Raw genomic sequence first — 461,373 nt, forward strand, 5'->3', positions numbered from 1 at the left:
GTGTTAACCCACGCGGCTAAAATCGGTGGTAGTTTGGGAGAGACCTTACGTTCCTATACCGACGATTTTAGAGATAAACGACAACAAGCAGCAGAAGAAATTGCCGCTAAGATTCCTACAAAGATGCTGTTCCCAATGTTGCTGTTTATTTGGCCATGTTTTTTCATTGTTGCACTAGGACCAGGCATCTTGATTGTCCTTGATGCACTGTCTGCACCAGGAGCAAGTCTATGAATAACCTAAAACTTACGACCCTAACTCTGTGCATATCGTTAGCGACCGTCGGATGTACGAGCTCACCAGAGCCAAGCGATGATTTCAATGCTGCGCTGTATTCGGGCAAGCCAATAGATAGCTTGTCCAGTGATGCACCGCCATCAACCGAGAAAGAAGCTATTATGCGAGGTGATGTTGCACTACGAGAGCAGAATTTAGACCTTGCACTGTACGAATACATTCGGTCGTTGAGTTATCCAGAAAAGCAGTACCATGACAAAACACTCATGACGATAGGGCAAATACACGTAGCGCGTCAAAATGATCAACTGGCAGAAAAGGCGTTTCTCGCGTCAATTGAAAACAATCCTGAAAATGCAGCTGCCATGGCAGAGTTGGGGCTGCTGTATTCGAAGCAAGGAAGAATGAACGATGCGAAGAAGTATTTTGTCCAAGCGATAAATCAAGACCAAAAACGATTGAACTCTAGCACCACTGTGAGTGATTCCAATAGCATTGAGACGATACGGTCGCTTGCCATTGATAGTAGCTCGCCTGCTGTTGCTTATATGGGGCTAGGGGTCTTTTCTGATGTCAAAAGAAAGCACGATATTGCGCAAGAGTTTTTCAAGAAATGTTTAGAAGCTAATCCAACCTCAATTAAAGGGTTAGTTAATATGGGCTATTCACGTTACATGAGTGGTGATTATGCAAGTGCAAAACGTGTGACCGCTACGGCTCTTCAATATGACCCAGACAATGAGCGAGCAATTAATAATCTGGCATTGATTTATCTTGCAAGGGGAGAAAGCCAGCGTGCATTGAGCCTTTTCAAGCGTCAAATGTCAGATGCTGAAGCACTCAATAATGTCGGTTATTTCTTAATGCTTCAAGGTAAACCTGATGAAGCCATTCCGTACCTTCAGCAAGCGATTGACAAGAAACCATCCTATTACAAAGTAGCGAACGAAAACCTTGCTCGAGCATTAACTGAAGTGAGAAAGAAAGATAAACCAGCGGCGTGGTAAGTTGCTATTTTTGATTTATCTACTTTTGGATTATGAACATAAAAAAACAACTCGATGGTGAGTTGTTTTTTTATGCTTCCTAGAAGCTAGAAGCTAGAAGCTAGAAGCTAGAAGCTATTTGTGCAAAGTCAGTTAGAACGGCAGTTACCTATACATTCATCCGCGCTCGGGTTGTCAGACTCTACAGTGTTAGGCGAATAATGACATCCAGCATCTGGTCGAAACAAGGACCTAATGCTTCCTCATCAACCGCGTGACAGTACACACCTTGCAGTTGTGTTGGCTTAAAGTCGCTAGAAAGGCTTGGGCGACTGAGCATACTCGGATCATTTGCCATACGTAACAATAGGTCTTCCCCTTTCTCCATATCGGGACCAGAAAAACTGGTGAGAGACGAACCTAGACCTAGGGTAAACACGTAGATGTCTTCTTGTCTGGCTTTTTCCGCCATATCTTCGACTAAGTTGCGGGAAATACGATTGACCCGCTGATAAAGTTGAGCCGCAGTATGAGAATTTGGATTGTACTGAGCGACAGGACGTACAGGGTGAGTTGGGTTAAGTACTCTGAACTCCGAGGCATTAACGCTGTGGGTATTATAGTAGTCGGGGAAGCGTCTTAATTTATCGTCAATATCCGAGCCATGATAATCACCGTTAGATGCCGTCGTATTCACTCGGTTATGTCGCCAAAGCCCTCTAGGCGTTCCGTTTGACGTACTATCCCCTGAGCGAATAGAGCCTCTATGCCAGCCCGTTTCCCCCACAAACCGGAAACGGCTTGAGAACGTGTTTGGTGCCCCATCAGTAAAGAACACTATCACCTTTAAGTTAGCAGGGTTGGAAACATTGCGTATCCCATCAAGAGCGCGATACAGACCTTCAGAGGCATTCGTATATTGTGGTGAAAAAAAAGAGCCAAACGTAAAGTTATCTATTGCATCGATTAGCGATTGTCGCGAATGCCCTCTCGAGCTTCTGAAATTAACGGGTGTCTCTGCTCCATATGCGTATTTCACAATAGAGACTCGGTCGAAGTTCTCATTGAAGTTTTTCACGAACGATTTAGACCGATCAATCACATCTTGAGTTACATCGCCTATCGAACCAGAACGTAGTGAGGTTGTGTTGTCTACAACCAAGACTAAATCAACCGGTCTGCGAATGGTTTGAGCCTCAGCACTCACGTCCCAATTGCTATAACCAAACACACTCAAGAATGGATTCACTAGGCTAGCCGACGCGTTCAGATTGATAGAAACATTGCCAAATGCATCTGTGGAAAAATTAATCTGACCTAATGATGGATTGCTGTCGAGGTAGTTGGTTGGAATGTTGGCAGAGAAATATTTGTTTGCCGCTGCTCTCGCGGCAGATTCCCCATTTGCCACCGCTCGAGCTGCAGCAATACCGGCCGCATCTAAAGCGGCGAAGAGTTTGGCTTTTACTAAATAGGCTCGACCAGAATCTAGTGCTAGACCGGTAATCATTAAAAAGAAAGGAAGGGCGATGACGGTTAGCCAAATTACTAGCCCTTTAGACTTGCGGTGGTTTTTTGTGACATTCATCATAGCGACTACCTCACAAATAAGTGACTTCACCTATGGTGAAGCTGCTGTCAAAAACAAATGTAGAAACGGGGTCGTAGTCGTAAAAAACTTCAACGACATAAACAATCTCACTATCGTCTAGTGCTATCGGAAAATTTGATAATGCTGGTTTTGGACTTCCAAGGTTGCACTCACCGTTACTCTGCCATGAGCCGCAACTTGACCATACTTGGCTGGCGATTGTAAGACCAGATTGATTCCAACGAATTTGTCGTGAGAGGTAGGGAGATTGGTTTTGTCTCCCAACAACAAGGCTGATGTAGATTGCTCCTTTAGTGGAGAGATCTATCGGTGAGGACGTTGAGGCGACAACATCCATTACCTCTTGTGGGGTTTCCGTACTGCTACGGGAGATCAGACTTGCTCCTTCTCGGCTTACATTAACCACAATACTGTTGGCTTGAAGTAGCTGAGTTAACTCAAATATACCCATCGCAACAATGAGCATCAAAGGTGCAATGATGACCATTTCTATCGATGCGAATCCTTTGGCTTGTATTCGTCGTGCTTTGAACATGTTCTTATCCTTGTTCATTCTAGAACTGCTGTTTAGCAGAAAAGGCGTGCTAGAATGCCTCGTTTTTCATTGCTGAACTTACGGTAAACTTGTAATGACCATTTTGGACAAATGGTCGAATGAAAGGGCTGAAGCTTGGCCACTCACAATCCAGATGAATGGAAATGAGCTGTCTTGGTTGTCCAAATCCAGCAACACTGTTTCCATCGATGTCTTCGACGCGAATGTTGCTGGTGTTGGTGACTCGGGATAAAAGACCGTCGGATGCATTATCAATTTTTGCAATAACGGCTGCGCTACGGTCGCTACTGTTATTCGGATCTAAGTCAGTCCGCCCGGTGATCGCATACCGAGCACCTTCTCTAACTGCATGTTGCATTGTCAATTTTACGTAACCAAACACTCCGAAATCGACAATAGTGAAGAAAATGATCATGTAAAAGAAGGCTACTATCGTGAATTCAATTAAAGCGGTGCCGATCTGGCGTATCTTTCTTACCACCATAACTGTGCCCCTTACCCTTAACTTTCCGGTATTACAGCGCCAGATGTAAAAATTTGGCGAAAGGTGAATCAAAATCACCTAAAATCAAATAGATAGTTCTAACGCGATAATAATATTTGTCCCATACTTAGGTATAGCAGTAGATTAATGACTTTTCGAATTTGAATAAGTAGTTTAATCAATGGTTTATTTATTAATGGCTTCAGTATCAAAAGTGAGAATTATTGTATTTTTACATGGGTTGTTTAGTCATTTTTAAATATCTTCCGACTAATTTCCAAAGTAATATGGTTATGACAATACTTACATAACCATCGATAGCATAATGCCATGCAAGGTGTATAGACCCGATTTGAATAATAGCAGTGAATATCCAAGCAAATAGTCCGACTGTTTTTTTTACCTGATATAGTGCTAGGGCGGAAACCGTTGCAATAGAGACATGCATACTTGGCATTGCAGATATTCCAGAACCTACACCACTTTCATTGTTTACATAATCATTCCAAAGCGAATCTTGAGTTCCTAGTGCCCACAGAGGCATGTCGATGTATTTCAATATATAATCATTTTGAGAGTGTAACCTATCCATCAATAAACCATATCGTGCATCATCTAGTAATGCTTCATAGAAGCATGGACCAGCAGAAGAAAGTAAGGTCGCTAATAAAGCGCCAAATATCATCCAGCAAGACAAAAAAGAAAGAATGAACTGGAGCCTAATCTTAGGGTTTGACTGAGAACAGATAAAATAAATAAGAACACCAAGAAAGTAGAAAAACCAAAGGTTATAAAAAATATTAATAATTAGACTCATCCACGGACTACTAAATATAGTATGCGTTATGATCCAAGGGTCTATGCCAAAATGTAATAAACGATCTATATCTGCAAAGAGTTCATCATATTTGAAAGCATGCAGAAAAGGGATAATAGACTTCAAATAAGTGAAAGAAGAGAAAGTTACATGAACAGCAATGATCAAGAAAAGTATATATAATGGTCTATTTATTGGTGTTAACGAACTTTTAGCTTTGTAAAAAAATGCCTTTAACGGGTGAGGCTCTAGCTTGAATAAAAGATAGAAGTAATAATATATTCCCCATGCATTTAAAAAAACAAACATGGAAATACCCAATATTCCCAAATAGGTAAAAAAAGAAAATGTTATTCCACCTGGAGAAAAAAAAGAAATAATATAGGTAATGACTGAAGAGAGAATAATAAAGTAATAGATGAGCTTGTCATCTTTAAGATCAGATTGAATCTCTTTCAAGAAACGATGTAATTTTGTAGATAAATTAACCTCAGACTTTACACACTCATTTTCCATATATTATTAACCTAGTATGAAAACGTTGCTATTGAGTATAGTCGTAGTTAGAGGTGGTAATTTGATTAATGAAGATTAAAGTTTGATGAGGAAAATTTAAATAGTAATGAAAATGGAAGTTTTTAAATAAAATTAATAGGTTATGTTAATGCGGTAATGTCAGAGTAGGGATGAAAAAGCACTGCGAATGCAGTGCTCTGTGCCACTCTCTACATCATGCAGGTCACAATGCCTGCTGCGACAAAGAATACGATCATCCAAAGTACAGATAGATTGAGCTTTTTATGTAGGTAGAAACCGGCAATGACTAATGCGATATCAATCGGAGCAATCACAGCACTAGTGAAGACTGGTTGGTAAAGTGCCGCTAAGAGTAAACCAACTACTGAGGCATTCACGCCATTAATTGCGCCAGATACCGCAGGTTTACCAGCTAGAGCTTGCCAGTTTTTCAGCACGCCAAGTAACAGCAAAAAGCCCGGAAGAAAGACACCAAGTGTTGCAACTAGCGCCCCTAGAATTGGTGTATCCGATAGTTCATAGCCAATGTAAGTTGCGAAGGTAAACATCGGTCCAGGTACAGCTTGCGCTGCTGCGTAGCCCGTTAGGAACGCATCTTGGCTGAGCTGATCGCCAACAATATTTTGCAGCAATGGAAGAACCACGTGACCACCACCAAACACTAAACTGCCGGCTTGGAAGAAGTCGCTAAATAACCCCAGCATTGGTAGAGCGTGAGCCACCAAAGGCAAGCCAACAAGAAGTACGGCAAACAGAGCGAGTGGAGCGATAGTTGGTTTGAACGGCTCTGCTGGTGTGGTCGATTCTTTCTTTAGATATTGAGTACCAATCAAACCGGCCACTACTAAGACCAACATTTGTGTCATGATGCTAGGTGCAACCAATAGTGCTATTGCGGTTGCTACACACAATCCTGCTGTTAGTTTGCTTTGGCAGAAATTTTTGTACATTCCCCATGTCGCATCGGCGACCACCACAACAGCCAGTAACTTCAAGCCGTGTACGATGTTTTGGAACAGTGCCGTATCCGTGATTTGGCTGCTCACCATTGCAAGTGCCAACATGATGATCACCGAAGGCAGCGTGAATCCAAGAAACGCCATACAAGCGCCGCCCAGACCTCCGCGTTTGTAACCTAATGCAAAGCCAACTTGGCTTGACCCCGGTCCCGGTAAAAATTGGCTCAACGCCACGATTTGTGCGTATTCGCTATCATCAATCCACTTGAGCTTTTCTACGAACGTTTGGCGGAAGTAACCGATGTGTGCAGCAGGACCACCGAAACTGATCCAACCGAGCCAAAAAAAGGTTTTAAAAATGGTAAACATATTGAGCCTGTTAAATCTCCAATAACACTCCAGTTACTGTATGAAATGTACTAAGATGACTCAAATTAATAGTTTTAATTTCATCTATGAATGAAATGGGATTGGGTGATTTGTGAAAGATGATATTCAGTGGCGTAACATCGATTTGAATCTGTTGGTGACTTTCTCTTATCTGTATCGTTATCGCAGTGTGAGTTTGGCTGCCGAGAAGAGTTTTGTCAGTCAGTCCGCCATGAGCCACAGCTTATCGCGTTTGCGTGTGCTGTTTGATGACCCTCTGTTTGAGCGTAAAGGACATAAAATGGATCCGACTGAGCACGCGCATCATATCGCGCCAACAGTGCATCATTTATTGGATTCCATTGCCAAAGACTTGCTGACGAAGTCCGAGTTTCAGCCAGAAAACTACACTGGCGTGTGTCGCATTGGTCTTACCGATTACGCTGAGTTCATCTTCGCCCCTCTGCTTTATGATGAAATTCGCAAGCGCGCGCCAGAAGCGCAAATCAGCTTTATCAATGTTAACCGTAGCAACTATGTCGCCATTACTGAACACGACAAGCTCGATGTCATTCTTGGTAGCATGCCCGTACTTGATGACAACTTTGATAGCCAATATCTCTACACTGAAAAGCATGTGTGCCTATGCGATAAGCAGGTTTTAAACGGTGAGACTGAATTATCGATTGAAGCATTTGCCAATATTGAACAAGCCTTGGTGAGCCCGGATGGCAGTTTAAGTACACAGGTAGACAAAAAACTCGCGGAACATGGTTTAAGCCGCAAGGTAACAGTAGCCTCACGTAACTTCTTGACGATCCGTAATCTGCTTAAACAACGTAATTTGATTGCCATTGTGCCGGAAAAAATGGCATCAGCAGAAGGCTTTTCAGATGGCTTAGTGTCTGTGCTGCCGCCGATTGCGGTTGCCGATTTTGATATTGCTATGCTGTGGCACACCAGTCGTAACAATGAAGACAAAGGGATGTGGCTACGTCAGTTGGTGGCAGATATCGTTACTTCAACGCACTCTCGCTGAACCTAGCATTTCGAGGTTACTTGGGTATAAAAAAGGGCACCGATGGGTGCCCTTGGTCTGACGAATGTGGTCAGGTGCTATCAAGCGTTATGTGTAAGGCTTACATTGCTTGAGTTGCTGGCGCAGCTTCTTTGGCGCGCTCTTCTTGGTCGAGTGATTTTTCGTACTGGCTGTACTTCCACCAAGCAAAACCAAGGAAAATCACAATGCCACCAACGTTGTAGAAAATGATCGTCATGATGTCTGCGCCAGTTGGGAAGGTTGACGCTAGGAAGCCCACAGTAAAGATAACGATAAGCACTGAAACCGCAGCGATACCTGTCATACGAGAGCCCATTTTGAAATCACGTTCTAGATGGTCCAGTTTTAGGCGTAGGTTTAGGTAAGCCAACATGATAAACAGTGGTGGCAACATTGAAGCCGCCGCCGTCATGTTGATGACCGTGTTCATCAGATCTTGCGCTGTGTTCGAGCCCAAAGTCGGGATGATCATCAGTGGAATAACGATAAGGAATTGATACCAAGCCGCACGAGCAGGCACGCCGTTTTCATTTAGCTCTACGGTTTTCTTACCAAAGATACCTTCTGGAATTTCAGAGAAGAAGATTTTTACTGGTGTCGCAGTCCACATTAGCAGAGAGCCGAACATCGCGGTAAACGACACTAAGCCTACAAAGCGGTTCATCAATATTTCAGGCAAGCCGAAGTGCGCCGCTAAACCTTCAAATACTTGTACAGAGCCACCCGTGTATTTAAGTGTTTCGCTAGGTACGAATACGTTAATCAGCACTGAAGCGACACAGTAAAGTACGCCGATGAAGATACCTGCAACGATGATCACTTTGACAAAAGACTTTGAGCCGCCTTTCACGTCGTTTACGTAAACCGCCACCGATTCAGCACCGCCTGCAGCCATAAAAATCCAAGTGGTAATGCCTAGGAATGCCCAGCTAAAGTCTGGCACCATGGCTTCTACTGTGATTGGGTCAGCAGGTTGAACGCCACCGACTAATGCAGCGCCAGCAAGTAGGATGTACGACATAGTCAGTAGTAACATCAAAGAAGAAGTGACTGAGGTAATTGGACCCAACATCTTTGCGCCGTTAGTTGATACGTAAGTTGCGAACGCAAACAGAATCATACTCAGTGCTGTTGTGGTGAGTGGGGTCAGAATGTATTCATAGCCAAGGAACGCGTATGACGCATAAGCAATAACGCGTGGCAGCAATGACGTGAAGAAAAATAGGTTAACAAACCAGTAGGTGTAGGCAGAGATAAACGCCCAACGTCCACCAAGTGAGCTTTTTACCCATGCATATACACCGGCTTCCGAGTCTTTGTTTAACGATACAAACTCTGCGATGATCAAACAGAAAGGAATAAAGTAAAAAATGGTTGCCAAGAAGAACATTGGCGCTGAAGCAAGACCGATCTCAATGTTGTTATTAATTACGTTGTTGAAGCTAAAGACAGCGGCAAAGGTAAGGGACAACAACCCGAATTTGCCTATCGTATTACGTTTGGATTCAGACATTTTCTATCTCCGATGAATCACGTTGGAATTGTAGGGAGGAAGGGCTTGCATTGCTGTGAGCGCAGCCCTTCTCTTGTTCTTTGCTTTTGTTATTTATTTAAGAAGTAGCCATCTTCGATAGTGACTTTCAGCACGACCTTTCTAACGCGGTTATCACCGTGGAAGCGGTAGGCTTTGGTGTTATCGAAAATTGCTACTTGACCCTCACAAAGCTCACGAGTATCCCCTTGACCGGAAAGGAACTCGCGGTCAGTTTCATCTTGGTAAGCTTGCTCAGGTTGTAGGTTTTTCTTGTCTGCGAACTCCACCGTTTCGCGACCTTCAAGGTAGTAATGCACGTCGAAGTAGCGGCGGTTGCCTTCAAACATTTCAGTTTGTTTTGTGCCGTCTTGAATCATGTAAACCAAGGAGTCTCCGATGGAATACATCACGCCATCTTTAAGGTTTACGGTGTTCTCAATTGCCTCGACACAGCGCTGCCATTTACGCCCATTGCGGTACACGACTTTGAATTGGTCTAAGTTGTCTAACACGATCATGGATTACGCCTCGTTTGCTGTTTGAGTATTGGATTGAGTGAAGAACGCATTGTCGAAATCATGGTTTGCCATGGCTTGTGCACTGCAATCGCCAACTTGGAGCGGCATCAGCGTTAAGCCATAACGGAATTCATCCATGTAGACGCGGTATGAGTCGAGCACTTCGCTTCCCCACGAGTTTGAACCCAGTCCCATCACTTGATGGTCAAGGTTGAGCGTGATGTAGCCGCTCTTTTCTAGCTCAATGGTGTGTTGCGCTTCGTGCAGGTTTTGGTTGGTGTAGAACCACGCGCTGAAGTTGATTTCTTGTTGTGGTTTCACCAACAACCCCGTCCCGTGACGATTCGTTAGTGATGCCCAACGAACGTGTTGGCGGTTACCGTTGTTTTGTGGGAACGGGTAGTTCTCAAACATGTCGGCTACCGTGCTGTGGTAAACATCAATCAAGTTGGCTTGGCGGCTGTCTTGGTAGTTTTCTTCAGGACCGCGACCGTAGTAACTGACTTGGTCAAAGCTGCCGTTGATGCCCAAATCCAAACCAATCACAGGGATAACATGCGAGTAATCGCCGTAGCGCTCGCCACTCAGTTCCACGTTCAAATGCCCTTGTGCGTTGATTTGGTAGCGGTAGGTACAGCGCATGCCAAAATCGAACACCGGCGGTGCAATGATGCTGGTGGTCGTGATCGAAACCGAATCATCGGTTGCTTCGACTTGCAGCGTGCGGAAGTGCTCTTGCATGATTTGCAAGTGTGCTGGGTGCCACAAACCTTCGTACTCTTGTTTGTGGTTATCAATCATTGGCTTGAAGAAGTTCAGTCTAGGCTCAGATTGAATCAGCTCTTCACCATTGACGAGCCAAGAGGTCAGCTTGCCGTTGACTTTTGAGAAAATCAGCGTGAAGTTGTGGCCTTCAATCACGTGTTCCAAGCGGCTTTCTGTCGTTACTAACGCTTGCGCATTGTGGTTCACAAACTCGGCTTCACTTGCTGTGTTTTCTTTTAGCTGGAACTGGTAGGTCGCGATGTCGTGGTTTGCTTCGCTGTACAGAGTTCGACTGTCTTTACGCACGGTGAAGTTAATAAAGGCTTCACGCTCGTCCAGTTCAGGCAAATTAATCGTGATTTCACGTGCGCTGTTCGCTGCAAGCTCTTCGACCTTAAACTGCACGCTGCGCAGCGTTTCACCTTCCGCTCGGATATCTGCAGTGATGGTGTAATCATTCAGGTTGGTGAACCACAATTTGTTCTCTATGGTAAAGCGGTCTTTTGTGCCTTCCACCGCGTGAATTTTCACTGGTGCGATAACTTGTTTGTATTCTTTTAAGCCTGGTCCCGGCGTTTGATCTGGGTAAATCAAACCATCCATACAGAAGTTGTAGTTGTTTGGATAATCGCCGTAGTCGCCGCCGTACTTGTAGAACTCTTGACCATTTTCATCGCGCGCTAATACGCCATGGTCACACCATTCCCAAACGTAGTGACCTTGAATGTGGTCATGCTTGTAGAACACGTTTTGGTATTCCGTCAGACCGCCAGGTCCGTTACCCATCGCGTGTGCGTATTCGCAGATGATGCGAGGTTTGTCGTGCGGGTGTTCACCAAAGTGGTTCATGAGCTGAGCACGTGAGTACATGGTTGAAATGACGTCAACCACTTCTGCATCGCGGTCCTCTTCGTAGTGCACTAAGCGAGTGTCATCAATCGCCTTAGTTGCGCTGTACATAGCGCGGATATTGCAGCCATAACCAGACTCATTACCCAGTGACCACATGATGATCGAAGGATGGTTCTTTTGAGCATGAACATGGCGCTCTGCGCGATCGACAAACACACTTTCCCATGCAGGGTCATTGGTGATGCGGCTGAGATCGCCAACGTTAGCGAAGCCGTGGGTTTCTACGTCGGTTTCTGCCATTACGAACAAGCCGTAAATGTCACACAGCTCGTAGAAGCGTGGGTCGTTAGGGTAGTGCGCGGTGCGAACTGAGTTGATGTTGTGTTGTTTCATCAAGATCAGGTCTTTCTCGATGCGATCCATGCCAACAGCGCGACCTTTTAGGTGGTCATTATCATGACGGTTTACACCGTGCAGCATCACGTATTGGTTGTTGATGTAGAACAGACCATCACGCACTTTAATGTCTCGGAAGCCAACACGTTGCGGAATCACTTCGACAACATTGCCTTGTGCGTCTTTTAGTGTAATGAACAGTTGGTAAAGGTATGGATTTTCCGCTGTCCAATGGGTTGGGTTCACCACATCAATGGCAAAGCTTGCTTGGCTGTTGTCCTGAATAGTCAGTGAATCACATTGACCGCTTGCAACCACAGTGCTTTTATCTTGAAGGGCATATTCCAGCGTGTAACCCGATGCAATCGTAGTCGATAGGTTTTCCAGTTCAACTTGGCAGCTTAAGGTGACACTTTGGTAATCGTCGGCGAAATCAGTACGAACAGTCAGATCTTGGACGTGAACGTGCTCTTTTCCGACAAGGTACACATCGCGGAATATACCCGCCGTCCACCACATGTCTTGGTCTTCAATGTAAGTCGAATCTGCCCACTGCATCACACGTACAGACAGCAAGTTTTCACCTTGTTGTACATAAGAAGAGATGTCGAACTCTGCGGTCAATCGACTGCCTTTGCTAAAGCCAACGTAATGACCGTTTACGTAAACTTCGAAGTAGGTTTCAACGCCATCAAATTTGATGATGGTTTGTTTGTCGTTCCAGTTTTCACCCAGAGTGAACGTGCGTTGGTAAGCACCTGTCGGGTTATCTGTCGGAACAAAAGGCACATCGATAGGGAATGGGAAGCCTTCATCTGTGTATTGAAGGTCGCCATGACCTTCCATTTGCCACATGTTTGGAACGGTAATTTGTCCCCATTCTTCCATTTTTTGCGAGTAAAACTCTTCTGGCACCAAGAGAGGATTGGTGAAGTAGTTGAATGTCCATTGACCACTTAGCAGTTTGAAGCGGCTGCTCAGTTCTCGTTGGAATGTTTGTGCGTTTTTAATTGAATCGTAAGAGAAGAAGTAAGCACGTGGTGCCATACGATTCTCATGCAGGTGAAGGAAGTTTTCCCAATTGTTCACGTTTGTTCTCCCCTCGGCTTAGTTTGGTAGCAGGCAAAGGAGGAGTCCAATGCTTGAAGCTATCCAAAAGAAATGCAGCCGATGTCATTTGAAAAAGAGTGATGAATTATCTAGGAAAAGATATTAGTAAAAGTTTTACTAAAATAAATTAGTGAAAACGTTTAACTTTAACTTGGTCACGTTTTATTGGACGATCATTGAACAAGATGTGATCAGGATAAAGGAATGGCATCCCAAGCCGATTTCTTAGGTAAAGTGGATAAAAAATAGCTAGATTTAAAGAGGGGATAATAAAAAAGCACTGAATATTCAGTGCTTTATAAATTTGATAATGTGAAGGGAATTACTGAGTGGTGCCGCGGAGTTTTAATTTGCTCGGCACATGCACTTGTAGAGGCAGTGCGCGACCGTCGCGGTATTTTTCTACTAATAAATTTACCCCTTGAATACCCATCATCTCAGAATGAATGCGCACAGTTGAGAGTGGTGGGAAGGTAAATCGGGCGGTTGGAATGTCATTGACGCTGATTAGGGCAATGTCTTGTGGAATGTTCAAACCGAATTCATGAATCGCGCGTAAAACACCAATTGCAATTGAGTCTGAAGCGATAAAGAGTGCTTTAGGAAAATTGCCTTTTGCTAACATGGCTTTTGCTAAATCGTAACCAGATAAGCTAGAGAAGTCGCCGCGATAAATATCGTCTTCTGACACCACGCCTTTTAAGCTGCCGTATTCTACAAATGCATTTTCACGAATGTCTGCAGTGTTTGGTTCATCTTGACCACCAATAAAACCAATCCGTTCGTAGCCTTGTTCAACAAAGAAGTCGACCACTTGTTTACTGATTCGCGCAAGATCGATATCAACACAGTCGTATGTGCTATCGCTGTCAGAGAAGTCGATGTAGCAAATGCTGTCAGTAAGACGTTTAGGCAATTTACGAATCACGGCGCTGTCAGTTTTACCGACCAGAAGGATACCGGTGATCTTTTGCGTTTCTACATCGATGATGCTGTCGTAGCAATTGGTTAGCGTAATGCCCAATTTGTCACACTGGGTTTCAATCCCGTGACGAATCGACAAGTAATAAGGGTCATTCACCTCGGCTTCTTGCTTGTAGTTATACAAGGCTAAGAAGTGGTGTTTTTGTCTTGCCTCTTTGGTGGCTTTTTTGGAACTGCTGGTGCGGTATTCCAGCTTTTCTGCGATTTCTAAGATGCGGTGTTTGGTTTCTTCTTTTACGCTCAAAGTCGGATCATCATTTAACACGCGCGATACGGTCGCGAGTGAGACGCCAGCTTCAGTAGCGATATCTTTTAGTGTTGCCATGTGCACTTCCCGTAGGCAAAGCTCACTGTCCCAGTGAGAAAAGCAATAATCCCACCATTGTAAACAGCTACTTATGGATGCACAAACTTTTAGTAAAACTGTGCGATCGGGGAAGTGAAGTTATCTGCCGGAAGAATACGTTAAGCACTCGTTGCTCTATCGTATTTGATGGTATTAAGGTCTGAGAAAAAGCGAACAAAGGCACCATAACAGTGCCTTTTCTTTGGTTACTGGTTATTTATTCGCGTTGATGACTAAAGTTTGTAGTGGCTGCAGGGTTATAACTACTGGGTCGGTGTAGTGAGATGGAATTGTGTTGTTTTCACCGTAAGCCATTTTTAGCTTGAACTGCCCATTTGCGCCTGTAGGCAATTCAAAATCACGATTGAGATCCAAGTAATATTTTTGTGGTTTATCCGATGGGTTACGCAACGAAATTACGGCTTTGTTTTCATTCCATGACGCAAAACCATACACCGCTAAGTTAGTTGGATTGCCACCAATCCAATGTGAATCCACTAAAACATCGGCGTTCTCTCTTGCCCATTTAGCTGCTTTTGCAAGGGTGTCCCATTTAGTTGAATTGAGCATATCTGGCGTAATATACATTTCTTGTAGTTGTGTGCCAGTTGCAAAATATGACCATACTTGATCGGCAAAATCTTGATCGGATTGTACTTTCTCAAGTCCATAATAAGCGTTTTTGGCGCTGACAATACCGTGAAGCATTATCGAACTCATCGGGAATAATGGACCTTTACGGACAATCGAACGATATGTTTCAGCGTCTCGGTAAGTGACCCACTGTTGTGTTGGAGAGCCATCACCATAAAGGTTGATATCATCACCTTGGCGCCAAATTGAGTCAGCGAAGAATAACCATGATGGGCTTGCGTTGGTCCCGGTCGTTAGGTTGATAAATACCTTATCGTTGGCCTTGTGCATGTTTTCTATCAACTGAACTGACGCATCAAAATCGGAAGCAAATTGACTGCCTTTTAAGTGAGATGTTGCGTTGCCCATTCCATCAAGTTTAAACGACGAAATATGCTCGTTTTTAATCAGATTGGTGATTTTGTCATTGAAGTTTTTGAAGTACACCGGACCTGAGAGAGCAAACTTACCATCCACCGTTTCGAAACCATTTTCCTTTGCATGTGAAACGCGAATGTCACGTGGCTTGTTATAGCCTCCCCAAGGGGAAAGCCACAAACCTACACTAGTATTCATTGAATCGGCTAGCTCTTTTACGCTCCCAAACCCATCAGCAAATGCTGAGCCAAAATCCCAGTTTCCTGTTAAGTCATCCCAGCCGTCATCAAGTAAGAACCCATCAAGAACTACGCCGCGTTTTTCCACCAACTCATGATAAATCTCTTTCATTCGTCCTTTAATGTCACTTTCTGTATAAGGAGTGAAAAAGCCAATATCCATCCATGAATTGTAATGTAAATATGGTTTGTAGGGACGTGGTCGCATTGCTTCAATGAACTTGTTGAAGTCGCGTCTTAATTGACTGACTTCGCTAAACGTACCGATATAAGTTGTATATTTTAATGGGGCGTTTGTGCTTATTGGAGTGACAATATCAATATTGAGGTTGGTTTTCGTTTCGTAAGCATAGGTATTTACAATCGGTTTACGCGGCAGCATGAAGAACGTATCCGCGATAATTGGTGAGCTGTTAATGCTACCGTCAACATAAGGCGCTTGCGTTTGTTTTTTGGTTGGCAAGAAAGTGATTTTTTTGATCTTGCGATCGTTACCAACAGCTTTGATTTTGTAATCAACACTCACATATCGTTGTTTGATTACGTTCAAAGTGACATCCACTTCAAAATCATTGCGAACAAAAGTGAGATTGATGCTGTCACCATCTTTCTTGTACTTTTCCAACTTAAAATCTTTGGTATGAAGTGTTGTTTCATTCGGTAGAGTAATGAAGAAAAGTTCAGTTGGGGTGATTTGTTCATCCGTATTATTATTGATCAATGACACGACACCTGAGTTATTATCAAATGTTATTGCCATTGCATCATTGGCTATTTCCATTGAGTACGCATTCCCTATGTAAGCTGCCGAGACTATAACTGCCAAGCCACTAGCTTTCAAAGTCTTGTAGTTCATCGATTTTCCCTTACTGGATTATTTATTGCTCTTACATTTGAAATCACCATCCCTGTTTTCGTTGAGCTTGCTGTCACAAATCTTCTGCTTTTCCAATTTGCGCAAATTGTCTTTCGGTTTAAAAAGAGTGAAATCCAAAAACTTTATTTTCTTAGTGATGAGGGGTGAACTATTGATGATTTCGTTTTAGCAAACGAAAGGGTTGTTATTGATAGTGATGTTCTTCTCGTTGTTATTCGCTTCTGATTTATCTCACATTTTTTGTATTTTATAGAATTTAGGTGGGTGGGGTTGTGCTGGAAAACAAACAAAAGCCCGAGTGGCTAGGACATCCACTCAGGCTTTGTTTATTGGGTGTTGTTCTGGCGTATTTAAGACTTCACCTTATTGCTGTCGTCTTTGTCGTGATGGACAAGCAAGTGATCAAACACATTTCGAATGAACGGCGCGCCCACTTTAGAGCCACCATTACCGTGCTCGATAACCACGGTCGCCACGTATTTTGGTTTATCGTATGGTGCAAACGCGGTAAACAATGCGTGGTCGAGTAGGTGGTTTGCGAGTTTTTTGGAGTTGTAGACTTCGTCTTTGCGCAGACCAAATACCTGCGCAGTCCCTGACTTACCGCCACTGCTGTACTCTGCGCCTCTAAATGCACGGCGACCAGAACCATGAGCCCCATTATTTACCAAGCGCATGGCGTTGATTGGAATATCCCAGAACTTCTCTGGTACTCCTTCGATAGAAGGCAGCGCTTTTGGTTTAACATCGACTTGGTTTTCGAAGTCTTCCCCATGTTCAATCACTGCTTTGAGAAGGTGTGGCGCTTTCATTTCGCCATGATTAATGAGGAATGATGTTGCTTTGGCTATCTGCATTGGTGTTGCTGTCCAATAACCTTGCCCAATACCGATAGGCACCGTATCACCTTGATACCAAGGGGTGCGATGACGTGCGATTTTCCATTCTCGTGTTGGCATGTTTGCGCTGCTTTCTTCGTAAATATCGATGCCCGTTGGCAAGCCAAAGCCAAATTTATTCATCCATTTCGAAATGCGGTCAATCCCAAGGTCAAATGCGGTCTGATAAAAGAAGGAATCAACCGATTCTTCAATTGCCTTGGTGACATCCACGTTGCCGTGACCCCAACGTTTCCAATCTCGCCATGCTTTTGAATTTGGTTTAGAGCCAGGAATTCGCCAGATACCGTGATCGTTGCGCACGGTACTTGGTGTGATGACGTGTTCTTCAAGCCCAGCGACAGCCATAAAAGGTTTTACCGTAGAAGCAGGAGGGTAAACGCCAAGCGTTGTACGGTTCACAAGTGGGTGTGCTGGATCATTGAGTAAGGCACGGTAGGCTTTGCTAGAGATGCCGTTAACAAAAGGGTTTGGGTCATAACTCGGACTTGATGCCATAGCTAATACGCTATTGTCGCGTGGATCGAGCACGACTGCGCTGCCTTGGCGATGGTTGAGTTGTTTGTAGACATACTCTTGTAGCTCAATATCCAGATTCAATACGATGTCTTTTCCGGGAACTGGCGGCACATATTTGATCGTACGAATCACGCGACCGCGACTGTTTACCTCTACTTCCTCGTAGCCTTTGGTGCCGTGGAGGATGTCTTCGTAATAACGTTCAACACCTAACTTGCCGATGTTTTGCGTTGCCTGATAATTCTGTGCTTTGCCTTCTTCATCCAGTCGACGCAAGTCTCGATCGTTGATGTGAGAAACGTAACCCAAAACATGGGTCAGTTCTTCGCCGTAAGGGTAGTAACGTTTGAGATCTGCGGTAACAAAGACGCCGTTAAACTCGTGCTGATGAACAGAAAAGCGCGCCACTTGCTTGTCATTCAGTTCGTTCATGATCGTGACAGAACGAAAGCGGCGAGTGTGCTTGTAACGCTTTTTAAAGGATTCAACTTGATCTGGGGTGATATCAATATAGTGACGCAGTTTTTCAATTAATGCATCTGGATCGCCCGCCTGTTCTGGGATCATATCTAAGTTATAAACAGGACGGTTCTCAGCCAACAAAACGCCATTTCGGTCATATATAAGACCACGGGTAGGGGCTATTGGCAGGATCTTGATTCGGTTGTCGTTCGAGCGAGTTTGGTAATCTTTGAAGTGATTAACCTGCAAGTTATAAAGGTTAGCAACCAGTCCTCCCAACAAAATAACCATGCCGATAAAAGCAACGATGGCGCGGTTTTTAAACAATCTTACTTCCTGATTGTGGTCTCGGAATTCGTTTTGCTTGCGTAGCATGGATGCCCTTTAGGTTTGGTCTTTGTGCTCAATGTGCCCCAATAAAAGAAAAGACATGGATTTTAGTCTTGTTACAAATGGTTACATTTGGGGCGGGGCTACTGTAACGAGCTTTGCACCTTGTTTTGTAAGAGCAATGTCAGGGATCTAAAGCGAAGCCTGATCTTTCTTGCGTTGCGCGTCACCTTTTATGTTGCTGTGAAGATGTAAACGTTTATACATTTTGTCTAGTATTTTTTCGTTTTGATTCCTTAAATGAATAAATTTGCTTTAATCTTATTAAGTTTTATGTGTTGTGTAATTTTGTGGAAACGTTTACACAAGTTTGAGTTTGATCACGGATCTGGATCGGTTTTGGTTGGTAGACTTTTAACCAGTTAAGCGATCAGCGAATTTGCTTGGTTAATAGGCTCAAATCGTTACCAAGCATGAGCAGCAACAATGGGGAAGCAAAAGTGAAAGTTCTTATCACAGGCGGTATGGGGTACATCGGTAGTCACACATGCGTACAGATGATTGAAGCAGGTATGGAGCCAATCATTGTCGATAACTTGTGTAACGCCAAAGTAGAAGTGCTTAGTCGTATTGAAGTGCTGACAGGTAAACAACCCGTCTTCCATCAAGGTGATATTCGTGATGAAGCCTTTTTAGACTCGGTTTTTGCTGAGCATGATATCCAAGCCGTGATTCACTTTGCTGGTTTAAAAGCCGTTGGAGAATCCGTTGCGAAGCCGTTGGAGTACTACGATAACAACGTGAATGGCTCGCTCGTTTTGGCACGCAGTATGCGCAAAGCTGGGGTGAAAAGCATTGTCTTCAGTTCATCCGCGACGGTGTACGGCGACCCTGACATTGTACCTATTACTGAAGACTCGCCAACGGGCGCAACCACCAACCCATACGGTCGTAGCAAGTACATGGTAGAAGAGTGCTTAAGTGATCTGTTCAACGCAGAAAACGATTGGAGCATTACTTTACTGCGCTATTTCAACCCAGTGGGTGCACATCCATCCGGCACCATGGGTGAGGACCCTCAAGGTATTCCAAACAACCTCATGCCGTTCATTGCACAAGTCGCAGTCGGTCGCCGTGAAAAACTGTCGGTATTCGGCAATGACTACCCAACACCAGACGGCACGGGCGTTCGTGATTACATCCACGTGATGGACTTAGCGGACGGTCATATCGCAGCGCTGAAATCGGTCGGTGATAAAGCCGGTTTGCACATTTACAACTTAGGTACGGGAAAAGGCTCTAGCGTGCTTGATATGGTGGAAGCGTTCGCGTTGGCTTGCGGTAAGCCAGTGCCTTACGAGCTGTGTCCTCGCCGTCCTGGTGACATTGCAGAATGTTGGGCAAGTACTGAAAAAGCAGAGCGAGATCTTGGCTGGAAAGCGACTCGCAGCGTTACTGAAATGACGGCGGACACGTGGAAATGGCAGTCAAATAACCCGCAAGGCTATTCCCATGCGTAATTGATGCTGCAGCGTTGTCGCCTGCACTTTCCAATTCCAATCACATAGAAAACCTATGCTCATGGATATTGGAAAGCTTACCGCCTAGCAGCAACTCCAATTTCATTGGGGAATGCAGATGAAAGAAATTTTAAAAGTTGAGTAAGTAAGATGTCGAATGTTGAATTTAACCCAGTGGATCACCCACATCGTCGCTACAACCCACTAACGGGTCAGTGGATTTTAGTGTCACCGCATCGTGCAAAACGCCCTTGGAGTGGTGCCGATGAGAAACCGTCTATCGATCAACTGCCTAGTTACGATGAGAAGTGTTTCCTATGTCCAACGAACGAGCGCATTTCTGGAGATGTAAACCCAGATTACCAAGGCACCTACGTGTTTAAGAATGACTTTGCTGCGTTGATGGTGGATTCTCCAGATGCACCTGAGTCAGACAGCCCTTTGTTCAAGACTCAAGGCGTGCGCGGGTTGAGCCGAGTGATTTGCTTCTCTCCCGATCACAGCAAAACGCTACCGGAACTACCAGTCGACAAAATTCGTGGCGTGATTGACACCTGGAATGAGCAAATCGAAGAGCTTGGCAAAGACTACGTGTGGGTGCAAGCATTTGAGAACAAAGGCGAAGCGATGGGATGTTCTCAACCTCATCCACACGGTCAAATCTGGGCGAATAGCTTTTTACCAAATGAAATTGAGCGTAAAGAGCACAACTTAAAAGCGTACTACCAAGAACATGGCAGTAACTTGCTGGTGGATTACGTGCAAGCTGAACTCAAAGATGGTTCACGTATTGTGGTTGAGACTGAGCACTGGATTGCTGTTGTCCCTTACTGGGCTGCGTGGCCATTCGAAACCATGCTACTTCCTAAAACGCACATTCGTCGAATGAGTGAGCTAACCGATGAGCAACGTGATGACCTTGCGGTTGCAATCAAAAAACTGACAAGCCGTTACGACAACCTATTCCAATGCTCTTTCCCTTACTCAATGGGTTGGCATTACGCGCCATTCTTTGAAGAAGGTACTGATATCGATCATTGGCAACTGCATGCCTTGTTCTACCCGCCGCTACTGCGTAGCGCAACAGTGCGTAAGTTCATGGTGGGTTATGAAATGTTGGCAGAAAACCAACGCGACTTAACCGCAGAGCAAGCAGCACAGCGCCTACGTGACCTAAGCGATGTGCATTACAAAGAACAGTAACTAGGGTCTGTTGATCTTTCGCGGTTAAATTTTGTTCGAAAGGTCAACAGACCTTAAAGATAAATACGAAAGATGTCATTCCGTACAGCGAGGAACGAGCGTGATACGGAATCTACCATCAGAGTGCGCTGAACGTAGATTCCGGATGCTCGCTAGGGCTCGCCCGGAATGACAAATGTTAGACAATCAAATATGTCGTTTCTGATTGCGAGATATGAAAGCTGTCGAGAATTCACACAAAAATTTTATGCTGAGATTTTACTATGTCTGATTTAATCCAAAACGTTAAAACCTCTTTTGAACAAGTGCTGGGTTACGCTCCAAGCCACATTATTCAAGCACCTGGTCGTGTCAACCTGATTGGTGAACACACTGATTACAACGATGGTTTTGTATTGCCATGTGCGATCAACTACCAAACGGTTGTGGCAGCAGCAAAACGTGAAGACAACCTAGTGCGCGTGGTATCTGTGGACTACGGCAACGCAGTTGATGAGTTCGATATCACTCAAGAGATTACTTTCCAACAAGACAAAATGTGGGCCAACTACATTCGCGGTGTGGTGAAGTATCTTCTCGCACGCGGTTACCAATTTTCTGGTGCGGATATCTCAGTGAGCGGCAATGTGCCTCAAGGTGCGGGCTTGAGCTCATCGGCAGCATTGGAAGTGGTGATTGGTCAAACGTTTAAAGTGCTGTTCAATCTAGAAATCAGCCAAGCGGAAATTGCACTGAACGGTCAGCAAGCAGAGAACGAATTTGTCGGCTGTAACTGCGGCATCATGGACCAAATGATTTCGGCAGAAGGTCGTGAAAATCACGCGATGTTATTGGACTGCCGTAGCCTAGAAACCGAAGCAGTATCGATGCCAGAAGACATGGCCGTGGTGATCATCAACTCGAACAAAAAACGTGGCTTGGTAGACAGCGAATACAACACTCGTCGTGAGCAATGTGAAGAAGCGGCGCGCATCTTCGGCGTAAAAGCACTCCGTGATGTGACCATTGAGCAGTTTAACGAGAAAGTGTCTGAGCTGGATGAAATGGTGGCAAAACGTGCTCGCCACGTGATCACAGAAAACGATCGCACGGTCGAAGCCGCACAAGCTCTTCGCGCACACGACATGAAGCGCATGGGTGAGTTGATGGCAGAGTCTCATGCTTCAATGCATGATGATTTTGAAATCACAGTAAAAGAAATCGATACATTGGTTGAGATGGTGAAAGAGGTCATCGGTGAGCAAGGCGGTGTACGCATGACTGGCGGAGGCTTTGGCGGTTGTATTGTCGCTCTTGTACCGCCTGCATTAGTGGATGACGTGAAAGCAACCGTTGAAGCTAAATACCAAGCAGCAACAGGGTTGAAAGAATCTATCTACGTGTGCCAAGCGAAAAATGGCGCTAGCTTAGTCGAAGTGCTTTAAGCGCACCGCAGCTTTAGTAGGAGCGAGATATGACCGAACCATTAACCATCACGATGACACAGCAGGCTGCTTTTGATGGTGAGCCTGCTAAGGTGGTCGAACTGAAAAATAACACAGGCATGAGCGTTTCCTTTATGGATATTGGCGCGACATGGCTGAGTTGTCGTTTACCTTTGGCGAATGGGGAGTTGCGCGAAGTGCTTCTCGGAGTGGGGACGATGGGGAGTTTCATGCATCAACAGTGTTATATGGGTGTCACTGTTGGTCGCTACGCAAACCGCATCGCCAATGGGCTTTTTGAGGTTAATGGCGAAGCATTTCAAGTCTCCACTAACCAAGCGGGAAATTGCTTACACGGTGGTGAGGAAGGGTTTGATAAGCGTCGCTGGAACATTGAGTCTCAGTCCGAACAGCAAGTGACGTTTTCTTTGTTGTCTGAAGATGGTGATCAAGGTTTTCCGGGGAACCTCGAAGTCCATGTGGCGTATACCCTGACTGATGACAACCAAGTGAGCATTGCGTATTTCGCAAAGACAGACAAAGCAACACCAGTGAACTTAACGAACCACGCTTACTTTAATTTGCTTGGTGCGGAAGCCGATTTGGATTGCCGTTCTCACCGTTTAACCATCGCAGCAGATCAATATCTACCAACTAACGAGGTCGGTATTCCTTTGGGGACATTGCAAGATGTGAAAGGAACAGGCTTTGATTTTAGAAATGAAAAGCCAGTATCGGAGCATTTCTTACAAGATGAGCAGCAGATTGCAGCGAAAGGTTATGATCACAGCTATCTATTTGATGCTCATCGCGACGTTTCAAAACCCGTTGCGCGGGTGGTTTCTCCGGATGGAAAAGTGCATATGTCTGTCGTGACCAATAAGCCTGCCATGCAATTGTATACGGGTAACTGGTTAGCGGGTGCACTAAACCGTCGCGGTGGGGAATACCAAGACTACGCGGGCTTGGCGTTAGAAACTCAGTTTTTGCCAGATTCACCGAACCATGCTGAGTGGGGGCAACCAAGTTGTATTCTTGAACCTGAGCAAGCGTATCGATTCAGTACCACGTTTCAGTTTGCTTTTTAGTTAAGGTATTGATTTTTAGCCTTTTGGGTTGCCATGAGCTTTTTGCCTACAGTAGGTCAAAAGCTTAGTTGAACTAAAAACAAAAAAGCTCTGGTACTTCTGTAGCAGAGCTTTTTTATTTCGTATTTTAGATTGGGTGCAGAGTTAGAGGCGGTCAACCGAGTTGCGACGAACTAAGGTTGGGCTGAAGATGATCGTGTCTTCTTCCACTTGTTCATCTCGTGATAATGCCAACGCTAGTCGAGCAGCGCGTTCTGCCATCATTTCAATTGGGTAACGAATTGTCGTCAAACTTGGATTGACGAAGCGAGCAATTAAACCATCGTCAAAACCGACCATAGAGACTTTCTCTGGTACGCTGATTCCGTTTTGATCTAATACGGCAAGTGCCCCGGCTGCCATGTAATCGTTGTAAGCCACGACACCGGTGATTTCGAGTGATTTAGTCAGTAAGTTGGTCATTGCTATTTCACCACCATCACTGTTTGGTTCACCATATTCAACGTAACTTTTCGACAGTTCAATCTTGTGGTCATTCAGCGCCGCTTGGTAACCTTGCAAACGCTCATCGGTATCTTCAATGTCATGTGAAGAAGCGATACAAGCTATCTTGGTATGCCCATGACGAAGTAAATATTCTGTCGCGAGGTACGCACCTTTACGGTTATCGAGAGAGATACAACGCTCTGCTAACTCAGGAATGTGGCGGTTGATCAATACCATCCCTTTTACTTCTTTGGCATAGCCAATCAATTCTTCATCTGATAAGCCTTTAGAGTGGATCACAATCGCCTCACAGCGGCTATTAATCAGCAACTCTAACGCTTGTCGTTCATCTTCTGGATTGTGATAACCATTGCCAATCAGAATGTGTTTACCATTTTCTCTTGCGACGTTATCAACCGATTTGACCATGGTGCCAAAGAAGGGGTCAGAGACATCACTCACCAGCACGCCCATCGTATTGGTACTTTGACTAACGAGTGCTCGTGCTGCCGCGTTAGGGCGATAGCCAAGTTTGCTCATCGCTTTAGTCACTGCATCGATAGAAGTTTGGCTTGCCTTGGGTGATTTGTTGATCACACGAGAAACGGTAGCGACTGATACACCCGCTTCTTTCGCGACATCCTTGATTGTTGCCATGAGGAACCTTTCGTTGGCTAAAAACGTTAACCGGAGTATTAAACACCCATTGTGTAATAAGTGCAATTTTAACAGGTGGTTGCTTTCTAAAGTGCGATCTTTACCTCTTGTAATTATTAATCTTACTGATAGTGTAAACGTTATCTTTTTAGTAAAATTTACTTGGGTTTTAATTAATGGAAACGATCGCTTACTCAGACTTTGCAAAGTTAGAAATTCGCACTGGAAAAATCATCGAGGTGGCGCGCCACGAGAATGCAGATAAGCTGTACATTGTGCAGATCGATGTTGGTGAGAAAACCCTGCAAACGGTAACGAGCCTTGTACCGTACTACACAGAAGAAGAGTTAATGGGTAAACAAGTGGTAGTGCTGTGTAATCTAGCAAAAGCTAAGATGCGTGGTGAAACCTCTGAGTGTATGCTGCTGTGCGCTGAAACTGATGATGAGTCGGAAAGCGTATTACTGACACCGGAACGCGCAATGCCATCAGGCGTGCGAATCGTTTAGTATCCTTAATCTTACTCAAACAAAAAACAGCGCGATAAAGCGCTGTTTTTTATTGTGTTCTTAAGAGTGTTGAGCAATTAAGTTATCTATTAATTCATAATGATGATCTTGCACACCCGCAAGGTTGCCATACTTGGGCTGGTGGCGGTCATTCTCTTTGGCGTGTTGCCAACCTATAGTATGGCGAACAAAGTGTTCAGCAAACGCGTGAGAGACTTCCAAGCATCCTGCTAAAACAGTATCTACATAACTTTGCATGATTGGGCTGAGCGTGCAGGGTGGAAGGGGATCGCTTTTCACGTATACCCAAATCTCATGATCTGGATTAAAGCTGATGTCAGTTTCGATTTGTTCAGGACGAATTTGAATACGATGATAGCCACGTTCGCGGCGGTCAAATTCAGTCAACGCTTGGTGGTCTACTTCGAGCAGCACACCGTTCACTTGCCCTTCGCCTTCATTCACAACCAGCGGTGACAAGATATAGCTGTCGTCGACTTTGCCCCAATAGCGCACTAACCCATGGGCAATAACGGGAATTGCTTCACCCGTTTGCCCTGTAAGCTCACGTGAGGCCGAATTGATTAAGCTGCCGTAGCCAAATATATACATCGTGATTGTTCCCTTTTACTTCGACGAATTCCGTTCTATCCGTTATACCTAAATATGATATCTAAGTCATTCTTACTGAGCCCAGCATTTTTACGTTCTTGGGAGGAAATGCCTCCACGGCATCAGGCGCAATGTTTTACCTCTAAAGGATAGTCTGATCTTATAACATGTATTTTTTATGCATGTTTGTGTTAAGATCGCTGACGTTAAGTTTTTCGACAGTACGAATTGGTACGTAAGGGCACCACAATGCTGAATATCACCGATAAAAAAGTGGAAGAAAAAATCCCCGCATGGCTGCGACTTGGGTTTAGACCGTTTTTCCTGTTTGGCTCTATTTACGCCATCATCGCGATTGCGTTGTGGGTATGGATGTTTCAAGCAGGGCAGCCTAGCGCGTTGAGTGTTCCGGCTTTGTGGTGGCATGTACATGAAATGCTGTTTGGTTTCTCTATGGCGATTGTGGTGGGGTTCGTTCTGACTGCGGTACAAAACTGGACGGGGATCAATGGGACGAAGCACTACACTTTGCTAGCCTTGTTTTTGTTATGGCTTGCTCCTCGAGTTCTACTTTGGACGCCTGCACCACTTTGGTTAACCAGCAGTGTTGAAGCGCTGTTTTTACTGTTCGTAGCGTATGAGGTCGGCATACGAGTTTATCGTGCTAAAGGGTGGCGTAACCTATTTTTTGTTCCGTTATTCTTACTTGCAATCTTTGCGAACTTTGCCAGTTATGCCACGGTGAAAGGTATGCCTCCATTTACCTCTTCTGCTGTGTGGCAAGCAATGCTGTGGTGGTTCACTTTACTGCTTTCTGTCATGGGTGGGCGAGTAATCCCTTTCTTTACTGCACGTCGTTTCAACTTTGAAAAAGCTCAACCGCTGATGTGGCTAGATTGGCTCGCCAACCTACCATTGGTCATGTTGTTTGTACTGAGTTTCTTCCCTGTGACGTTTGCTGAACTTGGGAAGCCGCTGATGTTGTTTGCTGGTATCGCCCAATTGGTTCGATTCTTACGCTGGAAACCTTGGTTGACTCTGAGCGAGCCACTTGTTTGGTCTTTACATGCGGCTTATTTGTGTCTGCCTTTAAGTCTTATCCTACGTGGCTGCTGGGATAACGCGTTTGCCAACCACAACTTGATTCATTTGTTTGCGATTGGTGCGCTAGGTGGCTTAATCCTAGCAATGATTACTCGTGTCACCATGGGGCACACTGGACGTATGATTTACAAAGGTCCGAACATGAGTATCGCGTTTGCGGCGGTGATTGCTGCGGCGTTAGCGAGAAGCTTAGGTGTGATATTTGCTCCTTCACAGATGTTCTTTTGGATTGATATCAGCGCAGCATTATGGATTCTTGCATTTGGTATGTTTGTGTGGCGTTTTGGTGTGATGTTGATAACTCCGCGTGTGGATGGTCATCCGGGATAATCGAAGAAAAATGAAAGTGAAGAAGGGCTTGGCGAGATGCTAAGCCTTTTTTGTTTGATGTTGCTTCAGCAAATAACCCATTAATAGTAAGGAAATTATTAAGAATGTGAAAAACGTTGAATTCTAATCTGAGTTTTGCTCGTGCCAGAAAAGGCGGAGTTCGATACTCTGTATCTGTTATTACTCGTATGAATATGAGTGATTAACTAGCCAATTGACGTTTTAGACCCATAGGTGTCTTTCGTGTAATTACATGGCCGCTTAGTTCTATACCTCCGTGGAACTAAGCGGCGTTTTTCGTTTTGTGGCTAGGTAAAATTAGATATTCCCTTGGCTGAAGTCTTTCTGGAAATAAAGAACTTTCTGTAGATAGCGTCTCGCTTCCCCTTTTGGGTGTTGAGTGGTTAATGCATCATAAACTTGAGTTGGGTTGAGGCTGTTAAGTTCATTCATTGCACGCTTACGGTCGCTATCAAACGTCGAAAGCACACCACCAGTGCCACCGTTGTAGGCGGAAATCATACTAAAGTGCTTCGAGGTTGGATGTTTCACGTCTCGTAGATAGCGGTTTTTCAATATATAGAAATACGCTGCTCCAGTATCAATGTTATTGGCAGGATCGAATAAGTATTCTTTGGTAGGAATACCTGGTTTGTTTTTTACTAAATTAAACACATCCGCACCCGCTGTTTTTGGGATCACTTGCATCAAGCCGTAAGCGCCAGCATGAGAAACCGCATAAGGGTTAAAACTACTTTCGGTTTTGATCACGGCAAAAATCAGATCTTCTGATAAACCATATCGTTTTGCAGCGTCACGTATCAAGCCAGCGTACTGGTATTCGCGTTGTTCTAGATGATCTTTCACCATGTTGATTTCGACATAGTAAGCACTGCCGTGTTTGATGGCTTTCTTTTGCAGTTTGTTGTCGAGTAGGTAGTCTGCGTAACGATTGGCGCGCCACTCCCATTCAATCGGTTTTCCATCGTGATCGAGAACTTGCCCCAATAAAAAAGGCTTACCACGTAATACCGCTTCCTTGTCACTAAACAACTCCGCATGTGCTGGATCGGCAGGCATGAGTAGTGTCTGTACAATCGCTTTTTGTAGCTTTTCCGTTGGCTGGTATTGGGAAATTGTCGAAACGTAGATTTTTCCCGCTTCGAAGTCGATATGAGCGCGGGTGTTATAACCATCAAGGTATTTCACGTAGCGGTGTTTTCCCGCTTCGACGAACTCATCTTCACCCCAGCGATCTTTGGCTTTTTGCGCAATGTAAGCCAGTAACTGTTGGATATTCTCTTGGTTAGATGCACTTGGCGGCTTTACATAGGGAGGTACGTAGTCATCACATGCGCAAGGTGGTGTTTCTTCAGGAGCAACAGAGCAACCACTGAGGAGAAGTAAGCTCAGGAATAGCGATTTCTTCATCGGATACCGATTTAATTAGAGGTGAGGGCAATTGCCGACTGAAGAAAATAATAAGTAAGAGTGTTAATTGTCTGAAATTAAAACTTTTTGTGCTTTCGATAGAAGGTGTTGATATTAGAATTTAGCTCCAAAAAAAGCCTGCGGGGTGCAGGCTTTGTATTAGGAGAGTCCAATTTAACTTACTTGTGAGAGGCTAACGACCTTTTGTTGCAGCTTCTCTTTTAGATATTCTGCCAGTGCGATTTTCTCCTCTTCGTTCATGTATAAGCCAAGTTTTGTACGACGCCATAAGATGTCTTCATCGGTTAGCGCCATTTCGTGATTCATCAAGTAATCAATTTCACGTTGATATACGCCACTTGCTTGCTCTGAGAAGCAGTGACCAAGATCTTCTACGCTGTTAGTGCCTTCCATCAGATCCCAAGTTTGTGTACCAAACTGAGTCACGTAGCGCAGCAACATTGTTTCTGATGCCCACGAGTATTTCGCATGAATCATCTTCGCAAGTTGCTCACGGCTGCAACTGAAGTTACCACCAGGAAGGGTTTGGTTTGCCGTCCAGTCTTTACCCATTTCAGGTAGGTAAGGTGCAAGTTTCTTCATTGCCGCTTCGCCAAGCTTACGGTATGTCGTGAGCTTGCCGCCGAACACTGAAAGTAAAGGTGCGTGGTCGTATTCAGCATCCAACTCTAGTGTGTAGTCACGTGTGATCGCTTGCGGTGAGTCAGACTCATCATCACACAGTGGGCGTACACCACTGTAAGTCCATACCACATCTTCGCGGCTTAGCTGGTGGACAAAGTGTTGGTTAACGATATCGATCAAGTAATCGACTTCATCTTCGGAGATCGCGACTTCACGCGGATCGCCTTTGTATTCCACATCTGTGGTACCAATGATCGAGAACTTATCTAAGTAAGGGATCATAAATACGATGCGGTTATCTTTGTTTTGTAGGATGTAGGCTTGCGGCTCGTTGTGGATACGAGGAACAACGATGTGCGAGCCTTTGATCAAACGAATGTTGCGAGGGGAGGTTTGCTCTAATCCTTCATCAAAGAACTGTTTCACCCATGGACCAGCAGCGTTAACCAGAGCTTTCGCTTTACGTTCGAAACGTTGGTCTGTGGTGACGTCATGAATAGTGACATGCCAAATGCCGCCTTCACGGTGTGCTTTTTCTACGCGGCAGTAGTTGCGAACTTCTGCGTTATTCTCTTTTGCAGCCAGAACGTTAAGTAAGACTAAGCGCGCATCGTCTACCCAACAATCTGAGTATTCGAAACCGGTTTTCATTTCAGGTTTCAAAAGACCTGATTTTGCTAGGTTGACAGTTTTGCTGCCTGGCAGTGTGGTTCGTTTACCCAAGTTATCGTAAAGGAACAAACCACAGCGGATCATCCAAGCTGGGCGTAAAAATGGGCGATGAGGTAAACGGAAGCGCATTGGTAGAGCCACATGTGGTGCTTTACGTAAGATCACTTCACGTTCAGCGAGCGCTTCCGAAACTAAACGAAATTCATAGTGTTCAAGGTAACGTAATCCGCCGTGGATCAGTTTTGAACTTGCAGAAGAGGTTGCCGATGCGAAGTCATTAGCTTCGTACAAACCGACGCTTAAACCACGACCAGCAGCATCTGCAGCAATACCAGCCCCGTTAATGCCGCCACCGATCACGATCAGGTCTAAAGTAGGGGATGCGTTAGTCGTGGAAGCATTTTGTTGGATACTCATAAATTTGACCTCTTGGTGAGCGAACGAGCATTTTAGAACATGAGTTTATCCTAGCTTAGGTTTCGTTTGTGGTCATTATTTATTTTCGTTTATGAGCGTTTTGTGTGATTTGGGCACAAAAAAACCTCTGCCTAATTAAGACAGAGGTCATTTATTCGTATAGAAAGAGAGGTAATTTGCTATTCGTTCTCAGATTTTTCTATTTGTGTATCAACCACTTCGAGCGGAACTGCTGCTTCTTTTAGAATCGCAAGAATCTCTTCTGGTGGTTGTTTGTTGGTGAATACCATGTTCAATTGCGCGATATTGCCCAGTTTCACCATCGCATTGCGACCAAATTTCGAATGGTCAACCGCAAGGAACACACTGCGGCTGTTATCAATAATTGCCTGTTTAACGCGAACTTCATGATAATCAAAGTCCAGTAGTGAGCCATCAAAATCGATACCACTGATGCCTAAAATGCCGAAATCGAGGCGGAATTGTTTGACGAAATCGAGCGTCGCTTCACCGACAATACCGCCGTCACGGTTGCGAACTTCACCGCCCGCCAAAATAACTTTGATTTCTGGGTTTGGTAAAAGAATGGTGGCAACATTAATGTTATTGGTCACCACGCGAAGTTGTTTGTGGTTTTTATTGAGCGCTCGAGCGACGGCTTCTGGCGTGGTACCGATATCAATAAACAAGGTTGCGCCATCTGGAATGTGCTTTACTAGTTCTTCCGCAATGACATCTTTTTCATTGAAGTTAAGCGCTTTACGCGTGTTATATGACGTGTTCTCTGAACTGAGAGGAATGGTAGCACCACCGTGGTAGCGTCGAATCTTGTTTTCATCAGCAAGGTCGTTTAAGTCGCGACGGATAGTTTGAGGACTGACATTAAATTTTTCTACCAGCTCATCCGTGCTGACGTAGCCTTGTTTTTTCACCAACTCAACAATCTGTTGGTGTCTTGGTATTTGCTTCACTTAGCACTCCCTTGTGCACTGGTAATCGCCAATGCTTCAAATTCGAATATAGAAACTCGCTCTATTGTGCTCGAATTAGCGCATTGTGAGAAGTCGTGGGAATGGGGAATCCGCGATCGAACGCAAAAAAAGAGCGCCAAGTCGGCGCTCTTTACGATTAATCAGGGGGAAACTAATCGTTTATCAGAAATTAATCGTCTTCGTCGTGAAGCTCAGACCAAGTTTGAGCACACTTGACTGCGCGCTTCCAACCTTTGTAACGGCGGTTACGTTTTTCTTCATCATCGTGTGGTTCGAATGTGCGATCGAGCACTGCTTTGTCTTGCAGCTCATCAATGCTATTCCAGAAACCAACCGCTAGACCGGCTAGGTATGCTGCACCCAAAGCGGTCACTTCAGTTACTTGAGGACGGTGAACTTCGGTATTAAGAACATCAGACTGGAACTGCATTAAGAAGTTGTTCGCCACTGCGCCGCCATCTACACGAAGGTTCGCGAGCTTGATGCCCGAGTCTGCTTGCATTGCATCCAGCACATCACGAGTTTGGTAAGCGATACCTTCCAAAGTTGCACGGATAATGTGGTTAGAGTTTACACCACGAGTTAGACCGACAATCGTACCGCGAGCGTAAGCATCCCAATATGGTGCGCCCAGACCAGTAAACGCAGGAACCACGTAAACACCATTTGAAGTATCAACTTTGGTCGCAAAGTATTCTGAATCTTCGGCACCAGCCAGAATCTTCATTTCATCACGTAGCCATTGAATTGAAGCGCCACCCATGAATACCGCACCCTCAAGGGCGTAAGCTGGCTCACCTTTTGGACCGCATGCTAGCGTGGTCAACAGACCATTTTTCGATGTTACCTTCTCTTGACCCGTATTCATCAACAAGAAACAACCTGTGCCGTAGGTGTTCTTCGCTTGACCAGCTTCAACACACATCTGACCGTAAAGAGCGGCTTGTTGGTCACCTGCAATGCCTGCAATTGGGATACGAGTACCACCTTTACCACCAATGTTGGTTTGACCGTAGATTTCTGATGAGCGTTTTACTTCAGGCATCATGGATGCAGGGATGCCCATCTCATCCAGCATTTTTTGATCCCAGCATAGGTCATTAATGTTGAACAGCATGGTACGAGAAGCATTGGTGTAGTCGGTTACGTGGACGCGACCTTGTGTCATCTTCCAAACCAACCAGGTATCAACAGTACCGAATAGCAGCTTGCCTGCTTCAGCATCTTCACGTGCGCCTTCAACGTTATCTAGAATCCACTTCACTTTTGTACCCGAGAAGTAAGGGTCTAGAACCAGGCCTGTATTGTCGCGAACGTAATCTTCTAGTCCGCGCGCTTTTAATTCTTCACAAATATCGGCAGTGCGGCGGCATTGCCATACGATCGCGTTGTAAACCGGTTTGCCTGTTTCTTTGTTCCATACAATCGTCGTTTCACGTTGGTTGGTAATACCGATACCTGCAAGTTGGTCGCTACGGATGCCGGTTTTCGCAAGTGCTTCAACCAAGGTAGAGCTTTGAGTTGCCCAGATTTCCATTGGGTCATGTTCAACCCAACCAGCCTCTGGATAAATCTGAGTAAATTCTCGCTGAGCGACGCTTACGATATTCGCGTCATGATCCAGAATGACAGCACGAGAGCTTGTCGTGCCTTGGTCTAGGGCAACAATGTATTTTTGCTCAGTCATGGTAAGAATCCTTTTGTTTCGTTATTTATATTTTAGTAAATGTTCGAATTGGTAGGGGTTAAGCTTGCGCTTGTTCTGCTTCTTCTTCGGTTTCGCACTGGTTAGGGATAGTACAGCCGTGACCTTGCTTTGGCAGATATGCAGCAATCGCTTTCGGGTACAACCAACCACCGAAGCAAGCACCTGCGATAGGAGCAAGAATTGGAACAATAAAGTATGGAATTTCACGCGCGCCAGTCAGGGCATAATCCCAACCTGCGAAGTAGGCAAACAGCTTAGGACCAAAGTCACGTGCAGGGTTCATCGCAAAGCCTGTTAGTGGACCTAGAGAACCGCCGATTACCGCAATTAGGATACCGATCAGTAGAGGGTTCATCGCGCCGCGAGGTGCGCCATTGTTTTCATCACCAAGAGCAAGAATGGCAAACATCAGCACTGCAGTAATCACGAATTCCACAGCAAAAGCGCCAAAGAAAGAGAGAGAAGCATGTGGGTAAGTCGAGAAAATGCCCGCTGTGGCTAATGCGTCTTGGCTGCTACGAACGAAGTTGTGTGCGATTTCGTAATCCGTAAAGAGGTTGCTGTACAAGCTGTAGACCAAAGCAGCAGAGCAAAATGCACCTAGCATTTGCGCAATGATATAAGGCACAACTTTCGCCTTATCAAATCCATGGAACATCGCCAGTGCGATAGTTACGGCAGGGTTGATGTGTGCACCGGATACGCCCGCAGTACAGTAAATAGCGATGGCGACGCCAAAGCCCCATACAATACTGATTTCCCATTGACCAAATTGAGCCCCGGTCAAAACGAGTGCAGCAACACAGCCTACGCCAAAAAAGATAAGTAATCCTGTACCGATAAACTCGGCCAAACATTCTCCGAGCAGTGAGGGGTGTTTGTTCGTTGTCATGTTAAGAGTCCTTTAATATTTATGCTTATCTAGCACGGTTCTATTGTGCATATATAAACGTTTGCGAAAACAAACGAGCGCTAAAAATGAGCGTTTGAGCATAAATTTGTTAATCAAACTCTTCGTTTTTGTTAATTGACGCATCTTTTGCTCAAAAAGGAAACTCGATAAAACGAATTATGGTCTTCAATTTTGCTTTGATAGACTAAAACTACCGATGTGAAAATCAATGCACAAACTGGTAAGAGGAGTTTTGTGAACCTGCTTCGCGAATGGTGGGAAAATACTCAGATTATTGGTCGAAAACTAACCCTAAAGAGCTAGCTAACACTAATGATGATAAGGGATTGCTGATATTCATTCGCTCGTTGCTAAGAGCTACGCCATCTCAAAGAAAGAAGACCGTTTCCCGTAGCACATATGCCATCTTTTGCTTTGAGATGACCTCTAAATGTACGTTGGAAGCGGTGGGATTATGTTGACCCTAATTGTTAACACGATGACATTGTTGCAACACGCCACAATTGAGGCGTTTGATGGCTTAAATCACGTGCTTCGTCTCTTCAACTTCCATCTTTTATCCATTTTTGTGGTCATTTGAGCACTTGATTCACTTAATATTGTGCTGATTTTGTTCGTTTGCGCACTTCGTGTTCTATGTGGACAGTAACGAAATCTGCAGAAAGTGGAAGCGCAGTCTAATTAAAAGCCTCTAATTTTCTGTATTTACTGAAATTTAATTCTTATGCAACATTTGTCACAGAAATAAAAATCGAATTTCATAAAATGCATTCACTTTCGAACGAAACTCCTTTTTGCTCGTTCGCGATTTTATACTCCCTACCATCGCTCACATTATTAATGAGGTTCCTATGTTTGGAATATTCAAACCTAAGGCGCACATCGATCGTTTATCGTCCGATAAGATCGATGGCACTTATTCCCGCTTACGTTGGCAACTCTTTATCGGCATCTTTGTTGGTTACGCTGGCTACTACCTGGTTCGTAAAAACTTTAGCTTGGCGATGCCTTATCTTATTGAACAAGGTTTTAGTCGTGGTGACTTAGGTGTTGCTTTAGCTGCGGTATCTATTGCTTACGGTTTATCAAAATTCTTAATGGGCAGTGTTTCTGACCGCTCAAACCCTCGTTACTTTTTAAGTGGCGGTCTATTAATGTCAGCGCTTGTGATGTTCTGCTTCGGCTTTATGCCTTGGGCTACTGGCAGCATTACTGCGATGTTTATTCTATTGTTCCTAAACGGTTGGTTCCAAGGTATGGGATGGCCTGCCTGTGGTCGAACCATGGTTCACTGGTGGTCGCGCAAAGAGCGTGGCGAGATAGTGTCGGTTTGGAACGTGGCACATAACGTGGGTGGTGGTTTAATTGGTCCGCTGTTCATCCTTGGTCTTTGGGCATTCAACGACGATTGGCGCACCGCTTTCTATGTACCTGCATTTTTTGCCACGCTCGTAGCTGTCTTTATTTGGATCACCGTAAGAGATACACCGCAGTCTTGTGGTCTTCCGCCAATTGAAGAGTATAAAGACGATTACCCTGATGATTACGACAAGTCACACGAAAAAGAAATGACGGCGAAGGAAATTTTCTTCAAGTATGTCTTTTCTAATAAGTTGTTGTGGTCAATTGCGATTGCGAACGCGTTTGTTTACCTGATCCGCTACGGTGTGCTGGACTGGGCGCCGGTATACCTTAAAGAAGCGAAGGACTTCTCGGTTGATAAATCTTCTTGGGCTTACTTCCTATACGAGTGGGCTGGTATCCCAGGTACGCTATTGTGTGGTTGGATTTCAGACAAGCTATTTAAAGGTCGTCGTGCTCCTGCCGGTATTCTATTTATGGCGTTAGTAACCGTAGCGGTGTTGGTTTACTGGTTCAACCCAGCAGGTAACCCAGCAGTAGATATGATGGCGCTGGTTGCAATCGGCTTCTTGATTTACGGTCCGGTAATGTTGATTGGTTTGTATGCGCTAGAGCTTGCTCCTAAGAAAGCGGCAGGTACGGCTGCAGGTCTAACTGGCTTATTTGGTTACTTGGGTGGTGCGGTAGCGGCAAACGCGATTCTTGGCTATACAGTAGACCACTTCGGCTGGGATGGCGGCTTTATCATCCTAATCGGTTCATGTATCACCTCTATCGTTTGTCTAACTTACGCATTTCTTGGCGAGCGTGCTCACCATGAACAAAAAGCGCGTGAGAAAGAAGCATTGGCGTCATAAAACATTAAAGGGGCGGTGGAATACTGCCCCTTCAATAAGCTAAGGAAAGAACAATGAAAACAACGTCAGTTTGCATGATGGTTCTCGCTCTGAGCATCTCAGCTGGAGCTATTGCACAACCGCTTGTTATCGCGCACCGTGGCGCATCGGGTTATCTACCAGAACATACTTTAGAAGCAAAAGCGTTGGCGTACGCGATGAAACCAGACTACATCGAACAAGATGTGGTGATGACCAAAGACGATCAACTCGTTGTATTGCATGATCATTACCTCGATCGCGTGACCGATGTAGCTGAGCGATTCCCGGATCGTGCTCGTAAAGATGGTCGTTACTATGCGATTGATTTCACGTTGGCAGAAATCAAATCATTGCGAGTCACTGAAGGCTTTAACATTGATGATAAAGGTAACAAGGTTGCTGGCTATCCGACACGATTCCCAATGTGGAAATCAGACTTCACCGTACCTACTTTTGCTGAAGAGATTGAGCTGATCCAAGGCTTAAACAAAACGCTGGGTTATGACATCGGTATTTACCCGGAAATCAAAGCGCCGTGGTTCCATCGTCATGAAGGCAAAGACATCTCAAAAGCGGTGCTTAAAGTTTTAAAACAATACGGTTACGATTCGCAAGACGACAAAGTATACCTTCAGTGTTTTGATGCGAATGAGCTTCAGCGCATCAATAGTGAACTCATGCCCGCAATGGACATGGATTTAAAGCTCGTTCAGCTCATGGCTTACACCGATTGGAACGAGACCATGGAGTACAAAGGTGACAAAGCAACACCATATAGTTATGACTGGATGTTTGAAGCCAATGGCATGAAGAAGGTCGCGGAATACGCGGAAGGGATCGGTCCTTGGAAGCCAATGTTGGTGGATGACAAATCAACCAAGGATAACATCATCACCAAACCTTTGATGAAAGCGGCAAAAGACGCGGGTTTGCAAGTGCATCCTTATACTTTCCGCGCGGACCCAGGGCGTATTCCTGCTTACACCGATAGCTTCGATGGCATGATGGACATCTTCTACAATCAGGTGAAAGTGGATGGTTTGTTTACTGACTTCCCTGATAAAGCAGTCAACTTTCTGAACAAGTAAAATTCTAAAAAGCTGAGTATTTGAAGTTCTCAGTATTACGTCACACGCCATGTCGTAACAATGTGCCCTCTCTCAGGCAATAAAAAATCCCCCAACAGTTTCCTGTTGGGGGATTTTTCGTAGGGCTAATTCACTGCAATACCTAAATGACTTCAAGATGCTCAGTTCAGAGTCTGCTCACTGATAAAATGACGAAGTGAAATAGCTCGCTATTTTCAAGTTATTTGACGTGGGAATCGTGATAGTGACACGCTCCCAAAGGGCGAGTTGTCTTGGCTTTCATGCTTTGTTAACGAGCTTTGATTTAGATTGACTAGATCTTCAACTCGTTGCCGCGCCTGCAAGCCAAGTCAGCCTCGCTGAATCAAGCATCTCGAGGTTAGTTGGGTATTCTTATTAGTTGTTTTTATGCAGTTCGCTGTTCAGTTCAACCGCGCTCTTGTTTGCAAGACACTCGATTTGACCTGTTACAGAGTTACGACGGAATAGTAGGTCAGAAACACCAGCAAGATCGCGTGCTTTTACTACTTCTACTTCTTGACCTGCAGAATCTAGCATGCGCACTTTAGAGCCAGCGGTTACGTATAGACCTGATTCGATAGTACAACGGTCACCCATTGGGAAACCAAGACCTGCGTTTGCGCCTAGTAGCGAGTTTTCACCGATAGAAACTACAACTTTACCGCCGCCAGATAGCGTACCCATGATAGATGCGCCACCGCCGATGTCAGAACCGTTACCAACCACTACGCCAGCAGAGATACGACCTTCAACCATGCTCACGCCAGTTGTACCCGCGTTGAAGTTGATGAAGCCTTCGTGCATTACCGTTGTGCCTTCGCCAACGTGTGCGCCAAGACGTACGCGAGAAGTGTCAGCGATACGAACACCAGTTGGTACCACGTAGTCCACCATTTTAGGGAACTTGTCTACGCAATCTACGCTTAGTGCACGACCCGCTAGGCGAGCTTCGATTTGACGCTCTGCCAGTTCAGGTAGGTCGATTGGACCTTCGTTAGTCCATGCGATGTTGTGTAGTAGACCGAAGATACCGTCTAGTACCGTGCCGTGCGGTTGAACTAGGCGGTTAGAGATAAGTTGAAGTTTTAGGAAGCCTTCAGCAACGCTTTGTGGCTGTTCGTCAGTTGCAAGGATAACCAGTACAAGTGGTTGTGCTGATTCTGCTGCTTTTGCTGCGAAAGAAGCGTTTGCCGCATCGCCGTTTGCTTCAAATGCTGCTGCCAGTTCTGCGCTTTGTGCTGCAGAGATCTCGATAGCTTGGTTGCCTTGCTCGTAACCTGCTACTGCTGCTAGTGCGTTAACAAGCGCTTCGCTTGGGTTAAGAACTGGGTTTGGGAAAAACGCTTCGATGATTTTGCCGTCGCGATTTTTAGTTGCCGTACCAAAGGCTAGAGAGAAGAAAGCCATAGTTGATCTCCATGTGTTGAGTCTTGTGTCTCGTCTGTTCACTGACAAGAAATAATTAAGTTGTCAGTCATCATAAAGAGAGTGTTGGGGAGTTTAAAGAGGGGAAATGGAGAAAGTCTGTAGATGGATACCTTTTGTCTTTTTAGAGATATGTTTGTCTGATGAGAAATGTGTCGCAAAAGCCTTCTCAGACCGATTTGGGGTAAAGACAAAGTGAAGTTGGAAAAGGGGCGCAGCAAAAAATAAGGGGAGGACCGAAGTCACTCCCCCTACACTGGGTTTGTTGGATTTAATCGCTTTGGATAGAAAGCGATTAAATCGGCTTAAAGGCTAAGTTCACCGACGGCTACGGCAAGTGCAACAGTTGCACCTACCATTGGATTGTTGCCCATACCGATGAAGCCCATCATCGCTACGTGTGCAGGTACTGAAGAGCTACCCGCGAATTGTGCATCGGCGTGCATGCGACCCATGGTATCGGTCATACCGTAAGAGGCAGGACCTGCCGCCACGTTATCTGGGTGTAGAGTACGACCAGTACCACCGCCTGATGCCACAGAGAAGTAAGGCATGCCTTCACGGTTACGTTCTGCTTTGTAGATGCCTGCTACCGGGTGTTGGAAGCGAGTCGGGTTGGTTGAGTTACCAGTGATGCTCACATCCACTTGTTCTTTATGCATGATAGCCACGCCTTCACGTACATCGTCTGCACCGTAGCAAAGGATCTCACCACGTGGACCTTGGGAGAAACGGCGACGTTCTACTTCCACTAACTCACCAGTTTGGTAGTTGTATTGAGTGCGTACGTAAGTGAAACCATTGATGCGTGAGATTAGGTAAGCGGCGTCTTTACCTAAACCATTCAGGATCACTTTCAACGGATTTTTGCGTGATTTGTTCACGTTTAGTGCGATTTTGATTGCGCCTTCTGCCGCTGCGAATGACTCGTGACCGGCAAGGAAAGCGAAACAGCCACTTTCTTCATTCAATAGACGAGCCGCCAATGCACCGTGACCGATACCCACTTGGCGTTGCTCTGCCACGCTGCCGGGTTTAGTGCACGCCTGAAGACCTTCACCGATGATGTTTGCTGCTTCTTCTGCTGTTTTTGCTCCGCGGAAAATCGCCAAAGCGGTGCCCAGTGTGTAGGCATCTGCCGCGCTTTCAAACGCGATAGGTTGAGTGTCCATCACTAGTGCTTTAGGGTCGATACCACGATCCATACAGTATTGGTAAGCCGCTTCCAGAGAAGAAAGTTGCATTTCGTCTAATGTGCGACGTACAGATTCAGTAATTGGAGTGTTCATAATCTCTTTCCTCTTGGTGGCAATTATTGTTGGCGTGGGTTAATGGTCGTTACGGCTTCGTCAAAACGACCGTAAGTGCCCGTTGCTTTTTCTGCTGCTTCTGCTGCAGATACGCCTTCGTTGATGGCTTTCATCATCTTGCCTAGGTTGAGATATTGGTAACCAATCACTTCTTTGTTTTCGTCTAGCGCGAGTTTTGTTACGTAGCCTTCAGCTAACTCCATGTAACGCACGCCTTTTGCTTTGGTTGAGTAGCTTGTACCCACTTGGCTGCGTTGAGTTTGACCAAGATCTTCCAGTGCCGCACCAATTTCTAAGCCGCCTTCAGAGAAAGCAGATTGAGTACGACCGTAAACAAATTGAAGGAAGATTTCGCGCATCGCGACGTTGATAGCATCACACACTAAGTCAGTGTTGAGTGCTTCAAGAATGGTTTTACCGGTTAGGATTTCTGCGGCCATCGCGGCTGATTGAGTCATGCCTGAACAGCCGATCGTTTCGATCAAAGCTTCTTCGATGATGCCGTTTTTGACGTTAAGGGTCAGTTTTGCTGCTCCTTGTTGAGGAGCACAAGCACCAACGCCGTGGCTAAGACCGGAAATCGCGATAACGTCTTTTGGATTGATCATTGCGCCTTCAACAGGGATCGGTGCAGAAGCATGAAGATCGCCGCGTTGAATCGGGCACATTGATTGGATTTCGTGTGAGTATTGCATAATGTTTTCCCAGTGTACGATATCCAGCATATTGGTCAGACTCAACGGCGTTGACTGCTCTTATTCGCTCCATCAAATAGAAAAACTATGTTCAGGAGGCTTACGCGTTTGTCGCCTTGTTGAGTTAACAACTATTTTGGATATCTTTTTAATTTTTGAGAAAACAGGAGCGGGGTTGGAGAAGAGTTGAATTGCTCACTACAGAACTCTTACTTTCACAATATAGGTGAAAGCATTTCCAACAGGGCTGACCTGTTCTCGTTTCTGTAGGAGTCATTAGCTTTAAAAGCGGTTTGAATCTTTCGATTCCGGTGGTACCCCATCACCGTGCCCATTTAGATTAGATCTAAGTCACACTAATCTGCAACATGAAATTTAGAGCAATTTGGGATATTAAATCGGTTCTTTATATTCTCAGAGATATATGGCGACAAACGGAAGGCATAAAAAAACGCCGCATGGTGCGACGTTTTTTTAAACAAATGAGAGGCTTACGCAGCGTCTTCTTGTTCGCTATCTTCTTCAACAGCTTCAAGCTTCTTTGCTTTTTTTGGCGCAGGCTTACGTTTTGCACCCAAAGCGTAAAGTACTTCTTCTTTGTTTTGCGCAAGGAACATTGCAAGATCTTCTTGCTTACCTTCGTCTTCTAGAAGTTCACTTTTACCTAGCAGTGAGAATAACTCGTCTGCCATATCCAGCATTTTGTCGTATGCGTCAGCTTCCGCTTTAGAGGTAAAAGTCATTTTCTCTTCTCCATTGCGTTCTACCACGTACTTGACGATTACAGCCATGGTTGGTCCTCTAACTTGATGAATTTATACTGGCTTTTTATACAGTTTTTGACCAATTAAGTCTAGCGACAAGCCTCAGAATGAGAGCCGGGTACAACTAACTGACCAGCATTTGAGCTATCTACCTTGGATTCTCTACCTTGAACTATCCACCTCGAACTAGTCATCTTTAAGGTGCGGGTTCTCTGGGCGTTCCCAATTTTGGCAGAATTCAATAAACGTGCGCAGAAGTGGGTTTTGATACTTCTCTTTGTGGATCAAAAGCCAGAAGCGGCGCTTCATATCCAAAGGCATGTTGAGCATCTTCACTCGACCATCGCGAATTGCAGGTTCTGCGGATAAGCGCGACAAACAACCTAAACCAAGCCCAGCAGATACCGAATTGATCAGCGCTTCAGTGGTGTTGAGCTGAAAAGCCTCATGCCAATGCTCTAAACGTGGAGCGATAACGCGCATAAAAAACTCTCGAGAACCAGAACCAGCTTCACGCAGAATCCACTCGGTGTCTTCGAGTTCATTTAGGCTGATAGGTCCTTCGTCATAGTTAGGGTAATCAGGTGGACAAATCACACACATTTCATCTTCGCTGAATTGCGTTGATTCTAGCTCTGGGTGTATGGTCTTGCCCTCAATGAGCGCGATGTCGAGTTCGTAAGCGATCAACATGTCACAAATCTGGGCAGAGTTGGAGATGAACAAACTCTGTGATTGGTGATTCGTTTCATCACGAAAATCACTTAACAGGTAAGGCGCAACTTGGTTGCCGATGGTGTCACTGGCACCGATGCGAAGCAGCCCTGATAAGGTTTGGTCGCCATCGAACACACTCTCAATATCCCGAGCTCGGTTGAGGAGTTCATCCGCGAGGGGCAAAAGTTTTTGTCCTTCTTGGTTGAGAATTAAGCGGTTGTTCACCCGGTCAAATAGGTGATGTCCGATTTGTTTCTCTAACTCAGACAGCGCCATACTTACCGCTGCTTTCGAAAGAAACAGGCTTTCTGAAGCCGCTGTCAGCGTTTTGTGCTGAGTGATCGTAGTAAAAACTTTCAGTTGTTTAAGAGAGATATGACTAGGCATGATATTCCGTTAAGTAAATCTGAACGTTAGTTTTAAATAATTAGATATATTGGAACGAAGTGCAAGAGTAATATACACCCCATAGAAAGTTAGCCTAGATTTTGAGGTCGTAATGATTCAAAGAACAAAAGCAAAAGTAATGGGAGCACCAACCCCAATGGCGGGTCTGGCTCTTGGTATTGCGAGCTTGGGTTGGAGTTGGGAAAACTTCGCCGAATTACATGGCTATGGACAGTGGATTAGCGCAGGTATTGCAAGTGTATTGCTAGCAATCTTGGCGGTTAAATTTCTTTTTCACAATCACTTGTTAAGACAAGATCTTGCGCACCCTGTGGTGGGTAGTGTCGTTCCAACTTTCGCAATGGGAACTATGGTGGTTTCAAACTCACTAGGGCATTTCTTCTCTGTTGCAGGTGACGTGCTTTGGTTAGTGGCGGTAGCTTTACATATCGTGTTCCTTGTGAGCTTTTTGTACCACCGCGCGAAAGACTTCGAACTACACCACATGGTGCCAAGCTGGTTCGTACCGCCAGTGGGTATTATCGTTGCAGACGTGTCTTTCTCTGGTAACCCAGTGCTTGCACCAATTGCACATGGTGCATTGATCTTCGGTATGGTGGCTTACGCTGTGATGCTGCCAATGATGATCTACCGTTTCATGTTCACTCATGAAATTCCAGATGCAGCAAAACCAACAATGGCAATCATGGCGGCACCAGCAAGCCTATCGTTGGCCGGTTACCTAACCGTAACAGCGACGCCTTCACCAGTGATTATTGCTCTATTGTTTGGTATCGCGGTATTGATGACAGCCATCATCTACTTAGCTTTCTTTAAACTGCTAAGACTGCCATTTAGCCCTGGCTATGCAGCGTTTACCTTCCCAATGGTGATTGGTGCGACAGCTCTGTTCAAAACAGCAAATTGGATGGAAGCAAATGGTCTAGCAGCGCACTATGTACAACAAGTTCGTGGTCTAGCAGGCATCGAATTAATTGTGGCAACGATTGTGGTGACTTACGTAGGTTTGCAATACATCAATAACTTGCTCATTCAACCACGCTTGATGACCACACATCACGCATAAAGCTGAAGTTTTACTCGTAAAGCAAAGTCTTTTGGTCTCTCTCGCCAAGAGGCTTTTTTTATATTGGTAGACTAGGTTATACGTCGACGAATAGATTCTATGTTGACGAGTAGATAAAAAAGCCACCCGAATAGGGTGGCAGGAAAGTTCGACACAATACTAATTCATCAAACTAGGGACTGGTTATCCCTTGTTGTAAAAGCGCGACATTTCATCCAACGATTGTTGGATGGCGTTCACTGGCACTTGGTGTTCGTTATCAACTTTCAATTGGTTATTGAGTTGCTGAGAGTGCCCACCAGGGTTTACCACTAACATAGTTTCTTTACCTACCAGCGCATAGTTGTAATAGCTTCCAGCGATGAACCAATCTCGCGGAACGCAATTGTCAAACAAGTCTCGTCCTACACTGTAAGATTGGGTTTCCCCTTTAACGTCGAATAGCTCGTTCATTAGGGTTGGCACGATATCAAAGTGCGTTGTGCGGTAATTAATTTGTTCCGGCTGATGATCTGGCAGATAAACGTACAGCGGCACGTGTACTTGAGTATCACTGTAGTTACCCGTATGACCCCAGTAGTTCATTTTATGATCGTTAAATTCCTCCCCATGATCGGAGGTAATCACGATAATGGTGTTCTCCAGATCAACGTTTTTCAGAACTTTTTCGATCAAACTATCAATGAAATATAACGAGTTCTTATAGCGGTTGTGGTAAAGCGAGGCGTCAAAATCGTTATCGAGCAGAATATGATCGACGCGCTCCCAGTAAGGTTTGAATTTGGCAAATTCAGGTTCTGGGAAACTGGTGCCGTGGGCAGAGTCATAAAACAAGAAGCTAAAGTATGGTTTGTCGCTATCCTGCTTTTGAAACTGAATAAACTCATCGGTGATCTGTTGATCTCGTTCGATTTGTGTTTCGCCAGTCTGCTTTAACGTAAGATCTTTCACCTTCTTAAAGACAGTGCGAGACAAAGGTGGGCTGGTTAATGGTGCGGAGCCAAAAATGCCCATTCGATAGCCTTGGTTTTGCAATGTATCCATGAATACAGGCGATTTCTGACTCGCATAAAAGCTGTTCCAATACGTTGCTGGTAAGCTGTAGAACAGGCTGAAAATGCCCGCTTGAGTAGAGTTACCACCGCTCATGTGTTGAGAGAAGTTGACCGTTTTTTCGGTGAACTTGCTGACACTTGGCATGATGTCAGGTGTTGCATCGCTGTAGCGCCACGCATCAACCAGTATGAAAAGGACATTAGGTTGTTTATCTTTACGTTCGACTTTAATAGGCGCCAATGGGTAATTGAGTGAACTGCTTTCAATATTCTTGAGTTCTACTCGGTTTTGAGATGCGATGCTTTGGTCAACTAAACCGTGACGGTAGATAAATTGGCGTGCAGTGAGTGGATAATACAGTGGCCAGTTATTTGAAAATTGGCTGACTTCATCATCGTAGAGCGCATTTTTATAAGCGTGGATCATCTGGCTACTTAGCAGCAAAGCAAACCAAATGCTGAGCAGGATAAACTTCCCCCGGCTCTGAACAAGTTTGTGACTAAGCCAAACGGTACATGCGAGACCAATGATAAGCAGTGCAATGTCGCTAACAAAGATCAGCCAGCTCATCCAAGAGATTTCAAATACGTCACGACCGCCTTCAAAGAACATGCGGATCAGTAGACCATTGATGTGCAGTTTGTATTGCTGGAAAACGAGGATATCGACTTTCAGCATGATCAAGATTGCGATTGCAATGGCGATCACAACGGCTTTGAACATGCGTGTCGGCAGAAAGGATAGCAATAAACAACCTAACATCATTGGCATAGCAATCAATCCCAGCCAGCCTAGTTGTGTCGCGACTAAGTAGTACTTTTGCAGAAATGTGAGCGGTTCTGCTTGGCTATTTGACAGCAAAAATGGGTAACAAGCGATCGACAGATAAAGAGCAAAGCAGGCAAAAAAAGCCATCAGCCAAGCACTATTAGAAGAAAGTTTGCGTAACATACTTTGATATTCCAGTATTTCTCGCCCATTTAATTGAACTTAGAGTGGATATCCACCGAAGAGAGGTGCAATTTCGCCTCCAATTGTTGGTTTCAAACCAATATTCAATATGATGGGTATTGTTATAAAAATTTGTGATGATTATAAAACAGTGTTTTTTATCATGAAATACTTGTGACTGATGTCACGCTTTGTATTTGCGTGTAAGACGTTGCTTACAAATGTCAGTTGTTGGTTATTTGAGCACAGTTTGAGTGTTCTCTAACCTTTTGTTATTTAAGCTATCGAGATCGCTCTAGGAATAAATGCGGCTGTGCTAAGCTTGCTAGCAGTTTCCATTGGCATTCGGTGCACTTACTTTGTTTACTGTCTATCACTCCAATCAGGTCGATGTTCTCAAATCACTTCTTGTTGAACTGATTCGCATCAACCCATTAGAAAACCCATTCGAAAAAGAGCAAATTCTGGTGCAGAGCCCGGGTATGTCTCAGTGGTTAAAAATGGAATTGGCGAAAGAGTTTGGTGTTGCGGCAAACCTAGAGTTTCCGCTGCCAGCGACCTTTATCTGGGAAATGTTTACCCAAGTATTGGCTGATGTGCCAAAGCGCAGTGCCTTCAACAAAGAAGCCATGACGTGGAAGCTGATGCACTTGCTTCCGGGTTTGTTGAACGAAGCGTCATTCGAACCTTTGGCACGTTATCTTCAAGACGACAGTGACAACTCCAAGCTGTATCAATTAGCAGAGAAAATTGCCGATATCTTTGATGGCTATTTGGTGTACCGCCCAGAGTGGATTGCAAGCTGGGAAGCAGGAGAAACGGTGCCTGAACTTGAAGACGAGCATCCATGGCAGCCGATTTTGTGGCAGGCATTGTACGACCACACGGTTACCCTTGGGCAATCGCCTTATCATCGTGCCAATTTGTACGAACACTTCATTGATACGCTCGAAAACTTCAACGGCAATTTTGATCATCTGCCGAAGCGTCTGTTTGTGTTTGGTATCTCTTCACTGCCGCCACGTTACATGGATGCGCTAAAAGCCATAGGTGAACATATTGATGTCCATCTAATGTTTACTAACCCCTGCCGTTATTATTGGGGTGAAGTACGCGACCGTAAATTCTTAGCTCGCTTAGCGGCAAAACATCGTCAGCACGTGGTGTGGCAAGAAGACCATTCTGAAGTGCAAGGTGAGAGTGAGCAGTTAAAAGGTTCACTAGAAGAAAACGTGGTGGATGAGCTGCATACCGATGTGGTGGGTAACAGCCTGTTGGCGTCGATGGGTAAACTTGGACGCGATAACATGTATCTGTTGTCGCAGCTTGAATCCCATGAGATAGAAGCTTTTGTTGATGTTGAGCGCGACAGTCTGCTCCATCAACTTCAAGCCGACATTCTTAATTTAGAAGAGCACCAAGACGACGAGCAAATCGACAGCAGTCAGCACAAACAAGTGGTGAGTTTAGGTGATAAATCTCTGAGCTTACACTCTTGCCACAGCCCAATGCGAGAAGTGGAAGTGCTACACGATCAGCTTTTGGCAATGTTCGATGCTGACCCAACACTGAAACCGCGCGATATTATTGTCATGGTGGCAGACATCAATGCCTACAGCCCTGCGATTCAGGCGGTATTCGGCAATGCGCCGGGTGAGCGATTCATTCCTTACTCGATTTCAGACCGAACGGCCGATCAAGAAAGCCCAATTTTGGCGGCTTTCATGCAACTTGTTAATTTACCGAATACACGTTGTTTGGCTTCTGAATTACTTGAGTTGTTAGAAACGCCGGCGATTTTGAAGCGATTCGACTTAAGCGAAGATGATTTCCTTCAAGTCAAACAATGGGTAGAAGAATCCGGCATTCGCTGGGGGCTAGATAGCCATACGGGCAGCGAATTTGAACTGCCAGAAACACGCCAAAATACATGGCAATTTGGTATTCAGCGTATGTTATTAGGCTACGCGATGCCAGAATCTGCCGGTTTGTTTGAAGCGCAAGAGGGTAGCCTCTCGCCATACAATGAAGTGCAAGGCATGGGCGCAGAACTTGCTGGTAAGTTAGCCCACTTTATTCAACAAATTAGCCAATATCGCCGCAAACTTTCCCATGTTCAGTCGATTGATGCATGGCGTGAAACTTTGGTGGCAATGTTGGATGACTTCTTCTCTGTTGAGCTAGAAGGGGAAATGGCACTTAAGTCGATTCGAGATACCTTGAGCCAACTGAAAGAACAGCTAACCGATGCGGCATTTGATGATGCCTTGTCGCCATCTATTGTTAGCCAGTATCTACAAAACAAGCTGTCAGGAACACGGGTCAGCCAGCGCTTCCTTGCTGGACAAGTGAACTTCTGTACACTGATGCCGATGCGCTCGATCCCATTTAGAACCGTATGTTTACTCGGTATGAACGATGGTGTTTACCCGCGCTCAATGCCACCAGAAGGTTTTGACCTAATGACAGGGCGCACTAAACCGGGCGACCGTTCACGCCGAGACGATGACCGTTACCTATTCTTAGAAGCCGTGCTGTCTGCACAGCAAAGTTTGTACATCAGTTATGTTGGACGTTCTATCCAAGACAACACTGAGCGCGTGCCGTCTGTGCTGGTGTCGGAGTTGATGGAATATTGCCATCAGAACTACTGCCTAGATGGCGATCAAGACCAGCCTGTCGATGACTCCGGAGATAAACTACTCAACGAGTTAGTGAACGTACATGCCATGGTGCCATTCAGCCCAAGCGCATTCCAAGGTTCTCATTCAAGCTATGCCAAAGAGTGGATTCCAGCTGCGTTGACCCAAAGCAATCAATCGCAAGGTCATGCGCGTGGCGAGTTTAACCGCGCATTGGATGATTACTTGCTTGGCGCAACCTTCCCAATCGAATTGGATTTGGTGGAATTACAACGCTTCTGGCGTTTGCCTGTGCAGTATTTCTTTAACCGTCGTTTGAAAGTGATGTTCGAGCCGCCGTTACCTGTGATGGAAGACGATGAGCCGTTTGTTTTAGGTGGCTTAGAAAGCTATCAGATGCGCGATGAGTTATTAGAAACCTTGCTCGAAACCGCCATTACTCAACCGTCCGCAAAAGCAGACGTACTCAAGCACTTCATGAGTGAGCAACGCGCGCAGGGCAAATTACCGGTTGGCGCATTTGGTGATATCGAGTTTGAAACCAACCGCGTGCAAGCGGAAGAGTTGGTGGATAAGTTGGCGTTTTTATCCGGTGCGCCGCAAGACGATTTAGAAATCGACCTTACCTTCGATGTGCTTGGTGAAGGAAAAAACATCCGTCTAACCGGTTGGCTAACTCAGTGTTATCAGTCTGGGTTGATTCGCTACCGAAGCGGTAAAATTCGTGCGCAGGATTATCTTGCTGCATGGATTGATCATCTTGCTATGTCTGCCTCTGGTCAGGCTAGAAAGACCCACGTTATCGGTTATGACCGCAAGGAAGGCGCGGTGCATTTAGTTTACCCTGCAATGGCAGACGCTGAGCAAGCGAAACAATTTCTTGCTGAATTAGTACGTCTGTTTTTTGAAGGCATGACTAAGCCATTGCCATATTTCCCGAAAACAGCACTGGCGTGTGTCGAGGCGGGCTTTAGTCGTGGTCACTGGGCTGATGACGAAGAGAAATCGCTGAAGAAAATGGCGGACGCATTCAATGATGGGTACATGAGCCCAGGCGAAGGAAACAATGCGTATATTTCGCGTATTTGGTCTGCTTGGAATGATGAGCTTGCAGCAGAAGTTCGCACACTGACTGCATTGGTTCTTCAAGGCGCAAGATTGACGGCGATGGATGCTGAAAGTATACCCAAGTAACCTCAAGATGCTTGGTTCAGCGAGATTGACTTGGCTTGTAGGCGAGGCGATGATTTGAAGATCTAGTGGCTCTAAATTAAAAATCGTCAACGAAGTATACGAGCCAAGACAACTCGCCCTTCGGGAGCGTGTCACTGAAGCAATTTCATCGTCAAACAACTTGGAAAGAGTAATCTATTACACAGCGTTGTTTTCCTTGCTTATTTTCGATAAACAGGGAATCAGTGACAACGCTCTGAATCCTGTATCTTGAAGTCACTTGGGTATAAGAATAAGTTGGATTATTTAGATAAAGAAGAGAGTAGGGTGGCCGCCAGAAAATCATTATTTTTTGTAGGGCGTTCGCTGTACGGCCACAAGGTCAGAGGGACCATGATTCGTTTGAGTGTAGCCGCCTGAATGGCTTGGCTTATCTCGTGAGGCGCATACTAACGGTACTCCGTAATGATAACCGTGAGTGAGATCCCACAAAGGTTTAAATATTCCAACCTATTAGACTCATTAATAAAATTTTTAACGATAGATCACATTATAGGGTTTGTTGATCTTTAGATGCGAAACGCCTTTGAAGATCCACATGTCCTTGTTGAATACTTGGAGAGATTCAGCGTTATGGCGCAAATGTCAGTTCCAACTCCACTGCAAACCATGACTTTTCCGCTGCATGGTGCAAGGCTAATTGAAGCATCTGCGGGTACGGGTAAAACCTTTACCATCGCGGGTTTGTATCTGCGACTCCTACTAGGGCATGGCACGACTGATACCAAACATCGCGTGCCGTTGACTGTGGATCAAATTCTGGTAGTGACTTTTACCGAAGCCGCAACTGCAGAGTTACGTGATCGTATTCGTGCGCGTATTCACGACGCGAGGATCGCATTCGCTCGCGGACAAAGCTCAGATCCTGTGATTCAACCTTTGCTGGAAGAAGTTGAGGATCATAAGCAAGCCGCTGAGATCCTATTGCAAGCAGAGCGCCAAATGGATGAAGCCGCGGTGTACACCATTCACGGTTTCTGTCAACGCATGCTGACGCAAAACGCATTCGAATCCGGTAGTCGTTTCAATAATGAGTTTGTGACAGACGAAAGCCATCTTAAAGCGCAAGTGGTTGCCGATTATTGGCGTCGCAACTTCTATCCTCTGCCATTCGCTTTGGCAGGAGAAGTGCGTCAACTATGGGGCTCGCCATCGGATCTGTTGTATGACATCAGCAACTACCTCACGGGTGCGCCGCTAAGTCTCTCTGTTCCTGCAATGCAAGGTAGCCTTGCCGATTTGCATGAGCAAAACTTAAAGCAAATTGATGCTTTGAAAGCCCAATGGTGTGATAGCCAAGAGGATTTCCTCGCACTGATTTCTGATTCCGACGTCAACAAACGCAGCTACACTAAAAAGTCTTTACCGACATGGTTAGAAGCGGTAAACGCATGGGCTTCGACAGAAACCACGGGCTATGACTATCCAGATAAGCTGGAGAAGTTCGCCCAGAATGTGTTGTTTGAGAAAACCCCGAAAGGCACTGCGCCACAGCACCCGGTGTTTGACGCGATAGAAGCTTTTCTTGCCAACCCAATCAGCTTAAAAGCGCCATTGTTAGCTCATGCGATTGAGCATTGTCGCGTGATGCTGGCAAAAGCAAAAAATCAGAAGCAATGGTTGTCATTTGATGACTTGCTGACTCAGCTTTCTGCCTCGATTGATACCGATGAAACCGCACTACTGACAGAGCGCATTCGCACGCTTTATCCGGTTGCGATGATCGATGAATTCCAAGATACCGACCCACTGCAATACAGTATTTTTAGCCGCATTTATTTGGATAATCCTGAGTGCGGTTTGTTTATGATCGGTGACCCGAAGCAGGCGATTTACGGCTTTCGTGGGGCGGATATCTTCACTTACATTAAGGCTCGTAACCAAGTTAGTGCTCACTACACGCTTGGTACCAACTGGCGCTCAAGTGCCGATATGGTATTGGCTGTGAACCAGATTTTTGCTCTGCCCGATAGCCCGTTTATTTATGACTCTGACATTCCATTCCATTCTGTGGATTACAGCCCAAGTGCCGACAAACGCGTTTGGACCATGGGTGGTAAAAAACAGCCTGCACTGACTTATTGGCTGCAAGAAGCGGAAGATAAACCTCTGCCAAAAGGTGAATACCTCACCGCTATGGCAGAGGCGACAGCAAGCCAAATTCAAACCATTTTGACCTCAGCGCAACAAGGTCAAGCGTGTCTGGTCAATGGCGAAAAGCAGAAACCAGTCAAAGCGGGCGACATTGCGGTGCTGGTACGAACGGGTAGCGAAGGTCGCATGGTCAAACAGGCGTTAGCAGACCAAGGCATTGCCAGCGTGTATCTTTCTAACCGCGATAGCGTGTTTACCAGTTCCGTCGCACAAGACTTACAGCGTTTGCTGCAAGCGGTGTTAACGCCAGAAAATGACAGAGCATTGCGTGCCAGCCTAGCATCAGAATTATTTGCTCTAGATGCAGCCAGCTTAGACGCCCTCAACAACGATGAAACCGTGTGGGAAAACGCGGTTAACGAGTTCAAAGAATACCGTAAGCTTTGGGTGCAACGTGGTGTGCTTCCTATGCTGCGAGCAGTGATCAGTAAGCGTCATATTGCTGAGCGTTTGCTAGAAGAAGGGGCGAGCTCGCAAAGTGAGAACGGTGAGCGAGTACTTACCGATCTGATGCACATTGGCGAACTATTGCAGCAAGCGAGCAACGAATTAGACAGCGACCACGGTTTGCTGCGTTGGTTAGCGCAATCCATCAGCGATGCAGAACATGGGCTAGGTGGCAGTGATGACCAAATTCAGCGTCTGGAATCAGAGCGTAACTTGGTGCAAATCGTCACCATTCACAAATCTAAAGGTCTGGAATATGACTTGGTCTTCTTGCCATTTGTGTTTGGTTATCGAGAAGCAAGTGAAGCCAAATACTACGACGCAGAGAACGATCGCACCGTACTCGATATCACTGGTAATGATGCGTCGTTAAAACAGGCAGATAAAGAGCGCCTTGCTGAAGACTTGCGTCTTATATACGTAGCGCTAACGCGAGCCGTGTATGCCTGCTTTATTGGCGCTTCGCCGCTGCGCAATGGTCGCTCAACCAAAGAGCCAACCGGCGTGCATCACAGTGCGATTGGTTACTTGGTGCAAAATGGTCAAGAGGGTGGCATCAACGACCTGTTTGTAGGACTGAAGAAGCAGCAAGAGAATCTCGATAACGTCGTGATTTGTGAGCCTCCAAAGCAGCACGACGAGATGTATGTTGCGGAGCAAACCGAGTTAGAAGCGTTGACTGCCAAAGAGCTGCAAAACCCGATTGATAGAAACTGGCGCATTACCAGTTACTCGGGCTTGGTTAAGCAAGGTTCTCATCATGCTGAACATGACGCGACGATTGAAATCACCGGCTTTGATATCGATTCTTCAGAAGAGCAAGATGAGGCGGAATTGGTTGAGCCAGAACGCTCTATCTTCAACTTCCCGCGTGGCGCACGTCCGGGTACTTTCCTGCACAGCTTATTTGAGGAAATAGAGTTTACTCAACCTGCGACATCGGAAGAGAACACCCAAATCATCCTCGGTTTAATGGAAAGTGAGCAGCTTGATGAAGAGTGGCTGCCAATCCTGCAACAGTTGATTGATACCGTGCTGGCAACGCCGTTGGATAGCAAAGCCCTGCTGCTCAATCAAAAAGGCCCGGCGCAGCGTTTGGTTGAGATGGAATTCTTATTGCCGATTGAAGTGTTGTCTGCACCTGCATTGAACCGCGTGATTCAACGTCATGATCCGCTGTCTGCCAAAGCGGGCGATTTGGGTTTCCAAACCGTGCAAGGCATGTTGAAAGGCTTTATTGACTTGGTGTTTGAGCACCAAGGCAAATACTACGTCCTCGACTGGAAATCGAACCACTTAGGTGATGATGTATTCCATTACCATGGCGATGCGTTGAAGTCGGCGATGGCGGATCATCGCTACGATCTGCAATACCAAATCTACGCTTTGGCGCTGCATCGTTTCTTGCGTAGCAGATTGCCAAATTATGATTATGAACAGCACTTTGGCGGCGTTTATTACCTGTTCTTGCGTGGTATGGATGGGCAAAGTGATCATGGTGTTTTTTCTGCCAAGCCAACCTTTGAATTTTTACAAGAGATGGATCATTTGATTGATGGTCAAGCACCTGACACGCGATCCAGTGAATCTGGTCAGATGGAGTTAATTTGATGAAAACTAATGATCTTCTTTCTGAGCAAAGCAGCCCAGTGGCAACACGAGATCTAGCGGCAACACCAGATCTATTGGAAACGTTAGAATCGCTAGCAAATAAAGGGGCGATTCGCCAGTTGGATTTCCAGTTCGCGCGCTTTATCTATTCGCAAGTTGAGCAACAAGCGAACAGCCAAGAACTGGCATTTATTGCTGGCGTGGTCAGCAGTGAGTTGGGGAAAGGACATATCTGTTTGCCTCTGTTTGATAGCCAAGGGCAACCAGCGGATCTTGCCAGTAAGCTTGGTCTGTTTGGAGAGTCTGCGTTAGCGCTTAATACTCAGCTGCAAGGCGTTAACTGGGTTGAGCTTCTGCAAGCGTCGCCTTTGGTTGGTGCTCAAGGTGAAGCCTTGCCAATGATGTTTGATGGTGAGCGTCTCTACTTACATCGTTACTGGCACTATGAAGTGACGTTGGCGGACAAGCTCAATCAACTCAGTGCGGCTGTAAATCTACAGCCTCAAGAGTTCACACGTTTGTCTGAGTTGCTGCATCATTTATTCGCTCGTCAGTACCACTTTCTGTTCAATGCATTAGCCAAAGCGACAGAGGCAGGAACCAGTAACCAGGTGCTACGCCAGCAATTAGTCTGTGACCATTTGGATGTGGTTACTGTAGACAGTCTCGATTGGGCTGCCATTGATGCGGCAGTCTGCCAAGCGAAACAAGTTCATGAATTGCAAGTACTGAACAAGCTTGTACCATTATCGGCTTGTGTTAACTGGCAGAAAGTCGCTGCTGCGGTGGCACTGACGCGTCGTTTTGCGGTGATTTCCGGTGGTCCGGGTACGGGTAAAACCACTACGGTAACCAAACTGCTTGCCGCATTGATTGAGCAAGCAGGACAAGAGAAAAACCTCACCATCAAGCTGGTGGCGCCAACAGGTAAAGCGGCAGCGCGTTTGACGGAATCTATTGGTAAAGCGATTCAAGAGTTGCCAGTGGAGCCTGAGCTTAAAGCGAAGATTCCAACCGAATCGAGCACTTTGCATCGCCTGTTGGGCGCGATCCCGAACAGTGCAGAGTTTCGTCACAACAAACAAAATCCGCTGCACCTCGATATTTTAGTGGTGGATGAAGCCTCCATGGTCGATCTGCCGATGATGTACAAAGTCGTCGATGCGCTGCCAAAGCATGCACGTTTGATTCTACTGGGAGATAAAGACCAGTTAGCATCGGTAGAGGCAGGTGCGGTGCTAGGTGATATCTGTTCGTTCCACGCATTTGGCTTCGGCAAAGAGCAGGCGTCTGCAGTCGCGAAGTTAACAGGCTTTGACACCTTGGCGTACAGCACCAACAGTAATGCTTCGATTGCCGATAGTTTGTGTATGCTGCAAAAGAGTTACCGATTCGATGCCCGTTCTGGTATCGGTCAGCTAGCGAAAGCGGTCAATGCAGGCTCAGCCGCAAAAGTAGACGACGTGTGGAATCGTGATTTTGCTGATATCGAGCATTTCGCACTGAGCAGTCAAAACTACAATCAGATGATGCAGACTTTGGTTGCCGAATATGGTCGTTATTTGAAACGCATCGGACAGCAAGAGATTGACCAGAAGACTGGGGAGCCAGAAACACTGACCCACAAAGCCAAAGCCGTGTTGGATACCTTTAATCAATGCCGATTATTGTGTGCCATCCGTGAAGGTGATTTTGGTGTGACCGGTTTAAACCAACGCATTGAAAAAGCACTCGCGGCACGTAAGTTGATTCAAACCCAAGAAGAACTTTGGTACCACGGTAGACCAGTGATGGTCACGCGTAACGATCATGGCTTGGGATTATACAACGGTGACATCGGCATTTGTATGCGAGACGACAGCGAAGGTGAACCGCGTCTTAAAGTGTTCTTCGAACTGCCGGATGGCAGCGTGAAGTCGGTGCTGCCAAGCCGAGTCCCTGAGCATGAAACCGCATATGCGATGACCATTCATAAATCACAGGGCAGTGAGTTTGAATACACGCTAATGATTTTGCCGCCAGATTTCAGTCCAATCCTCACTCGCGAGCTGATCTACACAGGAATTACTCGCGCGAAGAAACGCCTTGCGATGTACGCTGAGATGAATGTCCTCAAGCGTGGTATTAAGGTGAAAACTACCCGATCGAGTGGGTTAGTATCTCGTTTATCTAGTTAAAACAAAAAGACCGAGCACGATGCTCGGTCTTTTTTAATTTTGTGTAAACGCATTGGTAAATGACACGCTGCGAATTTTGTACTGCTGCTGATAAGCCAAGATAAAATCTCTGATGGCATCATTGACGGGGAACACGCAATGGACATCAAGCCCTTCCAAAAACTGGTTGTCTGCCATATCCCAAAAGCTCTGAAGCGAATTGCAAATAATGGTTCTCATAACAGTGCTCATCTTATTCATTTTAAGAGTAACAGCTGTCCTTGATGTATCGTGCTGAGTTGTCAAAGCTCTCAGCACTTTAGGGTGAAGAACGTTCACCTAGATCCATACTGTTGATTGATTAAAACTCAATCAAACATTGAACAGAGTATAACCAACAGTATGTATATTGAAAAGGTTAAATTGCGACCAGTGTCAATGTAATGCTTTGCATAATAAGGTATGTAGTTTTCGTGCCGTGCCCTTGCTCGTTGTTTCTATAGATCTAAAGCTAAGATTTTTGACTTGCGCTGGAAGTTATACAAACCTTGCTTTGCTCCTGGTAGGTAATCGACGCCTACTTCATAAAAGCCTTGTTCTCTGAACCAATGTAAGCTGTGCGTAGTGAGTACAAAGATTTGGTTGATGTCGTCAGACTTAGAGCGATGCTTCATATAATTCAGCAATAACAATCCTCGATTGCCATCGCGATAGTCTTGATGGATGGCGACACACGCCATTTCTGCTTTGCGTTCTTCGACATAGGGATACAAGGCGGCGCATCCGATAATCAGACCGTCTTTTTCGATAATAGTAAATTTACCAATTTCTTGCTCCAATTGTTCTCGGGAACGTCTCACCAACACGCCTTGTTCTTCCAAAGGTCGAATCAATTCTAAGATACCACCGATATCATCAATATTGGCTCCGCGCACTTGCTCTGCACTTGCCATGACGACTTGTGTACCGATACCGTCAAAAGAGAACAATTCTTGGATAAGTGCGCCATCCACCTTGTAACTAATAAGGTGGCTTCGAGGTACTCCAGCTCGGCAAGCTGCAATCGAACCGTTAAGAAAACGCAGAGTTCCAGAGTGGTAATCGCTGTCTGGGGATGTATTTTCAGTGAGCTTTTTAATGACATGTTCGGCTTCGATAGGGAATAATTCCGCCACCGCATTGCCATTGTCATCAATGACCCCTTGTTCTGAACAGAACCCAATCAGTTTATCTGCTCCCAACTTGATCGCAAGTTGAGTCGCCACTTCCTCAGAAAGCAGATTAAAACATTCACCAGTTACTGAGCTGGCAATAGGACCGAGTAACACAATCGAACCTTGATCGAGTGTACGGTGAATAGCATCGGTATCGATTCGACGGATGCGACCGCTATGGCAATAGTCGACGCCATCATCAACACCAAGAGGTTGAGCGATGACAAAGTTACCGCTTACAACGTTGAGTTGCGTGCCTGCCATTGGTGTGTTGTTAAGGCTCATAGATAAGCGTGCGGTAATGGCTAGCTGAAGTTGCCCCGCTGCTTGCATAACTACCGAAAGTGCGGCTTCGTCGGTGATCCTGATATTCTTATGATATGGCGTAGTAAGGTCTTGTTTTTCCAGCAGTTGATTGATCTGTGGTCTAGCGCCATAGACGATGACGACTTTGATGCCAAGGCTGTGCATCAATGCAATGTCATTGATAATGTTGCCAAAGTTCTTATCAGCAACCGCTTCGCCGCCTAACATCAGCACCATGGTTTTTCCACGGTGTGCGTTTACATAGGGCGTGGATTGACGAAATCCTTTAACCAGAGCAGTACTACGAATTTTCACTACAGCCATTCCTTGTGTTTATTTATGCTCTAATATTGTCTTTTTATTCAATTGTTGGCAAGGCAATTTTTTGGAATAGAGTCCAAACATCGAGAGTATGATACTTGGTTCTGTTTGGGCGAAGAGGGTACAATGCTCCGGTCTAGTTTAATTACGTGAGCCTCATGTCTTCAGTTGTAAATAAGAATGCTGCGATCACTGCTCAAACCGAGCAAAATTCATCAACCAAATCGACATTACGCAAGTGGACAGAACGTTCTCTGATGTTAACTGCGCTTGTTGGGACGATTGCCGTTCTTTTGATGTACGGCGACTTAATTACGCGCTATGTAAATCCGCCGATTCCTAAATCTACCGTTTATGGCAAGTGGGTGGAGCAAGATGTTGCACCTTATGCCCGCGAAGAGTTCATCCTGAGTGAACGAGGGGTGATGGTTCGTGGCTCCACGGTCGCTACTGACTTTGAGTTCGATGGTGATAGCTTGTCTTATAAAGTGGGTTCAACTGTTCGCACTTTTGAGTTTGTCGGGCAGCACTATGCCGAGATGAAATTAGATGCGAATGCCCATTATCTGCCCGTTTTTCATTTAGAAGGACACTCTAACTTAGCGGTTCGATAACCCACTCTTTTAAAGCGCGATTCGTTGCATGATGGCAGGGCGTCGCGTTTTGTCACATCTTTATGTTCTTGCGACTTTTCACAAACATTTTCCGGACAATCGTTTGATTCCATTGCTGTTATTATTCTCAACCCAGTTTAAATGGATAAATTGACAGCAAACAGAGCATTTGCCTTAGCGCTGATACACTTTGTCGCAGCTTTTCAATTGCGTCGTGTGCATTTGTTTGCCATCCTTTTGCTATCTTCTTTTATGGAAAAAACACGTGCTTAAAAAACTCCTTCCTATCGTTTCTTTAGCTTTGCTATTTGGTTGTGCCGCCGAGCAAAACGATCGCGCTCAACAATATTTAGATGGCGAGTTTCCAAACATCCTAAATAAAACGGATGTGGTGGAATCAAACAAACCGCAAGACTTTACTGAATTCAATAAGCAAGCAGAGCAGGTGGTGATTAACTCTCCTTCAATGGCAAAAATGTACCAACCGTTGTATGAAAAATTGAGCGAGTGGGCATTGCAAAGTGGCGATACGACAGCTTTGAGTGCATATGGCATTCAGGCTGCGCAGCTTGGTGGTGGGGATAAAAAGGGTAACGTGTTGTTTACTGGATATTTCTCACCGGTGATGGAATTACGCCATGAGCCAAATGAAAAGTTTAAATACCCAGTGTATGGCAAGCCGACGTGTAGCTCAGATTGTCCGACTCGTGCCGAAATCTACAACGGTGCACTAGAAGGGCAAGGGCTTGAGTTGGGTTACGCGCCAAATATGATCGACCCATTTATGATGGAAGTGCAGGGCAGCGGTTTTGTTCATTTTGAAGATGATGACACGTTGGAATATTTTGCTTATGCAGGCAAGAACAACAAAGCCTATGTGAGCATTGGTCGAATTTTGATTGAACGTGGAGAAGTACCACGTGAAAAGATGTCATTAAAAGCAATCAAAGAATGGGTAATGGCAAACGATGAAGCAACGGTTCGTGAGTTGCTTGAGCAAAATCCGTCTTATGTCTTCTTCGCGCCACAAGCGGATGCGCCGGTAACGGGTTCTGCAGGTATCCCTCTATTACCAATGGCATCGGTGGCGGGCGATCGCTCGATTCTTCCTATGGGTACGCCAATTTTGGCAGAAGTACCGTTACTTAATAAAGACGGTACATGGAGTGGTGCGCACCAACTCCGCCTTCTTATTGTGCTGGACACTGGCGGAGCGGTAAAACAAAACCATCTCGACCTGTACCATGGTATGGGGCCACGTGCAGGTACCGAAGCGGGTCATTACAAGCACTTTGGTCGAGTATGGAAGTTGGGTTTGGAAAACACACCAACGCAAGCGCCTTGGGCTTTACCACCAGAGAAGTTACAATAAGCGCCTAGTGAGAGGAATCACCTCTCATCATCTAGACATTTCCTCAAAGAGTGCGTATAAATCGCACTCTTTGTTTTTCTATCGATCATCTGGAACTTCAATATGCGTGAACTCGATACTCCGGCATCTGACAGCTACAACCAACGTTTTGGTGGCACTCGTCGTCTCTACGGCAACAGCGAAGTAGAAATTCTTCGTGCTGCACACGTGTGTGTGATTGGTATTGGCGGTGTTGGTTCATGGGCGGTAGAAGCGCTGGCACGTACTGGTATTGGTGAGTTGACGCTTATCGATATGGATGACGTGTGTGTGACTAACATTAACCGTCAAATTCATGCGATGACTGGCACGGTTGGTCAAAGCAAAATTGAAGTAATGGCAGAGCGCGTTAAGCTGATTAACCCTGAGTGTAAGGTCAATCTGATTGACGATTTCATCACGCCAGATAACCAGCACGAGTACTTGAGCAAAGAGTTCGATTACGTGTTGGATGCGATCGATAGCGTAAAAGCAAAAGCGTCGCTATTGGCTTACTGCCGTAGTAACAAGATTAAAGTGATCACAACCGGCGGTGCTGGTGGTCAAATCGATCCAACCCAAATCATGGTGGCAGATCTGACCAAGACAATCCAAGATCCACTGGCTAAGAAGATCAAAGACACATTGCGTCGTCATCATAACTTCCCGAAAAATCCAGCACGTAAGTTTGGTATCGATTGTGTGTTCTCTACCGAGCAATTGAAGTACCCACAAGCCGATGGTTCAGTATGTGGCGTGAAATCGACAGCAGAAGGCCCAAAACGTATGGACTGTGCGAGTGGTTTTGGCGCAGCGACGGTTGTAACAGCAACGTTTGGTTTTGTTGCGGTATCTCGTATCGTTGAAAAGCTGATCCAAAAGCATAAGAAGTAATTCAGAGAAGAGAGCGCATCATGACTGATTTTCCTGTTTCGCCGTTTGGCACTGACATTACCAGTGAAGACATCGCTGCAACCATGCAGCAATTTAAAGGTTGGGAAGACCGTTACCGTCAGGTAATTCAATGGGGTAAAAAGTTGCCTCAAATGCCTGAAGAGCTTAAATCAGAGCAAGTTACGGTATCTGGCTGTGAAAGCCTAGTATGGCTGGTGAGCAAAGAGCAAGACGGTGTATGGCACTTCTGTGCTGATTCTGATGCGCGTATTGTACGTGGTTTGATTGCCTTGGTGATGGCGGCGTACGACGGTAAAACGGCAGAGCAAATTCAAGCGTTTGATATTGATGCTTACTTTGAAAAACTCGGTTTAATTGCTCACCTAAGCCCATCGCGTGGTAATGGTTTGAAAGCGATTGTTGAGCAGATCAAAACACAGGCTCAGTAGTTGGCGTTAGTTAAAATTGCGCAAAGAACAAAACAAAGAAAAGGGTTGAAGCCAAGTGGTTTCAACCCTTTTTCTATAAATCTACAGTGGTATTTTTACGGTTAAAGCATATCGACCGCTTTCTCGACTGCTGCAATCAGCTTCTCAACATCCTCTGACGTATTGTAGATACCAAAAGAAACGCGCACCGTGCCTTTGACGTTAAGTGCATCCATCAGAGGGTGAGCACAGTGATGCCCGGCGCGAACAGCGATACCTTGTTGATCAAGCAGCGTGGCAATGTCTTGGTGGTGAACGCCATCCATCACAAAGGTAAGCACTGAAGCGCTCGGTTGGTAACCGAGGATTTGAATGTCATCCAACTGGCTTAGTGCTTGGTAAGCTTTGTCCTGCAGAGAATGCAGATGTGCCTCTACTGCGGCTTGGTCGAAGCTTTGGTACCAATCGATGGCTTTCGCTAGAGCAATCGCGCCGGCGACGTTTGGTGTGCCTGCCTCAAACTTACCCGGCAAGGCAGAGAAGGTGGTTTTCTCAAACGAGACTCTTTCGACCATTTTGCCGCCGCCATGCCATGGTGGCATTGCTTCTAACAGTTCAAGTTTGCCATACAGTACGCCAATCCCAGCGGGTGCATACAGTTTGTGACCGGAGAAGACATAAAAATCAACATCAAGCTCTGCCAAGTTCAACGGTTCATGAACGATACCTTGAGCACCATCAACAACAACAACCGCACCTGCTGCATGTGCCGTTGCGATGATTTTCTCGATAGGTTGACGAGAGCCAGTGACATTGGTGATTTGTGCACACGCCACGATTTTACAGCGCTCCGACAATAGTGCTTCAAACGCATTGATATCGAATTGGCAATCGGAGGTCATCGGAACTTTAACGATTTTCGCGCCCGTTTGCTCCGCGACAATTTGCCAAGGCACGATGTTCGCGTGGTGTTCCATTTCACTGATCAGGATTTCATCACCTGCTTGGAGTGTGCTGCGAGCATAAGTTTGTGCGATTAGGTTTAGTGCTTCGGTTGCGCCTCGAGTCCAAATGATTTCTTTTGAACTGCTTGCCCCTATGAACTTCGCAACAGTTTCACGAGCCGTTTCAAATTGACTGGTCGCGTTGGCTGTTAAGCTGTGACTGCCACGGTGCACGTTAGCATTTTGTGCACTGTAGTAACGGCTAATCACATCGATCACGCACTGTGGCTTTTGTGTTGTTGCTGCGCTATCAAGGTAAACCAAAGGCGATTGGTTGACGTCTTGATTTAGGGCTGGGAACTGTTCGCGTACAGCGTTTACGTCAAACATTATTCGTCACCGAGTTCGTGATAATGCAGTGTTGGGATAGTGACTAACGGCTCAGCAACCATCCATCCATGTTCTTTACCGGAAAGTTTGATAATGATTTCCATCGCGAACTCAAGTGCAGTTCCTGGTCCCTGACTTGTCAGTAGGTTGTGATTCACATCCATGGTGACACGTTTAGCTCGCCATTTGTCTTCAGGAATATGAGATTGGAAGCTTGGATGACATGTCATCAGGGCTTCAGGGTAAAGGTTGTGATGTTGCAAAACCAAAGCTGGCGCTGCACAAATCGCGGCAACTAGTTTTCCTTCGTACATATGCTGTTTCAGAATCTCAATCATGATGGTGCTATCACGAAAGGTTTCTGCGCCGCCAACACCACCAGACAGAACAATTGCATCAAACTCATCGTCAGCAATATCAACCAATTTACAATCCGCTGTCAGTGTTACACCGCGAGAGGCTTTCATTATAAGAGCACCATCGAAGTCTGCGCTTGCTACCGTCACGTCATAGCCAGCACGAACCATCATATCGATAACGGTTACCGCTTCCATTTCCTCTGTGCCCGGAGCGATAGGTACTAAGATCTTTTTGTTCATTGTTCTGTCCAGCTTTGTTCAATCTGTTTGATGTGTTGATAGAGTTTTGCGTTCTCTGGCGTACTAATTTGGTGTTTTTCGGCAGCTTGCAGCAAATAACCAGTAATAAAGTCTATCTCGGTACGACGTTGGTGAAGGACATCTTGTCTCATAGAAGAGTAGTTTGCAGCTGTAGCGTTAACCACCTGCATAATTGTGGCATGTAAAGAGTCAAAATCGATCTTTATCTCTTCTTTGTTCATGACTGCTACCAACTCATAAGTGATGCTTTTTAATGTCACTGCAAACTCAGGAGCAGCAAGATCACCATTTTTGCATTGATGGATGGCTGTCAGGGGGTTGATTGCACAATTGATCGCAAGCTTGGTCCACAGCGCAGCATTGATGTTTGGGTTCCAACTGACTTCTGGTAAAGCGTGGTTCATCACTTGCGCGAGAAATTCGCATTGATTGCCTTTGGTATTAAAACCACCTAATTGGGTGTGACCATGACCAGTATGAAGAACCTGTGCTTTGCTTGGTTTATAGGCACCGTGTGTGGTGGTTGCAATCACGATAGGGTTATCAGTGAGCTTTGTTTCCAAAAGTGGTGCTGTTCCCATGCCATTGTGCATCAGCATTACAATGGTATCAGTGTTGATATACGGCAAAAGAGGGGTTATCGCTTCGTCCACTTGCCATGCTTTTACTGTCACAACAATCAGGTCTGCGGCTTGTACAGAAGGAAGGTGTTGATTAGCAAAATTAATTGCAGGAGAGTCATCAAGTTGAAGCAGTTGCTTACTATCTGAGGTTCTTCCCCACAAGGAGACGTTGTGTCCGGCAAGTTGGAATTTGGTCGCCCAGAGTGAGCCAACGGCTCCAGGTCCAAGGATAAGAATATTCACCAAACGCTCTCATTAAAAAGGTTTGCTGCAAGGATAATGAGGGAAAAAAGGAAAGCAAATAAAAATGGCGCCAGAAGGCGCCATTTTTGGGGAACTTATCGGTTCTATTAGAACTTGTAAGTTACAGCTACGTAGTGAGCAACACCAGATGAGTCAACAGTTTGAGTCCATGGTAGAGCTTCACCATCTGCGAAACCGTATACATCTTTGTATAGTTTCAGACCGTAACCTACAGCAAAGCGGTCAGAGTGCCAGTAGATACCGTTGAACATAGCGCCGCCATTAGACGTGTTAGTGTTGAACTTGTTACCTTTCTCGTCATCCATACCGAATTGGTAATCGATGTAACCTTGGTAAGAAATGAATGAACCGTTCTCGAAGAAGTAGAATGGTTTGAACCAGTTAGTCGAGATTTGGAAACCGTTCCAGTCTTTTTGGTTACCGTAGTATGAACCGTATAGGTTTAGACCTACTTTACCAAACCAAGGAACCATTACGTCAGAACCTAGACCGATTTTTTGGTTGTTTACGCCAGAGTTACCACCCCACTCCATAAGAGTTGCAACGTAAAGCTCTTGAACTGGACCGAAAGATAGATCTTTACCAGTTAGACCGTCTAGAGACATACGCGGAGCAAACTTCATGAAGATTTTTTCTGCGCCAGCTTTGTCGCTACCTGGATCAGTTGTAAGGTTGAACACGTCAACGTAACCGTATAGGTCGAAGATACCAGAGCGACCGCCAAATTCCATCTCTAGGTAATCGTGGCTAGATTCAGGGCCTGCACCCTTTTCATCGAATGCACCCATTAGGTTGAATTGCATCCACTTGTAATCGTTCTTGTGGATGTCGCCGTCTGAGTAGTCAGCAGCCATTACAGGAGCTGAAGTAGCCGCTAGAAGGCTAAGAGCTAAAAGTGATTTACGCATAAGGGGACTCTCTATGTTTGTAATGATTCAGAACACGCAATCTTTGCTGCGCTTTCCAATTGGCGGGAATAATAGCGATAAAAATCCCAAATGAAAGTGATAAAGGATGCAAAAATGAAGGTTTTTAGTGAAGCTCGTCACGAAATAAGTTTATTTCACGGAACTTTTTGTTTGTTGCATCGTTTTGCAATAAATATGTGACGCATGTCGTTTGCGTAAACGTTTTTATGACTTTTTAAGCCAGTCGATTAACCAACATAAATCGTTAGTGATCTCTCCAATACACCGTTCGTATGAGTTTGGGAATCAAAGAGGACGATTTAATGAAAGAAGTCATGTTATTCCCTTTAACCTCGGTTGTACTGCCAGAAGGAAAAATGAATTTGCGCATTTTTGAGCCACGGTATCAACGCATGGTGAAAGAATGCAGCGTTCAAAATGTCGGGTTCGGCGTTTGCCTTGTTGGTAGTGGAGAGGATCCAAAAGCAGTAGGGAATGTGTCGTCTATTGGTACTTTGGTCACCATCGTTGATTTCGAAACACTGAGTGATGGGCTTCTTGGTATCACCGTTGTTGGTGAAAAGCGTTTTACTGTCACGCGCGTACGAGCAGATTCAGATGGTCTTCGTCATGCTGAGGTTGAGTGGATTGAAAATTGGTGCGAACCAACGCCCACTCCCAACTTTCTTTATTTGAGCAAGCAGCTCGATCATATATACGAACAGTTTCCTCAGGTGGGCAGGCTCTACCAGCATCGTTTTTATGATGATGCTTCGTGGGTCACCCAACGTTGGCTTGAATTACTGCCGCTCGACAGTGCGTTGTTTGAGAAGCTGGTTGGTGCAAAAGATTGCCTGCCAGCATTGGAATTTCTCAATCAAGCCATAGACGCCCCACCGAAAAGAGAGACTAGGATATGAAAGGACTAACTAAAACCGCAGTAACTTTGGTTGCTGTGCTAGGGATTGCTGCGTGTGGTTCAGACAGCGACTCGATTGAATATTCGAATTTACAAGCGGTACACGCGTCGGCAGATGCCCCTTTAGCGAATGTTTGGATTAACGACCAAGCAGCGTTAACCGGGGTGGATTACGGTGTGGGTTCAGGTTACGTAAAACTGCGCGAGGGTACAAACTCGGTTCAAGTTGACGTACAACTGCCGGGTGGCGAAGTTGCAACCGTGGTTGATAAGACGTCGTTGGATTTAGACTCAGACCTTAAATACACCGCATTTGTTGTTGGTGATGCTGCAATGGGGTCGGCTAATCCAGTGGAGCCATTGATCGTGACAAGAAGCGCAATGTCGATGGCTGATGAAAACAGTTTGGATGTACAAGTTGTGCATGCGGCTGCTGGTGTAGGTGATGTTGACTTGTATGTAACAGCCCCGGGCGCAGACCTTGCTTCTTCTTCGCCTATTACCACTCTTGGGTATAAAGACTCGACAGACGTCCTCAATATTGCTGCAGGTGATTACCAAGTTCGTCTTGTTGCAGGTGGTAACGTTGCTTTTGACTCCGGTACCATACCGCTCCCTGCAAACGCAGATTTGACTATTGCTGCCATTAAAACCGGCGGTACGATCTCGGACTCACCAGTCAAGCTACTAGTGCTAGATGGTATGGGGTCGTCTATTATTTTAAATACAGGCAGTAAATCTGAGTTGAGAGTAGGGCATCTTGTCGATGGTGCACCAAATGTGGACGTCGCGCTGGATGGCAATGTCGTACTTAACGACGTGATGTTTAAAGATATCTCTAATTACCTTTCGGTTGATGCAGGTACCTACAATGCAACAGTTGATGCGGGGCTAGCTGACCCTATTATCGATGCTGATGTAACTTTGGATAGTGGCATGTCTTACAGTGTTTACGCTGTGGGTACAGCGGTACCACTTGCGGTAGAGCCTCTTGTGGTATCGGACAACAGAAGATCGATTGCGACAAGCGCGGTACTGAATGTCACTCACGCAGCAGCAAATCCAGCAGCCGCAAGTGTGGATGTTTATCTAACACCGTCGCAAGATATTTCTCAAAGTGATCCAGCATTAGCTAACTTTGCGTATAAAGATAGTGCTCAAAATGTTTACGTCACTGCTGGCGATTACTTTGTAACCGTAACAGCGCCAGGTGATAAAACTCCGGTCATTGGTCCTGCGCCTTTGCCTACACTAGAAAATGGCATGGTATATCAGGCGATTGCAATTGATGACAATGGTGGTTTTGGTCTGCTTGTTGGTGACATTACCAAGTAACATAGGATGGGAGGGGGCAACTCCTCCCAACAATTAAGGCTGATTATGATGAGTGAAAGCCCACAAAAATTGGGGCGAAGCGAATGGAATGAATACATGAATAAAGTGAAAGCGCGTGATAAAGACGCTTTTGCTTTCGTATTTCGTTTCTATGCACCAAAGCTTAAGCAGTTCGCCTACAAACATGTCGGTAACGAGCAAGTTGCGATGGAGATGGTGCAAGAAACCATGGCAACGGTATGGCAAAAGGCTCATTTATACGATGGTACCAAGAGTGCTTTGTCGACATGGATTTACACCATTATCCGTAACCTTTGTTTTGATTTACTAAGAAAGCAAAAGGGTAAGGACCTACACATCCATTCTGACGACATTTGGCCATCAGATTATTATCCGCCTGATTTGGTGGACCACTATTCGCCAGAGCAAGACATGCTCAAAGATCAGGTGGTGAAGTTTTTAGACATCCTGCCGAAGAATCAAAGGGACGTTTTGCAGGCAGTATACCTCGAAGAGTTGCCACACCAACAAGTCGCTGAGTTGTTCGACATACCTTTGGGGACCGTGAAATCACGATTGAGACTCGCGGTAGAGAAGTTGAGGCATTCAATGCATACGGAGCAATTATGAACAAACATCCAGATAACAACTTGTTAGAAGCTTACGCTTCCGGAAGTATTGATGCAGTTTCTGGTCTGGTGGTTGCCACACATCTAGAAAACTGTTCCATATGCCGAGCGTATGTAAATCAGTTAGAAGCTGCACAGGCGAATGTTGTCGTTGATGACATTTCACCAGAATACGATGCAGAGTTCGACAGTATGTTTAACGACATTATTACGGCAGAGCCCAAACCAGATAGCATTATTATTAAAGATGTAGCGAAGGTGGCGGTTGCGGGTAAAGATTTCAAGCTTCCGAAAACGCTCAGTCGCTTTTCAGATTTAGTGGGGGAGTGGAAGAGTTACGGTGGAAAAGTGTATAGCGCTCAATTGGATTTAGGGGAAGATGCGCGCGTTAACCTTATGTATATAAGCGAAGATGTTCGTATTCCACAGCACACGCACAAAGGACAAGAATCGACACTTGTACTCCATGGTGGATTCAGTGATGAAGATGGTCACTACGAAGTGGGAGATATGCTGGTAAGAGATGCGTCAGTAAAACATAGCCCTTTTACTAAGCCCGGTGAAGACTGCTTATGTTTGACGGTACTGACCGAGCCAATGATATTCACACAGGGTGTCGCGAGAATCTTCAATCTGTTTGGTAAAGGCATGTATCCATAAGCTGGGAACTCAAACAAAAAGCCACCTTATCTCGGTGGCTTTCTTCATCATCTTTTCTTTAATTTCTTTGTCTTGCCTTTTCCAGCAACTCAGTAAAGTAGTGTCGCAATGAATAGAGCATGATCAAGCTTGGCACAACCATTACGGCAGTAATAACGAAGAATGTGGTCCAATCATTCAGATAATCGACCAGTTCGCCACTGAATGACGCCAATGTTGTTCGCCCAAAGTTACCTAGCGACGCCAACAATGCGTATTGAGTCGCCGAGAAAGCTTGACCGGTCAATATCGTCAAGAATGATACAAACGCCACTGTCGAGAATGCCGTCGTGAAGTTATCAACAATGATCGTCGCCAAGAACAAGTGTTCATTTGGTCCGACTTTCGCGATCCAAGCAAACATCAGGTTGCTTGCTGCCATTGCAATACCACCAATCATCAAGCCACGTACAATACCAAACTTAACGTTGAACATACTGCCGACAAAGGTGAACAGCATGGTCGCGCCCCAGCCAATGAGTTTCGAGTAGTAACCGATTTGCTCGTTGCTAAAACCTATCTCTTTATAGAAAGCGATGGACATACGACCTAAGAATGCTTCCCCAATCTTGAATAGGAAAACAAACAATAAAAGCGTGATGGCAACACGAACACCATTTCGATTGAAGAAATCTAAGAAAGGTTCTACAACGGTAACGGTAAACCAAGCGACTAATTTAGAGCCAACTACTTCTTTATGGCGCTGCTCTGCTTCCGATTGAAGTTGTTCACGCTGTGTTTTCGGTTCACCTACCAGCAAAGTGAAGAGCATCAAAATGATGACAATAAAAGCCATGCCGTAATACACGCCATTCCAACCGACACTGTCTGCATTGATGAATGCCAAGTAACCAGGTAAAGAGTAGCCAGTCCACCAACCAATTACTGCCATTGCGGAGGCTTGCGGTAATTTCGAATCTTCTGATTTTGGAAAGCTATCAATACGGAATGCATCAATCGCAATGTCTTGTGTTGCTGACGCGGTGGCAATACACAATGCGAGCAGTGAGGTGAAAACTAGGTTTTCCGCTGGATTTACACCTGCAATAAATAGAGTCGCGACCAGCACGACACTTTGGCATAGAAAGATCCAGCTACGACGCTGCCCTAGCAAGCGATGTAATACAGGCAGCTTGACGCGATCGACCAAAGGAGCCCACATAAAGTTGATTGCGTACACCGCAAATACACTGCCGAAGTAGCCAATAGCAGACAGAGTGAGACCTGCATCTTTCAGCCAACCCGACATATTTGAACCAATAAGTACCCATGGGAAGCCACTGGAGCAACCCAACATGAAAACCCAAAGCAGGCGTTTATCAAGGTAACTTTTTACCGTTTCCAACCAAGTGATGGAAGGCAATGAAGACATAAATCAATCCGTTAAAATTGAGCCACTAAAAGAGAAAGCCCTTCGAATATTCAAAGGGCTTATGAGTTTGGCTATTTGAGCAGTGTTGCTTTGGTGATGACGATTTGCGTATCAGGGACATCGCGCATGCGACCGACAGATTTGGTTGGCTGTTGTGCCATCTTTTGAATGACGTCAAAGCCTTCAGTGACTTCGCCAAACACAGCGTAACCCGGTGGGCGAGCGCCATAGTTCAAGAAGTCGTTATCTACTAGGTTAATGAAAAACTGGCGAGTAGCAGAGTCTGGAGCGTTGGTACGAGCCATCGCGATAGTAGCACGGTCATTGTTTAAACCATTGTTACCTTCGTTTTTAATTGGTGCGTATGTCTTCACCATTTGCATATCTTGGTTGAAGCCGCCGCCTTGTGCCATAAAGCCAGGGATCACTCGATGGAAAATGGTGCCCTCGTAGCTACCGTCTTCGACATATTTAAGGAAATTAGCGACAGTAATTGGCGCTTTTTCCTCATTTAACTCAACGGTGAAGTTACCCAGTGTTGTTTCAAACGCAACTTTCGGACCGGCGAAAACACTGCAGCTCAATAGCGCGAGAGAAAGAATAACTTTGCGTAGCATTAGAATCGCTCCTGCATGTATTGACGAAGCTCAGGGTCATTCGCGATTTCTTTCAATGTTAAAGCAACAACATCATTTAATGTTTGCTCAATATCTGAATCTGAAGCGCTTAATGTTCCCGAACGTTTAGCTGTACCAGTATAGGTCTTAACAAGCTTGCCTTGCGGAGTTTCCGCCGTGATCTCTAGTACCACTTTTGCATCCATATGATTTTCCATCACTGAATGCTTCACGTTCACCAACGCTTCTTGAACTTGCAGCTCAATCGAATTGTCACTGTTTAGATCAGAGTGGAAGCCCTGAGAAGAGAACTGCTTCTCTAGCGCTTCTTCAAGAGAAATGCGTAGGTTTTGCTTTGCATGAAGAGGCAAAATGTTTGAACGACCGTTGTCAACAAGTGCAACGTATTGTGCTGCGCGTACATCTTTACTGGTTAGGCTATAGCTCTTACCTTGTACGATAGGGTTTGTGCTTAATGTCGTTTCAGGCATCAGATTCAGTTGAGGTTGTTGTGGCGCTGAACATGCAGCAAGCAAAGCAACCGAAGCCGCGAGTACCAGTTTTTTCATCTTATTATTCCTTTTAAACATTTTGCTAAAGTCAGGACTTTATTGCTTTGCGCCTAATTTAGCAGGATTTTTCGTTGCCTGTAAAATCACGAACTTATTGTTAGAAGCGACTAATTTCACATTTTTGTCGCCAAATAGACGTTTTAGCTTCGCATCGTAACCAAGGTGACGGTTTCCTATGACCAATAGTTTGCCATCTTGGTTCAGTATTTGTTTGGCATCGCAGAACATTTGCCATGCAATGTGATCAGTAATCGCTTGCTGCTGGTGGAAAGGCGGGTTACACATCACCATACAAGTACTGCTTGATTTAAATCCATCCAAACAGTTGTTGGCAATGCACTGAATATCACGCTCTTCTCCTAAATTCGCCAATAAGTTTTGTTTCGCAGACTCGACAGCCATAAAGCTCTCATCGACACAAGTCAGGCGTGCTTGGGGATTCAATTGCCCCATCTTTACGGATAGAACACCATTACCACAACCAAGATCGATGACGTGTTTTAGCTCCGAATCTTGAGGGAGGTGTTGAAGCATAAAGCGTGCCCCTAAATCCAGGCTTTCACCAGAGTAAACATTTGGCAGGTTTTTGAGTTCGATGTTTTCACCGTCAACTCCCCATACTGTCATTGGGTCTACTTCCATAACAGGTTGCGCATTTGCGTGTGAGAAGACTAGACGGTGTTTTTTCCATGCTAGAGAGGTTTTTGTCTCGCCTAAGTATTTTTCGAATAATTTCAGTGTCGAAGTATGGATCTCTTTCGCTTTATTGACCGCAATAATAGGGCAGGTCGCGGGCAACGTTTTACGCAATTGACTCAACAGCCAAACAAGATGTCGGTTGCTTTTAGGTAGCTGTAACAAAACCAAGTCTGCATTCGCAGGAATCTCATCCATAGTGGTGAGAAATGCGACCTTGTTGCCACCATTTTGCTCTAGGTTTTGTTGTGCTCCCTTGTGGGAGATAAAAGAATCACTGACTAAAGTGACATTGTGTTTGTCTGAAAACCAGCAAGCCAACGCACCAAAGTTATCGTTAATAACCACGATATTTTGATTGTCAGGCAGTGCAAGTTCTTCCACGTGATTGATGAGGTATTCATCACCTGCGTCCCATGCTTGAAGAGTCTCATTAGAGCGCATTGGGAAACGATGTAGGGTCAGGCTACGATCATGAAGATTCAATTCGGTTTTCATAACTAAACGTAAGTAGATTCGGAAATTAGTGATTATTGTCGCAAATGATGAAGATTCAAGATACAAAAAGCTGTCAAATTTACTGATTTTCACAGGCTTTTAGCGAACTACCTGGCGTTGAAGAACTCGCAGCGGGGCGTTTCGTTGATTTCATTTAGTAAACTAGAGTATATACTTACCGAATTGGCATCAATGAGGACTGAATATGATCCAAGAAATCATAGAAAAGAAACTGCACAGTGAGCTGCAACCTAATTATTTGAAAGTGATCAATGAGAGCTATATGCATAACGTTCCGCCGGGTTCTGAAAGTCACTTCAAAGTGATTGTGGTGAGTGATGCATTTGCGGGTCAGCGCCTTATTGGACGTCACCGTCAGGTACATACTGTATTGGCTGATGAGCTCGATAATCACATTCATGCATTAGCGATCCACACTTACACCAACGAAGAGTGGAAGCTTGAACAAGATGGGGCACCAGATAGTCCTATGTGTATGGGTGGCGGTCGCTAGAGCGCGATTAAAACACGGATTTAAAAAGATGGTTTCGGCCATCTTTTTTTGTTTTACATCTTTTCGGGACAAAAATGTGGCACAAATAAAGGTTATAAAAAGTGTTAACAGTGTTTCAACAAATGAATGAAAATTAATGCATGTTTCAAAGCATGAATGTTTTTATTCCATATCAAATATATGGGAATTGGCATTTGTGCGTTCGGTCAAACTTATGACTATTCTTTAACCTTTTAGACCTTGTTCTACCGAAATAAACCCTCCTTTCCTAAGATTGGTCATGGCATCAAGTTCCTAAAAAATGCTAGACTACGGCACCTGATAAATCTCGCCTAATATTTGTGACGAGATAATTAATAGGATGTTGCGATTTTGATGTTTTAAACAACATCAAAACCGGACACTGATGTCGTGTCTAAAAGTTACGCAATCAAAAGAATCTTTTTCCCGATAAAAGTAGTGCAAGTGCGTATGATTACAATAAAGAAGGGCTTGGATCTTCCTATCGCAGGAGCTCCATCCCAGGTGATTAATGATGGTAAGACCATCAAAAAAGTCGCCTTGCTTGGCGAAGAGTACGTTGGCATGCGTCCTACCATGCATGTCCGCGTTGGCGATGAAGTGAAAAAAGCGCAAGTTCTTTTTGAAGACAAAAAGAACCCTGGCGTGAAGTTCACTGCTCCAGCAGCCGGTAAAGTGATCGAAATTAACCGTGGCGCTAAGCGTGTACTTCAATCAGTAGTGATTGAAGTAGCAGGCGAAGAGCAGGTTACATTTGATAAGTTCGAAGCAGCTCAACTAGCAGGTCTAGATCGCGAAGTGATCAAGACTCAATTGGTTGAATCTGGTCTTTGGACCGCTTTACGTACTCGTCCGTTTAGCAAGGTTCCAGCAATCGAGTCTGCTACTAAGGCTATTTTCGTAACTGCAATGGATACTAATCCACTAGCAGCACAGCCTGAGTTGATCATCAATGAACAACAAGAAGCATTCGTTGCCGGTCTAGACATTCTTTCAGCCCTGACAGAAGGCAAGGTTTACGTATGTAAGTCTGGCACTAGCTTGCCACGCTCTTCTCAGTCAAACGTAGAAGAACACGTCTTCGATGGCCCTCACCCAGCAGGTCTTGCTGGCACCCACATGCATTTCCTATACCCAGTGAATGCAGAAAATGTGGCATGGAGCATCAACTACCAAGACGTTATCGCGTTCGGTCAGCTTTTCCTAACGGGTGAGCTTTACACTGATCGTGTTGTGTCTCTAGCTGGTCCTGTTGTGAACAACCCACGTCTTCTTCGTACAGTTGTTGGTGCTTCTCTTGAAGACCTAACTGACAGCGAGTTGATGCCTGGTGAAGTTCGTGTGATTTCAGGCTCGGTACTTTCTGGTACTCAAGCGTCTGGTCCACATGCCTACCTAGGTCGTTACCACCAACAAGTTTCTGTGTTACGCGAAGGTCGTGACAAAGAACTGTTTGGCTGGGCTGTACCTGGTAAAAACAAGTTCTCAATCACGAAATCTTTCCTTGGTCACATCTTCAAAGGTCAGTTGTTCAACATGACAACAACGACTAACGGTAGTGACCGTGCAATGGTTCCAATCGGCAACTACGAGCGCGTAATGCCGCTTGATATGGAACCGACACTGCTACTTCGTGATCTATGTGCAGGCGATACTGATAGTGCTCAAGCACTTGGTGCGCTTGAACTGGATGAAGAAGATCTAGCATTGTGTACCTTTGTATGTCCTGGTAAATACGAGTACGGTCTGTTACTTCGTGAATGCCTAGATACCATCGTGAAGGAAGGGTAATCCATGCTTAAGAAATTCATTGAGGATATCGAGCATCATTTTGAACCAGGCGGTAAGCACGAAAAGTGGTTTGCACTGTACGAAGCAGCAGCAACACTATTCTACACGCCAGGTCTAGTAACAAAACGTAGCTCGCACGTTCGTGATAGCGTTGACTTAAAACGTATCATGATCATGGTTTGGTTCGCAGTATTCCCAGCAATGTTCTGGGGTATGTACAATGCGGGTGGTCAAGCTATCGCAGCACTTAACCACATGTACGCTGGTGACCAACTAGCGACAGTTATCGCAGGTAACTGGCACTACTGGCTAACAGAAATGCTTGGTGGCACCATCGGTGCGGAAGCTGGCGTTGGCAGTAAGATGCTACTAGGTGCGACTTACTTCCTACCAATCTACGCAACAGTATTTATTGTTGGTGGTTTCTGGGAAGTGCTTTTCTGTATGGTGCGTAAGCACGAAGTTAACGAAGGTTTCTTTGTAACTTCTATCCTGTTCGCACTTATCGTTCCACCAACGCTACCTTTATGGCAAGCGGCACTAGGTATCACATTTGGTGTTGTTGTTGCTAAAGAGATCTTCGGTGGTACAGGTCGTAACTTCCTGAACCCTGCTCTTGCAGGTCGTGCTTTCCTATTCTTCGCTTACCCAGCGCAAATCTCGGGTGACGTAGTATGGACTGCGGCTGACGGCTTCTCTGGTGCAACTGCTCTTAGCCAATGGGCTCACGGCGGTAGCGGCGCATTGATCAACAACATCACTGGCGCTCCTATCACTTGGATGGATGCATTCATCGGTAACATCCCAGGCTCAATTGGTGAAGTATCAACGCTTGCTCTAATGATCGGTGCAGCGATGATCGTTTACATGCGAATCGCTTCATGGCGCATCATCGCAGGTGTAATGATCGGTATGATCGCAGTATCGACACTATTCAACGTGATCGGTTCTGACACCAACCCAATGTTCAACATGCCATGGCACTGGCACCTAGTTCTAGGTGGTTTTGCATTCGGTATGTTCTTCATGGCAACTGACCCAGTATCAGCTTCATTTACTAACGGTGGTAAATGGTGGTACGGCATCCTAATCGGTGCAATGTGTGTGATGATCCGTGTAGTTAACCCGGCTTACCCAGAGGGTATGATGCTGGCGATTCTATTCGCGAACCTGTTCGCACCTCTGTTCGACCATGTAGTTATCGAGAAGAACATCAAGCGGAGACTAGCACGCTATGGCAAGTAATAACGACAGCATTAAAAAGACGCTGGGTGTTGTTGTCGGGTTGAGCCTTGTTTGTTCAATCATCGTATCAACAGCAGCAGTGGGTCTGCGTGACCAGCAAAAAGCTAACGCTGTACTAGATAAGCAATCTAAGATCATCGAAGTTGCGGGTATCGACGCTGAAGGTAAGAAAGTTCCTGAGCTATTTGCTGAGTACATCGAACCTCGTCTAGTTGACTTCAAAACTGGTGATTTTGTAGAGAAAGCTGAAGACGGCTCTACAGCAGCTAACTACGACCAACGTAAAGCAGCTAAAGATCCTGCTGAGTCTATCAAGCTAACGGCTGATGAAGACAAAGCTAAGATCCTACGTCGTGCTAACACAGGTATCGTTTACCTAGTGAAAAGTGGTGATGACATTTCTAAAGTTATCATCCCAGTTCACGGTAACGGTCTATGGTCTATGATGTACGCATTCGTTGCGGTTGAAACTGACGGTAACACTGTGTCTGGTATTACTTACTACGAGCAAGGTGAAACTCCTGGACTTGGTGGTGAAGTAGAAAACCCAGCATGGCGTGCTCAATTCGTTGGTAAGAAACTATTCGACGAGAACCACAAACCAGCAATCAAGATTGTTAAAGGTGGTGCTCCAGAAGGTTCTGAACACGGCGTTGATGGCCTATCTGGTGCGACACTAACTGGTAACGGTGTTCAAGGTACATTTGACTTCTGGTTAGGTGACATGGGCTTTGGTCCTTTCCTAGCAAAAGTTCGTGACGGAGGTCTGAACTAATGTCTAGCGCACAAAACATTAAAAAGAGCATTATGGCGCCGGTGTTGGATAACAACCCGATCGCGCTGCAGGTTCTTGGTGTATGTTCTGCTCTTGCAGTAACAACTAAACTAGAAACAGCATTTGTAATGACACTAGCGGTAACTTTCGTAACTGCATTGTCTAACTTCTCTGTTTCTCTGATCCGTAACCACATTCCTAACAGTGTGCGTATCATCGTTCAGATGGCAATCATCGCATCGCTAGTAATCGTGGTAGACCAAGTGCTTAAAGCTTACCTATACGATATCTCTAAACAGCTATCTGTATTCGTAGGTCTTATCATCACGAACTGTATCGTAATGGGTCGTGCTGAAGCATTCGCAATGAAATCTGCGCCAATCCCATCGCTAATTGATGGTATCGGTAACGGTCTAGGTTACGGCTTCGTTCTTATCACTGTAGGTTTCTTCCGTGAACTATTCGGTTCAGGCAAGCTATTCGGCATGGAAGTTCTACCTCTAGTGAGCAACGGTGGTTGGTACCAGCCAAACGGTCTGATGCTACTAGCACCATCTGCATTCTTCCTAATCGGCTTCCTAATCTGGGTAATCCGTATTCTGAAACCAGAACAAGTAGAAGCGAAGGAGTAAGGGCGTCATGGAACATTACATCAGTCTGCTAGTTAAATCGATTTTCATCGAAAACATGGCACTGTCTTTCTTCCTAGGTATGTGTACTTTCCTTGCCGTATCTAAGAAAGTTAAGACCTCTTTCGGTCTAGGTGTTGCAGTAGTGGTAGTACTAACTATCGCGGTTCCTGTGAACAACCTAGTTTACAACCTAGTTCTGAAAGAGAACGCGTTAGTTGAGGGCGTAGACCTTAGCTTCCTAAACTTCATCACCTTCATCGGTGTAATCGCAGCACTTGTACAGATCCTAGAGATGGTTCTTGACCGTTTCTTCCCACCTTTGTACAACGCGCTAGGCATCTTCCTACCGCTGATCACAGTAAACTGTGCGATCTTCGGTGGTGTATCTTTCATGGTACAACGTGACTACAACTTTGCTGAATCTGTTGTTTACGGTTTCGGTTCTGGTGTGGGCTGGATGCTAGCGATCGTCGCTCTTGCAGGTATCCGTGAGAAGATGAAGTACTCAGATGTACCTCCAGGTCTACGTGGTCTAGGCATCACGTTTATCACTGTAGGTCTTATGGCGTTAGGCTTTATGTCTTTCTCTGGTGTTCAACTGTAAGTCGGGTAAACCGCAACAATTAAGGAATAGTCAATGGACATTATTCTTGGTGTAGTGATGTTTACTCTGATCGTACTTGCGCTAGTACTAGTGATTCTTTTCGCTAAGTCTAAGCTTGTACCAACAGGTGACATTACAATTTCTGTGAACGATGACCCTTCACTGGCGATCGTTACACAACCAGGTGGTAAGCTACTATCTGCGTTAGCTGGTGCTGGCGTATTCGTATCTTCTGCTTGTGGTGGCGGTGGCTCTTGTGGTCAGTGTCGCGTAAAAGTTAAATCAGGTGGTGGTGACATCCTACCTACCGAGCTTGACCATATTACTAAAGGTGAAGCACGTGAAGGTGAGCGTCTAGCGTGTCAGGTTGCAATGAAAACTGACATGGACATCGAGCTTCCTGAAGAGATCTTCGGCGTTAAGAAGTGGGAATGTACAGTTATCTCTAACGATAACAAAGCGACATTCATCAAAGAGCTTAAGCTACAAATTCCAGATGGCGAATCAGTACCTTTCCGTGCTGGTGGTTACATCCAGATTGAAGCGCCAGCTCACCACGTTAAGTACGCTGACTTCGATGTACCTGAAGAGTACCGTGAAGATTGGGACAAATTTAACTTGTTCCGTTACGAGTCTAAGGTAAACGAAGAAACGATCCGTGCTTACTCAATGGCTAACTACCCAGAAGAAGAAGGTATTATTATGCTGAACGTGCGTATCGCTACGCCGCCGCCTAATAATCCTGATGTACCACCTGGTATCATGTCATCGTTCATCTGGTCTCTAAAAGAAGGCGACAAGTGTACGATTTCAGGTCCGTTCGGTGAGTTCTTCGCGAAAGACACTGATGCTGAAATGGTATTCGTTGGTGGTGGTGCAGGTATGGCTCCAATGCGTTCTCATATCTTCGACCAGCTAAAACGTCTGCACTCTAAGCGTAAGATGTCATTCTGGTACGGTGCACGTTCTAAGCGTGAAATGTTCTACGTAGAAGACTTCGATGGCCTAGCGGCTGAGAACGATAACTTCGTATGGCACTGTGCACTGTCTGACCCTATGCCAGAAGATAACTGGGATGGTTACACTGGCTTCATTCACAATGTTCTTTACGAGAACTACCTACGTGATCATGAAGCGCCAGAAGACTGTGAATACTACATGTGTGGTCCACCTATGATGAACGCTGCTGTAATCGGCATGCTAAAAGATCTAGGTGTAGAGGATGAGAACATCCTTCTAGATGACTTCGGTGGTTAATCCTCCCAAGTGATTGAATCTATGGCTAGCTCTATAAGGGCTAGCCATTATTTTTTGTAAAAAAAACAAAATGATATTCAACAGTTGATATAGGAAATCGGTTTATCTCAAGAGAACCCATTTTCCATATCAATTTAACGATAATAGGAGTAAACAAGTGAAAAAGTGGCTTGTTGCATTCGCTTCTCTATTGGTTTTGGCTGGCTGTGAGCAGCCTGCGGATCAAATTCATTTAAGTGGTCCAACGATGGGGACTACTTACAACATTAAATACATCGAGCAAGATGGTTTACCTTCACCAGAAGCGCTTCAGACTGAAATCGATCGATTGCTAGAAGAAGTGAACGATCAAATGTCGACTTACCGTGAAGATTCAGAGCTTAGCCGTTTTAATCAACATAAAACTAGCGAGCCATTTGAAGTATCGCCACAAACAGCAACGGTAGTGAAAGAAGCGATTCGCTTGAACGGTCTTACTCTAGGTGCATTAGACGTAACCGTAGGTCCACTAGTGAACCTATGGGGCTTTGGTCCAGAAGCGCGCCCAGATGTGGTTCCAACAGATGAAGAGCTAGCAGCTCGTAAAGCGAATACTGGTATCCATCACCTTTCTGTTGAAGGTAACAAGCTGTCGAAAGATATTCCAAACTTGTACGTTGACTTATCGACGATTGCCAAAGGTTGGGGTGTGGATGTTGTGGCAGATTACCTGCAATCAGAAGGCATTCATAACTACATGGTGGAAGTTGGCGGTGAAATGCGTTTGAAAGGCATAAACCGTGAAGGTGTGCCATGGCGTATTGCGATTGAAAAACCAACCGTTGATGAGCGTTCAATTCAAGAGATTATTGAACCAGGTGACATGGCAATTGCAACAAGCGGTGACTATCGTAATTACTTTGAGAGCAATGGTGTGCGATACTCTCATATCATTAACCCGCATACGGGCAAACCAATCCATCATAAGGTGGTGTCTGTAACGGTACTGGATAAATCGTCGATGACAGCTGATGGTCTTGCAACTGGTCTTATGGTGCTAGGTGAAGACAAAGGCATGGAAATCGCAAATGAGAATAATATTCCTGTTTTCATGATTGTGAAAACGGATGATGGTTTTAAAGAGCTGGCTTCGGAAGCATACAAGCCGTTCATGAAGAAATAACAACAGAAGTGAGCATGTCCTTATGAGTACATTTCTAATTACTTTTGCTGTCTTTGTTGCGGTAATTGCAGCGATGGCAGTTGGTTACATCTTCCAAAAGAAGGTCGTGAAAGGCAGCTGTGGCGGTCTGGGTGCGGTTGGTATTGAGAAAGTATGTAACTGCCCAGAACCATGTGATGCACGTAAGAAGCGTGAAGCACGTGAAGCAGCCCGCGCTGAGAAGCTTGCTGCATGGGAAAAAGATCGCATTGCTTAATATGCGATAATAAGAATGATAAAACCCAGCCAATGGCTGGGTTTTGTTTTTTCGGCTTTGGTTTCTGTTTGAATATTGAATTAGGTTGGTGACATTAAGTGCCGTCTACTGAGATACGGTTTGATTCCGCCCGTTTCCTTTCGCTTGATACAAACGGTCATCCGCGACTTTAATTTGCTGATCTAAATTGCCCTTGATGTTTGAAACACCGACGCTGATGGTTACTTGAATCTGGTCATCTTGATAAGGAATCGGAGTTTTCTCTACGCGTTGACGCATTTGCTCTAAACGTGTCACAAAGTCGTCGTAGCTGCCGTAGGCTTGGATGCAAAACTCTTCACCCCCGAATCGTGCAATCACATCATCAGGAAAATAGATTTTTAATATATTGGCGACCATAACAAGTGCAGCATCGCCCCCATCATGACCATAGTTATCATTCACTTTCTTAAAGAAATCGATATCTAGCATAGCAATATTGCGTTGCTCATCGCTGTCACATGTTTGCCCAAATAGAAAGCGACGGTTCCATAAGCCAGTGAGTGAATCTTGGTTCGCCATTCTAAATAAATCTGTTGTGGCTTCTTTCATATCCAAGATTTGATGGACCCGACAAAAGAACTCCTCTTGATTAAAAGGCTTGTACAGAAAGTCGTTTGCTCCCGCTTTTAGAAAGCGCGCTGTCATTGAGTGGTCATCACTTCCAGAGATCCCAAGGATCGCCAATTGGTTTTTATCGAGCTTTTGGCGAAGCTCTCGGATCATAGTGATGCCATCTTTGATTGGCATATCATGGTCGGTCAGAACCAAGGTAATATCTGGATTTTGTTCAATAACTTCGATTGCTTGTTGACCATTCTCGGCTTGCAATGTCTGGATGTATTGATGCTCAAGTAATTGTACGACATGGCGGCGAACCGTCATTGAGTCATCAACAACCAGACATTTGTGTTGCTGGTTGTTGGTCAGGCGTTTAATCAGAGGAAGAAGGTAAGAAACGGAGGCCATGCTGTCTTTTAAGATGTAATCGAGTACGCCTTTTGCCAGCATCTTTTCACGAGCATCATCTTGCAACATCGCCGTAAGCACGATGACTTTTTGTTGGTGAGAAAGGACTAAATCGATGATCTCACCGTCCTGCGCATCCGGTAAGCAGTAATCTAAAACTGCACAGAGAAGCTCAGGCTGAGACGTTAAAATAGATTGTGCTTCCGCATAGCTTTCGGCAGCAAGTACTTCATAACCCGCCTGATTTAAGATTTGTTGTAAGTAGTTATTAAAGGCGCGACTGTCTTCGACGACCAGTATTTTATTACTCAAAAAGTTTCCCTACTTTCGTATATAAATCAACTTTAGTGTTATAGAAGTCAATAATAATGAAATGTCACTTTAATGCCATGAAAAATTGTTGCTACCTGACTCCAGATAACACTATTTCCAATACGTGTATTTACAGCTATACTGTTTTTTTAAACAGTGTTTATTTGTGTGCGGAACGTGATTGAGCGAGTCAGAAAAATAATTCACGTTGATATGGATTGCTTTTATGCAGCGGTCGAGATGCGTGACAACCCCAGTTGTCGTGGTATTGCGCTTGCCGTTGGCGGTCATGAGAAACAACGCGGCGTGATCAGCACCTGTAACTATGAAGCGCGTAAATTCGGTGTGCGCAGTGCGATGCCAACAGCCAGAGCGCTTCAACTTTGCCCCCATTTGCTCGTCGTCCCGGGACGAATGCACGTATACAAACAAGTATCCCAACAGATCCGTACCATTTTCGAGCGATACACGCCACTTATCGAGCCACTATCACTTGATGAGGCGTATCTTGATGTGACTGACTCGACTGCTTGTCGGGGTTCTGCAACCTTAATCGCAGAATCGATCCGCAATGATATCTGGAATGAGCTTGGACTTACTGCATCGGCAGGTATTGCACCGATTAAGTTTCTTGCCAAAGTGGCTTCAGACATGAATAAACCCAATGGACAATTTGTTATTCCGCCAGAAAAGGTTCAAGAAGTCGTAGACAAACTGCCGTTAGAAAAGATTCCAGGAGTTGGTAAAGTGAGCTTGGAGAAGCTACATCAAGCGGGCTTTTACCTATGTGAGGATATCAAAAACAGCGACTATCGTGAGCTGCTACGTCAATTTGGACGCCAAGGTGCTTCGCTTTGGAAACGTAGTCATGGCATCGACGATCGTGAAGTGGTGGTTGAGCGTGAACGTAAGTCGGTTGGGGTCGAGCGCACCTTTAGCGAAAACATTGTGACTTACGATGAATGCTGGCAGGTGATTGAAGACAAGCTCTACCCTGAACTAGAGAAACGTTTGGAAAAAGCCAGTCCAGATAAGTCTATTATCAAACAGGGTATTAAACTCAAATTTGCCGATTTTCAACTCACGACGATTGAGCACATCCACCCTCAGTTAGAGCTCGATGACTTTAAAGAACTGTTAAGAGATATACTCAAGCGCCAAAATGGTCGAGAGATACGCTTATTAGGCTTAAGTGTGATGCTCAAGCCTGAGCAACAAGCGCGTCAATTGAGTTTCTTCTAAGCTCGCGCTAATTCAACCTGCTTTAGTACTTGTTCAAAAGAAACATTTGCCATTGACCCATAACCGCGTAACTTGCTCGCTTTCAGTTGCGTGATAATTGGTGTGCTAATTCCACATAAGAAGCGTGCGACAGCTGCATTGCTAATCGCCGTTGGTGAAAGCTGGACAAATTCATCAACCCAAGTGGATAGGTGTGCCAATTCAGGTTGTGTTTGTTGTGGTTGAGGAAAAGATGCGACTTGTCCACGACACACTGAACAGTGACCACATTGAGTTGGAGCATCGTGATCGGCAAAGTACTGCGCCAGTTGGTGACTTAAACAGTCTGACGATTGGAACAGACTCAACATAGTATGAATTCGTTCAATGTCCTTGTGTTCTTTGGATTGGAACAACTCAATTAAATGCTGAGAGATAGCTTCTTGGCTTTGAGTGGCAGGGAGAACCGAGTACACATCCGTAAGCTGTTTGCTTTCTAATTCAATCCAGCCATTTTGGTGGAAGTAATCTAGCGCCGCAACTACACGGCTGCGCTCAGACTGATAGTTCATCCATAATGCTTCTAAATCCACTTGGCACCATACTTTGGCTTTGGTTGAACAAGCAAAAATGGCTTCAACAAACTGACGTCTCTCGCCTTGGAACTGATTGAGGATGAAACTTTGTTCTTGTAAAAACTTGAAGCGATATTCTGCGAAATAACTGTATTTGGCTTCAATTACTTTTGCCAGTTCTAGGTAAACTAATAAGGTTTTTAGCGGAAGTTGGCGAATGTTGCTGTCGCGAGACAATCGCAACGCCATCACCTCCCACTGCGGAGTGTTCTCGCGAATTTGCTCCAGTACATAATTGATTGAGCTTGGCTCTGGCGTGTCACCGTAAACAAAGTTCTCTAATACCGTTAAGCCGGAGGTATTGCCCAAAAGAATACACTCCGAACGCTGTCCATCACGTCCGGCGCGCCCAATTTCTTGTGCGTAGTTTTCGATAGATTTTGGTAAATCGAAGTGAATAACACGGCGAATATCAGATTTATCTACCCCCATCCCAAATGCGATTGTTGCGACAATGCAGTCGATTTGCGAGTCCATAAACTGTTGTTGAATTTTCTCACGAATGTCGCTCTTCATACCCGCATGATAAGCGTGAGCATTGATGCCTAAACGGATAAGAGAGCTGGCAACTTGCTCAGCGGTCTGTTGCTGAGTGACATACACGATGCTCGGTAGTTTAGGTGTTGCAGCAATGATGTCATTCAGTTGCGTTTGCTTATTTTCTTCGTCGCAAGGCACCACAGAAATATCGAGATTAGGACGATAGAAGCCAGTAACCGTAATGTTCTCACCAGCGATATTAAACTTGTTTTGCATGTCCTCGATAACCGCTGGCGTTGCCGTTGCGGTTAGCAAGAGCGTTTGAGGGATATTCAGTTCACGTTGGTATTGTGGCAGTTTAAGGTAGTCAGGACGGAAGTTATGACCCCATTCCGAGATACAGTGTGCTTCATCGACCACCATCAAAGAGAGCGGAATCTGACGAATGAATTCACGAAAACGTTCGTTCTTGAGCCGCTCTACCGAAATCATCAAAATCTTAATCTGCCCATTCTTCACGCCAGCCATAACTTGCTGCGCTTCTTCTCGGCTTTGGCTACTGTCGATAGATGCCGCAGCTATGCCTTTACTTTGCAGGAAACCGAGCTGATCTTTCATCAGAGCAAGAAGTGGTGAAATCACCAGTGTTAGGTGTGGTAACTGGGTTGCAGGAAGTTGGTAGCAAAGTGATTTCCCCGAACCAGTCGGAAAGATGGCTGCTGCCGAGTGTCCGTTCATTACTGCTTCAATCACCGGCTGTTGACCGGGTCTTAATGAGTCAAATCCGAACACAGATTGAAGCGTTTGCTGAAGCGAGGCACTTTGCATAATAGGGAAACCTTGGTTTGATGATAAACTGGGTTACATTAACACACCCTGAGTGCCTAACGCGCGCCCTAAAAGTATGAACAAAGCTGATTTAGTCCAAATAATCATTCAACAACTTGAAGATAAATTGCACGTTGCTCACGCCTCGACACAAAGAGCCATTGACGCCGCGACCGATGAAGAAACAGTGCCAGAGCACAAGTACGACACCCTAGCACTTGAAGCTTCGTATCTGGCGCACGGGCAAGCGATGCGTGTGCAAGAAAGTGAAGAAGAGCTTCGTCAGTACCGTGCTCTTGTCCTACGTGACTTTGTCGATGCTCGTATCGCGGTTGGTGCTTATGTGGAATTAGTCGACGAGAACGATGTTGAAAAAAACTTTTTTATCGGTCCTTGCTCTGGTGGACTGACTGTTAAATGGCAAGGCAAAGAGGTATTTGTACTTACTCCAAAATCTCCCCTTGGTCGTGCTTTGATTGGCAGAGAAGAAGGGGAAGAGATTGATGTGAAAATTGGCGATAAAACAAATTGTTATGAAGTCGTGACGATTTGCTGACATCGTATCCATAGTTGGTTGTTATAGTTAAGCGGAATAATCATGAAAAAAGAGAAAGTAATGAAGAAACTGCTCACACTCTCATTGTTGACCATCAGCGCCAGTGGCTATGCAGCCCAGTGTCGCGTCGATATTAACAACGAAGTTCGTATGGATGGTCAGAACTTAGAAATCGTACATACCAATGGTGAAAAAGCGGTTGTCGACGAAAACAATAACCTGTTCATTAAAGGCGAACTGATTGAGCTTGATGATGATCAGAAAGCGGCAATCGAGAATTACCGCGAGAAGATGAATGCTTATATTCCCCAAGCAAAACAACTGGCAAGTGATGGCTTAGCATTAGCGAACGACATTATTGATGACATTGCGGTCAGTCTTGATGCGCCAGACTCGTTTGATAATGTTAAAGTCGCGATAAAGGACTTCTTCGCAGATGTGGAAGCGCGTTACTACAAAGATGGTGATTTTATTCTGCCTGCTGACAGCTTTGAGTCGATGACAGAATCGTGGTCAAAGGACTTCGAGAAGGCACAAGAAATTTTCAACAAAGAATTCCTAGCCAGCGCTTTTGATGCGTTGTCTGCCAAGATGAAAGAAGATGGTGGTTTGAATTTAACTGCACTGTCTGAAAGCATGACAGAACTGCAAGCTAAGGTACAAGAACGCCTAGCAGAGCACTCGAAAGACGTAGAGAAACAAGCGGAAGATTTGTGTGAATCACTGGATGATATGGCTGGTGAAGAACAGGATCTGCTGAAGAAAATTCCAGAGCTAAAAGACTATCAAGTCTTCACGATTTAATTTGCGAAGCAGAAACAACAAAGAGCGCCTATTATCGGCGCTCTTTTTACATGGGTACTATTCAGTATCTATTCGAGTTATTCAGCATTCATTTGAGTTAACTTGTCACCCACTGGTTTTGAGAAGTTAAAGCCATCGTGCTCATCCCAATTGATTGACCATGTCATCACACCAGCGTAGTTCGGGTAGTTGAACGCTGGTTTCACTGTGCCACATGAAGTGCCCTTGGTTAAGCAATCTAACGCATCAAGGATGTTCTGTGTTGGTGCTTGACCAGAGTTAGCTGAGCTCGGTCCCGATGGCAAGCCAATCGCGACTTGGTCATCACGCAGTGGCTCAAACATGGTGCCATCTGCTAATTCAAAGCCTTCAATCAACATCTTAGATTGCGCCACCATCATATCCACTGAGCCTTCTGGTGCCGATCCTGGTAAGTAAGGGTTTGGCAAACCACCATTGTTGTACAACTGTACGTGTAGTAGGTCGAGCGTGCTGCGTGTCTCATTGATCACTGGAATGTATGCGCCCCAGATGCCGCTGTAAGCCACATAGCCACCTTGCACGTAAGGGTGTTCTGGTGCCATGGTGAGGTACATATCGCCGCCCATGTTCTGTTCAATTTGCAACAAAGCTCGGCCTAAACGCGCTTGGATTTGCGAACCATGCAGTAGGTTAGAACCACTTTCTAGATCCACATCCAAACCATCGAAGCCCCATTCGGCAATCAGTGCGGTCAGGCTCGATACAAAGTTTGCTTCATCTTGGTCGGTGTTCAGTGTAATCGTACCTTCAGCGCCACCAAGAGATAGAACAAACTTCTTACCTTTGGCTTGCAATGCAGCCATGTCTTGTTTGAACTGGGTTGGATCTAATGCAGGACAATCACTATAGATGTCTCCAGAGTACAAGTTGAAATGTACGGTACCATCGCTGTTGCGGTCATTTTCTGCAAAGGCAATATCAATCACATCCCATGCATCAGACATATCAGCTAAGCGGATAGGGCAGCCTGCGCCGTTCACGAAGTTGTGCCAGTAACCAATCAACTTGTGGCGTTTCTCGGTTTTCTCGACCACGGTAATTGAAGCGGCATCAGAGAGTGCTGTTGTGCCTGAAAGGTCGGTGGCTTGAGCGCTTACCGTAAAGTTGCCTATCGCGGCTGGTGTCCAGTTCGTCGAGTAAGGTGCCGTCGTGTCTGTTGCGACAATTGCTCCGTTCACCATAAAATCGACGTGTTTAACGCCGGAGGTTAATGAGGTTGCATCCGCGCTTAGGACGAGATTTTTACCTAAACCTACGGTTTGACCTGCACTCGGTGACGTCAATGAAATCACCAAGTCTTGGTCACTCACTGTCACGTTAACAACAGACTCGGAAATATTATTATCGTTGTCTGTTGCAACGGCTTTAAGTTGATTTGTGCCAACTAGCGTTGCATTCCATAAAACGGAATATGGGGCTTGAGCGACCACGCCTAAGCTGGTGCTATTAGAAAAGAACTCAACTTGACTCACGTTACCATCTGCATCACTGGCATCTGCTGAGATCTCAACATTGCTACCAGCAAGTAAGACTTGACCTTCACTTGGTGCGGTAATAGCAACTTGAGGCGGCGTTGAGCAGGCTCCTAAGCCAGTCCACGCATCTTGCCAGTACAAACCTTCACCCGGTTCATAAGCCCAGGATGCATCAGAAGAACACCAACCTGCAACATCACAGCGGTATTTCTGGTTGAGGTTAGAGACTAGTGTACCGACTTCATAGCGGTTACCGGCAACATAAGGCACGGCGTCTGCACAACCACCAGAGTTGGAGTCACTCACGACGAGTGAGACTTCTTGACTCATGGTCGATAGGTTTGAATCGTCGGTTGCTTGCGCTTTAAAGGTATGAGTTCCAACTGCTGCAGTCCAGACGTATTCGTACGGTGCAGTGGTATCGACGGCAACCGATTGGTTGTTTATGAAGAACTCAACTTGGGTGATTAAACCATCGCTGTCTGCTGCATCGGCGGTTACCGAAATAGTGTCACCTACACTTGGTGTTTCTGTGCCTGTTGGGTTCGTTAGAGAAACGACTGGCGGTGGTAGTTCGGTTTGTGGTTGAACGAAGATAGACACATTGGTTGTGGTTACGGCACCTTCATTGTCGGTTGCGATCGCCGTTAACTGAGAGACCCCCTCCAATGCTGTCCAGTCAGCTTGAAACGGGGATTGGGTTACAATAGCTACGGTTTGGTTCCCGGCAAGAAATTCAACTTGAGCGACTTGACCATCTTCATCTGCGGCATTGGCTAATAAGGTGATCACGCTGCCTTCTGGGATTTGCGCATTATTCGCGGGAGAAGAGAAGGACACCGTAGGAGGTAGGTTTGTACTGCCACCATCACATTGACCAAGACCTTTCCAAGCCTCCCATGGACCTGAATTGTTTACCGGATCATTACCTTGTGTCCAGTACGCCGCTTCATACGCAGCCCCTTTGGTTTGCACTTGGTCACCGGAGTTATAAACCGTTGTGTTATCCCATACAGGTAAAGTTTGGCAATTGTAGGCTTGAGCTTGATAGCTAACACTAAGGGTCGCTATCACTGCACCATGCAGTAGAGTGAACTTCATTTTTCTCTCCTTGAGTTACTCGATGTTCGCAAGAACATGAACAGATATAGTTAGATAACTAGTTGATAAATAGACCTCAGGAGAGAAAATCGAAGCGTTATGTTTCACTTTTCAACACGAAATCACGCTGAACTATTCATGCTTTACAAACCGACTCATTATTTTTCGGCTCACTTCACGCTGATTTATAAATTCATCAAAAGGACAAAAACGGATACGTGGTGAATATGAGATGTACGTGGAAATTTACAAACTGAATGTCTGCTAATTGATCCGATTGTCGAGTAATTAACCTAATCACTCTTGTTGAGTAGACGATATTGCTATAGTGTACTAGTCAGCTAGTTCATTGATATTTTGTGTGAGTGGTATGACACAACAAACTTCTTCTCAGCCTCGTGAGCATTTTGGCTCTCGTCTTGGATTCATTTTAGCGGCAGCTGGTGCTGCGGTGGGTCTAGGTAACATTTGGGGTTTTCCTACTCAAGCAGCAAGTAACGGTGGTGGTGCCTTCTTGTTGGTTTACTTGGTGATGATTCTTATCGTTGCATTTCCAATGCTGGTGGTTGAAATGGCGATCGGTCGTCATGGTCAAGCCAACCCAGTTGATAGTATGCGCTCTCTAACAGGCAACCCAATAGGCAAAAAGCTTGGTGGTCTTGTTGGTTGGATTGGTCTGAGTGTGCCAAGTGCTGTTTTGGCATTCTACTCGATTGTTGGCGGCTGGTTGATTTGCTTTATGTTGGGGGCTATTACCGACATTATGGGCATGGAGGCAGCAACACAATGGTTGAAAGGCTTCAGTGTTGAGCGCAATTTGTTTGGTACGATTACATTTTATGTATTAACCATTTTGATCGTACAAGGCGGCGTGAAGCAAGGCATTGAGAAATGGTCTACACGACTAATGCCTGCACTGTTTGTTCTATTTGGTCTGCTGTTCATCTACATCATGACGCAAAACGGTGCGATGGAAGGTTTGAAGCACTACCTAGTGCCTGATTTCGAGAAAGTATGGGATCGCAAGCTTATTCTTGCAGCAATGGGACAGGGCTTCTTCTCTCTGACCATTGGTGGCTGCTCGATGCTTATTTACGGCTCTTACTTAAGCAAGAAAGAGAACCTACCGAAGATGGCAATGAACGTAACCATGGTAGACACCGCGGTTGCCTTTATTGCGGGTCTCGTGGTGATGCCTGCGATGTTCGTTGCGATGCAAAAAGGCGTTCAAATCTACGCAGAAGATGGTTCGCTATTGAGTTCTGATACGCTGGTATTTACTGTTCTGCCATTGATGTTTGATAGCTTAGGTTTGCTTGGTCAACTGTTCTCAATCGTCTTCTTTTTATTGCTGACGATTGCGGCACTGACATCATCTATCTCGATGCTTGAATGCCCAGTGGCATTGGTGGGTGAGCGATTTAACACCAAACGTAGCACGACGAGTTGGGTTTTAGGTGGTCTGATTGCGCTATTTAGTGTGGTTATCGTATTTAACTTTGGTGCTCTGTTTGGCATGGTTGCGACTATCGCAACGCAATACTTACAGCCTATGGCGGCGTTATTGTTCTGTTTATTTGGTGGTTGGGTATGGAACCGTCACTCGAAGATTAAAGAACTTGAGCAAGGCTGTCCGGAGTTCACTCAAGGTTGGTTTGGTAAGCTGTGGCCGGCATACGTGAAGTTTGTTTGTCCGATTCTGGTCGCGACAGTTATCTGGGCTTCGTTCGGCTAATCAGCTTACGCAAAGCACAAAAGAAAAGGGCTTGATGAATGCATCAAGCCCTTTTTTCTATTCGTTGCTTACGTTGTCCGTATTGGTTAGCGATTAACGGAACTGACCAGCGTCAGGCAGAAAGTCAAAGCCCGCCGTAGCTAGTTTTGCTTCAAGTGCTGCTCGGTCGATATCAAAGAATGCAACCAACTTATCCAGATCACCACCAAAGTCATCACGCAGCTTCATGTTGACGATGCTCATCAGCATGATTGGATCCATGGATTCGAAGTTCGTTAGATTCATTACTTATCCTCGAAATCAGAGATCAGTAGGTTTGCTGCAGCAAATGCTGCTTTATCACGAACGTCTTTTGGTAAAGACTCGTCAGCAGCAACATCATTTAGTGCTCTTACTGCACATGAGATTGCTTGAGGAACGTAAGCTTGGTCGCCACTACCAATTTGAGCGTAAAGCTCACGAACCAAATCACAACAGCCGTATACTTGCATGGCTAAATCCTTAATAAATGATAACTGCTCTCAAATATACACATAGCCGTTTTGAAACTCAAAGCAGAGAATTGTTTTGGCTCAAATTCACAGACAACTTGAGCAAACATTCATCACTGTAATTGTGCTTCCAATTGAAGTGTGACTTCTGGAGAAAGATTGAGCTGCTTCGCAAGCTCTTGTAAGTAGGCTTTTTCCATAAAGTTTTGTTCATCTGCCACAATCAATGACGCGAGATAAATTTCTGATGCTTGTTGCGGTGATGTTGCCAAGCGCGCAATTTCTGCAGGATCAAGAGGCTTGTGAAGTTCTTGATGAACCAGTTGTCTTACGTGTTCGTCCGCGCCCATTTCTGTCAGGGCTTGTTCGATACGAGCCATTTCTTGTTCATCGACATGACCATCAGCTTTGGCTGCACCAATCATGGCTTTAAGGATCAGTTTCGCGTGTTTGTTGTCATCAGGATCGAAGGTTTCGTTGACGCCTTGCGTATCCTGCTTCGCTTGCCAATCGTTGTAGACTTTGTAAGCCAAAGCACCTAACGCCGCTGCGCCACCGACTTTTAGAGCTCCAGTGCCCACTTTCTTCGCTATCTTTTTGCTTTTCTTAGAGCCCATTAGCATGCCGATAAGACCGCCACCAATTGCGCCCGCACCAAGTGTTTTCAGTTGGTTAGAGCTCGATGAAGATTTGATATTGTTAGTTTGTTTACCAAGAGCATCGGCGCCTTGCTTGAGTAGGTCTGATTTGAGCGCTTGGTTAAGAAGACTTTTTAGATCCATGAGTGACCTCCTTACTAGATTAAATCCAGTGTAAGGTGATGAATCTGAACCAAAGATTAACAACGCAAATATCAGAGAGGGTCTATACCCATAAAAACAGACGTAAAAAAGGGCTGACCGAAGCCAACCCTTTTCATCGCTATCTATTTAGCACAATGTGCTTAGTGCAGCTTATTGAAGTTGAGCTTTAACGTGCTCAACGATGTCTGCCATTGCAACTGCGGTTTTCTCACCAGTGCGGCGGTTCTTATACTCGAAGTTGCCTTCTTTCATTGAACGATCGCCGATCACGATAGTGTGAGGAATACCGATAAGTTCCATATCAGAGAACATTACGCCTGGGCGCTCTTTACGGTCATCGAATAGTACTTCGATACCCATAGCCGTCAGTTCAGCGTACAGCTTCTCAGCCGCTTCTTTCACTTCTTCAGACTTGTGCATGTTCATAGGAACGATAGCTATTTGGAAAGGCGCTAGTGCGTCTGGCCAAATGATGCCGTATTTGTCGTGGTTTTGCTCAATTGCAGAAGCAACAACACGTGAAACACCGATACCATAGCAACCCATTTCTAGGATTACGTTTTTACCGTCAGGACCAAGAACACCACAGTTCATTGCTTCTGAGTAAACATTACCTAGTTGGAAGATGTGACCAACTTCGATACCACGCTTAAGCATTAGCGTACCTTGACCACATGGGCTTGGATCGCCTTCTACTACGTTACGCAGATCTTCAACTTGACCTAGTTCAACGTCACGACCCCAGTTGATACCGAAGTAGTGTTTGCCGTCGATGTTTGCACCCGCGCCGAAGTCACTCATTACTGCAACAGAGCGGTCAACGATGAATGGTAGCTTAAGACCTACAGGGCCTAGAGAACCAGCGCCAGCACCGATAAGTGCACGCATTTCCTCTTCTGATGCCATCTCTAGTGGAGAAGCAACTTGAGGTAGGTTTTCTGCTTTCACTTCGTTTAGCTCGTGGTCACCACGAACGATAAGAGCGATGATGTCAGCATCAACTTCGTCAGACGCTTTCACGAATAGAGTTTTAACCGTCTTCTCGATTGGTAGACCGTGCTGCTCTACAAGTTCAGCGATTGTTTTCGCGTTTGGTGTATCAACCAGTGTCATCTCTTGAGTTGGCTCTGCGCGATCACCCGCAGGCGCTGCTGCTTCTGCTTTTTCAATGTTCGCTGCGTAATCAGACTCAGTAGAGAATGCGATTAGGTCTTCGCCGCTTTCAGCAAGTACGTGGAACTCTTGAGAGCCGCTACCACCGATAGCGCCAGAGTCAGCAAGTACTGGACGGTACTCAAGACCCATGCGATCGAATGCTTTACAGTAAGCATCGTGCATCGCTTGGTAAGATTTCTCTAGACCTTCTTTGTCGATGTCGAAGCTGTATGCATCCATCATGCAGAATTCACGTGCACGCATTACGCCGAAACGTGGACGACGTTCATCACGGAATTTAGTCTGGATTTGGTACAGGTTTAGCGGAAGCTGTTTGTAAGAGCTCACTTCGTTACGCACAAGGCTAGTGATCACTTCTTCAGCTGTAGGGCTAAGAACAAACGGACGAGTATGACGGTCAGTAAAGCGAAGTAGCTCAGGACCCATCTTCTCAGAACGACCTGTCTCTTCCCATAGTTCAAACGGCTGAACAACGGGCATCAAAGTTTCGACTGCACCTGCATTGTCGATTTCTTGACGAACGATGTTTTCGACTTTACGCAGCACACGTAGACCAGTAGGCAGCCAGGTATAAAGACCTGAAGCCAGCTTACGGATCATACCCGCGCGTAGCATGAGCTGGTGGCTCACTACTTCTGCGTCGTTTGGAGTCTCCTTCAGAGTAGAAAGAAGATAATTACTGGTACGCATTAAATTTATCCGTTTATTAAAGTTAGATACTCAAGCCAGAATGGGCAGGAGTATGAAGGTCCCACGAGGGGAAAATGGTTAGCCGCTTATAATATCAGCCAAATGCCTTTGTCAAAAGCTTTCAATCGCAGTAACTGTTATTAAGTTATCGCTAACCGTGAACTTGACGTTTAAATCGAACAAATTTACCGCATATTCCTTGCTGTCAGGCTTGTTTTTCTTGTAAGCCGGACGAGGATCTTGTGCCAGAACTTGCTCGAGAACTGTTTTCACATACCCAGTATCGTTACGCTTTTCGAGTGTTTCCAGTGCAATGGAAGAGAAGTCTACCTGAGATGTTTCAGGCTCTTCTTCTGCGTAACCCCCCAGTGCTTCTGTAATCGAATCCGAGTAAGGGATATATGGCTTAATATCGATAATTGGTGTGCCATCGACTAGGTCTACGTTACCAAGATCTAAATAGACCTGGTCGCCTTTCTTACTGATACCTTTGACCTCCACTGCGGACATGCCGATACCGTTGGGTCTGAAGGTAGAACGTGAAGCAAACACGCCAATACGTTCGTTTCCGCCCAAACGAGGGGGACGTACCGTCGGCTTCCATCCTGCTTCTAAATTCTGATCAAACAAAAACAGTAACCATACGTGAGAAAATTGCTCTAATCCACGCACGGCTTCGGGGCTATTTGCCGCACCTTGTAGTTTAACGCGCGAGCGTGCTGCGGGTACTAAACGAGGCTGGCGAGGAACGGCGAATTTCTCTTTATAAGGGCTTTCGATAATGCCAATCGGCTCAATGGAATACATGAGTAGGATCTTTAACTGGGGTTTAAAGAGCAAAGTATCACAAATTTTGCTTGCTTTTCTTGTTGAGAATGATTATTAATTAAAATGTTATAACATAACAGTTAATCAAAAGGACAAGTTATATGAAACCAGGTATCCATCCTGAATATCGACCTGTGGTATTTCATGATACTAGCGTAGATGAATATTTTGTTGTGGGTTCAACGTTGCAAACCGACCGAACGATTGAATGGAAAGATGGCAAAACTTACCCATATTTCACACTCGATGTATCGTCTGCGTCTCATCCGTTCTATACCGGGAAGCAACGTGTAGTACAAGCAGAAGGTCGTATTGCGAACTTCAATCGTCGTTTTGGGCAATTTGGCAAAGATAAGGATTAAGAGATGAAAGTCGTTAAGTCATTAAAGAGTGCAAAAAACCGCCATCCTGATTGTCAAATCGTCAAAAGAAGAGGGCGTTTATACGTGATTTGCAAAACGAATCCACGTTTTAAGGCGGTGCAGAAATAACCATAAATATGGTGGTAATTTATGGAATGTGATGAGTTATAATTCTGATTTATGATCTATATGTGGGTGATATAACTATATTTTTATCGATTATAGGTCATAAGTTCGACTATTGGTTACATTCTGTAACGTTTTGAACTTTCACTTAACCCTTGTGTCGAGTACCCTGCGCAAGCTTTGTGACATTTTTGTCACAAACGCGCAGGAATAAATACAAGGAGGGAACAGATGAGTTCATCTGCTTCAATGAAACAAAACTCGCCAAAGAAGCCACTATTTACGCGCTTCTTAGATACAGTTGAATATTTGGGGAACCTATTACCCCACCCAATCACTCTTTTCGCCATTTTCTGTCTTGCAATCCTAGTTATGTCCGGCATTGCTGGTTACTTTGAAGTTTCCGTTGTTGATCCTCGCCCTGAAGGTGCTCCGGGTCGCGCTGCAGATGGCATGATCCAAGTTGTAAGTTTGCTAAATGCTGAAGGTTTACAACTGATTGTAACTAACCTAGTGAAAAACTTCGTAGGCTTCGCACCGTTAGGTACCGTACTGGTTGCGATGCTTGGTGTTGCCATTGCAGAACATTCTGGTCTACTTTCTGCTGCAATGCGCGGTCTTGTAATGGGCGCATCTCAGCGCATGGTTACAGTAACGGTTGTTTTCGCTGGTATCATTTCAAACACGGCTTCTGAGCTTGGCTACGTGGTACTGATTCCACTAGCGGCGATGCTGTTCCACTCTTTAGGTCGTCATCCACTTGCTGGCCTAGCCGCTGCGTTTGCTGGTGTATCTGGCGGCTATTCTGCCAACCTACTTATCGGTACGGTTGACCCTCTGTTGTCTGGTATTACTGAAACAGCAGCGCAGATGATTGACCCAACTTACACCGTTGGTCCAGAAGTAAACTGGTACTTCATGTTTGTTTCTACCTTCTTCATCGCGATTACAGGCGCATTTGTAACTGAAAAAATCGTTGAGCCAAAACTTGGCAAATACAATGATGAAGAAGCGGCAGAAGACCTATCTCAAGATAAAATGGGTGGTTTGACTGACGTCGAGAAGAAAGGTCTTAAGCTGGCGGGTATCGCAGTATTGGTCGTTTCTGCACTACTGGCATGGACTATCGTTCCGGCTGATGGTGTTCTGCGTTCTGATGCAGGTACGGTTGCGGGCTCTCCATTCCTAAAGAGTATTGTTGCGTTTATCTTTGTTTTCTTTGCAGTACCAGGCTTTGTTTATGGTCGCGTTGTAGGCACCATGAAAAATGATCGCGATGTGATTGATGCAATGTCGAAGTCAATGTCTTCAATGGGTATGTACATTGTTTTGGTATTCTTCGCAGCTCAATTTGTTGCTTTCTTCAAGTGGACAAACTTCGGTCAGGTATTTGCGGTTGCGGGCGCAAGCTTCCTGCAGGAAATTGGTCTAACTGGTCCAATGTTGTTCTTCGCCTTCATCCTAATGTGTGGCTTCATCAATTTGATGATTGGTTCGGCATCAGCACAGTGGGCAGTAACAGCGCCAATCTTCGTACCTATGTTGATGCTGGTGGGCTACGCACCTGAAACTATTCAAGCGGCTTACCGTATTGGTGACTCAACAACGAACATCATTACACCGATGATGAGCTACTTCGGTCTTATCCTCGCGGTAGCCACACGCTACATGAAGAACTTAGGTATCGGTACGTTGATTGCTACCATGCTACCTTACTCAATTGTCTTCATTGTTGGCTGGAGCATTCTATTCTACCTATGGGTATTCGTATTCGGTCTACCAGTAGGTCCAGGTGCGGCAACGTACTACACGCCTTAACTAGAAGCTTCACTCAGCTCAATCAAAGCCTGCGTTTATCGCAGGCTTTTGTCTACTTATAGCCCTGCAAAACGATACGTCAGCCCGAGCTCAAATGACCAACCGACATCACGCTGAATCAAAGGACTCTCACTATCATGATGAATGAATTCAGCCTTTGTAATGCCTATCCAAGATGGTGTGAACTCATACAAACCAATAACTCCGGCTTGATAAACAAAAGTAGAATCGGCCTTAAATTCTTTTAGTCCTGATGCTGTCGCTTCTTGTGCTGAAACACTGTACAGATGGTTAGAGAGTTTTTTATCTCGGTAATCGACTTCTAGAAAGGGGGTGAGGGTAAACGGTGGTAACCAAGTTTCTAGCGTCCGACCGAGATGCAATTGAACTTCGTAGCCATTATGTTCTGAGGTGACATCATGCAGATAAGTCAATCTCGCGCCAACAGTGCCTAAAGTAATACCAAGCTCACCATTCCCATCACGATCGTCAATACCGTTTGGCAGATCGGCAAACGTATCGGAGACTTCCGCGAAACGCCAGTTTGCTGATAGCCCCACATAAGGTAACGCTTGCCAGTTTGCTAAGCTACCATCGACAAAACCGATAGGACCGGAATAGAACAAGTTAGGGGTGGCACCAAACTGAGGTTTGTCTTTGACGGAAAAGACGTTTTCGCCATAGGTAACGCTGCCTCCCACAATGCCAAAAGATTCTTGATTGGCAAGTGAAGTGGCAGAGACAAAAAGTAATGATAGGGGAAGGACGATCCGTGCATTCATAAATAAAACTCCATTCTTGTTATAACTACAGAGAACGGAGTTTTCGGATTTATATTTCATTGGTGAATTATTACAACGGAGAAGTAGGCGTCGCTTTACGTTTGATAAGGAGCTAACTGGCGAGACCATTTCCTCACTTGATAACCTGTTTTGATGGAAAGGCATTATGAAGGCAATTCTTCACCATTCCACTCTATATCAACAGTCGAAGCCGCAGCCAATTTCACTTTGTTCTTCCTTGCTAATTGAAGCAGTTCAAAAACGCTCAACATTTGGCTCCTGATCGGTAAGTTGTGTTGCTGCATTACGTTGACGCCAGATAGCCAATCCCGCCAAGCATTTGTTTTAAAGAGAGATAATAAGCCTTGTGCGATAAGCGAAACCGCACCTAGATGGTGTAACTGCGGTTTTGTAGGAAAAGAGAACGCAAGTTCGGGAAACAATTGAATACATTGCGGTGAGAGCAGGTGTAAACCACTAGTGGCTCTTGGGTTGCACTCGATTATATATAGCTCATTGTTTGTCTGGATAAAATCGAATGAAACTTGACCATGGTAGCGATGCCGGTGTCCAAAAGCAGTCATAAATGCATCTAATCGATCATCAAATACTGGTTGAAATGCACTAGCGGCAGAGCCATTTACGCAGTTTTTGGGTAAATAAGCTTGGTGCGCTCTCATTTGACCATGTTCAAAAATCGCGTAGTTGCAAATAGGTGCTCCGTGGATTTTTTCTTGTTGTACCCAAGGGTGTTGAGTCGACATCGTGAGAGTGGAAATAGACTGACGGGTAATATCTCGTATCACTTCACCGCCGAATCGAGAGTAAACTGGTTTGAGTACTGAGCCAGCATCAATCTCAATGTCATGTTTATCGGTAACCAAACGAGTTTTAGGTAGGGAAATCTCGGGTAAATCTCGAAGTTGGTCAAAGACGGTAAACTTGTTGTGCAGTAAGCGCAGTAATGTCGAATTGGGTAGAAAAAAATGGACTCTCGGACACTGTTGGGCGATGTGTGCCAAATAGTACACTTCTTCACAAGTCGGTATCACCATATCAATGCGCTGCTGAGTTAGTAAATTGAGGATCTGTTGCTGGTAAGTAGGAAACGAAAATCGAGGTGAAGCCGTTTTTACGTAATGCTCAATGCCTCGTAAAAACGCCCCCAGAGGTTGTGCTAATGAATCAGTGAGAACGACATCGTGTCCATGGTTCATACACATTGCTGCCCACTCTAATGCGACGGGAGCTCGGGCGCCAGTGATTAAAATCCGCATGTATTCACCACTCGTCGTTGTTTGTTCATCGGAGTCCAAATCGGAGCGGGGCGATAATTGAATGTGACTGGATCAAGCTTTAGTTGATCAAACAGTTTTACTAGGGCTCGATAAATGCTCGGGTGGTGGTAAACATCCGCCTCGATTTGAATAGCCTGCGCTCCGGTTTGGGTGATTCGGTAATCGACACGATCCTGAATTTCTAAAGTGATGGATCGGTAAATAAGATCAGGCAGCACCGACACTGGTACTTGGCTTGCGTTCAATGTTAGGCAGTCGCCACATCGCCCGGCAATCGCTCCGAGTGGTTCAAATACGCCGTCGTCCTGTTTGCTCTCAATGATATCGTCAAGCTGGTAGCGAATAATTGGCTGAGTTTTACGACGAAAATCAGTGATTATAGGGCTGTAATGAGTGCGTTCAGCGTTTAGCCAATGTTTTTCAATATAGACAATATCTTGATTCCATCGCATTTGTCCTTGTTGGTCCGTGCACGCAAGAAAACCTTCAGTACATTGATAGACTTCATGCAATTCACTATCGAATTTTTGAGAAATATAGTGACGGTCGCTCTCGGTTAGCACCTCTGCTCCAGAAATGATCCGCTTTGGCTGGATCGCTGGCTGACCAAACTGACCACTGAATTGAGCACAGAGTTGAAGGGCTTGAGCGCTACCAACCAAAAGCGTGGGTTGAAACTCATCTAGTTCCTTTATCCACTCTTGGTAAGGTTTGTTTAAATCAGCATAAAAGAACGTAACGGGACCTTTTGCTACGGATTTATACAACGAGCTGTTGGCTCGCAGGGCAAGAGCAATTCGATGTTTTCCCCACAAGCCGGGTAAGAGGCGACCCAAAATGTTGCCTGCCCAGAGTTGCGTTTCTTGTTTATCCGCGAGGAACAATCCACGCATACCAGAGGTGCCCGAAGACAATCCAACAGTTACATTGCCAACTTTTGAAGCTGCGAAATTACGTGATTGTTCTGCCTCTAACGCCTGTTGCATTAATGAGTTTGCATCCAAACCTTTTGTGTTTAACTCAGAAAGATTTTCCATCATGGTTTGCTTATTCATGATTGGGAAATCACAGAGTGACGCTCCTTGAAATGAATGATAATAAGGAGAATGACGACATACCCAATCCAGATGTTGGGTTACCTGTTTTTGTTGCCACTTTTCAACATGTGTTCTTGAGCTAAAAGGGCGGTAGCGTGTACGCCAAAACTCAGAGAGAAAAGTTCTCACACTATCCATCCTTCTGTAATTAACTGCTGGATTGTCGCTTGGCAATGAGAAGGCACAAAGCGCACAAAGTGATGGGTATTCTGGTAGCAATTTCTCAACCCAGAGAGTGTTTGTTTGTAAGCTTGGGTATCATCGCAAAGCATGTTCGCGAGCCAATGTTGATCGATGTTTTCACTCAAGCTCTCGATTAACCAACAGGCATCTGCTAATAAGAACAGCCAACCTTGCTCTCTCTTCGCTAAAAGCCCTACTTGACCAGCTGCATGCCCGGGTAAACTCACCATATAAATTAAGCCGTCTTTGAACATATCTTTACAAAGCAGATCAACGCCTTGGCAATGGGGAAGGATTTCACCAATTGGTATGGAAAAATCACGGTGCATGACCAAGTTGGATTCGAGTTGTTGAGGGAGTAGCGCTTTTAGGTATCCTTTTCTTACGCCTCCCACTCGACCACTCTTAGTTAGGGCGTCCACTCCTTTTTGTTGGCAATGTAGTTGAGAGTGCGCAAACTCAGACACGGCAGCGATGTGATCGGCATGGAAATGAGAAAGAACCAAGTGTTCAATCTCATGAGGTCCGATTTTCTCTTTTGCTAACTGAGCCACAATTCCGTGATCTTTTTGATAGTGACATGGCGTTGTCCAAGCATAAAAGCGTTCAGGGAAGGGGCGAGTGGCACGGAAAAAATGCTCGTGATACCCCGTGTCAAACAGAATGTTACCTTGAGTTGGGTGTTGAATTAACGCGACAGCCGCTGGAAACGATCTTGGCTTTAACCCAGAGCCGGGCTTGACGACAAAACCAGGGTGTACGCAGTGCCCAGCCTCAAAGATTTTTATTTTTAGACCAGTCTGCATACTGTTGGATTCCTTCTTGAACTGAAAAAAGCGGTTGGTAATTCAGCTTTTGTTGCGCCTTACTGATATCTAGAGTTTGGTGATAGTTAAATAGCCCTGCGCTGTATGAAGTGAGCTTTGGCTCCGGTTGGTGCGGTAAGCGCATCCGTATTTGCTCACTGAGTTTTAATAACGGCAACACAAAGCGGTATGGGAGTGATGTTAATTTAACGTTTATGTCCAATGCTTCACATAAAGCTCTTAGCACGGTCTCAATCGGCATTGGCTCATTATTGGATATATTGAAGATGTCACCATGTTGAAGTTGTTCCGCTTGAGTACAAGCAAGCATGGCAGCATGGGCAACATTATCGACATAAGTCAGATCAACAACCGGATTTCGCCCGGATGGCAGAAGTAGTGTGTCGTTTTTTATCGCTTTAAGTACCCTTGGGATAATCGCGCGATCGTTCGGACCGAAAATACCACGAGGTCTTAAAATGATTGTTTTGCTGTGCCCTTGTATGGCTTCAAGTTCAGATAAGTATTTAGTGTGCGCGTAATCATTACACCAACGCGAAGCAATATCGTCTGTTTCTCGAATGTTCCACCTGTCTTTGTGGTCAAAATAGACGCTGGTGGAGGAGATATGGATAAAACGTGGTACCTGATGTGCATTCGCTGCGCAGATAAGGTTTTTTGTGGCATCTACATTGGATTGATAAAATGCTTCCCACTTACCCCAAGGGCTTGAGAGTGCAGCGCAATGGATGATCCCATCCATACCTTGGCATACTTCATGAACCGCTGATTTATCCTCTAAATTGATTAAATGCGGTGTGACATCGAATTGGTCTGCGAGTTGTTTTGCGATGACAGTATTTCGCGCAGTAAAGTGCAGTTCATGTTGCTGGTGAAACATTCGTAGAATCGCACTGCCCAGCATACCACTGCCACCTGTGACTAATATTCTCATAATTTAAGTACGCCCATCCCCAACGAGAGCCCAGCAGCAGTGCCCGCCAATAACACATGTTTCCCTTGTGTGCCTGGTTGGTTGCGTAGCCAGTGCAAATTTATCGGCAGTGACGCTGCGACTTGGTTACCCAAAGTAGAAAAGTGATTAACGGTTTTCTCTTTTGGTAAACCGACAAGTGAGGGTAACTTCTTTAAACCGTGAGCACTTGCTTGGTGTGGAAGAAAGTAGTCAATATCGCGAAGAGTGACTGGAGAGGAGCCAAAGCCTTTTTCAAGAAACGCTGGTAAAGTTTTGCGCACATGCTTAAACAGTGCTTTGCCTTCCATCTCAAATTGGCAGTTTTTCAAATAGGCTTGATGCTTTGAAGTATGCGGGTTGACATGACTGCCTCCCCCCTTAATTTGACAGAATGAATACCCAGCGTGATGCGTTTCAAAGTGGCTTGTGATCAGCCCTTCATTCTCTGTTTGCTCTAGTAAAAACGCTGCTGCACCATCGGCAAATAAGGTCGCAACTTCAGGTTTGAGTGTGAAGCTGCGATTCAGTGTGATGCCCGTAGCGAGCTCACTGGTGACAATAATAATACGTTGGTAGCGTTTTGCTATGAAAAGGTTCTGAGCAAGATTGAGAGCTGAGAGAAAAGACAAACAGGTACTGTTTAAATCAAAACTTTCTAGCGATGTCGGGGCGTCTAATGCAGCTAAAACTGCTGAAGCATCATAAGGTAAAGCCTGATGATGTGTGCCACTGGCATAAATAAGGAGGTCAACAGAACTTAGCGAGTGTGTGTTGCCGAGACATTGCATTATCGCTTGCATTGCCATATATACAGCGGTTTCTTTCGTGCTGGCTACATGACGATATTCAACATCAAATTTGTTTCGACAAGTCCCTGAGGGTAATTTTAGGAAGCGATCCATCTCCCGATCTGACCATTGATTGACTGGCAGATAGCTTCCACTGGAAAGGATATTAAAGCCCATTATTTTCTACAAAGTTATTAAAAACGCCGTTCAAAATAATTTAAGTTGCATATTGGGTCTATATCGAGAAGGTTAAAAAATAAGTGAGACAATGCGAATGGGAGCGATAACACGCTTTGTATGCAAGACTGAGTACAAAATATTCACTAATGAGCCAGGTGTTGATCAACTGGCTCAATTTAAAAGGTGAGAGTTTTACTTCTTAAATTTGGCTAAAATACGATCCAAATGGTTAGCAAACTCTCTGCGTTCAGTTTGAGACAGAGCCGCAGGACCGCCTGTTTGAATACCGCTTGAGCGCATGGTGTCCATGAAATCACGAATGTTCAAACGCGCTTTGATGGTGTCTTTAGTATATAACTCGCCTCGTGAACTTAATGCTTGAGCTCCTTTGCTGATCACTTCGTCTGCCAATGGAATATCAGAGGTAATCACTAAGTCATTGGCTTCTACACGACGAACGATTTCATTGTCGGCAATATCAAAGCCCGCTGGTACTTGCAGAGAGTGAATATTGGCACGCTTGGGTACTGGCACTACATGGTTTGCCACAAATGTACATTCAACACCAGTACGTTCAGCCGCGCGTACGATTGTTTCGCGAATAACTTTCGGACAGGCATCCGCATCTACCCATAATTTCATGATGTTTTCTCACTCAATTTCGCTTCGAGTTCTTCAACACGAGCAGTCAATTTGGCTACTGTCTCTTCAAGTGCAGCAAGGCGATCCTCTTCTTTTGGTTTTTGGACCGCGACTTCAACTTTCGGAATGCGGTTTGCGCTCTTCCAACTTTTAATAGTCGCAATCAGTGCTGGCATAGGCACAGGTGTTTTCATGCGAGCTTTTACCAGAGCCACAGTGGGTTCTTTACCCTGCTGTTGCAGTTGCTCCATCACGGCTTCCAGCTCTTTAGTGACGTCTTGAGTTAACATAATTTATCCATACTAAAATGACTTCTATCATCATACTTTGCACGGTCGATTTTAGCGAATAGCAATTTCGGTAGAGCCTTGTGCGAGATCTCTCACAGTGGTTGTGAGAGAAAACGATTTCGTCATCAGTTAAATAGAAAATATTTAAGCTAAGCTATTGAAAAGTGTGGTTTTAACATGTTTTTAACTAAGTTTTTTGCCAAAAGATTTTCTAGGGTAGATTGTGATTTGAAGGGAAAAGCGTAAATTAAACCTTGTCGGCAGGAAGCAGACATGGAACAGGAAAGCACCAAGGATTTGGTTATCGTCAGGAAGACGATTTGGTTATTCAGGATGAATGATCAAGCAAGGAGCGTAGGACATTGTAAGGACACAATCATCAATAGGATGTTGATGACTAAGGATAGACAATGGACCCCTCATAGGATTGAGATAGGGACAGCATCAGGATGATGCAAGGGACACCGCTCAAGGAACAAGTGATGTGCGCTAACGGGGAATGTTAGCTATCAGGATGATAAGGACACCGCTAGGACGGCGACGTAAGGACTAAGCTGACGGAATCAGCCACTATTATGGATGATGCATGGAGCACTAATTAGTAGCCGGACTGCTGCGAGTAAGACTATGACCCCGATACGCTTGTGTCGGGGTCTTTCTTATTTAAGCCCTTTCATATTTTGGGATGATTGAAAGTGGCAATATCACATTATTTATAAATTCCTCATAACACTGAATAAAAAACAATCCAGATCAATATCCTTTCCAATCAGTTGGTTTAACTTTCGGCTTCTCAAAAAGGCGTTATGTGCCGCATAACATGTTCAAAGCTATTGAACTTTTGTTATGTGGATAAATTAAGTTTGCTGTAATCAAGGAACAGATGTGACCATAGTAACCAGAAGAATGCTTCTTCTACCCTACAATGAGTCGTTGCAACTAGAGTTCGTGATGTTGAATTGCTGTGCTAAAAATCGCGCAGAGATGAATGGACCTCATACGGTGTCTTCTGCCAAACAACTGTTTGAGAAGATTCTGGATGATGAGAATGTCCACAGTATGGCGGTGCTTGAAAGTACCAGCCGTGATTATATGGGACACGTGTTCATTTCAAACCTAGATCATGAACCTGAGCTAGGGTTTATCTTTGATAAAGCTTATTGGGGTAAAGGGTTAGCGACAGAAGCGCTAAAGGCGTTTTTCCCGAAAGCATGCCGTGAGCTTGGGCTACACAAAGTCAAAGCAAATGTGAATAGCCATCACAAAGCATCCATGGCAGTACTGGAAAAACTAGGATTTATAAAGACGAGAGAGAGCAAGGACCTTTACGGTCCTTACTTTGAAATGGAATTTACAAGCGATGTGGCGGTAGGTGAAAGTTCAGCGGCCTAAACCCGAACATCGTCAATTCACCTTGGTAGCAATCATCACCAAGAGATGAAAACTCAAATTGATACACTGTATGCCAACGCCAGATTCCGTCTGGCGTTTTCAGTTTATGGGCACCAAAAGCGATACTTACCAGTTGAAGATCTAACTGCTCACATTTACGCGTAATCGCCGCTTTTGCCAACTCTGATTGACGTCGTTGTTGCCAAAACAAAAAGCAGAAAAAGCACAGTCCTAAAATGGCTAATAGGTCACCGATCATCCCTAATCCTTCATTATCCCTTTGTTGCTTGCTGCAGTTTCACCAATGCAGTCGCTAGCTCTTCCGATGGGCTAGAGTGCAGCAAAGGCAGCAATACCATTCTTAGCTCTGGCAGCATAACTAAATCGGCAAATAGCTGATTAAATAAAGCCTGATTACCAGTTTGTGCGAGGCGCAATAAAAATTGTTCAGCAATGCTAGCATCAGCCAGTAGGTGCCACGTACGACCTGCAATACCGATTAGTACTTCTTGATGGCTTAAGCGTGGGCTTTGTAAAATTGCCTTCAAGATTGACAAGGAAATCTCGGTTGGTGCGCCTGCTAAAGAGCGGATTAAAGCTGAGAGTAAGAACAGATCGGGCTTGTTACTTTCGATCTCTTGCTGCGCTTTCTCTGCAATGCGCTTAGCCAAACGTTCTTGCAAATCAACATGCTCTAACGCGCCAAGTAGGGCGTATAGCGGTTCATTGGGTAAGTAGTTAAGGGCTTTACGCAAAGTCACGGCATTTTGCTCTTTACCCAGACGTGCCGCCATATCAGTAATACCTTGCAGACCAACTGTTTGCCAGTTTTCCCAGCCTAAACCGCCCGTAAAGTAGTGCTGAGTATGCTCGTAGTATTGGCTGGTGGGTAAGTCCAAGTTTGCGCGAACTTGGCTATGGAAGACTGCCATCTTTTCTTCTGCGGGTTTGAAGGTGTATGGGTTGTTAGAGAGCTTTTGTTGCTGCTCTTCTGTCATTTCTTCACTTAGGCGAGTACCCATCGCTTCTACGACGTATTTAATGAAGTTGCCGATATCCGCTTGCTTTAGCAGACCTCGCTCATCCAGCTCGAACTTTAAGAACCAAATCCAAGGTTGCTTTTGCTCATTCCAGTATGCGATCGCCAAGTGTGCTTTTCTCTGCATTGGGAATGGGTATGGGCATTGACCTTTTTCCACGTCAGCAAATACTTGTGGCTCGATGGTCTTGATACGACGACCAAGGTCGAAGATTTGATACTCACACTGACTGTTGCTTAGCAACTGAGTGAGGGTTTGAATGTTTTCCATTAAATACGACATCCTAATGTTCTTTTCACAAGAAATGGTATCATTCTTGGCTAATTCAAGGTTCGAGACGGAATTAATGGCAACAAACATCCAATTGGTCGACTTACTTCAACAACTTGAGGCACAACTGCAGCATCATGAGTTGTGGCAACAAACTATGCCCTCTGCTGAAGCGCTACAGAGTACAGAACCTTTCGCGATTGACACGCTGCATCCACATGAGTGGTTACAATGGATCTTTATTGCCCGTATGCGTGCGTTAGTTGAAGATAATCAACCTTTACCTCGAGGCTTTTCTATCGAGCCGTATTTTGCAGAAGTATGGAAACAAGAGCCGCATTACGCCGAGCTACTGGTAACCATTCGAACCATCGACGAACTATGTAAGTAACCTCAATGTCAGAACAAGAAACATCACCATCGGTTGAGCCAGTGGTACTAGAGATCGTTTATCAGGACGAGTATTTTGTCGCGGTTAATAAACCTGCGGGTATGTTGGTACACCGAAGTTGGTTGGATAAGCACGAAACTCAGTTTGTGATGCAAACATTGCGCGATCAAATTGGTCAGCATGTTTTTCCATTGCACCGGTTGGACCGCCCAACTTCAGGTGTACTGGTTTTTGCTTTATCCAGTGAAGTCGCATCGCAAGTGATGCCTATGTTTGCTGAGCATAAAATGGAGAAAACCTATCATGCAATTGTTCGAGGCTGGATTGAAGAAGAAGGTGTTCTTGATTACGCCTTGAAAGTTGAGCTTGATAAGATCGCTGATAAGTTCGCTTCACAAGAGAAAGAAGCGCAAGACGCCGTAACGGCATACAAACCGTTAGCGAAAGTGGAAGTGCCATACTCTACGGGTAAGTTTCCAACTACACGCTACTGTTTGATGGAGATGAAGCCAAAGACAGGGCGTAAGCATCAATTGCGTCGCCACATGGCGCACCTGCGTCATCCAATTGTTGGGGATACGACGCATGGTGACGGTAAACACAACAAACTTTATCGCACGGAATTTGATTCCCATCGCTTATTGTTGCATGCATCAGTGCTGCGCTTTGTGCATCCGTTCACTGATGAAGAAATCGTGATGAAAGCCAATATCGATGAGACTTGGCAGCAGTTGTTTGCTCGATTTGCATGGGATGAATCGTTGGTAAGATAAACGGCTATCTTTATTAAGTCGAAAGATAGGAGGGGTGGTATATACCCAAGTAACCTCAAGATGCTAGGTTCAGCGAGACTGACTTGGTTTGTAGACGCGGCGGCGATTTAAAGGTTTAGTGGGTCTAAATCAAGAATCGGCAACAAAGTATACAAGCCAAGGCAGCTCGCCCTTTGGGAGCGTGTCATTGACCTGATTGCTGCGTCAAACAACTTGGAAAGAGCTGGCTATTACACTGCATTGTTTTCCTTGCTCTCGAATCAATGACAACACTCTGAATCCTGCATCTTGAAGTCACTTGGGTATATGTATCACCCCCTTTTTTATTCTTGAGGAATTGAGCGGGCTACTTGAGTTTTTCCAGATCCGCTTCGATCTCGGCGATCTTGCTTGAAACCACCTTTTCTAGATGACGAAGATCAGAAAGTATCTTCTCTTTCACATCCACTTCAGCCACTTTCACAGGCTTGGTTATCTTGTTCAGCTCATCGATCACAAGCGTCAGGTTGCGGTTGATCTCCGTGACCTCTTTGTACTTGTGACTGCCACTGTCGACCAGTACATTTTTAACTTGGCGCGGGTATTTGAACTTAACACTTTTCGCGAAGAACTCGCCTTTCTGTTTGTGAAAGTAGATCTTTAGGACGTCTTTGTGTGCTTCTTGTCGCAGGGAGTAACGTTCAATCTGTTTCGGGTCATGGATGCCCAAACCAGTGAGGTGTGGATACATAGGCTACCTCTATCTAATAACTAGAATTAGTTTCCGTATAACTGTAGCAGCCCATTAATGAGCTAGATAGCTGATATTTAGCCAAATTGCTCAACTTGTGGGCAAGATCGCTATCGTTCTTGCCCACGTTAGTTATTGATGAAAGGAAGGTTTCTCTTAAGCTGAGACTGGCTCAGACAAGTTCTCAATCAACTTCTCACGCAGTTCTGCTTGCTGTTCCTCGCTTAGCCTACCACCCGCTTCACTGGTTAGAATGAACAAGTCTTCTGCTCGTTCACCAATGGTGGTAATTTTCGCAGCGTGGAGGTTAATTCCCAAGTCAGCAAATGTACGACCAACTTTGGCCAGAAGCCCCGGAGTATCTAGAGCGACAAACTCCATCAAAGTGCGTTTCTTACTCTTGGTTGGCAGGAAGTCGACTTTGGTTTTTACATTAAAATGCTGAAGTTTATTCGGTGTGCGACGTGTTTTGATCTTGGTTGGGCGACCATCTTCCAATACATGAGTAATGTGCTTAGTAACGGCTCCGTGGCGACCTTCTTCAATCGCTTTGCCATGTTGGTCAAGTACCATAAAAGTATCGAGTACATAGCCATCTTTACTGGTCATGATTTGTGCGTCGTGCACGTTGAAGTTACGACGGTCTAACTCAGCAACAACGGTAGCAAACAACGCGGGCTGGTCAGGGCTGTAAACGAATACTTCGGTACCACCTCGTGTCGCTTTTTTACTGATAAGTACCAGTGGCTTTGCTGGGTCTTCCATACGCAGCAAATTCTCGCAATGCCACGCAATTTGCTTATGGGTGTGACGCAAGAAGTAATCAGCTTTAAAGCGCTGCCACAGCACCTCAATTTCTCGTGCCGAGAAGCCCTCTTTACGTAGTAGGGCAGACGCCATTTGTTGATTATGGCGAATACGTTCACGCACATCGACGGGATTTTCTAAGCCGCGACGCAGTGCACGTTGGGTGGAATAGAACAATTCCGCTAGCAAGGTGCGTTTCCAACTATTCCAAAGCTCTGGGTTAGTTGCGCAGATATCGGCTACTGTTAGACAGACAAGATACTCAAGGTACTCTTCATCACGTACTTGCTTGGCGAATTCTGTGATCACATCTGGATCGTAAATATCACGGCGTTGTGCAGTCACCGACATTAATAGGTGATGCCTTACCAGCCAGCTTACTAATTTCGCCTCTGGTTTAGACAAGCCGTGTTCAATACAGAAGTCGTACGCTTCACCTTCGCCTATCACCGAATGGTCACCACCTCTGCCTTTGCCAATATCATGGAAAATCGCGGCTAGGATAAGCAGCTCTTTCTTTTGAATGCGAGGGTAAACCTCACAGCAAATCGGATGCTTACTGTGGTTCTCTGCGTAGCTGAAGGTATTAATGTGTTTGAGCAGGCGAATACTGTGCTCATCTACGGTATACACATGGAATAGGTCGAACTGCATCTGACCGACAATTTGGCTCCATTGTGGAAGGTATGCCGCGAGGACACCAAGCTTGTGCATCAGACTGAACGCTTTATGTAGGGCGTTCGGGTGGCGACACAATGCCATAAACTTTTCACGCGCTTCTGGCATGGTGTGTAAGAATTTGTTCAATCGACGACGCGCAGTACGCAACTGACGCAATGTTGGTGGGCTAACCCCTTCGATGCTTGAATCATTGGCAATATGCAGAAACATATCCAGAATCGTCTCTGGGCGAGCTTGGAACAAAGCGGGCTTACGTGCCTCAATTAAGGCGCCACGACGTTGGAAGTCTTCATCAATGATTTCTGCATCTTCTGTTGCACCACCATTGATGATGGCTTGATCGAACAGCTTGAGTAGCATCTTATTGAGCTCTGCCACACGTCGAAGGGTACGGTAGAACTCTTTCATCATCATTTCGACGCCGCGATTACCTTCACCCACATAGCCAAGGTGCTTCGCGACCTGCGCTTGGTGGGCAAAGGTCAAACGGTTGTCGTAACGTCGTAGTTCAATATGCAGCGCAAAACGCACGCGCCACAGGAAATCCTGACATTCAACCAACTCACGGTATTCGGCATCTGTTAAGAATCCGTAGCGGCTCATCTCCAACAATGAAGTCGCGCCGAAGTGACGGCGTGCCACCCAACTTAATGTATGAATGTCACGTAGACCACCTGGTGTGGATTTGATGTCTGGTTCAAGATTGTAGGTCGTGTCATGGTACCGAGCATGGCGTTCGCGCTGTTCTTGAATTTTGGCTCGATAAAAGGTCTCGCTTGGCCAGAAAGAATCAGATAGCACCACTTTCTTCAGCGCTTGGAAGGTGTCTTCACTGCCACAGAGCAAACGAGCTTCTTGTAAATTGGTGGCGACAGTTAAATCTGAACGCCCAATTTCAGCACACTCCTCGACAGTACGAACCGCATGACCTACTTCAAGGCGTAAATCCCACAGTAGCGTAATGAACTCACTGATTTTGGCTTCCAGTGCATTAGGCAGTTTGTTGTTCGACAGAATCAAAATGTCGATGTCGGAAAGGGGGTGCAATTCACCACGACCATAACCACCTACCGCGACCAGAGAAATATTATGGATGTCTTTAAAACCAAAGTGTTGCCACAAACGATTGAGGAGTAAGTCCATGTACTCGGCTCGTGACAAAACAAGGTTGGTCACAGGGTGGTGCTGTAGAAATTCTTCTTTTTGGTATGAACTGAATTTTTCAAGTTCTTGCTTAAGTTCTCCGATATTGATTTGTTCATCGGTAAACGTAAGAGGAGACTGAAGGGTCATATTTGCTATCCGTGCAAGCTAAACTATTAGCAATCTAACAAATTTGAAGCAGATAAAAAATATCCCCGCATGAGCGGGGATAGGGAAAGTGATGGGCGATTAAACGTTTTTCATCATACGTGGAATGGTATCGTCGCTACGAAGTGTAAGCACTTCACAACCTTCTTTAGTTACCACGATAGTGTGTTCCCACTGCGCTGAGTTTTTACCGTCGCCGGTGTAAACTGTCCAATCGTCTTGCGCGTCAACAGTACAGCCAAATTTACCCGCGTTTATCATTGGTTCAATCGTAAAGCACATGCCTTCTTTTAGTACACGGCGGTCTTTGTTCTTGTAGTGAACCACTTGTGGCTCTTCGTGGAACTCATCACCGATGCCGTGACCACAGAAGTCCTTAACAATAGAGAACTTGTTACGTGGGTTGTTCTTGTTGTTTTCTTTAATGTACTTCTCGATTGCAGTACCGATGTCACCAACAGTTGCACCAGGCTTAACTTGACGCATACCGATGTAAAGTGACTCTTGTGCAACCATACATAGACGCTTGTTTGCTGGTGAAACATCACCAACTAGGAACATCTTAGACGTATCACCGTGGTAGCCTTGTGGACGAACGCTTAGGTCTGCGTTTTCATCGTTTGGAACAATCACTGTGATATCAACGTTGATGATGTCACCGTCTTTTAGGACCGCAGGTTTCATTTGACCGTTAGCACCCTTTTCATCTTGGGTTGCCGGTATACCGTGACAAACGATGTGGTTGATCGACGTACAGATTGATTTAGGGAATCCATGGTAATCAAGCGGTGCAGAGTAAGCGCCTCTCTCTAGAGCGTAATCGTGACAGATTTGGTTTAGCTCTTCTGTTGTCACACCTGCTTTGATGTGCGGTTCGATCATTTCTAGAACTTCTGCGGCTAGCTTGCCCGCAATGCGCATGCGTTCGATTTCTTCAGCAGTTTTAATCTTGATTGACATTGGCTTTCTCTACTTATTCGTAAGCACGCAAACGTGCGAATGCGCGCATTCTATCAGATATCGAGTGGCTAACCCAAGCCAGTTAAGAATATGAGTCATTCTTACTTGTAGTTTAGTTATGTAATTAAAGAGAGAGTAGGGGTGAGTGTGATAGGTAAATTAGAATGGTAACAAATAATTTTTACTAGCCATGTTGGGCTAAAATATGGTATAAAGCGCGCCGGAATCGAGGACTGTTCTCTTTACTTTTCGTTAGAGAAGTGGCGAAGCAGGCTTCTTCCGATTAACTTTTTATCTTTAAATCACACACATTCCGTCACATGTTCCGGGGTGCTGAGCAGAAGCTTGGTCGGAATTATGGGGGATGTGGAGGCCTAACCCCATAGAGGATTTTAAAATGGCAACTGTATCAATGCGCGATATGCTGAAAGCTGGTGTTCACTTCGGTCACCAAACTCGTTACTGGAACCCAAAAATGAAGCCATTCATCTTTGGTGCTCGTAACCGCGTTCACATCATCAACCTAGAAAAAACTGTACCAATGTTCAATGAAGCTCTAGCTGAGCTTGCTAAAATTGGCGAGAAAAAAGGTAAAGTTCTTTTCGTAGGTACTAAGCGCGCTGCATCTGAAGCTGTTAAAGAAGCTGCAATCGCAAGCAACCAATACTACGTAAACAACCGTTGGTTGGGCGGCATGCTAACGAACTACAAAACAGTTCGTCAGTCTATCAAGCGTCTAAAAGATTTCGAAGCACAGTCTCAAGACGGTACTTTCGACAAGCTAACTAAGAAAGAAGCTCTAATGCGCACTCGTGAAATGGAGAAGCTAGAGAAATCTCTTGGTGGTATCAAAGATATGGGCGGTCTACCAGACGCTCTATTCGTAATCGACGCTGATCACGAGCACATTGCAATTAAAGAAGCTAACAACCTAGGTATTCCAGTATACGCTGTGGTAGATACTAACTCTAACCCAGACGGCGTTGACTACATCATCCCAGGTAACGACGACGCGATCCGCGCAGTTCAACTATACCTAAACGCTGCTGCATCTGCAGTAACTGAAGGTCGCAACAAAGACGTTGCAGCAGTTGCTGAAAAAGACGGTTTCGTAGAAGCTGAATAATAGCGGCTCTGTGTCACACTTAGTCTATGTGAAACCTTGTTGTAGCATAGACTGAGTTATAGTTAGCAATGGGGGCCGACAATGTAGGCCCCTGTTTTTTACCTTATTTCGAATCAAACGAGGAATAGAGAATGGCAACTGTAACTGCTGCTCTAGTTAAAGAACTTCGCGAGCGCACTGGCGCTGGCATGATGGAATGTAAGAAAGCGCTTGTAGAAGCAAACGCTGACATCGAACTAGCAATTGAAAACATGCGTAAATCAGGCGCAGCGAAAGCAGCTAAAAAAGCTGGTAACGTTGCAGCTGAAGGCGCAATCATCATCAAAGAAGAAAACGGCGTTGCTGTTCTTCTTGAAGTTAACTGCCAAACTGACTTCGTTGCTAAAGACGGTAACTTCACTGCATTCGCAGACAAAGTAGCACTTGACGCTCTAGCGACTAAAGCTACTGCTGAAGAGCTAGTTGCTAAGTTCGAAGAAGAGCGCGTAGCTCTAGTTGCTAAAATCGGCGAAAACATCAACATCCGTCGCGTTGCATACGTAGAAGGTACTGCTATCGCTTCTTACCGTCACGGTGAGAAAATCGGTGTTGTTGTTGCTGGTGAAGGCGACGCAGAAACTCTTAAGCACGTTGCAATGCACGTTGCTGCTTCTAAGCCAGAGTTCGTTAACCCAGAAGACGTTCCAGCTGACGTAGTTGCTAAAGAGAAAGAAGTTCAAGTTGAAATCGCTATGAACGAAGGCAAGCCACAAGAGATCGCTGAGAAAATGGTTATCGGCCGCATGAAGAAATTCACTGGCGAAATCTCTCTAACTGGTCAAGCTTTCATCATGGAACCTAAGAAATCTGTTGGCGAAATGCTAAAAGAGAAAGGTGCATCAGTATCGACTTTCGTTCGTCTAGAAGTAGGTGAAGGTATCGAGAAAGCGGCTGAAATGAGCTTCGCTGAAGAAGTAGCACTAGCTCAAAAAGGTTAATCCTTAGAGATTTGTGCAAAGATTAGACCGTGGCCTTGGCTGCGGTCTTTTTACGAAAAGAGCGGCAAAAAATTAGCCGTGATGAATAGTCATCAGCAAACTTGTGTCTATTCATGACTGTTAATCGACAACTCTCTTTTGGAAGGTAAACTCCATGACTACGAACCCTAAACCAGCATATCAACGTATTCTATTAAAACTGAGTGGTGAAGCTCTTCAAGGCGAAGAAGGTTTCGGTATTGACCCAGCGGTTCTTGACCGTATGGCTCAAGAGGTTAAAGAGCTGGTTGAACTGGGTGTTCAAGTTGGTGTGGTAATCGGTGGTGGTAACCTGTTCCGTGGAGCTGGTCTTGCGGAAGCTGGTATGAACCGCGTAGTAGGCGACCACATGGGTATGCTTGCAACGGTAATGAACGGTTTGGCAATGCGTGACGCACTTCACCGTGCATACGTAAACGCTCGTGTAATGTCTGCAATTCCTCTAAAAGGTGTGTGTGACGACTACAATTGGGCAGACGCTATCCGCGAACTTCGTCAAGGCCGAGTGGTAATCTTCTCTGCAGGTACTGGTAACCCATTCTTCACAACAGATTCAGCGGCGTGTCTACGTGGTATCGAAATTGAAGCTGACGTAGTTCTAAAAGCAACGAAAGTTGATGGCGTATTTACTGCAGACCCAGTAGCAAACCCAGACGCAGAGCTGTATGATAAGCTATCTTACGCAGAAGTTCTGGATAAAGAGCTGAAAGTAATGGACTTGGCAGCGTTCACTCTAGCTCGTGACCACAAAATGCCAATCCGTGTATTTAACATGAACAAGCCAGGCGCACTACGTCGCGTGGTTATGGGTGAAGCTGAAGGCACGCTGATCAACGCTGACGCATAATCCTAAACGCCATCCACGCTAGGTTGGATGGCGTTTCGCTTTGCTCAACCCTTTTAGGCTTTCTTCAGGAAAGATGACATTTTTAAGGTGAAACCGTGATTAACGAAATCAATAAAGACGCGCAAGAGCGCATGGACAAAAGCGTTGAAGCGCTAAAGAACAACCTTTCTAAAGTTCGTACTGGCCGCGCGCACCCAAGCCTACTATCTGGTATCTCTGTAGAGTACTACGGTGCTGCTACTCCTCTTAACCAAGTAGCAAACGTTGTTGCTGAAGACGCTCGTACTCTAGCAATCACAGTTTTCGACAAAGAGCTTACTCAAAAAGTTGAGAAAGCAATCATGATGTCAGATCTTGGTCTAAACCCAATGTCTGCTGGCACAATCATCCGTGTTCCACTTCCACCGCTAACAGAAGAGCGTCGTAAAGACCTAGTTAAGATCGTTCGTGGTGAAGCTGAAGGCGCACGTGTTGCAGTTCGTAACATCCGTCGTGACGCAAACAGCGACCTAAAAGGTCTTCTAAAAGATAAAGAAATCTCTGAAGACGAAGATCGCAAAGCACAAGACGAGATCCAAAAACTGACAGACGTTGCAGTTAAGAAGATCGACGAAGTTCTTGCTGCAAAAGAAAAAGAGTTGATGGAAGTTTAATACTCCCACCCACATCACTGTTGGAAAACGCTGTGCTCACAGTGCAGCGTTTTTTTGTGTTAGTCTATCCAACTGATGGAACTCAATTAACTCCCTATGCAAAATTCTCAAGTCTTCTCTGATTCCCTCCCTAAGCATATTGCCATCATCATGGACGGTAATGGTCGTTGGGCTAAGTCCAAAGGAAAACCTCGCGTATTCGGTCATAAAAAAGGCGTTAGTGCCGTTCGTAAGACCGTTGCAGCCGCTTCTAAACTCGGCATTAAAGCCATGACCTTATTCGCTTTTAGCAGCGAAAATTGGCGTCGACCTGAAGAAGAAGTGGGGCTACTGATGGAGCTGTTCATTTCTGTTTTATCGAGCGAAGTAAAAAAGCTGCATAAAAACAATTTACGCTTGCGCGTTATTGGCGATACCAGCCGTTTTAGCGAGCGCTTACAAGGTAAAATTGTCGAAGCAGAAGCACTGACGGCGAACAACACGGGGATGGTGATCAACATTGCTGCTAACTATGGCGGTAAATGGGACATCACAGAGGCGGCAAAAACGTTAGCGCTCAAAGCTCGCAACGGTGAGATCCGTGTAGAGGATATCAACGAGCAGTTAATTTCCCAGCATTTGACGATGTCAGACTTACCTGAAGTGGATCTATTGATTCGTACGAGTGGTGAGTGCCGCATCAGTAACTTTATGCTGTGGCAAATGGCGTATGCAGAAATGTACTTTACTCCCGAGTACTGGCCAGAGTTTGACGAAGACAGCTTAGTAGAGGCTGTGACTTGGTTTATTAACCGAGAGCGTCGTTTTGGTTGTACTGGTGAACAAGTAAAGGCATTAATGGCTGCTCAATAAGGACTAGTTAGTTTGAAACAGAGAATAATAACAGCACTAATTTTAGCTCCCCTGGTTATTTTAGGTATTTTTAAATTACCCCTAATTGGCTTCATTATCGCTTTGACTGCGGTAACGCTATTAGGCTTTTGGGAGTGGACCCAGTTTACAGAAAGCAATTCACGTATTGCTGCGCTTGTTCCGGCAGCCGTTGTAACCGGACTAAGTTTTCTATTCATTTCGCCAGACGCAACCAGCTTAAATCAACTAGCAATGCCACACTACGCAGTATTATCGCTTGGCTTTGCATGGTGGATTATCGCAAGTGGGATGGCAATCACTTACCCTAAAACCACCAATTTATGGCAAGGTAGCAAAGCCCTTCGTCATGTATTCGGTTTTCTAACATTGATCCCTTTTCTTTGGAGTGTGATCATTCTTAGAGCTTCTGATATTTCAGTAGATCCATACCACGGCGCAAAACTTGTGCTGTACGTTTGCTTCTTGGTATGGGCTGCAGACAGCGGCGCTTACTTTGCTGGTAAAAGCATGGGTAAACGCAAAATGGCGCCTCATGTGAGCCCAAATAAGACAATTGAAGGTTTGGTTGGCGGCATCATCGCAGCACTAGTTGTCGGATGGTTATTCGCAGGTTGGTTCGATATCCAATTCACCAGCCCACTTCATATGGTGATGATTACTCTGATTACTGTTGTGATATCTGTTCTTGGTGACTTAGTCGAAAGCATGTTCAAACGTGTTTCAGGTATCAAGGACAGCAGCAACATCATTCCGGGACACGGTGGCATTCTTGACCGTATCGACAGCCTAACTGCTGCATTCCCAGTATTTGCTCTTCTTTACTACGTATTCTAATTTATCGGGAGCGGCATCGTCGCTCCTGAATTTTTCTAACGGTCTTACATCATGCAAAAGTTAACGATTCTTGGTGCAACAGGCTCAATTGGTGCAAGCACACTAAAAGTGGTTGAACAAAACCCTGAGCTGTTTTCTATCGTCGCATTAGCGGCAAGCACGAACGTTGAAAAGATGGTCGCACTTTGTCGTAAATGGCAACCTAAGTACGCGGTAATGGCGGATAAAGCGGCGGCTGTGGCTCTACAAAGTGAGCTAGCTTCAGTTTCTCCAAGCACAGAAGTGTTAGGTGGTGTTGATGCGCTTTGCCATGTGTCTGCGTTAGAGGAAGTGGATAGCGTAATGGCAGCAATCGTCGGTGCCGCAGGCCTGTTGCCGACGATGGCAGCGGTAAAAGCAGGCAAGCGAGTGCTGTTAGCGAACAAAGAAGCGCTAGTGATGTCAGGTCAACTGTTTATTGATGCGGTTGCAGAACATGGTGCAGAGCTGCTTCCTGTCGACAGTGAACACAACGCTATTTTCCAATGTCTTCCGCAACAAGTTCAAACCAACTTGGGTCGTTGCAATCTTGAAGAGCATGGTATCTCTTCGATTCTTCTTACCGGATCAGGCGGTCCATTCCGCTATACCGATATTGCAGAGTTAGAAAACGTAACCCCAGCGCAAGCTATTGCTCATCCGAACTGGTCAATGGGACCAAAAATCTCGGTTGATTCTGCAACCATGATGAACAAAGGTCTCGAATACATTGAAGCGAAATGGTTATTTAATGCTGCTCGTGAGCAGTTGAAAGTGATCATTCACCCTCAGTCGGTTATTCATTCTATGGTGCAATATCGTGATGGCTCTGTGTTAGCGCAAATGGGGGAGCCTGACATGGCAACACCAATCGCATTGACAATGTCTTACCCATCGCGTGTGGATGCTGGGGTGAAACCACTCGATTTTACTCAAGTTGGAGAATTAACTTTCCTTCAGCCTGATTTTGCTCGTTACCCTTGTTTAAAGCTAGCGATTGATGCTTGTTACGAAGGGCAACATGCAACAACGGCATTGAATGCAGCGAACGAAGTTGCTGTTGATGCCTTCTTAAATAACCGCCTTGGTTTCACAGATATCGCTCGCATCAATGAATCAGTTTTGAACAAAATCACTGCAAGCCATACAACTGAGAATGTGAATAGCTTGGAAAGCTTGATAGAGCTAGATAGAATGTCACGAACTATCGCCTTAGACTTTTTACGCGAGCGTAGCTAATGACTGGTATCTTGTGGAATTTGGTTTCTTTTATCGTTGCATTGGGCATTTTAGTTGCCGTGCACGAGTATGGTCACTTTTGGGTCGCGCGTCGTTGTGGTGTAAAAGTTGAAAAGTTTTCCATCGGTTTTGGCAAGTCTATCTGGAGCAAGGTAGGCAAAGATGGAACAGAATACAGCATCTCTATGATCCCTCTGGGTGGCTACGTCAAAATGGTGGATAGCCGTGTTGATGAAGTCCCAGAGCATGAAAAGCACTTAGCTTTCGACCAAAAGCCTTTGTGGAAACGCACGTCCATCGTGGCGGCAGGTCCTATTTTTAACTTCCTTTTTGCCATTGTGGCTTACTGGCTGGTTTTCCTGATCGGTGTTCCAGCGGTTAAACCCGTAATTGGTGAAGTTACGCCCAATTCAATCATTGCAGAAGCAGGAATTGAATCAGGGATGGAACTAAAATCTATCTCAGGCATCAAAACTCCGGACTGGGAATCAGTCAACATGGGATTAGTTTCTCATATTGGTGATGATTCGATGACAGTGACACTCTCTTCTGCAAACGAAGTGGGTTCAGAAGTCACGAAGACACTTGATATCCGTGATTGGAAGTTTGATCCAGAAACACAATCAGCGATGCAATCGTTGGGCTTCAAGCCATATACTCCAGAGATTTTTACGGAGTTAGCGCAAGTAAGCGAAGGTGGTGCTGCAGAGAAAGCAGGTCTACTAGCTGGCGATAAGATCATTGCGATTAATGGAAATAAGATTTCTAAATGGGATGAAGTGGTAGAAGCCATTCGTTCTAACCCAGATACGCCAATGGAACTGACGGTGTTGCGTCAAGGTGAGGAGCAATCATTCACACTGACACCGGGTAGTCGTGAGCTAGCTAACAAACAAGTCGTTGGCTTTGCGGGTATCGCACCTGAAGTCGCAGAATGGCCAGAAAGTTATCGCTTCGAATTACAGTTTGGTGTATTCGAGTCTATTGGCAAAGCGATTGACAAAACTGGTCAAGTTATTGGACTTACAATCAGTATGCTTAAGAAACTGATTGTAGGTGATGTTGGTCTGAACAATTTGAGTGGACCAATCTCGATTGCCAAAGGAGCAGGGGCGACAGCAGACTACGGTCTGGTTTACTTTTTAGGTTTTCTGGCACTAATTAGTGTTAACCTAGGTATTATTAACCTCGTTCCTTTACCAATGTTGGATGGTGGTCATCTGCTATTTTTCGCAATTGAAGCGGTCATCCGACGCCCAGTTCCTGAGAAAGTACAGGAAATGGGGTATCGAATTGGTGGTGCGATTATCTTCTCGCTCATGGCGTTAGCGCTATTTAATGATTTTACTCGTCTGTGATAGTTCAGAGACAAAAGTAGTAGCAAGGAATAATTAGAACAAGTATGGCGATTAAGCGAATTCTGTTTGCAAGTTTACTGGCGACCAGTGTATCTGCAAATGGAGCAGAGAACTTTGTAGTTAAAGATATTGAAATCGATGGATTGCAGCGCGTCGCACTAGGTGCCGCGTTGCTGAAAATGCCTGTACGTGTCGGTGACACCGTTGACCAAGGCGATGTTGCAGAGATCATTCGTGCATTGTACGCATCGGGTAACTTCGAAGATGTAAAAGTACTGCGTGATGGTGATGTTCTGGTTGTTCAAGTGAAAGAACGTCCAACTATTGCGAGCATCTCATTCTCGGGTAACAAAGCAATCAAGGACGAGCAGCTACAAGAAAACCTGAATGCTTCTGGTGTTCGTGAAGGTGAAGCGCTTGACCGTACAACGCTAAGCAACATCGAAAAAGGTTTGGAAGACTTTTACTACAGTGTTGGTAAATACAACGCAACGGTAAAAGCGGTTGTTACTCCATTGCCTCGTAACCGTTCTGACTTGAAATTCGTCTTCACCGAAGGTGTTTCGGCGAAAATTCAACAAATCAACTTTATCGGCAATGAAGTCTTTTCTGACGAAGAACTTCTTTCTCGTTTCAACCTAAATGTTGATGTGCCATGGTGGAACTTCCTAGCGGACGAAAAATACCAAAAGCAAGTGCTTGCTGGTGATATCGAAGCTCTGAAGTCTTACTACCTAGACCGTGGTTACCTGAAATTTAACGTTGATTCGACACAAGTGGCGATTTCTCCTGACAAAAAAGGCGTATACATTACACTTGGTCTTGAAGAAGGCGACGTTTACACCGTTAAGGACGTAAAATTCCGTGGCAACCTGATTGGTGAAGAGGCGGAATTCGAAAAGCTTGTGCCATTTGAAGATAACGAGACATACAATGGTTCTCGTGTGACTTCGATGGAAGAAGGCATTAAGCGCGTGCTTGGTGAATCTGGTTACGCTTACCCACAAGTCAATACCATCCCTGAGTTTGATGACGAGAACAAGCAAGTTTCTTTGATTGTGAACGTTGACCCAGGCAACCGTATTTATGTACGAGATATTCGCTTTACGGGTAACAACTCGACGAAAGATGAAGTATTGCGTCGTGAAATGCGTCAGATGGAAGGCAGCTGGCTAAACTCGAAATCTATCGAAACGGGTAAAACGCGTCTAAACCGTCTTGGATATTTCGAAAATGTAGAGGTTCAAACGGTCCGTGTACCTGGCAGCGATGACCAAGTTGATCTTGTTTATACCGTAAAAGAGGCTAACTCAGGCAGCGTAAACTTCGGTGTAGGTTACGGTACTGAATCAGGCGTGAGCTTCCAAGTTGGTCTACAACAAGACAACTTTATTGGTAGTGGTAACCGCGTTGGTATTAACGCGATGATGAACGACTACCAGAAAAACGTGAGCTTGGACTACCGTGACCCATACTGGAACCTAGATGGTGTAAGTTTGGGTGGTAAGATCTTCTACGATGAGTTCGAAGCATCTGAAGCGGGTATCGTTGACTATACCAACCAAAGCTATGGTGCAAGTTTGACATGGGGCTTCCCATTTGACGAACTGAACCGCTTTGAGTTCGGTGTTGGTTACACCCACAACAAGATCGGTAACTTGTCACCTTACCTACAGGTAGAACAGTTCCTACAAGCGCAAGCTGACAACATTGATTCTAGCGGCGCATTGAATACTAATGACTTTGACTTCAACATCTCGTGGACACGTAACAACCTGAACCGCGGTTACTTCCCGACAGCAGGTAACCACCAACGTGCATTCTACAAGATGACCGTACCTGGCTCTGACGTTCAATACTTCAAGATGCAGTATGATGTTCGTCAATACGTGCCATTAACCAAGAAGCATGAGTTCACGCTCTTGTTCCGTGGTCGTCTAGGTTATGGTAACGGTTATGGTCAAACGGATGGCAACGATAACTTGTTCCCATTCTACGAAAACTACTACGCAGGTGGTTTTACAACACTACGTGGTTTCGGCTCTAACTCAGTAGGTCCGAAAGCGGTTTACCGTGATTACTCAGGCTCAAACAACGGTGCTGACACCGCAACAGATGATTCTGTTGGTGGTAACGCGGTAGCGCTTGCAAGTATCGAGTTGATCGTACCAACCCCATTTGCTTCGGATGAAGTTCGTAACCAAATTCGTACCAGTATCTTCTTTGATATGGCAAGTGTTTGGGATACGGAATTCGATTACCGCAGTTCTGGTGCTGAATACGGCGACCGTTACTACTACGATTACTCAGATCCAACCAACTACCGTTCATCTTATGGTGCGGCGTTGCAATGGATGTCTCCAATGGGACCACTAGTATTCTCACTAGCGAAACCAATTAAGAAATTTGATGGCGACGATGAAGAGTTCTTCACGTTCACTATCGGTAGAACCTTCTAAAGAGGAAAATATTTTGAATAAAATGATCAAAGCGGCAGGCATTGGCCTTCTTGTACTTAGCTCTTCAATGTTTGCAAACGCGGCAGAAGCTGCTCAGAAAATTGGCTACATCAACACTGCTCAAGTTTTCCAAGCACTTCCTCAACGTGAAGTGGTTCTACAAAAAATGCAGAAAGACTTTAAGAGCAAAGCTGATGAGCTGAAATCAATCCAAGCGCAAGCTAAGACAAAGATTGAAAAACTGCAGCGTGACGGCGAGCTTCTAGGTCAAGAAGAGATCGAAAAACTGCGTATTGATATCGCTAAACTAGACAGCGAATACAAAGTGAAAGCACAAGCGCTTGAGAAAGCAAGTGCACGTCGCGAAGCTGAAGAGAAAGCAAAACTATTCAAAACTATCCAAGACGCAGTGAAGAAAGTAGCAGAGAAAAAAGGTTACGACCTAGTTATCGATATCTCTTCGCTTCAGTACGGTAAGCCAGAATACAACATCTCTGAAGACGTAATTAAAGCTCTAAAATAAGAAGTTATGAAGAAATTGACATTAGCCGAGTTGGCAACAATTACCGGGGGTGAGCTATTTGGTGACGAGTCTCTCGTTGTAAACCGCGTAGCTCCAATGGATAAAGCACAAGAAGGCGATGTGACCTTCTTGTCTAACCCAAAATACGCGAAACACCTATCTGAGTGCCAAGCAACTGTGGTAATGGTGAAACCAGAACACAAAGACCAGTGCGCGGGTAACGCTCTGGTTGTTGCTGACCCTTACATTGCTTTCGCTCGTGTTGTTCAAGCGATGGACACCACGCCAAAGCCCGCTGATGAGATTGCACCAAGTGCAGTGATCGCAGCGGATGTAAAGATGGGTACTAACGTGACAATCGGTGCTAACGCAGTGATTGAAACGGGTGTAGAGCTAGGCGACAACGTAAGTGTTGGCGCTGGTTGCTTTATCGGTAAAAACGCAAAGCTAGGTAACAATACTAAGCTTTGGGCTAATGTGACGATCTATCATGAAGTATCGTTGGGTGATGATTGTCTAGTTCAATCTGGTACAGTCATTGGCTCTGATGGTTTCGGTTATGCAAATGACAAAGGCGAATGGATCAAGATTCCTCAACTGGGTTCTGTGCGTATCGGTAACCGTGTCGAGATCGGTGCATGTACCACTATTGACCGTGGTGCGCTAGAAGACACCATCATCGAAGACAACGTAGTTCTTGATAACCAACTTCAAATCGCTCATAACGTGCAGATCGGATATGGTACTGTGATGCCAGGTGGTACTATTGTGGCGGGCAGTACGAAAATTGGTAAGTACTGTCAGATCGGCGGCGCGTCGGTTCTTAATGGTCACATCACGATTGCAGATGGCGTAGCTATCACCGGTATGGGCATGGTGATGCGCAGTATCGAAGAGAAAGGTCTGTACTCATCAGGCATTCCGCTGCAAACCAACCGAGAGTGGCGTAAAACGGCGACTCGAGTTCACCGTATTGACGAGATGAACAAACGCCTGAAAGCTGTTGAAAAGCAGCTGGAACAGAAAGAAGAATCTTAGTTCCACATTCTGAACAAAGACTCGCGAAATGCGGGTCTTTTTCTTCTATAATGACGCGCTATAAGTAGATTTATCACCAAGCTGGTATACACTTTGCAGGCAATTCCTGAATAAGTGGCATTTGCCGCTGCCTTGCCATCTTGGTTGTTGAGAATTGATATAGGAAGACGACTTTGACTACTGAAAAGAAAACGATGAACATCTCTGAAATTCAAGAGCTACTACCTCATCGCTACCCATTCTTATTGATCGACCGTGTGATTGACTTCCAAGAAGAGAAGTACCTTCACGCGATTAAAAACGTGTCGGTTAACGAACCTCAGTTTACAGGTCACTTTCCACAGCTACCAGTATTCCCAGGCGTATTGATCTTGGAAGCGATGGCTCAGGCGACAGGCCTACTTGCATTTAAATCATTTGGTGCACCAACGGAAAACGAACTGTACTACTTCGCAAGTGTAGACGGTGCTAAGTTCCGTAAGCCAGTAGTACCAGGCGATCAAATGATTATTGAAGTAGAATTTCTGAAAGAGCGCCGTGGCATTGCTGCATTTAGCGGTGTAGCAAAAGTTGACGGCGAAGTGGTATGTTCAGCTGAGCTGAAGTGTGCTCGTCGAGAGTTTTAATATGATTCATGAAACCGCTAAAATCCACCCAGCAGCGGTGGTAGAAGAAGGCGCGAAAATTGGCGCTAACGTGACCGTTGGTCCTTTCACTTACATCACCTCTACGGTGGAGATTGGTGAAGGCACTGAAGTGATGTCTCACGTAGTGATCAAAGGCCACACCAAAATTGGTAAAGATAACCGCATTTTCCCACATGCTGTGATTGGTGAAGAGAACCAAGACAAGAAGTACGGTGGCGAAGATACAACAGTGGTTATTGGTGACCGCAACGTGATTCGTGAAGCGGTTCAAATTCACCGTGGTACGGTTCAAGATAAAGCAACAACAGTGATTGGTGATGATAACCTACTGTGTGTTAACGCTCACATCGCACACGATGTTATCGTAGGTAACCACACTCACATTGGCAACAACGCGATCCTTGGTGGTCACGTAACGGTTGATGATCATGCTGGTGTTATGGCACTTTCTGCGATTCATCCGTTCTGTACTGTTGGTGCTTATGCTTACGTTGGCGGCTGTTCTGCCGTTGTTCAAGACGTACCAGCTTACGTACTCGCGCAAGGTAACCATGCGACGCCATTTGGTTTGAACTTGGTTGGCTTGAAGCGTAATGGTTTTGAAAAACCAGAGATTCGTGCACTACAGAAAGCGTATAAAGAAATCTACCGTTCAGGTAAGACTCTGGAAGAAGTAAAACCAATCCTAGCTGAAATGGCACAAGAGTGGCCAGCAGTGAAACGTTTCTCAGACATTCTGGAAACGACGGAACGTGGCATCATTCGTTAATCAACGAGTGAGCGGTTAAATAGAAAAGATCGCGCCCAAGCAGGGCTGCGGTCTTTTTGTGTTTTATGGATAACGGTTTATGTGAGAGAAAGTGCAAACCGTTATCCATAGCGCACAGGAAAAATAGCGAAGTAGATATGGAAAGACCATTACGTATCGGCATCATTGCCGGAGAACTGTCTGGCGACACGCTAGGTGAAGGCTTTATCAAAGCGGTGAAACAACAATACCCTGACGCGGAGTTCGTTGGTATTGGCGGTCCAAAGATGATCGCTCAAGGTTGTGAGTCTCTCTTCGATATGGAAGAGCTTGCTGTAATGGGCTTAGTAGAAGTTCTAGGACGCTTACCAAGACTGCTAAAAGTCAAAGCTGAGCTTGTTAAGTACTTTACTGATAACCCGCCAGATGTCTTTATTGGTATCGATGCACCAGATTTTAACTTGCGTGTTGAACTGGATTTGAAAAATGCAGGGATAAAAACCGTGCATTACGTGAGCCCTTCAGTTTGGGCTTGGCGTCAGAAGCGTATTTTCAAAATTGAAGCAGCAACCAATCTAGTGCTGGCATTCCTTCCGTTTGAAAAAGCGTTCTACGACAAATTCAATGTACCTTGTGAATTCATTGGTCATACTCTCGCAGATGCGATTCCACTGCAATCAGACAAAATGCCTGCTCGCAAGCTATTGGGTCTAGAACAAGATAAGCAATGGCTAGCGGTGCTTCCGGGGAGTCGTGGTAGTGAGCTGAAAATGCTCTCTCAACCCTTCATTGAAACGTGTAAAAAACTCCATCAGAAATTCCCAGATCTTGGTTTTGTCGTTGCGTTAGTAAATCAAAAACGTCGTGAGCAATTCGAACAAGCGTGGAAAGAATACGCTCCAGAATTGGACTTTAAGTTGGTGGATGATACAGCGCGTAACGTAATTACGGCTTCAGACGCGGTGATGTTGGCTTCCGGTACCGTGGCCTTAGAATGCATGTTACTTAAGCGTCCGATGGTGGTGGGTTACCGTGTGAACGCTATGACGGCATTTCTTGCTAAACGCTTGCTGAAGACTAAATACGTATCGCTACCGAATATTTTGGCTGATACCGAATTGGTCAAAGAATATCTGCAAGAGGATTGCACACCGGATAATTTGTTCAACGAAGTGTCTCGCTTGCTAGAAAGTGACAACCAAGAAATGTTGGATAAGTTCACTGAAATGCACCACTGGATCCGAAAAGATGCGGACCAACAAGCCGCAAATGCGGTTCTAAAACTGATTGAAAAATAGAGACTTATCATGGCTGTTAAACCAAAAGCGAACAAAACCAAAGTTGAACTACCACCGTTTGAATATCCACAAGGCTATCAATTGGTTGCCGGTGTTGATGAGGTAGGGCGCGGTCCTTTGGTTGGCGATGTCGTGACTGCGGCAGTGATCTTAGATCCGAATAACCCAATTGAGGGTTTGAACGATTCTAAAAAACTGAGCGAGAAAAAACGCATGGCGCTGCTGCCAGAAATCAAAGAGAAAGCGTTGGCTTGGTCAGTAGGACGCTGCTCTCCAGAAGAAATTGACGAGCTAAACATCCTGCAAGCGACGATGGTTGCTATGCAACGTGCGATCGCTGGTTTGGAAGTGCAGCCAGACTTAGCTCTTATCGACGGCAACCGTTGCCCGCAACTTCCGATGGACTCGCAAGCCGTCGTGAAGGGCGATTTGCGTGTTGCTGAAATCAGTGCTGCTTCTATCATTGCGAAAGTCGTTCGTGACCAAGAAATGGAAGAGTTAGACAAGCAATACCCACAATTTGGTTTTGCTAAGCACAAAGGTTACCCAACCAAAGCGCACTTTGAAGCAATTGAACAACACGGTGTGATCAGTGAGCATCGTAAGAGCTTCAAACCAGTAAAGAAAGCGCTCGGCATCGAAGAATAAGCCAAAGTGGTATAACGGGCATATCGGTGTTATAAACCATGCCCGCTTTAGGTTAGAATCCCAAACAAGATTTAGTTTTACGGTACCTGTTAATGTCAGATCCTAAGTTCATTCACCTTCGAATCCACAGTGATTTCTCGATGGTGGATGGTATCAACAAAGTTCCACCGCTCGTTAAGAAAGTCGCCGAGCTCGGCATGCCTGCAATGGCGTTGACCGATTTCACTAACCTGTGTGGTTTGGTGAAATACTACGGCACTGCGCACGGCAGTGGTGTGAAGCCAATCATCGGCGCAGATTTCAAAATGCAATCGGATGAGTTTGGTGAGGAACTGACGCAACTGACCCTATTGGCTGCAGATAACGAAGGTTACAAAAACCTGACCTTATTGATCTCTAAAGCCTACCTTCGTGGTCACGTACAACACCAACCTGTGATTGATAAAGCTTGGTTAGCCGAGCTGTCAGAAGGTGTGATCGTATTATCTGGCGCGAAAAATGGTGAAATTGGTAAAGCGTTACTTAAGGGTAACCGCAAAGTGGTGGAAAGCTGTGTAGCGTTCTACCAAGAATATTTCCCAGACCGTTTCTATTTAGAGCTGGTTCGTACTGGTCGTTCCGACGAAGAGACTTACCTGCACTTTGCCATCGAATTGGCAGAAGAAACACAATTGCCAGTAGTCGCTACCAACGAAGTAGTCTTTCTCAGCGAAGATTTATTTGACGCTCATGAAATTCGCGTTGCGATCCATGACGGTTACACACTAGAAGATCCGCGCCGTCCAAAGAATTACAGCCCAGAACAATACCTGCGTACTGAAGAGGAAATGTGCGAGCTGTTTGCCGACATTCCGGAAGCACTAGAAAACAGTGTCGAAATTGCCAAGCGCTGTAACGTCACAGTACGTCTTGGCGAATACTTCCTCCCAGCTTTCCCAACCGAGGGTATGGAAGAGACTGATTTCTTGGTCATGAAGTCTCGTGAAGGTCTGGAAGAGCGTCTAGAGTTCCTATTCCCAGATGAGGAAGAGCGCAAGCAACGTCGTCCTGAATACGATGATCGTCTACAAATCGAACTCGACGTAATCAACCAAATGGGATTCCCAGGTTACTTCTTGATCGTAATGGAGTTCATTCAGTGGTCGAAAGACAACGCGATTCCGGTAGGTCCGGGTCGTGGTTCGGGTGCTGGTTCTTTGGTGGCATACGCATTAAAAATCACCGATCTTGATCCGTTAGAATATGACCTTCTATTCGAACGTTTCTTGAACCCAGAACGTGTATCCATGCCCGATTTTGACGTCGACTTCTGTATGGATAAACGTGACCAAGTAATTGATCACGTAGCAGAAATGTACGGTCGTGATGCGGTATCACAGATCATCACCTTCGGTACCATGGCGGCAAAAGCGGTAATTCGCGACGTAGGTCGTGTACTGGGGCATCCGTTTGGTTTTGTAGACCGCATCTCCAAACTGGTACCGCCTGATCCGGGTATGACTCTGGAGAAAGCGTTTAAAGCTGAGCCAGCACTGCCTGAGTTGTATGATGCTGACGAAGAAGTTAAAGAACTGATCGATATGTGTCGCATCCTAGAAGGTTGTACACGTAACGCCGGTAAGCACGCGGGTGGTGTTGTAATCTCACCAACCACAATTACAGACTTCGCCCCGATTTATGCTGACTCGGAAGGTCACTTCCCAGTTACTCAGTTCGATAAGAACGACGTTGAAACCGCTGGTCTGGTTAAGTTTGACTTCTTGGGTCTGCGTACCTTAACCATCATCGACTGGGCGTTGGGTCTGATTAACCCGCGTCTAGAACGTGAAGGCAAAGATCCTGTTCGCATCGAATCGATTCCACTGGATGATGCGGCGTCATTCCGTTTGCTGCAAAACTCAGAAACCACTGCGGTATTCCAGCTTGAATCGCGCGGTATGAAAGAGCTGATTAAACGTCTGCAACCGGACTGTTTTGAAGACATCATCGCATTGGTGGCACTGTTCCGCCCAGGGCCGCTTCAGTCGGGCATGGTAGATAACTTTATCGACCGTAAGCACGGTCGTGAGGCGATCTCTTATCCTGATGAAAAGTGGCAACACGAATCGCTTAAAGAGATTCTGGATCCGACTTACGGCATCATCCTGTATCAAGAACAGGTAATGCAGATCGCACAGGTACTGTCTGGCTACACCCTTGGTGGTGCGGACATGCTTCGTCGTGCGATGGGTAAGAAAAAACCGGAAGAGATGGCGAAACAGCGTGCTACCTTCGAAGAGGGGGCAATTGCCAACGGCGTCGATGGCGAGTTGGCGATGAAGATCTTCGACTTGGTAGAGAAGTTCGCGGGTTACGGCTTTAACAAATCTCACTCGGCAGCCTACGCACTGGTTTCGTACCAAACGCTATGGCTGAAGATGCACTATCCAGCGGAGTTCATGGCAGCGGTAATGACTGCCGATATGGATAACACTGAGAAAGTGGTTGGCTTAGTTGACGAATGTTTCCGCATGAAGCTCACCGTGCTTCCGCCTGACATCAATGCCGGCTTGTACCGCTTTAACGTAGACGAGAATGGCGCGATTGTTTATGGCATCGGCGCGATTAAAGGTGTGGGTGAAGGTCCAATCGATGCGATCTTGGAAGCGCGCAACAAAGGCGGTCACTTCATTGACCTATTTGATTTTTGTGCGCGAATCGACCTGAAAAAGGTCAACAAACGTGTCATCGAAAAGCTGATTTACGCAGGCGCACTCGATAGACTGGGTCCACACCGTGCGGCACTAATGGCATCGCTTAATGACGCGGTGAAAGCGGCAAGCCAACACCACCAAGCGGAAGCATTTGGTCAAACGGATATGTTCGGTGTATTGACCGATGCTCCGGAAGAGGTGGAACACAAATATACTCAGGTGCCAGCATGGCCAGAGAAAGTATGGTTAGAGGGTGAACGTGAGACGCTCGGTTTATATTTGACCGGGCACCCAGTTAACGCATACATAAAGGAACTAAATAAGTACGTTAGTTGTCGACTAAAAGACGCAACCCCAACTCGTCGTGATCAATCTGTGACAGTCGCGGGTTTGGTGATTGCAGCTCGTGTTATGACAACCAAGCGCGGTACACGAATCGGTATCATGACTCTGGACGACCGAAGTGGTCGAATGGAGGTGATGTTGTTCTCGGATGCGCTTGATAGGTATGCAGAACTTCTCGAAAAAGATAAAATTTTGGTTGTTTCTGGACAGGTCAGCTTTGATGACTTCAACGGTGGCCTTAAAATGTCGGCGCGTGAAGTTATGGATCTGGGTACTGCGCGTGAGAAATATGCACGTGGTTTGTCAGTATCAATTGATGCTAAACAGATTAACGATAAATTCTTTGAGCAATTTACTCGTATTTTAGAACCGCACAAAGCCGGAACCGTACCTGTCAATGTATACTACCAGCGTGCCGACGCCAGAGCGCGGTTAACATTGGGCACCGAATGGCGAGTAACGCCAAGTGATACATTACTAGACGATTTAAAACAGTTACTTGGTAAGAGCCAAGTAGAACTCGAATTTAACTAAAAAATTCAGCGCAATACGTAAGACGCTGAGTCAAAAAGGATTCATAGATGAGCCTAAACTTTCTTGAATTTGAAAAGCCAATTGCAGAACTAGAAGCGAAAATTGAAGCGCTACGTGACGTATCTCGTCACGGTGGTGATTCTGCAATTGACCTTGATAAAGAAATCGAACAGCTTGAGAAGAAGAGCCTAGAGCTTAAGAAGAAAACCTTCAGCGACCTAGGTGCATGGGAAACAGCTCAACTGGCTCGTCACCCTTTACGTCCATACACGCTAGATTACATTCAGCACGTCTTCGAAGAGTTTGATGAGCTTGCGGGTGACCGCGCGTTCGCAGACGACAAAGCGATCGTTGGTGGTATTGCTCGTCTTGAAGGTCGTCCTGTGATGATCATTGGTCACCAAAAAGGTCGTGAAACCAAAGAAAAAGTAAAACGTAACTTTGGTATGCCAAAGCCTGAAGGTTACCGTAAAGCACTGCGTTTGATGGAAATGGCTGAGCGTTTCAACATGCCAATCATCACTTTCATCGACACAGCAGGTGCATACCCAGGTGTTGGCGCTGAAGAGCGTGGTCAATCAGAAGCTATCGCGAAGAACCTTAAAGTGATGTCTGGTCTTAAAGTACCAGTAATCTGTAACGTTGTTGGTGAAGGCGGTTCTGGTGGCGCACTCGCTATTGGTGTTGGTGACTACGTAAACATGCTTCAGTACTCAACGTATTCAGTAATCTCTCCGGAAGGTTGTGCTTCAATTCTATGGCGTGATTCAGACAAAGCGCCTCAAGCAGCAGAAGCAATGGGTCTAACAGCTCCGCGCCTAAAAGAGCTTGAGCTTATTGACGAAATCATTGAAGAGCCGCTAGGTGGCGCGCACCGCGACCACGTTCAAATGGCTGCAAACATGAAAGCTAACTTGCTTCGTCAGCTAGAAGACCTTGAGCAACTAGACCACGAAACGCTACTAGAGCGTCGTTACCAACGTCTAATGAACTACGGTTACTGCTAAGCGCTAGCTGATATCTCGCAAGATAACAGATAAAATAGAAAGGGTTGGGCATATGCCTAACCCTTTTTTGTTTCTATCGGATGGCTTATGGAATCGCTTTACTCGCATTTTGCTCAAGTTCTCGACCGCTATTTTCAACCAGATACAAAGATTGTCTTGGCGTTTAGCGGCGGGGTTGATTCGCGTCTGCTACTTGAGCTACTCAGTCGTTATCAGCAAGTGAACTCAATTGAATCTAAGTTACTCAGGTGTCAGGCGGTATACGTTCATCATGGTTTAAGTTCGAATGCCGATGATTGGGCAGACAAATGCTTGCTATGGGCAAAACATGTGAACATTCCATGCACGGTTGAACGGGTTGAGCTAGACATCAACAGCGGTGAAAGTATCGAGTTGTTGGCACGTGAAGCTCGTTACCAAGCCTTAGAAAAGCATATCCAAATGGGTGACTTATTGCTGACAGGGCAACATGCCGATGACCAAGTGGAAACCTTCTTGTTAGCACTTAAACGAGGCAGTGGACCAAAGGGGTTATCAGCAATGGCTGAAAGCATGCCGTTTGCTGGTGGCATATTAGTTCGTCCGTTGCTGACCGTTAAGCGAGAGCAAATCGAAGCGGCAGCCAGAGAGCAAAAACTGGACTGGGTAGAAGACGAAAGTAACCAAGATATTCGTTACGACCGTAACTTCCTCCGTCATCGAATTGTGCCTGAGTTATCTGAACGTTGGCCGAGTGTCCATCAAGCCGTTCAGCGCAGTGCGAGTTTATGCGCGCAACAAGAAGCCTTGTTGGATGAACTGCTAGGAGCGGCATTTGAGCGTGTTTTGCAAACTGATCTCAGCGTGAGTATTGAAGCACTCAATGAACACAGTGAACTCGCGCGGGCAAGGCTTATCCGAATGTGGCTAGCAAAACTTGCAGTCAACATGCCGACGCAGGTGCAACTCAATCTGATTTGGAGTGAAGTCGCTTTGGCGCAACAAGATGCCAACCCAAAGCTCAAGCTCAAACAAGGCGAAGTGCGCCGCTTTCAACATCGTCTTTACTGGGTGAAAGAAAGTGTCGATGTCACAACATGGCACAGCGAAATTCAGCTCGACACACGATTGGTACTGCCTGAACATTTAGGAGAGTTGACGCTAAGCACAAGCTCAGATAACGCGACAATAGCGTTACCGTCTCAGCCAGATCTGCTCAGAGTGACGTTTAATCCAGAGGGGCTTTCTGCGCACCCAACCACGCGGAATCACAGTCGTAAGTTGAAAAAGTTGTTTCAAGAGTACAATGTGCCAAGTTGGCTACGTCGTCAAATTCCGATTTTGATGTACCAAAATCAGGTAGTCGCCGTTGGAGACTTGTTTGTTGATCAGACTTTCAGTGGTCAAGACTGTGAACTTATCTGGCGCAAGTCGTTGTAATTCATGCCACAATATCGAATATAAAAAACAGGTACTTAAATAAAAACGATTAGGTGAAGCAATGAAGAAAACAATCATGGGCGCAATGGTGGCGCTAACCATGTTGAGTGGGCAAGCACTGGCTGCTGGAGATGCAGCGGCAGGACAAGCGAAAGCTGCTGTGTGTGCCGCTTGTCATGGCGCGGATGGTATCGCGGTGATTCCGGGTTATCCAAATCTGAAAGGGCAGAACGAGCAATACATTGAAAGCTCGATCAAAGCGTATAAAGCGGGTCAACGTACCGGCGGTCTTGCGCCTGTGATGCAAGCACAAGCGAACTTGCTCTCTGACGAGGATATTGCGAACCTGGCGGCATACTATGCGAGCTTAAAATAGGTACGAACAATAGGTTACGTTAAGCCAGAGTTTTTGCTCTGGCTTTTTACTATTGACGAACACAACGTATGGTCTCAGTCACCTTGTATTTTGTTGCGTTCTTTGTCAAATAAACTCCATCAGCGTCAGGATTTTCAGTCGCTTGGTAATAACAAGGATTGAATGTTGTGGGACGCTAACCGATAATATGCGCAAACGATTGAAGCTTAAGGGATGAACATGAAAAAGATTGAAGCGATTATCAAGCCATTCAAATTGGATGATGTTCGAGAAGCATTGGCTGAAGTAGGCATTACAGGGATGACCGTCTCTGAAGTGAAAGGCTTTGGTCGCCAAAAAGGGCACACTGAGTTGTACCGTGGTGCAGAGTACATGGTGGATTTTCTGCCTAAAGTGAAGCTAGAAATCGTTGTGACTGAAGACGTTGCAGACAAGTGCGTAGAAACTATCATCGAAACAGCGCAAACGGGCAAGATTGGTGATGGTAAGATTTTCGTGACCGACGTAGAACGCGTAGTACGTATCCGTACAGGTGAAGAAGACGAAGACGCAATCTAACTCCGTCGAGATAGAATTAAGATTTCACTTCATTATGTGGTGAAAATTTGAGTAAGCTAAAAAGGAGCCGCGCATGGCTCCTTTTTTATTATTCGCATTTTATACCCAAGTAACCTCGAGATGCGTAGTTCAGCGAAAGTGACTTGGTTTGTAGAAGCGGCAACGTTCTGAATTCTGCATCTTGAAGCCACTCGGGTATATATGTGACATTTTTGTGTTTAGGTAGGTTTATGTATCAGCGTTTTGCTTTTGCGTTAGTTTTTCTCATTATCGCTGGGTTTGTGAGCTTTCAGGCCATTTTCACCGTGCCAGAACAGCCGCAAATTATTACTCAAACAGGGGCGAATATTACTCAAAACATCCGTTGTATGGAGTTTGATAAACCGCAAGCGCTCGATAAGGACGGTGAATTAAATGTCTTGGTGTGGAATATCTATAAACAGAACCGTGATAACTGGCAACAAGCATTGGATGCGTTTTCTGCCAATAAACAACTGTTGCTTCTACAAGAAGCGAGCTTAACAGATGAGTTTAAGAATTGGTTGGTAGAAGGGCATTGGGTGAGTAATCAAGTCAGTGCGTTCAAAGCATTGGGCAGCGGTGCTGGTGTGATTAGCATTGCTCAGCAAGCGCCAATCCGAGCTTGTGCGTATACATCGAAAGAGCCGTGGCTGCGTTTGCCGAAATCTGCGCTGTACAGCAAATATCAACTGAGCAATGGTCAAACTTTGGCGGTCGTGAACATTCATGCAATTAACTTTACCGTGGGCACAGAAGAATACACATCGCAGTTGTCTGCGTTAGAGATGGTATTGAAGGAGCACCAAGGCCCAATTCTGTTTGCTGGGGATTTTAATAGCTGGAGTGAAGAACGTGTCGCTGCGATGAAAAAGGCGTTACAAAAAGCGCATCTTCAAGAGGCTAAGTTTAACCAAGATGACCGAACTCAATTCATTACGGGATTGCCACTTGACCATGTTTTTTATCGTGGTCTGACCCTCAAAAATGCGAAAGCGCCGCAGAGCGACGCTTCCGATCATAATCCACTGTTGGTGTCATTTATGCTCAACGATGAGCGCTGACAGCGTTAAGTTCGCTTGAGGACTTAAGTAATAACGATGTACAGTGCCCAAATCACGTAGAATGCAATCCAAGGCAGGCTCGAAATCACAAGAGCCTGTCCGCGTTCAAACTCAGTCCAAGTTAGAACCACGCCATAACCTAATACAATGTACCAAGGCAGCAATAGCGGTAGTGAGCTTGCAAAATGTGACCATTCGTTGGTTAATGGCAGTTTCAACAGGCCGTTAAGACTGTTTAGGTCTGCAGCGTAAGTCATCACTTCACCGTGTTTCAAAAGTAGGCTCGCGTAGCTGGCGATGTCACCCAGTACAGCAGGGAATAGAATTGCGCTTGAAGCGGCAAACCATTTCCAGTAACCGTATTGTTGTTTGCTCGCTTTTGTCGCTAGAAGGAACCAAAGCGACAGTAGAAGTAGCGTTGCAAAACGGTTAAACACGTCATTGATAATGGCACTTGCCATCAGCGTGTTCGGCTCCAACAGTTCAATCTGTTTAGGATCGATCTGTTGGAACTGAGCGGTTAATTGTTCACTCAACCAAGTGAAATCCACATTCGAGAAATAGGCACCCCAAAACAGGAATGGGCTGATCATCAAGAAGATGAACGGTTGCCACCCCCAGCCTCCACGCTGATACAGCGCCAAGAAGCACGATGTTGGAGATCGGAAAATATCCAACAACATTACAAGCGGGTTACTCGATGGGTTCATACACTTACCTTAGTTACGTCAACATACAACTTAAGCTTCTGACCTGGTTTCAGGTACTTCTGCTTTTGAAGAGAATTCCATTTCACGATGTCGTTACTCTTCACCTTAAACTTGCTTGCAATACCACTGATGGTGTCGCCTGAGCGTACGTTGTAGAACACAGTGCGAATTACCGCACCTTTGTCTGAGTTCTTCCAAATCACCAGTTTTTGACCGACGCGCAGTGTGTCTTTTGGTCCCATACCGTTCCATTTCGCTAGGGATTTATGAGAGACCTTGTTCTCACGCGCGATAGACCACAAGCTCTCGCCAGATTGGACGGTGTGCGTCAATTTGTATTGACCACGAGCTTGAGATTGCATTTTGTTGAGGCGATTTTCAGCACTTAAAGCGTACTTAGAATCGTCTTTTGTTGACGTTGGGATCATCAGGTACTGACCAACGCGGATATTGTTGTTTGATAAACCATTAGCACGTTGGATAACTTTCGTTGTCGTGCCGTACTTTTGAGCGAGCACGCTGAGTGAGTCACCAGACTTCACTTTGTAGCGTGCTACTTTAACTCCTTTACCACGGTTCTTTTTCACTTGGGCAAGGAACTGATCCTTTTTCTCAATAGGAATAAGAAGTTGATGTGGTCCTTCTGGGGCGGTAGACCATTGGTTGTAAGCAGGGTTGTAACCTTGTAGCTCTTTTACGCCAATGCCTGCGTAATCAGCAGCAATCGCAAGATCGAGTTGCTCTTTCGGATCAACAAGTGTCAGTACTGGTTTGTTTGGGATCGGTGGGATCTCGATACCGTACTTATCTTGGTTAGCGACGATGTCGGCAAGAGCAAGGAGCTTAGGAACGTAACTGCTTGTCTCCTTTGGAAGATCCAAAGAGAAGAAGTCTGTTGGCTTACCAAGCTTTTTGTTCTTACGAATGGCACTTGATACACGACCACCACCACTGTTGTACGCCGCGATAGCATGATCCCAGTTACCATCAAAGCGCTTGCTTTGTTGCTCTAGGTAATCGAGTGCAGCATTAGTTGACGCGTACACGTCGCGACGACCGTCGTACCAGTAGTTTTGCTCTAGTCCCATCATTTTGCCCGTACCAGGCACGAACTGCCAAAGCCCTGCTGCGCTGCCGTGCGAGTATGCAAACGCATCAAACGAGCTCTCTACCACAGGCAGAAGCGCCAACTCCATTGGCAGTCCACGTTCTTCGATGCGTTTTGTAATCATGTACAAAAACGGCTGTGCACGTTCTGAAACGGTGCGCAGGTGGCTAGGGTGCTTCAAATACCATGTGCGGTAGTAAGCAATTTTCTTGTTGTCTGGGATGTCCATCTCAAGTTGCATGCCGATACGTCGCCATACATCTTTTTGTTCCTGAGGAGAAAGGGCTTTTGGGGTCTCTTTAGCAGATTTCTTTGCTATTGATTGCTTTTTCTCGGAGTCCGTTTGAGCCGCATCTTGTTTTACTGCTTGCTCGGACTTATTGGTTTCTGGTGCTGGAGTGTTTGTTGAATCTGACTGAGTCAATTGACAGCCAGAAAGTAATAACGCCAACGCCCAACTGTACTTTAAACGCATGGATTCAGCCTATTTAGGGCCTGTTTATCTTCTCCTGCCTGTCGCGCAGCTAAGGTGCGTGGCAGTCGCAAGATAATAGACATCTTGTAACACTAACTAAAAGTAGGGCACATAGCCGCTACTGTATGCGTTTGGGTGAAATACAAACTGCTTTATATCAGCCCCTAAACGCAATAGAAGCGCCAGAGGCGCTTCTATGAAAATCAGCTCACGATAATACTTGCGTCGAGCAAGTTTACAAGCAGAAATTGGTTAAAATTCGTTCTTCCACTCACGTAGAGCTGTAAAAACCGAGCATGGATCGCTATTTTCAATACGGTTTGCGACGGATTGAATAACTTCCGCGTTGGTCGCACGAAGGAATGGGTTAATGAGTTTCTCTTTACGCAGCGTTGTCGGGAGAGTTGGAATGTTCAGCCCACGTAGGCGATTTACGTCGTCGCGGTACTGGCGCAAGTGTTCATTATCCGGCTCAACGGCAAGGGCAAATGCTACGTTACTTGCGGTGTATTCATGAGCGGAGAATACCTCGGTTTCTTCAGGAAGCTTGGAAAGCTTACTTAGGGATTCGAACATCTGCTCTGGTGTGCCTTCAAAAATGCGACCGCAACCAGCTGAGAACAACACATCGCCGCAGAAAAGCTTACCGTCGCCGACATAGCCAATGTGACCCAGAGTGTGACCTGGTAAGCCAAGTACCATAAAGATTTCGCCAAACAACTCTAGTTTGTCGCCTTCTTCCATCGCATTGGTTAAAGTTGGAATAGGCTCCGCTTTTGGGCCTACCACAGAAACATGTGGAAAAGCATGAACTAAATCTGGAACGCCACCAATGTGATCGTTGTGGTGGTGCGTAATTAAGATCGCTTCTAAAGTTAACTCGTTAGCCTGCAAATATTCTAACACTGGCTTAGCATCGCCCGGATCGACCACCGCACAACGCTTGTCGCTATTTTGTATCAGCCAGATGTAATTATCATTAAATGCGGGTATGCTTTTGATCTCTAACACGATTCGTTCTCCGTCACCCTTTTAATAGTCAGGTGGTTAATGAAACCAGCACTCAGCAACAAAACTTTACAGCACCCATCGACTTGGTCTGAAATGAACAATGGTCCATGGGTACTTGAGTCAATCCAAACCCGCCTTGATGAGTGGTGTCCGAAGCTGTTCGGTTACCACATGTTGAAATTGGGTGGCTTGAGCTGTGAGCTAACCAGCTGTAGTTGTAACATTCAACACCAAGTCAACGTAGATATCCAGAACCCGTTGCATAATGTCATCGCAGATGGTTACGAATTACCCTTTTTAGAGAAAAGCTTTGATGTTGTTGTGCTGGCTCATCAGCTTGACTATGCAAGTGATCCCCATCGATTGCTACGTGAGGTTGACCGCGTCATGATGGATGATGGTTATCTTATTATTACGGGGTTTAATCCGATCAGTCTCACTGGTGTAGCAAGTTTGCTGCCTTGGCGCAGAAACAACTTACCATGGAGCGGACGTATGTTCACCGCCAACCGTATCAAAGACTGGTTAGGTGTATTGAACTATCAAGTGATTCATTGTGACCGTTACGCGCTGTTTCCTATGACGCGTTACAAAACTATGTGGACGTGGCTAGAAAATAGCTTAGGCGATTGGGCATCACCGGCAGGAAGTTTGTACTATATCGTTGCTCGTAAACGAACGTACCCTCTCAAACCGATCAAGCCGCATTGGCGCTTGAAGAGAAAGTTAACACCATTGGGCGTGATGAACAGAGAGGGCAGTGCAGTGAAAAAGGTCTCAAGCGGTAAAAACTAAGACGCTTGGTACCCTGTATCTTCTTCGGTTGGGTTTTCTGCGGCTGCGCGTGCTAGCTCATCACAGATTTCGTTTTCACGATGACCCGCATGACCTTTCACCCAGTGCCAATCTACTTGGTGGCGAGAGGTTTCTTTATCGAGTGCTTGCCATAGATCGGCGTTCTTTACCGGCTTTTTATCTGCGGTCTTCCAGCCACGTTTTTTCCAGTTGTGTATCCATTGCGTAATGCCTTGGCGCACGTACTGGCTATCCGTTGTTAACGTTACTTGGCATGGCTCTTTTAACGTTTGAAGTGCCACTACTGCTGCCAACATTTCCATACGGTTGTTGGTCGTCAATGTGTAGCCTTTTGCTAGCGTCTTTTCTGTTTGCTTGTAACGCAGAACAATGCCGTAACCACCTGGACCAGGATTGCCTAAACAAGATCCATCAGTGAAAATCTCAACGTGTTTGGTCATATTTTTGGTACTATTAGCCGAAACATTTAATAAAGCATAGTCTGACACACATAACCTTATGAATACCAGCAGCAATTCTGAACATAATCGTATTGTCGTACTCGATACCGAAACCACGGGTATGAACCTCGAAGGCGGCCCGCACTACATGGGGCACCGCATTATCGAGATCGGTGCCGTGGAAATCATCAACCGTAAGCTAACTGGTCGTCACTTCCACGTTTACCTAAAACCGGACCGTGACATTCAGCCAGATGCAATTGAAGTACACGGTATCACCGATGAGTTTCTTGTCGACAAGCCGGACTATGCAAATGTCCACCAAGAGTTTTTAGGTTTCATCAAAGGTGCCGAGTTGGTTGCCCACAACGCGCCCTTCGATACCGGCTTTATGGATTACGAGTTTGAAATGCTCGATCCGACGATCGGTAAAACGGATGACTTCTGTAAGGTGACTGATACCCTTGCCATGGCGAAGAAAATCTTCCCAGGCAAACGAAACAACCTCGACGTTTTGTGTGAACGTTACGGCATTGATAACTCACACCGTACGCTCCACGGGGCATTGCTCGATGCGGAGATTCTAGCTGACGTTTACCTACTGATGACTGGTGGACAAACAAGCCTAGAATTCAACGCTAACAAGAGTGACGGCGGTGCAGAAGGTATTCGTCGTGTTGAAGGAAGAAAAGCGCTAAAGGTTTTGCGTGCAACTGCCGATGAAGTAGAAGCACACCAGAAAAGATTGGAACTGGTGAACGACAGTATTTGGCAGTAATAGGAGAGACTATGTTGAGGGCTTTGTCAGTCGCTATTTTAGCGTTCTGGAGTTGTTTCGCGTTTTCTGCGAGCGAGTCCGCCATGTCTTTGTTAGATAACCGATTTCGTGTCGACCCAACCATCGAACAAATTACCTTTCTGGTTTATCGCGAACAGAGCTCTCAGCCCGTTGTTCTTGTCCGTCCTGATGGCAAAAAATATTATGCATGGGGTACCTACGACAATGTGCGTTGGTACCAAGAGCCTTCTCTGGACATCATATCGATTGATAACCCAATGCCAGGTCCTTGGCAGGCTGTGGGTAAGGTCACTCCTAAAAACAACATCCGTCTGATTTCACATCTCAAGCTGAGTACCGATGTGTTCCCTAATCGCCTTTACCACAGTGAGGCGCTTAAGTTCACCGCGCGTTTAACCTCAGACGATCAACCGTTGGTATTGAGAGATTTTTTAGACCGCGTCAATCTGCGCGTCACCTTCACCAAATTTGTTGAGAATGAAGACGAACTGATCAAAGAAGCGCGACCAGTACCTATGGTGATCGGTGAGTTTGCCGATGATGGTCGTGGTTTGGATGAAAAAGCAGGTGATGGTGTATTTACGGTTCAGCTACCAATTGATGTTGAGCCGGGTAAGTACCGCGCACGCATTACATCAGGTAACGGGGTTTTCCTGAGAGCGCAAGAACAAATCGTGCTGGTCTATCCATCGCCAATTACGCGCACCTTTATTCAATCACGTCATGCAGACCAACCGCATCAGCTGGTGGTCAGTGGTGAACAAGGCATGATCACTCCGGGCTCTATTGCGGTGAACATTGAGCAGGAAGCGCCCGATGGTTTTATCAGTTATAGCCAAGGTCAAGTGTCGGCTGATGGCACGAAAACCACGCTCAAAATGGACAACGATCCAGAGCTAGGTAAATACTCATGGCACGGTGAGGTGTTTGCAACTGACTTAGCGACTAAGCGTTCATTAGTCTTCCCAATCAAAGAACAGTCATTTAGTGTTGTTGAAGAGGTGGATCTTGAAGCGGCTCGTGTTGCGAAAGAGGCGGAACTCGCTGAGCAGCGTCGTATTGAAATGGAAAAACGCATCATTGCTGAGCGCGAAGCGGAACGTAAGCGCAGCATGATCATCATAGGTATCGGAAACGTCATCGCACTGATTCTAGTGGTGCTATTCTGGATCATATGGAGCAAGGTAAAAGCTAAACGTCAAGCTATGCCAGAGATGCAGTTGGAAGTCCCTAAGAAGTAGGGCAAAGAAATGAGATTATAGAACGGAGCCGATTGGCTCCGTTTTTGTTAAATCGTCTTACTAGAGTTTTATACCCAAGTAACCTCAGATACTCGGTTCAGCGAGAATGAGTTGATGTGTAGACGCTGCGGCGATTTAAAGATCTTGATTCTAAATCAAGAATCGGCAACAAAGTATACAAGCCAAGGTCCTTACTATTTGTAAAGAGTGCCCTTTGAGAGTGTGTCATGAACTCGCTTTTTTATTAAACCAATGGCTGCACCAAACAACTTGGAAAGAGCTGGCTATTATACTGCGTTATTTTCCTTACTCTCGAGTCAATGACAACGCTCTGAATCCTGTATCTTGAAGTCACTTGGGTGTACTTTGGTTTAAAAACTGATATTTACATTGTGTGCTGCGTTTAAATTGAGGACTTTATTTGTGACAATCAAATTATTAAATCTAGATCATTTACCTTTGCAAAGAGCGCTAGTGGAATCTGCATGCAACGCTTTTGTGCACGAAGAAGAGGTGGTAGCCGCAGTATTGCTTGGCTCATTGTCTTCAGGAAAAGGGGATCGTGTATCGGATGCGGATGTTATCGTGTTTACCAAAAATAACTTCCATAAAAATGTCACACCTTGCTTTGCTCTGTTTGAGGAAGGCAAAGAGATCTTCTATCGTCTTGAAGGCGATCACAATGAGAATGCTTGCTTTAAAAAGTACATCTTTAACGATCTGACCAGTGCAGAGATTCATTGCTTGGATCTTAATGAACCTTTCCAACTTTCAAGACCCTTCAAAGTTCTATTCGATAAAGCTGATATCATCGATGAGTTAGTAACCGATGAGCCAGCCCCAAAGCACGAAGATTTTCCCGTTTATACAAGTGGAGACCAAGGTCTGATTTGGGAGCTGTTTGACTGTATAAAATGGCTGAGTCGCGACAACAATGAGTTGGCAAAAAACTACCTCAAGAAACTCGCAGACAAGCTCTAGGTATAGTGTCTTACAAGCCGCTTGGTGACTAGGAGGTGTTTATGAAGTACAAAAAACGTCGGACGTACAAATATAACCTTCATTCCGAAGAACAGATTGAAACCGGTATCGCCCTCGCGCAGCCTTTTGACAGCCCGTTTCTCAGCCTATCCGAGCAAGGGGTGCTGACGATTAAGAAAGGTTACTCATGGGATGGAGCGAGTGGCCCAGCGATTGATACTCAAAACATCCTCAAGGCGTCTTTGGTGCATGACGCTTTGTACCAGCTCATGAGGGAGGAAGTATTGCCGCAAAGCAGTCGAGAGCAAGCGGATAGGCTTCTGCGTCAAATTTGTCTCGAACACGGCATGTCGAACTTTAGGGCTTCCTACATCTATTACGGAGTCAGAGTGTTTGGTGGATGTTTTTCCAAACCGGATCTTTTATCTGTCTAGCTAGGCTCTCTTGGTAAGTAGATTCTGAATCACGTTCGTTCCTCACTGTTCAGAATGACGGAAATCTAGGAACACTGTGCGTGTAGTCACTTGATAACTCAAAGTAAACCGTCATTCTAGCGAGCTTCAGCGAGACCAAGAATCCGCTATCAGCGTTCTAGGGCTTTGGGGCGTCATTATCTAAGGAACACGTGGAAAGTAGATTCTGAATCACGTTCGTTCCTTACTGTTCAGAATGACGAAAACCTAGGAACACTGTGCGTATAGTCACTTGATAACTCGCAGTAAACCGTCATTCTAGCGAGCTCCAGCGAGACTAAGAATCTGCTATCAGCGTTCTAGGACTTTGGGGCGTCCTGATCTAAGGAACACGTGGTAAGTAGATTCTGAATCATGTTCGTCCCTCACTGTTCAGAATGACGGAAATCTAGGAACACTGTGCGTGCAGTCACTTGATCACTCAAAGTAAACCGTCATTCTAGCGAGCTTCAGCGAGACTAAGAATCTGCTATCAGCACTCTAGGGCTTTGGGGAGTCATTATCTAAGGAACTCGTGGAAAGTAGATTCTGAATCACGTTCGTTCCTCACTGTTCAGAATGACGAAAACCTAGGAACACTGTGCGTGTAGTCACTTGATCACTCAAAGTAAACCGTCATTCTAGCGAGCTTCAGCGAGACTAAGAATCTGCTATCAGCACTCTAGGGCTTTGGGGAGTCATTATCTAAGGAACTCGTGGAAAGTAGATTCTGAATCACGTTCGTTCCTCACTGTTCAGAATGACGAAAACCTAGGAACACTGTGCGTGCAGTCACTTGATCACTCAAAGTAAAGCGTCATTCTAGCGAGCTTCAGCGAGACTAAGAATCTGCTATCAGCACTCTAGGGCTTTGGGGAGTCATTATCTAAGGAACACGTGGAAAGTAGATTCTGAATCACGTTCGTTCCTTACTGTTCAGGGTGATGAAAATCTAGACATGCTGTGCGTGTAGTTAAAAATAAACCGTCATTCTAGCGAGCTCCAGCGAGACTAAGAATCCGCTATCAGCGCTCTAGGGCTTTGGGGCGTCCTCATCTAAGGAGCACGTGGAAAGTAGATTCTGAATCACGTTCGTTCCTCATTGTTCAGAATGACGAAAACCTAGAAACACTGTGCGTGCAGTCACTTGATAACTCAAAGTAAACCGTCATTCTCGCGAGCTTCAGCGAGACCAAGAATCTGCTATCAGCGCTCTAGGGCTTTGGGGCGTCCTCATCTAAGGAGCACGTGGAAAGTAGATTCTGAATCACGTTCGTTCCTCACTGTTCAGAATGACGAAAACCTAGGAACACTGTGCGTATAGTAACCTGACAACTCAAAGTAAACCGTCATTCTAGCGAGCTCCAGCGAGACTAAGAATCTGCTATCAGCGCTCTAGGGCTTTGGGGCGTCCTCATCTAAGGAGCACGTGGTAAGTAGATTCTGAATCACGTTCGTTCCTCACTGTTCAGAATGACGAAAACCTAGGAACACTGTGCGTGCAGTAACCTGGCAACTCAAAGTAAACCGTCATTCTCGCGAGTTTCAGCGAGACTAAGAATCTGCTATCAGCGCTCTAGGGCTTTGGGGCGTCATTATCTAAGGAACACGTGGTAAGTAGATTCTGAATCATGTTCGTCCCTCGCTGTTCAGAATGACGGAAATCTAGGTACACTGTGCGTGTAGTCACTTGATAACTCAAAGTAAACCGTCATTCTAGCGAGCTTCAACGAGACTAAGAATCTGCTACCAGCGTTCTAGGACTTTGCGAGCGCCGTGTTGTGCGAAGCAGAGATTCAATAAAAAACGGGAGCCTTAGCTCCCGTTTTGCTTTTCTATTTTTCGTTTAAGTGATTACCTGCTTAAGCGACGTGCTCCATCTGAGGGTAAAGCGGCTTTGCGGCTAATAGCTCTGGCTCAAAGTCGTCTACGTTGATGGTGTCTAGACGATGCTGCTCTGCTTCTCTCAACAGATCCGCTTCTTCTTGAGTGATTACACCTTGCTCTAAACCTTCTTGAGCGATCATATCCAAACGTAGGAATGGGCGGCGTTTGCCTTGCGCTTTACATACCTTGTCGAACACAGGCTCAGCTTGAAGAATCACAGACAGTGCTAGCTCAATTTTACCTGCTGCATTGTGCTCAGTTGGTTCTAGGTACTGACCACGACCAATGCGTGAACGTGTTGCACTTGGCGTTTGTAGAATACGAGCTACTTTGCTGTCTAGCTTATCACTTGGTGCTTTACGTACACGACCAAATGGCATGATCAATACACGCAGTGCGCGACCGATCACTTTATTAGGGAAGTTCGCTAGGAACTCATCAATCGCCGCTTCAGTCTGCTTCAAGCTGTCTTGTAAGCCCCAGTGTACTAGCGGTAGGTCTTCAACCGGACGACCATCTTGCTCAAAGCGTTTTAGGGTTGCAGAGCCAAGGTACAGCTGACTTAGAATGTCGCCAAGACGTGCAGACAGACGCTCTTTACGTTTCAATGAGCCACCTAGCACCGCCATTGAGATATCCGATAGCAGAGCAAGGTTTGCACTGTAACGGTTCAATTGCTGGTAGTAACGCTTAGTTGCATCTTTAGTTGGTGATGAGGAACCCAGACCATCACTTAGACCAAACCAGATACTGCGAACGAGATTACTCATGGTGAAGCTGACATGACCCGCTAGCGCTTTATCGAATTTCTCAACCGCATCGCCTGCGTCAGAGTAAGCCGCGTTCATCTCTTCAAGAACATACGGGTGACAACGAATCGCACCTTGACCAAAGATGATCATTGAACGAGTTAAAATGTTTGCACCTTCTACCGTTACCGCGATTGGCGCACCTTGGTAACCACGCGCTAGGAAGTTAGAAGGACCCATACAGATACCTTTACCACCTACGATGTCCATCGCGTCGATGATGCTTTGCTGCCCACGGTGAGTACAGTGATATTTCACGATAGCCGAGATAACCGAAGGTTTTTCACCAAGGTCAATACCAGCTACAGTTAAGTTGCTTGCCGCATCCATAACGTAAGCATTACCACCTAGGCGTGCTAATGGTTCTTCTACGCCTTCCATATGACCGATAGGTTGTTTGAACTGACGACGAATACGCGAGTAAGCGCCTGTCGCCATCGCGGCAGTTTTGATGCCACCTGTTGAGTTAGAAGGCAGTGTTATACCTCGACCAACTGACAGACATTCAACCAGCATACGCCAGCCTTGACCTGCCATTTTCTCGCCACCAATAATGAAATCCATCGGAACGAAAATGTCTTTACCGCGGGTTGGACCGTTTTGGAATGGTACATTAAGCGGGAAGTGACGATTGCCGATCTCAACGCCTTTTAGGTCCGTTGGAATAAGCGCACAGGTGATGCCCAACTCTTTTTGGTCGCCTAGCAAGCCATCAGGATCACGCAGTTTAAAAGCAAGACCAAGTACCGTTGCGACAGGAGCAAGAGTGATGTAGCGCTTGTTCCATGTTAAGCGCATACCAAGCACTTCTTCGCCTTCCCATTCGCCTTTACATACAATGCCGTAATCTGGGATTGAGCCTGCATCGGAACCTGCTTCTGGGCTAGTTAATGCGAAACATGGGATTTCTTTACCTTCAGCAAGACGGGGTAAGTAGTGGTTTTTCTGCTCTTCAGTGCCGTAGTGTTGCAGTAGTTCACCAGGACCTAACGAGTTTGGAACACCAACGGTAGATGACAAAACGCCAGAAACGCCGGTTAGTTTTTGTAATACCAAAGATTGAGCGTATGCAGAGAACTCAAGACCGCCGTATTTCTTCTTGATGATCATGGCGAAAAACTTATTGTCCTTAAGGTATTGCCACACTTCTGGTGGTAAATCTGCAAGTTCGTGTGTTACCTGAAAGTCACTAACCATAGCGCACACTTCGTTTACAGGACCGTCTAAGAAGTCTTGCTCTTCTTTACTTAATTTAGGAGCTTTGATGGCATGAAGATTTTGCCATTCAGGTTTGCCCTTAAATAGTTCTGCTTCCCACCACACTGTACCTGCGTCTAATGCTTCTTTTTCGGTTTGAGACATAGCAGGTAGGACTTTCTTAAACAGAGTAAGTGCTTTGCGGCTAATGAGGGATTGGCGAATGCTAGAAACCGCGAACACTGCAACGGCAAGAACGTAAAGTACCCAGCCAATAAAACCAACTGAGCCTGCGATAGTCAGTGCTAGCATGGCAGCTGTTAGCAGGCTGACGGATTTCACGAGTGACATTCTGTGGTAAAGCGTAATGCCTAACACAACTGTCATCGCTACGATTGAGAGCAAGATGTCCATATGTTTTTTCCTTCTCAGACTTTAATTATGTTGTACGTCTGTATTTTGGTAAGAGGTCTAACCAGTTCTCATAAGTGTAATCAAAATATTAAAGAAATGTAAAACACAACATTGAGCAAAAAGTGATCTAAGTAGAGTTAAAATTCTAAAGTTGAGAGTTGGGTGATGATTTCATAAGCAAGTTAGCAAGTTTATTACCGTGAAGAATCCAAATCTTGTGGTTCGCTATCGACACTAATTCTCGTTTGTGGGTAAACTCAGAGTAATGAAATGTGCAAGGCAATTGCCTCATCAGCACAATTTGCTAAGCGAGAGGCTCAACCTCACTGTTTTGGCCGAAATAATAAAGAGAACGTCTTATGTACCAAGATCTGATTAGAAGTGAATTAAACGAAGCTGCTGAAGTTCTGAACAAGTTTTTAAGTGATGATCACAACATCGCGCAAATCGAAGCAGCAGCGAAAATGATTGCTGATTCTTTCAAGCAAGACGGTAAAGTGCTGTCGTGTGGTAACGGTGGTTCGCACTGTGACTCAATGCACTTTGCAGAAGAGCTAACAGGTCGCTATCGTGAAAACCGTCCAGGTTATGCTGGCATCGCTATTTCAGATCCAAGCCACCTTTCTTGCGTAAGTAACGACTTTGGCTATGACTTTGTCTTCTCACGTTACGTAGAAGCAGTGGGTCGCAAAGGTGATGTTCTGTTCGGTCTATCGACTTCTGGTAACTCAGGTAACATCTTAAAAGCGATTGAAGCAGCCCAAGCAAAAGGCATGAAGACGATTGCGCTAACGGGTAAAGATGGCGGTAAGATGGCCGGTCTTGCAGACATCGAGATCCGCGTACCGCATTTCGGTTATGCAGACCGTATCCAAGAAGTACACATCAAGATCATTCACATCATTATTCAATTGATCGAAAAAGAGATGGAATAAGATTTACAACTAAGCTGAATGATGGCTTAGTTGTGTTTTAAGGTAAGGAGTTCGTTAAACCATGTGTGAATTGCTCGGCATGAGCGCAAATGTTCCAACCGATATTTGTTTCAGTTTTACTGGATTGATGCAGCGCGGTGGTCGTACTGGTCCGCATCGTGATGGTTGGGGAATCACTTTTTATGAAGGAAAGGGATTCCGCACTTTCAAAGATCCAAACCCAAGTTGTGACTCAAAGATTGCTGAATTAGTGCAAAACTACCCGATAAAAAGTCGCGCAGTAGTGAGTCATATTCGCCAAGCTAACCGAGGTGGTGTGAATCTGGAAAACACCCATCCGTTTACGCGTGAGCTTTGGGGGCGTTACTGGACTTTTGCACACAATGGTCAGCTGACCGATTACCAAGATTTGTACACAGGGCGTCACCGTCCGGTAGGGCAAACTGACAGTGAAATGGCATTTTGCTGGCTATTAAAGCAGATGGAAGATAAGTATCCTGAGCCTCCTCAGGATATGGAAGCGGTCTTTATCTATGTCGCTGAATGTTGCGACAAGCTAAAAGAGAAAGGCGTGTTCAATATGCTGCTCAGCGACGGTGAGTTTGTGATGACTTACTGTACCAACCATTTGTATTGGATTACCCGTCGAGCTCCATTTGGCAAGGCCGCTCTGTTGGATGAAGATGTAGAAATCAACTTCCAAGAAGAGACGACACCAAATGATGTGGTTTCTGTGATTGCAACTCAGCCGCTTACTGGCAATGAAACATGGCATCGCATGAAGCCGGGCGAGTACGGTTTGTTTCACGTTGGGGAATTGGTATTGAACAATGCCAAAGCTCTGGAAGATGTTCCATTTGCTGCACCGAAGCCAGGTAACCAAGCGCCGACTGAACCGTTGGAGTGATGGTTTTTGACAATGAACATCTAGATAAAGCTCGCTTAATCGCGAGCTTTATTTTTATGCGTCTTAAACCGAAGGCGGGTACAGATGAGCATTTTTACTTCCTAGCGTATTGATAATAGATTCCTAGTCTCGCTAAGGCTCGCTGGAATGACGTAAATAATTGAAGTGAAATTGATTTTTCTTTGCCTGCAGCGTCATTCTGAACGACGAGGAACGAGTCAGATTCAGAATCTACTATCCGAGTGTTGTATTGCTAAGGTGGTGTCAGGGACTTTTTAGGTTGTTAGTTTTGGTTTCTAGTTTGACAACGGCTTCATTGAGCCAAGCTTATAAGATTTAAAATAACAAAAGGCAGCCTGATGGCTGCCTTTTTGCGTTTGGAATTTGGTATTCAGAATTACTCGTCAGCGTAGCCGTGTTCACCAAGCTCAAAACCATCAAGAAATGCTTTGCCATCTTTCATGGTTAAGCGCTCTTCTACTAACCACTTAGTCACCATTGGGTAGATCTTGTGCTCTTGAGTTTGAACGCGAGCGGCTAGAATATCGGCATCGTCGTCTTCAAATACTGGCACTTTTGCTTGCAATACCACAGGTCCGCCGTCTAATTCTTCTGTCACAAAGTGAACACTGGTGCCGTGTTCTTTGTCGCCTGCATCAATCGCGCGCTGGTGGGTGTGTAACCCCGGGTACTTTGGCAGAAGAGAAGGGTGGATGTTGATCATCTTGCCCAGATAGTGGGAAACAAACGCGCTGCTCAAAATACGCATGTAGCCTGCGAGCACAATGACGTCTGGTTGGTACTCATCGATTTGCTGCATCAGTTCAGCATCAAAGTCTTCGCGTGAATCAAATGCTTTTGGATCGACAAAATGGTCGTTCACATCAAACTGCTTTGCACGTTCTAAACCATAAGCGTCAGCTTTGTTGGAGAATACGGCTGCGACTTGTGCATTTGGCATGTTGTCTTCGCAAGCTTCCAAGATAGCTTGCAGGTTACTGCCGTTACCTGAAATGAGGACCACTATGTTTTTCATGATATTGAGACTGCCTTGATACTGTAGGTTTGACGTGCGTAATTGCTAAATTACCTACTATTAGAATGGTTTTCGATGTTCCAGATAGCAGAATGAGGACTATATCCCCAAATGACTTCATTAGGCTGGATTCAGAGCTTTGTCACCAATTCTAGTTCAAGGAAAACAACGCAGTGGAATAGTAAGCTTTTTCCAAGTTGTTTGACGATGAAATCGTATTGGTGACATGCTCCCGAAGGGCGAGCTGTATTGGCTTGTATACTTTGTTAACGATTTTTGATTTAGAACCACTAGATCTTCAAATCGTTGTCGCGCCTACAAACCAATTCATTCTCGCTGAACCAGCATTTAGAAGTTATTTGGGGATAACATCCCCATTCTTTTTATTTTTTGAGCTTGATTCGCAAGTTATTGGATTTCGACTTGCTCTTCATTGGCTTCTGCTTGAGCAATTTCACCAATCACCCATGCGTTTTCGCCTTCTTCTTTAAGAAGTGCAACTGTTGCGTCCGCTTGGTCTTTTGGTAGTGCAACGACTAGACCAACACCACAGTTGAACGTACGGTACATCTCGTGTGTTTCAACGTTGCCTTTCTCTTGTAACCATTTGAAGATGATTGGCCATTCCCAGCTGTTACCATCGATAACGGCTTTGGTTCCTTCAGGCAGTACGCGTGGAATGTTTTCCCAGAAACCACCACCAGTGATGTGAGAGATCGCGTGGATATCGTGTTTCTCAATCATCTTAAGTGCTGATTTGATGTAAATCTTAGTTGGTTCTAGAAGGTGTTCGCCAATAGTGCGACCTGCTAGCTCTTCGTTCTTATCTGCGCCAGAAACTTCTAGAATCTTACGGATAAGCGAGTAACCGTTCGAATGTGGACCGCTAGAGCCAACTGCGATAAGTGCATCACCAGCAGCTACTTTAGTACCATCAATCACATCTTCTTTTTCCACTACGCCAACACAGAAGCCTGCAACGTCGTAGTCTTCGCCTTCGTACATGCCTGGCATTTCAGCGGTTTCACCACCGATAAGTGCACAGCCTGCTTGAACACAGCCATCAGCGATACCAGAAACTACGTCTGCCGCTGTGTCTACATCCAGTTTGCCTGTCGCGTAGTAATCTAGGAAGAATAATGGCTCTGCACCTTGAACGATTAGATCGTTTACACACATTGCCACTAGGTCAACGCCAATAGTGTCGTGCTTGTTCATATCCAGCGCTAGGCGAAGTTTTGTACCTACACCGTCAGTACCAGAAACCAGTACAGGCTGTTTGTATTTAGTTGGTAGTTCACACAATGCGCCAAAACCGCCGATACCACCCATCACTTCAGGGCGACGAGTACGCTTAACCGCACCTTTAATACGATCTACAAGCGCGTTGCCTGCATCAATATCTACACCAGCGTCTTTATAGCTAAGAGAAGAGTTGTTACCACTCACAGGGAAGTCCTCGGTTTTTAAGTTGGATATGAAAACGGCGCTATTCTACCAGTGGTTAAATACAGATAGCAAACGTTTGCGTCGGTTTTTTTCTTTAGTGATCTATCCTGATATCCCTGCAAAAATCATGTATAATCTGAAGGTTTGTTTAAATATTGCCAATAAAGCCGGAGATGGAAATGAAAGTTGTTGAAGTTAAACACCCTCTAGTAAAACATAAAATCGGTCTAATGCGAGAAGGTGACATCAGCACGAAGCGTTTTCGTGAGTTAGCGACAGAAGTCGGTAGCCTACTTACTTACGAAGCGACTGCAGACTTTGAAACAGAGAAAGTAACCATTGAAGGTTGGAATGGTCCTGTAGAAGTTGACCAAATCAAGGGTAAAAAAGTAACAGTAGTGCCAATCTTGCGTGCAGGTCTAGGCATGATGGATGGTGTTCTAGAGCACATGCCAAGCGCGCGTATCAGTGTTGTTGGTATCTACCGCGATGAAGAAACACTAGAGCCAGTACCATACTTTAACAAGCTTGCTTCTAACATCGATGAGCGTATTGCTCTAGTTGTTGACCCAATGCTTGCAACAGGTGGTTCGATGATCGCGACTATCGATCTTCTAAAAGAGAAAGGTTGTCAGGCAATCAAAGTACTTGTTCTTGTCGCTGCTCCTGAAGGTATCGAAGCGCTAGAAAAAGCTCACCCAGACGTTGAGCTATACACAGCTGCAATCGATGAGAAGCTAAACGACAAAGGTTACATCGTTCCTGGTCTAGGTGACGCTGGTGACAAGATCTTCGGTACTAAATAAGCGTTATTGCTTTTACTGAATTGAATAAATAAAGGCTTGGTGAAAACCAAGCCTTTTTTGTCTCTGCTATGTGGAAGCTAGAAGCTAGATATGAAAGTGATAACCGCGCGACTCAAATCAATTAAGCCGCACGATAAATTACTTCGCGTTGTCTTCTTCCATCTGTGCATTATCCACCACGTGGTTTTCACCAAGATCGTGTGGTAGCACAAGGTTAAGAATGATAGCCACGATACCACACAGGCTCACACCTTGTAGGCTGAACTCGCCAATACCGAAAGCCATGCCACCGATACCAAATACCAGTGTTACTGCGACGATCACTAGGTTACGTGATTTGTGCAGGTCCACATTGTTTTTGATGAGCGTGTTTAGACCGACGGTTGCGATAGAACCGAACAATAGGATCATGATGCCACCCATGACCGGAACAGGGATCGTTTGTAGAATGGCTCCGAGCTTACCCACTAAGGCAAGTACGATTGCCGTGATCGCCGCCCATGTCATGATCACAGGGTTAAAGGCTTTAGTTAGCATCACTGCGCCCGTTACTTCGCTGTAAGTTGTATTTGGTGGAGCACCAACCATAGAAGCCGCAATTGTTGCCACCCCGTCACCCGCAATCGTGCGGTGAAGACCAGGTTTCTTCAGGTAGTTTTTACCCGTTACGTTTGAGATAGCCAGCATGTCTCCTACGTGCTCTACCGCTGGTGCGATCGCAACTGGGATCATGAATAAGATAGCGTTGATGTTAAACTCTGGCGCCGTGAAGTTTGGCATGGCTAGCCAAGCTGCTTGAGCTACTGGAGTGAAATCAACCACACCATAGAAAAGCGAAACAGAGTAACCTGCTAAGATACCGCCGACGATAGGCACCAGTTTTAGGAAGCCTTTCGCGAATACACTCAGTGCGATGGTCGTTAGCAATGACACTGCTGAAATGATAACTGCAGCATCGCCATTTACGAGTTGGATGGCACCGTCACCGGTTTTACCTACCGCCATGTTTACTGCTGTTGGTGCCAAACCAAGACCAATGACCATAATCACCGGACCTACCACAACTGGTGGTAAAATTTTATGGATGAAGCCGACACCACGCACTTTGATCATCGCACCAAGCGCGACATAAACCAAACCCGCCGCCATTAAGCCGCCCATAGTCGCACCGATACCCCAAGTTTGGATACCGAACATAATAGGAGCAATAAACGCAAAAGAAGAGGCAAGGAAGATAGGAACGGAACGTTTAGTTATTAGTTGGAAAAGAAGAGTACCGACACCTGCACCAAACAGAGCAACGTTTGGGTCAAGACCAGTAAGAAGTGGTACTAATACGAGAGCACCAAAAGCGACAAAGAGCATCTGAGCGCCTTGTAACGCGTTTTTCATAATAATTCCCTATTTCAAAGATACGCAGACAAATCCGGCGAATCTTATCATCTGGCAATCGATTGCAATGTTGCCTAGATCAAACTTTTGTGTGGATTTATAAGGTCGACGAATGTTTAGTTTCACTTACGTGTTTTAACTTGGTCAGAATACAGACAATTCACTCAGTACTCTTCTTGCTCACGGTTTGATAGTTGCTTATCATGCGGGTTCTTGTTCAGAGGATTATGAAAACTATGCGCTATTTAGCTCTCTTATTGATAGGTTGGTTGTCTCTGCCAGTTTATGCATTAACTCAGGTAGATATCTATCGTGCCGAAGTGGCGATCGACGGTGAGCAAAAAGACGGCGAAGAGCTCGCTCGTCAACAAGGTATGCAAGATGTGATTGTGCGTGCGACAGGTAGCCAATCTTCCCTTAGCAACCCGGTAATAAAGAAAGCAGTGGGTTCAAGTTCTCGCTACATTTCTCAGCTTGGTTATGGTCAGCTTGATGGTCAAAGCAGTCTAAAGATGCTGTTTAATAGTGGTCAGATTCGTTCGCTACTGACTCAAGCGCAATTACCATTATGGTCTCCAAACCGTGCCAACATCTTAGTTTGGATGGTAGAAGAGCAGGGCTATGATCGTACGATCACTTGGGAGCATTCAGACTCAACCAGTGCTGCTGCACTACGCGCTGCGGCTGAATCTCGTGGTCTACCAGTCACTATGCCTGTGGGGGACTTTGATGATGTTACGGGTGTTAACGTGTCTGATTTGTGGGGGGGCTTTGTAGACCCAATCAGCCAAGCGAGTCAGCGTTACCCTGTTGATGCTGTGCTAGTGGTGCGTGTGCAAGGCGATAAAATTCGCTGGACGCTATACGACCAATCACCAGCGCAACTTGCTCAATCGCAACAGTCACCTCGCAGTGGCTCAGCGTCTGGTGCAAATGCAATCTCCGCCATGATGGGTGGTATCGCAGACTACTACGCGAAGAAGAGTGCTGTTGTGGTATCAAGCAAATCATCTGAAGCGATTGATGTGAAGGTATTAGATGTCGCATCAGCGGTGGACTTCTTTAATCTTGAGAACTCATTGACGAAGCTAAACTCAGTTGCGGGTACTGAAATCAAACGAATTCAAGGCAATCAAGTGACGTTAACGATTCACTTGTTGGCATCTCAACAAGCGTTTGAACAAGAAGCGTCTTCTATCCGTTCACTTGAGATTACCGAAGACCCGCTTGAGAATGTAGAGCCGTCAGCACCAGCCCAGCTTCCTGAGGAAGTTGTTCAACCAACGCAATTGCCAGCGGAAACAACAGAAGATCAAACCGCTCAAGTCGTTGAGCTCGATACGGCAACGGAAACAAATGTGGCAACTGAGCCGGCATCAATCACACCTGCTGTTGCACTACAACCAGCGCCAAAGCAGTACGATCTGATCTACAAATGGAATGCTCCAGTTCGCACGAAAGCCGAGCCAGTAGAACAAGATTCTGAAATCGCGCCAGTATTGGAAACGGATGTGGTTGAAAACCTAAGTTAAGGTTTATTCAAAACAAAAAAGAGTCGCTTAGTGCGACTCTTTTTTTAGTGGTTCTATGGCTGGAGATGTGATGAAGCTGGTTCAGCTTGAAGCGCCATGTCCCTGTAATTGTTTCGCTTCTATTTATTGAACTTCGCTTTTTCTTCTTTTTCGACTTGAGATAAGCGTTTTAACTTCAGACCCAACTCTTTACCACGTGCTCGGGCAAACAAAATGTTACCTGCAAAGCCGAGTGAGGTAAGGAGCAACTCTACTGCGGCCAACCAACGCTCACCATCGTCAACATACAAAATCGTCAACGCATGCAAGAAATACAGCATCAGAACGAAGTTTGCCCAAGCGTGTGTGTAGGGTTTGCCCGCTAAAATACCAGGAAGTGGCAACAATAGAGGTATACACCAAGCAATCGCCAATGTAGTGCTGCTTAGATGTGGGTGAGGGGACAACGCCAGTTGCCAAATCGCAACCCAAGCCAATAACGCCAAATTGCCAAACAGCGCCATGTAGCGATAGGTTTGAGTGCGTGTGCTAAGAGGTGGTTGGTCAATAATGTCAGACATCGATTTACTTATCCTTGAGCTTACTGACTTCCTTTGAGCTTTTTCGCTGTGGTTGCCAGTCGTTTTCCTAATTGTTGTGCGAGACGAATCTCTTCTGCCGTGAGACTTGGCTCTTGTCCTACACTGCTTGCACCATAGGGTGTGCCTCCTGATTGCGTGGTGTGCAGTTCTGGCTCTGAATAAGGGATTCCTAATACCATCATGCCGTGATGCAATAATGGGGTCATCATGCTTTGTAGCGTGGTTTCTTGACCACCATGCATGGAAGACGATGAGGTAAACACACAAGCTGGCTTATCGATAAGGTCGCCATTCACCCACAAAGGTGTGGTTTGATCCCAAAAGTGCTTGAGCGGCGCTGCCATGTTGCCAAACCAAACTGGGCTGCCAAACGCGAGACCATCGCACTGCTTCAACTCATCTAGAGTAGCAATTGGATCAGAAGGGGTATGTGAGTGAGGTGACAATTCTTCAACTGTACGTAAAATCGCTTCGCAATGAGGAGTCGACTCGACTCCTCTTGCTATTTGTCTTGCCAGTTGTTTTGTCGAGCCATGACGGCTGAAATACAAAATGAGGATCTGGCAATCCATTTACAGAATTTCCAAAACTTGTTCTGGTGGGCGACCGATTTTTGCTTTCCCATTTGTAACTACTACTGGGCGTTCAAACAGTTTCGGGTTTTGTGCCATCGCTTCGAACAGTTGCTCATCACTGACAGAGGCTTCTCCCAGTGCCAGCTCTTTGTAGATGTCTTCTTTGGTACGCATCATTTCGCGTACGGAAGAGAAACCAAGTTGAGCATAAAGCGCTTTCAGTTGTTCAACATTAAGCGGTGTATCAAGGTATTTAACCACTTCCGGTGTTACGCCATTTTGCTCAAGCAGTTCAAGTGTTTGACGGCTCTTTGAGCAGCGAGGGTTGTGATAAATCACGACTGACATGGTTTTCTCCATTTCGTTATTGTAATGCCATGAATCGATCTCTTTGGATCATCAGTTGGTCGATACGAGCGTCATATCGAGCTTGTTGTAAGCTACCTAACTTAGCAATTTTACTTGCTTCACTATAATACTGGATGGCTTTGTTCCAGTTGGCTCGCAATGCCAAAATTTCGGCACGTGCGGCGAGTTCTTCATCACTTTTACCCAGCGCATGACTGCCTTGTGAAAGCAGGTGCCAGCCATTCGTGTCTTCTGGGTTATCGTGTGTGTAGCGCTGCAGAATACGCACCGCTTCTTGGTCCTTTTTCGCCTCAAGTAATGCGTTTGCATAGTTGATGGTCAGAACTTTGTTTTGTGGGTTGCGTTTGAGTGCGCTACTCAACATATCCACTGCTTTTTGTGGTTGCTTTTGAGCAATATAAAGATCGGTCATTGCATCCAGATAAAACGGGTTACCTGGGTCTTGCTGAAGGAGCTTTTTCAATAAAGGTTCCGCTTCACTCAAACGCTTGTTGTCTAGGTGTACCAAGGCTCGACCATAATCAAATGATGGCACAATATCAGGTGAGGCTTTCTTTTGAGTTCGGTCAAACCAACTCATTGCTGCTTGACCATCAATTCCGGCATAACGTGCGACAATGCGAGCTCGGGTTAAATGGTAATCAATAGAAGGCATCACCCGCATTGGTGGGTAAGCACGAGCACGAGCACGACTGTCTGTAATACGATCTTCAGGCAACGGGTGAGTGAGCAACATTGGTGGCGGCTTGCTCGCGTATCGATATTCATCCGCTAGGCGACCAAAAAAGCGTGGCATCGCTTGTGCATCAAAGCCCGCTTTTGCCAGTGTCGCGATACCAAAGCGGTCTGCTTCTTTCTCGTTGGAGCGAGTGTAGTTGATTTGGCTTTGCATATTGCCAGCGGTTGCTGCCGTCACCGCTGCCATACCAGCCTCAGGAGAGGCTATCGCAAGCAGAAGAGCGCCAGCAAGTGCTGCCATGGTTGCTGGTGAACGACGAGCTTGTTCTTCCATGCTTCGTGCAAGGTGGCGCTGAGTAACGTGCGCGATTTCGTGAGCAACAACGGAGGCTAACTCACTTTCAGTGCGGGCATGGAGAAAGAGACCTGAGTGCAGGGCAACGTAGCCGCCAAAAAAAGCGAAAGCGTTGATGTTGCGATCTCGGATCATGAAAAAGTGGAATGGGGTTTTTACGTCATTGGCATTCGCGACCAAACGGTGACCCAGTGAGTCGATGTACTCGTTAATAACAGGGTCATTGACGATAGGTTTGCTGGCTCTAAGCATACGCATATAGGCGTCACCATAAATCAACTCTTGATCTATCGTTAGAGTGCCTCCGGCTGCCGTACCAATATCTGGGAGGTCGGGACTATTGGCATAAACTGGCGTTGGTGTACTCAATGCAGCAGCAAGGCATAAACAAACTAGCGAGCGAGTGCGTTTTAACATACGGTTTAAAGATTCTCCAAAATACCGAGTGTGTGCTTGAGGGGCGAAATCCATTCAACATCAGCACAGACTTTATGGTCATCCTTATGGGATGAATATGCTAGCAATAAGACCGAAGATAAACGAATTGGTTTCGTAAATTGTCAATCTAAAAGTCCTGCGCGTCTACTCTTAAATCATGTGAGAAATGCTAGCACCAGCTCAAAAAGCCGTTACAATACAACCCTATCACAAGTGCAGAGCAATACAATGGAATCCATATTACTTGATTTGCGTAAGGAACGCTGCCCTATGGCACTGTTACTTGCCAAGCGTCACGCTGCTGAGGTGTTTCCGGAAGAAACACAACAAGATCATCAGCTTGTTATTCAAGTGGTGGATAAAAGCTCTAAGCACGATATCGTGAAGTATTTGCGTAACCAAGGCTACACAGTGGATTGCCAAGCTTCTCCTGAACACTTCACTTTGACCGTATTCAATAAGGAATCTTCGTACGATGCTTGAAATGGTAAGTCGTTGGTATAAGCGACGCTTTTCAGACCCACATGCAGTGAGCCTCGTGGCGATACTGCTGTTCGGCTTTATTACAATTTACTTTTTCGGGCATTTGATTGCGCCATTGCTGGTGGCTATTGTTCTTGCATATTTACTTGAATGGCCAGTAACGCAGATGTGCCGTTTGGGTATCCCACGTACGTTTTCTGTCATCACTGTCATACTGATTTTTATTGGCTTAATGTTGATCGCGGTATTTGGTTTAGTGCCGACCATTTGGACTCAGGTGGGCAACTTAATCAACGATATTCCGAACATGTATGCTGGACTACAAAAGTTCATTGCAACCTTGCCGCAACGTTACCCTGAGCTGGCGAACCTAGAAATTGTTGAAACCGTGGTGACTAACGCGAAGAACCAAGCGATTGGCTTAGGTGAGAGCGTCGTAAAAGGCTCACTGGCTTCTCTAGTGAGTTTAGCAACGCTAGCGGTTTACTTGATTCTTGTTCCATTATTGGTGTTCTTCTTACTAAAAGACAAAGATGAGATGCTCAGCATGGCAAGTGGCATCTTACCGAAGAACCGTAAGCTGGCGAACAAAGTATGGCACGAGATGAACGAACAAATCTCGAACTATATTCGTGGTAAGGTGCTGGAAATCTTGATCGTAGGTGGCGTGAGTTACGTGACTTTCGCGATTCTTGACCTGCGCTACTCTGCATTGCTTGCTGTAGCGGTGGGTTTGTCAGTGCTTATCCCGTACATCGGTGCGGCTGCGGTGACGGTTCCGGTCGCGATTGTCGGCTTGTTCCAATGGGGCTTAACGCCTCAATTCTATTGGTTACTTGTTGCCTACGGCATTATTCAGGCGCTAGACGGTAATGTGTTGGTTCCGGTACTGTTCTCTGAAGCGGTTAACCTTCACCCAGTAGCGATCATTGTTGCCGTGTTGGTATTTGGTGGTTTGTGGGGCTTCTGGGGGGTCTTCTTCGCTATCCCATTGGCGACGCTTGTAAAAGCAGTATGGAACGCGCTACCAAGTACGGAAGAAAGCGAACCAATACAAGAATAGAAATTGAATCCAATAAAAAGCCCAGCGATCGCTGGGCTTTTTGATGTTTGATTGAAAACTAGGTTTACGCGTTTTCTTTCAAGTAGTTCACAACCACTTCATGGTGATCTTTGGTTTTGAACTTGTTGAACACGTGTTCGATAACACCTTCCTCATTGATCAAGAAGCTGATGCGGTGAAGACCATCGTAGACTTTACCCATAAACTTCTTCTCGCCCCAAACACCGAACTGGTCAGCAATGGCATGGTCTTCGTCAGAAAGTAGCGTGAAGTTTAGCTCGTCGCGTTCAATGAACTTACCTAGACGTTTTACTGGATCGATACTCACCCCCAATACCACAACGTTATGTGCGTCTAGTTCTGCTTTTACATCACGCAGACCTTTTGCTTGAGTCGTACAACCTGGTGTCATCGCTTTTGGGTAGAAGTAAAACAGTACTTTCTTACCTTTGAAGTCACCGAGAGAAACGGTGTTGCCATCTTGGTCGAGCAAAGAGAAGGCTGGCGCTGGCGTGCCTGCTGTCAGCGTATTCATCATTATTTCCTTTACTTATAGATTGTTTTTAATGAAATTCAGAGAACCTTGTACGTTGAGCGTGTTACAAAGTTCATCGAAATCTTCTTGTAATTGCATCAAGTTACAATCTGCACTTACTGAAGCGGTGATTGCAATGTGGAATTGGTCGGCATCCAGCTGGATCTTTGATTTACTGATTGTTTGCGCACTAAGTGATTGTAGGCCAATCTGTTTATCGGCAAAGAATTGCGTAAACTTCTCGGTTAAACCGATGCGGTCTTCTGATTCAATAAACACTTCCATGGTGTAACTGTTATCGAGCAACTCATGGGCTGATGTGCGTTTCATGATGGTGATGAGGTCGTGTTCTTGCCCAAGAAGTGGCAATTGCGTTTCGACACGAGTGACATTACTGGCGTTACCAGTAAGCAGCATGATAAGGGTAAATTCGTTACCAAAGATAGCGATACGGCTATCGACAATGTTACAGCCAGCTTGTGTGACGAGCTTAACCACTTGGTTACATATGCCCGGACGATCCGTTCCAACCGCTGTAAGTACCAGATGTTGCTTCATAAATGAGCTTCTTGTCCTTTCTTCAATAGAGAGATGTTAGCACAGATATGGAGTAGAAATGTCGAGTCAGTTCTTTTTTTAAACTTGTTAAAACGCTTTGTTGATTTAGTGAACAGTTTGCTGATTGCGTGCACTATTAATTCACTCAACGCTGACTTGAGCTTCTCGGCGAGAGAGTATATTCCGCGCCTAATTGAAAGCGGTGAGAAATCCTTGCTGCAACGAACACGATTATCAGAATGGCTAGGATTGAGAACAAAATTCACATTTTAGTTGCTAGACCTCTAACAACTGATAATTATTCATTCATTTGTACTTTGTAAGCGAGTTTACGCTCTTGTGTTTTTCAATCGCATTACAGTACCATGCAGAAAGAGTTAAATGAGGGAGATAAACATGTTTTCAGGAAGTATCGTAGCGCTGATTACACCATTAAAAGCAGATGGTGAAGTAGACTTTGATAGTCTACAAAAGCTTGTTGAGTACCATGTTGAAGCTGGTACAGACGGTATTGTTGCAGTTGGCACCACTGGTGAGTCAGCGACTCTAACCATTGAAGAGCATGTAAAGGTCGTAAATAAAACCGTTGAATTCGCAAACGGTCGTATCCCAGTGATTGCTGGTACGGGAGCAAATGCAACCCACGAAGCAGTTACATTTAGCAAATTATTGGCTGATTCTGGTATTGCAGGCTTCCTGAGTGTAACGCCTTACTACAACAAACCAACTCAAGAAGGTTTGTTCCAACACTACAAAGCAATCGCAGAAGCGAGTGATGTACCTCTAATTTTGTACAATGTACCGGGTCGTACTGCGGTAGATATGTCGCCTGAGACAGTGGCACGCCTGTCAAAGCTTGATAATATCGTGGCATTGAAGGATGCGACGGGTGATTTAAGCCGAATTGCACTTCACCGTGAACTTTGTGGCGAAGATTTTATCTTACTAAGTGGTGATGATGCGACGGGTCTAGAATTTGTTAAACTAGGCGGTCACGGCGTTATCTCAGTAACGAACAATATCGCGGCTAAAGACATGGCAGACATGTTCCATTTGGCAGGTGAAGGTAAGTTTGAAGAAGCAGAAGCGATCAACGATCGTCTGATGACTCTGCATAAAAACCTATTTGTTGAATCAAGCCCGATCCCAGTGAAATGGGCAGCACATAAGCTTGGTTTGATTGAAGAGGGTGAGCTGCGTCTTCCTTTAACCCCACTTTCTGAAAAATCGCAGCCAGTTGTGGAACAAGCGCTAACAGACGCCGGTATTTACTAGGATTGAAGTTCATGCTGAGGGTGGTAAAGCCCTCAGTGTTTTAGGAGTATAAATGAAGCTTTCAAGCCAGTTAGTGTTAAGCTCACTAGCTGTATTCGTATTGACTGCCTGTTCAGGTGGTGCCAATCAGCGTCGTCAAGCAAAGGACGACTTCGAGTATTTGAACACGCCTGCTCTTGAAGAGTGGAGTGTACCGGCAGGTGCTCAACCTCAGTTTTACCCGAACTACCGTATTCCTGAAGGAAACTACGCTGGTGGTATTGGTAAAGATGTTGATATTCGTCCGCCTCAGCAAGTATTGGAATTGATCCCTGGTGCTCGCCTAGATCGCAGTAGCGACGGGGAAGTAACACTATGGCTGCTTCGTAAGGATGAACTGGATAAAGTTTGGAAGACCGTTCAAGAGATGGTTGCAGAGAACAAGATCCCAGTTGAAAGCCAAACGGATAACCGCATCGAAACAGGTTGGGTGACTTGGAACTCTCCTGATGAAGAGATGGAAATCGGCAGCCGCTACGAGATTACTCGCGGTGAGATGAATGGTCGTCATGGCTTCAAGGTAAGCTTGATTGACTGGCGTGAAGGCAACCAAGTCAAAGAAGTGACACGTACCAACCGTGAGCGTTACAACGTGTTCATGACCAACTTGGTAACGGCACGCTACGACCAACACGTACGTGAAGAAGCGCAACGTAAAGCACAAGAGCTAGTGAAACACATCCCAATTACCATGGGTAAAGACCGCAGTGGTCTGCCAGTTATCATTGCTCGTGCACAATACAATGTCGTGTGGAACCGTCTGCCTGATATCATGCCGAAGATGGGCTTCAAGATTGAAGAGCGCAGTCAGTCGCAAGGTACAGTGACTGCGAAATACGCGTCACCGGATGATGCGTTCTGGAATGACATTGGTGTTAAGCCAATCGATCTAAACTCTGGTACTTACACCTTCTTGCTTGGTGATCTAGGTAACCGTACTTCTATCAACATTACAGATTCGTCTGGTAAGCCAGTAGAAGAAGAGTTCTTGAAATCACTTGCGCCAGTACTGGCTGCGGTTGTGAAAGACTAACTTCGCTACAAATAAGTAGATTTGAATAGTAAAAAAGGGACCGCAATGGTCCCTTTTTGATTGCTTACTTGATGTCAAATGTTGAAGAGTGCATCAAGTGCGAGAGATTAGCGATTTTCGTCTTTCTTCTCGCTTTCCTCTCCATAGCGTTCTTTGTCTAGTTCGTTCAGCTTATCTAAATCGTTTTTTCGACTTTTATCCATCTGACCAAACTTCATTTTTGCGGTGTACTTAAGCGCAGCAATGTTACCAACCACGATACTGAGCACTATGATGATAATGACCCAGGGGTTGGTGAGAATTTCGATCATAGAGCCTCCGGCGGCGTGATGTTGTGAATAAATTGGGTGATAACCTTATCCAAATTATTCAATATGACATCCATCCCTGCAATGCTGTCGATCTGATTTTGCTGAATTAACTGAGTTTTCAGCAACTCTGGTGTTAACAATGACAGGCATTGTTGCCCTACAGATTTGTGGCTGATGTGCCAAGGTTCGATGGCGACACCGCCTAAGTCTTGTTGATAAGGGAAAAAGAACCCAAAGCTATCGAGGTTATCGACTAACCATTGATAGAAAGCACGCTGATGACCTTCGAGATACTCCCATGGTTCCAATTGTAATTGTGTATCGGCGGGTAATAAGTTACGCGCATAAACATCAAAATCACACCCCCAATGATGGCGACTGCCTCCGGGTAAGGCGGACCAACGAAGAATCGCAGTGAGCTTTTCTTCGTCATTGAGTAGAGTTTTGTCGAGCGGTTGCGAATCGGAATCGAGGATCTTCAGTTCACCTGCAAACTTACCGTTCCAGATTGCTTTCTGACGGTTAAAGTCACGGAACCCACTGGCGATTTCCATCTTAAAGCCTGATTGTGTGGCGGCTTCAATCATGTTTAGTAAGTCGTCAGCCACTTCAGGGTGAAGCAGAAAGGCTTTTTGACCCACTAATGTGGATTGCAGGTGGGAATCGGTCATTCCGGTAAGTTGCTCTGGCGTCATGGCACTCTCGTTAATTGTTGCATGTTTCGTTATGACACTATTGTGCGAGTAAGTGTTTCAACGTGTTTTGGTACATGTCCGTTAATTTCTCAAGGTCATCGACTTTTACACATTCGTTCACTTTGTGGATAGTCGCGTTCACCGGACCAAGCTCAACCACCTGACCGCCCATGCGTGCGATAAATCGACCATCAGACGTTCCGCCAGTGGTGAGCAACGCAGGCTTCGTGCTGTTGACTTCATCGACGGCAGCAACGACTGCGTCAAGCAATGCTCCAGTATCGGTGAGGAACGGGTCACCATTGAATGTCCATTTCAGACCGTAGTTTAAATCGTGTTTGTCGAGTGTTTGGGTCACGCGGTCAACAATGATTTCGTTGCTGAGTTCTGTGCTAAAGCGCAGGTTGAACTGCACGTTAAATTCGCCAGGAATCACATTCGATGCACCAGTACCAGCAGAGACATTCGGGATTTGGAAGCTTGTCGGTGGGAAGTAATCGTTGCCTTGATCCCATTCTGTCGTAGCAAGTTCATGAATGGCTAATAGTGATTGATGAACCGGATTATTAGCAAGGTGAGGGTACGCCACGTGACCTTGTGTTCCTTTTACCGTTAAATCACCCGTGATTGAGCCACGACGACCATTCTTAACTACATCTCCCACAACTTCAGTGCTTGAAGGCTCACCAACGATGCACATGTCGATGTTCTCGCCACGAGCCATGAGCGTTTCAACGACGCGAACGGTGCCATTAATGAAAGGACCTTCCTCGTCTGAAGTGATCAAAAAGCCAATCGAACCTTTATGGTCTGGGTTTTCTGCAATAAAGCGTTCAACCGCGACCACCATACAAGCTAGAGAGCCTTTCATGTCTGCTGCGCCACGCCCGTGAAGGTAACCGTCGATAATGGTTGGTTCAAAAGGAGGTGTGTTCCATTGCTCCAATTTGCCTGCTGGCACGACATCTGTGTGTCCGGCGAAAGCAAACAGTGGTGCTTCTGTACCTCGGCGAGCCCAGAAGTTTGTTGTGTCTTCAAACACCATCACTTCGATTTCAAAACCAAGCGCTTTTAGTCGCTCGATCATTACTTCCTGACAGCCTGCATCTTCAGGCGTTACGGACTGGCGGCTGATCAGGTCTTTAGCGAGTGCCAGTACTGGACTGTCTGTCATCCTTGATTGTTCCTTTAATTAAGAGTTAAAAATGGTCGCGTATTGGTCTGCTTTGAAACCAATATGAAGTTGGTCTTCAACTTTCAAGATTGGGCGCTTAATCATCGCTGGGTTTTCTACTAGCAGCGCGATTGCGTTTTCTTCGTTAAGAGAATCTTTTTGTTCTTGAGTCAGCTGTCGGAAAGTCGTGCCACGTTTATTCAGTACTTGTTCCCAACCCAGCGCGTTACAAAATTCAGTCACCATTGCCGTATCGATACCTTGTTTGCGGTAGTCGTGAAAATCAAAAGCAACGTTTTCCGCTTCTAGCCATTTCTTGGCTTTTTTAATCGTGTCGCAGTTTGGGATGCCGAACATGGTGATCGTCATATTATTTCCTTTTCTCTTTGTGCTTTACTTATCGGTTTGCGCTATGGAACGCCCGATTTTGCATTGTTTTTGGCTGTTCAAGCATCCTATCAAGAAGCAACCACTGTGACAAAATCATGCGGCGAATATTTCACAGGTCAGTGCTCTATTGGACCGTGCTCAGTCGTTCATTCCTCCACCAAACAGCGATAAGAATGATAAAAAACTTGGCTAAATAGCACGGAAAAGTCGAGTTATTGATCAAACGCAACATCTTGCTGAGCAAAAAAGAAATAATGAATCAGCACAATTTTAGGAGGTGTCAATGGAATTGAGTCCTGTTTTTGCAAGGCGGCTATATTTGGCCTTGTTGGTGGAAAACCTAGAAAGGCCAAATGTACCAAAATTGATCGAAAGAACGGGGTGGCCTCGTCGTACTATTCAAGATGTACTCAAGGCATTACCGGGGATCGGCATCGAACTCATCTTCGTTCAAGATGGTCGACGTCATAACGACGGCTATTACCAACTTTCGGATTGGGGACCTTTTGACAGTCAATGGGTTCTTGAGCGAGAGGGAGATATCGCTAGCAGTCTTGGATTTCGTGCATAAGCCAGCAATTGCTGGCTTTTTTTACGTCTGGGAAACGCTTATTGGCAGCGGTAGGCAGTACCAAGCACACTGAAGGAAGTAGCAAAGTCTTGTGGGGCGATCATGTAAACCGTATCGGCATTGAGCAATACTGCATTGTTTTTTAGGTCGACCATGGCTCCATGCATCATGGCGTCATTGGTGTAGAACAAGTAACTGTACCAGTGACCTTCGCTGCCAGTGACTTCACCTAAATACTCGCATTGATCCGGATTGAACTGGCTATCAAAGCGAATCTGAACGTCATCACTTGATGCCGTTGGTAGCGTTGATGGTGACGAACAACCCATCAAAGCCAATGCGATGCCTCCTATCATCACATAACGCTGCATATTATTTCCCCATCATGATGTAAGCCGCGAAACCAATCCAGCTCAGAACCAATAGTGCCCAAGGTAATACAGCTGGCTTGCTCGTTGGTGCTTCAATATTTGCTGATTCTTGTTCAACGACGTCATCACGTTGACGCTGTTTTTCTCTCTGTTGTTTCTTCTTCGCTTTGTCTGCTTGTCGATTGCGTTCTTTCTGCTGTTTTTTATACTGCGCGATGCCTTTCTCAATGCCCTGAGCAATCAGTTTGGTTTGCTCTTTCGTTTGACCGGGTTTTTGAGTGGACTTTGCAATCTTCATCGCTTCAGTTTGCGTTTCTTGGGAAGGAACGGGTGCTGCTGTGTTTTTCTTTTTCATGTTTCTTATCGACGTCGCTGTAAATCTAAACCTAGTTTACCTGCGTACGATGATGAAATGAACTTTAGTTCTCAGCTTTGCTAGGTTGCAACTCTGAAACGATCGGTTAAAGTGGCGTTTTTATGAAACTAAGAAGACGAGATTGTGCGTTACTCATTTGATCAATATGACGCTCATGGATTTTTAAAAGCGCCGATTATGTTATGGCTAGGATGGATGTTCCTAGCGCGCTCTTGGGTGGTGTTTGCCATGGCAGGAGTGAGTAGAGACAGCGGTAGCAAGATACTATCGATTGTGTACCCCGATTCTAATACGTTATACCTCGGACTATCGATGGGTATCCCAAGTCTATTATTGATGTGGTTAATGGGCTTGCGGCATCCAGAGCGAGGGTGGGTGAATCAAATTACCCAGCATGGTCGTGCCATGACTTTGATCTTGTGCGGTATTCAACTGGCTCAGACCATGTATCATGTCTACCTCGAACATGGTGTATTCAATTGGGCGAATGCGCTCACAATTACCTTGTTAACTTGGTTTATGATCTATCTTCTAAATGGAAGATGGGTAAAAGACTGCTTTAACGTGCCACAAGTTGAGCACAAAGAAGAACAGCCATCAAAAAATTAAAAACAATAATTCCCGCATGGGGCAATGTATAGAGGATATCTCAATGTCACAAGCTCAAACGGCGATTGTGCCTGAAGCAGGACCATTTGCACTTTACACTCAGTTAAAAGTGAACCAAAACCGTGAAAACGTACTGGCAAAACTAAAAGCGCTACCTGAGCTAGTAAATGAGCTCAATGCGAACCAACCAGGTGCTGATTTAACGATTTCTATCGCATTCACGAAATCTTTTTGGCAGCACCTAAACATGCAAATGCCAGAAGAGTTGATCGACTTCCCTGAGTTGGGGGAAGGTGACGTATTTGCGCCAGCAACAGACGTAGATGTCTTGATTCACTGTCACTCAACTCGTCACGATTTGCACTTCTATGTACTGCGTAAATTCTTAGTTGAAACTGCAGAAGATGTGACGGTAGTGGATGAAACTTACGGTTACCGTTACCTAGATGCTCGTGACATGACGGATTTCGTTGATGGCACAGAAAACCCGAAAGGTGATGCGCGTGCTGACGTTGCATTGATCAAAGACGGCGCTTTCGCTGGTGGTAGCTACGTGATGGTTCAACGCTTTGAGCACAACTTGCCTGCATGGAACCGTTTGAACGTATCTGCACAAGAGAAAGTCATTGGTCGTACTAAGCCAGATTCTATTGAGCTAGAAGACGTGCCAGCGGCTTCTCACGTAGGTCGTGTAGACATCAAAGAAGAAGGCAAAGGTCTTAAGATCGTTCGTCACAGCTTGCCGTACGGCACAGTAACTGGCGCACATGGTCTTCTGTTCATCTCTTATTGCAACACTATCCACAACATCAAAGTGATGCTAGAGAGCATGTACGGTGTTACCGATGGTAAGACTGACCAACTGCTTCGTTTCACCAAAGCAGTAACAGGTGCATATTTCTTCGCTCCTTCACAAGAAATGCTAGCGGAATTGGCGATTAAGTAATTCTTCGCCAACCCTCCAATGATTAAAAAGGCAGAGTGATCTGCCTTTTTTGTTTCCCCTCATTCTTGCCTGATAAGACTAACGGACCGTCAGTGGTCTTTTGCCATCAATAGCGCCTTTCTCTAGTTCGTAAAGTGGGCTAGTACTGTGACTGCTCCAGCGATGATCTTCGCGTGACTTCTTGCGATATTGCGTTGGCGTTACACCAATATAATTCTGAAAAGTCTCATAAAATCGGCTGCTAGAATTAAAACCTACCGTTAAAGCAATATCTAAAATTGTCCGGTCAGTATCACTCAACAGTGCTCTGGCGTGGTTAATCCGCATTGCCGTGATATATTGCTTGATGGTCATCTGCATGGTTCGTTGGAACACGTTCATCGCGTAGTTAGTGTGCAGCCCAATGTGCTCTGCTATGTCTTTTATCGTGACCGGCTGGTTATGATGGGTGGCAATGTATTCCAGCATTTGACTGACGTAAAACTGCGAGTGTTTGGAGACGCCTTTCTTGGTCGATTTTTCTTGTCGATTGATACTCAGTTGTTGCCAGCCATCTAAACACATTCTTTTTAACATCAAGCCAATTTCATCAATCGCTAATTGCTGGCGACTTTCCGAAGAGTGGTTTATTTCTTCTGCCCAGCGTGCTAACTCAAACTCACTGACTAATGAACTGGCGTTTGATTGCAGCACACAACCATGGGTGATCTGATTGACGAAGTCTCGATTTAGCGTCCAAGACATAAAGTGGTGAATCGGAATATTGATGATCCCCATATTATGACTTTTGCCCGGATTGGTGAGCCTATGAGGAACTGACGCCCAAAACAATCCTATCGAGCCTGCTTTCACCACGACTGGACTGCCATTAATGATGTACTCGACATCATCACCAAAAGGAATGTTGACCTCTACTTGTCCGTGCCAGTGATAACCCGGCATAGAGTGGGGCGGTCTAAGCTCGATATCGATTTTTTCATAGGATGAGTACAGCGAAAGTGGGCTTACAGAAACCGTTTCGGAAGAATACTTATCTTGAATCACCACTTTCAATGTATCTAACTCTGCCTTGGACTCTACCTTCGCCATCGCCCACCTCTTAGGAAACTGTATAAGTTATTTGTACTAAATCTGTTGAAACAAAACTCAGAACAGCTTCAAAAACACCGATTACTCTGTTTTGTAAGATTTTGGTTATGTGACTTAAATCGCCGTAATAACTAGCCTCAGCGTATCTTCCCACCTTCTTTATCCGTGATTTATACAAAAATATCCCATTTCCTAAGATTTTTTATTGGTTGATTTTAAATATTAGGAAACGGGAGAGTGATTGGTTTATCTGAGACGAATTCGGTCTTGCGGCAGGTGTAACTTAAATGCATCGAAACAAAAGTATGAAAGCAAAAAGGATTCAACTATGAAAAGCCCTAAAATCACATTCATCGGTGCGGGTTCTACGATTTTTGTGAAGAACATTCTTGGCGATGTGTTCCATAAGCCGGTCTTCAAAGGGGCGCAAATTGCCTTGATGGATATTGATGAAATCCGCTTGGAGGAATCACACCTAGTAGTAAGCAAGTTGATGGAATCATCCGGTGCGACGGGGACTATCACTTGCCACTTAAACCAAAAAGAAGCATTGCAAGGCGCAGACTTTGTCGTTATCGCATTCCAAATCGGTGGGTATGAGCCATGCACTGTAATGGACTTTGAGGTTTGTAAGCGTCACGGTTTGGAGCAAACCATCGCCGACACATTAGGTCCAGGCGGCATCATGCGCTCACTGCGCACTATTCCTCACCTTTGGAGCGTGTGTGAAGACATGACTGAAGTGTGTCCAAATGCCACCATGCTCAACTACGTTAACCCAATGGCTATGAACACATGGGCGATGTATGAGAAATACCCTCACATCAAACAAGTGGGCTTGTGCCATTCCGTGCAAGGGACGGCGGAGGAGCTGGCTCGCGACCTTGATATCGAATATTCAGATCTTCGTTACACCTGTGCAGGCATCAACCATATGGCTTACTACCTGACACTCGAAAAGAAAAACGAGCAGGGGGAATATGTCGACATTTATCCTGATTTGCTTGAGGCATTTGAATCAGGTAAAGCGCCGAAGCCGGGTTTGCATCACAACGGTCGCTGCACCAACCTAGTCCGATACGAGATGTTTAAGAAGTTGGGCTACTTTGTGACGGAATCATCAGAACATTTTTCTGAATACACCCCATATTTCATCAAACCAAATCGCCCAGATCTGATTGAACGTTATAAAGTGCCACTTGATGAATATCCTAAACGTTGTATAGAACAAATTGCTGATTGGAAAAAAGACCTCGAAGACTTCAAAAACGCGGATCAAATCACCGTCAAAGAGTCGCATGAATACGCGAGCACCATCATGAACTCGATTTGGACAGGCACGCCAAGTGTTATCTACGGCAACGTGAAGAATGAAGCGTTAATTGACAACTTGCCACAAGGTTGTTGTGTGGAAGTGGCTTGTCTGGTGGACGCAAACGGCATTCAACCTATCAAAGCTGGTCGATTACCAAATCACTTAGCGGCATTAATGCAGACCAACATCAATGTTCAGACTTTGCTGACGGAAGCCATCCTCACTGAGAACCGAGATCGTATCTATCATGCTGCCATGCTTGATCCTCATACCGCGGCAGTGCTTGGACTCGAAGAGATTTATGCCCTTGTTGATGACTTGATTGAAGCACACGAAGGTTGGTTGCCAGCGTGGGTGCATCAGTAAATCCTGAATCACAAAACCAATATCAATAAAAACGACAATAACGTGAATATACTGCGCCTTCTCGATGAGGGGGCGTAAGGAGTAACAAATGAGTATCTCTATGAATACCAAGCTAAGCTACGGCTTTGGCGCATTTGGTAAAGACTTCGCTATCACCATCGTTTACATGTACTTGATGTTCTACTACACCGATGTTGTTGGTATTTCGGCTGCCGTGGTGGGAACCATCTTCTTAATTGCGCGTATTTGGGATGCAGTGAATGACCCAATTATGGGTTGGATCGTGAACAATACCCGCACACGTTGGGGTAAATTTAAACCTTGGATTTTAATTGGCACCATCACCAACTCAGTGGTGTTGCTCATGCTGTTTAGCGCGCATCACATCGAAGGACCATGGCTTATTGCTTATGCAGCAGTGACTTACATTTTATGGGGCATGACCTACACCTTAATGGATATTCCTTTCTGGTCACTGGTTCCAACACTCACTCTGGACAAACGTGAGCGTGAAGAGCTTGTGCCATACCCTCGATTCTTTGCTAGTCTCGCATGGATTGTTACCGCCGCTATCGCAATGCCGTTCGTCAATTATGTCGGTGGCGACGACAAAGGATTTGGCTTCCAAGTGTTTGCGATTTTGCTTGTCGGTTGTTTCCTTGTCTCAACGTATATCACGTTACGTAACGTGAAAGAGCGTTACTCAACTAGCAACCTTGACGTGACGAAACCTGAAGAAAAAGTCTCACTGAAGAAGCTCCTCTCGCTTATCTACAAAAATGACCAGTTAACGAGCGTGCTTTGTATGGCACTGTCATACAACCTCGCAACCAACATCATCACAGCATTTGCGGTTTACTACTTCACGTATGTGGTCGGAAATGAGGAACTTTTCCCTTACTACATGGCTTACGCTGGTATCGCGAACCTAATTACACTGGTGTTGTTCCCTAAATTGGCGCAAATGTTTTCACGTCGAGTGTTATGGGCATGTGCGTCTAGCTTCCCAATCTTAGGCAGTGCAGTCCTTATCTACGTAGGCATGTACGACAAACAAAGCATTCTGCTGATTTCTACAGCGGGCGTGTTATTGCAAATCGGTACGGCGCTATTTTGGGTGCTGAACGTCATTATGGTGGCGGATACAGTGGATTACGGTGAGTACAAGCTAGGTTCACGCTGCGAGAGTATTGCTTACTCAGTACAAACGCTGGTGGTTAAAGCAGGTTCAGCTTTTGCGGCTTTCTTCATTGGTATCGCACTGACCGCAGTGGATTATGTACCGAACATGGAACAAAGCCCTGAAACCGTCTTTGGCATGCAATGCATCATGGTTGGGCTGCCAGCGTTCTTCTTCGCTATCGCTTTGGTTGTGTACTTCCGCTTCTACAAACTCAACGGTGCTTACCACCAAAAAATTCAGGACCATCTGACCGAGAAATACGACCATATTACGACGCAAGAGACGTCAAAAGACCTTACGCGTAAATCTGCCAAGCCGGCAGAAGCACTCTAATCCTACACAGTCAGCGTAAGCTTATTGTTTACGCTGACCTATCAGCATAACGCTCCGCATTTTTATTTCTCCATCTCTTTTCTCAAAAAACACTAAACCTTTATTTAATTTGGTCGATAAGTATTCAAAGCCTTAATTTTAGGACCAATATTTGTGGCGATCACCGTTAATACCAATGTGGCAGCACTTGTCGCACAGCGTCATTTGACCAGTGCAACTGACATGCTGAACCAATCCATGGAGCGTTTGTCTTCAGGGAAGCGTATTAACAGTGCAAAGGATGACGCTGCGGGCCTGCAAATCTCCAACCGCTTGCAATCGCAAATGCGTGGTTTGGATGTTGCCGTGCGTAACGCGAACGACGGCATTTCCATCATGCAAACAGCGGAAGGCGCGATGAATGAAGTGACCAATATCATGCAGCGCATGCGTGATTTGTCGCTCCAATCTGCTAACGGTTCAAATAGCAAAGCAGAACGTACAGCACTGCAGGAAGAAGTTTCTGCACTTAACGATGAGCTAAACCGCATTGCAGAAACTACCTCTTTTGGTGGGCGAAAACTGTTGAATGGCAGCTTTGGTAAATCAGCATTTCAAATTGGTGCAGCGTCAGGTGAGGCGGTACAAGTAGAATTAAAGTCGATGCGCAGTGATGGCATTGAGATGGGCGGTTTTAGTTATATTGCAAACGGACGCGCAAGTTCTGATTGGCAAGTAAAAGATGGTGCAAATGAACTTAGCATGTCATTTAATAATCGTTTTGGTGAAACGGAAACCATCCAAATTAATGCTAAAGCTGGTGATGATATCGAGGAGCTTGCGACTTATATCAATGGTCAGACGGACAAAGTTACGGCATCTGTGAATGAAGAAGGTCAGCTACAGCTATTTATGGCTGGAGAAGAAACTTCAGGCACTTTATCGTTTTCAGGTGATTTAGCGAGTGAACTGGGGTTACAGCTAAAAGGTTACGATGCGGTTGATAACATCGACATTACGTCTGTCGGTGGTGCGCAACAAGCCGTGGCCGTCCTAGATACTGCGATGAAGTACGTTGATAGCCATCGTGCTGAGTTAGGTGCGTATCAAAATCGCTTTAATCATGCGATCAATAATCTGGATAATATCCACGAAAACCTAGCAGCATCGAACAGTCGCATTCAAGATACTGACTACGCCAAAGAAACCACGCAAATGGTGAAGCAACAAATTCTGCAGCAGGTAAGCACCTCTATTCTTGCACAAGCAAAACAAGCCCCAAACCTTGCTTTAACCTTACTTGGCTAAGGCATTCTACTTCGTAATTTCAAGACAAAATCAGCCTGTATCGACAGCGAGAAAAGAAGCTTTAGCGATAATTTGAAGTTTTTTTGCTTTTTTATCTGCTTCGTCACGATTACCCCTCCAAATGAAATTTTTTAAAAAATATCTAAATTTTTTCCTAAAGAAATCAGGGTATGCGCCGTTAATAAAAGTAACTTTGAGAGAACTACTTGGTTTTCCGAGACGTCGGAAACCGCTACATCGGAAAATCAATTGGAGAAATCACCATGGCAGTGAATGTAAACACTAACGTATCAGCGATGACCGCTCAGCGTTACCTAAACAACGCAAACTCAGCACAACAAACTTCAATGGAACGTTTGTCTTCAGGTTTCAAAATCAACAGCGCGAAAGATGACGCTGCGGGTCTTCAAATCTCGAACCGCTTGAACGTACAAAGCCGTGGCTTGGATGTGGCTGTTCGTAACGCGAACGACGGTATCTCGATTGCACAAACAGCAGAAGGTGCAATGAACGAGACAACCAACATCCTACAACGTATGCGTGATCTATCTCTTCAATCAGCGAACGGCTCTAACTCAAAATCTGAGCGTGTTGCGATTCAAGAAGAAGTAACGGCACTAAACGACGAACTAAACCGTATCGCTGAAACAACATCATTCGGTGGTAACCGTCTACTTAACGGTACTTACGGTACTCAGTCTTTCCAAATCGGTGCAGATAACGGTGAAGCCGTGATGCTAAACCTAAAAGACATGCGCTCTGACAACCAAATGATGGGCGGCGTGAGCTACCAAGCTGAAAAAGGCAAAGATAAAGACTGGGGTGTGGAAGCGGGCAAAAACGACCTGAAAATCAGTCTGACAGACAGCTTCGGTAAAGAGCAAGAAATCAACATCAGCGCAAAAGCGGGTGACGATATCGAAGAGCTTGCGACTTACATCAACGGTCAAACAGACCTAGTGAAAGCGTCAGTAGACCAAGACGGTAAACTGCAAGTTTTCGCTGGTAACAACAAAGTTGAAGGCGAAGTAGAGTTTTCTGGCGGTCTTTCTGGTGAGTTAGGTCTAAGCGATGGTAAGAAAGTAACGGTTGATACCATCGATGTAACATCAGTAGGTGGCGCACAAGAATCTGTCGCTATCATTGATGCGGCGTTGAAATACGTAGATAGCCACCGTGCAGAGCTAGGTGCTTTCCAAAACCGTTTCAACCACGCAATCAGCAACTTGGACAACATCAACGAGAACGTGAACGCGTCGAAGAGCCGTATTAAAGATACCGACTTCGCGAAAGAAACGACTCAAATGACTAAGTCACAAATTCTATCGCAAGCGTCAAGCTCAATCCTTGCGCAAGCGAAACAAGCGCCTAACTCAGCGCTAAGCCTACTAGGTTAATTTTTAACCTAAAGGCAAGAACCTCATTGGCTCGTGGTGAGAGATGAGCGAGTAAACCCAGCTTCGGCTGGGTTTTTTTCTGCCTGTTTTGGATTAATAACCCAGCAGCTAGCCAACCCATTGAATATTAGAGATTCATCACATTTCAGTAAGCTAAAGAAAATAATCGCAAAAAATTGAAAATTTCTCCTAAAGGATATTTATAGGTCGCCGTTAAAGGGACTGAGAGAAATGAGATGTACCTAAGTGAGGTGAGAGACACGACGGTGCATCAACTAAAGCCTTAAGGAGATCAATTATGGCGATTAACGTTAATACTAACGTTTCTGCGATGACCGCACAGCGTTACCTAAACCAAGCGGCTGAAGGTCAACAAAAATCAATGGAGCGTTTGTCTTCGGGTTATAAAATCAATAGCGCGAAAGATGATGCTGCAGGTCTACAGATTTCTAACCGTTTGAACGCACAGAGCCGTGGTCTAGACATGGCTGTGAAAAACGCGAACGACGGTATTTCTATTGCACAGGTTGCTGAAGGTGCAATGAATGAATCTACCAACATCCTACAACGTATGCGTGACCTATCGCTTCAATCTGCGAACGGTTCGAACTCAAAATCAGAACGTGTAGCGATCCAAGAAGAAGTAACAGCGCTTAACGACGAGCTAAACCGTATCGCTGAAACAACCTCTTTCGGTGGTAACAAGCTTCTAAACGGTACTTACGGTACTCAATCTTTCCAAATCGGTGCGGACTCTGGTGAAGCAGTAATGCTTTCTATGGGTAACCTACGTTCTGATACTTCTGCAATGGGTGGTAAGAGCTACGCAGCAGAAGACGGTAAAGATGCGTCATGGACAGTGAGCGATAAAACTGAACTTAAAATGACGTACACCAACAAGCAAGGCGAAGAGCAAGAGCTTACTGTCCAAGCAAAACAAGGCGACGATATTGAGCAGCTAGCGACTTACATCAACGGTCAAAGCGAAGATGTAAAAGCGTCTGTTGGTGAAGATGGCAAACTACAAGTATTTGCTTCTTCTCAAAAAGTAACGGGTGACGTTGAGTTCTCTGGTAACCTAGCGGGTGAGATCGGCTTCGGTGACGCAAAAGACGTAACGGTTAAAGACATCGACGTAACAAGCGTTGCAGGCTCTCAAGAAGCGGTAGCTATCATTGATGGCGCACTAAAATCAGTAGACAGCCAACGTGCGTCTCTTGGTGCATTCCAAAACCGTTTCAACCACGCTATCAGCAACCTAGACAACATTAACGAGAACGTTAATGCGTCTAACAGCCGTATTAAAGATACTGACTACGCGAAGGAAACAACGGCAATGACTAAGTCGCAAATCCTTCAACAAGCAAGTACTTCAATCTTGGCTCAAGCGAAGCAGTCACCATCTGCAGCGCTAAGCTTGTTGGGCTAATCGGGTCGACTCAGCCTAGTGATTACGTCACCAAAGCGATAGACCTATCGTTAGCCCATAAGGTGGAAGGGAGATTGTAATGGAAATATCCTCCTACACATCGAACATCCAGCCTTACGGCACACCGAGTGGCACAAAAGTTGCTAAAGAAAATGGCGTAGGCGCGCCTAGCACAGCAAGTTCAAACGGTACCGCTTCGCCTGTAAAAGCGAACGATGCCGAACGCGATCTCTCTGTTCAAGCTGCACTTGAAATGGCGGATACCCGCCAAGAGCTGAACAGAGAAGAACGCGAAAAAATGGTTAAGCAAATGAATGAATTTGTCGACGCCATGAATAAGGGAGTGGCGTTTCGTGTTGATGAAGAATCGGGTCGAGACGTCGTGACGATATACGAAGCCACAACCGGTGATGTTATTCGTCAAATTCCTGATGAAGAAATGCTAGTGGTTTTGCGTCGCCTAGCTGAACACACAGCTAACAGCGGTTTGTTAGTTGAAAAGGTGTAAGTCGTTTTTGAGGTGATTTGATGAGTTTAGGCCCTTTGGGGATGTCTGGCGGCATGGATATCAATTCCATGGTCAGCAAAATTGTGGATGCCGAGCGTGTGCCAAAGCAGCAACGCATCGACAACGAGCGTGCGACAATTGACGCCAGCATCAGTGCCTACGGGCGACTCAGAGAATCGTTGGATACGATGAAGAATCTCATGACGAACTTTCGTCAGGAGAAGGCTTTTGCTGTTCGTACGGTAGATACTACCGACGATGCAGTGGTATCTGCGACCGCAACAACAGACGCTATAGCCGGTAAGTATGCTATCGATGTGTTGCAGCTTGCACAGAGTCATAAAGTGGCTTCTGACGTTTTGCCAGAAGATGCTAAGTTTGGACCTGGTAAGCTGCAGATTTCTCTTGGTGATGACACCTTCGACGTTAATGTCCGTTCTAGTTCTAAGCTAGTTGATGTCGTTCGTGGAATTAACGGCGCTAAGGATAACCCTGGCGTACGTGCTTCCGTTATTAACGACGTAGAAGGGCCGCGTTTGATCCTTGCTTCGAATCTATCGGGCAAGGACCATCAAATTAAAGTCAGTGTGGATGCCGATGCAGGTAACCCGCTGAAACATTTCGAATACAAAACTCTAGAAGACCGAGTGAACGCGCTTGAAGAAGCTCGTGAAGCGGCTGAAGCCGTACTTGGACCTCTAAAAGAACCAGAATCAACAACCGATGCAGACCAACCAGAACAGGTGGATGCAGACGGCAATCCTATACCTCCTGAAGAACAAAAAGCGGTAGAAAGTGCGCAAGATGGCGCATCCGATGAACCGATCTCTGCATCCGGCGCTGCTGCGGCGAAAGCTGGACAAGAAGCGATTGATGCCGCTAACAAGCGTGCAAGTATGCGCCCACAAGACAGCATTCCCGGTTGGACTGAAACGGCTTCAGGAACACTTCTCGATTCTTACCGTCCACCGGAACTCGAACTGGATGAGAAAGCGATTGAGAAAGCGCCAGATGTTCCTGGGTGGGATAACACCGCCTCAGGCACACTCACCGATTCATACGTAACAACGAAAGAAGCGAAACAACAGCTCGAACAAGAAAAAGCGGAAATCGAACAAAAGATTGCGGATGAAAAACAAGAGCTTGACCAAAAGGTTGAACGAGGTGAGCTAACTGAAGCGCAAGCAAAACAAATTCATCGAGCCAAGCTTGAGCCAGAGGAGCGCGAACGTCTTGAAAAAATAGACGTAGCAGAAGCCAAAATCGCAGAAGCAGAGAAGTCTTTTGAAGCGTACTCGGGCATGATGGAAGTACAAGCTGGGCAAGACTCGCAAGTGATGCTTGATGGCGTTGCACAGCTATCTAGTCACAACAACGTGATTGAAGATGCTATTGAAGGTGTCAACTTGACCCTTAAAGGCAAGTCCGAAGTAGGTAAACCTCCTGCTGAAATCGGCGTAGAATACGACCGCGGCAGCGTGCGTAATGACATTGAAAACTTTGTCTCTGCTTACAACTCGTTCTACCAAACATCGAAAGCACTATCGAGTGTTGACCCTACCACTGGTCAGAAAGGACCGCTTGCGGGCGACAGTACAGTGCGTAATGCCGATGCGAGGCTGAAAGCGGTATTCTCAACGGCGATTGACAAAGCACCAGAAGATTTAAAATCCCTGACCGAGTTCGGTATCACGACCACACGCCAGGGCACATTAGAGATTAACTACGACATGCTGGATCGCCAGTTGAACAGCAACTTTAACGAGTTGGAAAAGTTCTTTGGTGGTAATACCGGTTTTGCCAAACGCGTGGAAGACGCGATTCAGGGCATTACAGGGTTTACTGGCAGTATTCGTACTCGTGAAAAAAGCTTAACTGAGCAGAACTATCGTTTAGGTGATGACCAAGCGGCATTAGATCGCCGTATGGATAGCCTTGAAAAACGCACCCACGCTAAGTTTGCCGCTATGCAAGATGCCACGGGTAAGATGCAAGGGCAGTTGGGCGCATTGATGAACGCGTTGGGTCAATAGATGCGAAGTGAACTCATTGAAATTAGTGATATTGATCAACTAATTGCGCAAGAACTAGAAAAAGTCGACTTTAATGCTGAAGAAATTCTTCGCTTGGTCGATATCAGGGAACGGTTATTGCAAAACCTGCTACCCATTGTCGAGAGCAATCCGTTGGTGAAGCAGGAAGCAGAGTGGCAAGACTTGCTCACTCGTACCAAAAGAATTGTTGAGCTGATGCAAAACGAAACCACGAACGTTGGTAAAGAGCTACATAAGTTCCGTTATGGTAAGCGTTCGCTTCAGCAGTACAAAAAATTTATATAAAAGAGGAATACTATGCGCGGTTCTTTGCAAGCATACAAAAAGGTATCAGTCGACAGCCAGCTGAGTGCGGCGTCTCCGCACAAAGTCATTCAAATGCTAATGGCAGGTGCGATTGAGCGTCTGATCCAAGGTAAAGCAGCAATGCAAGCAGGCAACATTCCAGCAAAAGGCGAGCGTCTAGGTAAAGCGTTAGACATCATAATTGCGCTACGCAGCTGCCTTTCAATGGACGATGGTGGTGACATTGCTTCAAACTTAGATTCACTTTACGAGTTTATGATCACTCAGATTTCTGCCGCGAACCACCAAAACGATCCTCAACCGATCGACGACGTTATCGACATCATCCGTGAGATCAAATCAGCGTGGGACCAGATCCCAACTGAGTTCCACAACCTAACTGCTGCAGAAGTAGGCATTTAATAAAGAAAACAATACCTTACTGATTTGGTAGGGTATTGTGTCTGATTGCACATCAAGTCGTTCAGCAAAGTTACAATCAAGCTCACACCTCTTTATTGCTTGGTTGCCTTATTTTTTTATTCAAATAAAATAGAAGTCATTAGTGGCCCTAATGGCTTTTTTTTGTTGCTGATTTTCCTATTTTGTCTATCGTTAATTGAGAGTGGTCCCACCTTTTCTGACACTCAATTGCGCAAATCAAGGTCTGGCCGCAACAACCCCATAATAAAGGCAATCATTCTTACTTATGCAAGGTTTGGCAAAGCTGCTTGTAATCGATGACGACGCACCAAGTCGTTTAAATATAAGCAATATATTGGAATTTGTTGGAGAAAGTTGCGAAGCTGTCAGTTCTGATCAGCTAGGCGATGTAGACTGGTCTAGTGTTTGGTCAGGTTGTATTGTGGCTAACATCTCTGCCGGTCAGGCTGCGACAGCAGTAATGACACAACTCAACGAAGCGTACCATATCCCTCTTCTCGTCATGGGCTCTTTCCCATTGCCTGTTGATGACTTGCCAAATTTTGTCGGTGAATTAGAGCAACCTCTAAACTATCCGCAACTTAGCGAAGCGTTACGTCACTGCAAAGACTTTCTTGGTCGCAAAGGTGTGAACGTTGTTGCAAGTGCTCGCAAAAACACTCTTTTCCGCAGTCTCGTTGGTCAAAGCCGTGGTATCCAAGAAGTTCGTCATTTGATTGAACAAGTATCAGGTACAGAGGCAAACGTCTTGATCTTGGGTGAATCAGGGACAGGTAAAGAAGTGGTGGCGCGCAATATCCACTATCATTCTGCTTACCGCAACGGTCCGTTTGTGCCAATTAACTGTGGTGCGATCCCACCAGAGCTTTTAGAAAGTGAGCTATTTGGTCATGAAAAAGGTGCATTTACCGGAGCTTTAACGGCACGTAAAGGTCGTTTTGAATTAGCAGAAGGTGGCACGATCTTCCTTGATGAGATTGGTGATATGCCAATGTCTATGCAAGTGAAGCTGTTGCGCGTATTGCAAGAGCGCTGCTTTGAGCGTGTTGGTGGCAATACGACGATCAAAGTCAACGTTCGTGTTGTAGCTGCAACTCACCGTGATCTCGAAACCATGATCGACGATGGCACGTTCCGTGAAGACCTCTTTTACCGCTTGAATGTATTCCCAATTGAAATGCCTGCGCTAAAAGCGCGTAAGCAAGACATTCCTTTGCTGCTGCAAGAGCTAATGACGCGTCTTGAAGCGGAAGGCGGACAACCAATTTGCTTCACTCCTCGTGCTATCAACTCGCTGATGGAACACAACTGGCCAGGTAACGTACGTGAACTTGCTAACCTTGTTGAGCGTATGGTGATCCTATACCCGAATAGCTTGGTCGACGTGAATCATCTTCCGACTAAATACCGCTACAGTGATATTCCTGAGTTCCAACCTGAAGGGAACCCATTCACAACAGTGGAAGAGCAAGAGCGTGATGTATTCCAAGATATCTTCTCTGAAAACTTCAGCTTTGAAGAGCAGAGCGATCTTGACCACAACATGAATGCACCTCAAGCACTGCCACCGGAAGGAGTCAACTTGAAAGAGTTGTTAGCCGATATGGAGGTCAACATGATCAGCCAAGCGTTAGAAGCGCAAGGCGGTGTAGTGGCGCGAGCGGCAGATATGCTCGGTATGCGTCGTACGACATTGGTTGAGAAAATGCGTAAATACAACCTACAGCGCTAGGTTTATCTGATAGCCAAAGTTCACACTTTCAACGGTGATTGGTTATCTTTTCTGATAACGAAAGCACCATTTTCCTAGTGTCAACTTCTTGTCGTTCGCATAACGCTATGATAAATATAGAAAATAGCTTGGTACGCTAATTGCTTACCAAGCTATTTTAGTTTGTAAGTGGCGACAATTCGACAGGCAGTGAATGGACAACAACACTAACCAATCCCATTTAGACTCAGTAGAGAATCAGGTAGAGCGTTATAAACAGGTTCTGGACGTAATGCCGGCTGGCGTGATCTTGTTAGACACGCACGGAGTGGTCCGTGAAGCCAACCCGGAAGCGCATCGAATTCTTGAGATTCCATTAGTCAACGAGAAATGGTTCAACATCATCCAAGCGGTTTTTGATCCGCGTGAAGATGATGGTCATGAAATTTCACTGCGCAATGGTCGCAAAGTGCGTTTGGCCATCTCTGCCTCGGCGACGGGTCAGCTTATCCTGATCACTGACCTAACAGAAACCCGCTTACTGCAATCTCGCGTGAGTGACTTACAACGTTTGTCATCACTCGGTCGTATGGTGGCGTCGCTCGCTCATCAAGTTAGAACGCCTTTATCAAGTGCGATGTTATATGCATCAAATTTAGGTGCGCCGAATCTCCCTCCTGCGACAAGAGAGCGATTTCAGAGCAAATTAATGGATCGACTGCACGATTTGGAGAAGCAGGTTAATGATATGCTGCTTTTTGCCAAAGGTGGTGATAATAAAGTCATTAAGCCATTTAACATTGCTCAGCTGGTGGCTGAATATCAGCCCATGGTGGAAACCGCACTGAAAAACAACAGCATCGATTACTTCCTAGAAGTTGAGGAAGAGCAGACTGAGCTATTAGGTAACGCGAATGCCATTGCTTCAGCATTGAGTAACTTAGTGATGAACGCGATTCAGATGTCAGGCAAAGAATCGCAAATTGATGTCTTTTTCCGCCCGGTAAACGGTGAACTGCGCATTTCTGTGCAAGACAGCGGACCGGGTATACCAAAAGAACTACAAGCCAAAATTATGGAGCCCTTCTTTACCACGCGTTCTCAAGGAACGGGGTTGGGACTTGCTGTTGTTCAAATGGTTTGCCGTGCCCATGACGGTCGATTGGAACTCATTTCAGAGCAGGGTGATGGAGCCTGCTTTACCATGTGCATTCCGCTAGAGCGAGTGCAAGCACATACTGGAGAATCATAATGGCGCAAAGCAAAGTGCTGATCGTAGAAGACGATGAAGGTCTTCGTGAAGCCCTAGTGGATACTCTGGCTCTGGCTGGGTATGAGTGGTTAGAAGCCGATTGTGCAGAAGACGCTTTGGTGAAACTGAAGTCGAACGCGGTAGACATCGTAGTTTCAGATGTACAAATGGCAGGTATGGGTGGCTTAGCGCTGCTCCGTAATATCAAACAGAATTGGCCAAATATGCCCGTTCTGCTTATGACGGCTTATGCAAACATTGAAGACGCCGTGTCGGCAATGAAAGAAGGTGCGATTGATTACATGGCGAAGCCATTTGCACCAGAAGTCTTGCTCAACATGGTAAGTCGCTACGCGCCAATTAAAAGTGACGACAATGGTGACGCGGTAGTTGCAGATGAGAAAAGTCTGCGTCTGCTTGCTCTAGCTGACAAAGTAGCGCGCACTGATGCCAACGTTATGATCTTAGGTCCTAGCGGTTCTGGTAAAGAGGTTATGTCGCGTTACATTCACAACGCTTCAAACCGTAAAGATGGTCCATTTGTTGCCATTAACTGCGCTGCGATCCCAGATAACATGCTTGAAGCGACGCTGTTTGGCTACGAAAAAGGTGCCTTCACTGGGGCAGTTCAAGCTTGTCCAGGCAAATTCGAACAAGCACAAGGCGGTACCATCTTGCTAGATGAAATCAGCGAGATGGACTTGAGTCTGCAAGCGAAGTTACTACGTGTTTTACAAGAGCGTGAAGTGGAGCGTCTGGGCAGTCGTAAGAGTATCAAGCTTGATGTTCGCGTACTTGCAACCAGCAACCGCGATCTTAAACAGTACGTTTCAGAAGGAAACTTCCGTGAAGACTTGTACTACCGTTTGAATGTTTTCCCAATCGCATGGCCAGCACTCTGCGAACGTAAAGGTGACATCTCGCCACTTGCGCAGCATCTTGCTGAGCGCCATTGCAGCAAGATGGGTATGCCTGTGCCTAAGTTCTCTCAAGTTGCATTAGATAAGCTGCTTCAATACCCATGGCCGGGTAACGTTCGTGAGCTGGATAATGTGGTTCAACGTGCGTTGATTTTGAGTGAAAACGGTGACATAGATGCTGAACATATTTTGCTAGAAGGTGTAGATTGGCAAGATGCAAACAGTCTGCAACATGTTGTTCAGAATGCAGAAATGGTCGTACCGGATGTCAAGCCAGTCGCACAAGCAGAGCCAATCAACCGAGTAGCGTCTGGTGGCGAAGGTCTAGGCGGGGAACTCCGTGACCAAGAATACGCCATTATTTTGGAAACATTGATCGAATGTAACGGACGTCGTAAAGAAATGGCAGAAAAACTGGGTATTAGCCCACGAACTCTGCGCTACAAACTTGCTAAAATGCGTGACGCTGGTATCGATATTCCGGCTTAGTAATCACATAAATAGCCATAAGACGAAAGTGTGGGTAAACTACGGCACTATTGTCTTATGGCACAGTAATTGCTGTGTCAATAATCAGTTTTAGTTAATAGTCAAACTTTTGGCTTAGAGGTGACAATGAAAGTTGATGGTATTCAGGCAGAAATGCGCGCCATGATGGTGGAAGCGAGTAACACTGCTCCTACGGCGACAGGCGCGAAAGTTGGTGCAGATTTTGGTGATCTCCTAACAAAAGCCATCAATAACGTAAACTCACTTCAAAAAGCATCGGGTGACCTGCAAACGCGTTTTGACCGTGGTGATGCCGATGTTTCCCTTTCTGACGTTATGATTGCTCGTAACAAGTCCAGTGTTGCTTTCGATGCCACTGTTCAAATCCGCAACAAGCTCGTTGAGTCCTATAAGGATCTCATGAATATGCCAGTGTAATTTAGGTAATAAGTGTGGCAGACAAGTCTACAGATTTAACCGTCACTGATGGCGGCGCAGATGGTGCACTGATTGCTGGCTCAGATCTGGATGTGGAAAGCCAAAACCCAGATCTTGAAGAACGCAGTGCGTCAAAATTCGATATGGCAGTAGGCGACCTCGATTTACTTCGTCAGGTCGTGTTAGTGCTGTCTATCTCTATCTGTGTTGCGCTGATCGTGATGCTGTTCTTCTGGGTGAAAGAGCCGGAAATGCGCCCATTAGGTGCTTACGAAACGGAAGAACTGATCCCTGTGCTGGACTACCTCGACCAGCAAAAAATCAATTACAAGCTAGATGGTAATACCATTTCGGTAGAAGCGAGCGACTATAATTCGATCAAGCTCGGCATGGTGCGTGCTGGTGTAAACCAAGCGACGGCGGCGGGCGATGACATTCTGTTGCAAGATATGGGCTTTGGTGTATCACAGCGTTTGGAACAAGAACGTTTGAAGCTCAGCCGTGAACGCCAACTTGCTCAAGCGATTGAAGAGATGAAGCAGGTACGTAAAGCTCGTGTGCTGCTTGCCCTGCCAAAACACAGTGTGTTTGTTCGCCACAACCAAGAAGCGTCTGCTTCGGTATTTTTGACGCTCTCCACAGGTGCGAACCTTAAACAGCAAGAAGTGGATTCTATCGTCGATATGGTCGCGAGTGCTGTTCCGGGCATGAAGACCTCTCGTATTACGGTAACTGATCAACACGGTCGCCTGCTTAGCTCGGGTTCTCAAGACCCTGCGTCTGCGGCTCGTCGTAAAGAGCAAGAGCTAGAGCGAAGCCAAGAGCAAGCCCTGCGTGAGAAAATCGATTCAGTGCTTTTGCCTATTTTGGGTTTCGGTAACTACACCGCTCAGGTGGATATCCAAATGGATTTCAGTACTGTTGAGCAAACCCGTAAGAATTTCGATCCGAATACTCCGGCAACCCGTAGCGAATACGCGCTAGAAGATTACAACAATGGCAACATGGTCGCGGGCATTCCTGGTGCATTGAGCAACCAGCCGCCAGCGGATGCGTCTATTCCTCAAGATGTGGCGCAAATGAAAGACGGCACATTGACTGGTCAGGGTTCGGTACGTAAAGAATCAACGCGTAACTTTGAGCTTGATACCACGATCAGTCATGAACGTAAGCAAACCGGTACGCTGGCTCGTCAAACGGTTTCTGTTGCGATCAAAGACCGCCGTACCGTGAATCCTGATACTGGTGAAGTGACTTATACACCATTGTCTGAATCTGAAATTAATGCAATTCGCCAAGTTCTGATCGGCACGGTTGGTTTCGATCAAAGTCGTGGTGACTTACTCAACGTTCTGAGCGTCAAGTTTGCTGAACCAGAGCTTGAGCAAATGGTTGATCCACCAATTTGGGAGCATCCAAACTTCAACGATTGGGTTCGTTGGTTTGCAAGCGCGTTGGTGATCATCGTGGTTATCTTGGTACTGGTTCGCCCAGCAATGAAGAAACTGCTCAACCCAGCCAACAACGACGAAGACGAAATGTACGGACCAGATGGCTTGCCAATTGGTGCGGATGGCGAAACCAGCCTAATTGGTAGCGACATCGAAAGCGGTGAACTGTTTGAGTTTGGCTCAAGCATCGATTTACCTAACCTTCACAAAGATGAAGATGTACTCAAAGCAGTGCGTGCTCTGGTGGCGAATGAGCCAGAGCTTGCTGCTCAAGTTGTGAAAAACTGGATGAACGAAAATGGCTAACGATATCGTACCTCAAGATGAAAACGGCGCAGGCGTTCCTGCAGAGTTTGATGTCTCTAGCATGACAGGCGAAGAAAAAGCGGCGATCTTGCTGCTCAGCCTGAATGAAGGTGATGCCGCCGGCATTATTCGTCACTTAGAACCAAAACAAGTTCAACGTGTTGGTAGTGCGATGGCACGTGCTAAAGATCTAAGCCAAGACAAAGTGTCTGGTGTGCACCGCGCGTTTTTAGAAGACATCCAGAAATACACCAACATCGGTATGGGCAGCGAAGACTTTATGCGTAATGCGCTGGTGGCTGCTCTGGGTGAAGACAAAGCAAACAACTTGGTTGATCAAATCCTACTGGGTACAGGCTCGAAAGGTCTGGATTCACTTAAATGGATGGACCCTCGCCAAGTGGCAAGCATCATTGTCAACGAGCACCCGCAAATCCAAACCATCGTACTTTCGTACTTAGAAGCGGATCAGTCTGCAGAAATTCTTTCTCAGTTCCCAGAGCGTGTGCGTCTGGATCTGATGATGCGTATTGCCAACCTAGAAGAAGTTCAGCCATCGGCACTGGCAGAGCTGAACGAGATCATGGAGAAACAGTTCGCAGGTCAAGCGGGTGCGCAAGCCGCGAAGATTGGCGGTCTGAAGGCAGCAGCAGAAATCATGAACTACCTAGACAACAACGTCGAAGGTATCTTGATGGAGCAAATTCGCGACCAAGACGAAGACATGGCGACACAAATCCAAGACCTTATGTTCGTATTCGAGAACTTGGTGGAAGTGGACGACCAAGGCATTCAGAAGTTGCTGCGTGACGTTCCTCAAGATGTCCTACAGCGTGCACTTAAAGGTGCCGACGACTCTCTACGTGAGAAAGTCTTCAAGAACATGTCTAAACGTGCAGCTGAGATGATGCGCGACGATATCGAAGCAATGCCGCCAGTTCGCGTAGCAGACGTAGAAGCGGCGCAAAAAGAGATCCTGGCAATTGCTCGTCGTATGGCAGATGCTGGCGAGATCATGCTATCTGGTGGCGCGGACGAGTTCTTATAATCATTTCTTCGTTCCTTTTCTTCCTTCAAGCTGGGGAGAGAAGGAGCAAGCACTTCCTTAAATAACGCACTTTATTTTCAACATAAGTTTCAACATAAACAGATTGTAGGTTAAGCATGGCTGGCGATAGAAAACGTGGATTTATCCGTCCTGATGAAGACGATGCGATGATCGAACCTCAGCGCTGGGGCTTGCCTGATTATGGCGAGCCAAAAGCAAAGCAAGCCAAGCAAACTGCGTTTAACTACGATCCGAGTTGGGTACCAAACTTTGACGAACCGGAAGAAGAACAAGCGCTTGAACTGACAGAAGAACAAATTGAACTGATCAAGCAAGGCGCTTATCAAGAAGGTCTCTATCAAGGTCAAGAAGCGGGTTTTAAGCAAGGTTACGACAAAGGTAAAGAAGAAGGCGTTCAAGCTGGTCATGCAGAAGGTCTGGAACTGGGCAAAGCCGAAGGCGTAACGGCTGGACAAGAATATATCCAGCAGCAAGTGGAAACCTTTATGAACTTGGCAAACCAGTTCGCTCAACCTTTGGAGTTGATGAATGCTCAGGTTGAAAAGCAATTGGTCGACATGGTGCTATGCCTAGTTAAAGAAGTGGTACACGTGGAAGTGCAAACCAACCCTCAAATTATTCTCGATACTGTAAAGCAGTCAGTTGAAGCACTTCCAATTTCTGGTCATCCAATCACCTTGCACCTGAACCCAGATGATGTTGCGATCATTCGCTCTGCATACGGTGAAGAAGAACTTGATTGTCGTAACTGGACTTTGGTGGCTGAGCCGTCATTAAACCGTGGCGACGTACAGATTGCTGCTGGCGAATCGAGCATCAACTATCGTATGGAAGAACGCGTGAAAAGTGTGTTGAACAGCTTCTGTGGCGCAAACCGCCATCAAGGGGGCGAGTAATCCATGCAAGCCTTGGCCGACCGTTTAAAAAACTACAAAATCGAAGGACTAACCACGCGCCCAGTTGCTTCAGGCAAGCTCGTTCGCGTTGTAGGCTTGACCTTAGAGGCGACAGGCTGTCGTGCTCCGATTGGTAGTTTGTGTCTAGTCGAGACCATGTCCGGTCATATGGAAGCGGAGGTCGTGGGCTTTTCTGGTGATAACCTTTTCTTAATGCCGAGTGAGCAAATCACGGGTATTTTACCGGGCGCGAAAGTGACGCCGTTAACCAGTGAAGCCGGTTTGCCAGTCGGAATGGAACTGCTTGGGCGTGTGATTGATGGTGTGGGCAACCCACTTGATGGTCTTGGTCCTCTTTACACGGAGCATCGAGCTTCGTTCAATGCCGAACCAATAAACCCCCTAGCACGTAAACCTATTTCTGAGCCGCTTGATGTCGGCTTAAAAGCCATTAACGGTTTGTTGACCGTAGGTAAAGGCCAACGTATCGGTCTGTTTGCTGGTTCGGGTGTTGGTAAATCGGTCACACTCGGTATGATGACGCGAGGCACGACAGCACAAGTCGTTGTCGTTGGTCTGATTGGTGAACGTGGACGCGAAGTAAAAGAGTTCATCGAAGAGATTTTGGGTGAAGATGGACGCCGCCGTTCTGTGGTGGTGGCTGCACCTGCCGATGCTTCTCCTTTGATGCGTTTGAAAGGCTGTCAAACGGCACTGACGATTGCCGAATACTTCCGTGACCAAGGACTAGATGTTCTCCTACTAATGGACTCTCTGACGCGTTTTGCTCAAGCACAGCGTGAGATTGCATTGTCTGTGGGTGAGCCGCCTGCAACCAAAGGTTATCCGCCTTCGGTATTTGCTAAACTGCCAGCGCTGGTGGAACGCGCTGGTAATGGTGGTGATGATCAAGGATCAATTACCGCTTTCTTTACTGTTTTGACCGAAGGTGACGATCTGCAAGATCCGATCGCCGATGCATCACGTGCGATCCTAGATGGTCACATTGTGTTGTCTCGTGAAATGGCGGATGCAGGTCATTATCCAGCCATTGATGTAGAGAAATCGGTGAGCCGTGTTATGCCGCAAATCACCACTGAAGAGCATGTATTGATGTCGAAAGCGGTCCGTCAGGTGTTGTCGATTTGCCGTAAGAACCAAGATCTGGTATCGATTGGCGCTTACAAACCGGGTACTGATCCTGCTATCGATGGCGCGTTTACCCTCAAGCCAAAATTGGATGAATACTTGCAGCAACGCATGAAAGAGTCTGTGCCTTATGACATGTGTGTCAATATGTTGAAGAGCATCTTGGGTGGGTAATAGCGCATGAATAACGCCATGGAGTTCCTACTTGATCAGGCAAAAGAGCGCGAAGACCAAGCAGTATTAGCGCTCAATAAAGCTCGCACAGAGCTAGAAGATTATTACCGCCAAGTTGAGCAGATTGAAAAGTACCGTCTAGATTACTGCCAGCAACTGGTAGATCGTGGTATGGCAGGACTCACTGCGAGCCAATACGGCCACTTGAATCGCTTTTTAACCCAGCTTGATGAAACGCTTTCCAAACAAAAGCAAGCCGAAAGCCACTTTAAAGAACAGGTGGTTAACTGCCAAGATTACTGGTTAAACATGCGTAAAGAGCGTATGTCTTATGAGTGGATGATCGAAAAGCGCGAGAAGGAAAAGCAAATTGCGGAAGCCAAGCGCGAACAAAAGCAGATGGATGAGTTTTCTACCTTACTGTACAGCCGGAAACCGCAACGATTCTAAATGTTCTTACTCTCGATGTTGGCGTAGATTACATTTCTACCGATTCCAACAAGGTCACTTTGACGGAATCTTGCTCAATTAACTCAAACACTTTTGGTCGAATTTCTCGAATCCACCACTCGTTGTAGGTTTCGGCGTAAAGTGTTTGGCGTGCTTGTTCACTGTCAAATTCGCGCAGCCAAACAAAGTAGTCATGTCCATCTTCGCCTGTATGAACATACGTGTTTAATACGCGCATGCCTTTGGAGCGTTGATAGGGAAGTAATTCGTCCTTCATCCACGTTAACCATTGCTCTGTTTTGCCAGTTTTGATTTTGTATTGGCGTAATTCTGTGACTTTCAAAGCGATTCCTTAAAGGTTGAGCGAGGTTTTTTATTTACTCCTCAACGACTCCGTAGTCAAATTAATAAAGTCACTAGATTTACGGCAAGTTTGATCTTTGTTCCATCCGTATCCCTTCTTTGCTCCGTCAGAAATTCCACACTATAGGTTGGCGTGATTTTTGCAATTTAACCGACAGTAACGGGTCTCATGACCCAAGTTTGCCGCCAATGAGCAATCCGACAGCGCCATGCTCAGCGCTGCCGATAACGAGAGTTTCTATATGAATGTGAATTTATCCAATGTTTCTGCAACCAGTAAGGTCTCGGTTTCCGATTCTTCGAATAAAGTTGCTGCAGAAGACCCTGAAAGCAAAGGTTTTTTTGAAACCTTAGCAGGGGTGTTTACCGATTCACAAAAATCAGAAAAAGCCGTCTTAAAACCTGATGCGTCAGAAGCTTCGGCAGAAACCACAGATGACGCTGCAAAGGTAGCATCGGTAAGCTCAGAAGGTGAGAGCCAAGAAAAAGTCGTGGCAGACGGTGAAAAAACAACATCGTCAGAGTCCACCGATGCGCTGCTGACACATAATCAGTCAACGAAGTCGTCAGAGGGGGCAGATAATGAGCAAGCTGCCAATTCAGAAAAACCAGGCTCGGCAGCAACAGTGGCTGCGGTAAATTCGTCGGTAGACGGGCATGTTGTGAAAAGTGAAGACGGGTCTGAGTCTGTATCGGCTCCGGCTACATCATCAACGACAAGCCAAACTCAAAACGTAAAAGTTGCTGATACAGAACAAGCTCAAAGTGCTCATGTAAAAAACGCGATGGGAGAAGGTGAGCAACTTCTTGGTCGTATAGAACAGGCCAACCAGACTCTTAAACCTACTGAGTCTTCAGTTGATAGCGGCAAAGCCTTGCCACCAGAACTTAATGTTACACAAACAGGGAACGATAAGGCGCAACGTGTACCACTCACTCCTGAGCAGCAGGCGATTCTTGCTGCTGGGTCTGTCCAGCAAGGGGAAGCAGTTTCTTCGACTGGTAATGAGAAGGTCGTATTCGATGCTAATGGTAAGCCTGTCGTCGTTGCTTCTAAAGACATGACTGAGCAACAAGCCTCAAACCTAGTGCAACAACAAACAAGTGCTCAAGCTTCTGCGCAAATTGATTGGAATTCACCTAGTGCGCAAGCTGCCCATACGGAAGCAACGGTGAATGCAACTACGCAAGCCGCAGTGAATGGTCAAGTCGTTGCGCAAGGCGTGCAACCTCAAACAATGCAAGGCGCTGAAGTATTTGCTGGTGCTGAAGCACTAACCGCTTCGGCTGCACTACAACAAGGCTTATCTGGTGACGCAGAAGCGGTACCTGTTAAACGAATTACGCTTGATGAATTACACATCATCGATACCAAACTGGCACAAGGTAAACCACTTTCAAAACAAGAAATTGATGTGATTGAAGGGTTAAAAACGGGTGAGTTGGTTGCGGATATTCCAGAACAAGATCTTGCTCAGTTTGTCGCCTTGCCAAGTGATGTTAAAGCTGCGATGGTGGAGCATCAGGTGGCCCACACTCCGACTCGTGTTGCAGCATCAGCAGTGGCGGCTCAGCAAGCACATCATATTGTTGCTCAGGACGCTAAACACGCAGCCGCACAAGCCACTGCGCAGCCAGCCGTGGCGACCAATGTTGATAAAGCTGCTATGTCAGCAATGCCAGAAGCTTTGGTTGCTGCAAGCATGAATCCGACCGCGCACGCAACATCAAGCGCAGAGTTAAGTAAGAAAGTTATGAATGCGAGCCTTGCGGCCGGTGCGCTAAAAGGAGCAAGCAGTAAACAAGATAAGCCAGAACCACAACATGGACTGGCGGGGCAACTTCAAGCAGCAGCAGGTCAACAAGGTGTGACGGCTCAGCAACAAGCGCGAGTGGATGCCGCTCAACAAGCCCAACTGCCTTTGCAGCTTACCAAAGAGCTCGCTAATGACCAGGTGGCAGAAAAAGTACAAATGATGATGTCGAAGAACTTGAAAAACCTCGATATTCGTCTTGACCCACCAGAGTTAGGGCGCATGCAAATTCGCATGACAATGAACAACGATCTCGCTAACGTGCATTTTACAGTGGCGAATCCACAGGCACGTGATTTGATCGAACAGACAATGCCACGCCTTCGAGAGATGCTAGCACAACAAGGTATGCAGCTGGCGGATTCTTCTGTACAGCAGCAGAGCAGTGGACAGCAGCAAAGTGGTTACGCAAATGCTGAACAGAATGGTCAAGGCGGGCAAGGGCGTGGATTTTCTGGTCAGTCAGATGAAAACTTTGATGCCGACACGAATCTTGATTTGAATGTCGTTTCAAAGCGTGATGGAATTAGTTTTTACGCATAAAATAGCGGTCTAGAAAAAGCAGAACAATAAGAGACAGTAATGGCAGAAGAACAGTTACAAGGTGCGGATGCGCCAAAAGGAAAAAGTAAATTACTGATCATCATTATCGCAGTGGTGGTTTTGCTGGTTGGTGGTGGTGCCGCCGCTTTCTTCTTAATGGGCTCTGATGAGCCAGCGCAAGCGGAGCAGACCGATCAAGCACAAGTGCAAACAGCGGCTGAGCCGATCGCTTATGTGAATATCGCGCAACCCTTTATTTTTAACGTGACGGGCGACCGTCGCGACAGACTGGTACAAATCAAAGCGCAATTGATGGTGCGTGGCAGTGAAAATGAGCAATTAGCTCGTTACCACTCTCCGTTGATTGAGAGTTCATTGTTGTCAACTTTTGCATCGGCAACCGTTGAGCAGCTTCGTTCCCCTACGGGACGTGTTGAGCTGCGTGACCGCGCTTCTGACGATATCAAAGCTGCACTCAATGCTGCTGTTGGTAAGCCAGTGATTGAAAAAGTACTGTTTACAGATTTTGTGATTCAATAGGTAAAACGTGACCGATCTATTAAGCCAAGACGAGATTGATGCGCTTCTGCATGGGGTTGACGATGTCGATGACGTTGATGAACCCATAGATAACGACACCGAAGGTGCCGTCAATTTCGATTTCTCGTCTCAAGACAGGATTGTACGTGGTCGAATGCCGACGCTCGAACTTATCAACGAGCGTTTTGCACGACACATGCGTATCAGCCTGTTTAACATGTTACGTAAAACCGCTGAGGTCTCGATTAACGGCGTACAGATGATGAAGTTTGGTGAATACCAAAATACTCTGTACGTTCCAACCAGTTTGAACATGGTGCGTTTCCGTCCACTAAAAGGTACGGCATTGATCACCATGGAAGCGCGTTTAGTCTTCATCTTGGTAGAAAACTTCTTTGGCGGTGATGGTCGCTTCCACGCCAAAATTGAAGGTCGTGAATTTACCCCAACTGAACGTCGCATCATCCAGCTTCTATTGAAGATTGTTTTCGAAGACTACAAAGAAGCATGGTCGCCGGTCATGGGGGTGGAATTTGAATACCTTGATTCAGAAGTAAACCCAAGCATGGCGAACATTGTCAGCCCAACTGAAGTGATTGTCGTAAGCTCATTCCATATTGAAGTGGATGGCGGCGGTGGTGACTTCCATGTGGTGATGCCGTACTCAATGGTTGAGCCTATTCGAGAATTGCTCGATGCTGGTGTTCAATCTGACAAGATGGAAACCGACGTTCGTTGGAGCTCTGCACTGCGTGAAGAGATCATGGATTGTCCGGTTAACTTCCGCGTCAATCTGCTTGAGAAAGACATCTCCCTACGTGACTTGATGGAGTTGCAACCGGGCGATGTGATCCCGATTGAAATGCCAGAACATGCGACCATGTTCATCGAAGATTTACCGACTTACCGCGTGAAGATGGGACGCTCTGACGACAAGCTTGCGGTGCAAGTTTCTGAAGAAATTGAACGCCCACACGTAGTGAAAACCGATTTAGCCTTCTTAGGTAAAGACATTATGTCTGAGCTTGAGAATGACGACGATACAGACGATTAAGAAATCCTTACTCCCTAAGTCGCAACAGCTGCTAGTACTCACAGCAGGGACAAAGCAAGCTCACAGTGCGCAAGTAAGGTTTAACACAGGACAGAAAAATGGAACCGAGTGACGATCAAAAGCTAGCAGACGAATGGGCAGCCGCTCTTGGCGAGGACCCGTCTGCGCCTTCAATTGATGTTGATGAAGTATTGGCAGCGCCACTGGAAGAGTTGAAAGACACCTCTAGCCCAATCTCTGATGATGAGCGTCGTAAACTCGACACCATCATGGATATCCCCGTGACTATTTCGATGGAAGTCGGTCGTTCGCAGATCAGCATCCGTAACCTATTGCAATTGAACCAAGGTTCGGTTGTGGAGTTGGACCGATTGGCTGGTGAGTCGCTTGATGTATTGGTTAACGGTACTTTGATTGCTCACGGTGAAGTCGTGGTCGTCAACGATAAGTTTGGTATTCGTCTTACTGACGTGATCAGCCAAACTGAACGCATTAAAAAGCTGCGCTAATATGAGCAGTTCAATCAAAACTCGATTGAAGCAAATCACGGGAGCACTTGGCTTAATGCTAAGTGCTCCTTATGCATTTGCTGCCGCGCCAAGCAACTTAGATTTGGCGACGACACTGGGCTCTTTGGTGCTGGTTATTGGTGTGATTCTTCTGCTCGCTTGGATGCTAAAACGCATGCAAGTGCCAGCATTGGGTCAACAAAAAGGGCTGCGTATTATTAGCCAGTTACCGGTTGGTACTAAAGAACGAATTGCGGTTGTTCAAGTAGGAGAAGAGCAGTTTTTGGTTGGTATTACTAGCCAATCCATTCAAACGCTTGCCAAACTTGAAACGCCACTGAAAGAGGAAGAGTTGGCCACCGGTGCTTTTGCTAGCCAGTTCAGCCAGCTAATAAAAAAACATGACAAAGGATAATTCAATCCGCCTGATGTTCAGCGTGTTTGTGCTGATGGTCGGAATGCTGTTTTCTTCACTTTCGTTTGCTCAGGCAGAGGAGTCGCCGTTACCTGCTAACCTCGCTCAAGGTGACAGCGTGACCGTGAAAGCGATGGAAAGTGAATCAGGCTCAAGTCGCACTATGTCGGTGACCAATGGGGGCGGTATTCCTGCTTTCACTATGACCACCAACGCCGATGGCAGCGAAGATTACTCGGTTACCTTACAAATCCTTGCGTTGATGACGATGCTTGGCTTCTTGCCAGCGATGGTGATCTTGATGACCTCGTTCACTCGCATTGTGGTCGTGATGTCGATCTTACGGCAAGCCATGGGTTTGCAACAGACGCCTTCCAACCAAGTCATCATCGGTATTGCGCTCTTTCTTACCTTTTTTGTCATGTCACCGGTGTTAAATGAGATCAACGATAAAGCAGTTCAGCCTTATTTGAATGAACAAGTGACAGCGCGTGAAGCCTTTGATGCGGCTCAAGTGCCGATGAAAGCGTTCATGCTCAAGCAGACTCGAATCAAAGATTTGGAAACTTTCGTCAATATGTCTGGCGAAGAGGTGACAAACCCAGAAGATGTGTCGATGGCGGTGTTGATTCCTGCTTTCATTACTTCTGAGCTTAAGACCGCTTTCCAAATTGGTTTCATGCTGTTCTTACCATTCTTGATCATCGACCTTGTTGTTGCGTCGGTGTTGATGGCAATGGGTATGATGATGCTATCACCAATGATCGTATCGCTACCATTTAAGCTGATGCTGTTTGTGCTGGTGGATGGGTGGAACCTGATATTGTCGACACTCGCCGGCAGTTTTGCCCTTTAGATTGGCACAGAGAGAAGAGGGTAAGACATGACTCCTGAAATGTTTGTCGAGCTTTTCCGTGATGCACTTTGGATGGTGCTGATCATGGTCTGTGCCATTATTATCCCAAGCTTGCTTATCGGTCTTGTTGTCGCGATTTTCCAAGCGGCAACCTCTATCAACGAACAAACGTTGAGTTTCTTACCTCGTTTGATTGTGACTTTATTGGCGTTGATGTTATTTGGTCACTGGATGACACAGATGTTGATGGAATATTTCTTCGGTCTGATTGAACGTCTTCCACAGGTGCTCTACTAGAGGCGCATATGGAGTATCCTACCGATATAGTCCTCGACTGGATCGCGAATTACTTCTGGCCCTACACACGTATCTCTGCCATGTTGATGGTGATGACGGTGACAGGGGCACGTTTTGTCTCGCCTCGAATTCGACTCTACCTAGGTTTAGCGATCACTTTTGCCGTTGCTCCGGCGATTCCAGCTGTGCCGCAGGATATTGAGCTGCTCTCTTTTCGTGGTTTCATGACCATTGCGGAACAAATCATAATTGGTGTTGCGATGGGCATGGTGACCCAGTTTATGATTCAAACCTTTGTTCTACTTGGTCAGATCTTGGGTATGCAATCGAGCTTGGGTTTTGCGTCCATGGTCGACCCAGCGAACGGCCAAAACACACCTTTGCTTGGTCAGCTGTTTATGTTTTTAGCGACCATGTTCTTCCTTGCTACCGATGGGCATTTGAAAATGCTGCAACTGGTGGTGTTCAGTTTTAAAACCTTGCCGATAGGTTCTGGCTCGCTTAATGCGGTGGATTTTCGCGAAATGGCGGGCTGGCTTGGCATCATGTTTAAGACCGCTTTGAGTATGTCGTTGTCCGGCATTATCGCGCTGCTTACGATTAACTTATCATTTGGTGTAATGACCCGTGCCGCGCCTCAGTTGAATATCTTCTCGCTTGGTTTTGCGTTTGCCTTGATGGTCGGTTTATTACTTTGTTGGTACATTTTGGCGGGTTTGTACAGTCATTATGAATTGTTCTGGGCAGTGGGTGAGGAGCAGATTTGTAACCTCATTCGCTTAGATTGCTAGGAGGCTGGATTGGCAGAGTCAGACGGTCAAGAACGCACCGAAGAAGCCACGCCCCGACGGTTACAACAAGCCAGAGAAAAGGGACAGGTTGCTCGGTCTAAAGAGCTCGCATCAGCATCGGTATTGATTGTTGGTGCTATCGCCTTAATGTGGTTTGGCGAGTCTTTGGCACGTTCGTTGTTTTCCATTATGAGCCGCTTATTTGATCTCAAACGCGATGAGATTTTTGATACGGCTAAGTTGTTCGACATTGCATTTGGTGCGATGGGCGATCTGCTGTTTCCGCTTTTTCTTATCCTCATTACCTTGTTTATTGCTGCAATGATTGGCGCGGCTGGTGTGGGGGGCATTAGCTTTTCTGCTGAAGCGGCGATGCCAAAACTCTCCAAAATGAACCCGCTTAGCGGCTTAAAGCGTATGGTGGGCATGCAGAGTTGGGTAGAGCTTATCAAGTCCATCTTAAAAGTCGCACTTGTGACGGGAATGGCGATATATCTCATCCAAGCCTCACAAGCGGATTTGATTCAACTTAGTATGGACGTGTATCCGCAGAACATATTCCATGCGCTGGATATCTTGCTTAACTTTATTTTACTGATCAGTTGCTCGTTGCTTATCGTTGTTGCGATCGATATTCCATTTCAGATTTGGCAGCACGCCGATCAACTAAAAATGACCAAGCAAGAAGTCAAAGACGAATACAAAGAGACCGAAGGTAAACCGGAGGTCAAAGGTCGTATTCGTATGCTGCAACGAGAAGCGGCTCAGCGTCGAATGATGGCTGATGTCCCTCAGGCGGACGTTATCATTACCAACCCGGAGCACTTTTCAGTCGCACTGCGTTATAAACAGAAAACTGACCGTGCGCCTGTAGTGATCGCCAAAGGTACCGACCATATGGCGATGAAGATTCGAGAAGTGGCGCGCGAACATGACATTACTATTGTTCCTGCTCCACCTTTGGCGCGTGCGCTTTACCACACTACAGAGTTGGAACAAGAAATCCCAGATGGACTGTTTACTGCCGTAGCACAAGTGCTCGCGTTTGTGTTCCAACTTAAGCAGTATCGCAAACGTGGCGGTCAACGACCTAAGATTCAAGATTATGACCTGCCTATCCCTCCTGAACATCGCCACTAATGAAAATAATTGCATTGATGGATTAGACAAAAATTCACATTAGATCAAAGGATTGTAATTTCTTTGAGCAACTAGTCATTATTTTGGCGTTAATCATGGTACACACATTGCTTATATCGCCCTAATCAACAACAATACCTAAACTTTTAGGCGAAAGCTGTCGCGTAATACTAATAGTATGTTTGTACTAACGTGATGCTCCAGACCGATTGAGACACCTCGCAGTATGAAGTTAAGCCTGCCTTTTGCAGATAAATTACCACGAATTCCACAGCGCTCCATGCCTGCCATTGGTGCGCCTGTTATGGTATTGGCCACCCTTGCAATGGTGGTACTACCCATACCAGCGTTTCTGTTGGATTTGTTCTTCACTTTTAACATCGCCTTAGCCATGGTGGTGTTGTTAGTGACCGTTTACACACGTCGTCCACTCGACTTTGCGGCTTTCCCAACGGTGCTGCTTATTGCAACCTTATTACGTCTGGCGTTGAACGTTGCATCTACTCGTGTGGTACTGCTTTATGGTCATGAAGGGGGTAACGCTGCGGGTAACGTTATCGAAGCGTTTGGTAACGTAGTTATCGGTGGTAACTACGCCGTCGGTCTTGTGGTCTTCCTCATCTTGATGATCATTAACTTTATGGTTGTTACCAAAGGTGCTGGTCGTATTTCTGAGGTAAGTGCACGCTTTACCTTGGATGCCTTACCGGGTAAGCAGATGGCGATCGATGCGGACTTGAACGCCGGTTTGATTGACCAAGACCAAGCGCGTTTACGCCGTTTTGAAGTTACCAAAGAAGCCGATTTTTACGGTTCAATGGATGGTGCGTCAAAATTCGTAAAAGGTGATGCGATTGCAGGTATCTTAATCCTGTTTATCAACATTATTGGCGGTCTGTCGATTGGTATGGCGCAATACGGTTTGGGCTTCTCTGAAGCGATGCAAATCTATACCTTGCTGACCATTGGTGACGGCTTGGTGGCGCAAATTCCATCGCTATTACTTTCTATCGCAGCGGCGATGATGGTAACGCGTCAAAATACTGATGAAGATATGGGTGAGCAGCTGATTTTTCAGATGTTCGACAACCCAAAAGCATTGATGATTACTGCTGCTATCCTTGGCGTGATGGGTATCGTTCCGGGCATGCCGCACTTCTCGTTCTTGTCACTGGCGGCAATCGCGGGTGGTGGTGCCTATTGGCTGGACAAAAAACAGAAACAAAAAGCCAAAGAGCCAGCATTACCAGCGAAAGCTGAAGATGGCAGTGAGCCGATCTCTCAACGTGAACTGTCTTGGGATGATGTGCAACCCGTCGATATCATCGGTCTAGAAGTTGGGTACCGTTTGATTCCTTTGGTTGACCGTGACCAAGGCGGTGAGTTGCTAGAACGTGTAAAAGGGGTACGTAAGAAGCTTTCGCAAGATTTTGGTTTCTTGATCCCTGCGGTTCATATTCGTGACAACCTTGAGCTGACACCTAATAGCTATCGTATAACCCTAATGGGAGTTGCCGTTGGTGAGGCAGAAATTCGCCCAGACCAAGAGCTGGCGATTAACCCTGGACAGGTTTACGGTATGATTGAAGGTGAGCCAACCATGGACCCGGCATTTGGTCTGGAAGCGGTTTGGATTCGTGAAGAGCAGCGTGAACATGCTCAAGCGTTAGGTTACACGGTGGTTGACTCTTCAACCGTGCTAGCGACGCATTTAAGCCAATTGCTTACCAATAACGCGTCGCAATTGATTGGTCACGAAGAAGTACAGAACCTATTGGAAATGCTAGGGCGCAGTGCACCTAAGTTGGTTGAGAATTTTGTCCCAGACCAACTTCAGCTTGGTGTGGTAGTGAAAGTACTACAAAACTTACTTAACGAAGCCATTCCGATTCGTGATATTCGAACCATTGTGCAAACCTTGGCGGAGTACTCAAGCAAGAGTCAAGAACCTGACATTTTGACTGCTGCCGTTCGTATCAGTTTGAAACGTCTAATTGTTCAGGAAATCAATGGTATAGAGCCAGAGTTACCAGTGATAACGCTTATACCTGAACTGGAACAAATATTGCATCAAACAATGCAGGCATCAGGTGGCGAATCTGCCGGTATCGAACCGGGATTGGCAGAGCGACTTCAGTCCTCTCTGAGCCAAGCGACACAAGAGCAAGAACTGAAAGGGGAACCTGCGGTTCTGCTGACATCTGGTGTATTGCGTTCAACACTGGCTAAGTTCGTTAAGAACACAATACCTAACCTCCGCGTACTGTCTTACCAAGAAATACCGGACGAGAAACAGATCAGAATTGTGCAAGCGGTGGGCAACTAAGCCCTTCGCATCATTAATGGATTCATAGTTTGAAAATTAAACGATTTTTTGCCAAAGACATGCGAACTGCGTTGCTCCAAGTGAAAGAAGAACTTGGCGCAGAAGCGGTGATCATGTCGAACAAGAAAGTGGCGGGCGGTGTAGAGATCGTTGCAGCGATTGACGGTGAGTCTAACGCAGCACCAACCTCACAAGCGCAATCGCTTCCTAACCGTGGCGCAGCTCAATCAAATCGTTATAGCGAACAACGTCAAATGCCGTCATCTGCTTCAGAGCGTTTCCAAGATCGCCGTTTAGATGATGACAGAATTAGCCTAAACGCGAACAAAGATAAATCAGGCTCAATGACGCAACGTTTCGCGAACATGCTCAAGCAATACAGCAGCGGTGCAGCCGAGTCAGATGACCATGTTGCAGAGAATGAAGATTCTTTGTCCGCATTGCTGCAGCGCCAAAATAAGCACCGTGAAAGCTATAACCAAGAGAAACCTGCGCCTTACCAACCAGACTCGCCACTGGCGAAACTGATTGCGCAAGACAACCGATTTGACCGCCCAACTCCTAAGTTGGATCCAACGCGCTATGACCGTCGCCGTCCATCGGATGAACGCGATGACTCTGCCGATGAGCTAGAGAACATGCGTGAAGAGATGACGTCGATTCGTCGTTTGTTGGAACATCAAGTGTCGGGTTTGATGTGGCAAGAGGTCGAACGCCGCGAGCCATTAAGAGCAATGCTGATTAAGCGTTTGGAGCGTATGGGTGTTTCACCTGAACTTGCCGACCAAATGGCTTGCTACATTCCAGAAGATACGAAACCAGCGCGAGCGTGGAAAGCACTGCTGTCTCTTGTGGCGGATCAGATCAACATTCCGAAACAAGACATTCTGAAGCGTGGCGGTGTCGTCGCATTACTTGGTCCAACTGGAGTGGGTAAAACGACTACGGTGGCTAAGTTAGCGGCACGTGCGGCAATGGAGTTTGGTGCCGATAATGTTGCCCTTGTGACAACGGACACATATCGTATAGGTGCACATGAGCAGCTCTCAATTTACGGAAGAATTATGGGTTGTCCTGTAAGAGTTGCTAAAGATTCTAACGAGTTAGCCGATGTTATATATCAGCTACGAAACAGAAGACTGATTTTGGTCGATACGGCAGGGATGGGGCAACGAGACGTAAGACTCTCTGAGCAGCTCGATACCTTAATGCAAGAAAGCGGAGAAGTGATTCATAGCTACCTTGTTTTGCCAGCTACTGCACAACGTCGAGTTCTGCAGGAAACTCTGGATCACTTCCGACGCATTCCGCTGTCGGGTTGTATTTTGACTAAGCTTGACGAGTCGTTAAGTCTAGGCGAATTCATCAGCGTGGTGATTCAGAACGCGATGCCAGTGGCATACATTGCCAACGGTCAGCGCGTACCAGAAGACATTGTGATAGCACAACCAAAATACATGATTGCGAAAGCAAATGAACTGTTAGAGAAGTCGACAGAGAACGAACCTCACTTTTGGAATAGTGATAACGAAGGACTCTAGGGCGGCGGACTACTATGACTGAGAATATGATACACGATCAAGCAAGCGGCCTCCGTCGCTTAACACAACCATCATTGACTAAAGTAATCGCTGTTACTGGCGGCAAAGGTGGTGTGGGTAAATCAAACGTAACACTGGGTCTGGCGATCTGCATGGCACGCCAAGGCAAAAAAGTGATGGTTCTCGACGCAGATTTAGGTCTAGCTAATGTGGACGTTATGCTCGGAATTCGTTCAAAACGTAACCTAGGGCATGTCCTTGCGGGTGAATGTGAGCTAAAAGATGCGATTGTTGAAGGCCCTTATGGTATAAAGATAGTCCCTGCAACTTCTGGCACACAAAGCATGACCGAGCTGTCTCACGCTCAACATGCTGGACTCATCCGTGCATTTGGTAGTCTTGAAGAGGAAATGGACGTACTGTTGATTGATACAGCTGCGGGCATTTCTGACATGGTGATTAGCTTTTCACGAGCAGCTCAAGATGTTGTGGTTGTGGTTTGCGATGAGCCAACTTCAATCACTGATGCATATGCATTAATCAAGCTGTTGAGTAAAGAACACCAGGTTCAGCGCTTCAAAGTTGTTGCAAATATGGTCAGAAGCTACCGTGAAGGCAGAGAATTATTCGCAAAGTTGACTCTAGTCACAGAGCGCTTCTTGAATGTCAGCCTTGAACTCGTAGCATGTATTCCATTGGATGACAAAGTACGTCAAGCCGTGAAAAGACAGAAGATCGTTGTGGACGCATTCCCACGTTCTCCTGCGGCTTTAGCGATCAGCTCATTAGCGAACAAAGCACTAACGTGGCCACTACCTAAAACACCAAGTGGACACCTAGAGTTTTTTGTGGAAAGGTTGCTAAATCGTACTGAATTCGCAGAGGACCCTTTTGGTGAATAAAGCGATTACCTATAACCAACATGGCAAATTTAATAGCCAGCAGGCGTTCATTGAACGTTACTCGGTGTTGGTTAAGCGTATTGCTCACCACCTGTTAGGCCGTTTACCGCCGAGTGTTCAGGTAGAGGATTTAATTCAGGCCGGCATGATCGGTCTTATCGAAGCTCAGCAGAATTATGATGGTTCTAAAGGTGCGAGCTTTGAAACTTATGCGGGTATCCGTATTCGCGGTGCAATGTTAGATGACATTCGCAAAGGCGACTGGGTACCTCGTTCTGTTCATAAGAACAATCGCGAAATTAACCAAGCGATCGCAGAGCTGGAAGGTGTACTAAATCGCGACCCATCTGATGCTGAAGTAGCAGCGCATCTTGGTATGACACTAGACCAATATCATAGTGCTCTTACCGATATAAACTGTTCAAAATTAGTGGGAATTGAAGATTTAGGCGTCTCTGATGATGTGATTTCACCGGCTGATGAGACCGATGACAGCAATCCGTTTAAGGGCGTAGCTGATGAATCGTTCAGAAAAGCACTGGTTGAATCAATAAAACAGCTTCCAGAGCGTGAAGCTTTAGTACTTTCGCTTTATTATGACGAAGAACTCAATTTGAAAGAGATTGGCGATGTGTTGGGTGTGAGCGAATCTCGCGTAAGCCAAATACTGAGTCAAGCGATGCAACGTTTACGCACCAAGCTCAGTGCGTGGACACAAAATGACTAAACACACTGATTTTACGATTCAGTGGAGGCAATTTTGAATAAAAACATGAAGATCCTTATTGTTGATGATTTCTCAACAATGCGCCGTATTGTTAAAAACCTGCTTCGTGACTTGGGTTTCAATAACACTCAAGAAGCGGACGATGGTTTAACTGCATTACCTATGCTGAAAAAAGGTGACTTCGACTTTGTTGTAACCGACTGGAACATGCCAGGTATGCAAGGCATCGACTTGCTGAAACACATCCGTGCTGATGCTGAACTGAAGCACTTGCCTGTGCTAATGATCACAGCGGAAGCAAAGCGTGAGCAGATCATCGAAGCAGCGCAAGCAGGCGTTAACGGCTACATCGTTAAGCCATTTACAGCTGCAACGCTTAAAGAAAAATTAGATAAAATTTTCGAACGTTTATAACTCTCTCTTTCTCTTTGTTAATCGAGTCATCACTTCTAATACCTACTACTAAAGGGTGGCTCGCTTGACGTTTAAAAAGCGATAAGAAAGAACTAAACGTAAAAAAGGGTCTATTCAGGATGATCTCACTAGAGCAGGCGAAGTCGCTCGTTCAGATGCTAGAAAACGGGGAACAGGACCAAGCCAATGAGCTTGTTGCCTCGATATATGAAAGCGATGGGAATCCGATGCTAAAAGAAATCGGAACATTAACCCGCGACCTTCATGATTCACTTAAGCACTTCAACATCGATCAACGCATGACAGAAATTGCGAAAGCGGAAATCCCGGACGCAAGGGACCGTCTGCAATACGTGATTGATAAAACTGAGTTGGCAGCGAATAAAACGATGGATGCGGTTGATTGCTGCTTACCTATCGCCGACAACCTGCATGAGTGCCTTCAACAAGTTCGCCCTCAGTGGAACGAACTCATGCACGGACGCATCGAATTAAGCGATTTCAAAGCACTTTGCCACCGTATCGATGGGCTGTTAGTTCAAGTCGAAGGTGATAGCACTGAATTGCGTGGTCAGTTGACCGAAATTCTTATGGCACAAGACTTCCAAGATTTAACGGGTCAAATCATTCGCCGCGTGATCACGCTTGTCAATGAAGTGGAAGATCGCCTGGTTGAGATCTTGACCGTGTTTTCTGGAAATAAACCAGAAGAACAGACTCAAGTTTTGCCAGAACCGTCAGATAAAAAGATTAAACAATCAAGCGAAGCAGAAGGCCCGATTCTTCACCCTGAACTCAGGGAAGATGCGGTTTCATCGCAGGACGAAGTCGACGACTTGTTGTCCAGTCTTGGATTTTAAAGGTAACGTATGAGCTACGATTTAGACGAAGATATTCTTCAGGACTTTCTAATTGAGGCTGGGGAAATTCTTGAGCTGCTGTCTGAGCAGTTGGTTGAACTGGAAAATAATCCAGAAGACAAAGATCTCCTAAACGCGATTTTCCGCGGCTTTCACACTGTAAAAGGTGGTGCAGGCTTCCTATCATTGGCAGAGCTGGTTGACACTTGTCACGGTGCTGAGAACGTGTTCGACGTATTGCGAAACGGTCAGCGTTCAGTCACGCCAAGTTTGATGGACACCATGCTAAAAGCGCTTGATACGGTTAACCATCAGTTCCAAGCGGTTCAAGACCGTGAACCACTGGATGCAGCCGATCCTGCACTGTTGGAAGAACTTCATCGTTTATGCAAACCTGAGTCTGAAGACGAAGTCGTTGCGGCGGTTGAAGTGCCAGTTGCTGAGCCAGAACCAGTTATTCCAGAGCCAGTTATCGAACAACCAGCAGCGTCAGTAGAAGCAGCACCTTCTAGCGTGGGTTCTGTTGATGAAATCACTCAAGACGAGTTTGAGAAACTGCTGGATGAGTTACACGGTAAAGGTTCTGCTCCGGGTGCATCTGCGCCAGCAGCACCAGTGGCTCCAACGCCAGTAAGTGCACCTTCATTAGACAGTGGTGATATCACTGATGATGAATTTGAACGTCTTCTTGACGAGCTGCATGGCGTAGGTAAGAGCCCATCGGCATCAGAAGTGGCACCAGTAGAAACGCCTAAAGCGCCAGAGCCTGCTGCTCCTACTGCGTCAGCATCAACTGACGGCGATCTGATGACCGATGAAGAGTTTGAAAAACTTCTCGACGAATTACATGGTTCGGGTAAAGGTCCATCTATCGAAGAGTTAGATTTTGCGACTAAACCAGCATCAGAAAATATTACGCCTGAAGCGCCAAAAGCAGCTCCAGCACCTCAGCCTGCTCCAGTAGCGGCTGCGCCTTCTCCAGCGCCAGCTCCGGCACCTAAGCCAGAAGCAAAACCGGTTGCAGTAAAAGAAGAAGCAAAAGCAGCAGCGCCTGCGGTTAAGAAACCACAAGCAGAAGCCACAGTGCGTGTTGATACTTCAACTCTAGACACCATCATGAACATGGTGGGTGAGCTTGTATTGGTGCGTAACCGTCTACTAAGTCTTGGTTTAAATAGCAACGACGAAGAAATGTCGAAAGCAGTAGCAAACCTAGATGTTGTTACCGCAGACCTTCAAGGTGCGGTAATGAAAACGCGTATGCAGCCAATCAAGAAAGTGTTTGGTCGCTTCCCACGCGTTGTTCGTGACTTGGCGCGTAACCTAAATAAAGACATCGTGCTTGAAATGCGCGGTGAAGAAACCGATCTTGATAAAAACCTAGTAGAAGCACTTGCAGATCCATTGATCCACTTGGTGCGTAACTCGGTTGACCATGGTATCGAAATGCCAGACGACCGCGCGAAAGCGGGTAAATCTCGTACTGGTAAAGTGATTCTGTCTGCATCGCAAGAAGGTGACCATATTGAACTGGCTATCGTTGACGATGGCGGCGGTATGGATCCCAATAAACTCCGTGGTATCGCAGTAAAACGCGGCATGATGGATGAAGACGCAGCAGCACGCTTGTCGGATAAAGAGTGTTTCAACCTCATTTTTGCACCAGGCTTCTCGAGCAAAGAGAAGATTTCTGATATCTCTGGTCGTGGTGTAGGTATGGACGTGGTTAAGACGGCGATCAACACCTTGAACGGTTCTATCGATATCGATTCAGAATTAGGTAAAGGCACTAAGATCACCATCAAAGTACCACTGACGCTTGCGATCCTGCCAACACTAATGGTTGGTGTTGGCGGTCATCCGTTCGCACTGCCTCTTGCATCGGTTAATGAAATCTTCCACTTAGATCTTAGCCGTACCAACGTTGTTGATGGTCAACTAACCATTATCGTACGTGATAAGTCTATCCCACTGTTCTACCTACAAAACTGGTTAGCTTCTAAGTCGCCACGTGTAGAAGAGCGCATTGGTCATGGTCATGTTGTTATCGTTCAAATTGGTAGCCAACGTGTCGGCTTTGTGGTGGATACATTGATTGGTCAAGAAGAAGTGGTTATCAAACCACTGGATAACCTATTGCAAGGCACGCCAGGTATGGCAGGTGCAACGATTACCAGTGACGGTCACATCGCATTGATTCTTGATGTGCCAGATCTACTTAAGCAATACGCTGCAGCTTCGCGCATTTAAGCGAAGCTGGAGTTGAAAAAAGGAATAAGATGGCGATTAAAGTACTAGTCGTTGATGATTCGAGTTTTTTCCGTCGTCGCGTTAGCGAAATCATCAACTCAGAATCGCGCCTAGAAGTGATAGACGTTGCGGTTAATGGCAGAGAAGCGGTTGAGAAAGCCAAAACTCTAAAACCTGACGTCATCACTATGGATATTGAAATGCCAGTCATGGACGGTATTACTGCCGTGCGTGAAATTATGGCTACGTCTCCTACGCCAATCCTAATGTTTTCGTCCCTGACTCATGATGGGGCGAAGGCTACGCTTGACGCACTAGACGCTGGTGCATTGGACTTCTTACCGAAGAAATTTGAAGATATTGCTCGTAACCGTGATGAAGCGGTATCGCTACTCCAACAACGTGTCATTCAAATTGCTTCTAAGCGCGCATTCATGCGTCGCCCAATGGCGAAACCTGCTGCGACTGCACCGAGCTCAACAACTCGCCCATTAGCATCACGCAATACTGCGCCTGCCGCAGCAACTGCAAGTCGCCCTGTGGCAGCAAAATACCGCGCTTCAGGTAAGAAATATCAGTTAACAGCTATCGGTACTTCCACTGGTGGTCCTGTTGCTCTGCAAAAAATTCTGACTCGTTTACCCGTAAACTATCCGCATCCAATTGTGCTGATCCAACATATGCCAGCTACTTTTACTGCTGCTTTTGCAAGTCGTTTAAATACGCTTTGTAAGATCCAAGTAAAAGAAGCTCAAGATGGTGACGTATTGCAAGCTGGTGTTGCCTATTTGGCGCCAGGCGGTAAGCAAATGATGATCGACGGTCGTGCAGGTGCTGCTCGTCTGCGCATTATCGATGGCGGCGACCGCATGAACTACAAACCTTGTGTGGATGTTACGTTTGGCTCTGCTGCAAAAGTATACGGTGACAAAGTATTGTCGATGGTACTGACAGGTATGGGGGCTGACGGTCGTGAAGGCGCACGCATGTTGAAATCAGCAGGCTCAACAATTTGGGCTCAAGATGAAGATAGTTGTGTGGTTTACGGTATGCCACAAGCGGTTGCGAAAGCGGGCATCTCTACAGAAGATTTACCTCTCGACCGCATTGCGGAACGCATGTTGGTAGAAGTGGGCTTAGCGTAGGAAAGATCATGATCGTTTGGAGTGTTGCTAACCAAAAAGGTGGGGTAGGGAAAACGACATCAACTGTGACGTTGGCTGGGCTATTGAGCCAAAAAGGTCATCGTGTATTGATGGTTGATACAGACCCTCATGCGTCACTGACGACTTACCTTGGTTATGATCCGGATGCAGTAACGTCGAGCTTGTTTGATTTGTTCCAATTGAAGACGTTTTCACGTGAGACAGTAAAGCCGTTAATCGTCGAGACTGAACTTGAAGGAATGGACATCATCCCGGCACATATGTCACTTGCAACGCTTGACCGTGTGATGGGAAACCGCAGCGGCATGGGCTTGATCTTAAAACGAGCGCTTCAAGCCGTAGCAGAAGATTATGACTATGTGTTGATCGACTGCCCGCCAATTCTTGGCGTAATGATGGTCAATGCGCTAGCAGCCAGTGATCGTATTCTTATCCCTGTTCAAACTGAGTTCTTAGCGATGAAAGGTCTTGAGCGTATGATGCGCACTTTGACCATTATGCAGAAGTCTCGTCCAGGTGGCTTTAAAGTGACGATCGTACCAACCATGTACGATAAGCGCACAAGAGCTTCGTTGCAGACACTGACTCAGCTTAAGAAAGATTATCCGAATCAGGTATGGACTTCTGCGGTGCCGATTGACACGAAATTCCGTGATGCAAGCTTAAAGCATTTACCAGCATCACACTTTGCTTCTGGTAGTCGTGGTGTGTTTGCTTACAAGCAACTGCTGATTTACTTGGAGAGGTTGGCGTTCGATGAGCAATAACGACGTACTTTCCAGTGAACAGGCGCTCGATGATTACTTCAGCGCATTGCTTGGCGAAGAGGTCGAGGTCATTGAGCAAGAGGAAGAGCTTGACTTACTCGCTCAAGAACTATCATCTGCAGAGCCAGAGCCAGAGCCAGAGCCAGAGCCAGAGCCAGAGCCAGAGCCAGAGCCAGAGCCAGAGCCAGAGCCAGAGCCAGAGCCAGAGCCAGAGCCAGAGCCAAAATTACAAATACAATACGCGGAACCAGAGTCGTACCAATACAGCGATACTTACTCACCTGAGTTAGAAGCGCCTAATTTGGAAGACGTTCAACGATTGTTAAGCCAGCTGGAATCCACCAATGTAGTGGCTGAGTTGGATATCGATGACATTTTGGATCAAAACACGATTGATATCGCAGCCGAAGCTAAATCAATCGAACCAGAAATTGAAATCGAAGCTGCGGCAGTTGCCGTGGATGAAATTCAAGAGTGGAATATCGAAGAAGAATTGATTCCTGCTGTTGAGACCGAGCAGCCAGAACCAGTTTGGACTCAATCTGAAACTGAAGCGTTTGAGCCTGAAGTTGACGTTGAAGCCGATGTGGAAGTCGAACAGCACATTGAGACAGAAGCCGAACTGGAAACGGAAACAGGCTCACTGTTGCCAAACACTTGGGAAAGCACGCAACGTAGCGAAGATTTTCAGGTGCTGTACTTTGATGTTAATGGTGTGACGTTTGCCGTTCCACTTGATGAGCTCGGTGGTATCCATCAAATTACGGAACTGAACCATTTGATAGGTCGTCCTGCATGGTACCTAGGTTTGCAAACCAGTCGTGAGCAACAATTTGATGTTGTCGACACTGCGAGGTGGGTGATGGCTGATAAGCTTCATGACGAAGAGTACAAAGATAACTACCAATACGTCGTTATGCTTGGTGAAAGCATGTGGGGGTTGGCAAGTAACCAATTAATGGGTACTGAGACTCTCAATATCGACAAAGTCCGTTGGCGTGAACAAGCAGGTAAGCGCCCTTGGCTAGCGGGCATGGTGAAAGAAAAAATGTGTGCTTTAATTCATGTCCAAGCACTTATAGACATGCTAAACGCTGGTTTAGATGTAAAATCACTGAATTAGATTTTTGGTCGGGAACGACAATTACGAGGATTAACTATGTCTCAAGCTTTTGAAGTAGAAGTGAAGAAAGATACATCGAACGACGAAGTTCTTCAGTGGGTGACGTTCCAACTAGAAGAAGAAACGTACGGCATTAATGTAATGCAAGTTCGCGAAGTTCTTCGCTACACAGAAATCGCTCCGGTTCCAGGTGCGCCAGATTACGTACTGGGTATTATCAACCTACGTGGTAATGTCGTAACGGTTATCGATACACGTTCACGTTTTGGTTTGATGGAAGGTGAAGTTACTGACAACACTCGCATCATCGTGATTGAGTCTGAGCGTCAAGTTATCGGTATCCTAGTAGATAGCGTCGCTGAAGTTGTTTACCTACGTTCTTCTGAGATCGACACTACGCCTTCTGTAGGTACGGACGAAAGCGCGAAATTCATCCAGGGTGTAAGCAACCGTGATGGCAAGCTACTTATTCTTGTTGATCTGAACAAGCTGCTAACTGATGACGAATGGGATGAGATGGCTCACCTATAATTGGCTGATGAATCATGGCTGACGAAACCTTCCTATCTTTACCGCTCTTAGTGGGCGGTCTAGCATTTGCCTTCTTGATTTTGCTTTTGTTGCAAATTCGCGTTCGTGCGGGTCTGCAAAAGCAAATGGACCAGCAGCGTGCGCAAGCACGTCACGCAGAAAAAGAAGTGCAAAAGCTAAACAAGCAATTGTTGGAAGTGCGTTCAGTGGTCGTTGGTTTAGGTCAAAAGGTCACTGAGCAACAAGATGTGATTCAACATCTTAATGAGCGCATTCGTGAACTTGAGCACGCAGATACAGATGGTCGTTTGTACAGCCGTGCTTCTAAAATGGTTCAACTTGGCGCTGACATCAATGAGTTGATTGAAGAGTGTGAATTGCCAAAAGCAGAAGCAGAATTGATGCTTTCTCTGCAGAAAAAACTGGCAGGTCAAGAGAAGATCCCTCCACTTAGCGGTCAACCATCAGATGATCCGACATACCCACCTCGTGGACGACGTCGATAAAGAATGAAAAAAGAAGCTTCGGCTTCTTTTTTTATTTTTAAAATAAAAACTTATAATCACTTATGGTTATTTTTATCAAAATGTGACTATAAGTTAACAAAAACTCACGAACTTACATACATCATCGCTTTCTTATCCTGTTTTGTCACAACTAAGCTGTGCTAATATAGCGACTCGTTCATTTTTTAGTTGAAGCCCTATGTTAGAAGTCTCTAACCTAACTGCGATCCGTGATGACAGGGTCCTGTTTGAAAACCTGCAATTCGAAATTAAACCTGGAGAGTTGGTCCAGATTGAAGGACGTAACGGTACAGGCAAAACCACATTGCTGCGTATTGTGACAGGGTTAGGGGACAGAGAAGAAGGCATCATCAAATGGAAAGGCGAAGAGGTTGAAAAGTCTCGTGATGTTTTCCATCAGGACCTTTTGTTCCTAGGGCATCAAACTGGCGTTAAACGCGAACTTACTGCGTTTGAAAACCTACGCTTTTACCAATCTATCCATAATAATCGTTCCTCAGATGAAGAAATCTTTGCTGCTTTAACCCAAGTGGGTCTTGCAGGCAGAGAAGATGTGCCTGTAGCACAACTTTCTGCAGGACAGCAGCGTCGCGTTGCATTGGCAAGACTGTGGCTAAGTAATCAAATTTTATGGATTTTGGACGAACCGTTAACTGCAATCGATAAACAAGGTGTGAAGGTGCTTGAATCGTTGTTTGCAAATCATGCAGACAATGGTGGCATTGTGATTTTAACGACACACCAAGATATGTTTGCAGACAGCCCGAAACTTAGAAAAATAAAACTGGGTGACTAATATGATTTCGGCAATGTCGACCATTATCCGCCGCGAGCTTTTGATTGCATTTCGCCGTCAAGCAGACATCTTGAACCCTTTGTGGTTTTTCATCATTGTTATCACACTTTTCCCTCTTAGCATCGGTCCAGAGCCTAATTTGTTAGCACGTATTGCAGCAGGCATTGTTTGGGTTGCTGCGTTGCTATCCGCCTTATTATCATTAGAACGTCTATTCCGTGATGATTATCAAGATGGTGCGCTTGAGCAAATGATGCTAATGCCGATCCCACTGCAACTTGTTGTGATTTCCAAGGTCATAGCTCACTGGTTGTTAACGGGATTGCCTCTGATCTTAATCAGTCCATTGTTGGCGATTCTATTATCTCTTGATTTTAATACTTGGCTGTCTGTTGTGCTGACATTAGTCATCGGTACACCGACATTGAGTTTTATCGGTGCTATTGGTGTAGCACTGACTGTTGGGTTGCAAAAAGGCGGCGTTCTTTTAAGTTTGCTAATTCTCCCGCTTTACATCCCAATTCTAATTTTCGCTACGTCCGCGATTGATGCCGCAGCACTGGGTATGGCGTATAACGGGCAATTAGCGATTTTAGGCGCAATGTTGATGGGGGCTGTCACTCTCACACCATTCGCCATCAGCGCAGCATTGAGAGTTAGTGTTAACTAACTCAGTAAAGTGCGCGTTTAGCGACGTTTGATCAAAGAATTATTATTAAAGCACTGCTACGGTCTCGACCCTCTGGACAGTGTCCCTGAAGTAAGAGTGAGAACTTAACATGTGGAAATGGCTACATCCTTATGCCAAGCCAGAAGCAGCTTATCACCTGAGCGGTAAGTTTCTTCCTTGGTTTTCTGTATTGGCCCTCGTATGCCTATCGGTTGGTACCGTCTGGGGGCTCGCATTTGCACCTTCGGATTACCAGCAAGGCGATAGTTTCCGAATCATTTACATCCACGTACCTTCGGCTATTTGGTCTATGGGCGTGTACATGTCGATGGCTATAGCTGCATTTATCGGCTTGGTTTGGCAAGTACGTCTATCTGACATGGCAGCACTGGCCATGGCGCCTATTGGTGCGGTATTCACCTTTATTGCTCTGTTAACGGGTGCCGTTTGGGGTAAACCTATGTGGGGCACTTGGTGGGTATGGGATGCTCGTCTAACCTCTGAACTTATTCTTCTATTCTTATACCTTGGTGTTATTGCACTTTACCACGCGTTTGACGATCAAAAGACAGCGGCAAAAGCGGCGGGTATTTTGGCAATCGTTGGTGTGGTCAACCTACCGATTATCCACTTCTCTGTTGAGTGGTGGAATACGCTTCACCAAGGCGCGACAATCACCAAATTTGAAAAACCATCCATCTCATCCAATATGCTTTGGCCGTTGCTGCTAAACATTTTTGGTTTTGCGTTCTTCTTTGGCGCGGTAACGATGGTGCGCTTCCGTAACGAAATTATCAGCAAAGAGAGTCATCGCCCTTGGGTGCAAAAACTCGCGGCTGAAAAAACTCAGTGAGGTAATTGAATATGCATTTTGAATCTCTGAGCGAACTCTTTGCCATGGGTGGCTACGCAGGTTACGTATGGAGCGCGTTTGGTATTACTTTCTTATCTATGATCATTCTTTTAATTTCGAGTATCCGCCGTGGGGATGCGTTGTTAAAAGAAGTGAAAGCGAAAATTGATCGTCAAGCGCGAGTCGACGCGGCGAAGAATATGGAGAACACGTTATGAACCCGAGACGTAAAAAGAGGCTAGGCATCGTTCTGGCTATCTTTATCGGTATTAGTGCAACCATCGGTTTGATGCTTTATGCGTTGAACCAAAATATGGATCTATTCTACACGCCGACGGAATTGGTAAATGGTAAACCTGACGGTACTAAACCAGAAGTTGGTCAGCGTTTGCGTATCGGCGGCATGGTGGTTGTAGGCTCAGTTCGCCGTGACCCAGAGTCACTAAAAGTGAGCTTTGATCTGCACGACGTGGGTCCTAAAGTGACGATCGTGTACGAAGGTATTCTTCCTGATTTGTTCCGCGAAGGTCAGGGTATTGTTGCTCAAGGTGTTCTTGAAGACGCAACAACCGTAAAAGCTTTTGAAGTGTTGGCAAAACACGATGAAGAGTACATGCCACCTGAAATTGCAGAAGCAATGAAGAAGACTCACGAGCCTCTGCAATACACATCAGAACAGAAACAAGGAAGCGGCCAATGATTGCTGAAATCGGTCACTTTGCCCTCATACTTTCGTTAGCAATGGCATTGTTGCTAAGCATATTGCCGTTATGGGGCGCATCAAATAACAACACTATGCTGATGAACACAGCGCGACCACTTTCATGGTCGATGTTCGTCATGCTGTTTTTCTCATTTGCGATTTTATGTTGGGGATTCTACACCAACGACTTTACGCTCCAATACGTTGCAAGTAACTCAAATAGCCAACTGCCTTGGTACTACCGCTTAACGGCTGTTTGGGGCGCGCACGAAGGCTCACTACTGCTTTGGGTACTTATCCAAGCTGCGTGGACAGTCGCGGTCGCTACTTTCAGTCGTGGTATGCCACAAGAATCCGTTGCGCGTGTACTTGCGGTAATGGGCATGATCTCAGTGGGCTTCCTACTATTTATCATCCTGACTTCGAACCCGTTCCTACGCACTTTGCCGTTCTTCCCGGTAGATGGTCGTGACTTGAACCCGCTTCTTCAAGACCCAGGTTTGATTGTTCACCCACCTATGCTTTACATGGGGTACGTAGGCTTCTCGGTTGCCTTCTCGTTCGCGATTGCGTCTTTGATGACTGGTCGTCTTGATACGGCTTGGGCTCGTTGGTCTCGTCCTTGGACAACCGCTGCTTGGGTATTCCTAACACTAGGTATCGCACTAGGTTCTTGGTGGGCATATTACGAACTTGGTTGGGGTGGCTGGTGGTTCTGGGATCCAGTGGAAAACGCATCATTCATGCCTTGGCTAGCGGGTACAGCACTGATGCACTCTCTAGCGGTAACAGAAAAGCGCGGTACATTTAAAGCGTGGACGGTACTTCTTGCTATTTCTGCATTCTCTTTGAGTTTATTAGGTACCTTCTTGGTGCGTTCCGGCATTTTGGTATCGGTACACGCGTTCGCGTCTGATCCATCACGCGGTATGTTTATTCTAGGTTTCCTAGTCTTTGTTATCGGTGGCTCACTCCTGCTATTCGCAGTGAAAGGGGCAGCGGTTCGTGTACGTGGTAATTTTGACTTGGTGTCGCGTGAAAACGCGCTGCTTGCAAACAACGTCCTTCTAATTGCTGCACTTGTTGTGGTTCTGGTTGGTACTTTGTTACCGTTGGTTCACAAACAAATTGGTCTTGGTTCAGTATCTATCGGCGCACCATTCTTCGACATGCTGTTTGCGTGGTTGATGATGCCATTCGCCTTCCTATTGGGTATTGGTCCTATGATCCGTTGGAAGCGCGATAATCTATCTAAGCTTATTAAGCCAATGATTGTTTCTGGTGTACTAGCTTTCGCACTAGGTGCGGTGTGCGTATTCCTGTTCGCCGATTTCTTCTCAGCGATGGCTTACATCGGTTGGGTAATGGCAATCTGGATCATTGCAATGCATGGCTTTGAGCTGTACGAGCGTGCTACTCACCGTCACAGCTTTGGCGAAGGTGTTCGTAAACTTCAACGTAGCCACTGGGCAATGATGCTTGGTCACATTGGTCTAGCCGTTACTGTGATTGGTATTGCCATGGTGCAAAACTACAGTATCGAACGTGACGTGCGTTTGGCTCCGGGTGATCACTTCAAGATTTACGGCTATGATTTCTACTTCTCAGGTCTACGTGACAAAGATGGTCCAAACTACGATGGTTACATCGCGGACTTTGAAATCACGAATGATGGTAAGTATGTGAACACGTTGCACGCTGAAAAACGTTTCTACCGTACAGCGAAGTCAATGATGACTGAAGCGGCAATCGACCGCGGTATCACTCGCGACCTATATATTGCGATGGGTGAACGTCTAGAAGATAACCGTTCTTGGGCGGTTCGTATTTACTACAAACCATTCGTTCGTTGGATCTGGGCTGGTTCATTGATCATGTCTTTGGGTGGTGCGCTTGCTATCTCTGATAGACGTTACCGCTTCCGCAAAACGGCTAAGAAAGGCGATAAGTCAAAGCTAGCGGAGCAGGAGGCAAAATAAATGAATAAGAAAGTCTTATTTATCCCGTTGGTAGCTTTCATGGTATTGGCGGGTATCTTCGCAACTCAGTTGGTTCGAAACCAAGAGGGTGACGATCCAACAAAACTTGAGTCAGTACTGGTTGGTAAGCCAGTACCTGAGTTCCATCTAGAGGATTTAGCTGAACCTGGTAAACAGTACGATCAGTCGATCTTTAAAGGCGAACCACTGTTGCTTAACGTTTGGGCGACTTGGTGTCCGACTTGTTACGCTGAACATAAGTACCTCAATGAGCTTGCAGGGAAAGGTGTGAAGATCATCGGCATGAACTACAAAGATGATCGCAACAAAGCGGTAGGTTGGCTGAACGATTTGGGTAATCCATACCTGATCAGCTTGTTTGATGGTAGCGGCATGCTAGGCCTAGACCTTGGCGTATATGGCGCTCCTGAAACATTTATCATCGATGCAAACGGTGTGATCCGTTACCGTCATGTTGGTGATGTAAACCCTCGCAACTGGGCGGAAACGTTGGAGCCGCTGTACACCAAGTTGGTTGAGGAGGCGAAGCAATGAGAAAGTTTTTCTTAGCGGCTTTTGCTGCGATGACATTTTCTCTTGCTGCTCATGCAGCGATTGAAGTGTATGAGTTTGACAATCTAGAGCAAGAACAGCAGTTCAAAGAGCTTGGTCATACTCTTCGTTGTCCTAAATGTCAGAACAACACCATCTCTGATTCGAATGCAGAATTGGCTCAAGACTTACGCCATAAGGTGTACGAAATGACCAAAGAAGGTAAGTCGAAAGATGAGATCGTGGACTACATGATTGCTCGTTACGGCAACTTCGTAACGTACAATCCTCCGTTTACTTTTGCTACTGCAATTCTGTGGCTAGGTCCACTAGCAGTGGTATTAGGTGGCTTTGGTTTAATCGTGCTGCGTAGCCGAAAATCAAAAGCAAAAGCAGTTCAAGCAAGTAACGAACAATGGGACGAAGAAAAAGAAGCGCGTCTCAAATCATTGCTTGATGAAGAGAACAACGGAGATAAGAAGTAATGACACTATTTTGGGTTTCTACCGTTGTTCTTACGCTGATAGCTTGTGTCTTAGTTGCACTGCCGCTGCTTAAGCAAAAAGCCAACAACGATGAAGTGTTACGTGATGAGCTTAACAAAGCGTTCTATAAAGACCGCCTATCTGAGCTTGCTGAAGAAACAGACGAAGGTCTAGTCGAGAGCCAAGATGATTTGATTTCCGATCTGAAGCAATCTCTTCTGGACGATATCCCTGGTGATAAAAAGCAAAAGGAAACACATGTTTCTCCGATTGCTGTTTTGATCCCATCAGTGATTTTGACAGTGGTATTGAGCTACGGTCTTTACTACAAGTTTGGCGCATCTCAAGACGTTGTGAAGTGGCAGGAAGTAAACGAGAACCTTCCTGAACTTTCTAAAAAGCTAATGTCTGCAGCATCTGAGCCACTCAGTGATGATGAAATGGCTGATCTCTCTTTGGCTCTGCGCACACGCCTGCATTACCAACCTGAAGACTCAACCGGTTGGTTGCTATTAGGTCGTATTGCTTTGGCGAACCGAGATGTGACGACTTCCATTGATGCAATGGAAAAAGCGTACAAGCTAGAACCAAAAGATCCAGATGTTCAACTTGGTTACGCACAAGCTCTGATGCTTTCTCAAGACGAGATGGATCAAGCAACGGCTCGTTCTCTGCTTGGTAAACTGATGCAACAAGATTACGTTGACCTACGTGTCTTCTCTCTACTTGCGTTTGATGCATTTGAGCGCCAAGATTTCCCAGCAGCGATTAAGTATTGGGGTATCATGCAGCAAATGATCGGTCCTGAAGACAGCCGCTATGAAATGCTAGGTCGCAGTATCGAAAGTGCACGTAAGCAAATGGGTGAAGCGGTTTCTCCAGACAAGAGTGTGGCAGTGACTATTAACGTAGCTCCAGAAGCTCAACTTGATCCAAATGCGGTATTGATTGTGTCAGTACATCGCGCAGATGGTTCTCCGATGCCTGTTGCGGCAGCTCGCTACCCATTAGGTACGTTCCCTCGTACAGTCGTACTGGATGATGGTAATGCGATGATGGACGGTCAGAAGCTATCTTCTCTAGATAAGTTGATGGTTCGCGTTCGTGTTGACTCGGATGGTAACGTTGCAACTCGTGACCAAGATTGGCATGGTGAAAGCCAAGTCGTTGATTTTGGTCAGCCAGTAGAAGTGATGATAGATAAACAGTATCAATAATTCATGAACGTCTCTAATAATTGACACTTAAGGATTGTTAGGACGGTTTTGTGGTATGACTACCAACTATCGAGTAGAATAATAAAGGCCAGCGCATGCTGGCCTTTACTTATATACCCAAATGACTTTTTCCAAAGTACTAAACGTACGTAAAACACAGGTCATTTAGGGGTATTAATCGTCGTTATGGAACGTAGAATGTATAACAAGGGTAAATCCATCTTCTTGTTGCTGTTCGCTGTTGGACTGGTTGGCTGTTCAACTGCACCCGAGGAAGCGGTAACAGAAGAAAACGAAACTAATCAAACAACTTCTGATGTTTATGATCCATTGGAAAGTTTCAACCGCACAATGTGGGAACTGAACTACGATTATCTTGACCCGTATTTAGTTCGCCCAGTGTCTCTTGCGTATGTTGATTACACGCCTGTGCCAATTCGCTCTGGTATTGCTAACTTCCTAGCTAACTTAGACGAACCTGCGAGTGTGGTGAATAACCTAGTTATGGGAAATGGCACTAAAGCCGTTGATCACTTTAACCGCTTCTGGATTAACTCGACATTCGGTATCTTAGGTCTGTTTGACGTTGCAACGGCTGCTGGTATCACCAAGTACGACAACAAAGAGTTTAGTAGTGTGGTTGGTCACTATGGTGTAGGTAACGGTCCATATTTTATGGTGCCGGGCTACGGTCCATATACATTGCGTGAAGTGACAGACACTGTGGATGGTATGTACTTGCCACTTTCATACCTAAACTTCTGGGCAGGCTTAGGTAAATGGGCGCTGGAAGGTATGGAAAAACGTGCTCTGTTAGTACCACAAGAAGCACAGCTTGAAGCATCGCCTGATCCATATGTATTAACTCGTGACGTTTACATTCAACGTCAAAACTTTAAAGCAGAAATCAGTACGACTGATGAAGTAGATGCGGAAGAAGAAGCGTACTTAGACGAGTATTTAGAAGAAGACTTCTAATCGCTTTATACAGAAAAACAAAAAGGCTTGGTGAAAACCAAGCCTTTCTTTTTATCGGTAACTTTCTTTTATCGATAAATAGCGTTCAGATTAGAACTTGTAGTTCGCTTGAACACCGATTAGCCATACGTTACCTGTTACTTCACCAGAGAATTCTCCACCAAATGTAGCAGGATCTTTCATTGGTGGCATACCATCAGTGCGACCTTCATACATTGAAGCATCTTTCGCAAAAATATAGGTAAAGCCAGCGTCTAGTGTTAGATTCTTAGACCATTCGTAACCAGCACCAATACTTAACCATAGACGATCCGTTTCAGGGATAGTAGCTGTACGGTTTTCGTCACTCACAGCAGAAGTGTCGTATGCAACACCTGAGCGTAGCGTCCATTTTTGGTCAAGTTTGTAAGTAGTACCTACAGCGAAGCGGTAGTTATCTTCCCAGTTTTCTTCTTTGATCAAATTTGATGCTTCACCTGGGAAGTCGGCTACTAGCTCTTTAAAACTACTCCAATTAGTCCAGTTGATGCTTGCATGAATCGCTAATTGTTCATTTAACTGATGGTAGCTTGCTAGTTCCGCCGTTGCTGGCAGAGCTAGGTCCATCGAGCCATTTTTATGAGCATTTGGATCTGCTGGGTTGAAACCAAGACCTTTTGCATAACCTTCTAGTGTTAGATCTACTTCAGATTTGTAAGCAAAACCAATACGGTTATTAGCGTTGATTTGCCATGCAGTGCCTACTTGCCAGCCCCATGCCGTATCGTCACCTTCCATGTATTTAAGAGTGGTTCCTGCTAGCTTGTCACCCATCTGTGGTGGCATAACTGCGCCGAAGCTGCCATCTGCCATGACATAGCGGATACCGCCACCAACACTAAGCTTTTCGTTTAGCTTGTATGCTGCATTTAGGTTCGCTTCCATTGAGAATACGCTAGCTTGGTTACCAAAGTTAGCTGCAGCAAAATCTTTACCTAGGTCCGTTTCCATACCGTAGTTAGTGCCAAGGGCAAAGCCAATAGCAAATTTGTCATTGTATTGGTGAGAAAAGTAGAAGTTCGGAATGACGGCATCGTGTGCAAAGTCATGAGAGTTTGCAGCGTTTGGACCATTCACGTAAGTCGACGTGCCATCAACATCGATGTTTGGGTTTACATAGATAGCGCCAACAGACACTTGTGTGCCTTCTAGGTAAGTTAGCATAGCTGGGTTACGCCATTGTGCACTTGCGTTATCAGCCATTGCCGCTTCACCAGCGTATGCACGACCTAGACCAGTCGCAGAGTATTCTGCAAGTTGGAAACCTGCTGCGTTTGCAACGCTTGAAGTACTAAGTAGACCGAATGCCACTGCTGTTGATAGGAGAGTCTTGTTGGTTTTCATTGTAATGTTCGCTGAGTTATTTATAACGTGGGGCGAAAGTTTACGTCTAGAGTTATTACTTTAGAAATGAAAAGCCAATAAAACAGTGTTTTCAGGCGAATCATCTATATATTTCAATATATTTAGAGGATATAACTAACTGTAATGGCGGTGTGAAAAAAACTCAGCGAACACTTGTGAGTCATAATTGTGAGTTTTGATTACACGTGTGCGCCCAAATTGGGTGAATGTAAAACGATAGATAAGAAAAAAGGCTGGAATTCCAGCCTTTTATATAGAGAGTGTTTATATTAGCTTGCTACGTGATGCTTAGAAGCTGCGGCTGTATTGTAAGCCGAATAGGATAGCATCTGCATGCGTTGTCGCTTGAATTTTACTTAGCTCAACACCTACGGTTGTATTCTCGTTAACTTTAACATCATCACCCATTAGGTAAGTAAAGCCAAAGTCTACGTTAGACTTGGTGTCGATATGGTATGTGAAACCTGCAGAGAACCACTGACGATCTGAGTCTGGCACTGAAATAGAAGTCACTTTATCTTGTGCGCTAGTGTCGTACATGTAGCCTGCACGTAGTGTCCAGTCGTTGTTTAGGTAGTAAGTACCACCGATTGAGTAGTGCCAACCATCTTGCCATTCGTAAGGCTTGTCATAGCTGCCAGTCAGTACAGAATCTTGTAGGTTCTCGAATTCAATTTTGTCAAACGCACTCCAACCAATGTATTGGATAGAGTAGTGAACTGCGAATTTAGTGTCGGTAATTTTGTGGTAACCTGAGAATTCAGCCATATCTGGTAGAGGTAGTGTGATCTTCTGACCTTTGTCGTCTTCAGCTTCAAACTCAGGGCTGTAACGGTAAGATAGACCAAAACGGTTGTTTTCATCTAACTCAAACACAGTACCAACATTGAAACCAAAGGCAAAGCCATCAGCTTTATCCACGTCTAACAGTGGAGTACCTGCAGCTGGTACTGGTCCAATGTTCATAGGTGGAAAACCTTTACCTGCAACGCGCTTCATTGTGCCTTGACCGTAAATTAGGTCTAGACCTGCACCGAAGCTCCATTGTTCGTTTAGACGGTATGAACCAGCTACACCAAAGTTAAAGCTTTTAACGTCAGTAAGACCGCCATACTCTGCTGCTACATAGCTATCTGAAAACTCAGTTTTAGTACCGAAGTTTGAGTATGCGTTTACACCCCATGCAAATTTTTCATTAACAGGTACGATAAGGTGAATGTTTGGAGCGATTGAAGTGCCGCCGACATCATCAGTGTCTGCAACATCTTGAGGACCAGTGAATGTTCCCGAATATGTAACGTCTTTTACTTCAATTAGAGAAGTAATACTTTCAAAACCAAGAGATAGCTCAGTTTTGTCAAATAGAGCCATTGCCGCAGGGTTGCGAGCCATTACAGAAGCGTTATCTGCAATTACCGCATCACCGGCGAATGCACGACCGATACCAGTTGCTGATTGTGCGTTTAGCTGGAAACCAGCCGCCATTGCTTGACCAGATGCCATTGCAACCGTCACTGCTAGGAGAGTCTTTTTAAACAGACGCGTATTCTGAGTCATTTTTTATTCCTTATTAGTTTCGTCTCTTTGGACGATAAGTTGAGCTTTTGCTCAGTGGCGCAGATAGTAGTATTAAGAGTGGACCATACAAATCCGACCATTGGATAAATTTGAATAAAAATTGCAGAAATGATGTCTAAATGTCGGGAAATTGCATCTAAAGTGCATAATTTAGAGTTTTGACTCTAAACTCAATAGTTGGCGTGAATGCTTTTTGTATTATTCATAAACAAAAAGCCGCTAAATTTCGAAATTTAGCGGCTTTTTAGTAGCTAGTGGTGTCGTTTCGCTGAAGTTATTACATCGGCTCCATCATTGGAGCAAGTTTTGCTGCAATCGCATCGATGTCTTCACCGCTGTTACCAACAAGAATCATGCTGGCTTTACCCACAGGCTTCACAACACCGCTCATACCATCTTTATCAAAATCGACTTTCTGGTCGCTCTTCACGTCAGTAACAAACATGGTTACTTTGCCTTCTTTACCTTGAAAAACCATATGAAGGGCGTTTGACTCACCAAAGCCGCAATGGTTTAAGTAGTAAACATGGTACGGAAAGCTACCGTTAAGTTGATAATGGAACGGCATCATTTTCGCGTTTACTTGCTTGCTTGAAACATCCTCATCGAGGTTGCGTACAAATGACTCTTCCGCCACCACGTGTTTCATTGCGGTATCTGCTAGGCTCGCTTGAGCTGGAGAGACAATAACGTTCCCCCAGTTGATTTGACCTACCAATAAACCAGCAGTAAAAGCAACCGATGCAGCCAACGCCATTGCTTTGCGAGCAAAGTTCGGTCTAACCACATTATCGTTATCAAGCGCATTCGACGTTTGATTAAACAGAATTTTGTCGGCTAGATCTTCAGGCACATCCACATTCATGGCTTGCTTGATTTTAAGGTCGAGATCCAAAACGTCATCAACAAACTTACTGTTAGCGTCGTTCTCAGCTAAAGCTTGAAGAATCTCTTCATCCTTCTGTTTTGGATCCGACAAAATACGACGACGAAATTCTAAATCATCCATTTTTTTGTCCTCTCTGAGTATCTTGAGAATCCAACATCTCTTTTAATTGATTACGGGCGCGGAAAAGGCGCGTCATTACAGTGTTCTTGTTTAGATCAAGAATGCTGCCGATTTCTTCTCCACTGAAACCACCAACAACTTGAAGAAACAAAGGCTCACGGTATTCGACGTCAAGCTTCATTATCTGAGCTTGTAGCCATTCCTGCTGATGATGTGGGTCATCGCTAACTTTAGCATCATTGCCGTAGTCATCGATATCAACCAAATCAAATTGTTTACGCTCGAAGCGGCGCGCGTTTTCTCGTCTCAATATAGTAATAAGCCAAGATTTTGCTGCCTTTTCATCTTGAAGACTATCCAGTGACTTCCATGCGCGCAAACAGGTTTCTTGAACCAAATCTTCTGCAATCGCCTTGTCTTTGCATAACCAGTAAGCGTAGCGATACAAGTCTCTGTGATAGCCCCGAACAAGAGCTTCGTATTTTCTTTGTCTGTCCATATCAGAGTTGACCGGACTGTTGGAATTTTTCTTTCCAAACATTTTAAATATTGCCACAGGAGCCTCCATCTTGCTCTGTGAGGTCATATATACCGATTGTATTTATGAACGATCCGACTACATCGAGATGTAGTGTCGCAGCAGCACAATATACTTCTTCAATGATCAAGCACTTATTTGAAGTGATGATAAATTATTCTATATAGTTTTAATAAGCGTTTTCATGCAACTATTTTAGAGTGATCAAGACTCTTTCGTACTTTGATACGTTCAGAAACTATAAAATCACCATAAAATTGATCTATTTCAAAATCTGATGCAGTGAAGGGGCTATAGTACATCTTGTCATCTAGTTAGTCATTGACGACTAACATGTTGAGCAAGATGACACTTCCTTTTGAAGGCTGACTTTACTTTCTCCTAATCAGGAAACTGATTAATTTTACAATTGGCGTATGTTAATTGTTTTATAGATATTCCGACCACACAGTTTTGTGTGGTTTTTTTTTGCTTCAATTTTACCTTCCGCACACTTCTCTTCATTTTAACTCACTATAGTTAATCATTCTTAATCGCCTAAGAATCAATGAACTAGAGCAATAGATCTACTCGCTTCACGTTTATTTAAACGCATGTTTGATAAATTTAACAAACTGATTACAATGCATCAGGTCAGACCTCTTGTATTTAAGGAGAAACAATGGGCAAGCAGGAAGTGAAAACACGCCACGGTGAACGTGTTGCTATTGTCGCAGGGCTACGAACCCCCTTTGCTCGTCAAAGCACTGAGTTCAGCCAGGTGCCAGCGGTCGATTTAGGCAAAATGGTAGTGAGCGAAATGCTTGCTCGCACAGACATCGATCCGAAACTCATCGAACAAGTGGTATTTGGACAAGTAGTTCAAATGCCAGAAGCGCCAAACATTGCACGTGAAATTGTGCTTGGCACAGGAATGCACATCCATACTGATGCCTACAGCGTTACTCGCGCGTGCGCGACTAGCTTCCAAGCTGCAGTTAACGTTGCTGAGAGCATTATGGCGGGCAGCATTGATGTTGGTATCGCGGGTGGTGCGGACTCTTCATCGGTTTTACCAATTGGTGTTTCTAAGAAACTTGCCGCGAACTTGCTTGCGCTAAGTAAAACCAAAACGCTGGGTCAAAAGCTCAACATTCTCAAAAAACTCAGCTTTAAAGATTTAATGCCAGTACCGCCGGCTGTGGCTGAGTACTCGACGGGTCTTTCAATGGGTCAAACTGCTGAGCAAATGGCGAAGTCACACGGCATTACTCGTGCAGAACAAGACGCTTTGGCGCACCGTTCTCACTCTCTAGCTTCGCAAGCTTGGAAAGACGGCAAAATCCAAGACGAAGTGATGACGGCTTTCCCAGAACCTTACAAAAAGTGGATCTCTGAAGATAACAACATTCGTCATGATTCGACATTAGAAGGCTACGCAAAACTGCGTCCGGCTTTCGACCGTCAATACGGCAGCGTAACAGCGGCGAACAGTACACCATTAACCGATGGTGGTGCGGCGGTGATGCTAATGCGTGAAGGCAAAGCGAAAGAGCTTGGTATGGAAATACTTGGCTACATTCGCGGTTATGCATTCTCAGCCATTGGTGTGGAAATGGACATGCTAATGGGACCAACATACGCGACAGCAAAAGTGTTGGAGAACACAGGTCTAGAACTTTCAGACCTAACGCTTATCGATATGCACGAAGCCTTTGCTGCTCAAGCATTGGCGAACGTGAAGATGTTTGCTTCTGATAAATTTGCCCAAGAAAACCTAGGTCGCTCGAAAGCGATAGGTGAGATCGACATGGATAAGTTCAACGTCCTTGGCGGTTCAATTGCCTATGGTCACCCATTTGCCGCAACTGGCGCACGTATGATGACGCAAACGCTGCGTGAGCTTAAACGTCGTGGCGGTGGTCTTGCGTTGAATACCGCATGTGCCGCAGGTGGCCTTGGTGCAGCAATGATTTTGGAGGTTGAGTAATGAGCGAGCAAAAAGCATTTAGTCTAAAGATTGATGAGCAGAACATTGCTTGGCTAGCCATCGATGTGCCAAACGAGAAAATGAACACGTTGCAAGCGGCGTTTGCAGATGAGATGAAAGAGATCTTCGCTCAACTCAAAGACACCAGCGGCGTGAAAGGGATGATCATTCATTCTTTAAAACCAGATAACTTTGTTGCTGGTGCCGACGTTCGTATGCTTGAAGCGTGCACAACGGCGAGCGAAGCGGAAGCATTGGCTAAGCAAGGTCAAGAGTTATTCCAGCAGTTGTCTGATCTGCCTTATCCGGTTGTTGCTGCGATTCACGGTCCATGTCTAGGTGGTGGCTTAGAGCTTGCTCTAGCGTGTGACTACCGTGTGTGTACCGATTCCGATAAGACGCGTCTTGGTTTGCCTGAAGTGCAACTTGGTTTGTTGCCTGGTTCTGGTGGTACTCAGCGCCTTCCTCGTCTGATTGGTCTGTTGCCTTCGTTAGACCTCATCCTTACAGGTAAACAACTGCGTGCCAAGAAAGCGAAAAAACTTGGCGTTGTTGATGCGTGTGTACCAGAGACGATTCTTCTTGATGTAGCGAAGCAGCTTATCGAAAAAGGGAAGAACAAAGGTAAGAAGAAGCAATCGACAAAAGAGAAGTTGATGTCGGGCAGCGGTTTAGGTCGTAAGTTTGTGTTTGAGCAAGCCGCGAAGAAAACCAATGAGAAGACCCGTGGTAACTACCCAGCAACGGTTGCGATTCTCGAAGTCATTCAGCACGGTCTTGAAAAAGGTTTTGCTCAAGGTCAAGAGCTTGAAGCGAAGCGCTTTGGCGAATTGGTGATGAGCTCAGAATCAAAAGCACTGCGCTCTATTTTCTTTGCTACCACTGAAATGAAGAAAGAAAACGGTGCGGAAGCCGAGCCTGCAGCTGTCAACCGAGTTGGCGTCTTGGGTGGCGGTCTAATGGGGGCAGGCATCAGCCATGTTTCTGTTGCGAAAGCGAAAGTGCCAGTACGTATTAAAGACGTTAGCAATGATGGTGTGCTTAACGCGTTGAACTACAACTACAAGTTGTTCGAAAAGCAGCGTAAGCGCCGCATTATCTCTAAAGCGGGCCTGCAATCTAAAATGCTGCAACTGTCTGGTGGCATTGACTTCACAAGCTTCAACCATATTGATGTGGTTATCGAAGCCGTGTTTGAAGATCTTGACCTGAAACAGACGATGGTTGCGGATATTGAAGCGAACGCAAAACCAGAGACCATCTTTGCGACTAACACGTCTTCGCTGCCAATTCACAAAATTGCGGAAAAAGCAGAGCGTCCGGAAAACATCGTCGGTCTGCATTACTTCAGCCCAGTGGAGAAAATGCCATTGGTGGAAGTGATTCCTCACGAAACCACGTCAGAAGAGACCATTTCTACCGTTGTTGCACTAGCGAAGAAGCAGGGTAAGACACCAATCGTCGTGAAAGATAAAGCGGGCTTCTATGTAAACCGCATTCTTGCGCCTTACATGAACGAAGCTGCACACATCTTGCTGGCAAGTGAGCCGATCGAACAACTTGATGGAGCGTTGCTCGACTTCGGTTTCCCAGTTGGTCCTATCACATTGTTGGATGAAGTCGGTGTGGATATCGGTGCTAAGATCATGCCGATCTTGGTTAACGAATTGGGCGAACGATTTAAAGGTCCTGATGTATTCGACACACTACTGAATGACGGTCGAAAAGGTCGTAAGAGTGGTAAAGGCTTCTACACCTACAAAGGCAAGAAGAAAGAAGTCGATAAGTCCGTCTACAAGCTATTGAACTTGACGCCAGAGTCTAAGCTGAGCGACAACGACATTGCACTGCGTTGTGTGTTGCCAATGCTAAACGAAGCGGTTCGCTGTTTAGACGACGGTATTATCCGTTCTCCACGCGATGGTGATATCGGTGCGATCTTTGGTATTGGTTTCCCACCATTCCTAGGTGGTCCATTCCGTTACATGGATCAATTCGGTTTGAAAGAATTGGTTGAGAAAATGAACGAGTTTGCATCGAAATACGGCGATCGTTACGCGCCATGTGATGGCTTACTCACTCGTGCGGGTGAAGGTCGTAACTTCTATGATTAATGGCTTGCGCTAAAAATAGAAAGGCTTGCGTGATGCAAGCCTTTTTTGTATCAGTGCTAATTACAATGATTTACCCGAGACCGAAGTCTTTTGGACGCAGTTGAAACTCTTCGATCGAGCCCACTTCTAAACCGAGATTGATACGGGGTTCGTCTGCATGAGCGATGCCTTGTGAATGCATCACTAAACGGTTAGCAGTACGAGGTTTAAGCTCATTGACCACAAAGCGAATCATGTCAGTGCGAGTTAACTCTTTAAGCTCTTCCAACACTTTTTCGCGCTGATTAAAGTCGGTGTCTTTGTTACCAATTGCTACCCATAGGCGCTGCGCTCTTCCGCGCAATGTGGTGTCAGGCGTTGCAATTTGGTTCCACAATCCGCGTTTACTACTGTGCCATTGGTATTCATTGAGCTCTAACAGCACCATGTAGAACGCATTTAAAAACTCATCGATTGAGGTAACCAGTTCTGCTGGTGCTGCATTCGGTGACTGCACATAAAGCACAATCCCCGGATGGCGGTTCAGCGGCATGTTCCCCGTGCCAACCATGTAGCCTAACTGTTGTTTAGTTCGGATTTCATGGAAGAAGGTTGCCGACATTAAGTGATTTGCTAGCGAGTAAAGTGCAATATTACGCGGCGAGATATCTTCACATTGATGATAAATCACCACTGCTGAGTCTTGCTGGTTACAGTTCACTTCGCGTTGGAAACTGCCGTTTTCACCCAGCATAACGAGTGGGCGAAGCGCCTCTTCGTAACGTTGTTCTTTCACGCGCAATGCGTCTTTCAATGTGTTTGCCATGTCATGAGCTTGCTGACGCTGCCAATCGCCATAAACAAACATCTCAACGTGTAGCTCAGCGAGAATCGATTCCACGAACACTGACAGCTCATCCACTTCAATCTCTTCCAATGCTTCAACCAATGTTGCGAATGGTGGATTGTTCGGTTGGAGTAGACCTGTTAGCGCATTAAAAAGCTGGGAAATAGGTCGATCTTGCGATGAATTCCGCCAATTGCGTAATAGTTGCTGCTTAATGGTCTCAAAGCGAGCAGGGCTGAACTCACGTGCAGCAAAGCGATGCAGAATCATTTCCAGCAGCTGTGGCAGCTTCTGGCTAAAACCCGATAATGTCAGCGTGACGCCACCTTGGTGGGCATACATGTTGTAACCCATACCTGCGATTTCCGCTTGATAAGTCTCTTTGGCTAGAGAATCGAGGAACATCTCAACACATAGGCGCGTTTTTACAATGTTTTTCGGTGATGCTACAGCGTGTGAACTATCGATAGCGACGTAAACGACACCTTTTGGTACTCGGAATTCATCGTCTTGCAAGTGCCATAAACGGAAGCCTTCTACATCCTCCACCAACTCCGGCAATGAGCCACCGTTTTCAAACGGTTTTGGATCGAGTTCGTAGCAAATGTATGGGTTCTTTTCTGGGAGAACGAATTGCCAACTTGGGTCGATTTGTTGATAGAAACGGCGCTGCTCTTCGCTGAACGGCGTTACCGAGTAGGGCGTGAAGTACCACTCTGCGGTTTGGTTGTATTCCAAGCCTTTCGCTATCAATGTAACGCGAACATTTTCAACCGAAAGATATTGGAGTAATGAGCGTTGAAGCGCTGCATCATAGCCTGCCATTTTGTAGTCACCATAAACCGTGTCTTCCGGTTGATAGTGCTGCATATTGATCACCAAATGGCTGACCAAATCCATTGGGCGCGATGGCTCTTGGAAGCGAAAAGCAGATTCCAACACCGCTTGTTTTTCCAAGTAGCGCCACTCATCCATACCATCTTGTTTGATCATAGAGAGATATTGGAATACCGCTTGAACGATGTCATCGATATGGTCCAAGCCGTTTGGCGTAAGGGTGCAACTTACGGTGAAGTCGCGGTAGTTACTGCCACTCGCACCGCCGCCTGCAGAGAGGGAGGTAATCCAGCCTTTCTCTTTGAGTTGAAGCATCAGACTGCCTTCGCCTTCGTAACCCAACAAGTGAGCAAAGTAGGAGAGGGGCTTCACGCTATAGTGCGCGTCCATTCCCGGCATTGGGAACGTGAGGATCAGTTTACGGAACTCTTTGATTGGCTCGACTTGAACCAAGATGCCCGTGCTTTCTTCAGTGCCAATAGATACATCGATAGACTTACCACGTAGCTGGTGATTTGGAATGTCAGCAAACATGGTTTCTACCCACGCTTGCTGCTCATCAAGAGATTGCGGACCAAACAAAGTCAGCGTCATCAAATCAGCGGAATACTGTGAGTGGTGAAATTCAACTATCTCGTCGCGGATGGATTTGCCATCGCGATCGCCAAGTGTATCTAAGTTGCCGACAGAAAATTTTGAAAACGGGTGCTCTGGGTTGATGACTTCTTTGTTGACTTGATACAGACGGCGAGAATCGTCGTTCAGTTTGAGCTTGTATTCGGAGTCGACCGCTTGGCGTTCTTTGTCTAACGCTTCTTCGTTAAACAGTGGTGCGGTAAAGAATTGGCTGAAGCGATCAAGTGCAGTTTCAAAAGCAGTTGGTGTGACATCGAAGAAGAAACAGGTGTGCTCGGTGCCCGTCCAAGCGTTGTTGGTGCCACCATGTTGACTAATATAACTTTGAAACTCGCCTACTTTAGGGTATTTTTCCGTACCCAAAAAAAGCATGTGTTCTAGATAGTGTGCCAGACCTTGGCGATCCATCGGATCATCGAAGTGTCCAACGTTTACTGCTAGGGCTGCTGCCGACTGTTGAGCCGTGTCGGAATGAATCAGCAACACGCGCAGGGCATTACTCAATGTAATGTAGCGGTATTGATTTGAATCGTTTGGACTTAGGTGCACGATGCGTCTCCAGATTTCGCATTACAGTAATTATGATCCCCGAGTGGGGAGGCGCAAAGTTTGCGCTTCGACAAATACTGCTTGCCGCATTTTTGTTATTCGTAAGAGTACTGCATAAGCCCATCAGCAAATTGCTATGGGGTTCGAGCTATTTGAAGGAATGCACTGAGTTCATAACTTCATCGTAGAATGTGATGAACTGAGTATATTCTTTTTAATAGATTGTTAAGAAAGTCGCTATCTTTAGCAAGCGAATTGGTATAATGAACCGATAATTATATCAGTATTTTTGTTTCGACATTATTAAAGTTAGCCCGCTATCCGTATAAAGATAGCAGTCAACCTTTTGGTAGCGTTAGCTATCCCTAGGAAATAACATGAAAATATTTATCTTGCGTCACGGTGAAGCTGAGCATTTTGCGAACACCGACGCAGAAAGACAACTGACCCCAAGAGGCAGAACTGAATCGGAAGCAGTTGCCCGAGCATGTAAAGAGCAAGGTTTTGCTCAATTCGACAAAGTACTGGTGAGCCCGTACATTCGAGCGCAGCAAACTTGGCAAGAAATCAGTGCACACTTTTCGGCTAAGAGCATCGAAACGTGTGAAGACATCACGCCTTACGGTCAATCCGACCAAGTGTTTGATTTCGCTAATGCGTTGATTGAAGTTGAGAAGCTTGAATCTCTATTGTTTGTGTCGCACTTGCCGCTGGTGGGCTACCTTACCTCGGAATTTGTGAAAGACATGACGCCACCAATGTTTCCAACATCTGGCTTGGTGTGCATCGAATTTGATCCGCAAACACAACGCGGTGAAGTGCTTTGGCATATCACGCCATAGAGCAAAACCTCTCGGGATGATGGCTCGAGAAAAACAAAAAGGCAGGATTAACCTGCCTTTGTCGTTCTTGCTCGTTCGAGAAGTACTTCTCGAAGTTGGTGAGTTATTTTTCTGGAATAGACAGCAGCACCAGTAGGGCACCATCGCCGCCAAACTCTAGAGGCGCTTGGTGGAATGCCATTACGTCTGGGTGTTGAGCTAACCAAAGCGGCGCTTTCTGCTTCAGAATGTGCTTACCGATGCCGTGTTGTACACACGCACAGTGGATTTCGTTTTTCACGCAGTACGCGATCATCGCACCGAGTTCTCGCTTGGCTTCTTGCTGTGTCATGCCGTGCATGTCTAAGAAGACGTCAGGCACGTACACGCCACGACGAAGACGTTTCACTTCATAAGTGGAGACATCGTCACGCGCATAACGAGTTGGTCCCTCTTCATTAAGAAGCGGAACAAACTCATCAGAAAAGTAAAACTCAGAATCACTCGCTTCACGGTTTGAGCGTTTGATTTCTTTTTGTTTAGAATTTTTTTTTGGTTGCTGGATTATGGTATCCTGTCGCAACTTTTTTACGCCCTGTACTGCATCCTGAAACAAGGCGAAATCGTCATCGTGTTCGGTGTCTTTTTTGCTCATTAGGTAAACAATTTCGTTTTTACAATTTATGGCAGTATTGTAGCGCTTTTCGGAGGCAATTTTGGATAAGATTTTTGTAGAAGAGGCGGTATCGGAGCTCCATACCCTTCAAGATATGATTCGTTGGACGGTAAGCCGCTTTAACGCCGCTAACCTGTTTTACGGTCATGGCACTGATAATGCGTGGGATGAAGCAGTTCAGCTTATCCTGCCAACATTATACTTGCCGATTGATGTGCCTCCGCACGTATTGAACTCTCGCCTTACGACAAGCGAGCGTCTGCGTATCGTTGAGCGCGTAGTAAAACGCATCAACGAGCGTACACCAACTGCATACCTAACGAACAAAGCATGGTTCTGCGGTCTTGAGTTCTTCGTTGATGAGCGTGTACTTGTGCCACGTTCTCCAATCGGTGAACTGATTCAAGCGGAATTCCAACCTTGGTTGGTGGAAGAGCCTACGCGCATCATGGACCTATGTACGGGTTCTGGTTGTATCGCGATTGCTTGTGCGCACGCTTTCCCTGAAGCAGAAGTTGACGCGATCGACATCTCTACAGACGCTCTACAAGTGGCTGAGCAAAACGTACAAGATCATGGCATGGAGCAACAAGTATTCCCAATCCGCTCTGACTTGTTCCGCGATCTTCCAAAAGAGAAATACAACCTGATCGTGTCGAACCCACCTTACGTGGATGAAGAAGACATGAACAGCCTGCCAGACGAGTTCACGCACGAGCCTGAACTAGGTCTAGCTGCTGGTACTGACGGTCTAAAACTGGTTCGTCGTATTCTTGCTAACGCACCAGACTACCTAACAGACGATGGTATTCTTGTTTGTGAAGTCGGTAACTCAATGGTTCACATGATGGAACAGTACCCTCAAATTCCATTCACTTGGATTGAGTTCGAGAACGGCGGTCACGGCGTATTCATGCTAACGCGTGACCAATTGGTTGAGTGTGCAGAAGAGTTCAAACTGTACAAAGACTAAGTCTGTCGAAATAAACCATTCGAATAAACAATGAAAACACCGAGCCCAGTGCTCGGTGTTTTTTTATCCGCTTCGCACTGAGCTTGGAAAATTTCGGCTGTTTTGTTTTTTCCACCAAATCGGGCTTTACATCAAAACGTAATACCGCCACTATGATTCCACGAAGAATTGAAAAGCAGTTGCGCTCATGGAGAGCGTGGCGACAAGAACTTGAGGAAGTAATGGCAGGAAACAGTATCGGACAACATTTCCGAGTAACGACATTCGGAGAAAGTCACGGTATCGCACTAGGATGTATCGTAGACGGATGCCCTCCAGGTTTGGAAATCACTGAGGCAGATCTGCAAACGGATCTCGACCGTCGCCGTCCTGGCACATCACGTTACACTACCCAACGTCGTGAACCGGACGAAGTAAAAATTCTTTCTGGCGTTTTTGAAGGTAAAACCACAGGTACTTCAATTGGTCTGATGATCGAGAACACAGACCAACGTTCTAAAGACTACTCAGACATCAAAGACAAGTTCCGTCCAGGACACGCTGATTACACTTACCACCAAAAATACGGTGTGCGCGACTATCGAGGTGGCGGCCGTTCGTCTGCTCGTGAAACGGCAATGCGTGTGGCGGCTGGTGCAATCGCTAAGAAATACCTAAAAGACGAGTTCGGTGTAGAAATCCGCGCTTACTTATCGCAAATGGGTGACGTTTCAATCGATAAAGTGGATTGGAATGAAATCGAAAACAACGCGTTCTTCTGCCCAGATGTAGACAAAGTGGAAGCGTTTGATCAACTTATCCGTGATCTGAAAAAAGAAGGCGACTCTATCGGCGCTAAAATTCAGGTCGTGGCAACCAACGTGCCTGTTGGTCTTGGTGAGCCTGTATTTGATCGTTTGGATGCAGACATCGCGCACGCGTTAATGAGCATCAATGCGGTGAAAGGCGTGGAAATCGGTGACGGTTTTGATGTGGTAAACCAAAAAGGCAGCGAGCACCGTGATACGCTTTCACCAGAAGGCTTTGGTAGTAACCACGCGGGCGGCATTCTTGGCGGTATCTCTACTGGTCAAGAGATTGTTGCAAACATCGCGCTTAAGCCAACCTCAAGCATTACGGTGCCAGGTGAGACTATCACTAAAGAAGGTGAACCAACTCAGCTGATCACTAAAGGTCGTCATGACCCTTGTGTGGGTATCCGCGCTGTGCCTATCGCAGAAGCGATGCTGGCTATTGTCGTTATGGACCATTTGCTACGCCACCGTGGTCAAAACCATGGCGTACAAACCGAGACTCCAAAGATTTAAGTTTGAAGCTTAACTCGATAGAAACACAAAAGGCTGCTCAATGAGCAGCCTTTTTCATGTCTTTTAATAGGTTTCTATTTGAATCAGTGAATCGACCCTTCGGTTTCCAAGTGGAATGAAGGCAAGCGCCATTTAAAGCGTACTGCCGCCATACGCAACATGTAACCAGTAATCAGAGTCACAATCGTTGCGGTTACGTCCGGTACGTTGAACTCAAGTAACGCTAGGTACAAACCTGATGCGATAAGTGCTACAGAGGCGTAAAGCTCTTCATGCAGCACAAGCGGCGTTTGACGACAAATCAAATCACGTAGCAGACCACCAAATACGCCAGTTACAAGTGCTGACACCATACAAATGCCAGGGTGTAAGCCCATGCCAATCGCTACCTTGGTGCCGATGATGCTAAATACGATCAAGCCTAGCGCATCCAAACGAATGAACAGACCTTTCAGCTTGATTACCCACTTCGCCAAGCCAGTTGTCAGTACACCCGCAACGCATGTAATTGCTAAGAATTCAGGATTCTTTACCCAACCTAATGGGTAGTGACCTAGCAAAATGTCGCGTACTGTACCGCCGCCGATTGCCGTTGCACTGGCTACCAACATAACACCAAACCAATCCATTTTTCTTCGACCAGCACTCAATGCACCAGTCATGGCTTCAGCCGTGATACCAATGATATACAACACACTTAGCAGCATAAGGGGACACTCAAATAAAAGGGCTCTGTTATGTCCTTGAGGTTAAGGAAAACAGCAGCAAAACTTACCAACAAGATCTAAGCCTTGGGGATAGGCTTAAATCCAAAAAGAATCTCGCTTTAAGTAGCGTTGAAGTCGCCATCATTAAGCGTAAAAATAAGGCGTGAGTGTAGTGGGAAATGTGATCTGTGACGAATGAGAAATTGTATGGAGAAAGCGACTTTCAGATTAACTCAGCTAATAACCAAACATGTTGTGTGGCTTTACCTGTGTAAGAAAAACAGCGACAATGCGCACCGCATATCAATTTGAATTACAGAATCGATGATGAATCACGAATATCAAGACCTTATCACCATCTTCAACGACACGTTTATTGAGTCTTTTAATACCAAATTAGAACTTGGTGGTGATGAGCCTATCTACTTACCGGCTGACGAAGCGCACCCACATCATCGGATTATTTTTGCTCGTGGCTTTTACGCGTCAGCACTACACGAGATTGCCCATTGGTGTGTAGCAGGACCAGAGCGCCGCTTGCTAGAAGATTTTGGTTACTGGTACGAGCCAGATGGTCGTACAACAGAGGTTCAAGCTGAGTTCGAAAAAGTTGAAGTTCGCCCCCAAGCTTATGAGTGGATTCTCGCGAAAAGTGCTGACTTCCCTTTTAACGTTAGTTGTGACAATCTACACGGCGATTTTGAACCAGATCGTCTTGGTTTTATGCACAAAGTGCACAATGAAGTAATGGGTATTTTAGAAAACGGTCTTCCGCCGCGCGTACAAATGCTATCGGATGCCTTGCGTGCCTTTTACCAAACCAAGCCGCTGGAACCATCTGACTTTATCGTTAAATAACCTCAGAGAAGCTCCATGATTATTGAATTTGAAGAAAAACTACTAGAATTGATTGATGCACGCATTGAAACCGCATCGGATGATGAATTGTTTGCTGGTGGTTATTTACGTGGTCACATTTCTCTGTCTGCGGCGGCGTGTGAAGAAGAAGGCATTAACGATGTGGCTGAGTTGAAATCTCGCATCGAAAACAGTCTTGAAGAAGCACGTTCAGAACTAACGCCAGCCGATCGCGTGATCGTGAGCGATCTATGGCAAGAGCTTCAAGCACAAGCTTAAGCCACCATCAGTTTTTATAAGCTTCGACAGGTTGCGCTAAACCTCTGGTTGAAGCAAAAAGAGTTGAATTAAACTCCTTCGAAATTTTCGAATCTCTCCTTAAAATTTTTGTGGTTGTAGCACGCTCGTTCACCTCTTACTCTTGTTAGTACAAAACGTGAACAAAGGACTACAACCATGAAAATTATCGCATTCGGCGCTTCTACTAGCTCTACCTCTATCAATAAAACTCTCGCGACTTACGCTGCCAATCTTGTTGAAGGTGCAGACGTGCAAGTGTTAGATCTCAATAGCTACGATGTTCCTTTGTTCAGCGAAGACAAAGAGAAGGAAATTGGTCAGGCAGAGGGTGCAAAAGCGTTTCTTGCTGACATCGCAACAGCAGACGCTTTGGTGATTTCTTTTGCTGAGCATAATGGCTCTTACCCAGCAGCATATAAGAATTTATTCGATTGGGCGACACGCATCGATCGCAACGTATTCCAAAATAAACCGGCGGTGTACTTAGCGACTTCACCTGGTCCTGGTGGTGCACAAACGGTACTCGCTGCGGCAACAGGCTCTGCGCCTTACTTTGGTGCTGAAGTGAAAGCATCGCAATCTATTCCAAGCTTCTACGATAACTTTGATTTGGAAGCGGGTGAGTTCCGTAATGCGGAAATTGTAGAGCAGGTGAAAGCGGCCGTGGCGGCGTTGAATTAAACACTTGTAACCCCCTCTAATTCCCCCGTTAGAAAGGGAAAGATCAGTGCGGAGTTCGCAACTTGCTCCTTCTGGAAAGACGGAAGGACTATAGCGGGGTTAAGAACTTGTTCCTCCCCTTTTTTAAGGGGGAGGATAGGAGGGGTTCTTTACACACTCGAAAAACGTTACAACTCAGTAATTGCCTTCCCTTTACGTAGCTTTCTTACCCACATACGGCTAGGGTGCAGCTCAGTCAGGACATCAACAGGCAGTGGTAACGGATCGCCACAGATTTGTGAAGCCAACACTTCTGCCATTAGAGGTGCTGAGCTCAAACCACGAGAGCCTAAACCTAGGAAACAGAATAGGTTAGGGAACTGGTGAATCGCGTCAACGTCTTGCTCTTGTTGATTTTGCAGATCCGCATATTGCGTTTTGATGGTTTCAAAGTCGCCTACGTTCCCTACAAACGGAAGGTGGTCACGGCTAACACAGCGAATACCTTGGCGTGACAAGTTACCAGAGGTATCCACCTCTTTCGTCCAAGTTTGGTTCGGCAGGCACTTCACCAATTTCTCAGCGTTGTCTTTTTGCGCATCCTCGTCAAACTCGTAATCGAGGTGGCTGCGGTCGTAGCTTGCACCGATACATAGGTGCTGATTATTCGGGTTAACAGGTGTCATGTAACCGTCGTAACACAGTACCGTTTTCAGCTTGGACAAAGTTTCTGTCGCTGGTGCGTGGCTAACTTGACCTTTTACCTGACCCATTGGTAAATCAGCGGTTTGGCTTAGTGTTTGGAACTCACTGCCATTAGCAACCACTACAGTTGAATGTTCAAAGCTTTGACCGTTCGTTTTCAATATCCAAACCTTGCGCACTTTGTCCCAAGTGAGCGACTCGACTTGATGCTCGAACTTCGCTTCAAAAAGTTCTGTTTTATCCAATTGAGCTATCAAGCCTCGCGTGAGTTCAGCAGGGCATAACCAACCGCCAAGAGGATAGTGAACCGATGCCATATCAATCGGCAAGCCTATCTTCTCTGCGGTCTCTTCAGCAGATAGTTTATGAATTAACTCTGGTGTGAAATTGCCAGCAAGCATTTTCTCTAATTTATCTGCAGATTTGTCATCCCACATCAGCTGAGTAATGCCGCACCAATCGTGATCAAATTGGATATCTTGCGCTGCTTGGTCAACAAACTGACGGGCAAACAAAAAGCCCGGAGCGAATACACGAGAAACGCCTTTGTGTGGACCATTTAATAATGGGTACACTGCGCCTTGGCGGTTGCCTGATGCGCCTTCTGCAGGTTGAGCGTCTTTGCAGTAAAGCGTGATATTTTGACCGCGACGAATCAGCGTTTTAGCCAAAGCCGCGCTAGCGATACCGCCACCAATAATCGCGATGGAATCATGATTGGTCGAGGCAGTGCGGTTAAACCAAGGTAGGTGGTTTGAATGCGCTTCACGCTGCTCCATCGAACCTGCAATCATTTCACGTTTGGTGCCGAAGCCTTTGACTTTTTTCATTGCAAAGCCCGCTTCGTTTAAGCCGCGACGCACAAAACCCGCTGCCGTAAAGGTTGCGACCGTACAATCCTGTTTCGCCAATTTTGCCATGCCGTTGAATAGGTTTTGGTTCCACATTTCTGGGTTTTTGCTCGGTGCAAAACCATCTAAGAACCAAGCATCAATCAAGCCTTGCTCTTCATAAGGAACAAGCGGCATGCAGTCTTTGATATCGCCAAACCAAAGATCGAGTGTGATAGCGCCGTCTTCTAAAACAATGCGATGACACTCAGGCACTGCGGCTGGATAGTGCTGTTGCAGTTTTTCGGCAAACTCTGCCAATTCTGGCCATGATTGATGCGCTTTTTCTAAATCAGCTTTGCTTAGTGGGTACTTCTCAAAGCTAACAAAATGTAATTCTTTTAGGGTTGCCTCTGGATATTCGCGACGAAATTCGGTAAACCATTGCCACACGGCTAAGAAGTTCAATCCTGTGCCAAATCCGGTTTCACCAATAACAAAACGTCTTTGGTCAAATTCCTGCCATCTTTCTGGTAGATGATTTTGTTTGAGGAACACGTAACGCGTCTCTTCGAGACCGTTTACGTTGGAGAAATAAACATCATCAAATTGGTCAGAAACCGGTGTACCAGCTTCGTTCCAACCAAGTTCTGCGTTTTTAATCGAAGTCATAATGGTGCAAATATGTGATTTGGCGCGGTTAGAATTCGGCGATTGTACGAATTTCTGGGAAAGCTGACCACTTTTGTTGACTATCTTAGTTATTATCTAGCGGATTTTTGAATTATAGGAATGTCATAATGAAACGAGTCGTAATCACCGGTATGGGTATTGTTTCAAGTATCGGTAACAACGTCGAAGAAGTTCTAGCGTCTCTTAAAGCGGGCAAATCTGGCATCACTGCGTCTGAGCAGTTTAAAGAAAACGGTCTGCGTTCGCAGGTATGGGGTGATCTGAAAATCAACCCAGCAGAATTTATTGACCGTAAGCAGATGCGCTTTATGGGTGATGCGGCTGCTTATGCATACCTATCAATGCAGCAGGCAATTGAAGACGCTGGTCTATCTGAAGAACAAGTTTCAAACGATCGTACAGGTATCGTTGCTGGTTCTGGTGGTGCTTCTGCATTAAACCAAACAGTAGCAACTGACACGATGCGTGCAAAAGGCGTAAAACGCGTAGGTCCATACATGGTTCCACGTACTATGTCTTCAACAGTATCAGCGTGTCTTGCAACACCATTTAAGATTCGTGGCGTGAACTACTCAATGAGCTCAGCTTGTGCAACGTCTGCACACTGTATCGGTCACGCGATGGAGCTTATCCAACTTGGTAAACAAGACATCGTTTTTGCAGGTGGTGGTGAAGAGCTAGATTGGTCTCAAACTATGATGTTTGATGCGATGGGCGCACTATCAACTAAATACAACGAAACACCAGACAAAGCATCTCGTACTTACGATGCAGACCGTGACGGTTTCGTAATCTCTGGTGGCGGCGGCATGCTAGTTATCGAAGAACTAGAGCACGCTCTAGCTCGTGGCGCGAAAATCTACGGTGAGATCGTAGGTTACGGTGCGACTTCTGATGGCTACGACATGGTAGCACCATCAGGTGAAGGCGCCGTTCGTTGTATGAAGATGGCAATGCAAGATGTTGATGCTATCGACTACATCAATACCCACGGCACTTCTACTCCAGTAGGTGACGTGAAAGAGCTAGGCGCTATCCAAGAACTATTCGGTGATAACAGCCCAGCAATCTCTGCGACAAAAGCAATGACAGGTCACGCACTAGGTGCAGCTGGCGTTCACGAAGCGATTTACTCAACGCTAATGCTAGACAACAACTTCATTGCCCCAAGTGTGAACATCTCTAACTTGGATGAAGCAGCACAAGGTCTAGACATCGTAACGGAAGCTCGTGAAGCTGAGTTAACGACGGTTATGTCAAACAGCTTTGGTTTTGGTGGTACAAACGCGACATTGGTAATCAAAAAGTACCAAGCGTAAGCGACTCAAAGCTAACTGAATTTGTTGGTCGGAATGTCACTATGGTTTTCTCAAATGGCGTCAACGGACCGACAAACCAGTTTCCAGAGCTTGATCAGTCAAACTGATCGAACAGACGCAGACTCTATCCCAAGGAGAGCGGGATAGGATCCTTTTGTTCTGGAACTTTGCCCGGCTAATTTAGCCGGGCTTTTTCTTTTCTGAAACCTGTTTAGGAAAGTCACTTGGGTATAGTTGTTGAGATTTTTCAAGAAAAGGGCACAATCGCTTTAGCTTCGCATCTTGCGAATAAACGAACTCATACAAATGGATGTTAAACGCTGGCGCTATGAAAATTATTGTTGATGAAAATATGCCGTACGCTGAAGAGCTATTCAGCCAACTCGGTGAAGTGATTCTAAAACCTGGTCGTACACTGACAGCCGATGATTTAGTCGATGTCGACGCGCTAATGATTCGCTCAGTTACCAAAGTAAACGCAGAACTGATCAGCAAAGCAAACAAGCTGAAGTTCGTTGGTACAGCAACGGCAGGTATGGATCATGTTGATCAAGCGCTATTGCAAGAGAAAGGTATTTTCTTCACCGCAGCACCTGGTTGTAACAAAGTTGGTGTTGCCGAGTACGCGTTCAGCGTCATGATGGTGCTAGCACAACAACAAGGCTTCTCAGTTTTCGATAAAACCGTTGGTATTATTGGCGCGGGTCAAGTCGGTAGCTACCTTGAAAAATGTTTGAAAGGCATGGGCATAAACGTGCTCATCAATGATCCATTTAAACAAGAAGAGGGTGATTCTCGCAGCTTCACTCCGCTAGCCGAGCTGATCGAACGTTCTGACATCATTACGCTGCATACGCCTATCACTAAAGATGGTCCACATCCAACGCATCACCTGATTGATGAGGCAGTGCTAAATGGTCTTCGTAGCGATCAAATTCTTATCAATGCCGCGCGCGGTCCGGTCGTTGACAACCAAGCGCTAAAGCAACGTTTACTGAAAAACGACGGCTTTACAGCGGCACTCGATGTGTTTGAGTTTGAACCAGAGGTTGATATGGAGCTTCTGCCTCTGCTAGCATTCGCAACCCCTCACGTTGCAGGCTATGGTCTGGAAGGGAAAGCTCGCGGTACAACAATGATTTTCAATAGCTACTGTGAGTTCTTAAATAACGAATTACGTGCGCATGCCAGCGATTTACTGCCAACCGCGCCTGTTCCTACTATGGTATTGGACAGAGCATGGGATGAAGCAACGCTGCACAACATCACGCAGTTAATCTATGATGTGCGTAAAGATGACGCTCTTTTCCGCCGCGAAATCAGTAAGCCAGGCTCTTTTGACCTGATGCGTAAAAACTACTGGGATCGCCGCGAGTACAGCGCTGTCACGCTAATGGGTAACGAAACATGCAATCTTGCACCATTAGCAGAACTAGGTTTTCAGGTTGAGGTAAGTCAATGAGCCAGCAATACAATGTTGCCGTATTAGGTGCGACCGGTGCGGTCGGTGAAACAATTTTGGAAGTGCTTCAAGAGCGCAAATTCCCGGTAGGTGAAATCTTCCTACTTGCGAGTGAGCGTAGTGAAGGCAAGACTTACCGCTTCAATGGTAAAACGGTACGTGTTCAAAACGTAGAAGAATTCGATTGGTCTCAAGCGCACATCGCACTGTTCTCTGCTGGTGGCGAACTGTCAGCAAAATGGGCACCAATTGCCGCTGATGAAGGTGTTATCGTTATCGATAACACGTCGAACTTCCGTTACGAATATGACATTCCTTTGGTTGTGCCAGAAGTAAACCCAGAAGCGATTGCAGAATTTCGTAACCGCAATATCATTGCAAACCCGAACTGTTCAACCATCCAAATGCTGGTGGCACTAAAACCAATTCATGATGCAGTGGGCATTGAACGTATTAACGTTTCAACTTACCAATCTGTATCGGGTGCAGGTAAAGCGGGTATTGATGAGCTAGCAGGTCAAACAGCGAAGCTACTAAATGGTCTACCTGCTGACAAGAAGCAATTCTCTCAACAGATCGCGTTTAACTGTATTCCACAAATCGACCAGATGATGGAAAACGGCTACACCAAAGAAGAAATGAAAATGGTGTGGGAAACGCAAAAGATCTTTAACGACCCATCAATCACAGTAAACCCAACTTGTGTACGCGTACCTGTATTCTATGGTCACGCAGAAGCGGTTCATATTGAGACTCGCTCACCAATCGATGCACAAGAAGTGATTAACTTACTTGAGCAAACAGATGGTATTGAAGTATTCCACGGTGAAGACTTCCCAACACAAGTTCGTGATGCGGGCGGCAAAGACCATGTAATGGTTGGTCGTATTCGTAACGATATCAGCCATCACAGTGGCGTGAATCTATGGGTTGTTGCCGATAATGTTCGTAAAGGCGCAGCAACCAACGCAGTTCAAATTGCAGAAGTTCTGATTCGCGATTACTACTAAGTCGACCACATTAAGAACCTTAAAGCCTCGCACTATGCGAGGCTTTTTTGTTCGAATAGCGTAAAATTGTGTGAGATTAGTACGAATATGGTGAGAGCCACACATTTTTTACCCTCAAAACTATAGTTTTGAGGGCTATATCCGATATATTTAACCGATCACTATTTCAAATTGTTACTAGCACCAAACTGAGCCTTCTATGCGTCAAAATTATAAGCGTTTGTTAGCAGCCCTTGTGCTGATGAGCGCGACTCAGACATCGTCATTGGTTCAAGCCGAAGGTATTCGTCTTGTAGGACCCTCTGGTGAAGTGCAAGCGTCTCCGAGCTTTGCTGAGGAGATTGAACGAGCGTTGCCCGCTCCACCTAAAAATGACCAACCGTCGCGCTTCTTTGGCCCGACAGGTCAAAATGAGACTTTATGGTCGATCGCTTCTCAATTGCGACCTTCTCGAAATGTTTCCGTACAACAAACGCTGCTCGCCATCTATAGAATCAACCCTCAAGCGTTTGATAAACAGAATATCCACGAACTGATTCCTGGTAGTCGATTACGTGTCCCTTCTCTGGAGCAAGTGCAAAGCGCAACAACTGCGCAAGCTGTTGCCATTATGAAAGCGCATGAAGCTCGACTCACTCAGCCAAAAGCAACGCCTACTCAACCTGTAAAACCGAAAGTTGAGCCGCCAAAACCAGTGGTTGAAACCGCAAAGCCAGATCCAAAACCAGAGGCTGCGAAACCAGAAGCTCCGAAACCAGAGCTGGTAAAAGTGGTAAAACCTGAGACGCCAGTGCCTGCAGTGACCACCTCACCAGAAGGCGAGAAGCAAGTCAGTGCGCTGAAAGACAAGCTGCAAGGCTCGCAAAGTGAATTGGAGTCTTTGGAAGAGAAGAATCATCGCCTGCGTTTGATGCTTTCTGAAGTACAAAGCGAAGTTGAAACGCTGAAAACATCGTTGAATGACGAAGAGCGTATTCGCTCAGAAGTTGAAAAATTGTTAGCTGAAGAGCGTCAGCGTGTTGCCGAGCAACAGCGTATGCAGCCAAGTACGATGGATAAAATTCTATCGAATGGCTGGCTTGTTGGTCTTGCTGCGTTGATTCCGGGTGCGTTAATCGCCTTGTTAGTCGTGATGATGCTTGGTCGTCGCTCGAAAGCAAAAGAGGAAGAAGCGGCTGCGCAAGAGCAGCAAAGTACAGATCCTCTTGCTGCGCCAATTGGTTTAGCAGCTGCGGATGAATTAGACGAAGAGCTGAGCCTTGATGACGACTTGTTCGGAGATGATGACGAAGCTGAAAACCTATTCGAACAAGAAGAACAGCAAACTGAAGAAGAGGATGTCTTCGGGAACCTTGATGATGACGAGCTTGATTTCAATCTTGAAGGTGATGATGGCGAGGACCCATTTGCTGGCATCGGTGACGATGGCGATTTAGACGTTGGCTTTGATGAATTTGATTCCTCTAGCAATGGCATCAAGGTTAATGGCGAAGAAAAAGCCCTGGGTCTTGAAGAAATGGAGCGCGCCTTGGATGAGGTGGCTCCTGAACTTGAAGTGCTAGATGACGATGATGCTGGCTTCGATCTTTCTGACGAAGATGGTTCTGATGCGATGTCTGATGATGCTTTTGCTGAATTACTCGCAGCTGATGAACCGGCAGAAGAGCTGCAAACAGATGGCGTAGACCAAGCAATGTTGGACGACTTGTTTGCTGACCTAGATGGTGATGATCTCAATCTGGATGTTGAAGAAGATAAGCCAGCTGTAACTGAGAACGCATTTTCAGCTGGTGAAGCAACGGACGATGACATCGATAAACTGCTAGCACAATACGAGCAACCAACATCAAGCGAATCAGATGATGATGTATTTGATGAACTTGAGGCGCTTTCCGGTCTAACAGAAAACGACTCAAGTGAAGATGACGCATCGGCGCTTCTTGATGAGTTGATCGGCGAAGACGATGGTGAGTCCCTTAACGAGCTTGACCCTCTTGAAGAGCTAGAGGATATCGCAGGCTTGAGCGAAGAGCCTGCGATCGACGAAGACAGTACCGATTTACTCGACGAGTTGATTGGCTTTGATGATGAGGACTCATCCGACGATGACTTTGATCCGCTTGATGAGCTAGAAAAGCTATCAGGTTTCGAGAATGACGATGCTCTGGCAGACATTGATGAAAATAGCGTTGATTTGTTGGACGAGCTGTTAGATGACGATAACGAAGAATCGCACAGCGAACCGAACAGTGAAATTGACCCATTTGATGATCTAATTCGTGAAGATGACGAACCAGAGAACATTCAAGATGATGAAGACCTGCTTGCCTCGCTTGGTTTTGATGATTTAGAGCCTGTAGAAGAGGAAGCGTTAACTTCGACTCCTCAACCTACTGCTGGCGTCGAATCAACATTAGATTTAGAAGATGAAAAAGCGGCACTTGGATTAGATTCCGGTTTGGATATAGATGCGCTGCTTAGTGACAACCAACCAGAGGCTGAAAGTCAGCCTCAGACTGAGCCTCTCAGCACAGAAGCTGAAGCCGAGCAGTCTGAATCCGATGTTAATTTCAACAGCAATGATTTCTTTGGTGACCTAGAAGATGCTTCACCAAAGCATGACCCGTTAATGACGGAGCTGGATGATCTCTTCGATACCGACAGCGAAGCTCTAAAACCTGCAGAGCAAGAAGGTGCGGACTTTGCTGCAGAGCTTGACGCATTGATTGGCGGTGAAACGGAATTTGGGGATGAGGCGGAGCTTGAATCCGAGCCAGAAACATCAGTTGAAGAACTAGCAGTGGTGGAAGAATCTGTTGAGCAGCTTGATACAGCAGAGCTTCAATCAGACAACGTGCCACAAGTGAACCAAGCTGAAAGTGAATCTATTGAAACTTCTGATATTGAAGAAGAGCCTGCTTTCACTCCCACACCGAACACTGTTGAAAATGAATTTGGTATTCCTCAAGAGGAAGATTGGCTAGTTGATGATATTGAGCCAGAGGGCAAAACAGAGCAAGAGCCAGTTGCAGCTAACTCAACTGCATCTAATATCGATGAAGAAGAGTTCAACCTAGACGATTTAGAACTTCCTGAATTCAGCGAAGAAGATGCGCTAGCGTCAATGGCAGAAGAGCCAGAGTTAGCGGAATCGGAAATGGTTGAGCCTGAAGCGCCAGTTGCGGACGCAGAAGAAGAGTTCAACCTCGACGACTTAGAACTTCCTGAATTCAGCGAAGAAGATGCGCTAGCGTCAATGGCAGAGGAGCCAGCGCTAACAGAATCGGAAACAGCCGATGTTGAAGCGCCAGTTGCGGACGCGGAAGAAGAGTTCAACTTTGATGAATTAGAGCTTCCTGAGTTCAGCGAAGAAGATGCGCTAGCATCAATGGCAGAAGAGCCTGCGCTAACAGAATCGGAAATGGCTGAGCCTGAAGCACCAGTTGCGGACGCAGAAGAAGAGTTCAACCTCGACGACTTAGAACTTCCTGAATTCAGCGAAGAAGATGCGCTAGCGTCAATGGCAGAAGAGCCAGCGCTAACAGAATCGGAAACAGCCGATGTTGAAGCACCAGTTGCGGACGCAGAAGAAGAGTTCAACTTTGATGAATTAGAGCTTCCTGAGTTCAGTGGAGAAGATGCGTTAGCGTCAATGGCAGAGGAGCCAGCGCTAACAGAATCGGAAATAACCGATCTTGAAGCGCCAGTTGCGGAAGCAGAAGAAGAGTTTAACTTCGACGACTTAGAGCTTCCTGAATTCAGCGAAGAAGATGCGCTAGCGTCAATGGCAGAAGAGCCAGCGCTAACAGAATCGGAAATGGCTGAGCCTGAAGCACCAGTTGCGGACGCAGAAGAAGAGTTCAACTTTGATGAATTAGAGCTTCCTGAATTCAGCGAAGAAGATGCGTTAGCGTCAATGGCAGAGGAGCCAGCGCTAACAGAATCGGAAACAGCCGATCTTGAAGCGCCAGTTGCGGAAGCAGAAGAAGAGTTCAACTTCGACGACTTAGATCTTCCTGAATTCAGCGAAGAAGATGCGCTAGCATCAATGGCAGAAGAACCATCAACTGCTGAATCTGACACTATTAGTCCAGAAGCATCGAATGAGCGCTTAGAAACGCCTCAGCCAGTGTTGCAAGCTGATAATGACCACGATGCTTTGTTCGAAGTCTTTGCGCAACCAGAAGCTTTCAGTGCCGATGTGGAGCCAGAAGCGAACAATGCCTTTGAGTCAGAGTTAAATGACTTCGAAGAATCAGCGATGGCGAACCTGTTATCGGAAAATACTGAATCTGAGGTCTTTGATGGCAAGCTAGATAGTGACACGATTGCAAGCGCTGGTATGGACTTCGAGACTATGCTGGATGTTGGTGATGACTGGGACGGCTTTAAACTGTCGCCAGAAAGCACTTCATCAGCAGCAGAGGTACCAGAAGATCAGCGTGAAGTATGGAGTTCGTCTGACGCGTTAGCACAGCCAGAAATCGCGCAAGAAAACTGGGGTGAGCAAGAAGACTTAACGGACTTTGATCCTAAGAAGAATCAATTCATGACGATTGATGAGTTGATGGCGCAAGTGGACAAAGACGGTGGCGAGTTTGAAGAGCAAGATCTCAAACTCGATGTGGGTCTGAACGAATTTCCTGACGTGATTGGTGATATTGGCGATGTCGATGTAGATACCAATGCAGAAGCTGCAGGTAAGCTGGATCTCGCAAAAATCTACCTTGAGATGAACGATCCTCAAGGCGCGATTAAGTTGCTAGAAGAAGCGATTGTCTACGGAGAAGATGATATTCGCCGAGAGGCTAAAAACCTTATCGATACGATTAACGGTCGGTAACTAAAAGGGCAGCAAACGCTGCCCTTTTTGTATCTGGAAGGACTTACGTATATACTTCCCGCCCCATTTTAGAGTTCGAAGGTTAAAATGAGAATCGCATTAGGTATCGAATACAACGGTACAAACTACTTTGGCTGGCAACGTCAAAGAGAAGTGAAAAGCGTCCAAGAAGAGCTAGAAAAAGCATTGTCTGTGGTAGCGAATCACCCTGTTGAAGTTCAGTGTGCAGGTCGTACAGACGCTGGTGTGCATGGCACTGGTCAGGTTGTTCACTTTGACACCAACGTGAGTCGTAAAATGGTGGCTTGGACTATGGGTGCAAATGCAAACATGCCAAGTGATATCGCTGTCCGCTGGGCAGTGGAAGTGAACGATGACTTTCATGCTCGATTCTCTGCAACTGCGCGTCGTTATCGCTACATCATCTTCAATCATGCACTGCGTCCAGGTATTTTGAATTCTGGGGTGAGCCACTACCATGGTGAACTCGACGAGAAGAAAATGCATGAAGCAGGGCAGTATCTATTGGGTGAGAACGACTTTAGCTCATTCCGTGCTGCGCATTGCCAATCATTGAGCCCATTCCGTAACTTGATGCACCTTAACGTAACTCGTCATGGTGACTACATCGTGATTGATATCAAAGCCAATGCATTTGTTCATCATATGGTGCGCAACATCACCGGTAGCTTGATCAAAGTGGGTCGTGGTGAAGAAAAACCAGAATGGATAAAATGGCTACTAGAAGCGAAAGACCGCAAATTAGCAGGCGCGACCGCCAAAGCTGAAGGCTTATATTTGGTGGATGTGGACTACCCAGAAGAGTTTGGATTGCCACGAGTGCCGATCGGTCCGTTGTTTTTGCCAGATAATTTGAACTAAATTTGCGATTTTGTTTCAAAATATCGGTACTTTAGGCTGGATACGTGCTGAAACTGTGCGTTATTAATGATATCAAAAATAGGTACAACCAGTTTTTTATCTACAGTCGCGGCAAGATATGTTTTAATCCATCCGCAATATTCCCGAATTTATATCTTTCGCAATGAAGCGGAAGAGTTGAGAGAAAAGGTCTTCCATGAGTTGGCTTGAAAAGATTTTAGAGAAAAGCAACCTAGTAAGTTCACGTAAAGCTTCTATTCCTGAAGGCGTGTGGACCAAATGTACTTCTTGTGAGCAGGTTTTATACCACGCTGAGCTTGAGCGTAACCTAGAAGTTTGTCCTAAGTGTAACCATCACATGCGTATGAAAGCGCGCCGTCGTCTAGAAACATTCCTAGATGAAGGTAACCGTGTGGAACTTGGTACTGAGCTTGAGCCGCAAGATAAACTGAAGTTTAAAGATTCTAAACGCTACAAAGAGCGTATCTCTGCTGCACAAAAGAGCAGTGGTGAGAAAGATGCACTGATCGTAATGCAAGGTGAATTGTTGGGCATGCCACTAGTGGCGTGTGCTTTTGAGTTCTCTTTCATGGGCGGTTCAATGGGTTCTGTTGTTGGTGCGCGCTTTGTAAAAGCAGTAGAAGCAGCAATTGAAAACAACTGTGCACTTGTTTGTTTCTCAGCAAGTGGTGGTGCGCGTATGCAGGAGGCGTTGATGTCTCTAATGCAAATGGCGAAAACCAGTGCGGCACTTGAGCGTCTTTCTGAGAAAGGCTTGCCATTCATCTCTGTACTGACTGACCCAACAATGGGCGGTGTATCAGCAAGTTTGGCAATGCTAGGTGACATCAACATTGGTGAACCTAAAGCACTTATCGGCTTTGCTGGTCGCCGCGTAATTGAACAGACAGTACGTGAAGATCTTCCTGAAGGCTTCCAACGTAGCGAGTTCCTTCTTGAGCACGGTGCGATCGATATGATCGTTGACCGTCGTGAAATGCGTCAGCGTGTGGGTGGTCTAGTAGCTAAGCTAACTAACCACAAGTCTCCTATGGTGGTCTCGGTTAACGAATCTCCAAATGAAGAGCCATATTCTGTACCAGAAGCAGACGAAAAAGGGTAAAGTATCAACTAACATAAAAACCAAAGAAATTAATGGTTAAAGTTAGATGACCCAAAACTCTATTCCTCAAGCCACATCTCCTCTAACGATGTGGCTTGATTATTTAACAAATCTCCACACTTCAGCGATTGACCTTGGCTTAGACCGCGTTCAAGCGGTAGCGCAAAAGGCTAACCTTACCAAACCAGCTCCTACTGTGATTACTGTTGCCGGCACCAATGGCAAGGGCTCAACATGTGCGTTGATGGAAGCCATTCTATTAGATGCCGGTTATTCTGTCGGTGTTTACAGTTCACCACACCTGATTCGCTACAATGAGCGAGTACGTATCAATGGCGTCGATGCAGAAGATAGCAAACACTGTGAGGCGTTCGATTACATCGAAAAACAGCGCGGCGAGATAAGCCTAAGTTTGTTTGAATTTGGTACGTTAGCGGCACTTCGTATTTTCCAAGTTGAGAAAGTGGATGTGGTCCTGTTAGAAGTTGGTCTAGGTGGACGCTTAGACGCGACTAATGTGGTTGACCATGACGTGTCTGTTATCACTAGCTTGGCTATCGACCATGTTGATTGGCTGGGCGATGACATCAATGTGATTGGCTTCGAGAAAGCCGGTATTTACCGTGCGGGCAAACCTGCAATTTGTGGTCAGCCAACACCGCCGGCGACGGTTGCTGCCCATGCTGATGATATTCAAGCTGAGTTTTTCCAAGTCGGTATTCAATTTGATTACCAGATAACTGAGAAAGGTTGGAAGTGGAGCAGTGGCGCATTTGATTTAGAAGATCTGCCATTGCCATCTCTACCGTTACCGAATGCAGCAACAGCGTTAATGGCTCTCGGCGCGTCAGAATTGCAAATCACTGACATTAATATCGTTAATGGCTTGAATAATGCTCGCTTGGCTGGCCGAATGCAGGTTTTGCAAACAGGTCCGGAAATCGTCCTTGATGTTGCACACAACCCTCATTCAGCTGAATACTTGGTTGAGAAGGTGAAACGTCAATACGCGGATAAGAACATCCACGTTGTGGTTGCTATGCTGCACGATAAAGACATCAAAGCAACAATCGAAGCATTAACTCCAATTGCAACGCAATGGTATCCAGCATCGCTGACAGGTCCACGAGCAGCGACAGCAGATGAACTGTGCCAATACTTACCTCAAGGTCAAGTTGAGTTCCAAGCTCCAGTAGAGGCGTTTGAGAGCGCGAAGACTCACGCAGCTCACGACGATGTCATTTTGGTGGTTGGTTCCTTCCATACTGTGGGCGAGGTGTTGGAGCATTGGCAATCAAATAATGAGTAATCAAAGGTAATTTGATGGCAAGTAAATTCCAAAGTCGTTTAGTCGGCACCATCATTCTAGTAGCGGTGGGGGTCATTGTGCTCCCTGACGTCCTAGATGGTAAGAAACTGCACTACAAAGAAGAGTTTGCCAGCATTCCTATCAAACCAGAACTTGATAGCGATGTGGAAAACTTTGAAATCTTGGAACCTGAAGAAGACAACGTTTCGTTACCAGAATCTCCGGTAACTGCGACGGTGGATGAATCTGAAGTGTCTCCAGTTGACGTTTCTGTACCAAAAACAGAGCCTGCTACTCAACCTGAACATGCGAACAAGCAGCCTGAAAAGGTAGAGGTCGCTGTTCGTCCGGTTGAAGAAAAAAATCAATATGAGGATTCGGCTTGGATCATTCAATTGATGGCACTGAAAAATCATGAGAATGCAGTTGCATTGGTAGAGGATTTACAGAAGCGCGGGTATCAAGCTCATGTAAAAAAAGAGAATACCTTTACTCGAGTAATTGTTGGTCCTGATGTATCAAAAAGTAAACTTGAACGACAGGTCAAGGAATTACAAAAAATTACAGGCTCAAAAGGTCAATTGCTTAAATTTAAGCCATTAAATCCATAAGAAAACGTTTGCGTCAGCATTTTTTCTGTTAAAATGCGCGCCAACTTAAGATGAAGAAAACATGAATTGGTTAGATTTTGTCATTTTAGGTGTGATCGGATTTTCAGCTCTGATCAGTTTAGTTCGCGGTTTTGCTAAAGAAGCTTTGTCTTTGGTGATTTGGTTCGGAGCATTTTTTATCTCCAGTAACTACTACGCCAAATTGGCGGTGTACTTCACCAACATCGAAGATGAAATGTTTCGAAACGGAGCCGCAATTGCGGCGTTATTCGTCGCAACCCTAGTGGTTGGTGCAGTGGTGAATTACGTCATTGGTCAACTGGTACAAAAAACAGGGCTATCAGGAACCGATCGAATTCTCGGTGTGGTGTTTGGTGGTTTACGCGGAGTACTGATTGTTTCTGCGGTGCTGTTTTTTATGGATGCGTTTACTGCATTCCCAAGCTCGGATTGGTGGAAAGAGTCACAGTTGGTCCCTGAGTTCAGCCGTATCATCGCCCCATTCTTCGAGCATTTAAAAGCAACATCAAGTTTTCTGTCTGGCACTATCTAGTAGTGCCAGCTACTGTCGCAAATCGAGGATTAGGACATGTGTGGTATTGTTGGAATCGTGGGCACAACGCCTGTAAACCAGTCTATTTATGACGCGTTAACGGTGTTACAGCATCGTGGCCAAGATGCCGCTGGTATTTGTACCATAGAAAGCAATCGTTTTCGTCTGCGCAAGGCGAACGGTTTAGTGAAGGATGTGTTCGAAGCAAGACACATGCAACGCTTGCAAGGTGAGGTGGGTATTGGTCATGTTCGTTACCCTACTGCAGGTAGTTCAAGCGCCTCAGAAGCTCAACCTTTCTACGTAAACTCTCCTTTCGGTATTACACTTGCCCACAATGGTAACCTGACAAACGCTCATGAAGTTCGTCAGAAGCTGTTTGAAAAAGACCGCCGCCATATCAACACCACTTCAGACTCAGAAGTGTTACTTAATGTACTGGCTCATGAAATCGACACCGTTAAAGGTAACGTGACTTCTGAAGACGTGTTCCGCGCGGTGACTAATGTGCATCGCACTATTCGCGGTGCATACGCAGTAACAGCGATGATCATTGGTCACGGTATGATTGCATTTCGTGACCCTCACGGCATTCGTCCTCTTTGTCTTGGCAAGCGAGAAGTAAACGGCAGAACCGAGTATATGGTGGCGTCAGAATCTGTCGCGCTGGATGCTGTTGGCTTCGATTTTGTTCGCGACGTGGCGCCTGGTGAGGCAATTTACGCGACATTCGATGGTGAGCTATACACTAAGCAGTGTGCTGACAACCCTAAGCTGAACCCATGTATTTTTGAGTTCGTTTACTTTGCTCGTCCAGATTCATTCATCGATAAGATTTCAGTGTACAGTGCTCGTGTTGAAATGGGTAAGAAGCTCGGTGAGCGTATCAGCGAAGACTACGCAGATTTAGACATCGACGTGGTTATTCCTATTCCAGAAACATCTTGCGATATCGCACTGCAAATTGCTCAAGCGATTGATAAGCCATACCGCCAAGGTTTTGTGAAAAACCGTTACGTAGGTCGTACCTTTATCATGCCGGGACAACAGCAACGTAAGAAGTCGGTACGTCGCAAGCTCAATGCGATCCGCTCTGAGTTCAAGGGCAAAAATGTCCTGCTAGTCGATGACTCTATCGTACGTGGTACGACTTCAGAGCAGATCATTGAGATGGCTCGTGATTCCGGTGCGAACAAAGTGTTTATGGTTTCTGCCGCGCCAGAAGTTCGTTTCCCGAATGTTTACGGTATCGACATGCCAAGCGCGACAGAACTGATTGCTCATGGACGCGATAACGAGACCATCTGCAAGCAAATCGGTGCGGATGCTCTGATTTATCAACGTCTCGATGATTTAGTCGAGGCAGTTGGTCTTGGTAACCAAGATATCACTACGTTTGATACATCCGTATTTAACGGTGAGTACGTGACGGGTGATATTGACCAGCAATATCTGGATTTCCTTGATGGTCTGCGCAACGATGATGCGAAAACACAGCGCGAAATCCAGCAAGACCTAGCAAACTTAGAGTTGCACAACGAAGGCGCTTAAATCGCACTTCTCAAGAGATAAAAAAACCAGAGCTTCGGCTCTGGTTTTTGTTTTCTATCGGCTTATGTTTTTAGCTTAGTGAATGTTGTAAGCAATCACGAAGTCGATGAATAAGCGTACCTTTTCAGGTAAGTGGTCTTTGTGGTTGTACAGCATGTAGATGTCACGCGGGTTTGCGCTCCAATCTGGTAGTACGCGCACAAGATCGCCGCTTTCGATGTACTCTTTGATCATCACGTCAGGCATCAAAGTAATGCCTAAACCTTCTGAACAAGAGCTACGAACCACGTTGAGTGCGTTTGCTTGAAAACGACCGCGCTCTACGTTCACCACAGACTCTCCTTTGCTGTTAATCAGTGTCCACTTGATAAGCGGTGAGCCTTTTAGCAAAGAGTGGTTAGAAAGCTCCTCAGCGTGATTTGGAGCTGGGTTCGCCGTTAAGTAGTCAGGGCTTGCAACCAAAATATCTTTTACTTCACCAATTTTGCGTGCAATCAGACTTGAATCACGTTGCGGACCGACACGGAAGATCACGTCCCATTCGGTCGGATCAAGTTGATCCGCATTGCTTTCCGTCGTCAACTCAATGTTGATATCTGGGTACTGCTTCATGAACGAATTGAACATTGGCATCATCATGCGCTTCGTCAGATTGTACGGCGCAGAAATTTTGATTTTGCCCGATGCACCGCGGCAGTCATCCGTAATTTCCTCAGCTGTCGAGGTTAGGCGTTGCAGCAGAGGTGAGCATTCATGGTAAAAGCGTTCTCCAGCTTCAGTGAGAGAAAGCTTACGCGCATGACGGTTCAGCAATCGAAGATTGACAGAGTCTTCTAGCGCTTGAATGCGTCGGGTGATGGTTGCCACCGGAATCATGGTTTTTCGCGAAGTTGCGGTATAGCTCCCATTTTCGACAACCAATCGAAACAGGTTTAGATCATCTAATTTCATATTTCCAGACACATTAAATTACCGTTTATGGCTAATTTATAATTAACTTTGTGATCAAAGTTTGCTTTAAGTCAACATGTTGCACCATTTGAACACAGCAGGACGCTCTTAGTAAATACTGATAAACCATGGAATATTTGTATAAACGTCAATTTAAGGCTACGGTTTATAACAAGGTGAAAGGGCCTGACGTCTTGCTGCACAACGTTTTGTAAGATGTGAATACAACAAAAATAATAACGTATAAATTTGTTTTTTGACTGAGCTTTGTGAGGTACAAAGGTATGTTTAAGACTCACGGTCAAACGGCAATGGTCTCGGCGCAGGAAGTGGTCAATCACAAGCTCATCATGTTGGTGGACGATGACCCCATATTTCGTAGAGTAACTAGTGCCTATTTAGAAAGTCAGGGTTACAAGGTAGTAGAAGCTGAAAACGGTTTAGAAGCACTGCAGCAATTGCGTGAGTGCGAGCCTGACCTTGTCTTATGCGACTTATCCATGCCCGTTTTAGACGGAATCGAGTTTGTGGAGGAAGTAAGCCTAGAATATCCATCGATGCCATTGATCGTGGTGTCAGGTACAGACGAAATGTCTGACGTGGCAAAAGCGCTTCGATTTGGTATCAAAGACTTCCTACCAAAACCTATTGGAAATTATCACCATCTCTCTCAAGCGATTGACAATACGCTGGAAGATTCGGACTGCCACTTTGCTGAACAACGAGATTTTTCGAGCCAGTGGTTCCGAGTTGATGATGGTGGAGAGATGCCAGATGACCAAGAGCTTCATTGGCATCTTGAGTATCTACAGCAAAACCCGAATGCAGCGCGTGATTTGTTGCACGCTCTATTGCCTGAGAAAGACACCTCTCAGGGAGATTGGAAGTGCTCGTACCGATTACTGCAATCGACAGACGTGATGCCATTGGTGTTTGACTACCGATGGTTAATGAACGGGCAATTTGCTTTCTACCTTGTGGATTCGGCTTCACTGCAGCAAGACGGCGTAGCAACCACATTACTGGTGAGAGCTCTGTTTGATGATTATCTACGCAACTTAAAAAGCTTTAGTGCCGATCTTAAAGACATGGTTGAGATCATTGAAAAGGGCATACAATGTTCAGAGTGTGCAGGTGCAGTAAATGCAGTGTTCGGCGTGGCTGATTTAGCATCATCGTCAGTCTCTATATTGCCGGCAGGTCTGGACAGCCAGTGGTCTGATGGACATGTTAATCAACACATCGCGGCCGGCAATCGTCTTGGTGATGGTAGTATGAAGAATTTTATTACCCGCGAACTTCCAATTACCACAGGTGGACAGCTTTCAATTGGCTGCTTAGGGACCTCAAGCTTTAGCCTAAACATTGTACGATTGAATCGTTTAATGTAATGAATTCAGAAATTCACGAGCAGCACTCATGTGCTGCTTTTTTTATTGTTTAAAATCCTATATCTTATTAATAATCATTCTCACAATAGCCTTACTTTTTGTTGGTGTTTAGCGTTTGCTGTTTAAGGTATAGTCAGCGCTTAAAACAATAATGACCCATTTGCGTAACGATAATTTAACGATATGTAATTGGGAGAAAGCTAAGTCAACAAGTGAGAAGAAGCATCATGGCAGACAAAGATTTTAAAGAGCCTTATAATATTTTTTACTTTTTAGGTTTCATTGCAGTTCTTTTGATCCCAACTTTACCTGCAACGCTAACCTGGATTCGCGTACTGAACGGTTACGCAGGTTTTTAATTAAACGATTGTTTTTTGGAGTCCACCATTCGTATTAAGCGTTACTTTTTCAATATTGCTGGTGGACTCTGCATGATACTTGGCATTGCTGGTATCGTCCTTCCATTACTTCCAACCACACCTTTTATTCTATTAGCCAGCGCCTGTTTTATGCGTGGTAGTCCTGCTTTTCATCGTTGGCTGCATGAGCATAAAACGTTCGGACCTATGCTAGAAAACTGGCACAAACACCGAGCGGTTACACGAAAAGTGAAGCAGCGTGGTGCTGTATTTATCGTGCTCAGTTTTACCGTATCTATTCTGGTTGCTCCCATTGTCTGGGTAAAAATTGCGCTTTTAGTGATGCTAATCGTTTTACTGAGCTGGTTTATGCGTCTACCTGTGACTGAGCTGGTTGCTGACCGAGAAGAAAATCACTAAGATTGTAGAGAATAGTGTGCCCGCTCTTCGAGTGGGCGTTTGTATTTTCAGCGCCTGTAACTTTTAAAATAATGAGTACGTCGCGCTGAAAACCTATTGTTTATTGCCCTCATATATACTGCGATAAGAACAGAGGGTGATGAGCCAATCTAAGTAAATCGGTATTATGACTACAGAAACAATTTCGCTGATCAAATCTAGCATCAAAAGCATCCAAGATTACCCAAAACCAGGCATTCTTTTCCGCGACGTAACTAGCCTACTGGAAGACGCAAAAGCGTACCAAGCAACGATTAACCTATTAGTTGAACGTTACAAAGACATGGGCTTCACGAAAGTGGTCGGCACAGAAGCTCGTGGTTTCCTATTTGGTGCGCCTCTAGCACTTGAACTGGGTGTGGGTTTTGTCCCTGTGCGTAAGCCAGGCAAACTACCTCGTCCTACTGTGGCTCAGTCTTATGAGCTTGAGTACGGTGTGGATACGCTAGAGATTCATACTGATGCAATCGTAGAAGGCGATAAAGTATTGGTTGTTGACGATCTGCTAGCGACTGGCGGTACAATCGAAGCAACAACAAAACTGATCCGTCAGCTTGGCGGTGAATTAGAGCACGCTGCGTTCGTTATTAACCTACCAGAAATTGGTGGTGATAAGCGCCTAGAAGGTCTAGGTCTTAACGTATACAGCATTTGCGAGTTTGAAGGACACTAATACATTCAATGAGTTATTTAGCTTTAGCGCGAAAATGGCGTCCTAACAAGTTTGATCAAGTGGTTGGACAAAGTCATGTCTTAACTGCTCTGGAAAACGCGTTAGCGCAAAATCGCTTACACCATGCGTACCTATTCAGTGGCACGCGAGGCGTTGGTAAAACGTCAATTGGCCGCCTGTTTGCTAAGGGCTTGAACTGCGAAACAGGGATCACTGCTAACCCTTGTGGGAAATGTGATACTTGTCGTGAGATTGATGAGGGTCGCTTTGTAGACTTACTTGAAATCGACGCAGCTTCTCGTACTAAAGTTGAAGATACTCGTGAACTGTTAGACAACGTTCAATACAAACCCGCTCGCGGACGTTTTAAAGTGTACCTCATCGATGAGGTACACATGCTTTCGCGCCACTCTTTCAACGCGCTGTTAAAGACATTGGAAGAGCCGCCAGAGTATGTGAAGTTCTTGTTGGCAACGACAGATCCACAGAAACTGCCAGTGACGATTTTGTCACGTTGTTTGCAGTTCCATCTTAAGCCAATCAGTGTTGATGATATCCATCAGCAACTTGACCATATTTTGGAAAAAGAACAAGTCTCTGCAGAAGCAAGAGCACTTGGCATGATCTCGCACGCTGCAGATGGCAGTATGCGCGATGCACTGAGCTTAACTGACCAAGCTATCGCCCTTGGTAACGGTACGATTCAAACTGACATCGTTAGCAATATGCTGGGTACGATTGATACAGACCAAGCTATCCATTTGCTAGAATCAATCAGTAGTAAGCAACCTCAACAAGCGATGGATAAAATCCAACTACTCGCATCAAATGGTGTAGAGTGGGATGGGTTACTACAGCAATTAGCTTCTCAGCTTCATCGTGTTGCGATGCACCAAGCTCTGCCTTCGACTTTGGACCAATCGCAGCCTGATGCTGAAAAAATTGAATTATTAAGTAAAGCTCTGACACCGCAAGATGTTCAGCTTTACTACCAGATCGCCTTGAAAGGTCGTGAAGACCTGACGCTGTCACCAAATGGTCGCGTCGGCATGGAAATGATTGTATTGCGTATGATGGCATTCCGTCCGTCAGCAAACAACAACGCAAACGTAATTTCTACCTCATCGCAGCCTCAAGTCGCGCCGACTGCGACAGTGAGCCAACCACAAATTGCTCCACAGCAGCAATCACCTCAACTGCAGCCATCGAAGCAACAAACACCTGCAGCACAAGCGCCAATGCAGCAGATGCAAAGCCGCCCAGCGCAATCAGCGCCACAGCATGCAGCTTCTCAACCGATGAGCCAACCAGCGACGCAGAACGAAGCGCCACAGTATCAACCTGAGTATCAGGGTGGATACGATATGGCACCACCGCAATATGACATGGCTCCACCAATGAGTGAGAATCCTGCGCCAACGCAGCACGCTCCTCAACAGTCTCAGCCACAACAAAGTGCGCCTTCTCGCGGTAATTTGAGTGGTTTACGTCATCAATTGCGCTCACAGCGTCAAGGACAACAACAAGCAACGGCTCCGACTGGTGGTCCAAAAAAGCCTAAAGCGGCACCTGCACAAAAAGAATCGGTTATTGACCGTTTAGCGCAATTGCATGGCAATTCTGCGCAGGTGTCGCCTAAATCTACTCCTCAAGCTGAAAATCAAGAGCCAGAGGATGAGGCATACCGTTGGCGACCAACAAAACCGGTCGAAAAGAAAGCCAATACGGAACTGACACCGACGCAGCTCAAACAAGCGTTAGAACATGAAAAAACGCCAGAAATGGCGCAAAAGCTGGTGGATGAATCTCTAGAAAGAAGTGAATGGGCGAATCTAATTAGCCAAATGGACACACCTAAATTGGTGGAACAATTGGCTTTGAACTCGCACTTTGATAAAGAAGGTTCAACGGTTTCACTACAATTAAGAGGCAATCAAGCTCACCTCAACACCGATAGAGCGCAGAGCGAGTTATTAAATGCTCTCAATACAGTGCTAGGGGAAGAGTGCCATTTAAGCATTGATGTCGGTGAAAATGGTGAAACCCCGCTAGAGTTAAGAGATAGGCTCTACCAAGAGAAATTACAACAGGCTCTGATCAGTTTAGAAAACGATCCACACGTACAGTTCATCGAACGTCGATTTACAGCAGAGCTTGATAAAGATAGTGTACGCCCTATCTAAAAATTGAACGGAATGGGGTTGAAAACGTAAAGTGATAACCCCATTAACAGATGCAACACCTAATTAAACCAGAGAGATAAACATGTTTGGTAAAGGCGGTATGGGCAACCTAATGAAGCAAGCCCAGCAAATGCAAGATCGCATGCAAAAGCTTCAAGAAGAAATCGCGAATATGGAAGTAACTGGCGAGTCTGGTGCTGGTCTAGTTAAAGTTACAATCACTGGCAGTCACAGTGTGCGTCGTGTAGAAATCGATGAAAGTCTGATGGAAGACGACAAAGAGATGCTAGAAGATCTAATCGCTGCAGCATTCAACGATGCAGCACGTCGCGTTGAAGAGACTCAAAAAGAGAAAATGGCTTCTGTAACTGGCGGTATGCAACTACCACCAGGTATGAAAATGCCATTCTAATCTGCTGAATTCTAACTAAGCGGATTTTCAATGCGTACCAGTCATATGCTGGAACAATTGATGGAGGCCTTACGTTGTCTACCTGGGGTAGGTCCCAAGTCGGCGCAACGTATGGCCTTTCATTTGTTACAGCGTGATAGAAAAGGCGGTCTGCAACTAGCAGACGCGCTGAGCCAAGCAATGACAGAAATCGGTCATTGCACCGAGTGTCGTACCTTCACTGAAGAAGAAATTTGTCATATTTGTACTAACCCAAAACGCCAAGAAAACGGTCAAATTTGTGTAGTAGAAAGTCCGGCAGACATCGCTGCAGTAGAAGCGACCGGTCAATACTCAGGTCGATACTTTGTACTTATGGGGCACTTATCACCGCTGGACGGAATTGGTCCAAGTGATATTGGTCTTGATGTTCTTGACTACCGTCTGCGCCGAGGTGATATTTCTGAAGTGATCCTTGCTACCAACCCTACGGTAGAAGGGGAAGCAACAGCACACTACATTGCAGAATTATGTAAAGAACACCAAGTCGACGCCAGCCGCATCGCACATGGTGTACCTGTAGGTGGTGAGCTTGAACTCGTAGATGGGACAACCTTGTCACACTCACTCTTAGGTCGACACAAGATTTAATAAAAAAGCCGCTGAATTCAGCGGCTTTTTTGATCTTGCGGTTTGATAATCAATTAGTCGTTTGATTCTACACCTAGAAGATTCTTATAGATAAGCGCACCTAAGATACCACCAACAATTGGTGCTACCCAGAATAGCCAAAGCTGAGAAACTGCCCAATCGCCAACAAATACGGCAACACCAGTACTACGCGCAGGGTTAACGGACGTATTCGTTACAGGGATACTGATCAAGTGAATCAGGGTTAAACATAGACCAATCGCGATAGGCGCAAATCCCTGAGGAGCACGTTTGTCGGTCGCGCCCATGATCACGATAAGGAACATCATTGTCATCACAACTTCTGTTACAAGTGCTGCTACCATTGAGTACTGACCTGGAGAATGTTCACCGTAGCCATTTGATGCGAAGCCAGAACCAACTACATCAAAGCCAGCTTGACCTGTTGCAATAACGTAGAGCACACCGCCTGCAATCACGCCACCAATCACTTGTGCGATGATATAAGGGATAACGTCTTTAGTCTCAAAACGACCGCCAGCCCATAAACCGACTGTTACAGCTGGGTTTAAATGACAACCTGAGATATGACCAATCGCAAATGCCATGGTGAGTACGGTTAAGCCGAACGCAAGAGAAACACCTAGTAGACCGATGCCAATATCTGGAAAGCCCGCAGCTAATACCGCACTGCCGCAACCACCAAGCACTAACCAAAAAGTACCAAAAACCTCTGCCATGTATTTATTCATGTTGTTTCCTATTTCGGATTTAGATTACCCGCTGAACATAGTAGAGAATTGTCAGAAAAGTGTGATTCGAAGCACGGAAATTAAGCGAATAACCAGATCGGCGGGTTTTTGTCTCAGATATGAAACGAAATACTCTATGAAGTGGAAACGTAGAGAACCTCGGTCATCATCATGAAGACGAATAACCGAGGTGAGAGGAAGGGTTAACTAAATGCGATGAAAGGTGAGATACACAGTAGAATACCTGTCGCAATGATTAGGTAGAGTGAAGCACCTTTGTATTTATGCAGTGAAGGAACTTGATACACCAAGTACGCAGGGATCAAACAACCAATCAAACCAAAGATCGGGCTACATATTGAAGTAAAACTCAATACTGGCAAGTTCAACACGATAGCGCCCCAAGCCATCAAAATAGCAAATAGAATGATGCCTTTGGTTACCAAATTACGGTTAATCTGCTCTTCAGGCATGACTTTCTTAAGAGCCAGCATTGCAAGACCTTGGCAAGAATCGCGGAACCCTAGGTACACCCCAAAGAACGCCGTCATAACAGAGAAAATGTTCAACATTAAGCTAAGCAATTTCAATGTTGTCCCGTCCATACCCTGTGCGACCATCGCTAATGCAGAGATGTTCTCTTCAGCTGCTTTTACTGCTTGATCGTGAGACATCGCAAGGGTGAACGAGATTGCATAGAAGAACACGGTGACAAACAGAATACCGAAAGCAATCTTCATCGCACGCATCGCTTTAAAACGCGCAACCTCAATTGATTTTTCTTTAGAGCGGTAAGAGATAACCATTGGGCTCAAGCTTTGAATAAACAAGATTGAAGTAAGAGTGAAGGGCAATAGTTCAATGGCGTCTTTCAAACCTGCACCTGCCGCAGGTACAGAGCCGACGTTAGCAAAGTCCCACTTTTCAATCATCATCACGCCAAGTAAGGCAACGGTACATAACTTGATCAAAACCAGACCAGTGCTCACTTTAAATAAGATCTTTTCACCACGTGACGCGATGGCCACTAAAGCACAAACTAAAGCAAGACCATACAGCGGGTTTTCCGACAATAGCCCCTTAGTGATGCCAAAGCTATGTAGGAAAGAGGCTGAGTCATTGTTGATTGCTGTGGAGTAAACGAACACCCAAATCACCAGCATGATGAAGTAGAGTATCCCCAACAGAGCCCCCCATTTATTTCCTAGGTACCCTGAAATGACACCAGCGTAGTCTTGGCATTTTGGTGACGTCGATAAGGTGTTAATGAATAATCGTTGGAATAAGTACATGGCAGGGTAACCAATAACTGCCGAAGCAAGGAATACCCAAATGCCCAGTACACCAACTTTTACAGGAAGAAAAACAATACCAGCACCGATTGCCATGCCGATACTCATGATCACCCAACCCCAGTCTGTGCTGTCAAACTTGGTTGCGGCTTTCCATTCTTCTACGGTCATTCCCGCCTTAACGTGAGGCGGCTCTTTGGTTATTGGAAGAGTTTGTGTAGGTACAGTAACGCTCATTGTCGTTGTCTCTTTGTTAGTATGAATTTTTCTCAAATCTATTTGAGAAAAAGAACAACAACAATTTTTTTGTGGAAAATTCAGATAAATTTGAGATCTCGGCAAAAATACTCAATAAAATCTGAAAAAAGATCGATTTATGTGATCTGAAGTAGTTGTTGTATTCGCATATAGTTGAAAGAATAGCTTTGAAATGAAAACTTACTTAAGAGTTTTCTTATTAAAACTAAAAATTATGTGAGGATTAAAATGAAAGAATTGATTACTTCAGAGCACGCTCCAGCTGCTATTGGCCCTTATTCGCACGGCACTGCTTACGGAGACTTGATTTTTACGTCTGGTCAACTGCCAGTTGATAGTGCAGTAGGCAAAGTAGTTGAGGGGGGCATTACTGCTCAGAGTCATCAATCTTTGACGAACCTAAAACACGTCTTAGAAGCAGGCGGTGGCAGCATTGACACTGTTTTGAAAACAACTTGTTATTTGGCGAACATCAGTGACTTTGCTGAGTTTAACAAAGTCTATGCTGAGTTCTTTAATAAAGAGTGTCCTGCGCGCAGCTGCTTTGCGGTAAAAGATCTTCCGCTAGGCGTATTGATTGAAGTTGAAGCGATTGCTTGCAAAAAGTAATACGGAGAAAAAACATGAATCAGCAATGGAACCAATATATCCAAATCATTAAGCAAGTTGTAAAACCTGCACTCGGATGTACAGAACCCATTGCTGCTGCATACGCGGCAGCAGTTGCAAAACGTGAGCTTGGATGCCAGACCCCAGAGATGATAGAAGTCCGTGTCTCTGACAATCTATTTAAAAACTCAATGGGAGTTTATGTCCCTGGAACCGGAAAGATTGGTCTAAAGATTGCCGCATCTGTAGGTGCGTTGGCCGGCGACCCTAATGCCGAATTGGAAGTTCTTGCCCATATTAATCAAGACAATGTGACTGCTGCTCAACAACTGATTGATGAAGAGCGCGTTAGCGTTGCGCGCATTGATACCCAAGAATTCATCTTTTGCAGCGTCACCATGACTGCTGGAGAAGACACGGTATCAGTGACAATCAGTGGTGGACACACCAACATTATTCAGATCACTCACAATGGCAAAGTGACATTTGATGCGCCCCAACAGCAACGAGTTGCAACTGGGTCTGTTTGTGAAGGTGTGGACATCTCTATCAAACAAATCTACGACTTTGCACTTAAAGCGCCTTTTGAAGAGATCAAATTTATCCTACAAGCGGCCGAGCTCAACAGCTCATTAGCGCAAGAGGGTATCGATAATGGTTATGGATTGGAGATCGGTCGTACATTAAAAGGTAATATCGAGCAGGGGTTGCTTGGTAATGATTTGATGAGCCGTATCCAAATGATGACCTCTGCCGCCTCGGATGCACGTATGGGGGGAGCTACGCTACCAGCCATGAGTAACTTTGGCAGTGGTAACCAAGGTATTGCGGCTACTATGCCAGTGGTCATTGCAGCAGAGGTTTTCCAAAGTACTGAAGAGCAATTAGCTCGTGCGTTAATCATGAGTCACTTAGGTGCGATTTACATTAAATCGTACTACCCACCGCTATCGGCGTTTTGTGGTAATACGGTCACCAGCGCCGCAGCTTCCATGGCGCTAGTATATTTGGCGGGAGGTTCGTTTGAACAGTCATGTTATGCGATTCAGAACGTGATTAGCGATAGTTCGGGCATGGTATGTGATGGGGCGAAATCGTCCTGCGCGATGAAAGTCTGCACTTCCTCTACCACCGCAGTACGCTCATATTTGATGGCTATGGGTAACCACAGCGTGAAGAATCAAGGTATAGTAGGTAACGAAGTCGAACAAACGATTAGAAATGTAGGCTCGATGGTTAGACTCGGTATGCCGTATACTGACAAATCTATTATCGATATTATGTCAGCCTAGCCTCAACGTTTTTGCTAAGGGAAGTAACATTGCTGCTTAAGAAACTCACTAAAAGTGATTTAGATATTTTGAATTCAATGAAGAACGTCGTGGATGGTATTGCACGCATGTATGGTGAGCACACCGAAGTCGTTCTTCACAGCCTTGATGCGGAAGCACCGGAAATTATCAAAATTGCCAATGGTCACATTACTGAACGTGGTGAAGGTGCACCGATTACCAACTTAGCAAGAATGAAGCTGTTAGAGGGCAATGACGTTTCAGACTCGTATTTAACGAAAACGGCGAGTGGAAAGACCTTGCACTCCATTACCACGATAGTTCGCAACCCTAAAAATAAACCGATCGGATTGCTGTGTATTAACGTGGACATGGACGTACCAATGCAAGATTTCTTGCGTTCAATTATGCCGCAACAGCAAAACGAATGTTGTACAGGAGCGCGTTCACCTGAAACATTCGCGCGTAATATTGATGAGACCATCATTAGTACGATTGAAACTGTTCAATCAGAAGTGTGGATGAATGAAGCGATCACACCATCCAAACGTAACCGAGAACTGGTCACCCGTTTGCAAGGGCTGGGTATTTTCAAATACAAAGATGCGGTTTTGATGGTGGCAAATCATCTCGGTATCTCACGCGATACGATCTACCTGTACCTAAGAGAGCTGGGGAACGATTAAGTGAGTTGCTCTAATTCTGTAATGTTGTTTAACGCTTCTTGATTTGTTTTGCCACACACAACCGGACATGGTTTGAAGTCGTGGCAAACTTTCGGGCGTTCTGGTTTTCCGAACAGCTTACACAGATTATCGTCATTTAATTGGATACAACGTTCACCTGCTGGTTTGCCATTTGGCATGCCTGGAATCGGGGAAGAGATGCTCGGTGCTATGCAGCATGCCCCACAACCTAATCGACAATCCATCTTAAAGCCCTCGTAAAAATGAAGGGGGCATTATGGACATTTCTCGCCAGATTGGAAGAGGCGCGCGTAAATTCATCGCAATATGATCGCATTGCTAAATGCGAACAAATCTTACTCAATATTCCTATCACTTCACTCACACCGTAAAACTTGAATTTTGATGCCCAGAGGGGTATAAAACGCACCCAATTCATTCCCACTCAGTAATAAGTAGTAAGCGTATGAGCACTCCATTTTGGCAAAGTAAATCGTTAGAGAACATGACAGAAGAAGAATGGGAATCTCTCTGTGATGGGTGTGGCAAGTGCTGTCTACACAAGCTAATGGATGAAGATACGGACGAAATTTATTACACCAATGTTGCTTGCAGTTGGCTGAACAGCAAAACGTGTTCGTGCAAAGATTACCCGAATCGTTTCACTTCAGGGGAAGAGTGCACCAAGCTAACACGTGAAGATATTGATGACTTTACTTGGCTACCGCACACTTGTGCCTACCGTTTGCTCGCAGAGGACCAACCACTACCAGAATGGCACCCACTGATAACGGGTTCCAAGTCAGCCATGCATGCTGCTGGCGAAAGTGTTAGAAACAAAGTGGTGTACGAGATAGACGTGGTGGACTGGGAAGACCATATCTTAAATCACCCTAATCGATAATATCGGAATAAAAACAAGCCTTTCATGTGAGTGAAAGGCTTGTTTGTTATTGGGGGAAATCGCCTAATTTTTCAAGAAGCGGTTGTAGACAAACAACAATACAAACGCGCCTAATGTGGCGGTGATGATGCTGCCGATATTTACGCCATCAGCACCGCCCAGTCCGACAAAGCTTCCCAAGAATCCGCCTACGAAGGCACCAGCAATGCCCAACACCATAGTCGCGATCCAACCGCCGCCATCATTGCCTGGCATCAGCCACTTAGCGAGTGCTCCGGCTATCAAGCCCAGAATGATCCAAGATAGAAAACCCATGATTTCTCCTTATTGATGAAACAATTAGCGTTCACTCCGTTCAATCATAGTCCATTCTTACTCAGGTGATGTATTTGTGGCGACGGTGATGCACACCTAATCTTCAGTTTGTATCAATATCAACACAATGGAACTTGTCATAGGTTTGAGCTAATGGCGAATAAAACAGAGTAAATAATGGACATTGATTATGAATTTTGACGCTTAATTTACTAAATGCTGCTCGGTTTGCGAATTCGTGTTGTAAACTTAGAGCATCTAATTTCAAGGATTTACATTCCATTTCTCGATCGTGTTGATTGGGATTGTCTCTTACGAGGTAAAAATGACGTTACTATCTCCCCTTAAAGTGCGTTTGACCCCATGGTTGGTTTTAATGGCTCTGCTGACTCTGACAATGAGCCCTTTCATTGTACAAGCAACGGAAAACGTTGAGACCACAGTAGATACGCCAAAAGTTTCTGCAGCAGAGAAGGCTATTGATAATATTAACCGAGACATTCTCGACTTATCTGAAAGTTTAAAGTTAGCTAGTGGAGACGAACGCGATGCACTTCAACTACAGCTTTTCCAGAAAAACGAAGAACTGAGAAGTCGTCTCGCTACTGCGATCAGTAATAAGTCCATTCCTCATGAGAAGTTGATTGAGCTCGTACAAACTCAAGAGAAGTACTCAGAAGGTGCCGTGGTTTATCTCGATGACAAAATCAAAGCGCTGAATGAGGAAATCAATAAGTCAAAAGACGAAGATAAGCTTTCTTTAATCAATAGCTATCGCGAGCTGCAACAGTATTTGGATGTAAGTTATGAATCGAGTTGGCAAAATTTAAACTGGTTGAAGAAGTTAGACGTTCAAGACGAAGATGCTGATGCTGAGTTTAAAGAAGGCGTAGATAAGCGTATGCGTCTGCTATCTGCGTCTATCGAGTACCTCAACCAGCAAAGCGAAATCATCGGTTCACAAGTCTCTTCCAGCCCAGAATCTGAAAAAGCGTCTTTACAACTGAGCCAACTGATCCTTAAACAACGCCTTAATATTGCTACCGATAGCCTTCGCAAATTAATTTCGATTGGTGACAAAGTAGGGCTGGAGACGTCTGAGTATAAACGTCAGATATTTGAAGTGACAGGTAGCATCACCCATGATCTTCTGAACTCAAAAGTCATTTTGTCTATCCTGAGTCATTGGTCGAACTCTGCGGTAGATTGGTTCGCGGAGAATGCGCCACAGCATGTTTTCCAGCTTTTTGTCTTTGCCCTGATCTTATTGATTGCTCGTTCATTGGCGAAGTTAACCCGAAAAGTTGTGAGTAAAACGGTAGCCTCTAAGAATTTGAAATTGTCGCATTTGATGCAAGATTTCTTTATTTCGATGTCGGGCAAGGCGGTATGGATCATCGGTATCATGGTCGGTTTGTCTCAAATCGGTTTAAACCTTGCTCCAATCCTAACTGGTTTCGGTATCGCCGGTGTGATCATTGGTTTTGCATTACAAGATACATTATCGAATTTTGCGGCAGGCATGATGCTGCTGATCTATCGCCCATTTGATGTTGGTGATTTCGTATACGCGGGTGGTGTTGACGGTAAGGTAAGCCACATGAGTTTGGTGAATACTACGATTCGTACATTCGATAACCAAATTATCATTGTGCCAAACAGCAAGATTTGGGGCGATGTGATTAAGAACGTGACGCACGAGCGTATTCGTCGAGTTGATATGGTCTTTGGTATTGGCTATGCCGATGATCTGCTAAAAGCAGAAGAAGTTCTGAATGATATAGTCACGTCTCACCCTTCAGTGCTTCGCTCACCAGAGCCAAACATCAAGGTTCATACGCTAAATACATCATCGGTTGATTTTATTGTTCGCCCTTGGGTGAAAACCGACGATTACTGGGATGTGTACTGGGATGTGACAAAAGAAGTGAAATTGCGTTTTGACCGCGAAGGTATTTCGATTCCTTTCCCGCAACAAGATGTTCATTTACATATGGTCGACAAGAAAGACGCGTAACTCTCTCAACAGAAACTAAAGGCACTCACTTGAGTGCCTTTTTTATTTTTGTGCTTTAACGCTTATAGCTCTTCAAAGAAGGTGATTTTTGGCTCACTAGCTAGTAAACCATCGATAGTACTAAGCAGAGCTTGGAAATGTTCAGTATTACAGTGTTGGTCAAAAGCCGTTTGGTCAGCAAATTGCTCTTGGAACAAAAATTGGCAAGCGTCATTTTTGTCTTGGAAAAGTTGGTAACGCACGCATCCTTCTTCATTACGAGTTGGCACTAACATAGCTTCTAGTGCCTGCTTAAGTGTCGATGTGTGTTCTGGTTTTGCGTGAAATGCAGCAGTTAAATGAATCATAGTTATGTTTACTTCTTTGTTGTTATTAAAGGTAACGACTTTGTCGTTGTAAGAATTCGATTTTGTAACCGTCAGGATCGGTGACGAAGAAGAAGGTTGCTAAGTGTTTTTGCTGGTGGTCAAACACCTTGATATCACTTGCCTCAATATCAAGTGATGTTAAGCGGCGGTGTGCGGCTTCAATGTCTTCAACACTCACCGCAAGGTGACCATAACCCGAGCCGTGAGTGTACGGTTCGCTTTGGTCATGATTGTGAGTCAGTTCAAGTTCGAACCCTGTTTCTGAGTTCGCTAGGTAAGTAAGAGAAAAGCCGTCGAATACGTATTGGTCTTTGATTTCTAGCTCAAGTGCGTCGCGGTAGAACTTAAGAGAACGCTCCAGATCGCTTACGCGGATCATGGTATGAATTATTTTTGTCATGAGTACTCCTTAATCGTGCGCCTAGACTAGTCAGTTTCGACGCGCAATGGGTAGTACTCAGGTACGACAATAAAATGCAGGGATCAGTGTTGCTCGCTCAAAGCTCTTTCAATCGTTGCCTGAGGTTGGCGGGCGTAGGTGAGGCAAGCGCAACGAAGTAGGGAAGCAAAGTTGTTGACTTCACCGTTGTGTTCCAGCGCTTCTTGGTAAACAGTGCTGATGAATTTTGGTACCGTCATGTCTTGTGCTGAGGCAATTTCTTCTAGTGTCAGCCAGAAACTTGATTCGAGCTTCACACTGGTTGCATGACCATCAATTCGAATCGAACGGGTCACAAACTGATAATTTTCCTGGGGCTGTTTGGCAAATATTTCACACATAGCATTGGTCATTTTTATAAATATTTGGCAAATAGTGGAGCGCGAAGCGCGAAGCGTCAACCGTTTCAATGTAAAAAAACGCCCTCAAACGAGGGCGTTGAAGTTTCATCAGAAGATGAAAGTAAGTGCAGAGCGGAAATTATTTAATTTGTTGAATGAGGTATTCGCCCAGTTGTGAGTGATGCATGATCTTTGATACTGGCAGGATGGTCCCCGCAGGTCCCCAAGCGAATACATTGACCGGCGTATGCGTGTGTGTACCCGTTCCCCACACTGTATTTTGTTTGGTCGCTTGTTCTCGAGCCAACAAGTTTCCGCGATCGTTGTATGGGAAAAAAGCATCAAAATCATTGATTGCTGGAACATTCTCTTCACTCAGGTACTTGTGGCTTGCCAGTCGGTAAGGGTTTGGCTTACTTGCCAATACGCGCTCAGCTTGCTCCGGAGTAATGGCAAAGTCGCTACTTGCATTCACGATTTCTGCTAACTTTTCTGGTGTTTGCTGCGCTTTATCGAGTTTTTGGAACTCGCTGATCATACCGTAGTAGCTTTGTTTTTGATTGTAGAGTCCATCGAGAATGTCAAACTGGCCAAAGTTGAAGTTTGGTGCGTAATCACGCTTAGCAAAAGCTTCGCCACTGCGCTTTTCTGGTTTAGGAAGGTTTGCTGAGGAGTAGCTGAAGCCAAAAGAGCCTGTTTCATGGTCGGCAGTGACGATTACTAGCGTATCTTCACGACCTTTCGCCCATTCATAAACGGAATTGACGGCTTCATCAAATTTGATCAACTCATGAAGCATGGTACCTGCATCGTTGCTGTGACCTGCCCAGTCAATTTGACCGCCTTCTACCATTAAAAAGAAGCCATCTTTGTCTTTTGATAGCACATCCAGTGCTTTTTCTGTCATCTCTTTAAGGGATGGTTGGGTGCGTTTCGGGTCATTTTTGCTATGGCTGTAAGCAATGCCATCGTTCATTCCTGAGTAAGCAAATAGACCAAGAACTTTTTCTCCTTTAGCGTTTTCTAACATGTCGCGATTAAACGCTAAGCTGTAGCCTTGCTGTTGCGCTTCTGTCAGCAAGTTGCGCTCATCTTTACGCTTTGATTTTAGGTAAACATCGCCTTGGGTGAGCTTTTCAAGTTGCTTATATGTGTCGCCTTTGTCGTTGGTAGATTTTGGGATCCAATGACGAAGACCGCCAGAAAGCATGACATCAACACCCGTCTCTAGCATGTCGACGGCGATACTGTTTTCTAGTGAGCGGTGAGGTTGGTGCGAGGCGAAAGCGGCTGGGGTCGCGTGCGTCATTCGAGTGTCAGAAACAAGACCTGTCGCTTTACCTTTTGCCTTAGCTTTTTCTAAGATCGTTTCAACGTGGTTGCCTTGACTGTCGATACCAATTACTTCAGAAGCGGTTGGAATGCCAGTGGCAAGCATGGTTGCAGAACAAGCAGAATCCACCACAATGGCATCTTCAGGGTTGGTTAACGATGAACCAATAACACCTTCCTGTGCCAGTTTATAAAGTGCGGTGGTTTCGCCTTTGTAGATTGAATTAGGTGCATGATTCGCGTAGGTCTCAAGCAAACCGACTTGTTGAGGTCCCATACCATCGCCAATCATTAAGATAACGTTTTTGATCTCTGCCGACAGAGCGCTGAAAGAGAGCGTAGATGCCGCCACTGCTGTGACGATTGGGGTCGCTAAGTGCTTCATTGTATATTCCTTATTTATAAAAGCGCTCGAATTACAACAAGGATTTATGACAAAAATACTACCGTCACAAAAGATTCATATGAGATACACAGGCGCATACTACGTCAGACACAAAAAAAGCTCACCGAAGTGAGCTTTGAGTTATGTTTAGGAGTTGAAAGTCATGGGCTAAAGCTACACTGCGTAAGAGGTACTTTGGGCCACGATTTGATTAAACTCGGCTCTGGATTGCTGGGCAGTTTCCGATAACTCGAGTTTTCTCTCTTTTGCCTTCATCACATTATCCAATAGGGCTTGCAACTCCTCTTGCATATCCTGCGGTAAGTGATGATCGGCAAAATCATTGTCGTCACTATGTTCAAGAGCGAAAGCACGGATGCGTTTACGCAGTGTCATCAATTGTGCCAGTGCGTCACGCTCTTGCTCCGCGGCTTCTTGAGCGGCGTCTCGTGCGCGTTCAAACCTAGCCATTGCCATCCCTTCTGTTGACCAAGGATCAAACTCTGGTAGCTCTTCAATATTAATGGTTGGTTCGATGTAATCTTCCTGATGTCGAATATCCAATGTTGTCGCTCGAACAGCCGACACCATGAGCATAATTGAGATGCCAAGTAGAGGTAAGCCTCCAACAATCGCCGCTGTTTGTAAGGTGCTTAGTCCCCCCATAAACATCAGAACAGTAGGCAGGAAAGACAACGTAAATGCCCAGAACATTCGGTTCCAACGCATTGGCTCCTCAGTGACGTTGTTTTGTACAACAGAGGCCAGAATGTATGAAATCGAATCAAAAGTCGTCGCTGTAAAAATGATGCACAGCAAGGTAAATACAGCGATAACAAAATAGCTCATCGGTAATGCATCAAGCATCGAGAATATCGCTGCTGTAGCGCCTTCGGCATTCAAAATGCCGACGACATCGAGTTCTCCGGATAACTGTAAAGACAAGCCGTAGTTACCTAAGATCATGAAAAATAGGAAGCAGCCCAGTGAACCAAAGAAGATGGAACCGGAAACCATCTGCTTGATGGTACGACCGCGAGAAATGCGAGCGACAAACAGTCCCATACTTGGAGCGAAGACTAGCCACCACGCCCAGTAGAAGATGGTCCAATCTTGTGGGAAATGTGTGTTGTCAAAAGTGCCGTATCCACCAAATGGCTCTGCCCATGTCGCCATAACAAAGAAGTTAGATAACATACGACCAATCGAATCTAAGCCAGTCTCCAGCATGAAGATGGTTGGTCCTACTGCCAACACAAAGGCTAGTAGTCCCATCGCTCCCCAGAAGTTAATGTTGCTTAGTACTTTGATGCCTTTTTCCATGCCTGCGTAAGAGGAGTAAGCAAAGATCGCAGTACAGATCAGCAATACAAGCACTTGACTGTAAGTATTTTTAGGCATGCCGAAGAGGTAATGCAGACCTTCTCCGATCAAAGGTGCAGCTAAGCCTAAACTGGTTGCTGCGCCGCCAAGTAGACCGAAGATAAACAGTACGTCAACGATCTTGCCAGCGGTACCTTTGCTGCGTTCTTCGCCAAGTACTGGCATCAATGCACTGGAGACTTTCAGTACGGGTTGTTTTCGTACGTAGAAGAAGTACGCAATTGGTAATGCAGGAATAAGGTAGATAGACCAGGCAATTGGTCCCCAGTGGAACAGACCGTAAGTTGCAGCCCAACGTACAGCTTCTTCGCTACCAGGCTCTAGTTGAAACGGAGGAGATTGGTAATAGTATGCCCACTCGATACAGCCCCAATAGAGGATACTTGCCCCGATGCCGCCACAGAACAGCATTGCGGCCCACGATGCCGTGGTGAATTCTGGCTTTTCATCAGGATCGCCTAACTTGATTTGGCCCATGTCGCTAAAAACGACATAAATCATGAAGATAAAAGCGGCAAGCCCTAGTGCAAGGTATAAGAAACCGAGCTTGTCAGTCATAAAGGTTTTAGCAACGGCAATCCATTGTGCACCTTCAGCCGGAAACAAAATTAAAGGGAAAACAATCGAAAGGAGCAGCGCGATAGCGCCAAAAAAAGTGGGTTTGTCTATGAGCGAAAATGCGTTTTTCACAGTTCATCGTCCGTTAATGAATAGTTTTCCATTATGGACTTGGACAAAAAAAGCGTTCAAATGAGGTTACTTATCGTAACGAAAGAAACTCTTGTTTAACCTGATGCTAAACGGTTAACGCCTACACAAGAGCTAAGATGATACCACCAACCGTGAGGGCTGCTGAAAGATATTGACCTGCAGAGTAAGAGCCATCTTCCTCTTCTTCGATAGTGTGAGGATGGTCCATACCCAGTGCTCCATGAGCAAAAGATTCGACTTTGTCGCCAACGGTTTGGTTTTCGAGTTCCGCTTTCTTGCTTTCATGATCGATTTGCTGAAGCGCAGCGAGTAGTGCTTTCCCTTCACTAGAGAGTGACACTTTATTTTGCTCAATCTTTAATGGTGCGCCATCGGTGATTTTTTCGCTGGCTTTCGCTTGTTCAACTTTATTTTGTTGAGCAGCGTATGTATTGACTGAATTGCTTCCTACTGGATTCATCTGTTACCCCTTCGAACAACGACACTCTCTGATTGAGTGCAGGTAAAAAGCAGTTATCTTTATATCGACGGCAATAGATATATCTTGAATCAATCAGAAAAATAGGTCTGTTTTTGCCGCTTCTTAGGTATACAAACCAAGTTGCTTGCAAAAAGCAGACCTGTTTCTCTATATCGGTTGTAAGATGCTTCTGATTACTTACATTGAAGGTCACTGTTGCGTGTTGCTAGGTGCTTGTACGCTGCCATTCGGTTGGCATCTTGTACATAACGCACTGGTGGAGAAAGTACTTCTAGTTGGTAATCCGAACTTTCCGAAGTAACCTCTGCTGTTGGGGTAATAACAACGACTTTTAGGTCTGGGTTACGGCGTAAAATGGAAGCAGCAGTGCCCAAACCATCTTCTGTGTGGAACTTACCGGCTACATGCACGACTTGAGTGTCAGGGTGTTTTGCAAGGTATTTGACGATCGAGTCCGCCATCGTTTCATCCCAAGTAACCTGAGCGGCGTATTGTTTCTCTGTTTGCTCTGGCTTGCCATGGTGCATAGATGCCATGAACTTTTCTTTGTATGGGCTGTTTGCCGTATTTACTTCATCAGCGATGAAGCTGCGCTCATCACTGTCGAGCTTATTTAGGTAATCAGCACCCTGACGACCGATACAGCGAACGATGTTCTTCGGCGCGTTTGCTGCGATCACAGGAATATCGGCTTGCTTAGCAAATTCCACCAAAGGACGGTAATCGCTTTCGTAGTTCGGCCATGCGTTGCTCTGCTTCATGAAGTACTGCTCGCCAATCTCTCCATCAAGGTAAGCGTCTAAGATAGCTTGTTTGTCGCGAGTAACTTGTTCCATTGAAAGTGCTATAGGACGGTCTGTCTTTGACAGCTGTTTGAGCATATCTGTTTGAAAACGATGGATACCTGCGTGAGTGTGCCATTCACCAATTAAAATAACGTCTGCTTGTTGTAATTCAGAGGGTAATTGGTTGATTGAGATGGCTTTACCAGCAGGGTCATGTAGCTGGTAGTCATAGAAACTGGTTACGTCACCAGTTATCGCGTCAGGAGCGGTGGGTGCGTTTGAAGCACAGCCAGTTAGCAAGCCTGCAAAAATCAGACTTAGTGTAGAAAAGCGCATTAAAAAGCCTCCAAAAATGTCCGAACGATATTAATGGAGGCTGATAAATGAATCAATGGTAATGAGAATAATTAGCGTTACATTTATTCTTCGGTACCTGCTTGAGTCGTTTTCTTACGGTAGACACGCAACATAAAGTCAGCCTCACATTGGAAAAGTGTAGATGACTTTAGCTCGTCACGAAGTTCATCGCTGGCTTTCCATGCAAATGGTGTCATTTGCAGCAAATCGAATGCGACGCCATCTTTTAAGTCCATGGTGTAGTTCAGCTTCTGTTGGTGCTCTAATTCGAAACCTTCGATGTGCTCAGGCTCTTCATTGTGCAGGCGAACTTCTTGATAAATGCGCTCGCGGAACTGATACAAGTGGCGACCCGCTGGCGTCACAGTGATCACCACACCATTGTCTTTGATAACACGCTGCAATTCTTCTGCTTTGCATGGTGCATAGATGCGCAAAATAGCATCCAGAGACCGATCTGCATATGGTAGCCGATGGCTTGATGCAACACTGAAATCGCAATGTGGGTAGCGTTTAGACGCATAACGAATAGCGACTTTTGAGATATCTAACCCATAGACATTGGCGTTTTCATCTTGTGCATGTAATGAGCGCTGAACTTGGTCTGTGTAGTAACCTTCACCACAGCCAATATCCAATAACTGATGACTTGTACCTTGAGTATAGGTTGCACAAAGACGAGCGACTTCTTGGCGCATTGGGTCGTAATGATTTCCCTCAAGAAAGCGACGACGCGCCTGCATCATCTCTTTGTTGTCACCTGGATCTTTTGAGCGTTTGTGGTGTGCTGGCATCAAGTTTACGTAGCCTTCTTTCGCTAGGTCGAATTGATGATTGTTTTCACATTTAAACGTCTTTGCGGTGAGCTCAAGAGGTTGATGACATAGAGGACATTGATAGTTCATGACGATCTCTGGACAAGAAGTAGGGCGGCAGATTCTATCAAAAAGGGGGTGGGTAAGCGAAACAAAAAAGAGCCGAAAATATCGGCTCTTTGATGGTTTTACTTGATGGCTTAGTGGAAGAAGTCCACTTGGTGTTTCAAGTTTTGTGCTTGCTGTTGCAGCTCGGTCGCACTGTGTGATGTTTTTGCACTCGTGTCACGGCTTTCACGGTTCAACTCACTGATAGAGTGAGCATTTGCCGCGATTTCTTGAGAAACTTGTGCTTGTTCTTCAGACGTTGCCGCAATTGCGTCTGCTTGAGAGGCGATGGATTGAACTTGACCCGCAATGGCTTCAAGCGCAGTGCCTGCTTCTTGTGCTTTATCAAGTACCTTATTCGCGTTTTGCTGACTTTCCGTCATCATGCTTACGGCATTGCTTGTTGAGCCTTTAAGTTTCTCAATGATTTCCACAACGTCTTTCACCGAGGTTTGAGTGCGATGAGCCAGTGTACGAACTTCATCTGCTACGACCGCAAAGCCACGACCCTGCTCACCAGCTCGCGCTGCTTCAATTGCAGCATTAAGAGCGAGTAGGTTAGTTTGCTCAGCAATTTCATCAATCATTTTCGTGACAGTTTGGATGCTTTCACTATCACGGTTTACTTGCTCAATCGCTGCCGCAGATTGGTCTAGCTGATCGTTGAGCTGTGCCACATCAATGCAAACCCCTTCAACTACGCCCAAACCAGATTGGCTATCTGTGTTTGCAGAGCGGACGTTTTCTGCAATTTGTTCAACCTGTTGTGCGACAGATTGAGCGGATGATGCCATCTCCTCAATCGCAGTCACAACTTGTTCAACCTGTTCTTGCTGAAGATCGGATTGCATCAAGTTGCGGTTCGCATCATCCACAACACTTGTTGAGTTGCTCTCAACCTGGTCGCTTGTTGTTCGAATTTGACCAACTAACTCGTTCAATTGCCCCGCCATGTTAGCGACGCCGTTGTTCAGGTTAATGATTTCATTTTTAGACGCTTTTCCTGATGCAGGAATATCAATACTTACTTCACCTTTCGCTAAGCGGTTCATATAACCGTTCAGTACAGTGAGTGGGTTTAGCATGCGGTTTAGAACCAATGTCAGCACCAAAAATGTCGCCGCAGCAACAATGACAGAGATAGTCGCGATCAGTTTAAGCAACGTTTGGCTGCCTTTGGTCACTTCGTGGATAAATGTGCCACCCAACAGCTTCCAATTCCAACCAGGTACTTGAGTGTAAACAAGGTATTTCTCACCTACCGTTCCTTGATATTCAAATGGGTATCGAATCAGACCACTGTCTTGTTCGAATAATTGGTGGAAAGGCTTGTTACCGTTGTAGTCAGCAACTTCTTGAATCGGTGGCTCACTTTCTGTTCGTGTTGGATGAAGAAGGTAGTGACCTTGGTTACTTTTCTCATTATCCAAGATAATGGTGTAACCCGTATCTCCCCATTTTACAGTCTTTAATGAGTTGAAGAGATCTTGTGTCGCGCGCTCAACAGGGAGACCGATAAAAGAAATTCCTTGGACCTTACCATTTGCATCTTTTAAAGGGGCGTAGTAGGTGATGTAGCGCTCACCATAAAGTTTGATTTGTGCGTAGTAAGGCTGACCACTCATAAGTTTCTGATAGCCCGGGTGATTTTGACCAAGTGTCGTTCCCAGAGCTCGCTTACCTTGAGGATCTTTTAATGATGTTGCAACACGAATGAAATCATTTCCTAGTGGGGCAAATAGCGTTGCGATAGCGCCAGTATCACGCGTAAAGGTATCCACCAATTTTGTATCACCAATCAGGCTTTCGCTGTATTGGGTAATGTTTGGAACCTGGTGACCTTGAAAGTCGACAGTGTAATTCTCTACATATACACCAGCTAGATACCCATTACGGAAAGTTGATTCCAGAACTTCTGCCGTGTGTAAATAAGCGTTGAATTGACCGGCAATGGTTTTTGCCATCGATTCAACTTTAGATTGATGTTCTTTGAGGGTGTTTTCTAAAAGTACGTTAGAAGCGTTTTGATAAACAAGCGCAGCAATGCTTGAAAATGCGATGAGTAGACACAGCGTGATTACCAGCTTTAGCTGAAAACCGACACTTTGGTTTCGATAATTGTCTAGCATGTAGTGTCATTCCTGATATTTTTCGATGTTATAAATCTTGTATCGGCATGCTATCGATTTATATGACGTGTTTTTTTGATTTTTATTAAGTTAGTTGTCAAAAAACCACCGCAACCAATAGCTTAGGCACTAACTGACCGTTAATTAAGCAATTTTCTTTCAAAAAAAGCTCGAAGCTTTGATTTTAAGTTGGAGCAATGATGACCAATTTCCTTTCGCTAGATCGAGCTGTCGTCTAGAGATGTAGGATGACAAAACTCATACCTTAGATTTTTGTCACGTTTATCCTTGTTTTTTATAGGTATTGTTAGTGCTTCCTTGCGTGAAATAGATGCTCATATGACAAAGAAAATCATTCTAGACACAGACCCAGGTATCGATGATGCGATGGCTATTCTTTTTGCAGAAGCTCATCCGGATATCGAGCTTATGGGTATCACTACCGTTTATGGTAATGCGACCATAGACAATGCGACTCACAACGCGCTGTACCTAAAACAGAAGTTTGGTATGAATGCTATCGTTGCCAAGGGGGCGGATAAACCTTTAATAAAAGCACCTGTCGGAGCGACGGTTGTCGTGCATGGCGAAGAAGGCTTTGGCGATGTGAAGGCACCAAGCTCACTGAATGTAACTGCTATTGATAAGCCCGCTTATCAGTACATTATCGATAGTGTTCGTGAGCAGCCGGGAGAGATTACCTTAGTGGCAGTTGGCCCACTTACTAACCTTGCTCTGGCACTGGAAGCGGATCCTGAAATTGTTCACTTAGTTAAGGAAGTGGTTGTGATGGGTGGCGCTTTTGGTGAGAACGACCATAGAGGCAATGTCACGCCATACGCAGAAGCAAATATTCATGATGATCCTCATGCCGCAGACAAGGTATTTACTGCATCATGGCCGGTGGTGATTATTGGATTAGATGTCACAGAGGAGAGCTTCTTTACTGGTCAATACCTTGTTCAACTTCGAGATGATGCAGGGGAAGTGGGGCAGTTTATTTGGGATGTGAGCCGTTATTACCTGAAGTTTTATTCGGAAAAGGTAGGGATGGATGGATGTCATGTTCACGATCCTTCCGCTATTGCCTATGTGATTGACCCAACACTCTTCAATCTGCGTTGTGGGGCTGTAAGAGTGGTTACTGAAGGACCGGCAGAAGGTATGACGATCCAGAAAGCCGATCAGCGCAAATATATGAATGATGAATGGAGCGTATTCTCTGCGCAAAATGTCGGGGTAGGAGTGAAGAATGAGGCACTACTTTCGCTTTATCGAGAATCGATTATTCGTTATGGCACGCAATAACACCGATGAGTTTATCGGTAATAGTCGATGACTTGGACTGATTTCCACTGGTTGTCTGACTCGACGGGACGTATGAAAGCATTCAACTTTGAAGCTTGGTTCTGATTGTCGAAGGTTAGCCCTTCAATTTTCTTAAACGGTTTGTTCGTCTCGTAGAACCTTTCAAAGGTTACTTGGGTATACATCCAAATAAGGGTAGCGAACAGTGGTATCAAGAAAACAGAGTGTTTCATCATACGGACCTTATTTAGACGAATGTGCTTTTGCTCCGATGCTTGTACTTTAAAGTATGGCACTGGCTACCCAAACCTTGTACCTGCTGGTGGCAAAAAGGTCGGTTGAACCGACCTTTGAGTAGTGTTAATGGGCAGAAATCACAGTAATAAGCTCGTGAGTCTCGCCTGGCTGCAAGGTTTTGCCTTGCTTGATACTTGGTGCATGTACCGTGGACTCAACACACAGCATGGTCTCGTAACCATTGTCTGCCATATCACCCATACCTTGTGCGCCTGTAGCCCAAGGGTTCCACAATACCGCAGAGTTATGACCTTGGTTTTCTACACTTAGTGTGCGATTCAGTACCGCGTCTTTCACCAAGATTTGTGCTTCTGGTTGAGTGTAAACACGGTCAATCGTATCAGTCAGTTGAAGGACATCACCGCCTTGGCAGATTTCACCTTCTTTTAAGCTGTCGATGTATTCAGGTCCCATGCCTGTTGTTTGTGCTTGCTTGATATCACCAACGTTTAAGTAGGTATGCAGTGCACCAGAGAATGTCCACTCTGCATCATCGATGTTGGTGACTTTTAATGTCACTTTCAATTGGTCGCTGATTTCAACCATCAAGCGAGCATCAAACATGTGTGGCCAGATGTCGTGAGTTTCTTCAGTTGGGAATAGAGCGAGTTCAACGATCACGCCATTATCATTTTCGCGGTGTTCAACTAGTTCCCATTCCGCCGTGCGAGCAAAGCCATGAGCCGGTGCCGCAATGCGACCAAACCAAGGCCAACAGACAGGAATACCACCGCGAAGTGCTGCTTTACCATCAAAAATTGCTTTCTCACTCATCCAGATGAGGTCTTCTTTACCCGCTGGTGTAAATGACACAACGTGACCGCCATGTAGCGCGATGCCTGCCGTTGCTTTCTCATGAATAACGCGGACGACTTTAACCTGATCAACTTCAACGATAGTGACGTTGTCAGATAACACAGTGAGTGCTGGGAGAGTTTTTAAATCCATGTGTTATTTCCTATAGCTGGGGGAGAGCGTTGTCGATACTTGCAGAACAGATGTTATATCGATTTTATATTCTCTCAAATTCCAGATACAAAAAAGGCGACTCTAGAGCCGCCTTTTCTTTAACGAAGTTATTCGCTAATTGCTAACTGTCTAATTACTTAGAGATGTGAGCGATTAGGTCTAGAACTTTGTTTGAGTAACCGATTTCGTTGTCGTACCAAGATACAACTTTAACGAAGTTATCAGTTAGAGCGATACCAGCTTTAGCATCGAATACTGAAGTTTGAACTTCGCCGATGAAGTCTTGAGAAACAACTTGGTCTTCAGTGTAGCCTAGTACGCCAGCTAGTTCGCCTTCAGAAGCTTCTTTCATTGCTGCACAGATAGCTTCGTAAGATGCGCCTTCTTTTAGGTTAACTGTTAGGTCAACTACAGAAACGTTAGCTGTTGGTACGCGGAAAGCCATACCAGTTAGTTTGCCGTTTAGTTCTGGAAGAACAACGCCTACAGCTTTAGCAGCACCAGTTGATGATGGGATGATGTTTTGAGAAGCACCACGACCACCGCGCCAGTCTTTAGCAGAAGGACCGTCTACAGTTTTTTGAGTTGCTGTAGTAGCGTGAACTGTAGTCATAAGACCAGATTCGATACCGAACTTGTCGTTAAGAACTTTAGCGATAGGCGCTAGACAGTTAGTAGTACAAGAAGCGTTAGAAACGATGTCTTGACCAGCGTAAGTAGCGTGGTTAACGCCCATTACGAACATTGGAGTAGCGTCTTTTGAAGGACCAGTTAGAACAACTTTCTTCGCGCCAGCAGTGATGTGCTTACGTGCAGTCTCGTCAGTTAGGAAAAGACCAGTTGCTTCAGCTACTACGTCAACACCGATTGCGTCCCATTTTAGGTCTTCTGGGTTGCGCTCTGCAGTTACACGTACAGTTTTACCGTTAACGATTAGGTTACCGCCTTCAACTTCAACAGTACCGTTGAAACGACCGTGAGTTGAGTCGTACTTAAGCATGTATGCCATGTAATCTACGTCGATAAGGTCGTTAATACCTACAACTTCGATGTCGTTGCGCTCTTGCGCTGCACGGAATACGAAACGACCGATACGGCCAAAACCGTTAATACCTACTTTGATAGTCATTATAGTTGCTCCACAACTTAATTTCTGATTAAAGATAACTGGTAGTAAAATTACAAAATCCAGTAAACATCTGCAACAGATAATCGGACTTAACTTGTTTAAAGTCAAAAAAAAGCGACGCTTTTTTTAACAATTCTTCGCAAATGCTCGTTTTTTAAACTTTTAACTGGTTATTCTACATTCCAGTTGGCGTAATATAACTTTCGAGATAAGAACTCGTATCAAATTAATTACACATGGTGTCCTGGTGAGAAAGTATGTGCTACAACTGTTACGAGAAGCAAGTTTTTTGCTAAAAAAGTCATTGCCAAAAATAAGAAATAAGGAACAGAAATTGGTAGAACAAAGCGGAAGAAAAGTAACGAAGTCCGATGAACAGTGGCGTGAGCAGCTTTCAGAGGAAGAGTTTCGCGTGTGTCGTGAGCATGGTACAGAGGCTCCGTTCAGCGGTAAACTGCTTCACAATAAAGACACAGGTGTGTATACCTGCACATGTTGTGATGCCCCTCTATTTATCTCCGATAACAAGTACGATTCAGGGTGTGGATGGCCAAGTTTTGATGCACCAATTAATGATACCGCGGTGCGCTATCTAAAAGATCTAAGTCACGGAATGGTTCGTACAGAGATCCGATGTGCGGCTTGTGACAGCCATTTAGGTCACGTTTTTGAAGATGGACCGCAAACAACAGGCGAACGCTATTGTGTAAACTCAGTGTCGTTAATTTTCAACAAATCCGACCAATAACGCCATTTTGGACTGAAAGAATGTTTCATCCTTTCAATTAATATAAGACAAACGATTACTCTACAAATAAAAAAACTCCCTATATGAATGGGAGTTTTTTTATTTTATAAATCGCTTGGAATCATCCTTGGTGAATAATTTCCTTTCTCTATTGCCTTAGATATTGATTTAGCAAGATCGTCTAATTGTTCATATTTCTCTGGCTGTGCAAAGTTGAACATGCGTTTTAACTGCTGCTCATCTGCAAGGGGAACATCGAAGCGTTTAGCCACCATTGCCCACAAGTACGCTTGTGCTTTGTTTCCCTGACCTTGGTTGATGCTTGCTAAGGATTTTAAAATCTCAGGGTTTAAGTTGTCCTCATTCGACATCGATAGTGAATTATGAAGTAATGTTAATGTTTTTTGCTGATCGCGGTTGGTATAGAACGTTGCCAAGGCGTATTGCATTTCTGCTGTATTCAGTTCTGGCGAACCTTCCATTTGTAAAAACTGTCGGCGAGCTTGTGTGTCACCTGTTTGCGACCATAAAAAATAGAGAGTGGCAGGGTCTTTTGTACCTTTGAGTTCATTCACAATGCGATCTAGTTCATCAATGCTGTGCACCAAGGCATCAAAGCGTTTACGTTTTAACGCACTTTGATCGATAGGCGTGATTTGCGAAGCGAGTTCTAGACACTTGCGGTACTCTGCCACCAAGCCATATTCGATCACTTGATTGGCTTCGGTCGGGCTCTTGAGCAATTCAAAACGATGCCAGACAAGATTCGTTCGCGGAATTCGACATTGACCATCGTCCATATTTAACTTCTCGCAGCGAAGTTTGGGGTTGTTTTGACACAATTCTTCCGTTGTGACATTGCCTTCAAAGCAGCCAGTTAATGTTAGGCTGAAAAGGCTTGCTAGTAACCAGTATGTTCGTTTCATGGTTTTGCTTGTGATCCGTTACACCAATTCATTTTCAGGTTCTTGACTCTGTTTTCTATACCGTTATGTTCTGTAAATAGAATGTAATAAGAAGGTACATTATGGACGCAGAACAATTATTAGATGCGATAACTCCAGAAGTCTATGATCGATTGGTTTACGCAGTAGAAACAGGTAGATGGCCCGAGGGTACACCACTTTCTCAAGAGCAGCGAGACTCATGTATGCAAGCTGTGATGTTGTATCAATCAAAACATAATACTGAAGCTCAACATATGACGGTTGCCGCTGGTGGTGAAATCAGCTTTAAGTCCAAGCAAGAATTGAAAAAACAGTTTAAACAAGAAGAGAGTGACATCGTTCGAGTTAATCCAAACCTCAACTGATTCACCTTTTAGATGTAAAAAGCCCAATCATTTCGATTGGGCTTTTTCGTGTTCGGTGGAGTCATGAACGTGTTATAGACTCATTTCACCTCGAAGCACTTCTTGCATCTTCAGTTTGATCTCTTCATACGACAAGTTTTGGCTTAGAAGATAGTGAAGTTTCGCAAGTGCCGCTTCTGGTGTCATATCAAAGCCGCTGATCACGCCAGAATCTGCCAGGGCACAACCTGTCGCATAGCCGCCCATGTTCACTTTACCTGCCAAACATTGAGTCAGGTTTACGACGATCACTCCACGTTCTGAGGCTTCTTTTAAATGGCCAAGTAGCTCAGGGTTTTGTGGTGCGTTACCTACACCGAACGTCAACAGGATCATAGCGTTAACTGGTTGGCGTAGCGTGTTCCGGATTACTTCGTGTGAAATGCCAGGGTACATGGTGATCACACCAATTGGCTGTGGCGTGATGTTGTGTACTTTGAACTCACCTTCTGGTTTTGCACCAACCGTAACATTGTTACTGATTTGGATATTGATCCCTGCTTCCAAAAGCGGTGGCAGGTTAGGTGAAGTAAAGGCATTGAATCCATCTGCGTGAGATTTGGTACTACGGTTACCACGCATCAACTGGTTGTTGAAGAACAGTGTTACTTCGTTGATTGGGTAGTTGGCCGCAATGTGCAGGGCATTAAGGAGGTTTGCTTGTCCGTCTGAGCGTAGCTCAGCCAACGGAATCTGTGAGCCTGTCACGATAACGGGCTTACCTAAATTTTCCAACATGAAAGACAAGGCTGAAGCGGTGTATGCCATGGTGTCAGTACCATGCAAAATCACAAAACCATCATATTTTTCGTAGTTGTCACGGATGTCGTCTGCGATTTGCTGCCAGTCAGCAGGCGTCATATCTGAAGAGTCGATCAGTGGTTCGTACTCGTGGATAGTGTATTCCGGCATTTCTGGACGGTGGAACTCGGGCATACTGGCTAGTTGCTTTTCCATAAAGCCAGCCACAGGCACGTAGCCGTGATCCGATTTTTGCATACCGATGGTGCCACCGGTGTAAGCGATGTAGATATGTTTTCTAGTCATCGTTCTACTTTACTTCATGTAGGGGAACAGTGGCGGGGATTATAGCGAAATGAAACCTAATAAAAAGGGGCATCTCGCACAGAGACGCCCCTTTTTGGCTAAGCTAGGAAAGCTATTGCACTTGGCAGTTCAAACAGAACGCATATTGACCTTTTGGATCGTTAAAGCTTTGCAGCATGCTTGCGTCTTGCTCAAATTGTTGAGCGACAGGTTGAAGGCTCTTTGGTAAAAACGCAGTCGCGTCGATACCGAGAGATACTTTGACCTGATTCATAAACTCTTGGATCAGTTGTTCTGTTGGCGATAGTGGCTCTTCGACCCAGTAGATATCGTAGTTGTCGACTTCTGCTAATTTCGCAGCCAGTTCTACCGCATCATCGAAGTCACCCATTTGGTCCACCAAGCCGAATGACATTGCGTCTTGACCTGTCCAAACTCGACCTTGCGCCACTTTGTCGACGTCTTCCACAGACATATCACGGTTGGACCCCACCAGTGAAATAAAGCGCTTGTAACCGTGCTCAATGCCAAGCTGGAATGCTTGAGACGCACCTTCAGACAATCCCGTTGTGATACCGTCACCTGAGAATGGTGAAGTGCCTACGCCATCGGTGCTGATACCAAGTTTAGTGAAGCCTTTTTCAAATGTAGTGATCACACTGAAGATACCAATTGAGCCTGTCAGTGTTGTTGGTTGAGCAACGATCTTGTCTGCGCTCATTGAGATCCAGTAACCACCTGAAGCTGCAAGGCTAGACATAGATACGACCACAGGTTTACCTGCTTCTTTAAGCGCTTCCACTTCATTACGGATCACTTCTGAAGCAAATGCACTACCGCCAGGGCTGTCCACTCGAAGTACGACTGCTTTTACCTTGTCGTCATTACGAGCTTGGCGCAGTAGGCTTGCAACCGTATCGCCACCAACCGTGCCACGTGGTTGCTGACCATCCATAATCGCACCGCTCGCGACGACAACAGCAATGTCATTTTCAGACGGCATTAAGTTAGGGCGCATGGTCGCTAGGTAATCGTAGTAACCAATTGCGTTGTAACTGTCCTTGCCATCACTACCAAATTCTTTTGCGAATAACTTTCGAACGTCTTGACGCGTTGCAAGTTCATCTACTAGACCCATTTTCACAGCAAGTTGTGCAAGATCACCATCAACGGATTTCATTTCAGCAAGGAGCTCATCCATTGTTGGGTTTAGTACTTTTGCATCAATGTTACGGTTAGTCGCAACGTCATCGACAAAGGCACTCCAAAGTTGCGTTATCCAGCGTGTTGCTGATTCTTTCGCTGCATCAGACATATCGTCACGGATGAAGGGCTCAATTGCGGATTTGTAGGTACCAACACGGAATACGTGTGTTGATACGTCTAGCTTCTCTAACAAGGTTTTGTAGTACATTGAGTAAGAGCTGTAACCCTTGATCAACACGCCACCATCAGGTGCTAGGAACACTTTATCTGCATAACTTGCCAGGTAGTATTGGCTCTGGTTGTAGAAGTCCCCGACGGCATAGACAGGCTTGCCTGACGTTTTAAATTCGTTCAACGCTTTGGCGATGTAGCGAAGCTTGGTCAGGTTGGTTTCCGGCATATCGCGTAAAGCTAGGACTAAGCCAGAAACTTTCGGATCGTCTTTGGCGTAACGAATGGTATCGACGATATCGAAGAGTACGTTTTCTTTCGGAATTTCGTTACCTAGGATTGAACCTGCGACGGAGTCCATCGGATTAACATAACGGCGCTGCTCGACGATAGGACCAGAAAGGTTCATCACAAGAGCCGATTCTTTTTCAACAGTAGGTTGACCTTCACCAGTGTATGTAAAAGCAAAGTAAAAGACGGCAATCATCACTAGGAAGATCAAATTTGCCAGAGCAAGTCTGACAAAGGTAATGGCTTTCCATATTCCCTTAAATATCAGACCAATAAATTGGAAGATTTTTTTCATCTTGTCTCCATAACGAGATAGTCATTCCCTAATAGTACAAAGTATGGGGTCTTATCTCTAAGATCTCAAAAGATAACAATTTTTTTAGCTTATCACGCTCATTCAACAATTGGCATAGTTTAGCGCGAGATTGACGTGTGTTGCAAAAATGTAAACGCTTGTTTGATTTTTTGGTTTTTGCGGCGTACTGTGGTCAGACCACAACAATAAAAATGGATGTTTAGTGATGTCTGCCATGTACCCAAATTTGTTAAAACCATTGGACTTAGGTTTTACACAGCTACGAAACCGCGTCTTGATGGGATCAATGCACACCGGTTTAGAAGAACACAAAGAAGGACTACAAAAGCTTGCGGCGTTCTATGAAGAGCGTGCGAAGGGCGGTGTAGGTCTTATCGTGACGGGTGGTTTTTCTCCAAACTTACGTGGTCGACTACACCCTTTGAGTGCCGAGTTTAGTAAGCCGAAACACGCTAAGGCACACCAGGTTGTGACAGAAGCCGTACATAAACATGGTGGCAAAATCGCTTTGCAAATTCTTCATGCCGGACGTTATGCGATGCACCCATTCGCGCAAAGTGCTTCGGGAATCAAAGCTCCGATCGCAAAATTTGCACCTAGTGAAATGAGCGAACGTCAGATCAAAAAGACCATCGACGCTTTTGCTAACAGTGCTGAATTGGCACAGCTTGCGGGTTACGATGGCGTGGAACTGATGGGCTCTGAAGGTTATTTGATTAACCAGTTTTTATGTAAGCGCACCAACATGCGTTATGACGAGTGGGGCGGCAGCTACAAAAAACGCATGCGTTTCCCGGTTGAAATTGTCAAAGCGGTGCGCAAAGCGGTTGGTGAAAAGTTCATTATTATTTTCCGACTCTCTATGCTTGATTTGGTTGAGCAAGGCAGCACCTTTGATGATGTGATTGAACTGGCAAAGGCACTAGAAGAAGCGGGTGTAACCATCATCAATACTGGTATCGGTTGGCACGAGGCTCGTATCCCAACGATTGCGACTCAAGTTCCGCGAGGTGCGTTTACTTGGGTTACTGAAAAAGTCAAACCTCACGTTTCGGTTCCTATTATTACTTGTAACCGAATCAATACCCCTGACGAAGCTGAACGTATTCTCTCTTCTGGACACGCTGATATGGTATCAATGGCGCGACCTTTCTTAGCTGATCCTTACTTTGTCGCTAAGGCTGAACAAGAGAAGTCCCAATTGATTAATACTTGCATTGGTTGCAACCAAGCGTGTCTGGATAACGTATTTAAAGGCAAGCGAGCGAGCTGTTTGGTCAATCCGCTCGCCTGTTATGAAACAGAAATTGTCGTAGAGCCCGCATTCAAGAAGAAAAACATTGCAGTTATTGGGGCGGGTCCTGCCGGTCTTGCGTGTGCTACTACATTGGCTGAGCGTGGACACAAAGTGGATCTGTTTGAGAAAAATGACCGCATTGGAGGGCAGTTCCGCTTAGCGATGCAAATCCCGGGCAAAGAAGAATTCCGTGAAACGATTCGTTACTTTGCAAATCGCATTGAGGAAACGGGCGTTAACCTTCACCTAGAAACAGAAGCTAACTATGACTTATTGACCGAATACGATGAAGTGGTGATGGCTTCGGGTGTAGAACCTCGTAAAGTTAAAATTGATGGCATCGATAATCCAGAAAAAGTGATCGACTATCAAACACTCATTCGAGATAAAACTCCTGTAGGCGAGAAAGTTGCCATTGTTGGTGCTGGTGGTATTGGTGTCGATGTAGCCACCATGCTCACTGAACCAGTTGGTCAGACGCTGGATGATTGGCTACACGAATGGGGAATCGACAAAGAGATGTCTCAACCGGGCGGTTTATACCCTTATCCCGATGCTGTTAGTGATAAAGAAGTATGGGTTCTACAACGTCGTAAAGGTCGTGTCGGGAAAGGTCCGGGTAAAACTACGGGTTGGATTCATAAACGCACATTAGAGAAACGCGGTGTTCACTTATATGGTGGCGTGTCTTACGACAAGATAGATGATACTGGTTTGCACATTCATGTGAATGGCAAAGAACAATTGTTAGCTGCAGATAAAGTGGTGATTTGTGCCGGGCAAGAGTCGGTTCGTCCATTTGAAGACAAGTGGCACGAGCTTGGTGAAAAACTGCATATTATTGGCGGCGCAGATCATGCAGGAGAACTTGATGCGGTGCGCGCTATCCGTCAAGGCGTCAAACTTGCTGTAAAACTGTAGTTATCTGTGACGGATCTTTTTCATTCTTAACCTTTTGTGGCTGCGCCTTGTGCGCAGCTTTTTTTATGGTTTTAAACCCTATAAAACAGAGTGTTATTTGCCAAAGTGGATTATGCTAAAGTGAACGCGTAAAAATAATAACTCACCTAATAAGGACTTGTTCATGGAAGCTCTCGATCTTTTGCTCAACCGCCGTTCTATTGCCAAGTTGTCTGAGCCTGCACCAGAAGGGCAAGCTCTAGAAAATATCATTCGTGCAGGTCTGCGAGCGCCAGATCACGCAGGATTGACGCCTTGGCGTTTTGTTATTGCTCAAGGGGATGGTCTTAAAAAGTTGTCAGATATCCTTGTGAGAGCAGCAGAAGCTGAAAACAGCGAAGACGCGGTGATAGAAAAAGTGAAAAACGCGCCTTTTCGCGCGCCTATGGTTATCACTGTGATTGCTAAAGTGACAGAACACGAAAAAGTCCCAGAACTGGAACAATATCTGTCTGCAGGTTGTGCGGTGCAAGCGATGCAAATGGCGGCGGTTGCCCAAGGTTTCCAAGGCTTTTGGCGTTCAGGAAAGTGGATGTTCCATCCAGAAGTACATCAAGCGTTTGGTCTTGAAGGCAAAGACCAAATCGTAGGCTTCCTGTATTTAGGCACCCCTGGTTGTACGCCAATGAAAGTGCCAGAGCGTGAACTGTCTCAATTCGTTGAGTTTCAATAATCTAGAATCGTGACCTTATCACTGTTCATCTGTACAGTTTTTCTTGATTTGTTAGGGGGACATTAGATAATGTCCCCCTCATTGTTTTGATTTTCTGAACTTTATGTCTCGTCTGTTTATTGCTGAAAAACCAAGTCTAGGTCGCGCTATAGCGGCTGCGTTGCCAAATCCTCAAAAGAAAGATCAAGGCTTTATCCGCTGTGGAAACGGCGATGTCGTAACTTGGTGTATTGGTCACCTGTTAGAGCAAGTAGAACCTGACGCTTATGACGAACGGTATAAGAAATGGAATCTGGCTGATTTACCGATTGTTCCACAGCAATGGCAACTGAGACCGAGGAAGAGTGCCAGTAAACAACTCACAGTGATCCGTAAACTTCTCAAAGAGGCTACGGAGGTCATTCATGCAGGAGACCCTGATCGAGAAGGGCAACTGTTAGTGGATGAGGTTCTGGACTATTGCAAACTCTCCAAAACCAAAAAAGAAGCCACTCAACGATTGTTGATTTCGGACTTGAACTTGCCTGCAGTAAAACGAGCCTTAAGCTCGATGCGCAGTAACCGCGACTTTATTCCTCTTTCTGTTTCTGCTTTGGCGCGTTCTCGAGCCGATTGGCTTTACGGAATGAACATGTCGCGTGCTTACACTTTGCTGGGCCAAAAAGCGGGCTATCAAGGTGTTTTGTCAGTAGGGCGGGTGCAAACTCCAGTGTTAGGTCTGGTGGTGCGTCGTGACGAAGAAATCGAGAACTTTGTGCCGAAAGACTACTTCACGCTGCATGCTTTAATTCCATATCAAGATCAAAATGGTTCGTTTGATATACGTGCGCGTTGGAAACCTAGTGAGGCGTGTAAACCATGGCAAGACGAAGAGGGGCGCGTTCTGAGTAGAAAGCTCGTAGAGAACGTGGCGAATCGCATTGCCAATCAGCCCGCCAAAGTGACCGAATCAGAACAAAAGCAAACCAAGCAATCGGCTCCGCTTCCCTATTCACTATCTGCGTTACAAATCGATGCTGCTAAACGTTATGGGATGAGCGCACAACAAGTACTAGATACCTGTCAGGCTCTCTATGAAAAACATAAGTTGATCACTTACCCGCGTTCGGATTGTCGTTACTTGCCTATGGAGCATTACGCACAAGCGGGTTCTGTTACCTCTGCTATCTCCAACAATGCCAAAGAGCTACAAAGTGCGGTGCAAGGTGCGGATTTGTCAATTAAGTCCAAAGCGTGGAACGACAAAAAAGTTGATGCTCACCACGCAATTATCCCAACGCCTAAACAAGCAAATGTGAACGCGTTGTCAGGTAATGAGATGAAGGTGTATCAACTCATTGCACGTCAATATTTAATGCAATTCTATCCAGCTGCCATTTACGCAGAAGCGAAGCTTGTATTTGATATCGCTGGTGGCACGTTTATCGCTAAAGGTCGCCAGTTGGTTTCTCCGGGGTGGAAAGCACTCATGGGGAAAACGGACAAAGAGGACGAGGGCATCGATGCTGTACCGCCATTACAAGAAGGTACGGTACTGACGTGTCGGGAAGGGGAAATTAAAGACCGTAAGACAGAACCTCCAAAGCATTTTACTGAAGCGACATTGCTGCAAGCGATGACTGGGATTGCGCGTTACGTAGCAGACAAAGAACTGAAGAAGATCTTACGCGATACAGACGGTTTGGGAACAGAAGCGACCAGAGCCGGTATTTTAGACACCTTGTTTAAGCGCCAACTTTTAACGCGTCAGGGAAAGTCGATTTTAAGCTCACCAGCAGGTCGTGGTTTGATCCATGCTTTGCCGATGGACTCGACTTATCCCGATATGACAGCACATTGGGAACACCAATTGCAGGGTATGGCAGAGCGAAATCAAGCTTATCAACCTTTTATGCAGGCGTTAGAGCAACGTATCGATGGTTTGATGGGCGAGGTGAAGTCCGGTCCTATTCCAGATTCTTTACGTCACCTTCCTAAAGTCGAGCGTCCTGCATTTAAACGCAAGAAGCGCAGCTATTCCAAAAAGAGCACATCAAAGTCGAGTACAGGCAAACGTATACCCAAGTGACTTCAAGATGCAGGATTCAGAGCGTTGTCATTGATTCGAGGTCAAGGAAAACAACGCAGCGTAATAGCCAGCTCTTTCCAAGTTGTTTGACGTAGCCATTTGTTTGACTAAAAAAGCGAGTCAAAGACACGCTCCCAAAGGGCACTCTTTGCAAATATAAGGGTCTTGGCTTGTATACTTTGTTGCCGATTCTTGATTTAGACCCACTAAACCTTTAAATCGCCGTCGCGTCTACAAACCAAGTCATTCTCGCTGAACCTAGCATCTCGAGGTTACTTAGGTAGAAAGTGTCTAAATAATCAATAAGCGAAGCGGCACCTGGAGTGCCGCTTTTTATCATTTATGGATCGCTGCTAATCAAATAGCTCCCCATTACTTTGTATCGCACCGCGCACATCATCTTGCGTTAAAACACGCTTTCCTAAATCTTGCTTTACTTGTCGTCCCAAGTCGACAAGCGTGTCTCGGTTCGCTTGAGTTTGACGTTTACCTGCACTTCTCAAGCAGTAATTGAGTTCATGATCTTCACTGAAATTGACCAGATCTTTATCTGCAGCCATGGTTACTCTCCTTAGTGGTCGATATCCTCACTAAGTCTGGATAGGAATGAGTGAAATTCAAGTAAAGTGATGAGATAAAGAAGGGGGGATAGAAAGATCACGACACGATTAGATTGTCGTGACCCAACTTTAATCTATTGATTGCGAAAGATTACCAAGGAAGCATGGTTCCGTCGTAGTTGATGAACTGACCAGAGTTTTCCTGCGAGCTTTGCTCTATTACTTTTGCAAGACCTGCTGCGGAGGTTTGAGTATCGATAAGGGCGTTTGGTCCGCCCATTGCTGTTTGTACCCAGCCTGGGTGTAGGGCGAGTACGGTAAAACCTTCTCCTGTTAAATCATTACTTAAGCTTTTTACTACTGAGTTTAGTGCAGCTTTAGAAGAGCGATAGATGTAACCACCTCCAGAGGTATTTTCTGTCATGCTGCCAACTTTAGAAGAGATACATGCGATCTTCTTAGTTATCCCTTTTTTCATTACAGGATAGAAGCTCTCGACAAGCTTTAAGGGCGCGATCGTATTTATCTCGAATACTTGACGCCATTCATCAACGTCTGTATTTCCAAAACCATAACCTTTCGGCCCGTAATACCCAGCATTGTTGATCAGCAGATCGATAGCAGGGAGTTGGTTAGCTAACTCAGTAACATCGTCGTAATTGGTGACGTCTAACTCATGCAAAGTTAACGTGTCATAGTTTGATGCTAACGCTTGCAGATCTTTGCTTTCTGCTAGATTGCGACTGGTCGCATGTACGTGAGCACCTTGTTGTAAATACAGTGTTGTTAGGCTCAAGCCTATGCCGCGATTTGCTCCGGTGATAAAGACTGTCTGACTCATGGGTGTGCCTATCTGTGTGATTCAATTAGGTGATATAGAAGTAAGATCATTGTGTTAGCTCAGAGCAATAAAATCAACCAGCCACCAAGCTCCAACCATCATTGACATGAAAAGCGATATCGCGCAAAAAGAGCCAAAGAAAGCGCCAAGGATCGTATATAACGTTTTGTTCATAATGAAAGGAAATTAATTGATATTGAAAATCATTATCAATTAATTTCCTTTTTAATCAACTCTTGGAGTTGGTACTATTTCACAATGATTGTTGAAAAGAATGTCTCATGTTGCCACTGATCTATCATCCCATCTACTCACAACTGGAACTGCCGGAAGGTCACCGTTATCCAATTATGAAGTACCAATACCTTTATCAAGCGGTGAAGGACAAGTTGGTTCAACAAGATTGGGGACAACATATCGAATTTTCCCAACCTCAACCGCTTAACGTGGATGAGATCAAGCTGGTTCATAGTGGGGAGTATGTGGATTTGCTTGTTAGTGGCGATATGCCGGCAGCTAAAATGCGTCGAATAGGATTTCCTTGGAGTGAGACCTTAGTCTCGCGGACGCTTATGTCGACAGCGGGCACCGTTTTGACTGCAGAAAAGGCATTAGAGCACGGTGTCGCGATTCACCTTAGCGGTGGCTACCATCATGCGCATAAAGATTTTGGAAGTGGTTTTTGTCTATTCAATGATTTGGTGATCGCGGCAAAACACATGCTGGAGACAGAGCACGTAGACAAAGTGCTTATTATTGATAGCGATGTGCACCACGGTGATGGTACTGCAACTTTATGTGCAGACGAGCTTGATATCATCACCCTGTCTTTCCATTGTGATAAGAACTTTCCCGCGAGGAAACCGGATTCAGATCTCGACGTTCCGTTGAGCCGAGGAACCAGTGACGATACTTTCTTAATGACGTTTAAAGAAGTGGTTGAAATGGCGCTCAACCTGCACCGCCCGGATATGGTTATCTATGATGCGGGTGTAGATATACATACCGACGATGAACTTGGTTATTTTGACGTATCCACGCAAGGGATATATGAACGAGACCGTTTCATAATGCAGTTGATGAAAGATAAAGGGATTCCTGTTGCCGCTGTTGTTGGTGGTGGGTATCGAAGTAATCACTCAGATTTAGTACCCATTCACATGCAGCTTATCAATGCCGCAGAAAGCGTATATAAACCACGATAGTAGAACCAATGATTGTGAAAGGTGAGGCACTGATGTCTCACCTTTTTTATTGTGGCAAGCCTAAGACCTATACTTAAGGTGAGTATTGTCAAAAAAGAGGCGGCAGCGTATGGATTTTACGGAAAAGCTGCGTTTGCGGGAGAAAGCAATCGAAGACCTATATTTTGCAGAAGTTGATAAAAAGTTAATCGAAGCTTTGCATGAAAAGCAAAATCAAGAAGGGTTAACCAAGTCGCGGGAATGCGATGAAGACGACATCAATAATTAACGGGTTTTACACTTGATTGGGGTGTTAAGATGGGAATCCTTTCCCTTTTTATTTTCCTAGCCTTTGACGTTGTCTAAGCAACAAATAGATGGATTTAGCACATGCCAGAAAGAGAGTCCTGTCATTTGCCGAGATGAATATTAGGTTAGCTGTAACCTTAGCAACAGTTATAAACACCTTATAATTCGCCTAATAATAAATGTAAGTCATTCTCAAGGTACACCTACACTTCAGGTTGTGGGCTTTTTTCTTATCAGTTGAGGAGTGATAAATGTTTGGAGTAGTGGCACTCTTTTTGATTCGCATCGCAACGAACATTTCTAAGAGTGGCTACGTATCGAGGTTGTACTCAACTAGGGATTTAGAAACCCCGTAATTCTCCGAGCGCTAAAATGATAAAAGCTCGTTGATTTCTCGACGAGCTTTTTAAATGTGGCTGAGTGCGGGGACGCCTAGTCCGGGGGTGCGCTCAACTAGGGATTTAGAAATCCCGTAATTCTCCGAGCGCTAAAACGACGAAAGCCCGCTGATTTCTCAACGGGCTTTCTAAATGTGGCGGAGAGATAGGGATTTGAACCCTAGATACGCTATTAACGTATGCCGGTTTTCAAGACCGGTGCTTTCAACCACTCAGCCATCTCTCCGTTGTTGAGGCGCATAATATAAGGCTTTGAAAATCTTGTAAACCCTAAAATGAATCGTTTGGACGTTTAGTGCACGATTTTGTGTTGTTTGTGGAGAAAAGAATCAAAAAAGCTCTCCGGGTGGAGAGCTTTTGTTCAATTAATTGCTTTTAGAATAGAAGCGTTGAAGCTCTGTCAAACCTTGCATTAGAACAGGCAGTTTAGGCGATGTTTCGCGCAAACGCTTGTAATTGTCATCGTACAGCTTGTAGTTACCAAACTTATCGATAACGGTCGTTTGAGAGCCGGTGATCAGTGCGATTTCACGTGTATCGCCGGCTAAGATCCAACGACGGCGACTTTCATCAAACAAATTACGCCCGCTGCTGTAATCGTATGGGTTTGAAGATACGCCCAGCATGTCTTGCAACAGTGTCACTGACAAGTCTAAGTGGCTTGTACTGTGGGTAAATTCCGCTGGTAGCATACCTGGCCAATGGATAACCATAGGCACTTGCAGTTGATATCTGCTGTAGTTGCTGTTTGCGCCCCAACTGTTGGTATTGGTTTCGTTGAACTCGCTACCATGGTTTGAGGTAATAACCACAATCGTGTTTGCAAGCAGTTGCTTTTCTTCTAGGTCTGCGATGATCTTCGCAACTGTTTTATCAGCCGATTTTACCGCTTGCTCGTAAGCTTGCTTGAATCGCTCGCTAGCAGGGAGCTCTTCATTTGCTGCCATCGTTTCTGATTCGAAGTTATCAACGGTTGTCACTTCAATGAAGCTAAACCAAGGCTGCTGGGCTTGCTCTGTTAGCCATGTGTTCCAAGCAGAAATAGATTGTGGATCGGTATGAGCTTGGCTTCCATCGAGTGAGTTTGCCAAGTTTAAGCCGCGGAAGATAACTTCAGAATACAAGTCTTCTTCAAAGCCATTGCCACTGAATAAACCAAAGCTATAACCCTGATCTTTCAGTACATCTAGCATAACTGGTGCGCTACCTTGAGCTTTGATACTACTTGCGTAGCTACTCGGTAAACCATAGAACAACCCAAATGCACCGTATGTATCATTGCTCGAACTGTAATGATTAACAAAGTTTTGATTGTCTTGTGCGAACTGGTACAAGTTCGGCATTTCGTCTTGATTCAATGCGTCGGCACGTAAGTTGTTCACGCTGATCATCAGCACGTTTAACTTGTTAACACGACGATTGAATTCTAGCTTCTCTAGTGGGTAGCTTACTAAATCAATATTACCTTGGTTCTCAGCTAAGCGTTTTAGGTACTCTTCGCGGTCAAGAAGACCGTGTTTTTCCATAAAGCTCTTCGCCGTCATAGGGTATGACAGTGGGAAGTTAGAGCGTTGGCTGGTAATAGGATTGTAGAAGTAAGCATCAGCCCAGATGTAAACCAAATGGCTTGCGATGAAGCTTAAGAAGAACACGGCGGCCAATGGTCGACCAACGTGTTTATGAGAAAGTTTGCGCTGTTTACGCCATACCCATTCAGATAAAGCGAGTTGAACAAGGAAGATCAGCGGCATCACAACAAATAAATGTTGGAGATCTGAGCTGAGTGCGCTTTTATCTTCGCTAAACAACAACTCCCAAACCACAGGGTTTAGGTGCAGATTAATTGATTGATACGCTTGAGTATCAATCAGCAGCACGGTTTGACCAACCGTAGCAAATATCACTGCCACCAAACGGAAGAGTTTCCTAGATGGCAGGACAAACGTCAGCGGAAATAGAACCAATAAGTACAGAGCAAAAACAAGAAAACCAAAATGCCCCACCCACGAAACCGCCAAATAGAATTGACCCATCAGGGTTTCTGGCCAAGGCGATTGAACGATATAGCGTGTACCTATCAACATCGAAGCGACGATGTTGAAGAATGCAAACCAATGCCCCCAACCTACTAGTCGGGATACGCGTTCGCCGTATGAGTTTCCGCTGTCTACCATGTACTTGTTCTATTATCCGTTTTTAGTGTGATTTTGGCGCTTCAAGAGAAGACATCAGTGCCTGAGCAAATTTTTCAGCAATAACTTTGCGTTGTGAAGCAGCAACTTGTTGATTTAAGACATTGGTTGCGATATTTCCGGCAATCATTAGCGTCAACTCAGGAGAAGCAGCGTGTTTTTCAAGAACAGCACCCACTTCAGCAAGAATTTTCTCTACTTGTTCGTCAGTATATTTAGATGTAATCGGCATAAAGACTCTAATAATGATAGTAAAAGCGGCTTATGATAACCTACAATGCCCAACAACTTAAACCTTGTAGCAAGATAAAATCACTATGAGCCTTCATCTTTCAAACGTTATTCTGCATCAATTGTGCAAAAACGATCAGGACGAACTGGTTGTTAAACTTCGCCCGGCGTCGTTAGAAAACGATACCTCAACAGAAAACCTTGTCGCGGAACTGCATCGCGTATTCCATTCTAAAGCAGGAAAAGGCTTCGGCTCTTTCCAATCAGACAGCGAATTTCAGTTTTGGCTTCAAGAAATGCGCAAAGGAGAGAGAGATTTTTATGATTTCTCACAAATTAGTGCAAATCGCTTGAAAGAAGAGTTGATCAAGTACCCATTTGCTGACGAAGGTATCTTAGTCTTTGCTGAGTATCAAAGCTTGGCTACGGATTATTTATTTATTGGTATCTTACCAATGAACCAAAGCCTAAAAGTGACAGAAGGCTTAGATATCGATGCTACGGATTATTTAGACATCACTAAGATGGATATCGCGGCACGCATCGATCTATCGAGTTATGACACTGATCGTGATTCAAACCGTTACCTTTCTTACATCAAAGGTCGCGTAGGTCGTAAAGTGGCAGACTTCTTCTTGGATTTCTTGCAAGCGGATGTTGGTTTAGACACTAAACAGCAAAACCAAGTGCTGATGCAGGCGGTGGAAGATTTCTGTGCCGATTCTAAGTTAGAAAAGCAAGAAGCGAACGAATACAAAAAGCAGGTTTACAATTACTGTAACGAGCAAATTAAATCAGGCGACGAGGTGCAAATCTCTGAACTGTCTGGTGAGCTTCCTCCTAGCCAAGATGGTACTAGCTTTATGGATTTCACCAAAGAGCAAGGTTACGAGTTGGAAGAGTCATTCCCAGGCGACCGTTCTACAGTGCGTAAACTGACTAAGTACGTTGGTGCTGGTGGCGGCTTAAATATTAGTTTTGATAGCCTGTTGCTGGGTGAGCGTATTTTCTACGATCCAGAGACAGACACGCTTACGATTAAAGGCACACCGCCAAACTTGAAAGATCAGTTGAGCCGTAATTAATTGAAAGAAGAGAGCATTGTGCTCTCTTTTTTTATGTGAAGTGTGCACACTAAAAGCGCAATTCATGGTATATGCTTGTTATTAATAGAGATAATTGAGGAATGGGCGTTGCTGCAATTCAAAGAGGGAATAAAACAAGCAATCTGGTTTTTGTTTGCGGTATGGTGTGCCTTTGCCGTGGGTATTTGGCTGCAAGCTCAACAAACCATACGTACGATTTCAACCGTTGATGAACTCAGCGGCAAGGTTGATGAAGTGCGTCATATCTTTAACTTTGAGCTGCCTTATCGTGCTCAGCACGTTGACCAAGTCTCTCTCAAACTTCAGCTTGTTTATGCAGTTCGTTTGCAATTGCAGAGCGAGTACTCTGACCGCTGGGGTGGTCCGGACTTAACGCAACTGCTTTATTCAACTGATCGCTTTCTTGAAGGCGCGAGAACATTTATCGGTAGCGATAGTGAGCTAGTCGCTCTGGCTGACCAACTCCATAATAGCCGAGAGTCAGCCAGTAACTCTGAGCAACTGAGAACCATGTACTATCGCTTAGGTGCTTTGGTCTTAGAAGCTATGTTTAGCGATGCAGCGACAAGCTCAGATACTTACCAAGAGCTTGATTCTCTTTTTACCGAATCACAAAAGCTAGAGCATAAAGAGCAAGGGGCATTCCAACGTCGATTGGCTCAAACGTCAAGCGTGCTTGCCGCTCATGCTCAAGGCAGCCACCTCGCTAGCCAATTGCTTAACCCTGAATTTTCTAATCAGTTTGCCTCTGTCATTAACTCCCTTGAACAAAAGCTGATGTTTTACATCTCCTTTTTAGTGTTAGTAAGTGGTTCCTTACTCGCGGTGGTTTCTTGGGCTCTGTTCTACAAGGAAACTCCAGTCTTAGATGCTCCAATTCAACCTTGTGAAAAAACGGATACACCAATGAAGCCGAACCCATCTGAAGTGATTTTGCCGACAGAGAAGCAAGTTACCGAGCCAAGTGGTGAGGAGCGCATGCCAGTGGATGTGGTAAAACCAACCACACCTCTAGAAGAAGAGAATGACGATGCATCTTCTTTAGCCGCGAGTGTGAGCGTGGAGACGGATGAGCCTTATATCGATATAGAGAAAATGCTTGATTCGCTCTCTGGTGATGAAGAGTCTGTGCGTATGTTGTTAGAGGTTTTCATACAAGATCATTCTGAAGATGGTACGAAGCTAAGAACATTGATAGCTGAGGGTAAGGATGAAGAACACGCTCAGCGTATCGCCCATAGCTTGAAGGGAGTGTCAGGCAGCATTGGGGCGATGCCTCTACACTATATATCTGGGGATATCGAATCTTTAATTAAACAAGGTCAGGAAGTCGTTACAGGCAAGCTGGATATGTTGGAAGATACCCTGAAGAAAACGACACTTTTTGCTGAGGCAGTTCTTAATAGTGAAAACATTCGAGAAGTGCTAACAGATTGATATTCCTCTGACTTAAAATAGTAGAGATTCAGGTATTAAGGGGCGCTTGCGAACCTTATGCTTTAGTTCGTCACTGTTCCTGTCCTACACCATTTGATCATAGGTAATTTCATGTTCATCCGCCGACTGTCTTCTTGGTTGATAGCCTGTCTGGTTTTAAGCCTTTCGGGATGCTCTCTCTTAGAAGTAAAAATCGATAGTCAAACTGTACCGCTCACCAAACAAGAGCTAAACATGCGCATTATGACGCGTGAATACGCTCAGCAGTTCTTTGCTCAAGTGGAGCAAGCTGCCGATGTGCTCCAAGACAACTACGAGCCTAACGATAAAGTAAACCAATCTTATATTTTACTTTGGAAAATCAATGCGGAAGAAGGGCTTCAAGCTGCCGCTTACCAAGTCTCGCCAATGGCGGCGCTGATTGACACGTGGGTATTTACTCACCAAATGGACCAGTTCTTCAGTGTCGGTGCAGGGAAAGATCTATTCACTACCGGGGAAGCACAACAAGTGTCTGCTCACTTAGCCAAGGAAGTCGATAAGCTTGCACAATCTTTGTTGAAAAAAGACGTGTACTCGAAAACCAAAGTGTTTGTGGCTGACTTTGTTGAGAAATACCCATTCGCGGATTTGAGTATGATCCGTACACCAGCTTATCGAGCTTGGTTACAAGCGAATCAGATCAGTGAGGAAGAAGCTGTAACGACATTGGGTACGATGCCTGAGGCTATCGGTGATGTGTCTGATCGTTTGAGCTTAGTGTCTGAACAAACACCAAAAATCATGACGTGGAAAGCGCAGTTGCTCGCACTCAATAGCTCAGCAAGTATCGAACAAGTAAATGCAGCGCTAAACAGCTTGAAGGTTACTTCTGAGTCGTTGAAAGACTTTATCGATAATAACCCAGAGTATATGCGTAACTTGGCACAGCAAATGGCAGTGCAGTTGCAGCCACTTGTTGAAGATATCGACCAGAAAACAGAAGAGCGCTTGGTTCAGTTGAGTGAAGAGCGACAAGCACTAGAAAAAATGGTGGCGAGAGAACGCCAAGAGATTGCTCAAATTATTACAAACGAAAGAGAGAAGTTTGCGCAAGACCTCGACCACGTTTCGCAAGAGGTTGTGAACCTTGCAATGGATAAACTGATCGAACTGGTGAAGAGCACCATCATCTACTTCATTTTGTTCATCCTAGTGATCTTCTTTGCTCCTCTTGTTTTGGGCTACGCCTTAGGTAAACGTTCAGCGGTAAGAGCAGGTACCAAATCTGCCTGATTAGCCGGAGCTTAGCCAAACGACAAACATAAAAAAGGACCGAATCGTCGGTCCTTTTTCTATTCTATTGAAAGTTAGAACTATTTAAGCCGTTTGCTGCTTTAGTTCACCTTCTGCTTGTTCTTCTGTTGCTGGTGCTGTTGGTTCGCATTTATCGACAAACCAACCCATGTACGACGTGAAGATAGTGACGATAATACACACGAAGCTCAACCACATGAATGGCGCGTAAGACAATGTTGCCACACCCAGAATACTCGCCATGTAGATGCCGTTATCACTCCAAGGCACCATACCTGACGTTAACGTACCACCGAACTCGGCGTTACGAGATAGGTTTTTACGTTTGTAGCCAAGGCGATCGTAGTTTTTCGCACAGATTTTTGGTGTCAGAATCAGTGATACGTACATCGCCGAGCCGAATACGTTACCCATGAAAGCTGTACCAATGGTGCTTGTGGCCAGAGAACCCGCACTTTGAACACGTCGCTCGAACAGTTTCGCAATTGTCTCAAGCACGCCCACCTTATCTAGCAAGCCACCAAAACCAAGACCAAATACGATAACTGCAACAGAACCTAGCATAGAAGACATACCGCCTCGGTTCAGAATCGAGTCAATGAAATCCACACCCGAAGAAATTGCAAATGGTGCCCAAGCGGTATTGAATGCCGTTAGGAAGTCTACATCCTGAATCATTACTGCCCAGATAATACCTAGTAGTGAACCGAAGCTGATCACAGGGAAAGAAGGCATGCGCATAGCGAGTAGAGCCAATACGATAATGACTGGAACAAAAGAATAAGGCGTAATGAAAAATTGTTGTTCCATAGCCTGAATTACTGAGTCCACTTGGCTCATATCCACTTTACCTGCGAAGTGGAAGCCAAATGCAGTAAACATAATACCCGTAATGATGTAACTGATCAGGGCAATAGGCAGCATCCCTTTGATGTGCTCTACGACTTCTACGTTTGACATTGAAGAAGCAAGAATCACGGAATCAGAAAGTGGAGACATTTTGTCGCCAAAGTAACAACCTGATAAAACCGCGCCAGCTGTAATTGGTGCTGGAACCCCAAGACCTTGACCAATTCCCATCATGGCAATACCAGCAGTACCTGCCGCACCCCAAGAAGTGCCTGTTGCTAACGCAGTCAAAGAACAGATGATCATTGTCGCTAACAAGAAGATAGAAGGGTGAATGGCTTTTAAGCCGTAGTAGATGATGGTTGGTACGATACCACCAGAGATCCAAGTACCGACTAAGGCACCTACAGCAAGAAGGATCAGCACGGCACCTAAACCATTAGAAATCCCGTTTAGTGCTGCTTTTTCAAGGTCTTTGTATTGGTGACCTAATCTTAGACCCAATAACATGATAATGAACCAACCAATGTACAGCGCAAGCTGGATTGGAAGGTCTAATTTGGCAGTAAATGAAAATGCCAAAAGAAGAAACAAACCTAGTGAGATAAATACCTGTATCAGACTAGGAAGACGTGTTGTAACTTGCTTCATATGTGCCTCTGTCGTTCATGGAGCAATAGAGGAAGGCCGCTCCCTGTTTTAATCGCGCATAACATACATTAACAAAAATTATATTTCGAACATTTGGTGCTTTATCTTGACTTTCATCCGATAAAACGTTTGCTTGTGAAATTAATAACTAAAAAACTTTAAGTTTAATAGTTTGAAATGTTTTGTGATGTAAAAAATATGTGCTGCAAATGTTGTTTTCTCACTGAGTGGTAAGACCATGTAGCGCAGTGTTGGCAGTTTTCTCGGTAGGTTTTAGTGCTCAACCGATAAGAAAAGAGAAGAAAATACCTTGGATTATAAAAATTCGCGGTAAACGTTAAAAAAGTTGTGTTTATTTGCAAATTAGGGCTTGAGATTTTGTGTCGAAAATTGAACTATGGAGAAAGTTTCAAAAATATACATGGAGAGTTAGTGCGATGAGAGTAGGTTTAGTTGGTTGGCGTGGCATGGTGGGTTCAGTCCTAATGCAACGTATGGTTGAAGAGAAAGATTTCGATTTGATCGAGCCAGTTTTCTACAGTACGTCTCAAATAGGTATCCCAGCTCCAAACTTAGGTAAAGAAGCTGGTTTACTTCAAGATGCGTTCGATATTGACAGTTTAAAACAACTTGATGCAGTGATTACGTGTCAAGGTGGTGGTTATACAGAGAAAGTTTATCCAGCGCTTCGTCAAGCTGGCTGGAAAGGTTACTGGATCGATGCTGCTTCGACACTTCGTATGGTCGACGACTCTATCATTACGCTGGACCCCGTTAACCTGAAACAAATTCAACAAGGCATTCACGGTGGTACAAACACGTTTGTTGGTGGTAACTGTACCGTTAGCTTGATGCTTATGGGTCTTGGCGGTCTGTTTGAGAAAGGTCTTGTCGAGTGGACGAGTGCGATGACGTACCAGGCGGCATCTGGTGCAGGCGCGCAAAACATGCGTGAGCTGATTTCTCAGATGGGCGTAATCAACGACTCAGTAAGCTCTGAACTAGCAAATCCAGCGAGTTCAATTCTCGATATCGATAAAAAAGTTGCCGACACCATGCGCGGCTCTTCATTCCCAACCGATAAGTTTGGTGTGCCACTAGCTGGCTCTTTGATTCCTTGGATCGACGTCAAGCGCGACAACGGTCAAAGTAAAGAAGAGTGGAAAGCGGGTGTAGAAGCGAACAAGATCCTTGGTTTCCAAAATGCACCAGTGCCAATTGATGGTACGTGTGTTCGTATCGGTGCAATGCGTAGTCACTCTCAAGCACTGACTATCAAGCTTAAGCAAAATGTGCCAATGGATGAAATCGAAGAAATCATCGCAACGCACAACGACTGGGTAAAAGTGATTCCGAATGACCGCGACATCACGGCTCAAGAACTTACGCCTGCGAAAGTAACAGGTACCCTGTCAATCCCTGTTGGTCGTCTACGTAAGATGGCAATGGGCGATGACTTCCTAAATGCGTTCACTGTCGGTGACCAGCTATTATGGGGTGCAGCAGAGCCATTACGCCGTACTCTACGCATCATTCTTGCTGAGAAAGCGTAAAAGAACGAACACTGCGTTTCTTGAGAGCCAAAAGCTATATAAAAGCCGATGTGAATTCATCGGCTTTTTTGATCGTAAGTCTGGAGTACGGAACGGGCTGTACTTTGCGAAAGTTCTTTATTAAGAGAGACAAATAGAGGGGCTGGCACCCTCGTTCTTGAGAGTGAGAGTGAGAGTGAGAGTGAGAGATATTGTTCTCCAAACTAACGCCGCGTCATTCCCGAAAGCGACGAAGGAGCGCAGTCGGGAATCTCTTGTTGGAGGCATCACGCCCTGAGACTCGGGATCGCTCCACTTTAGGCATCGAAAGCCGATTCCTGTTCTATTCTTCCTCGTCCGCACTCACGACGCGATTATCAGGATCTGCTAGTTCACTGCCACAATGCTTACAGTGCATCGCATCTGAATCATGACCAGAGCGATTACAATTCGGGCACTTTACTAATTGTTTGTGCGCATTCATCTCATTACTGAGTTCTGCAGTGATAATGCCGGTTGGGACCGCAAGTATCGAATAACCGAGCAGCATAGTTAATGATGCGATGGCTTTCCCAAGGTGAGTTTGCGGCACCATGTCGCCATACCCAACAGTGGTAATCGTTACGATCGCCCAGTAGATGCTTTTAGGAATACTCGTAAAGCCGTTGTGCGGACCTTCAATAACGAAAATCAGTGCGCCGAAAATGGTGACCAGAATACCTACGGTGCTAAAGAAGATAAGAATCTTACGACGCGCCATCAATAGAGAGCGCAGCAATATGTTGGAATCTTGTAGGTAGCGCACCAATTTCAAGATGCGGAAGATACGCATGACACGTAGTAATCGCACTACACCCATAAACGAAGCACCAGGGAAGAAGATCGCTAAATAGGTCGGCAGAATCGCTAACAGATCAACTACACCATAAAAGCTGGTGGCGTAAGACTTAGGTTTTGGAGAGCAGTACAGTCTTAATAAATACTCAATAGTGAATAGGGCTGTGAAGGTGTATTCGATGTAACGCAGTTCTCGCGACCATTCAGTCATTACCGATGGCAGTGATTCTAGAATCAAAACCACGAGAGAAGTAATGATCGCAATAATCAGTGCGATATCGAAGGCACGCCCAGCACGTGTATGAGTACCGAAAATAATGACGTATAAATGATGCTTGAAAGACTTGCGAGGCATGATGTTGCACTGTCAGCGTTAAAATGAAACGGATTGCAACATCATACCAGAAGTTATGAAATTTAGGCTAAACCAGGGAATAGGTTTCTTAAACCGTTAGCAATAAACTCAATACCAAGAGCGCCCAAGATTAGACCCATAATACGGGTAATCACGTTGATGCCTGTTTGACCAAGGAAACGAACGATCAAAGGCGCAGAGCGGAACAACAACCAAGAGCAAAAACAAAACAGCATGATCGTAACGCTAATACCAACCGTGTCGAGTGCACTTGGGTAACGTGCGCCATAAACAATGGTTGAGCTGATTGCACCTGGACCTGCCATCAAAGGCATCGCTAGCGGTACTACACCGATTTGTTCGCGGCTTACGTATTCCGACTTCTCTTGTTTATTTTGCTTATCTTCACCCAGTTTACCGCTCATCATCGAGAACGCGATACTCAGAAGTAGTAAACCGCCCGCAACACGGAAAGAGTCCAGAGAAATACTGAACATATCCAGCAACAACTGACCAGCAAAAAGAGAAATGATCAAAATAATCGCAACGGCAACGTTGGCTGTCGTGGCGGTCTTATTTTTCTCTTCTGGTGTCATATGACCGGTTAGTGATACGAACACAGGCATGATACCAACAGGGTTCACTGCTGCGACCAAACCTAAGAAAAACTGTAGGAAAATAGCTAACTCTAAAGTCTGCATGTTGCTTACTCGTAAACGTTCACAATAGTGAAAAAGAGAGGGGGTAATTTTAGGCGGTAATGTAAGGCAAAAGTGCGGTAGGAAGAAATGAAAAAAACTAACGTATTTGGGCTAGTATTTGTGAGAAAAACTAATTATTGAAGAAAATGTATTCAATCTGGAAACGAATTGTTACGTAGAAAATTGATGAGAGAGCATACTGATTTACACAAACGTTAACATTCGCACATTTTTCACAAAAAGAAAGGTGGTTTGTAGAGAGATAAGACGTATTCGATATACTCTCAGTAGCACAAAAATTAGGGTCCACATGTAATTTTGTTGGCTAAAAATGAAACTTTTTTACAGATTGTTGTTATTTCTTTTAGTTTTTAGTTCGTTTGCTTCTTTTTTGCTCAATAAAAAATGAAGTTTAATTTATTTGTTTATCAATGATTTATGTTGTTTTGTTGTGGTAAACCACTACTTTGGGGGTATTTCAGTTGTGAGAACTGATCCAAGTCAATTTTTTTCACACTCTGAAATATTATACTCAGCCCTGAAAGCAATTTACTAAGATGGTTGTTAGTTAAGTCGCTGATAAACAGTAAAAACGAAAGACAATAACCTTACTAAAAAGTTTTTAATATTTATTATTTTAGGAGATCCACCATGCCTGTAACTAACTTAGCTGAACTAGATGCTCTAGTAGCACGCGTTAAAGCAGCACAAGAAGAGTTCGCAACATTTTCTCAAGAGAAAGTAGATGCAATCTTCCGCGCAGCTTCTCTTGCAGCTAACCATGCTCGTATCCCACTAGCACAACAAGCAGTTGCTGAATCTGGAATGGGTATTGTTGAAGATAAGGTAATCAAAAACCACTTCGCTTCAGAATTTATCTACAACAAATACAAAGACGAAAAAACATGTGGCATCTTAGAAGAAGATGACAACCTAGGCACAATGACTATCGCTGAGCCTGTAGGTATCATCTGTGGTATCGTTCCAACGACTAACCCGACTTCTACTGCTATCTTCAAATCTCTAATCTCTCTAAAAACTCGTAACGGCATCATCTTCTCGCCACACCCACGTGCGAAGAACTCAACTAACGATGCGGCGAAACTAGTTCTAGATGCAGCAGTAGCAGCTGGTGCACCAAAAGACATCATCGGTTGGATCGACCAACCATCTGTAGAGCTTTCTAACGCTCTTATGAAGCACGACGGTATCGCTCTTATCCTTGCAACTGGTGGTCCAGGCATGGTTAAAGCAGCTTACTCTTCTGGTAAGCCAGCTATCGGTGTAGGTGCAGGTAACGTTCCTGTAGTTATCGATGAAACAGCTGACATCAAACGTGCTGTTGCTTCTATCCTAATGTCTAAAACTTTCGATAACGGCGTAGTATGTGCTTCTGAGCAAGCTGCAATCGTAGTTAGCGAAGTTTACGACGAAGTGAAAGAGCGTTTCGCTTCTCATAAAGCTCACGTTCTATCTAAAGCTGACGCTGATAAAGTACGTAAAGTACTTCTTATCGACGGCGCACTAAACGCGAAAATCGTAGGTCAACCTGCTCCAGCAATCGCTGAAATGGCTGGCGTTAAAGTTCCTGCTGACACAAAAGTTCTTGTAGGTGAAGGTCTAGGTAAAGTTTCTTACGATGATGAGTTCGCTCACGAGAAACTATCTCCAACTCTAGGTCTATTCCGTGCTGACAACTTCGAAGATGCAGTTGCTCAAGCGGTAACAATGGTTGAAATCGGTGGTATCGGTCACACATCTGGTCTTTACACTAACCAAGACGTAAACGCAGACCGCATCCGTTACTTCGGTGACAAGATGAAGACTGCACGTATCCTTGTAAACATCCCGACTACTCACGGTGGTATCGGTGACCTTTACAACTTCAACGTAGCACCTTCTCTAACTCTAGGTTGTGGTTCTTGGGGTGGTAACTCTATCTCTGAGAACGTAGGTCCTAAGCACCTTATCAACAAGAAAACTGTAGCTAAGCGAGCTGAAAACATGTTGTGGCACAAACTACCTAAGTCTATCTACTTCCGTCGTGGTAGCCTTCCAATCGCAATGAGCGACCTAGAAGGTAAGAAACGCGCATTCCTAGTAACTGACCGTTTCCTATTCAACAACGGTTACGCTGATGAAGTAGTTAAACTGCTTAAAGAGCAAGGCATCGAAGTTCAAACATTCTTCGACGTAGAAGCGGATCCAACACTATCTGTTGTTGAGAAAGGTGCAGAAGCAATGAAGAGCTTCCAACCTGACGTAATCCTAGCTCTAGGTGGTGGTTCACCAATGGATGCTGCGAAGATCATGTGGGTAATGTACGAGCACCCAGAAACTCACTTCGCTGAACTAGCAATGCGCTTTATGGACATCCGTAAACGTATCTACAAGTTCCCTAAAATGGGTAAGAAAGCTGAGCTTGTATGTATCACTACAACTTCAGGTACTGGTTCAGAAGTTACTCCATTCGCTGTTGTTACAGACGACAAGACTGGTGCTAAGTACCCACTAGCTGACTACGAAATCACGCCAAACATGGCTATCGTTGATGCTAACCTAGTAATGAACATGCCTAAGTCTCTAACAGCATTCGGTGGTTACGATGCAGTAACTCACGCTCTAGAAGCTTACGTATCTGTTCTTGCGAACGAGTACTCAGATGGTCAAGCTCTACAAGCACTTAAGATGCTTAAAGAGTACCTACCTTCAAGCTACGCGAACGGTGCAAACGACCCAATCGCTCGTGAGAAAGTACACAACGCGGCAACGATCGCTGGTATCGCATTTGCGAACGCATTCCTAGGTGTTTGTCACTCTATGGCGCACAAGATTGGTGCTGAGTTCCACCTACCTCACGGTCTAGCGAACGCACTACTAATCTCGAACGTTGTACGTTACAACGCGAACGACAACCCAACTAAACAAACTGCGTTCTCTCAATACGACCGTCCACAAGCACGTCGTCGTTATGCTGAGGTTGCTGACCACCTAGGCCTAAGCCAAGAAGGTGACCGTACTGCTCAGAAGATTGAACGTCTACTAGCATGGTTGGACGAGCTGAAAGGCGACCTAGACATCCCAATGTCTATCCAAGCTGCAGGTGTTTCTGAAGCTGACTTCGTAGCGAAACTAGACGAACTAGCTGTTGAAGCGTTCGATGACCAGTGTACAGGTGCTAACCCTCGTTACCCTCTAATCACTGAGCTAAAAGAAGTTCTAATGGCTTCTTACTACGGTAAAGCATTCGTTGAAGGCGAAACTTTCGAAGGTACAACTGTTATCAAGAAGAAAGCAGACCAAGTAGCGAAAGAAGCAGCACCAAAAGCTAAGAAAGAAAAAGCTAACGCATAAGTACGACGTTAGTTATGAAGTAGGTTTTCGCTAGCACGAAACTTACAATCGGGAAAACTCAAAGCCCCAGTCGAAAGACTGGGGCTTTTTTTTGTTCTTTACATTACCAACGGCTCTGTTAGGTGGCGGATTTAGGTAGGAAGGTTTACTTAGACTTCGGTCGTGACGACGCGTCCGCTAAAGTACTCATTTGCGACAATGTAGGCGGTATTTCTTACCAACTCATCTTGGATCTGAGCCCAATGTCGCTCGTCTAGATCTTCGCTGGTATGGTTTACGGATGGGATGACGCCACCCACACGAATATTGAAAGGGGTCAGCTCTTTTGCCCAGCTGTGAGTAAAGCCAGACACCAGTGCTGCCATGCTCTCTACTCCAGTGAGATCTTCATGGTTGTCATGTGAGATAACGTTAACGATCACGCCTTTCTTCTCTCTCGAACGAAATCGTTCAGCACTGACTTGCCCATAGGTATAGAGAAAGCGAGCCGCAGAAGAAAGGTGGTCAATGTAGGTACTCATTGGCTCTGGAGCCATTAAGCTTGGCATTGGTGAGCTAGTCCAGCAGTTTACGATTACATCGGGAGTCGCACCTAATTGCGACTCTATTTGGTCGAACAATAAGTTGATGGATGTCGTGTTGTCATTGCACACATTCATCGCATATACCCTGTCGGAAAACGCACTGATTTGCTCGTAGCTTGCCTTCAAGGCACTAGGGTTCTGATCACAAAGTACCAACGTTGCCCCAAGATGGGCAAAGTGGTTGGAGCAAGTCCTGCCCAATACAGAGCCTGCAGATGTGACGAGAATGATTGAGTCTTTAATATCCATAGCACCTTCACTGTAATTTCTTGTGTTAAACAATACATCAGTGGTTTGTGCTATCAGCATGGATGAATTTATTTGAGCTCAGTGTGAAAAGGCTCAAACTAACGCTTTTGCGCGACAATTATTGTTTAGGAATTTGTAAGGCGTCACATTTCTGACGTGCTTGGAATGTAAGCGCTTGGCGGAAAAGTGAAACGTTATGCTTGAGTTTGGATTTGGTAATGACGTTGAGCTGTCACTAGTTGATTGTACAAACCTGCATCGGGAATAAGGGTTTTGTTGCGCTCACCTAAGCTGCGGCGCTCGTGACCTGAAAGGTTGTGATAAACCTCTTCTGGTAGATTAAATGTGTCTTCAGGAAGGTAAGTGAGTGCATCAGGCTTTAGGTAGTGGCTCAGTTTTGCCGAAGGCAAGCCAGCATTATGAAACTGTTTCGCTTGTTCTGCTGCAAGTTCATAGCTACTGCTATCAGAACGTAGAGACTGAGGTTGAGATAAACCGAATTGTTGACGAAGAATGTCATCACTGGTGATCACTTCTTGGACTTCTTCAACCGGAACCACATCGCGGACATCGTTAGAAAACATAGACAGAATCAACGAGAAATCAGCGCGACGACCTTCGTGTACGGCATGGTTAATACCATTACCGAACTGAAGTTCGTTGATGATTGCTGCTTTGTCTAAAGTATGGATTTGCATGATGTTCCTCGCTTGATGCACTTTTAGCGGCAACGGAGAGAAGAACTTTAGGAAAAAGAGGGGATTAATTGAAAAAATCGGTTAGAGATGTAATAAAAAAGCCCGCAACAATGCGAGCTTTTTGAATATGACTAAATTGAACTTAGGGGGAAGTTAATTACTTCGCTAGGTTCTCAGCTACGAAATCCCAGTTTACAAGTGCCCAGAAGCCGTTCATGTAATCAGGACGTACGTTGCGGTAATCGATGTAGTACGCGTGTTCCCACAGGTCAACAGTTAGAAGTGGAGTCGTACCTTCTTCTGTTAGAGGTGTAGCAGCGTTAGAAGTGTTAACGATCTCTAGAGAACCGTCAGCTTTCTTAACTAACCAAGTCCATGAAGAACCAAAGTTGTTGATTGCTGCGTCAGTGAACTTCGCTTTGAATTCTTCGAAAGAACCGAATGCAGCGTTGATTGCATCAGCAACTGCACCAGTTGGCTCGCCGCCCGCGTTTGGCGCTAGGCAGTGCCAGTAGAACGTGTGGTTCCAGATCTGTGCTGCGTTGTTAAATACGCCACCAGTAGAAGTCTTGATGATCTCTTCTAATGTTTTGCCTTCGAACTCAGTACCAGGGATAAGACCGTTTAGCTTAACAACGTAAGTGTTGTGGTGCTTACCGTGGTGGAAATCTAGAGTCTCTGCAGAGATGTGTGGTTCTAGTGCGTCTTTCGCGTAAGGAAGAGCTGGTAGTTCAAATGCCATTGCTCGATTCTCCATAGATATGAAAGGGTTACCTTTCGATTGCTTCCAGTGTTTTTATTTATATGTAGTCGTTACGACTGACTTGAAAAGTATTTTAGCAAGTTTTTACTTTATTAAAACCCCGATATGAAAATATTTTAAGAGGAAAGGGGCAAAGACTTACTAATTATATGGTTTTTATTCTGTGTTTATTGAGTAGAATGTGGCAATAATTAAAGTTCACGTCCATGAATGAGGAAGCGATGGAAACTATCGATAAAATCAAACAGCAGATCTCTGAAAACGCAATCCTGCTGTACATGAAAGGATCACCGAAACTACCTAGCTGTGGTTTCTCTTCTCAAGCAGCACAAGCTCTAATGGCATGTGGTGAGAAGTTCGCTTACGTAGACATTCTACAAAACCCAGATATCCGCGCTGAGCTACCAAAATACGCTCAATGGCCTACATTCCCACAACTGTGGGTTGAAGGTGAGCTGATCGGTGGTTGTGACATCATTTTGGAAATGTTCCAAAAAGGTGAACTTCAGCCTCTTATCAAAGAAGCTGCGGCACGCGTTGAAGGTGACGCTGAGTAATTCGTAAATACTCACATTTGGCGATAGAATACAAAGGAGCCGCATTGGCTCCTTTTTCTTTTTTAGGTTAGTGGAATGAACTTGAAGCTTTACTACGTACATGATCCAATGTGCAGCTGGTGTTGGGGCTACAAACCAACCATCGAAAAATTGAAGCAGCAACTGCCAGGTGTGATTCAGTTTGAGTATGTTATGGGTGGGCTTGCGCCAGATACTAATCTGCCGATGCCTCCGGAAATGCAGCAAAAGATTGAACAGATTTGGAAGCAAATCGAAAGTCAGCTTGGTACCAAGTTTAACTACGATTTCTGGACGTTGTGTACACCAGTACGTAGTACTTACCAATCTTGCCGTGCAGTTATCGCTGCAGGTTTCCAAGACTCTTATGAGCAAATGCTGGAAGCGATTCAGCACGCTTACTATTTACGTGCGATGCCTCCTCATGAAGAAGCAACCCATCTGCAACTCGCAAGAGAGATTGGCTTAAACGTCCAACAGTTTAAGAATGATATGGATGGCACTTTGCTGGAAGGTGTTTTCCAAGACCAACTCAGTCTTGCAAAGAGCTTGGGTGTCAATTCTTACCCGAGTTTAGTACTGCAAATTAACGACGCTTACTTCCCGATTGAAGTGGACTATTTGTCGACAGAAAATACGTTAAAGCTTATCCGTGAGCGCATCATCGACAACATGCCAGCGCAGTAAACTGAAACTGGTTTCAAAGCCCAAATAACAAAAAGCCGCTCAATGAGCGGCTTTTTCGTAACGAATTGTATCCATTTAAATGATGCGACTACAGCACCATTGCAGCAATCCAACCGAAGATGATCAAAGGGATGTTGTAGTGGATAAATGTCGGCACTACGGTTTCCCAGATGTGCTCGTGCTGACCATCTGCGTTTAGACCCGATGTTGGACCTAACGTTGAATCAGAAGCCGGAGAGCCTGCATCACCTAGTGCTGCTGCTGTACCTACTAGTGCGATTGTCGCCATCGGTGAGAAACCAAATGCTAGTGAAAGCGGCACATAGATAGTTGCAAGGATTGGAATCGTAGAGAACGATGAGCCGATACCCATTGTTACCAACAGACCAACGATCAGCATTAATAGTGCTGCAAGAGGCTTGTTGTCACCGATGCTGGTTGATAGCGATTGTACAAGCGTCTCAACGCCACCGGTTTGCTTCATTACTGCAGCGAAACCTGCCGCCGCAATCATGATGAAGCCAATCATTGCCATCATGTGTACACCTTTAGTGAACACGTCGTGCGTCTCTTTCCATGCGATAACACCACCGAAAGTGAACACCATGAAGCCAGCTAGTGCACCGATGATCATTGAGCCCGTGTATAGCTGTACGCTTAGCGCAGCAAGAATACCTAAGCCTGCAACCACAATATGTTTTTTGTTTAGCTTCTCTTCAGATTCTTGAACAACGGTCAGTTCAGTTTCTTTGTATTCACGAGGCTTACGGTAGCTAAAGAAGATTGCAGTTAGAAGACCAAACAACATACCCGCGCCCGGCAACAGCATTGCCGTTGGAACTTGGCTTGCCACGACATCTGTTAGACCATTGTCATGTAAGTTCTTCAATAGGATGTTGTTTAGGAAGATGCCACCAAAACCTATTGGTAGAACCATGTATGGCGTGATCAAACCAAAGGTAAGCACACAAGCAACCAAACGACGGTCCAACTTCAGCTTAGCGAATACGCCCAAAAGAGGTGGAATCAAAATTGGAATGAAGGCGATATGTACCGGAATCACGTTTTGAGATGACATGGTAACAAGTACAAGAGCAACTAATACAGCGTATTTTAGACCCGTAGTCGACGCAGAGCTCTCTTTACCATTTAGGCGTTTGATAACGCTTTTTGCCAAAAGGTCAGTGATGCCAGAACGAGAAATTGCAACAGCGAAAGTACCTAGCATTGCGTAGCTTAGCGCGATAGTCGCACCGCCACCCAGACCGCTTTCAAATGCAGCAACGGTATCCCCAAGGCTCATGCCTGCAACAAGGCCACCAACGATGGCACTAAACGTGAGGGCAACCACCACGTTCACGCGCATCAATGCTAACACGAGCATGACGCACACAGATATAACGACAGGATTCATACTTTTCCTAATATGTTGTGTTTACTTATTATTCTTCGTCTACAAGCGGCCAACCGCCTAGGGCCTTCCATTTGTTGACGATGCCACAGAATAACTCTGCAGTTTGTTGTGTATCGTAGAGGGCTGAGTGTGCCTCACGATTGTCGAATTCCATCCCTGCTGCTTTACATGCTTTAGCGAGAACAGTTTGACCATAAGCAAGCCCACTTAATGTTGCGGTATCAAAAGTGGCAAATGGATGGAAAGGGACTCTTTTAAGTTTACAGCGTTCATTCGCTGCATTAACAAAACCTAAGTCGAAAGCGGCGTTGTGTGCAACCATGATGGCACGCGAACAGTCTGCTGCTTTTTGTTCTTTGCGAATCAGTTTGTAGATTTCTTTAAGTGCTTCTTGTTCGGAAACTGCACCGCGAAGAGGGCTGAATGGGTCACGAATGCCATTAAACTCCAGCGCTTCTTTTTCTAAGTTCGCGCCTTCGAAAGGTTCGATATGAAAATGAATGGTTGAGGCAGGATGCAGATCGCCATTTTCATCCATACTTAGGGTGACGGCGCAGATTTCTAAAAGTGCATCAGTTTGAGCATTGAAACCTGCGGTCTCAACGTCTACTACCACTGGAAAATAACCACGAAAACGCTTTTTCAGGGTTAGAGCTTCATTTTCTATTGTCATGTTGGCTTATATTTGTGTGACGAAGGCTGCATTATTGCAGATTCTACCGATGAGAAAAACCGCAATTTGGGAGAAATGTAGAATTCTATTCCCCATTAACCAGTGAGGGTTATAACCAAAAACAAGGGAGCTGGTCACCTGTTATTCTCGTGATGTTATTTACCATTTTATACCCAAGTCATTCTCGCTGAAGCAAGCATCTCGATGTTACTTGGGTATATGCACTTGCCAAAGTGAGCGTTAACTCCTTATAACCACTTGTAAATTCCATGTTGGCGGGATTTTTGCATTGTTCTGCATGTTTTCAATTGATTCAAGTAAGCGGCAATAGATTGCCGTTTGAGAGATGTACCTAGATGAATAAATGGCTAGTAACCAGTGGTATCGTGATGTCTTTGCTTAGCGCAAACAGTTTTGCGTCGATGGGCAAGCGTTATGTCGCCACACCGCAACAATCACAGTGGGAGATGGTGATGAATACGCCATTGGAGTGCCAGCTTGTGCATCCTATCCCTGGGTTTGGTGATGCGGTATTTTCGTCTCGTGCGAGTAAAAAGATAAACTTGGATTTTGAGCTGAAGATGCGTCGACCTATGGGTGAAACACGTAATGTCAGTTTGATTTCTATGCCTCCTCCATGGCGTCCCGGCGAGCATGCAGATCGCATTACTAACCTCAAGTTCTTCAAACAGTTTGATGGTTATGTTGGTGGGCAAACCGCTTGGGGCATTCTTTCTGAGTTAGAAAAGGGACGTTACCCAACGTTTAGCTACCAAGATTGGCAGAGTCGGGATCAGCGTATTGAAGTGGCGTTGTCATCGGTACTATTTCAGAACAAATACAACGCGTTTAGTGACTGTATTTCTAACTTGTTGAAGTACAGCTTCGAGGATATTGCGTTTACGATCCTTCATTATGAACGCCAAGGGGATCAGCTCACCAAAGCATCGAAGAAACGCTTATCGCAAATCGCAGATTATGTGCGTCACAATCAAGATATCGATTTGGTGCTGGTGGCGACCTACACCGATTCAACTGACGGTAAGAGCGCAAGTCAAAGCTTATCGGAGCGACGTGCTGAATCGCTGCGTACATACTTTGAGTCTCTTGGTTTATCTGGTGATCGGATTCAGGTCCAAGGTTATGGTAAGCGTCGCCCGATCGCAGACAATGGCTCACCAATTGGCAAAGATAAAAACCGTCGTGTAGTGATTTCACTTGGGCGAACTCAGGTTTAATCTGACATTTGACACAATAAAAAACGCCAGAGAATAAACTCTGGCGTTTTTGTCGCTATTTGACGTTGTTTGAATACTATTGTTAATCGTATTGGCTTATTGCCGAAAATTAGTTGAGTCGGAACTTGGCGATAATCTCACAATTCGTCGCGGTATCAATCTTCTCAACTTGTTTGGCAATCGTTGGGTTTGGATGGCGTTTCATAAAGTCAATCAAGGCTTTTGTACAGCATCCAATTGAATCAATAAAGCTTGCGCAATCTTTGTTTGGACACTGAGGGATCAGTGTCAGTACTTTTTCAGACGCTAACTGAAGGTATTTGAGCTCGTACTCTGTATCACCTGCCCAACGCCAAAACTGAGCTAGGTTGTGGCATGAAATCACCGAAATCAATAGTCTCTCATCGGCTTCTATTTCCACGCATTCGCTAATATCTTCACTCAGGCTAAGGGCTTGCTGGTAATGAAGAATGCTGCGAACAGGGTCATCTAGTTGAAGTGCTGTATCGGCTAGAAGTGTGTGTTTTTCCCATTCACTGATCATTATCGTTATCCCACATATCGATGTTGCTGACAAATCTAAACGATAACCATTATCAAGTAAAGCAATTTGTTTATAAACAACAGGCAGGTCTCAGACCTGCCTGCAACAACATGACATGTTTCAATAGAGAAAGGGATTAACCTTCTAAACCTGCCGAAGCTTGTTTATTTTGAATCAGTTCTACCATGTAACCATCGGGGTCTTTGACAAAAGCGATGTGGGTTGTACCGCCTTTAACTGGACCCGGCTCACGAGTTACGTTCCCACCTGCCGCTTTGATCGCGTCACACGTTGAGTAAATATCGTCTACACCGATCGCAATGTGACCAAATGCAGAGCCTAGGTCATACTCAGTTGTGCCCCAGTTGTACGTTAGTTCAATGACAGCACCTTGAGACTCATCTCCGTAGCCAAGAAATACAAGGGTGTATTCGTACTCTTTATTTTCATTGGTACGAAGCAATTGCATGCCCATTACTTCAGTGTAGAACTTGATAGATTTGTCTAAGTCACCCACGCGCAGCATGGTGTGAAGAATTCGACCGTTTGACATTTTTTTGCTCCTAGCGATTGTTTCAGACAGGGTTATTCGTCTGGATACACTTTATCTTTGAATTCACACAGGTCTTCGATGATACAACTACCACAACGCGGCTTTCGTGCAACACAGGTGTAGCGACCATGAAGGATCAGCCAATGGTGTACATCAAGCTTAAACTCTTTTGGCACCACTTTAAGAAGTTTTTCTTCCACATCGTCGACAGTTTTGCCCATCGCAAACTTTGTCCGGTTCGAAACACGATAGATATGCGTATCTACCGCAATTGTTGGCCAACCGAATGCGGTGTTCAGTACAACATTAGCTGTTTTACGACCCACACCGGGTAACGCTTCAAGCGCTGCGCGATCTTCTGGCACTTCACCGTTGTGTTTTTCGAGCAGGATCTTACAAGTCTTAATGGTGTTTTCGGCTTTTGAGTTAAACAGACCGATGGTTTTGATGTATTCCTTTAAACCATCAACGCCCAAATCAAGAATGCCCTGTGGTGTGTTGGCAACTGGGTAGAGCTTATCTGTTGCTTTGTTCACACTTACGTCTGTCGCTTGCGCAGAAAGCAGTACGGCGATAAGGAGTTCAAACGGAGTGCTCCAATTGAGCTCCGTTTGAGGATTAGGATTGTTTTCTCTTAATCGTTCGAGAATTTCAATTCTTTTGACTTTGTTCATTGCTGACTTCCAAACCCGTCTTTGCGGTTTATGAAAAAGGCCCTACGAGTGGTAGAGCCTTGATTTTAGAATTTTTACATTATGCGTTAGTTACGCGAGCACGCTCAATGGCTGGTTTTTCTTCTTTTGGCTGACGTGCCTGAATTGAGCTATCGATAACATTTTTCAACGCTATCAAAAGTCCTACCCCGATGAAAGCGCCTGGTGGTAATAATGCAAGTAGGAAGCTGCTATCGAAGTGGAATACTTGAATGCGCAGTGCTGCAGCCCAATCGCCAAGGAGTAGGTCTGCACCATCAAACAGGGTGCCATTACCGATAAGTTCACGCATTGCGCCAAGCACAACCAGTACAGTTGTCATTCCCAGGCCCATCCAAAAACCATCTAGTGCTGCTGGCAGTGGATCATTTTTAGATGCGTAAGCTTCCGCACGACCAATGATAATACAGTTGGTTACGATCAGAGGGATGAAAATACCAAGAGATAGATACAAGCCGTAGGCATAAGCATTCATGAGCAGTTGAACGCAAGTTACCAAAGAAGCAATGATCATAACGAAAACGGGAATACGGATTTCTTTTGGTACGTAGTTACGAATCAGTGAAACCGTCACGTTCGAACCGACAAGCACCAACAAAGTCGCAATACCCAAACCAAGCGCGTTGGTAATGGTGGAAGAAACCGCAAGTAGAGGACACAAACCCAGAAGTTGCACTAGGGCTGGGTTATTACTCCACATGCCGTTTTTCATTAGCAGTTTATTTTCACTCATGGTTGCCTCCTGCGCAGTCTAGGGGCTGGTTCAGAATCTCATCACGAGATTTATTAACATAGTTTACCGTGTTTCTTACCGCTTTCACTACTGCGCGAGGGGTAATCGTAGCACCAGTGAACTGATCGAAATCGCCACCATCTTTACGAACGCGCCAAGAATTCCAGTTACTTTCTGTCACTTGTTTACCCGTGAAACTCAAAATCCAGTCGGTAACACGTAAATCGATTTTATCGCCCAACCCCGGTGTTTCTTGATGGCTTAGGATACGAGTACCAAGGATCTTACCTTGGTTATCGATGCCAGTGATGATTTTGATTTCACCGTTGTAGCCATCTGGAGCGATGGATTCAATCGCCATTGCCGTTGGTTGACCATCTTTAGTTGCGATGTAAGTTGGCATCGCTCGAACCGTACCTAGATCGGGCGCTGACACCATCGTACACGCTGTAACAAGATTGTTGTCATGCATTTCTTCCGGAATCACTTGGTTAAGAACCGACAGCAATTGCTTTTGTTCCTGAAGTTTAATTTGATCTTTTGTTAGGTACTGAGTCAGTGCCACAAGACCGGTTGTAGCACAGGCGAAGATCGCAAGTGTCAGACCATTTTTTCTAATAGCGGTTAACATGTTTACCTCAGTGACCGTAAGTTCTTGGTTTGGTGTAGTAGTCGATCAACGGTACACACATATTGGCAAGCAGAACGGCAAAGGCAACGCCATCTGGGAAACCGCCCCAACTACGAATAATAAATACCAATGCACCAATCAGCGCACCAAAAATCAAACGACCTTTCACGGTAGTGGATGCTGATACAGGATCAGTTGCGATAAAGAATGCGCCCAACATCGTAGCACCCGAAAGTAGGTGGAAGATTGGTGAAGCAGTTTCTCCTGGTGTGATTAAGCTAAATACTGTGCTAAACAGCGCCAAACTGCCTAGGAAGCCAACAGGAATGTACCATTGGATGATGCGCTTTTTGATCATAACCAGTCCACCGACTAAGTAAGCAAGGTTTACCCATTGCCAACCGATACCAGCAAGACCACCAAACATAGGTTGTGATAGCACTTCACTTGGTGTCGCACCAGTGTGGATACCGGTTTTAAATGCGTCTAATGGGGTTGCCATTGTCACGCCATCCACTCCAGCGCGAACTTGTTGTAGTGACAAGCCATCAAAATCATAACCAGTGAAGATCAGAGATAACGCGTCTGCAAAACTAACGTGCTCAGACATCAATGAAACAGGTGCGCTCCAACTTGTCATCTGGACAGGGAAGGAGATAAGTAGCACCACGTAGGCGACCATCGCTGGGTTAAATAGGTTTTGACCAATACCGCCGTATAGGTGCTTCGCGATCACGATGGCAAAAATCAAGCCGATGACCATGATCCACCACGGAGACCATGGTGGGATAGCAACGGCTAATAACCATGCTGTCACGATGGCACTGTTATCACGAAGTGCACGCATTGGTGAACGCTTACGCACAAGCATGACTAGCGCTTCTAGCGACACCGCGACCGCAATAGCGAACACAAGTTGAATGATGGTGCCCCAACCAAAGAAGTAGGTTTGAGCCACTAAGCCAGGAATTGCACACAGCGCTACCCATTTCATCAAATCAGGCGTACTACGACGGCTGTGAGCGTGTGGTGAACTGGCAATAAAAAACGACATTACTCGTTCTCCTCAGTATTGTTCTTATTCGCTTCTTGCTGAGCCTTACGCGCTTTAGCGCGGGCAATCGCAGCGGCAACTGCAGCTTTCTTCGGATCCACTTCTGGCTCTTCAGAAGGCGCTTCTTCAACGGATTCAGATTGTGCTTCTTGCTGAGCCTTACGTGCTTTAGCGCGGGCAATGGCAGCGGCAACTGCAGCTTTCTTTGGATCCACTTCTGGCTCTTCAGAAGGCGCTTCTTCAACGGATTCAGATTGTGCTTCTTGCTGAGCCTTACGTGCTTTAGCGCGGGCAATGGCAGCGGCAACTGCAGCTTTCTTCGGATCCACTTCTGGCTCTGCAGAAGGCGCTTCTTCAATGGATTCAGCTTGTGATTCTTGCTGAGCCTTACGTGCTTTAGCACGAGCAATCGCAGCGGCAACTGCGGCTTTCTTTGGATCTTCAACTTGCTCTGCAGGCGCTTCCGCTTCAACAGATTCTGTTTGTGCTTCTTGCTGAGCTTTGCGTGCTTTAGCGCGAGCAATGGCTGCGGTAACAGCGGCTTTTTTCGGATCTTCAGCTTGTTCAGCAGGAGCTTCCGTTTCTACAGGTTCTGTAGAGTTTTCTTGCTTAGCTTTGCGCGCTTTTGCACGAGCAATCGCTGCAGCAACTGCGGCTTTCTTCGGATCTTCCGCTTGTTCTGCAGGTGCTCCCGTTTCAACAGATTCTGTTTGTGCTTCTTGCTGAGCTTTGCGCGCTTTTGCACGAGCAATGGCAGCAGCTACAGCAGCTTTCTTAGGATCACCACCTTGCTGTTCAGACGTTTCTGATTCTACAGGTTCGGTTGAATCCTCTTGTTGTGCTTTTTTCGCTTTAGCTCTGGCGATAGCTGCCGCGACGGCTGTTTTCTTGTCACCAGCTTCAGCAGGTGTTGATGTGTCTTCTTGCTGAGCTTTCTTGGCTTTTGCACGGGCAATAGCGGCTGCAACTGCAGACTTCTTATCGTCAGCATTATCCTCAGATGTGGCACCTTGCTCTTTTTGTGCTTTACGCTCACGAGCAATACGTTTGCGCTCTTCGCGTAGCTTCGCCATTTCTGAGTTATCAGGTTCTGCTGCGCCAGATTGAGCTGCTGCAGCTTGTTTTGCTTTTGCTTTGGCAATCGCGGCAGCAACCGCTGGTTTCACTGCTGGTTCCGCTTTCGCTTCAGCGTTCTCTTTTTGCGCTTTCACACGAGCGATCGCTGCTGCAATCGCATCGTCACCACCAGATGCTTTCATGTCTTTACGACGATCATCCGCGGCTTTCTTGAAGCGATTCTCACGTTCTGCTTTTTCGCGTTCCATACGCGCTTTTTTCTCTTCAAAGCGCAGTTTAGCTCGTTCAGCGGCTGCCGCTTCTTGAGCGCGAGTACGGATTTCAGCTTTCGCTTGACGATAATATTGAACCAGTGGAATCTCACTTGGACACACAAATGCACACGCACCACATTCAATACAGTCTTTTAAGTTCAGCTCTTCCAGCTTGTCGTATTCTTGGCTTTTCGCATACCACTGGAGCTGCTGTGGCAGTAGTGAGGCAGGGCATGCCTCAGCACATTGGCTACAACGAATGCATTCCATTTCGTGTTGGTCAGAGGCGATCTCACGACGTTTCGGTGCCAGAATACAGTTTGCCGTTTTAGTGATAGGAACCTGAGCGTGAGGTAGGGTAAAGCCCATCATTGGACCACCCATGATCAGACGCTGCAGTTTTTTATCTGCTTTGTAGCCAAACTCGTCTAAAAGTGCTTGTACTGGCGTGCCAAGAAGCGTCCAAACGTTACGTGGTTGCTTGAAGGTCTTACCCGTCAGAGTCACGATGCGATTTACTACAGGTTCGCCATCGATCACTGCACGCTTAATTGAGTAGAGAGAACCAACGTTTTGAACCAGGATGCCAATATCGGCAGGGATAGCACCGCTAGGAACTTCTTTATTGGTCAAAATCTTGATGAGCTGCTTCTCACCACCAGAAGGGTATTTGGTTGGGATAACGCGGATCACGATGTCTTTGTTCATCGCCGCTTGTTCCAGTGCTTTGATTGCTGCTGGCTTGTTATCTTCAATACCGATGATGGTCAGTTTTGGCTTAAGGATATGCTCGACGATCTCGATCCCTTGGATCAATTCGTCAGCATGTTCTTGCATGAGTTTGTCATCGGCGGTGATGTAAGGCTCACATTCGGCTGCGTTGACAATAAGAATTTCGGTACGTGCGATACCCGATTGGATCTTCTTAGCAGTAGGGAAGCCTGCGCCACCCATGCCAGAGATACCAGCAAGGCGAATCACATCGATTAACGCATCAGCGGATTCTTGAGTGTAATCGGCAACGGGCGTTTTCTCACACCAAGCATCGTTACCATCAGGTGTAATCACTGCGCACAGTTCGCTCAAACCCGATGGGTGAGCAACGGTTCGTGGCTCAATAGCCGTCACTTGACCGGAAGTTGGTGCATGAACCGGAACGGTAAAGCCACTGTCTGACGCCGTTAGTTGCTGACCTTTCAACACCTTATCGCCAACAGCAATCAATAGATTACCTGCTTTACCTATGTGTTGTTTTAGAGGTAGGACGATTTCCGACGGAATGGCTGCATGAACCAATTCAGTTTTGTTGGATTGCTTTTTGTTTTCTGCCGGATGCACGCCACCTGGGAAATCCCATAGCGAACCAGTACGAATTTGTTCAATCAAAGACAACATACGAAACCTTATTTAATTGAATCAGTCACGTTCGCTGCACTGGCAGCATCCGTAATGTTAACCACTGGAATGGCGTTAAGTTTCCACTTCCAGCTCTCTGTGGTGGTTTCCACAGGAATCATTTCAATACAGTCGGTTGGACAAGGAGCAACGCACAAGTCACAACCCGTACACTCGTCTTTGATCACGGTATGAAGCGCTTTGGTACCACCGACAATCGCATCCACAGGACACGCTTGAATGCACTTGGTACAACCGATACACATGTCTTCATGGATGAAGGCAACCGTTTTGACTTTGTTGTCGAGGTCGTGTGCCGACTCTTCCGCTTCGACACCCATCAAATCCGCCAGTTTTTCAATGGTCGCTTGACCACCTGGGGGACACTTGTTGATTTGATCGCCGTTAGCAATCGCTTCTGCGTACGGACGACAACCTGGGTAGCCACACTGACCACACTGAGTTTGAGGAAGAATAGAATCGATTTGATCGACGATCGGGTCGGCTTCTACTTTGAAGCGAATCGACGCAAAACCGAGTATGGCCCCAAATACAGCGGCAAGCGCTGCAAGGGCAATGATCGCAATTAAAATAGTACTCATTGTCTACTTCACCAAACCAGTAAAGCCCATGAAGGCAAGAGACATAAGACCTGCGGTGATCATCGCAATCGAAGCACCTTTAAACGGTACAGGTACGTCAGCTGCAGCAATACGTTCACGCATTGAGGCAAATAGGATCAATACCAAAGAGAAGCCAACTGCCGCACCAAAACCGTAAATGATCGATTCAATGAAGTTGTGGTTTTCATTGATGTTAAGCAGGGCAACACCCAAAACAGCACAGTTCGTTGTAATCAATGGTAGGAAGATACCCAACAGACGATAAAGCGTCGGGCTGGTTTTGTGCACGACCATTTCGGTGAACTGTACAACAACAGCGATCACCAAAATAAAGCTCATGGTTCGTAGATATTCGATGCCCAGTGGACGTAAAACATAGCTTTCCACTAAGTATGCACACACAGACGCGAGCGTTAGTACAAAAGTTGTAGCTAAGCCCATGCCAATTGCTGTTTCCAGTTTTTTAGACACGCCCATAAAAGGACACAAGCCCAAAAACTTCACCAGTACAAAGTTGTTCACCAGCACAGTGCCGACCAACAACAAAATATATTCGGTCATAGTTATTACGTTCTTAAAATCCGATCCCAATATTATCGTGTTTTGTGACACCAATAACAACCAAAGAACGGTGTGGTTTTATGCACCCGATGGAAAATTATACGTGTATGTGATGTGAGTGGATGGATTAATAAGAAATTGAAAAGTTTGGTGAATGGTTGTTAACAAAGGAAAACGCAATTTTTGTTACTGATTTAACGCACGCTTTGCTGGCGGCTTCACTCTTCATTTCTTGGATAAAACGAAATAGAAAATGCTCATACCCCTAATGGGCAGGGGGATGAGCTAAGGTTAACGTTTCTAAATTGACTTACAGTTTTTCTGTAAAGGTACGGCTGATAACGTCTTGTTGCTGCTCTCTCGTTAGCGAGTTAAAACGTACTGCGTAACCAGACACTCGAATCGTCAATTGAGGGTATTTTTCAGGATGTTCAACCGCATCTAACAGCATCTCTCGGTTGAGAACATTAACATTGAGATGCTGACCACCTTCAATCGCAATAGCCTCATTGCTTGCTTCATGATGGAAGTACCCATCCATTAGTGCTGCAAGGTTCTTCTTCTGGCTTGACTCATCTTTACCTAATGCGTTGGGTACAATTGAGAAGGTGTAAGAAATGCCATCTTTCGCGTAAGCAAACGGCAGTTTGGAAACCGAAGCTAACGAAGCAACCGCTCCTTTTTCATCACGACCATGCATTGGGTTTGCACCTGGACCAAACGGCATACCTGCGCGGCGACCATCTGGCGTGTTACCCGTTTTTTTGCCGTAAACCACGTTAGATGTGATGGTTAGGATCGACTGAGTTGGCACAGCTTCACGATAAGTGTGCATCTTCTGAATTTTTTTCATGAAGCGCTCTACTAGATCACAAGCGATGTCATCAACGCGTGGATCATTGTTACCGAATTTCGGGTAGTCACCTTCGATTTCAAAATCAACGGCGATGCCATTCTCGTCTCGAATCGGTTTCACTGTTGCGAATTTGATTGCAGCTAAAGAGTCTGCCACCACAGATAGACCCGCAATACCACACGCCATGGTTCGATGTACGTCACGATCCATCAGTGCCATTAATGACGCTTCGTAGCTGTAACGGTCATGCGAGTAATGGATGATGTTCAACGCAGTGACATATTGAGTCGCTAACCATTCCAACATGTTATCGAAGCGCGGCATTAGTGCGTCAAAGTCGAGAATTTCATCTTGAACTTTTTCTACAGATGGACCTACTTGCGCTTTAGATTTCTCGTCTATGCCGCCGTTGATTGTGTATAGCAGCGCTTTTGCAAGGTTGGCTCGTGCGCCAAAGAACTGCATGTGTTGACCAACAATCTGTGGACTCACACAACAAGCTATCGCGTAATCGTCGTTATTGAAATCTGGGCGCATCAGATCGTCGTTTTCGTACTGAACGGAAGACGTATCAATTGACACTTTTGCTGCGTATTGCTTAAACGTCTCTGGTAATTGCTCTGACCACAGGATCGTCATGTTTGGCTCTGGTGCTGGTCCCATAGTATGCAATGTATGTAAGTAGCGGAATGTCGTTTTAGTTACGAGCGTGCGACCATCTACCCCCATCCCAGCCATGGCTTCTGTTGCCCAGATTGGGTCACCAGAAAACAGTGAATCGTATTCTGGTGTACGCAGGAAGCGAACCATGCGCAATTTCATGATGAAGTGGTCGATCATCTCTTGCGCTTGTGATTCATCAATCAAACCATTTGCGATATCGCGTTCTAGATAAACGTCTAAGAAGGTTGATGTTCGACCCAATGACATTGCAGCGCCATTTTGTGATTTAACCGCCGCTAGGTAGCCAAAGTAGGTAAATTGAATCGCTTCTTGTGCTGTTTTTGCGGGTAGCGACATATCAATGCCGTATTTCAGACCCATTTGACGAATGTCTTCAAGTGCTTGAACTTGATCGGCAATCTCTTCACGCAGGCGAAGTGTCTTTTCAAGATCACTGCCACGCTCTAGGAAAGTTTGTGTTGAGTTGTATTGCTCTTTTTTATCTGCTTTTAAGAATTCGATACCGTAAAGGGCGATACGTCGGTAATCACCGATGATACGTCCACGACCATAAGCATCTGGAAGACCAGTAATGATGCCTGATTTACGACACGCTAGGATCTCTTTGGTGTACAGATCGAAACACGCTTTGTTGTGAGTTTTGCGGTATTCGGTGAAGATCTTTTCTACGGTTGGGTCTAGCTCTCGACCGTACACCTCGCACGAGTTTTTCACCATACGAATGCCGCCATTGGCGATAATGGCACGTTTGAGTGGCTGTTCGGTTTGTAAGCCAACGATCTTTTCTAAATCTTTGTTGATGTAACCCGCATCGTGAGAAGTAATTGTTGATGGCAGAGCGGTATCGAAATCAACAGGCGCGTGTGTGCGGCTTTCTTGTTTAATGCCTTCAAGCACTTGGTTCCACAATGCTGACGTAGATTCACTTACCTCAGCTAAGAAGGACTCGTCTCCTTCATAAGGGGTGTAGTTTTTTTGGATGAAGTCACGAGTGTTGACAGCATTTTGCCATTCACCAGCAGCGAATCCAGTCCATGCGTCAAGCATATCAGTCGTCGGAATAGTCATTAGTAAATCCCTAAGTTATTGATAAATAGAATGGAGGCGACGAGTAGGACGGAACCATTCTTAACCCTTTCAATCGTATGGACTTACCATCTATGAGTAAAATGAATGCTTTTCATTTTTTAAATGATTAAAATGCATTAATATTTAAATCATGGGTTTATGGTTGGCTTTTGCTTTTGGAACCACACATTTAATGCTTGGTATCGTGAATTTATCGGCGAATTAAAAGTATACCCAAGTGACTTCAAGATGCAGGATTCAGAGCGTTGTCATTGATTCGAGAGTAAGGAAAACAACGCAGTGTAATAGCCAGCTCTTTCCAAGTTGTTTGACGCAGCAATCGGGTCAATGACACGCTCCCAAAGGGCGAGCTGCCTTGGCTTGTATACTTTGTTGCCGATTCTTGATTTAGACCCACTAAACCTTTAAATCGCCGCCGCGTCTACAAACCAAGTCAGTCTCACTGAACCTAGCATCTCGAGGTTACTTGGGTATAAAACAGAGTAATGAGCAGATTTGCCGTCATTCGAATTAGGAAGAAGCGGTGTGTATGAAGAGATTGTGTAACTGTATTTACTAAGCTTATTTGTGCTGAGATTCTAGAGGAGCAGATACGAAAAAGCCGCGTCTTTCGACACGGCTTTGTCTGGAATTTGGCTCCTCCTGCTGGATTCGAACCAGCGACCTGCGGATTAACAGTCCGTCGCTCTACCGACTGAGCTAAGGAGGAATTGCTTTGCTTGAAAGCGGGTCGAATCTTACCGAGCACCTATATTTCTGTCAACACCTAAAAAACACATTTCTAGTAAAAAATAATGGAATTTTATCTTTACTTTCTTGTAATCCTTGCCAGTAAAGGGCTGGAGTTACTTATCCACCAAATTTGTGGATAACTATGTTGATGAGATCTGAGTAAAGATCTTTTATATGCAACAGTGTTGTTTTGTTTTGAATTTTTAAGCAGAAATAGGCACTGAATAAGCAAATAAAACAGTGATTTATTTAGATTGACGCAGAATTAGTTAAAGTGGATAAAATTTAGCCTTTTGGGGATAAAGGATAATATTAGGTCTTTCTGGGGAAAAGTTGTGGAAACTAAATTGTGATGATTTGGGGAGTATCACCAAGTAGGGCGAAAGACTATAACAGAGTCACCAGACTAAGGCTAGATCAAAATAGAGAAAGCACAAAAATTAGTAACAATGAGCTATAAATCTAAAATAGACGTAGATTTCATCTAATAAGGTGTATATATATACAGCCAAAGTGCAGTAAATTTGAGGAAGGGTATGAGTAAAGTTTATGAACTGGTCTCTGAGTATCAACCATCTGGTGATCAGCCAACCGCTATCAAACAGTTATTGGAAGGGTTAGACGCAGGTCTTGCTCATCAGACGCTATTGGGTGTAACTGGCTCAGGTAAAACATTCACGTTGGCAAATGTGATTGCGCAAGCGCAGCGTCCTGCCATCCTCCTTGCACCAAACAAAACGCTGGCAGCTCAGCTGTATGGTGAGATGAAAGCCTTCTTCCCAAATAATGCCGTAGAGTACTTCGTCTCTTACTATGATTACTACCAACCCGAAGCATACGTTCCAACGACGGACACCTTTATTGAAAAGGATGCTTCAGTTAACGCTCATATTGAGCAAATGCGTTTATCGGCCACTAAAGCCTTACTAGAACGCAAAGATGCGATCATCGTAGCGTCGGTATCGGCTATTTATGGTTTGGGTGATCCGGAATCGTATCTGCAAATGATGTTGCACCTGCGCCGTGGAGATGTGATTGATCAACGTGATATGCTGCGCCGTCTTGCAGAGTTGCAATATTCTCGCAATGACGTTGCATTCGAACGCGGTCAGTTCCGCGTTCGTGGTGAAGTGATTGATATCTTTCCGGCAGAATCAGACCAAGATGCGGTCCGTGTCGAAATGTTTGATGATGAAGTGGATTGCATTAGCGTATTCGACCCTCTGACTGGAGTGGTGAAACAGCGTGACTTACCACGTTATACCATCTATCCAAAGACTCACTATGTGACCCCGCGTGATCGTATCCTTGATGCGATTGAAAGCATCAAAGATGAGCTTGAAGTTCGCAAGAAGCAGTTGCTAGATAACAACAAGCTTCTAGAAGAACAACGCATCAGCCAACGAACTCAGTTCGATATTGAGATGATGAACGAGCTAGGCTTCTGTTCAGGTATCGAAAACTACTCCCGTTACTTAAGTGGTCGAGCGGAGGGTGAGCCGCCCCCAACACTATTCGATTACTTACCTCATGATGGTTTACTGATCATCGACGAATCGCACGTTACGGTTCCACAAATTGGTGCGATGTATAAAGGTGACCGTTCGCGTAAAGAGACGTTGGTGGAGTTTGGCTTCCGTTTACCTTCAGCATTGGATAACCGTCCGATGAAGTTTGAAGAATTTGAGGCGATTTCTCCACAAACGATATTTGTATCAGCGACACCAGGTAACTACGAGCTGGAAAAATCGGCCGATGAGATTGCTGATCAGGTTGTACGCCCAACGGGTCTGCTCGATCCGGAATTGGAAGTACGTCCGGTATCGACTCAAGTTGATGACTTGTTGTCTGAAATTCGCATTCGAGCGGCGAAAGATGAGCGTGTTCTGGTGACAACGTTAACCAAGCGTATGGCAGAAGACTTGACCGAATACCTTCACGAGCACGATGTGAAAGTTCGATACCTTCACTCAGATATCGACACCGTTGAGCGTGTAGAAATTATTCGCGACCTTCGTTTAGGTGAGTTCGACGTGTTGGTAGGGATCAACTTGTTGCGAGAAGGTCTCGATATGCCCGAAGTATCGCTGGTGGCGATCTTGGATGCAGATAAAGAAGGCTTCTTGCGTTCAGAGCGTTCATTGATTCAGACCATTGGGCGTGCAGCTCGTAACATCAAAGGTAAAGCGATTCTTTACGCAGATTCGATCACTAAATCGATGAAGAAAGCAATGGACGAAACGGATCGTCGCCGTGAGAAGCAAAAGGCATATAACGCAGAGATGGGCATTGAACCTCAAGCCTTGAAGCGCAATATCAAAGACATTATGGAGCTGGGGGATATCACTAAGTCCAAACGTCAACGGAACACTAAGCAAGTTCCGTTATCGAAAGTGGCAGAGCCTTCGCAAACCTACGAAATTATGTCTCCACAGCAGTTGGAGAAAGAGATCAGTCGTCTAGAAGCGGCGATGTACCAACATGCTCAAGATCTGGAATTTGAATTAGCAGCGCAAAAGCGTGACGAAATTGAGAAGTTACGCGAGCAGTTTATCGCTAACAGTTGATTGATTGCTTCATTCCATGCCCAAGTGTTTGTGTTTATACCCAAGTAACCTCGAGATGCTAGGTTCAGCGAGAATGACTTGGTTTGTAGACGCGGCGACGATTTAAAGATCTAGTCACTCTAAATCAAGAATCGGCAACAAAGTATACAAGCCAAGACAACTCGCCCTTCGGGAGCGTGTCATTGCCTCGATTTCTGCGTCAAACAACTTGGAAAGAGCTGGCTATTACGCGGTGTTGTTTTCCTTGAACTCGAATCAATGACAACGCTCTGAATCCTGCATCTTGAAGTCACTTGGGTATACATAAATCGCTTGGGCACTTTTTTTCCCCATACTCAACAGACAAAAAAGAAGCCAATAGGCAGTCGGATCTATTGGCTCGTTTTGTGAACATATCGTTCACTAACAACGTCAGTTGGCTAGGTGACCCGAGGGGTCATTAGTTTAAGAGCATGGTTTGTGCCATAATTTAACCTGTTGATATTCGGTTTAGTTTATTTAGAATACCCACAATCTTACGAATGATTATTTGCAAAATGCAAAGCGTAATGCGATTATTATTTAAAACACAACAAAAAATCGGCTAGGCTATGCAACAAATAACAGAAGGTCAAAAGTCTCGTTATCTACTAATGGTAGAAGACACCGCATCTGTCGCGGCATTGTACCGTTCTTACCTAACGCCACTCGGCATCGATATCAATATTGTTGGTACAGGCAGAGACGCAATCGAAAGTCTGAACCACCGTATTCCTGATCTTATTCTGCTCGATCTTCGTCTACCTGATATGACGGGGATGGATGTATTGCACGCAGTGAAGAAAAGTCACCCAGACGTGCCAATTATCTTTATGACTGCCCATGGCTCTATCGATACTGCGGTAGAAGCAATGCGTCATGGTTCTCAAGATTTCTTAATTAAACCATGTGAAGCTGACCGTTTACGCGTCACGGTAAATAATGCGATCCGTAAAGCTACCAAGCTTAAAAATGAAGCGGATAATCCGGGCAACCAAAATTACCAAGGCTTTATCGGCAGTAGCCAAACCATGCAGCAGGTTTACCGCACTATTGACTCGGCGGCGAGCAGTAAAGCAAGTATTTTCATCACGGGTGAAAGTGGTACTGGTAAAGAGGTGTGTGCCGAGGCAATTCACGCAGCAAGCAAACGTGGTGATAAGCCGTTTATCGCCATTAACTGTGCTGCCATCCCTAAAGATCTGATTGAGAGCGAGCTATTTGGTCACGTAAAAGGTGCATTTACTGGCGCGGCAAATGACCGACAAGGTGCGGCTGAGCTTGCTGACGGTGGCACTTTGTTTCTTGATGAGCTTTGTGAGATGGACCTAGACCTCCAGACAAAGTTACTAAGATTCATTCAAACGGGGACGTTCCAAAAAGTCGGTTCTTCGAAGATGAAGAGTGTGGACGTACGTTTTGTTTGCGCAACGAACCGCGACCCTTGGAAGGAAGTGCAAGAAGGGCGTTTTCGTGAAGACTTGTACTATCGTTTGTACGTGATCCCATTGCACCTTCCACCGCTGCGTGAGCGTGGCGAAGATGTAATTGAGATTGCTTATTCGTTGCTTGGTTATATGTCTCACGAAGAAGGCAAAAGCTTCATCCGCTTCTCGCAAGAGGTGATTGATAGGTTCAATAGTTATGAATGGCCGGGTAACGTTCGTCAGTTGCAAAACGTACTGCGCAACATTGTGGTATTGAACAACGGCAAAGAGATTACGTTAGACATGCTGCCACCGCCGTTGAACCAGCCAGTGGTTCGTCAATCGGCATCAAAATTTATTGAACCTGACATTTTGACGGTGTCAGACATTATGCCGCTTTGGATGACTGAGAAAATGGCCATCGAGCAGGCGATTCAAGCGTGTGATGGCAATATTCCACGCGCTGCGGGCTACTTAGATGTCAGCCCATCGACGATTTATCGCAAGTTGCAAGCTTGGAATAGCAGGGACGAAAAACAAAACGTATGAGTATGAACGTATTAAATCAGCAAAAGATTGAAGAGCTGTCTGCTGAGATAGGCAGTGATAATGTGCCCGTTTTGCTTGATATTTTTTTAGGGGAAATGGACACCTATATAACCCGATTATCTGATCTTAAAGGCAATGAGCAATTGATCTATTTGAAAGAGATCAGCCACGCACTCAAAAGCAGTGCTGCAAGCTTTGGTGCAGATCGACTGTGTGATTTGGCTATTGCGATCGACCGAAAAGCGAAGTCGAATCAGTTAGCCGAGCAGGGTGAGGATGCCACAGAGATGCTCGCTTTGCTTGATGTCACACGCGATGCCTATCGCTCTTGGACAAACTAGCGCTTTGTTGACGCTATTCAATGAGCACTAAAACATAAAGCTCTTCCGGTGTGGAAGGGCTTTTTCATTCGACCAAATGGCTCTAGCTGGAGTCGTTTTCTCGATGCGAACTTTCTAGTTCGACGGCAACTGGTTTTCAATCGCAAGTTTGAGCTTGTCTCGATCATGACGCCAATCGCGATTAGTAGAAGCTAACGACTCGGTGACCACATTCCAGTTCTCAAGCACCTCTGGCTCTGTTTCTTCTGCCAATACGACATCAATCTTTCTTCCTTGGCAAGCACGCTCGCACCATTCGAGTTTTTGCTTCATTGTCATACGCCCAGCAGGACCATACTCTGGACTCAAGTTGGCGACAAAAATCACTTTTGCAGTTTGATTTGCGGCAATAGCTTTACCCAATTCAGGTAGGAGCAGTGGCGGCATAATGCTTGTTAAGAAACTTCCGGGACCAAGAATGATGGCGTCAGCTTCAGCAAGCGCTGTCACAGCTTCTTTGGTTGCGGGAACTTCTGGTGATAGATCGAGGCGACGCAAATCGGTATCCATCTCATCGACGTTGGTTTCGCCTGTAACCCATTGCCCATCGACCGATAATGCGGTGAGATCGGAAGGGTGCTCAGACATAGGAAGAATGTTGACGTCGACTTTCAACATATTGCGAATAAGGTTAATCGCTTCTAATGGGCGTACCGATAGGTTATCCAGAGCGGTCAGCATTAGGTTACCTAGGTTGTGTCCGTCGAGTTCGCCAGTACCTTTGAAGCGATATTCGAACATCATGGAACTGATTGATGGTTCAGTGATCAACTGGTTGATACAGTTACGCGTATCACCCCATGCAATACCCCCTTGGCAATGGCGAATACGACCGGTTGAACCGCCATTGTCGGTTGTTGCAACAATGCCAGTTGCATTGCTGCCAAAATCTTTTAATGCTGCCAACATACGGCCTAAACCGTGACCACCACCAACTGCGACCACTTTCTTATCGGTGTAGATATTCATTACGTTCTTCTAATAATCTTGTAAAAAACGACTACAATTTAACTTAATGAGTGCCAAAGGGGTACTCACTAAGCGGTAAATTGTGTTTCTAGAGAGTTTTTTATCACTCAAGTCTGGATTCCATTACAAATATTAAGTATTTTACACGGCAAAGCTATCAGGGGTTTACCTCCTCTGGTTGCCATAACTCCGAGCTCACTATGCTAAGTCTAAGGATAGGCGTTTTGAGCCAGTGACATTCTGTCACAAGGGCATAATTGGAAATGATTATGCCTCCCGTGTTTGGAAAGGTGTTCCGTGGCGCAACAATTCGAAGACAAATTTCATCGTAAGTTCTATTACTTGCGTCTGTCTGTGACTGACGTATGTAATTTCAAATGTACCTATTGCCTTCCTGACGGCTACAAGCCATCGGGCAATAAAAACTCGTCTTTTTTATCTCTCCCTGAGATCAAGCGTGTCGTAAGAGCGTTTGCAGATTGTGGTACCTCAAAGGTCCGCATCACAGGTGGTGAGCCGAGTTTACGCAAAGACTTTACTGACATTATCCACTCTGTCGCAACGACGCCTGGCATCAAAAAAGTCGCTACAACGACTAATGGCTACCGCATGGCGAAACAGGTTGCTGATTGGCGTGAAGCTGGGCTGACTAATATTAATGTTAGTGTGGATAGCCTTGACCCCCGCATGTTCCATCAAATTACTGGTGAAAATAAGTTCACTGAGGTGATGAATGGTATCGAGCGCGCATTTGAAGTGGGTTATGAGCAAGTCAAAGTTAACGTGGTGCTGATGAAAGACCTTAACCACAGTGAGTTGCCTGCTTTTCTTAACTGGATTAAAGACCGTCCAATCCAATTGCGTTTTATTGAGTTAATGCAAACAGGAGAAATGGATGAGTTGTTTGCTAAGCACCATGTCTCTGGTGTTGCGATCCGAAATCAATTAATCGCCAACGGTTGGTTACTGAAAGTCCGTTCTCATAATGATGGACCTGCTCAAGTTTTCGTTCATCCTGATTACAAGGGTGAAATTGGTCTTATCATGCCTTATGAAAAAGACTTCTGTGAGAGCTGTAACCGACTTCGTGTCTCGGCTATGGGTAAACTGCATCTTTGTCTGTTCGGTGAACATGGCGTGGAGTTACGTGACCTGTTAGAGCGCGACGAGCAAGAAAGCGAATTGATTGAACGTATTCAGGCACAGTTGCAAACGAAATCCGTAAGTCACTTCTTGCACGATGGCAACACTGGTATGACGCCGCATCTTGCGTCTATCGGCGGTTAACTCCAATCAGATTTCACATCAGGAGCAGACGTGGCTTCTGATGATTTTTCCAGAATCGATACCTTGCGTATCAAAAAGCAAATTAAAGAATAGGTGAACAAATGGGTCACGCTGAAAGCAAATTTCAACCTGCAAACATTGCCGTTCTAACGGTATCTGACACTCGTACTGAAGAAAACGACACCTCTGGTGGTTACCTAGTTGAACACGCGAAGGAAGCAGGTCATAACGTCGTTGATAAGCAAATCGTAATTGACGATATGTACAAGATCCGTGCGATCGTTTCCCAGTGGATTGCGGATGAAAACGTACAAGCAATCATGATCACTGGTGGTACTGGTTTCACTTCACGTGACAGCACTCCAGAAGCACTTAAGCCTCTATTCGATAAAGAAGTAGAAGGCTTTGGTGAGCTGTTCCGTTTGGTTTCTTATGAAGAAATTGGTACTTCAACCATTCAATCTCGTGCGATTGCTGGTTTCGCTAACCACACTGTTATCTTTGCAATGCCTGGCTCTACAGGTGCGTGCCGCACAGGGTGGACGAAGATCATCAAGCAACAACTAGATGCAAGTCATCGTCCTTGCAACTTTATGCCACACCTATCTGTATAACCTTTCCTAAAAGCGAAGGAAAAACCATGACCCAATTTACACATATCAATGCGTCTGGCGAAGCGAACATGGTCGACGTGTCAGCTAAAGCGGAAACGGTTCGTGAGGCGCGTGCAGAAGCATTCGTTCACATGGCACCTGAAACTCTGCAATTGATTGTTTCTGGCCAACATCATAAAGGTGATGTGTTTGCAACCGCACGCATCGCTGGTATTCAAGCGGCAAAAAAAACGTGGGACCTAATTCCACTTTGCCATCCTCTATTGCTTTCGAAAGTAGAAGTACAACTTGAAGCAATTGAAGCTGAGAACATGGTACGCATTGAATCCGTTTGCAAGCTAGCAGGTAAAACTGGTGTTGAAATGGAAGCGCTAACGGCAGCTTCTGTAGCTGCATTGACGATTTACGATATGTGTAAAGCGGTACAAAAAGACATGGTTATTGGTCAAGTTCGTCTTCTAGAGAAGACGGGTGGTAAATCTGGTCACTTCAAGGCGGAATAATGATTAAAGTTCTTTTCTTTGCTCAAACGCGTGAACTGGTTGGTATCGATGCGCTTGAGCTCGATGATCAATTCAACAATGTTGAAGCGATTCGTGCTCACTTGGTTGAAATTGGTGAAGGTACAGAAGGTAAGTGGGATCTGGCCCTTGAGCCTGGTAAATTGCTTGCTGCAGTAAACCAATCTATTGTTCCTCTGGATGCTGAAGTGAAAGAGGGTGATGAAGTTGCTTTCTTCCCTCCTGTGACAGGAGGTTAAGATGGATCCTCGTGTTTCTGTACAGGCTGAAGACTTTTCTGTTGATCAAGAATATCAGCGCTTGTCGGAAGGCACTGCGTCTGGAGCCGTTGTTACGTTTATCGGTAAGGTTCGTGATATGAATCTTGGTGATAATGTGATCGGTCTGCACTTAGAGCATTATCCTGGAATGACAGAAAAAAGCCTGATCGATATCTGTAATGAGGCGGAGTCACGTTGGCCATTACTTGGGGTCCGTGTGATACATCGTGTTGGTGACCTTGATACCGGCGATCAAATTGTGTTCGTAGGAGTCTCAAGTGCTCATCGAGGTGCGGCATTTGATGCTTGTGAATTCATTATGGATTACCTAAAGACTAAAGCGCCATTCTGGAAAAAAGAACGTACAACGAGCGATAACCGCTGGATTGAGTCACGAGATACTGACCATCAAGCTGCGCAGCGTTGGGAAAAGTAAAACCGTTTTTTATTCTGCGACCAAATCTACTAAAGCCAGATGTTCATCTCATCTGGCTTTTTCTTTTTTTACGATAAAAACGGAGTTTACTTCCTACTTTGACCTGCTGATAAATTCATCACCTTTCCTTCCTTTCACCTCTCGGTGACCTTGTTCACAATAAAAAATATCGAACAAGAGATATGCAATTATTAATTAGACTCAATGTGTCACAAATGTTAATTTTTATACATATATCTAGCATAAGATGCTACCAAAGAGTTTGAATTTAGATTTATCGACAGTTTTGCCTGCCAAATGAACTCGCAAATCTGCATTTATCTACCCAATACAAACTATGTAGTATTTATTGCTAAATATGAGCACTAATTACAGAATTATTAGTTTTTTTGCTACATTTTTATGGCAAATTACTTCAATGATTGCTAATGTGTGCCGCAGTCTTTGTAAGGTTTTAGTGTTTTGTGCTCAGAAAGTGTACTAAAAAATTCTAAAATTCTGACCGTTCCAGTCCCTTGCAGAGAAGTCATGGATGCTAATGAAAAACTTGGAGTTTTACGCATGTATAAGAACAAAATCACCAAAGCCCTTCTTCTAGGTGCTGGTCTGGCAGTGGCTGCCTCTTCTTCTACCGCTTTCGCTGCTGACGTTCCAGCAGGCACTAAACTAGCAGATAAACAAGAACTCGTTCGTGGTAACGGTACTGAAGTTGCAACAATCGACCCGCACAAATCTCAAGGGGTTCCAGAGTCGCATGTGATTCGTGATCTTCTTGAAGGCTTAGTGAACCAAAATGCAGACGGCGACACTATCCCTGGTGTAGCTGAGAGCTGGGAAACCTCAGACAACAAAACTTTCACCTTCCATCTACGTAAAGACGCAAAATGGTCTAACGGCGATCCTGTAACAGCGCAAGATTTTGTATACAGCTGGCAGCGTGCGGTCGATCCTGCGACGGCTTCACCATATTCTTGGTACATGGAATACACCAAGATGAAGAATGCAAAAGACATCGTTGCGGGCAAAAAAGACAAGAGCGAGCTCGGTGTTAAAGCGACTGACGACCACACGCTAGTGGTTGAGCTAGATACCGCCGTTCCTTACTTTGTAATGATGGCTGGTCACACAACAATGAAACCAGTACATAAAGCGACAGTTGAGAAGTTTGGTGATCAGTGGACGAAACCAGAAAACTTCGTAGGTAACGGCGCTTATGTCGTAAACAACTGGGTTGTGAATGAGCGTCTAGAGCTTGTTCGTAACAACGAATACTGGGATAACGACAAAACGGTTATCAACAAAGTAACGTACCTTCCAATTGAGAACGGTGTTGCTGAAATGAACCGTTTCCTATCTGGTGAAATTGATTTCACGTCTAAACTGCCTACAGAGCACTTTAAGCGTCTGAAAAAAGAGCACCCAGAATCAGTATCGGTTGAAGGTAGCCTGTGTACTTACTACTACTCATTCAATACTAAGAAAGAACCATTCAACGACGTTCGAGTTCGTAAAGCGATTTCTTACGCTATCGACCGTAACATCGTAGCAAACGCAATTCTTGGCCAAGGTCAGAAGCCTGCTTACTTCCTAACGCCTGAAATTACAGCGCATTTCAACCCTGAGCTACCAGCTTACGGAAAGATGACGCAAAAAGAGCGTAATGCAGAAGCGGCACGCCTATTGGCTGAAGCGGGTTACGGCAAAGACAACCCACTTAAATTCTCTCTTCTATACAACACGGATGAGAACCACAAGAAACTAGCAGTAGCACTAGGTTCTATGTGGAAGAAAACTCTAGGTCTAGACGTAACGCTAGAAAACCAAGAGTGGAAAACTTACCTATCGACTAAAGACCAAGGTGATTTCGAAGTGGCACGCGCCGGTTGGTGTGGTGACTACAACGAAGCATCTTCATTCCTAACCCTAATGGTTAGCTCGAACACAACTGGTGGTCAGCACTGGGGTAATAAAGAGTACGATGCTCTGATTGATAAAGCGATCAAATCGACTTCTGAAGAAGAGCGTACCAAAATTTACCTAGAAGCTGAGCAACTGATGGCGAAAGATATGCCAATTGCGCCTATCTACCAGTATGTTCGTTCTCGTCTATTAAATCCGCACGTTGGTGGTTTCCCTGCAAACAACGCGGAAGAAAAGATCTACACCAAAGATCTTTACATCAAAGCTGACTAATTAAAGTCACTTCAAAACTATAAGAATAAGGCTCACACGCACCATTGAAGGAGCGTGTGCAGCCTATCATTTACATTTTAACTGTCACAGACTGAAAGAGTGAGTTTATGCTTAAATTCATCGCAAAAAGGATATTTGAGGCGATCCCAACCATGTTGGTTTTGATCACCGTATCTTTCTTTCTCATGCGTTTCGCACCGGGTAACCCATTCTCGAGCGAGCGCCCATTACCGCCAGAAGTTATGGCGAACATTGAAGCTAAATACGGTCTAGATAAGCCTGTATTTGAGCAATACACCACATATTTGACCAACGTTATCCAAGGTGATTTTGGTCCTTCATTCAAATACTTAGATTACACAGTAAATGAGCTAATCTCTGTTGCACTACCAGTATCAGCGAAGGTTGGTTTTATCGCCTTTATCTTCACTGTAATTTTGGGGGTGACGGTTGGAACCATAGCCGCACTCAAGCAGAATACTTGGGTGGACTACGCCATAATGTCAACGGCGATGCTCGGGGTAGTTATGCCGTCCTTCGTATTGGCTCCTGCTCTGATTTACTTGTTCTCTCTCCATTGGAATTTATTCCCCGCGGGTGGTTGGCATGACGGAGGGTGGCAATACATTGTGCTACCTGTGATCGGTATGTCATTGCTCTACGTGGCGACTTTCGCACGTATCACTCGTGGCTCGATGATCGAAACATTGAACAGTAACTTTATTCGTACCGCTCGCGCAAAAGGTCTAAGTTACCGTTACATCATCCTGAAACACGCACTAAAACCAGCTCTGCTTCCTGTTGTGTCATACATGGGACCAGCGTTTGTAGGTATCATCACAGGTTCGGTTGTTATCGAGACCATTTTTGGTCTGCCTGGTATCGGTAAGCTGTTTGTCAACGCTGCCTTCAACCGTGACTACTCGCTAGTAATGGGTGTGACCATTCTGATTGGTTTCCTATTCATTCTATTCAACGCTATCGTTGATATTCTGCTAGCAATGATTGACCCGAAAATTCGCTACTAACAGGGAAGTATGGTTATGTTAACGAAAAAAGAGAATCTTGAAGCGGTCGAGAAATTTGCAGAGAACCTGGAAGTTGAAGGCCGTAGTTTGTGGCAAGACGCCCGTATCCGCTTTATGCGTAACAAAGCGGCGATGGTGAGCTTGTTCATTCTTGCATTGATGACCCTAGCGGTAATCTTCTTACCGATGATTGCCCCTTACGCTTTTGATGATACTGACTGGTATGCAATGCACGTTGGTCCGAGTGCTGAGCACTGGTTTGGTACAGACAGCTTAGGTCGAGACCTTTACGTACGTACGCTGATTGGTGGTCGTATCTCTCTAATGGTTGGTGTTCTAGGTGCATTAGTTGCGGTTGTGATTGGTACACTTTACGGTGCGGCTTCTGGCTTCATTGGCGGTAAAGTTGACCGTATCATGATGCGTATTCTTGAGATCCTATATGCGGTACCGTTCATGTTCCTAGTTATCGTACTGGTAACATTCTTCGGTCGAAACATTGTTCTTATCTTCGTCGCTATCGGCGCTATCGCATGGCTAGATATGGCTCGTATCGTACGTGGTCAAACGCTAAGCCTGCGTAGTAAAGAGTTTATTGAAGCGGCACACGTTTGTGGTGTGAGCAACTGGAAGATCATCACTCGCCACATCGTTCCAAACGTATTGGGTATCGTAGCGGTTTACTCAACACTACTTATCCCAAGCATGATTCTAACGGAATCATTCCTTTCATTCCTTGGTCTTGGTGTACAGGAACCAATGACAAGTTGGGGCGCACTTCTACAAGAAGGCTCACAAACAATGGAAGTAGCAATCTGGCAGCTGGCATTCCCAGCAGCGTTCATGGTTGTGACTCTATTCTGCTTCAACTACGTTGGTGACGGTCTGCGCGATGCGCTGGATCCAAAAGACAGATAATTAAAAATAGAAAGAATAAAGGAAGCAATGATGAGTTTATTAGATGTCAAAGATCTGCGCGTCGAATTTACCACGCAAGATGGTATCGTAACCGCAGTAAACGATTTGAACTTCTCTCTGAATCAAGGCGAGACCCTAGGTATCGTAGGTGAGTCTGGTTCAGGTAAGTCACAAACTGTATTCGCAATCATGGGTCTACTGGCTAAGAACGGTATTATCTCTGGTAGCGCGAAATTTGAAGGTCGAGAAATCCTTAACCTTCCAGAAAAAGAGCTTAACAAGGTTCGAGCGGAACAGATCGCTATGATCTTCCAAGACCCGATGACCTCTCTTAACCCATACATGAAAGTCAGTGATCAGCTGATGGAAGTACTGATGCTGCACAAAGGGATGGGCAAAGCAGAAGCATTCGAAGAGTCTGTTCGTATGCTTGAAGCGGTAAAAATCCCAGAAGCTCGTAAGCGTATCACTATGTACCCACACGAGTTCTCGGGCGGTATGCGTCAACGTGTAATGATCGCAATGGCGCTATTGTGTCGTCCAAAACTGCTTATTGCGGATGAGCCAACAACGGCATTGGACGTTACGGTTCAAGCGCAGATCATGGATCTGCTGAACGAACTGAAATCTGAGTTCAACACTGCAATCATCATGATCACGCACGACCTTGGTGTTGTTGCAGGTTCATGTGACAAAGTACTGGTTATGTATGCGGGTCGTACCATGGAGTACGGCACAGTGAACGAAATCTTCTACAACCCAAGCCACCCATACGCAGAAGGTCTATTGAAGGCTATTCCTCGTCTAGATACAGAAGGCGAGATTCTGCCAACGATTCCTGGCAACCCGCCAAACTTGCTTCGTCTACCACCTGGCTGTCCTTACCAAGATCGCTGCCATCGCGTGATGGATCGTTGTAAGCGTGAAGCACCAATTCTGACGCCATTTGGTGATGGTCGTCAGCGTGCATGTTTTTCTGAATGGGAGGCTTGGAGCAAATGAGTACAGATAAAAAGCTAATTCTGGATGTATCTGATCTGAAAGTTCACTTCAGCATTGCATCAAAATCTGCGTGGCCTTGGTCAAAACCTTCAAGCCTAAAAGCGGTAGACGGCGTAAACGTTCGTTTATACGAAGGCGAGACCCTTGGTGTAGTAGGCGAGTCCGGTTGTGGTAAATCGACATTTGCTCGCGCCATCATTGGTCTGGTGGAAGCAACAGACGGTGAAGTGGTTTGGTTGGGTCAAGATCTGACAAAAATGAAAGACGTCCAACGTCGTGAAACGCGTAAAGAAATCCAAATGATTTTCCAAGATCCTCTGGCTTCTCTTAACCCACGTATGACGGTTGGTGACATCATCGCTGAACCATTAGAGACATTCTACCCAGAGCTGACTAAGCAAGAAGTGAAAGACCGCGTAAAAGAGATGATGGCGAAGGTAGGTCTTCTACCAAACGTTATCAACCGTTACCCACACGAATTCTCTGGTGGTCAGTGTCAGCGTATTGGTATCGCACGTGCTCTGATTTTAAAACCTAAGATGATTATCTGTGACGAGCCAGTATCAGCACTGGATGTATCGATTCAGGCTCAGGTAGTTAACCTATTGAAAGAGCTGCAAAAAGAGCTTGGTCTTTCATTGGTGTTCATTGCGCACGATTTATCAGTTGTGAAACACATTTCTGACCGCGTACTGGTTATGTACCTAGGTAATGCTGTGGAGCTGGGTGAAGCAGATGCGTTGTTTGCAGATCCAAAGCACCCATACACTCGTGCACTAATGTCTGCTGTGCCTATTCCAGATCCGGAAATTGAACGCAGTAAGAAGATCCAGATGTTAGAAGGTGATCTACCATCTCCGATCAGCCCACCATCGGGCTGTGTATTCCGTACTCGTTGCCCTCAAGCAACGGATGAGTGTGCAAAGACAAAACCAAATATCCAAGGTTCTGATATTCATGCAGTTTCTTGTTTGCACGTAGCGGTGTAATTAAATTCGGCCTGTGACGGGCTTAAGCGCGGCTCCTTTTATAGGGTCGCGCTTTTTTTATGCCTACGATCTAGGCTTGATTTAGTTCATTCGAAATTCTTGAACAAGTTGAACTAAGCGGTTGGATTTTAAGCTTTGCATGATTCGCTAATATAGTGGAAAACAGAATCTGAGGAGAGCAGTCATGGGTAAGTTAGTTGAAGGTGTTTGGCACGATGTATGGTACGACACTAAATCAAGTGGCGGTAAATTCGTGCGAGAAGATGCAGGGTTTCGTAACTGGATTAAAAACAAACCGGATGCAACCTATCAACCAGAGTCTGGTCGCTATCACTTGTATGTTTCACTTGCTTGTCCTTGGGCGCACCGAACGTTGATTTTTCGAAGTCTCAAAGGGTTAGAAAAACACATCGATGTCACGGTGGTGTGTCCTGATATGCTAAACGAGGGCTGGCAGATGGGACTGCCTGAGCCATTATTTGGTCACTCCCGTATGCATCAAATTTATACTGAAGCTAAACCGGATTACACTGGTCGAGTAACAGTGCCAGTATTATGGGACAAGAAGACCAATACCATTGTGTCGAATGAATCGTCAGAAATCATACGAATGTTTAACTCTGAGTTTAATGAGTTAACAGGCAATCATGATGATTATTACCCGGAGCAGCTTCAAAGTGTGATTGATGAATGGAATGATTACATCTATCCACACGTGAATAACGGTGTTTATCGTTGCGGGTTTGCCACAACTCAAGAGGCGTATGAAGAAGCTTTTGATTCACTCTTTGATGCTTTGGATAAAATTGATGCCCATCTTGCGACGCATCGCTACTTAGCAGGTAATAAAATCACTGAAGCGGATTGGCGCTTGTTTACTACTCTTGTGCGTTTTGACGCGGTGTATGTTGGTCATTTCAAGTGTAATAAACAACGTATTGCTGATTACGCAAACATTCAAGGTTATTTGAAAGAGCTGTATCAAGTAGAGGGTGTGGCAGAAACCACGGACTTCTACCACATAAAGCGTCACTATTATTTTAGCCATACTGGCATCAACCCAACACAAGTGGTACCGAAAGGTCCTGAATTAGATTTGGATTCACCTCATGGTCGAGAATCTATCTAAGTTTAAAATCTCTAAGAAAAGCGCCATTTGATGTGGCGCTTTTCTTTTTTCTCAATATCTTCTTAGCATCACAGCTTCTTCCTACCAATCACATAAACTGATGATATAACAACCGATCTTTGACCGAGGTGGGGTATGGATATCAATGAGTTTGTCAGTGGCGAGCATCTAATTTGGAATCTGTTTGTTGCTCTGCTTTTGGGGGCGATTGTGGGAACACAACGTGGCTGGGTGATGCGTAACAGCGTCGAAGGCAGTCGCGTTGCAGGTATCCGCACCTTTTCTTTAGTCGGTTTGCTTGGTGGCTTGGTTGGGATTCTTGCCAATCTGTATACGCCTTTGCTACTTGGCTTTGCTCTAATTGCTTTGGTTATTCTTGCTTGCATTGCGTTTGTTATTCAGCAGAGAAAGAGTGAAGACATCAGCATTACTGGCGTCGTCAGTTTAGTCATTACGTTTGTTCTTGGTAGTTTGGCTGTATCCGGTGAGCCGGTTCTTGCTGCGGCAGCTGCCGTTATCACCGCAGTTGTTCTGGACAACAAGAGAGAACTTCATCAGGCGCTTCAACGCCTCCAAGAGTACGAGCTTGATGCCGCTTTGCGTCTGCTGCTCATTTCCATCGTCTTGTTGCCGCTCTTACCCAATCAAGCTTACGGTCCTTGGAATGCACTTAATCCTTATGAGATTTGGTGGATGGTGGTGTTGATTGCGAGTATTTCATTTGTGGGCTACTTTGCGATTAAAATTGGTGGGGCGAAGCGAGGCATTTTGTTTACTTCTGTCTTCGCTGGCTTAAGCTCATCTACTGCGCTCACACTGCAGTTCTCCCATCTTTCACGCGAACAATCGAGTATCAGCCCTTTGTTAGCAAGTGGCATACTATTGAGTTGCGGTACCATGTTTCCTAGGCTGCTAATTGTGCTGTCAGTGATTAACCCTCAGTTAGTGACATTGTTGTGGCCCATCGTCATGATTATGATGATTGTTCTTTACTTCCCTGCTTGGTGGATATGGCGTCGAAGTGAGGTAGGGAAGGTGGAACAATCAAATAAACAAACCAATCCTTTGGCATTGCAATCGGCGTTGTTCTTCGGTGTCGTATTGGCTGTGATTATGCTGTTATCGCATGCACTGTCTGATCTGTTTGGTAATGCTGGTGTTCTGATACTATCTGCGCTATCCGGCATTACAGATGTCGATGCTATTTCCCTTGCTCTTGGGCGACAAAGTACCCAAACCCTAAGTGTGGAAACCGCGGCACTGGGTATTCTGATCGCGGCATCAGTCAATACAGTGGTGAAAATGGGGATGGTTGTCGCAATAGGGGATAAGGCATTGTGGAGAAGAGTTGCGCCCGTCATGGTTGGATGTGTGCTTTCTGGCGCTATTTTGTTTTTGGCTTTGTATTGATTTATCCGAACATTAAATGAAAAAAAACCTCGCCGTGGCGAGGTTTTATTATTTTGGAAGAAGCGAAGTTATTAGTTAACTGCTTTTTCTTTTGCTTGGTCAGCTTGATCTGCCTGAATCGCAGTTAGAGCAACTGTGTACACGATATCGTCTACTAGTGCACCGCGAGATAGATCGTTTACAGGCTTGCGCATACCTTGCAGCATTGGACCGATAGATACTAGGTCAGCTGAACGTTGTACCGCTTTGTAAGTCGTGTTACCAGTGTTTAGGTCTGGGAATACGAATACTGTCGCTTTACCTGCTACTGGAGAGTTAGGCGCTTTAGAAGCTGCCACGTTTTCCATGATTGCTGCGTCGTACTGTAGAGGACCGTCGATCACTAGATCTGGACGTTTCTCTTGAGCAATCTTAGTTGCTTCACGTACTTTATCTACGTCTGCACCCTTACCAGATTCACCAGTAGAGTAGGAGATCATAGCAACGCGAGGGTCGATTCCGAATGCCGCTGCAGAATCAGCAGATTGGATAGCGATTTCAGCAAGCTGTTCAGCTGTTGGATCTGGGTTGATCGCACAGTCACCGTAAACCAATACTTGGTCAGGTAGCAGCATGAAGAATACAGAAGATACGATAGACGCATCAGGTGCAGTCTTGATGATTTGGAACGGAGGAACGATAGTGTTTGCTGTGGTGTGAACCGCACCAGAAACTAGACCGTCTACTTCGTCGTTCTCAAGCATCATTGTGCCTAGGAATACTGAATCTTGTAGCTTCTCACGAGCAACAACTTCAGTCATACCTTTCGCGCCACGTAGCTCAACTAGACGAGCAACGTAGTTTTCACGAACTTCATCAGAGTTGATGATAGTTACGCCAGCACCTAGCTCAACGCCTTGTTGTGCAGCAACGCGACGGATTTCGTCTGGGTTACCTAGAAGCACACATTCAGCGATGCCGCGCTCAGCACAGATAGCCGCAGCTTTAACTGTACGTGGCTCGTCACCTTCAGGAAGAACGATACGCTTACCAGCTTTACGAGCGAACTCAGTTAGCTGGTAACGGAATGCTGGTGGGCTTAGACGACGAGACTTCTGAGTACCTTCAGTCATAGACTCGATCCAGTTACCGTCGATGTGACCAGCAACGTGCTCGTTGATGAACTCAATACGCTCTTTATCGTCTGCAGGTACTTCGATAGAGAAGCTCTGTAGGTTTAGAGAAGTCTGCCAAGTGTTACCTTGTGCTTTGAAGATCGGTAGACCAGTTTCGAACGCTGGCTTACAAAGACCAGTGATCTCTTCAGGGATGTCGTAACCGCCAGTCAATAGAACTGCACCGATATCAACACCGTTCATTGCTGCAAGTGCTGCTGCAACGATTACGTCTGGACGGTCTGCAGAAGTAACAAGTAGAGAACCTGGTTTGAAGTGCTCAATCATGTTTGGCAGAGAACGTGCACAGAAAGTGATGCTCTTAATACGACGAGTTGCAATGTCACCTTCGTTGATGATGTCAGCATTTAGGTGCTGAGCCATATCGATTGCACGAGTAGCGATCAGGTCGATGCTCCATGGCACGCAACCTAGTACACGAATTGGAGAAGTGTTGAAGATTTCCATCACTTTCATTTCGTTTTGCTTCGCGCTGTCTGCATCGTCAAAGATTTCAGATAGGTCAGGGCGAGTACGGCCAGCTTCGTCAACAGGTGCGTTTAGCTTGTTGATGATTACGCCAGAGATGTTCTTGTTCTTAGTACCACCGAAGTTAGAACATGCTACTTCGATGCGCTCTTTAAGTTGAGCTGGGTTATCTGTACCAGGAGTTGCAACAAGAACGATTTCCGCGCCTAGAGTCGCTGCGATTTCCGCGTTCACTTGGTTAGCGAATGGGTGCTTACGAGTTGGTACTAGACCTTCGATAAGCGTTACGTCTGCATCTTTGTTGATTTGGTTGTAACGCTCAACAACAGTTTCTAGCAGCTCGTCCATGTTGTCGTTACCGATTAGGCTTTCAGCAACAGACATCGCTAGTGGTTGACCGATCTTCATATCGCTGTTGTAACCAACGATAGTTGAAGTTAGATCAGGTTGATCACCGCCAGAACGTGGCTGTGAAATTGGTTTGTAGAAAGAAACCTTAACGCCTTTGCGCTCCATTGCGCGAAGAACACCCATGCTTACGCTAGTTAGACCAACACCAGCACTTGCAGGGATAAGCATAATAGTACGAGACATTCGTAGAGTACCTTTAGCTATTGGGGGATAAAAGCTCAACTCTTATTCCATGAATAATTCAGAGAATAGGAGTTAAGCCCCTAAGAAATTCTTTTGGAAGAAAAACTGGCTAGCCGAGTGGCTAGCCAGTTCAATCTATTAAAGACCTGCTAGGCGTGCAGTGTCTTCAGCAATTACTAGCTCTTCGTTAGTAGAGATAACCATTGCTGGGATACGGCTGTTAGCTGTAGTGATAGTACCTTCGCCGCCGAAACGTGCTTTAAGGTTAGCTTCACCATCAACTTCGATACCGAAGATACCTAGACGGTTTAGAACCATTTCACGGATAGGACCAGAGTTTTCGCCGATACCGCCAGTGAACGTGATTGCGTCTAGACGACCTTCCATAGAAGCAGTGTAACCAGCTACGTACTTAGCTAGACGGTGACAGAACACGTCCATTGCACGAGTTGCTTCTTCTTTCTCACCGTAGTTGTCTTCAACGAAACGACAGTCAGAAGTCACTTCAGTTAGACCAGCAAGACCAGACTCTTTAGTTAGCATGTTGTTGATTTCTTCAACAGAGTAACCTAGAGCGTCGTGTAGGTGGAATACGATAGCTGGGTCGATATCACCACAACGAGTACCCATTACTAGACCTTCAAGAGGAGTAAGACCCATAGAAGTGTCTACAGATTGACCGTTCTTGATTGCACAAACAGAAGCACCGTTACCTAGGTGACAGTTGATGATGTTTACTTCTTCAACTGGCTTGTTTAGTAGGCCTGCAACTTCACGAGTGATGAATAGGTGTGAAGTACCGTGCATGCCGTAACGACGGATACCGTGCTCTTTGTATAGTTTGTATGGAAGAGCGTATAGGAAAGACTCTTCAGGCATAGTTTGGTGGAACGCAGTGTCGAATACAGCAACGTTTTGAAGCTCTGGGAAGTTGTGTTTAGCAGCTTCGATACCGATGATGTGCGCTGGGTTGTGAAGCGGTGCGAAAGTCGCAGCGTCTTGAATACCTTTTAGTACGTCATCAGTGATTAGTGCAGATTGAGTGAACTGCTCACCACCGTGTACGATACGGTGACCGATAGCGCCTAGGTTAGCTTTAAGCTCTGGCTTAGAAGCAAGAATAGTTTCAACCATGAACGCTAGTGCTTCTTCGTGTGCTGCACCGTTGCCTAGTTGAGCTTCGTGTTTACCGTCAAGTTTCCACTTGATACGTGCTTCAGGAAGGTGAAGACATTCAGCAAGACCTGATAGGTGCTCTGCACCTGTTTCTGCATCAACAACAGCAAATTTAAGAGAAGAACTACCGCAGTTTAAAACTAAAACTAGCTTAGACATGTGTGACTACCTGTTATTCGTCTGATCAAAATCAGTTAAAGGATGAAAAATTAATCACAAGAATAGACGATACCGCCAAGGGTGCGTACTAATCTTGGTCAAAAATTGTTCTAATTCCGTATAAATGAATAGTGATGAACCCATCCACCACTATGAAGCGATCCGTGCAGAATAAAATCTCGGAGTTGCTTAAATTGTAAATAACGGCAACAATGAGATTGAGGGTCTGCAAAGGATAGCGATAATAGGCAATGATAACAAAAAAATTTTGAAAGAATATTAACTTTCATCAATTTTTTGCGCCTTCAGTTGAAATGTTCAACTATTTTTTAGTGAGAGAGCGGTATGAGCAAACAAGTCGGATTGATCCATAGCCTGAAAGACGGCCAGAGTTACATGGAGATCTGGCCGGTTCGTAAAGAGCTGAACGCCATTTTTCCCGAACAACGCATTATTAAAGCAACACGCTTTGGCATTAAAGTGATGCCAGCGGTTGCAGCAATCAGTGTGCTCACTCAAATGGCTTTTAACAATTATGATGCGCTTCCTCAAGCCATTGTGGTTGCACTGTTCGCAATCAGCATGCCACTGCAAGGCATGTGGTGGTTGGGCAGCCGTTCCAATACTAAGTTGCCACCTGCCTTAGCATCGTGGTATCGAGAGCTGCACCAAAAAATTACCGAAACAGGATTTGCTTTAGAGCCTGCTAAAGCGCGTCCAAGATATAAAGAGCTCGCAGTAATTTTAAACCGAGCTTTTCGCCAACTGGATAAGACTTCATTAGAGCGTTGGTTCTAATCTTCTTGTTCGGTCATCAACTCATTGAAATGGAGTGTGCTTTTAGCCACTCCATTTTTTATGCCCGCAACATGGTTTTTTACTCTTTGCTTATTTGTAATCACCGCCTCTCGTGCCGATTGTGAGATCACAAATGTTACTTTGTTGTTAAATCTTACTTTTCTTTCCTGAGACTTAGCGTTAATAATGATAATTAGATGCACAAAAAGTGCGCAGCTATAAACACAACATCCCATCTTCTACTTCAAAGACTCGTGAGTACGTCAGCAACATTGTGCTTGCAGTTCAAGGACGAAGAAACATCAAGGAGTCATGATGAAAACAAAACGTTTACTCGCCATTGCTATTCTTGCTACGACCACGGCTTTTTCTTCCGCTAGCCTTCTGGCTAAAACCGCGACAGTCGCGGTATCACAGATTGTTGAACACCCTGCTTTGGATGCAACTCGTCAAGGGTTGTTAGACGGTCTGAAAGCCAAAGGGTATGAACAAGGGAAGAACTTAGAGTTTGACTACAAGACAGCGCAAGGTAATCCAGCAATCGCCGTTCAGATCGCACGCCAGTATGTAGGAGAAAGCCCAGACGTCCTCGTGGGTATAGCAACGCCATCAGCACAAGCTTTGGTCTCTGCGACTCGCTCTATTCCTGTTGTGTTTACTGCAGTGACGGACCCTGTTGGTGCCAAGTTGGTCAAATCGATGAGTCAACCAGGAAAGAATGTCACAGGACTCTCTGATTTATCTCCGGTCGCACAGCACGTTGCGTTGATTCAGGAAATCTTACCTTCGGTGAAATCCATTGGCGTGGTTTACAACCCAGGGGAAGCAAATGCCGTCACCTTGGTACAGTTATTGAAAGAGAGTGCAGAGTCAAAAGGATTAAAAGTTGTGGAAGCGACGGCACTGAAAAGCGCAGATGTACAATCTGCAACTCAAGCTATTGCAGCGAAATCGGACATCATTTACGCACCAACAGATAACACGGTTGCAAGCGCGATTGAAGGAATGATCGTTGCCGCAAACCAAGCGAAGAAACCGGTATTTGGAGGCGCGACGTCATATGTTGAGAAAGGGGCTATCGCAAGCTTAGGTTTTGACTACTACCAAGTCGGTGTTCAAACAGCCGATTACGTGGCAGCTATTCTTGAAGGGCAAGATCCGGGTAAGTTAGATGTAAAAGTGGCGACGGGCTCCGATCTTGTCGTGAATGAAGGCGCGGCAAGTAAGCTTGGTATTCAATTGCCAGGTTCTGTTGTGAAACGTGCAACTAGTATGCAGTAAGCGTTGTTTTTAGGTCGGTGTTCTGCCGACCTGATTTATGCAGAAAGGAGCAGTTATGTCTGCATTTGCTTTTTTTGGTGCGCTCGAGATAGGGCTTATCTACGGCTTGGTCGCTTTGGGCGTTTACCTTACGTTTCGTGTCCTTGACTTTCCGGACCTAAGCGTTGACGGTAGTTTCCCTATGGGGGCGGCTGTTGCAGCAACAGCCATCGTTGCGGGCATCAACCCTTGGTTAGCAACGGGACTGGCGATAATCGCTGGTGGCATGACCGGGTGGGTCACCGCTTTTCTTGCCGTTCGTTGCGGTATCCTTCATCTTCTTGCCTCAATCCTGACCATGATTGCGGCATTTTCTATCAACATCCGCATCATGGGAAAACCGAATATGGCGCTACTAGGCGAAGATACGATTCTGACGCCTTTTGAAGCCATGGGAGATGCAATGTACATCCGACCATTGGTCGTGGGCGTATTGGTTTTACTCTCTGCGTTATTTGTTGTGCGCCTTCTAAATAGTGATTTTGGTTTAGGGTTAAGAGCAACAGGCGTAAACGCTCGAATGGTCGCGGCACAAGGAGCCAGTACGGGATTCTACACGTATTTTGGTTTGGCATTATCCAACGGGTTTGTGGGTTTTGCTGGGGCTCTGTTTGCTCAAACAAATAGCTTTGCAGATGTAACGTCTGGTGTAGGGACGATTGTGGTTGGTTTAGCGGCGGTGATCCTTGGTCAGACTTTGATTCCAGGACGCAAAATCTGGGTTGCTGTTTGCGCGGTAATTATTGGTTCGGTGCTGTACCGTCTGGCGGTTGCTTTTGCGCTGAGTTCCGGCATGTTTGGTTTGCAAGCATCGGATCTAAATCTGGTGACAGCGGTGCTGGTGGCGGTCGCTCTAATTGCACCGAAACTTAAACAGAGGATGAAAGCAAAGCAGCGAGTGAGTAATGCCAAACAAGCGGCATCCAAAAACGGCTCAGGGGAGGCGCGATGATTGAACTTAATGACATTCAGGTGACGTTTAACCCTGGTACGATTTTAGAAAATCGAGCCTTAAAGAGCGTGTCCCTAGAGGTTCCTGAGCATCAATTTCTTACGGTGATTGGCTCTAACGGTGCGGGGAAATCAACTCTACTCGGAGCCGTGACGGGGGAAACGCCAATGATTGGCGGAAAGGTGATCATTGATGGGAAAGACGTGACACGGAAAACCGTTGCTCAGCGTGCTACTCAATGTGCGAGGGTGTTCCAAGACCCATTGGCTGGTACATGTGGCGAGCTTTCCATCGAAGAAAATATGGCGCTTGCTTACATGCGAGGAAAACGTCGTGGTTGGGGAATGGCTCTTTCTACTAAACGCCGTAAGCTGTTTCAGGAACGCATCAGCATTCTTGGCTTGGGGTTAGAAGATCGCTTAGGTGACAGCATTGGTCTACTCTCAGGAGGACAGCGACAGGCTGTCAGCCTTGTAATGGCAACACTTTCAGACAGTAAGCTGTTGTTGCTTGATGAGCATACCGCCGCGTTGGACCCTCGTATGGCAGCGTTTGTTATTGATTTAACTAAACGCATTGTTACTGAGTTCGACCTTACTGTGATGATGGTGACGCATTCCATGAAAGACGCGTTAGCGTGTGGTGACAGAACCGTCATGCTTCACCAAGGTGAAATAGTGCTAGATGTGGCAGGGGAGCAACGTAAAAATATGCAAGTTCCCGACTTGCTTGAAATGTTCTCTAAAGTGCGCGGAGAAGAGCTGGCTGACGATAGTCTCCTACTAAACTAGCATTGACTGCTCATCGACTACGCCTACCAAACGTGATCCTCCTTAAGAAAATGACCCATACGGTATTTTTAAAAGGAGGATTTTTAGGCAGAAGCTCTTTATTAAAATAGTGGAATATTCCAACACAAAGAGCACTTGCCATGTCCCTTCCATTTATCTTCCATAGCCAAACGAAAGATGGTCTTGAATTCGATGGTGAACGGCTGACCGTCGTTCTCAAAACGGATGACACCCAATTCGATCGCATCCACGTAAGGTGCGAGCCTGATAATGAAGAATATCTCATTGAGATGCAGCCTCATGGTAAAGCTGGTGAGTTGCAGTTGTGGAAAGGTCAGTTTGCTCCAAACAAAGATCGAGACGTGACACATTACGTGTTTAAACTTGTTAAGGGGGCGAGCCAGTTCTGGTTAGACGCGAGAGGTGTGCATAAGCGCGTTCCGCCCAAAGAGTTTCACTTTAAGTTAAACGTACAATCTCAGCCGCCAAGCTGGGTTCAAGAGCAAGTCTTCTATCAGATCTTCCCAGATCGTTTTGCTGCTAGTCAGGAGCATACCGCTATAAAAAATGCTTATGCACATCACGATTCAAGTGCCATGGTGAAGGCGTGGGGAGATGCCGTTGGAACGCACCAAAATACAGGGGCTCGCGAGTTCTTCGGTGGGGATCTAAAAGGCATTGAACAAAAGCTGGATTATCTATCCGGTCTGGGTGTCACAGCACTTTACTTTAACCCAGTTTTTACAGCGCCAAGTAATCATAAATATGACACAACGGATTACTTCCAGATTGACCCTATGTTTGGCACGAATAAGCAGTTTGCGCAGTTGTGTGAGCAAATTCGTGGCAAACAAATGAAGATTGTTTTGGATGCTGTGTTTAACCACACGTCTGTTCATCATCCTTGGTTTGATATCAAGCAAGAAGGTCAGGGCGCTTATGGAAATCCCAATTCAGATTTCCGAGATTATTACTTCTTCGAAGGTCAAACCAACAACTATATTGGCTGGAAAGGGATTGGTAACTTACCTGTTCTGAATTTCGAAAATGAACAGGTACGTGATTACATCTATCAAAGTGAAGAAGCTGTGATCAAACATTGGCTCAAACCCCCGTATTGTGTAGATGGCTGGCGCTTTGACGTTATCCATATGTTAGGCGAGGGCGATGGTGCGAAGAATAATGCCCACTATGTGGAAGCTTTCCGTCAAGCTGCTAAGTCCACCAATCCGAATGCATATGTGTTAGGTGAACACTTCTTTGAGGCAACGCAGTGGCTACAAGGTGGACAAGAAGATGGAGCGATGAACTATTATGGCTTTGCCCACCCTGTACGTGCGTTATTTGCCAAACAAGACATTATGTATGATCCGATTGATATCAATGCGTTGGATTTCAAAGAATGGGTAGATGAAGCTCGTGCCAAAGTACCGTTTGCAAATCAGCTGTCGCAGCTTAATCAATTAGACAGTCATGATACCGCCCGTTTTCTGACGCTATTAAATGGAAATGAAGAAAAAATGCAAATGGCGCTTGCATTATTGATGACTTACGTTGGAACACCTTGTCTTTATTATGGCAGTGAAGTTGGACTAGAGGGAGGGCTCGACCCAGACAACCGACGTTGTTTCCCTTGGGACCAAATAACGACTTCTAAATGGTTACCTTTGTATAAGGAATGGATAGAAATCCGTAAGAAATACAAGGCACTACAATGTGGTAGCTTACAATGGCTTCATTGTGGTGAGCAAGTCATGGCATATGTTCGTCAATGGCAAGATGAAGCAATAGTTGTGGCATTTAACCTTAGCAACAGTGACCAAGATGTTAACCTACCATTGTGGCAACTTGGCTTAAATGCTAAACACCTGCATCAATTATTAGACAAAGGTGAACTAATGCCTGTTGAACGTCATTTTTCTGTCAATATCCCAGCAATGAACTGCAAAGTATGGCAGATGGAGTGACTTCGAGCGCCTTCTTTATTAAAATTTATGAATACATAAGTGAAAAACTATAAATAGCCCTTCGATAGCCTAAGCTTTCGAAGGGCTGATATTATTATAATCAATGGTGTTCAATGGGTACTAAAAGGCGATTTAGCCTCAAGTTTGTCATCTTCTTCCCCCTACTATTATTCCTTGCCGTCATGGTGGTGACTGCAAAGAACTACTACGACGCGATGAATCGCTACATTACATTAGAGTACGCGCAAGTTGATCGTGCTATTAATCGTGCTATCAAAGTATTAACGGCGCTGGATTACAGCTTTGTTAACTACTCCAACCCAGCTCACCCTCTGTTTCAAGAGCACAATCATATGATCAAAAATGATCTGTGTTTTGTTTGGCCGATTGATGTGCTGCTTTTAGAAAACAAGCACTCCGGAGGTCTGCCTGCCGTTGAGCTTGACTACATGATTGTTGGACAAAAAGAACTGTGTGAACCAGGAACTAAACTGTTTAAGTTGGCAGAACAAAAAGCAGGCTTTGCTCCGTCTTTGTCATTTCTACATGATATTGAATCACATGTGATTGGTATTCACTATATTGATCAGCGTGGGTATGTTATTTCTTCTCCAGATACTTACGCTCAGTACTTTTCCAAAGCACTTTGGGAGACTTTAAAGGCGAGACCTTTCTGGCAGAAAACAGCGCAGGAAACCGTCAAAGTAACCATGTCTGGTCCCGCACCGATGTTAGATCGGCACGATGGGCAAGTAGTGAGCCTGACTGTACCTATCTACGAAAAGGGTAAACACCAAGGCGTTTTATCCATAGATTTTGATGTGGATAACTTACTTGAAACGAATGAAAACCTAATAGGTAAGTTACATATCATCTCTGGAATGATGGACATACCTAAGCATGTAATCCGTTTACAGCCAATAGAACATGAGCGTTTGAGCTCAAATCATCGCATATTCTACGAATACAATTGGTGGGATGAATTTAAGAATTTATTAGTCTTTGAAAAGTACAGCGTGGCTGTAGCGTTTTTCATCTACGTACTGAGTACTGTGGCCTTGTTCTTAGTGAATACCCGTACAGAGCGCCGTTATTTCCAAGAACTGGCGGCAAAAGACCCAATGACGGGGCTGCTAAACCGCCGTGGCATACAAGCGGTTTGGCGCAATAAAATGACCAAAAAACATGTTGCGCTCGCAGTGTTTGATATCGATGACTTCAAAGCAATCAATGATACACATGGTCATGATGTCGGCGACGATGCTATCCGTCTGGTTGCAAAGTGCATACGCGAGAACATCCGCCACTCGGACGTCGCATCCCGTTTTGGTGGCGAAGAGTTTGTCTTAGCGATTTATGATGAAGACTTTGACAGTATGCTTCGCATCTTAGAGCGTGTGCGAAGCGCAATTGCTAAAAACTCACGAAAAGTGGTGTCTGGTGGGTTCACAGTGTCGGGAGGGGTTGAGTTTCAGTCTTCTCCTCAACTGGAAAGCTTTGATGAGCTATTCAAACTTGCCGATGAAAAGCTTTACGAGGCGAAGAGCACGGGCAAGAACAAGATTTGCTATTAAGAATAGAGAAATACAAAAGGGCGATATCATCGCCCTTTTTTATGTACTAATGGGTTTATTCCGCGCTAAGCGACGCGAGATTGCAACTCATCTCGGTAGCGCTGAATATGTTCAACAATAGGCGCGGCTTTGTTAAACGTGCGGATTTCTCTAAATAGCTCGTTGGCTTCTGGGTAAGCTTGACGTAGATAGGAGAACCATTGTTTTACGCGGTTAGGGTAATACAGACCTTTGTCGCCCTTCATCTCAAATTGAGAGTAGTAAATCAGCAGTTCGACAACTTCTGACCAAGCCATTGGCTTATGATCGTATTTCACCATGTTACCAAGGTTTGGGATATTAAAGGCACCACGGCAAACCATCAGAGAATCAACGCCAGTCGTTTCGATGCAGCGTTGACCATCTTCGTAATTCCAAATCTCGCCATTTGCGATTAACGGGATATCAAAACGCTCGCGGATCTTTGTGATGTATTCCCATTTGATTTCAGAAGCTTTATAACCACCTTGCTTTGTACGAGCATGAACCGTTAACTCATTCGCGCCGGCAGATTGAATCGCGTCAACGATTTCAAAGCAGTCTTCAGGGTTTTCCCAACCTAAACGGATTTTTGCGGTAACAGGAATATCCGTAGGTACTGCTTCACGGCACGCTTTTACGACGTTATGGATCAACTCCGGATGCTGCAATAAAGCCGCTCCACCTTTACTTTTATTCACCAATCGAGCAGGGCATCCGAAATTAAGATCAATGCCACGAGCACCAAGTTCTGCCGCCTTGATTGCGTTTTCTGCCATCCAATTAGGCTCTTGTCCAAGTAATTGAACATGAACAGGTACGCCAGACGCGGTTTGTGACCCTTGAAGAAGTTCTGGACACAAACGGTGGAATACGTGATCAGGTAAAAGCTGATCGATCACTCGAACAAATTCTGTCACACACAGATCATAGTCGTTAATTTCGGTCAGGATTTGGCGCATCAAATGGTCCAAAACGCCTTCCATTGGACCTAATACAACTCGCATAGTTTACCTAATACACTTTGGTGGGAAAAAAGAGGGCGATTGTAGCGATGTGAGTGAAGTTTGTCATTAAAAGACTCATCTGCATCGAGTGACATCAACGAGCATCCTATATACCCAAGCATCTCGAGGTTACTTGGGTATAAGCTCTGGGGTATAATGCCGCCAAATTTATGAGAAACCAGATGTCATGCAATACACATTAATTGAGAAAGGTGAAGTTCAGTTCGATGAGTCTTCATTGTTTTTGGAAGGGGCAGTGCTCGCTGCTAACCTAACCACAAAACCATTAGCGCCAGAAACGTGGCTAGAGCCACTGCTTGGTGAGGGCTTTAAAGCTCTTCAGCCTGTCATCGAAGAGCAAATTCACAAACAACACAATTACATCCTGAGAAATGAGTACTCGATTCTCGCGTTGACCAACGATGATTCAGATCAGTTAGCTGACTTTGCTGAAGGTTTTATGTCTGTATGGTCCATGATTGAAGAGCAATGGCATGATGTCGTGCTCAACGATGGCTTAGAGCGTATGTTGCAAGCTTTGCTTACGACAATGATGCTAGCGATTGATGAAGAGCAAACGCAACAGCAAATGCGTGATGCGGGTATTGAAACACCGCCAGCACTAATGGATTTTATTGATCAGCTTGATTTGATGATTAACGAAGTGGCGCTTGGTGCTGATGAGCTAATGGTAGGTAAAAAATCCAAGAGCTTGAATCCGTTTAAGGATGTCGGTCGTAATGACCCTTGCCCATGTGATAGTGGTAAGAAGTTCAAGCAGTGCTGTGGTAAGTAATTGAACTAAAGATAAAAAGCCGACCATGAGGTCGGCTTTTTTGATTGGTTTAATCTGCTTTTAGTGCAATCAGTTGGAGCGTTACTGAATAGGGTTTTTACGCTTTCCGCCAAAGAACTGGGCAATCACAATAAAGGCAAGGGCGACTAAGTTACCTGCAAAGATCACCACAAGCCACTGAGGCATGGAAAGACCAAGGAACTGCCAAACGATCTTCGCACAATCGCCGTATGCTTCAAACATCCACGGAACCCATTGGTTTAATGGTGCCCAGCTAGGGAATGTGACAAACAAATCGCACGTTGCAAATGGCGATGGGTTGAACTGATAGTCCACATGTTGCATCGCTAACATCAAGCCTTTGTAAGCACTTGCTCCCCATGCGGCGAGCGCAATCCAACGTACTAATGGGTTATTGGGTGCAACAAGACCAATCATGGCAGCCACGCCAATCCCCATCATAGCGACACGTTCATAAATACACATGACACAAGGTGCCAGCATCATTACGTGTTGGAAGAAGAGGGCGCAAGCTTCAAAAAAGATGATAGCTAAAAGAAGGAGGAGCCAAGATAAGCGTCCCTTCGAAAACTGGTTTAGTGATGCAAAAATACTCACGATTACGATCCTGTTTGAAATATAAAAAAGCTCTGATTACTCAGAGCTTTTTAACTTGGATAAGTTTCCTAATCAACTCAAATTTTTAGTGTCCACCTGACACAACTGGAGCTAGATCACCACTACTAGGTACAATCCAGCCTGCATCGTAGAAGAATGCTGTCGCTGGTTCTAGGAAGAACATGATACCCATCAGACCAACAAGCGCTAATACAACCGTGTAAGGAAGCGCCATGATCACCATGCGACCGTATGATAGACGAATCAATGGTGCCAGTGCTGATGTTAGTAGGAATAGGAATGCGGCTTGACCGTTTGGTGTTGCAACTGACGGTAGGTTAGTACCTGTGTTGATTGCTACTGCTAGTAGGTCAAACTGCTCACGAGTGATCAAACCTTCCATCAATGCCGCTTTCACTTCATTGATGTAAACCGTACCAACAAACACGTTATCCGATACCATCGATAACAGACCATTTGCTACGTAGAATAAAGCGAGCTGTGTGCCTTTATCTTCTACTGCGAGTACAGAGTCAATCACAGGTTTAAATAGTTCTTGGTCAATAATTACCGCAACAACCGAGAAGAAAACAGCAAGTAACGCGGTGAAAGGCAGTGCCTCTTCAAACGCTTTACCCATTGAGTGTTCCTCGATAACACCAGTGAACGATGTTGCTAGAATAATCACTGAAAGACCAATCAAACCAACGGCTGCCAAGTGAAGCGCTAGCGCAACAATCAGCCAAACCGCGATTAGGCTTTGAACCCATAGTTTTGCAACGTCTTGGTTAGTACGAGTCTTGCGCTCTTCACGGTCGAAATCTACAAGGATCTGACGAACGTTATCAGGCAGCTGCGCACCGTAACCAAACACTTTAAGCTTCTCAACAACGGCACAAGTAATCAGACCGCAGAAGAATACAGGCAACGTTACTGGAGCCATGCGGATCAAGAACTCACCAAAGAACCAACCTGCTTGGTCAGCAATAATCAAGTTTTGAGGTTCACCAACCATGGTTGTTACACCACCAAGCGCGGTACCCACACCTGCGTGCATCAATAGTGAACGCAAGAAAGCACGGTAGTTCTCAAGGTCGTCACGTGTTAGCTCAGTAATCGTGTCATCTTGAGTATGGTCATGATCACCAATTGGGTTACCAGAAGCGACTTTGTGGTAAATCGAGTAGAAACCTACCGCTACGCTGATAACCACCGCGATTACAGTCAGTGCATCTAGGAATGCTGACAAAAATGCTGCGGCGAAACAGAACGCGAGGGAGAGTAGCGTTTTCGAACGAATACCAAGCAGGATCTTTGTAAAGATGAACAGCAGAAGCTGCTTCATAAAGTAGATACCGGCAACCATGAATACCAATAGTAGAAGTACTTCGATATTCGCAACTAGCTCATGCTTTACCTGGGCAGGGCTAGTCATCCCGATAGCGACCGCTTCAATTGCAAGTAAACCACCTGGCTGAAGTGGGTAACACTTAAGCGCCATTGCTAGTGTGAAAATAAATTCCGCAACTAACAACCAACCTGCAACAAATGGGTCAATTAGGAAGAAGACAATCGGGTTAATAATTAGGAAGGCTATAATGGCAACTTTGTACCAATCAGGCGCTTTACCAAGGAAATTCTTGATAAAGGCATTTCCGAGCGACATCGGCATGATAATTCTCTTTATAACAAAATTATGAATAGACACTACAATAGTGCTTAAGTATCTGTTTGTTAGACTTATTATTTAGTCTTTTAAAACAATAACTTAGAAAAACAACAATCCATTGTTTTACTGTAGTCTTGCCAAGTTACTTCCCCTGAACTTAAGCACCGCTCACTTTCGACCGCAACTCTACACCCCGGCATTTATTAGTCAATAACAAAACGTGATGCTGCCGACTAAAACTGCTTTTTATTTGTAATAACGCGATCAAAACGGCGTTACTATACCACGAAAAGATTAAAAAAAATCACCTTGGAATTTAAAACCAAGTCAATTACTAGAAAAGATAAATTAAGAAAGAATATTAATCGTAAAACACAAATTTATTTTGCATATTTTGAGCAGAAAAGTGTGACGAGGTAGGCTTTATTTTTCCTGAGTTTGTGGTCTGTACATTTTATTCAAAATATAAATTTTGCGCGTTTGGTTCCAAGTGGTTAACGTTTTAAATTGAAAATATATGTAGAGTATTAACTCTATATTGAGATTTCGTTTCATTTATTGATCGTTAATTTTCGCAAATCGTTAAGTAGTGGTATGATGAGTCGTATCGACCCTTAGAAATCAAGATTGGATAAAAACAGAATGGTCATTAAGGCTAAAAGCCCTGCGGGTTTCGCAGAAAAATACATTATCGAGAGCATTTGGAACGGCCGTTTTCCTCCTGGCTCAATTTTACCCGCTGAACGTGAGCTATCTGAACTAATTGGTGTTACCCGTACGACTCTACGTGAAGTACTTCAACGTCTTGCTCGTGATGGCTGGTTGACTATTCAGCACGGTAAGCCAACCAAAGTGAACCAATTTATGGAGACATCTGGTCTGCATATCTTGGACACGCTGATGACTCTAGATGTTGATAACGCGACAAACATCGTCGAAGACCTGCTTGCTGCACGTACTAACATCAGCCCTATCTTCATGCGTTATGCATTCAAAGCAAACAAAGAAGCGTCTGAGCGTACTATTCAAAACGTTATCGAGTCATGTGAAGCTCTAGTAAAAGCACCTTCATGGGACGATTTTATCGCGGCATCTCCTTATGCCGATAAGATTCTGCAAAGCGTGAAAGAAGACACGGAGAAGGATGAGGCGAAACGTCAGGAAATCCTGATTGCTAAGACGTTCAACTTCTATGATTACATGTTGTTCCAACGCTTAGCGTTCCATTCTGGCAACCAAATTTACGGTTTGATCTTTAACGGTTTGAGAAAACTGTACGATCGTGTGGGCAGCTACTACTTCTCAAATCCAGCATCACGAGATCTAGCGCTGCGCTTCTACCGCCAACTTCTAGAAACGTGTGAAACCGGCCAACGTGATCAGCTTCCTGTTGTGATTCGTCACTATGGTATGGAAAGTGCTCAGATCTGGAATGAGATGAAGCAAGAACTGCCGACCAACTTCACGGAAGACGACAGTTAATCAGCGCTCTTAGCAAAAGATTCAAATACAAAACCGCAGGCATGTACCTGCGGTTTTTTTATTATTAGTAGTAGCTCACCGAGAGCAGTCAAACCATCATCGAATCGTTAAGCTAAGGACAGTCTGGGCAATGGTAGGTAAAGGGTCTCTATGATGTCTGAGAGCATCTGGTCATAGGTATTGAACACAGTAAGGGACAAATCAGAAGTAATGTCGTACAACTCCTCTTCGCTCAGTGACAGTATTTCACCTTCTATATATTCATTTAGAGATTGAATCGACCTAGCGGACATCGGAGAGGCAACGCTCAAGGGGCTAATTACTGCCAATTGATTGAGCCTTCTAATCATTACCGATGCGTAATTTCTCATCCTTTCAGGTCCTCCTCTGTCTTGCATGTCTTGAATGCTGATACGGAGCTGTGTCAGCGTTTCTAAGCTATCAATCACGGTTTGCCAATTCATATGGTACTCGTCATGTAACTCGTCTCTCTGGGCAATAGCGAGCCATGCGATGGTAACCTCATCCATTAAGAACAAACTATGGCGGATCAGTTTGCCATGCTCCATCTGATTCCGTGCTACCGTGTTGTCCTGCCATTGTTCCATCAACTTATCGATTTTGATTTGCAGCACGCGATACATGGGTTTGTTCTCAAAGCGAGAAGTTTCCACGAGCTGATGCAGTTTATAACCTAACTCCTGATGAATTTGCTCTATCTCTTTTTCATGATGTTGTTGGTATTGGATAGAGTAGTGGGTCACCGCTCGGTGACGGCGTAGTAGGTGAACCACATCGCGTAATAAGGTGAGTAATTGATATTTGCGAGCATGTTGTTTTTCTCGCTTCGCTGCCAAATGATAGATCCCTGCCAGAATGGCAATCGAGATCAAAGTAGAAATCAAAACAAACATAACCAACTCCTTGTTAGTGCTGTTGACCTAGCAACTAAGTAAGAGCATCTTTGATGCCAATAGTTAAGTTGTTTTAAAACAGTAGCTTAGCTTTTTTATGAATAAAGAACTGTACGATTTTGGTGCGTAATTTCACCAAAAGTGTGAATTTTGTCAAAAAAAATCCCCGCCAAATTGGGCGGGGATTTTTACGTTTGATCGTAAAGTGACGAATTACATTACACGCATGCCTGGTTGAGCACCTTCATGTGGCTCAAGGATCCATAGGTCGCTGCCACCAGGGCCCGCTGCTAGGATCATGCCTTCTGACATACCAAACTTCATCTTACGAGGTTTTAGGTTCGCTACCATTACGGTTAGCTTGCCTTCTAGCTCTTCAGGTTTGTAAGCTGACTTGATGCCAGAGAATACCTGACGAGTTTCACCGCCGATGTCTAGTTGGAACTTAAGCAGTTTGTTTGCTTTTGGCACTTCTTCACACGAGATGATGCGAGCAATACGCATATCAACCGCTGCAAAAGCATCGAACTCAATCTCTTCAGCGATTGGATCTTTATCTAGCTCAGTTTGGCTAGCTTTGTTCTTTTCTGCTTCCGCTTTTTCTTTTGCTGCCATTTCTGCCGCAGCGTCTTCCTTCGATGCTTCGATCATCGCTTCGATGTTCTTAGGATCGATACGGTTAAACAACGCTTTGAACTTAGTGATCTCGTGACCAGTCAGTGGTGCAGCGATGCCTTCCCAAGTTAGCTCTTCGTTTAGGAATGCTTCAGTACGCGCTGCTAGTGCAGGCATCACTGGTTTTAGGTAAGTCATCAGCACGCGGAACAGGTTAATGCCTACAGAACAGATTTCTTGCAGTTCCTGATCTTTGCCTTCTTCTTTTGCAACAACCCAAGGTGCTTTTTCGTCAACGTATTGGTTTGCTTTGTCTGCTAGTGCTGTGATTTCACGGATCGCACGACCAAACTCACGAGTTTCGTAAAGCTCTGCAATGCGGTCTGCTGCTGCAACGAATTCGTTGTATAGCTCAGGTTCTGCAAAGTTTTCAGCCAACTTGCCTTCAAAATGTTTAGAGATGAAGCCAGCGTTACGAGAAGCTAGGTTAACGATTTTGTTTACTACGTCAGCGTTAACACGTTGAGTGAAGTCTTCAAGGTTAAGGTCTAGGTCGTCGATACGGCTGTTTAGTTTTGCAGCGTAGTAGTAACGCAGACACTCTGGGTCTAGGTGGTTTAGGTAAGTGCTTGCTTTAACGAACGTACCTTTAGACTTAGACATCTTCGCACCGTTTACTGTTACGTAGCCGTGTACGAATACATTGTTTGGTTTACGGAAACCGCTGCCTTCTAGCATTGCTGGCCAGAATAGTGAGTGGAAGTAAACAATGTCTTTACCGATGAAGTGGTAAAGCTCAGTTGAGCTGTCTTTCTTCCAGTATTCGTCGAAGTCTAGACCTTCAGTCTTGTCACATAGGTTCTTGAAAGAAGCCATGTAGCCAACTGGTGCATCTAGCCATACGTAGAAGAATTTGTTCTTCTCGCCTGGGATTTCGAAGCCAAAGTAAGGCGCATCACGTGAGATGTCCCACTGTTGCAAACCAGACTCGAACCACTCTTGCATCTTGTTAGCAGTTTCAGATTGTAAAGAACCTGAACGAGTCCACTCTTTTAGCATGCTTTCGAACTGAGGTAGGTCGAAGAAGAAGTGCTCAGAGTCTTTCATGACTGGCGTTGCGCCAGATACTGCTGATTTCGGGTTAATCAGTTCAGTTGGGCTGTACGTCTCACCACAGTTATCACAGTTGTCACCGTATTGGTCTTCTGACTTACACTTAGGACAAGTACCTTTTACGAAACGATCCGGTAGGAACATTTCTTTCTCAGGGTCGAACAACTGAGAGATAGTGCGGCTAGAGATAAAGCCGTTTTTCTTCAGCTCAAGGTAGATGTGAGACGCTAGCTCGCGGTTCTCGTCTGAGTGTGTGCTGTGGTAGTTATCAAAGCTAATATCAAAGCCAGCGAAGTCTTTCTGATGCTCTTCGCTTACTGCAGCGATCATCTCTTCTGGTGTAATTCCCATCTGTTGTGCTTTTAGCATGATTGGCGTGCCGTGAGCATCGTCAGCACAGATGAAGTTTACAGTGTTGCCACGTAGGCGTTGGTAGCGAACCCAGATATCAGCTTGAATGTGCTCAAGCATGTGACCTAGGTGAATCGAACCATTAGCGTACGGAAGGGCACAAGTTACCAGCAGTTTTCTTGGATCGTTTGCCATACTTAATAATCGCTTTTTGATAGGTATAAAAAATAGAGAGTAATACTACCCCATGAGCTTCCCAACGCCAAGGCATCAAACCATGGATTGCCTTAGTTTTTTTGGGGTTCTGAATCTCGCCGCTGGGTGCTACGATTAGATGCATAAAGGAGGTCTCATGCATCAGTTCACTTCAAAACAAGATTTTTGTCATTGGCTCAACCAGTTCCAACATCCACAGTTGGTGGAAAACTGGGCGGACATTCACGGTATTGTCGTGATTCCCGCACAAGGTGGCATTCAAATCACTTTACCTTTCGCGAGTAACGAACTTCAAGTTTCGTTATCCGATTGGATACAAGAGCAACAAGCATCAGGTGACGTTCCTGCATTTGATTTCCAGATTGAGCTCAACGTTAAAGCACTTGAGACTCAAGTCACCAATGCGGTAAAGGGCGTTAAAAACATTATTGCGGTAAGTTCCGCGAAAGGTGGGGTTGGGAAATCAACCACAGCAGTAAACCTTGCCCTCGCAATTGCGCAATCCGGAGCAAAAGTAGGTTTGTTAGATGCCGATATCTATGGTCCATCGGTTCCTATGATGCTTGGTCAAGAAGACGCTAAGCCTGAAGTTCGTGATGCTAAGTGGATGGAGCCTATTTTTGCCCACGGAATCTATACTCATTCTATTGGCTACTTAGTCGATAAATCGGAAGCAGCCATTTGGCGTGGTCCCATGGCCTCTAAGGCCTTATCACAGCTACTGACAGAAACGGATTGGCCAGAGCTTGATTACTTGGTGATTGATATGCCACCGGGTACGGGGGATATCCAACTAACGCTGTCTCAGCAAATTCCAGTAACAGGTACGGTGCTTGTTACAACACCGCAAGATCTCGCATTGGCGGACGCACGTAAAGGTGCGGCGATGTTCCATAAAGTCAACGTGCCTGTTGTCGGCGTCGTTGAGAACATGAGTTACCACATTTGCAGTCAGTGTGGAGCTGTTGAGCATATTTTCGGTACTGGTGGTGCAGAAAAAATGTCACAAGAATTTGGCTTGGCGCTGCTTGGGCAAATTCCGCTTCATATCTCTATGCGAGAAGACATTGATGCTGGTATTCCGACCGTGGCGAGACGTCCGAATAGTGAACACGCTGGTTACTATAAACAACTTGCTGATCGTGTTTGTTGTACAATGTATTGGCAAGGCAAAGCCAAACCTGATGCAATCAGTTTTACCATGGTGAACTGAGTTTAATATTAGCACTGGTTGAATATTGTTCATTTAAACGTTTGCTCGGAGGTTAATCCTCTGAGCTGACAGAAACTTATAACGAAACCCTAATTCCAACTAGTAACGAACGGGTGAACTCCCTATAATCAGGCAGTTTATCTTTTTATGTGACTAGAAAATCATCATCGGGTGCAAATTAATGTCTGATAATAATCAATGCGTCATCGTAGGTATTGCTGGCGCTTCTGCTTCTGGAAAAAGTCTGATCGCGAGCACTATTTACAATGAGCTTCGCGAGAAAGTGGGCGATCATCAAATCGGTGTCATCACGGAAGATTGCTACTACAACGACCAAAGCCAACTAAGCATGGAAGAGCGTGTAAAGACTAACTACGACCACCCGAGCGCGTTAGACCACGACCTGCTGTGTGAACACTTAGAAAAATTGGTTCGTGGCGAAGCAGTAGAAGTACCTGAGTACAGCTACACTGAGCACACTCGTACAAGCAATACCACTCCAATGACCCCTAAAAAGGTCATCATTCTTGAAGGTATCTTGCTTCTGACTGATCCGCGTCTTCGCGACTTAATGCACGCGACAGTATTTATGGATACGCCATTAGATATCTGTCTATTGCGTCGTGTTAAACGTGACGTTGAAGAGCGTGGTCGTACAATGGAATCTGTTCTTAAGCAATACCAGCAGACTGTACGTCCGATGTTCATGCAATTTATTGAACCTTCTAAGCAATACGCGGACATCATCGTACCTCGCGGTGGTAAAAACCGTATCGCAATCGATGTTCTTAAAGCGCACATTGCAAAACTTCTGAAAGCTTAAGCGTTTAGACGGCTATATCGCTTTATTTTTGTATGAAGAAGTGGCACCTTAGGTGCCACTTCTTTTTTTTGTTTTTAAATTAGTCAGTTGCACTACAAAATCGGACGTTTTTCACGCTTTCGTGGAACGGTCAGCGATAAAACAAGTCTGTGCTTATAATTGTAAAAACACTCGAGCAAGGAAAAAGCGAATGAAGAAACTGCTCTTAATCATTGCCATTCCAATTGTGGCGATCTTAGCTGTCATTTTAGGGTTGGTTATTTTTGTCAATCCAAACCAATTTAAACCACTTATCGTGGAGCAAGCGCAAAAGCAAACTGGATTGGAACTCGTAATCGAAGGGGATATCAGCTGGCAGTTTTTCCCGTCGATTGGTTTCGAATTGGGTCGTACTGAACTGAGAAACCCACAAGGTTTTAGTCAACCAAACCTATTTAAAGTCGAGACAGTAGGTGTTGATGTCTCGGTTACCCCGCTATTAAGCAAACAGCTGGAAATTGGTAATGTCACCCTTGATGGTGCGGAGTTCTATCTTGAAACACTGAAAGATGGCACGAAGAACATTGATGCGTTAACCAAAGCACAAACTCAACAAGCAGAACAAACGACCGAAGCTTCGCCAGAAAAAGCGGCAGACTCACAAAGTGCTGCTTCTGATTGGACGATCAATCTCGCTGGAGTCAGCATTTCAAATGGCTATGTTGAAATCCAAGACAAGCAAACAGGTAGCTACACTAAGCTTTCTGACATTTCTTTAAACCTTTCTCAGTTTGCTTTTGATAACTGGACAACGGCTGATTTCGGCATGAAAGGTGAGATGAATGACCAAACGTTCACAGCACAAGGCAAAGCGGACTTTAAAGTAGCAAAAGGTCTGGCGAGCTACGCACTGAAAAACATCAACTTTGATGCGACTTACGCTGATCCTGCAAACAAAATTGACTCAGCAACTATTGGCCTAGATACGTTTGAGTTCGATAAAGTGAATAACTTGAGCTATGCATTGAAAGGTGACGCTGGTGGTATGAAGCTCGATATGCAAGGTGGTGGTGAGCTAAGTATCGATAAGGCGATCAGTAAGGTACAACTGAATAAGCTGACGTTGAATGCGACTTTTGAGGGAGATGCGCTACCGCAATCACCAATGAAAGTTGATATGGTCTCTGATCTTTCATTCGACCTCACTAAGAATCATCTGAGCTTTGTGCTCGAGAAACTTACGGCGAACGCAATTGTGCTCGATGGTAAAACAGATGTGACTCTGGGTGATATTCCTAAAGTACGTTTTGCAGTGCATAGTCCTAATATCGATTTGGACGAATTCCTTGGCTTGAATAAGCAAGCTCCTGCGGGTGATAAACCAGCATCAGGTGGCAACAGTAGTGCATCTACTGGTCCTGAAGTTGAGCCGGACTTGTCTGCACTAAAAACGCTTGATGTGAAAGGCAATATTACGATTGACAAATTTAAGGCGGCTAATGCGAAGATGGAAGCAGTGAAAGCAAGCTTCTCTGTTAATCGTGGTGTCTTTGATCTTACTTCATTCAGCTCTAAGTTGTACCAAGGCACGATCACTGCGACAGCCAAACTGGATGCGCGTAAATCACCTGCCACATACTCTGCGAAGAAATCAATCAAAGGTGTACAAGTCCAACCGTTACTTGTCGATGTAGCAAATAACGACATGCTGGAAGGTACTGGTAACATTGATGTCAATGTGAGTGGTAAGAGCCTAACGCCAACTGGCATCAAAAAGAACCTTGTTGGTACAGTGGTGATCAATTTTGCAGATGGTGCTGTGAATGGCATTAACGTTGCTCAGCTAATCCGCGAAAACTACGCGCGATTTAAAGGTCAAAGCATTGAAGGCACAGATGAAGTTAAGAAAACCGACTTCAGTGCGATGACCGCGACGTTTAAGTTAAATAAAGGCACAGTCTCAACGGATAACATGAAAGCGCAGTCTCCACTTCTTCGTGTTCGTGGTAAGGGGCAGGCAAACTACTTGAATGAAACTGTTGATTTCACCATTAGTACTTCGATAGTGGGTTCATTGGAAGGTCAGGGCGGTAAGACCATTGATGAATTGAAAGACATCACTATTCCTATCAACGTTTCTGGCAAATGGGCAGATCCTAAGTTCAAGCTAGTCTTTGATGACGTGTTGAAACAAAAAGCTCAAAAAGAAATTGATCGTGGAGTAGAGAAGCTCACGGACAAGATCAAAGATGAGAAAACAAAAGAGGCGGTAGATGGTTTGTTGAAGAACTTGTTCAACTAAAGGACCAAGCTTCTTTATGAGGATATAGGTAAAGTAAAAGGGTTGGCATTGAGCCAACCCTTTTTAGTTTTTAGTCTTTTCGGAAGCAACGGCGGACGCTTACCAATCTATGCCTTTCAGAGCTTTAACTCCGGATTCAAAGGCGTGCTTAACGTTTTTCACTTCTGATACTGTATCTGCCATTTCAATCAAAGTACGGTGCGCTCCACGTCCTGTAATGACGACCGATTGCATTTTAGGGCGATTATTTAGTGCTTCGACGACTTCGTCTAAGTCTATGTACCCGTAACTCACCATATACGTTAGTTCGTCGAACAGAACCACATCAATTGATTCATCGGCAAGCATACGCTTACATTCTTGCCAAACAAGTTGGGCGGCTTCAGTATCGGCTGTTTTGTTTTGGGTTTCCCAAGTAAAGCCTGTTGCCATAACTTGGAACTCAACACTTAGCTTTTCAAGTAGGTTACGCTCGCCGTTATCCCATGTACCCTTGATAAACTGCGCTACGCTGCACTTCAAACCATGACCAACTGCACGCGCAATTGTACCAAAACCGGAAGTCGATTTGCCTTTCCCATTACCAGTGATGATCAGTAATAAACCTTTCTCCTCTTGGGCGGCTGCGATTTTCGCGTCTACCTGCTCTTTTACTTTTTGTTGGCGCGCCTTGTGGCGTGCTTCTTTGTTTTCGTCGATAGACATAATGCTTCCTCAATTCCTTTTTTGAACTGACCCAAGCCGATTTGGGTTCATTGAATTATCTCGTTATGATAGACCAACAGTTGATGAAGAAAAACCATCGATAATTCAGGGAATAAAATGAAGAAATTACTCGTTGTTTGTATGGGAAATATTTGTCGTTCGCCAACTGGTGAAGCGGTATTAAGATCTAAAGCCAAAGAACTGGGCATATCAGTGGAAGTGGACTCTGCAGGGACCATTGGTTACCACGCCGGAAATCCGCCTGATGCTCGCGCCATGCAAGCGGGAAAGCAACGCGGTTATTCGTTTAAAGGAATGCGTTCCCGCAAGGTAACAGTTGGGGACTTCGATGAATTTGATATGGTGTTAGCTGCAGACAAAGCTAATCTCGCCGATCTATTGGATATTTGCCCGGTAGAACACCGTCCTAAAGTGTCGTTGTTTTTAAGTCATGGTGACTCTGATTATGACGAGATCCCAGACCCATATTACGGTGGCGATGCTGGTTTTGAACTGGTACTGGATTTGATTGAAGAGGCGTCAGAAGCGATTTTGAAAAAAATCTGAGTATTTATTAGCTTAAAATAGATAGCAAAAGGGATGAGTCATGCTCATCCCTTTTTGTTTTTATTAACCTGCAAGTACGTCGGTTGCAACCTTATAGCTTGGGTCTTCTTTTACGTTGATTTCAACCAAGCTACCTGCTTTATCTAGTAGCTTACGGCAATCTGGGCTCAAGTGACGTAGGTGAAGTGTTTTACCAAGTGCGGCGTAACGCTCAGCCAACGTTTCAATCGCTTCGATAGCAGAGTGGTCTGTTACGCGAGAGTCCGCGAAATCAACGATGATGTCTTTTGGATCGCCTTGTGCGTTAAACAATTCTAGGAAGTTTGCCGCAGAACCAAAGAAGATAGGACCGTGGATCTTGTACTCTTTTGAGCCCTCTTCATTTAGACGCGTATCTGCGTAGATGTGCTTAGCATGTTGCCATGCAAACATTAGCGCAGATGCAATCACACCCACGGCTACTGCAACAGCTAGGTCAGTCAGCACCGTCACTACTGTTACAAGAACGATAACGAAGAAATCTTGCTTAGGTACGCGACGTGCAAGTTTGAAGGTTGCCCATTCGAATGTACCGATAACCACCATGAACATGACACCAACGAGTGCAGCAAGTGGAATCATCTCAATGAGTGAAGAAGCAAACAGGATGAACATTAGCAGAGCGATAGCCGCAACGATGCCTGATAGACGACCACGACCACCTGAGTTTACGTTGATCATTGACTGACCAATCATCGCACAACCACCCATTGCACCAAACACAGAACACGTCATGTTTGCCATACCTTGACCGATACATTCACGGTTAGATTGACCGCGAGTGTTAGTCATTTCATCCAGCACTGTTAGTGTCAACAGAGACTCGATCAGACCGATAGCGGCAAGGATGATTGCGTAAGGCAAAATGATTTGCAGAGTTTCTAGAGTGAAAGGTACCGCTGGAATAGAGAAGGTCGGAAGAGAACCCGCCAAAGTCGCTGCTTCATCGCCAGACATAGTACGTAGGAAGTCAACTACGGTACGTGTTTCTAGATCCAAGCCAACAACAAGTGCAGTAACGGTCACGATCGCAACCAGAGAAGAAGGCACTGCCGTTGTGATCTTTGGTAGGAAGTGAATGATAGCCATTGTTAGCGCAACCAGACCTAGCATTAGCAGCATTTGGTCTTGTGGTAGCCACGTTAGCATACCGTTAAGGTCTGGTGCTTTGAACTGACCTAGTTGTGCAAGGAAGATAACGATAGCCAGACCGTTTACGAAACCAATCATCACCGGGTGAGGAACGATTCGGATAAATTTACCTAGCTTAAATAGACCGGCTGCAATTTGAAGAATACCCGCCAACATAATTGCGGCAAATAGATATTGAACACCGTGAGTTGCAACAAGCGACACCATAACAACTGCCATTGCGCCAGTCGCACCGGAAATCATACCTGGTCGACCACCGAAAATAGAGGTGATAAGACCGACAATGAAAGCTGCGTAAAGACCAACCATAGGGTCTACACCAGCAACAAATGCAAATGCTACGGCTTCAGGAACCAATGCGAGCGCAACAGTTAGACCTGATAGCACGTCGTTTTTTACGGAGTGCTTAGAAAATTGAGGAAATTCGAACATGTTTTGTATTGAGTTCTCTTGGCGATGAATTTCTCCCGACACATATTCGTATTTGCACAAGTACTGCTGGTGAAAGTGAAGTCACTTCTATCAGCACAAACCGTATTAAAAAAAGAGCCGCATCAGAATGGTGTCGAAAACTTGAGTCGGCGAATGCTACCGAAAAGTGTGATTAAGTTCAACAATGAAGGGGATATTGACGCACAAATGTGATCAGTCATTGATATTAATATAGCTAATTAGAGTTAACACTTACTTCAACAAAAAAGGCTGCCGATTGGCAGCCTTTTGTTTCGTATTTCGCTTAATGCGATGACAAAGTAAAACTTAGTTAAAGTTCGGTTTTGTCATTACTGCTGATGCACGGTTTGTTGCTACTTGGCTACCTGCGCCTTTCGGTGCGTAGCGCTCAGCTTTAAACGGTGCCGCTGTAACCGTAATTTCGCGAAGCTCTTGAGGACCTGGCGCTTTAGTCATTGGAGCACTAGCGCGTGGCTTAGCAGCTACTTTGATAACTTCTGCTTTAGGTTCTTGCGTTTCTACTGGCGTTTCTGCTGTAACTTCTGTTACCGCTTCTTCTGCCACTTCAACGGCTGGTTCCTGAGCTGGAGCTGTTTCAACAGCAGATTCAGTCACTTCGACAACAGGTGCTTCAACGATTGGCTCTACTTGCGTTGTTTCAACTACTGTAGCTTCAGCTTGCTCAGCAACGGCAACCTCTACCACTGGCGCTTCCGCAACAGGCGCTTCTACTTTCGCTTCTACTGATTCTTGAACTTTCGTTTCAACTGCTGGTGCTTCAACAACTGCAGGTTGTTCACGACGGATGATTACTTTACCCATCGCCATTTCAGGGCAAGCAAAACCACCTTGAATTGCAGGAACTGCTGCTGCCGTTACCACTACTTCTTCCTTCACTCGCTCTTCCTTCTTAGGCGCTGGTTTTGGAATGTAACGTGGCATCACTTTACCCATTGCCATCTCAGGAGATGCTACACCACCTTTACGTAGGCGGAATGGGTTAGGACGACGATCGCGACCACGACGACGACGTTGACCGCTTGCACGTAGGTGACGTGGTGAACGGCGGTTACGACGCTGTTTAGACTCTGCTTTGTTGTCTTGTTGCGCTTCTGCTGCTGCCTCAACTGGCTTCTCAACCGTTGCTTCAACTGCTTCAACAGGTTGTGCTGGTACTTCCAGCTCTGCTTGCTCAGCCGCTTGCTGGTCTTTAACACGTACAGATTTGTTTAGTTTGCGACGTTGACGGCGCTCTTTCACTTTCTCTGCTTTTGCGTTTGACTTCGCTTTATTTTCTTCCGGCTTCGCTTCTGAACCAGTACGAGCTTCAGCAGCTAGCTGCAGACCTTTTTCCGCGACTTTCGTGTTAACTTTAGGCTCTTGTGCTTTTTCAGCTTGTTGAGCTCTAGGTTTACGTTTCTGGTTGCGGTTTTGCTGCTTGTTAGGCTGCTGTTGTGTTTCGTTCTGTTCAGTCGCTTGTTCTTCACGCGGTTTACGACGACGTTTGTTATCGCGGTTGTCACGACCTTCGCGGTTATCACGCTGGTTGTTGTTGCGACGACGATCGTTGCGGTCACGCTTGTTGCGCTTGTTATCGCGGTTTGGTTTTTTCTCTTCTTTCTTAGGTTCTTCTTTAACTTCTTCAGAACCACTGAATAGGAAACTACCAATTGCTTTAAACAGACGGCTGAATAGACCAGGTTTTTCTTCTTGCGGAGCTGCTTCTTTCTTCTTCGCTGCTGGAGCAGGTTTAGAAGTTGCTGCTGGCGTAGGAGCAGTTTGCGCTGGCGAAGCAAAACCTTTTAATACAGGCTCTTCGATACGCTTAGGCTTGACATCAACCTCTGCTGGCTCTTTGCCTTCTGCTTCTTTCATTGCTTCCAGTTTCTTAGGAAGTAGGTAAGAAAGCAGGTCAAACTCTTCGCCTTCTCGAACACGGATAACTTCGAAGTGAGGCGTTTCCATGTCTGAGTTTGGCACAACCGTAATCTTCACTTCTTGAATACGTTCGATGTGGTTGACCGAGCGACGTTTTTCGTTCAGAAGGTAAGATGCGATCGGCACAGGCACTACTGCTAGTACTTGGGCTGTATTGTCTTTTAGAGCTTCTTCTTCGATCAGGCGAAGTACAGAAAGTGCTAGAGATTCGTTATCACGAACAACACCTGTACCGCTACAACGAGGACAAATATGGTGGCTTGCTTCTGCTAGAGAAGGGCTCAAACGCTGACGAGACATCTCCAACAGACCAAAGCGGGAAATGCGACCGATTTGTACACGAGCACGATCTAGACGAACGGCTTCACGCAGACGGTTTTCAACTTCACGCTGGTGGCGCACCGGTGTCATATCGATAAAGTCGATAACCACCAAACCACCAAGGTCACGTAGACGCAATTGACGAGCGATTTCGTCTGCTGCTTCTAGGTTAGTATTAAGCGCTGTTTCTTCGATATCGCCGCCTTTGGTTGCGCGAGCCGAGTTGATATCGATAGATGTTAGAGCTTCCGTTGGGTCGATTACGATAGAACCACCTGATGGTAAGCGCACTTCACGTTGGAAAGCCGATTCAATTTGGCTTTCGATTTGGTAGTGGCTGAATAGTGGTACTTCGCCTTCGTATTTCTTAACGCGGCTGATGAAATCAGGACGTACCAGTTTGATGTGCTCTTTAGCACGCTCATAAATGGTGTTGCTGTCGATTAGGATTTCACCGATATCACGACGTAGGTAGTCACGGATTGCACGAACGATTACGTTACTTTCTTGGTGGATTAGGAAAGGAGCAGGGTTAGAATCTGCTGCGCCTTTAATTGCACCCCAGTGGTTAAGTAGTACGTTCAAGTCCCACTCAAGCTCTTCTGCACTTTTACCAACGCCAGCAGTACGAACAATCAGACCCATGCCCTGAGGCAGTTCTAAAGTGCTTAATGCTGCTTTTAGTTGAGTGCGCTCGTCACCTTCGATACGACGAGAAATACCGCCGGCACGAGGGTTATTAGGCATAAGAACAAGATAGCTACCCGCAAGAGAAATGAAAGTAGTTAGAGCTGCGCCTTTACTACCACGTTCTTCTTTTTCCACTTGAACGATAACTTCTTGACCTTCAGTCAGCACTTCTTTAATGCTTGGGCGACCTTGGTAAGTGTAACCTTCTGGGAAATATTCGCGGGCAATTTCTTTGAGAGGGAGGAAACCGTGACGCTCAGCACCGTAATCAACAAATGCGGCTTCTAAGCTTGGTTCGATACGTGTGATACGTCCTTTGTAGATATTCGCTTTTTTAGATTCATGACCCGGACTCTCGATATCAAGATCGAAAAGTCGCTGGCCATCAACCAGAGCGACACGCAACTCTTCTTTTTGAGTTGCGTTAATTAACATTCTTTTCATTGAAAATTTCTCGTTGTCTTTTCTTTTATCTTTCTTTTCAACTTGTCACTGGCTTTTCGCTCTTTCACGGTGCCTGATCCCATGGCTTATATTTTGCAGCCTCCCGGCTGGAAGGGGATGCTCTAGGGCACTTCAGTCATCACAAATTGCTTTGGGTTTCGTTGGAAACGTTAACTTGTGACCCGCTATTCGGGCGGTAGATACTCAACGTGAATATGCGAGGAGTAGAGTGACAAGTGTGTTGAACTCAACGTGTCTTACGCCAATGCTGCACCTGACGTTCAACAATCTACTCACATTGCTTGGGGATAAATGATTGGTAATGAACAAAATGTAACCAAACCTTCCTTAGCAGCTGTGAACTATAGCAGTGCAGGTGGATATCAGCAATCTGCTTTAGCGCAAACGATGGAAAATTTGGCGCTAAATTCAATTTTTGTAATTTATAACTGGCTGTTTCATAAGCACTTGAGTCTTGCAAACTGAGAAAGACACAAATCAAAACGAGAAGTTGATAAAGACTTTTAATAATCTAAACAAAAGCTTGGCGAGTTTTAGAACAATTTATGACAACGAGTGTTTCTTTTGCAGCAAGAATAATGTGAAGTCACACAGATTTGGGTTTACAATACCGCGCATGAGCGAAATAAGAACAAAAGTCCAGTTCGTTGATATCGACGAAGATATGGCAGGTCAACGCATTGATAATTTTTTGCGTAACCAATTAAAAGATATCCCTAAGAGCATGATTTACCGAATCGTGCGTAAGGGGGAAGTGCGCGTCAACAAAAAGCGTATTAAAGCCGAGTACAAACTCAAGGCTGGCGATCTCGTACGTATTCCACCAGTAACGGTAGAGAAAAAAGAGGACGACGTTGCGCCAAGCACTAAGTTGAACAAAGTAGCAGAGCTAGAACATATGATCATTTTTGAAGACGATCATATGCTGATTCTAAATAAGCCCTCTGGTACAGCTGTGCATGGTGGCAGTGGTCTTAAATTTGGTGCTATCGAGGCACTTCGTGCGTTACGTCCGCAAGCTCGCTTCCTTGAACTTGTTCATCGTATCGACCGCGATACTTCTGGTATTTTATTGGTGGCTAAGAAGCGTTCAGCATTGCGCCATCTGCAAGCGCAATTTCGCGAAAAGACCGTGAAGAAGTTCTACTTTGCCCTTGTGATGGGGGAGTGGAAAAGCAGCTGTAAGGTCGTGAATGCGCCGCTACTTAAAAACGAAGTGAATAGCATCGTGCGTGTGAACCCAAATGGGAAGCCGTCAGAAACTCGATTCAAGATTCTGGAAAAGTTTGACCAAGCAACGCTTATCCAAGCTAGCCCAATTACCGGTCGTACTCACCAAATTCGTGTGCATACTCAATACACGGGTCACCCAATTGCATGGGATGATCGCTACGGCGACCGTCGCTTCGATGCTTACACTGGGCAAGTGGGCTTAGACCGTTTGTTCCTTCATGCAGCGAACATCAAGTTCCAACACCCATCGAATGATGAGTGGATGGAAATCAATGCGCCGATGGAAGCGAGATTAGAGAAAGTACTCGCGGGTCTGCGTAAGAAGTAGAGGTGAGAGCGGGCTTCACCCTATGGGATAGCAAGACTGCTTCGCTTCGAAAGATGAGAAAAGAGATCCCCAACTCGCTCGTTCCTCACTCTTGAGGATGACGCGCTGCGACTTCTGAATCTAAGTGGGTAATTCTTATTTTTAGAGGAATGGGCTGACACAGCGTCTTTCCCGAGAGCGACGAAAGAGCATTGTCGGGAATCTCTATCTTAGATATAGAGTGATTAGTTTGACGCTGTGATTTTAATCTTCTCGCACTGGCATTTAAAAAAGGGTTGGCGCTTTCTCATGCCAACCCTTTAACGTTTATTAACTATCAATACCTATTACACAATATCTTTTACATAGTACTTTTTACAAAACCTCAAACCCTTGCTTTTGTAGCATGTCGATCAAGTCAATGAGAGGCAGACCTACTAGCGTATTCGGATCTTTGCCGGCTAATTTGTTGAAAAGACAAATTCCCATTCCTTCGCTTTTAAAGCTGCCAGCGCAATAAAATGGTTCTTCTCTGTCGACGTATCGTTCAATCTGTTCAAGCGTCAAATCTCTAAAATGAACTTCGAAGGTGTCGAAGCCGACTTCAGTGTGATTCGTGGCAGTATTATGTACCGCAAGCCCAGTATAAAAAGTGATGGTTTTACCGCTTTGAGCCAATAATTGCTTGATGGCATTCTCTCGGTCTAATGGTTTGCCGACTATCTTGTCGTCAATAACACAAACTTGATCGCTCCCGATCACCAAGCTGTCTTGGTCGGTATCGCAAGACGTCGCTTTTCCAATCGCAAGCCTTTGTACCAAATCTAAAGGCGTTTCGTTAGGGAAGGGGGTCTCATCGCATTGCGGAGATAAACAAGTAAACGGTACTGATAGCTTTTCCAGCAGTTGTTTACGAAAAGGGGAAGTTGAGGCTAAAACCAGTTGGTAATTTTTCATTTTGAATTACAATTCACGCGAGCATTTCCAATAGGATAATCGATCAAAATTGATTCTGGCTAATGCTCTATATGTTAAGCGTAAAAAAGTACAACTTTTTTGCCTTTTTCTTTGACTAATTTTGATTTGGAAGATAATATTCGCGCCCTATGCAAAAGGTAAAAATACCGCGAACGGTTGATCCAGCAAAGTCCGCACAGAAACGATTAGATTACGATGGCATCATCCAAGCTAGTCTTTTCAAGCGCTTAGCGGAAACAACTGAAGGCGTAAAACGCGACGCAGAAGTCTCATTGTCATTTGATATTGATGAACAGCGACTTGTTGTTATCTCTGGTAAAGCTAACATCGAAGTTGATTTAGAGTGTCAGCGTTGTAATGAGGTATTCACACACATGTGTGAAGTTGAATTCCTTTACACTCCTTACTACGGTGAGAAGACGGAAGAGGAAGCACCAGAAATTTATGATTTGGTAGATCTAAATGAGTACGGTGAATTAGACCTTATACAACTGGTTGAAGACGAGTTCATCTTAACATTACCTCAAATCGCAATGCACGATGATGCGGATTGTAGCGTTGACTCAAATAACATGGTTTTTGGTGAAATTCCTGAAGAAATTGAGGAAGAAAAACCGAATCCATTCGACGTTTTGAAAAATCTGAAAAAGTAACTGGTGTGGTAGCCGCTTCTTCTTTAGGTTTTTAACCCAATAGTATAGGAGTAGGGTCAATGGCCGTACAGAAAAACCGTAAAACTCGTTCTAAGCGCGGTATGCGTCGTTCACACGATGCGCTAACTACAGCTGCACTATCTGTAGACGCGACTTCTGGTGAAACTCACCTACGCCACAACGTAACTGCTGAAGGTTACTACCGTGGTCAAAAGGTTATCAACAAGTAAGGTTGAACCTTTGCAAAGTATTACCGTTGCACTTGATGCAATGGGCGGGGATTTCGGTCCACGCGTAACAGTGCCTGCCGCCGTGCAGGCACTGTCTCATTTCCCAGAGCTAAAAGTGATTCTTATAGGTGATCAATCTCTGATCACGTCTCAATTATCTCAACTTGGTACCTCTACCAGTTCTCGTTTGAGCATTCTTCATAGCGAGAAAGTGATTTCTAATTCAGAAAAACCGTCTTTGGCCCTTCGCAATAGCCAAAATAGCTCTATGCGTATGGCGATTGATCTGGTTTCTGAAAATGAAGCTGATGCTTGTGTGAGTGGTGGTAACACCGGCGCATTGATGGCGCTGTCACGTTTTATTCTTAAGCTGCTTCCTGGTATTGAGCGTCCTGCTTTAGTTTCTGCGTTACCGACCATCAGTGGAAAACGCACCTGGATGTTAGATTTGGGAGCAAATGTGTCGTGCGATGCCGACAGTTTATTCCAGTTTGCCGTGATGGGCAGTGCATTAGCAGAAGAACACCTAGGTCGACCTCCTCGTGTTGCGGTGCTGAACATTGGCGCAGAAGAAATCAAAGGTAACGATTTAGTCAAACGCTGTGCAGAGATGCTTTCTCAAACCGACGCCATCAACTTTGTCGGTTATATTGAAGGTAATCAAATTTTGCATGACGTAGCCGATGTCATTGTTTGTGATGGCTTTGTCGGTAACGTATGCTTAAAAGCCAGCGAGGGAACAGCTCAACTCTTCATCGAAAAACTAAAAACCAGCATGATGGAATCGACGATTAAGGGTTGGATTGCTAGAAAGTTGTTTTCTCGGCTATTTAATGAACTAAAAACACTGAACCCCGACCAGTATAACGGCGCAAGTTTGCTAGGATTGCGCGGCATTGTCATAAAAAGCCATGGAAGTGCGGATGTATCTGCGATTGTCAATGCACTTGGCGAGGCAGTACACGAGGTCAAACGACAAGTACCAAGCCGTATTAGCGATCGTTTGGAAGCGGTTTTACTCGAGAGGCATTATTAGTCTTCATGTATAGCAAAATTTTAGGTACTGGCAGCTACCTGCCATCTCAGGTGCGTACTAACGCAGACCTAGAGAAAATGGTAGATACAAGTGACGAGTGGATCGTAGCTCGCACGGGTATTAAAGAGCGTCGAATTGCAGCAGAAGATGAAACTGTTGCGGACATGGCATTCTACGCAGCTGAAAACGCTATCGATATGGCCGGCATTGATAAAAATGATATCGACCTAATTATCGTTGCTACCACGAGCAGTAGCCATACTTTCCCTTCATCTGCGTGTCAGGTGCAGGCAAAGCTTGGCATTAAAGGTTGTCCTGCTTTCGACTTAGCCGCTGCTTGTTCAGGCTTTGTATACGCAATGTCTGTAGCTGACCAACACATTAAATCAGGTATGTGTAAAAACGTACTTGTGATTGGTGCTGACGCATTATCGAAAACGTGTGATCCGACTGACCGCTCAACTATCATCTTATTTGGTGATGCGGCAGGCGCGGTGGTAATTGGTGCGAGCGAAGAACCTGGCATCATTTCGACACACGTATATTCAGATGGTCAATTTGGTGATCTTCTGAGCCTTCCTGTACCTGAGCGTGGTAAAGATGCAGATAAATGGCTGCACATGGCGGGTAACGAAGTTTTCAAAGTGGCAGTAACTCAGCTTTCGAAGTTAGTGAAAGACACGCTTGAAGCAAACGATATGCACAAGTCTGAACTAGACTGGTTGGTTCCGCACCAAGCCAACTACCGCATTATTTCAGCGACAGCGAAAAAGCTTTCGATGTCACTAGACCAAGTCGTGATCACACTTGATAAACACGGCAACACATCAGCAGCAACCGTGCCAACAGCACTGGATGAGGCGGTACGTGATGGTCGTATTAAACGTGGTCAAACTCTACTTCTTGAAGCGTTTGGCGGCGGATTCACTTGGGGTTCTGCCCTGGTGAAATTCTAAGTTTCACAAGATTCAAAATTTAAGATGCGCTACGGTGCATCTTATTTCTTTTTACTTTGCTTAAAGGAAAACAACATGAGCAAGTTTGCTATCGTATTTCCAGGTCAAGGTTCACAAGCAGTTGGTATGCTTGCTGATCTAGGCGAACAATATGACGTAGTAAAACAAACATTTGCAGAAGCATCTGACGCACTAGGTTACGACCTATGGGCGCTTGTTCAAAATGGACCTGCAGAAGATCTAAACCAAACTTTCCGTACTCAACCAGCTTTGCTAGCGTCATCTGTTGCTATCTGGCGTGTATGGCAAGAGCTTGGTCTTGAGCAACCAGCAAACCTAGCGGGTCACAGCCTAGGTGAGTACTCAGCGCTTGTGTGTGCTGGCGTGATTGACTTTAAAGAAGCAATCAAACTGGTTGAGCTACGTGGTCAACTGATGCAAGAAGCGGTACCTGCGGGTACAGGTGCAATGTACGCGATTATCGGTCTAGATGACGAAGCAATTGCAAAAGCTTGTGAAGAAGCAGCACAAGGTGAAGTCGTTTCTCCAGTAAACTTCAACTCACCTGGTCAAGTTGTTATCGCAGGTAGTAAAGACGCGGTAGAACGTGCTGGTGCACTATGTAAAGAAGCAGGTGCTAAGCGTGCACTTCCTCTTCCTGTTTCAGTGCCTTCACACTGCGCACTAATGAAACCTGCAGCAGAGAAACTAGCTGTCGCGCTAGAATCTATCGAATTCAACGCACCACAGCTTCCGGTTATCAACAACGTTGACGTGGTGGCTGAAACTGATCCTGCAAAAATCAAAGACGCACTTGTTCGTCAACTTCACAGCCCAGTTCGTTGGACTGAGAGCGTGCAGCTAATGAACGAGCAAGGTGTAGAAAATCTTCTTGAGCTTGGTCCTGGCAAAGTTCTGACAGGTCTGACTAAACGTATCGTGAAAACACTAAGCGCAGCAGCAGTTAACGACGTAGCGTCGCTAGAAGCCGCTAAGTAATCTGTTCACGATAAGAAAAGGAAAACACAACATGATGAATCTAGAAGGTAAGATCGCTCTAGTGACAGGCGCAAGCCGTGGCATTGGTCGTGCGATTGCTGAACTTCTTGTTGAACGCGGTGCAACGGTAATCGGTACTGCGACTTCTGAAGGCGGCGCAGCGGCGATCAGCGAGTACCTAGGTGAAAACGGTAAAGGTCTAGCACTTAACGTAACTGACGTTGAGTCTATCGAAGCAACACTAAAAAACATCAATGATGAGTTTGGTGCAATCGATATTCTAGTAAACAACGCTGGTATCACGCGCGATAACTTGCTAATGCGTATGAAAGATGACGAGTGGAACGACATCATCAATACAAACCTAACGCCAATCTACCGCATGTCTAAAGCGGTTCTACGTGGCATGATGAAAAAACGCGCTGGTCGCATCATCAACGTAGGTTCTGTTGTTGGTACTATGGGTAACGCTGGTCAAACAAACTATGCAGCAGCAAAAGCGGGTGTGATTGGTTTCACTAAATCAATGGCTCGTGAAGTGGCTTCTCGTGGTGTAACAGTGAACACGGTTGCTCCAGGTTTCATCGAAACTGACATGACTAAGGCGCTAAATGACGACCAACGTGCAGCAACGTTGTCGAACGTGCCAGCAGGTCGTCTAGGTGACCCTCGTGAAATTGCATCAGCAGTTGTATTCCTAGCTTCACCTGAAGCGGCTTACATTACTGGTGAAACTTTGCATGTAAATGGTGGCATGTACATGGTTTAATGCACAGTTCGTGCAAAATAAGCTATTTTACTTTATGAAAAATAGCCTATAGTTGCTGTTAACTGTCATTAAGTTGTCATGCTCATGCGCAAGATTTGTGCATGATTTAAGTCAAAAATGTATTGAAATTCGGTTAAATTCGCTAATTTTGTGGTTTGACCAGCAAGGACCCCCTTGCAAACTTCAATAGTTCGAATAAACTACGGAATCATCGCATTAGGCGAAATCTGTAAAGGAAAAGAAAAATGAGCAACATCGAAGAACGCGTAAAGAAAATCATTGTTGAACAGCTAGGTGTAGACGAAGCAGAAGTTAAAAACGAAGCTTCTTTCGTTGACGATCTAGGTGCTGATTCTCTAGACACTGTAGAGCTAGTAATGGCTCTAGAAGAGGAATTCGACACTGAGATTCCTGATGAAGAAGCAGAGAAAATCACTACTGTTCAAGCTGCAATCGACTACGTAAACAGCGCTCAGTAATTATCTCTCCCAGGCGGTCTCCTAGACCGCCTGTGTTCTTTCTAACTTCTTCTATCCTCTCATAGAAACATTCAATTCCCGGAGAATTATATCGTGTCCAAGCGTCGTGTAGTTGTCACTGGCATGGGTATGTTGTCACCGGTAGGCAACACAGTAGAATCATCTTGGAAAGCCCTGCTAGAAGGTCAAAGCGGTATCGTAAACATCGAGCACTTCGATGCAACGAACTTCTCGACTCGTTTTGCTGGTCTTGTAAAAGATTTTGATTGCACAGAGTACATGTCTAAGAAAGATGCTCGTAAAATGGATTTGTTTATCCAGTACGGCATTGCTGCGGGTATCCAAGCATTGGATGACTCTGGCTTAGAAATTACCGAAGAAAACGCGGCTCGAGTTGGTGTAGCAATCGGCTCAGGCATTGGCGGTCTAGACCTAATCGAAGCAGGTCACTCAGCGCTAGTTGAGAAAGGTCCTCGCAAAGTTAGCCCATTTTTTGTTCCTTCGACCATCGTAAACATGGTTGCGGGTAACCTATCTATCATGCGTGGTCTTCGTGGTCCTAACATCGCGATCTCTACTGCATGTACTACAGGTCTTCACAACATCGGTCACGCGGCTCGTATGATTGCATACGGTGATGCGGAAGCTATGGTTGCTGGTGGTGCAGAAAAAGCATCTACGCCACTTGGTATGGCAGGCTTCGGCGCTGCAAAAGCACTATCGACTCGTAACGATGAACCGCAAAAAGCATCACGTCCTTGGGATAAAGGTCGTGACGGCTTCGTTCTAGGTGACGGTGCGGGCGTGATGGTTCTTGAAGAGTACGAACACGCAAAAGCGCGCGGTGCTAAGATCTACGCAGAGCTTGTTGGCTTCGGTATGTCTGGTGACGCTTACCACATGACTTCTCCAAGTGAAGATGGCTCTGGTGGCGCACTGGCAATGGAAGCGGCGATGCGTGACGCAAACATCACAGGTACTCAAGTTGGTTACGTGAACGCTCACGGTACATCAACACCAGCAGGTGATGTGGCTGAAATCAAGGGTGTGAAACGCGCACTTGGTGAAGAAGGCTCTAAGCAGGTTCTTGTCTCTTCTACTAAATCTATGACTGGTCACCTTTTAGGTGCAGCAGGCTCAGTAGAAGCAATCATCACGGTTCTTTCATTGGTAGATCAAATTGTTCCACCAACGATTAACCTAGATGATCCAGAAGAAGGTTTAGATATCGACCTTGTGCCGCATACTGCGCGCAAAGTTGATATGGAATACGCAATCTGTAACTCGTTCGGCTTCGGCGGTACTAACGGTTCGCTTGTATTCAAAAAAATCGCTGAGTAAAAGTCTCTAACACAGTTTTAGAGTAGCGATACTTGTATTCTAACGGCTCGATGCTTAGCATTGAGCCGTTTTGTTTTATTTGTCGATCAGAAAGCAAGGGTATCTGAATGTTCTGGGTAAATGGACTGCCACAAACACATGTTCCACTCGGTGACCGCTCTTTCCAATATGGTGATGGCTGTTTCTCTACCATCAAAACCAAGAAAGGGCAGTTGGAGCATTGGCAAGCGCATGTTGAACGTATGGAAGCATGCTTAACGACATTACAAATCCCTTTTCCTGATTGGCGTACGGTCTTGGATTGGGCGATGTCGGCAACTTTAAAAGATGAATCTGCCGGAATCAAAATTCATATTAGCCGCGGTTGTGGTGGTCGAGGGTATAGTCCTAGCGGTGTCGAAGGTCCGGTTGTCACTATCTCGAATTTTACATTCCCTGCTCACTACCTTGCTTGGCAAGAGCGTGGCGTGCAATTAGGTGTTTGTGAAACCCGACTTGGAATCCAGCCATTACTTGCCGGACATAAGCACAATAACCGTATAGAGCAGGTGCTCGCAAAGGCAGAAATTGATGGTACTGAATTTGCTGATGCTGTGACGTTAGATGTGCAAAATCATGTCATTGAAACTACAATGGCAAATCTTTTTTGGGTTAAAGATGAAAAGGTGTTCACACCCGGTTTGTGTTTATCCGGTGTGGCTGGCGTGATGCGCCGTAAGGTTTTGGAATATCTCCAAAGCGAAGGTTACTCAGTGCAGGTAGCCGATTTCACACTGACAGATTTGCTCGATGCAGATGAGGTGTGGATGTGTAATTCACTATTGGGTGTAGCACCGGTTTCCGGTATTTCAGCACCAGAGAACAAGATTGACTTTCCAATTGGGAAATTGACTCGACGACTTCAAGGGAATCTAAATACGTGATTAAAAAACTGTTTGCTTTTGTTGTACTGATTGCCGTTATTGGTGCAGCAAGTGTTTTTTACGTTGTTTCACAGACTAAGCAATACGTTAACTCGCCAATTCTTATTGAGCAGCCTCAGCTGTTTACCGTTGAAAATGGCACCAGCTTTCACCGAGTAATGCGTGACTTGGCGAAAGATAACATCATCGAAGCTTCAGACTACACTCGTTTAATGCCTCATCTCTATCCTGAGCTTCTTCAGGTGCGAGCAGGCACTTACCAACTAGAACCTAACACCTCTCTATATGACACGTTGGAACAACTAAACACAGGTAAAGAACATCAGTTTGCGATTACCTTTGTGGAAGGCAGTCGCTTTTCTGAGTGGGTTGAGCAGTTAAGTGCAGCGCCTTATGTCAAACATGATTTGACCGGATTATCGGAAAAGCAGATGGCTGAAAAGCTGGGGATAGAGCGCGAAAAGCTTGAAGGCTTATTCCTTGCCGAAACCTATCACTACACAGCTGGTACAAGTGAGAGTCAGATCTTAGAGCGTGCTCATAGTAAGCTGAACAAGATTTTGGATGCTAAGTGGGAAGAGCGCCAAGAGAAACTGCCACTAAAAGACAAATACGAAGCGCTGATTCTTGCTTCTATCATTGAAAAAGAGACGGCGATAGACTCGGAGCGTGAGCGTGTCGCATCTGTATTTGTGAATCGTCTTAACAAACGTATGCGTTTACAAACAGACCCTACAGTTATCTACGGTATGGGAGATGCCTATGATGGTAATATCCGTAAGAAAGATTTGCGTACTCCTACACCATACAACACATACACAATCAATGGTTTGCCACCAACGCCGATTGCCATGGCGGGTGAAGCTTCGATTGAAGCCGCGTTAAACCCTGAAAACAGTAACTATCTATATTTCGTAGCAAGTGGGAAGGGCGGACATGTATTTTCGAAATCACTTGCTGAGCACAACCGTGCTGTACGTGCCTATTTAAGAGAACTAAGAAAGAACAAATGATGAAAGCAAACTTTATTGTCGTTGAGGGCCTAGAAGGCGCGGGTAAAAGTACTGCAATTAAAACGGTTTTGGATACGCTGAAAGCTGCAGGTATTGAAAATATCGTTAATACTCGTGAGCCCGGTGGAACCCCTCTCGCTGAAAAGATGCGTGCATTGGTTAAAGAAGAGCACGAAGGCGAAGATTTGAAAGATATGACGGAGCTGCTTTTACTCTACGCAGCTCGTGTCCAGCTAGTGGAAAATGTAATCAAGCCAGCACTTGCAAACAATCAATGGGTGGTGGGTGACCGCCATGACTTGTCTTCTCAAGCTTACCAAGGTGGTGGTCGTCAAATCGATGCGTCGCTGATGAAAAACTTACGCGACACTACGCTTGGTGAGTTCAAACCTGCTTTTACGTTGTACATGGATATCGATCCTCGTGTTGGTCTTGAGCGTGCTCGTGGTCGCGGTGAGCTAGATCGAATTGAGAAAATGGACATCAGCTTCTTTGAACGCACTCGTGAGCGTTACCTAGAGTTGGCTAATGCAGATGACTCTATCGTAGTTATCAATGCAGAGCAGTCGATTGACGAAGTGGCACATGATATCAGAGCTGCACTAAATGCATGGCTTGCAGCTCAGTAAGCTGAGGGTAGATTGAGGTGATTCATGTTAAATGACTTTCCATGGTTACAGCCCGTTTGGGATAACCTCAAAATCAGTTTGGATTCAGAGCGAGTTCCTGGAGCTTTGTTACTACAAAGTGAGAAAGGACTGGCAGTTGAAAAACTGGTTGAACTCTTCAGCCACTCTCTTTTGTGCCAAAACTACACCAGTGAGGCGTGTGGTTTTTGCCACAGTTGTCAGCTAACTCAATCTAATAGTCATCCAGACTTACATTGGGTTAAGCCGGAAAAAGAAGGCAAATCAATTACGGTTGATCAGATCCGCGCTTGTAATCGTCTTGCTCATGAATCATCACAGCTAAATGGATATCGCGTGTTCATTATTGAACCTGCGGAAGCAATGAACGAGTCTGCGTCCAATGCGTTGTTGAAAACACTAGAAGAACCAGGGCAGAAGTGTTTGTTCTTGCTTGTTACACAGAACCATGAGCGATTACTGCCAACGATTCAAAGTCGCTGTCAGCAATGGGTCGTGGCTACGCCTTCAACAAAGCAAGCTATGAGCTGGATGAGTGAGCAAGGGGCTTCTCAAGTGCCCCCTTATGCGCTTAAGTTGAATATGGGTTCACCAATAAATACGCTGGAAGCAGCAAAAAGTGGTGAGCTGGATGAGTATCAAGCGTTTGAGCGCTGCTTGATTGAGACTTTGTCTTCGCCTTTGTCAGATGTGTTTCAGTGCGCGACGTTAATGGCTAAGAATCCAGACAAAGCGTTAGACTGGGCGTGGTATTTGTTGACCGATGCTCAGAAAGCGCAATTTGGTGTTACGGAAGTGGATCTGCTTCCTGGCGCCGCTCAGTTTCAGCCCGGTAGATATAACGGTCTGTATCAAGCGGCCCAAAAGCTGCTTGAATTGAAAGCTCAACGACAAACCTTTCCAGGCTTAAACCTTGAGCTACTATCTATGAATTGGTTAATTGAATCACGAGAGGCATTATGTTCGTAGATTCGCACTGTCATCTAGACAAATTGAATTACGATGACCTTCATATTAATGTTGAAGACGTTATCAACAAAGCTAAGCAAGCTAATGTTACTGAGTTATTGTCCGTTGGTGTGACTTTGGACTCTTTCCCTAAAATGCTCGAAATGATCACACCTTACAATAACGTTCACGCGTCTTGTGGTGTTCATCCTCTTGATGTTGAAAGTGCCTTTTCGATGGATATCTTACGAGAGTACGCGTCCCATGAAAAAGTTGTGGCGATCGGTGAAACGGGGCTGGATTACCATTACAAACCAGAGACCGCCGCACTGCAGAAAGAGCGTTTTGAGCAGCAAGTTGACCTAGCGGTAGAATTAAACAAACCACTGATTATTCATACTCGTAATGCACGTGAAGATACATTAGAAATTCTACGCAATGGCGGAGCCGAAAAATGTGGTGGCGTCATACACTGTTTTACTGAAGATCTGCCTTTTGCAGAAGCTGCACTCGATTTAGGGTTTTACATCTCAATTTCAGGTATCGTGACTTTCCGCCAAGCGACGGAATTGAAGGATGTTGTGAAAGCCCTACCTCTTGAAAAGTTGCTTATTGAGACGGATTCTCCGTATCTTGCCCCTGTTCCACATCGTGGAAAAGAGAACCAACCAGCCTATGTTGTCGAAGTTGCTGCCTATATTGCACAGTTGAAAGAGTGTGCCTTGTCTGAAGTTGGGCAAAAAACCAGCGAAAATTTCCGAAATCTTTTTTTGCGATGAAAAATCAATAGGCAGATTAAAAAAGGGGCTTTTGCCCCTTTTTTGTTGATAAATGCACCAAAAAGATCATTTAGTTTAATGTTTACTAAATTTGTTGATTTAACCGCATCCAAATCCCTCAAATGTAATTTTGTTACTAAAAATAACATCGACCTTTATTTTATTTACGCCTTAAAATTAATTATGTAGATAATAAAATCTTTATAAAACAATAACATAAGTTTAATGCAAACCTTTTCATCGACGGTTTTTAGGTGTGATCTGCGGCTTGTTTTGAAACTAAATTTCGTAACTGTGTGGAAAGTTTGAGGGCCATCAATATATATTTAGAGCCGGAAAATATAATGCAACGTGTGGTTACATTTTCATTGGGTGCTAACATTTAGGCTACGGGGGTGTGCCGTTAGTGCCCAAATAATACTTATAATTTATCAGGAGCATAAACATGTTTAAGAACCTTTTTGCAAACCTGCAAAAAGTTGGTAAAGCTCTGATGCTACCAGTATCAGTATTACCAGTCGCAGGTATCCTACTAGGTGTTGGTGCTGCCCACCTAAGCTTTATTCCAGAAGTGGTTTCTAACCTAATGGAACAAGCTGGTGGTTCAGTATTCGGCCAAATGGCACTTCTATTTGCTGTTGGTGTAGCACTAGGCTTCACAAACAACGACGGTGTAGCTGGTCTAGCTGCTATCGTTGGTTACGGCATCATGACAGCAACGCTAGGCGTTATGGCTGGCATTATGGGCGTTGAGAAAATCGACACAGGTGTACTAGGTGGTATCCTTGTCGGTGGTGTTGCTGCTTGGGCATTCAACCGTTTCTTCAAAATCCAACTTCCAGAGTACCTTGGCTTCTTCGCTGGTAAGCGTGCTGTGCCAATCATCACTGGTTTCGCTGCGATCATCCTAGGTGTTGTACTATCTATCGTATGGCCACCAATCGGCGGTGCAATCTCTGCATTCTCTGACTGGGCTGCACACCAAAACCCACAGCTTGCGTTCGGTATCTACGGCGTAGTTGAGCGTTCTCTAATCCCATTCGGTCTACACCACGTATGGAACGTACCATTCTTCTTCGAAGCAGGTACTTGTGTGAACGCTGCTGGTGAAACTCAAAACGGCGTACTAACTTGTTACCTAGTTGCAGATGATGCATCTCGTGCTGCTGGTAATGGCTTCGGTCAGCTAGCGGGTGGTTACATGTTCAAGATGTTTGGTCTACCAGCTGCAGCAATCGCTATTGCTCACTGTGCTAAACCAGAAAACCGCGCGAAAGTAATGGGTATCATGGCGTCAGCTGCACTGACTTCATTCCTAACTGGTATTACTGAGCCAATCGAATTCTCATTCCTATTCGTTGCTCCTGTACTATACGGTATCCACGCTCTACTAGCTGGTTCTGCATACGTTGTTGCTAACACTCTAGGCTTCGTACACGGTACTTCATTCTCACATGGTCTGATCGATTTCCTAGTTCTATCTGGTCACGCTCAGAAGATGGGGCTGATGGTAGCTGTTGGTCTAGTTTACGCTGTAATCTACTACGTAGTATTCCGCACAGTAATCACTGCTCTTGACCTTAAAACTCCAGGTCGTGAAGATGAATCTGAAGAAGCTGTTGCAACTTCTGGTTCTGACATGGCAGGTGAGCTTGTTGCAGCATTCGGCGGCAAAGCAAACATCACTGGTCTAGACGCATGTATCACTCGTCTACGTGTAGCGGTAGCTGATACAGCTGCTGTTGACCAAGACAAGCTAAAACAACTAGGCGCTGCTGGTGTTGTAGTTGTAGCAGGTGGTGTTCAGGCTATCTTCGGTACTAAGTCTGATAACCTAAAAACTGAAATGGATGAGTGGATTCGTAACCACGGCTAATCTCAGTCATTCATAGAAAAGAGGAGGCTTCGGTCTCCTTTTTTTGTGCCTGTTTTTCATGCTGAAACCACGACGACTAACGGCTTATCTTTAATTTAACGTCCCACATCGTGACACAATACGCAGCCTTACAGTTGTAGCGTTTTTCGTACCTCTCCCTTACTCATTGCTGACATACCAAAACTAAATCATGTTTGAATTATGCACGCCGTTTTTTTTAGAGTGATGACGTGTATGAAAAAACAAATAATGCTGGCAGCAGCACTGTTACCTAGTGTAAGTATGGCAGCAAACCAACCGACGAATTTTTCCGTTGGTATGGCAGTGGATCAGCAATTGAGTGTCGTAGTTGAAATCGATGATAAATATCGAGGTATCATCGGTAATGACGGTATGGCATTTGACTATATCGCGAAACGTGGTTCTTTTGAGCAAAATATGCCGCTGACCTGGTATGTAGGTGTTGGTGGTTGGTACGAGTGGGATGATGAATTTGGTTTTCGTGTTCCGCTTGGCGTGAATTGGGATCTTTCAAAAGGATGGGATCTCTATGCGCAAATTCATCCAGAGCTCGATCTGTATAAAGGACCCGATCTTCAAATTGGTGGAGCTCTTGGGGTTAAATACAGCTTTTGAGTTAAAGCAGATACAAAAATGCCGGCATAAACGCCGGCATTATTCTTGATAAAGGATCGGTATTATTGCTGCTTATCCATCGCTCGCTTGATGCACACAGCTGCGCCACCCCAAGTGATGCCAAGACCAATAACCATCATAATAATTGCACTTGTTGTCATTACGCTTTCTCCTTGCTTACCACATTAATCAGTACACCAAACACAAATAGCGCGGCAATCATTGCCCAGCCAAGAGTTAGGTCGTAGCCACCGTAACCTTCTGTTAGAAGGGCATATAGCTTAGTTGCTAGGATAATTGCTAGCATGATTGGAGTAACAAAACGTAGGCAGACTACAAACCATTGACCAATAGAGAAATCTGAACGCTCATTTACATAGTCACGAACTTGTGGCACTTGTTTAAGTAGCCAAGCCATTAAGACGATTTCAACCAGACCGCCAACCATGATGCCGACGTTATTAGCAAAGTGGTCGACAAGGTCAAGTAATAATAGACCTCCGTTTGTTGCAAATGCCATTGAGACAATAAAGCCAATACCAATCACCACGTTTGCCGCTTTTTTACGGCTCCATTTCAGTTTATCGATAACTGCAGATGTTACCGCTTCCATGATTGAGATGTGCGAGCTTAAGCCAGCTACAACGAGAGCAAAGAAGAACAGAGGACCAAGAATATATGGCGCTGGTAACAAATTGATAGCGGCAGGTAGCGTTACGAACGCAAGGCCAACACCAGCAGAGACGACTTCAGTCAGTGGTTTACCTTGCTCTTGAGCCATGTAACCAAGCACTGAGAAGATCATGATACCGGCTAAGATGGAGAAACCACAGTTGATAAGGACAGTCATGAAGGCGTTATTCGTGATGTCTGATTTCTCAGGCAGATAACTGGAATACGCTAGCATGATGGCAAAGCCGATACTTAGGGTAAAGAAGATCTGCCCGTACGCAGCTGCCCACACTTTCACGTCCCAAATCTTACTGAAATCAGGCTCAAACATGTAGTTTACGCCATCTAGTGCCCCAGGAAGGAAAATCATACGACCGATCAAGAACACGACCATGATGAACAAGATTGGCATCATGATTTTTGATGCTCGTTCGATACCCGATTTAACACCACTCACAATGGCCGTGTAGGTGATTGCCCAAGCAATCAGCATGGATACTGCGATCTTCCATTGAATGCTGCCCAAATCCGTTGGTGAGTTATCACCAAGTTTTAGGTATTCACTAAAGAAGAAAGCATTGGTGTCAGAACCCCAACTTTGGGTAAACGACATACCAAAGTAAGAAATTGCCCAGCCAATAACAGCGACGTAGTAAACGGCGATAACCGCAGCTACACCCACTTGGAACCAGCCAAGCCACTCAAACTTGACGTGGATTTTAGCTAATGTTTTCGGAGCAGAACCACGGTATTTTTGACCCATACTGAATTCCAGGATCATAAATGGAATACCAGCAGTAATCATGGCGAAAAGGTAAGGAATAAAAAAGGCACCACCACCGTTCTCATAAGCCATATAAGGGAAACGCCAGATGTTACCCAGACCGATGGCTGAACCGACTGCAGCTAAGATGAATCCCGCACGGGATCCCCATTGTTCTCGCTTCATATTTGACTCCTGTACAACTCCCTAAGGAATGAAGCTCTTCTTGGCAGGTGTAAATCCCAGCAGAATAAAGGGCAACTGTTATCCGTCAGTTTTCTATCCTAAATTCGGTATTATTGTTGCTTTCTGGTTTTTTACTTTGTTTTGCCAATGAAGAATCAGAATTAAATGCTTTAAATTTTGATGTGTGTTTGCAAAAGCTGAAATATTCTTCTGCTTTCTGTCTTCAGACTAACTTTTTACATTATTTATCGCAATAGATTCTAAATGTTAACGGCGAGATTTTATCTGGTTTAAATATTGTTAAATCGTGATTTGCTAGGTTATCTGATCAGTGAGGTGGGGTTATTTTCAGAGTATATGACTGTCTTATTGATGTGATCTTGGTCAAATAAACTCTTTTTGATTATTAGGGCGTATCTCTGCGTTCGATACACCCTATAGACGATTTGGCGTCAAAACGATTCTTTAGAAGTGAAAGCCGTTAGAAGCGGAAGCTAAAGCCAATATTGGATTGAAATTGGTTCATCCAGTCGGTTTCAAACTTGATTACACAAGAAGAACCATCAGTAGGAAGCACGCATGCTCCTGAGGTGTCGTTGTCAACAACGGTACCTAACCAACGAACTTGAGCGGTCAATGCAAAGTTTTTAGAAAATGTGTACTCAAGTCCTGCGAAAGCACTAGCTGAGAAACCGTATTTGTCATCCACCCAATCAGCATCAGCATATGAAGCACCTAATCCAAGACCAACATAACTTTGCCAACCTGTCGCCACTGGATAGTAGATGCTGCTTTGAAACTGCAGGTAATGGATGTCTGCTGAGTTGTTCACATCTTGTAGTTCAGAAGACTGATTCGAATAGAACAAACCTAAGCGACCCATTTCAAAAGGAGTCTCTACCGATAAAGCGTAGTTAATTGAAGGGTCAAGATCGTAGGTGCGATTGTTTTCATCTTCTACTTTGCCTCCTCCCGTGAAGCCAATGTAGGGAGTGACGATAACGTTTGCTTGAGCTGCCATAGAACAGCCCAATAATACACTCCCAACTAGCCAGCCAATTTTATTGTTCATTTGCTATCTCCTTATTATGACTAAGCTAATTGTGATGCCTTAGTCAAAATCGTGCGACTAAATTAGGCAATTCTTGAACATAATTCACACTGGTGTTATTAATTTGTTACAACAAAAGGAGGTGTCTATGGAACACGATCTAAAATCAGCCCTACTCATCGTCGTTACGGTATTCGCAGTTTTACTCTCTTTTGGCATCATTGCGATTACGACGGCTTAAACTAACGGCATTACGCCTATGATACGCAACAGCGGTATTATCACTGATAGCCATGCTGAGCTCGACATTCAAGTGTATGAGCAGTTTAGAAATGGCAAAACTGCCCTTGTCGCACAAGGAGGAGGGCAGAGAGGGATTTTTACCGCTGGTGTGCTAGACGCATTTCTTCTCTCTAATTTCGACCCATTCGACGAATTCTATGGTACGTCTGCCGGAGCGCTTAACCTTTGTGCTTTCCTTTGCCGTCAGCATGGTATGGGTAAAGCCTTTATAACCGATCTGACCACGGCTCCCGAATTCTTCCATCTGATCCGCTACATTCGTAAAAAACAGTACTTAGGTTTGGAGTGGGCGCTCGAACGTATTCAAGATTACCCTTATAAACTCGATCTGGATCTTGGTCGCTCTACGCTAGGCCAAAGAGGAGCGTTTGCTGCGGTCACTAACGTCGATACGCTCTCAGACCACTACTTACCAATACTCGGTGGTGATTGGCTCAATACGATGGTGGCTACATGTGCTATTCCAAAACTGTATCAAGGTGCTGTAAATGTAAACGGGCAGCATTTTGTTGATGGCGGCGTTTCTGCATCGATTCCCGTTCAAGAAGCGTGGCGTAAAAATGCACGAAATATCATAGTGATCCGCACTGAGCCTTTCTCTGAATCGGAAGCCAAAGCGCAAAGTGAGCTTGGTGAAGAAGGGATCAAATGGTACCGAGAGTCCATAAACTCGGTTCAAGAATCTTGGCAAGATAAGGTCCATCAATGGAAGGAAGATTGGAGCAATTTCTTGCAGCAAAAAATTAACGCAGCACATCAATCTAAATTGTCTGGCAGAAAGTTATTAAATGGTGGGCGTTGGCTATTTGGAGCCGATAACCTCTATCGTTTGAGCCATTTGATTGGTGAGAATTTTGATTCTGGATTAGCAGACATGTTGATGATCCACTATCAAACCTTCGAGTTGACGCAAGCTTTCCTTAGCGCACCGCCTGACGATACTTTTATTTTGCAATTGGCGCCGAAAGAGGAGCTGCAATCCTCATCTCTTTTAAGTGACCCTGAAGCTCTTGAGCATGATTATCAGCTTGGTTTGCAAACCGGTTTTAACCTGATTCAGCTTTACGACAAATTAAATATGGAAGGCCGAGAGACAGCCTAGATAATAAAAAGGGCACCATTTCGGTGCCCTTGCTTATCAAGTGTTGAACTTATGCTGACAGGATTCGCATGCAGTTGGTTGAACCAACCACGTCCATAACATCACCTTGAGTGATGATCACCAAATCCCCTTCATCCAATAAGCCTTGTTCTTTTAACGTCACAATTGCATCGTGCGCGGTAGTTAGACCTGCGCCGCCTTTTGAGTCAAAGTACACCGGAGTTACCCCACGATAAAGCGCAGCACGATTCAGTGTCGATTCGTTGCGTGATAACGCGAAAATAGGCAGACCTGAGCTCAAACGAGACATCATGAGCGCGGTGCGGCCAGATTCGGTCAAGGCAATCATCGCTTTTACGCCTTCCATGTGGTTAGCTGCGTACATAGTGGACATTGCGATGGTTTCTTCTGCGGTTGCAAAGGTGCGATCTAAGCGATACGTCGACAAGCTTGCTTCAGCCATCTTCTCTGCGCCCATACATACTTCTGCCATGGACTTGACAGTTTCTACTGGGAATTGGCCCGCCGCCGTTTCTCCAGAAAGCATTACTGCATCTGTACCATCTAGCACGGCATTGGCAACGTCCATGACCTCTGCTCGGGTTGGCATCGGTGCCGCAATCATAGACTCCATCATTTGAGTCGCAGTAATCACGATGCGGTTTAAGCTGCGAGCACGACGGATGAGTTTTTTCTGCACGCCAACAAGCTCTGGATCACCAATTTCTACACCCAAGTCGCCGCGAGCAACCATCACTACATCGGACGCAAGAATAATGTCATCAATCGACTCGCTGGTGGCTACCGTTTCTGCTCGTTCAACTTTGGCAACGAGTTTTGCTTCTAGACCTGCATCTCTTGCCAAACGGCGAGCATAGTGCATATCTTCGCCATTACGAGGGAAAGAAATCGCAAGGTAATCGACTTTGATTTTTGCGGCAGTGAGAATGTCCGCTTTGTCTTTCTCTGTTAATGCATCGGCAGATAAACCGCCACCTTTCTTGTTGATACCTTTGTTATTAGACAAGGGACCACCAACGGTGACGCGTGTATGAACTTTATTCCCTTCGACACTAGTGACTTGCAGTTGAACACGTCCATCGTCAAGGAGCAGGATATCGTTAGGTGAAACGTCTTGCGGTAGCTCTTTGTAATCCAAACCAACGGACTCTTGGTTTCCCTCACCTTTTGGTAAATCGCTGTCTAGTGTGAATTTGTCACCGACATCAAGATGAATTTTGCCATCTTTGAAGGTGGATACGCGGATTTTTGGACCTTGTAAATCACCAAGAATGGCAACTTGACGTCCTAGTTTTGCCGCAATAGCACGGACTTTTTGCGCGCGTTGAATATGATCGTCACTGGTACCGTGAGAGAAGTTCATACGGACGACATTTGCTCCAGCTTTGATGATCTCTTCAAGGACATTGTCTTTATCTGTTGAAGGGCCAAGCGTTGTAACAATTTTGGTTCTTCTTAATATGGAAGTCATAGATTCTCCGAAGAATGCAGGTGTAGGACTAGATAACTCGAATTCTATTCTCGCTAAGTATATGCACAGTATGCGCGGATTGTTGGCATTTAGGTCAAAGTGCTGAAAAAACATCAACACACAGGTGTTGCAACCTAATTTGATGAATAAAATAAGTCATTTTTCAAACAATTTAACAGGAGTCGATTTCTAGTTATTTGATTGAATACACAAACAAACATGTTTATACGTGATGCTTGTCACGGGGATTTATCAATTCACTTCACAATTACTTCGCAAAGTAAAAAAATTATCCCGTTATAGAATTTCGGAGTGCAAGATGTACATGGCTCAACCGGGCCATATTGATCATATCAAACAGGTCAATGCTGGTCGTGTATACAAACTAATTGACCTAAAGGGTCCAATATCTCGAATCGATTTATCCAAGCAAAGTGAGCTTGCGCCTGCGAGTATCACTAAGATCACTCGAGAATTGATTGAAGCCCACCTGATCCATGAAACAACGGTACAGGAAGCAACCAGTCGCGGTCGTCCTGCGGTGGGGTTACAGGTCAATAATGAAGGTTGGCAATTCTTGTCGATGCGTTTAGGTCGAGGCTACTTGACGATTGCACTGCACGAGCTTGGCGGTGACGTTCTTATCGATACCAAAATCGATATCCACGAACGTGACCAAGATGATGTGCTGGAACGTTTACTCTACGAAATTGATGAATTCTTCCAAACCTACGCCGATCAACTTGATCGTGTTACCAGTATTGCGATTACTCTGCCCGGTCTAGTGAACTCAGAGCAGGGTATCGTGTTGCAAATGCCGCATTACAATGTTGAGAACCTAGCGTTAGGTCCTGAAATATACAAAGCAACAGGCTTACCGGTTTTTATTGCCAACGATACGCGTGCATGGGCACTAGCAGAGAAACTGTTTGGTCATTCACAAGATAACGACAACTCGGTTCTTATCTCTATTCACCACGGCTTAGGCGCAGGTATTATCTTGGATGGTCGAGTGCTACAAGGTCGACACGGTAACATCGGTGAACTCGGTCATATCCAAATCGATCCGAATGGCAAGCGTTGCCATTGTGGCAATATTGGTTGCCTTGAAACCGTTGCCAGCTCACAAGCGATTCGAGAAGAGGTTGTGACTCGTATTGCTCAAGGTGAAGCTTCAGTTCTTGCTGAACAAGAAGAAATGAGCATTGAAAGTATCTGTGAGGCGGCTGCAAATGGCGACCCTTTGGCTGTTGATGTTATCGAGAAGCTTGGTCGTTACTTAGGCTCTGCCATTGCGATTGTTATTAACCTATTTAACCCAGAAAAGGTCTTAATTGGTGGGGTGATCAACCAAGCGAAAGAGGTGCTTTATCCTGCTGTTCGTCGTTGTATTGAAGAACAAAGTTTGCCGGTTTACCACCAAGACCTTGAACTGGTGGAGTCTCGTTTCTATAAACAAGCGACCATGCCGGGAGCGGCTTTGATTAAGCAAGCACTATACGACGGTCAGTTGTTGATGAAGGTGATTGAAGGTTAATTTTTCTGACATCAGAATAGGGCATTTACAGAGGGTGAACAGGAAGGTTCGCCCTTTTTTGATCATATGAGCAGAGAAAACTCGAATCTGAGCGCTGCTTCATTGCTATATCAATAGCATTAATGTAATTTTCGTAAGTATTGTAGAACACTCATAAAAAAGTATTACTTTGTTGTTCCAACACAGTTTTCTATAAAGAGTGAAAGGTAGTCGTTCAAAGTTAGGTAGTGGTATGTCCGGAGTGTTAAATACGGTTGATCAGCGTACAAATCTAGTAGGTGAAAACCGACTAGAGCTTTTGCTGTTCACGCTAAATAGTCGCCAGTTATTTGCGATTAACGTTTTTAAAGTGAAAGAGGTGATCAAACTGCCTCCGCTTACTAAGCTGCCAGGTTCTCACTATAACATTCGTGGTGTGGCATCTTTGCGTGGTGAAGCTGTGCCTGTGATTGATTTACGTTGCTCGATCGGTTTCCCTCCATTGCGTGGTGAAGTTGAAGAAGAGAACTTGATCATCACTGAGTACAACCGTTCTATTCAAGGTTTCCTTGTAGGACCGGTTCGCAACATCATCAATACTGCATGGACTGAGATTCAGCCGCCACCATCTACATCAGGACGCTCTAACTACCTAACTGCTATCACCCAAGTGAAAGATGGGGATTCATCTCAAATCGTTGAAATTATTGATGTAGAAAAAGTACTGGCTGAAATCGTTCATTATGACGTGACCATCTCTGACGGCATACTAGATCGAGAACTGGCTCAAGCAATGATTGGACAAAATGTCCTCATTGTTGATGATTCATCAACCGCGCGTAATCAGGTAAGAGACACCTTATCTCAGCTTGGTTTGAACATCATCGAATGTCGCGACGGTTTAGAAGCATTAACGGTTCTTAAACGTTGGTGTGATGAAGGCAAAGACATCGAAAAAGAACTGCTGATGATGATTACGGATGCGGAAATGCCAGAGATGGACGGGTATAGGCTGACTCATGAAGTGCGTTCTGATTCTAGAATGTCCAAGTTGTTTATCACCTTGAACACATCTTTAAGTGGTAGCTTCAACGAAGCCATGGTGCAAAAAGTGGGGTGTGATCGCTTTATTTCTAAGTTCCAGCCTGATCTTTTGGTTGAAGTTGCACAAGACAGAATGCGTCAAGTTTTATATACGTAGAATTAATCAGTGAGCCCTAAATTAATCCATAAGGATAGGTGATTAATTGAACGGTGATTGCTAAACTGTTTTACATATTTCTGAGAATGAAATATGTAAAGTATATCGCGTCACTTTTCACCTATGAGTCTATTTAGACTTATCAATATAGGGTACTTCCGTTTAATGATATGGTTAACATCGAAAGTCATCATGACGTTATCCTTGTTACTGTATAGGAAATACAAGACTAAGCGTACGGAAACGATGACTGAAGATTAATTCAGCAGAATCAAAAAGGGAGGCTTGACCTCCCTTTACTTTTTTCGGTGGAATGCCTTTCCCTACCTCTAAAATATGATTGCTTAGTGGAAGTCGCGTGATTTACTTTTCAGCTCAGCAAGATTGTGCGTGCAATCGATGAGCTTACCTGCGATCACGTGCGTGACTTCGCCTTCACGCTCTAAAATTCCTTTGACCATCAACACCTTTGAAGTGAGATAAGCTTGCTTTTGGGCGCGTGCTGTTGCTCGCCATACCACCACATTGATGTTGCCTGTATCGTCTTCCAAAGTGAAAAAGGTCACGCCAGCAGCGGTGCCGGGAGATTGTCTGCCTGTGACAACACCGACAACCGTCACTAAAGATTTATGCTCTTTTTCGACTAACTGCTTCATCCGAGTAAAACGCGGTAACTTACCAGCTTCTTCCAGCAACGTAATCGGATGGCGACTTAGTGATAGTCCGGTACTGGCATAATCTTCAACTAAGTTCTCGTATTCAGAAGGCTGAGCCTGGTAACTTACCATTGGCTCTTCCATGTGATGGAATAAAGGTAAGTCTGATAGTGAATCCATCGCTGCCCAGCGAGCGTTATAGCGATTACCTGAAAGGATTTGAAACGCATTAGCAGAAGCGAGTAACTCAATATCGCGGCGGTTTCTTAAGATTTGCTTCACCTCTTGGATAGCGCGATAGCCGGAGTTTGGTCGTCGTTCAACTAGCCGAAAGGCGCTTTCCTGATTAAAGCCCTTTACTAAGCGAAAACCCAGTTGCACACCAAGGCGACCATTCGGACGTTTGACCAAATGGTGCTGATAGGAGGAATGATTGATGCAAACAGGCAGCACTTCAACACCGTGTCGGCGCGCATCTTGAATCAATTGTGAAGGGCTATAAAAGCCCATCGGTTGGCTATTGAGTAGGGCAGTATAGAACTCAGCAGGGTAGTAATATTTCAACCATGCAGAGCAGTAAGCTAGCACAGCAAAAGAGGCTGAGTGACTTTCCGGGAAGCCATATTCACCAAAGCCGCAGATTTGGTCGAAGATGCGCTCAGCAAACTCCAAGTCATAGCCTCGCTCACGCATTCCGTCGATCAGCTTAGGTTTGAACTTGGCAAGATCGCCGTTTTTCTTCCATGCCGCCATTGCACGGCGTAATTGATCGGCTTCACCACCACTAAATCCTGCCGCTACCATCGCCAGTTTGATTACTTGTTCTTGGAAAATCGGCACGCCCATAGTGCGCTCTAGTACGCTTTTCACTTCTTCTGATGGATAGCTGATTGGCTCTTCACCATTTCGTCGTTTTAAAAACGGATGCACCATATCGCCTTGAATTGGACCCGGGCGAACAATGGCAATTTGCACCACCAAGTCATAGTAACGCGCGGGTTTTAAACGCGGCAGCATGCTCATTTGCGCGCGAGACTCAATTTGGAACACACCAACGGTATCGGCTTTTTGGATCATACGATACACGTACGGATCGTCTTGCAATCGCGTGATCTCGGCAATCGACAGTGATCGCTGATGGTGTTTCTCGACCAATTGAAAGCATTTACGGATCGCGTTTAACATGCCGAGCGCGAGGACGTCGACTTTCAGTAGTTTTAAACTTTCTAAATCATCTTTATCCCATTGAATAATGGTGCGATCTTCCATCGAAGCATTCTCAACAGGCACCAGTTCGTACAAAGGGCCAGAAGAAATCACAAAGCCGCCTACGTGTTGGGATAAATGGCGCGGAAAGCCAATGATCTCGTTCACCAACTGGATAAACTGCTGACCTTTTAACGACTCTGGCTGCAATCCTAATTCGATGATTTGCGCTTGCCAACCTTGGCTGCGATCACGTTGATTAACGTTTTTGATGAAGAAATCCAATTGAGTCTCTTCAATCCCCAACGCTTTGCCCACTTCACGCACGGCACTTTTAAAGCGATAGCTGATAACGGTGGCTGCCAGAGCAGCACGCTCGCGCCCGTACTTTTTGTAAATATATTGAATGACTTCTTCACGGCGCTCGTGTTCAAAGTCGACATCAATGTCTGGCGGCTCTTTTCTTTCTCGGCTAATAAAGCGTTCGAACAGGACCGAGATTTGCCTAGGATCGACGGCAGTGATTTCTAAGCAGTAGCACACCACCGAGTTCGCTGCGGAACCTCGCCCTTGATAGAGAATGCCTTGTTGTTTAGCAAACATCACAATGTCGTGAATGGTGAGAAAGTAATAGTGATATTGCAGCTCTTCAATGAGTGTTAATTCATTCTCAATGGTTTGATGAATGTCTGAGGGTACGCCCTCAGGAAAACGTCGCTTTTTACCACGCTCGACCAACATACGTAGATAAGTAGTAGGAGTGTAACCGTCCGGAATCAGTTCTGTTGGGTATTCGTATTTCAGCTCTGAAAGCTTAAATGCGCACAAGCTCGCAATATGAGTGCTTTCTGCTAGCCATTCGGATTTGTAAATTCGAGACAGTTTGTTCAATGGACGCAGTGCTCGCTCGGCATTGGATAAACGACTAAAGCCAAGCTTGTCGACGCTACAACTATCTTTTACGGCGGTTAAGACATGTTGCAATGGTAAGCGCTCAACCGCATGCATTAAGACGCCACCACAAGCGGTAATTGGTAATTCGAACTCGCTTGCCAGTAACTCACAGTGTGTGGTGTAGGCATTATCGTCGCTGTCTAAATGACGTTGAATCGCGACCCATAATCGATGAGCGTGGTGTTGTTGGAGCCAACGCCCCCAATAATGGTCGCTTTCTTGATGAGTAGGGAGCCACAGTACTAAACAGTGACGAATCGACATCAAGTCCCATTCAGACAATTGATAACTGCCTTTCTCGCTACGTCGCCTTGCATTAGTGATGATCCGGCACAGCTCTGCATAAGCTTTACGACAAGGACAAAGCAGCACCACTTGGCACTCATCATTGAGCCAAAACATGCTGCCGACAATTTGCTTGATGTCGAGTTTATGCTGCTCGATGGTCGTATGGGCTTTCACAATGCCCGCGACGGAGCACTCATCGGTGATTGCAATGGCTTGATAGCGATAAAACGCCGCCTGCAACACTAATTCTTCTGCATGAGAAGCGCCAGTGAGAAAGGAGAAGTTGGACTGACAAAACAGTTCTGCGTAACTCATAACGATCTAATAAAAATAACTGTCGATTTAACAAAAATAGCCATGGAGAAACCAATGTTTGTGCTGATCGCGAAATACCCATAACCAGCGACCTTGCTTGGTGTGCGCAATGTAATAATCACGCATGATCTCATCACCATCCCACCATCCAGAGACAATACGCTCAGGTCCATGTACTAGAGATATTTGCTCTTGTAGCGCGATAGGTGCGGGCAATTGCATCGCGGGGCGCAGTAGAGCAGGAACGGTGTTAATTGAGACATCTGGCTCATCGGCTGGGCGATATTGGCTGGCTTTCTCTGGTCTTGGATCGCAGGCAATATTGGGTTTGAGTATTGCGCTTTTGCCCAATTTAGCTTGCAGTAAAGAGAGCAGCTCTAATGCGTTCATTTGCCCTTTTTGCCCAGCAAAAAAATCGCGTGCAGAACTTAAAGGCTCACCTTGGCGTTCTACTTTTAACGTCAGACCGATAACAGGGCCGTTTAACGTGACGGATTCCAAACTCAAACTCGCGAGCTGTTGCCAACGTTGGCACAAGTAATCACCTTGTGCGGATGTGAGCGGAAGGTGCTGCGCTTGCTTGTCTCGCTGGTGGAGGGTTAAAGAGAGTTCAAACGCGACTTTATCACGCAGCTTGAGAAAGGTTTCGAGCTGACGAAGCAACTTAGCTAGTGGCTTTTCAATCCATTGGACGTTTTCAATCTCAAACAGCAGTTCTAAATAAACTTGGAAGGATTCGGTAGGGTGATAAAAGTCGACAGGGTGTTTAAACTGTCCAGTCAGTCGGCCAACGTAGTTCACCAAATCAATATCGAATCGGCGTGCAATGTCTTGTAGTGGCAGTTCAAGTAAGCCTTGCAGTGTGGTGACGCCTACACGTTGTAACTTCTCTACAGTAGCGCTTGATAAATCTGTCAGTGTTAACGGTAGTGGCGATAAGGCTTGTTGTATGGCAGATTTGTCTTCGTTGATGACGTTCGTCCCTCCTAATGCCATCAATTTGGCAGAAAAAGGCGAAAAGCCACATCCGAATTGAAAACTCAGTTTCAGCTCCGATAAGTGAGCTCTGACTTTATTCCAATAGTTTTGGAGCCCTTCATACAGATTAAGCATTGGAGTTGCGCGCAGTAAAATACCTTGGTTTGGCATCAATACGACGTCAGATGTGATCAAATACAGCCATTGCGCAATTTCTTGTAACTTGCTCAATTCGGTTTGCGGATGATAAGGATGCACTTGCAAATCTCGGCACAAAGAAGCCGCGCTACCCAAGCCCATATTTGGTTTAATGCCTTGTTGCTCGGCAATCTCGTTGTATTGAATGATCCGACAACGTTGGCTTTCTACAATCACCACGGGTTGCTCTTGGTTATCGCCAAAGAGTGCGTCTAGCTGCAGGCGAGGGAAGTGCAAATAAATCCACAAAGCCATACCACTAACCTTGATTCGCCAATGGGAAATTGACCACAGTTGATGGAATGTGAGTCGTGGTTGGCATCACCAATTGTGGGTAGTGGTGTTGGAAATTGATGTCGACACTACCTTTGCTCCAACCGCCTTTTCGTTTGAGAACTTCCACGCTAACGCCTTGTCCATGACCTTGCAATTTCAGACTCAACGAAACAGGTAAAGACAAGCGGTTTGTCATATTAGGTTTGAGCATAAACAGAGGGCAAGATCCTTGCTCGCTCGCCACTTGCAGACGTTTTACTTGGTGGATCTCTAGTTCATCTTGCCATAGCAAAACGTTGGTACAAACACCGCTCTTGAGGCACTGCTCCGCTGCCCATAATGCATCGCGCTGATGTTCAGGCGTGACCACCCACACCTGGTTGATGTCTAGCCCAATGCCGTGTAGGAACAATGAATTCATCAATGCTGGTGGCTGAATGAATGCCGTGACTCCTCTCGAAAGGGATGCTTTTAAGTAAGGCGCAAGCAAACGCAGCTCGCCAATGCTGCCTATGGATTCCATTTCCACCACACCGTGAGGAGGAAAGCCGCCACCAAGCAGAGCATCTAGCTCCGGAAAACCAGAACTATTAAGGAACTGATGATCGTCAGCTTTGGTTAGATTTGCTTGCCAAACAAGATGCTGGCTTTTTAAGTGTTGGATGATGTCTTGCATAAATAAAATACCTGTATATAAATACAGTATATTTCTGTGATGGAAAGTCGCAAGATTTTTATAGGCAGAAATACGAAAAAAGGCAGCATTTGCTGCCTTTTCAATCAATTATGTGAGGTAACCTAAGTGGGTTATTTACGCTTTGGTTGAGCGTCGATGCACTGACCGTTTACATCAGTGACTGCTGGGTCCATCAAGTGAAGGTAAAGCGGCATGATGTCCAGCGGTGTTTTTAACGTGTTTGCATCTTCACCTGGGTAGGCTTTTTCACGCATACGAGTACGAGTTGCACCAGGGTTAATTGCATTCACACGTATTGGTGTATCACTCAACTCATCAGCCAAGACTTGCATCATACCTTCTACAGCAAACTTAGAAATAGCGTATGGACCCCAGAAAGCACGACCAGAGTGACCAACGGTTGAAGAGGTAAAGACAATACGACCCGCTTCTGATTTACGCATGATCGGTAGTAGCGCCTGAGTCATCAGTACTTCCGCTTTCACGTTGATCTGCATGATGTCGTCGAAGTCTTCTTCATTGATTTGCTCAAACGGACACAGCGTGCTGAGAACACCGGCGTTGTGCAATAGACCATCCAAACGACCAAATTGACCTTCGATGGTTTCTGCCATGTCGATGTAGTGTTGCTTTGTTGCACCTTTTAGATCGAGTGGGATGATCGCTGGTTGAGGGTAGCCCCCAGACTCGATTTCATCGTAAATGGATTCAAGGTTTTGAACGTTTCGACCCAGTAGAATCACAGTCGCACCGTGCTGAGCGTAAGAAAGGGCGGCTTGGCGACCGATACCATTGCCTGCGCCAGTGACAAGAATGACTTTACCTTTTAGGGCATCTGCTGAAACGGAGTAGTTCACGGTAGTAAATCCTTATTATTGTATCTAGTTCCGACGTACAGGCTTCATGTTCGTTTGTGTAGAAATGCGCCTGTTTCTCAATGGAAAATCTTGGTAATCGTGACAAGTTGGTTACAATACACCAATTCATGTGTTATACCAATTCCAGAACGGTTGTCCGGTATGTTATTTGAACGCTATCAATCAGAACAAGAGGTTGCTGATTTTCTTGCCTTCTCTCTGATTTTTCTACGTAACATATTGATGACTATCACTGGTATGAGATAGAGGAACTCTCATTGGAATTTTTATTAGATTACGGTCTGTTTTTGGCTAAGATTGTTACCGTTGTTGCAGCAGTAATTGTGCTGTTGATTATCGCAAAATCAGCGAGTGGTAAGTCGGGTGCAGCAAAAGGCGAATTGGAAGTTACCAACCTTTCTGAACGTCATAAAGATGCGGTAGAGCAGTTGGAGCATCACCTGCACGATGACGCTTTCATCAAAGCTCGTGATAAAGCAGTCAAGAAAGAAGAGAAAGAGAAGAACAAATCTCGCGAGAAAGAAATCAAACAAGCGAGCAAAGAAGGTTCTCTCGATAGCAAGCGCGAACCGCATCTGTTCGTGTTGGACTTCAACGGCAGCATTGATGCAAAAGAAGTAGGCTCGCTACGTGAAGAGATCACTGCAGTATTAGCTGTCGCTCGTGAAGGCGATGAGGTTTTGCTGCGTCTAGAGTCTGGCGGTGGCATGGTTCATGGTTATGGCTTGGCATCTTCTCAACTTGACCGAATCAAAGCAGCGGGTCTGCCTCTGACGATTTCTGTCGACAAAGTTGCAGCAAGTGGCGGTTACATGATGGCGTGTGTGGCAGACAAGATTGTCTCAGCTCCGTTTGCGATTGTGGGTTCTATCGGTGTTATCGCACAGATCCCTAACTTCAACAAACTGTTGAAAAAGCACGATATCGAGTACGAGCAGCTAACGGCTGGTGAGTACAAACGCACACTGACTATGTTTGGTGAGAACACTGACAAAGCGCGCGATAAGTTCAAGCAAGAACTTGAAGAAACACACGTACTATTTAAAGACTTCATCCGTGAGCGTCGCCCAGATCTAGAGCTTGAAAAAGTGGCAACGGGTGAGCACTGGTTTGGTACGCAAGCGAAAGAGCTAGGGCTGGTGGATGAAATCAGCACTTCCGACGATCTGGTTGTCGCTGCATGCAAAGAGAAAACGGTACTAGCAGTGCATTACGTGCAGAAGAAGAAACTGGCAGACAAGCTCGCTGGTGTTGCAGGTAAAGTAGCAGACAGTGTCGTGCTTAAACTTGCAGAGCGTGGTCAAAAACCGATTGTCTAATCGATAAGATAACGAGTGAAACTTAAAACGGCGAGAGTGAAAATTCTCGCCGTTTTTTATTGGAACTTTTCTCAATAGCGTGAATCCAAGTGCGCGTTGGGTGTAATGCTTTACACGACATTTTTACTCGCTCCAAAAGGCAATTACCCGTATAATACGCGCCTCGAAAACCGAGCAAATTGCTGAAAAAGAAATTATAGGTGGAGAAGAACATGTCCTCTCAAACTCCGGTTGTTACCGTAGATGGACCTAGTGGTGCAGGTAAAGGCACTTTATGTATGTTGCTGGCGAAGAAGTTGGGCTTTCATCTTCTTGATTCTGGCGCAATTTATCGTGTACTTGCACTCGCAGCGATTCACCACGGCGTAGACACTGAGTCAGAAGATGCGCTTGTTCCACTTGCTACTCATCTAGACGTGCAGTTTGTTGCTGAAGGTGACCTAGTAAAAGTGATTCTAGAAGGCGAAGACGTTTCTGGTGAACTTCGTAAAGAAGAAACTGGGATGGCGGCGTCTAAAGTGGCAGCTTTGCCACGCGTTCGTGAAGCATTATTGCGTCGTCAGCGTGCATTTGAGACTGCTCCAGGTCTTGTTGCTGATGGTCGTGACATGGGTACGGTTGTATTCACGGGTGCACAAGCGAAAATTTTCCTTGATGCGAGTGCAGAAGAGCGTGCAAATCGACGCCTTAAACAGTTGCAAGATAAAGGGTTAGATGTTAGATTTGCTGACCTTTTGAGCGAGATCCAAGAGCGTGACGATCGAGATCGTAACCGCCCAGTGGCGCCACTACGCCCTGCAGAGGATGCGCTTGTGCTAGATTCTACGTCGATGACTATCGACGAAGTGGTAGAAAAGGCACTACAATATATCGAATCGAAGCTAGCTGAGTAATTACGCTCGGCTAAGCTAAGAGCGTCGGTCGCAAGGATGATGATTGGCGAATTTAATAACCCCATGCGGTAGGATACCCGTGGACGTTTAATTTATTGAAGATTAAATAAATGACTGAATCTTTTGCTCAACTCTTTGAAGAGTTTCTAAACGAAACAGAATTCCAACAAGGCAGCATCGTTAAAGGTACTGTAGTAGCTATCGAGAACGGTTTCGTTCTTGTTGACGCTGGTCTTAAGTCTGAATCTGCTATCCCTGCTGAACAGTTCAAGAACGCTGCTGGCGAACTTGAAGTTGAAGTTGGTGCTGAAGTAGACGTAGCTCTAGACGCTGTTGAAGATGGTTTCGGTGAAACTCAACTTTCTCGTGAGAAAGCTAAGCGTCACGAAGCTTGGATCGTTCTTGAGAAAGCTTACGAAGAAGCTGAAACTGTTGTTGGTATCATCAACGGTAAAGTTAAAGGCGGTTTCACTGTTGAACTAAACGGTATCCGTGCTTTCCTTCCTGGCTCTCTAGTAGACGTACGTCCAATCCGCGACACTGCTCACCTAGAAAACAAAGAGCTAGAGTTCAAAGTTATCAAACTTGACCAAAAACGTAACAACGTAGTTGTTTCACGTCGTGCAGTTATCGAATCTGAGAACAGCGTTGAACGTGACGAGCTTCTAGAAACTCTACAAGAAGGTTCTGAAGTTAAAGGTATCGTTAAGAACCTTACTGACTACGGTGCGTTCGTTGACCTAGGTGGCGTTGACGGTCTTCTACATATCACTGATATGGCTTGGAAGCGTGTTAAGCACCCATCTGAAATCGTTAACGTTGGTGACGAGATCCAAGTTAAAGTTCTTAAGTTCGACCGTGAGCGTACTCGCGTATCACTAGGTCTTAAGCAACTAGGCGAAGATCCATGGGTAGCAATCGCTAAGCGTTACCCAGAAGGTCACAAACTAACTGGTCGCGTAACTAACCTAACTGACTACGGCTGCTTCGTTGAAATCGAAGAAGGCGTTGAAGGTCTAGTACACGTTTCTGAAATGGATTGGACTAACAAGAACATCCACCCTTCTAAAGTTGTTAATGTTGGCGACGAAGTTGAGGTTATGGTTCTTGAAATCGACGAAGAACGTCGTCGTATCTCTCTAGGTCTGAAACAGTGTAAAGCTAACCCATGGCAGTCATTCGCTGAAGCACAAGCTAAAGGCGACAAAGTTACTGGTAAGATCAAGTCTATCACTGACTTCGGTATCTTCATCGGTCTAGAAGGCGGCATCGACGGTCTAGTTCACCTATCTGACATTTCTTGGAATGTTGCTGGCGAAGAAGCTGTACGTGAGTACAAGAAAGGCGACGAGATCTCTGCAGTTGTTCTAGCAGTAGACGCTGAGCGTGAGCGCATCTCTCTAGGCATCAAGCAAATGGAAAACGACCCATTCAATGCTTACGTTGCTGACAACAAGAAAGGTGTTCTAGTTAACGCTACTGTAACTGCTGTTGACGCTAAAGGCGCTACAGTTGAAATCGCAGAAGGCGTTGAAGGCTACATCCGTGCTTCTGAAGTATCTCGCGATCGCGTAGAAGATGCTTCTCTAATCCTAAGCGCTGGTGATGTTGTTGAAGCGAAGTTCACAGGTGTTGACCGTAAGAACCGCGTAATCAACCTATCTATCAAAGCTAAAGATGAAGCTGAAGAGCAAGAAGCAATGGCATCTATCAACAAGCAAGACGAAGCTGCTTTTGGTAATGCAATGGCTGACGCTTTCAAAGCTGCTAAAGGCGAATAATTTACTCGCTTAAGCTAAAAAGGAGCCGCAAGGCTCCTTTTTTATGCTTGCTACTTTGCGAGTAGTAATACTAATGTTGATAAACTATGCTAAAAAAAGACATTTTTTGATTGCGCATTTTGTGTAAAATTTGTCTAGAATTGATAGCAAGTGTTTGTTGGAATTAGTATTACTTACTATAATGAGTGATAAAGATACTCAAAGAGGGCAACTATGACTAAGTCTGAACTGATTGAAAGACTCTGCGCTGAGCAAACACATTTATCAGCAAAAGAGGTAGAAGATGCTGTAAAAGATATTTTAGAGCACATGGCTTCTACACTAGAGAGCGGTGACCGTATCGAGATCCGTGGCTTTGGTAGTTTTTCTCTTCATTACCGCGAGCCTCGCGTAGGTCGTAACCCTAAAACGGGCGATAAAGTGGAGTTGGAAGGTAAATACGTTCCTCACTTCAAACCTGGTAAAGAGCTTCGTGAACGTGTAAATATGGTTGGCTAAGGCTCTCTTATTAGTTTGAAAAAGCGGCATACTCTCGTGTATGCCGCTTTTTTATAACTAGATTATTGGTAATATACATGGTCTGAAGAAACATTTTACTGCATAATCTTACCTACTTACTCCTCGAAGGGTGATGTAACATGAAAATTATAAAAATCGTTGCTGTTTTAGCTCTCTTTTTAATTGCACTGGCTTTAGGTTCTCAAAACCAAGAGATCGTGACTTTCAATTACCTTTTAGCGAAGGGTGAATTCCACTTATCAACGCTACTAGGTGTGGTCTTTGTGGTTGGCTTTGCTCTGGCATGGGTTATCTTTGCTAGCATCCAATTCAAGACTCAACTTCAGGTTCGTCGTCTGAAAAAGAAACTTAAAAAGTATGAGCCCGCTGAAGCAGAGAAACCTGCTAAACCAGCAGTAGCAAAACAGGCATAAGGATAAGGCTTAACTTTAATGCTTGAACTACTCTTCTTGTTATTGCCGATAGCCGCCGCCTATGGCTGGTACATGGGGCATCGCAGCGCTCAGCAAGACAAGCAGAAGCAATCTCATCAGATATCCCGTCAGTACGTGACGGGTCTTAACCTGCTTTTATCTGATCAGTCAGATAAGGCGGTTGACCACTTTATTGAATTGCTCCAAGTTGATAACGAAACGATAGATACACACCTAGCGTTAGGTAATCTTTTCCGTTCTCGTGGTGAAGTCGACCGTGCAATTCGTATCCACCAAAACCTGATTTCCCGTTCTGGTCTGACTCTGGATCAGAAAAACCTTGCTCTCCAGCAACTGGCGAAAGACTACATGGCTTCCGGCTTTTTAGACCGTGCCGAGAAGATCTTTGAGCAGCTAGTTGATGAGCCAGACCATCGTGAAAGTGCCCTTCAACAGTTGGTGACTATTTACCAACAAACCCGTGAGTGGGAAAAAGCGATTCACTACGCAAACCAGTTAGCGAAAATGGGCAAAAAACGCACTCGTATTCGCGCTAACATTGCGCACTTCTGGTGTGAGCTGGCGATGCTTGACCAAGCGGATGGCAATACCAATAAAGCCATTCAACATTTCAAGAAAGCACTTTCAGAAGATCCTAAATGTGTCCGTGCGAGTATTGCTCTTGGTCGTGTGTACTTGGAATCAGAAGACTACAAACACACCATCAAATACCTGACTGGCGTGCTTGAGCAAGATAAAGACTTTATTAGTGATGTACTGCCAACAATTGCCGAGTGTTATCACCACCTTGGTCAAGAAGATGAGCTGGTGGAATTTTTACGAGCATGTATCGATAAGAAAGCCGGTGTATCGTCTGAATTGATGTTAGCACAGTTAGTTGCGCACCATGAGAGTGTGGGAGCCGCACAAGAACTACTAACCAAACAACTATTGAAAAACCCAACTATGAAGGGCTTCTACCGCCTTATTGACTACCATATTGCAGAAGCAGAAGATGGTCGTGCAAAAGACAGCCTTTCTACACTACAAGCGATGGTTGGTGAGCAATTAAAAGTTAAACCGCACTACCGATGCAGGAAATGTGGTTTCTCCACTCATTCCCTTTACTGGCACTGTCCATCGTGTAAAGGGTGGGGGACGATCAAGCCAATCCGAGGATTGGACGGTGAATAATTTTAATGCAGCTGGCAGAGTTTCTGTCCGCTGCATTTTTTTGACCTTTATTTAATAAGAACCAAAAACAGTTAGGAGATGAAATGATCGACCAAAAAGTTATTGTCGCACTGGATTATGATAACCAAGCTGATGCGCTTGCGTTTGTAGACAGAATTGATCCTGCGTCATGTCGCCTTAAAGTAGGCAAAGAAATGTTTACGCTATTTGGTCCTGATTTCGTACGTGAGCTTCATAAACGCGGTTTCTCTGTATTCCTAGATCTGAAGTTTCACGATATCCCGAATACGTGTTCAAAAGCGGTTCGCGCAGCAGCTGAACTGGGCGTATGGATGGTGAACGTACACGCAAGTGGTGGCGAGCGCATGATGACAGCATCGCGTGAAATTCTTGAACCTTACGGTAAAGACCGCCCGCTACTTATTGGTGTGACAGTGTTAACAAGCATGGAGCAGAGCGATCTTGCTGGAATCGGTCTGAACGTCGCTCCTCAAGAGCAGGTTATTCGCCTAGCAACTCTGACAAAGAACGCTGGTCTTGATGGCGTAGTGTGCTCTGCGCAAGAGTCATCTCTACTTAAAAATGAACTTGGAAAAGAATTTAAGCTAATCACTCCAGGTATCCGTCCAGCAGGCTCTGAGCAAGGTGATCAACGCCGCATCATGACGCCAGTAGATGCCATCCAAGCGGGGTCTGACTACCTTGTAATTGGTCGTCCGATTACTCAGGCTGTGGATCCTGCATCGGTCCTTAAGTCAATCAACGATAGCTTAGCAAATATGTAATGTTGATTTGAACCGAACGAAAAAGGTGAAGTGGGAACGCTTCGCCTTTTTTGTTTTTGCTGCACTGAAAAAATAGAGGTAGCTGTAATTGATATCGTTTTGCCTTGACTGTATGGCTAATGGCACTGCTAGGTTCACACTTTGCTAACATAAACCGCTTTGATACTCGGAAAGTGCAACCATGTGTTATGGATGGGTTGCGTTACAAATGTGTAACGAATACTATGGAGTGGATGCATTCACTGCGTTGTAAGGTCAGGATGACCTAGTGAAACTCTCTGATATTTATACGGAAGTGAACAGGACTTCACTTTGTATTCGCTCCCATTATTTCCTTTACTGTGTATTAAACACAGTCGCTTCGAGATTCACTTGTTGTCGTTCTTCTGGTCTTACTGCGCAAACACGACAAGGAAGAAAACAATGATAAAAACTCTGCCATTCTCGGCATTGGCAATGTTAGTGGCGAGCAGCTTTCAGTTAAATGCTGCGGAGCTACCTGCTGACATCGAATGGATTTCGAATAATAACGAGCCTCTTTTCGCTTCTGATGAAGCTGTACGAGGCGGCACTCTGCGCACATATATGATGAGCTTTCCACAGACTCTTCGTAGCGTTGGTCCTGATGCTAACTCAGGTCTACGTCACTACTTTATGGATGGCGCACCTAAATTGGCACAGCGCCATCCAAACACCGGTAAATGGATCCCACAATTAGCCAAAGAGTGGGCGTTCGGTGAAGATAATAAAACAGTTTACTTTAAGCTGGATGAAACCGCTAAATGGTCAGATGGTGAGAAGATCACCGCAGACGACTACGTATTTATGATGAAGTATTACACTTCAGAAGACATCATCGATCCTTGGTACAACGACTTCTTTAAAAACAGTATTGTGAGCGTAGAGAAGATTGATGAATACACAATTCGCGTTAATCTTTCTGTTGCGCAAAGCCACGACTCTCTCATGGTTTTGATCAATATGCCAAGTAACGGCTTCCAACCTCGTCCAGAACACTTCTTTGAGGGTGAAAAGGACGAAAACAAAGACGGTATGCCAGATAACTTCGTCCGCAAGTTCAACTTCAAGGCAGAACCGACCGCCGCCCCTTACTACCTTGATAAGATCAAAAAGGGTAAGAGTGTTACCTTTAAGCACGTTGGTGAAGATTGGTGGGGCTATAACAACCGTTATTACAAAAACCGTTACAACGTAGACAAAGTACGTATCACTGTAATTCGTGACCAAGACATCGCGATGAAGCACTTCGAAAAAGGCAAGCTTGATTACTTTGATATGGTGCTACCTAACCTTTGGCACGACAAAACAAACAGCGATGGCTACACCAAGGGTTATATCCAAAAGTATTGGGGCTTCAACCAATCACCTCAAGGTGCAGGTGGTCTGTGGATGAACACAGCAATGCCGATGCTAGGCAATATAGAAGTACGTAAAGGCATCATGGCTGCAACAGACTACGATGGCATGATTGAAAACATCATGCGTGGTGACTATTCACGTAAGCCACACGGTTTAGGCTTTGGTCATGGTGAGTATGATGATCCAAACAATACACCACCAAAATTTGATCCAGCAGAAGCGGTTAAGCATTTCGAGAAAGCGGGTTTCGATAAAATAGGGGCGGATGGTATTCGTGTTAATGACAAAGGCGAGCGCCTAAGTTTTGCGATTACTTACGGTTACAATTCTCATACTCCTAGAATTGCTTATCTAAAAGAACAAGCGAAATTAGCGGGTCTTGAGTTTACCCTTAACCTTGTTGATGGCTCCTCTGCGTTTAAATACATCCTAGAGAAAAAGCACCAACTGGCATTCCTAAATATGGGCTCAGGTGAAATCCCAGCATATTGGGAATACTTCCACTCAGCGAATGCGAACAAGCCGCAAACGAATGCACATACGAACTACAGTAGCCCTGAGCTAGATAAGTTAATTGAAGCGTATGACAACGAGTTTGAACAACAAAAGCGTTATGACTTGTCACGTCAGATCCAGAAGTATGTTGGTGATGCAAACGTGATCGTCCCAGGTTACATGGTACCTTATACTCGTGTTGCACATTGGCGCTGGCTGATTACACCAAAGGATGCAATGACCAAATCCACCGAGAGCATGTTCCATCCAATGGATATTGGTAACTTCTGGATTGATAAGTCTGTGAAGAAAGAAACAGAGAAAGCGATGAAGAGTGGCAAAGTGTTCCCAGAAGTGACAGTCATTGATGATCGTTACAAGCTTTCATCAAACTAATGCTCTCCCTTAGATAATAAAAAGCCCCGATACTCGATTGAGTCGGGGCTTTTCTCATCGCTTTCAGGAGTCTTTTCTTAAAGCGTGCATTTATCCATGTCTAAGTGCTGCAGAGCGACCAAGGATAGACAATGTTGTGCCGTTATGGAGTAGAGCACTCATCGTTGGGTTGAGCCAACCTAACGCAGCAGCAAGCATGATTCCGCTATTCACGTATTCTGCGATCTTGATGTTAGAGTTGATCACATGCATGGCGATATTGGCAAGCTCACGCGCTTCTGCCAGTCCGTATAGCTGATCACGAAGAAGCACGACATCGGCAACTTGGCGGGCAAGTTCAGTACCTCGACCCATTGCGACACCGACATCAGCTGCGGTTAAAGCCGGCGCATCATTTACGCCGTCACCAACAAACATAACAGTGCGTCCTTCAGCTTGAAGCGCTTCAACGATAGTTGATTTCTCTGAAGGGACTGCTTCAGCGAAGACTCGATCTAGTTTCAGTTCATCAGCAAGAATGCTGGCTTTGAATTGGCTGTCACCAGTAATCATGATCAGCTCTTTGACACCAAACTGGTGCAGTGCATTTAGCGTGTCTAATGCATCTTCACGCAAGTGATCGCGTAAGCCAATCATGCCGATCAACACATTTTGATGCGAGATGAAGATAAGGTGACGACCTTGCGCTTCATACTTCTTGATCACATCTTCAAATGGTGTGAAGTCAACACTCTCATGCACTTCTAAGAAGTGGCGACTGCCCATTACCAACTCATGATCATTCATGGTGCTCTTGAGACCATGGGCAATCACGTATTCCACTTCACCGTGCTCGATGTGTGGTAGTTGATTGTGTTTTGCCGCGTTTACCACAGCCTGAGAAAGTGGGTGGTTGCTGTGTTCTTCGACAGACGCTGCAATAGCGAGTAAATCACGAGCCGTGTTGGAATCGCATAATGGAATCACATCCGTTACCTGCATATCACCATGAGTGAGCGTGCCCGTTTTATCAAACACACAGGTGTCTATTTTTACCAATTTTTCAATTGCGCTGCCGCCTTTGAACAAGATCCCTTGTTGTGCCGCACGGTACATGATGGATTTGAAGGTTACTGGCGTACTGAGTTTGAGCGCACAGGAGTAATCTACAAGGAATACAGACGCGACGCGATTAATATCCTGAGTTAGCGTAAAGACTGCGGCTCCGATACCCAAGGTAATTTTCACGCGGCGGTTTGCCATGTCTTGTGTAACCTGCTGAATTTCGCTCTTTTCACTCAGCGAGTCATAAATCAGTTTGGCAATTTTTGCGGTGGTCGCTTCGCTACCGACCTTGTCGACGCGAACTTGAATTGTACCTTCGTGCACGCTAGTTCCAGAGTAGACGACAGCACTTTCCTCACGACGAACTGGCACATTTTCACCAGTCAAAGAGGATTGGTTAATCAGTGCTGCCCCTTTGATGATAGTGCCATCAACAGGAATAGACACACCAGGAGCCAGCTCAATGACATCACCAACGTCAAGCTCCGTTGAGTTCACTTGTGTGCGTTGTGTTCCGTCTACGCGCCAAACAATCGATTCCTGAGGACGCATCAAATCAGCCAGTAGTTGATCACTGTTGCGACTGGTCTTTTGCTCCATGTATTCGCCAAGACTGATTAAGCTTTGCGTCATCATCGCAGTACGGTAATCACCGCGCCAAGCCGATAAACCAACAGCAATTGCATCTAAGACTTCAACAGAAATGTTCTTGTCTTTGAGATCGCTGACCCCTTCAAATAAGGTTGGAGCAATCAATGTTGCGGTTGATATTGCTCCCCATTTGTTGGGCAGTAAAGCCGCCGCGATAGTACCAATCACGTTCATGGCAATGTCGCCACGCGTAAATTTGTGTTCTGCTTCTTCTTGAGTGGCTTCTGCTAAATCAAGTTGGCTTAGACGTTCTTCAACCGTTTTTGCTTGTAGCAGTTGTGTGTCATATTCGACGACAACAGATTGAGCAGACTCATTGACCCGCACAGCACTGATGCCTTGGATTGCCATTAAACTGGTTTCAATCCAAGTGCCGACATCTTTGTGATGCCTTAATGCTGATGCTTTAAAGCGGATCCGACCGGGAAAGTGATGCTTTACCTGAATCGAGATCATTCTTCGCCTTTGTATAGGTTACGGTAGTATTCCAGCTCTGCTTGTGTGTCTTCTAAGCGTTCTTTAAGCTCTTCTACTTCACCACGGACTGCGGACCAAGCTTTCTCACCAGTAGTCGTAACACCTTGCTGAAACTTTTTGTTTGTCAATAGGTAAGCAACTGCTGCCCCGGCTGCCATACCCATCATAAAATGCGTTTTTGTGTTTTGCTTTTTATATGGTTGCTCTGCAGCCTGCTGTTGTGGATCCACTGCTTGGTTTTGTTGCTGTGGGTAGCCGTAGTAAGGGTAACCGTAGTATGGGTTGTTATTGTTCATCTTTAGATTCCGAAACTTGATCCATTAAGTAAAGACCCGCTGCACCTACGCTGAGAATTGTCAGCATAGAGAGTGCAGGGCGACCGGCCATTTTTTCTGCCACATACGTTGTCGCACCAGCGATTGCTGCAGTCTTAAGTGCAGATTTTGCGGCGCTGGTAGCCATTTCATTAGTGTCGATATTGCCCGCTTTATGCTCTTTCCACTGGCTGGCAATCGTCGCGCTGCCACCTGCGATAGCACCGACTAACATGGCACGATTGGCAGAACTGAGTTTATTGGCTGAATTACTCATGTTCTTTGATAACTGGTTGACCGTTTTCACCTTCGTTTTCTTCACTAGGTGCTTTTTCGGCAACTTCTTTGATTGCAGGTTCTGCTTTGTGACGCTCTACAGATTCTTGGAAGCCTTGTTTACCCGCAGCATAAGTCTCTTTAAAGATTTCACTTCCTGTCGACACGTTCTCTTTCACTGCACTTGCAGTGTTTACGGCGCCTTCTTTTACGCTTGAACCACCAGATTTCAGCATGTCGCCAGCACCTGATACCAAGCCCATTAGTTTGCCGCGCACATTTTCATTGCTTAATAGAAGTGCTGCTGCAGCGCCTACCATAGCGCCTTTCCAAAACTCTTTATCGTTCATACCGAAAGTTCCTAATATCTCTTTAAACATGCCTGCTTCTTCACCGAGAGCGCCTTCTAGCATCGCCTGAGCTTGCTCGAATAATGGATCGCTTTCTGGTGTTTCAGAGGTTTGAGGTGGTTGTTGAGGTTGCTGTGGGTGTTGCATCATCCCCGCATGCGGCCAGTGTGGGGGCGGTGGCATCATTCCCGGGTGGAATTGTGCGCCCATGCCCGGCGGCATTTGGTGAGGATGACAAAATGCAGGATGTGGGAAATGCGGCATCATACCCATTTGATGAGGCATCATCATTGGTGGCATTTCACCGTTTTGCATGCTTGCCATGTAAGCATTCGCCATTTCCTTTTGCATTTCCATCATGGCCTTGAAGTAGGCTTCGTATGGATTTGCGTTGTTCAATGAGTCACTCATGAACGTTCTCCATCTAAGTCTAGTTGCTCAGCTATCGCGTAGCATGCTCGTTCAGCAACCTCTTTTGATTCCGAAAACAACGCGTCAATTGCTTTGGGGTTGACTGTTGTTGGGTCGTATTCAATGACGATACTGCCCGTCGCATTATTCAACTTATAGTTTTTGAATGCCGGAATTGAAGAAATGGCTTTCTCGATGTCGTCACTTCGGAAACTGGCAAGATGCGCTACGATGCCGAGCTTGTATTTGAGTCTTACTCTTCCCGGGATATGGTGGCCAATCGATACCCACTTTCTTAGTTTTAAGGCCTGGTCGACGTACTGTTTCATAAAAAAATTATACGGTAAGCGAGGTCAGATTCATTGAGAAAAAGGATCATGTGACGAACTAATTACAAATGCTTTGCGCTTAATCAATTTCAATGCTACTGTTGAAAATAGTAATGGTTATCATTTGGATTGACGCTAGCATGAATACTTACATTCACAAGACAAATCATAGGCTTAGGGTTCGTTCTGACTATATTAAAGATCACCCCAAAGAGGTCGAAGAATTGATTTGTCAGTTGGAAGGGATTGATGCTGTACGTGAAGTAAAGCATAAGAAATATGCAGGATCTGTAGCGATCAGCTTCGATAGTCGTGAGCTAGATTGTGACAGTTTGATGGAAATTCTAGAAAGTCATCATTGGACGCAAAGCAGCGAAAAGCCTTCTTTTGTTGAGAAAGCAATGGTGAGCGGAACAAAGAGTCTAGTGAAAGGATTAACAGGGGTCGCATTGACTCGTATCGTTGGTCCATCAGTCAGCCGAGTTATCATGAATTTGGCATAAGCGGTTGAGAAAAAAAGAACATTAAAAAGCCCGGCATCAAGTCGGGCTTTTTTGATCAAGTACGTTTGGCTATCGCTTTACTTGTGACGTTAAGCACTAAGCTTAAACTTCTTCGCTGCGCACTTACAAATGCCATTCGAGAGAGCAGGGCAACGCTTGCAAGGTGGTGATTTCAAGGGCAAATGACCGACTGATTTAACTGAAAATGCAGGTGTTGAATCGTTCGCTGACTGTTTTGATAACGGTACTGAGGTTTTTTTAGGCGCAGTGGTGAAATCAACGACACCGCCAGCATCGTTAAACCAAGATAACAGTGGATTGAGAGGCGCGGCGAGCTCATACGCTGCACTCATTACAGCTTGGTTTGCGACGCCTTTCAGCTCATTAACGAGTTCACTTTGTGAAGAGAAAGTGTGAGATTTTGATGTGGCAGGGCTGCCTAATGCGTTGTTCTTTAAAGCACTAAGTTGTTTATGTGAAGAAGAAGCCATTTTTTTTACGGTTTTCTTCTTCAATTTTTTTAGCGCTTTCTTCGCGTTCATTGCAAAACCTCATACGATAACTGCCGATAATTTAACAGTAATGCGATTAAAAATAAATCTCATTTAAGGTTTGCAAGCGCAATTTTTTACTTTAGCTGGCTTGGTTTCTAAGCAACTAAGTAAGAAGCTTCTAGTAGGTAAGTTTTAGCATCGCCCAACAAAGCAAATTCTTTGTCGATAGCTTTAAAACGTTCATCAATAGAGTCCGTTGCCACAATTTGGCTAAAGGCTTGTACCGAGAAAGTTTCGTTAGACTTAAAGAATTGATGCACATTTTCCAATTGGACTTTATGTATGTGCTCCACCTTGCTTAATGCGGTGGTTAGATCTGAAATGTTAATCGACATTGCTGCTCAAGCGCCTTATCTATTGACCATTAGGTCATAGGATTGGGGATTTATAGTTTTCGCTAAGGGTATCCTAAGCGACGTGCTTCAAACATGATTGAGATCAGGCTGAGCGCATTTATTGAGCATATTAAGTAGCAAGTAGAGTGTATATTTTCATTATTTCTCGCAATTGCCGTGAGATTGGCGGCACAACTCTTCTAACCATTTTAGGTGGTACTTTCTTAGCTGTTTTGGTGCGAAGTATTTTGTAATCCAGGTCATTCCACCGCGTTGGGTACTTTCCGTTGTAATACAGCAACCTATTTTTGTCGGCTCTAAAACCCAAGCGTGGTACATATCAACACCTCCTTTTTTTCCTTTCCATGCCAAGCGTTGATTCAAGGTGTATTCGACTACTGTGCAGTGAAAATCAACCCAAGATGTTTTCCAACGAAACATGGTGTTTTTGCATAACGTGCTATCGCCACTTAAGATCTGAACCATGGTTTTAGAGTGACGCCATGCCGGCCACTCAGGAGCACGAACCAGATGTTGCCAAACAACTTCTGGTGGTTCAGGGATCTCGATTTGGCTGCGTACGTGTATATGAGAATGTTTAGGGTGGTAATAATCTGGCCAGATAACTTCCGATTTATTCATCATTAAGCTTTGCCTAAGTGAGAAGGATATTACTAGCTTAGAAGATCCTACGTTGGCGTGCTGCAGCGCCTTATGTTGAGGGGACTAAAAATATAGTCCAAGACCAACAAGAAAACCGTGAGAGGCAGTATCGTATTCGAAGGTTCCCTTATTGACATAGTCCACCCAAGTCGATTTGTAAGCCAGGTTAATGTCCGACCAATCATTCATGTGATAACGCAAGCCTATTTGTGTCGCATAAGTAAAGTTCGTATCTGCTCCAAGACCAGCGTCTAAACTTGCATGAAAACGCCAGTCTTTAGTGAGATTGTTTAACCAACGCACGCCCACTAAGAAATCAACCCAGTCCTCTTTGATGTTTAATCTGTCTACGAGAATGCGGTTATCGTTACGGTAGACTTTACCCTTGATGTCGTTATCCCACCAACGTAAGCCAAACATGTAATCAATCATGCCAAATGAATGGATTTCTCGTTGGAACACTTTTGCTTCAAGTACGCCTTGTCTGACGTCCAGATCTGCACGATAAGTAACATTAGGTAAAATGCCAGATAGATTATTCGCACTGCCATTTAGATCCATAAAGCTGTAATCGAGGTAATAACCCCATTTATTTTTGTACACTCCTTCAAGCCTTGCCATCGCACCAATATCAAGATGATCCATGATGAACTTAGGATCTACGTCAAGGTCAGTTGAGAAATTCCCCATTGTGGAATCGCCATTAATATTCAGAGCCTGCATGTAGACTTCAACACTATGCTGCCAATGGCTTGGTGACGAGTATGTATCGTCTGCCATTGCAAAAGGTGCTATCAGATAAGAAGAGAGCAGAGAAAGAACCGGCAGGATTTTCTTAACCATATCAACGTCCATATTTTAATTAGATGAGTTGCATAAAGATTAGCGTAGGGCATGGAGTGGGGTAATTCAAAAACGACGACTAACGGAAACGCTTTATTTCACTCACGGTATCGCTAGATATGGCTTAATAGTGTTTTCTCTGGATGATGTTGAGAGAAGAGGGCGATTAGATATTTGAAGAAGAAAACGCCCACTCCTCAATTGGAGTGGGCGAGAGAGTTTTATAGTTGAGCAGCGATTTGATCAGTAAGGTTATTCAACCCAGCGGAAAGCGCGTCAACAAGCGCATCATAACCTTCGTCTTGCAAAGGCAGTTTGATTGTTACAGGTGCACTGTTTTTCACTTTGCCATTCGCATCAATGATAAGCCATTCGCCTTCAATTTCTGCGTTTCCTTCATAGCTACCATTAAACTTACTCAGCGATAACTGAAGTTTACTTTGGTCACTTTGGTCGAGTAAGTTGTTCACTTCTACCGGCCAGTATTGGCTTTGCTTAGCACGTAGATCATCAATCATGCGTTGAGTAATTTGCTCAGAGATACTGTGCGCCCACTGGTTGTGTTTTGCTTGAATGATTTGAGTCTCAGATGTTCGGTACACAATGCCACTGTCAGCAAGATAGCTTGCTAGTTGAGCTGGACGAACAACAAGCTGTGGACGTTGTGCAATCATGGTGTCGCTGATTTTCGCTGAGCTTGCTTCAGGCAACACATACAATGCCCCGGTGTTTTCTGGTGCACTGCTACAACCTGCCAATAGGGCAGAAATCAATAAAAGTCCGCGTTTCATTATTTTTGCCCTCTAACAGGAATTGGATCATTCACTTCATCTTCACCAAAGACCAATGAGTTTGGTTTTTCATTTAGTTGCTTAAGAACGGGCTTGAACTCCGTCATTACCTGCTCCAACTCTTTCAATGTGGACTCCATCTCACTATACATAGTGGAATTCGGACCATAACCATCCAAGGTTTTCTGCAACTGTTCTAAGCTCTTGCGAATGTCTTGTGGAATGGCTTTGGTATCGTCTTGGTTAAGCAATTTGTCAACACTGCTTGCAACGCGCTCAGCAGAAGCGAGAGTGCGCTCTGATGTTTTCAGGGTTTTATTTAATGATTGAAGCGTCTCTTCCATCGGTAAGCTATTAATTTTGGTCAGGAAGTCATTTACTTGGCGTTGTACTTGAGCGAACCCACCTTGTTTGGTCGGGAATACGTCTAAGCCTTCAAACTCGCTTGGGACGTATGGGTCTTCATCAGGATAAAAATCGGTATCAATGTACAATGCGCCAGTCAGCAGGTTGCCGGTTTTTAGTGTTCCACGAAGCCCTTTAGCAAACTCTTCTTTCAGTTTCTGTTTGAAAAGAGGTAGCTTGTCGGCAGGCAAGTCGTTGTACACGCGTCCAAGTTCAATACGAACTAAGACAGGAATTTTTTTCGCAGAGAAATCTTCGTCTGGCGTTGGCATACGCATTGGCACTTTCATTACAGTACCGATACGTAGACCGCGATATTCCACGGGTGCTTTACGTTTAAGACCACGTACTGATTCTTCAAACATCATGACAAATTGGATGTAGTCGTCGTACATGCCTTCACGCACTTGCTTAACGTCATCGAATAAACGGAAGTGCGTCATATCCTCTTTGACTTCATCTCCCGCTCCTAAGCCAGGTAGGGTATCAAAGACAACCCCTCCAGTGATTAAGCTTTCAAGAGAGCCAAACTTCACCTCAAAACCTTCGGCGTTCAGTTGTAAGTCAACACCTGAACTTAGCCAAAAATGAGTCTTAGTGCGCACAAGGCTGTCGTATGGTTTGAAGATAAACAGTTGGTACAGTGCTCGGCGAGTATCCACGTCAAAGCTAGTGGTTTCTACACGCCCAACGGTGAAGCCTTTGTAAATCACCGGATCGCCAACGCCGAGTTTGCCTGCTTCGCGGTGGGTCAAGACAATGCGTAGACCCTCTGCATCAGGGGAGGCAACGGGTGGAACGTCAAGTACGTTAAAGTGTTCCTTTTCAACTTTGGAGTTGCCTGGTTGCAGCTGGATATAGGCACCGGAAAGTAGCGTTTCTAAACCAGAAACTCCCTCCCGACCAATACGCGGTTTGACGACCCAAAACATCGAATCCTCACGCAGCATACGATCGGCATCTTTGTTCATTTGTGCCGTGGCAATAATGTGGTCGTAATCTTTGCTGAGCTTAACATCTGTGATCACTCCCACTTTTACATTGAGTGCCTTGATTTCGGTCTTGCCGACTTCAATGCCTTCTGCTGTTGGTAGCTTCAGAGTGATCTCGGGACCAGTACTGTTGATGTATTGAAACAACATCCACGCTCCCATCGCCAGTGCAAGGATCGGGATGATCCAAATTGCGGAGACCTGCTTTTGCGGTTTTATTTGAGCGGTTGCTTTGTTCTCATCACTCATATTTAGCTTTCTCAGTTAAGTTATTCGTCATTGGCTTCTGCGTTTCGTTTTGTGGTAATTGCCATAACAAACGCGAGTCAAAAATCATGGCAGAGAGCATGGTGAAAATGACCACTGCCGCAAATGAAAGGGCAGCAGGACCAGGGTAGATCGCCATTAGGTTTTGCAGTTGTACTAACGCAACCAAAATCGCGACCACAAAAATATCAATCATTGACCAGCGCCCAATAAACTCGGTCATTCGGTACACTTTTAAACGCGAGATACTTTCCTCTGGTGGCAAGTATTGAGCTTTCTGCGCGTTGTAATAAAGCCATGCTAAGGCGAGCATTTTTGCCATAGGAATGAAGACACTAGCAAAGAAAATAACGGCAGCGATTGGGTAGGAGCCTAGTTGCCACAGCAGCACCACACCCTCCATGATGGTTGAACCTTCGGAATGACCAAGGCTAACGGTATACATCATTGGATAAAGGTTGGCTGGAATGTAAAAGATGATAGAGGCAAACAACAGTGCCCATGCTTTCTGTAAGTTATTCGCAGGATTGTATTTATGAACTGGGCTATGGCAACGAAGGCACTTTTGATGTTTAGTATCTTCGATAGGGTTAAGCTGATGGCACGTGTGGCAACCAATGTGATTATTGTCATGGTGCGTGTCACCTTCTTTCACATTTGGTAGTTCGATAGATGGGATGAAATGCCCCCATAGCCAGCTCTTATCTACCATAGAAATACACTTCACCACCAAAACTGTGTACACACAGAATGCCCAGAATGAACTGCCCATGCCTATCTCAGCCAGCGAAGCAATCTTAATTAGGCTCACTAACACGCCAATTAAAAAGACATCGACCATCAACCAAGGTTCTACTCTAAACAGAATTCGACACAGAGTCTTCGCCATGCGAATTTGTTTTTTACTCAATGGATGCTTGAGTGACTTCAAGGCTTCAAGATGAAGGAAAAGAATCAAACCGACGTAGATCGCGGGAAGGATGACAACGGTCGCAAGTAATAAAGCGCCAAGGAGCGCATTATGAAATTCCGCTAGCATCTTCGCTGCGTGCATTAGAGTGATTTCTTGAGATAAACCTTGAACGCTGAACGACATGAATGGGAAAGAGACACTCAAAACTAGCATGATCAAACAAGCGACCGAGACAGCAAGAACGCTTTGATACGGTTTCGCGTTGATTTTAGTTAGCGAATGCTCACAGCGAGGACACTGTGCTTTTTGACCTTGTTCGATATCAGGAATACGAACGACCAAGCCGCACTCTTCGCAGGAGATCAATTGACGTGAATTAGGTTGGGTGCTCATTCATTAATTATTTTGTACTTTTAATAACTAAGAATAACCCTTTTTCACGTTATGCGCTTGTTTTTGCGGGATTGTTTACACGTTTCTTACCTGTTTAATGCAAAACCAGCCTTAGAGACTGGTTGTTGCGTTATCCAGAGAGGGCGAGGAGTGATGAGACGCTCTAATGTTCGTTTTAAGCTTTCGCGTCTTGTTCAAACTTGGCTTTGATGAAATCAATAAAGGTTCGTAGACGTTTAGGTTGGTAGCGGTCACGATGGAAAATCGCTGACAGAGGTACCGATGGGATTTCCCATTCTGGCATTACTTTGACCAGCTTGCCTTGCTCTACTTCTTTGTCACAGTAACTTAAGGGTACGCGAATAATGCCGTTACCGTAGAGTGCGCCCATCACAAGAGCGCGACCATTCTTACAACGTAAATTACCTTTCACTATCACGTCACTTTGTTCAGTTGGTGTAGCAACGTTACGGTAGCTCCAACGCGTAACTGAGCCTGTGAGAGTACGGTGTTTCGCCAGCTCTTTAGGGGCGACTGGTTCGCCATGTATTTTAAGGTAACGTGGACTCGCGAGTGTGACCATGTCGATCATCATCAACTTACGCGCAACGAATCCAGCGTCTTCCAGTTCTCCCATACGAATAGCAACGTCGAACTGGTCTTCGATCAAATCAATTCGAGGCGAAGAGAAGTCCAAATCCACAAATACATCTGGGTATTCCAACATGAATTCATTGACGTATTTAGCGACGATGTCTTCGCCGATATAACCGCCGACGCAGTTCACTCGGATCAACCCTCGAACTTCTTGAGTATCGTCGACAGCGGCAATTAATGCTTGGTCGATATCATGCAGTGCTTTTTCGCATTCTTGGTAAAAACGTTCACCGGCATGAGTCAAACGCAATGTTCGCGTAGTTCGAGTGAGTAGAGTCACGCCCATTTGCGCTTCGAGCCCACTGATTTGGCGAGATACATGGGAACGCGATACTGAAAGGGCTTCTGCCGCTTTGGTGAAGTTGCCCAGTTGAGCAATCAAAACAAAGGAGCGAATATCAGCAAGATTAACTTTATTGAGCATGTTGAATTATTTACGGAAATGGTAGTCATAAGACTATCATAATTAGCTACCAATGAGAGCGGCGCAGAAAATTCATACCACTTGAGGTTTATATAAACTTGCGTATGATTCCCGCCAACGATTGACAATCAAAACGAATATGCTTGCATCCACTTCACAATCTGCTGCATCCCAACATCAAGGGAAATGGCTCCTAGCTTTGATTGGCTGGGTGATTGTGGTGTGCCTGTTGAAAAACTCCGGCTTGATGTTCAGTTGCGCCATGCAATATGACTCGAACACGACCTCGGTGTTGGTTGATGGGGGGCGAGTTAATGATGTCACAAAGATTGAGAGAGCCGACAGTGGGCACGATACGGGTAAATGTGAGTTATCTGAAAAACTGATTCAATTTGCTCAACAGCAACTGGAAACCATGGTTGTTGTACTGTTTATTGGTCTCTTCGTATTAGCCGTGTGGCGCTGCTGCGCATTTGCTAACCAAAGGCAATGGACAGAACCGATAATCCATAAGTATCGGGTCCATCTCACCCTATGTGTATTCCGTGAATAACAAGTGATTTCTGACGAGTATTTTTCCGTCAGTAATTTCTACACTTGTTTTTAACTAGGAATCACTATGAACCACATTAAAAAAACAACTCAAGCTGCGGTTATGATCTTCATGACGTTAGCGCTGAGCTTATTCTCGTTATTTGCCCAAGCACAGACGACAGACACCGGGTGGCTGACCAACCCTCAACATCCACCTGTACAGACGCGCTTTGTACTTACCGGACAACAAGATCCCAATACCAACACACTTACTGGTTATCTTGATGTCAAACTCACCGGCGATTGGAAAACCTACTGGCGTTCACCGGGTGAAGGTGGTGTCGCGCCTTCTATTGATTGGGAAAAATCACAAAACCTAACCAAAGTGGATTGGCAATGGCCGTACCCGCAGAAATACGAACTGCTTGGTATTGAAACGCTGGGTTATAAAGGTGACACCGTTTTCCCAATGACGTTGCACGTCGAAGACATGAATAAACCAGTGACGATTGATGCGACGCTGACACTGTCTTCGTGCACGACCATTTGTGTCCTGACGGATTATCACATTCAACTGTCTTTCCTACCTTCCGACTTACAAGTTGATGAAGGAGTGATGTTTACTTACGCGCAAGCAGTGAGCAGTGTGCCTCAGCCTTCTCCTTTTGTTGAAGTTACGCAAGCAAACTGGGATGCGAGCCAATCTAAGTTGCAAATCAAACTGACCAACTCACAAGGATGGCAGAAGCCAGAAGTGTTAGTCGATGGTGTCGATGAAACAACGAGCGATTACAGCTTCAAGTTGGAAGGGCTGCATCAAGAGGGCAATACGCTTACCGCAAACTATTTAGTGAATACTTGGTTGGGTGACGTAGAGCTGGATAACCAATCGCTTTACGTCTCAATCAAAGATAACAACCTACTGGCGCAAGAAACCGCGCAAGCAAAAGCGGGTGTTATCACGCAAGCTTTGCCAACCACTTCACTGGTGAACATATTCTTGTTTGCGCTACTAGGCGGCTTGATTCTGAATATCATGCCTTGCGTACTACCAGTACTAGGTATGAAGTTAAGCAGCATTGTGGCCGCACAAGGTGTTGAACGTCGCCAAATTCGGACTCAATTCATCGCTTCTTCGTTAGGTATTCTGACTTCGTTCTGGCTTTTGGCTGGGTTTATCTTAGTGTTGAAGCTGACAGGTAATGCTATCGGCTGGGGTGTGCAATTCCAAAGCCCTTGGTTCTTAGGCTTAATGCTGCTGGTGACCGGATTATTTGGCGCCAACATGCTTGGTTTGTTTGAAATTCGCCTGTCTTCAGGTACGAATACTTGGCTAGCGTCGAAGGGCGATAACTCGCTATTTGGACACTACGTGCAAGGAATGTTCGCGACTCTGCTTGCAACGCCTTGTTCTGCGCCTTTCTTAGGTACCGCCGTTGCGTTTGCACTGGGTGCGGACGTAGCAACGCTGTTTGCTATTTTCACCGCACTGGCATTAGGCATGGCACTGCCTTGGATCTTAGTCGCTATCTTCCCGGGTATCGCGTTGAAGTTACCAAAGCCAGGGCAGTGGATGAATGTCGTGAAAATCGTATTCGGCATCATGATGCTGGCAACCAGTGCATGGTTGTTGTCATTGATGGCGAATCACTTACCAGTATTTTGGGTCATCTTAATCGGCTTGGTTGCATTCATCGTTATTATGGCGCGTGTCAAGCGAGTCTACGGTAACAAAGCGCTGGCAGTGTCAGGTACGGCATCGCTCATCTTAATCGCTGGTGGACTGATGCTAGGCAGCATGACAGCGAATCATTGGGCAACCCCATTGCCTGAAGACTTGGCTTGGGAAAAGTTATCGAATGAAGCGATTGCGGAACACGTGAAAAATGGTCGCGTAGTATTTGTGGATGTGACTGCTGACTGGTGTGTCACTTGTAAAGCCAACAAGATCGGTGTGATCTGGCAAGATCCAGTTTACTCATTGCTGCAAAGCCCTAATGTTGCGACGTTAAAAGGCGACTGGACGCATCCTAATAGTTCAGTTACCGATTTCTTAAGAGCACATGGTCGTTTTGGTGTGCCATTCAACATAGTTTATGGTCCTGCTGCCCCAGAAGGTATTCCTTTACCAGTGATTTTGACTGACGATGTTGTGGTGAAAGCCATTGAGCAAGCAAGCGGAGGTGTGATTAAGTGAACACCGTAAAAAAGCGCAAGTCGCTGAAATATTGGCTTGGTCAAGCGCTACAAATCATCCTCATGGTGACTGTTATATCGGTCGCGATGGATTGGTATCGCACCAAAGACATTCCCAAAGAGCATGCGCCGCCTCTTAGTGCAATCATGGCGGACGGTGAGTTCGTCGATGTGATTGCCAAAAGCCATGACGAGCCTGTTGTTGTGTATTTTTGGGCAACGTGGTGTCCTGCGTGTAAGTTTGTTAGCCCTAGCGTGAGTTGGTTGAGCAACTATTATGAAGTCGTTGCTGTTTCTGGTGCCTCTGGTCCAGAAGAACGTGTACAAAAATTCATGCAGGCAAAAGGCTACCAGTTCGATAATGTCAATGATCCCAAAAGCACCATCATGCAAGAATGGAGCATTAGCGTAACTCCGACTATCTATGTTGTAAAAGATGGGAAGGTAAGTTCAATTACAACGGGTGTTACCACACCAGTAGGTATTTTAGCGAGGATCTGGATGGCTTAAATCAATGCGTAGCACGTCGACTTTTTTCACGCTTTTACAAGGACATAAGTGTATAGGTGAGTAGGGCGTGCTACATTGGCAAGCGTTCAAGAATTCAAGGAGGAATCATGGACGTTGCCAAAATGTATGATGAAGTATCTGAGCGCTACCAAAAGTTAATTGAAGACAGCCAATATGTTGGTCCACGTTGGGTCGACGGGAAGCTAAAAACACTCAATTTACAGCAAGGCTCAGCCCTTGATTTGGCTTGCGCCACAGGCAGCATCGGGAAAGTCATAAAATCTCATTACCCTGATGTCGTTCTACATGGCTTGGACATCTCCTCCAATATGGTGAACAAAGCGCGCGAAACCAACTTATATCAAAGCGTCAATGTTCATGATCTTGACCAACCTTTTTCCCCACTTTTCAATCAAACCTTCGACATCATTACCGCTCTCGGATTCACGGAATTTCTCGTCGTTCCCCAGTCGCTACTTCAATGTATTGCTGAGCTGCTAAATGCTGATGGGCGTTGCTTTATCAGTTTCCAATGTCACGACCCAGATGGAAAAGATCTGCCGAGAAACACCTACAGTGGCACAGTCGTACACACCGCTTACACCGAGAACGAAGTTCGCGAATTCAGCCAAAACGCAGGGCTAGAAGTAGTGTCTTTAGAAAACCTCGTCGGCTACACATCAGGTGCAGGTTATGTATGCCGTTACCTGCTCTTAGAGCTAAGAAAGCCAAGTTAATCAATTAAATAAACAAGGACTGTTTTTGAAGACACAAGATCTCAGTGAGTTTGCATCAGGCATGGAATACGATGCTCAGTATGATAAACATTACGAAGATGATATCGCTCTGATACAAAGGCACATTACCGCGATGTGTGCTCGAAGTTTGCTGGATGTGTGCTGTGGTACGGGTATTGTCACCATACCTGTCGCAAAGCAACTCGATAATTCTGTCGGTATTGATATTGCCGAAGGGATGTTAAAACATGCTAAACACAAAGCGCAGGGATTAGATAACCTTTCTTTCTTGCAACAGGATGCCACTCAATTCTCTCTCGATAAACGTTTCGACATGGCGATCATGACGGGCAACGCTTTCCAAGCTTTCTTCTCCGATGAGATGCTAGTTGGCGTCCTTAATTCGATTTCTAATCACCTCAATAGAGGTGGGCGTTTCATCTTTGATACCCGTTTACCAACGCCCGATAACTTGGAAATTGATGCTGAAATGTCGTTGTGGCAAACCTATGAATTGCCCGACAAAGGCGAAGTAAAGTACATGGGAATGAGCGAACGTTATGACGCTAAAAGAGCAATCCTTTATTTGAAGAAAGAACGTCACTACCAAGATGGTTCAACAACTCACTCAAGCATTGATTTGAAGTATCGAAAGTTATCTGAAATTGAAGTGTTTCTTGCTCAGGCGGGTTTATGTATTACCGAAAAATACAGCTCTTGGACAGAAGATAAGTTTTCTGAAAACTCACACAACCTAATTTGCGTCGCAGAGAAGCTTTGATTTATTGGGAGAACACCATGCAAGGATATCGCATTAGCACTGCCTTTGAAGAGATGGATCTGGATTGCATCCATCACTTCATTTCACAGAGCTATTGGGCGAAAGGAGTGCCGAGAGACACGCTAGATAAAGCGGTGCGAAACTCCTTTTGTTTCGGCGTGTTTACTGAGTCCAATCAACAAATCGCGTTTGCTCGCCTTATTACTGACAAAGCCACCTTCGCTTATCTTGCCGATGTTTTCGTACTCCCGGAATTCCGTGGGCAAGGCATTAGTAAATGGTTGGTTTCTGAAATCGTGTCCCATCCAAATCTTCAAGGTTTGCGCAGAATGATGCTTGCGACGCGTGATGCTCATGGTCTGTATGAACAGTTCGGCTTTAAGCCTATCGAGTCCGTCGAGAACTTTATGCAGATATGGAACCCAGACGTGTATCAAGGTGAGAGCCAATGAGGCGAGAAGCGCAAGATGTGGCAATCAGATACCTTGAAGAAATAGATGCCGTTCCTTTGTTTGAAAACTACTTTGGCGATGAGCAAACGTGTTTGTACCTCAATCGACAAGCCCATCAAAGCCCAAACCAAACGTTACAAGCGATCAGTCGATGGCGAGCTCAATATGAGTTGGCTCACCCTAATATCTTGGTGTTCGCAATTGAAGAAAACGCGACCCACGTTCCCATTGGTTGCTTAGTCTTAATCCCTGAAAAAAGTCGTAGCGAAATTCACTTTGGGATTTCTAGGAATTATCAAGGTAAAGGGTATACGACTCAGGCGTGTAAGCTTGGTATCGAGCATCTGAAAAGCATCGGAGTCGAGGAGATTTACACAACCCCACATATCGACCATCAAGCCAGTATTCGCGTGCTGGAAAAATGTGGATTTAAGAAACAAGGCGTGCTGAAGGAATACACGGTATTTCCTGCGTTAAGTATGTTTCCGCAGGACTGTTTAAGTATGCGGTTTAAAAGGGGATAAGCATGAAGTGGACGCTATGGTTTATTGCTTTTATCGCGGTAGAAGTTATGGCAAAAGAACCACTTAGAGTTGCGATCAATCAAGCACCGTATTCCGCCGTTTTACGGCTCACGAGTTTTGAAGAAATAAAGCAAGGTGTTGATGCATACTACGAAATTCAAGCTGACGTACTCGAAGAGATTCGAGGGAATTTTTCGTCTCACATATCTTTCAAAATGTATGCAGCGAAGGGAGATGAGCCAAATTTAGGATCTGCAGCATCGATTATTGTGCTCTGTCATGATGACCAAGGGTATTTTTGGCCCGGCACTGGTTCTGAGTTTAAGGCGAGTAAGCAAAATATCGCTATCGCTAAAGAGGCGGCTGAATATCAAACTGAAGAACAAGAGTTGTTTTCTCTATGCCCGCAATAGTGGATATTGAACCACGGAGACGGCAGGGGTTTGTCCTCAAGTTGATTACTTAACTTATTGAAAATTAAGAACTGTCATACCATTGTCGCCATGGTGTCACATGACAAAAAGGCGACTGTCGTCTGTGCGTCGTTTTTATAGTGTCGATCTTGCGGCACGATGTGAATATCGTTGAATGAATAGGGATATGTGATGCAAACAGGGAAAACAATTTTAACCAGCTACTTTGAATGGAAAGGACATGACATTACTGTCCAAATCTCAATGTTAAGTGGCAAAGAGTGGGTTTACGTCGATGGTGAACTCGTATCCCAAAAGTCCAATTGGTACTTTAAATCCAGTCATATGATTGAGATTGAAGGAGAGAAATTAGAAGTCCAAATTTGCCTAAACGGTAAGTGGATGATAACGGTCTTCCTAAAAAAGGGTTATCGAAGTATCGATGAGTATGAATTTGGGCTAACTCATTTCCAAATTCTCAAAGGCATTGGTGTTGCTTTTGCATGTGGTTTGCTTGTTGGTTTTGTCACTATCGCTGTGTTTTTTGGTGGGAAAGGGTGAATGGATGCAATTAGATACCTCAAAAATTCGCCACTTAAGGCAGCACAAAGCATGGACCCAACAACAACTCGCCGATATCTGTGGGTTAAGTTTACGCACCATACAACGTGTTGAGCTTCACGGAAGTGCTTCTTTGGAGACGGGGCGTTCTCTGGCGGCTGCATTTGATACCGAATACACGGCACTTTTGGTCAATGCTAAACCTGATAACTATGGGAGTAACGAACCTTCATCTTTTAGCTATTCTCCTAACCTTATATTAATTAGTGTAGGAATGTTTGTATTCGGTGTATTGGTCGGTGCACTTGCAATGCTCCTATTAAGATAGATTGGGTTACACCGCATGCCCAAAGCAATGTGCTCTGGGCATAACAGATTGATGTTGATATTAGACGACTTGCTCGTCTGGATGACTCCACATCAATGGATCAGAAAAAGGTCCCTTGATGGATGAAGTGGACTCACCAACCCCTGTTAACACGCCTGGTGTTAACTCTCGTGCAAACCAGCAATCTAAAGGCGCATTGGACGGTACAGGTAGTAATACGCTGTGAGTCGTGTTGTAACGATTCGCATAATGCATCGGATCGCCCATTACAAAGATAACTTCAGCGTTTAACTGCTTTTCTGCTTCTTCCATCAATCTTGTCGCATAACCTTTGCCTTGGAACTCAGGTAGTACCGCAAGTGGTGCAAGTACATAGCATTTTAGGTGCGGTGCTGCGTCAATCACGATAGGGGTATAGCAGGCGTGTGCTACGCCTTCGTAGACGATTGAAAAGCTGCCATCTGCAATAAGATTGTCGGCAAATTCTGCATAGAGTTTGGCGTGTCTCTCATCATATAGCCCATCGGCTTTCGCGAACGCTTCGTATTGAATTTGATAAGGTGTATTCATTGGTTTCTCCTTAGTTTTTATATTTAATTTACTAAACCGACTGACCGTGCAGTCAGTTGGTTTAATCAAAAAAATCACGCAACGAGATGTGCATGATTTTTTGGTTGGTTTAGCAGTACTTTTTGATGAACTCTTGCCTGATTTCTTCGATAGGGAAGTCCTCATTGAGTAAATAGTTCATGGCAATACCATCGATCTCCGCGATGAACATTTTTGTCACGACAACAGGGTTCGGGTGCCCCAGTGAGCGAAAAACTTCTTCAGTGGATACCTGTAAACCTTGGTAGCGTTCGTCTATCAGATCGACAACAATCGCTCTCGTGGTCGGGTGAACCATCACACTAAAATTGAACTGATAAATCTTGCGGTGTTCAGGAACGGTCATACCATCGAAGATCGAGTGGATCATTGCTTCTAAGCGATCGTCATTCTCTGATACGTGTTCATCACTCTTATCTGTTTCTTCGATAATCTGAGTGATATGAACAAAAACTTCTCTTAACAGTTCGTTTTTATTTTTGAAGTGGTGAAACACCAAGCCTTTTGAAATTTCAGCCTTCTCACAAATGGTGGAGACGGGCGTTTTCTCAAAACCATGTTCCGCAAATAACTGCGTTGCAACTTCAATGATCTGTTGTCTTTTGTCCATAGTACTCGCTCTAAATATCGACTGACCAATTGGTCAGTTTTGCGAATGATAGTGTGTTTTTTGATCTTCCGTCAAGTCTTAATAGGATCAAAACAGCAGTGTTGGTGCTTTCGAAGTGAAGTAAAAAGCATTGAGTCATTTCCAAACTGCAAAATCAAAGCGGTAGTGGGTGGCTTTCATCTCGTGGGCTTGCCCGTATTTAATAGTATTGGTGGTACTAAAGACGACATCAAAGCATTAGGTAAAGTCTTGTCAGAATATCCTGTTGAGAAGTTTTACACGGGTCACTGTACGGGGATGAAGGCGTATCATTTACTGAAAGACGTGCTTGGTGATCGTCTAGAGCATTTACCAACTGGTCGCCGTGTTGACATTTAACCAATGACCATTTTACGCCAAGTTCAGCGATTCACTCCGGCTATTGTCTTTTAGTGATTACATAGCCATACCAAATATGACAAATATCCTACATTAAAGCCGATATTATCCTAGAACTTTGTGTTCACGAGATGGTCACAAGACTACACAACAATAACTGGTATCAATGATGGCAAAAACTTGGCTTGTCTCTGCTGTGAGCGTTGCGCTGCTCGGTGGCGGTGCGTATTACTATCTGCAATCTTCGGCTCAGCCGGAAGCGTTTCCAACTCTAGCGGTGGAAAAAGGAACCATTGAAAAACAAGCGGTCGCTGTTGGTAATATTGTTCCAGCGCACTCGGTTTCTATTAAGTCACAAATTGACGGTATCGTTGGTGAAATCTATGTCAACGTCGGCGAAAAAGTAAAACAAGGGCAACCCTTGATTAAGGTGCGTCCTAACCCGACACCTCAAGCACTGACGGATGCGTCTACCGATTTGATGCGCAGTGAAGCGGATCTTGAATCAGCCAAACAAAAGCTTGCTAACCTAGAGAGCTTGGTCAAGCAGGACATCATTCCTAAAAACTATGACGAGTATGTGAGTGCGCGATCAGCGGTTAAGTCTGCTCAAGCGAATGTATTGCAAAAACGTCAGAACCTTGAGTTGATTCGTAGCGGCGAAGCCTCTATCGGGAATGCACGTTTGACATCGACCATTTATGCGCCGATTGATGGCACTGTTCTTAACCGTAAAGTGGAAGTCGGTGAGCCGATTATTTCTACACAATCAAGCCAAGAAGCAACGGCAATGATGTCACTGGCTGATATGAATAGCCTGATTTTCAAAGGCAGCGTGAGTGAACATGATGCTGCTCAGCTTTCCCCGGGCATGCCAGTTGTGATCACTGTCGCTCCTTATCCAGATGTTGAGATCTCTGGAGTGCTGACTAAAGTGGCCATTCAGTCTGAGAACTTAAACTCACCTGCTGGAAACGCATCCGCGAAAAGTTTCGATAATGGCTTTGGCGTTGAAGTGGGCGAACTAAGTATTCCGAAAGAAGTGCGTTTGCGCTCGGGTTTTTCGTCGACGGCAAAAATCACGCTAAAGAAATCAGAAAATGTTTTAACACTGCCAGAGCGTGCGCTTCAGTTTAATGGCGACACACCAAGCGTTTTGATCCCAGACACTTCTGAACAAGGTTTCCACTCACAACCAGTCAAACTCGGACTATCGGATGGAATTAATGTGGAAGTGCTTGATGGTGTCGAACTGAATGAAGAAATCATCGACAACAGCATGATGATGGGAGCCGCTCATGGCTAAGTTAACTTTGTCCAAATTAGGCTGCGCGATATTAGCTGCCACGTTAAGTTTGCCTAGCTATGCGATTTCTATCGAGCAAGCGTGGCAACAGGCAAAACAAAACGACCCAAATTATGAAAAAGCTAAGATTGGCGTGCAACTTGGCGAGGTCGGTGTTGATGCGAGTCGCAGTTCACTTTTGCCCGGTTTGACTGCCACGGCGTCTTCAAACTGGAGTGAGTCAGCAGACAATACCAACCGCTACGGGGCATCCCTCTCTCAAACCATTTGGGACAGCAGTTTGTGGTCAGACTTAGACCGAGCAAATGCAAACTACCTTAAAGCGCAGTTGGAGTTGACTCAATCACATAACGAATTGGCGCAAAGGCTCCTATCGTCTTACCTGGATGTTGCGAGTGCGCAAGGCGATTTGCAACTGGCGCAATCTAAGCTAGAAGAAGGCAATAAGTTACTGAAAATAATCGAGAAGCGGTATCGTGCAGGTAAAGTGAAATCGGTTGATGTAGAAGAGATTCGTGCGACACAGGTTTCTGAACAAGCGGGTATTTTAAGTGCTCAAGCTGACTTAGAAGTGAAAAGAGCGACACTGGCAGCTTTAATCAACCAAACGCCACAAAATGTTGATCAAATTCGTACTGATTCGCTCATCCAGCCACCAATGTTGGTGAACTCCCAAGAGCAATGGTTGAAACTGGCAAAAGACAGCAGTCCTGAGCTATTAGTCGCTGCGCAAAATGTCAAAGCCAGTGAGTTTGCCAAAGACTCAGCGAAAGGTGGCTACTACCCCACGTTGAAAGGTGACATTGGTTACAACGATGATGATCGACGCAAAGACGGTGAGTTCAACGCTGGCATCACCTTGAGCGTGCCAATTGACCTCAACGGTGCAACGCGCGCGAAAGTTGATGAAGCGTCACTTAATATCCTCAGTGCGAAACAAGATTTGCGTAAAGTTGAAATCGATATTCATAAGCGCGTTATCCAGCAGTTTACTCAGGTCGAGATCAACTGGAACCAAGTGCTGATGGCAAACGAGCTTGTGCTTTCTCGCGAGAAAGTCTTACGCAGTAAAGAGAAGCTTTACGACGCAGGATTGTTGGAAGTCTCAGAGGTGATCAGTGCGCACAACAGTTTGTTTGAAGCCAAAAATAGCCTAAAAACCAACTTGTACAGCTATTGGCGTCAGCGCATTGGTTTGCTTCAAACCGCAGGAAAGCTGGATGATGACACGATGGCGTTGATTTCTCGAGCTTTTAACTCATGACCAATCTATTACAGCAAACCTGGCAAACTTTGATGGCGCATCGTATGAAAAGTGCGTTGGCGATCATTGCTATTGCTTGGGGTGTCATTTCAGTGGTGGTGTTGATTGCGTTGGGAGAGGGTTTCTATCGTCATCAAACTCAACAGCTTTCTTTTTTGATGAACAACGTCCAAGTGGCATTTCCCTCAAGCACAAGTAAGGCTTGGCAAGGCTTACCGGCTAGGCGTCAAATCAGTATTTCACAAGAGCAAGTTGAGATGATCAAGAGCGCGGGTTTTGTCGAGGATGTTTCCAGTGTGTATGCCAAGTGGGATGGCAGCGTTACCAATGAAAAAGGACAACGTTTATCGAGTAATGTGAGCGGCATAGATTCGACGTATTTTTCACTAATGCAAAGCAAGTTTGAAACAGGCTCGCGCCATATCTCACCGAGTGATATCCACAATCACACACGCGTCGCAGTATTAGGTGATCAAATCGCGAAGATGGGTGCACTTACCACTGGTAATACGGTGAAAGTCAATGGCATTCCTTTTCTGGTGATTGGCGTACTCAAAAATGAGGACTCTGGTATTTCTTTTGGTGATAACCGTACCGTCTTCATCCCTCAAACGACCTATCGAGATCTGTGGAACACCAAGCCATGGATGTTGTTGATGAAGCCTGCCGCGGGTATGGATGCCTATTCATTTAGGAAAAACGTTGCTGACTTTTATGCGAAATTGCTTCATTTTGACCCTAACGATAGAGATGCGATTGATATGCCAGATTTTAGTGAAGGAGCCTCATTGATTAAGGGGATCTTCCGTGGCATTCAGGTGTTCTTGGGCGCAAGTGGTGCTATGACCATGGCTGTTGGTGCACTTGGTGTTGCCAATATTATGTTTCTGTCGGTGACTGAGAGAACAAGAGAGATTGGGGTTCGCTTGGCGATAGGCGCTACTCAAAAATCGATACTGAATCAGTTTATTTTAGAAGGGCTCATTCTTGTTGCTGTTGGAACCGGAGTTGGGCTGATGTTTGCTTATAGTATTGTGACCTTACTTAGCTCAATCACCCTTCCTGAATGGGTTGGTATACCGGTGATAACACTCGGCTCTATTGTATGGTCACTCTTAGTCACGCTGATTTTGGCACTGATGGCGTCATACTTTCCTGCAAGACGAGCCTCTCGTCTCACACCAGTAATTGCTTTGAGTGCGAGGGCATAATCATGCTGTTACCAATGAGACAAATCTTCCAAGAGATGTCAGCAGAAAAGTTGCGTTTAGGCTTAACGATTTTGGCGGTGGCATGGGCAACGCTTTGTATCGCTGCCATGCTGGCTGTTGGTGAGGGAATTCGACAGGGCGTGCTGAAAACGGCGCAAAATGGCAATGGTAATCTGATCTATCTGACTGGGGGGATTGCGACGGTTGATCATGGCGCTTTTCATCAAGGTAAATTTCTTACGCTTAAGATAGATGACGCTAAAGTCATCAAGGCATTACCTGAAGTAGCCAGTGTAGCACCCAGCGCGAAATGGAATGAAAACATCACAGCAGGAAACCGAGGATCATGGCAAAAGCCGCTCGCGGTTCCAACGGATTACGCATCAATGACTAATCTGAAGCCTTTACCCGGCGGGCGATGGTTGAATCCTCTTGATCAAAACCAGATGCGCAAAGTGGTTGTGCTCGGTTATTCATTAGCAGCGGATTTGTTCAACCCAGTTGATGATTTTAACTGGTTTGCCGCTGTTACCTTGCAAGCCGATCCGGTTGGTAAAAAGGTTAAAATTGGTAGCGAAGAGTTTACCGTGGTCGGGGTACTTGCCAAAAACAGTGGACGCGTTGAGCAAGGTGATGACATCAATTATTCGAGCTTTGTTCCGCTTGCGACTTGGCAACGCTTTCATGCAAATGGTGATATTGGTGGTATTAATGTTGAGCCAAAATCGGAGACCGACCGCAAGAGGTTGGCTGAAACCATTCGCCAAGTGATTGCGCGTAAACATGGAGCCAGTGTCAGTGATGAACAAGTCGTACAAGTGGAAGATATGTTCATGCAACAAAAGAGCATGCAGCAGTTCCTGATAGGTTTGCAAAGCTTTCTCGGCATTATTGGTTTTGTCACGCTAGCTGTGGCTGGTGTTGGGATCGCGAATGTGATGTACGCGACTGTTAAACGCTCTACCCGAGATATTGGAGTTCGTATGGCGGTAGGGGCAACGCCAACGGCGATCCGTCTGCATTACTTAGTTCAATCGTTAATGACCATGATGATGGGAGGCGCGTTGGGGCTCGGTGTTACCTACAGTCTCATTTCCGCAATCAGTGCCATCAATCTAGAAGGGAATGTCTTCTATGAGGATCTCGGTAAACCGGTTCCAGAACTTTCGTGGACCGTGGTTGCGATAGTGATCTCTACCTTGGTGTTTATCGGCGTCGCGTCAGCTTGGTTACCTGCCAATCGGGCAGCCAAAGTGAGTCCGCTGGAGGCACTACAAAGTGAATAATAATTCTGGAGAAAGCATGGTGAACAAGCCGCTTGTCGAGCTGACTAATATTTGTAAGTACTACGCGAATGGTGAGGTCGAAGTACGTGCACTAGACGGCGTTGACTTAACCATCAACCAAGGAGAGTTTCTTTCTATTCTTGGGCCATCTGGCTCTGGCAAATCGACGCTGATGAATATGCTTGGTTGCCTGGACAAACCGACGGATGGTGAATACCTTTTGGGTGGTCAAAATGTTGCAAGCTTAACTGCTAATGCTCTAGCAGGGATTCGCAATCAAAAGATTGGTTTTGTGTTTCAGAGCTTTAATTTGCTTGAATACGCAACGGCTCTAGATAATGTCGCATTACCGCTTGTGTATTCGGGTATCAAAGCTAAAGAGCGTCGCCAACGTGCTGCAAAATTGTTAGAACAAGTGGGGCTAGGGGATCGACTCGATCACAAGCCGAACCAGCTTTCAGGTGGTCAAAAACAAAGGGTTGCGATTGCACGAGCTTTGGTTAATGACCCGCAAATTATCCTTGCTGATGAACCAACTGGTGCTTTGGATTCCAAATCAGGTGCAGAGATTGAAGCCTTGTTCAACCAACTTCATGCAGAAGGTCGAACCCTCATCATCGTCACACACGACAACGCTTTGGCAGAGCGTACTAAACGCATCATTACGATTAAAGATGGTAAGGTGATTTCAGACCGCAAACCGGATTAGAGATTGTCCTTAGGTGTCTATCGTTCGCTTAAGCGTTGATACTTAACTGTTGATACTTGACTGTTGTTGATGAAAGCGCACTTGGATTTTTGTCTGAGATGCGCTTTTTTATTGAATATTGAGCGAAAAAAAGCGTGAGCTAGGTTTTTAAATAAGCTTATCAATCTGTTAGTTAAACTCTTCTAGTTGCTGAGATTGCGCTAATGTGCCATTGTCGAATCTACGTTTCATGCTAGCGTGATATGACATTCATCGCGGATAAACTTATGCCAAACCCAACGCCAAGAAAAAGTGGAGATCTCCACGTTCAAGCGGTTACTTCTGAAATCCAGCACTATTTACAGGCGAAAACGCTTCCGAAAGCTGATGGGATTGCTTCGGGGACTGCGCGATTTATCATTGAGCAGCAAAGTAACATCTCTCAAGTCACGAACAAATTTGAGGCTGACAACTCAAATGTCGCGCCTGATCTAACCTTGCATCTAGCTAATGGAGACGTTGTTTGTGTCAACCTGTTCAAAATAAGGCCAAAAAGAGTGATACAGCCAAAGAATTTAGGAGCAAAAAGCTTTATTGCAAAATACTTTGGATCAGCTTCCCTTCAGAGTGAATTCAATGATTACTTTGCTAAGGTTTACCGTCAGTTTTTACTCGATAGTGCTAATCGCATAGTGGGTGATGTGTCTAATGAGGCGACAGAACGTGAATTGAAGCGTTTACTAAAAGAGTCTTGTCCTAAGTTCACGCAAGAACTTGAAGAGTTTCGCAGTAAGCTTCTTTATGAGCTGAGAGAGAAATGCTTTGGCTTGTTTCTGGATGAATATAACCAAGCCTCTGAAACCATCGAAAAGGCATTTAACTCCTTGTTTATGAATGACTCCTTCAATGTTATTACTCAGTATGATGGCGAAAGGCTAAAGGGTGTTAAAGAATTTAAAATTGATGTTCACGAGATAAAAAACGTCAGCATATCCAAGGTTGGCTCGAATTCCGTTGGCATTACTGCCGACAATATTACGCTGTTGATCCGATTTAAGTTTGAAAGTGGTCCTGACTCTGCGATCAAGCTAGCGACCAGCTACGCAACACCTAAAGCTGAGAATAAGATCGCTCAGGATAATGCGCGATCTTTGCAGCAGTTTAACGATGCTTTGTCTGTTACACATAAACCTGAAGGTGGGAAAGCGAATTCCAACGCAATCGGCAAGTGCTCCGAAGCTATTTTTTATGCTCAGCTTCTCAAGGTAAACCCAAATGTCATCCAGCTTGATAACCATGCGTTTATTGAGATGTTCGCGAAATATTCACCGGATATTACTGCTACAGAGTTCGAGGGGATACGAGCGACTTCTGTTGGTGCAGTGGATGGTTTAAGCGCGTTTTTGAAAGAAAAGCATGGTGATTTTAAGATCGATTCTATCGAGCTAGTGCCTGATGCGTATTTGGACAACCGCCTCAACACTGCCGATATTGAGTTAGTGCTACGAGTAGGAGATAAGTACGTAACGGAACCTATCTCTCTGAAGGCAATTGCTAAGGCGACCAATACCATTAACTGTAAAAACCCGGGTATTGGGCAAATTCTGGGGAACACTTATTTCGACCTCAGACAGGAAGAGCTCAATGGCACGCTTGAGGCGCTGAAAGAAACGTTCATTAATGATGATGCAGGACGAAGTAGGACGTTGGAATGTCTCTCGGGCAATATTGGTAAACAGCTCGCTAACGCGGTAGAAAATGAGCCACAAAAGCTCATTAAAGGCACTAAAGCGTTGTTGGGTAGTGCGCTGGTGGTTGTGGTCTATTATGCGGACAACAAGTATGCAGTGCTAGAACATGACTTTTCGATTACCAAAGTTCAGGTGCATCGAGACACTCCTTCTTTAATTCAAAACACCTTGTCTTGGTCTCATGGTGGGGATCAAGTGAGATTACGGGTCAAATTCAGTGGGGGTCAATCTCACGGCTGGACATCAATCAAGTTGGCATGCGCTTATACCTTTGCCAAAGAAAGAATCCGCAGTAATGTGTGATTGATATATACCCAAGTGACCTCAAGGCGCAGGATTCGGTGAGATTGGTTTAGGTATATGGATCGAATGTTTTCTGTTCAGCCCTTTGTTTGAAGGGCTTTCTACGGTTGAGAAGTTAAGTAGGTTGTATTTCTGCAACCTTTGTTTGGTCATATAAAACTTGCTTGTAAATGAGAATTACTTTCAATAACATGAAAGATCTCAGTTAAATGGACATCAGTATCTGGAATGCAGTCAGAATCAGTGACCAAAGTAAAGAATGCGTTTCTTTCTGGAATATGGGCGACCTTAGTCAGTATAGGCATCGGATTTACATTCAAAATCTGGCTTGCTGCTTGGGTGCCGAAAACCGACCTAGCCCTATTTCACAGTGTGGTTGATATCATCTCGCTTTCTATGATTCTAATGACTGGGTTTCGATCTTCTATGGTCGTTACTTATTCTCAAACTCAGAATGACACGGATATTATCAATATCTTTCGATTCACTCTGATTTTGGTTGTTTTGATTACTTGGGGAGGTGTGATTCCCTATATCAAACACAGCCTTAGTATCGGAGTGGAGTATCTTCAGTTAGTCGGGATAATCTTTGGTCTTGGACTTAAACTGTACTTTACGAACCTCGTCGCGATGTACCGCCTGTACGATATTACTAACCGTACGACTTGGCTTGACCCTTCACTCAATGTTCTTCTGTTTTTGTTCGCCTATTATGTTGCTGGATACAGCGCACTAACGGCATTGTTTTATGGGTTGACCATTTCTTCACTCATTACCGCTTTGTACATGTACATCAGCCGCCGCAAAGTGATTTCTACTCTCCCAATTAAACCGGTACGTTTAGATCCGGACATGTTTGGTTATGTGAAGAAGAGTTTTACAGCTACGCTTGAGGCGGGTGCCAGCATTCTGATGATCTACATCGCGGTGTTACTGACGATTCGTTACTTTAGTGTCGATGAGCTGGGGGACTTTCAGGTGGTAGTTCGCCCAGTATTTACGTATATGACCATGTTGTTTGTTTTCCCTATCTACCGGTTCGTATTGCCAGAGCTGTCGGTCAAAATCCGTAACGGGGAATACCAAGAGATTCAGTTGATACGACGTTGGGTGTTTAAACTGTCGTTTATTGTCAGCGCTGTTTTCTTCACGACGATGCTGCTGTTTGGTTCAAACATTGTCGCTGGGCTTTTCCCGCCGGAATATATGGGTGCAGTACCAGTGCTGTTTCATTTTTCTATCTTCTTTATTTTCATGATGCTCAACGCTTATCAACTTGCGTATATCAAAGCGAATGGTTATTTCAAAACCAGCTTGTTTATTCGCTTGTCAGGTATCGTGACCTTAGTTGTTATGTTCTACGTGATATCCGCATTTACCCACAATGTCGTCGCCATCATTGTCGCTTTGTGTCTTGGTTATCTGATGATGTTTATCTTATCGAGTTTCAAAGAAAAGCAGATTCGTGAATCACTATTGCTCGATCCGGTTCAACCGTAGAAAGCCGCAGTTAATCAGTCTTGCGGGGAAGTGGGAGGTGGGATTGGCTCTGTCCTAAAACGCAAAAAGGTGACCTTACGATCACCTTTTGTATTCATCACTCCTATTCATCTAGATAGATTCACAAATAGGTATTCTGGTTGCGTCTGTCTTAAAGGTTAGCAACGAACTGCTGGTTAAACTGAGCGTTTACTTTGTCACTTAGCTGTTCGTATTTCTCGCTCAATGCAATTTGTTGAGTCTGTAGTTGACCTGTGGTCAGGTTAGCGGTGTGAAGCTGACCCATCTCTTCCATAAAGCCACTTGTTAGCTGGCTAAAGATGGCATCTTTGCCGATGATAAAGCTAGCGAAGTTCTCTTTTACAAACGCTTGTTCATCACTACTCAAGTTTTCTAAACCAAGACGAGCTTGGTTCGCTGAGGTCACATCTTCAAACGTCGCTTTTGCCGGATCAGTACCAGGCTTTAAGTACGCGGCTTCATTTTTGAAGTCTGCTGCTGTATGTGTTTGTGCGTTTTCAATCAGCTTTTGAGAAAAGCCTCTTACTTCAAAAGTAGACTGTACTGGCTTATGGTCGCTGATATTCTCAAAACCTTCAGTGATAACACTGGTTTCATGGTTTTGTAAGTTGCCTGTTTTGTTGGTTAAGCCGGTATTATCGAGCTCACCGAAGTCAGGACGGTCACGACCTTCTTTCTGTTTAATGTTGCCAGTGTGCTTATCAAGTTGCATGTAGGTGTGGCTATTAAGTGGTTTGAACTTAAAACCGTGCTTGGCTAGGTGCGTATCATCGTGTGCGACAGGATCGTACATTACGTCAGAACCTTCAGCGATACGCTTTTCACGCTCATTTAGGTCACCAGTGATCAGAACCTCTTCGTTCGGTTTGATCCCCTCCATCAACTTGTTACCTTCGAATTCACGTTTGACTTCTTTGTTAGAGTCCAAGTGTGCAGAAATGACGTTTAAGGCTTGACCATTGATCTCCAAAGCCGTTTTTACGCCACCCTTGTTACCAGTGATACCCATGAAGAATTCCATGTTTCGACCACCGATACCGTGACGGTATTCAGACTCTTTTTTGACATTAATATCAACGCCGTCTTTTGCAAAAACAGACATTGAAGTATAGCTAACACCTTCACCAAGACCTTTCGTCATAACTTTCATTTTGTTTTGACTCAGAAGGTTCATACCATCAAGCTCAAGATCGTTAGCAAGCAATTTAGACTCTTGTTCCGCAAACAAGACTACATCATAGTCGCCTTTTTGAATCAGGTTCTGGAAGTAGTTCTTTGTGTCTTCCGGCATCTTTTGGTTTGCTTGGTTATAGGTCAAAGTTAAGACCTTAACGTTGCCGCTGCCTTCTTTTTTATGCAGTTGCTGATTCATCTGATTTAGCTTTAAATCACCGTTTTTTGAAGAATCGGCTTTACTAAAGAAACGATTAAAAAAACTGCGATTCTCTTTTTGTTTTAGAGTAACGTCACCATCGCTATTTTTAGTTACGCTGTACTCTTTACCAAATACAGAACCAAATTTAACGGTATCGCCTTCTTTGGCGTTAGTTTTGATATTTTGAATATCTGCGAGGTCTAAATTACCTCGATGCTGGCTATTAATTTGAATTGTAGACATACATTAAACTCGTATTTTAAATAGGGGAATTCGCAGTAGAGATTAAATAAAGATCCCAGCAGGAAGTGTTTCTGGGATTGTCTCTGCGTTATCCGCTTGCTCAATAAAATGGTGCCATTGCTCCATTCTTTCTAACAGTTGCTGAAAAGTGTTCTGCACATAATCTTGAGGTTTGTTTGAGAGAGAAATAACCTTGTAGATAGTTAATCTTCGGCTATCAGGCATTAGACCGATACCAAAACCACCACGGAAAGGTTCAAGTGCATGTTCGCCAATCGCGATGGCAATCTTTTCTGGAAGAGGGGTTGGTAACTCCACAGGGCTGGTGAGAGACATGTGTAAGTTAATGGTGGCTTCGTTCTTAAATACGGTTAAGAAAAGTGCGTCATCATGGTTATTCGTATCCGATGATAACTCGCACTGAAATAATCCGTTTTCATCAAAATCCGCGCCGTTACCTAAAAAGCTGATACTTTCTTGATAAATATCCATTGTGTTCCTTCTCTGTATTTTTCTGATGGTTCTTATTTGAATGAGAAGAATTATAAAGATGAGGGAATCGCAAGATATTAAGTATGGACGTAAGTTTTTATAATTACTTTCATTCGCTTTGTTGGCTGGTTTTGTCTAAGCCATGAATTTCTTTCATGTTCAACGTGAAGTAATACCAATATTCTTCACGCAATGAAGCAAGTATAAAAAACAGACTGCTCTGGTGTCAGGCACTGTACAGCTGTTTTTGGTCCGAATCCTTCAAGATAGAACGCTGCACAAACTGACGATTGGGATAATCAAAAAACAAAACCATCCCCAAGAACAGAGCGAGTAATCAGTCAGCGTTTATCTAAGGAAATAGGATACCAAGTCACCATGAATAACGATTTCACCTTTGCTATCAAAAGCATTCGTTTTGATGAGAACTACCAACCGTCAGACAGCACCCGTATCACCACTAACTTTGCAAACTTGGCTCGTGGAAGCAGTCGTCAAGACAACCTACGTAATGCACTACGAATGATCGACAACCGCTTTAATGCATTGGCACATTGGGATAACCCGACTGGCGATCGTTATTGTGTGGAATTAGAAATCATCTCGGTTGATATGGATATCCAAGGCAGTGGTGAAGCATTCCCTTCCATCGAAGTGCTTAAAACCAACATTGTTGACCGCAAAACCAACGAACGTATCGAGGGGATTGTGGGCAACAACTTCTCTTCTTATGTGCGTGACTATGACTTTAGTGTTTTACTGTTGGACCACAATAAAGACCAGCCGAAATTCAGTATCCCAGCAGGTTTTGGTGAACTGCATGGCAAGCTGTTTAAAGCCTTTGTGAAATCAGAATCGTACCAACAACATTTCCAGAAGCCGCCAGTGATTTGCTTGAGTGTATCGGACAATAAAGTGTACCGCCGCACGGAAAACCAGCATCCGGTTCTAGGCTTTGAATACCAGCCAAATGAATCGTCACTAACCGAGCAGTACTTCAAAAAGATGGGATTGCAAGTGCGCTACTTTATGCCGCCAAACAGTGTCGCGCCGTTGGCGTTCTACTTCTTCGGTGACCTTTTGAATGACTATTCGAACCTAGAGCTGATCAGTACCATCAGTACCATGGAGACGTTCCAAAAGATTTATCGACCAGAGATTTACAATGCGAACGCGGTAGCAGGGCAGTGTTACCAGCCAAATTTGAAGAACCTCGATCACTCGTTGACCCAAATCGTTTATGACCGCGAAGAGCGCAGCCAGCTTGCAATTGAACAAGGGAAATTTGCTGAGGAGCATTTCATTAAACCTTATAAATCAATCCTTGAGCAATGGTCTGCCGCTTACGCGTAATCAATTTAGAATTTGAAAGGGAATGACGATGAAAACACTATTACCGACTTCAACAGCAGGCAGCTTACCTAAGCCATCTTGGCTTGCAGAGCCTGAAACGCTTTGGTCACCATGGAAACTGCAAGGCGAGGAACTCATTGATGGTAAACGCGATGCGCTGCGTGTCTCTTTACAAGAGCAAGAATTAGCAGGCGTCGATATTGTTAGTGACGGAGAGCAAACTCGCCAACACTTTGTGACGACATTTATTGAACACCTTAGTGGCGTAGACTTTGAGAACCGAAAAACTGTGACTATCCGTAACCGCTATGATGCGAGCGTGCCGACGGTTGTAGGTCCAGTAAGCCGAACCAAACCCGTGTTTGTGGAAGATGCGAAGTTCTTGCGCCAGCAAACCAAACAACCGATCAAATGGGCGCTGCCGGGACCAATGACGATGATCGATACGCTTTACGACGCTCACTATGGAAGCCGTGAAAAATTGGCATGGGAGTTTGCCAAGATCCTTAATCAAGAAGCAAAAGAGCTTGAGGCGGCAGGTGTCGACATTATCCAATTTGATGAGCCGGCATTTAACGTCTTTTTTGATGACGTGAATGACTGGGGTATTGCTTGCTTAGAGCGCGCTATCGAAGGACTAAAATGCGAAACGGCAGTGCATATTTGTTATGGCTACGGCATCAAAGCTAACACGGATTGGAAGAAAACTTTAGGCACTGAATGGCGACAGTACGAAGAAGTGTTCCCAAAACTGCAAAAATCAAACATCGATATTATCTCGCTTGAGTGTCACAACTCGCGCGTGCCTATCGAACTACTTGAACTGATCCGTGGCAAGAAAGTGATGGTTGGTGCAATTGATGTGGCAACCAACGAGATTGAAACGCCAGAAGAAGTAGCAAATACACTACGAGAAGCACTTAAGTATGTCGATGCCGATAAACTCTATCCTTGTACTAACTGTGGCATGGCACCTTTACCTCGTGAAGTTTCAACTGCAAAGCTGAATGCACTGAGTTTAGGGGCGCAAATCATCCGTAACGAGATTGCTGACTAATTTTTGTATCGATAGTTAAGGATACAGAGAAAACCAAGACTGAGTGCTTGGTTTTTTCTTTACGCACAATGTTAACGACACCAGAGGTTAATAATTGATTACTTCCTGCTCAGTAGGGAGCTTCTTCCTGTATTCAAAGAACTGGGCGATCAAGTTGCAGACGACCATTAATGTCATCACACCAATCTGTACGTGAGTCAGGGAATCTCCCATGAGCGTGACGCCTAAGATCATCGCCAGAATCGGGTTAAAGGTGCCAAAGAAGCTGAGCTCATTAGTGGTAATTAAAGGGATGGTATAGACATAAACTCCGTAGGCCACTGAGGTTAACCCGATGACAATCCAACCCATCGCTAGCCATTGTTCTAAGTTCTCTGGCAATAAAGGAACCGTGATGATTCCCCCCGAAAAAACATCCCAATAGGCGAGAGGCAATAAAATGATGCCGCCAAAGATGAGCTTCCATGTCAGTAACTTCCACCAATGGATTTTCTTCATCACGTGTTTAGCAACAACGCTTCCTGCAATCAATGCACTCATGGCACCAACCAAGAGTAATACCGCTGATAGGCTGATGGGTGCGCGGCTGGTTAAGAATAGATAAGTGGAACACGCCAATAGCACCATTGCCGACATCAATTGGATCATGGAGGGTTTGATTTGATGCGCGATCCCCATGATTGCCAAGCTCACAACAGGCAAAGCGATCATGCCTACTCCAACCAAAGTGCTAGGCAGTCGCAGTGCTGCAGCGAATAACAAACCAAAAAACAACGCAATATTAAGGAAGCCAATTAAAAGCAGAGCAGGGAGCTCTGATAACTTGGGCATAGTTGGCTTTAAAATCAATAGGATGAAGCCAGCAGGTAGGGCTCTCCATACTGCTAGTGCAAAAGGTGACCAACCCACAAACTCTGATGAAACGACGGCGTAAGTCGTTCCCCAAAGTAAGGGCGCTAAGATTGCCAAGATGATTTTCATGCGTTGCCTCGATCCAGTTTTAAGTAAATTATGTTTAAGTAAACATAATTTACTTAAACATAAAATGAGGTTAAAGTCACCTTAATTGATCTTTTCTCTGATCTGCTGAATCTAAAATCAGATCATGCGGACGTCAGGCAAGAGAAAGGAGTAAAAGCATGAGTGAAATAAGAGGTGATGAAGGTGTTGGATTTGGTAAAAGCAGTAATTAAAACCCTAATAGGCTTTTTCGTAGATGTTTTCGCAATTTCAGTAATGGTACTATTTACGTTCGGTCTTATTCTTGAAGTTCTCTACTTCGATGCAAAGCTTGTTTTTAAAAAGCAGCATCGCCGTGTATGGCACAGTGGTGATAAGCAGCAAGAGTAGAATGGTATAGAGCGTTATTACACGGATTCATTATTTTGAGCATGACGAGCAAGCAAGTTGCAGAACAGTGGCTATCGATAAACCAAGAGTTGGACGGAAATGTTATTGAACTTGTGACATTGTTTGTTCGGTTTGGTACTTCACTTTCTGACGCCAGAAGCCACTTTTGCAAGAAGCATGGACTAAACCCGTCGGAGTTTGATGTTTTAGCGACATTATACCGTTCTGGCGAGCCTTATGAGCTGACGGCAAAAGCACTCAAAGAGCAGACATTATTGCCATCTTCAGGCGCACTATCAAACCGATTGGAGCGCTTAGAAGCAAAAGAGCTTGTCGTCCGAAAACATGATTTAGTTGATAAGCGCTCAGTTAAAATATCGTTGTCAAAACAAGGGCTAGCGCTGGTTGCCGCAATGGGCCCCGAGTTTTTTGGTGAAATGGCAACGTTATTTGCAGCACTTCCCAATGAACAGCGACAATCGCTATTGAGTTTGATGAGCTCACTTCAGGCTTAAGCGCGTAACCTTAGTTAAGCATTACGGGATATAAAGCTCGAATGCCGCTCACAGTAAAATGAGCGGCATACTTCGTTTTCCGCCTCAGACAAGGCTTAATTCAATTCCACGTTCTTCACCTCAGGATGCTTCAATAACATCACGCGAATCCAGTGGTGTACTACCCACATCACCATGGCGGTCAGCAGCACTGCTACGAATATCGAACTAAAACGGTACAAGATGGAGAAGAATGCGTCTTTCTGTTCAGGCACTAAGGAAGTGGTGAGTGGTACAGATAACGCTGACATTGCCGAGAAGGCGATAGCTGCTTTGACCTGACCTTTCGTTAGCCATAAGCAGAAAGGTCCCATTGCAATAGTAAACGCCAGCCAAAACAACAGACCGTAGCCAAACCAACTGCCCAAGATTAACTGCACCGCCATACCCGCGATACAACCTAGCGCTGTACCGATGATACGGATTTTCGCCATGGCCATTGAGCCTGCCAGTGTCATTGGCGTTAGGATGATGAGGATCGAAGCCTGCGCCGAAAGCGAGTCGTACAAATCACCTATTTGGAACACCAAAAATGCCGCCATTGCTACCACCCAACCCATAGCAACTTGGCTGATGTAGTCGATATCGCTTTTTACTGGCGTGGTCATTTCTGTTTGCAAGATCTTCGACTCTGGCTCTGGGAATAACCAATAAGCGAGAGCACAAACGAAGATGTTACTGAAAGAGATCACCCAAAGATTGACGTTGAACTCTTCAATATCCATGAAATCGTAGCTAGCAAAGTTCAGAACAATCGAGCCAACCAATAACCCCATGTAGCCAAATAAATACGTCTTTGGGTTCATCATTGCAACGCACTTAAACAACATCATAATGCCCACCGCAGCAAACATTAGTAAGGGATGAAACTGAAGGTATTCAAGAATAAAGGTCGCTTGTACTGTGGTCCAAATTGCGGAGAAGAAGACCATCAAAACTAAGGGTAAGCTGAAGTGGTCCATGCGTCCAAGAACGAACAATGGCAGCATGATGGCAAAAAAGCCGTAAGACCAACCAAAGATCATGCTCAATGCCAATCCCATTGAGCAGCCAAACCAAATACGTAGTGTCTTCATCACTGCCACCTAATAGATAAAGTGGAACCAGCTTGCGAGGTGGATCTGTGCTTGTGCCATCAGTTCCCAGAATGGACTGTTGTCTGGGTAAAGCACAATGGTGGCACGTGAACCGACGAATAACGATGAAGGAAGCGCCTCTTGGCTGGTCAAATTAACGCGAGTGCGCTGCGCATCACGTACCCAGCGATTGTTTACTTCTACTTTGGTCAGTGCACCGTTCGGCGTTTGTTGCGCCGCAGCGACACCATAATCACGGCTGGATAAATCGAAATCGTATACTGAGCCTGGATTGGCATCGAACGCCACCATTGCGTGATAGTTTTTATCAACTCCTGCGACGGATTTTTCTCGAAAATCTGCTGCAACCCACATAGAACCAGTTGGGACAAATGTCAGCATTGGCATATTAGTGTTTGCCATGGTACCTACTTCTAACTGTAAGTTCGTTACAACGCCGTCGCTTGGTGCCATGACTGCCGTATTGGCAAGATCGAGCTGGGCTTTTTCAATGCCATTCTGGGCAATACGTACCGCAGTGCTTTGCCCTTTTTTATCCCCCAGTTGCGCTTCAATCACTTTCAGGTTTTGTTGTTCGGCTTTAAGTGCCGCGCGAGAGACTTGGTTTTGCGCGTAAGCGTTGTCTAGCGTGGATTGTGAAATCACCTTTTGTTTAGACAGCTTTTGTAATCGTGTGTACTCACGATGAGCGTTGTTATAAGTCGCTTCGGCGCGCGCAATGTTTGCTTGCGCAGCTTCACGTTGAGAGTAAAGGGTCGCTTCTTTTTCATATGCCGATTGTAGAGACAGTTTGGCTTGCTCTAGAGCAATCTTGTATTTTCTATCGTCAATCTTGAATAGGACATCACCTTGGTGAACTGACTGGTTATTTTCAATCAGTACGTCGGTCACTTTTCCTGAGACTTCAGGTGCAACTTGCACCACATAACCCTGCACTCGACCTTCGGTGGTGATAGGTGCGTGGCGGTCGGCAATAATAATGTAGAAAAATAGTACAATGAACAGGACAATAAGTGTTCGCATCCAGTGTTTGAATTTATGATCCGCTGTCATAACTGATACCTGAATTTATGGGGCTAACAAGCAAATAAGACAAAGGATTATAGAGAAGTTAGTCACAGTTCAGTAGAATGGCAATAAGTGCATGAGCGACCTAAAAGTAGGACAATGAACGTAAGCTTTGATGATCTTCACTTGTTTAGCCAAACCGTGGTGCACGGTGGCATTAGCGCGGCAGCGCAGGCAAATCAATTGCAGCGCTCAAAAGTAAGCCGTCGCTTGCAGGAATTAGAGAAAGCCTTAGGCTGCCCATTATTGATCCGTACAACACGAACGATAGAGTTAACCGAACATGGTAAGCGTTTGTTTGAATTGGTTGGGCAACCGATAGAACATATTCAGCAAGGCTTGAATGTCATGCATGAATATCAACAAGAGTTGACGGGGAAAGTGCGTGTCGCGATTCCATCCGCCTTGATGAGCTCGGCAGCATTTAACTGGATTATAAACGAGTACACCACGCGTTATCCTGAGATGTCGGTTGAGATTGAAAACCATCAAGAGAGTGTGGATCTCAAGCGCCAAGCGTTCGATCTACAACTCCTACCGAGTGTGGCCAAAGTGTCTGATGACAGTTACGTTCAATTCAGCTTGTTGCCATATCGTAGCCACTTCGTTGCATCTCAAGCTTACCTTGAAGCGCATCCACCGCTGCAAAGTATGGAAGATTTAAAGCATCACCGTTTGCTAACAAATCGCTACAACGCCGATTTGTTAGACCCTGAACTTCATGTCGCTGTGAGATCGGACGATTTAAATTTGCTACGTCTAATGGCGATTGCTGGTAATGGCATCGCCTTTATTCCACAGGTGCATTCAAAGCCAGCGCTGGAGGACGGTAAGCTGGTCGAGGTTTTGCCGGAATTTACCCACCCTAAGCAGCATTTGACACTGATTTATCCTTCTAATTTGTTCTTACCCAATAAGGTAAAGGCATTGATTGATTTGTTTAGAGAAAAATTCAAATAGCGTGAGCAGACAGTCACTTTGTCACTTTGCTTGACGGCGGAGATACCGATTCTTGATTTAGAATGACTAGATCTTTAAATCGCCGCCGCGTCTACAAACCAAGTCATTCTCGCTGAACCTAGCATTTCGAGGTTACTTGGGTATACATTGATTATGTTCGAAAGCTTGGAGCAACAAAGAAAGGCGCTTCAAGCCCGCAAAGGAGATAAGAATGCTATCGAAAAATACAACTGGTCTTATTGTTGTCGATGTACAAGGTAAACTCGCAACCTTGATGCACGAAAGTGAAGCCTTGATTGAAAGCACCACCAAATTAGTCAAAGGCGCGAAAGCTCTGAATTTACCGATTGTTTGGCTTGAGCAAAATCCGGAACGTTTGGGACCAACAGTAGAACCGATCCGAGAGGTGTTGGATAAGGCGCACTTGCCGATCGCAAAGTACACTTTTGATGGTGTGAAAGAACCAACATTCAAACTTGCAGTAGAAAACGCCAATGTTGATACGTGGTTAGTTTGTGGTATCGAAGCGCATATTTGCGTATATCAAACGGCGGTATCGCTGCGTCAAATGGGCTTCAAAGTGGAGCTTGTGACCGATTGCGTCTCTTCGCGAACAGCGGCAAACAAAGCACTGGCACTAGCAAAGTTAACCGCAAACGGAGTCGGTCTGACGAGCGTAGAGATGTGCTTGTATGAAATGGTAGAAGATTGCAGAGCGCCAGAGTTCAAATCTATCCTAGCGCTTATTAAGTAGCACGACTTCGTTAAGTAGCGCTACTTCGTTTATTCAAATTCTCGTTGATACCTTGGCAACATCGATTCGTTGCCAAGTAACCCACCTTGGTGGATATAAATCAACGTCTTATCTTCATTCTCTGCCAACCACGGCTGTAGGCATTGCCACATGTAAGGGTCATACAGTAGATCGAATTCTAGGTTGGTTTGATCGTAGAGCGCATTCCACGTCTCGTAATCACTTTGGTATAAACGACCGAAATGATGTTTATCGCGTACTGAGAGAATAGTAGGGTGATTTTCGGTTTCTAGCGTGTTGAATTGCTCAGTGAGGTAGTGCGCATCACCCACACAAGCACAGGTCACGACCTCGATTCCATGAGGTTTTAAGTGTTTACTTAAGTACAGTGCGGTGGTTCCGGTTCCCGATGGTAACGCCACTACAAACTGTTTTCTGCCTTCAAGGCGTGTCCAATCAAGCAGCTCTCTCGCTAGTTGTTTTACCCCAGCTTCGGCAATCTTCGCTTTACCACCTTCCGGGACGACCAAGGTCGTATCGTCCAAGCCTCGTACTTGCTCGATGTATTCGGTTGGATGCAGTGTTGAACCAAGGTCTTGCATCGCGGTGATGCTCATACCTAAATCAAGCGCACCTCGATAGTTGCCGATAGGGGAGTCTTTAAGCCAAGACGGAATATGTTGAACATAGAACTCGAAGTTCCAGCCTTTGATTTGCGCCAGAGCGGCAAGAGAATACATCGCATTGGATTGAGCTGAGCCGTAGCTGATGAGCGTTTTGGTATCGCTGTTCTGTGTTTCCATCAACGCCATAAATTTACGTGCTTTGTTCCCAGAAAAGTGAGAATGCAGCATGTCATCACGCTTAAGAAAAAACGTGTGACCATTAAAGTTATGTTGAGTTATCGGGCTTTCAGAGAGTTTCATGCTACTGCTGACGTGTCCAACCACGCGACCTTGCCGTTAAAAATGGCGCGTAGTGTAACGCCATTAAACCCAGATAAAAAGGCTGGGTTTCAGAGCATCAGATTCGGTTATTCCTGATGCTCTATCATAAGCACAATGGGTTTCTTTAATAAGACGATATTCCATGGCTCGCCTTTCTGCCTCAAGCCACGTAAACTACGCCGCTTATTTCTATTCAATCAGAAGGCTTGGTTTTGCAGACTCTAGAACAATTAAAAACAGGACAATTAGTAGGAATTAAACAACTAAAGTTGGCGGAAGGGCTGACAGAGTTTCCTATGGAAATTTTAGAGCTTGCAGACACGCTTGAAGTATTAGATTTATCTGGCAATGCACTGTCTGAATTACCACAAGAATTAGAAAAGCTTACCAAGCTAAAAATCATTTTTGCTTCGAACAACCTGTTCACGCACTTACCAGAGGTGTTGGGAAAGCTTCCAAGCCTAGAGATGGTTGGGTTTAAAACCAACAAAATTAAAGAGGTAAGTGAAGCGTCACTACCAACTCAGTTACGCTGGCTGATCCTGACAGACAATGAGATTGAAGTTCTTCCAAACAGTCTGGGTGAAAGGTCGCGCCTAAGAAAGCTTGCTCTGGCGGGCAATCGCATCAAGCAACTGCCAAACAGCATGGAAAACTTGGTCAACTTGGAATTGATTCGTTTATCTGCGAACCAGTTAGAGTACTTCCCGGATGTATTGATGAAGCTGCCTAAGTTGGCGTGGTTGGCTTTCGCAGGTAACCCATTCTGCAAGCATCCATCTTCGCTAGACAGTGTGCCTAAAGTGACCACAAGCAGTTACTCGCTTAACCATGTTCTTGGTCAAGGTGCGAGTGGTGTGATTTCTCACGCGAACTGGACTGACGCTCAATATGACTTCCCGAGTGAAGTGGCGGTGAAAGTGTTCAAGGGTGAGGTCACCAGTGATGGTTTCCCTCATGATGAACTTGAAGCATGTTTACAAGCTGGTCATCATGACAACTTGGTCAAATCTATCGCGCAAGTGGATGACGGTACTGAGCTTGCTCTAGTGATGGAGCTGATACCAAACAGCTACTACAACTTGGGTTTGCCACCAACTCTTGAAACTTGTACTAGAGACACCTTCCCAGAAGGCTTCAAGTTGACGATGACTCAAATTGAACTGATTGTAGAGCAGATGGTAGATGTGTTTAATCATCTGCATGACAACAAGGTGTGTCATGGTGATCTATACGCTCACAACACATTGGTTAACGCGCAAGGGCAGATGATTTTTGGTGACTTTGGCGCGGCGAGCATTTACGGATATTTATCGGACGAGCAGCAAGCAGCCATCAGAGCAATCGAGACGAGGGCATTGGCGTGCTTTATCGAAGATTTACTTTCTGTCGGTGACGCGTCTGAGGTGGGCTCTGAGAAGCATCAGCGATTGAGTACGCTAGCTGCATCTCTATACAACGCCTAACTCTACAACGCTTGGAGTCGAAAGGCATCGACGCACAGGAGTCGTCATCAGACGATAGTGCAAAGTCGGTGCCTTGGTCTGAGGGTGGAATGCACTTGGCTAGGTTTGATGTTCCAATGCAAGATTTATAACGGCTTCGCACCCACCGTCTGGGTGAGTTCCGATGTCAAATTGCCAGCCGTAGCGGTGACACAGGTCATCCACAATCATTAAACCCAACCCATGCCCTTCTGAATGAGGGATACTGGAAAAACCTTCCCCTTCATCACGAACCCAAATGGTATCCTCGTTCATGCCAATATGGATCGCCCCATATGGCGTTGCCGCAATGCCATTTCGAATCAAGTTACCAAGAATGATGGTC

The 461,373-nt window shown here is 45.3% G+C and carries 423 protein-coding genes, 2 tRNA genes, 1 pseudogene and 2 riboswitches (2 of these 428 cut by a window edge); of the genes and pseudogenes, 256 read left to right on the forward strand and 170 right to left on the reverse strand.

Features of this window, described 5'->3' with window-relative positions:
- Together ABMY42_RS06015 and ABMY42_RS06020 are read left to right on the forward strand one after the other, a co-directional pair.
- On the forward strand, window positions 1–234 hold the 3' end of the coding sequence (locus ABMY42_RS06015) for a type II secretion system F family protein (protein WP_029790394.1). It extends 741 nt beyond the left edge of the window; only the last 234 of its 975 coding nucleotides appear in the window; its start codon lies off the left edge, out of view; it ends in the stop codon at window positions 232–234.
- Window positions 231–1,244, forward strand: coding sequence for a tetratricopeptide repeat protein (locus ABMY42_RS06020; RefSeq protein WP_050582053.1), 1,014 nt, complete (start codon window positions 231–233; stop codon window positions 1,242–1,244). The genes ABMY42_RS06015 and ABMY42_RS06020 overlap by 4 nt, the downstream gene beginning before the upstream one ends.
- Window positions 1,245–1,425: 181 nt before the next feature.
- On the opposite strand, the gene ABMY42_RS06025 is transcribed toward ABMY42_RS06020, so the two are convergent.
- The 5 genes from ABMY42_RS06025 to chrA form a co-directional block, all read right to left on the reverse strand.
- Window positions 1,426–2,814, reverse strand: coding sequence for a vWA domain-containing protein (locus ABMY42_RS06025; protein WP_050907036.1), 1,389 nt, complete (start codon window positions 2,812–2,814; stop codon window positions 1,426–1,428).
- A gap of 10 nt (window positions 2,815–2,824) precedes the next feature.
- The gene (locus ABMY42_RS06030) at window positions 2,825–3,370 is read right to left on the reverse strand and encodes a TadE/TadG family type IV pilus assembly protein (RefSeq protein ID WP_038898350.1); all 546 of its coding nucleotides are present in this window, start codon (window positions 3,368–3,370) and stop codon (window positions 2,825–2,827) included.
- A gap of 49 nt (window positions 3,371–3,419) precedes the next feature.
- On the reverse strand, window positions 3,420–3,875 hold the full coding sequence (locus tag ABMY42_RS06035; protein ID WP_033001634.1) for a TadE/TadG family type IV pilus assembly protein: 456 nt from the start codon (window positions 3,873–3,875) through the stop codon (window positions 3,420–3,422).
- Window positions 3,876–4,107: 232 nt separating this feature from the next.
- Window positions 4,108–5,208 carry a phosphatase PAP2 family protein gene (locus tag ABMY42_RS06040; protein WP_069687443.1) on the reverse strand — a complete coding sequence of 367 codons (1,101 nt, stop codon included), beginning with the start codon at window positions 5,206–5,208 and terminating at the stop codon, window positions 4,108–4,110.
- 209 nt (window positions 5,209–5,417) lie between these two features.
- Window positions 5,418–6,557 carry a chromate efflux transporter gene (gene chrA / locus ABMY42_RS06045; RefSeq protein ID WP_050908749.1) on the reverse strand — a complete coding sequence of 380 codons (1,140 nt, stop codon included), beginning with the start codon at window positions 6,555–6,557 and terminating at the stop codon, window positions 5,418–5,420.
- 112 nt (window positions 6,558–6,669) lie between these two features.
- Between chrA and ABMY42_RS06050 the strand changes: the two genes are divergently transcribed.
- Window positions 6,670–7,596, forward strand: coding sequence for a LysR family transcriptional regulator (locus tag ABMY42_RS06050; protein ID WP_029790401.1), 927 nt, complete (start codon window positions 6,670–6,672; stop codon window positions 7,594–7,596).
- A 100-nt stretch (window positions 7,597–7,696) separates the two neighbouring features.
- Here the strand turns inward: ABMY42_RS06050 and ABMY42_RS06055 are convergent, their stop codons facing one another.
- The 6 genes from ABMY42_RS06055 to mrdA form a co-directional block, all read right to left on the reverse strand.
- Window positions 7,697–9,130, reverse strand: a complete 1,434-nt coding sequence (locus tag ABMY42_RS06055; RefSeq protein WP_005449069.1) for an amino acid permease — start codon at window positions 9,128–9,130, stop codon at window positions 7,697–7,699.
- A gap of 89 nt (window positions 9,131–9,219) precedes the next feature.
- Window positions 9,220–9,669, reverse strand: coding sequence for a beta-galactosidase subunit beta (locus ABMY42_RS06060; protein WP_009698695.1), 450 nt, complete (start codon window positions 9,667–9,669; stop codon window positions 9,220–9,222).
- Between the two features lie 3 nt (window positions 9,670–9,672).
- The gene (ebgA, locus tag ABMY42_RS06065) at window positions 9,673–12,771 is read right to left on the reverse strand and encodes a beta-galactosidase subunit alpha (protein WP_349266123.1); all 3,099 of its coding nucleotides are present in this window, start codon (window positions 12,769–12,771) and stop codon (window positions 9,673–9,675) included.
- A gap of 343 nt (window positions 12,772–13,114) precedes the next feature.
- Window positions 13,115–14,101: a transcriptional regulator EbgR gene (gene ebgR / locus ABMY42_RS06070; RefSeq protein WP_050925639.1), complete on the reverse strand. Its 987-nt coding sequence runs from the start codon at window positions 14,099–14,101 to the stop codon at window positions 13,115–13,117.
- Between the two features lie 234 nt (window positions 14,102–14,335).
- Window positions 14,336–16,228 (reverse strand): enterotoxin, encoded by a 1,893-nt coding sequence (locus ABMY42_RS06075; protein ID WP_017817716.1) that lies wholly within the window; start codon window positions 16,226–16,228, stop codon window positions 14,336–14,338.
- A gap of 371 nt (window positions 16,229–16,599) precedes the next feature.
- On the reverse strand, window positions 16,600–18,504 hold the full coding sequence (gene mrdA, locus ABMY42_RS06080) for a penicillin-binding protein 2 (RefSeq protein ID WP_349266124.1): 1,905 nt from the start codon (window positions 18,502–18,504) through the stop codon (window positions 16,600–16,602).
- A 455-nt stretch (window positions 18,505–18,959) separates the two neighbouring features.
- Here mrdA and galE point away from each other — a divergent pair, with 455 nt between their 5' ends.
- The 4 genes from galE to galM all read left to right on the forward strand — a co-directional run bounded on the left by galE (window position 18,960) and on the right by galM (window position 23,694).
- Entirely contained in the window at window positions 18,960–19,979 is a 1,020-nt protein-coding gene (gene galE / locus ABMY42_RS06085) for a UDP-glucose 4-epimerase GalE (protein WP_349266210.1), read from the forward strand.
- A 150-nt stretch (window positions 19,980–20,129) separates the two neighbouring features.
- Window positions 20,130–21,182 (forward strand): UDP-glucose--hexose-1-phosphate uridylyltransferase, encoded by a 1,053-nt coding sequence (locus ABMY42_RS06090; RefSeq protein ID WP_349266125.1) that lies wholly within the window; start codon window positions 20,130–20,132, stop codon window positions 21,180–21,182.
- 263 nt (window positions 21,183–21,445) lie between these two features.
- Window positions 21,446–22,606, forward strand: a complete 1,161-nt coding sequence (gene galK / locus ABMY42_RS06095) for a galactokinase (RefSeq protein WP_349266126.1) — start codon at window positions 21,446–21,448, stop codon at window positions 22,604–22,606.
- Between the two features lie 29 nt (window positions 22,607–22,635).
- On the forward strand, window positions 22,636–23,694 hold the full coding sequence (gene galM / locus ABMY42_RS06100) for a galactose-1-epimerase (protein WP_349266127.1): 1,059 nt from the start codon (window positions 22,636–22,638) through the stop codon (window positions 23,692–23,694).
- 144 nt (window positions 23,695–23,838) lie between these two features.
- On the opposite strand, the gene ABMY42_RS06105 is transcribed toward galM, so the two are convergent.
- On the reverse strand, window positions 23,839–24,837 hold the full coding sequence (locus ABMY42_RS06105) for a substrate-binding domain-containing protein (protein WP_050933942.1): 999 nt from the start codon (window positions 24,835–24,837) through the stop codon (window positions 23,839–23,841).
- A 176-nt stretch (window positions 24,838–25,013) separates the two neighbouring features.
- On the opposite strand from ABMY42_RS06105, the gene ABMY42_RS06110 reads away from it, so the two are divergent.
- Entirely contained in the window at window positions 25,014–25,346 is a 333-nt protein-coding gene (locus ABMY42_RS06110) for a tRNA-binding protein (protein WP_009698684.1), read from the forward strand.
- A gap of 60 nt (window positions 25,347–25,406) precedes the next feature.
- Here ABMY42_RS06110 and ABMY42_RS06115 read toward each other — a convergent pair whose 3' ends face one another.
- Entirely contained in the window at window positions 25,407–25,958 is a 552-nt protein-coding gene (locus ABMY42_RS06115; RefSeq protein ID WP_017817721.1) for a gamma-glutamylcyclotransferase family protein, read from the reverse strand.
- 249 nt (window positions 25,959–26,207) lie between these two features.
- On the opposite strand from ABMY42_RS06115, the gene ABMY42_RS06120 reads away from it, so the two are divergent.
- Window positions 26,208–27,392, forward strand: coding sequence for an NnrS family protein (locus tag ABMY42_RS06120; RefSeq protein ID WP_069217947.1), 1,185 nt, complete (start codon window positions 26,208–26,210; stop codon window positions 27,390–27,392).
- A gap of 318 nt (window positions 27,393–27,710) precedes the next feature.
- Here the strand turns inward: ABMY42_RS06120 and mltC are convergent, their stop codons facing one another.
- From mltC to ABMY42_RS06145, 5 genes are all read right to left on the reverse strand, one after another.
- Complete coding sequence (gene mltC, locus ABMY42_RS06125; protein WP_017189193.1) at window positions 27,711–28,823, reverse strand: membrane-bound lytic murein transglycosylase MltC; 1,113 nt, start codon at window positions 28,821–28,823, stop codon at window positions 27,711–27,713.
- A gap of 174 nt (window positions 28,824–28,997) precedes the next feature.
- Window positions 28,998–30,557 carry a glycerol-3-phosphate dehydrogenase gene (glpD, locus tag ABMY42_RS06130; protein ID WP_050908452.1) on the reverse strand — a complete coding sequence of 520 codons (1,560 nt, stop codon included), beginning with the start codon at window positions 30,555–30,557 and terminating at the stop codon, window positions 28,998–29,000.
- Window positions 30,558–30,736: 179 nt separating this feature from the next.
- Complete coding sequence (locus ABMY42_RS06135) at window positions 30,737–31,528, reverse strand: DeoR/GlpR family transcriptional regulator (protein ID WP_349266128.1); 792 nt, start codon at window positions 31,526–31,528, stop codon at window positions 30,737–30,739.
- A 190-nt stretch (window positions 31,529–31,718) separates the two neighbouring features.
- Entirely contained in the window at window positions 31,719–33,236 is a 1,518-nt protein-coding gene (glpK, locus tag ABMY42_RS06140; RefSeq protein WP_005450894.1) for a glycerol kinase GlpK, read from the reverse strand.
- Between the two features lie 58 nt (window positions 33,237–33,294).
- Entirely contained in the window at window positions 33,295–34,149 is an 855-nt protein-coding gene (locus ABMY42_RS06145) for an MIP/aquaporin family protein (RefSeq protein ID WP_005450895.1), read from the reverse strand.
- 872 nt (window positions 34,150–35,021) lie between these two features.
- Between ABMY42_RS06145 and glpT the strand changes: the two genes are divergently transcribed.
- The gene (gene glpT / locus ABMY42_RS06150; protein WP_349266129.1) at window positions 35,022–36,389 is read left to right on the forward strand and encodes a glycerol-3-phosphate transporter; all 1,368 of its coding nucleotides are present in this window, start codon (window positions 35,022–35,024) and stop codon (window positions 36,387–36,389) included.
- Window positions 36,390–36,442: 53 nt separating this feature from the next.
- On the forward strand, window positions 36,443–37,498 hold the full coding sequence (glpQ, locus tag ABMY42_RS06155; RefSeq protein WP_349266130.1) for a glycerophosphodiester phosphodiesterase: 1,056 nt from the start codon (window positions 36,443–36,445) through the stop codon (window positions 37,496–37,498).
- 396 nt (window positions 37,499–37,894) lie between these two features.
- Here glpQ and dapD read toward each other — a convergent pair whose 3' ends face one another.
- The 5 genes from dapD to ABMY42_RS06180 form a co-directional block, all read right to left on the reverse strand.
- Window positions 37,895–38,926, reverse strand: a complete 1,032-nt coding sequence (gene dapD / locus ABMY42_RS06160) for a 2,3,4,5-tetrahydropyridine-2,6-dicarboxylate N-succinyltransferase (protein ID WP_005391708.1) — start codon at window positions 38,924–38,926, stop codon at window positions 37,895–37,897.
- A 323-nt stretch (window positions 38,927–39,249) separates the two neighbouring features.
- Window positions 39,250–40,233 (reverse strand): GGGtGRT protein, encoded by a 984-nt coding sequence (locus ABMY42_RS06165; protein ID WP_005450901.1) that lies wholly within the window; start codon window positions 40,231–40,233, stop codon window positions 39,250–39,252.
- A 23-nt stretch (window positions 40,234–40,256) separates the two neighbouring features.
- On the reverse strand, window positions 40,257–40,949 hold the full coding sequence (locus tag ABMY42_RS06170) for an iron-sulfur cluster assembly scaffold protein (protein WP_005450903.1): 693 nt from the start codon (window positions 40,947–40,949) through the stop codon (window positions 40,257–40,259).
- Window positions 40,950–41,209: 260 nt separating this feature from the next.
- A riboswitch (Fluoride riboswitch) is annotated at window positions 41,210–41,285 on the reverse strand.
- A gap of 155 nt (window positions 41,286–41,440) precedes the next feature.
- Window positions 41,441–41,740: a YebG family protein gene (locus ABMY42_RS06175; protein ID WP_005380208.1), complete on the reverse strand. Its 300-nt coding sequence runs from the start codon at window positions 41,738–41,740 to the stop codon at window positions 41,441–41,443.
- Window positions 41,741–41,899: 159 nt separating this feature from the next.
- On the reverse strand, window positions 41,900–42,817 hold the full coding sequence (locus ABMY42_RS06180; RefSeq protein ID WP_005450906.1) for a LysR substrate-binding domain-containing protein: 918 nt from the start codon (window positions 42,815–42,817) through the stop codon (window positions 41,900–41,902).
- A 112-nt stretch (window positions 42,818–42,929) separates the two neighbouring features.
- On the opposite strand from ABMY42_RS06180, the gene ABMY42_RS06185 reads away from it, so the two are divergent.
- Window positions 42,930–43,904, forward strand: a complete 975-nt coding sequence (locus ABMY42_RS06185; RefSeq protein WP_005450908.1) for a TDT family transporter — start codon at window positions 42,930–42,932, stop codon at window positions 43,902–43,904.
- A 183-nt stretch (window positions 43,905–44,087) separates the two neighbouring features.
- Here ABMY42_RS06185 and ABMY42_RS06190 read toward each other — a convergent pair whose 3' ends face one another.
- Entirely contained in the window at window positions 44,088–45,911 is a 1,824-nt protein-coding gene (locus tag ABMY42_RS06190; RefSeq protein ID WP_050932850.1) for a DUF3413 domain-containing protein, read from the reverse strand.
- A 359-nt stretch (window positions 45,912–46,270) separates the two neighbouring features.
- On the opposite strand from ABMY42_RS06190, the gene recC reads away from it, so the two are divergent.
- From recC to recD, 3 genes are all read left to right on the forward strand, one after another.
- Window positions 46,271–49,747, forward strand: coding sequence for an exodeoxyribonuclease V subunit gamma (recC, locus tag ABMY42_RS06195; RefSeq protein WP_349266211.1), 3,477 nt, complete (start codon window positions 46,271–46,273; stop codon window positions 49,745–49,747).
- A 612-nt stretch (window positions 49,748–50,359) separates the two neighbouring features.
- Window positions 50,360–53,998 (forward strand): exodeoxyribonuclease V subunit beta, encoded by a 3,639-nt coding sequence (gene recB, locus ABMY42_RS06200; protein WP_349266131.1) that lies wholly within the window; start codon window positions 50,360–50,362, stop codon window positions 53,996–53,998.
- Window positions 53,998–56,175 (forward strand): exodeoxyribonuclease V subunit alpha, encoded by a 2,178-nt coding sequence (recD, locus tag ABMY42_RS06205; protein WP_349266132.1) that lies wholly within the window; start codon window positions 53,998–54,000, stop codon window positions 56,173–56,175. The genes recB and recD overlap by 1 nt, the downstream gene beginning before the upstream one ends.
- A gap of 33 nt (window positions 56,176–56,208) precedes the next feature.
- Here recD and ABMY42_RS06210 read toward each other — a convergent pair whose 3' ends face one another.
- Entirely contained in the window at window positions 56,209–56,394 is a 186-nt protein-coding gene (locus ABMY42_RS06210; RefSeq protein WP_005450921.1) for a hypothetical protein, read from the reverse strand.
- A gap of 257 nt (window positions 56,395–56,651) precedes the next feature.
- The gene (gene argA, locus ABMY42_RS06215) at window positions 56,652–57,989 is read right to left on the reverse strand and encodes an amino-acid N-acetyltransferase (protein ID WP_009698671.1); all 1,338 of its coding nucleotides are present in this window, start codon (window positions 57,987–57,989) and stop codon (window positions 56,652–56,654) included.
- Window positions 57,990–58,153: 164 nt separating this feature from the next.
- Here argA and ABMY42_RS06220 point away from each other — a divergent pair, with 164 nt between their 5' ends.
- The 4 genes from ABMY42_RS06220 to csdE all read left to right on the forward strand — a co-directional run bounded on the left by ABMY42_RS06220 (window position 58,154) and on the right by csdE (window position 61,342).
- Complete coding sequence (locus ABMY42_RS06220; RefSeq protein ID WP_005450924.1) at window positions 58,154–58,609, forward strand: DUF2850 domain-containing protein; 456 nt, start codon at window positions 58,154–58,156, stop codon at window positions 58,607–58,609.
- Window positions 58,610–58,874: 265 nt separating this feature from the next.
- On the forward strand, window positions 58,875–59,981 hold the full coding sequence (gene mltA, locus ABMY42_RS06225) for a murein transglycosylase A (protein ID WP_009698669.1): 1,107 nt from the start codon (window positions 58,875–58,877) through the stop codon (window positions 59,979–59,981).
- 102 nt (window positions 59,982–60,083) lie between these two features.
- Entirely contained in the window at window positions 60,084–60,893 is an 810-nt protein-coding gene (gene tcdA, locus ABMY42_RS06230; RefSeq protein WP_005427322.1) for a tRNA cyclic N6-threonylcarbamoyladenosine(37) synthase TcdA, read from the forward strand.
- A 20-nt stretch (window positions 60,894–60,913) separates the two neighbouring features.
- Entirely contained in the window at window positions 60,914–61,342 is a 429-nt protein-coding gene (gene csdE, locus ABMY42_RS06235) for a cysteine desulfurase sulfur acceptor subunit CsdE (RefSeq protein ID WP_005450927.1), read from the forward strand.
- A gap of 101 nt (window positions 61,343–61,443) precedes the next feature.
- On the opposite strand, the gene csdA is transcribed toward csdE, so the two are convergent.
- The 4 genes from csdA to ABMY42_RS06255 form a co-directional block, all read right to left on the reverse strand.
- A complete protein-coding gene (csdA, locus tag ABMY42_RS06240) occupies window positions 61,444–62,655 on the reverse strand; it encodes a cysteine desulfurase CsdA (protein WP_349266133.1) in 1,212 nt (403 codons plus the stop codon).
- On the reverse strand, window positions 62,655–63,254 hold the full coding sequence (locus ABMY42_RS06245; protein WP_009703907.1) for a DJ-1 family glyoxalase III: 600 nt from the start codon (window positions 63,252–63,254) through the stop codon (window positions 62,655–62,657). Before ABMY42_RS06245 ends, csdA begins: the two co-directional genes overlap by 1 nt.
- A complete protein-coding gene (gene panE, locus ABMY42_RS06250) occupies window positions 63,251–64,141 on the reverse strand; it encodes a 2-dehydropantoate 2-reductase (RefSeq protein WP_009698666.1) in 891 nt (296 codons plus the stop codon). The genes ABMY42_RS06245 and panE overlap by 4 nt, the downstream gene beginning before the upstream one ends.
- Before the next feature lie 107 nt (window positions 64,142–64,248).
- A complete protein-coding gene (locus ABMY42_RS06255) occupies window positions 64,249–65,070 on the reverse strand; it encodes an outer membrane protein OmpK (protein ID WP_069687430.1) in 822 nt (273 codons plus the stop codon).
- A 323-nt stretch (window positions 65,071–65,393) separates the two neighbouring features.
- Here ABMY42_RS06255 and ABMY42_RS06260 point away from each other — a divergent pair, with 323 nt between their 5' ends.
- The 4 genes from ABMY42_RS06260 to ABMY42_RS06275 are packed head-to-tail and all read left to right on the forward strand — an operon-like array spanning window position 65,394 to window position 68,613.
- Window positions 65,394–65,990 carry an LON peptidase substrate-binding domain-containing protein gene (locus tag ABMY42_RS06260; RefSeq protein ID WP_005450933.1) on the forward strand — a complete coding sequence of 199 codons (597 nt, stop codon included), beginning with the start codon at window positions 65,394–65,396 and terminating at the stop codon, window positions 65,988–65,990.
- Window positions 65,987–67,324, forward strand: a complete 1,338-nt coding sequence (locus tag ABMY42_RS06265; protein WP_050932569.1) for a DUF4397 domain-containing protein — start codon at window positions 65,987–65,989, stop codon at window positions 67,322–67,324. The genes ABMY42_RS06260 and ABMY42_RS06265 overlap by 4 nt, the downstream gene beginning before the upstream one ends.
- A gap of 45 nt (window positions 67,325–67,369) precedes the next feature.
- The gene (locus ABMY42_RS06270) at window positions 67,370–67,954 is read left to right on the forward strand and encodes an RNA polymerase sigma factor (protein ID WP_005450938.1); all 585 of its coding nucleotides are present in this window, start codon (window positions 67,370–67,372) and stop codon (window positions 67,952–67,954) included.
- Window positions 67,951–68,613 carry a ChrR family anti-sigma-E factor gene (locus ABMY42_RS06275; RefSeq protein WP_349266134.1) on the forward strand — a complete coding sequence of 221 codons (663 nt, stop codon included), beginning with the start codon at window positions 67,951–67,953 and terminating at the stop codon, window positions 68,611–68,613. The genes ABMY42_RS06270 and ABMY42_RS06275 overlap by 4 nt, the downstream gene beginning before the upstream one ends.
- Window positions 68,614–68,671: 58 nt before the next feature.
- Here ABMY42_RS06275 and ABMY42_RS06280 read toward each other — a convergent pair whose 3' ends face one another.
- The 4 genes from ABMY42_RS06280 to ABMY42_RS06295 form a co-directional block, all read right to left on the reverse strand.
- Window positions 68,672–70,024 carry an MFS transporter gene (locus ABMY42_RS06280; RefSeq protein ID WP_009698664.1) on the reverse strand — a complete coding sequence of 451 codons (1,353 nt, stop codon included), beginning with the start codon at window positions 70,022–70,024 and terminating at the stop codon, window positions 68,672–68,674.
- 71 nt (window positions 70,025–70,095) lie between these two features.
- The gene (locus ABMY42_RS06285; protein WP_005450945.1) at window positions 70,096–70,641 is read right to left on the reverse strand and encodes a peptidylprolyl isomerase; all 546 of its coding nucleotides are present in this window, start codon (window positions 70,639–70,641) and stop codon (window positions 70,096–70,098) included.
- Window positions 70,641–71,210 carry a YajG family lipoprotein gene (locus tag ABMY42_RS06290; protein WP_009698663.1) on the reverse strand — a complete coding sequence of 190 codons (570 nt, stop codon included), beginning with the start codon at window positions 71,208–71,210 and terminating at the stop codon, window positions 70,641–70,643. Before ABMY42_RS06290 ends, ABMY42_RS06285 begins: the two co-directional genes overlap by 1 nt.
- 39 nt (window positions 71,211–71,249) lie before the next feature.
- The gene (locus ABMY42_RS06295) at window positions 71,250–72,407 is read right to left on the reverse strand and encodes a methyltransferase (RefSeq protein WP_029790424.1); all 1,158 of its coding nucleotides are present in this window, start codon (window positions 72,405–72,407) and stop codon (window positions 71,250–71,252) included.
- A 205-nt stretch (window positions 72,408–72,612) separates the two neighbouring features.
- Here ABMY42_RS06295 and bolA point away from each other — a divergent pair, with 205 nt between their 5' ends.
- From bolA to nqrM, 9 genes are all read left to right on the forward strand, one after another.
- Window positions 72,613–72,921 carry a transcriptional regulator BolA gene (gene bolA, locus ABMY42_RS06300; RefSeq protein WP_005436644.1) on the forward strand — a complete coding sequence of 103 codons (309 nt, stop codon included), beginning with the start codon at window positions 72,613–72,615 and terminating at the stop codon, window positions 72,919–72,921.
- Window positions 72,922–73,392: 471 nt separating this feature from the next.
- Entirely contained in the window at window positions 73,393–74,733 is a 1,341-nt protein-coding gene (locus tag ABMY42_RS06305) for a Na(+)-translocating NADH-quinone reductase subunit A (RefSeq protein ID WP_005450950.1), read from the forward strand.
- 3 nt (window positions 74,734–74,736) lie between these two features.
- Window positions 74,737–75,978, forward strand: a complete 1,242-nt coding sequence (locus tag ABMY42_RS06310) for an NADH:ubiquinone reductase (Na(+)-transporting) subunit B (RefSeq protein WP_005427308.1) — start codon at window positions 74,737–74,739, stop codon at window positions 75,976–75,978.
- The gene (locus tag ABMY42_RS06315; RefSeq protein ID WP_005450952.1) at window positions 75,968–76,753 is read left to right on the forward strand and encodes a Na(+)-translocating NADH-quinone reductase subunit C; all 786 of its coding nucleotides are present in this window, start codon (window positions 75,968–75,970) and stop codon (window positions 76,751–76,753) included. Before ABMY42_RS06310 ends, ABMY42_RS06315 begins: the two co-directional genes overlap by 11 nt.
- Complete coding sequence (locus ABMY42_RS06320) at window positions 76,753–77,385, forward strand: NADH:ubiquinone reductase (Na(+)-transporting) subunit D (protein WP_005450954.1); 633 nt, start codon at window positions 76,753–76,755, stop codon at window positions 77,383–77,385. The genes ABMY42_RS06315 and ABMY42_RS06320 overlap by 1 nt, the downstream gene beginning before the upstream one ends.
- 7 nt (window positions 77,386–77,392) lie before the next feature.
- Window positions 77,393–77,989, forward strand: a complete 597-nt coding sequence (gene nqrE / locus ABMY42_RS06325; RefSeq protein WP_005436652.1) for an NADH:ubiquinone reductase (Na(+)-transporting) subunit E — start codon at window positions 77,393–77,395, stop codon at window positions 77,987–77,989.
- 33 nt (window positions 77,990–78,022) lie between these two features.
- Window positions 78,023–79,246: an NADH:ubiquinone reductase (Na(+)-transporting) subunit F gene (gene nqrF, locus ABMY42_RS06330; RefSeq protein ID WP_009698660.1), complete on the forward strand. Its 1,224-nt coding sequence runs from the start codon at window positions 78,023–78,025 to the stop codon at window positions 79,244–79,246.
- 157 nt (window positions 79,247–79,403) lie between these two features.
- Window positions 79,404–80,408 carry an FAD:protein FMN transferase gene (locus ABMY42_RS06335; RefSeq protein WP_017817737.1) on the forward strand — a complete coding sequence of 335 codons (1,005 nt, stop codon included), beginning with the start codon at window positions 79,404–79,406 and terminating at the stop codon, window positions 80,406–80,408.
- A gap of 22 nt (window positions 80,409–80,430) precedes the next feature.
- Window positions 80,431–80,664 (forward strand): (Na+)-NQR maturation NqrM, encoded by a 234-nt coding sequence (gene nqrM, locus ABMY42_RS06340; RefSeq protein WP_005436655.1) that lies wholly within the window; start codon window positions 80,431–80,433, stop codon window positions 80,662–80,664.
- 105 nt (window positions 80,665–80,769) lie between these two features.
- Here nqrM and ABMY42_RS06345 read toward each other — a convergent pair whose 3' ends face one another.
- Window positions 80,770–81,984: a diguanylate cyclase gene (locus ABMY42_RS06345; RefSeq protein WP_038898376.1), complete on the reverse strand. Its 1,215-nt coding sequence runs from the start codon at window positions 81,982–81,984 to the stop codon at window positions 80,770–80,772.
- 213 nt (window positions 81,985–82,197) lie between these two features.
- Between ABMY42_RS06345 and dinB the strand changes: the two genes are divergently transcribed.
- On the forward strand, window positions 82,198–83,226 hold the full coding sequence (gene dinB / locus ABMY42_RS06350; protein WP_349266135.1) for a DNA polymerase IV: 1,029 nt from the start codon (window positions 82,198–82,200) through the stop codon (window positions 83,224–83,226).
- Here dinB and ABMY42_RS06355 read toward each other — a convergent pair.
- Complete coding sequence (locus ABMY42_RS06355) at window positions 83,223–85,148, reverse strand: RecQ family ATP-dependent DNA helicase (RefSeq protein ID WP_009698657.1); 1,926 nt, start codon at window positions 85,146–85,148, stop codon at window positions 83,223–83,225. The genes dinB and ABMY42_RS06355 overlap by 4 nt on opposite strands.
- A 76-nt stretch (window positions 85,149–85,224) precedes the next feature.
- Here ABMY42_RS06355 and ABMY42_RS06360 point away from each other — a divergent pair, with 76 nt between their 5' ends.
- Both ABMY42_RS06360 and ABMY42_RS06365 read left to right on the forward strand, forming a co-directional pair.
- A complete protein-coding gene (locus tag ABMY42_RS06360; RefSeq protein ID WP_050936024.1) occupies window positions 85,225–85,704 on the forward strand; it encodes a GreA/GreB family elongation factor in 480 nt (159 codons plus the stop codon).
- Between the two features lie 60 nt (window positions 85,705–85,764).
- Window positions 85,765–86,508: a YggN family protein gene (locus ABMY42_RS06365; protein ID WP_080993190.1), complete on the forward strand. Its 744-nt coding sequence runs from the start codon at window positions 85,765–85,767 to the stop codon at window positions 86,506–86,508.
- 77 nt (window positions 86,509–86,585) lie between these two features.
- Here ABMY42_RS06365 and ABMY42_RS06370 read toward each other — a convergent pair whose 3' ends face one another.
- Entirely contained in the window at window positions 86,586–89,126 is a 2,541-nt protein-coding gene (locus ABMY42_RS06370) for an Ig-like domain-containing protein (RefSeq protein WP_349266136.1), read from the reverse strand.
- A gap of 370 nt (window positions 89,127–89,496) precedes the next feature.
- Here ABMY42_RS06370 and ABMY42_RS06375 point away from each other — a divergent pair, with 370 nt between their 5' ends.
- A complete protein-coding gene (locus ABMY42_RS06375; protein WP_005446225.1) occupies window positions 89,497–90,861 on the forward strand; it encodes a sodium-dependent transporter in 1,365 nt (454 codons plus the stop codon).
- 93 nt (window positions 90,862–90,954) lie between these two features.
- On the opposite strand, the gene ABMY42_RS06380 is transcribed toward ABMY42_RS06375, so the two are convergent.
- The 5 genes from ABMY42_RS06380 to tsaA all read right to left on the reverse strand — a co-directional run bounded on the left by ABMY42_RS06380 (window position 90,955) and on the right by tsaA (window position 94,828).
- Window positions 90,955–91,146, reverse strand: coding sequence for a DUF4250 domain-containing protein (locus ABMY42_RS06380; RefSeq protein WP_009698654.1), 192 nt, complete (start codon window positions 91,144–91,146; stop codon window positions 90,955–90,957).
- A complete protein-coding gene (locus ABMY42_RS06385) occupies window positions 91,146–91,352 on the reverse strand; it encodes a YaeP family protein (protein WP_005446221.1) in 207 nt (68 codons plus the stop codon). Before ABMY42_RS06385 ends, ABMY42_RS06380 begins: the two co-directional genes overlap by 1 nt.
- 113 nt (window positions 91,353–91,465) lie before the next feature.
- Window positions 91,466–92,134 (reverse strand): tellurite resistance TerB family protein, encoded by a 669-nt coding sequence (locus tag ABMY42_RS06390; RefSeq protein WP_349266137.1) that lies wholly within the window; start codon window positions 92,132–92,134, stop codon window positions 91,466–91,468.
- Window positions 92,135–92,305: 171 nt separating this feature from the next.
- Window positions 92,306–94,021, reverse strand: coding sequence for a proline--tRNA ligase (locus ABMY42_RS06395; protein WP_349266138.1), 1,716 nt, complete (start codon window positions 94,019–94,021; stop codon window positions 92,306–92,308).
- Between the two features lie 111 nt (window positions 94,022–94,132).
- Entirely contained in the window at window positions 94,133–94,828 is a 696-nt protein-coding gene (gene tsaA, locus ABMY42_RS06400) for a tRNA (N6-threonylcarbamoyladenosine(37)-N6)-methyltransferase TrmO (protein ID WP_281187732.1), read from the reverse strand.
- A 122-nt stretch (window positions 94,829–94,950) separates the two neighbouring features.
- On the opposite strand from tsaA, the gene ABMY42_RS06405 reads away from it, so the two are divergent.
- From ABMY42_RS06405 to ABMY42_RS06415, 3 genes are all read left to right on the forward strand, one after another.
- Window positions 94,951–95,211 carry a type B 50S ribosomal protein L31 gene (locus ABMY42_RS06405; protein ID WP_005446212.1) on the forward strand — a complete coding sequence of 87 codons (261 nt, stop codon included), beginning with the start codon at window positions 94,951–94,953 and terminating at the stop codon, window positions 95,209–95,211.
- 3 nt (window positions 95,212–95,214) lie between these two features.
- Window positions 95,215–95,340 (forward strand): type B 50S ribosomal protein L36, encoded by a 126-nt coding sequence (ykgO, locus tag ABMY42_RS06410; RefSeq protein ID WP_004744821.1) that lies wholly within the window; start codon window positions 95,215–95,217, stop codon window positions 95,338–95,340.
- Window positions 95,341–95,568: 228 nt separating this feature from the next.
- Complete coding sequence (locus tag ABMY42_RS06415; protein WP_029790433.1) at window positions 95,569–97,155, forward strand: AbgT family transporter; 1,587 nt, start codon at window positions 95,569–95,571, stop codon at window positions 97,153–97,155.
- A 56-nt stretch (window positions 97,156–97,211) separates the two neighbouring features.
- Here the strand turns inward: ABMY42_RS06415 and ABMY42_RS06420 are convergent, their stop codons facing one another.
- The 8 genes from ABMY42_RS06420 to ABMY42_RS06455 all read right to left on the reverse strand — a co-directional run bounded on the left by ABMY42_RS06420 (window position 97,212) and on the right by ABMY42_RS06455 (window position 104,197).
- A complete protein-coding gene (locus ABMY42_RS06420) occupies window positions 97,212–97,937 on the reverse strand; it encodes a MipA/OmpV family protein (RefSeq protein ID WP_349266139.1) in 726 nt (241 codons plus the stop codon).
- Between the two features lie 164 nt (window positions 97,938–98,101).
- The gene (locus ABMY42_RS06425) at window positions 98,102–99,214 is read right to left on the reverse strand and encodes an ATP-grasp domain-containing protein (RefSeq protein WP_349266140.1); all 1,113 of its coding nucleotides are present in this window, start codon (window positions 99,212–99,214) and stop codon (window positions 98,102–98,104) included.
- Window positions 99,202–100,470 (reverse strand): F390 synthetase-related protein, encoded by a 1,269-nt coding sequence (locus ABMY42_RS06430; protein WP_349266141.1) that lies wholly within the window; start codon window positions 100,468–100,470, stop codon window positions 99,202–99,204. Before ABMY42_RS06430 ends, ABMY42_RS06425 begins: the two co-directional genes overlap by 13 nt.
- Window positions 100,458–101,321, reverse strand: a complete 864-nt coding sequence (locus ABMY42_RS06435; RefSeq protein ID WP_050907954.1) for an MBL fold metallo-hydrolase — start codon at window positions 101,319–101,321, stop codon at window positions 100,458–100,460. Before ABMY42_RS06435 ends, ABMY42_RS06430 begins: the two co-directional genes overlap by 13 nt.
- Window positions 101,290–102,276, reverse strand: a complete 987-nt coding sequence (locus ABMY42_RS06440) for an NAD(P)-dependent oxidoreductase (RefSeq protein ID WP_050907953.1) — start codon at window positions 102,274–102,276, stop codon at window positions 101,290–101,292. Before ABMY42_RS06440 ends, ABMY42_RS06435 begins: the two co-directional genes overlap by 32 nt.
- The gene (locus tag ABMY42_RS06445) at window positions 102,273–103,262 is read right to left on the reverse strand and encodes a ketoacyl-ACP synthase III (RefSeq protein WP_230844725.1); all 990 of its coding nucleotides are present in this window, start codon (window positions 103,260–103,262) and stop codon (window positions 102,273–102,275) included. The genes ABMY42_RS06440 and ABMY42_RS06445 overlap by 4 nt, the downstream gene beginning before the upstream one ends.
- A 195-nt stretch (window positions 103,263–103,457) precedes the next feature.
- Window positions 103,458–103,907: a YaiI/YqxD family protein gene (locus tag ABMY42_RS06450; RefSeq protein WP_005446198.1), complete on the reverse strand. Its 450-nt coding sequence runs from the start codon at window positions 103,905–103,907 to the stop codon at window positions 103,458–103,460.
- Complete coding sequence (locus ABMY42_RS06455) at window positions 103,904–104,197, reverse strand: hypothetical protein (RefSeq protein WP_050907951.1); 294 nt, start codon at window positions 104,195–104,197, stop codon at window positions 103,904–103,906. Before ABMY42_RS06455 ends, ABMY42_RS06450 begins: the two co-directional genes overlap by 4 nt.
- A gap of 906 nt (window positions 104,198–105,103) precedes the next feature.
- Here ABMY42_RS06455 and ABMY42_RS06460 point away from each other — a divergent pair.
- Entirely contained in the window at window positions 105,104–105,589 is a 486-nt protein-coding gene (locus ABMY42_RS06460; protein WP_005446192.1) for a GNAT family N-acetyltransferase, read from the forward strand.
- Here the strand turns inward: ABMY42_RS06460 and ABMY42_RS06465 are convergent.
- Entirely contained in the window at window positions 105,549–105,848 is a 300-nt protein-coding gene (locus ABMY42_RS06465) for a DUF3301 domain-containing protein (protein ID WP_349266142.1), read from the reverse strand. The two genes, ABMY42_RS06460 and ABMY42_RS06465, sit on opposite strands and share 41 nt — an antisense overlap.
- 13 nt (window positions 105,849–105,861) lie before the next feature.
- Window positions 105,862–106,899 (reverse strand): DUF3549 family protein, encoded by a 1,038-nt coding sequence (locus ABMY42_RS06470; RefSeq protein ID WP_349266143.1) that lies wholly within the window; start codon window positions 106,897–106,899, stop codon window positions 105,862–105,864.
- Between the two features lie 76 nt (window positions 106,900–106,975).
- Here ABMY42_RS06470 and ABMY42_RS06475 point away from each other — a divergent pair, with 76 nt between their 5' ends.
- On the forward strand, window positions 106,976–107,290 hold the full coding sequence (locus ABMY42_RS06475) for a YqcC family protein (RefSeq protein ID WP_009698643.1): 315 nt from the start codon (window positions 106,976–106,978) through the stop codon (window positions 107,288–107,290).
- A 5-nt stretch (window positions 107,291–107,295) separates the two neighbouring features.
- Window positions 107,296–108,063: a tRNA pseudouridine(65) synthase TruC gene (gene truC, locus ABMY42_RS06480; protein ID WP_009701984.1), complete on the forward strand. Its 768-nt coding sequence runs from the start codon at window positions 107,296–107,298 to the stop codon at window positions 108,061–108,063.
- Window positions 108,064–108,409: 346 nt separating this feature from the next.
- Here the strand turns inward: truC and ABMY42_RS06485 are convergent, their stop codons facing one another.
- The 3 genes from ABMY42_RS06485 to map form a co-directional block, all read right to left on the reverse strand.
- On the reverse strand, window positions 108,410–108,793 hold the full coding sequence (locus tag ABMY42_RS06485) for a DUF3461 family protein (protein WP_005436760.1): 384 nt from the start codon (window positions 108,791–108,793) through the stop codon (window positions 108,410–108,412).
- A gap of 156 nt (window positions 108,794–108,949) precedes the next feature.
- Window positions 108,950–111,574, reverse strand: coding sequence for a bifunctional uridylyltransferase/uridylyl-removing protein GlnD (glnD, locus tag ABMY42_RS06490; RefSeq protein WP_349266144.1), 2,625 nt, complete (start codon window positions 111,572–111,574; stop codon window positions 108,950–108,952).
- Between the two features lie 99 nt (window positions 111,575–111,673).
- Entirely contained in the window at window positions 111,674–112,552 is an 879-nt protein-coding gene (map, locus tag ABMY42_RS06495) for a type I methionyl aminopeptidase (protein WP_005446183.1), read from the reverse strand.
- Between the two features lie 397 nt (window positions 112,553–112,949).
- Here map and rpsB point away from each other — a divergent pair, with 397 nt between their 5' ends.
- The 21 genes from rpsB to ABMY42_RS06600 all read left to right on the forward strand — a co-directional run bounded on the left by rpsB (window position 112,950) and on the right by ABMY42_RS06600 (window position 135,891).
- Window positions 112,950–113,678, forward strand: a complete 729-nt coding sequence (gene rpsB / locus ABMY42_RS06500) for a 30S ribosomal protein S2 (protein WP_005446181.1) — start codon at window positions 112,950–112,952, stop codon at window positions 113,676–113,678.
- Between the two features lie 131 nt (window positions 113,679–113,809).
- Entirely contained in the window at window positions 113,810–114,655 is an 846-nt protein-coding gene (gene tsf, locus ABMY42_RS06505; protein WP_005446179.1) for a translation elongation factor Ts, read from the forward strand.
- A 154-nt stretch (window positions 114,656–114,809) separates the two neighbouring features.
- Window positions 114,810–115,541 carry a UMP kinase gene (gene pyrH, locus ABMY42_RS06510; RefSeq protein WP_005446177.1) on the forward strand — a complete coding sequence of 244 codons (732 nt, stop codon included), beginning with the start codon at window positions 114,810–114,812 and terminating at the stop codon, window positions 115,539–115,541.
- A gap of 95 nt (window positions 115,542–115,636) precedes the next feature.
- Window positions 115,637–116,194, forward strand: coding sequence for a ribosome recycling factor (gene frr / locus ABMY42_RS06515; protein ID WP_005446175.1), 558 nt, complete (start codon window positions 115,637–115,639; stop codon window positions 116,192–116,194).
- 96 nt (window positions 116,195–116,290) lie between these two features.
- Complete coding sequence (locus ABMY42_RS06520) at window positions 116,291–117,046, forward strand: isoprenyl transferase (protein ID WP_349266145.1); 756 nt, start codon at window positions 116,291–116,293, stop codon at window positions 117,044–117,046.
- Window positions 117,047–117,058: 12 nt separating this feature from the next.
- Window positions 117,059–117,901, forward strand: coding sequence for a phosphatidate cytidylyltransferase (locus tag ABMY42_RS06525; RefSeq protein WP_038899075.1), 843 nt, complete (start codon window positions 117,059–117,061; stop codon window positions 117,899–117,901).
- A 51-nt stretch (window positions 117,902–117,952) separates the two neighbouring features.
- Window positions 117,953–119,158 (forward strand): 1-deoxy-D-xylulose-5-phosphate reductoisomerase, encoded by a 1,206-nt coding sequence (gene ispC / locus ABMY42_RS06530; RefSeq protein ID WP_005446171.1) that lies wholly within the window; start codon window positions 117,953–117,955, stop codon window positions 119,156–119,158.
- The gene (gene rseP, locus ABMY42_RS06535) at window positions 119,158–120,516 is read left to right on the forward strand and encodes a sigma E protease regulator RseP (protein ID WP_009698640.1); all 1,359 of its coding nucleotides are present in this window, start codon (window positions 119,158–119,160) and stop codon (window positions 120,514–120,516) included. The genes ispC and rseP overlap by 1 nt, the downstream gene beginning before the upstream one ends.
- A 44-nt stretch (window positions 120,517–120,560) precedes the next feature.
- The gene (bamA, locus tag ABMY42_RS06540) at window positions 120,561–122,975 is read left to right on the forward strand and encodes an outer membrane protein assembly factor BamA (RefSeq protein WP_005446169.1); all 2,415 of its coding nucleotides are present in this window, start codon (window positions 120,561–120,563) and stop codon (window positions 122,973–122,975) included.
- A 13-nt stretch (window positions 122,976–122,988) separates the two neighbouring features.
- The gene (locus ABMY42_RS06545) at window positions 122,989–123,498 is read left to right on the forward strand and encodes an OmpH family outer membrane protein (RefSeq protein WP_005446168.1); all 510 of its coding nucleotides are present in this window, start codon (window positions 122,989–122,991) and stop codon (window positions 123,496–123,498) included.
- Window positions 123,499–123,504: 6 nt separating this feature from the next.
- Complete coding sequence (lpxD, locus tag ABMY42_RS06550; protein WP_005446166.1) at window positions 123,505–124,536, forward strand: UDP-3-O-(3-hydroxymyristoyl)glucosamine N-acyltransferase; 1,032 nt, start codon at window positions 123,505–123,507, stop codon at window positions 124,534–124,536.
- A gap of 173 nt (window positions 124,537–124,709) precedes the next feature.
- Window positions 124,710–125,162, forward strand: a complete 453-nt coding sequence (gene fabZ, locus ABMY42_RS06555) for a 3-hydroxyacyl-ACP dehydratase FabZ (protein WP_005430234.1) — start codon at window positions 124,710–124,712, stop codon at window positions 125,160–125,162.
- Between the two features lies 1 nt (window position 125,163).
- On the forward strand, window positions 125,164–125,952 hold the full coding sequence (gene lpxA / locus ABMY42_RS06560; RefSeq protein ID WP_005446164.1) for an acyl-ACP--UDP-N-acetylglucosamine O-acyltransferase: 789 nt from the start codon (window positions 125,164–125,166) through the stop codon (window positions 125,950–125,952).
- Window positions 125,953–126,089: 137 nt separating this feature from the next.
- On the forward strand, window positions 126,090–127,229 hold the full coding sequence (lpxB, locus tag ABMY42_RS06565) for a lipid-A-disaccharide synthase (RefSeq protein WP_349266146.1): 1,140 nt from the start codon (window positions 126,090–126,092) through the stop codon (window positions 127,227–127,229).
- Window positions 127,230–127,238: 9 nt separating this feature from the next.
- Window positions 127,239–127,877 carry a ribonuclease HII gene (gene rnhB / locus ABMY42_RS06570; protein ID WP_017189233.1) on the forward strand — a complete coding sequence of 213 codons (639 nt, stop codon included), beginning with the start codon at window positions 127,239–127,241 and terminating at the stop codon, window positions 127,875–127,877.
- 92 nt (window positions 127,878–127,969) lie between these two features.
- Entirely contained in the window at window positions 127,970–131,449 is a 3,480-nt protein-coding gene (gene dnaE, locus ABMY42_RS06575; RefSeq protein ID WP_005446158.1) for a DNA polymerase III subunit alpha, read from the forward strand.
- Between the two features lie 47 nt (window positions 131,450–131,496).
- On the forward strand, window positions 131,497–132,456 hold the full coding sequence (accA, locus tag ABMY42_RS06580; RefSeq protein WP_005446156.1) for an acetyl-CoA carboxylase carboxyl transferase subunit alpha: 960 nt from the start codon (window positions 131,497–131,499) through the stop codon (window positions 132,454–132,456).
- 87 nt (window positions 132,457–132,543) lie between these two features.
- Entirely contained in the window at window positions 132,544–133,875 is a 1,332-nt protein-coding gene (tilS, locus tag ABMY42_RS06585; RefSeq protein WP_272759765.1) for a tRNA lysidine(34) synthetase TilS, read from the forward strand.
- A gap of 61 nt (window positions 133,876–133,936) precedes the next feature.
- Window positions 133,937–134,251, forward strand: a complete 315-nt coding sequence (locus ABMY42_RS06590) for a cytochrome c (protein WP_005446152.1) — start codon at window positions 133,937–133,939, stop codon at window positions 134,249–134,251.
- 219 nt (window positions 134,252–134,470) lie between these two features.
- Window positions 134,471–134,809 (forward strand): nitrogen regulatory protein P-II, encoded by a 339-nt coding sequence (gene glnB / locus ABMY42_RS06595; RefSeq protein ID WP_005436810.1) that lies wholly within the window; start codon window positions 134,471–134,473, stop codon window positions 134,807–134,809.
- Window positions 134,810–135,039: 230 nt separating this feature from the next.
- Complete coding sequence (locus ABMY42_RS06600; protein ID WP_349266147.1) at window positions 135,040–135,891, forward strand: endonuclease/exonuclease/phosphatase family protein; 852 nt, start codon at window positions 135,040–135,042, stop codon at window positions 135,889–135,891.
- A gap of 23 nt (window positions 135,892–135,914) precedes the next feature.
- Here ABMY42_RS06600 and ABMY42_RS06605 read toward each other — a convergent pair whose 3' ends face one another.
- The 3 genes from ABMY42_RS06605 to gloB all read right to left on the reverse strand — a co-directional run bounded on the left by ABMY42_RS06605 (window position 135,915) and on the right by gloB (window position 139,195).
- Window positions 135,915–136,601: a YIP1 family protein gene (locus tag ABMY42_RS06605; protein ID WP_005446147.1), complete on the reverse strand. Its 687-nt coding sequence runs from the start codon at window positions 136,599–136,601 to the stop codon at window positions 135,915–135,917.
- On the reverse strand, window positions 136,598–138,184 hold the full coding sequence (locus ABMY42_RS06610) for a LysM peptidoglycan-binding domain-containing protein (protein WP_005446145.1): 1,587 nt from the start codon (window positions 138,182–138,184) through the stop codon (window positions 136,598–136,600). The genes ABMY42_RS06605 and ABMY42_RS06610 overlap by 4 nt, the downstream gene beginning before the upstream one ends.
- A gap of 252 nt (window positions 138,185–138,436) precedes the next feature.
- Complete coding sequence (gene gloB / locus ABMY42_RS06615; protein WP_009703865.1) at window positions 138,437–139,195, reverse strand: hydroxyacylglutathione hydrolase; 759 nt, start codon at window positions 139,193–139,195, stop codon at window positions 138,437–138,439.
- Window positions 139,196–139,234: 39 nt separating this feature from the next.
- On the opposite strand from gloB, the gene ABMY42_RS06620 reads away from it, so the two are divergent.
- A complete protein-coding gene (locus tag ABMY42_RS06620; RefSeq protein WP_005446141.1) occupies window positions 139,235–139,990 on the forward strand; it encodes a class I SAM-dependent methyltransferase in 756 nt (251 codons plus the stop codon).
- Here the strand turns inward: ABMY42_RS06620 and rnhA are convergent.
- Window positions 139,987–140,451, reverse strand: coding sequence for a ribonuclease HI (rnhA, locus tag ABMY42_RS06625; protein WP_050933738.1), 465 nt, complete (start codon window positions 140,449–140,451; stop codon window positions 139,987–139,989). The two genes, ABMY42_RS06620 and rnhA, sit on opposite strands and share 4 nt — an antisense overlap.
- Before the next feature lie 58 nt (window positions 140,452–140,509).
- Between rnhA and dnaQ the strand changes: the two genes are divergently transcribed.
- The 4 genes from dnaQ to ABMY42_RS06645 all read left to right on the forward strand — a co-directional run bounded on the left by dnaQ (window position 140,510) and on the right by ABMY42_RS06645 (window position 143,906).
- Window positions 140,510–141,229, forward strand: coding sequence for a DNA polymerase III subunit epsilon (dnaQ, locus tag ABMY42_RS06630; RefSeq protein WP_349266148.1), 720 nt, complete (start codon window positions 140,510–140,512; stop codon window positions 141,227–141,229).
- An 11-nt stretch (window positions 141,230–141,240) separates the two neighbouring features.
- Window positions 141,241–142,491 (forward strand): TIGR03503 family protein, encoded by a 1,251-nt coding sequence (locus ABMY42_RS06635; RefSeq protein ID WP_009698629.1) that lies wholly within the window; start codon window positions 141,241–141,243, stop codon window positions 142,489–142,491.
- 474 nt (window positions 142,492–142,965) lie between these two features.
- Window positions 142,966–143,472: a nucleotidyltransferase domain-containing protein gene (locus ABMY42_RS06640; protein ID WP_005446134.1), complete on the forward strand. Its 507-nt coding sequence runs from the start codon at window positions 142,966–142,968 to the stop codon at window positions 143,470–143,472.
- 41 nt (window positions 143,473–143,513) lie between these two features.
- The gene (locus ABMY42_RS06645; protein ID WP_017189238.1) at window positions 143,514–143,906 is read left to right on the forward strand and encodes a DUF1353 domain-containing protein; all 393 of its coding nucleotides are present in this window, start codon (window positions 143,514–143,516) and stop codon (window positions 143,904–143,906) included.
- 1,880 nt (window positions 143,907–145,786) lie between these two features.
- Here ABMY42_RS06645 and fadE read toward each other — a convergent pair.
- Complete coding sequence (fadE, locus tag ABMY42_RS06650; protein ID WP_050907415.1) at window positions 145,787–148,231, reverse strand: acyl-CoA dehydrogenase FadE; 2,445 nt, start codon at window positions 148,229–148,231, stop codon at window positions 145,787–145,789.
- A 359-nt stretch (window positions 148,232–148,590) separates the two neighbouring features.
- Here fadE and lpcA point away from each other — a divergent pair, with 359 nt between their 5' ends.
- Window positions 148,591–149,166 carry a D-sedoheptulose 7-phosphate isomerase gene (gene lpcA, locus ABMY42_RS06655; RefSeq protein ID WP_005436835.1) on the forward strand — a complete coding sequence of 192 codons (576 nt, stop codon included), beginning with the start codon at window positions 148,591–148,593 and terminating at the stop codon, window positions 149,164–149,166.
- A 61-nt stretch (window positions 149,167–149,227) separates the two neighbouring features.
- A complete protein-coding gene (locus ABMY42_RS06660) occupies window positions 149,228–150,073 on the forward strand; it encodes a class II glutamine amidotransferase (protein ID WP_005445320.1) in 846 nt (281 codons plus the stop codon).
- Between the two features lie 397 nt (window positions 150,074–150,470).
- Here the strand turns inward: ABMY42_RS06660 and purN are convergent, their stop codons facing one another.
- Together purN and purM are read right to left on the reverse strand one after the other, a co-directional pair.
- A complete protein-coding gene (gene purN, locus ABMY42_RS06665) occupies window positions 150,471–151,109 on the reverse strand; it encodes a phosphoribosylglycinamide formyltransferase (RefSeq protein ID WP_009698624.1) in 639 nt (212 codons plus the stop codon).
- A 408-nt stretch (window positions 151,110–151,517) separates the two neighbouring features.
- Window positions 151,518–152,558, reverse strand: a complete 1,041-nt coding sequence (gene purM, locus ABMY42_RS06670) for a phosphoribosylformylglycinamidine cyclo-ligase (RefSeq protein WP_349266149.1) — start codon at window positions 152,556–152,558, stop codon at window positions 151,518–151,520.
- Between the two features lie 179 nt (window positions 152,559–152,737).
- On the opposite strand from purM, the gene upp reads away from it, so the two are divergent.
- Window positions 152,738–153,364, forward strand: a complete 627-nt coding sequence (upp, locus tag ABMY42_RS06675) for a uracil phosphoribosyltransferase (protein ID WP_005445324.1) — start codon at window positions 152,738–152,740, stop codon at window positions 153,362–153,364.
- A gap of 138 nt (window positions 153,365–153,502) precedes the next feature.
- Here upp and ABMY42_RS06680 read toward each other — a convergent pair whose 3' ends face one another.
- Window positions 153,503–154,756, reverse strand: a complete 1,254-nt coding sequence (locus ABMY42_RS06680; protein ID WP_005433047.1) for a uracil-xanthine permease family protein — start codon at window positions 154,754–154,756, stop codon at window positions 153,503–153,505.
- 236 nt (window positions 154,757–154,992) lie between these two features.
- Here ABMY42_RS06680 and ABMY42_RS06685 point away from each other — a divergent pair, with 236 nt between their 5' ends.
- Entirely contained in the window at window positions 154,993–156,288 is a 1,296-nt protein-coding gene (locus ABMY42_RS06685; protein ID WP_009698622.1) for a DUF2066 domain-containing protein, read from the forward strand.
- Window positions 156,289–156,407: 119 nt separating this feature from the next.
- Here the strand turns inward: ABMY42_RS06685 and ABMY42_RS06690 are convergent, their stop codons facing one another.
- The 4 genes from ABMY42_RS06690 to ABMY42_RS06705 are packed head-to-tail and all read right to left on the reverse strand — an operon-like array spanning window position 156,408 to window position 159,263.
- Window positions 156,408–156,848 (reverse strand): DUF2069 domain-containing protein, encoded by a 441-nt coding sequence (locus ABMY42_RS06690; protein WP_009698621.1) that lies wholly within the window; start codon window positions 156,846–156,848, stop codon window positions 156,408–156,410.
- 20 nt (window positions 156,849–156,868) lie between these two features.
- Window positions 156,869–157,441: an NAD(P)H:quinone oxidoreductase gene (gene wrbA, locus ABMY42_RS06695; protein WP_005445329.1), complete on the reverse strand. Its 573-nt coding sequence runs from the start codon at window positions 157,439–157,441 to the stop codon at window positions 156,869–156,871.
- Window positions 157,442–157,792, reverse strand: coding sequence for an arsenate reductase (glutaredoxin) (arsC, locus tag ABMY42_RS06700; protein ID WP_199451447.1), 351 nt, complete (start codon window positions 157,790–157,792; stop codon window positions 157,442–157,444).
- 16 nt (window positions 157,793–157,808) lie between these two features.
- A complete protein-coding gene (locus ABMY42_RS06705; RefSeq protein WP_005445335.1) occupies window positions 157,809–159,263 on the reverse strand; it encodes a M48 family metallopeptidase in 1,455 nt (484 codons plus the stop codon).
- Between the two features lie 249 nt (window positions 159,264–159,512).
- Between ABMY42_RS06705 and ABMY42_RS06710 the strand changes: the two genes are divergently transcribed.
- Both ABMY42_RS06710 and ABMY42_RS06715 read left to right on the forward strand, forming a co-directional pair.
- Window positions 159,513–159,767, forward strand: coding sequence for a sulfurtransferase TusA family protein (locus ABMY42_RS06710; protein ID WP_009700286.1), 255 nt, complete (start codon window positions 159,513–159,515; stop codon window positions 159,765–159,767).
- Window positions 159,760–160,830, forward strand: coding sequence for an AI-2E family transporter (locus ABMY42_RS06715; protein WP_005445339.1), 1,071 nt, complete (start codon window positions 159,760–159,762; stop codon window positions 160,828–160,830). Before ABMY42_RS06710 ends, ABMY42_RS06715 begins: the two co-directional genes overlap by 8 nt.
- 64 nt (window positions 160,831–160,894) lie before the next feature.
- Here ABMY42_RS06715 and bcp read toward each other — a convergent pair whose 3' ends face one another.
- The gene (gene bcp / locus ABMY42_RS06720; RefSeq protein WP_005445341.1) at window positions 160,895–161,365 is read right to left on the reverse strand and encodes a thioredoxin-dependent thiol peroxidase; all 471 of its coding nucleotides are present in this window, start codon (window positions 161,363–161,365) and stop codon (window positions 160,895–160,897) included.
- A gap of 15 nt (window positions 161,366–161,380) precedes the next feature.
- Entirely contained in the window at window positions 161,381–161,923 is a 543-nt protein-coding gene (locus ABMY42_RS06725; protein ID WP_005445342.1) for a glycine cleavage system protein R, read from the reverse strand.
- A 396-nt stretch (window positions 161,924–162,319) separates the two neighbouring features.
- Here ABMY42_RS06725 and dapA point away from each other — a divergent pair, with 396 nt between their 5' ends.
- A complete protein-coding gene (dapA, locus tag ABMY42_RS06730) occupies window positions 162,320–163,198 on the forward strand; it encodes a 4-hydroxy-tetrahydrodipicolinate synthase (protein ID WP_005445343.1) in 879 nt (292 codons plus the stop codon).
- A 52-nt stretch (window positions 163,199–163,250) separates the two neighbouring features.
- Window positions 163,251–164,270, forward strand: coding sequence for an outer membrane protein assembly factor BamC (bamC, locus tag ABMY42_RS06735; protein ID WP_005445344.1), 1,020 nt, complete (start codon window positions 163,251–163,253; stop codon window positions 164,268–164,270).
- A gap of 107 nt (window positions 164,271–164,377) precedes the next feature.
- Here bamC and ABMY42_RS06740 read toward each other — a convergent pair whose 3' ends face one another.
- Genes ABMY42_RS06740 through ABMY42_RS06755 form a run of 4 tightly spaced genes read right to left on the reverse strand, consistent with a single transcriptional unit; the run spans window position 164,378 to window position 166,819 of the window.
- Window positions 164,378–164,581, reverse strand: a complete 204-nt coding sequence (locus ABMY42_RS06740; RefSeq protein ID WP_005445345.1) for a DUF2897 family protein — start codon at window positions 164,579–164,581, stop codon at window positions 164,378–164,380.
- On the reverse strand, window positions 164,578–165,276 hold the full coding sequence (locus tag ABMY42_RS06745) for a M15 family metallopeptidase (RefSeq protein ID WP_005445346.1): 699 nt from the start codon (window positions 165,274–165,276) through the stop codon (window positions 164,578–164,580). Before ABMY42_RS06745 ends, ABMY42_RS06740 begins: the two co-directional genes overlap by 4 nt.
- A 37-nt stretch (window positions 165,277–165,313) precedes the next feature.
- Window positions 165,314–166,450, reverse strand: coding sequence for a succinyl-diaminopimelate desuccinylase (dapE, locus tag ABMY42_RS06750; RefSeq protein ID WP_349266150.1), 1,137 nt, complete (start codon window positions 166,448–166,450; stop codon window positions 165,314–165,316).
- An 18-nt stretch (window positions 166,451–166,468) separates the two neighbouring features.
- Window positions 166,469–166,819, reverse strand: coding sequence for an ArsC family reductase (locus ABMY42_RS06755; protein WP_349266151.1), 351 nt, complete (start codon window positions 166,817–166,819; stop codon window positions 166,469–166,471).
- Window positions 166,820–167,123: 304 nt separating this feature from the next.
- Here ABMY42_RS06755 and ABMY42_RS06760 point away from each other — a divergent pair, with 304 nt between their 5' ends.
- Window positions 167,124–167,411, forward strand: a complete 288-nt coding sequence (locus ABMY42_RS06760) for a helix-turn-helix domain-containing protein (protein ID WP_005445349.1) — start codon at window positions 167,124–167,126, stop codon at window positions 167,409–167,411.
- Between the two features lie 38 nt (window positions 167,412–167,449).
- On the opposite strand, the gene ABMY42_RS06765 is transcribed toward ABMY42_RS06760, so the two are convergent.
- Window positions 167,450–167,782 carry a DUF4156 domain-containing protein gene (locus ABMY42_RS06765; protein WP_005445350.1) on the reverse strand — a complete coding sequence of 111 codons (333 nt, stop codon included), beginning with the start codon at window positions 167,780–167,782 and terminating at the stop codon, window positions 167,450–167,452.
- Window position 167,783: 1 nt separating this feature from the next.
- Window positions 167,784–168,137, reverse strand: a complete 354-nt coding sequence (locus ABMY42_RS06770) for a DUF2956 domain-containing protein (RefSeq protein WP_009703444.1) — start codon at window positions 168,135–168,137, stop codon at window positions 167,784–167,786.
- A gap of 144 nt (window positions 168,138–168,281) precedes the next feature.
- Between ABMY42_RS06770 and ABMY42_RS06775 the strand changes: the two genes are divergently transcribed.
- Together ABMY42_RS06775 and ABMY42_RS06780 are read left to right on the forward strand one after the other, a co-directional pair.
- A complete protein-coding gene (locus ABMY42_RS06775; protein ID WP_005445352.1) occupies window positions 168,282–168,767 on the forward strand; it encodes a DUF2919 domain-containing protein in 486 nt (161 codons plus the stop codon).
- Window positions 168,768–168,810: 43 nt separating this feature from the next.
- A complete protein-coding gene (locus ABMY42_RS06780; RefSeq protein WP_005445353.1) occupies window positions 168,811–169,713 on the forward strand; it encodes a Dyp-type peroxidase in 903 nt (300 codons plus the stop codon).
- A 78-nt stretch (window positions 169,714–169,791) separates the two neighbouring features.
- Here the strand turns inward: ABMY42_RS06780 and melR are convergent, their stop codons facing one another.
- Window positions 169,792–170,802 (reverse strand): transcriptional regulator MelR, encoded by a 1,011-nt coding sequence (melR, locus tag ABMY42_RS06785; protein WP_017189301.1) that lies wholly within the window; start codon window positions 170,800–170,802, stop codon window positions 169,792–169,794.
- Between the two features lie 328 nt (window positions 170,803–171,130).
- Between melR and ABMY42_RS06790 the strand changes: the two genes are divergently transcribed.
- From ABMY42_RS06790 to fliJ, 18 genes are all read left to right on the forward strand, one after another.
- Entirely contained in the window at window positions 171,131–172,483 is a 1,353-nt protein-coding gene (locus tag ABMY42_RS06790) for an alpha-glucosidase/alpha-galactosidase (RefSeq protein WP_281187714.1), read from the forward strand.
- Window positions 172,484–172,571: 88 nt separating this feature from the next.
- Complete coding sequence (gene melB / locus ABMY42_RS06795) at window positions 172,572–173,999, forward strand: melibiose:sodium transporter MelB (protein ID WP_050935929.1); 1,428 nt, start codon at window positions 172,572–172,574, stop codon at window positions 173,997–173,999.
- A gap of 153 nt (window positions 174,000–174,152) precedes the next feature.
- The gene (locus ABMY42_RS06800; protein WP_199479491.1) at window positions 174,153–175,286 is read left to right on the forward strand and encodes a flagellin; all 1,134 of its coding nucleotides are present in this window, start codon (window positions 174,153–174,155) and stop codon (window positions 175,284–175,286) included.
- Between the two features lie 263 nt (window positions 175,287–175,549).
- The gene (locus ABMY42_RS06805) at window positions 175,550–176,683 is read left to right on the forward strand and encodes a flagellin (RefSeq protein ID WP_005447265.1); all 1,134 of its coding nucleotides are present in this window, start codon (window positions 175,550–175,552) and stop codon (window positions 176,681–176,683) included.
- A 298-nt stretch (window positions 176,684–176,981) separates the two neighbouring features.
- Entirely contained in the window at window positions 176,982–178,112 is a 1,131-nt protein-coding gene (locus tag ABMY42_RS06810) for a flagellin (protein ID WP_005448343.1), read from the forward strand.
- Window positions 178,113–178,191: 79 nt separating this feature from the next.
- On the forward strand, window positions 178,192–178,620 hold the full coding sequence (flaG, locus tag ABMY42_RS06815; RefSeq protein WP_005448345.1) for a flagellar protein FlaG: 429 nt from the start codon (window positions 178,192–178,194) through the stop codon (window positions 178,618–178,620).
- 20 nt (window positions 178,621–178,640) lie between these two features.
- Entirely contained in the window at window positions 178,641–180,653 is a 2,013-nt protein-coding gene (gene fliD, locus ABMY42_RS06820) for a flagellar filament capping protein FliD (RefSeq protein ID WP_349266152.1), read from the forward strand.
- Complete coding sequence (locus ABMY42_RS06825) at window positions 180,654–180,959, forward strand: flagellar protein FliT (protein WP_005448349.1); 306 nt, start codon at window positions 180,654–180,656, stop codon at window positions 180,957–180,959.
- 12 nt (window positions 180,960–180,971) lie between these two features.
- Window positions 180,972–181,382, forward strand: coding sequence for a flagellar export chaperone FliS (gene fliS / locus ABMY42_RS06830; RefSeq protein ID WP_005438665.1), 411 nt, complete (start codon window positions 180,972–180,974; stop codon window positions 181,380–181,382).
- A 286-nt stretch (window positions 181,383–181,668) separates the two neighbouring features.
- Entirely contained in the window at window positions 181,669–183,135 is a 1,467-nt protein-coding gene (locus tag ABMY42_RS06835) for a sigma-54 dependent transcriptional regulator (protein ID WP_005448351.1), read from the forward strand.
- A gap of 193 nt (window positions 183,136–183,328) precedes the next feature.
- Window positions 183,329–184,366, forward strand: coding sequence for an ATP-binding protein (locus ABMY42_RS06840; RefSeq protein ID WP_005448353.1), 1,038 nt, complete (start codon window positions 183,329–183,331; stop codon window positions 184,364–184,366).
- On the forward strand, window positions 184,366–185,775 hold the full coding sequence (locus ABMY42_RS06845; RefSeq protein WP_005448355.1) for a sigma-54 dependent transcriptional regulator: 1,410 nt from the start codon (window positions 184,366–184,368) through the stop codon (window positions 185,773–185,775). Before ABMY42_RS06840 ends, ABMY42_RS06845 begins: the two co-directional genes overlap by 1 nt.
- A 126-nt stretch (window positions 185,776–185,901) precedes the next feature.
- Window positions 185,902–186,213: a flagellar hook-basal body complex protein FliE gene (gene fliE, locus ABMY42_RS06850; protein ID WP_005448364.1), complete on the forward strand. Its 312-nt coding sequence runs from the start codon at window positions 185,902–185,904 to the stop codon at window positions 186,211–186,213.
- Between the two features lie 14 nt (window positions 186,214–186,227).
- Window positions 186,228–187,970 (forward strand): flagellar basal-body MS-ring/collar protein FliF, encoded by a 1,743-nt coding sequence (fliF, locus tag ABMY42_RS06855; protein WP_005448365.1) that lies wholly within the window; start codon window positions 186,228–186,230, stop codon window positions 187,968–187,970.
- On the forward strand, window positions 187,963–189,018 hold the full coding sequence (fliG, locus tag ABMY42_RS06860) for a flagellar motor switch protein FliG (RefSeq protein ID WP_005448366.1): 1,056 nt from the start codon (window positions 187,963–187,965) through the stop codon (window positions 189,016–189,018). The genes fliF and fliG overlap by 8 nt, the downstream gene beginning before the upstream one ends.
- Window positions 189,019–189,134: 116 nt before the next feature.
- Entirely contained in the window at window positions 189,135–189,935 is an 801-nt protein-coding gene (gene fliH, locus ABMY42_RS06865) for a flagellar assembly protein FliH (protein WP_005448367.1), read from the forward strand.
- 3 nt (window positions 189,936–189,938) lie between these two features.
- Window positions 189,939–191,258: a flagellar protein export ATPase FliI gene (fliI, locus tag ABMY42_RS06870; RefSeq protein ID WP_005448368.1), complete on the forward strand. Its 1,320-nt coding sequence runs from the start codon at window positions 189,939–189,941 to the stop codon at window positions 191,256–191,258.
- Between the two features lie 6 nt (window positions 191,259–191,264).
- Complete coding sequence (gene fliJ / locus ABMY42_RS06875; RefSeq protein ID WP_005448369.1) at window positions 191,265–191,708, forward strand: flagellar export protein FliJ; 444 nt, start codon at window positions 191,265–191,267, stop codon at window positions 191,706–191,708.
- 28 nt (window positions 191,709–191,736) lie between these two features.
- On the opposite strand, the gene ABMY42_RS06880 is transcribed toward fliJ, so the two are convergent.
- Complete coding sequence (locus ABMY42_RS06880; RefSeq protein ID WP_029790273.1) at window positions 191,737–192,051, reverse strand: NIPSNAP family protein; 315 nt, start codon at window positions 192,049–192,051, stop codon at window positions 191,737–191,739.
- A 262-nt stretch (window positions 192,052–192,313) separates the two neighbouring features.
- Between ABMY42_RS06880 and ABMY42_RS06885 the strand changes: the two genes are divergently transcribed.
- The 31 genes from ABMY42_RS06885 to ABMY42_RS07035 all read left to right on the forward strand — a co-directional run bounded on the left by ABMY42_RS06885 (window position 192,314) and on the right by ABMY42_RS07035 (window position 221,397).
- Entirely contained in the window at window positions 192,314–194,428 is a 2,115-nt protein-coding gene (locus ABMY42_RS06885; protein ID WP_349266153.1) for a flagellar hook-length control protein FliK, read from the forward strand.
- 39 nt (window positions 194,429–194,467) lie between these two features.
- Window positions 194,468–194,968 carry a flagellar basal body-associated protein FliL gene (gene fliL, locus ABMY42_RS06890; protein WP_017189310.1) on the forward strand — a complete coding sequence of 167 codons (501 nt, stop codon included), beginning with the start codon at window positions 194,468–194,470 and terminating at the stop codon, window positions 194,966–194,968.
- Between the two features lie 7 nt (window positions 194,969–194,975).
- Complete coding sequence (fliM, locus tag ABMY42_RS06895; protein WP_005448375.1) at window positions 194,976–196,022, forward strand: flagellar motor switch protein FliM; 1,047 nt, start codon at window positions 194,976–194,978, stop codon at window positions 196,020–196,022.
- 98 nt (window positions 196,023–196,120) lie between these two features.
- Window positions 196,121–196,531 carry a flagellar motor switch protein FliN gene (fliN, locus tag ABMY42_RS06900; RefSeq protein WP_005448377.1) on the forward strand — a complete coding sequence of 137 codons (411 nt, stop codon included), beginning with the start codon at window positions 196,121–196,123 and terminating at the stop codon, window positions 196,529–196,531.
- Window position 196,532: 1 nt separating this feature from the next.
- Window positions 196,533–196,946: a flagellar biosynthetic protein FliO gene (gene fliO, locus ABMY42_RS06905; protein WP_005448379.1), complete on the forward strand. Its 414-nt coding sequence runs from the start codon at window positions 196,533–196,535 to the stop codon at window positions 196,944–196,946.
- Window positions 196,933–197,802 carry a flagellar type III secretion system pore protein FliP gene (gene fliP, locus ABMY42_RS06910; RefSeq protein ID WP_017817802.1) on the forward strand — a complete coding sequence of 290 codons (870 nt, stop codon included), beginning with the start codon at window positions 196,933–196,935 and terminating at the stop codon, window positions 197,800–197,802. Before fliO ends, fliP begins: the two co-directional genes overlap by 14 nt.
- 27 nt (window positions 197,803–197,829) lie before the next feature.
- Complete coding sequence (gene fliQ / locus ABMY42_RS06915; protein WP_005433008.1) at window positions 197,830–198,099, forward strand: flagellar biosynthesis protein FliQ; 270 nt, start codon at window positions 197,830–197,832, stop codon at window positions 198,097–198,099.
- An 8-nt stretch (window positions 198,100–198,107) separates the two neighbouring features.
- On the forward strand, window positions 198,108–198,890 hold the full coding sequence (gene fliR, locus ABMY42_RS06920; RefSeq protein WP_005448385.1) for a flagellar biosynthetic protein FliR: 783 nt from the start codon (window positions 198,108–198,110) through the stop codon (window positions 198,888–198,890).
- Between the two features lie 9 nt (window positions 198,891–198,899).
- On the forward strand, window positions 198,900–200,030 hold the full coding sequence (gene flhB / locus ABMY42_RS06925) for a flagellar biosynthesis protein FlhB (RefSeq protein WP_005448387.1): 1,131 nt from the start codon (window positions 198,900–198,902) through the stop codon (window positions 200,028–200,030).
- 226 nt (window positions 200,031–200,256) lie between these two features.
- A complete protein-coding gene (flhA, locus tag ABMY42_RS06930; protein ID WP_005448388.1) occupies window positions 200,257–202,356 on the forward strand; it encodes a flagellar biosynthesis protein FlhA in 2,100 nt (699 codons plus the stop codon).
- Window positions 202,357–202,385: 29 nt separating this feature from the next.
- Window positions 202,386–203,897, forward strand: coding sequence for a flagellar biosynthesis protein FlhF (gene flhF / locus ABMY42_RS06935; RefSeq protein ID WP_005448389.1), 1,512 nt, complete (start codon window positions 202,386–202,388; stop codon window positions 203,895–203,897).
- A gap of 14 nt (window positions 203,898–203,911) precedes the next feature.
- Window positions 203,912–204,799: a MinD/ParA family protein gene (locus ABMY42_RS06940; protein ID WP_009696006.1), complete on the forward strand. Its 888-nt coding sequence runs from the start codon at window positions 203,912–203,914 to the stop codon at window positions 204,797–204,799.
- Window positions 204,792–205,526 (forward strand): RNA polymerase sigma factor FliA, encoded by a 735-nt coding sequence (locus tag ABMY42_RS06945; RefSeq protein ID WP_005448391.1) that lies wholly within the window; start codon window positions 204,792–204,794, stop codon window positions 205,524–205,526. Before ABMY42_RS06940 ends, ABMY42_RS06945 begins: the two co-directional genes overlap by 8 nt.
- 45 nt (window positions 205,527–205,571) lie before the next feature.
- Window positions 205,572–205,940, forward strand: coding sequence for a chemotaxis response regulator CheY (gene cheY, locus ABMY42_RS06950; RefSeq protein ID WP_017635949.1), 369 nt, complete (start codon window positions 205,572–205,574; stop codon window positions 205,938–205,940).
- A gap of 119 nt (window positions 205,941–206,059) precedes the next feature.
- Window positions 206,060–206,800, forward strand: coding sequence for a protein phosphatase CheZ (locus ABMY42_RS06955; protein ID WP_005448392.1), 741 nt, complete (start codon window positions 206,060–206,062; stop codon window positions 206,798–206,800).
- A 9-nt stretch (window positions 206,801–206,809) separates the two neighbouring features.
- Window positions 206,810–209,050, forward strand: a complete 2,241-nt coding sequence (locus tag ABMY42_RS06960; RefSeq protein ID WP_239213285.1) for a chemotaxis protein CheA — start codon at window positions 206,810–206,812, stop codon at window positions 209,048–209,050.
- A gap of 29 nt (window positions 209,051–209,079) precedes the next feature.
- Window positions 209,080–210,195, forward strand: coding sequence for a chemotaxis response regulator protein-glutamate methylesterase (locus tag ABMY42_RS06965; protein WP_005448394.1), 1,116 nt, complete (start codon window positions 209,080–209,082; stop codon window positions 210,193–210,195).
- A gap of 8 nt (window positions 210,196–210,203) precedes the next feature.
- Window positions 210,204–210,983, forward strand: a complete 780-nt coding sequence (locus ABMY42_RS06970) for a ParA family protein (RefSeq protein ID WP_005448395.1) — start codon at window positions 210,204–210,206, stop codon at window positions 210,981–210,983.
- The gene (locus ABMY42_RS06975; RefSeq protein ID WP_349266154.1) at window positions 210,973–212,106 is read left to right on the forward strand and encodes a chemotaxis protein CheW; all 1,134 of its coding nucleotides are present in this window, start codon (window positions 210,973–210,975) and stop codon (window positions 212,104–212,106) included. The genes ABMY42_RS06970 and ABMY42_RS06975 overlap by 11 nt, the downstream gene beginning before the upstream one ends.
- A gap of 36 nt (window positions 212,107–212,142) precedes the next feature.
- A complete protein-coding gene (locus tag ABMY42_RS06980; protein WP_005438733.1) occupies window positions 212,143–212,637 on the forward strand; it encodes a chemotaxis protein CheW in 495 nt (164 codons plus the stop codon).
- A 14-nt stretch (window positions 212,638–212,651) separates the two neighbouring features.
- On the forward strand, window positions 212,652–213,143 hold the full coding sequence (locus tag ABMY42_RS06985) for a DUF2802 domain-containing protein (RefSeq protein WP_005447967.1): 492 nt from the start codon (window positions 212,652–212,654) through the stop codon (window positions 213,141–213,143).
- Window positions 213,144–213,342: 199 nt separating this feature from the next.
- Window positions 213,343–213,960, forward strand: a complete 618-nt coding sequence (gene ccmA / locus ABMY42_RS06990; protein WP_005447968.1) for a cytochrome c biogenesis heme-transporting ATPase CcmA — start codon at window positions 213,343–213,345, stop codon at window positions 213,958–213,960.
- Window position 213,961: 1 nt separating this feature from the next.
- A complete protein-coding gene (gene ccmB, locus ABMY42_RS06995) occupies window positions 213,962–214,630 on the forward strand; it encodes a heme exporter protein CcmB (RefSeq protein WP_005447970.1) in 669 nt (222 codons plus the stop codon).
- A gap of 109 nt (window positions 214,631–214,739) precedes the next feature.
- On the forward strand, window positions 214,740–215,483 hold the full coding sequence (locus ABMY42_RS07000; RefSeq protein ID WP_005447972.1) for a heme ABC transporter permease: 744 nt from the start codon (window positions 214,740–214,742) through the stop codon (window positions 215,481–215,483).
- A gap of 11 nt (window positions 215,484–215,494) precedes the next feature.
- The gene (gene ccmD / locus ABMY42_RS07005) at window positions 215,495–215,701 is read left to right on the forward strand and encodes a heme exporter protein CcmD (RefSeq protein ID WP_005447974.1); all 207 of its coding nucleotides are present in this window, start codon (window positions 215,495–215,497) and stop codon (window positions 215,699–215,701) included.
- Entirely contained in the window at window positions 215,698–216,183 is a 486-nt protein-coding gene (gene ccmE / locus ABMY42_RS07010) for a cytochrome c maturation protein CcmE (RefSeq protein ID WP_005447975.1), read from the forward strand. The genes ccmD and ccmE overlap by 4 nt, the downstream gene beginning before the upstream one ends.
- On the forward strand, window positions 216,180–218,165 hold the full coding sequence (locus ABMY42_RS07015) for a heme lyase CcmF/NrfE family subunit (RefSeq protein ID WP_349266155.1): 1,986 nt from the start codon (window positions 216,180–216,182) through the stop codon (window positions 218,163–218,165). Before ccmE ends, ABMY42_RS07015 begins: the two co-directional genes overlap by 4 nt.
- A complete protein-coding gene (locus tag ABMY42_RS07020) occupies window positions 218,166–218,720 on the forward strand; it encodes a DsbE family thiol:disulfide interchange protein (RefSeq protein WP_005447979.1) in 555 nt (184 codons plus the stop codon).
- Entirely contained in the window at window positions 218,717–219,202 is a 486-nt protein-coding gene (locus ABMY42_RS07025; RefSeq protein ID WP_005447981.1) for a cytochrome c-type biogenesis protein, read from the forward strand. The genes ABMY42_RS07020 and ABMY42_RS07025 overlap by 4 nt, the downstream gene beginning before the upstream one ends.
- Window positions 219,202–220,419, forward strand: coding sequence for a c-type cytochrome biogenesis protein CcmI (gene ccmI, locus ABMY42_RS07030; protein WP_349266156.1), 1,218 nt, complete (start codon window positions 219,202–219,204; stop codon window positions 220,417–220,419). The genes ABMY42_RS07025 and ccmI overlap by 1 nt, the downstream gene beginning before the upstream one ends.
- 198 nt (window positions 220,420–220,617) lie before the next feature.
- A complete protein-coding gene (locus ABMY42_RS07035) occupies window positions 220,618–221,397 on the forward strand; it encodes a VacJ family lipoprotein (protein ID WP_009698566.1) in 780 nt (259 codons plus the stop codon).
- A gap of 90 nt (window positions 221,398–221,487) precedes the next feature.
- Here ABMY42_RS07035 and ABMY42_RS07040 read toward each other — a convergent pair whose 3' ends face one another.
- From ABMY42_RS07040 to ABMY42_RS07055, 4 genes are all read right to left on the reverse strand, one after another.
- Window positions 221,488–222,780: an outer membrane protein transport protein gene (locus ABMY42_RS07040; RefSeq protein WP_017189316.1), complete on the reverse strand. Its 1,293-nt coding sequence runs from the start codon at window positions 222,778–222,780 to the stop codon at window positions 221,488–221,490.
- Between the two features lie 309 nt (window positions 222,781–223,089).
- Window positions 223,090–224,358: an outer membrane protein transport protein gene (locus ABMY42_RS07045; protein ID WP_017189317.1), complete on the reverse strand. Its 1,269-nt coding sequence runs from the start codon at window positions 224,356–224,358 to the stop codon at window positions 223,090–223,092.
- 298 nt (window positions 224,359–224,656) lie between these two features.
- Window positions 224,657–225,388 carry a DUF3379 domain-containing protein gene (locus ABMY42_RS07050; protein WP_005447994.1) on the reverse strand — a complete coding sequence of 244 codons (732 nt, stop codon included), beginning with the start codon at window positions 225,386–225,388 and terminating at the stop codon, window positions 224,657–224,659.
- Window positions 225,381–225,956, reverse strand: coding sequence for a sigma-70 family RNA polymerase sigma factor (locus ABMY42_RS07055; protein WP_026000239.1), 576 nt, complete (start codon window positions 225,954–225,956; stop codon window positions 225,381–225,383). The genes ABMY42_RS07050 and ABMY42_RS07055 overlap by 8 nt, the downstream gene beginning before the upstream one ends.
- A 631-nt stretch (window positions 225,957–226,587) precedes the next feature.
- On the opposite strand from ABMY42_RS07055, the gene fadI reads away from it, so the two are divergent.
- Window positions 226,588–227,895, forward strand: coding sequence for an acetyl-CoA C-acyltransferase FadI (gene fadI, locus ABMY42_RS07060; RefSeq protein ID WP_005433092.1), 1,308 nt, complete (start codon window positions 226,588–226,590; stop codon window positions 227,893–227,895).
- Complete coding sequence (fadJ, locus tag ABMY42_RS07065) at window positions 227,895–230,009, forward strand: fatty acid oxidation complex subunit alpha FadJ (RefSeq protein WP_349266157.1); 2,115 nt, start codon at window positions 227,895–227,897, stop codon at window positions 230,007–230,009. Before fadI ends, fadJ begins: the two co-directional genes overlap by 1 nt.
- Window positions 230,010–230,079: 70 nt before the next feature.
- Here fadJ and ABMY42_RS07070 read toward each other — a convergent pair whose 3' ends face one another.
- The gene (locus ABMY42_RS07070; RefSeq protein WP_349266158.1) at window positions 230,080–232,857 is read right to left on the reverse strand and encodes an insulinase family protein; all 2,778 of its coding nucleotides are present in this window, start codon (window positions 232,855–232,857) and stop codon (window positions 230,080–230,082) included.
- Window positions 232,858–233,234: 377 nt separating this feature from the next.
- Between ABMY42_RS07070 and sixA the strand changes: the two genes are divergently transcribed.
- Window positions 233,235–233,699 carry a phosphohistidine phosphatase SixA gene (sixA, locus tag ABMY42_RS07075; RefSeq protein WP_005438776.1) on the forward strand — a complete coding sequence of 155 codons (465 nt, stop codon included), beginning with the start codon at window positions 233,235–233,237 and terminating at the stop codon, window positions 233,697–233,699.
- A 103-nt stretch (window positions 233,700–233,802) separates the two neighbouring features.
- Here the strand turns inward: sixA and smrB are convergent, their stop codons facing one another.
- Complete coding sequence (smrB, locus tag ABMY42_RS07080; protein ID WP_038896115.1) at window positions 233,803–234,333, reverse strand: endonuclease SmrB; 531 nt, start codon at window positions 234,331–234,333, stop codon at window positions 233,803–233,805.
- 61 nt (window positions 234,334–234,394) lie between these two features.
- On the opposite strand from smrB, the gene prmB reads away from it, so the two are divergent.
- Window positions 234,395–235,327, forward strand: coding sequence for a 50S ribosomal protein L3 N(5)-glutamine methyltransferase (prmB, locus tag ABMY42_RS07085; protein ID WP_005433096.1), 933 nt, complete (start codon window positions 234,395–234,397; stop codon window positions 235,325–235,327).
- A 221-nt stretch (window positions 235,328–235,548) separates the two neighbouring features.
- Window positions 235,549–236,634, forward strand: a complete 1,086-nt coding sequence (gene aroC / locus ABMY42_RS07090) for a chorismate synthase (RefSeq protein ID WP_322851922.1) — start codon at window positions 235,549–235,551, stop codon at window positions 236,632–236,634.
- Window positions 236,635–236,717: 83 nt separating this feature from the next.
- Here the strand turns inward: aroC and ABMY42_RS07095 are convergent, their stop codons facing one another.
- Window positions 236,718–237,341: a trimeric intracellular cation channel family protein gene (locus tag ABMY42_RS07095; protein WP_005433103.1), complete on the reverse strand. Its 624-nt coding sequence runs from the start codon at window positions 237,339–237,341 to the stop codon at window positions 236,718–236,720.
- A gap of 327 nt (window positions 237,342–237,668) precedes the next feature.
- On the opposite strand from ABMY42_RS07095, the gene ABMY42_RS07100 reads away from it, so the two are divergent.
- From ABMY42_RS07100 to ABMY42_RS07110, 3 genes are all read left to right on the forward strand, one after another.
- On the forward strand, window positions 237,669–238,199 hold the full coding sequence (locus ABMY42_RS07100; protein ID WP_349266212.1) for an elongation factor P hydroxylase: 531 nt from the start codon (window positions 237,669–237,671) through the stop codon (window positions 238,197–238,199).
- Between the two features lie 15 nt (window positions 238,200–238,214).
- Window positions 238,215–238,478 (forward strand): YfcL family protein, encoded by a 264-nt coding sequence (locus ABMY42_RS07105; protein ID WP_256902414.1) that lies wholly within the window; start codon window positions 238,215–238,217, stop codon window positions 238,476–238,478.
- A 177-nt stretch (window positions 238,479–238,655) separates the two neighbouring features.
- Window positions 238,656–239,180: an NADPH-dependent FMN reductase gene (locus ABMY42_RS07110; RefSeq protein ID WP_110416101.1), complete on the forward strand. Its 525-nt coding sequence runs from the start codon at window positions 238,656–238,658 to the stop codon at window positions 239,178–239,180.
- A 167-nt stretch (window positions 239,181–239,347) separates the two neighbouring features.
- Here the strand turns inward: ABMY42_RS07110 and mnmC are convergent, their stop codons facing one another.
- Complete coding sequence (mnmC, locus tag ABMY42_RS07115) at window positions 239,348–241,366, reverse strand: bifunctional tRNA (5-methylaminomethyl-2-thiouridine)(34)-methyltransferase MnmD/FAD-dependent 5-carboxymethylaminomethyl-2-thiouridine(34) oxidoreductase MnmC (protein ID WP_349266159.1); 2,019 nt, start codon at window positions 241,364–241,366, stop codon at window positions 239,348–239,350.
- 128 nt (window positions 241,367–241,494) lie between these two features.
- On the opposite strand from mnmC, the gene fabB reads away from it, so the two are divergent.
- The 10 genes from fabB (at window position 241,495) to purF (ending at window position 256,050) form a co-directional block, all read left to right on the forward strand.
- A complete protein-coding gene (fabB, locus tag ABMY42_RS07120; RefSeq protein ID WP_005448024.1) occupies window positions 241,495–242,706 on the forward strand; it encodes a beta-ketoacyl-ACP synthase I in 1,212 nt (403 codons plus the stop codon).
- A gap of 328 nt (window positions 242,707–243,034) precedes the next feature.
- Window positions 243,035–244,168, forward strand: a complete 1,134-nt coding sequence (locus tag ABMY42_RS07125; RefSeq protein WP_005448026.1) for a 4-phosphoerythronate dehydrogenase — start codon at window positions 243,035–243,037, stop codon at window positions 244,166–244,168.
- Complete coding sequence (locus ABMY42_RS07130; protein WP_005448028.1) at window positions 244,165–245,178, forward strand: aspartate-semialdehyde dehydrogenase; 1,014 nt, start codon at window positions 244,165–244,167, stop codon at window positions 245,176–245,178. The genes ABMY42_RS07125 and ABMY42_RS07130 overlap by 4 nt, the downstream gene beginning before the upstream one ends.
- A gap of 199 nt (window positions 245,179–245,377) precedes the next feature.
- Complete coding sequence (locus tag ABMY42_RS07135) at window positions 245,378–250,021, forward strand: FimV/HubP family polar landmark protein (protein ID WP_349266160.1); 4,644 nt, start codon at window positions 245,378–245,380, stop codon at window positions 250,019–250,021.
- Window positions 250,022–250,108: 87 nt separating this feature from the next.
- The gene (gene truA / locus ABMY42_RS07140) at window positions 250,109–250,903 is read left to right on the forward strand and encodes a tRNA pseudouridine(38-40) synthase TruA (RefSeq protein ID WP_005452100.1); all 795 of its coding nucleotides are present in this window, start codon (window positions 250,109–250,111) and stop codon (window positions 250,901–250,903) included.
- A gap of 196 nt (window positions 250,904–251,099) precedes the next feature.
- The gene (gene accD / locus ABMY42_RS07145) at window positions 251,100–252,026 is read left to right on the forward strand and encodes an acetyl-CoA carboxylase, carboxyltransferase subunit beta (RefSeq protein ID WP_005452095.1); all 927 of its coding nucleotides are present in this window, start codon (window positions 251,100–251,102) and stop codon (window positions 252,024–252,026) included.
- 46 nt (window positions 252,027–252,072) lie between these two features.
- The gene (gene folC, locus ABMY42_RS07150; protein ID WP_005452094.1) at window positions 252,073–253,335 is read left to right on the forward strand and encodes a bifunctional tetrahydrofolate synthase/dihydrofolate synthase; all 1,263 of its coding nucleotides are present in this window, start codon (window positions 252,073–252,075) and stop codon (window positions 253,333–253,335) included.
- A gap of 14 nt (window positions 253,336–253,349) precedes the next feature.
- On the forward strand, window positions 253,350–253,946 hold the full coding sequence (locus ABMY42_RS07155; RefSeq protein ID WP_005452093.1) for an SPOR domain-containing protein: 597 nt from the start codon (window positions 253,350–253,352) through the stop codon (window positions 253,944–253,946).
- Window positions 253,947–254,007: 61 nt separating this feature from the next.
- On the forward strand, window positions 254,008–254,499 hold the full coding sequence (locus ABMY42_RS07160) for a CvpA family protein (RefSeq protein ID WP_005432921.1): 492 nt from the start codon (window positions 254,008–254,010) through the stop codon (window positions 254,497–254,499).
- A 36-nt stretch (window positions 254,500–254,535) separates the two neighbouring features.
- Window positions 254,536–256,050 (forward strand): amidophosphoribosyltransferase, encoded by a 1,515-nt coding sequence (gene purF, locus ABMY42_RS07165; protein WP_009698549.1) that lies wholly within the window; start codon window positions 254,536–254,538, stop codon window positions 256,048–256,050.
- A 75-nt stretch (window positions 256,051–256,125) separates the two neighbouring features.
- On the opposite strand, the gene ABMY42_RS07170 is transcribed toward purF, so the two are convergent.
- Entirely contained in the window at window positions 256,126–257,001 is an 876-nt protein-coding gene (locus tag ABMY42_RS07170) for a LysR family transcriptional regulator (RefSeq protein ID WP_005452091.1), read from the reverse strand.
- Between the two features lie 284 nt (window positions 257,002–257,285).
- Here ABMY42_RS07170 and ABMY42_RS07175 point away from each other — a divergent pair, with 284 nt between their 5' ends.
- The 7 genes from ABMY42_RS07175 (at window position 257,286) to recR (ending at window position 263,108) form a co-directional block, all read left to right on the forward strand.
- The gene (locus ABMY42_RS07175) at window positions 257,286–258,392 is read left to right on the forward strand and encodes a response regulator (protein WP_005452090.1); all 1,107 of its coding nucleotides are present in this window, start codon (window positions 257,286–257,288) and stop codon (window positions 258,390–258,392) included.
- A gap of 227 nt (window positions 258,393–258,619) precedes the next feature.
- Window positions 258,620–258,751 carry a hypothetical protein gene (locus tag ABMY42_RS07180; protein ID WP_005452089.1) on the forward strand — a complete coding sequence of 44 codons (132 nt, stop codon included), beginning with the start codon at window positions 258,620–258,622 and terminating at the stop codon, window positions 258,749–258,751.
- 15 nt (window positions 258,752–258,766) lie between these two features.
- The gene (locus tag ABMY42_RS07185) at window positions 258,767–259,171 is read left to right on the forward strand and encodes a YbaN family protein (protein WP_005452088.1); all 405 of its coding nucleotides are present in this window, start codon (window positions 258,767–258,769) and stop codon (window positions 259,169–259,171) included.
- Window positions 259,172–259,337: 166 nt separating this feature from the next.
- Window positions 259,338–259,883 (forward strand): adenine phosphoribosyltransferase, encoded by a 546-nt coding sequence (gene apt, locus ABMY42_RS07190; RefSeq protein ID WP_005452085.1) that lies wholly within the window; start codon window positions 259,338–259,340, stop codon window positions 259,881–259,883.
- An 8-nt stretch (window positions 259,884–259,891) separates the two neighbouring features.
- The gene (dnaX, locus tag ABMY42_RS07195; protein WP_349266161.1) at window positions 259,892–262,066 is read left to right on the forward strand and encodes a DNA polymerase III subunit gamma/tau; all 2,175 of its coding nucleotides are present in this window, start codon (window positions 259,892–259,894) and stop codon (window positions 262,064–262,066) included.
- Between the two features lie 82 nt (window positions 262,067–262,148).
- A complete protein-coding gene (locus ABMY42_RS07200; RefSeq protein WP_005432961.1) occupies window positions 262,149–262,478 on the forward strand; it encodes a YbaB/EbfC family nucleoid-associated protein in 330 nt (109 codons plus the stop codon).
- 30 nt (window positions 262,479–262,508) lie between these two features.
- The gene (gene recR, locus ABMY42_RS07205) at window positions 262,509–263,108 is read left to right on the forward strand and encodes a recombination mediator RecR (RefSeq protein ID WP_017817816.1); all 600 of its coding nucleotides are present in this window, start codon (window positions 262,509–262,511) and stop codon (window positions 263,106–263,108) included.
- A gap of 53 nt (window positions 263,109–263,161) precedes the next feature.
- Here recR and aqpZ read toward each other — a convergent pair whose 3' ends face one another.
- Both aqpZ and ABMY42_RS07215 read right to left on the reverse strand, forming a co-directional pair.
- Entirely contained in the window at window positions 263,162–263,860 is a 699-nt protein-coding gene (gene aqpZ, locus ABMY42_RS07210) for an aquaporin Z (RefSeq protein WP_045489652.1), read from the reverse strand.
- 203 nt (window positions 263,861–264,063) lie between these two features.
- Complete coding sequence (locus ABMY42_RS07215; protein WP_005452078.1) at window positions 264,064–265,323, reverse strand: amino acid permease; 1,260 nt, start codon at window positions 265,321–265,323, stop codon at window positions 264,064–264,066.
- 315 nt (window positions 265,324–265,638) lie between these two features.
- Between ABMY42_RS07215 and ABMY42_RS07220 the strand changes: the two genes are divergently transcribed.
- Genes ABMY42_RS07220 through ABMY42_RS07230 form a run of 3 tightly spaced genes read left to right on the forward strand, consistent with a single transcriptional unit; the run spans window position 265,639 to window position 267,997 of the window.
- On the forward strand, window positions 265,639–266,019 hold the full coding sequence (locus tag ABMY42_RS07220) for a RidA family protein (protein ID WP_005452076.1): 381 nt from the start codon (window positions 265,639–265,641) through the stop codon (window positions 266,017–266,019).
- A gap of 14 nt (window positions 266,020–266,033) precedes the next feature.
- The gene (locus ABMY42_RS07225) at window positions 266,034–267,311 is read left to right on the forward strand and encodes an L-serine ammonia-lyase, iron-sulfur-dependent, subunit alpha (protein WP_009698544.1); all 1,278 of its coding nucleotides are present in this window, start codon (window positions 266,034–266,036) and stop codon (window positions 267,309–267,311) included.
- A gap of 29 nt (window positions 267,312–267,340) precedes the next feature.
- A complete protein-coding gene (locus tag ABMY42_RS07230) occupies window positions 267,341–267,997 on the forward strand; it encodes a PAS domain-containing protein (RefSeq protein ID WP_005452072.1) in 657 nt (218 codons plus the stop codon).
- Here the strand turns inward: ABMY42_RS07230 and ABMY42_RS07235 are convergent.
- Complete coding sequence (locus ABMY42_RS07235; RefSeq protein WP_005452071.1) at window positions 267,994–268,242, reverse strand: YkgJ family cysteine cluster protein; 249 nt, start codon at window positions 268,240–268,242, stop codon at window positions 267,994–267,996. The two genes, ABMY42_RS07230 and ABMY42_RS07235, sit on opposite strands and share 4 nt — an antisense overlap.
- A 221-nt stretch (window positions 268,243–268,463) precedes the next feature.
- Here ABMY42_RS07235 and ABMY42_RS07240 point away from each other — a divergent pair, with 221 nt between their 5' ends.
- Window positions 268,464–268,901 (forward strand): YcgN family cysteine cluster protein, encoded by a 438-nt coding sequence (locus ABMY42_RS07240; RefSeq protein ID WP_005452070.1) that lies wholly within the window; start codon window positions 268,464–268,466, stop codon window positions 268,899–268,901.
- 63 nt (window positions 268,902–268,964) lie between these two features.
- Here ABMY42_RS07240 and ABMY42_RS07245 read toward each other — a convergent pair whose 3' ends face one another.
- Window positions 268,965–269,216: a GlsB/YeaQ/YmgE family stress response membrane protein gene (locus tag ABMY42_RS07245; RefSeq protein WP_005452067.1), complete on the reverse strand. Its 252-nt coding sequence runs from the start codon at window positions 269,214–269,216 to the stop codon at window positions 268,965–268,967.
- A 325-nt stretch (window positions 269,217–269,541) separates the two neighbouring features.
- Here ABMY42_RS07245 and ABMY42_RS07250 point away from each other — a divergent pair, with 325 nt between their 5' ends.
- On the forward strand, window positions 269,542–271,233 hold the full coding sequence (locus ABMY42_RS07250) for a mechanosensitive ion channel family protein (RefSeq protein ID WP_349266162.1): 1,692 nt from the start codon (window positions 269,542–269,544) through the stop codon (window positions 271,231–271,233).
- 62 nt (window positions 271,234–271,295) lie between these two features.
- On the opposite strand, the gene ABMY42_RS07255 is transcribed toward ABMY42_RS07250, so the two are convergent.
- From ABMY42_RS07255 to ABMY42_RS07295, 9 genes are all read right to left on the reverse strand, one after another.
- A complete protein-coding gene (locus ABMY42_RS07255) occupies window positions 271,296–271,580 on the reverse strand; it encodes a putative quinol monooxygenase (protein WP_009698541.1) in 285 nt (94 codons plus the stop codon).
- 25 nt (window positions 271,581–271,605) lie between these two features.
- Complete coding sequence (locus ABMY42_RS07260; RefSeq protein ID WP_349266163.1) at window positions 271,606–272,001, reverse strand: glyoxalase superfamily protein; 396 nt, start codon at window positions 271,999–272,001, stop codon at window positions 271,606–271,608.
- Window positions 272,002–272,084: 83 nt separating this feature from the next.
- Window positions 272,085–272,381 carry a ribbon-helix-helix domain-containing protein gene (locus tag ABMY42_RS07265; RefSeq protein ID WP_029790484.1) on the reverse strand — a complete coding sequence of 99 codons (297 nt, stop codon included), beginning with the start codon at window positions 272,379–272,381 and terminating at the stop codon, window positions 272,085–272,087.
- A 139-nt stretch (window positions 272,382–272,520) separates the two neighbouring features.
- Window positions 272,521–274,098, reverse strand: coding sequence for an alkaline phosphatase (locus ABMY42_RS07270; RefSeq protein WP_005452058.1), 1,578 nt, complete (start codon window positions 274,096–274,098; stop codon window positions 272,521–272,523).
- A 174-nt stretch (window positions 274,099–274,272) separates the two neighbouring features.
- Window positions 274,273–276,171, reverse strand: a complete 1,899-nt coding sequence (locus tag ABMY42_RS07275; protein WP_005452055.1) for a BCCT family transporter — start codon at window positions 276,169–276,171, stop codon at window positions 274,273–274,275.
- Window positions 276,172–276,292: 121 nt separating this feature from the next.
- Window positions 276,293–276,652, reverse strand: a complete 360-nt coding sequence (locus ABMY42_RS07280; protein ID WP_005452054.1) for a hypothetical protein — start codon at window positions 276,650–276,652, stop codon at window positions 276,293–276,295.
- Between the two features lie 194 nt (window positions 276,653–276,846).
- Window positions 276,847–277,794: a ChaN family lipoprotein gene (locus ABMY42_RS07285; protein WP_274876391.1), complete on the reverse strand. Its 948-nt coding sequence runs from the start codon at window positions 277,792–277,794 to the stop codon at window positions 276,847–276,849.
- A gap of 83 nt (window positions 277,795–277,877) precedes the next feature.
- The gene (gene rlmA, locus ABMY42_RS07290; protein WP_005452052.1) at window positions 277,878–278,720 is read right to left on the reverse strand and encodes a 23S rRNA (guanine(745)-N(1))-methyltransferase; all 843 of its coding nucleotides are present in this window, start codon (window positions 278,718–278,720) and stop codon (window positions 277,878–277,880) included.
- A gap of 110 nt (window positions 278,721–278,830) precedes the next feature.
- On the reverse strand, window positions 278,831–280,867 hold the full coding sequence (locus ABMY42_RS07295) for a Cache 3/Cache 2 fusion domain-containing protein (RefSeq protein WP_009698536.1): 2,037 nt from the start codon (window positions 280,865–280,867) through the stop codon (window positions 278,831–278,833).
- 339 nt (window positions 280,868–281,206) lie between these two features.
- On the opposite strand from ABMY42_RS07295, the gene ABMY42_RS07300 reads away from it, so the two are divergent.
- Window positions 281,207–282,175: a nucleoside hydrolase gene (locus tag ABMY42_RS07300; protein ID WP_274876390.1), complete on the forward strand. Its 969-nt coding sequence runs from the start codon at window positions 281,207–281,209 to the stop codon at window positions 282,173–282,175.
- Window positions 282,176–282,535: 360 nt separating this feature from the next.
- Here ABMY42_RS07300 and ABMY42_RS07305 read toward each other — a convergent pair whose 3' ends face one another.
- A complete protein-coding gene (locus ABMY42_RS07305) occupies window positions 282,536–283,420 on the reverse strand; it encodes a D-hexose-6-phosphate mutarotase (protein WP_005452049.1) in 885 nt (294 codons plus the stop codon).
- A 154-nt stretch (window positions 283,421–283,574) separates the two neighbouring features.
- Entirely contained in the window at window positions 283,575–284,570 is a 996-nt protein-coding gene (gene gap / locus ABMY42_RS07310) for a type I glyceraldehyde-3-phosphate dehydrogenase (RefSeq protein WP_005452046.1), read from the reverse strand.
- Window positions 284,571–284,904: 334 nt separating this feature from the next.
- Between gap and msrB the strand changes: the two genes are divergently transcribed.
- On the forward strand, window positions 284,905–285,318 hold the full coding sequence (msrB, locus tag ABMY42_RS07315; RefSeq protein ID WP_005452043.1) for a peptide-methionine (R)-S-oxide reductase MsrB: 414 nt from the start codon (window positions 284,905–284,907) through the stop codon (window positions 285,316–285,318).
- A gap of 104 nt (window positions 285,319–285,422) precedes the next feature.
- On the opposite strand, the gene ABMY42_RS07320 is transcribed toward msrB, so the two are convergent.
- Window positions 285,423–286,244, reverse strand: a complete 822-nt coding sequence (locus ABMY42_RS07320) for a DUF2989 domain-containing protein (protein ID WP_005444635.1) — start codon at window positions 286,242–286,244, stop codon at window positions 285,423–285,425.
- 101 nt (window positions 286,245–286,345) lie between these two features.
- Between ABMY42_RS07320 and ABMY42_RS07325 the strand changes: the two genes are divergently transcribed.
- Window positions 286,346–286,630: a DUF1315 family protein gene (locus ABMY42_RS07325; protein WP_005444637.1), complete on the forward strand. Its 285-nt coding sequence runs from the start codon at window positions 286,346–286,348 to the stop codon at window positions 286,628–286,630.
- 72 nt (window positions 286,631–286,702) lie between these two features.
- Here the strand turns inward: ABMY42_RS07325 and ansA are convergent, their stop codons facing one another.
- Both ansA and sppA read right to left on the reverse strand, forming a co-directional pair.
- On the reverse strand, window positions 286,703–287,716 hold the full coding sequence (gene ansA / locus ABMY42_RS07330) for an asparaginase (RefSeq protein ID WP_005444639.1): 1,014 nt from the start codon (window positions 287,714–287,716) through the stop codon (window positions 286,703–286,705).
- A 112-nt stretch (window positions 287,717–287,828) separates the two neighbouring features.
- On the reverse strand, window positions 287,829–289,679 hold the full coding sequence (gene sppA / locus ABMY42_RS07335; protein WP_005444641.1) for a signal peptide peptidase SppA: 1,851 nt from the start codon (window positions 289,677–289,679) through the stop codon (window positions 287,829–287,831).
- A 226-nt stretch (window positions 289,680–289,905) separates the two neighbouring features.
- On the opposite strand from sppA, the gene ABMY42_RS07340 reads away from it, so the two are divergent.
- The 3 genes from ABMY42_RS07340 (at window position 289,906) to ABMY42_RS07350 (ending at window position 294,698) form a co-directional block, all read left to right on the forward strand.
- A complete protein-coding gene (locus ABMY42_RS07340; RefSeq protein ID WP_009698533.1) occupies window positions 289,906–291,918 on the forward strand; it encodes an NADPH-dependent 2,4-dienoyl-CoA reductase in 2,013 nt (670 codons plus the stop codon).
- Between the two features lie 163 nt (window positions 291,919–292,081).
- The gene (locus ABMY42_RS07345) at window positions 292,082–292,630 is read left to right on the forward strand and encodes an NAD(P)H nitroreductase (RefSeq protein WP_005444644.1); all 549 of its coding nucleotides are present in this window, start codon (window positions 292,082–292,084) and stop codon (window positions 292,628–292,630) included.
- Window positions 292,631–292,733: 103 nt separating this feature from the next.
- The gene (locus tag ABMY42_RS07350; protein WP_017817824.1) at window positions 292,734–294,698 is read left to right on the forward strand and encodes a DNA topoisomerase III; all 1,965 of its coding nucleotides are present in this window, start codon (window positions 292,734–292,736) and stop codon (window positions 294,696–294,698) included.
- A 353-nt stretch (window positions 294,699–295,051) separates the two neighbouring features.
- Here ABMY42_RS07350 and ABMY42_RS07355 read toward each other — a convergent pair whose 3' ends face one another.
- Both ABMY42_RS07355 and ABMY42_RS07360 read right to left on the reverse strand, forming a co-directional pair.
- Complete coding sequence (locus ABMY42_RS07355) at window positions 295,052–295,258, reverse strand: hypothetical protein (RefSeq protein ID WP_005444646.1); 207 nt, start codon at window positions 295,256–295,258, stop codon at window positions 295,052–295,054.
- Between the two features lie 151 nt (window positions 295,259–295,409).
- The gene (locus ABMY42_RS07360) at window positions 295,410–296,099 is read right to left on the reverse strand and encodes an SDR family oxidoreductase (protein ID WP_069687405.1); all 690 of its coding nucleotides are present in this window, start codon (window positions 296,097–296,099) and stop codon (window positions 295,410–295,412) included.
- A gap of 281 nt (window positions 296,100–296,380) precedes the next feature.
- On the opposite strand from ABMY42_RS07360, the gene ABMY42_RS07365 reads away from it, so the two are divergent.
- Window positions 296,381–297,304: a histone deacetylase gene (locus ABMY42_RS07365; RefSeq protein WP_017189346.1), complete on the forward strand. Its 924-nt coding sequence runs from the start codon at window positions 296,381–296,383 to the stop codon at window positions 297,302–297,304.
- 109 nt (window positions 297,305–297,413) lie between these two features.
- Window positions 297,414–297,572: a hypothetical protein gene (locus tag ABMY42_RS07370; protein WP_005444649.1), complete on the forward strand. Its 159-nt coding sequence runs from the start codon at window positions 297,414–297,416 to the stop codon at window positions 297,570–297,572.
- Between the two features lie 553 nt (window positions 297,573–298,125).
- Here ABMY42_RS07370 and ABMY42_RS07375 read toward each other — a convergent pair.
- From ABMY42_RS07375 to ABMY42_RS07385, 3 genes are all read right to left on the reverse strand, one after another.
- Window positions 298,126–298,216 (reverse strand) — tRNA-Ser (locus ABMY42_RS07375).
- 139 nt (window positions 298,217–298,355) lie between these two features.
- Complete coding sequence (locus ABMY42_RS07380) at window positions 298,356–300,164, reverse strand: DUF3413 domain-containing protein (protein ID WP_272759731.1); 1,809 nt, start codon at window positions 300,162–300,164, stop codon at window positions 298,356–298,358.
- A 22-nt stretch (window positions 300,165–300,186) separates the two neighbouring features.
- Window positions 300,187–300,414: a YejL family protein gene (locus tag ABMY42_RS07385; RefSeq protein WP_005444651.1), complete on the reverse strand. Its 228-nt coding sequence runs from the start codon at window positions 300,412–300,414 to the stop codon at window positions 300,187–300,189.
- Window positions 300,415–300,499: 85 nt separating this feature from the next.
- Between ABMY42_RS07385 and yejK the strand changes: the two genes are divergently transcribed.
- The 3 genes from yejK (at window position 300,500) to ABMY42_RS07400 (ending at window position 304,231) form a co-directional block, all read left to right on the forward strand.
- On the forward strand, window positions 300,500–301,498 hold the full coding sequence (gene yejK, locus ABMY42_RS07390; protein ID WP_005444652.1) for a nucleoid-associated protein YejK: 999 nt from the start codon (window positions 300,500–300,502) through the stop codon (window positions 301,496–301,498).
- 108 nt (window positions 301,499–301,606) lie between these two features.
- Window positions 301,607–302,956 (forward strand): Hpt domain-containing protein, encoded by a 1,350-nt coding sequence (locus tag ABMY42_RS07395; RefSeq protein WP_349266164.1) that lies wholly within the window; start codon window positions 301,607–301,609, stop codon window positions 302,954–302,956.
- Window positions 302,957–303,067: 111 nt separating this feature from the next.
- On the forward strand, window positions 303,068–304,231 hold the full coding sequence (locus ABMY42_RS07400; protein ID WP_038898603.1) for a hypothetical protein: 1,164 nt from the start codon (window positions 303,068–303,070) through the stop codon (window positions 304,229–304,231).
- 84 nt (window positions 304,232–304,315) lie between these two features.
- Here the strand turns inward: ABMY42_RS07400 and nhaC are convergent, their stop codons facing one another.
- Window positions 304,316–305,752 (reverse strand): Na+/H+ antiporter NhaC, encoded by a 1,437-nt coding sequence (gene nhaC / locus ABMY42_RS07405; protein ID WP_005444657.1) that lies wholly within the window; start codon window positions 305,750–305,752, stop codon window positions 304,316–304,318.
- Window positions 305,753–306,189: 437 nt separating this feature from the next.
- On the opposite strand from nhaC, the gene asd reads away from it, so the two are divergent.
- Window positions 306,190–307,305, forward strand: a complete 1,116-nt coding sequence (gene asd, locus ABMY42_RS07410) for an aspartate-semialdehyde dehydrogenase (RefSeq protein WP_005444658.1) — start codon at window positions 306,190–306,192, stop codon at window positions 307,303–307,305.
- Window positions 307,306–307,627: 322 nt separating this feature from the next.
- Here the strand turns inward: asd and ABMY42_RS07415 are convergent, their stop codons facing one another.
- Both ABMY42_RS07415 and ABMY42_RS07420 read right to left on the reverse strand, forming a co-directional pair.
- A complete protein-coding gene (locus tag ABMY42_RS07415; RefSeq protein ID WP_005444660.1) occupies window positions 307,628–308,476 on the reverse strand; it encodes an ion transporter in 849 nt (282 codons plus the stop codon).
- 62 nt (window positions 308,477–308,538) lie between these two features.
- Window positions 308,539–309,177 (reverse strand): YchE family NAAT transporter, encoded by a 639-nt coding sequence (locus ABMY42_RS07420; protein ID WP_005444661.1) that lies wholly within the window; start codon window positions 309,175–309,177, stop codon window positions 308,539–308,541.
- A 651-nt stretch (window positions 309,178–309,828) separates the two neighbouring features.
- Between ABMY42_RS07420 and adhE the strand changes: the two genes are divergently transcribed.
- Window positions 309,829–312,531, forward strand: coding sequence for a bifunctional acetaldehyde-CoA/alcohol dehydrogenase (gene adhE, locus ABMY42_RS07425; protein WP_005444662.1), 2,703 nt, complete (start codon window positions 309,829–309,831; stop codon window positions 312,529–312,531).
- Window positions 312,532–312,680: 149 nt separating this feature from the next.
- Here the strand turns inward: adhE and ABMY42_RS07430 are convergent, their stop codons facing one another.
- From ABMY42_RS07430 to sodB, 3 genes are all read right to left on the reverse strand, one after another.
- Window positions 312,681–313,424 (reverse strand): SDR family oxidoreductase, encoded by a 744-nt coding sequence (locus tag ABMY42_RS07430; protein WP_017189356.1) that lies wholly within the window; start codon window positions 313,422–313,424, stop codon window positions 312,681–312,683.
- Between the two features lie 134 nt (window positions 313,425–313,558).
- Window positions 313,559–314,062: a VC2046/SO_2500 family protein gene (locus ABMY42_RS07435; protein WP_029790470.1), complete on the reverse strand. Its 504-nt coding sequence runs from the start codon at window positions 314,060–314,062 to the stop codon at window positions 313,559–313,561.
- A 157-nt stretch (window positions 314,063–314,219) separates the two neighbouring features.
- On the reverse strand, window positions 314,220–314,804 hold the full coding sequence (sodB, locus tag ABMY42_RS07440; RefSeq protein WP_005444665.1) for a superoxide dismutase [Fe]: 585 nt from the start codon (window positions 314,802–314,804) through the stop codon (window positions 314,220–314,222).
- Between the two features lie 242 nt (window positions 314,805–315,046).
- Here sodB and ABMY42_RS07445 point away from each other — a divergent pair, with 242 nt between their 5' ends.
- Together ABMY42_RS07445 and ABMY42_RS07450 are read left to right on the forward strand one after the other, a co-directional pair.
- A complete protein-coding gene (locus tag ABMY42_RS07445; protein WP_005444666.1) occupies window positions 315,047–315,382 on the forward strand; it encodes a Grx4 family monothiol glutaredoxin in 336 nt (111 codons plus the stop codon).
- Between the two features lie 75 nt (window positions 315,383–315,457).
- On the forward strand, window positions 315,458–316,087 hold the full coding sequence (locus ABMY42_RS07450) for a DsbA family protein (protein WP_049536816.1): 630 nt from the start codon (window positions 315,458–315,460) through the stop codon (window positions 316,085–316,087).
- Window positions 316,088–316,175: 88 nt separating this feature from the next.
- On the opposite strand, the gene ABMY42_RS07455 is transcribed toward ABMY42_RS07450, so the two are convergent.
- Together ABMY42_RS07455 and rnt are read right to left on the reverse strand one after the other, a co-directional pair.
- Entirely contained in the window at window positions 316,176–317,501 is a 1,326-nt protein-coding gene (locus ABMY42_RS07455; RefSeq protein WP_005444668.1) for a Na+/H+ antiporter family protein, read from the reverse strand.
- A gap of 28 nt (window positions 317,502–317,529) precedes the next feature.
- A complete protein-coding gene (gene rnt / locus ABMY42_RS07460) occupies window positions 317,530–318,174 on the reverse strand; it encodes a ribonuclease T (protein ID WP_009698519.1) in 645 nt (214 codons plus the stop codon).
- Between the two features lie 356 nt (window positions 318,175–318,530).
- Between rnt and ABMY42_RS07465 the strand changes: the two genes are divergently transcribed.
- Window positions 318,531–319,412: an OmpA family protein gene (locus ABMY42_RS07465; protein WP_009698518.1), complete on the forward strand. Its 882-nt coding sequence runs from the start codon at window positions 318,531–318,533 to the stop codon at window positions 319,410–319,412.
- A gap of 109 nt (window positions 319,413–319,521) precedes the next feature.
- Here the strand turns inward: ABMY42_RS07465 and ABMY42_RS07470 are convergent, their stop codons facing one another.
- From ABMY42_RS07470 to ABMY42_RS07520, 11 genes are all read right to left on the reverse strand, one after another.
- Window positions 319,522–319,956, reverse strand: coding sequence for a DUF2753 domain-containing protein (locus ABMY42_RS07470; RefSeq protein WP_005444671.1), 435 nt, complete (start codon window positions 319,954–319,956; stop codon window positions 319,522–319,524).
- A 136-nt stretch (window positions 319,957–320,092) separates the two neighbouring features.
- The gene (gloA, locus tag ABMY42_RS07475; protein ID WP_274876350.1) at window positions 320,093–320,509 is read right to left on the reverse strand and encodes a lactoylglutathione lyase; all 417 of its coding nucleotides are present in this window, start codon (window positions 320,507–320,509) and stop codon (window positions 320,093–320,095) included.
- Between the two features lie 32 nt (window positions 320,510–320,541).
- Complete coding sequence (gene nth / locus ABMY42_RS07480) at window positions 320,542–321,183, reverse strand: endonuclease III (protein WP_005444675.1); 642 nt, start codon at window positions 321,181–321,183, stop codon at window positions 320,542–320,544.
- A 79-nt stretch (window positions 321,184–321,262) separates the two neighbouring features.
- Complete coding sequence (locus tag ABMY42_RS07485; protein WP_009698515.1) at window positions 321,263–321,955, reverse strand: electron transport complex subunit E; 693 nt, start codon at window positions 321,953–321,955, stop codon at window positions 321,263–321,265.
- Window positions 321,948–322,586 (reverse strand): electron transport complex subunit RsxG, encoded by a 639-nt coding sequence (rsxG, locus tag ABMY42_RS07490; RefSeq protein WP_005444679.1) that lies wholly within the window; start codon window positions 322,584–322,586, stop codon window positions 321,948–321,950. Before rsxG ends, ABMY42_RS07485 begins: the two co-directional genes overlap by 8 nt.
- Before the next feature lie 7 nt (window positions 322,587–322,593).
- Window positions 322,594–323,640, reverse strand: a complete 1,047-nt coding sequence (gene rsxD / locus ABMY42_RS07495) for an electron transport complex subunit RsxD (RefSeq protein WP_009702728.1) — start codon at window positions 323,638–323,640, stop codon at window positions 322,594–322,596.
- Window positions 323,640–326,366, reverse strand: a complete 2,727-nt coding sequence (rsxC, locus tag ABMY42_RS07500) for an electron transport complex subunit RsxC (protein ID WP_349266165.1) — start codon at window positions 326,364–326,366, stop codon at window positions 323,640–323,642. The genes rsxD and rsxC overlap by 1 nt, the downstream gene beginning before the upstream one ends.
- An 8-nt stretch (window positions 326,367–326,374) precedes the next feature.
- Complete coding sequence (rsxB, locus tag ABMY42_RS07505; protein WP_005444686.1) at window positions 326,375–326,968, reverse strand: electron transport complex subunit RsxB; 594 nt, start codon at window positions 326,966–326,968, stop codon at window positions 326,375–326,377.
- 3 nt (window positions 326,969–326,971) lie between these two features.
- Window positions 326,972–327,550 (reverse strand): electron transport complex subunit RsxA, encoded by a 579-nt coding sequence (gene rsxA / locus ABMY42_RS07510; protein WP_005425202.1) that lies wholly within the window; start codon window positions 327,548–327,550, stop codon window positions 326,972–326,974.
- A gap of 310 nt (window positions 327,551–327,860) precedes the next feature.
- A complete protein-coding gene (gene pflB / locus ABMY42_RS07515) occupies window positions 327,861–330,158 on the reverse strand; it encodes a formate C-acetyltransferase (protein ID WP_009702726.1) in 2,298 nt (765 codons plus the stop codon).
- Window positions 330,159–330,812: 654 nt separating this feature from the next.
- A tRNA-Asn gene (locus tag ABMY42_RS07520) sits at window positions 330,813–330,888 on the reverse strand.
- A gap of 559 nt (window positions 330,889–331,447) precedes the next feature.
- Between ABMY42_RS07520 and uvrB the strand changes: the two genes are divergently transcribed.
- The 3 genes from uvrB (at window position 331,448) to luxU (ending at window position 335,813) form a co-directional block, all read left to right on the forward strand.
- The gene (gene uvrB, locus ABMY42_RS07525; protein WP_349266166.1) at window positions 331,448–333,478 is read left to right on the forward strand and encodes an excinuclease ABC subunit UvrB; all 2,031 of its coding nucleotides are present in this window, start codon (window positions 331,448–331,450) and stop codon (window positions 333,476–333,478) included.
- A gap of 590 nt (window positions 333,479–334,068) precedes the next feature.
- Window positions 334,069–335,472 (forward strand): quorum-sensing sigma-54 dependent transcriptional regulator LuxO, encoded by a 1,404-nt coding sequence (gene luxO / locus ABMY42_RS07530; RefSeq protein ID WP_005444697.1) that lies wholly within the window; start codon window positions 334,069–334,071, stop codon window positions 335,470–335,472.
- Window positions 335,469–335,813 carry a quorum-sensing phosphorelay protein LuxU gene (gene luxU / locus ABMY42_RS07535; RefSeq protein WP_005444699.1) on the forward strand — a complete coding sequence of 115 codons (345 nt, stop codon included), beginning with the start codon at window positions 335,469–335,471 and terminating at the stop codon, window positions 335,811–335,813. Before luxO ends, luxU begins: the two co-directional genes overlap by 4 nt.
- Window positions 335,814–335,927: 114 nt before the next feature.
- Here luxU and ABMY42_RS07540 read toward each other — a convergent pair whose 3' ends face one another.
- The gene (locus ABMY42_RS07540) at window positions 335,928–336,821 is read right to left on the reverse strand and encodes a YvcK family protein (protein WP_005444701.1); all 894 of its coding nucleotides are present in this window, start codon (window positions 336,819–336,821) and stop codon (window positions 335,928–335,930) included.
- A gap of 175 nt (window positions 336,822–336,996) precedes the next feature.
- Window positions 336,997–337,130: riboswitch (molybdenum cofactor riboswitch) on the forward strand.
- On the opposite strand from ABMY42_RS07540, the gene moaA reads away from it, so the two are divergent.
- The 12 genes from moaA (at window position 337,119) to ABMY42_RS07600 (ending at window position 348,608) form a co-directional block, all read left to right on the forward strand.
- Window positions 337,119–338,108: a GTP 3',8-cyclase MoaA gene (gene moaA, locus ABMY42_RS07545; RefSeq protein WP_005444703.1), complete on the forward strand. Its 990-nt coding sequence runs from the start codon at window positions 337,119–337,121 to the stop codon at window positions 338,106–338,108. Its footprint overlaps the riboswitch before it by 12 nt.
- A 101-nt stretch (window positions 338,109–338,209) precedes the next feature.
- On the forward strand, window positions 338,210–338,722 hold the full coding sequence (gene moaB, locus ABMY42_RS07550; protein ID WP_005433210.1) for a molybdenum cofactor biosynthesis protein B: 513 nt from the start codon (window positions 338,210–338,212) through the stop codon (window positions 338,720–338,722).
- A 26-nt stretch (window positions 338,723–338,748) separates the two neighbouring features.
- Complete coding sequence (moaC, locus tag ABMY42_RS07555) at window positions 338,749–339,225, forward strand: cyclic pyranopterin monophosphate synthase MoaC (protein WP_005444714.1); 477 nt, start codon at window positions 338,749–338,751, stop codon at window positions 339,223–339,225.
- Window positions 339,225–339,482 (forward strand): molybdopterin synthase sulfur carrier subunit, encoded by a 258-nt coding sequence (moaD, locus tag ABMY42_RS07560; protein WP_349266167.1) that lies wholly within the window; start codon window positions 339,225–339,227, stop codon window positions 339,480–339,482. Before moaC ends, moaD begins: the two co-directional genes overlap by 1 nt.
- A gap of 1 nt (window position 339,483) precedes the next feature.
- Window positions 339,484–339,939: a molybdopterin synthase catalytic subunit MoaE gene (moaE, locus tag ABMY42_RS07565; protein ID WP_009702831.1), complete on the forward strand. Its 456-nt coding sequence runs from the start codon at window positions 339,484–339,486 to the stop codon at window positions 339,937–339,939.
- A gap of 561 nt (window positions 339,940–340,500) precedes the next feature.
- Complete coding sequence (locus ABMY42_RS07570) at window positions 340,501–342,132, forward strand: ABC transporter substrate-binding protein (RefSeq protein ID WP_009702147.1); 1,632 nt, start codon at window positions 340,501–340,503, stop codon at window positions 342,130–342,132.
- A 107-nt stretch (window positions 342,133–342,239) separates the two neighbouring features.
- The gene (oppB, locus tag ABMY42_RS07575; RefSeq protein WP_005444724.1) at window positions 342,240–343,160 is read left to right on the forward strand and encodes an oligopeptide ABC transporter permease OppB; all 921 of its coding nucleotides are present in this window, start codon (window positions 342,240–342,242) and stop codon (window positions 343,158–343,160) included.
- Window positions 343,161–343,175: 15 nt separating this feature from the next.
- Complete coding sequence (gene oppC / locus ABMY42_RS07580) at window positions 343,176–344,078, forward strand: oligopeptide ABC transporter permease OppC (RefSeq protein WP_005444726.1); 903 nt, start codon at window positions 343,176–343,178, stop codon at window positions 344,076–344,078.
- A gap of 30 nt (window positions 344,079–344,108) precedes the next feature.
- Complete coding sequence (locus ABMY42_RS07585; protein WP_005444728.1) at window positions 344,109–345,080, forward strand: ABC transporter ATP-binding protein; 972 nt, start codon at window positions 344,109–344,111, stop codon at window positions 345,078–345,080.
- A complete protein-coding gene (oppF, locus tag ABMY42_RS07590) occupies window positions 345,077–346,069 on the forward strand; it encodes a murein tripeptide/oligopeptide ABC transporter ATP binding protein OppF (protein WP_009698507.1) in 993 nt (330 codons plus the stop codon). The genes ABMY42_RS07585 and oppF overlap by 4 nt, the downstream gene beginning before the upstream one ends.
- 184 nt (window positions 346,070–346,253) lie before the next feature.
- Window positions 346,254–347,198: a glutathione S-transferase family protein gene (locus ABMY42_RS07595; protein ID WP_017189365.1), complete on the forward strand. Its 945-nt coding sequence runs from the start codon at window positions 346,254–346,256 to the stop codon at window positions 347,196–347,198.
- A 135-nt stretch (window positions 347,199–347,333) separates the two neighbouring features.
- Window positions 347,334–348,608: an MgtC/SapB family protein gene (locus ABMY42_RS07600; RefSeq protein ID WP_050933699.1), complete on the forward strand. Its 1,275-nt coding sequence runs from the start codon at window positions 347,334–347,336 to the stop codon at window positions 348,606–348,608.
- A 71-nt stretch (window positions 348,609–348,679) separates the two neighbouring features.
- Here the strand turns inward: ABMY42_RS07600 and pta are convergent, their stop codons facing one another.
- Entirely contained in the window at window positions 348,680–350,845 is a 2,166-nt protein-coding gene (gene pta, locus ABMY42_RS07605; protein WP_005439640.1) for a phosphate acetyltransferase, read from the reverse strand.
- 138 nt (window positions 350,846–350,983) lie between these two features.
- Window positions 350,984–352,180 carry an acetate kinase gene (locus ABMY42_RS07610; RefSeq protein WP_005444740.1) on the reverse strand — a complete coding sequence of 399 codons (1,197 nt, stop codon included), beginning with the start codon at window positions 352,178–352,180 and terminating at the stop codon, window positions 350,984–350,986.
- Between the two features lie 345 nt (window positions 352,181–352,525).
- Here ABMY42_RS07610 and yfbV point away from each other — a divergent pair, with 345 nt between their 5' ends.
- The 6 genes from yfbV (at window position 352,526) to ABMY42_RS07640 (ending at window position 359,582) form a co-directional block, all read left to right on the forward strand.
- The gene (gene yfbV / locus ABMY42_RS07615) at window positions 352,526–352,978 is read left to right on the forward strand and encodes a terminus macrodomain insulation protein YfbV (protein ID WP_005444743.1); all 453 of its coding nucleotides are present in this window, start codon (window positions 352,526–352,528) and stop codon (window positions 352,976–352,978) included.
- 315 nt (window positions 352,979–353,293) lie between these two features.
- Window positions 353,294–354,259 carry an ABC transporter substrate-binding protein gene (locus ABMY42_RS07620; protein WP_349266213.1) on the forward strand — a complete coding sequence of 322 codons (966 nt, stop codon included), beginning with the start codon at window positions 353,294–353,296 and terminating at the stop codon, window positions 354,257–354,259.
- A gap of 55 nt (window positions 354,260–354,314) precedes the next feature.
- Window positions 354,315–355,250, forward strand: coding sequence for an ABC transporter permease (locus ABMY42_RS07625; RefSeq protein ID WP_349266168.1), 936 nt, complete (start codon window positions 354,315–354,317; stop codon window positions 355,248–355,250).
- Entirely contained in the window at window positions 355,247–356,041 is a 795-nt protein-coding gene (locus ABMY42_RS07630) for an ABC transporter ATP-binding protein (RefSeq protein WP_005444750.1), read from the forward strand. Before ABMY42_RS07625 ends, ABMY42_RS07630 begins: the two co-directional genes overlap by 4 nt.
- Window positions 356,042–356,181: 140 nt before the next feature.
- Window positions 356,182–358,008: a maltodextrin glucosidase gene (gene malZ, locus ABMY42_RS07635; RefSeq protein ID WP_017817843.1), complete on the forward strand. Its 1,827-nt coding sequence runs from the start codon at window positions 356,182–356,184 to the stop codon at window positions 358,006–358,008.
- A 113-nt stretch (window positions 358,009–358,121) separates the two neighbouring features.
- Window positions 358,122–359,582, forward strand: a complete 1,461-nt coding sequence (locus tag ABMY42_RS07640) for a diguanylate cyclase (RefSeq protein ID WP_017189371.1) — start codon at window positions 358,122–358,124, stop codon at window positions 359,580–359,582.
- Between the two features lie 65 nt (window positions 359,583–359,647).
- On the opposite strand, the gene dusC is transcribed toward ABMY42_RS07640, so the two are convergent.
- Window positions 359,648–360,607 (reverse strand): tRNA dihydrouridine(16) synthase DusC, encoded by a 960-nt coding sequence (gene dusC / locus ABMY42_RS07645; protein WP_045489607.1) that lies wholly within the window; start codon window positions 360,605–360,607, stop codon window positions 359,648–359,650.
- A gap of 187 nt (window positions 360,608–360,794) precedes the next feature.
- Between dusC and ABMY42_RS07650 the strand changes: the two genes are divergently transcribed.
- Entirely contained in the window at window positions 360,795–361,403 is a 609-nt protein-coding gene (locus ABMY42_RS07650; RefSeq protein ID WP_005444758.1) for an SEC-C metal-binding domain-containing protein, read from the forward strand.
- Window positions 361,404–361,484: 81 nt separating this feature from the next.
- On the opposite strand, the gene dsbB is transcribed toward ABMY42_RS07650, so the two are convergent.
- Entirely contained in the window at window positions 361,485–362,021 is a 537-nt protein-coding gene (gene dsbB / locus ABMY42_RS07655; protein ID WP_017189373.1) for a disulfide bond formation protein DsbB, read from the reverse strand.
- Window positions 362,022–362,106: 85 nt separating this feature from the next.
- A complete protein-coding gene (nhaB, locus tag ABMY42_RS07660) occupies window positions 362,107–363,693 on the reverse strand; it encodes a Na(+)/H(+) antiporter NhaB (protein WP_009698498.1) in 1,587 nt (528 codons plus the stop codon).
- A 639-nt stretch (window positions 363,694–364,332) separates the two neighbouring features.
- Here nhaB and fadR point away from each other — a divergent pair.
- Entirely contained in the window at window positions 364,333–365,172 is an 840-nt protein-coding gene (gene fadR, locus ABMY42_RS07665) for a fatty acid metabolism transcriptional regulator FadR (protein WP_005444763.1), read from the forward strand.
- A gap of 107 nt (window positions 365,173–365,279) precedes the next feature.
- On the opposite strand, the gene ABMY42_RS07670 is transcribed toward fadR, so the two are convergent.
- Both ABMY42_RS07670 and metG read right to left on the reverse strand, forming a co-directional pair.
- Window positions 365,280–366,086, reverse strand: a complete 807-nt coding sequence (locus ABMY42_RS07670) for a hypothetical protein (protein ID WP_038897685.1) — start codon at window positions 366,084–366,086, stop codon at window positions 365,280–365,282.
- Window positions 366,087–366,299: 213 nt separating this feature from the next.
- Entirely contained in the window at window positions 366,300–368,360 is a 2,061-nt protein-coding gene (metG, locus tag ABMY42_RS07675) for a methionine--tRNA ligase (RefSeq protein ID WP_349266169.1), read from the reverse strand.
- A 157-nt stretch (window positions 368,361–368,517) separates the two neighbouring features.
- Between metG and apbC the strand changes: the two genes are divergently transcribed.
- The 3 genes from apbC to ABMY42_RS07690 all read left to right on the forward strand — a co-directional run bounded on the left by apbC (window position 368,518) and on the right by ABMY42_RS07690 (window position 372,698).
- A complete protein-coding gene (apbC, locus tag ABMY42_RS07680) occupies window positions 368,518–369,594 on the forward strand; it encodes an iron-sulfur cluster carrier protein ApbC (RefSeq protein WP_026000246.1) in 1,077 nt (358 codons plus the stop codon).
- Between the two features lie 181 nt (window positions 369,595–369,775).
- A complete protein-coding gene (gene udk / locus ABMY42_RS07685; protein ID WP_005433235.1) occupies window positions 369,776–370,417 on the forward strand; it encodes a uridine kinase in 642 nt (213 codons plus the stop codon).
- Between the two features lie 190 nt (window positions 370,418–370,607).
- On the forward strand, window positions 370,608–372,698 hold the full coding sequence (locus ABMY42_RS07690; RefSeq protein ID WP_349266170.1) for an AsmA family protein: 2,091 nt from the start codon (window positions 370,608–370,610) through the stop codon (window positions 372,696–372,698).
- Between the two features lie 99 nt (window positions 372,699–372,797).
- Here the strand turns inward: ABMY42_RS07690 and cobO are convergent, their stop codons facing one another.
- A complete protein-coding gene (gene cobO, locus ABMY42_RS07695; RefSeq protein ID WP_349266171.1) occupies window positions 372,798–373,403 on the reverse strand; it encodes a cob(I)yrinic acid a,c-diamide adenosyltransferase in 606 nt (201 codons plus the stop codon).
- Window positions 373,404–373,520: 117 nt separating this feature from the next.
- On the opposite strand from cobO, the gene ABMY42_RS07700 reads away from it, so the two are divergent.
- The gene (locus ABMY42_RS07700) at window positions 373,521–373,970 is read left to right on the forward strand and encodes a low molecular weight protein-tyrosine-phosphatase (RefSeq protein ID WP_005444780.1); all 450 of its coding nucleotides are present in this window, start codon (window positions 373,521–373,523) and stop codon (window positions 373,968–373,970) included.
- Between the two features lie 63 nt (window positions 373,971–374,033).
- On the opposite strand, the gene ABMY42_RS07705 is transcribed toward ABMY42_RS07700, so the two are convergent.
- Window positions 374,034–375,593: a SulP family inorganic anion transporter gene (locus ABMY42_RS07705; RefSeq protein WP_009699700.1), complete on the reverse strand. Its 1,560-nt coding sequence runs from the start codon at window positions 375,591–375,593 to the stop codon at window positions 374,034–374,036.
- A 327-nt stretch (window positions 375,594–375,920) separates the two neighbouring features.
- Entirely contained in the window at window positions 375,921–379,007 is a 3,087-nt protein-coding gene (rne, locus tag ABMY42_RS07710) for a ribonuclease E (RefSeq protein WP_349266172.1), read from the reverse strand.
- Between the two features lie 312 nt (window positions 379,008–379,319).
- Between rne and ABMY42_RS07715 the strand changes: the two genes are divergently transcribed.
- A complete protein-coding gene (locus ABMY42_RS07715) occupies window positions 379,320–379,493 on the forward strand; it encodes a hypothetical protein (protein ID WP_017189381.1) in 174 nt (57 codons plus the stop codon).
- Between the two features lie 151 nt (window positions 379,494–379,644).
- Window positions 379,645–380,589 carry a 23S rRNA pseudouridine(955/2504/2580) synthase RluC gene (gene rluC / locus ABMY42_RS07720; RefSeq protein WP_005444789.1) on the forward strand — a complete coding sequence of 315 codons (945 nt, stop codon included), beginning with the start codon at window positions 379,645–379,647 and terminating at the stop codon, window positions 380,587–380,589.
- A gap of 354 nt (window positions 380,590–380,943) precedes the next feature.
- Here rluC and ABMY42_RS07725 read toward each other — a convergent pair whose 3' ends face one another.
- Entirely contained in the window at window positions 380,944–381,525 is a 582-nt protein-coding gene (locus tag ABMY42_RS07725; protein ID WP_005444793.1) for a nucleoside triphosphate pyrophosphatase, read from the reverse strand.
- Between the two features lie 149 nt (window positions 381,526–381,674).
- Between ABMY42_RS07725 and yceD the strand changes: the two genes are divergently transcribed.
- The 15 genes from yceD to ABMY42_RS07800 all read left to right on the forward strand — a co-directional run bounded on the left by yceD (window position 381,675) and on the right by ABMY42_RS07800 (window position 394,831).
- Window positions 381,675–382,199 (forward strand): 23S rRNA accumulation protein YceD, encoded by a 525-nt coding sequence (gene yceD, locus ABMY42_RS07730; protein ID WP_005444794.1) that lies wholly within the window; start codon window positions 381,675–381,677, stop codon window positions 382,197–382,199.
- A 59-nt stretch (window positions 382,200–382,258) separates the two neighbouring features.
- Entirely contained in the window at window positions 382,259–382,429 is a 171-nt protein-coding gene (rpmF, locus tag ABMY42_RS07735) for a 50S ribosomal protein L32 (protein WP_005396978.1), read from the forward strand.
- 10 nt (window positions 382,430–382,439) lie between these two features.
- Entirely contained in the window at window positions 382,440–383,465 is a 1,026-nt protein-coding gene (gene plsX, locus ABMY42_RS07740; RefSeq protein ID WP_005444797.1) for a phosphate acyltransferase PlsX, read from the forward strand.
- Window positions 383,466–383,470: 5 nt separating this feature from the next.
- The gene (locus tag ABMY42_RS07745; RefSeq protein ID WP_005444799.1) at window positions 383,471–384,421 is read left to right on the forward strand and encodes a beta-ketoacyl-ACP synthase III; all 951 of its coding nucleotides are present in this window, start codon (window positions 383,471–383,473) and stop codon (window positions 384,419–384,421) included.
- 75 nt (window positions 384,422–384,496) lie between these two features.
- On the forward strand, window positions 384,497–385,420 hold the full coding sequence (fabD, locus tag ABMY42_RS07750) for an ACP S-malonyltransferase (RefSeq protein WP_017189384.1): 924 nt from the start codon (window positions 384,497–384,499) through the stop codon (window positions 385,418–385,420).
- 34 nt (window positions 385,421–385,454) lie between these two features.
- Complete coding sequence (gene fabG / locus ABMY42_RS07755; protein WP_026000247.1) at window positions 385,455–386,189, forward strand: 3-oxoacyl-ACP reductase FabG; 735 nt, start codon at window positions 385,455–385,457, stop codon at window positions 386,187–386,189.
- 245 nt (window positions 386,190–386,434) lie between these two features.
- Window positions 386,435–386,668, forward strand: coding sequence for an acyl carrier protein (gene acpP, locus ABMY42_RS07760; protein ID WP_004406112.1), 234 nt, complete (start codon window positions 386,435–386,437; stop codon window positions 386,666–386,668).
- 93 nt (window positions 386,669–386,761) lie between these two features.
- Complete coding sequence (fabF, locus tag ABMY42_RS07765; RefSeq protein WP_005444811.1) at window positions 386,762–388,009, forward strand: beta-ketoacyl-ACP synthase II; 1,248 nt, start codon at window positions 386,762–386,764, stop codon at window positions 388,007–388,009.
- A 107-nt stretch (window positions 388,010–388,116) separates the two neighbouring features.
- Complete coding sequence (gene pabC / locus ABMY42_RS07770; protein WP_239211662.1) at window positions 388,117–388,932, forward strand: aminodeoxychorismate lyase; 816 nt, start codon at window positions 388,117–388,119, stop codon at window positions 388,930–388,932.
- Window positions 388,929–389,945: an endolytic transglycosylase MltG gene (gene mltG, locus ABMY42_RS07775; protein WP_239211628.1), complete on the forward strand. Its 1,017-nt coding sequence runs from the start codon at window positions 388,929–388,931 to the stop codon at window positions 389,943–389,945. Before pabC ends, mltG begins: the two co-directional genes overlap by 4 nt.
- On the forward strand, window positions 389,942–390,574 hold the full coding sequence (tmk, locus tag ABMY42_RS07780) for a dTMP kinase (RefSeq protein WP_033001763.1): 633 nt from the start codon (window positions 389,942–389,944) through the stop codon (window positions 390,572–390,574). Before mltG ends, tmk begins: the two co-directional genes overlap by 4 nt.
- Window positions 390,575–390,598: 24 nt before the next feature.
- Window positions 390,599–391,561 (forward strand): DNA polymerase III subunit delta', encoded by a 963-nt coding sequence (locus ABMY42_RS07785; protein WP_017189388.1) that lies wholly within the window; start codon window positions 390,599–390,601, stop codon window positions 391,559–391,561.
- Window positions 391,552–392,319, forward strand: coding sequence for a YchF/TatD family DNA exonuclease (locus ABMY42_RS07790; RefSeq protein ID WP_009698484.1), 768 nt, complete (start codon window positions 391,552–391,554; stop codon window positions 392,317–392,319). The genes ABMY42_RS07785 and ABMY42_RS07790 overlap by 10 nt, the downstream gene beginning before the upstream one ends.
- Window positions 392,320–392,764: 445 nt before the next feature.
- The gene (gene ptsG / locus ABMY42_RS07795; protein WP_005439576.1) at window positions 392,765–394,195 is read left to right on the forward strand and encodes a PTS glucose transporter subunit IIBC; all 1,431 of its coding nucleotides are present in this window, start codon (window positions 392,765–392,767) and stop codon (window positions 394,193–394,195) included.
- A gap of 234 nt (window positions 394,196–394,429) precedes the next feature.
- Complete coding sequence (locus tag ABMY42_RS07800; protein WP_005444828.1) at window positions 394,430–394,831, forward strand: hypothetical protein; 402 nt, start codon at window positions 394,430–394,432, stop codon at window positions 394,829–394,831.
- 62 nt (window positions 394,832–394,893) lie between these two features.
- Here the strand turns inward: ABMY42_RS07800 and ABMY42_RS07805 are convergent, their stop codons facing one another.
- The 3 genes from ABMY42_RS07805 to ABMY42_RS07815 form a co-directional block, all read right to left on the reverse strand.
- Window positions 394,894–394,992: a MetS family NSS transporter small subunit gene (locus ABMY42_RS07805; RefSeq protein WP_005444829.1), complete on the reverse strand. Its 99-nt coding sequence runs from the start codon at window positions 394,990–394,992 to the stop codon at window positions 394,894–394,896.
- On the reverse strand, window positions 394,992–396,452 hold the full coding sequence (locus ABMY42_RS07810; RefSeq protein WP_038897692.1) for a sodium-dependent transporter: 1,461 nt from the start codon (window positions 396,450–396,452) through the stop codon (window positions 394,992–394,994). Before ABMY42_RS07810 ends, ABMY42_RS07805 begins: the two co-directional genes overlap by 1 nt.
- A gap of 481 nt (window positions 396,453–396,933) precedes the next feature.
- Complete coding sequence (locus tag ABMY42_RS07815) at window positions 396,934–397,524, reverse strand: outer membrane beta-barrel protein (protein ID WP_017817853.1); 591 nt, start codon at window positions 397,522–397,524, stop codon at window positions 396,934–396,936.
- 127 nt (window positions 397,525–397,651) lie between these two features.
- Here ABMY42_RS07815 and ABMY42_RS07820 point away from each other — a divergent pair, with 127 nt between their 5' ends.
- Window positions 397,652–397,744 carry a YnhF family membrane protein gene (locus ABMY42_RS07820; protein ID WP_005444835.1) on the forward strand — a complete coding sequence of 31 codons (93 nt, stop codon included), beginning with the start codon at window positions 397,652–397,654 and terminating at the stop codon, window positions 397,742–397,744.
- 18 nt (window positions 397,745–397,762) lie between these two features.
- The gene (locus ABMY42_RS07825; protein ID WP_050934180.1) at window positions 397,763–398,908 is read left to right on the forward strand and encodes a patatin-like phospholipase family protein; all 1,146 of its coding nucleotides are present in this window, start codon (window positions 397,763–397,765) and stop codon (window positions 398,906–398,908) included.
- Between the two features lie 49 nt (window positions 398,909–398,957).
- On the opposite strand, the gene pyk is transcribed toward ABMY42_RS07825, so the two are convergent.
- Window positions 398,958–400,400, reverse strand: a complete 1,443-nt coding sequence (gene pyk, locus ABMY42_RS07830) for a pyruvate kinase (RefSeq protein WP_005444839.1) — start codon at window positions 400,398–400,400, stop codon at window positions 398,958–398,960.
- Window positions 400,401–400,719: 319 nt separating this feature from the next.
- Here pyk and ABMY42_RS07835 point away from each other — a divergent pair, with 319 nt between their 5' ends.
- Window positions 400,720–401,937, forward strand: coding sequence for an ROK family protein (locus ABMY42_RS07835; protein ID WP_050908623.1), 1,218 nt, complete (start codon window positions 400,720–400,722; stop codon window positions 401,935–401,937).
- A gap of 232 nt (window positions 401,938–402,169) precedes the next feature.
- Window positions 402,170–403,117 (forward strand): chemotaxis protein CheV, encoded by a 948-nt coding sequence (locus ABMY42_RS07840; RefSeq protein WP_005444843.1) that lies wholly within the window; start codon window positions 402,170–402,172, stop codon window positions 403,115–403,117.
- A 344-nt stretch (window positions 403,118–403,461) separates the two neighbouring features.
- Here ABMY42_RS07840 and ABMY42_RS07845 read toward each other — a convergent pair whose 3' ends face one another.
- From ABMY42_RS07845 to ABMY42_RS07860, 4 genes are all read right to left on the reverse strand, one after another.
- Window positions 403,462–406,536, reverse strand: a complete 3,075-nt coding sequence (locus ABMY42_RS07845) for an error-prone DNA polymerase (protein WP_349266173.1) — start codon at window positions 406,534–406,536, stop codon at window positions 403,462–403,464.
- Window positions 406,537–406,563: 27 nt separating this feature from the next.
- Window positions 406,564–407,967 carry a DNA polymerase Y family protein gene (locus tag ABMY42_RS07850; protein ID WP_349266174.1) on the reverse strand — a complete coding sequence of 468 codons (1,404 nt, stop codon included), beginning with the start codon at window positions 407,965–407,967 and terminating at the stop codon, window positions 406,564–406,566.
- A 4-nt stretch (window positions 407,968–407,971) separates the two neighbouring features.
- The gene (gene imuA, locus ABMY42_RS07855) at window positions 407,972–408,664 is read right to left on the reverse strand and encodes a translesion DNA synthesis-associated protein ImuA (RefSeq protein WP_009701881.1); all 693 of its coding nucleotides are present in this window, start codon (window positions 408,662–408,664) and stop codon (window positions 407,972–407,974) included.
- Between the two features lie 131 nt (window positions 408,665–408,795).
- Window positions 408,796–409,542 (reverse strand): YciK family oxidoreductase, encoded by a 747-nt coding sequence (locus ABMY42_RS07860; RefSeq protein ID WP_349266175.1) that lies wholly within the window; start codon window positions 409,540–409,542, stop codon window positions 408,796–408,798.
- Between the two features lie 278 nt (window positions 409,543–409,820).
- Here ABMY42_RS07860 and sohB point away from each other — a divergent pair, with 278 nt between their 5' ends.
- The 8 genes from sohB to ABMY42_RS07900 all read left to right on the forward strand — a co-directional run bounded on the left by sohB (window position 409,821) and on the right by ABMY42_RS07900 (window position 418,738).
- Complete coding sequence (gene sohB, locus ABMY42_RS07865; RefSeq protein WP_005444853.1) at window positions 409,821–410,882, forward strand: protease SohB; 1,062 nt, start codon at window positions 409,821–409,823, stop codon at window positions 410,880–410,882.
- Between the two features lie 212 nt (window positions 410,883–411,094).
- Window positions 411,095–411,775, forward strand: coding sequence for a (d)CMP kinase (gene cmk / locus ABMY42_RS07870; RefSeq protein WP_010449241.1), 681 nt, complete (start codon window positions 411,095–411,097; stop codon window positions 411,773–411,775).
- A gap of 110 nt (window positions 411,776–411,885) precedes the next feature.
- Window positions 411,886–413,556, forward strand: a complete 1,671-nt coding sequence (rpsA, locus tag ABMY42_RS07875) for a 30S ribosomal protein S1 (RefSeq protein ID WP_005444855.1) — start codon at window positions 411,886–411,888, stop codon at window positions 413,554–413,556.
- A gap of 213 nt (window positions 413,557–413,769) precedes the next feature.
- Window positions 413,770–414,054: an integration host factor subunit beta gene (gene ihfB / locus ABMY42_RS07880; protein WP_005444856.1), complete on the forward strand. Its 285-nt coding sequence runs from the start codon at window positions 413,770–413,772 to the stop codon at window positions 414,052–414,054.
- 140 nt (window positions 414,055–414,194) lie between these two features.
- Complete coding sequence (locus ABMY42_RS07885; RefSeq protein WP_005444857.1) at window positions 414,195–414,488, forward strand: lipopolysaccharide assembly protein LapA domain-containing protein; 294 nt, start codon at window positions 414,195–414,197, stop codon at window positions 414,486–414,488.
- Between the two features lie 18 nt (window positions 414,489–414,506).
- Window positions 414,507–415,682 carry a lipopolysaccharide assembly protein LapB gene (lapB, locus tag ABMY42_RS07890; RefSeq protein WP_005444858.1) on the forward strand — a complete coding sequence of 392 codons (1,176 nt, stop codon included), beginning with the start codon at window positions 414,507–414,509 and terminating at the stop codon, window positions 415,680–415,682.
- An 83-nt stretch (window positions 415,683–415,765) separates the two neighbouring features.
- Window positions 415,766–416,467 carry an orotidine-5'-phosphate decarboxylase gene (gene pyrF, locus ABMY42_RS07895; protein ID WP_005444860.1) on the forward strand — a complete coding sequence of 234 codons (702 nt, stop codon included), beginning with the start codon at window positions 415,766–415,768 and terminating at the stop codon, window positions 416,465–416,467.
- A gap of 423 nt (window positions 416,468–416,890) precedes the next feature.
- Window positions 416,891–418,738: an extracellular solute-binding protein gene (locus ABMY42_RS07900; protein ID WP_005444862.1), complete on the forward strand. Its 1,848-nt coding sequence runs from the start codon at window positions 416,891–416,893 to the stop codon at window positions 418,736–418,738.
- A 90-nt stretch (window positions 418,739–418,828) separates the two neighbouring features.
- Here ABMY42_RS07900 and ABMY42_RS07905 read toward each other — a convergent pair whose 3' ends face one another.
- The 5 genes from ABMY42_RS07905 to ABMY42_RS07925 are packed head-to-tail and all read right to left on the reverse strand — an operon-like array spanning window position 418,829 to window position 422,590.
- The gene (locus ABMY42_RS07905; RefSeq protein ID WP_349266176.1) at window positions 418,829–420,889 is read right to left on the reverse strand and encodes a heavy metal translocating P-type ATPase; all 2,061 of its coding nucleotides are present in this window, start codon (window positions 420,887–420,889) and stop codon (window positions 418,829–418,831) included.
- Entirely contained in the window at window positions 420,886–421,206 is a 321-nt protein-coding gene (locus ABMY42_RS07910) for a hypothetical protein (protein WP_005444865.1), read from the reverse strand. Before ABMY42_RS07910 ends, ABMY42_RS07905 begins: the two co-directional genes overlap by 4 nt.
- Window positions 421,196–421,501, reverse strand: a complete 306-nt coding sequence (locus ABMY42_RS07915) for a hypothetical protein (RefSeq protein WP_005444866.1) — start codon at window positions 421,499–421,501, stop codon at window positions 421,196–421,198. Before ABMY42_RS07915 ends, ABMY42_RS07910 begins: the two co-directional genes overlap by 11 nt.
- A complete protein-coding gene (locus tag ABMY42_RS07920; protein ID WP_009698467.1) occupies window positions 421,494–422,261 on the reverse strand; it encodes a YtxH domain-containing protein in 768 nt (255 codons plus the stop codon). Before ABMY42_RS07920 ends, ABMY42_RS07915 begins: the two co-directional genes overlap by 8 nt.
- Window positions 422,258–422,590 carry an HMA2 domain-containing protein gene (locus ABMY42_RS07925; protein ID WP_005444868.1) on the reverse strand — a complete coding sequence of 111 codons (333 nt, stop codon included), beginning with the start codon at window positions 422,588–422,590 and terminating at the stop codon, window positions 422,258–422,260. Before ABMY42_RS07925 ends, ABMY42_RS07920 begins: the two co-directional genes overlap by 4 nt.
- Before the next feature lie 140 nt (window positions 422,591–422,730).
- Between ABMY42_RS07925 and ABMY42_RS07930 the strand changes: the two genes are divergently transcribed.
- Window positions 422,731–423,093 (forward strand): HMA2 domain-containing protein, encoded by a 363-nt coding sequence (locus tag ABMY42_RS07930; RefSeq protein ID WP_223295770.1) that lies wholly within the window; start codon window positions 422,731–422,733, stop codon window positions 423,091–423,093.
- A gap of 89 nt (window positions 423,094–423,182) precedes the next feature.
- On the opposite strand, the gene ABMY42_RS07935 is transcribed toward ABMY42_RS07930, so the two are convergent.
- The 8 genes from ABMY42_RS07935 to ABMY42_RS07970 all read right to left on the reverse strand — a co-directional run bounded on the left by ABMY42_RS07935 (window position 423,183) and on the right by ABMY42_RS07970 (window position 430,330).
- Window positions 423,183–423,635 (reverse strand): hypothetical protein, encoded by a 453-nt coding sequence (locus ABMY42_RS07935; protein WP_005444870.1) that lies wholly within the window; start codon window positions 423,633–423,635, stop codon window positions 423,183–423,185.
- Window positions 423,636–423,742: 107 nt separating this feature from the next.
- A complete protein-coding gene (locus tag ABMY42_RS07940) occupies window positions 423,743–423,982 on the reverse strand; it encodes a hypothetical protein (RefSeq protein ID WP_005444872.1) in 240 nt (79 codons plus the stop codon).
- 159 nt (window positions 423,983–424,141) lie between these two features.
- On the reverse strand, window positions 424,142–424,624 hold the full coding sequence (locus tag ABMY42_RS07945; protein WP_349266214.1) for an SRPBCC domain-containing protein: 483 nt from the start codon (window positions 424,622–424,624) through the stop codon (window positions 424,142–424,144).
- 84 nt (window positions 424,625–424,708) lie between these two features.
- Window positions 424,709–425,488 (reverse strand): hypothetical protein, encoded by a 780-nt coding sequence (locus ABMY42_RS07950; RefSeq protein ID WP_349266177.1) that lies wholly within the window; start codon window positions 425,486–425,488, stop codon window positions 424,709–424,711.
- A 221-nt stretch (window positions 425,489–425,709) separates the two neighbouring features.
- Entirely contained in the window at window positions 425,710–426,279 is a 570-nt protein-coding gene (locus ABMY42_RS07955) for an ABC-type transport auxiliary lipoprotein family protein (RefSeq protein ID WP_009698461.1), read from the reverse strand.
- Window positions 426,279–427,925 (reverse strand): intermembrane transport protein PqiB, encoded by a 1,647-nt coding sequence (gene pqiB, locus ABMY42_RS07960; RefSeq protein ID WP_009702050.1) that lies wholly within the window; start codon window positions 427,923–427,925, stop codon window positions 426,279–426,281. Before pqiB ends, ABMY42_RS07955 begins: the two co-directional genes overlap by 1 nt.
- Window positions 427,918–429,249 (reverse strand): paraquat-inducible protein A, encoded by a 1,332-nt coding sequence (locus ABMY42_RS07965; RefSeq protein WP_050936833.1) that lies wholly within the window; start codon window positions 429,247–429,249, stop codon window positions 427,918–427,920. Before ABMY42_RS07965 ends, pqiB begins: the two co-directional genes overlap by 8 nt.
- A gap of 175 nt (window positions 429,250–429,424) precedes the next feature.
- On the reverse strand, window positions 429,425–430,330 hold the full coding sequence (locus tag ABMY42_RS07970; protein WP_017817866.1) for a LysR family transcriptional regulator: 906 nt from the start codon (window positions 430,328–430,330) through the stop codon (window positions 429,425–429,427).
- Window positions 430,331–430,469: 139 nt separating this feature from the next.
- Here ABMY42_RS07970 and ABMY42_RS07975 point away from each other — a divergent pair, with 139 nt between their 5' ends.
- The 10 genes from ABMY42_RS07975 to ABMY42_RS08020 all read left to right on the forward strand — a co-directional run bounded on the left by ABMY42_RS07975 (window position 430,470) and on the right by ABMY42_RS08020 (window position 437,366).
- Entirely contained in the window at window positions 430,470–430,883 is a 414-nt protein-coding gene (locus ABMY42_RS07975; protein WP_005444886.1) for a hypothetical protein, read from the forward strand.
- Window positions 430,884–430,949: 66 nt separating this feature from the next.
- Window positions 430,950–433,061 carry a protein-disulfide reductase DsbD domain-containing protein gene (locus tag ABMY42_RS07980; protein ID WP_009698457.1) on the forward strand — a complete coding sequence of 704 codons (2,112 nt, stop codon included), beginning with the start codon at window positions 430,950–430,952 and terminating at the stop codon, window positions 433,059–433,061.
- A complete protein-coding gene (locus ABMY42_RS07985; protein WP_053049702.1) occupies window positions 433,058–433,570 on the forward strand; it encodes a protein disulfide oxidoreductase in 513 nt (170 codons plus the stop codon). The genes ABMY42_RS07980 and ABMY42_RS07985 overlap by 4 nt, the downstream gene beginning before the upstream one ends.
- Before the next feature lie 107 nt (window positions 433,571–433,677).
- Window positions 433,678–434,307, forward strand: coding sequence for a class I SAM-dependent methyltransferase (locus ABMY42_RS07990; RefSeq protein ID WP_349266178.1), 630 nt, complete (start codon window positions 433,678–433,680; stop codon window positions 434,305–434,307).
- A gap of 25 nt (window positions 434,308–434,332) precedes the next feature.
- Window positions 434,333–435,088, forward strand: coding sequence for a class I SAM-dependent methyltransferase (locus tag ABMY42_RS07995; RefSeq protein WP_349266179.1), 756 nt, complete (start codon window positions 434,333–434,335; stop codon window positions 435,086–435,088).
- 17 nt (window positions 435,089–435,105) lie between these two features.
- Entirely contained in the window at window positions 435,106–435,540 is a 435-nt protein-coding gene (locus tag ABMY42_RS08000) for a GNAT family N-acetyltransferase (protein ID WP_274877065.1), read from the forward strand.
- Entirely contained in the window at window positions 435,537–436,064 is a 528-nt protein-coding gene (locus tag ABMY42_RS08005) for a GNAT family protein (protein WP_009698453.1), read from the forward strand. Before ABMY42_RS08000 ends, ABMY42_RS08005 begins: the two co-directional genes overlap by 4 nt.
- A gap of 2 nt (window positions 436,065–436,066) precedes the next feature.
- Window positions 436,067–436,477, forward strand: a complete 411-nt coding sequence (locus ABMY42_RS08010) for a hypothetical protein (protein ID WP_199451104.1) — start codon at window positions 436,067–436,069, stop codon at window positions 436,475–436,477.
- A 192-nt stretch (window positions 436,478–436,669) separates the two neighbouring features.
- Window positions 436,670–437,038 (forward strand): hypothetical protein, encoded by a 369-nt coding sequence (locus tag ABMY42_RS08015; RefSeq protein ID WP_005444911.1) that lies wholly within the window; start codon window positions 436,670–436,672, stop codon window positions 437,036–437,038.
- A gap of 4 nt (window positions 437,039–437,042) precedes the next feature.
- Window positions 437,043–437,366 (forward strand): helix-turn-helix transcriptional regulator, encoded by a 324-nt coding sequence (locus ABMY42_RS08020; protein ID WP_005444913.1) that lies wholly within the window; start codon window positions 437,043–437,045, stop codon window positions 437,364–437,366.
- Window positions 437,367–437,426: 60 nt separating this feature from the next.
- Here ABMY42_RS08020 and ABMY42_RS08025 read toward each other — a convergent pair whose 3' ends face one another.
- A complete protein-coding gene (locus ABMY42_RS08025; RefSeq protein ID WP_349266180.1) occupies window positions 437,427–437,936 on the reverse strand; it encodes a GNAT family N-acetyltransferase in 510 nt (169 codons plus the stop codon).
- A gap of 109 nt (window positions 437,937–438,045) precedes the next feature.
- Entirely contained in the window at window positions 438,046–438,585 is a 540-nt protein-coding gene (locus ABMY42_RS08030) for a TetR/AcrR family transcriptional regulator (RefSeq protein WP_005444918.1), read from the reverse strand.
- A gap of 126 nt (window positions 438,586–438,711) precedes the next feature.
- On the opposite strand from ABMY42_RS08030, the pseudogene ABMY42_RS08035 reads away from it, so the two are divergent.
- From ABMY42_RS08035 to ABMY42_RS08070, 8 genes and pseudogenes are all read left to right on the forward strand, one after another.
- Window positions 438,712–438,963, forward strand: a pseudogene (locus ABMY42_RS08035) (hypothetical protein); the annotation flags it as partial.
- A gap of 169 nt (window positions 438,964–439,132) precedes the next feature.
- Complete coding sequence (locus ABMY42_RS08040; protein ID WP_005444921.1) at window positions 439,133–440,269, forward strand: efflux RND transporter periplasmic adaptor subunit; 1,137 nt, start codon at window positions 439,133–439,135, stop codon at window positions 440,267–440,269.
- Entirely contained in the window at window positions 440,262–441,533 is a 1,272-nt protein-coding gene (locus ABMY42_RS08045; RefSeq protein ID WP_038898649.1) for a TolC family protein, read from the forward strand. The genes ABMY42_RS08040 and ABMY42_RS08045 overlap by 8 nt, the downstream gene beginning before the upstream one ends.
- Entirely contained in the window at window positions 441,530–442,744 is a 1,215-nt protein-coding gene (locus tag ABMY42_RS08050; protein ID WP_009698447.1) for an ABC transporter permease, read from the forward strand. Before ABMY42_RS08045 ends, ABMY42_RS08050 begins: the two co-directional genes overlap by 4 nt.
- A 2-nt stretch (window positions 442,745–442,746) precedes the next feature.
- Window positions 442,747–444,030, forward strand: a complete 1,284-nt coding sequence (locus ABMY42_RS08055; RefSeq protein WP_009698446.1) for an ABC transporter permease — start codon at window positions 442,747–442,749, stop codon at window positions 444,028–444,030.
- Window positions 444,031–444,046: 16 nt separating this feature from the next.
- Window positions 444,047–444,739: an ABC transporter ATP-binding protein gene (locus ABMY42_RS08060; RefSeq protein WP_269991559.1), complete on the forward strand. Its 693-nt coding sequence runs from the start codon at window positions 444,047–444,049 to the stop codon at window positions 444,737–444,739.
- Between the two features lie 266 nt (window positions 444,740–445,005).
- Window positions 445,006–446,772 (forward strand): hypothetical protein, encoded by a 1,767-nt coding sequence (locus ABMY42_RS08065; RefSeq protein ID WP_349266181.1) that lies wholly within the window; start codon window positions 445,006–445,008, stop codon window positions 446,770–446,772.
- A 228-nt stretch (window positions 446,773–447,000) separates the two neighbouring features.
- A complete protein-coding gene (locus ABMY42_RS08070) occupies window positions 447,001–448,272 on the forward strand; it encodes a membrane protein (RefSeq protein WP_038898644.1) in 1,272 nt (423 codons plus the stop codon).
- Between the two features lie 151 nt (window positions 448,273–448,423).
- Here the strand turns inward: ABMY42_RS08070 and ati2 are convergent, their stop codons facing one another.
- Together ati2 and ati1 are read right to left on the reverse strand one after the other, a co-directional pair.
- The gene (gene ati2, locus ABMY42_RS08075) at window positions 448,424–449,911 is read right to left on the reverse strand and encodes a T3SS effector inositol phosphatase Ati2 (protein ID WP_005444942.1); all 1,488 of its coding nucleotides are present in this window, start codon (window positions 449,909–449,911) and stop codon (window positions 448,424–448,426) included.
- 42 nt (window positions 449,912–449,953) lie between these two features.
- A complete protein-coding gene (gene ati1 / locus ABMY42_RS08080; RefSeq protein WP_005444944.1) occupies window positions 449,954–450,403 on the reverse strand; it encodes an Ati1 family type III secretion system chaperone in 450 nt (149 codons plus the stop codon).
- Window positions 450,404–450,781: 378 nt separating this feature from the next.
- Here ati1 and ABMY42_RS08085 point away from each other — a divergent pair, with 378 nt between their 5' ends.
- Window positions 450,782–451,756 (forward strand): DUF1852 domain-containing protein, encoded by a 975-nt coding sequence (locus tag ABMY42_RS08085; protein WP_050907086.1) that lies wholly within the window; start codon window positions 450,782–450,784, stop codon window positions 451,754–451,756.
- Window positions 451,757–451,784: 28 nt separating this feature from the next.
- The gene (locus tag ABMY42_RS08090) at window positions 451,785–452,813 is read left to right on the forward strand and encodes a methionine synthase (protein WP_005444948.1); all 1,029 of its coding nucleotides are present in this window, start codon (window positions 451,785–451,787) and stop codon (window positions 452,811–452,813) included.
- 87 nt (window positions 452,814–452,900) lie between these two features.
- Here the strand turns inward: ABMY42_RS08090 and ABMY42_RS08095 are convergent, their stop codons facing one another.
- On the reverse strand, window positions 452,901–453,794 hold the full coding sequence (locus tag ABMY42_RS08095; RefSeq protein ID WP_269991537.1) for a DMT family transporter: 894 nt from the start codon (window positions 453,792–453,794) through the stop codon (window positions 452,901–452,903).
- A 177-nt stretch (window positions 453,795–453,971) separates the two neighbouring features.
- Here ABMY42_RS08095 and ABMY42_RS08100 point away from each other — a divergent pair, with 177 nt between their 5' ends.
- A complete protein-coding gene (locus ABMY42_RS08100) occupies window positions 453,972–454,163 on the forward strand; it encodes a hypothetical protein (protein ID WP_005444950.1) in 192 nt (63 codons plus the stop codon).
- A 41-nt stretch (window positions 454,164–454,204) separates the two neighbouring features.
- Complete coding sequence (locus ABMY42_RS08105; RefSeq protein ID WP_009699875.1) at window positions 454,205–454,678, forward strand: MarR family transcriptional regulator; 474 nt, start codon at window positions 454,205–454,207, stop codon at window positions 454,676–454,678.
- Window positions 454,679–454,773: 95 nt separating this feature from the next.
- Here the strand turns inward: ABMY42_RS08105 and ABMY42_RS08110 are convergent, their stop codons facing one another.
- Both ABMY42_RS08110 and ABMY42_RS08115 read right to left on the reverse strand, forming a co-directional pair.
- Window positions 454,774–455,793 carry a DUF2955 domain-containing protein gene (locus ABMY42_RS08110; protein WP_005444960.1) on the reverse strand — a complete coding sequence of 340 codons (1,020 nt, stop codon included), beginning with the start codon at window positions 455,791–455,793 and terminating at the stop codon, window positions 454,774–454,776.
- A 9-nt stretch (window positions 455,794–455,802) separates the two neighbouring features.
- On the reverse strand, window positions 455,803–456,867 hold the full coding sequence (locus ABMY42_RS08115; protein WP_005444962.1) for an HlyD family secretion protein: 1,065 nt from the start codon (window positions 456,865–456,867) through the stop codon (window positions 455,803–455,805).
- A gap of 114 nt (window positions 456,868–456,981) precedes the next feature.
- Here ABMY42_RS08115 and ABMY42_RS08120 point away from each other — a divergent pair, with 114 nt between their 5' ends.
- Both ABMY42_RS08120 and ABMY42_RS08125 read left to right on the forward strand, forming a co-directional pair.
- The gene (locus tag ABMY42_RS08120) at window positions 456,982–457,842 is read left to right on the forward strand and encodes a LysR family transcriptional regulator (RefSeq protein WP_005444964.1); all 861 of its coding nucleotides are present in this window, start codon (window positions 456,982–456,984) and stop codon (window positions 457,840–457,842) included.
- Between the two features lie 211 nt (window positions 457,843–458,053).
- Complete coding sequence (locus tag ABMY42_RS08125) at window positions 458,054–458,596, forward strand: isochorismatase family protein (RefSeq protein WP_009698436.1); 543 nt, start codon at window positions 458,054–458,056, stop codon at window positions 458,594–458,596.
- Window positions 458,597–458,625: 29 nt separating this feature from the next.
- Here the strand turns inward: ABMY42_RS08125 and ABMY42_RS08130 are convergent, their stop codons facing one another.
- Entirely contained in the window at window positions 458,626–459,522 is an 897-nt protein-coding gene (locus tag ABMY42_RS08130) for a 1-aminocyclopropane-1-carboxylate deaminase/D-cysteine desulfhydrase (protein WP_005444968.1), read from the reverse strand.
- Between the two features lie 233 nt (window positions 459,523–459,755).
- Here ABMY42_RS08130 and ABMY42_RS08135 point away from each other — a divergent pair, with 233 nt between their 5' ends.
- The gene (locus ABMY42_RS08135; RefSeq protein WP_349266182.1) at window positions 459,756–461,009 is read left to right on the forward strand and encodes a leucine-rich repeat-containing protein kinase family protein; all 1,254 of its coding nucleotides are present in this window, start codon (window positions 459,756–459,758) and stop codon (window positions 461,007–461,009) included.
- Between the two features lie 99 nt (window positions 461,010–461,108).
- On the opposite strand, the gene ABMY42_RS08140 is transcribed toward ABMY42_RS08135, so the two are convergent.
- Window positions 461,109–461,373 carry the final stretch of a HAMP domain-containing sensor histidine kinase gene (locus ABMY42_RS08140; protein ID WP_009698434.1) on the reverse strand. The gene runs 1,022 nt beyond the window's last position, so 265 of the gene's 1,287 nt are visible here — the last part of the coding sequence; its start codon lies off the right edge, out of view; it ends in the stop codon at window positions 461,109–461,111.

Origin of the sequence: Vibrio sp. SSH13-20, assembly GCF_040104475.1 — a bacterium.
Taxonomy (GTDB): Bacteria; Pseudomonadota; Gammaproteobacteria; order Enterobacterales; family Vibrionaceae; genus Vibrio; species Vibrio harveyi.

Excerpts from the sequence above, each read along its gene's own strand:
- ABMY42_RS06020 (WP_050582053.1), top strand. The coding sequence starts at position 231 with ATGAATAACCTAAAACTTACGACCCTAACTCTGTGCATATCGTTAGCG.
- ABMY42_RS06025 (WP_050907036.1), bottom strand. The coding sequence starts at position 2,814 with ATGATGAATGTCACAAAAAACCACCGCAAGTCTAAAGGGCTAGTAATT.
- ABMY42_RS06030 (WP_038898350.1), bottom strand. The coding sequence starts at position 3,370 with ATGTTCAAAGCACGACGAATACAAGCCAAAGGATTCGCATCGATAGAA.
- ABMY42_RS06035 (WP_033001634.1), bottom strand. The coding sequence starts at position 3,875 with ATGGTGGTAAGAAAGATACGCCAGATCGGCACCGCTTTAATTGAATTC.
- ABMY42_RS06040 (WP_069687443.1), bottom strand. The coding sequence starts at position 5,208 with ATGGAAAATGAGTGTGTAAAGTCTGAGGTTAATTTATCTACAAAATTA.
- chrA (WP_050908749.1), bottom strand. The coding sequence starts at position 6,557 with ATGTTTACCATTTTTAAAACCTTTTTTTGGCTCGGTTGGATCAGTTTC.
- ABMY42_RS06055 (WP_005449069.1), bottom strand. The coding sequence starts at position 9,130 with ATGTCTGAATCCAAACGTAATACGATAGGCAAATTCGGGTTGTTGTCC.
- ABMY42_RS06060 (WP_009698695.1), bottom strand. The coding sequence starts at position 9,669 with ATGATCGTGTTAGACAACTTAGACCAATTCAAAGTCGTGTACCGCAAT.
- ebgR (WP_050925639.1), bottom strand. The coding sequence starts at position 14,101 with ATGGCAACACTAAAAGATATCGCTACTGAAGCTGGCGTCTCACTCGCG.
- ABMY42_RS06075 (WP_017817716.1), bottom strand. The coding sequence starts at position 16,228 with ATGAACTACAAGACTTTGAAAGCTAGTGGCTTGGCAGTTATAGTCTCG.
- mrdA (WP_349266124.1), bottom strand. The coding sequence starts at position 18,504 with ATGCTACGCAAGCAAAACGAATTCCGAGACCACAATCAGGAAGTAAGA.
- ABMY42_RS06090 (WP_349266125.1), top strand. The coding sequence starts at position 20,130 with ATGTCGAATGTTGAATTTAACCCAGTGGATCACCCACATCGTCGCTAC.
- galK (WP_349266126.1), top strand. The coding sequence starts at position 21,446 with ATGTCTGATTTAATCCAAAACGTTAAAACCTCTTTTGAACAAGTGCTG.
- galM (WP_349266127.1), top strand. The coding sequence starts at position 22,636 with ATGACCGAACCATTAACCATCACGATGACACAGCAGGCTGCTTTTGAT.
- ABMY42_RS06105 (WP_050933942.1), bottom strand. The coding sequence starts at position 24,837 with ATGGCAACAATCAAGGATGTCGCGAAAGAAGCGGGTGTATCAGTCGCT.
- ABMY42_RS06110 (WP_009698684.1), top strand. The coding sequence starts at position 25,014 with ATGGAAACGATCGCTTACTCAGACTTTGCAAAGTTAGAAATTCGCACT.
- ABMY42_RS06115 (WP_017817721.1), bottom strand. The coding sequence starts at position 25,958 with ATGTATATATTTGGCTACGGCAGCTTAATCAATTCGGCCTCACGTGAG.
- ABMY42_RS06120 (WP_069217947.1), top strand. The coding sequence starts at position 26,208 with ATGCTGAATATCACCGATAAAAAAGTGGAAGAAAAAATCCCCGCATGG.
- mltC (WP_017189193.1), bottom strand. The coding sequence starts at position 28,823 with ATGAAGAAATCGCTATTCCTGAGCTTACTTCTCCTCAGTGGTTGCTCT.
- glpD (WP_050908452.1), bottom strand. The coding sequence starts at position 30,557 with ATGAGTATCCAACAAAATGCTTCCACGACTAACGCATCCCCTACTTTA.
- glpK (WP_005450894.1), bottom strand. The coding sequence starts at position 33,236 with ATGACTGAGCAAAAATACATTGTTGCCCTAGACCAAGGCACGACAAGC.
- ABMY42_RS06145 (WP_005450895.1), bottom strand. The coding sequence starts at position 34,149 with ATGACAACGAACAAACACCCCTCACTGCTCGGAGAATGTTTGGCCGAG.
- glpT (WP_349266129.1), top strand. The coding sequence starts at position 35,022 with ATGTTTGGAATATTCAAACCTAAGGCGCACATCGATCGTTTATCGTCC.
- glpQ (WP_349266130.1), top strand. The coding sequence starts at position 36,443 with ATGAAAACAACGTCAGTTTGCATGATGGTTCTCGCTCTGAGCATCTCA.
- dapD (WP_005391708.1), bottom strand. The coding sequence starts at position 38,926 with ATGGCTTTCTTCTCTCTAGCCTTTGGTACGGCAACTAAAAATCGCGAC.
- ABMY42_RS06165 (WP_005450901.1), bottom strand. The coding sequence starts at position 40,233 with ATGAACACTCCAATTACTGAATCTGTACGTCGCACATTAGACGAAATG.
- ABMY42_RS06170 (WP_005450903.1), bottom strand. The coding sequence starts at position 40,949 with ATGCAATACTCACACGAAATCCAATCAATGTGCCCGATTCAACGCGGC.
- ABMY42_RS06175 (WP_005380208.1), bottom strand. The coding sequence starts at position 41,740 with ATGGCTGTAATCGTCAAGTACGTGGTAGAACGCAATGGAGAAGAGAAA.
- ABMY42_RS06180 (WP_005450906.1), bottom strand. The coding sequence starts at position 42,817 with ATGCCTAGTCATATCTCTCTTAAACAACTGAAAGTTTTTACTACGATC.
- ABMY42_RS06185 (WP_005450908.1), top strand. The coding sequence starts at position 42,930 with ATGATTCAAAGAACAAAAGCAAAAGTAATGGGAGCACCAACCCCAATG.
- ABMY42_RS06190 (WP_050932850.1), bottom strand. The coding sequence starts at position 45,911 with ATGTTACGCAAACTTTCTTCTAATAGTGCTTGGCTGATGGCTTTTTTT.
- recB (WP_349266131.1), top strand. The coding sequence starts at position 50,360 with ATGGCGCAAATGTCAGTTCCAACTCCACTGCAAACCATGACTTTTCCG.
- recD (WP_349266132.1), top strand. The coding sequence starts at position 53,998 with ATGAAAACTAATGATCTTCTTTCTGAGCAAAGCAGCCCAGTGGCAACA.
- ABMY42_RS06210 (WP_005450921.1), bottom strand. The coding sequence starts at position 56,394 with ATGAGAACCATTATTTGCAATTCGCTTCAGAGCTTTTGGGATATGGCA.
- ABMY42_RS06220 (WP_005450924.1), top strand. The coding sequence starts at position 58,154 with ATGTCTTCAGTTGTAAATAAGAATGCTGCGATCACTGCTCAAACCGAG.
- tcdA (WP_005427322.1), top strand. The coding sequence starts at position 60,084 with ATGCGTGAACTCGATACTCCGGCATCTGACAGCTACAACCAACGTTTT.
- csdE (WP_005450927.1), top strand. The coding sequence starts at position 60,914 with ATGACTGATTTTCCTGTTTCGCCGTTTGGCACTGACATTACCAGTGAA.
- csdA (WP_349266133.1), bottom strand. The coding sequence starts at position 62,655 with ATGTTTGACGTAAACGCTGTACGCGAACAGTTCCCAGCCCTAAATCAA.
- ABMY42_RS06245 (WP_009703907.1), bottom strand. The coding sequence starts at position 63,254 with ATGAACAAAAAGATCTTAGTACCTATCGCTCCGGGCACAGAGGAAATG.
- ABMY42_RS06255 (WP_069687430.1), bottom strand. The coding sequence starts at position 65,070 with ATGCGTAAATCACTTTTAGCTCTTAGCCTTCTAGCGGCTACTTCAGCT.
- ABMY42_RS06260 (WP_005450933.1), top strand. The coding sequence starts at position 65,394 with ATGAAAGAAGTCATGTTATTCCCTTTAACCTCGGTTGTACTGCCAGAA.
- ABMY42_RS06265 (WP_050932569.1), top strand. The coding sequence starts at position 65,987 with ATGAAAGGACTAACTAAAACCGCAGTAACTTTGGTTGCTGTGCTAGGG.
- ABMY42_RS06270 (WP_005450938.1), top strand. The coding sequence starts at position 67,370 with ATGATGAGTGAAAGCCCACAAAAATTGGGGCGAAGCGAATGGAATGAA.
- ABMY42_RS06275 (WP_349266134.1), top strand. The coding sequence starts at position 67,951 with ATGAACAAACATCCAGATAACAACTTGTTAGAAGCTTACGCTTCCGGA.
- ABMY42_RS06280 (WP_009698664.1), bottom strand. The coding sequence starts at position 70,024 with ATGTCTTCATTGCCTTCCATCACTTGGTTGGAAACGGTAAAAAGTTAC.
- ABMY42_RS06285 (WP_005450945.1), bottom strand. The coding sequence starts at position 70,641 with ATGCTACGCAAAGTTATTCTTTCTCTCGCGCTATTGAGCTGCAGTGTT.
- ABMY42_RS06290 (WP_009698663.1), bottom strand. The coding sequence starts at position 71,210 with ATGAAAAAACTGGTACTCGCGGCTTCGGTTGCTTTGCTTGCTGCATGT.
- ABMY42_RS06295 (WP_029790424.1), bottom strand. The coding sequence starts at position 72,407 with ATGAAAACCGAATTGAATCTTCATGATCGTAGCCTGACCCTACATCGT.
- bolA (WP_005436644.1), top strand. The coding sequence starts at position 72,613 with ATGATCCAAGAAATCATAGAAAAGAAACTGCACAGTGAGCTGCAACCT.
- ABMY42_RS06305 (WP_005450950.1), top strand. The coding sequence starts at position 73,393 with ATGATTACAATAAAGAAGGGCTTGGATCTTCCTATCGCAGGAGCTCCA.
- ABMY42_RS06310 (WP_005427308.1), top strand. The coding sequence starts at position 74,737 with ATGCTTAAGAAATTCATTGAGGATATCGAGCATCATTTTGAACCAGGC.
- ABMY42_RS06315 (WP_005450952.1), top strand. The coding sequence starts at position 75,968 with ATGGCAAGTAATAACGACAGCATTAAAAAGACGCTGGGTGTTGTTGTC.
- ABMY42_RS06320 (WP_005450954.1), top strand. The coding sequence starts at position 76,753 with ATGTCTAGCGCACAAAACATTAAAAAGAGCATTATGGCGCCGGTGTTG.
- nqrE (WP_005436652.1), top strand. The coding sequence starts at position 77,393 with ATGGAACATTACATCAGTCTGCTAGTTAAATCGATTTTCATCGAAAAC.
- nqrF (WP_009698660.1), top strand. The coding sequence starts at position 78,023 with ATGGACATTATTCTTGGTGTAGTGATGTTTACTCTGATCGTACTTGCG.
- nqrM (WP_005436655.1), top strand. The coding sequence starts at position 80,431 with ATGAGTACATTTCTAATTACTTTTGCTGTCTTTGTTGCGGTAATTGCA.
- dinB (WP_349266135.1), top strand. The coding sequence starts at position 82,198 with ATGGATTGCTTTTATGCAGCGGTCGAGATGCGTGACAACCCCAGTTGT.
- ABMY42_RS06355 (WP_009698657.1), bottom strand. The coding sequence starts at position 85,148 with ATGCAAAGTGCCTCGCTTCAGCAAACGCTTCAATCTGTGTTCGGATTT.
- ABMY42_RS06360 (WP_050936024.1), top strand. The coding sequence starts at position 85,225 with ATGAACAAAGCTGATTTAGTCCAAATAATCATTCAACAACTTGAAGAT.
- ABMY42_RS06365 (WP_080993190.1), top strand. The coding sequence starts at position 85,765 with ATGAAGAAACTGCTCACACTCTCATTGTTGACCATCAGCGCCAGTGGC.
- ABMY42_RS06370 (WP_349266136.1), bottom strand. The coding sequence starts at position 89,126 with ATGAAGTTCACTCTACTGCATGGTGCAGTGATAGCGACCCTTAGTGTT.
- ABMY42_RS06375 (WP_005446225.1), top strand. The coding sequence starts at position 89,497 with ATGACACAACAAACTTCTTCTCAGCCTCGTGAGCATTTTGGCTCTCGT.
- ABMY42_RS06380 (WP_009698654.1), bottom strand. The coding sequence starts at position 91,146 with ATGAATCTAACGAACTTCGAATCCATGGATCCAATCATGCTGATGAGC.
- ABMY42_RS06385 (WP_005446221.1), bottom strand. The coding sequence starts at position 91,352 with ATGCAAGTATACGGCTGTTGTGATTTGGTTCGTGAGCTTTACGCTCAA.
- ABMY42_RS06390 (WP_349266137.1), bottom strand. The coding sequence starts at position 92,134 with ATGGATCTAAAAAGTCTTCTTAACCAAGCGCTCAAATCAGACCTACTC.
- ABMY42_RS06395 (WP_349266138.1), bottom strand. The coding sequence starts at position 94,021 with ATGCGTACCAGTAATTATCTTCTTTCTACTCTGAAGGAGACTCCAAAC.
- tsaA (WP_281187732.1), bottom strand. The coding sequence starts at position 94,828 with ATGTATTCCATTGAGCCGATTGGCATTATCGAAAGCCCTTATAAAGAG.
- ABMY42_RS06405 (WP_005446212.1), top strand. The coding sequence starts at position 94,951 with ATGAAACCAGGTATCCATCCTGAATATCGACCTGTGGTATTTCATGAT.
- ykgO (WP_004744821.1), top strand. The coding sequence starts at position 95,215 with ATGAAAGTCGTTAAGTCATTAAAGAGTGCAAAAAACCGCCATCCTGAT.
- ABMY42_RS06415 (WP_029790433.1), top strand. The coding sequence starts at position 95,569 with ATGAGTTCATCTGCTTCAATGAAACAAAACTCGCCAAAGAAGCCACTA.
- ABMY42_RS06420 (WP_349266139.1), bottom strand. The coding sequence starts at position 97,937 with ATGAATGCACGGATCGTCCTTCCCCTATCATTACTTTTTGTCTCTGCC.
- ABMY42_RS06425 (WP_349266140.1), bottom strand. The coding sequence starts at position 99,214 with ATGCGGATTTTAATCACTGGCGCCCGAGCTCCCGTCGCATTAGAGTGG.
- ABMY42_RS06430 (WP_349266141.1), bottom strand. The coding sequence starts at position 100,470 with ATGGATAGTGTGAGAACTTTTCTCTCTGAGTTTTGGCGTACACGCTAC.
- ABMY42_RS06435 (WP_050907954.1), bottom strand. The coding sequence starts at position 101,321 with ATGCAGACTGGTCTAAAAATAAAAATCTTTGAGGCTGGGCACTGCGTA.
- ABMY42_RS06440 (WP_050907953.1), bottom strand. The coding sequence starts at position 102,276 with ATGAGAATATTAGTCACAGGTGGCAGTGGTATGCTGGGCAGTGCGATT.
- ABMY42_RS06445 (WP_230844725.1), bottom strand. The coding sequence starts at position 103,262 with ATGGGCTTTAATATCCTTTCCAGTGGAAGCTATCTGCCAGTCAATCAA.
- ABMY42_RS06450 (WP_005446198.1), bottom strand. The coding sequence starts at position 103,907 with ATGAAATTATGGGTAGATGCGGATGCCTGTCCGAAAGTTATTCGCGAA.
- ABMY42_RS06455 (WP_050907951.1), bottom strand. The coding sequence starts at position 104,197 with ATGTTAACTCAAGACGTCACTAAAGAGCTGGAAGCCGTGATGGAGCAA.
- ABMY42_RS06460 (WP_005446192.1), top strand. The coding sequence starts at position 105,104 with ATGCTTCTTCTACCCTACAATGAGTCGTTGCAACTAGAGTTCGTGATG.
- ABMY42_RS06465 (WP_349266142.1), bottom strand. The coding sequence starts at position 105,848 with ATGATCGGTGACCTATTAGCCATTTTAGGACTGTGCTTTTTCTGCTTT.
- ABMY42_RS06470 (WP_349266143.1), bottom strand. The coding sequence starts at position 106,899 with ATGGAAAACATTCAAACCCTCACTCAGTTGCTAAGCAACAGTCAGTGT.
- ABMY42_RS06475 (WP_009698643.1), top strand. The coding sequence starts at position 106,976 with ATGGCAACAAACATCCAATTGGTCGACTTACTTCAACAACTTGAGGCA.
- truC (WP_009701984.1), top strand. The coding sequence starts at position 107,296 with ATGTCAGAACAAGAAACATCACCATCGGTTGAGCCAGTGGTACTAGAG.
- ABMY42_RS06485 (WP_005436760.1), bottom strand. The coding sequence starts at position 108,793 with ATGTATCCACACCTCACTGGTTTGGGCATCCATGACCCGAAACAGATT.
- glnD (WP_349266144.1), bottom strand. The coding sequence starts at position 111,574 with ATGACCCTTCAGTCTCCTCTTACGTTTACCGATGAACAAATCAATATC.
- map (WP_005446183.1), bottom strand. The coding sequence starts at position 112,552 with ATGTCAATCAAGATTAAAACTGCTGAAGAAATCGAACGCATGCGCATT.
- rpsB (WP_005446181.1), top strand. The coding sequence starts at position 112,950 with ATGGCAACTGTATCAATGCGCGATATGCTGAAAGCTGGTGTTCACTTC.
- tsf (WP_005446179.1), top strand. The coding sequence starts at position 113,810 with ATGGCAACTGTAACTGCTGCTCTAGTTAAAGAACTTCGCGAGCGCACT.
- pyrH (WP_005446177.1), top strand. The coding sequence starts at position 114,810 with ATGACTACGAACCCTAAACCAGCATATCAACGTATTCTATTAAAACTG.
- ABMY42_RS06520 (WP_349266145.1), top strand. The coding sequence starts at position 116,291 with ATGCAAAATTCTCAAGTCTTCTCTGATTCCCTCCCTAAGCATATTGCC.
- ispC (WP_005446171.1), top strand. The coding sequence starts at position 117,953 with ATGCAAAAGTTAACGATTCTTGGTGCAACAGGCTCAATTGGTGCAAGC.
- rseP (WP_009698640.1), top strand. The coding sequence starts at position 119,158 with ATGACTGGTATCTTGTGGAATTTGGTTTCTTTTATCGTTGCATTGGGC.
- bamA (WP_005446169.1), top strand. The coding sequence starts at position 120,561 with ATGGCGATTAAGCGAATTCTGTTTGCAAGTTTACTGGCGACCAGTGTA.
- lpxD (WP_005446166.1), top strand. The coding sequence starts at position 123,505 with ATGAAGAAATTGACATTAGCCGAGTTGGCAACAATTACCGGGGGTGAG.
- lpxA (WP_005446164.1), top strand. The coding sequence starts at position 125,164 with ATGATTCATGAAACCGCTAAAATCCACCCAGCAGCGGTGGTAGAAGAA.
- lpxB (WP_349266146.1), top strand. The coding sequence starts at position 126,090 with ATGGAAAGACCATTACGTATCGGCATCATTGCCGGAGAACTGTCTGGC.
- rnhB (WP_017189233.1), top strand. The coding sequence starts at position 127,239 with ATGGCTGTTAAACCAAAAGCGAACAAAACCAAAGTTGAACTACCACCG.
- dnaE (WP_005446158.1), top strand. The coding sequence starts at position 127,970 with ATGTCAGATCCTAAGTTCATTCACCTTCGAATCCACAGTGATTTCTCG.
- accA (WP_005446156.1), top strand. The coding sequence starts at position 131,497 with ATGAGCCTAAACTTTCTTGAATTTGAAAAGCCAATTGCAGAACTAGAA.
- tilS (WP_272759765.1), top strand. The coding sequence starts at position 132,544 with ATGGAATCGCTTTACTCGCATTTTGCTCAAGTTCTCGACCGCTATTTT.
- ABMY42_RS06590 (WP_005446152.1), top strand. The coding sequence starts at position 133,937 with ATGAAGAAAACAATCATGGGCGCAATGGTGGCGCTAACCATGTTGAGT.
- glnB (WP_005436810.1), top strand. The coding sequence starts at position 134,471 with ATGAAAAAGATTGAAGCGATTATCAAGCCATTCAAATTGGATGATGTT.
- ABMY42_RS06600 (WP_349266147.1), top strand. The coding sequence starts at position 135,040 with ATGTATCAGCGTTTTGCTTTTGCGTTAGTTTTTCTCATTATCGCTGGG.
- ABMY42_RS06605 (WP_005446147.1), bottom strand. The coding sequence starts at position 136,601 with ATGAACCCATCGAGTAACCCGCTTGTAATGTTGTTGGATATTTTCCGA.
- ABMY42_RS06610 (WP_005446145.1), bottom strand. The coding sequence starts at position 138,184 with ATGCGTTTAAAGTACAGTTGGGCGTTGGCGTTATTACTTTCTGGCTGT.
- ABMY42_RS06620 (WP_005446141.1), top strand. The coding sequence starts at position 139,235 with ATGAAACCAGCACTCAGCAACAAAACTTTACAGCACCCATCGACTTGG.
- rnhA (WP_050933738.1), bottom strand. The coding sequence starts at position 140,451 with ATGACCAAACACGTTGAGATTTTCACTGATGGATCTTGTTTAGGCAAT.
- dnaQ (WP_349266148.1), top strand. The coding sequence starts at position 140,510 with ATGAATACCAGCAGCAATTCTGAACATAATCGTATTGTCGTACTCGAT.
- ABMY42_RS06635 (WP_009698629.1), top strand. The coding sequence starts at position 141,241 with ATGTTGAGGGCTTTGTCAGTCGCTATTTTAGCGTTCTGGAGTTGTTTC.
- ABMY42_RS06645 (WP_017189238.1), top strand. The coding sequence starts at position 143,514 with ATGAAGTACAAAAAACGTCGGACGTACAAATATAACCTTCATTCCGAA.
- fadE (WP_050907415.1), bottom strand. The coding sequence starts at position 148,231 with ATGGACATCTTGCTCTCAATCGTAGCGATGACAGTTGTGTTAGGCATT.
- lpcA (WP_005436835.1), top strand. The coding sequence starts at position 148,591 with ATGTACCAAGATCTGATTAGAAGTGAATTAAACGAAGCTGCTGAAGTT.
- ABMY42_RS06660 (WP_005445320.1), top strand. The coding sequence starts at position 149,228 with ATGTGTGAATTGCTCGGCATGAGCGCAAATGTTCCAACCGATATTTGT.
- purN (WP_009698624.1), bottom strand. The coding sequence starts at position 151,109 with ATGAAAAACATAGTGGTCCTCATTTCAGGTAACGGCAGTAACCTGCAA.
- upp (WP_005445324.1), top strand. The coding sequence starts at position 152,738 with ATGAAAGTTGTTGAAGTTAAACACCCTCTAGTAAAACATAAAATCGGT.
- ABMY42_RS06680 (WP_005433047.1), bottom strand. The coding sequence starts at position 154,756 with ATGAAAAACGCGTTACAAGGCGCTCAGATGCTCTTTGTCGCTTTTGGT.
- ABMY42_RS06685 (WP_009698622.1), top strand. The coding sequence starts at position 154,993 with ATGCGCTATTTAGCTCTCTTATTGATAGGTTGGTTGTCTCTGCCAGTT.
- ABMY42_RS06690 (WP_009698621.1), bottom strand. The coding sequence starts at position 156,848 with ATGTCTGACATTATTGACCAACCACCTCTTAGCACACGCACTCAAACC.
- wrbA (WP_005445329.1), bottom strand. The coding sequence starts at position 157,441 with ATGGATTGCCAGATCCTCATTTTGTATTTCAGCCGTCATGGCTCGACA.
- arsC (WP_199451447.1), bottom strand. The coding sequence starts at position 157,792 with ATGTCAGTCGTGATTTATCACAACCCTCGCTGCTCAAAGAGCCGTCAA.
- ABMY42_RS06705 (WP_005445335.1), bottom strand. The coding sequence starts at position 159,263 with ATGTTAAAACGCACTCGCTCGCTAGTTTGTTTATGCCTTGCTGCTGCA.
- ABMY42_RS06710 (WP_009700286.1), top strand. The coding sequence starts at position 159,513 with ATGGAATCCATATTACTTGATTTGCGTAAGGAACGCTGCCCTATGGCA.
- ABMY42_RS06715 (WP_005445339.1), top strand. The coding sequence starts at position 159,760 with ATGCTTGAAATGGTAAGTCGTTGGTATAAGCGACGCTTTTCAGACCCA.
- bcp (WP_005445341.1), bottom strand. The coding sequence starts at position 161,365 with ATGAATACGCTGACAGCAGGCACGCCAGCGCCAGCCTTCTCTTTGCTC.
- ABMY42_RS06725 (WP_005445342.1), bottom strand. The coding sequence starts at position 161,923 with ATGAAGCAACATCTGGTACTTACAGCGGTTGGAACGGATCGTCCGGGC.
- dapA (WP_005445343.1), top strand. The coding sequence starts at position 162,320 with ATGTTTTCAGGAAGTATCGTAGCGCTGATTACACCATTAAAAGCAGAT.
- bamC (WP_005445344.1), top strand. The coding sequence starts at position 163,251 with ATGAAGCTTTCAAGCCAGTTAGTGTTAAGCTCACTAGCTGTATTCGTA.
- ABMY42_RS06740 (WP_005445345.1), bottom strand. The coding sequence starts at position 164,581 with ATGATCGAAATTCTCACCAACCCCTGGGTCATTATCATCATAGTGCTC.
- ABMY42_RS06745 (WP_005445346.1), bottom strand. The coding sequence starts at position 165,276 with ATGACGCCAGAGCAACTTACCGGAATGACCGATTCCCACCTGCAATCC.
- dapE (WP_349266150.1), bottom strand. The coding sequence starts at position 166,450 with ATGACAGACAGTCCAGTACTGGCACTCGCTAAAGACCTGATCAGCCGC.
- ABMY42_RS06755 (WP_349266151.1), bottom strand. The coding sequence starts at position 166,819 with ATGACGATCACCATGTTCGGCATCCCAAACTGCGACACGATTAAAAAA.
- ABMY42_RS06760 (WP_005445349.1), top strand. The coding sequence starts at position 167,124 with ATGGAATTGAGTCCTGTTTTTGCAAGGCGGCTATATTTGGCCTTGTTG.
- ABMY42_RS06765 (WP_005445350.1), bottom strand. The coding sequence starts at position 167,782 with ATGCAGCGTTATGTGATGATAGGAGGCATCGCATTGGCTTTGATGGGT.
- ABMY42_RS06770 (WP_009703444.1), bottom strand. The coding sequence starts at position 168,137 with ATGAAAAAGAAAAACACAGCAGCACCCGTTCCTTCCCAAGAAACGCAA.
- ABMY42_RS06780 (WP_005445353.1), top strand. The coding sequence starts at position 168,811 with ATGTCACAAGCTCAAACGGCGATTGTGCCTGAAGCAGGACCATTTGCA.
- melR (WP_017189301.1), bottom strand. The coding sequence starts at position 170,802 with ATGGCGAAGGTAGAGTCCAAGGCAGAGTTAGATACATTGAAAGTGGTG.
- ABMY42_RS06790 (WP_281187714.1), top strand. The coding sequence starts at position 171,131 with ATGAAAAGCCCTAAAATCACATTCATCGGTGCGGGTTCTACGATTTTT.
- melB (WP_050935929.1), top strand. The coding sequence starts at position 172,572 with ATGAGTATCTCTATGAATACCAAGCTAAGCTACGGCTTTGGCGCATTT.
- ABMY42_RS06805 (WP_005447265.1), top strand. The coding sequence starts at position 175,550 with ATGGCAGTGAATGTAAACACTAACGTATCAGCGATGACCGCTCAGCGT.
- ABMY42_RS06810 (WP_005448343.1), top strand. The coding sequence starts at position 176,982 with ATGGCGATTAACGTTAATACTAACGTTTCTGCGATGACCGCACAGCGT.
- flaG (WP_005448345.1), top strand. The coding sequence starts at position 178,192 with ATGGAAATATCCTCCTACACATCGAACATCCAGCCTTACGGCACACCG.
- fliD (WP_349266152.1), top strand. The coding sequence starts at position 178,641 with ATGAGTTTAGGCCCTTTGGGGATGTCTGGCGGCATGGATATCAATTCC.
- ABMY42_RS06825 (WP_005448349.1), top strand. The coding sequence starts at position 180,654 with ATGCGAAGTGAACTCATTGAAATTAGTGATATTGATCAACTAATTGCG.
- fliS (WP_005438665.1), top strand. The coding sequence starts at position 180,972 with ATGCGCGGTTCTTTGCAAGCATACAAAAAGGTATCAGTCGACAGCCAG.
- ABMY42_RS06835 (WP_005448351.1), top strand. The coding sequence starts at position 181,669 with ATGCAAGGTTTGGCAAAGCTGCTTGTAATCGATGACGACGCACCAAGT.
- ABMY42_RS06840 (WP_005448353.1), top strand. The coding sequence starts at position 183,329 with ATGGACAACAACACTAACCAATCCCATTTAGACTCAGTAGAGAATCAG.
- ABMY42_RS06845 (WP_005448355.1), top strand. The coding sequence starts at position 184,366 with ATGGCGCAAAGCAAAGTGCTGATCGTAGAAGACGATGAAGGTCTTCGT.
- fliE (WP_005448364.1), top strand. The coding sequence starts at position 185,902 with ATGAAAGTTGATGGTATTCAGGCAGAAATGCGCGCCATGATGGTGGAA.
- fliG (WP_005448366.1), top strand. The coding sequence starts at position 187,963 with ATGGCTAACGATATCGTACCTCAAGATGAAAACGGCGCAGGCGTTCCT.
- fliH (WP_005448367.1), top strand. The coding sequence starts at position 189,135 with ATGGCTGGCGATAGAAAACGTGGATTTATCCGTCCTGATGAAGACGAT.
- fliI (WP_005448368.1), top strand. The coding sequence starts at position 189,939 with ATGCAAGCCTTGGCCGACCGTTTAAAAAACTACAAAATCGAAGGACTA.
- fliJ (WP_005448369.1), top strand. The coding sequence starts at position 191,265 with ATGAATAACGCCATGGAGTTCCTACTTGATCAGGCAAAAGAGCGCGAA.
- ABMY42_RS06885 (WP_349266153.1), top strand. The coding sequence starts at position 192,314 with ATGAATGTGAATTTATCCAATGTTTCTGCAACCAGTAAGGTCTCGGTT.
- fliL (WP_017189310.1), top strand. The coding sequence starts at position 194,468 with ATGGCAGAAGAACAGTTACAAGGTGCGGATGCGCCAAAAGGAAAAAGT.
- fliN (WP_005448377.1), top strand. The coding sequence starts at position 196,121 with ATGGAACCGAGTGACGATCAAAAGCTAGCAGACGAATGGGCAGCCGCT.
- fliO (WP_005448379.1), top strand. The coding sequence starts at position 196,533 with ATGAGCAGTTCAATCAAAACTCGATTGAAGCAAATCACGGGAGCACTT.
- fliP (WP_017817802.1), top strand. The coding sequence starts at position 196,933 with ATGACAAAGGATAATTCAATCCGCCTGATGTTCAGCGTGTTTGTGCTG.
- fliQ (WP_005433008.1), top strand. The coding sequence starts at position 197,830 with ATGACTCCTGAAATGTTTGTCGAGCTTTTCCGTGATGCACTTTGGATG.
- fliR (WP_005448385.1), top strand. The coding sequence starts at position 198,108 with ATGGAGTATCCTACCGATATAGTCCTCGACTGGATCGCGAATTACTTC.
- flhA (WP_005448388.1), top strand. The coding sequence starts at position 200,257 with ATGAAGTTAAGCCTGCCTTTTGCAGATAAATTACCACGAATTCCACAG.
- ABMY42_RS06940 (WP_009696006.1), top strand. The coding sequence starts at position 203,912 with ATGACTGAGAATATGATACACGATCAAGCAAGCGGCCTCCGTCGCTTA.
- cheY (WP_017635949.1), top strand. The coding sequence starts at position 205,572 with ATGAAGATCCTTATTGTTGATGATTTCTCAACAATGCGCCGTATTGTT.
- ABMY42_RS06955 (WP_005448392.1), top strand. The coding sequence starts at position 206,060 with ATGATCTCACTAGAGCAGGCGAAGTCGCTCGTTCAGATGCTAGAAAAC.
- ABMY42_RS06960 (WP_239213285.1), top strand. The coding sequence starts at position 206,810 with ATGAGCTACGATTTAGACGAAGATATTCTTCAGGACTTTCTAATTGAG.
- ABMY42_RS06965 (WP_005448394.1), top strand. The coding sequence starts at position 209,080 with ATGGCGATTAAAGTACTAGTCGTTGATGATTCGAGTTTTTTCCGTCGT.
- ABMY42_RS06970 (WP_005448395.1), top strand. The coding sequence starts at position 210,204 with ATGATCGTTTGGAGTGTTGCTAACCAAAAAGGTGGGGTAGGGAAAACG.
- ABMY42_RS06975 (WP_349266154.1), top strand. The coding sequence starts at position 210,973 with ATGAGCAATAACGACGTACTTTCCAGTGAACAGGCGCTCGATGATTAC.
- ABMY42_RS06980 (WP_005438733.1), top strand. The coding sequence starts at position 212,143 with ATGTCTCAAGCTTTTGAAGTAGAAGTGAAGAAAGATACATCGAACGAC.
- ABMY42_RS06985 (WP_005447967.1), top strand. The coding sequence starts at position 212,652 with ATGGCTGACGAAACCTTCCTATCTTTACCGCTCTTAGTGGGCGGTCTA.
- ccmA (WP_005447968.1), top strand. The coding sequence starts at position 213,343 with ATGTTAGAAGTCTCTAACCTAACTGCGATCCGTGATGACAGGGTCCTG.
- ccmB (WP_005447970.1), top strand. The coding sequence starts at position 213,962 with ATGATTTCGGCAATGTCGACCATTATCCGCCGCGAGCTTTTGATTGCA.
- ABMY42_RS07000 (WP_005447972.1), top strand. The coding sequence starts at position 214,740 with ATGTGGAAATGGCTACATCCTTATGCCAAGCCAGAAGCAGCTTATCAC.
- ccmD (WP_005447974.1), top strand. The coding sequence starts at position 215,495 with ATGCATTTTGAATCTCTGAGCGAACTCTTTGCCATGGGTGGCTACGCA.
- ccmE (WP_005447975.1), top strand. The coding sequence starts at position 215,698 with ATGAACCCGAGACGTAAAAAGAGGCTAGGCATCGTTCTGGCTATCTTT.
- ABMY42_RS07015 (WP_349266155.1), top strand. The coding sequence starts at position 216,180 with ATGATTGCTGAAATCGGTCACTTTGCCCTCATACTTTCGTTAGCAATG.
- ABMY42_RS07020 (WP_005447979.1), top strand. The coding sequence starts at position 218,166 with ATGAATAAGAAAGTCTTATTTATCCCGTTGGTAGCTTTCATGGTATTG.
- ABMY42_RS07025 (WP_005447981.1), top strand. The coding sequence starts at position 218,717 with ATGAGAAAGTTTTTCTTAGCGGCTTTTGCTGCGATGACATTTTCTCTT.
- ccmI (WP_349266156.1), top strand. The coding sequence starts at position 219,202 with ATGACACTATTTTGGGTTTCTACCGTTGTTCTTACGCTGATAGCTTGT.
- ABMY42_RS07035 (WP_009698566.1), top strand. The coding sequence starts at position 220,618 with ATGTATAACAAGGGTAAATCCATCTTCTTGTTGCTGTTCGCTGTTGGA.
- ABMY42_RS07040 (WP_017189316.1), bottom strand. The coding sequence starts at position 222,780 with ATGAAAACCAACAAGACTCTCCTATCAACAGCAGTGGCATTCGGTCTA.
- ABMY42_RS07045 (WP_017189317.1), bottom strand. The coding sequence starts at position 224,358 with ATGACTCAGAATACGCGTCTGTTTAAAAAGACTCTCCTAGCAGTGACG.
- ABMY42_RS07050 (WP_005447994.1), bottom strand. The coding sequence starts at position 225,388 with ATGGATGATTTAGAATTTCGTCGTCGTATTTTGTCGGATCCAAAACAG.
- ABMY42_RS07055 (WP_026000239.1), bottom strand. The coding sequence starts at position 225,956 with ATGGAGGCTCCTGTGGCAATATTTAAAATGTTTGGAAAGAAAAATTCC.
- fadI (WP_005433092.1), top strand. The coding sequence starts at position 226,588 with ATGGGCAAGCAGGAAGTGAAAACACGCCACGGTGAACGTGTTGCTATT.
- fadJ (WP_349266157.1), top strand. The coding sequence starts at position 227,895 with ATGAGCGAGCAAAAAGCATTTAGTCTAAAGATTGATGAGCAGAACATT.
- sixA (WP_005438776.1), top strand. The coding sequence starts at position 233,235 with ATGAAAATATTTATCTTGCGTCACGGTGAAGCTGAGCATTTTGCGAAC.
- smrB (WP_038896115.1), bottom strand. The coding sequence starts at position 234,333 with ATGAGCAAAAAAGACACCGAACACGATGACGATTTCGCCTTGTTTCAG.
- aroC (WP_322851922.1), top strand. The coding sequence starts at position 235,549 with ATGGCAGGAAACAGTATCGGACAACATTTCCGAGTAACGACATTCGGA.
- ABMY42_RS07095 (WP_005433103.1), bottom strand. The coding sequence starts at position 237,341 with ATGCTGCTAAGTGTGTTGTATATCATTGGTATCACGGCTGAAGCCATG.
- ABMY42_RS07100 (WP_349266212.1), top strand. The coding sequence starts at position 237,669 with ATGAATCACGAATATCAAGACCTTATCACCATCTTCAACGACACGTTT.
- ABMY42_RS07105 (WP_256902414.1), top strand. The coding sequence starts at position 238,215 with ATGATTATTGAATTTGAAGAAAAACTACTAGAATTGATTGATGCACGC.
- ABMY42_RS07110 (WP_110416101.1), top strand. The coding sequence starts at position 238,656 with ATGAAAATTATCGCATTCGGCGCTTCTACTAGCTCTACCTCTATCAAT.
- mnmC (WP_349266159.1), bottom strand. The coding sequence starts at position 241,366 with ATGACTTCGATTAAAAACGCAGAACTTGGTTGGAACGAAGCTGGTACA.
- fabB (WP_005448024.1), top strand. The coding sequence starts at position 241,495 with ATGAAACGAGTCGTAATCACCGGTATGGGTATTGTTTCAAGTATCGGT.
- ABMY42_RS07125 (WP_005448026.1), top strand. The coding sequence starts at position 243,035 with ATGAAAATTATTGTTGATGAAAATATGCCGTACGCTGAAGAGCTATTC.
- ABMY42_RS07130 (WP_005448028.1), top strand. The coding sequence starts at position 244,165 with ATGAGCCAGCAATACAATGTTGCCGTATTAGGTGCGACCGGTGCGGTC.
- ABMY42_RS07135 (WP_349266160.1), top strand. The coding sequence starts at position 245,378 with ATGCGTCAAAATTATAAGCGTTTGTTAGCAGCCCTTGTGCTGATGAGC.
- truA (WP_005452100.1), top strand. The coding sequence starts at position 250,109 with ATGAGAATCGCATTAGGTATCGAATACAACGGTACAAACTACTTTGGC.
- accD (WP_005452095.1), top strand. The coding sequence starts at position 251,100 with ATGAGTTGGCTTGAAAAGATTTTAGAGAAAAGCAACCTAGTAAGTTCA.
- folC (WP_005452094.1), top strand. The coding sequence starts at position 252,073 with ATGACCCAAAACTCTATTCCTCAAGCCACATCTCCTCTAACGATGTGG.
- ABMY42_RS07155 (WP_005452093.1), top strand. The coding sequence starts at position 253,350 with ATGGCAAGTAAATTCCAAAGTCGTTTAGTCGGCACCATCATTCTAGTA.
- ABMY42_RS07160 (WP_005432921.1), top strand. The coding sequence starts at position 254,008 with ATGAATTGGTTAGATTTTGTCATTTTAGGTGTGATCGGATTTTCAGCT.
- purF (WP_009698549.1), top strand. The coding sequence starts at position 254,536 with ATGTGTGGTATTGTTGGAATCGTGGGCACAACGCCTGTAAACCAGTCT.
- ABMY42_RS07170 (WP_005452091.1), bottom strand. The coding sequence starts at position 257,001 with ATGAAATTAGATGATCTAAACCTGTTTCGATTGGTTGTCGAAAATGGG.
- ABMY42_RS07175 (WP_005452090.1), top strand. The coding sequence starts at position 257,286 with ATGTTTAAGACTCACGGTCAAACGGCAATGGTCTCGGCGCAGGAAGTG.
- ABMY42_RS07180 (WP_005452089.1), top strand. The coding sequence starts at position 258,620 with ATGGCAGACAAAGATTTTAAAGAGCCTTATAATATTTTTTACTTTTTA.
- apt (WP_005452085.1), top strand. The coding sequence starts at position 259,338 with ATGACTACAGAAACAATTTCGCTGATCAAATCTAGCATCAAAAGCATC.
- dnaX (WP_349266161.1), top strand. The coding sequence starts at position 259,892 with ATGAGTTATTTAGCTTTAGCGCGAAAATGGCGTCCTAACAAGTTTGAT.
- ABMY42_RS07200 (WP_005432961.1), top strand. The coding sequence starts at position 262,149 with ATGTTTGGTAAAGGCGGTATGGGCAACCTAATGAAGCAAGCCCAGCAA.
- recR (WP_017817816.1), top strand. The coding sequence starts at position 262,509 with ATGCGTACCAGTCATATGCTGGAACAATTGATGGAGGCCTTACGTTGT.
- aqpZ (WP_045489652.1), bottom strand. The coding sequence starts at position 263,860 with ATGAATAAATACATGGCAGAGGTTTTTGGTACTTTTTGGTTAGTGCTT.
- ABMY42_RS07215 (WP_005452078.1), bottom strand. The coding sequence starts at position 265,323 with ATGACCGTAGAAGAATGGAAAGCCGCAACCAAGTTTGACAGCACAGAC.
- ABMY42_RS07220 (WP_005452076.1), top strand. The coding sequence starts at position 265,639 with ATGAAAGAATTGATTACTTCAGAGCACGCTCCAGCTGCTATTGGCCCT.
- ABMY42_RS07225 (WP_009698544.1), top strand. The coding sequence starts at position 266,034 with ATGAATCAGCAATGGAACCAATATATCCAAATCATTAAGCAAGTTGTA.
- ABMY42_RS07235 (WP_005452071.1), bottom strand. The coding sequence starts at position 268,242 with ATGGATTGTCGATTAGGTTGTGGGGCATGCTGCATAGCACCGAGCATC.
- ABMY42_RS07240 (WP_005452070.1), top strand. The coding sequence starts at position 268,464 with ATGAGCACTCCATTTTGGCAAAGTAAATCGTTAGAGAACATGACAGAA.
- ABMY42_RS07245 (WP_005452067.1), bottom strand. The coding sequence starts at position 269,216 with ATGGGTTTTCTATCTTGGATCATTCTGGGCTTGATAGCCGGAGCACTC.
- ABMY42_RS07250 (WP_349266162.1), top strand. The coding sequence starts at position 269,542 with ATGACGTTACTATCTCCCCTTAAAGTGCGTTTGACCCCATGGTTGGTT.
- ABMY42_RS07255 (WP_009698541.1), bottom strand. The coding sequence starts at position 271,580 with ATGATTCATTTAACTGCTGCATTTCACGCAAAACCAGAACACACATCG.
- ABMY42_RS07260 (WP_349266163.1), bottom strand. The coding sequence starts at position 272,001 with ATGACAAAAATAATTCATACCATGATCCGCGTAAGCGATCTGGAGCGT.
- ABMY42_RS07265 (WP_029790484.1), bottom strand. The coding sequence starts at position 272,381 with ATGTGTGAAATATTTGCCAAACAGCCCCAGGAAAATTATCAGTTTGTG.
- ABMY42_RS07270 (WP_005452058.1), bottom strand. The coding sequence starts at position 274,098 with ATGAAGCACTTAGCGACCCCAATCGTCACAGCAGTGGCGGCATCTACG.
- ABMY42_RS07280 (WP_005452054.1), bottom strand. The coding sequence starts at position 276,652 with ATGAATCCAGTAGGAAGCAATTCAGTCAATACATACGCTGCTCAACAA.
- ABMY42_RS07285 (WP_274876391.1), bottom strand. The coding sequence starts at position 277,794 with ATGCGCTTTTCTACACTAAGTCTGATTTTTGCAGGCTTGCTAACTGGC.
- rlmA (WP_005452052.1), bottom strand. The coding sequence starts at position 278,720 with ATGAACTATCAATGTCCTCTATGTCATCAACCTCTTGAGCTCACCGCA.
- ABMY42_RS07295 (WP_009698536.1), bottom strand. The coding sequence starts at position 280,867 with ATGCTAGACAATTATCGAAACCAAAGTGTCGGTTTTCAGCTAAAGCTG.
- ABMY42_RS07300 (WP_274876390.1), top strand. The coding sequence starts at position 281,207 with ATGACAAAGAAAATCATTCTAGACACAGACCCAGGTATCGATGATGCG.
- ABMY42_RS07305 (WP_005452049.1), bottom strand. The coding sequence starts at position 283,420 with ATGGATTTAAAAACTCTCCCAGCACTCACTGTGTTATCTGACAACGTC.
- gap (WP_005452046.1), bottom strand. The coding sequence starts at position 284,570 with ATGACTATCAAAGTAGGTATTAACGGTTTTGGCCGTATCGGTCGTTTC.
- ABMY42_RS07320 (WP_005444635.1), bottom strand. The coding sequence starts at position 286,244 with ATGAAACGAACATACTGGTTACTAGCAAGCCTTTTCAGCCTAACATTA.
- ABMY42_RS07325 (WP_005444637.1), top strand. The coding sequence starts at position 286,346 with ATGGACGCAGAACAATTATTAGATGCGATAACTCCAGAAGTCTATGAT.
- ansA (WP_005444639.1), bottom strand. The coding sequence starts at position 287,716 with ATGACTAGAAAACATATCTACATCGCTTACACCGGTGGCACCATCGGT.
- sppA (WP_005444641.1), bottom strand. The coding sequence starts at position 289,679 with ATGAAAAAAATCTTCCAATTTATTGGTCTGATATTTAAGGGAATATGG.
- ABMY42_RS07340 (WP_009698533.1), top strand. The coding sequence starts at position 289,906 with ATGTCTGCCATGTACCCAAATTTGTTAAAACCATTGGACTTAGGTTTT.
- ABMY42_RS07345 (WP_005444644.1), top strand. The coding sequence starts at position 292,082 with ATGGAAGCTCTCGATCTTTTGCTCAACCGCCGTTCTATTGCCAAGTTG.
- ABMY42_RS07350 (WP_017817824.1), top strand. The coding sequence starts at position 292,734 with ATGTCTCGTCTGTTTATTGCTGAAAAACCAAGTCTAGGTCGCGCTATA.
- ABMY42_RS07355 (WP_005444646.1), bottom strand. The coding sequence starts at position 295,258 with ATGGCTGCAGATAAAGATCTGGTCAATTTCAGTGAAGATCATGAACTC.
- ABMY42_RS07360 (WP_069687405.1), bottom strand. The coding sequence starts at position 296,099 with ATGAGTCAGACAGTCTTTATCACCGGAGCAAATCGCGGCATAGGCTTG.
- ABMY42_RS07365 (WP_017189346.1), top strand. The coding sequence starts at position 296,381 with ATGTTGCCACTGATCTATCATCCCATCTACTCACAACTGGAACTGCCG.
- ABMY42_RS07370 (WP_005444649.1), top strand. The coding sequence starts at position 297,414 with ATGGATTTTACGGAAAAGCTGCGTTTGCGGGAGAAAGCAATCGAAGAC.
- ABMY42_RS07380 (WP_272759731.1), bottom strand. The coding sequence starts at position 300,164 with ATGGTAGACAGCGGAAACTCATACGGCGAACGCGTATCCCGACTAGTA.
- ABMY42_RS07385 (WP_005444651.1), bottom strand. The coding sequence starts at position 300,414 with ATGCCGATTACATCTAAATATACTGACGAACAAGTAGAGAAAATTCTT.
- yejK (WP_005444652.1), top strand. The coding sequence starts at position 300,500 with ATGAGCCTTCATCTTTCAAACGTTATTCTGCATCAATTGTGCAAAAAC.
- ABMY42_RS07400 (WP_038898603.1), top strand. The coding sequence starts at position 303,068 with ATGTTCATCCGCCGACTGTCTTCTTGGTTGATAGCCTGTCTGGTTTTA.
- nhaC (WP_005444657.1), bottom strand. The coding sequence starts at position 305,752 with ATGAAGCAAGTTACAACACGTCTTCCTAGTCTGATACAGGTATTTATC.
- asd (WP_005444658.1), top strand. The coding sequence starts at position 306,190 with ATGAGAGTAGGTTTAGTTGGTTGGCGTGGCATGGTGGGTTCAGTCCTA.
- ABMY42_RS07415 (WP_005444660.1), bottom strand. The coding sequence starts at position 308,476 with ATGCCTCGCAAGTCTTTCAAGCATCATTTATACGTCATTATTTTCGGT.
- ABMY42_RS07420 (WP_005444661.1), bottom strand. The coding sequence starts at position 309,177 with ATGCAGACTTTAGAGTTAGCTATTTTCCTACAGTTTTTCTTAGGTTTG.
- adhE (WP_005444662.1), top strand. The coding sequence starts at position 309,829 with ATGCCTGTAACTAACTTAGCTGAACTAGATGCTCTAGTAGCACGCGTT.
- ABMY42_RS07430 (WP_017189356.1), bottom strand. The coding sequence starts at position 313,424 with ATGCTGATAGCACAAACCACTGATGTATTGTTTAACACAAGAAATTAC.
- ABMY42_RS07435 (WP_029790470.1), bottom strand. The coding sequence starts at position 314,062 with ATGCAAATCCATACTTTAGACAAAGCAGCAATCATCAACGAACTTCAG.
- sodB (WP_005444665.1), bottom strand. The coding sequence starts at position 314,804 with ATGGCATTTGAACTACCAGCTCTTCCTTACGCGAAAGACGCACTAGAA.
- ABMY42_RS07445 (WP_005444666.1), top strand. The coding sequence starts at position 315,047 with ATGGAAACTATCGATAAAATCAAACAGCAGATCTCTGAAAACGCAATC.
- ABMY42_RS07450 (WP_049536816.1), top strand. The coding sequence starts at position 315,458 with ATGAACTTGAAGCTTTACTACGTACATGATCCAATGTGCAGCTGGTGT.
- ABMY42_RS07455 (WP_005444668.1), bottom strand. The coding sequence starts at position 317,501 with ATGAATCCTGTCGTTATATCTGTGTGCGTCATGCTCGTGTTAGCATTG.
- rnt (WP_009698519.1), bottom strand. The coding sequence starts at position 318,174 with ATGACAATAGAAAATGAAGCTCTAACCCTGAAAAAGCGTTTTCGTGGT.
- ABMY42_RS07465 (WP_009698518.1), top strand. The coding sequence starts at position 318,531 with ATGAATAAATGGCTAGTAACCAGTGGTATCGTGATGTCTTTGCTTAGC.
- ABMY42_RS07470 (WP_005444671.1), bottom strand. The coding sequence starts at position 319,956 with ATGATCAGTGAATGGGAAAAACACACACTTCTAGCCGATACAGCACTT.
- gloA (WP_274876350.1), bottom strand. The coding sequence starts at position 320,509 with ATGTCAAACGGTCGAATTCTTCACACCATGCTGCGCGTGGGTGACTTA.
- nth (WP_005444675.1), bottom strand. The coding sequence starts at position 321,183 with ATGAACAAAGTCAAAAGAATTGAAATTCTCGAACGATTAAGAGAAAAC.
- ABMY42_RS07485 (WP_009698515.1), bottom strand. The coding sequence starts at position 321,955 with ATGAGTGAAAATAAACTGCTAATGAAAAACGGCATGTGGAGTAATAAC.
- rsxG (WP_005444679.1), bottom strand. The coding sequence starts at position 322,586 with ATGTTAACCGCTATTAGAAAAAATGGTCTGACACTTGCGATCTTCGCC.
- rsxD (WP_009702728.1), bottom strand. The coding sequence starts at position 323,640 with ATGTCGTTTTTTATTGCCAGTTCACCACACGCTCACAGCCGTCGTAGT.
- rsxC (WP_349266165.1), bottom strand. The coding sequence starts at position 326,366 with ATGTTGTCTTTGATTGAACAAATTCGTACTGGTTCGCTATGGGATTTC.
- rsxB (WP_005444686.1), bottom strand. The coding sequence starts at position 326,968 with ATGAGTACTATTTTAATTGCGATCATTGCCCTTGCAGCGCTTGCCGCT.
- rsxA (WP_005425202.1), bottom strand. The coding sequence starts at position 327,550 with ATGACCGAATATATTTTGTTGTTGGTCGGCACTGTGCTGGTGAACAAC.
- pflB (WP_009702726.1), bottom strand. The coding sequence starts at position 330,158 with ATGACTATTCCGACGACTGATATGCTTGACGCATGGACTGGATTCGCT.
- uvrB (WP_349266166.1), top strand. The coding sequence starts at position 331,448 with ATGAGTAAAGTTTATGAACTGGTCTCTGAGTATCAACCATCTGGTGAT.
- luxO (WP_005444697.1), top strand. The coding sequence starts at position 334,069 with ATGCAACAAATAACAGAAGGTCAAAAGTCTCGTTATCTACTAATGGTA.
- luxU (WP_005444699.1), top strand. The coding sequence starts at position 335,469 with ATGAGTATGAACGTATTAAATCAGCAAAAGATTGAAGAGCTGTCTGCT.
- ABMY42_RS07540 (WP_005444701.1), bottom strand. The coding sequence starts at position 336,821 with ATGAATATCTACACCGATAAGAAAGTGGTCGCAGTTGGTGGTGGTCAC.
- moaB (WP_005433210.1), top strand. The coding sequence starts at position 338,210 with ATGGGTCACGCTGAAAGCAAATTTCAACCTGCAAACATTGCCGTTCTA.
- moaC (WP_005444714.1), top strand. The coding sequence starts at position 338,749 with ATGACCCAATTTACACATATCAATGCGTCTGGCGAAGCGAACATGGTC.
- moaD (WP_349266167.1), top strand. The coding sequence starts at position 339,225 with ATGATTAAAGTTCTTTTCTTTGCTCAAACGCGTGAACTGGTTGGTATC.
- moaE (WP_009702831.1), top strand. The coding sequence starts at position 339,484 with ATGGATCCTCGTGTTTCTGTACAGGCTGAAGACTTTTCTGTTGATCAA.
- ABMY42_RS07570 (WP_009702147.1), top strand. The coding sequence starts at position 340,501 with ATGTATAAGAACAAAATCACCAAAGCCCTTCTTCTAGGTGCTGGTCTG.
- oppB (WP_005444724.1), top strand. The coding sequence starts at position 342,240 with ATGCTTAAATTCATCGCAAAAAGGATATTTGAGGCGATCCCAACCATG.
- oppC (WP_005444726.1), top strand. The coding sequence starts at position 343,176 with ATGTTAACGAAAAAAGAGAATCTTGAAGCGGTCGAGAAATTTGCAGAG.
- ABMY42_RS07585 (WP_005444728.1), top strand. The coding sequence starts at position 344,109 with ATGAGTTTATTAGATGTCAAAGATCTGCGCGTCGAATTTACCACGCAA.
- oppF (WP_009698507.1), top strand. The coding sequence starts at position 345,077 with ATGAGTACAGATAAAAAGCTAATTCTGGATGTATCTGATCTGAAAGTT.
- ABMY42_RS07595 (WP_017189365.1), top strand. The coding sequence starts at position 346,254 with ATGGGTAAGTTAGTTGAAGGTGTTTGGCACGATGTATGGTACGACACT.
- ABMY42_RS07600 (WP_050933699.1), top strand. The coding sequence starts at position 347,334 with ATGGATATCAATGAGTTTGTCAGTGGCGAGCATCTAATTTGGAATCTG.
- pta (WP_005439640.1), bottom strand. The coding sequence starts at position 350,845 with ATGTCTCGTACTATTATGCTTATCCCTGCAAGTGCTGGTGTTGGTCTA.
- ABMY42_RS07610 (WP_005444740.1), bottom strand. The coding sequence starts at position 352,180 with ATGTCTAAGCTAGTTTTAGTTTTAAACTGCGGTAGTTCTTCTCTTAAA.
- yfbV (WP_005444743.1), top strand. The coding sequence starts at position 352,526 with ATGAGCAAACAAGTCGGATTGATCCATAGCCTGAAAGACGGCCAGAGT.
- ABMY42_RS07620 (WP_349266213.1), top strand. The coding sequence starts at position 353,294 with ATGAAAACAAAACGTTTACTCGCCATTGCTATTCTTGCTACGACCACG.
- ABMY42_RS07625 (WP_349266168.1), top strand. The coding sequence starts at position 354,315 with ATGTCTGCATTTGCTTTTTTTGGTGCGCTCGAGATAGGGCTTATCTAC.
- ABMY42_RS07630 (WP_005444750.1), top strand. The coding sequence starts at position 355,247 with ATGATTGAACTTAATGACATTCAGGTGACGTTTAACCCTGGTACGATT.
- malZ (WP_017817843.1), top strand. The coding sequence starts at position 356,182 with ATGTCCCTTCCATTTATCTTCCATAGCCAAACGAAAGATGGTCTTGAA.
- ABMY42_RS07640 (WP_017189371.1), top strand. The coding sequence starts at position 358,122 with ATGGGTACTAAAAGGCGATTTAGCCTCAAGTTTGTCATCTTCTTCCCC.
- dusC (WP_045489607.1), bottom strand. The coding sequence starts at position 360,607 with ATGCGAGTTGTATTAGGTCCAATGGAAGGCGTTTTGGACCATTTGATG.
- ABMY42_RS07650 (WP_005444758.1), top strand. The coding sequence starts at position 360,795 with ATGCAATACACATTAATTGAGAAAGGTGAAGTTCAGTTCGATGAGTCT.
- nhaB (WP_009698498.1), bottom strand. The coding sequence starts at position 363,693 with ATGCCGATGTCGCTCGGAAATGCCTTTATCAAGAATTTCCTTGGTAAA.
- fadR (WP_005444763.1), top strand. The coding sequence starts at position 364,333 with ATGGTCATTAAGGCTAAAAGCCCTGCGGGTTTCGCAGAAAAATACATT.
- ABMY42_RS07670 (WP_038897685.1), bottom strand. The coding sequence starts at position 366,086 with ATGTTTGTTTTGATTTCTACTTTGATCTCGATTGCCATTCTGGCAGGG.
- metG (WP_349266169.1), bottom strand. The coding sequence starts at position 368,360 with ATGGCAAACGATCCAAGAAAACTGCTGGTAACTTGTGCCCTTCCGTAC.
- apbC (WP_026000246.1), top strand. The coding sequence starts at position 368,518 with ATGCATCAGTTCACTTCAAAACAAGATTTTTGTCATTGGCTCAACCAG.
- udk (WP_005433235.1), top strand. The coding sequence starts at position 369,776 with ATGTCTGATAATAATCAATGCGTCATCGTAGGTATTGCTGGCGCTTCT.
- ABMY42_RS07690 (WP_349266170.1), top strand. The coding sequence starts at position 370,608 with ATGAAGAAACTGCTCTTAATCATTGCCATTCCAATTGTGGCGATCTTA.
- cobO (WP_349266171.1), bottom strand. The coding sequence starts at position 373,403 with ATGTCTATCGACGAAAACAAAGAAGCACGCCACAAGGCGCGCCAACAA.
- ABMY42_RS07700 (WP_005444780.1), top strand. The coding sequence starts at position 373,521 with ATGAAGAAATTACTCGTTGTTTGTATGGGAAATATTTGTCGTTCGCCA.
- ABMY42_RS07705 (WP_009699700.1), bottom strand. The coding sequence starts at position 375,593 with ATGTTCGAATTTCCTCAATTTTCTAAGCACTCCGTAAAAAACGACGTG.
- rne (WP_349266172.1), bottom strand. The coding sequence starts at position 379,007 with ATGAAAAGAATGTTAATTAACGCAACTCAAAAAGAAGAGTTGCGTGTC.
- ABMY42_RS07715 (WP_017189381.1), top strand. The coding sequence starts at position 379,320 with ATGATTGGTAATGAACAAAATGTAACCAAACCTTCCTTAGCAGCTGTG.
- rluC (WP_005444789.1), top strand. The coding sequence starts at position 379,645 with ATGAGCGAAATAAGAACAAAAGTCCAGTTCGTTGATATCGACGAAGAT.
- ABMY42_RS07725 (WP_005444793.1), bottom strand. The coding sequence starts at position 381,525 with ATGAAAAATTACCAACTGGTTTTAGCCTCAACTTCCCCTTTTCGTAAA.
- yceD (WP_005444794.1), top strand. The coding sequence starts at position 381,675 with ATGCAAAAGGTAAAAATACCGCGAACGGTTGATCCAGCAAAGTCCGCA.
- rpmF (WP_005396978.1), top strand. The coding sequence starts at position 382,259 with ATGGCCGTACAGAAAAACCGTAAAACTCGTTCTAAGCGCGGTATGCGT.
- ABMY42_RS07745 (WP_005444799.1), top strand. The coding sequence starts at position 383,471 with ATGTATAGCAAAATTTTAGGTACTGGCAGCTACCTGCCATCTCAGGTG.
- fabD (WP_017189384.1), top strand. The coding sequence starts at position 384,497 with ATGAGCAAGTTTGCTATCGTATTTCCAGGTCAAGGTTCACAAGCAGTT.
- fabG (WP_026000247.1), top strand. The coding sequence starts at position 385,455 with ATGAATCTAGAAGGTAAGATCGCTCTAGTGACAGGCGCAAGCCGTGGC.
- acpP (WP_004406112.1), top strand. The coding sequence starts at position 386,435 with ATGAGCAACATCGAAGAACGCGTAAAGAAAATCATTGTTGAACAGCTA.
- pabC (WP_239211662.1), top strand. The coding sequence starts at position 388,117 with ATGTTCTGGGTAAATGGACTGCCACAAACACATGTTCCACTCGGTGAC.
- tmk (WP_033001763.1), top strand. The coding sequence starts at position 389,942 with ATGATGAAAGCAAACTTTATTGTCGTTGAGGGCCTAGAAGGCGCGGGT.
- ABMY42_RS07785 (WP_017189388.1), top strand. The coding sequence starts at position 390,599 with ATGTTAAATGACTTTCCATGGTTACAGCCCGTTTGGGATAACCTCAAA.
- ABMY42_RS07790 (WP_009698484.1), top strand. The coding sequence starts at position 391,552 with ATGTTCGTAGATTCGCACTGTCATCTAGACAAATTGAATTACGATGAC.
- ptsG (WP_005439576.1), top strand. The coding sequence starts at position 392,765 with ATGTTTAAGAACCTTTTTGCAAACCTGCAAAAAGTTGGTAAAGCTCTG.
- ABMY42_RS07800 (WP_005444828.1), top strand. The coding sequence starts at position 394,430 with ATGAAAAAACAAATAATGCTGGCAGCAGCACTGTTACCTAGTGTAAGT.
- ABMY42_RS07805 (WP_005444829.1), bottom strand. The coding sequence starts at position 394,992 with ATGACAACAAGTGCAATTATTATGATGGTTATTGGTCTTGGCATCACT.
- ABMY42_RS07810 (WP_038897692.1), bottom strand. The coding sequence starts at position 396,452 with ATGAAGCGAGAACAATGGGGATCCCGTGCGGGATTCATCTTAGCTGCA.
- ABMY42_RS07815 (WP_017817853.1), bottom strand. The coding sequence starts at position 397,524 with ATGAACAATAAAATTGGCTGGCTAGTTGGGAGTGTATTATTGGGCTGT.
- ABMY42_RS07820 (WP_005444835.1), top strand. The coding sequence starts at position 397,652 with ATGGAACACGATCTAAAATCAGCCCTACTCATCGTCGTTACGGTATTC.
- ABMY42_RS07825 (WP_050934180.1), top strand. The coding sequence starts at position 397,763 with ATGATACGCAACAGCGGTATTATCACTGATAGCCATGCTGAGCTCGAC.
- pyk (WP_005444839.1), bottom strand. The coding sequence starts at position 400,400 with ATGACTTCCATATTAAGAAGAACCAAAATTGTTACAACGCTTGGCCCT.
- ABMY42_RS07835 (WP_050908623.1), top strand. The coding sequence starts at position 400,720 with ATGTACATGGCTCAACCGGGCCATATTGATCATATCAAACAGGTCAAT.
- ABMY42_RS07840 (WP_005444843.1), top strand. The coding sequence starts at position 402,170 with ATGTCCGGAGTGTTAAATACGGTTGATCAGCGTACAAATCTAGTAGGT.
- ABMY42_RS07845 (WP_349266173.1), bottom strand. The coding sequence starts at position 406,536 with ATGAGTTACGCAGAACTGTTTTGTCAGTCCAACTTCTCCTTTCTCACT.
- ABMY42_RS07850 (WP_349266174.1), bottom strand. The coding sequence starts at position 407,967 with ATGGCTTTGTGGATTTATTTGCACTTCCCTCGCCTGCAGCTAGACGCA.
- imuA (WP_009701881.1), bottom strand. The coding sequence starts at position 408,664 with ATGCAAGACATCATCCAACACTTAAAAAGCCAGCATCTTGTTTGGCAA.
- cmk (WP_010449241.1), top strand. The coding sequence starts at position 411,095 with ATGTCCTCTCAAACTCCGGTTGTTACCGTAGATGGACCTAGTGGTGCA.
- rpsA (WP_005444855.1), top strand. The coding sequence starts at position 411,886 with ATGACTGAATCTTTTGCTCAACTCTTTGAAGAGTTTCTAAACGAAACA.
- ihfB (WP_005444856.1), top strand. The coding sequence starts at position 413,770 with ATGACTAAGTCTGAACTGATTGAAAGACTCTGCGCTGAGCAAACACAT.
- ABMY42_RS07885 (WP_005444857.1), top strand. The coding sequence starts at position 414,195 with ATGAAAATTATAAAAATCGTTGCTGTTTTAGCTCTCTTTTTAATTGCA.
- lapB (WP_005444858.1), top strand. The coding sequence starts at position 414,507 with ATGCTTGAACTACTCTTCTTGTTATTGCCGATAGCCGCCGCCTATGGC.
- pyrF (WP_005444860.1), top strand. The coding sequence starts at position 415,766 with ATGATCGACCAAAAAGTTATTGTCGCACTGGATTATGATAACCAAGCT.
- ABMY42_RS07900 (WP_005444862.1), top strand. The coding sequence starts at position 416,891 with ATGATAAAAACTCTGCCATTCTCGGCATTGGCAATGTTAGTGGCGAGC.
- ABMY42_RS07905 (WP_349266176.1), bottom strand. The coding sequence starts at position 420,889 with ATGATCTCGATTCAGGTAAAGCATCACTTTCCCGGTCGGATCCGCTTT.
- ABMY42_RS07910 (WP_005444865.1), bottom strand. The coding sequence starts at position 421,206 with ATGAACAATAACAACCCATACTACGGTTACCCTTACTACGGCTACCCA.
- ABMY42_RS07915 (WP_005444866.1), bottom strand. The coding sequence starts at position 421,501 with ATGAGTAATTCAGCCAATAAACTCAGTTCTGCCAATCGTGCCATGTTA.
- ABMY42_RS07920 (WP_009698467.1), bottom strand. The coding sequence starts at position 422,261 with ATGAGTGACTCATTGAACAACGCAAATCCATACGAAGCCTACTTCAAG.
- ABMY42_RS07925 (WP_005444868.1), bottom strand. The coding sequence starts at position 422,590 with ATGAAACAGTACGTCGACCAGGCCTTAAAACTAAGAAAGTGGGTATCG.
- ABMY42_RS07930 (WP_223295770.1), top strand. The coding sequence starts at position 422,731 with ATGAATACTTACATTCACAAGACAAATCATAGGCTTAGGGTTCGTTCT.
- ABMY42_RS07935 (WP_005444870.1), bottom strand. The coding sequence starts at position 423,635 with ATGAACGCGAAGAAAGCGCTAAAAAAATTGAAGAAGAAAACCGTAAAA.
- ABMY42_RS07940 (WP_005444872.1), bottom strand. The coding sequence starts at position 423,982 with ATGTCGATTAACATTTCAGATCTAACCACCGCATTAAGCAAGGTGGAG.
- ABMY42_RS07945 (WP_349266214.1), bottom strand. The coding sequence starts at position 424,624 with ATGAATAAATCGGAAGTTATCTGGCCAGATTATTACCACCCTAAACAT.
- ABMY42_RS07950 (WP_349266177.1), bottom strand. The coding sequence starts at position 425,488 with ATGGTTAAGAAAATCCTGCCGGTTCTTTCTCTGCTCTCTTCTTATCTG.
- ABMY42_RS07955 (WP_009698461.1), bottom strand. The coding sequence starts at position 426,279 with ATGAAACGCGGACTTTTATTGATTTCTGCCCTATTGGCAGGTTGTAGC.
- pqiB (WP_009702050.1), bottom strand. The coding sequence starts at position 427,925 with ATGAGTGATGAGAACAAAGCAACCGCTCAAATAAAACCGCAAAAGCAG.
- ABMY42_RS07965 (WP_050936833.1), bottom strand. The coding sequence starts at position 429,249 with ATGAGCACCCAACCTAATTCACGTCAATTGATCTCCTGCGAAGAGTGC.
- ABMY42_RS07970 (WP_017817866.1), bottom strand. The coding sequence starts at position 430,330 with ATGCTCAATAAAGTTAATCTTGCTGATATTCGCTCCTTTGTTTTGATT.
- ABMY42_RS07975 (WP_005444886.1), top strand. The coding sequence starts at position 430,470 with ATGCTTGCATCCACTTCACAATCTGCTGCATCCCAACATCAAGGGAAA.
- ABMY42_RS07980 (WP_009698457.1), top strand. The coding sequence starts at position 430,950 with ATGAACCACATTAAAAAAACAACTCAAGCTGCGGTTATGATCTTCATG.
- ABMY42_RS07990 (WP_349266178.1), top strand. The coding sequence starts at position 433,678 with ATGGACGTTGCCAAAATGTATGATGAAGTATCTGAGCGCTACCAAAAG.
- ABMY42_RS08000 (WP_274877065.1), top strand. The coding sequence starts at position 435,106 with ATGCAAGGATATCGCATTAGCACTGCCTTTGAAGAGATGGATCTGGAT.
- ABMY42_RS08005 (WP_009698453.1), top strand. The coding sequence starts at position 435,537 with ATGAGGCGAGAAGCGCAAGATGTGGCAATCAGATACCTTGAAGAAATA.
- ABMY42_RS08010 (WP_199451104.1), top strand. The coding sequence starts at position 436,067 with ATGAAGTGGACGCTATGGTTTATTGCTTTTATCGCGGTAGAAGTTATG.
- ABMY42_RS08015 (WP_005444911.1), top strand. The coding sequence starts at position 436,670 with ATGCAAACAGGGAAAACAATTTTAACCAGCTACTTTGAATGGAAAGGA.
- ABMY42_RS08020 (WP_005444913.1), top strand. The coding sequence starts at position 437,043 with ATGCAATTAGATACCTCAAAAATTCGCCACTTAAGGCAGCACAAAGCA.
- ABMY42_RS08025 (WP_349266180.1), bottom strand. The coding sequence starts at position 437,936 with ATGAATACACCTTATCAAATTCAATACGAAGCGTTCGCGAAAGCCGAT.
- ABMY42_RS08030 (WP_005444918.1), bottom strand. The coding sequence starts at position 438,585 with ATGGACAAAAGACAACAGATCATTGAAGTTGCAACGCAGTTATTTGCG.
- ABMY42_RS08040 (WP_005444921.1), top strand. The coding sequence starts at position 439,133 with ATGGCAAAAACTTGGCTTGTCTCTGCTGTGAGCGTTGCGCTGCTCGGT.
- ABMY42_RS08045 (WP_038898649.1), top strand. The coding sequence starts at position 440,262 with ATGGCTAAGTTAACTTTGTCCAAATTAGGCTGCGCGATATTAGCTGCC.
- ABMY42_RS08050 (WP_009698447.1), top strand. The coding sequence starts at position 441,530 with ATGACCAATCTATTACAGCAAACCTGGCAAACTTTGATGGCGCATCGT.
- ABMY42_RS08055 (WP_009698446.1), top strand. The coding sequence starts at position 442,747 with ATGCTGTTACCAATGAGACAAATCTTCCAAGAGATGTCAGCAGAAAAG.
- ABMY42_RS08060 (WP_269991559.1), top strand. The coding sequence starts at position 444,047 with ATGGTGAACAAGCCGCTTGTCGAGCTGACTAATATTTGTAAGTACTAC.
- ABMY42_RS08065 (WP_349266181.1), top strand. The coding sequence starts at position 445,006 with ATGCCAAACCCAACGCCAAGAAAAAGTGGAGATCTCCACGTTCAAGCG.
- ABMY42_RS08070 (WP_038898644.1), top strand. The coding sequence starts at position 447,001 with ATGCAGTCAGAATCAGTGACCAAAGTAAAGAATGCGTTTCTTTCTGGA.
- ati2 (WP_005444942.1), bottom strand. The coding sequence starts at position 449,911 with ATGTCTACAATTCAAATTAATAGCCAGCATCGAGGTAATTTAGACCTC.
- ati1 (WP_005444944.1), bottom strand. The coding sequence starts at position 450,403 with ATGGATATTTATCAAGAAAGTATCAGCTTTTTAGGTAACGGCGCGGAT.
- ABMY42_RS08085 (WP_050907086.1), top strand. The coding sequence starts at position 450,782 with ATGAATAACGATTTCACCTTTGCTATCAAAAGCATTCGTTTTGATGAG.
- ABMY42_RS08090 (WP_005444948.1), top strand. The coding sequence starts at position 451,785 with ATGAAAACACTATTACCGACTTCAACAGCAGGCAGCTTACCTAAGCCA.
- ABMY42_RS08095 (WP_269991537.1), bottom strand. The coding sequence starts at position 453,794 with ATGAAAATCATCTTGGCAATCTTAGCGCCCTTACTTTGGGGAACGACT.
- ABMY42_RS08100 (WP_005444950.1), top strand. The coding sequence starts at position 453,972 with ATGAAGGTGTTGGATTTGGTAAAAGCAGTAATTAAAACCCTAATAGGC.
- ABMY42_RS08105 (WP_009699875.1), top strand. The coding sequence starts at position 454,205 with ATGACGAGCAAGCAAGTTGCAGAACAGTGGCTATCGATAAACCAAGAG.
- ABMY42_RS08110 (WP_005444960.1), bottom strand. The coding sequence starts at position 455,793 with ATGAAGACACTACGTATTTGGTTTGGCTGCTCAATGGGATTGGCATTG.
- ABMY42_RS08115 (WP_005444962.1), bottom strand. The coding sequence starts at position 456,867 with ATGACAGCGGATCATAAATTCAAACACTGGATGCGAACACTTATTGTC.
- ABMY42_RS08120 (WP_005444964.1), top strand. The coding sequence starts at position 456,982 with ATGAACGTAAGCTTTGATGATCTTCACTTGTTTAGCCAAACCGTGGTG.
- ABMY42_RS08125 (WP_009698436.1), top strand. The coding sequence starts at position 458,054 with ATGCTATCGAAAAATACAACTGGTCTTATTGTTGTCGATGTACAAGGT.
- ABMY42_RS08130 (WP_005444968.1), bottom strand. The coding sequence starts at position 459,522 with ATGAAACTCTCTGAAAGCCCGATAACTCAACATAACTTTAATGGTCAC.